The organism is Enterobacter quasiroggenkampii, from assembly GCF_043972695.1.
Classification (GTDB): domain Bacteria; phylum Pseudomonadota; class Gammaproteobacteria; order Enterobacterales; family Enterobacteriaceae; genus Enterobacter; species Enterobacter quasiroggenkampii.
Genome location: NZ_CP143745.1, coordinates 1,375,231 through 1,836,603 on the forward strand (window position 1 = coordinate 1,375,231; position 461,373 = coordinate 1,836,603).

Consider the following 461,373-nt stretch of genomic DNA (forward strand, 5'->3'; position numbering starts at 1 on the left):
AAGAGACCGTTCGCGTCGAAGATGGCGACAAGTGGGCTGAATTTAAACCGTACAATGGTTTCTCGTTGGACTTTACCATCGACTTTAACCATCCGGCGATTGATTCCAGCACCCAGCGCTACGCGATGAACTTCTCTGCTGATGCGTTTATGCGCCAGATCAGCCGAGCCCGTACGTTTGGCTTCATGCGTGATATCGAATATCTGCAGTCCCGCGGCCTGTGCCTGGGCGGCAGCTTCGATTGTGCCATCGTTGTTGACGATTATCGCGTACTGAACGAAGACGGCCTGCGTTTCGAAGATGAATTCGTACGTCACAAAATGCTGGACGCTATCGGCGACCTGTTTATGTGTGGTCACAATATCATTGGTGCATTTACCGCGTTCAAATCCGGTCATGCGCTGAACAACAAACTGTTGCAGGCCGTCCTGGCAAAACAGGAAGCCTGGGAATATGTGACCTTCGAAGACGAAGCAGAACTGCCGCTGGCTTTCAAAGCGCCAAACATGGTTCTGGCGTAACGGTTCACGCCGTTTCGTAAAAAATCGACTGGTTAACCTGGTACTCTCTCCGACCAGGAAGACCAGTCGTTTTTATTTTTGCCCTTCTTCGTTTGCCCCAGCGTTATCTCTTGTTTGTCTTGCGCAGAAAATGCGTGCGTTAGCTGCATTCTTGACCGTTTTTCCCCGCGGCGGCACCTCATTCCTGCTGATGTGCATTGGCTTTAGTGGTAATATCTGGGCGCTTAAAAAAATAACTTAAAAGTAGCCTGTTACAGGCTGGCTTATGTGGTGGAGCAAGTGAGCGGAATACTGACGCGCTGGCGACAATTTGGCAGACGTTACTTCTGGCCGCATCTCTTATTAGGGATGGTCGCGGCGAGTCTCGGCTTGCCTGCGCTCAGCAACAGTGCCGAAGCGGCGACGCCAGCGAAGACCTCTACCACCAAACACGATCTCAACACGCGGGTTAACTTTACAAACCTCGCGTGGCTTGAAGCCAGCCGCCGCCCGAATTTCTCCGTTGATTACTGGCACCAGCACGCTATCCGCACGGTTATCCGCCATCTCTCCTTCGCGATGGCGCCCCAGGCAATGCCTGTGGCGGAAGAGACGCTGCCGGTGCAGGCCCAGCATCTTGCCCTGCTGGACACGCTTAATGCACTGCTTACGCAGGACAGCCAGCCGCCGGTCATGGTGCGCGAGACGGCGCAACGCGCGCTCGTTCCTCCTGTTTCATTCTCTGTCTCAACCTGGATTAGCCAGGTTCACGGCATTCGCGCCGGGCCTCAACGCCTCAGCTAAATTAACTTTTTCAATACCTTAATTTATCTGCCCATGATGGGGCGTTTGAGAATTTATTATGCTAATCAAATTATTAACTAAAGTTTTTGGTAGTCGTAACGATCGTACCCTGCGCCGTATGCGCAAAGCTGTTGCCGTCATCAACGGTATGGAACCGGCGATGGAGAAGCTCTCTGATGATGAGCTGAAAGCGAAAACGGCGGAATTCCGTGCGCGTCTGGAAAAAGGTGAAACCTTAGAAAGCCTGATCCCGGAAGCGTTTGCCGTTGTGCGTGAAGCAAGTAAGCGCGTGTTCGGCATGCGTCACTTCGACGTTCAGCTGCTGGGCGGTATGGTGCTTAACGAGCGCTGCATCGCGGAAATGCGTACCGGTGAAGGTAAAACCCTGACCGCAACGCTGCCGGCTTACCTGAACGCGCTGACCGGTAAAGGCGTTCACGTCGTTACCGTCAACGACTATCTGGCGCAGCGTGATGCCGAAAACAACCGTCCACTGTTCGAATTCCTCGGCATGACCGTCGGCATCAACATGTCCGGCCTGCCTGCGCCAGCCAAGCGTGAAGCGTACAATGCGGATATCACCTACGGTACCAACAACGAATACGGCTTCGACTACCTGCGTGACAACATGGCGTTCAGCCCTGAAGAGCGTGTCCAGCGTAAGCTGCACTATGCGCTGGTGGATGAGGTGGACTCCATCCTGATCGATGAAGCGCGTACCCCGCTGATCATCTCCGGCCCGGCTGAAGACAGCTCCGAGATGTACCGTAAAGTCGACAAAATCATTCCACACCTGCTGCGTCAGGAGAAAGAAGACTCGGATACCTTCCAGGGTGAAGGCCACTTCTCCGTTGATGAAAAAGCGCGCCAGGTGAACCTGACCGAACGTGGTCTGGTGAAAATTGAAGAGCTGCTGGTTGCTGAAGGCATTATGGAAGAGGGCGAGTCTCTGTACTCCCCGAGCAACATCATGCTGATGCACCACGTGACCGCCGCGCTGCGTGCCCACGCGCTGTTCACCCGCGACGTCGACTACATCGTGAAAGACGGCGAAGTGATCATTGTCGATGAGCACACCGGCCGTACCATGCAGGGGCGTCGCTGGTCTGACGGTCTGCACCAGGCTGTAGAAGCCAAAGAAGGCGTGGATATTCAAAACGAAAACCAGACGCTGGCCTCTATCACCTTCCAGAACTACTTCCGTCTGTACGAGAAGCTGGCGGGCATGACCGGTACTGCCGATACCGAAGCGTTTGAATTCAGCTCCATCTACAAGCTGGATACCGTGGTCGTTCCAACCAACCGTCCGATGATTCGTAAGGATATGCCGGACCTGGTGTACATGACCGAAGCGGAAAAAATTCAGGCAATCATTGAAGATATCCGCGAGCGTACTGCCAAAGGCCAGCCGGTTCTGGTGGGGACCATCTCCATTGAAAAATCCGAAGTGGTTTCTCACGAGCTGACCAAAGCGGGTATTAAACACAACGTACTGAACGCCAAATTCCACGCCAAAGAAGCGGACATTGTTGCGCAGGCAGGTTATCCGGCTGCGGTAACCATCGCCACCAACATGGCGGGTCGTGGTACTGATATTATGCTGGGCGGTAGCTGGCAGGCCGAAGTGGCTGAGCTGGAAAACCCAACGCCTGAACAGATTGCGCAGATCAAGGCCGACTGGCAGGTGCGTCACGACGCGGTGCTGGCATCCGGCGGTCTGCATATCATTGGTACCGAGCGTCATGAATCGCGTCGTATCGATAACCAGCTGCGTGGCCGTGCGGGTCGTCAGGGTGATGCCGGTTCTTCCCGCTTCTACCTGTCGATGGAAGATGCGCTGATGCGTATTTTCGCCTCCGACCGCGTGTCCGGCATGATGCGCAAGCTGGGCATGAAGCCTGGCGAAGCCATTGAGCACCCGTGGGTCACCAAAGCGATCGCGAACGCCCAGCGTAAAGTGGAAAGCCGCAACTTCGATATTCGTAAGCAGCTGCTGGAATATGACGACGTGGCTAATGATCAGCGTCGTGCGATCTACACCCAGCGTAACGAACTGCTGGACGTGTCTGACGTGAGCGAAACCATCAACAGCATTCGTGAAGATGTGTTTAAAGCCACGATTGATGCGCATATTCCTCCTCAGTCTCTGGAAGAGATGTGGGACATCGAAGGCCTGCAGGAACGTCTGAAAAACGACTTTGACCTCGATCTGCCTATCAAAGAGTGGCTGGATAAAGAGCCTGAGCTGCACGAAGAGACCCTGCGCGAGCGTATCTACGAAACCGCGTTGGATGTTTACAAGCGTAAGGAAGAGGTTGTTGGCGCTGAGATGATGCGTCACTTCGAAAAAGGCGTGATGCTGCAGACGCTGGATTCCCTCTGGAAAGAGCATCTGGCGGCGATGGACTACCTGCGTCAGGGTATCCACCTGCGTGGCTATGCGCAGAAAGATCCGAAGCAGGAATACAAGCGTGAGTCCTTCTCCATGTTTGCCTCTATGCTTGAGTCGCTGAAGTATGAAGTGATCAGCACCCTGAGCAAGGTTCAGGTGCGTATGCCGGAAGAGGTAGAAGCGATGGAGCAGCAGCGTCGTGAAGAAGCCGAGCGTCTGGCACAAATGCAACAGCTGAGCCATCAGACCGACGACAGCGAAGCCGCAGCGGCGATCGCCGCGCAGACTGGCGATCGCAAAGTGGGTCGTAACGATCCGTGCCCATGTGGCTCCGGTAAAAAGTACAAGGCGTGTCACGGGCGTCTGAGCTAAATTCATAAAAAAACAAAAAGGCGCAGACATCTGCGCCTTTTTTATGGAAGTAACAATATGAAAATACTGCAAATTGCCGTCGGGATTATTCGCAACCCGCAAAACCAAATCTTTATCACCCAGCGTGCTGCCGACGCCCATATGGCGAACAAATGGGAGTTTCCAGGCGGAAAAATTGAGGCTGGTGAAACCCCGGAAGCGGCGCTGGTTCGCGAGCTTCAGGAAGAAGTCGGGATCACCCCGCTTGGCGCAACGCTGTTTGATAAGCTCGAATACCAGTTCCCGGACAGGCACATTACGCTGTGGTTCTGGCTGGTGGAAAGCTGGGAAGGTGAACCCTGGGGGAAAGAGGGGCAGCCGGGTAACTGGGTGGCGCTTCAGGCAAGTGATGCCGAAAAATTCCCGCCAGCCAACGAGCCTGTGATCATGCGGCTCGTTGCACAACCGAAGGCCTGCTAAGCGACGCGTCAGCAGGCTTTACAGATTACTGCTGATTTTCACTCCAGTCGTCGCTGTCCGAGAGATCGCCTTTACTCGGAATACGTTTCTCTTCCGCCGCCCATTCGCCCAGGTCAATAAGCTGGCAGCGTTTGCAGCAGAATGGGCGGAACGGACTCACTTCGCCCCAGACAACGGTTTTGCCACAGGTAGGGCAGTTTACGGTGGTGATATCAGACATCGGCACTCCTTAACAACAGGCCAGTTCAAAATCGAGGCGTTCCGGCACGGTGCCATTTTCGCTGTCCAGAGGCATAAAGCGAATCGCAAAGCGGCTCTTATGCCCGGAAATTTGCGGATAAAGCTGTTCGCCAAGCGATAAATTCAGGCGCAGAAGATCGGCATCATCACCGTTGTCCTGGTAGAAACCATTCAGGCTGGTTTGCTTGCGGAACGGCGCTGAGTTACGGATCAGATCGAGGATCAGCGACAGCGTCTGGTGCATCGGCTCCAGACTTGCCAGCCAGCTGTTCACCTGCGCGTCACGCTGGGCTTGTGGCATATGGAGCCACATATGCAGCGTCGGCAGGTCGAAGCTGCAGCAACCGCCAGGGATGCTCAGGCGCTGGCGCACCAGGCCAATCAGGCGGTCCTCACGCAAAAACTGCCCGACGCGCGGTGCAGCCATCAGGATGCTGCTGCTGGTTTTAAGCTGCTGGCGAAGGGAATCGATACGGCTTACATCCACCCCCGGAACCTCAGCCCAAGCCTGTAACTTACGCTGCTGGCGCTCCAGCTCTTTAAGCAATTCTGTGCGGACATCGCCGCGTTCAATCACATCCAGCAGATCGCCTACATTGCGGAAGAAATGCAACGCCGTAGCGTGATCGTTAACCGGCAGATGTTGTGAAAGCTGCTGAATGAGGAATTCGATGCGCAGCCAGGTACGCATTTTTTCGTTGAGCGGATGCTCAAAAAGGATGTGTGTCGACATTATGGTTTTTCCTGTGCAACGGCCTGCGCGGCAAACGTCAGATACTGCGCGTGCAGACGGGCAACATCCGATGCAATGGCATCTGGTGCGCCGTTATTATCAATGACATCATCCGCCACGGCAAGGCGCTGAGCGCGCGTGGCCTGAGCGGCAAGAATGTGTTCAGCATGTTCTCGCGAGACGTGGTCGCGCGTCATGGTTCTCTGGATTTGCGTTTCGGGGGTGACATCAATCACCAGCACACGGTCGGCTTTCTTCTGCAGCTGATTTTCAACCAGCAGCGGAACCACCCACAAGACATAGGGCGAGCGAGCCGCGGCGATCTGACGCTGAGTTTCCTGGTGGATGATGGGGTGGAGAAGGCTATTAAGCCAGGCTTTTTCCGCAGAATCGGAAAAAATGCATTCGCGAAGCTGACGGCGATTCAGGGTGCCATCGGCATTGATGATGGCCTGACCAAAATGTTCTGCGATGGCCTTTAGCGCGGGTGTATTGGGCTCTACCACCTGGCGGGCAATGATATCGGCATCGATAATCGTGATACCCAAACGAGAAAACGCGTCCGCAACGGTACTTTTGCCACTACCGATGCCGCCGGTTAATGCAACGATATACCCCATTAAATAAAATCCTGGGAATTATTCATTATAAAAATCAGTTGATTAAAAATCACAGATGCGCCAGTCACTGTTTAGCCCTGTTTACCGGCTTTTTACCAGGTAAATTTATAGGATTGTAGCGTAAAAAAAGAGAATTTCGCAGTCTTGCGGAGCAGGTATTAGTGCGTATGATAGCGTCACTGGAGTTGTGCTTTTAACATATTTGCCTCTAACCCCAGGAATCCGCACATGCGTATCGAAGAAGATCTGAAGTTAGGTTTCAAAGACGTTCTTATCCGCCCTAAACGCTCTACACTGAAAAGTCGCTCAGACGTTGAACTCGAACGTCAATTCACCTTTAAGCATTCCGGTCAGACCTGGTCTGGCGTGCCGATCATCGCTGCCAATATGGATACTGTGGGAACCTTTGAGATGGCAACCGCGCTGGCACAGTTCGATATTCTCACCGCGGTTCACAAACATTACAGCCCTGAAGAGTGGGATGCGTTTGTTGCGTCCGCCTCTGCTGATGTGGCGAAGCACGTGATGGTCTCCACCGGCACCTCCGATGCGGATTTCGAGAAGACCAAACAGATCCTGAAGGCTAACCCGGCGCTGAACTTCGTTTGTATTGATGTGGCGAACGGTTACTCCGAGCACTTCGTGCAGTTCGTCAGCAAGGCGCGTGAGGCCTGGCCGACGAAAACCATCATCGCGGGCAACGTGGTGACCGGTGAAATGTGTGAAGAGCTGATCCTCTCCGGTGCCGATATCGTGAAAGTAGGGATTGGTCCGGGCTCCGTATGCACCACACGCGTCAAAACCGGCGTCGGTTATCCGCAGCTCTCTGCCGTCATTGAATGTGCCGACGCGGCGCACGGGCTGGGCGGCCAGATCATCAGCGACGGCGGTTGCACGATGCCGGGTGATGTCGCAAAGGCCTTCGGCGGCGGCGCGGATTTCGTGATGCTCGGCGGTATGCTGGCAGGCCATGAAGAGAGCGGTGGTACTGTCGTTGAAGAGAACGGCGAGAAATTTATGCTGTTCTACGGCATGAGCTCTGAGTCTGCGATGACCCGTCACGTCGGTGGCGTGGCAAAATACCGCGCGGCAGAAGGCAAAACCGTGAAGCTGCCCCTGCGCGGCCCGGTTGAAAACACCGCACGAGATATCCTCGGCGGCCTGCGCTCTGCCTGCACCTACGTGGGCGCCTCCCGCCTGAAAGAGCTGACAAAGCGTACGACGTTTATTCGCGTTCAGGAACAGGAAAACCGCGTATTCAATAGCCTGTAATGGCTTTCGCTGGCGCATGCTCGTGCGCCAGCCCTGTTGTACTATCCCGCGCTCATCGCATCTCCCAGGTGGAATATCGGCAGGTACATGGCCACCACCAGCGTACCGATAATGACCCCCGTCACAATCAGTAGCAGCGGCTCCAGAAGCGCCGCCAGGTTATCTGCTCGTTGAAAGGTCTGTTCCGTGTGATGACGGGCAAGGTTTGCCAGCATGATGTCCAGCGCACCTGACATTTCACCGGTTCGTAAAAGCTGAATACAGAGTGGGGTAAACAATGCCGCCTTCTGAAAGGATGACCAGACGGGCAGACCCTTTTCAATGTCCTCTCGCACGTTGCGAAGTATCCCTTGCCAGTACCGGCTCTCAACAGTTTCTTCTGCACTCTCCAGACCCTGTAAAAAGGGGATGCCTGCCTGTTGCGTGAGTGACAGCACGGTAAAGATGTGTCCCAGCTTTTGGCCTTTTGCCAGTGCGCCCATCACGGGCGTATGCATCAGGATTTGCTGCCAGCGAGGGTTCTGTCGAAGAGCCCAGGCGACGGCAAAGGGGGTTAGTAGCAGGGCGAACAACGCGAGGGCATATGACTGCATAAAGGCGGCCATTCCCATGACCATCTGTGTCAGCACGGGAAGCGGGGTATTAAACGTTTTGTAGATCGCGGCAAACTCGGGCAGGACCAGGGTGACCATCGCCAGCACAACCACTACAGCCAGCGTCAGGACGATCGCCGGGTAGCGCAGCGCTTTTTTCACTTTTGCACTGAGCTGCTGCTGCGCTTTTTGTTGCTGCGCGAGCTGACGACAGCACGCCTCCAGCTTCCCTGTCAGCTCCCCGGTCTTCACCATCGAGACATGCAGCGGGCTAAAAACGGCTGGCCACTTTTTTAGCGACTCAGAAAACGGGCATCCTTCACTGAGCTCATCGGCAATGCTTTGCAGCAGCGCCTGCCACGGTTTTAACGGATGCTGCTCTGCCAGCATTTGCAGACTGTGGGATAATGTCAGTCCAGCCTGCAGAAGCGTGGCGAGCTGATGAAACATCTCGTCGCAGTGGTGTTGCCGCCAGCGGTGTCGCCGCGCGCATCGGGTTAGCGTCAGAGGATGGAGGTCGTTACGCATTAGCCGGGTGAAGGCCGCATTGCGGTCCGTGGCCCAGAGTGTCCCGCTTCGGTGGGCTCCATCTTTGGTGAGCGCACGCCAGCGCCAGAGCTGATTAGCCGCCATTGGGCATTCCCAGGACGCGCAGCAACTCTTCAATTGTGGTTAGCCCCTGTTCGACGGCCATGCAGCCGTGTTCAAAAAGAGAAATCATCCCTGCCTGGCGGGCGCTCGCCTCGATGACGTCTGTTCCCGCTCCGCTGGCAATGGCCTGCCGCAGGGCATTGTCGATCCCAAGCACTTCAAAAATGGCCACGCGGCCATAAAAACCGTGGTAACAGCGCTCGCAGCCGGTAGGCTGCCAGCGTGGAAGCGGTCTGGGCCATATTGAGCGAGGTAAGTCCGCATGCTCCCCGCTTTTCTGTCGGCAGTACGGGCAGAGACGTCGAACCAGTCGCTGGGCAATCACCATCGTCAGTGCGGAGGAAATCATCCAGCGTGCAACGCCCATCTGCTCCAGGCGAACCAGCGTTTCCGTCGTCGAGTTGGTATGCAGGGTCGACAGCACCAGGTGCCCGGTCTGGGCAGCATTAATGGCAATCCCGGCCGTTTCACCGTCACGGATTTCGCCGACCATTATGATGTCGGGATCCTGACGCAGCAGCGCCCGCAGCACGCTCTGGAAGGTTAAACCCGCCCGGGGATTAATCTGCGTCTGGTTTAATCCGGCAAGGGGGATCTCAATAGGATCCTCTACGCTGCAGATGTTGACGTCAGGGGTGTTACGCGACTGCAGCGCGCTGTACAGCGTCACGGTTTTGCCGCTGCCGGTAGGCCCGGTGACCAGAATCAGCCCCTGTGGCTGGTGGAGAACCGCATTAAAACAGGCCAGCTGCTCAGCATTCATGCCAAGCGCTTTCGGCTCAAGGGCCTGCGGAACCTGCTGCAGGAGACGCAGCACAATTTTCTCGCCGCCGCTGCAGGGAAGCGTCGCGATCCGAAACGAAACCGGCTCGTTGGCCAGTTCAATCGTAAACTGGCCGTCCTGGGGTAAACGGCGCTCAGCAATATCCAGGTTACCCAGCACTTTTAAACGCGCGCTGAGCAGGTTAGCCAGTTCCGCCGCAAGCGGAGGCTGCGGGCAAAGTACGCCGTCGATACGTAAACGAATCTGGCACGCGTGCTCCATCGGTTCGATATGAATATCAGAGGCGCGCTGGTTAATTGCCTGCTGCAGCGTGTGGTTGAGGATATCTACCGTTGAATGCGTTTGCGAAACACAGGGCAGATGCGATTGTGACGTGAGCTGCCGGTGTTTTTCCATGCGCTCAGCGCTCCAGCACTCAATATCAATCCGTTTCTGAGTCGCGAAACGCAGCGCCTCCATGAGTTCGGCCGCGGGGTTGCCCACGACGGCAATGCTGACCATTTCACTGTCGCTGGTAAGCAGCAGTGCGTGATGGCGAAGACAAAGCGCCACGAGTTGATCGGTCTTCATTTTTCGCTCCTCAGTTATTGTCGAAGCGGAAAACGTCTTCGCAGGCCTGCTTCAGGGCGCTATCAGCGCTGATGTTGCAGAGACGCGTCCAGCCCGTCATACCGTTAGCGTCGTTCCACTGCGGCGTCATGACCACTTCCAGCCCGTTAAGACTTTCCTGTCCTGTTAAGGTCACGACCCCTTTCGCTACGCTCATTCCCGACACGTAGCGTGTCGTGGTGGGGGAAGGGATGCCGTTGCTGCCGGCATCGCAACTCTCCACGCCCCCGTGATCCAGCGCGCAAAGCTCAATGGCGGTGCGGTAGGGGACGAAGGTTTGCAGCATATCGGTCAACGCCGCTTTGCGCAGGTAGTTCTGATAGGCAGGTACGCCGATGGCGCTCAGAATCGCAATAATGCCGATGACCACCATCAGCTCAATGAGAGTGAATCCGTGTTGTCTGTTCATATCTGCTCCTTACGTTAAGTGGCGCTACTCTGTCAGCGCGAAAGGGCAGAAACGAGGGGCAAAAAAAGGAACGGGAGAGCGCATTCAGAGAATTTATGCCGCGTTGCAGGGAGGAACAGCGGATTTGCGAGCGGGACTGAAATTCCCCTCTCCGGGCGGAGAGGGGAGAGGAATGACTATTTAAAACGCATCGAGAGGTCGAGAGCGCGAACGTGCTTGGTCAGCGCGCCGACGGAGATGTAATCCACGCCGGTTTCGGCAAATTCACGGATTGTTTCGAAGGTGACGTTTCCGGACACTTCGAGCTGGGCCCGGCCGTTGGTCAGTTTTACCGCCTCGCGCATCTGCTCGGTTTCGAAGTTATCGAGCATGATGATATCGGCCCCGGCCTTAATCGCCTGCTCCAGCTCGTCCAGGTTTTCCACTTCCACTTCAACCGGCACGTCCGGGTGCAGCCAGAAGGCCTTCTCCACCGCCTGGCGCACGGAGCCCGAGGCAATAATGTGGTTCTCTTTAATCAGAAAAGCGTCGGACAGGCCCAGACGATGGTTTGCGCCGCCGCCGCAGAGCACCGCGTACTTCAGCGCCGTGCGCAGGCCCGGCAGTGTTTTGCGGGTATCCAGCAGCTGGGTTCGGGTGCCGGCCAGCAGGTCAACGTAGCGGCGCACTTCACTGGCAACGCCAGAGAGCGTTTGTACAAAATTGAGCGCGGTACGTTCGCCGGTCAGCAAGACGCGGGAGGGGCCGTCCAGCTCGAACAGCAGCTGATTTGGCGTGACGCTATCGCCATCTTCCACGTGCCATGTTACCTGCACATCATCGCCCGCCAGTTGGGTAAAGACCTCTTCAACCCAGCGCTTGCCGCAAAAAACACCCTCTTCGCGGGTGATAATGACCGCGTGGGAGCGTGTCTCTTTTGGCAACAATTGTGCGGTAATATCTTTATCGGCATTGACGTCACCGCCCAGGTCTTCTTTCAAAGCATGGGCAACGCTTGCCGGAATATCCATATTAATACGTTCCAGAAGCGCTTCACGTCGGTGGTCGGGGTTGTAGCGGCGAGGCGGCATGATAAAACTCCAAATTGGTAACGAATCATAATATTGAAACATGCTACTCTGAACCGAGTAACAGCACCATACATAAGGAGTTCCAGCATGTTGTTAGAAAACGGATGGCTGGTGGATGCGCGGCATGTGCCTTCGCCGCACCACGACTGCCGCCCGGAGGATGAAAAGCCCACACTGCTGGTGGTTCATAATATTAGTCTCCCGCCGGGAGAATTTGGCGGCCCGTGGATCGATGCGTTATTCACAGGAACGATTGATCCCGATGCCCATCCTTTCTTTGCTGAGATTGCGCATCTGCGCGTGTCGGCTCACTGCCTGATTCGTCGCGATGGTGAAGTGGTTCAGTATGTTCCCTTTGATAAGCGCGCCTGGCATGCCGGGGTGTCGATGTATCACGGGCGCGAACGGTGCAACGATTTTTCTATCGGGATCGAACTGGAAGGCACGGATACCACGCCCTACACCGATTCACAGTATCAACAGTTGGCGGCTGTGACCCGCACGCTTATCGGACTCTATCCGGCCATTGCCGACAATATTACGGGACACAGTGATATTGCCCCGGCGAGAAAAACCGATCCCGGCCCGGCATTCGACTGGCCGCGGTTCCGCGCCATGCTCACCGCGTCGTCAGAATAAGGAGATACCATGACGTTGTTTACCATGCTGCTGGTTATCATCGCTGAACGCCTGTTCAAGCTCGGCGAGCACTGGCATCTGGATCACCGGCTGGAGGTGTTATTCCGCCGTATCAAACATTTTTCCATGCTGCGCACGCTGCTGATGATGGCAGGAGTGATGGTCATTACGTTCCTGCTGCTGCGCGCGCTGCATGGACTGTTTTTCAACGTGCCGCTGCTGGTGGTGTGGATCCTGCTCGGCGTGCTGTGCATTGGTGCGGGCAAGGTGCGTTTGCACTATCACGCCTACCTGAAAGCCGCCTCCCGTGACGATGCCCATGCGCGCGGTGCCATGGCGAGCGAGCTGACGATGATCCACGGCGTGCCGCCGGACTGCGACGAGCGCGAGTTTCTGCGCGAACTGCAGAACGCGCTGCTGTGGATTAACTTCCGTTACTACCTGGCGCCGCTGTTCTGGTTTGTGGTAGGCGGCCCGTGGGGACCGGTCTTGCTGATGGGGTATGCGTTCCTGCGCGCCTGGCAGACCTGGCTTGCCCGCTATCTGACGCCGCATGAACGTTTGCTGTCCGGCATCGATGCCATCCTGCACGTGCTCGACTGGCTCCCGGTGCGTCTGGTGGGCGTTGTGTACGCGTTAATTGGACACGGTGAGAAAGCGCTGCCCGCATGGTTTGCTTCGCTGGCTGACCGCCATACGTCGCAGTATCAGGTGTTAACGCGTCTGGCACAGTTCTCGCTGGCGCGTGAGCCGCATACCGACAAGATTGAAACACCGAAAGCCGCTGTCTCCATGGCGAAGAAAACGTCGTTTGTGGTGGTGGTTATCGTGGCGCTGCTGACGATCTACGGCACGCTGGTGTAAGCCAGCGCGCCGCAAAGACTAAAGCGTATCCGCAGGCGGGATGCCGAAATCAGGCATCCCGTTTTCATTCCAGCGGACGCGCTTCAGGCGGGTATGACGGTTCGGATCGTAAAGCGGATCGCCCTCAATTTCGGTGTAGTTCCGCGCGTGATACACCAGCACATCTTCCCCTTCCGGCGTTTGTGTAAAGCTGTTGTGGCCCGGGCCGAACTGGCGGTTTTCGTAGCTGGTCACGAATACGGGACGCGGGGATTTGTGCCAGTTTGCAGGGTTTTGCGGAGCGGCATTCAGGTCTATCCACAGCAGTCCCATGCAGTAGTTCTCGTCGGTGGCGCTGGCGGAATAGCTGATAAACAGCTTATCGCCGTGAACCAACACCGCCGGGCCTTCGTTAACCCAAAATCCGCGACACTCCCAGTCATACTCCGGTTTGCTGAGCATCACCGGCTCGCCTTTTAGCGTCCACGGGTTCGCCATTTCGCACAGATAAAGGTTGGAGTTCCCGGTGATATCCGGTGCCTTTTGCGCCCACAGATACCAGCGTTTCCCCTGATGCACAAAGGTGGTAGCGTCCAGAGCAAAGGTATCGAACGGGGTTTTGATTTGCCCTTTTTCCACCCACGTGCCGGTAAGCGGATCGCTGTCGGTACATTCAATGGCAAACATGCGGTGCTGGAACATCCCGAGTGCATCGAGCGCCTGCGTGTGCGTCGCGGCAAAATAGATGTACCACTTTCCGTCGATATGATGCAGTTCCGGCGCCCATATCAGCTGGCTCATGGGGCCAGCGTCGGGTTTACGCCAGACCACCACTTCTTCGGCATGACGTAAGCCTTCCAGCGACGCTGCGCGGCGGATCGCCAGCTTGTCGTACTGCGGCACGGAGGCGATAAAATAGTACTGCCCCTCATGGCGTAAAATGTACGGATCGGCGCGTTGTTCGATAAACGGGTTTGGCCACTGATGCATTTGGCTCTCCTTATTTTGTCTCTGCGGCTTTCAGTGCCTGATAGTCGTTCAGTTCACGGTAGTTGGTGCGGCGTTTCTCCAGATCGGCCTGGATCTGCTTCATGGTTTCACGATCCACCTTCAGCAGGCGCACCACGCCCGCGGTAATTAAGTATCCAATGCCGGGAATGACGGTAAAGAGCAGCACGATCCCGTTAAGGGCGTCCGCGCTTTGCGCTTTCGCGCCCGCGTCGTAGCCATACCAGGAGAGCAGGAACCCGACCATCGCCCCGGCAATCGCCAGCCCCAGCTTCAGGAAGAAGATGTTGCCCGAGAAGCTGATGCCGGTGATGCGCTTCCCGGTTTTCCACTCGCCGTAGTCGTCCACGTCGGCCATCAGCGACCAGTGCAGCGGAGACGGGATCTGGTGCAGGATGTTCAGCAGGACGTAGAGCGCCACGATGGTGACGGTGGCTTTCGGGTCGAAGAAATAAAAGGCACAGGAGAAAATCGCCAGCACGATATTGGTCCAGAAGAAGACCTTCAGCTTACACCAGCGGTCGGTCAGCACTTTTGCCAGCACGCTGCCGAGCATCATGCCAACAACGCCCAGGCTGATGAACAGCGTGGCGAAGTGGGTGCTCTGGCCCATCACCCAGGTAACGTAATACATGGTGGCCGCCATGCGGATAAAGCCGGGGCAGACGTTGCAGAGCGTCAGCAGCAGAATGCGCACCCACTGGTCGTTCTTCCACACGTCTTTCAGATCGTTTTTCAACTCATCGTTGGTCTGCACCGCCGGGCGCACGCGCTCGCGCACGGTGGCGAAGCAGAACAGGAACATGCAGGTGCCAATCAGCGCTAGTACGGTCATCGCCATCTGGTAGCCTTTGGCTTTGTTGTCCCCGCCAAACCAGTCGGCCATCGGCAGCAGCGTTAATGAGAGCAGCAGCGTGGCGATGCCGACCAGCACGAAGCGATACGACTGGCAGGCGACGCGCTCTTTCGGGTCGTTAGTGATCACCCCGCCCAGCGAGCAGTAGGGGATGTTGATGGCGGTATAGGTCAGCGACAGCAGGAAATAGGTGACAAAGGCATAGATAACTTTGCTGTTATAGCTCCACTCTGGCGTGGTGAACATCAGGATGCTGAACAGCGCGTAGGGGAAAGCGATCCACAGCAGCCATGGACGAAACCGGCCATATTTGCTGCGGGTACGGTCGGCAATCGCGCCCATGATCGGGTCCGTTACGGCGTCAATCACGCGGACAGACAGCAGCAGCACGCCGACCAGCGCAGGGGCGAGGCCAAAAATATCCGTATAAAAATAGTTAACAAACAGCATGATGGCGCCAAAGATAATGTTGCATCCGGCGTCGCCCATCCCATAGCCGATCTTTTCTTTTACTGACAGTGTGTTGTTATCCATCGACAGCTCTCCGGTTTACGGTATGGAGAGAATTATTCGCTGGCGAAGGGATATATGCGTTGCAGTATCAGGGCGGTGATATGGATAAATGCGCTGTGGGCGCGAAAGTGTGAGGAAGGTAACAACGCGCGGCACCCGCAAAAGCAGGTACCGCGGAGGGAGGCTTAGTGCGCCTTCATGGCATTACGGCTTTTCTGACTGAAGAGATAGCCCACGCCCAGGATCGCAATCCAGACCGGGATCAGGTAGACGGAAATCGCCATACCCGGCGTGATCAGCATGATCACCAGAACGGCCGCCATGAACAGCAGGCAGATCCAGTTGCCCAGCGGATAGAGCAGGGCAGGGAAGCGCGTGGTGACGCCCTGCTGCTGTTTCGCGCGGCGGAACTTGATGTGTGCCAGGCTGATCATCGCCCAGTTGATGACCAGAGCAGAGACCACCAGCGCCATCAGCAGGCCAAACGCCGATTCCGGTGCCATGTAGTTAATCAGCACGCACAGGGCGGTCACGATGGCGGAAACAATGATGGTATTCACCGGCACGCCGCGTTTATCAACGTTAAGCAGCATCTTCGGCGCGTTGCCCTGTTGGGCGAGGCCGAACAGCATACGGCTGTTGCAGTATACGCAGCTGTTGTATACGGAGAGCGCTGCGGTCAGCACCACGATGTTCAGGGCGTTGGCGACAAAGGTGTCGCCCAGCTCGTGGAAGATCAGCACAAACGGGCTGGTGTCGGCAGTGACGCGCGTCCACGGCAGCAGGGAGAGCAGCACGGCCAGTGAGCCCACATAGAAGATCAGAATACGGTAGATAACCTGATTTGTGGCTTTCGGGATGCTCTGCTCAGGGTTGTCGGCTTCAGCGGCAGTGATCCCTACCAGCTCCAGACCGCCGAAGGAGAACATAATGATGGCCATCATCATCACCAGACCGGTCATGCCGTGAGGCAGGAAGCCACCCTGTTCCCAGAGGTTGCGCACGGTGGCCTGCGGGCCGCCGTTGCCGCTGAACAGCAGCCAGCCGCCGAAGATAATCATCGCCACCACGGCAATGACCTTGATGATGGCAAACCAGAACTCCATCTCCCCGAACACTTTAACGTTGGTCAGGTTAATGGCGTTGATAATGACGAAGAAGGCTGCAGCAGAAGCCCAGGTTGGGATTTCGGGATACCAGAACTGAATGTATTTCCCGACGGCGGTCAGTTCGGCCATGGCAACCAGAACGTACAGCACCCAGTAGTTCCAGCCCGAGGCGAAACCGGCAAAGCTGCCCCAGTATTTATAGGCAAAGTGGCTGAAGGAGCCCGCGACCGGCTCTTCCACGACCATTTCGCCCAGCTGGCGCATGATCAGAAAAGCAATGAAACCCGCAATCGCATAACCCAAAATAATGCCCGGACCGGCAGACTGGATAACGGATGCGCTGCCCAGAAACAGGCCGGTACCAATCGCACCGCCCAGTGCGATGAGCTGAATATGGCGGTTTTTAAGCCCGCGCTTTAGCTGATCGCCGTGCTGTTGAGCTTCCATTTGAAACCTCGTGTGTGGTTGTTATGTTCACGCTGAGCGTGTGTAATTATGAAAATCCATATTCTGTATTTATTTCTTTACGGTAAACGAGACCGAAAAAAGCGGAGATGACTTCCGTAAGCGCCAGAATAGTGGTAAGTGCCTGCGAATGCACCTGCTTTATGAAGGGGTGATGACGACTTGAATAAAAAGAAAGCATTTGTAAATCGGCCCGCTCGTTGTTCCTCTCCCAACCTATAGAATAGAAATGCGCCTTAAGTGGGCGAATTTTCATTATTTGCCTTGTTGAATCGCTTCAGATTGCAAAAACCCTCGTTTCATTATGGTTAAAACTCCCTCTTTGGGGGTAATCAACTCATTTGTGCAAGGTTACATTTCTGAAACGTTATTTCTGTAAGGTTGTTAAAATGTGCAGGGTTTACTGATTTCAATCAAAACCAATATGGACAGAAGGTGAATACTTTGTTACTTTAGCGATACGAAATAGAAATTGGTAAGACCAATTGACTCCGGGCAAAAAGGCGTAAGACAGGGAATATGGCCTACAGCAAAATTCGCCAACCAAAACTATCTGATGTGATTGAGCAGCAGCTGGAGTTTTTAATCCTCGAAGGGACTCTGCGCCCGGGTGAGAAACTTCCGCCAGAACGCGAGCTGGCAAAACAGTTCGACGTTTCACGTCCTTCTCTGCGTGAGGCGATTCAACGTCTCGAAGCAAAGGGCTTGCTGCTTCGTCGCCAGGGCGGCGGAACCTTTGTGCAAAACAGCCTGTGGCAGAGCTTCAGCGATCCGCTGGTAGAACTTCTCTCTGACCACCCAGAATCCCAGTTTGACCTGCTTGAGACCCGTCACGCGCTGGAAGGTATTGCGGCCTATTACGCCGCCCTTCGCAGCACTGATGAAGATCGCGTGCGTATCCGCGAACTGCATCAGGCCATTGAACGGGCACAGCAGTCCGGCGATTTAGACGCCGAGTCCAGCGCCGTCGTCCAGTATCAAATCGCCGTCACCGAAGCGGCACACAATGTGGTGCTCCTCCATCTGCTACGCTGCATGGAGCCGATGCTGGCCCAGAACGTTCGTCAAAATTTTGAATTGTTGTATGCCCGTCGGGACATGCTCCCACTGGTAAGCAACCATCGCACCCGAGTATTCGAGGCGATAATGGCCGGGGAACCGGAGCAGGCGCGCGAAGCGTCGCACCGCCATCTGGCTTTCATTGAGGAAATCTTGCTGGACCGCAGCCGTGAACAATCGCGTCGCGAACGTTCATTACGCCGCATACAGCAACGAAAGGATTAAGCGCCAGGTACTTTTTGAGCGCGGCAACTAAACGCAGAACCTGTCTTATTGTGTTCTTGCCCAAGAGCACAATGGGACAGGTTCCAGACAAATCAACGTATTAGATAGATAAGGAATACCCCCATGTCAGAACGTCTCCAAAATGACGTGGATCCGATCGAAACTCGCGACTGGCTACAGGCGATCGAATCGGTCATCCGTGAAGAAGGTGTTGAGCGCGCTCAGTATCTGATTGATCAGCTGCTTTCTGAAGCCCGCAAAGGCGGTGTGAAGGTTGCTTCAGGTGCAGGGGCTAGCAACTACGTAAACACGATTGCCGTCGAAGACGAACCGGAATACCCGGGCAATCTGGATCTGGAACGTCGTATCCGTTCTGCAATTCGCTGGAACGCCATCATGACCGTTCTGCGCGCATCCAAGAAAGACCTGGAGCTGGGTGGCCACATGGCGTCCTTCCAGTCTTCTGCGACCGTTTACGAAGTGTGCTTCAACCACTTCTTCCGTGCAGCGAACGAGAAAGACGGCGGCGATCTGGTGTACTTCCAGGGCCACATCTCTCCGGGCATCTATGCACGTGCATTCCTGGAAGGTCGTCTGACTGAAGAGCAGATGAACAACTTCCGTCAGGAAGTTCACGGTAAAGGTCTGTCTTCTTACCCGCACCCTAAACTGATGCCTGAATTCTGGCAGTTCCCGACCGTATCAATGGGTCTGGGCCCAATCGGTGCGATCTACCAGGCGAAATTCCTGAAGTATCTGGAACACCGTGGTCTGAAAGACACCTCTGAGCAGACCGTATACGCCTTCCTGGGCGACGGCGAAATGGATGAGCCAGAATCTAAAGGCGCGATCACCATCGCGACCCGTGAGAAGCTGGACAACCTGTGCTTCATCATCAACTGTAACCTGCAGCGTCTGGATGGTCCGGTAACCGGTAACGGCAAGATCATCAACGAACTGGAAGGCATCTTCGCAGGTGCTGGCTGGAACGTGATCAAAGTCATGTGGGGTTCCCGTTGGGACGAACTGCTGCGTAAAGACACCAGCGGTAAACTGATCCAGCTGATGAACGAAACCGTTGACGGTGACTACCAGACCTTCAAATCCAAAGACGGTGCCTACGTGCGTGAGCACTTCTTCGGCAAATATCCAGAAACCGCAGCCCTGGTTGCAGACTGGACTGATGAGCAGATCTGGGCCCTGAACCGCGGTGGTCACGATCCGAAGAAAATCTACGCTGCACTGAAAAAAGCGCGTGAAACCAAAGGTAAAGCGACTGTAATCCTGGCCCACACCATCAAAGGTTACGGCATGGGTGATACCGCAGAAGGTAAAAACATCGCTCACCAGGTTAAGAAAATGAACATGGACGGCGTGCGTTATATCCGCGACCGTTTCAACGTTCCAGTCACCGATGAGCAGGTAGAAAACCTGTCTTACATCACCTTCCCGGAAGGCTCTGAAGAGCACAAGTACCTGCACGAACGTCGTCAGGCGCTGAAAGGCTACCTGCCAGCTCGCCAGCCTAACTTCACCGAGAAGCTGGAACTGCCAGCGCTGGAAGACTTCTCTCAGCTGCTGGAAGAGCAGAACAAAGAGATCTCTACCACTATCGCTTTCGTTCGTGCCCTGAACGTGATGCTGAAGAACAAGTCGATCAAAGATCGCCTCGTGCCAATCATCGCCGACGAAGCGCGTACTTTCGGTATGGAAGGTCTGTTCCGTCAGATCGGTATCTACAGCCCGAACGGCCAGCAGTACACCCCGCAGGACCGTGAGCAAGTTGCTTACTACAAAGAAGACGAGAAAGGTCAGATCCTGCAGGAAGGTATCAACGAGCTGGGCGCAGGCGCATCCTGGCTGGCTGCTGCGACCTCTTACAGCACCAACAACCTGCCGATGATCCCGTTCTACATTTACTACTCCATGTTCGGGTTCCAGCGTATCGGTGACCTGTGCTGGCAGGCAGGCGACCAGCAGGCTCGCGGCTTCCTGATCGGTGGTACTTCCGGTCGTACGACCCTGAACGGTGAAGGTCTGCAGCACGAAGATGGTCACAGCCACATTCAGTCTCTGACTATCCCTAACTGTATCTCTTACGACCCGTCTTACGCGTATGAAGTGGCAGTCATCATGCATGACGGTCTGCAGCGCATGTACGGTGAAGCGCAGGAGAACATTTACTACTACATCACCACCCTGAACGAAAACTACCACATGCCGGCAATGCCAGCAGGTGCCGAGGAAGGTATCCGTAAAGGTATCTATAAACTCGAAACCATCGAAGGTAGCAAAGGTAAAGTTCAGCTGCTGGGCTCCGGTTCTATCCTGCGTCATGTTCGTGAAGCAGCACAGATCCTGGCGAAAGACTACGGTGTCGGTTCCGATGTGTACTCTGTGACCTCCTTCACTGAACTGGCGCGTGATGGCCAGGATTGTGAGCGCTGGAACATGCTGCACCCAATGGAAACCCCACGCGTTCCGTACATCGCTCAGGTGATGAACGACGCGCCAGCGGTGGCGTCTACTGACTATATGAAACTGTTCGCTGAGCAGGTTCGTACTTACGTTCCAGCTGATGATTATCGCGTTCTGGGTACTGACGGCTTCGGTCGTTCTGACAGCCGCGAAAACCTGCGTCACCACTTCGAAGTTGATGCTTCTTACGTGGTTGTAGCAGCACTGGGCGAACTGGCTAAACGTGGCGAAATCGATAAGAAAGTGGTTGCGGACGCAATCACCAAATTCAACATCGATGCAGAAAAAGTTAACCCGCGTCTGGCGTAAGAGGTAAAAGAATAATGGCTATCGAAATCAATGTACCGGACATCGGGGCTGATGAAGTTGAAATCACCGAGATCCTGGTCAAAGTAGGCGACAAAGTTGAAGCTGAACAGTCGCTGATCACCGTAGAAGGCGACAAAGCCTCTATGGAAGTCCCGTCTCCTCAGGCTGGCATCGTTAAAGAGATCAAAGTCTCTGTTGGCGATAAAACCGAGACTGGCAAACTGATCATGATTTTCGATTCCGCCGACGGTGCAGCCGCTGCTGCACCTGCGCAGGAAGAGAAGAAAGCCGCTCCGGCCGCCGCTGCTCCAGCAGCTGCCGCGAGTGCGAAAGAAGTGAACGTGCCTGACATCGGCGGTGACGAAGTTGAAGTGACTGAGATCCTGGTGAAAGTGGGCGATACCGTTGCGGCCGAGCAGTCACTGATCACCGTAGAAGGCGACAAAGCCTCTATGGAAGTGCCAGCACCGTTTGCGGGTACCGTTAAAGAGATCAAGATCAACACCGGTGACAAAGTGTCTACTGGCTCCCTGATCATGATCTTCGAAGTGGCAGGTGCTGCACCTGCTGCCGCGCCTGCACAGGCCGCTGCTCCGGCGCCAGCCGCAGCACCAGCCGCTGCTGGCGGCGCGAAAGACGTTAACGTACCGGACATCGGCGGTGATGAAGTTGAAGTCACCGAAGTGATGGTAAAAGTGGGCGACAAAGTTGCCGCTGAACAGTCACTGATCACCGTTGAAGGCGACAAGGCTTCTATGGAAGTCCCTGCGCCATTCGCGGGTACCGTTAAAGAGATCAAAATCAGCACCGGCGACAAAGTGTCTACCGGCTCTCTGATCATGGTCTTCGAAGTGGAAGGCGCTGCGCCTGCCGCAGCTCCGGCTGCCGCGGCTGCTCCAGCACCGGCTGCTGCACCGGCTCAGGCTGCTAAACCAGCCGCTGCCCCTGCTGCAAAAGCAGAAAAATCAGAGTTCGCTGAAAACGACGCTTACGTCCACGCGACGCCGCTGATTCGTCGCCTGGCGCGCGAATTCGGTGTGAACCTGGCGAAAGTGAAAGGGACCGGCCGTAAGGGTCGTATCCTGCGCGAAGACGTTCAGACCTACGTGAAAGACGCGGTGAAACGCGCCGAAGCTGCACCAGCTGCAGCCGCTGGCGGCGGTATCCCGGGCATGCTGCCATGGCCGAAAGTGGACTTCAGCAAGTTCGGCGAGATTGAAGAAGTGGAACTGGGCCGTATCCAGAAAATCTCTGGTGCGAACCTGAGCCGTAACTGGGTGATGATCCCGCACGTTACGCACTTCGATAAGACCGATATCACCGATCTGGAAGCGTTCCGTAAACAGCAGAACGCCGAAGCTGAGAAGCGTAAACTGGACGTGAAATTCACCCCAGTGGTCTTCATCATGAAGGCGGTTGCTGCGGCTCTGGAACAGATGCCACGCTTCAACAGCTCCCTGTCCGAAGACGGCCAGAAGCTGACGCTGAAGAAATACATCAACATCGGTGTTGCGGTTGATACGCCAAATGGTCTGGTTGTTCCGGTCTTCAAAGACGTGAACAAGAAGAGCATCACTGAGCTGTCCCGTGAACTGACCACCATCTCCAAGAAAGCGCGTGATGGTAAGCTGACTGCCGGCGAAATGCAGGGCGGTTGCTTCACCATCTCCAGCATCGGCGGCCTGGGTACCACCCACTTCGCGCCGATTGTGAACGCGCCGGAAGTGGCTATCCTCGGTGTGTCCAAGTCCGCGATGGAGCCGGTGTGGAATGGCAAAGAGTTCGTGCCGCGTCTGATGATGCCAATCTCTCTGTCCTTCGACCACCGCGTGATCGACGGTGCTGATGGTGCGCGTTTCATCACCATCATCAACAACATGCTGAGCGACATTCGCCGCCTGGTGATGTAATCGAAAAGCCGGCCAGTCGGCCGGCTTTTTTCTGATAATCTCATGGTGTTTGTGAGGTTATTGGCGAAAGCGACAATTCGTGAGCCGTTTGTTGTTTCAAAATTGTTAACAATTTTGTAAACTGCGGGCGGATAGAACGACCCGGTGGACGACGGGTATAAACTAAGAGGTCATGATGAGCACAGAAATCAAAACTCAGGTCGTAGTACTTGGGGCAGGCCCGGCAGGTTACTCCGCAGCATTTCGCGCAGCGGATTTAGGTCTGGAAACCGTCATCGTAGAACGTTACAGCACCCTCGGCGGTGTTTGTCTGAACGTCGGCTGTATCCCTTCTAAAGCGCTGCTGCACGTAGCGAAAGTTATCGAAGAAGCCAAAGCGCTGGCTGAACACGGTATCGTCTTCGGCGAGCCGAAAACCGACATCGACAAAATTCGTACCTGGAAAGAGAAAGTTATCACTCAGCTGACCGGCGGTCTGGCGGGTATGGCCAAAGGCCGTAAAGTGAAAGTGGTAAACGGTCTGGGTAAATTCACCGGTGCGAACACCCTGGAAGTGGAAGGCGAAAACGGCAAAACCGTGATCAACTTCGACAACGCGATCATCGCGGCAGGCTCTCGCCCAATCGAACTGCCTTTCATTCCACATGAAGATCCACGCGTGTGGGATTCCACCGATGCGCTGGAGCTGAAAACCGTTCCTAAGCGTCTGCTGGTTATGGGCGGCGGTATCATCGGTCTGGAAATGGGTACCGTGTACCATGCGCTGGGTTCAGAGATCGACGTGGTTGAAATGTTCGACCAGGTGATCCCGGCTGCCGACAAAGACATCGTTAAAGTCTTCACCAAGCGCATCAGCAAGAAATTCAACCTGATGCTGGAAACCAAAGTGACTGCCGTTGAAGCGAAAGAAGACGGTATTTACGTTTCCATGGAAGGCAAAAAAGCCCCATCCGAACCACAGCGTTACGACGCCGTGCTGGTGGCTATCGGTCGTGTACCGAACGGTAAAAACCTCGACGCGGGCAAAGCTGGCGTGGAAGTGGACGACCGTGGCTTCATCCGCGTTGACAAACAGCTGCGCACCAACGTGCCGCACATCTTTGCTATCGGCGATATCGTCGGTCAGCCAATGCTGGCGCACAAAGGTGTTCACGAAGGCCACGTTGCCGCTGAAGTTATCGCCGGCATGAAGCACTACTTCGATCCGAAAGTGATCCCATCTATCGCGTACACCGAGCCAGAAGTGGCATGGGTTGGTCTGACTGAGAAAGAAGCGAAAGAGAAAGGCATCAGCTACGAAACCGCCACCTTCCCGTGGGCTGCTTCTGGCCGTGCTATCGCTTCCGACTGCGCAGACGGTATGACCAAACTGATCTTCGACAAAGAGACTCACCGCGTAATCGGTGGTGCGATTGTCGGTACCAACGGCGGCGAGCTGCTGGGTGAAATCGGTCTGGCTATCGAAATGGGTTGTGACGCTGAAGACATCGCGCTGACCATCCACGCACACCCGACTCTGCACGAGTCCGTGGGCCTGGCGGCAGAAGTGTTTGAAGGCAGCATCACCGACCTGCCAAACGCGAAAGCGAAGAAGAAATAAGTTTCTTCCCTGATTGCTAACGCCTCCTCTGGAGGCGTTTTTTTTTGCCTGAAAACTACCCATTATGGTAGGTAACTTATTGTTATTTCCTCTAAAAATTTTCATCTGTCTGCCGATACCTTTTGCACCATTGTGTAGCTACTGGCCGCACGGTTAACGATTCTGGACTTTTGATTACACACAAAAAGGAAATAACATGTCTTTGAAGAAAGTGATGGGGATTGGCTAATTAGCGGCAGTGATGACGCTGACCGGGTGCGGTGCGATGACGACGGCGGTGAAAAAACGCAACCTGGAAGTAAAAACGCAGATGAGTGAAACCATCTGGCTTGAGCCATCCAGTGAAAAAACGGTCTACATTCAGGTTAAAAACACTTCTGATAAAGACATGAGCAATCTGCAGACGCTGCTGGCAAACGATCTGAGTGCCAAGGGATACAAGGTCACCAGCTCTCCTGACAGCGCATACTATTGGGTGCAGGCTAACGTTCTGAAAGCAGACAAAATGGACCTGCGTGAATCTCAGGGCTACCTGAAAACCGGCTATGAAGGTGCCGCTGTGGGTGCCGCGCTGGGTGCCGGTATCACGGCCTACAACAGCAACTCCTCCGGCGCAGCGCGTGGGGCTGGCTGCGGGGCTGATCGGCATGGCGACCGTGCGAAGTATCAAACCCGCGTGGTGTCGAATGCTAACAAAGTAAACCTGAAGTTTGAAGAAGCCAAACCGGTTCTGGAAGCTCAGTTGGCGAAATCAGTCGCCAATATTCTGTAAGTTAAAAAGCCGGGGGGCGGCTTCGCCTTACCCGGCCTACAGGCAGAGCGGGTATTCAGGGTTCGACGGGCTGCCAGGTTTTATCAGGCGCGTATGAGGCCAGCGCCCGGGCCTTTTGCTCCGACTCGCTGCCGAGATCGGACTGGTACACCTTGTCGTCCTGATTTATTACAAAGCTCATCACGCCCGTCTCGCCGTAGCTAACCGGCCAGGCCACCATCGCGAAACCGTTTTTATCCGGCAGGATCCGAAAGCGATAGCCGTGATAGCCGGTACCCGGCTCTTTTGGGCTAAATGCCGGTCCGAGCGGACTGGGCGCTTCGCCGGGAGAGGCGGGCCAGTACAAACCGTCTTTTTTGCCCTTCGAGCTGACAATCTTCTGCGCGTATTTCTGGTTCATCGCAAAGTAGCTTTGCTGCGCATCAACATAGGCATGTAAGGCTTCAATGGCGGCAAGTTCGTTACGCCCGATTTCGCGGGTCAGGATCTCTTCCGCCCCTTCTTTGATATCGAATTGCCAACCAGTTGCGGTTTTGATCACCGGGATGGGAAGCTGCCAGCTGTTATCGCCGACAACAAGATGCGCCGTATCCCCTTCGACAACGGTGTTGTGACGGACTTTCCAGTCGCGCAGGAAACGATCGACGGCATCCGGATCAACGCCTTCAGGGGGCAGAAAATCGCGCCAGTTCTCTCCAAGCAGGTTGCTCATCGCGCGCTCATTATGCTCATCAATGGCGTTGGCCAGCGCATCGGTCGCCTGATCGGGCGTGCTGAAGGACTGCTGCGCCATCGCCGAGGCCGAAAGCATGAACAACACCATTCCACTGAGTAGTTTACTTTTCATGTCGGTTCCCTTAGCGATGTCGAATTTCACGGCGTTCAGCGCGTCCACCAGACGCCTGACGCGGCTGCTGCTGGCGAGCCGCAAGCTGTCTGCTTTGCGCACCACGCTGCTGCTGCGCCTGCCAGTTCGCGGAGCGGCTGTCGTTGCCGCTCAGCGCATTGGCCCGGGGCTGGCTGTTCCGCTGCTGCAGAGTGCGTTGCTGCGCGGGCTGCGAAACCCGTTTCTCTTGTCTCTGCGCGGTGGTCTGGCGATTTTCTCGCTGCTGTGTGGTGGTTCGCTTCGCCGTCTGCGGTTTGGTGTCGTAGCCACGGTAGTTATTGCGCTGGGAAATCTGCTTCAGCTGTTCACTTGAGGCCTGACGCTGCACGTCTTTCGTGCCGGGACGTGCCGTTTGCGGGAAGGTTTTACCCGTGGATTTCTCCATCTGGCTCAGGGCCGCCTGACGCTGGCTGTCCCGGTTAACCGGTTTTTGCTGCGTTGAGCTTAGCCCGGTAGCCGTGCTGGTGGAGTGGAAACGGGTGTTGAGCTGGTTAGTCGGATAGGGCACACCTTCCCGATAGGCCGGGTTATGCTGCCAGGTACGGTTGGCGTCCGTCAGACGCTGTCCGCTGATTTTATTGAAGTTCTCAACGTTGATATTGATGTTGTTATCACCGTTGCGGTTATAGCCGCCGTGATTATCCCAGTCACCGTCATGATGATGATCCCAGTCATCGTCGTCATCCCAGTCGATGTTGCTGAAAATGGCATAGGTTGTGGCGACACCCAGGCTGAAGCCTAAGCCGTTGACGAAGCTGTTGCCAAACTGCTCCCCGGGTGTAGGCGGGAGATAGGTGGGCGGATAGGCAGTGTTGGGCCAGGTCCCATAAACCGTGTTGGGGTTATAGGTGGGGACGTACACAACCTGCGGATCGGCAGATTCAATTTTGATCACCGTTGGCGCGGGCGCAGACGTGGTTGTGGTTGTCGTCGTTGCCTCGGTGGTGCTGGTTTTAGCCGGAGCCGGTTTAGTCACGGTGGTGACCGTCTGCTGAGGCGTGGATTGTAACGCGCCTGTCTTCTGTGCCAGCGCGCGCAGGCGCTGAACGGAATCCATCACGTCTTTCGGCTGCGCAAGAAACGCATCGCCCAAATTTTGTACCCACGGCGGGTTTTCACCCATCAGCGACATGAGCTGAGGAAACGCGACCAGCGATTTTACGCTCGGATCCCATGGCTGGCTGGCAACGGCCTGAATGGCGGCGTCCCCTTCCATTTTAGGGTTGTCTTTTGACCACTGCGCCGCCTGAATCACGTTGGCCGGGTAAGTCGAGGCCATCAAGATCTGTGACAGCAGGGCGTCCGGGTAGAGCGCGATAGGGGCAACCCACTGATCGATTTGCGCGGCAGTATAGGTTGGCGCGACGACTGGAGCGGGCGTTGCTGCTGCCGGTGCAGCGGGTGCAGCCGGTTGTTGAGCGACGGGGGCGGGCGCAACGGGTTCCGTTGCGCGGCTTTTGACAAACATGACGCCTGAGGCGGCAAGCAGCCCGGCACTGCACAGAAGGACGAGCAGATGTGGCTTAAAGGGCAACTTCATAAAATGACTCCAACGAGACAAGCGCTGTGCCGTGAGGCGCTACGGTTGGCGTGAGTATTATTCACCCGTCTTTTACTGTTTTGACTTTTATTGGGAAGCGTCCGGTACGTCCGGATAAAGAGTGTGAGTATTTATTACACAATTATATCTGATGAAGGAAAAACTGAAGCGTCACGGTGCGGAAGAAACCGCAAAATGGTGGCCTAAATCCCCGCTACACCATGCTTAACGATTCAGCAAATTTTTTAATGTTGCTTTTTTGTAAACGGATTAACACTGTGCAGAAATCCTGCTATGCTGCCCGACGCGGTATCGGGCATTTACCCTACAAACTGCTGTCTCACAGGAGCGTGAAGAGAACGCCCGCCGCATATGACAATGAGAGCGAGGAGAACCGTCGTGCTAGAAGAATACCGTAAGCACGTAGCAGAACGTGCCGCCGAGGGAATTGTACCCAAACCTTTAGATGCAACCCAAATGGCCGCGCTCGTCGAGCTGCTGAAGAACCCGCCTAAGGGCGAAGAAGAATTCCTGTTAGATCTGTTGATCAACCGCGTACCGCCTGGCGTAGATGAAGCTGCCTACGTAAAAGCCGGATTCCTTGCTGCTATCGCCAAAGGCGAAGCCACCTCCCCACTGGTTACTCCTGAAAAAGCCATTGAACTGCTCGGCACCATGCAGGGTGGTTACAACATTCATCCGCTGATTGACGCGCTTGATAACGACAAGCTGGCACCGATTGCCGCTAAAGCGCTCTCGTCTACGCTGTTGATGTTCGATAACTTCTACGATGTGGAAGAAAAAGCCAAAGCAGGCAACGTCTATGCGAAGCAGGTGATGCAGTCCTGGGCGGATGCCGAATGGTTCCTGAATCGTCCAGCACTTGCTGAAAAAATCACCGTTACCGTCTTCAAAGTGACCGGTGAAACCAACACCGATGACCTCTCTCCGGCACCGGACGCGTGGTCTCGCCCGGATATCCCTCTGCACGCCCTGGCGATGCTGAAAAACGCCCGTGAAGGCATTGAGCCGGATCAGCCTGGCAGCGTTGGTCCGATCAAACAGATCGAAGCCCTGCAGAAAAAAGGGTTCCCGCTGGCCTACGTGGGTGACGTTGTGGGTACCGGTTCTTCCCGTAAATCCGCGACCAACTCCGTGCTGTGGTTCATGGGTGACGACATCCCGCATGTGCCAAACAAACGCGGCGGCGGCCTGTGCCTCGGTGGTAAAATTGCACCGATCTTCTTCAACACCATGGAAGATGCGGGCGCACTGCCGATCGAAGTGGACGTCTCCAACCTGAACATGGGCGACGTGATTGACGTTTACCCGTACAAAGGTGAAGTGCGTAACCACGAAACCAACGAACTGCTGGCGAGCTTTGAGCTGAAAACCGACGTGCTGATCGACGAAGTGCGTGCCGGTGGCCGTATTCCGCTGATCATCGGTCGTGGCCTGACCACCAAAGCGCGTGAAGCGCTGGGTCTGCCGCACAGTGATGTATTCCGTCACGCGAAAGACGTAGCGGAGAGCAATCGCGGTTACTCTCTGGCGCAGAAAATGGTCGGTCGCGCCTGCGGCGTCGCCGGTGTTCGTCCTGGCGCATACTGCGAGCCGAAGATGACCTCCGTAGGCTCTCAGGACACCACTGGCCCAATGACCCGTGACGAACTGAAAGACCTGGCGTGCCTGGGCTTCTCTTCCGATCTGGTGATGCAGTCCTTCTGCCACACTGCGGCGTATCCGAAGCCGGTTGACGTAACCACGCACCATACGCTGCCAGACTTCATCATGAACCGCGGCGGTGTTTCCCTGCGTCCGGGCGACGGCGTAATTCACTCCTGGCTGAACCGCATGCTGCTGCCGGATACCGTGGGTACCGGCGGTGACTCCCATACCCGTTTCCCAATCGGTATCTCCTTCCCGGCGGGTTCCGGTCTGGTGGCGTTTGCTGCGGCGACGGGTGTGATGCCGCTGGATATGCCGGAATCGGTGCTGGTGCGCTTCAAAGGTAAAATGCAGCCGGGTATTACCCTGCGCGACCTGGTTCACGCGATCCCGCTGTATGCGATTAAACAGGGTCTGCTGACCGTTGAGAAGAAAGGGAAGAAAAACATCTTCTCTGGCCGTATCCTGGAAATCGAAGGTCTGCCGGATCTGAAGGTTGAGCAGGCGTTCGAGCTGACCGATGCCTCCGCTGAGCGTTCAGCTGCGGGCTGTACCATCAAGCTGAACAAAGAGCCGATTATTGAGTATCTGAACTCTAACATCGTGCTGCTGAAGTGGATGATCGCAGAAGGCTACGGCGACCGTCGTACGCTGGAGCGTCGTATCCAGGGCATGGAGAAATGGCTGGCCGATCCGCAACTGCTGGAAGCTGATGCTGACGCAGAGTACGCGGCGGTGATCGACATCGATCTGGCGGATATCAAAGAGCCAATCCTGTGTGCACCGAACGATCCGGACGACGCGCGTCCGCTGTCCGAAGTTCAGGGCGAGAAGATCGACGAAGTGTTCATCGGATCCTGCATGACCAACATCGGCCACTTCCGTGCGGCTGGCAAGCTGCTGGATACACACAAAGGCCAGCTGCCAACCCGTCTGTGGGTGGCGCCGCCAACCCGTATGGACGCGGCTCAGTTGACCGAAGAGGGCTACTACAGCGTGTTTGGTAAGAGCGGGGCGCGTATTGAAATTCCTGGCTGTTCCCTGTGTATGGGCAACCAGGCGCGCGTCGCCGACGGCGCGACGGTGGTTTCCACCTCGACCCGTAACTTCCCGAACCGTTTAGGTACCGGTGCGAATGTCTTCCTGGCCTCTGCGGAGCTGGCGGCGGTTGCGGCGCTGATTGGCAAACTGCCAACGCCGGAAGAGTACCAGACCTTTGTGGCTCAGGTGGATAAGACCGCGGTGGATACCTATCGCTACCTGAACTTCGACCAGCTCTCTCAGTACACCGAGAAGGCTGACGGGGTTATCTTCCAGACGGCAGTATAAGCAGCAAAACCGTCTCTACGAGACGGTTTTTAGTGTTTGCACCCTCTCCCGTGGGAGAGGGACGGGGTGAGGGCATCAGGCCGCAGGGTCTTGCTCTCACCTTTTTATTTTCATTCCTCCCACCTCTCACGCTTTTTTTCTTCCTCTCTGCTGCGATAATTACCCTAATGGCTTTGCAGAGGAAAACACTATGGATTACGAATTTCTGCGCGACATCACCGGAGTGGTGAAAGTGCGTATGTCGATGGGCCACGAAGCCGTTGGACACTGGTTTAACGAAGAGGTGAAAGAAAATCTCGCCCTTCTTGATGAGGTTGAACAGGCGGCAAATACGGTGAAAGGCAGTGAACGCTCCTGGCAACGCGCCGGGCACGAATACACGCTGTGGATGGACGGTGAAGAGGTCATGGTGCGTGCCAACCAGCTCGAGTTTTCAGGCGACGAGATGGAAGAGGGGATGAGCTACTATGACGAAGAAAGCCTGTCGCTGTGCGGCGTTGAAGACTTCCTTCAGGTGGTGAATGCCTACCGCGAGTTCATGAAACAGCGGTAACTTCCCGAAGCGTCCCTGCTCCGGGCAACACTTACACGGCCGGAATATTACGGCCGTAGTAAATCTCGCGCATCTCTTTCCAGAGCAGGTCAGTAATCGCCTTACGCTCTTCTTCGCTCAAATCTTCCGGCTTCGTGTGGAACATATAGTGCTTAAGGTCGAATTCCTTAAGTAACATCTTGGTATGGAAGATGTTTTCCTGATACACGTTCACGTCCATCATGTCATACAGTGATTTCATGTCCTCGGACATAAAGTTCTGAATAGAGTTGATCTCGTGGTCGATGAAGTGCTTCATGCCGTTGACATCACGGGTAAAGCCGCGCACGCGATAATCAATCGTGACGATATCCGATTCCAGCTGGTGGATGAGATAGTTCAGCGCGTTGAGCGGGGAAATCACGCCGCAGGTCGACACTTCAATATCGGCGCGGAACGTACACAGCCCACCTTCCGGGTGACTCTCCGGGTAGGTATGGACGCAGATATGGCTTTTATCCAGGTGGGCAACCACCACTTCCGGCAGCGGGCCCGGATGTTCCGTTTTGTCGATAAGCTTCGGGTCAACCGGCTCTTCGCTGACCAGGATGGTCACGCTGGCGCCCTGAGGTTCATAATCCTGTCGGGCGATATTCAGGATGTTGGCGCCGATAATGGAACAGGTTTCTGACAGGATCTCGGTCAGACGGTTGGCGTTGTAGAGTTCGTCGATATAGGCGATGTAACCATCGCGTTCTTCCGCTGTTTTGGCATAGCAGATATCGTAAATACAAAAACTCAGGCTTTTGGTCAGGTTGTTAAAGCCATGCAGTTTAAGCTTTTTCAATTAGCTCACCCCCTTAGTGGATAATGCGTCTTGCAGGTACTGCGGCAGAGCAAACGCTGCGGTATGAATAGCCGGATTGTAGTATCGGCACTGAAGACCGGCCTGATGGAAGCGGGCCTGAATAATTTCGGTGGAGAGATGACGTAAGACGTCGTTATCCGTCGCCCAGGCAAAGGTCATGATTCCGCCGTAGTAGGTTGGAATTGCCGCCTGATAGAAGCTGACATCCTCGAAATAGGTGCTCAGCTTCCGGTGGCTATCCAGCGCTTCATCCTGCTGCAGGAAGCAGACGCCATTTTGGGCGACGAAGATCCCGCCCGGGTTCAGACAGCGCTTGCAGCCTTCGTAGAACGAGGAGGTAAACAGCGACGCGCCGGGACCGATAGGATCGGTGCAGTCGGAGATGATCACGTCAAAGGTCTGCGAGGTCTGGTTAACGAAGTTAACGCCGTCGTCAATCACCAGGCTAAAGCGCGGGTCGTCATAGCTGCCGGCATTGTGGTTGGGCAGATACTGGCGGCAGAAAGAGACGACGCCCGCATCGATTTCTACCATGGTGATGGTTTCAATGGAACGATGGCGGGAAACTTCACGCAGCATTGCGCCGTCGCCACCGCCGATAATCAGGACATGCTTCGCGTGGCCGTGCGCCAGCAGCGGGACATGGGTCATCATCTCATGATAGATAAACTCATCTCGCTCGGTCGTTTGCACGACGCCATCCAGGGCCATGACGCGGCCAAAGGCAGCATTCTCGAAGATGATCAGATCCTGGTGATCGGTTTTCTCATGATAGAGCACGTTATCAACGGCAAAGTACTGACCAAACTGGTCATGCAGTGTTTCATGCCACAACGTGTGGTCGGCCATACGCGGACTCCTCCTTTGTTAACATCCGTTACGCTCACAAAAAATGAGCGAAACATGATAGCTAACTATAACCGTGGTTGCACGGCTATAGGTTCAACAGGGGGCGTCGGGAAGGTTATTTGACGTAGGCGAGCAGGCTGAGTGAGTCGCGAGCCAGCGCTTTGCATTTTTTAGAAGTGGGAATGCCAATACCGCTTAGGTCACGGTAGCTGTCTTCGCCGAGCGCCTTCATGTCGAAGCTGTCGTAGTTGCTGAGATCCCACTGGTTCTGCTGGGCAAAAAAGACCAGCGCGCGGCGAATTTGCCCGTTGGGTAAATTCTGGTAGCCACAATCATTTTTCAGGAATACAAAAACCGCCGTTAAATCGGCCATATCTTCCGCTTCATTTTCACTTAGCGCATAGCTGTTCGCACACATTGCCATCAGGCTACCGAACAAAATTGTCCTGAAAAACGTCTTCATTGCTTCTACCACTTCTTCACGGAAAATTAACGTTAGCATACTTGATGCCAGTGCGACGATCTTTATTATTGCCGCTTTACTTGACCTTCCGGTAAGGGGAGGGTTTATGCTCAAAAGATCGCCTGCTGGAAATAAGGAAATGAACATGCAACGTCGTGATTTTTTAAAATATTCCGTGGCGCTGGGTGCTGCCAGCGCATTGCCTCTCTGGAGCCGCGCGGTTTTTGCGGCTGACAGGCCTGCCTTACCCATCCCTGATTTGCTGACCGCGGATGCCCGTAGCCGTATCAAGCTTGTTGTTCAGTCCGGCAGCACGCTGTTCGGTGCGCACAACGCGACAACCTGGGGCTATAACGGCAATCTGCTCGGCCCGGCGCTGCAGCTGCGCAAAGGGAAGGCGGTGACGGTGGATATCCACAATACGCTTGCTGAAGAGACGACGGTGCACTGGCACGGACTGGAAGTGCCGGGCGAGGTAGACGGCGGGCCGCAGGGTATCATCAAAGCAGGCGGTTCGCGCAGCGTCACCTTTACGCCCGACCAGCGCGCGGCGACCTGCTGGTTCCATCCGCATCAGCATGGCAAAACGGGCCATCAGGTGGCGATGGGGCTGGCGGGACTGGTGCTGATTGAAGACGACGAGAGCCGCCTGCTGCGCCTGCCGAAACAATGGGGCATCGACGATGTGCCGGTGATTGTGCAGGACAAGAAATTCACCGCTGACGGGCAAATTGACTACCAACTGGACGTGATGAGCGCGGCGGTAGGCTGGTTTGGCGACACGCTATTGACCAACGGCGCCATTTATCCTCAGCACGCTGCGCCGAAAGGCTGGCTGCGACTGCGTCTGCTTAACGGCTGTAACGCGCGTTCACTCAACTTTGCCACCAGCGATAAGCGTCCGCTGTACGTGGTCGCCAGCGACGGCGGGCTGCTGCCTGAGCCGGTGAAGGTCAACGAACTGCCGATGCTGATGGGGGAGCGTTTTGAGGTGCTGGTGGATATCAGCGACGGCAAGGTGTTTGACCTCGTGACCCTGCCGGTTAGTCAGATGGGGATGGCGGTCGCGCCGTTTGACAAGCCGCATCCGGTGCTGCGTATTCAGCCGTTACAGGTGACCGCTTCCGGCACGCTGCCTGATACGTTAACCACTCTGCCGGCCCTTCCGTCGCTTGATGGGCTTACGCAACGCAAACTGCAGCTCTCCATGAACCCGATGCTCGATATGATGGGCATGCAGGCGCTGATGGCGAAATATGGTGATAAGGCGATGGCGGGGATGCATCACGGGCAGATGATGGGCCACATGAATATGGACCACGGCAAAATGGACGGCATGGGTAACATGAATCACGGCGACCATGGCTTTGATTTCCATAACGCCAATATGATCAACGGTAAAGCGTTCGACATGAACACGCCGATGTTTGCAGCGACAAAAGGGCAGTTTGAGCGCTGGGTGATTTCAGGTGAAGGGGACATGATGCTGCATCCGTTCCATATTCACGGTACGCAGTTCCGCATTCTTTCTGAGAACGGCAAAGCGCCGGACGCGCATCGCGCGGGCTGGAAGGATACGGTAAAGGTGGAAGGCGGCGTCAGCGAGGTGCTGGTGAAGTTTGACCACGATGCGCCGAAGGAGTTTGCCTATATGGCGCACTGCCATCTGCTGGAGCATGAAGATACGGGGATGATGCTGGGCTTTACCGTATAAAAAAGCCGGGTGGCGGCTTCGCCTTACCCGGCCTACATAGCGTACCCGTAGGCCCGGTAAGCGTAAGCGCCACCGGGCTTTTCAGTTACTTGTTTTCGTCAGGCAGTGCATACGCGACGATATAGTCGCCCATCTTCGTGCCAAACGAACCGTGACCGCCCGCAGAGATGACAACGTACTGCTTGCCATTCACTTCATAGGTCATCGGCGTGGCTTGTCCACCCGCTGGCAGACGGCCTTGCCACAGTTTCTCACCGTTGGTCATGTTGTACGCGCGCAGGTAGTTATCTGCGGTTGCCGCGATGAACAGCACGTTACCGGCGGTGGAGATTGGGCCACCCAGCATTGGCATACCCATATTAAACGGCACAGGAACCGGCATCGGGAACGGCATGCTGTCCTGCGGGGTACCAATACGTTTTTTCCACACGATCTGGTTAGTTTTCAGATCCAGACCGGAGATGTAACCCCAGGCAGGCTGTTTACACGGCAGACCAAACGGCGACAGGAACGGGTTCAGCGTTACGCCGAACGGTACGCCATACTGGGGCTGAATACCGGCTTCGGTACCGCTGCCTTTCGCGTCTTTCGGCTGCTCCATTGGGTTGCCCGGACCGCGTGGGATCAGACGGGAAACGAACGGCAGCGCCATTGGGTTGGCGATAGCGACCTGACGGTTAGGGTCAACGGAGATCCCGCCCCACTCGAACATCCCCAGGTTACCCGGGAAGACCAGCGTGCCCTGCTCAGAAGGCGGCGTGAAGATGCCTTCATAGCGCAGCTGATGGAACATCACGCGGCACACCAGCTGGTCAAACATTGTGGCACCCCACATGTCTGCCCCGCTGAGGTCTTTCTTCGGACGGAAGCTCAGATCGGAGAACGGCTGGGTTTTGCTGACGTAATCACCTTTCGCCGCACCCTGCGGAACCGGTTTTTCCGGTGCCGGCACAACCAGCTTGCCGTTGCTGCGATCCAGTACGAAGATGTTGCCGGTTTTCGCCGGAGCGTAAATCACCGGTACGGTTTTGCCGTTAACGGTAATGTCCGCCAGCGTCGGCTGGGACGGCATATCCATATCCCACAGATCGTGGTGAACGGTCTGATAGCTCCAGGCCAGCTTACCGGTGGTCGCGTTCAATGCCACGATAGCGCTGGCATAACGTTCCTGCTCCGGCGTGCGGTTACCGCCCCAGATATCTGGCGTAGTAACGCCCATCGGCAGGTAGACCAGATCCAGCTTCGCGTCATACGCTGCAGGTGCCCAGGAGTTTGGCGAGTTAAAGGTAAAGGTGTGCTCGTCCGACGGGATCGCATTCGGATCTTTCGCGCCCGGGTCGAAGGCCCACAGCAGTTTACCGGTATTCACGTCGAAACCACGGATAACGCCGGAGGTTTCACGCGTGGAGAAGTTATCCGTTACCGAACCGGCAATCACGATGGTTTTATCGGTGATGATTGGCGGCGAGGTTGGCTCGTACAGACCCGGCGTGGTGTCCGGCATATTGGTCTGCAGATTCAGGATACCTTTGTTGGCAAAGGTTTCACACAGCTTGCCCGTTTCGGCATTGATGGCGAACAGACGACCATCGTTGACCGGCAGCATAATGCGGCGCGGACAGTCGGCAACCACTTCCGGGCTCGCGTTATCGGCGCGCGCTTCGTGATAAGAGACGCCACGGCAGGTCACGTGCTGGAAGGACGGGTTGGAGTTCAGCTGCGGATCGAAGTGCCATTTCTCTTTACCGGTGGCCGCGTCGAGCGCGAACAGACGCTGGTGCGCCGTACACAGATAAAGCATATCGCCGACTTTAATTGGCGTCACTTCGTTGGTCAGTTCACCCGGATCGTTCGGCATCTTCAGGTCGCCGGTACGGAATACCCAGGCTTCTTTCAGGTTCTTAACGTTGTCCGCGTTGATCTGCTTCAGCGGAGAGTAACGCTGGCCTTCCTGGTTACGACCATAGGCAGGCCAGTCGCCGTCAGCGACCTGTGAGATCGCTGCCGCAGGCGTGGATTCTGCGTTCAGCGTACCGTTGATCTCCTGCGGGTCGTTAAAGCCAGCCCATGTCAGGATACCGCCGCTGATCAGCAGCGCCACCACCAGCGCCGCAACGGCACCGCTGGACGGCACGATCAGGCGACGCCAGACGAACGGCAGGATCAGCCAGATACCGAAGAAGACCAGGATGTCACTGCGCGGCGTCAGCGCCCAGAAGTCAAAGCCGACTTCCCAGACGCCCCAGATCATGGTGGCAAGAAGGAGTGCGGCATACAGCCACAGTGCAGATTGTTTTCTACGCCAGAGCAGGACGGTTACGCCAAGCATAACCAGGCCCGCAATCGGGTAGTACCAGGAGCCGCCGATCGCGACCAGCCAGACGCCACCGATTAACAGGTACAGGCCGCAGAAGGCGGCGAATAGCGCTGTTAATGTCACCAGTAGACGCGGCTGTTTAGAGTTTGTTTCAGCCATAGAAAGTGTACTCGTCAGTTTTTGTTAATAATTTGCTAGCAACTAATTATAGGTATTAACAAGTGTGATCGGAATCACAATATTTGCTTTTTATAACTCATACGCCAGGGTTATCCATTTGCTGATATAATGGCTGGCTTGCGTATCAGTGCTGGATATTAACTCATCCGTATTGAGAGATTTTCATTAAAATCATTTGGTTAGTAATATGAAACATACTGTTGAAGTGATGATCCCGGAAGCCGAGATCAAAGCGCGTATCGCCGAACTGGGTCGTCAAATCACCGAACATTACAAGGACAGCGGCAGCGAAATGGTGCTGGTCGGTCTGTTGCGCGGCTCTTTCATGTTCATGGCCGACCTGTGCCGTGAAGTGCACGTGCCCCATGAGGTCGATTTTATGACCGCCTCCAGCTACGGCAGCGGCATGTCCACCACCCGTGATGTGAAAATCCTGAAAGATCTGGATGAAGATATTCGTGGTAAAGATGTGTTGATCGTTGAGGACATCATCGACTCCGGCAACACGCTGTCAAAAGTGCGCGAGATCCTGAGCCTGCGTGAGCCAAAATCGCTGGCGATTTGCACCCTGCTGGATAAACCTGACCGCCGTGAAGTGCAGGTGCCGGTAGAGTTTGTCGGTTTCTCTATTCCTGACGAATTCGTCGTCGGTTACGGCATTGACTACGCACAGCGTTATCGCCATCTGCCGTATGTTGGGAAAGTGGTATTGCTGGACGAATAATTGCGGTTTGTTGCCCGGTGGCGCTGCGCTTACCGGGCCTACGAATGGGCACATGTAGGCCGGGTAAGGCGCAGCCGCTACCCGGCTTTATTTATGGTTTACGTGCTTAAGCTGAAGGTTGGCAATTCCCGAACGGTAACGCTGCTCCAGCGTTTCGCGGTTGGTGGCGGTCACCTCCAGGTTGCGCAGCAGACCGTCGTGAATACCGTACGCCCAGCCGTGGATCGAGACCTTCTGCCCGCGTTTCCACGCCGATTGCATGATCGTTGAGTGGCCCAGGTTATACACCTGCTCCATCACGTTGAGTTCACACAGGGTATCCATGCGACGCTCCTGCGGCATTTCGCCCAGCAGTGAGCTATGTTTGAACCAGATATCGCGGATGTGCAGCAGCCAGTTATCAATGAGCCCCAGCTCCGTGTTTTCAACCGCCGCCTGCACGCCGCCGCAGCCGTAGTGGCCGCAAATGATGATGTGCTCGACTTGCAGAACGTCAACGGCATACTGAACAACAGAAAGACAGTTGAGATCGGTGTGAATCACCAGGTTGGCAACGTTGCGGTGAACAAACAGTTCGCCGGGCTCAAGGCCGGTCAGGCGCTCCGCCGGTACGCGACTGTCGGAGCATCCAATCCAGAGAAAGCGTGGGTTTTGCGCCTGCGCGAGTTTTCCAAAAAATCCGGGGTCTTCCTCCACCAGCATTTTTGACCATAGTGCATTGTTGCTGATGAGTGTATCTATGTTGTTCATGGAGGTTAGCGACCTGTAACCGAGTAATTGCGTTGCGCTACTATAGGGTAACCCGACTTTTAATGAAACCACACAACGTGTGTCAGAACTGAAGGTAAGTTAATTTCATGGCAATTGCACTGGAGCTTGAGCAGCTTAAAAAAACCTATCCGGGCGGCGTTCAGGCGCTGCGCGGAATAGATCTAAAAGTAGAGGCCGGTGATTTTTACGCGCTTCTGGGGCCGAACGGCGCGGGGAAATCGACCACCATTGGGATTATCAGTTCGCTGGTCAATAAAACGTCCGGCCGGGTGAGCGTCTTTGGTTATGACCTGCAAAAAGATGTGGTGAACGCCAAGCGTCAGCTGGGTCTGGTGCCGCAGGAGTTCAACTTCAATCCGTTTGAGACGGTGCAGCAGATCGTCGTTAACCAGGCGGGTTATTACGGCGTTGAGCGTAAAGAGGCCCTGGAGCGGAGCGAAAAATACCTCAAGCAGCTCGACCTGTGGGAAAAGCGTAACGAACGCGCCCGGATGTTATCCGGCGGGATGAAGCGCCGTCTGATGATTGCCCGCGCGCTGATGCACGAGCCAAAACTGCTGATTCTTGATGAGCCAACGGCGGGTGTCGATATTGAACTGCGCCGCTCCATGTGGGGCTTCCTCAAAGACCTCAACGACAAAGGCACCACCATTATTCTGACCACCCACTATCTGGAAGAGGCAGAAATGCTGTGCCGCAACATCGGCATCATTCAGCACGGCGAGCTGGTGGAAAACACCTCGATGAAGAACTTGCTCTCCAAGCTGAAATCCGAAACCTTTATTCTCGATCTGGCGGCAAAGAGCCCGCTGCCGAAGCTCGAAGGCTATCAATACCGCCTCGTCGATACCTCGACGCTGGAAGTGGAAGTGCTGCGCGAGCAGGGCATCAACAGCGTGTTTTCACAGCTGAGCGCGCAGGGTATTCAGGTCTTAAGTATGCGTAACAAAGCGAACCGACTGGAAGAGCTGTTTGTCTCTCTGGTGCAGGATAAACAAGGAGACAAGGCATGACGCATCTTTACTGGGTCGCGCTGAAAAGCATCTGGGCGAAAGAGATTAACCGCTTTATGCGCATCTGGGTGCAAACCCTGGTGCCGCCGGTCATCACGATGACGCTCTATTTCATCATCTTCGGTAACCTGATTGGTTCCCGGATTGGTGAGATGCACGGCTTTACCTATATGCAGTTTATCGTGCCGGGCCTGATTATGATGGCGGTGATCACCAACGCCTATGCCAACGTGGCGTCATCGTTCTTTAGCGCCAAGTTCCAGCGCAATATTGAAGAGCTGCTGGTTGCACCGGTGCCAACGCACGTCATTATTGCCGGTTACGTCGGCGGCGGCGTGGCGCGCGGGCTGTGCGTCGGGTTCCTGGTCACGGCGATTTCGCTGTTCTTTGTCCCGTTCCAGGTGCACTCCTGGCTGTTCGTCGCGCTGACGCTGCTCCTGACGGCAATACTCTTCTCGCTGGCCGGTTTGCTGAACGCCGTGTTTGCCAAAACGTTTGACGACATCAGCCTGATCCCGACCTTCGTGCTGACGCCGCTGACCTATCTTGGCGGGGTGTTCTACTCCCTGACGCTGCTGCCGCCGTTCTGGCAGGCGCTGTCGCACCTGAACCCGATCGTCTATATGATCAGCGGCTTCCGCTTCGGCTTCCTCGGCACCACCGATGTGCCGCTGTTTACCACGGTGGCGGTGCTGGCGGTGTTCATCATCGTCTTCTACCTGCTGTGCTGGTACCTGATCCAGCGCGGACGCGGTCTGCGCAGCTAGCCCTCAGCCCGGCGACATTCTGTTTGCCGGGCATTTTCTTTGACAGTTATCACCGTAAGCTAACCTTCACTCCGCTAAACTACTTGCCTGCTAAGGAGAGAGTTATGCTGGGATGGGTTATCACCTGCCACGATGAACGGGCGCAGGACATGCTGCTGAAGCTGGAAGCCAGGTTTGGTCCACTGCCACAGTGTCGCGCCGTCAACTACTGGCGCGGCTTGAGCACCAACATGCTTGGCCGGATGATGTGCGATGCCCTGCATGAAACTGACACTGGAGAGGGCGTCATTTTTCTTACTGATAAATCCGGCGCGGCGCCGTACCGTGCTGCGGCCCTGATGAGCCATAAGCACGACGGCTGCGAGGTGATCTCCGGTATTAGCCTTCCATTGCTTGAAATGATGTATCCCCAGCGCGAAACATTAACCAGCGCGGCGTTCCGTAACGTTATCGTCGCGCAGGGTACACCGGGCGTCAGCAGCTTGTGGCATCAGCAGCAAAAAAATCCCCCTTTTGTCCTGCTTCATGACCTGTATAAGAATTAAACATTGGTATTGATGTCGCTTTTGCTACAATGGCATAAGTATTTCCGCTTCGAATAAGACCCTCATGTTCACGCGTATTGTTTTCCTGCTATTGATGTTCGTCTCCGGCACTTCTTCTGCCAGTTTATTAAGTCAGCAAAGACTGCCTGCTCAATATATGCAAACCACCGAAGATGCGGCGATTTGGGCGCAGGTCGGCAACAGCGTCATTAACGTTGGCAACGTGCGGGCAGGGCAGATCCTTGCGGTGGTGCCTGCGGCGGCGGACTACTATGAATTTCGCTTCGGATTTGGCACGGGCTTTATCGACAAGGGGCACCTGGAGCCGGTGCAGGGCAAACAGCGCGTCGAGGATGGCCTGGGGGATTTGAATAAACCGCTGAGCAATCAAAATCTGATAACGTGGAAAGACACGCCCGTTTATAACGCCCCGAACAACGGTAGCGCACCCTTCGGCACCTTAAGCGCCAATCTTCGCTATCCGATCCTGAACAAGCTCAAAGATCGCCTCAATCAGACCTGGTTCCAGATCCGCATCGGCAACCGCCTGGCCTGGATCAGCAGCCTGGACGCGCAGGAAGATAACGGCATTCCGGTTATTACCTACCACCATATTTTGCGCGACGAAGAGAACACCCGTTTTCGCCATACCTCCACGACCACCAGCGTGCGTGCGTTCAACAACCAGATGACCTGGCTGCGCGATCAGGGCTATACCACCCTGACCCTGTATCAGCTGGAAGGGTATGTGCGCAACAAGATGAACCTGCCGGCGAAATCGGTGGTGATTACCTTCGACGATGGCCTGAAGTCCGTTAACCGCTATGCTTACCCGATCCTCAAAGCGTATGGCTTTAAGGCGACGGCGTTCATCATCTCGTCGCGCATCAAGCGCCACCCGCAAAAATGGGCGCCAAAATTCCTGCAGTTTATGAGCGTGTCGGAGCTGGAGCAGATGCATGACGTGTTCGACTATCAGTCCCACACGCACTTCCTGCACCGCGTCGACGACAACCATCAGCCCATTTTACTGAGCCGCAGCTATCACAATATTTTGTTTGATTTTAAGCGCTCGCGCCGCGACCTGGCGCAGTTTAACCCGCACGTGCTCTACCTCTCGTACCCGTTCGGCGGTTATGACGATAAGGCGATTAAAGCTGCGAATGACGCCGGGTTCCATCTGGCGGTGACGACGGTACGAGGGAAGGTCAAACCGGGGGATAATCCGTTCTTGCTGAAGCGCCTGTATATCTTAAGAACGGATTCGCTGGAGACGATGTCGCGGCTGATCAGCAATCAGCCGCAGGGATAAACATCAGGCAACCTGAACCGGAATCGCCTTTGCGGTGCGCTTCATTTCATTCTCACCTTCGAAGTAGGCGACTTTAGGCTGCCAGCGACGCGCTTCTTCGTCAGACATCATCACGAAGCTGGCGATGATCACGATATCACCCACGTCCGCGCAGTGCGCCGCAGCGCCGTTTACGGAGATGATTTTAGAACCGCGCTCGGCGGCAATCGCGTAGGTAGAGAAGCGTTTACCGTTGTTCACGTTCCAGATATCAATCGCTTCGTTTTCGAGGATACCTGCTGCATCAAGGAAATCCTGGTCAATGGCGCAGGAGCCTTCATAGTGCAGGTCGGCCTGCGTGACTTTCACACGGTGAAGCTTACCTTGCAGCATTTTGCGAATCATTACGTTTACCTATAATTATCAGGGGTGAAAGGAACTACGCCAGCTCAACCACTTTATTGTCGATCAGACGCGCCTGACCTAGCCAGGCCGCCACCAGGATGACTGCGCGCTTGCTGTTCTGGGTTAATTCCAGCAGCGTATCAGCATCACGAATTTGTACGTCGTCAGCACGAAGGCCTTTATCGTTAAGCGCCTGCTCGGCAAGGGCGATAATCTCTTCTGCTGTTAACTCTTTTGCCAGCATCTGCTCAGCCATGGTGTTCATGACCTTGCTGAGACCCGGCGCGATTTTACGCTGTTCGGCGGTCAGGTAGCCATTACGCGAGCTGAGTGCCAGCCCGTCTTTGGCGCGTACGATAGGTACGCCGACAATCTCGATATCGTAACCCATATCCGCAACCATCTTGCGGATCAGCGCCAGCTGCTGGAAGTCTTTCTCGCCAAAGCAGGCAACGTCCGGCTGTACCAGGTTGAACAGCTTGCTGACGATGGTGGAAACACCGCGGAAATGGCCCGGGCGGCTCGCGCCTTCGAGCATGGTGGAAATGCCCGGGACGTCAACGTAGGTTGCCTCTTCGGTACCCTGCGGGTAAACATCAGCCGGTGCAGGTGAGAAGACGATATCCGCGTGGCGTTTTTTGAGCTTCTCGCAATCTTCCTGCAGGGTGCGCGGGTAGCGCGCCAGATCGTCTGCGCGGTCAAACTGCATGGGGTTCACGAAGATACTGACCACCACGATATCTGCCCGCGCGCGGGCTTCGTCGACGAGCTTCATGTGGCCGTCATGCAGATTGCCCATGGTCGGGACCAGTGCGATACGTTTACCTTCCTGACGCGCGCGGCGGATATGCTGGCGAAGCAGCGGCAGGGTTTCAATGATTAGCACAACGAGACTCCTTAATGGAAACTGTGTTCTTCACCCGGGTAAACACCGGATTCAACGTCGGCAATATACTGCCTGACCGCAGCGCGCATGTCGCCCGCTTCGGCGAGGAAATTTTTGGCAAATTTCGGGATGTGTCCGCCGGTGATACCGAAGGCATCGTGCATCACCAGAATCTGACCGTCGGTCACGTTGCCTGCACCGATACCAATCACCGGAATGGACAGCGCGTCGGTAATGCGTTTCGCCAGCTCAACCGGCACGCACTCCAGCACCAGCAGCTGTGCACCTGCGGCTTCCAGCGCCAGAGCATCATCCAGCAGCGTCTGGGCGGCATCGCCGCGGCCCTGCACCTTGTAGCCGCCGAAGATATTGACGGACTGCGGCGTCAGGCCTAAATGCCCGCACACCGGCACGGCGCGCTCGGTGAGCATCTTCACCGTATCAACAAGCCAGGCGCCGCCTTCAATTTTGACCATATTGGCACCGGCACGCATCACTGCCGCCGCGTTTTCGAATGCCTGTTCCGGCGTGGCATAGGCCATAAACGGCAGATCGGAAAGCAGCAGACAGGCTGGAGCGCCACGGCGCACGGCGCGGGTATGGTAAGCGATGTCCTCAACCGTCACCGGCAGGGTGGAATCATGTCCTTGTACCGTCATCCCTAACGAATCCCCGACCAGCATGACGTTGATCCCCTCTTCGGCAAACAGTTTGGCGAAGCTGTAGTCATACGCGGTGATGGTGGCGAAGCGTTTTTTTTCCTGTTTGCATTTCTGCAGTAAGGAGATGGTGGTTGGTTTCATACTGTTTCCTGATAGCCCAAAAGCGAATCTTTGCGCATTCTAACAGTAACATTCGAGGGAACAATGATTTTAGGCAATCGATTAACCACAAATATTTTATGGTTAACCAATAAAAAAACGGCTTTACCAGCGAGCGGGTTTTTCCGCACCGAGACTGTTGAGAACGGCCTTTAGCGAGAGCCCGTCAGGGAAGGTAAGGGAAGGGGCAACTTCATACAGTGGCCAGAGCATAAACCCGCGATTTTTCATGTCGTAATGCGGAACGGTGAGACGTTCAGTGTTAATCGTCTCGTGACCAAACAGCATAATGTCGAGGTCGAGCGTGCGGGGGCCCCAGCGTTCGGCTTTGCGCACACGGCCCTGTTGAAGCTCAATACGCTGGGTATTGTCCAGCAGCGCTTCGGGACCCAGTTCAGTCTCAAGGACCACGGCGGCGTTGAGGTAGTCTGGCTGATCCTGCGGCCCCAGCGGCGGTGTGCGGTAGAACGAGGAGACTGCCACGATCCGACTCTGTGGGATGTCGCCCAGTGCCTGTACGGCAGCATTTACCTGCTCCAGCGGAGAGGCTAAATTGCTGCCGATGGCGATATACGCGAGGGTCATGCTGTTCCTTCACGACGCGGCGCGCGTTTGCGCGGGCGACGATGACGGCGACGCGGTTCCGGCTCTTCATCCAGCCCGGTCAGCATATCTTTCTGCTCTGGCGGGGCGGAGACCTGGAATTCAGCCCACCACTGCGCCAGACGCTGCAGCTCCTGGTTGCGTTCAATTTCCGCGCGCAGCGACAGGAGATCGAAGGCGGCACGGAACTTAGGATGCTCCATCAGCTTCCAGGCGCGTTTGCCCTGACGACGGGACATGCGCAGCTGAAGCTGCCAGATGTCGCGCACCAGGGTGGTAATCCGTTTCGGAATGGCGAGCGTGCGGCAGCCTTCGTCCAGCACGTCGTTGGCGGCCAGCGCGAACGCATCGTAATAGGCGAGCCCGCTCTCCTGGGTAATACGCTGTGCCGTTTCCAGCAGCGGATACCAGAACATCGCGGCAAAGAGGAACGCCGGGTTCACGCGCATGTCGTTGCGAATGCGGGTATCGGTATTTTTCAGCACCTGCGCAATCATCCGCTCCATTGGGCTGTCACCGTTTTCGGTGAAGTAGCGGGTAATGGTCGGGAACAGCGGCTGGAACAGGTTGTATTCGCGCAGAAGTTTGTAGGTTTCAAAACCGTGGCCGGCCTGCAGCAGCTTCAGCGCCTCTTCAAACAGGCGAGCTGGCGGCACGTCGTTAATCAGCGTCGCCAGACGCGGGATTGGCTCTGCCGTTTCAGGGCTGATGCGCATATTGAGTTTGGCGGCGAAACGCACGGCGCGCAGCATACGCACGGGATCTTCACGGTAGCGCGTTTCCGGCGTGCCGATCAGGCGGATCAGACCTTCTTTCAGGTCCTGCATGCCGCCGACGTAATCGCGCACGGTGAAATCCGCGACGCTGTAATAGAGGCTGTTGATGGTGAAGTCGCGACGCTGGGCATCTTCTTCGATGGAACCGAAGATATTATCGCGCAGCAGCATACCGTTCTGGCCGCGCTGCGACGTCGTGCGATCGGACGCGCCCGCTTCGTGATGACCGCGGAAGGTCGCCACTTCGATGATTTCCGGCCCAAACATCACGTGAGCCAGACGGAAACGGCGGCCAACGAGGCGGCAGTTACGGAATAATTTGCGCACCTGCTCAGGCGTGGCGCTGGTCGTCACGTCGAAATCTTTGGGTTTTTTGCCCAGCAGTAAATCACGCACTCCACCGCCCACGAGATAGGCCTCGTAGCCCGCTTTATTCAGACGATAGAGCACCTTGAGGGCATTTTCACTGATATCTTTGCGGGAAATAGTGTGCTGCTCACGCGGAATAACCGACATGTGTGGCTGTGCAATAGCATCATTCGCCATGCTCTCTTCGCGGCTTAGCACTTTACGGCAAAAATTAGCGACTCGGGTAAAAATGGTACACCTCGTAGTGTGTTTTGTTATGAAAAAAGCGGCTAATCATAGCTCAGCGCAACGCATTTGAGAATGCTGGATTTTTGGCACTGCCGCGAGCGTCCAGTTAGCAATGGCCATTTTCAGCAGTTCGTCAATACGCAGATCCTGCCATTCGTTGGTTACATTCTGGTTGAGAAATCGCAGCGCGTCGATCAAAACAGGACGCGGATCGCCGTCTGGCAGGGCCGGGGCGTGATTCTGCTTTGACAATTTTAAGCCCTGCGCATTAACCGCCAGCGGCAGATGAATGTAATCCGGCGCCGTCCAGCCAAACTGATGATAGAGCGAGATTTGTCGCACGGTCGGCTCGACCAGATCCGCCCCGCGCACTATTTCTGTCACGCCCTGAAAATGATCGTCCACCACCACGGCCAGGTTGTAGGCGAACAGGCCATCGCGACGGTGAATAATAAAATCCTCACGCGCCAGACGTTCATCGGCATGAATTTCACCGGAGAGTAAATCATTAAAGTGCATCACCGGGGAGTGCTGTCTGATGCGCACGGCGGCATTTTCAGGACCGTTGTTCAGCGTGCGGCAGTGGCCGTCATAAACGCCGCCTGCGCTCTGGATGCGCGCGCGGGTGCAGGTGCAGTTATAGGAAAGCCCCTGAGCGCGAAGCCAGGCCAGACGTTCCCGATAGGCCTCATGACGCTTTGACTGCCACAGAACCTCGTCATCCCAGTGAAGACCGTAATGTTCCAGCTGACGCAGAATGGTCTCTGCTGCACCGGGAACTTCACGCGGAGGGTCAATATCTTCGATGCGGACGAGCCATTTTCCCTGGCGGGCGCGAGCCTGCAGGTAGCTGCCGAGCGCGGCAATTAATGAGCCGAAGTGTAATTCACCGGAAGGAGATGGCGCGAAGCGCCCAATATAGTGTGATTCAGACATATCAACAGTAACAAGGCGGGAGAGACTCCCGCCTTTGGAGTGTGTAAACAGCGCTGGTGTTAACCGGCCATCTGTTTTTCGCGGATTTCGGCCAGCGTTTTGCAGTCGATGCACAGATCGGCGGTTGGACGCGCTTCCAGGCGACGAATGCCAATTTCAACACCGCAGGATTCGCAGTAGCCAAAATCTTCGTCTTCGACTTTTTTCAGCGTTTTCTCGATCTTTTTGATCAGTTTGCGTTCGCGGTCACGGTTACGCAGTTCGAGGCTGAACTCTTCTTCCTGAGCGGCACGGTCTACCGGGTCCGGGAAGTTAGCAGCTTCATCCTGCATATGAGTAACGGTGCGATCGACTTCATCCCTGAGTTGATTACGCCATGCTTCAAGAATACGCTTGAAGTGCGACAGCTGGGCTTCGTTCATATACTCTTCGCCCGGTTTCTCTTGATACGGCTCCACCCCAGCGATGGCGAGAATACTCAGGGACGATGTTTTACGGTTTTGCCCTTCTTGCATGTTGCTTCTCCTTAACACGCACTATCGATCCCCGTGTTGGGGGAAAAATCAGGTCGCTATAAATAGCAGATGCTTTTCCGTATGGCAATTATCTAAACGTAACACTTGACAAGCCTGTGAGGAAAAGCGTATTTGCGCACGCGGCCAGAACACTTAATCGTCAATCGTCTAATCCCTTATAAGACAATGGGAAGAGAGGATCTCAGAGTCATATTATCGGCAGAAAGTTCCGCTTTATAAGCGAAAACCTCTACCCCCTGCTTTTGTGCCTCATTCAACAATTGCGCGTATTTAGGATCAATATGGCGGGCAGGGGAGAAACGTTCAATGGCTGAATGCAACACTGCAAACAGCAATACGGCGCGTTTGCCCGCCGCCGCAACACTCATTAGCTCTCGCAGATGCTTCTGGCCACGTAGCGTTACCGCATCCGGGAAGTAGCCATTTTCCTGTTCCGCTAACGTCACTGATTTCACTTCAATATAGCACTCCGGCCTGTCTTCCGCCTGTAACATGAAGTCAATTCTGCTGCCTTCATCGCCATATTTCACTTCGCTTTTATGCGTGCCATAACCGACCAGTTCGGGAATTACGCCATGGGTCAGCGCTTCCTTAACCAGTTGATTGGCGCGCAGGGTATTAACGCAAATAAATGCCCCGTTCTGGGTTTCGGTCATTTCCCAGGTATGGGCATATTTGCGTTTAGTATTTTCTGATGTGGAATACCAGACCCTGTCACCCGGCGTCGCGCATCCCGTCATGGCACCGGTATTGGGGCAGTGCAGGGTGAGCGGTTCGCCTTCTGGCGTGATCACATCGGCGAGGAAACGTTTGTAGCGTTGGATAAGTGTAGCGTGCTGCAGGGGAGGACTAAACTTCATCAGAGTTCCTTTCGGTGTTGCCCAGCGTCCAGCGCTGTAGCGGCGTATAGCGGGTGCGTCCCTGTGCAAAGACGGATTCATAAAGCGCGAATGTGTTGACCGGAAAAGCCCAGTGAAAACCCGGCGGCGGGATGGCAACGGCCTGGCCGGCATCGCGCAGCAGGGTAATGTGCGGATGAAACGGCTGTGGGCTCTGATAACAGCCGCTGCGCGCCGCCTGCGCGCGCAGCATGTTCGCCAGCTGTAATAATCCGCGCGGAGGCTGACGCGTCCCCAGCCAGACCACGCGTGAACGCAGCCACTGACCCGCGTCGTCGAGGTGCAGCGTAAATTCCGGCTGGACAATACGCCCGGCCATTGCGGCTAACGCCCGCTGTTTTTCGGCACTGACGTCGCCCAAAAAGGCCAGCGTCAGGTGCAGGTTAGCCGCCGCGACCGGGCGACCGGCTTCCGGCGGGAAGCGATCGGCGCGCCAGCGAACAATTTGACGCTGTAGTGTTGTGGGCAATTCAATGGCAAAAAACAGCCGTTTCGACTCAGGCATACGGAGGACTCGGTAATGATATGCGCCGATGCTACAATGTACGCCGACTAATGTTAACCCTCTGGAGCTGTTAGTGTCCTCATTGCCGGTCGCCGTCGTTCTTCCTGACCTTCTCGCTGCCTTACGCCATGCCCCGCAGGTTTTGCTGAATGCCCCGACGGGGGCGGGTAAGTCCACCTGGCTACCGCTGCAAATTCTGAAAGACGGGAACATCAGCGGGAAAATTATCCTGCTGGAGCCGCGCAGACTGGCCGCGCGCAACGTGGCGCAGCGCCTGGCGGAACTGCTGAATGAAAAACCGGGCGAAACGGTAGGTTACAGGATGCGCGCCGAGACCTGCGTGGGCCCGACCACGCGCCTTGAGGTGGTTACCGAGGGGATTCTCACCCGCATGCTGCAAAACGATCCGGAGCTGACCGGCATCGGGCTGGTGATCCTGGATGAATTCCACGAGCGCAGCCTGCAGGCGGATCTGGCCCTTGCGCTGTTGCTGGACGTTCAGCAGGGGCTGCGCGACGATCTCCGTCTGCTGATAATGTCGGCCACGCTGGATAACGAGCGGCTACGGCAGGCGCTACCTGATACGCCGGTCATCAGCTCTGAAGGGCGGGCGTTTCCTGTTGAACGCCGCTATCAACCGCTTCCCTCCCACCTGCGTTTTGACGAGGCGGTCGCCATTGCCACCGCTGAACTGCTGCGCCAGGAACCCGGTTCCCTGCTGCTGTTTTTGCCGGGTGTCGGTGAGATCCAGCGCGTGCAGGAGCAGCTTTCCTCTCGCGTAGGCGCTGATGTACTGCTGTGCCCGCTCTACGGCGCGCTGTCGCTGCAGGAGCAGCGTAAAGCTATCCTTCCTGCCCCGGTGGGGCAGCGCAAGGTGGTGCTGGCAACCAACATCGCTGAAACCAGTTTGACCATTGAAGGTATTCGCCTGGTGGTCGATAGCGCGCAGGAGAGGGTGGCAAGCTTTGACCCGCGTACCGGGCTGACTAAACTCCTGACGCAGCGCATCAGCCAGGCGTCAATGGTGCAGCGCGCGGGCCGTGCGGGGCGTCTTGAGCCGGGGATCTGCCTGCATTTGACCAGCGCGGAACAGGCAGAACGCGCGGCGCAGCAAAGCACGCCGGAAATTTTACAAAGTGATCTGTCGGGCCTGGTGATGGATCTGCTGCAGTGGGGCTGTCCGGATCCTGGACAGCTTACCTGGCTTGATTCTCCCCCTGTCGTTAACCTCGCTGCTGCGCGCAGTCTGTTAACTGAGCTTGGCGCGCTTGAGGGCGAACGTCTGACGGTACGCGGCCAGAAAATGGCGGCGCTGGGCAACGAGCCGCGTCTGGCCGCGATGCTGGTGGCCGCGCAAGGGGATGATGAAATTGCCACGGCGGCTAAACTGGCGGCTATCCTTGAGGAGCCGCCACGCGGAGGCAGCAGCGATCTGGGGCAGGCGTTTTCGCACAATCAGGGGAACTGGCAGCAGCGGGCGCAGCAACTGTGCAAACGGCTTAACAGCCGCGGCGGCGTGCCAGACAGCGAGAGGATTTCCCGGCTGTTAGCGCAGGCGTTTCCGGATCGAATTGCGCGTCGGCGCGGGCTGGACGGTCGCTATCAGCTGGCAAACGGCATGGGGGCGATGCTGGACAGCGATGACGCCCTGACGCGTCATGAGTGGCTGATTGCGCCGCTCCTGCTGCAGGGGAGCAACTCCCCCGACGCGCGTATCCTGCAGGCGATTGCCGTTGATATTGACGCCCTGACCCGTAGCTGTCCGCAGTTGCTTAAGCAATCGGACATCGTCGAGTGGGATAATGCGCAGGGCACGCTGAAGGCGTTTCGTCGTAGCCAGATTGGGAAACTGACGCTCGGGACGAAGCCGCTGGCGAAGCCGTCGGAAGACGAGCTTCATCAGGCTATGCTGAACGGCATTCGGGAAAAAGGGCTGAGCGTGCTGAACTGGACGCCGGAGGCGGAACAGTACCGCATTCGCCTGCACTGCGCCGCAAAGTGGCTACCGGAACATGGCTGGCCAGCGGTGGATGATGAGACGCTGCTGGCTACGCTTGAACGCTGGCTACTGCCGCAGATGAGCGGCGTGCACTCTCTGCGCGCCCTTAAAGCGCTTGATGTTAAGACTGCGTTACAGAATTTACTGGACTGGTCATTGCGTCAACGTCTGGATAGTGAACTGCCAGGGCATTACACTGTGCCGACCGGAAGCCGGATTGCCATCCGTTATCATGAGGATAATCCGCCAGCGCTGGCGGTTCGGATGCAGGAGATGTTTGGTGAAGCAACCACGCCGTCTATCGCTGAAGGACGCGTGCCGTTGGTGCTTGAACTGCTGTCGCCTGCGCATCGCCCCTTGCAGATCACCCGAGATTTAGGGGCGTTCTGGGCGGGGAGCTACCGTGACGTGCAGAAAGAGATGAAGGGGCGGTACCCCAAACACGTCTGGCCGGACGATCCGGCGAATACGGCGCCGACGAAGCGGACGAAGAAATATTCCTGAAAGGGATGTGTGGCCTGATGCCCTCACCCCGGCCCTCTCCCACAGGGAGAGGGAGAACTAATTTTGAGAGATTTCTTCTTTCACAGGCCTGTGAAAGAAAAGAAAATCTGGCCTTTGCGCCTGAAAGTTGCGGAGAAAAAGCATGGCGGGGAATGACCGCGAGCCAATAGGACGTAAGGGAAAACCAACGCGTCCGGCGAAAGAAAAAGTAAGCCGTCGTCGCCTCAGAGATGAGGACTATGACGATGACTATGAAGACGATGATGAGGATGAAGAACCGATGCCGCGTAAAGGGAAAGGCAAAGGGCGCAAGCCTCGGGGCAAACGCGGCTGGTTCTGGCTGCTGCTGAAGCTCTTTATTGTTTTTGTTGTGCTGATGGCAATTTACGGCGTGTATCTGGATCAGAAGATCCGCAGCCGTATCGACGGTAAAGTCTGGCAGTTACCTGCGGCAGTGTATGGCCGTATGGTGAACCTTGAGCCAGATATGTCCATCACGAAAAACGAAATGGTTAAACTGCTGGAAGCCACCCAGTATCGTCAGGTGTCAAAAATGACGCGCCCTGGCGAATTTACCGTGCAGGCGAACAGCATTGAGATGATCCGTCGTCCGTTTGATTTCCCGGACAGCAAAGAGGGTCAGGTGCGCGCGCGTCTGACCTTTGACGGGGATCGTCTGGATACCATCGAGAACATGGATAATAACCGCCAGTTCGGTTTCTTCCGTCTCGATCCGCGTCTGATCACCATGCTTTCGTCGGCAAACGGCGAGCAGCGTCTGTTCGTGGCGCGTAACGGCTTCCCGGATCTGCTGGTCGATACGCTGCTGGCGACCGAAGACCGTCACTTCTACGAGCACGACGGCATCAGCCTCTACTCGATTGGTCGTGCGGTACTGGCGAACCTGACTGCCGGTCGTACCGTGCAGGGAGCGAGTACGCTGACTCAGCAGCTGGTGAAAAACCTCTTCCTCTCCAGCGAACGCTCTTACTGGCGTAAAGCGAACGAAGCCTACATGGCCGTGCTGATGGACGCGCGCTACAGCAAGGATCGTATCCTTGAGCTGTATATGAACGAGGTGTATCTCGGTCAGAGCGGCGATAACGAAATCCGCGGCTTCCCGCTGGCGAGCCTGTACTACTTTGGTCGTCCGGTGGAAGAGCTGAGCCTGGATCAGCAGGCGCTGCTGGTGGGCATGGTGAAAGGGGCGTCCATTTATAACCCATGGCGTAACCCGAAACTGGCCCTGGAGCGTCGTAACCTGGTGCTGCGTCTGCTGCAACAACAGCAGGTGATCGACCAGGAGCTGTACGACATGCTGAGCGCACGTCCGCTTGGCGTTCAGCCGCGCGGTGGGGTGATCTCGCCTCAGCCTGCGTTTATGCAGCTGGTGCGTCAGGAGCTGCAAAGCAAGCTTGGCGATAAGGTCAAAGATCTCTCCGGCGTGAAGATCTTCACCACCTTTGACTCCGTGGCGCAGGATGCGGCAGAAAAAGCGGCGGTGGAAGGTATTCCGGCGCTGAAGAAACAGCGTAAGCTCTCCGATCTTGAAACCGCGATGGTGGTGGTTGACCGCAACTCCGGCGAAGTTCGTGCGATGGTGGGCGGTGCCGAGCCGCAGTTTGCAGGCTACAACCGTGCCATGCAGGCGCGTCGCTCGATCGGTTCTCTGGCAAAACCGGCGACCTATCTGACTGCCCTGAGTCAGCCAAACCAGTATCGTCTGAATACCTGGATTGCGGATGCGCCTATCTCCCTGCGCCAGCCTAACGGCCAGGTGTGGTCACCGCAGAACGACGATAAGCAGTTTAGCGGTCAGGTGATGCTGGTGGATGCGTTGACGCGCTCCATGAACGTGCCGACGGTAAACCTGGGCATGTCGCTGGGCCTGCCGGCCATTGTCGATACCTGGCAGAAGCTGGGCGTGGCGAAAGATCAGCTGCACCCGGTGCCGGCGATGATCCTCGGGGCGCTTAACCTGACGCCGATCGAAGTGGCGCAGGCGTTCCAGACCATCGCCAGCGGCGGTAACCGCGCGCCGCTGTCCGCCCTGCGTTCGGTGATTGCCGAAGATGGCTCTGTGCTGTATCAGAGCTTCCCGCAGGCGGAGCGTGCCGTTCCTGCTCAGGCGGCCTACATGACGCTGTGGACGATGCAGCAGGTGGTGCAGCGTGGTACGGGTCGTCAACTGGGTGCGAAGTATCCGGGCCTGCATCTGGCAGGTAAGACCGGGACCACCAACAACAACGTTGATACCTGGTTTGCCGGTATCGATGGCCGTGAAGTGGTCATTACCTGGGTAGGACGCGACAACAACCAGCCGACCAAGCTGTACGGGGCGAGCGGGGCGATGTCGATTTACCAGCGCTATCTGGCGAATCAGTCACCAGTGCCGCTGAACCTTGTCGCGCCGGAAGATATCGTCGATATGGGCGTGGACAGCTCCGGTAACTTCGTCTGCGGCGGCGGAATGCGTACTCTGCCGGTCTGGACAACCAACCCGGATTCCCTGTGCCAGCAGAGCCAGCCTGAACAGCCGACCGGCAACCCGTTCGATCAGTCTTCTCAGCCACAGCAGCCGCAGCAGCAACAGCCGCAGCAGCAGAATGAGAAGAAAGACAGCGATGGCGTAGCCGGCTGGATTAAAGACATGTTTGGCGGTAACTAACTTTTAAAGCCCTCTTCCCCGGAAGGGGGTTTTTTTTACCCGTAAACCTCATTTCGTTAACCCTCACTTTAACTCTGATTAACCCTTCGTTTTCTCTTGTCTATTTCTTAAACCCTTAATTCTCGTAGGGCCGCTTACTGCTTGCTATGCAACCCGCGTTTCGCATATTATTCTGGCGCTCATAATAATAATTCTCGTTTACGTTATCATTCACTTTTCCATCAGAGAAACATCATGGCGCTTTCCAATACTGCTCAGCCAATGAACACGTCGCTGCGTAAACTCGCGGTCGTCGTCGCCACAGCGGTTGCCGGCGTGTCCGCGTATGCTCATGCGGCAGAAACCCCGAAAAAAGAAGAAACCATCACGGTAACCGCAGCACCTGCGGCACAGGAAAGTGCCTGGGGACCGGCACCCACGATTGCGGCCAAACGCACCGCCACCGCGACCAAGACCGATACCCCGATTGAGAAAACCCCGCAGTCTATTTCTGTCGTCACCCGCGAAGAGATGGACATGAAGCAGCCGGGTACGGTTAAACAGGCGCTGGCCTATACGCCGAGCGTGTTCGCAACGCGCGGCGCGTCAACAACGTATGATGTTGTTTCTATCCGTGGGTTCACCACCTCCAGTACCGTGAATACCAACCAGTATCTGGACGGGATGAAGCTGCAGGGAGATAACTATTCTGAAGCGTCCATGGATCCGTATTTCCTTGAGCGCGTCGAGTTGCTGCGCGGCCCTACGTCCGTTCTGTACGGTAAAAGCCACCCGGGTGGCGTGGTCAGCATGGTCAGCAAGCGGCCAACCACCGAGCCACTGAAAGAAATTCAGTTCAAAATGGGTACCGATAACCTGTGGCAGACCGGGTTTGATTTCAGCGATGCGATTGATGATGACGGCGTGTGGTCATACCGTCTGACCGGTCTGGGGCGCAGCGAAAATGCGCAGCAGGAGATGGTGAAATCTTCCCGCTACGCCATTGCGCCTGCTTTCAGCTGGCGTCCTGACGATAAAACCGATTTTACTTTCCTGAGCAACTTCCAGAGCGATCCGGATGCAGGCTATTACGGCTGGCTGCCGCGGGAAGGTACCGTTGTGCCTTACTATGACGCCAACGGCAACGCGCATAAGCTGCCGACCGATTTCAACGAAGGTGACGAAGACAATAAGATCTCCCGTCGCCAGAAAATGGTGGGCTACAGCTTCTCGCATCAGTTTGATGACACCTTTACCGTGCGTCAAAACCTGCGCTACACCAAAATCAATACGCTTTACCGTTCCGTTTACGGTAACGGCTATATTGCACCGGCTCAGATCAGCCGCGCGTACGTGCGCTCTGATGAGGACCTCAACTCGTTCACGGTCGATACCCAGCTGCAGTCCAAATTTGCGACCGGTGCAGTGGATCATACCCTGTTGACGGGCGTCGATTACCTGCGCATGCGTAACGATATTGATGCAGATTACGGCAGCGCTGACCCTATCAGCATGACGAATCCGCAGCACAACAATGCCAATATCAACGTGAACTTCCCGTATGCCGTGCTCAATCGTCAGGAGCAAACGGGCCTGTACGCGCAGGATCAGGCTGAGTGGGATAAGTGGGTACTGACCCTGGGTGGACGCTATGATTTTGCCAAAACGTCCACACTGACGCGTTCTTCCGACACGACGGCTGAAATCAACGATCGGGCATTCACCTGGCGTGGCGGGATCAACTACCTGTTTGATAACGGTATTACGCCGTACTTCAGCTACAGCGAATCCTTCGAGCCTATTTCCGGCGCAACCCAGGGCGGCAAACCGTTCGATCCGGCTCGCGGCAAGCAGTATGAAGCGGGCGTGAAGTATGTACCGAAAGATCTGCCTGTTGTGGTCACCGCTGCGGTGTATCAGCTGACCAAAAACAACAACCTGACGGCCGATCCGGCGAACCCGACCAGCGGCTTTAGCGTACAGGGCGGTGAAATTCGCTCTCGCGGTTTCGAACTGGAAGCGAAAGCGGCAGTATCTGCCAACGTGAACGTGACGGCTTCCTATAGCTTTACTGATGCGGAATACACGCACGATACCTGGTATGAAGGCCGTCGTCCGGCGGAAGTGCCGCGTAACATGGCGTCTCTGTGGGCAGATTACACCTTCCACGAGACGGCGTTGAGCGGTCTGACGGTAGGGGCAGGCACCCGTTACATCGGTAACACCGTGTCCTACTACTCTGCCTCGTCGCCAAAAGCCTACCAGTCGTTCAACGTCGCGGGCTACGCACTGGCTGACGCGACCGTGAAATATGACCTGGCACGCTTTGGACTGCCGGGCTCGTCTGTCGGCGTCAACGTGAACAACATCTTCGATCGTGAATACGTCTCCAGCTGCTACAGCGAATATGCATGCTACTGGGGCGCAGGACGTCAGGTTGTTGCCACCGCGACCTTCCGCTTCTAATCTCTGTCTGGGCACGGTTCGCCGTGCCCTTTTTATTTAAGTTGGCTGATATGCAGGATAATCAAACGCAACCCGACACCACCTTTACGCTCAACCATCTCTCCTTTCGCGTACCCGGGCGCACCTTGCTGCATCCGCTCTCTTTGACGTTCCCCGCAGGTAAAGTCACTGGCCTGATTGGTCACAACGGTTCCGGTAAGTCCACGCTGCTTAAGATGCTGGGACGCCATCAGCCGCCGTCAGAAGGCGACATTCTGCTGGATGACCAACCGCTCGAGAGCTGGAGCAGCAAAGCGTTTGCCCGCAAAGTGGCGTATCTGCCGCAGCAGCTGCCGCAGGCGGAGGGGATGACGGTGCGAGAGCTGGTGGCGATTGGGCGTTATCCGTGGCATGGCGCGCTTGGACGCTTCGGCGTGGCCGACAGAGAGAAAGTGGAAGAGGCGATTGCGCTGGTCGGGCTGAAGCCGCTGGCGCACCGTCTGGTGGATAGCCTGTCCGGCGGTGAACGCCAGCGCGCGTGGATTGCGATGCTGGTGGCCCAGGACAGCCGCTGCCTGCTCCTTGATGAACCCACCTCCGCGCTCGATATCGCCCATCAGGTCGATGTCCTTGCGCTGGTGCACCGCTTAAGCCAGCAGCGTGGTCTGACGGTGATTGCGGTGCTGCATGACATCAACATGGCGGCGCGCTATTGCGACTACCTTGTTGCGCTGCGCGGCGGCGAAATGATTGCGCAGGGAACGCCGTCCGAGCTGATGTGCAGCGAAACGCTGGAACATATTTATGGTATTCCGATGGGTATTCTGCCTCACCCGGCCGGGGCTGCACCGGTGAGCTTCGTCTACTGATGCTCGACAACATGCGCATTAGCCGCCGTCGCCTGCTGACGGCGATGGCCCTCTCACCGCTGCTGTTAAAAATGAATACGGCGCGTGCCGCCGCCGTCGATCCGCACCGCATAGTTGCGCTGGAGTGGCTGCCGGTCGAGCTGATGATGGCGCTCGGCGTCACGCCCTACGGCGTGGCGGACATTCCTAACTATAACCTCTGGGTGAACGAGCCGAAGCTGCCGGAATCGGTAATCGACGTCGGCCTGCGGACGGAGCCAAACCTCGAGCTGCTCACCCAGATGAAACCGTCGTTCCTGTTCTGGTCCGCGGGCTACGGTCCGTCAGAAGAGACCATGGCGCGCATTGCGCCCGGACGTGGATTCGCTTTCAGCGACGGTAAAAAACCACTGGCGATGGCGAAAAAGTCGGTTAACGAGATGGCGCATTTCCTCAACCGGGAAGCGGAGGCTAAAAAACATCTCGACGAATTCGATGCCCTGATTGACGCTCTGAAGCCGCGTTTTGCTCACCGGGGCGATCGTCCGCTGTTGATGGTGACGCTGCTGGATGCCCGCCATATGCTGGTTTTCGGTAAAAACTGCCTGTTCCAGGAAGTCCTCGACAGTTTTGGTATTCGTAATGCCTGGGAAGGGGAGATGACGTTCTGGGGCAGTACCGCTGTGGGTATCGATCGCCTCGCGGCGTTTCGCGATGTGGATGTGCTGTGCTTCGATCACGGCAACGAGCGCGACATGCAAACCCTGATGGCGACCCCGCTCTGGCAGGCGATGCCGTTTGTCCGTGAGCGGCGCTTCCAGCGCGCTCCGGCGGTCTGGTTCTACGGCGCGACGCTCTCGGCGATGCATTTTGCCCGCGTGCTGGATAACGCCCTGGGAGGTAAAGCATGAGTACGCGTATTGCCCGTTTCCCGGCGCTTCTGCTGATGCTGATTTTTCTTGCCGCGCTGGCGTTAACCGGGTTCAACCTCTCTGCCGCGTTACCGCGCGCGCAATGGGGAGCCGCGCTGGCCTCGCCGGATATCGACAATATTCAGCAGATGCTGTTCCACTACAGCCTGCTGCCGCGTCTGGCAATCTCCCTTTTAGTCGGTGCCGGCTTAGGGCTGGTGGGCGTGCTGTTCCAGCAGGTGTTACGTAACCCGCTGGCGGAGCCAACCACGCTCGGCGTCGCGACCGGCGCACAGCTTGGGATCACTATCACCACGCTGTGGGCGCTGCCGGGAGCGTTAACCTCGCAGTTTGCGGCACTTGCCGGAGCGTGTGCGGTGGGCGCGCTGGTCTTTGGCGTGGCCTGGGGTAAACGCCTTTCCCCGGTGACGCTGATTCTGGCCGGGCTGGTGGTCAGCCTGTACTGTGGGGCGATCAACCAGTTGCTGGTTCTGTTCCACCACGATCAGCTGCAAAGCATGTTCATGTGGAGTACCGGGACGCTGACCCAGACCGACTGGAGCGTGGTGCAGCGCCTGTGGCCGCAGCTGGCTGGCGGTGTTGTGCTGACGCTGCTGCTCCTGCGTCCTCTGACGCTGATGGGACTGGATGATGGCGTGGCGCGCAACCTGGGGCTGGCGCTGTCGCTGGCTCGCCTGGCGGCGCTGACGCTGGCGATTGTATTGAGCGCCCTGCTGGTGAACGCGGTCGGCATCATCGGGTTTATCGGCCTGTTTGCCCCGCTGCTGGCGAAGATGCTCGGAGCGCGTCGCTTGCTGGCGCGTCTGATGCTGGCGCCGCTGATTGGGGCGCTGATCCTCTGGCTTTCCGATCAGCTTATTCTCTGGCTGGCGCAGGTCTGGCGTGAAGTCTCCACCGGCTCGGTCACCGCGCTGATCGGGGCGCCGCTGCTCCTGTGGCTGCTTCCGCGCCTGCGCAGCATGAGCGCACCGGCGATGGATGCGGGCGATAAAGTCCATACTGAGCGTCAGTCGGTACTGTGGTTTAGCCTTGTCGGGCTGGCGGTGCTGATTATCGCCTCGTTCGCGGCGCTCTCATTCGGACGCGATGCCGCGGGTTGGCACTGGGCAACGGGTGATTTACTCAACGCCCTGCTGCAGTGGCGCTGGCCGCGTATCCTCGCTGCGCTGATCGCAGGCGTGATGCTGGCGGTGGCAGGTTGCATTATTCAGCGTCTGACCGGCAACCCGATGGCGAGCCCGGAAGTGCTCGGGATCAGCTCTGGCGCTGCCTTTGGCGTGGTGCTGATGCTGTTTTTCGTGCCGGGCAATGCGTTTGGCTGGCTGATGCCTGCCGGCAGTCTCGGGGCGGCGGTTACGCTGATGATTATCCTGATTGCCGCTGGTCGAGGCGGGTTTTCACCGCACCGTATGCTGCTGGCGGGGATGGCGCTCAGCACCGCATTCACGATGCTGCTGATGATGCTGCAGGCAAGCGGCGATCCGCGTATGGCGAAGATCCTGACCTGGATATCCGGCTCAACGTACGGCGCGACCGGCAGCCAGGCGATCGGGTCCGGGATCGTGATGATCGTACTGCTGGCGATGGTACCGCTGTGCCGTCGCTGGATGACCATTCTGCCGCTCGGCGGGGAAACCGCGCGCGCGGTGGGAATGGCGCTGACGCCAGCGCGTATCGCGTTGCTGCTGCTCGCTGCGTGCCTGACGGCGACGGCGACCATGACGATCGGTCCGCTGAGTTTTGTGGGGCTAATGGCGCCGCACATTGCCAGAATGATGGGGTTCCGCCGGACGATGCCGCATATCGTGATGTCGGCCCTGACGGGCGGGGTGATGCTGGTGTTTGCGGACTGGTGCGGAAGAATGGTGCTGTTCCCGTATCAGATCCCGGCGGGTCTGCTGTCGACCTTTATCGGTGCGCCGTATTTTATTTATCTGTTGAGAAAGCAGAGTCGGTAATAAAAGTAAACGGCAATCCTTAGATTGCCGTTTTAGTGTTTGCTCCCTCTCCTCGTGGGAGAGGGTTGGGGTGAGGGCATCAAGCCGCACATCTTACAGTTTCGCAAACACCTTACGCGCCGCGTCAATGGTGTTATTGATATCTTCTTCACTGTGCGCCACGGACATAAAGCCCGCTTCGAACGCTGACGGTGCCAGGTATACGCCTTCTTCCAGCATCAGGTGGAAGAAGCGCTTGAAGCGTTCAACGTCGCACTTCACCACGTCCTGATAGCAGGTCACGGTTTTCGCCTCGGTGAAGAAGATCCCGAACATGCCGCCCACGTGGTTAACCACCAGCGGAATACCGGCTTCCTCTGCCGCTTCCAGCAGGCCGTTTGCCAGCTGCGTGGTCCGGTCGGTCAGGGTTTCGTGGATGCCTGGCTGAGCCACTTCGGTCAGGCAAGCAAAGCCCGCCGCCATCGCGATAGGGTTACCGGAGAGCGTGCCCGCCTGGTAAACCGGGCCGGTGGGTGCCAGCGCTTCCATGACGTCCTTACGCCCACCAAATGCGCCAACCGGCATGCCGCCGCCGATGATTTTACCCAGGCAGGTGAGGTCCGGCTCCACGCCGTAATAAGACTGTGCGCCCGCCAGCGCCACGCGGAAGCCGGTCATCACTTCGTCGATGATCAGCAGCGCGCCGAACTCATCGCACAGGGCGCGCAGGCCCGGCAGGAAGTCAGGCTGCGGTGGGATACAGTTCATGTTGCCCGCAACTGGCTCAACGATGATGCAGGCGATCTCCTGCGGATACTGCTCGAACGCCGCGCGAACGGTGTCCAGATCGTTGTAGGTGCAGGTCAGGGTATGCTTCGCGAAGTCAGCCGGTACGCCAGGTGAGTTTGGCTGGCCGAGCGTTAGCGCGCCGGAACCCGCTTTCACCAGCAGGCAGTCCGCATGACCGTGGTAGCAACCCTCAAACTTGATAATCTTGTCGCGACCGGTAAAGCCGCGCGCCAGGCGGATGGCGCTCATGGTCGCTTCGGTACCGGAGTTCACCATGCGCACCATGTCCATGGTCGGGACCAGCTCGGTGACCAGCTCCGCCATTTTCACTTCCATTTCAGTTGGCGCACCGAAGCTCAGGCCGCGCTGAGCGGCTTCAATCACCGCGTTGCGAATGGCCGGGTGGTTGTGCCCCAGCACCATCGGGCCCCAGGAGCCGACATAATCGATATAGGCTTTGCCATCGGCATCATACAGATACGCGCCGTCAGCACGTTCGATAAACAGCGGCGTGCCGCCCACGCCGGTAAAGGCGCGCACAGGTGAGTTCACGCCACCCGGAATAAGCTCGCGGGCTGCACTGTAGAGGTTTTCAGACTTGCTCATGGCGTCGTTCCTGGTTCGTATAAAATGATTAAGCCCACTATTCTAAGTGATTCGGGGAAGGTTATGAAATTTTTAGCCGGGTAATGCTTTAAGATTTGTTAAGTAATTTTCAGGAGACGGTGGGGCTGTCTCTGGTAAAATCCTCGCGGCTTTTTGTATGATGAATAAGTACAGGACATGAAATCAGATTCTCCGTCTTTTGAAGAACAACAGTTTACGCGCGCCCAGCATCGAATCAGTATTCGACGGCTGCTCAATCGCGATAAAACGCCGCTGGCGATCCTGCTGGCCGCTGCCGTGGTGGGAACACTCGCCGGTCTGGTGGGCGTGGCATTTGAAAAAGCGGTTAATGCCGTGCTCAACTGGCGAGTGGGAACCGTGGCCGGTTTCGCCGACAGCCGATGGCTGGTCTGGGTTGCGGCGTTCGGGCTGTCGGCGCTGTTTGCCATGGTGGGGTATTTCCTGGTGCGTAAATTTGCGCCGGAGGCGGGTGGGTCCGGCATCCCGGAAATTGAAGGGGCGCTGGAGGAGCTGCGTCCGGTGCGCTGGTGGCGTGTCATTCCGGTGAAATTTATCGGCGGCATGGGTACGCTGGGCGCGGGGATGGTTCTTGGCCGGGAAGGGCCTACGGTTCAGTTGGGCGGGAACGTCGGCCGCATGGTGGGCGATCTGTTTCGGATGCGCAGCGCCGAAGCGCGCCATACGCTGCTGGCAACTGGTGCAGCGGCGGGGCTGTCGGCGGCCTTTAACGCGCCGCTGGCGGGCATTTTGTTTATCATCGAAGAGATGCGCGCGCAGTTTCGCTACAACTTGATCTCCATTAAAGCGGTGTTTACCGGCGTCATTATGTCGAGCATCGTGTTTCGCCTCTTTAATGGCGAAGGGGCGGTCATTGAGGTAGGTAAACTGACCAACGCGCCGGTGAACACCCTGTGGCTTTACCTGATCCTCGGCATGATTTTTGGCGTGGTGGGGCCGCTGTTTAATACCTTTATCTTACGCGTTCAGGATATGTTCCAGCGTATTCACGGTGGGAATACGACCAAATGGGTGCTGATGGGGGGCCTGCTGGGCGGAATCTGCGGCGTGCTCGGGTTTATCGAGCCGAATGCCGCTGGCGGCGGGTTCGGGCTGATCCCCATTGCGGCGGCGGGGAACTTTAGCGTGGGTCTGCTGCTGTTTATGTTTATCTCCCGCGTCATCACGACGGTGCTCTGTTTTTCCTCCGGCGCGCCCGGCGGGATATTCGCCCCGATGCTGGCGCTGGGAACCTTGCTGGGCACCGCGTTTGGTATGGCGGCGGAAGCGGGCTTTCCCGCCTATCACCTTGACGCCGGGACCTTTGCGGTGGCCGGAATGGGCGCGCTGCTTGCCGCCTCCCTGCGCGCGCCATTGACCGGGATCGTGCTGGTGCTGGAGATGACGGATAATTACCAGCTCATTTTGCCAATGATCATTACCTGTCTCGGCGCGACACTATTAGCCCAGTTCCTGGGTGGAAAACCGCTATACTCCACCATTCTTGCGCGTACTCTGGCAAAACAAGAGGCGGAGCGGGCCGCAACGCAGAATACTTGAATGAATTACCAGGGTATTAGATAATGACACAAAGAATTGGGTGAATTTTACCCAATAGCAGTAGCAGTATTCATGGGAGCATAAGATGAGTGATGATGTAGCGTTGCCGCTGGAGTTTACCGAAGCAGCAGCCAACAAAGTGAAAACCCTGATTGCCGACGAAGACAATCCGGATCTGAAACTGCGTGTCTATATTACCGGCGGCGGCTGCAGCGGCTTCCAGTACGGTTTTACCTTTGACGATCAGGTTAACGATGGCGATATGACCATCGAGAAACAGGGCGTTGCGCTGGTGGTTGACCCGATGAGCCTGCAATATCTGGTGGGCGGTTCGGTGGATTACACCGAGGGTCTGGAAGGTTCGCGCTTTGTGGTCACCAACCCGAACGCAACAAGCACCTGCGGGTGTGGTTCTTCGTTCAGCATTTAAGCCTGAATGCGGATTGTAGGCCCGGTAAGCGAAGCGCCACCGGGCTTATAAACGACGCCTATCTTGAATTTTCATCCAGCGCAAACGTCGGCAGCTTCAGGTGCCAGCGTATTGCCGCTAAACGTATCACCAGCGTCACGACCATCCCCAGCATCGCGGCGTTTTCCAGCGGAAGTGCAAACGTGTAGTACGCTGTCGCGTGGACAATGCCGCCCGCAATACAGGCCGTTGCGTAAATTTCAGTACGCAGGATCATCGGCACCTCACGTGCCAGAATGTCGCGAATGATCCCGCCGCCTACGCCGGTTAATACGCCCATGCAGATCGCCACCATCGGACCGGTGCCCGCATTAAACGCCTTATTGACGCCAATACCGACAAACACGGCCAGACCGACGGCATCCAGTACCGGCAATATCCATTTTGGTAATCGGCGGGGCTGGCGAACCAGCACTATGGTTAACAGGCAGGTGACCATCGCGACCACCAGATCGGTCGGATCTTTCACCCAAAACACCGGGCCATTCGCCAGCGCCATATCGCGGATTGTCCCGCCGCCCACGGCGGTCACTACGCCCAGCACCAGCACGCCAAACGGATCCATGCGTAGTTTTCCGGCGAGCAGGACGCCGGAGATAGCAAAAACGGCTGTGCCAAGAATATCCAGCCAATAAACGAGCATCGTTAAATCCTCGAAAAGGGTCTTATGTTAGTGACTCTCTGCCAGCGCGGCACAGAGCTGTTTTGCGGCGAGGATAATACGCGGGCTGGCGCGTTCAAACCAGTCGCTGTTGAGGGGTATTACCGGTATTTTTAGCTGCTTTTGCCAGAATTGCTCAATTTTGGGAATTTCGCTCGCATTTCCGACCACGACGATGGCCTGTGGCTGGCGCGCCAGAACCTGCTCACGGCTTACCTGAGGCCACGGCACCCGGCTGGCTGCAAAGATGTTTTCACCGCCACAAACTTCCAGCACCTGGTTTTGAATCGACCCTTTTCCGGTGGTGAACAGCGGCTGGCTGCCAAACTGCAGGAAGATGCGCTTTTTAACAGGGGTATCGTATCGGGATTTCAGCGCGGCATAGTCGCTCAGCATCTGTTTCGCCGCAGCCTCGGCTTTTTGGGGGGTAGGGCTATAGGGTGCCAGGGCGCGTAGCGCCTGTGCGACCTGTTCAATGCTGACGGCATCAATCCACATGACCTTTATGCCAAGGGAAGTGAGCTGGTTGACCTGCCGCTCGGCGTTGCCGCCACGCCAGGCCAGCACGAGATCCGGTTTCAGCGCCACGATGCGCTCAAGGTTCATCCCTTGCCAGGTAGCCACTTGCTCAATCCCCGCGGCCTGCGGCGGATAATCGGAAAAGCTGCTCACGCCGACGGGCGTAATGCCGGCGGCAAACGCCAGCTCCGTATTGGCGGGAGAGAGCGTAATCACGCGCGGTACAGCATAGAGCCACAGCGGGGCGAGCAGAAGCAGGGCGGCAAGCGCCCTGAGGGTATGTTTAGCCACGTGCCAGATTCTGCACCAGGCGTTCCACCATCACGGTGGACTGTTTTGCTGCAACGGTCAGGAACTCGTCGAAGCTGATGTGGGACTGCTGGTCTGCCACGTCAGAGATGGCGCGAACCACCACGAACGGTACGTTGAAGTTATGGCAAACGTGCGCAATCGCAGTCGCTTCCATCTCAACGGCCACCGCCTGAGGGAAGTTATGACGGATTTTCGCCAGACCCACGGAACCATTGATGAACGCATCACCGCTGACAATCAGACCGCGTACCGCGTTGAGGTTGAGCTCCGCAATGCAGGTCTCTGCCGCCGCAATCAGTTTGTCGTCCGCTTTAAACCCTGCCGGGCAGCCCGGAAGCTGGCCGTACTCGTAACCGAACGCGGTGACGTCAGCATCGTGGTAACGCGCTTCGTCGGAAACAACGATATCGCCCACCTTCAGCGTTGGCGCCAGGCCGCCCGCCGAGCCCGTGTTAATGATGACGTCCGGCTTGCAGCGCTCAAGCAGCAGGGTGGCACCCAGCGCCGCAGCGACTTTACCGATGCCTGATTTCAGCAGAGCCACGTCAACACCGTTTAGCTGACCGGTATAGATCTCACAACCCCCCAGAGAGAGGGTCTGACGGTTCTCAATTTTGTCACGCAGGAGCGTAACTTCTTCTTCCATTGCACCAATAATGCCGATTTTCATAGATTTACTCGCGATGTGCCTTGTTAAGATGCATAGTCTATCATGCGGTTAAGGGGAAACGCATTCTCACGCGGGGGAGCACATGTCACCAATCGATTTTCGCACCAAAATTAACTGGCACCGACGTTTCCGTTCGCCGCAGGGCGACAAGAGCGAACATGAGATCCTGCGTATCTTCGAAAGCGATCGCGGGCGGATCATTAACTCGCCCGCCATCCGCCGTCTGCAGCAAAAAACCCAGGTCTTTCCGCTGGAGCGTAACGCCGCGGTGCGCACGCGCTTAACCCACTCTATGGAGGTGCAGCAGGTCGGGCGCTATATAGCTAAAGAGATTTTGAGCCGTCTCAAAGAGCAGCGCTTGCTGGAAACCTATGGTCTGGACGAGCTGACGGGGCCTTTTGAGAGCATCGTTGAGATGGCCTGCCTGATGCATGACATCGGCAACCCGCCTTTCGGTCATTTTGGTGAGGCGGCAATCAATGACTGGTTTAAACAACGGCTTTACCCTTCGGATGCGGTAAGCCAGCCGCTGAGCGACGACCGCTGCATCGTACGCGATTTACGCCTGCGTGAAGGCGAAGAGGGGCTGAACGATTTGCGCCGCAAGGTGCGCCAGGATCTCTGTCATTTTGAGGGCAACGCGCAGGGGATCCGGCTGGTCCACTCCCTGATGCGTATGAACCTGACCTGGGCACAGGTCGGCTGCATTCTGAAATATACACGCCCCGCGTGGTGGATGGGGGAGACGCCCGCGTCCCACAGTTATTTAATGAAAAAACCGGGCTATTATCTTTCCGAAGAGGCCTATATTGAACGGCTACGTAAAGAACTTTCATTGACGCCAAACGGCCGCTTTCCATTGACCTGGATTATGGAAGCCGCCGATGATATTTCCTATTGCGTGGCCGATCTGGAAGACGCGGTTGAGAAAAGAATCTTCAGCGTCGAGGAGCTTTATCAGCATCTTTATACGGCCTGGGGCACCCATGAAAAAGGCTCGCTGTTTGCGCAGGTTGTCGAAAATGCCTGGGATAAATCGCGCTCAAATACATTAAGCCGCAGTACGGAAGATCAGTTCTTTATGTATTTGCGGGTCAATACATTAAATAAGCTGGTGCCGTACGCGGCGTCGCGCTTTATTGATAATTTACCGCTGATTTTCAACGGGGAATTCAACCATGCGCTACTGGAAGATGACAGCAGTTTCAGCCAGCTCCTCGAGCTTTATAAACATGTGGCGATGCGGCATGTCTTCAGCCATCCGGATGTCGAACAGTTAGAGCTGCAGGGCTACCGGGTGATCAGCGGGTTACTGGAAATTTATGCCCCGCTGCTCCAGCTGTCCGTCGACGAATTCAGCGAGCTGGTGGAACACGAGCGCGTGCGCCGCATCCCCATCGAATCCCGACTTTATCAGAAACTCTCTACCCGACACCGTCTGGCGTATGTCGAAGCGATTGGCAAGCTGGATCGTCATTCTCCCCAGTGGCCGGTGATGGAATATTATTATCGCTGCCGTCTTATCCAGGACTATATCAGCGGCATGACGGATTTGTATGCCTGGGATGAATATCGCAAGCTGATGGCGGTGGAATAACGCCTGAGTTTTGTAAAGACGGCCAATAAATTTTTACCTTTTCCATAAACTTATCGCCGGAACTAAGCGGTATAAAACGAATCTGAGTTACACAGCAATTTTGCGTTACCTGTAAATCGAGATTGAGAAACATGAAAAAAACCACATTAGCAATGAGTGCACTGGCTCTGAGTTTAGGTTTAGCGCTGTCTCCTCTGACTGCTACTGCAGCCGAGACCGCGTCGTCGGCAGCAACCGCGCAGCAGATGCCAAGCCTGGCACCGATGCTCGAAAAAGTGATGCCATCGGTGGTGAGTATTAACGTTGAGGGTAGCACGACCGTCAATACGCCGCGCATGCCGCGTAACTTCCAGCAGTTCTTCGGCGACAACTCGCCGTTCTGCCAGGACGGTTCGCCATTCCAGAGCTCTCCGTTCTGTCAGGGCGGTGGCGCAGGGGATGACAGCCAGGGCGGCGGCCAGCAGCAGAAATTCATGGCGCTTGGCTCGGGGGTAATCATTGATGCAGCGAAAGGCTATGTCGTCACTAACAACCACGTTGTCGATAACGCGAACAGCATTAAGGTTCAGCTGAGCGATGGCCGTAAGTTTGATGCCAAAGTGGTCGGCAAAGACCCGCGTTCTGACATCGCGCTGATCCAGATTCAGGATCCGAAAAACCTGACGGCGATTAAAATTGCCGACTCCGACGCGCTGCGCGTGGGCGACTATACCGTGGCGATCGGTAACCCGTTCGGTCTGGGTGAAACCGTGACCTCGGGTATCGTCTCTGCGCTGGGCCGTAGCGGCCTCAATGCCGAGAACTATGAGAACTTCATCCAGACGGATGCGGCGATCAACCGCGGTAACTCCGGCGGTGCGCTGGTCAACCTGAACGGCGAACTGATCGGTATCAACACCGCGATCCTTGCCCCGGACGGCGGCAATATCGGGATCGGTTTTGCTATCCCAAGTAACATGGTGAAAAACCTGACCGCGCAGATGGTGCAGTATGGCCAGGTGAAACGCGGTGAGTTGGGTATCCTGGGTACGGAACTGAACTCCGAACTGGCGAAGGCGATGAAGGTTGACGCCCAGCGCGGGGCATTCGTCAGCCAGGTGATGCCGAACTCCTCTGCCGCTAAAGCGGGCATTAAAGCGGGGGATGTGATCACCTCCCTGAACGGTAAACCAATCAGCAGCTTTGCCGCCCTGCGTGCGGAAGTCGGCTCTATGCCTATCGGCAGCAAAGTGACCCTTGGTCTGCTGCGCGACGGTAAAGCGGTTAACGTGAGCCTGGAGCTGCAGCAGAGCAGCCAGAATCAGGTGGACTCCAGCACCATCTTCAGCGGGATTGAAGGTGCCGAGATGAGCAACAAAGGCGCAGACAAAGGCGTGGTGGTGAACAACGTGAAAGCGAATTCACCGGCAGCCCGTATCGGCCTCAAGAAAGGCGATGTGATCATGGGCGCTAACCAGCAGCCGGTGAAAAATATCGCTGAACTGCGTAAAATTCTCGACAGCAAGCCTTCCGTGCTGGCGCTGAATATCCAGCGTGGTGATACCTCTATTTACCTGCTGATGCAGTAATCCTCTGAAGCCCCTGTTCGCAGGGGCTTTCTCGTTTCTGTGACCCTTCCCACAAGTCCATACTTCTTCCTCTCTCTTTGTGCATTCGCACAATGCAGCCGTCGCTGAACATCCCTATGCTTGAGCTCTGCTCACAGGAGGGTTCTATGGCTGGCTGGCATCTTGATACCAAAATGGCGCAGGATATCGTGGCGCGCACCATGCGCATCATTGATACCAATATCAACGTAATGGATGCCCGCGGGCGCATTATTGGCAGCGGCGATCGCGAGCGTATTGGGGAATTGCACGAAGGCGCGCTGCTGGTGCTCTCTCAGGGGCGCGTGGTCGATATCGACGATGCGGTAGCGAAACACCTGCACGGCGTCCGTCAGGGCATCAATTTACCGCTGCGCCTTGAAGGCGAGATTGTGGGGGTCATCGGTCTCACCGGCGAGCCCGAGTCACTGCGAAAATACGGTGAGCTGGTCTGCATGACGGCGGAGATGATGCTCGAGCAGTCGCGCCTGATGCACCTGCTCGCTCAGGACAGCCGCCTGCGTGAGGAGCTGGTGATGAATCTTATTCAGGCGGAAGAGCATACGCCTGCGCTCAGCGAATGGGCGCAGCGTCTGGGGATCGATCTGAACCAGCCGCGCGTGGTAGCGGTGATTGAAGTCGATAGTGGTCAGCTGGGCGTAGACAGCGCGATGGCCGAACTGCAGCAGCTGCAAAATGCGCTGGCGACGCCGGAGCGCGATAACCTGGTGGCGATCGTTTCTCTGACGGAAATGGTGGTGCTCAAACCAGCGCTTAATGCGTTCGGCCGCTGGGATGCGGACGATCATCGTCGTCGCGTGGAGCTGCTGATCGCCCGAATGAAGGAGAATGGTCAGCTGCGTTTTCGTGTTGCGTTGGGCAACTACTTTACCGGGCCGGGCAGTATCGCCCGCTCCTGGCGTACCGCACGCACCACCATGATGGTGGGCAAGCAGCGAATGCCGGAGAGCCGCAGTTATTTTTATCAGGACCTGATGCTGCCGGTGTTGCTCGACAGCCTGCGCGGTGGCTGGCAGGCCAATGAGCTGGCGCGGCCATTGGCGCGCCTGAAAGCCATGGACAATAACGGCCTTCTGCGCCGGACCCTGCAGGCGTGGTTCCGTCATAACGTGCAGCCGCTGGCGACGTCAAAAGCGCTGTTTATCCACCGCAATACCCTGGAGTATCGATTAAACCGAATTTCAGAGTTGACGGGGCTGGATCTGGGGAATTTCGACGACAGGCTACTGCTGTATGTGGCGCTGCAGTTGGATGAACAGAGATGATGCTGTTTGCCGGGTGGCGGCTTCGCCTTACCCGGCCTACATGCGTTCGTAGGCCCGGTAAGCGAAGCGCCACCGGGCAATAAAACGGCTTATTTGTTGCGGGTTAACTTCTCAAGATCCGCTTCAATCTCGCTGATCTTATTGGTAACAACGCTTTCAAGGTGACGCAGGTCGTCAAGGATCTTACGCTTGAGATCGACTTCGGTGCGGTCGCGCTGGCAGATCTGATCGAGTTCATCGATCACATAGCGTAGGTTAGGGCTGATTTCCTGTACTTCTTTGTATCCCTGTCCTACACCGTCAGCAACAACGGTCTTACGCTGGCGTGGGTATTTAAACTTCACGCTTTTGGCGAAAAACTCTCCTTTGTCCTTGTGAAAATAGATTTTCAAAATATCGTTGTTGGCTTCCTGGCGGAGGCTGTAACGATCAATTTCATCAGGATTGGTAATGCCCAGACTTTTCAGATTATCGTACATAGCGGTACCCTTGATCTCAACATAACCTTTGAATAATTAACGAAAAAATCTATTTTCGCCACCCTCAGATATAAAAAAAGCGGGGTTGCCCCCGCTTTTTGTTATACCCGATTAATCGATGGTGCGCAGCAATTCGTTGATGCCCACTTTACCACGCGTTTTCGCATCCACTTTCTTCACGATAACCGCACAGTACAGGCTGTATTTGCCATCTTTTGACGGCAGGTTGCCGGACACCACGACGGAGCCCGCCGGAACGCGACCGTAATGCACTTCGCCGGTTTCACGATCGTAAATACGGGTGCTCTGGCCGATGTAAACGCCCATGGAGATCACGGAGCCTTCTTCCACGATCACGCCTTCAACCACTTCAGAGCGCGCGCCGATGAAGCAGTTATCTTCGATGATGGTCGGGTTAGCCTGCAGTGGCTCCAGAACACCACCGATGCCCACGCCGCCGGACAGGTGAACGTTTTTACCGATCTGCGCGCAGGAACCGACAGTTGCCCAGGTGTCGACCATGGTACCTTCGTCAACGTAGGCACCGATGTTCACGTAGGATGGCATCAGCACGGTATTACGTGCGATGAAGGCGCCCTGGCGCACTGCCGCAGGCGGTACCACGCGGAAACCTTCTTTCTGGAAACGCGCTTCGTCGTAGTCAGCGAACTTCATTGGCACTTTATCGAAGTAGCGGCTTTCTGCTCCGTCGATAACCTGGTTATCGTTGATGCGGAAAGAGAGCAGCACGGCTTTCTTCAGCCATTGATGAGTGACCCACTGACCGTCGATTTTTTCTGCCACGCGCAGCGCGCCGGAATCCAGCAGGGAAATCACCTGGTTTACCGCTTCACGGGTCACGGTATCCACATTTGCCGGGGTAATCTCGGCGCGACGCTCAAAAGCGGACTCAATAACGTTCTGTAACTGCTGCATTGTTTACTCTTTCCATTTCACTAAAAAACATATCACCCTTTATCGTTTGGATTGAGGGCTGCTGTCAACCGTTGTTGCACTTCAAGCTGCAGGTCATTATTAAGGGCACGCCGGTCGGCGGTGGCGATTATAAATAAATCTTCTACTCGCTCGCCAATGGTTGTAATTCGGGCTCCATGAAGCGAAATTCCCAGATCGGCAAAAACCTGGCCGACGCGGGCGAGCAGCCCCGGCTGGTCGAGCGCGATCAGCTCAAGGAACGATTTACGATCGGTGTGGGTGGGCAGGAAATTGACCTCGGTATCCACGGTGAAGTGGCGCAATTTCGCCGGCTGGCGACGCGGCTGCGGGGGTTGCCAGCTGCGCTGGGTGATCGCCTGCTCCAGACCAAAACGTATCCCTTCATGCCTGTCTGACGACAGCGGGCTGCCGTCCGGCTCCAGCACAATAAAGGTGTCCATTGCCATGCCGTCGCGGGTGGTGAAAATCTGCGCGTCGTGCACGCTCAAATTACGCCTGTCCAGCTCGGCGCAGACCGCAGCAAACAGATAAGGGCGGTCCGGGCTCCAGATGAAAATCTCCGTCCCGCCGCGGGTGGCCTGCGGGCTCAGCAGGATCATCGGCTGGGACAGATCGTGCTTGAGCAGATGCCGCGCGTGCCACGCAAGCTGGTTTGGGCTATGGCGGACAAAATAGTTGGCGCGGCAGCGGGCCCAAATCTGATGTAACGCCTCTTCATCAATGTTATCCATCCGCAGCAGCGCCAGCGCCTGCAGCTGGTGGTGACGCACGCGCTCGCGCATATCCGGCGTGTTCTGCATCCCGCGACGCAGCTGTTTTTCGGTGGCGAAGTACAGCTCGCGCAGCAGGCTTTGCTTCCAGCTGTTCCATAACGTTTCGTTGGTGGCGCAGATATCGGCCACCGTCAGGCAGACCAGATAGCGCAGGCGGTTTTCTGTCTGAACCTCTTCCGCGAACTGCTTAATGACTTCCGGGTCCTGAATGTCCCGACGCTGGGCGGTGACCGACATCAGCAGGTGATGGCGCACCAGCCAGGCCACCAGCTGCGTTTCACGTGAGTTCAGGCCGTGCAGCTCGGCAAATTTCAGCACGTCCTGCGCGCCGAGCACCGAGTGGTCGCCGCCGCGACCTTTGGCGATGTCGTGGAACAGGGCGGCAATCAGGATCAGCTCCGGATGGGTCAGGCGCGGCCACAGCTCGACGCACAGCGGGTGGCGGGAGCGCGTCTCTTCTTTCGCAAAGCTTTCCAGCTTGAGCATCACGCGGATCGTGTGTTCATCCACCGTGTAGGCGTGGAACAGATCGAACTGCATCTGCCCGACGATATGCGACCACTGCGGCATATAGGCCCACAGCACGCTGTGACGGTGCATCGGCAGCAGGCCGCGGCTGACGGCACCCGGGTGGCGGAGCATGCTCAGGAACAGCGAACGGGCTTCCGGGATATAGCACAGCGGCTCCGTCAAATGGCGGCGCGCGTGGCGCAGATGGCGCAGGGTGGTGGAGTAGATCCCGGTGATGGTGCTGTTGCGCACCATGGTATAGAACATCCGCAGAATCGCTTCCGGCTCGCGAATAAACAGCGTTTCGTCGCGGAGATCGATAAGCGTGCCGCGCAGCTGGAATTCGTCATCAATCGGGCGCGGCTTTTCGTCGGCCGTCAGGGCCAGAATGGCCTCGTCGAACAGCTGCAACAGCATCTGGTTCAGCTCGGTCACCCGGCGGGTGACGCGGAAGAAATCCTTCATCATCTGCTCAACCGGCTCGTTGCCTTCGCCCTGATAGTTCAGCCGCTGCGCCACGCTGAGCTGACGGTCAAACAGCAGGCGGTTATCGTAGCGCGTAACTTCCAGATGCAGGGCAAAGCGGATGCGCCAGAGCAGGTGCAGACACTCGTTGAGCTCGTTACGCTCCGCCTCGGTTAAAAAGCCGAAGCCAACCATCTCGTCCAGCGAGGTGGCGCCAAAATGGCGTCGGGCGACCCACTGTAGCGTGTGGATGTCGCGCAGGCCGCCGGGGCTGCTTTTAATATCGGGCTCAAGGTTATAGCTGGTGCCGTGGTAGCGCTGGTGGCGCTGGTTTTGCTCCTCGACCTTCGCGGCGAAGAACTTTTCTGACGGCCAGAAGCCGTCGCTGAAGATGTGTTTTTGCAGCTCCAGGAACAGCGCGACGTCGCCAATCAGCAGGCGGGTTTCAATCAGGTTGGTGGCAACGGTCAGGTCCGACAGCCCTTCCAGCAGACACTCTTCCAGGGTACGCACGCTGTGGCCGACTTCCAGCTTTACGTCCCAGAGCAGGGTCAGCAGCTCGCCGATTTTTTGCGCCTGTTCGTCCGGCAGCTTTTTGCGGCTTAAGATCAGGAGATCGATATCGGAAAGCGGATGCAACTCACCGCGGCCATAGCCTCCGACGGCAACCAGCGCAACATCGCTGATTTGTCCAAACCCATAATCGATCCACAGACGCTGCAGCAGCTGGTCGATAAATTCGGTGCGCGCCTCAATCAGCTGTTCTGCTGATATGCCCGCATCAAATGCGCTGCCCAGCCAGCGGTGAAAGACATCCATGTGCGCCTTGATGCCGGCACAAGTCAGCTCGTGCTGCGGCCAGACGCCCGGGTTATCGGGCTGGTCGGGGAGGGTGGGAAGAGCTGTGTTAGCATACTGTTCGGGTAAAAGATTACTCATCGTGCGCCACCCATAAGAAAAAGCTATAGCCATTAAAAAAGCCGGCATTTGCCGGCTTTTTATCATTCGTCGTGCGTCAGTATCGCCGGGATGGTGTCATCCTTGCGCAACGTCATAATTTCGCAGCCGTTGTCTGTTACCACAATAGTATGCTCGTACTGCGCAGACAAGCTTCTGTCTTTGGTTTTCACCGTCCAGCCGTCTTTCATGGTACGGATGCGGTAATCACCCGCGTTGACCATTGGCTCAATGGTAAAGGTCATGCCTTTTTGCAGCACCACGCCGCCGTCATCGGCATCATAGTGCAGAACCTGCGGCTCTTCGTGGAAGACGCGGCCAATGCCGTGACCGCAGTACTCGCGTACCACGGAGAACCCTTCTGCTTCGACAAATTTCTGGATTGCCGCGCCGATGGTGCGCAGGCGAATACCCGGTTTCACCATTTTCAGCGCCAGGTAGAGGCTTTCCTGGGTAACTTTGCACAGACGCTCGCCAAGAATGGTCGGCTTGCCAACGATGAACATTTTTGAGGTGTCACCGTGGTACTCGTCTTTAATGACGGTCACGTCGATGTTAACGATGTCGCCGTCTTTCAGCAGTTTTTCATCGTCCGGAATACCGTGACACACCACTTCATTAATAGAGATGCAGACGGATTTCGGGAAACCGTGGTAGCCGAGGCAGGCGGAAACCGCGTGCTGCTCGTTCACGATATAGTCGTTACAGATGCGGTCCAGTTCACCGGTGCTGACGCCCGGCTTCACGAACGGCTCGATCATTTCCAGCACTTCCGCGGCCAGACGACCGGCGATGCGCATCTTTTCAATTTCTTCAGGTGTCTTAATAGAGATAGCCATGTAATCTGTCCATCGGTGTCGATTTTTTCGACAATACTAGTCTAAGTGTCGTCAATGGTATCAGTCAGGCACGCTTCGTGCCAAATTGAGAATCATTAACAGCACACTCCGCCAACAACTGTTGGTTTCTGGTCGTGTTTTGTGGTATAAAGCGCGCCGGACTTCCGATCCATCTCAGATACACAGGCTGGACGGGAGCGACAAATCTCACTTTGTGTAACAACACACACGTATCGGCACATATTCCGGGGTGCCCTTCGGGGTCGGTAATATGGGATACGTGGAGGCATAACCCCAACTTTCAATATAGAGGTTTTAAACATGGCAACTGTTTCCATGCGCGACATGCTCAAGGCTGGTGTTCACTTTGGTCACCAGACCCGTTACTGGAACCCGAAAATGAAGCCTTTCATCTTCGGCGCACGTAACAAAGTTCACATCATCAACCTTGAGAAAACGGTACCAATGTTCAACGAAGCCCTGGCTGAGCTGAACAAGATCGCTTCCCGTAAAGGTAAGATTCTGTTCGTTGGTACTAAGCGCGCTGCAAGCGAAGCTGTGAAAGATGCTGCTAACAGCTGCGACCAGTTCTTCGTGAACCATCGCTGGTTGGGCGGCATGCTGACCAACTGGAAAACTGTTCGTCAGTCCATCAAGCGCCTGAAAGATCTGGAAACCCAGTCTCAGGACGGTACTTTCGACAAGCTGACTAAGAAAGAAGCGCTGATGCGCACTCGTGAACTGGACAAGCTGGAAAACAGCCTGGGCGGTATCAAAGATATGGGCGGCCTGCCAGACGCGCTGTTCGTAATCGATGCAGACCACGAGCACATCGCAATCAAAGAAGCTAACAACCTGGGTATCCCGGTATTCGCTATCGTTGATACCAACTCCGATCCGGACGGTGTTGACTTCGTTATCCCGGGTAACGACGACGCAATCCGTGCTGTTAGCCTGTACCTGAGCGCTGTAGCTGCTACCGTTCGTGAAGGCCGTTCCCAGGATCTGGCTTCTCAGGCGGAAGAAAGCTTCGTAGAAGCTGAATAATAAGGTTTTACCCCTTATTAGTACCGTGTATGAATAGGGGCCCATTACCGGCCCCTTTTTTCAATTTACACTGTTTGGCCCCCGGCCGGGCAGTTCACATCTCCCGAGGATTTAAGAATGGCTGAAATTACCGCATCCCTGGTAAAAGAGCTGCGCGAGCGTACTGGCGCAGGCATGATGGATTGCAAAAAAGCGCTGACTGAAGCGAACGGCGACATCGAGCTGGCAATCGAAAACATGCGTAAATCCGGTGCGATCAAAGCAGCTAAAAAAGCAGGCAACGTTGCTGCTGACGGCGTGATCATCACTAAAATCGACGGCACCTACGGCATCATTCTGGAAGTTAACTGCCAGACTGACTTCGTTGCTAAAGATGGTGGTTTCCAGGCATTTGCTAACAAAGTTCTGGACGCAGCGGTTGCTGGCAAAATCACTGACGTTGAAGTTCTGAAAGCACAGTTCGAAGAAGAACGTGTTGCGCTGGTTGCTAAAATCGGTGAGAACATCAACATCCGTCGCGTTGCTTCTCTGGAAGGCGACGTTCTGGGCTCTTACCAGCACGGTGCACGTATCGGTGTTCTGGTTGCGGCTAAAGGCGCTGACGAAGAGCTGGTTAAACAGCTGGCAATGCACATCGCTGCAAGCAAGCCAGAATTCGTTAAGCCAGAAGACGTGTCTGCTGAAGTGGTAGAGAAAGAGTACCAGGTTCAGCTGGACATCGCGATGCAGTCTGGTAAACCAAAAGAAATCGCAGAGAAAATGGTTGAAGGCCGCATGAAGAAATTCACCGGCGAAGTTTCTCTGACTGGCCAGCCATTCGTTATGGATCCAAGCAAGTCTGTTGCTCAGCTGCTGAAAGAGCACAACGCTGACGTAACTGGCTTCATCCGCTTCGAAGTGGGCGAAGGCATCGAGAAAGTTGAGACTGACTTCGCAGCAGAAGTTGCTGCAATGTCCAAGCAGTCTTAATGATTGAAAAGGAGCCGCCTGAGGGCGGCTTCTTTTTGTCACCCGTCACAGGAAATCAGACAGGCTCCAGTATCGCTGTACTGATTTGCGGCATATCATGTCGCCAGAATTAACCCCCATCTTAATCGTTGACAGTCTCAGGAAAGAAACATGGCTACCAATGCAAAACCCGTGTACAAACGCATTCTGCTTAAGCTGAGTGGCGAAGCGCTGCAGGGATCGGAAGGCTTCGGTATTGACGCAAGCATCCTTGATCGCATGGCACAGGAAATCAAAGAACTGGTCGAACTGGGCATCCAGGTTGGCGTGGTCATTGGCGGTGGCAACCTTTTCCGTGGTGCTGGTCTGGCGAAAGCGGGGATGAACCGCGTTGTGGGCGACCACATGGGTATGCTGGCAACCGTGATGAATGGCCTGGCGATGCGTGATGCGCTCCATCGCGCCTATGTGAACGCCCGCCTGATGTCCGCGATCCCCCTGAATGGCGTATGCGATAATTACAGCTGGGCAGAAGCTATCAGCCTGCTGCGCAACAACCGCGTGGTGATCCTCTCCGCCGGTACGGGTAACCCGTTCTTTACGACCGATTCCGCTGCCTGCCTGCGCGGTATCGAGATCGAAGCTGATGTGGTACTGAAAGCGACCAAAGTCGATGGCGTGTTTACTGCCGACCCGGCAAAAGATCCGTCTGCAACCATGTACGATCAGCTGAGCTACAGCGAAGTGCTGGATAAAGAGCTGAAAGTGATGGATCTTGCCGCCTTCACGCTGGCTCGTGACCACAAACTGCCGATTCGTGTCTTCAACATGAACAAACCTGGCGCACTGCGTCGCGTGGTCATGGGCGAAAAAGAAGGCACTTTGATCACGGAATAATTTCCGTTGACGATAAATACAGGTAAGATTCCGCTTTATTTTGTAGTGGTATCTTACCCGGGCGCGCCTTTGGCGTTGTCATGAATTAAACGCGACTATACTTAGCACACCTGTAGCGCTGTGCTGGCGGATAGTCTGCCTGAGACAAGTTTTCAAGGATTCGTAACGTGATTAACGACATCAGAAAAGATGCTGAAGTACGCATGGAAAAATGCGTAGAAGCGTTCAAAACCCAAATCAGCAAAATCCGTACTGGCCGTGCTTCCCCAAGCCTGCTGGATGGCATCATCGTCGAGTACTACGGTACGCCAACCCCTCTGCGTCAGCTGGCGAGCGTGACGGTAGAAGATACCCGTACGCTGAAAATCAACGTATTCGATCGTTCTATGGGCCCGGCGGTTGAGAAAGCGATCATGGCGTCTGACCTCGGTCTGAACCCAAGCTCTGCGGGTGCTGACATCCGCGTTCCACTGCCACCGCTGACCGAAGAGCGTCGTAAAGACCTGATCAAAGTGGTGCGTGGCGAAGCTGAGCAGGGTCGTGTCTCCGTGCGTAACGTTCGCCGCGACGCGAACGATAAAGTCAAAGCGCTGCTGAAAGAAAAAGAGATCAGTGAAGATGACGATCGTCGTTCCCAGGACGACATTCAGAAAATGACTGACGCTGCCATCAAGAAAATTGATGCGGCGCTGGCAGATAAAGAAGCGGAACTGATGCAGTTCTGATTTCTGTCGTACACTGATAAACGCCGTTCAGAGAGACTTAGGGTCTTGCTGGCGGCGTTTTGCTTTTATCTGGTCTAACTTTTCGGGCATCTCATGAAGCATTTAACACTCCTCGGCTCAACCGGCTCTATCGGTTGCAGTACTCTCGACGTCGTTCGCCATAATCCTGAACTTTACACCGTGACAGCGCTGGTGGCCGGTAAGAATGTGCAGCGAATGGTTGAGCAGTGCCTGGAGTTTACGCCCCGCTATGCGGTGATGGATGACGAAGAGAGCGCGCGCCTGCTGAAAGCACAGCTGCTTGAGAAGGGCTGCCGAACCGAGGTGCTGAGTGGTCAACAGGCAGCCTGCGAGATGGCGGCGCTGGATGACGTGGATCAGGTGATGGCGGCCATCGTCGGGGCGGCAGGATTATTGCCGACGCTTGCCGCGATTGATGCCGGTAAGGACGTTCTGCTGGCCAATAAAGAGTCGCTGGTGACCTGCGGACGCCTGTTTATGGAGGCGGTGAAGCAGCACGAGGCGCGTCTTTTGCCTGTCGACAGCGAGCACAACGCGATTTTTCAGAGTTTACCGCAACCTTTTCAACAGAACCTGGGGTACGCTGACCTGGAGCAGAATGGCGTCGTGTCTATTCTGCTTACCGGGTCTGGTGGCCCGTTCCGTGAAACGCCACTGTCTGAACTGCGTGCCATGACGCCGGATCAGGCGTGCCGTCATCCGAACTGGTCGATGGGGCGTAAAATCTCCGTTGACTCTGCCACCATGATGAACAAAGGTCTGGAATACATTGAAGCGCGCTGGCTGTTCAATGCGTCAGCGAAACAGATGGAAGTACTGATTCACCCACAATCGGTGATTCATTCGATGGTGCGTTATCAGGATGGCAGCGTGCTGGCGCAGTTGGGCGAACCGGATATGCGTACGCCAATTGCCCATTCCATGGCGTGGCCGAATCGAGTGAAGTCCGGCGTGAAGCCGCTTGATTTCTGCAAGCTAAGTTCCCTGACGTTCAGTGAGCCAGACTACGACCGTTACCCTTGTCTGAAGCTTGCGATGACGGCCTTTGACCAGGGGCAGGCGGCGACAACGGCACTGAATGCAGCCAATGAAATTACCGTTGAAGCATTTCTGAATCAGCAAATTCGTTTTACCGATATCGCGGCGTTGAATTTAGCGGTACTGGAGATGATGGATTTGCGCGAACCACAGAGCGTGGAAGAGGTGCTGGCGGTGGATGCAGCTGCGCGTAATATTGCGCGCCAACAGGTGACACGTCTCGCAAGCTGGTGATAAAGCAACCACTAGTCGTCGTGCTATTTGTTAGCGTTGGGCTTCAGTGATATAGTCTGCGCCACCTGATCGCAGGTATTTGACTTTACGTGGTCAGGTGAGCCGTGGTTTTACACGGCTTTTTTATGTATCGGCTTCAGTATTCCTGAGTACCGTTAAATCCTTTTCAGGGACAAAAAACGCGTTATGTTGTCTGCGAATCAACCAATAAGCGAAAACTTGCCAGCGCATGGCTGCCGTCATGTAGCAATCATTATGGATGGCAATGGCCGCTGGGCGAAAAGACAAGGGAAAATACGAGCCTTTGGGCATAAAGCTGGGGCGAAATCTGTTCGCCGCGCCGTTTCTTTTGCCGCCAATAACGGCATTGATGCGTTAACGCTCTATGCTTTTAGCAGTGAAAACTGGAATCGACCACTGCAGGAAGTGACTGCGTTGATGGAATTGTTTGTGTGGGCGCTAGACAGCGAAGTAAAAAGCCTGCACCGCCACAACGTCCGCCTGCGTATCATTGGCGATACCAGTCGTTTTAACTCACGTTTGCAGGAACGGATTCGCAAAGCAGAAGCGCTGACGGAAAATAATACCGGACTGACGCTGAATATTGCGGCGAATTACGGCGGACGCTGGGATATTATCCAGGGCGTTCGGCATCTGGCCGAACAGGTTCAGGAAGGGCTGTTGAGACCCGACCAAATTGATGAAGAGGCGCTGAGCAAGCAAATCTGCATGAATGAACAGGCACCTGTGGATTTGGTAATTAGGACAGGGGGGGAACATCGCATAAGTAACTTTTTGATATGGCAAATTGCCTATGCTGAACTTTACTTTACGGATGTTCTTTGGCCCGATTTTGATGAACAAGACTTTGAAGGTGCGCTGCATGCCTTTGCCAATCGAGAGCGTCGTTTCGGCGGCACCGAGCCTGGTGGCGATAACGCCTGATGGGGGTAGCTTTTGCTGAAGTATCGCCTGATTTCCGCTTTTGTATTAATACCCATTGTCATTGCGGCGCTGTTTTTACTGCCCCCGGTGGGATTCGCTATTGTTACGCTGGTGGTGTGCATGCTCGCCGCGTGGGAATGGGGACAGTTTAGCGGCTTTACCTCGCGCACGCAGCGAGTATGGCTTGCGGTACTGTGTGGCTTTATTCTGGCCATAATGCTGTTTACGTTGCCTGAATATCATCATGATATTCATCAGCCCCTGGTGGCCGGTTCCTTGTGGATATCGTTGGCCTGGTGGGTGGCCGCGCTGTTGCTGGTGCTGTTTTATCCCGGCTCCGCGGCGTTATGGCGTCATTCAAAAGTGCTGCGACTGATTTTTGGTTTGCTCACCATTATTCCTTTTTTCTGGGGTATGGTTGCGCTGCGCGCCTGGCACTACGACGAAAACCACTACAGCGGTGCGATCTGGCTGCTTTATGTGATGATTCTCGTCTGGGGGGCTGACTCCGGGGCCTATATGTTTGGTAAACTGTTTGGCAAACATAAGCTGGCGCCGAAGGTTTCTCCGGGCAAAACCTGGCAAGGATTCATCGGCGGTTTGTTTACGGCCGCGATCATCTCCTGGGGCTACGGCGTCTGGGCGAATCTTGAAGTGGCACCGTCAATATTGCTGGTGTGCTCGATTTTTGCTGCGCTTGCCTCCGTGCTCGGTGATTTAACCGAAAGTATGTTCAAGCGTGAAGCAGGGATTAAGGACAGTGGACACCTGATTCCAGGGCATGGCGGTATACTGGATCGCATTGATAGCCTGACAGCGGCTGTTCCCGTGTTTGCGTGTTTGCTTTTACTGGTATTCGGGACGATTTAACGGAAGGTTTTATGCTGAGCATTCTCTGGAATCTGGCGGCGTTCATAGTTGCACTGGGTGTACTGATTACCGTGCATGAATTTGGCCATTTCTGGGTTGCTCGCCGCTGTGGTGTGCGCGTAGAGCGGTTTTCCATCGGTTTTGGTAAATCACTCTGGACGCGCACCGATCGCCACGGCACGGAATTTGTCATCGCCCTTATCCCGCTGGGCGGCTACGTCAAAATGCTCGACGAACGCGTCGAGCCTGTCGCGCCTGAGCTGCGACACAGCGCATTCAACAATAAAACCGTTGGACAACGCGCCGCCATCATCGCTGCCGGACCGGTAGCCAACTTCATCTTTGCGATTTTCGCTTACTGGCTGGTGTTTATCATCGGCGTCCCTGGCGTACGTCCGGTTGTCGGTGAAATTGCCCCCAACTCCATCGCGGCGAGTGCGCAAATTACATCCGGGATGGAACTTAAAGCGATTGATGGTATCGAAACCCCTGATTGGGATGCCGTGCGACTGCAGCTGGTTGCTAAAATTGGCGATCCGCAGACCACCATCAGCGTATCGCCGTTTGGGTCAGACGCCCGTCAGGACAAAGTGCTCGATTTACGTCACTGGCGTTTCGAGCCGGACAAAGAGGATCCCGTCGCTGCGCTGGGCATTCGTCCACGCGGCGCACAGATCGAGCCGGTATTAGCCGAAGTCCAGGCCAACTCGGCGGCGAGCAAAGCGGGTTTGCAAGCAGGCGACAGGATCGTTAAAGTCGATGGTCAACCATTAACAGAGTGGATGACCTTTGTTACTCTGGTGCGCGATAATCCGGGTACGTCTCTCGCGCTGGAAGTTGAAAGGCAGGGCAGTCCGCTTTCGCTGACGCTGATCCCGGATACGAAGTCGGTCGGCAAGAAGGCAGAAGGGTTTGCAGGCGTTGTGCCAAAAGTGATCCCGCTGCCAGATGAGTACAAGACAATACGCCAGTATGGGCCGTTCAGCGCCATCCTTGAAGCCACGGATAAAACATGGCAACTGATGAAGCTGACGGTCAACATGTTGGGGAAATTGATAACCGGTGATGTGAAACTGAACAACCTCAGTGGGCCAATTTCGATTGCTCAGGGGGCTGGGATGTCAGCGGAATTCGGGGTGATTTACTATCTCATGTTCCTCGCGCTCATTAGCGTGAACCTTGGGATAATCAACCTGTTCCCGCTTCCCGTTTTAGACGGGGGTCATCTGCTGTTTTTAGCGATTGAAAAGCTAAAAGGCGGACCGGTATCCGAGCGAGTTCAAGACTTTAGTTATCGCATTGGCTCGATTTTGCTGGTGCTGTTAATGGGGCTTGCACTTTTCAATGATTTCTCTCGGTTGTAAGAGAGTTAGTTAGGAAGAACGCATAATAACGATGGCGATGAAAAAGTTGCTCATAGCGTCGCTGCTGTTTAGCAGCGCCACCGTATACGGTGCTGACGGGTTCGTAGTGAAAGACATTCATTTCGAAGGCCTTCAGCGTGTCGCCGTTGGTGCGGCCCTCCTCAGTATGCCTGTGCGCCCCGGCGATACGGTTAATGATGATGATATCAGTAACACCATCCGTGCTCTGTTTGCCACCGGCAACTTCGAGGATGTCCGCGTCCTGCGCGATGGTGATACGCTGCTGGTACAGGTAAAAGAACGTCCAACGATCGCCAGTATCACTTTCTCCGGCAACAAGTCGGTGAAAGATGACATGCTCAAGCAAAACCTTGAAGCATCCGGTGTTCGTGTGGGGGAGTCTCTGGACCGCACAACCCTTTCAGACATTGAAAAAGGTCTGGAAGACTTCTACTACAGCGTCGGTAAATACAGCGCCAGCGTGAAAGCGGTTGTTACTCCGCTGCCACGTAACCGTGTTGACCTGAAGCTGGTCTTCCAGGAAGGTGTTTCTGCGAAGATCCAGCAGATCAACATTGTCGGCAACCACGCGTTCAGCACCGACGAACTGATCTCCACCTTCCAGCTGCGCGATGAAGTGCCATGGTGGAACGTGGTAGGCGATCGCAAATACCAGAAACAGAAACTGGCGGGCGACCTTGAAACCCTGCGCAGCTACTATCTGGATCGTGGTTACGCGCGTTTCAATATCGACTCGACTCAGGTGAGTCTGACGCCGGACAAGAAAGGCATCTACATTACGATCAACATCACTGAAGGCGATCAGTACAAGCTTTCGGGTGTTGAGGTAAGTGGTAACCTGGCGGGGCATTCTGCTGAAATCGAATCGCTGACCAAAATTCAGCCAGGCGATCTCTATAGCGGTTCCAAGGTCACCAAAATGGAAGACAGCATTAAGAAGCTGCTCGGCCGTTATGGTTATGCCTATCCGCGCGTACAGACTCAGCCGGAAATCAATGACGCGGATAAAACCGTTAAGCTGCACGTGAATGTTGACGCGGGTAACCGTTTCTACGTGCGTAAGATCCGCTTCGTCGGTAACGACACCTCCAAAGACTCCGTTCTGCGTCGCGAAATGCGTCAGATGGAAGGCGCATGGTTAGGTAGCGATCTCGTTGATCAGGGTAAAGAGCGTCTGAACCGTCTGGGCTATTTTGAAACGGTGGACACCGACACCCAGCGCGTACCGGGCAGCCCGGATCAGGTTGATGTCGTTTATAAAGTGAAAGAGCGTAACACCGGTAGCTTCAACTTCGGTGTGGGCTACGGTACCGAAAGCGGCGTCAGCTTCCAGGTCGGCGTGCAGCAAGATAACTGGCTGGGTACGGGTTACTCTGTCGGAATTAACGGTACCAAAAACGACTACCAGACTTACTCTGAGTTCTCTGTAACGAACCCATACTTCACCGTTGACGGTGTGAGCCTGGGCGGTCGTATCTTCTATAACGACTTTAAAGCAGACGATGCGGATCTGTCCTCGTACACCAACAAGAGTTACGGTGTGGACGGTACGCTTGGCTTCCCGATCAACGAATACAACACCCTGCGTGCGGGCTTAGGTTACGTGCATAACGACCTGTCCAATATGCAACCGCAGGTGGCGATGTGGCGTTATCTGGATTCTATTGGCCAGTCAGCGAGCACCACCAGCGATAATAACGGTTTTGCGGCGGATGACTTCACCTTCAACTACGGCTGGACCTATAACCGTCTCGACCGTGGCTACTTCCCAACGGAAGGTTCTCGCGTCAACCTGAACGGTAAAGTCACCGTGCCGGGCTCCGATAACGAGTTCTATAAGGTGACGCTGGATACCGCGTCCTACTTCCCGATCGACGACGATCATAAGTGGGTGGTTCTGGGTCGTACCCGCTGGGGCTATGGTGATGGTTTAGGCGGCAAAGAACTGCCGTTCTATGAAAACTTCTATGCCGGTGGTTCCAGTACCGTTCGTGGCTTCCAGTCCAACAACATTGGTCCGAAAGCGGTTTACTACGGCGGGAACGACAAAGATAACTGCGATAAATCCGCCACAGATGCAAACGGTAATAAAAATGTCTGTAGCTCCGATGACGCAGTCGGCGGTAATGCTATGGCCGTTGCCAGCCTGGAGTTCATCACTCCAACGCCGTTTATCAGCGATAAATACGCGAACTCCGTCCGTACGTCCTTCTTCTGGGATGCGGGCACGGTGTGGGATACCAACTGGCAGAATACGGCCCAGATGCGTGCGGCAGGTGTTCCTGACTACAGCGATCCGAGCAATATTCGCATGTCTGCCGGTATCGCATTACAATGGATGTCACCGCTGGGGCCGTTGGTCTTCTCTTACGCCCAGCCGTTTAAGAAATATGATGGAGATAAGTCGGAGCAATTCCAGTTTAACATTGGTAAAACCTGGTAATAATCCGCAGCAAAGGAATGCGTTGGCAGTGTAGCGCTGACAACTGGCGATCGGTAAAACGATCGCCTTGCCACGCAAAGAACGGTACCTTCTGGTGCCAATGGGATGGTAAGGAGTTAATTGTGAAAAAGTGGTTATTAGCTGCAGGTCTCGGTTTAGCGATGGCAACTTCTGCTCAGGCAGCAGACAAAATTGCAATCGTCAACATGGGTAATTTGTTCCAGCAGGTTGCACAGAAAACAGGTGTTTCTGCGACTCTGGAAAACGAATTCAAAGGCCGTGCAAGCGAACTGCAGGGTATGGAAAACGATCTTCAGTCCAAAATGCAGCGTCTGCAGCGTGATGGTTCTACCATGAAAGCAAGCGACCGCAGCAAGCTGGAAAAAGACGTAATGGCTCAGCGCCAGACGTTCTCCCAGAAAGCGCAGGCTTTCGAGCAGGATCGTCAGCGTCGTTCTAACGAAGAACGCGGCAAGCTGGTGACTCGCATTCAGACCGCTGTTAAAGCAGTGGCTGCCGATCAGAGCATCGATCTGGTTGTTGATGCGAACGCCGTTGCTTTCAACAGCAAAGATGTTAAAGACATCACTGCTGATGTTCTGAAACAGGTTAAATAAGTAATGCCTTCAATTCGACTGGCTGATTTAGCTCAGCAGTTGGATGCAGAATTACACGGTGATGGCGATATCGTCATCACCGCTGTTGCGTCCATGCAATCTGCTAAAGCTGGCACGATTACCTTCATGGTAAGCCCTAAGTACCGTGAGCAACTGGCTCAATGCCAGGCGTCAGCTGTTGTTCTGACGCAGGACGATCTTCCATTTGCCACTGTAAGCGCGCTGGTAGTGAAAAACCCCTACCTGACGTATGCACGCATGGCTCAAATTCTTGATACCACGCCGCAACCGGCCCAGAACATTGCTGCCAGCGCAGCGATTGATGAGACGGCCAGGCTGGGTAACAACGTCGCCGTTGGGGCGAATGCGGTTATCGAATCCGGCGTTGTGCTGGGCGATAACGTCGTCATTGGCCCAGGCTGCTTCGTTGGGAAAAATACGAAAATCGGCGCGGGGACCCGTTTGTGGGCCAATGTGTCCGTTTATCATGACGTGGAAATTGGCGAAAACTGCCTCGTTCAGTCCAGCACCGTGATTGGTTCTGATGGCTTTGGTTACGCTAACGATCGCGGTAACTGGGTGAAGATCCCGCAGCTTGGTCGCGTCATTATTGGCGATCGCGTGGAGATCGGCGCCTGTACCACCATTGACCGTGGCGCGCTTGACGACACGATCATTGGCAATGGTGTTATCATCGATAACCAGTGCCAGATTGCGCATAACGTTGTGATTGGCGACAATACCGCGGTTGCAGGTGGCGTCATCATGGCGGGCAGCCTGAAAATTGGCCGTTATTGCATGATTGGCGGTGCGAGCGTGATTAATGGCCATATGGAAATTTGCGACAAGGTGACCGTGACGGGAATGGGCATGGTAATGCGTCCTATCACTGAACCTGGCGTCTATTCCTCCGGCATTCCGCTTCAGCCCAACAAGGTATGGCGTAAAACAGCAGCTCTGGTGATGAACATTGATGATATGAGCAAGCGCCTCAAGTCTCTTGAGCGTAAGATCGATCAACAAGACTAAGCGTCATCCGTTGAACGCTATTTTTCCCGGCCTGTCGGCTTTCTAATAAACCGGCAGGCCGTGTTATTATTGTTATCAGTACATTTTGACAGGAAGAGTATTTTGACTACTGACACTCATACTCTGCATATTGAAGAGATTTTAGAACTTCTGCCGCACCGCTACCCGTTTCTGCTGGTAGATCGTGTGCTGGATTTTGAAGAAGGTCGTTTTCTGCGCGCAGTGAAAAATGTTTCCGTGAACGAGCCGTTCTTCCAGGGCCACTTCCCTGGTAAGCCTATCTTCCCGGGTGTGTTGATTCTGGAAGCGATGGCTCAGGCTACCGGTATTCTGGCGTTCAAAAGCGTCGGTAAACTGGAGCCAGGTGAGCTGTATTACTTCGCGGGTATTGATGAAGCGCGCTTTAAGCGCCCTGTCGTGCCTGGTGATCAGATGATCATGGAAGTCACTTTTGAAAAAACGCGTCGTGGCCTGACTCGCTTCAAAGGCGTAGCGCTGGTTGACGGCAAAGTTGTTTGCGAAGCGACGATGATGTGTGCTCGTAGCCGGGAGTCCTGATACGTGATTGATAAATCCGCCTTTATTCATCCTACCGCGATTGTGGAAACCGGTGCCATCATTGGTGCTAACGTCCACATTGGCCCGTTTTGTATTGTTGGACCCCATGTCGAAATTGGTGAGGGTACAGTACTGAAATCTCACGTTGTCGTGAATGGTCACACGACCATTGGCTGCAATAATGAGATCTATCAGTTCGCCTCCATCGGCGAAGTTAACCAGGATCTGAAATATGCTGGTGAGTCGACCCGTCTGGAAATTGGCGATCGTAACCGTATTCGCGAAAGCGTCACCATTCATCGTGGAACAGTACAGGGTGGTGGGTTGACGAAGGTGGGCAGCGATAACCTGTTTATGGTGAATGCGCATATCGCGCACGACTGTACCGTGGGTGACCGCTGTATTCTTGCCAACAACGCCACGCTGGCAGGACACGTATCGGTTGATGACTTCGCCATCATTGGCGGCATGACCGCAGTCCATCAGTTCTGCATCATTGGTGCGCACGTGATGGTCGGTGGATGCTCCGGTGTGGCGCAGGACGTCCCACCGTATGTGATTGCGCAGGGCAACCATGCCACGCCGTTTGGTGTGAACATCGAAGGCCTCAAGCGTCGTGGCTTTAGTCGCGAAGCGATTACTGCCATCCGCAACGCGTACAAACTGCTGTATCGCAGCGGTAAAACGCTGGAAGAGGCGAAGCCGGAAATTGCCGAACTGGCGAAAAAGCACCCGGAAGTGGACGCGTTCATGGAGTTCTTTGACCGTTCAACAAGGGGTCTGATTCGTTAATGGTCGACAGTCGTCCGCTTACGATAGCCCTGGTCGCCGGAGAAACCTCCGGCGATATTCTTGGTGCAGGTCTCATCCGTGCGCTTAAGGCGCGTGTACCCAATGCTCGCTTTGTCGGCGTTGCTGGCCCGCTGATGCAGGCCGAAGGCTGTGAAGCCTGGTACGAAATGGAAGAGCTGGCCGTGATGGGTATCGTTGAGGTGCTGGGACGGCTGCGCCGTTTGCTGCACATTCGTGCCGATCTCACCCGCCGCTTTACAGAACTCAAACCCGATGTGTTTGTCGGTATCGATGCACCTGATTTCAATATTACCCTCGAAGGGAACCTGAAAAAGCAGGGCATTAAAACCATTCACTACGTCAGTCCGTCCGTCTGGGCGTGGCGACAGAAACGCGTTTTCAAAATCGGACGGTCCACCCACCTGGTGCTGGCTTTCCTGCCTTTCGAAAAAGCGTTTTACGACAGATTTAATGTTCCGTGCCGTTTTATCGGTCATACCATGGCGGATGCAATGCCACTGGATCCGGATAAAAACGCGGCGCGCGACATGCTGGGCATCCCCCATGATGTGCACTGTCTGGCCTTGCTGCCCGGCAGCCGTGGCGCAGAAGTGGAGATGCTGAGTGCTGATTTCCTCAAGACAGCGCAAATTCTTCGCCAGACGTACCCCGATCTCGAAGTGGTCGTGCCGCTGGTGAATGCCAAACGCCGCGAGCAGTTTGAGCGCATCAAAGCAGACGTCGGCCCGGATCTTCACGTCCGTCTTCTGGACGGGCAAGGGCGGGAAGCAATGTATGCGAGCGATGCCGCACTGCTGGCCTCCGGCACGGCGGCGCTGGAATGTATGCTGGCGAAATGCCCGATGGTGGTCGGTTATCGCATGAAGCCGTTTACCTTCTGGCTGGCAAAACGTCTGGTGAAAACGGATTATGTCTCCCTGCCAAACCTGCTTGCCGGGCGCGAGCTGGTGAAAGAGCTGCTGCAGGATGAGTGCCAGCCGCAGGCGCTTGCCGAGGCGCTGCTGCCGCTGCTCGCCAACGGTAAAACCAGCCACCAGATGCACGATACCTTCCGTGAACTGCATCAACTGATCCGCTGTCATGCTGATGAGCAAGCGGCCGATGCGGTGCTGGAGTTAGCAAAATGATGGAATTTGTTTATCCTCACACCCACCTTGTGGCGGGTGTGGACGAAGTGGGTCGTGGTCCGTTAGTGGGAGCCGTGGTGACCGCTGCGGTGATCCTCGATCCGGCTCGGCCGATCGTCGGGCTGAACGACTCTAAAAAATTGTCTGAAAAGCGCCGGCTGGCGCTGTTTAGTGAGATTCAGGAGAAAGCGCTGGCCTGGAGTCTCGGGCGCGCTGAGCCGCATGAGATAGACGAGCTGAATATTTTGCATGCCACGATGCTGGCGATGCAGCGTGCGGTAGCGGGGCTGAAAATCGCCCCTGAATATGTCCTGATTGACGGCAACCGCTGTCCGGCACTGCCCATGCCTTCAATGGCAGTGGTCAAAGGCGATAGCCGGGTCGCAGAAATTAGCGCAGCTTCTATTATTGCCAAAGTGACACGCGACGCTGAAATGGCCGCGCTCGACCTCACTTACCCTCAGTATGGTTTCGCCCAGCATAAGGGATATCCCACACCTTTCCACCTGGAGAGGCTGGCTGAACATGGCGCAACCGAACACCATCGGCGCAGTTTTGGCCCGGTGAAACGCGCCCTGGGACGGGTGTCCTGAATCATTACGCAAGCAATTAAGTAACGCGGAATCTGAAGATGGCTGAACCACGTTTCGTACACCTGCGGGTGCATAGCGACTACTCCATGATCGATGGGCTGGCGAAGACCGGGCCGCTGGTAAAAAAGGCGGCCTCCCTTGGCATGCCCGCGCTGGCGATCACCGATTTTACCAACCTGTGTGGCCTGGTGAAGTTCTACGGAACGGCGCACGGCGCGGGGATGAAGCCCATCGTCGGTGCAGATTTTCATGTGCAGAGCGATCTCATCGGCGATGAAATGACGCAAATCTCCGTGCTGGCGATGAACAACACGGGTTATCAAAACCTCACCCTGCTTATCTCAAAAGCCTATCAGCGCGGCTATGGCGCGCTGGGGCCGTGGATCGACCGTGACTGGCTGGCCGAGCTGAACGAAGGGCTACTGCTGATCTCGGGTGGCCGTATGGGTGACGTCGGCAAATGTCTGCTGCGCGGCAATAGTGCGCTAGTTGATCAATGCGTCTCGTTCTATGAAGAATATTTCCCGAATCGTTATTACCTGGAGTTGATCCGTACCGGCCGTCAGGATGAAGAGAGCTATCTTCATGCCGCGGTGGCGCTCGCAGAAGAGCGCGGGTTGCCCGTGGTGGCCACCAACGACGTGCGGTTCCTTGAGGCGGGTGATTTCGACGCGCATGAGATTCGCGTGGCGATCCACGATGGTTTCACCCTCGACGATCCGAAGCGGCCGCGTAATTACTCCGCACAACAGTACATGCGCAGCGAGGAGGAGATGTGTGAGCTCTTCTCCGATATCCCCGAAGCGCTGGAAAACAGCGTAGAGATTGCCAAGCGCTGCAACGTCACCGTCCGCCTCGGCGAATACTTCCTGCCGCAATTCCCGACGGGAGACATGACCACGGAAGATTTCCTGGTCGCGAAATCAAAAGAAGGTCTGGAAGAGCGTCTGGAATTCCTGTTCCCGGATGAAGAAGAGCGTAAAAAGCGTCGCCCTGAATATGACGAACGCCTGGACATTGAACTCCAGGTGATCAACCAGATGGGCTTCCCGGGCTACTTCCTGATCGTTATGGAGTTTATCCAGTGGTCGAAGGATAACGGCGTGCCGGTCGGACCGGGGCGTGGCTCCGGTGCAGGTTCGCTGGTGGCATATGCGCTGAAAATTACCGACCTCGATCCGCTGGAATTCGACCTGCTGTTCGAACGTTTCCTCAACCCGGAACGTGTCTCGATGCCCGACTTCGACGTCGACTTCTGCATGGAGAAACGCGACCAGGTGATTGAGCACGTGGCCGATATGTACGGCCGTGATGCGGTATCGCAGATCATTACGTTCGGTACGATGGCGGCGAAAGCGGTTATCCGTGACGTGGGCCGCGTGCTGGGCCACCCGTACGGGTTTGTCGATCGCATCTCTAAACTGGTGCCGCCGGATCCGGGTATGACGCTGGCAAAAGCCTTTGAGGCTGAACCGCAGCTGCCGGAAATCTACGAAGCGGACGAAGAAGTCAAAGCGCTGATCGACATGGCGCGCAAGCTGGAAGGCGTTACGCGAAACGCCGGTAAGCATGCAGGGGGCGTGGTTATCGCCCCGACTAAAATTACGGATTTTGCACCGCTTTACTGCGATGAAGCGGGCCAACACCCGGTTACCCAGTTTGACAAGAACGACGTAGAATACGCCGGGCTGGTGAAGTTCGACTTCCTTGGCCTGCGTACGTTGACCATCATTAACTGGGCGCTGGAGATGATCAACGCCCGCCGCGAGAAGAACGGCGAGCCGCCGCTGGATATCGCGGCCATCCCGCTGGATGACAAGAAAAGTTTCGACATGCTGCAGCGCTCGGAGACCACCGCCGTCTTCCAGCTTGAATCCCGCGGCATGAAAGATCTGATTAAGCGTCTGCAGCCCGACTGCTTCGAAGATATGATCGCACTGGTTGCCCTGTTCCGTCCGGGCCCGCTGCAGTCAGGGATGGTAGATAACTTTATCGACCGTAAGCACGGGCGCGAAGAGATTTCCTACCCGGACGTTCAGTGGCAGCACGAAAGCCTGAAGCCGGTGCTGGAGCCCACCTACGGCATCATCCTGTACCAGGAACAGGTGATGCAGATCGCCCAGGTGCTTTCCGGCTATACCCTCGGCGGCGCGGACATGCTGCGTCGTGCGATGGGTAAGAAAAAGCCGGAAGAGATGGCCAAGCAGCGCTCCATCTTTGAAGATGGTGCGAAGAAAAACGGCGTTGACGGCGAACTGGCGATGAAAATCTTCGACCTGGTGGAGAAATTCGCCGGGTACGGATTTAACAAATCTCACTCCGCCGCCTATGCTTTGGTGTCGTATCAAACGCTGTGGCTGAAGGCGCACTATCCTGCTGAGTTTATGGCGGCGGTAATGACCGCGGATATGGACAACACCGAGAAGGTGGTAGGGCTGGTGGATGAGTGCTGGCGCATGGGGCTGAAGATCTTGCCGCCGGATATCAACTCGGGTCTTTACCATTTCCACGTCAATGACGACGGGGAGATCGTTTACGGGATTGGCGCGATCAAGGGCGTAGGTGAGGGGCCGATCGAGGCGATCATCGAAGCGCGCAACAACGGCGGCTATTTCCGCGAGCTGTTCGATCTTTGCGCCCGTACCGATACCAAAAAACTGAACCGCCGCGTGCTGGAAAAACTGATCATGTCCGGCGCGTTCGACAGGCTGGGGCCGCATCGCGCCGCGCTAATGAACTCGCTGGGCGACGCCCTGAAAGCGGCGGATCAGCACGCGAAAGCGGAAGCCATTGGCCAGGCGGATATGTTCGGGGTGCTGGCGGAAGAGCCGGAGCAGATTGAACAGTCGTATTCCAACTGCCAGCCGTGGCCAGAACAGGTGGTGCTGGACGGCGAGCGTGAAACGTTAGGCTTGTACCTGACGGGTCACCCGATCAACCAGTACATTAAAGAAATTGAGCGCTATGTCGGCGGCCACAGGCTAAAAGACATGCATCCGACAGAACGTGGTAAAATCACCACGGCTGCGGGGCTCGTGATTGCTGCAAGGGTTATGGTCACCAAGCGCGGCAATCGTATCGGCATCTGTACGTTGGATGACCGTTCCGGGCGTCTGGAGGTGATGCTGTTCACCGACGCGCTGGATAAATACCAGCAATTGCTGGAAAAAGACCGCATACTTATCGTCAGCGGACAGGTCAGCTTTGATGACTTCAGTGGGGGGCTTAAAATGACCGCCCGCGAAGTGATGGACATTGACGAAGCCCGGGAAAAATATGCTCGCGGGCTTGCTATCTCGCTGACGGACAGGCAAATTGATGACCAGCTTTTAAACCGACTCCGTCAGTCTCTGGAACCCCACCGCTCGGGGACAATTCCAGTACATCTCTACTATCAGAGGGCGGATGCACGTGCGCGGTTGCGCTTTGGTGCAACGTGGCGTGTCTCTCCGAGCGATCGTTTACTGAACGATCTCCGTGGCCTCATTGGTTCGGAGCAGGTGGAACTGGAGTTTGACTAATACAGGAATACTATGAGTCTGAATTTCCTTGATTTCGAACAGCCGATTGCTGAGCTGGAAGCGAAAATCGATTCTCTGACAGCGGTAAGCCGTCAGGATGAAAAACTGGATATTAACATCGACGAAGAAGTGCATCGTCTGCGCGAGAAAAGCGTAGAGCTGACGCGCAAAATCTTTGCCGATCTCGGCGCATGGCAGGTGGCCCAGCTGGCTCGCCATCCACAGCGTCCGTACACCCTGGATTATGTCCGCCTGGCGTTTGACGAATTTGACGAACTGGCAGGCGATCGCGCATACGCTGACGACAAAGCTATCGTAGGTGGTATCGCGCGTCTGGACGGACGCCCGGTGATGATCATTGGTCATCAGAAAGGTCGTGAAACCAAAGAGAAAATCCGTCGTAACTTCGGTATGCCAGCCCCAGAAGGCTACCGTAAAGCCCTGCGTCTGATGGAGATGGCTGAGCGTTTTAATATGCCTATCATCACCTTCATCGACACCCCGGGTGCCTACCCTGGCGTGGGCGCGGAAGAGCGCGGTCAGTCTGAAGCCATCGCGCGCAACCTGCGCGAGATGTCTCGTCTGAAGGTGCCGGTCATCTGTACCGTTATCGGTGAAGGGGGTTCCGGTGGCGCGCTGGCGATTGGCGTGGGTGATAAAGTGAATATGCTGCAGTACAGCACCTATTCCGTTATCTCCCCGGAAGGCTGTGCATCCATTCTGTGGAAAAGTGCCGACAAAGCACCTCTGGCTGCCGAAGCGATGGGCATCATTGCGCCACGTCTGAAAGAGCTTAAGCTGATCGATTCCATCATCCCGGAACCGCTGGGTGGTGCACATCGTAAGCCGGAAGTGATGGCAGCGTCCCTGAAAGCGCAGCTGCTGGCCGATCTGGCAGACCTTGACGTGCTGAGCAAAGAAGATCTGCTCAACCGCCGTTACCAGCGTCTGATGACTTACGGCTACGCGTAAGCTTCACAATTATCTGAAAAGCCGCACAATGTTGCGGCTTTTTTTATACCTGCGGTTTAGCCGGACTATGCTTAGCTAATGTTTTTTAAGGAGGAAGCCCATGAATATCATTGCCGTTATGGGGCCACACGGCGTCTTTTATAAAGATGAGCCGATTAAGGAGCTGGAGCAAGCCCTGCAGTCGCGCGGGTATCAGCTAATCTGGCCGCACAACAGTGCCGATCTGCTGAAGTTCATCGAGCATAACCCGCGTATCTGCGGCGTGATCTTCGACTGGGATGAATATGACCTCGAACTGTGCAGCGATATCAACAAGCTGAACGAATATCTCCCGCTGTACGCCTTTATTAATACCCACTCAACCATGGACGTCAGCGCCAATGATATGCGTATGGCGCTGTGGTTCTTTGAATATTCACTCGGCGTGGCGGAAGACATTGCGACCCGCATTCAGCAGTACACGAATGAATATCTCGATAACATTACGCCACCGTTTACCCGGGCGCTCTTCACCTACGTGAAAGAGGGGAAATATACCTTCTGTACGCCGGGCCATATGGCGGGAACGGCCTACCAAAAAAGCCCGGTCGGCTGCCTGTTCTATGATTTCTTTGGTGGCAACACGCTGAAAGCGGACGTGTCCATTTCAGTCACCGAATTAGGCTCGCTGCTGGATCATACCGGCCCGCATCTGGAAGCTGAAGAGTATATCGCCCGCACCTTTGGGGCCGAGCAGAGTTATATGGTGACCAACGGCACCTCGACCTCGAACAAAATCGTCGGGATGTACGCCGCGCCTGCGGGGAGCACCCTGCTGATTGACCGTAACTGCCATAAATCGCTGGCGCACCTGCTGATGATGAGCGACGTCGTACCGCTCTGGCTGTCGCCCACGCGTAACGCGCTCGGTATTCTTGGCGGCATTCCGCGCCGGGAGTTCATGCATGAAGCCATTGAAAGCAAGGTCGCGGCAGTGCCCGGCGCAGGCTGGCCTGTCCATGCGGTGATCACCAACTCGACCTATGACGGTCTGTTGTACAACACGAACTGGATCAAAAAGACGCTGGACGTGCCATCGATCCACTTCGATTCCGCATGGGTACCGTACACCAATTTCCACCCGATTTACGCGGGTAAGAGCGGCATGAGCGGTGAGCGCGTGCCGGGTAAAGTGTTCTTCGAAACGCAGTCGACGCACAAAATGCTGGCGGCGTTTTCCCAGGCTTCGCTGATTCATATCAAAGGCGAGTACGACGAAGAGACCTTTAACGAAGCCTTTATGATGCATACCACCACCTCACCGAGCTATCCGCTGGTGGCGTCTATCGAAACGGCCGCGGCGATGCTGCGCGGCAATCCGGGCAAACGTCTCATCAACCGTTCGGTAGAGCGCGCGCTGCATTTCCGCAAAGAGGTTCAGCGGCTGAAAGAGGAAGCCGACGGCTGGTTCTTTGATATCTGGCAGCCGGAAGAGATTGATGAGGCGGAGTGCTGGCCCGTCTCGCCCGGCGAAGACTGGCATGGTTTCCGGGATGCCGATAGCGATCATATGTTCCTCGACCCGGTAAAAGTGACGATCCTGACGCCGGGTATGGATGAGCAGGGCAAGATGAGCGAGGAAGGGATCCCGGCCGCGCTGGTGGCGAAATTCCTTGATGAACGCGGCGTGGTGGTGGAGAAAACAGGCCCCTATAATTTGCTGTTCCTGTTCAGTATTGGGATCGATAAAACCCGGGCGATGGGGCTGTTGCGCGGTCTGATGGAGTTCAAGCGCGCCTACGATCTCAACCTGCGGGTGAAGAACATGCTGCCGGATCTCTACGCGGAGGATCCCGACTTCTACCGTAATATGCGCATTCAGGATCTGGCTCAGGGGATCCACAGGCTGATCCGTCAGCACGATCTGCCGCGTCTCATGCTTCAGGCGTTTGATGTGTTGCCGGAGATGAAGTTTACTCCGCACAAGGCATGGCAGCGCCAGGTGAGGGGGGAGGTCGAAACCGTCGAGCTGGAAAATCTGGTTGGGCGCGTATCGGCCAACATGATCCTGCCGTATCCGCCTGGCGTACCGCTCCTGATGCCGGGAGAGATGATTACCGAAGAGAGTCGGGCGGTGCTCGATTTCCTGCTGATGCTCTGTTCGGTAGGGCGTCACTACCCCGGTTTTGAGACGGATATCCACGGTGCGAAGCGCGACGAAAACGGCGTTTACTGGGTGCGAGTCCTAAAATAAGGGCGACCGCTTGCATGGTGCGGGTTTTCGGTTGTAACGTTCAGGCATCATAAAAAGGAGAAGCTATGCTGGGTTTAAAACAGGTTCATCATATTGCGATCATTGCGACCGATTACGCGAAGAGTAAGGCCTTCTACTGCGACATTCTCGGCTTTACGCTGTTGAGCGAGGCGTACCGCGAGGAGCGCGACTCCTGGAAGGGCGATCTGGCGTTAAACGGGCAGTATGTGATTGAACTGTTCTCTTTTCCTTTTCCGCCTGCGCGTCCGTCCCGCCCGGAAGCCTGCGGCCTGCGCCATCTCGCCTTCAGCGTCGATGACCTGGATAGCGCAGTAAAACATCTGGAAGCGCACGGCGTGACGTGTGAAGCAATCCGCGTCGATCCGTTCACCGACAAGCGTTTTACCTTTTTCAACGACCCGGACGGCCTGCCGCTGGAGCTTTATCAGCAGTAATCTTCGTCCTGTGTGATAATGCCCGCTCAGTTCGGGCATTTTTTATGTGTAATTCCCTATGACCTTACCCGCTATCGCACACGCCGTTTCACCGTACCGCCAGCTGCTGGTGGGGTTTAGCGGCGGCCTGGATTCCACCGTTCTGCTCCATCGCCTTAAGCGCTGGCGCGACCAGGAGCCTGACGTCCAGCTGCGGGCGATGCATATTCATCACGGATTAAGTCCTCACGCAGAGGAGTGGCTGGCGCACTGCGAAGCCTTGTGTGCGGCATGGGCGATCCCGCTCCTCGTCGAGCGCGTCACGCTGGTAGAGGAAGGGTTGGGAATCGAGGCGCAGGCGCGTAAAGCCCGCTATGCCGCGTTTGCCGGGGCATTACATGCTGGAGAAGCGCTGGTCACGGCCCAGCATCTGGACGATCAGTGTGAAACCTTTCTGCTGGCGCTTAAGCGGGGAAGCGGACCAGCGGGGCTTTCTGCCATGCCGGCGCGTTCGGTATTTGCCGGCACAACGTTACTGCGTCCGCTGCTTGGCGAGACGCGCGCCTCGCTTGAAGCCTGGGCGCGAGAACATCAACTCAGCTGGATTGAAGATGAGAGTAACCAGGATGACGGGTATGATCGTAACTTTCTGCGTCTGCGCGTCCTCCCGCTATTGAACAAGCGCTGGCCGCATTTTGCCGACGCGACGGCAAGAAGCGCTATGCTGTGTGCCGAACAGGAAACGCTGCTGGACGAGCTGTTGAGTGACGAGCTGGCTGAACTGATTTCTGAAGACGGAGCGCTGGCGATTGCACCGCTGACAGCGATGAGCCCGGTACGTCGCGCCGCGCTGCTACGACGCTGGCTGGCCTCTCATTACGCTGCGATGCCGTCGCGGGCGATGCTGAGCCGTATCTGGGACGAGGTTGCCCTGGCGCGGGACGATGCTTCCCCGCGCGTCCATCTGAACGGTTTTGACGTAAGACGCTATAAAGGGGAACTCTGGTGGGTAAAATCAACGCCCTGTCTGACCGATGTGGTGCTCGACTGGCTTTCTCCTGAGCTTCCGCTGATATTGCCCGCTGAGGCTGGACGTGTCTCTCTTATATCGTCTGGTCATGTGCGGCTGCCGAAGCCCGGTGAACCGGTAACGGTACGCTTTAAGGCTGGCGGCATGCTGCATATTGTCGGGCGCAACGGGGGACGCAAGCTGAAGAAAATCTGGCAGGAGTGCAACGTACCGCCGTGGCTGCGCGACTCCACGCCGCTGCTGTTCTATGGTGAAACGTTGATTGCTGCGGCAGGGGTTTTCATCACGGAAGCGGGATGGGCGGAAGACGGGGTCAGGTTTGAGTGGCAGAAAGCGTAACGGGCAGCCTGGCTGCCCGTTAGTGTCATCAGGATTCGCTCACCACGACGGTGCCGATTTGCGGGTGGCTGAAGCTGGCTATTTTATCCAGACGCAGCTCACGCGTCGCACCGGCATCTTCCACTATCAGGTATTCCACGTTCTTACGTGAAACCAGATCGTTGGCTTTCGCCTTCAACACTTCGCCATCTTTTAGCTCCAGCGTCAGTAATAAATGATGCTGGCAGGCGAGTTCGAGGTTGTCATAGTCATCACAATTGATGGGTTGATAAGTATCATTCATCGACATAATCGCTCACCAGTAAATTCGCCGCAGCATACGCTGCTTTTTCCCTGACCGACTCTGAAAGGCTCTCATCAGAGGCCACTTCATTAAGCACTTTCAATACACAGCCCAACGCGTCCGGGACATACCCCAGATCTCCGCTGGCGATTTCCGCATACCGTTTGCGAATTAACTCACAATAATTATTCACATCCCCTCCCGCCAGCGCACTGACTTACTGTGAGATATCATTAAGCCTACGAAGATAAACTCGGTTTAGCAAGGTGACTATACCATACTCATTTAAGCAATATCAGCGCCTTGATAGCGGTGTATTTATCACCCTACAACAGCCTTTTGCCGCGGTTTTCGCTACAATGAGCGCCTGATTCGAATGGAGTTCTCTCATGGCGCTGAAAGCGACAATCTATAAAGCAGTGGTCAATGTGGCCGATCTTGATCGCAACCAGTTCCTGGACGCCTCGCTGACGCTGGCACGCCACCCCTCCGAAACCCAGGAGCGCATGATGCTGCGCCTGCTGGCGTGGATTAAATACGCTGACGAGCGTCTGCAGTTTACCCGTGGGTTAAGCGCAGAAGACGAGCCTGAAGCCTGGCTGCGCAACGATCATCTGGGTATCGATTTGTGGATCGAACTTGGACTGCCGGACGAGCGCAGAATTAAGAAGGCCTGCACCCAGTCCGCTGAAGTGGCCTTATTCGCATATAATCAGCGTGCTGCAGAGATTTGGTGGCAGCAAAACAAGAGCAAGTGCGGACAGTTTAAAAATCTCACCGTCTGGTATCTGGATGATGAGCAACTGGCGCAGCTGAGTGACTTTGCCAGCCGGACCATGGTGTTACAGGCGACGATTCAGGACGGTGCAATCTGGCTTTCTGATTCTCAGAATAATCTGGAAATTCATTTAGCGGCGTGGCAACCGGCCTCATGATCGTCTTGTCCCGAAACGTCAGCATTCCGGACAACGAGCTGGAGATCACCGCCATCCGCGCTCAGGGGGCAGGTGGGCAGCACGTCAACAAGGCCTCAACAGCTATCCATTTGCGTTTTGACATTCGGGCCTCAAGCCTGCCAGAGTATTATAAAGAAAGTCTGCTTGCTGCCAGCCATCACCTCATCACCAGCGATGGCGTGATGGTGATCAAAGCCCAGGAATACCGCAGCCAGGAGCTCAACCGGGAAGCGGCCATCGCCAGGCTGGTGGCGGTCATCAAAGAATTAACGGCAGTACAAAAAAGCCGCCGGGCAACGCGGCCAACCCGCGCATCGAAAGAGCGTCGGCTGTCCTCGAAGGCCCAAAAATCCACAGTGAAAGCATTACGCGGTAAAGTTCGTCGCCCGACAGAGTGACGAAAGGGAACACAAATTTCATAAGGAATTCATTGTGAAAAAAGCATTATGGTCAGCGCTGGCAGTGAGTACGCTGTTTGCGCTTTTCGGGTGTAACAACCGTTCAGAAACGCAGGTTTTGCAACCCACGCAAACGGAAGAATTAAAACCAATGCAGCAGAGCTGGCGCGGCGTATTGCCTTGCGCGGACTGTGAAGGCATTGAAACGTCCCTGTTCCTGCAAAAAGACGGCACCTGGGTGATGAATCAGCGCTATCAGGGCGGGAAAGAGCCTTCTTCTTTTGCGACTTATGGAACATGGGCGCGTACGGCGGAGAAGCTTGTCCTCACCGATACCTCCGGCGAGAAAACCTGGTTCCGCCCTAAAGGTGACAGCATGGAGATGCTCGACCGCGAAGGTAATCCTATTGAATCCCAGTTCAACTACACGCTGGCGCCGGTGAAAGCGGCTCTGCCCGCGACGCCGATGGCAATGCGCGGGATGTACTTCTATATGGCGGATGCGGCGATCTTTACCGACTGCGCAACCGGCAAGAAGGTTAGCGTGGCAAACAATGCCCAGCTTGAGCGTGATTACGCTGTGGCGCGCGGCAATGACAGCAAGCCGATATTGCTGACGGTGGACGGTCACTTTACGCTGGAGCCAAACCCGGATAGCGGAGAGATGGTGAAAACGCTGGTGGCGGACAAAGACGCGAAATTTATTGCGGGCAAAGACTGTAACAGCAAATAAGCTGACGTAGCGCCATTAAAAAACCCCGCCTGAGCGGGGTTTTTTGTTTAGCCTTTGATGGCTTTCACCAGGTAATCAAGAATGTCGCCGGTCTTGATCATCTGTTTTTCGCCGCTGCGACGGTATTTGTATTCAATCTCGTCGCTATCGAGGTTACGGTCGCCGATCACGACGGTGTGTGGGATACCGATCAGTTCCATATCGGCAAACATCACGCCCGGACGCTCTTTACGGTCATCCATCAGCACTTCGATACCCTGCGCACGCAGCTCGGCATACAGCTTCTCGGCCAGTTCCTGTACGCGGTAAGACTTGTGCATGTTCATTGGCAGAATAGCGACCTGGAACGGTGCGATGTTGTCCGGCCAGACGATGCCGCGCTCGTCGTAGTTCTGCTCAATCGCCGCAGCTACCACGCGCGTCACCCCGATACCGTAGCAACCCATGGTCAGGATCTGGTTACGGCCATCTTCACCCTGAACGGCGGCGTTCAGCGCGCGCGAGTATTTATCGCCCAGCTGGAAGATGTGACCCACTTCGATACCGCGCTTGATCATCAGGGTACCCTGACCGTCCGGGCTTGGGTCGCCTGCGACCACGTTACGGATGTCAGCCACTTCCGGCGTCGCCACGTCGCGATCCCAGTTGATGCCGAAGTAGTGTTTACCGTCGATGTTCGCACCAGCGGAGAAGTCGCTCATCGCGGCTACCGTGCGGTCAATAACAACAGGAACCGGCATATTCACCGGACCGAGAGAACCTGGCCCAGCATTGACCACGGCGCGGATTTCCGCTTCAGTGGCGAACGTCAGCGGGCTGGCGACCTGCGGCAGCTTCTCGGCTTTCACTTCGTTCAGCTCGTGATCGCCACGCACCAGCAGGGCAACCAGCGGGTAAGCGCTCCCTTCGGTGGATTTCACCAGCAGGGTCTTAACGGTTTTTTCGATCGGCAGGTTGAACTGCTCAACCAGCTCGGCAATGGTTTTCGCGTTTGGCGTATCAACCAGCGTCATCTCTTGCGTTGCCGCAGCACGCGGTTCTTTTGGTGCCAGCGCTTCTGCAAATTCGATGTTCGCCGCGTAATCAGAGGAGTCAGAGAAGATCACATCGTCTTCACCGCTCTGCGCCAGAACCTGGAACTCATGGGATGCGCTACCGCCGATGGAGCCGGTATCAGCCTGCACAGCGCGGAAATCCAGACCCATGCGGGAGAAGATTTTGCTGTATGCCGCGTACATTGCGTCGTACGTCTCTTGCAGGGATTCCTGAGAGGTATGGAAAGAGTAGGCATCTTTCATCAGGAATTCGCGAGAGCGCATGACGCCGAAACGTGGGCGAACTTCGTCACGGAACTTGGTCTGGATCTGGAAGAAGTTCAGCGGCAGCTGTTTGTAAGAGCTCAGCTCATTACGAATCAGGTCGGTAATGACTTCTTCATGCGTTGGGCCGAGAACGAACGGACGCTCGCCGCGATCGACGAAGCGCAGCAGTTCAGGGCCATATTGTTCCCAACGGCCACTCTCCTGCCACAGGTCAGCGGGCTGAACCACAGGCATGGACACCTCGATAGCACCGGCGTTGTTCATCTCTTCACGCACGATGTTTTCGACTTTTTTCAGGACGCGCACGCCGGTCGGCAGCCAGGTGTATAACCCGGAGGCCAGCTTGCGGATCATCCCGGCGCGCAGCATCAGCTGATGGCTGATCACTTCGGCGTCGGCAGGCGTCTCCTTCAGAGTGGAGAGCAGATATTGGCTAGTACGCATGTTGTTACGGTTCCATTTCGACGATTGGAACAGGCTGAAACACCAGCCTGACACAAAAAAAGTGGTTTAGTTTACCAGTGTGGCAAAGATGCCAAAAGAGAGGAGAACAAAATTACCTGGGTTCCAGGGCAAACACTTCAAAACCTGCCCCGGTGACGCGCCAGCGAACGTTAAAATCCAGCAGCCAGACGGCGTACGTTTTTCCCGCTTCCTCTTCTTTACGGTAGGCCGGACGTGGGTCCTGTGCCAGCACTTCGGTGATGAAATCCCGTAAGCGAGGATAGCGTTTCTCCAGTTGACCGAGCAGCGAGGCGAGCTCAGGGGTAAAATACACCGGCATATCCGCCGGTGGTGCGTCCTGGGCATAGCTTGCACGCGCGTCCGGAAGGGCTTCGGCGAAGGGCAAATAGGGTTTGATGTCGATCACCGGCGTGCCGTCGACCAGGTCCAGGCTACCTAACTCGAGTATCACCTGATCTTTCTGGCAGCGTATGCCTTTCAGTTCAACCAGCGACATGCCAACCGGGTTTGGACGAAAGGTCGAGCGCGTCGCAAACACCCCCATTCTCGCATTTCCGCCAAGACGAGGAGGACGCACGGTAGGACGCCAGCCGCCTTCCATCGTCTGGTGAAACACGAACACCACCCACAGATGGCTGAACGCCTCGAGCCCGCGTACCGCATCGGCCTGATTGTAAGGCGCAATCAGGTGAAGCTCACCGCGTCCGCTGGTGACAAGACCGGGCTGGCGGGGGACGGCGAACTTCTCTTTATAAGGAGAGTGGATAACGCCTATCTGCTCGAACTGAAATGCACTCATTTCGCCGTGATGTTCAGCGCAGAACCGATGCACACCGCCTGACGGTAGCAGCCCGGCGTGCCGCTGGTGACTTCACAGCTGTGCAGCAGGACCGCGTTAGCTTTCATTTTTGCGGCATTAATCTGCATGCGTTTACGCGCAGTCGGAATATTCGGTGGTGAGTCCTGATTGGTCGCCTGACAGGATTCGCCGCTCACTTCGCCCAGTTCACGGAACGGTTTACCGACGAGTTCGTCCGCTTTCGTGATAATGCGAACCGGCGCAGGGCGAACCACTTTCGGTTTCGCAGGCTCGGTCTTTGGCGGGGTTGCCGTGCTTTGAACAGGTTCAACGGGAGATCTGCTTAGCATAGAACAGCCGCTCAGCATGAGTGCTAAAAGACAGATCGGTAAAGCACGCATAATATTTCCTCAATGGATAATCAAAACGTCAGATATTGAATCAGTTGACTGCACAAATGACAAGACGGGCATAAGCCCGTCCTGATGATATTACACTGAGGTGAGATTACCAGCCTTTAACAGCGCCGCCGTTAAACACTTTGTTGGCTTCCTGGTAAACTTCGTCTGACTGATAGGCCTGAACGAATTTCTTCACGTTTTCCGCGTCCTTGTTGTCTTCGCGAGTCACGATCAGGTTAACGTACGGGGAGTCTTTATCTTCAACGAAGATACCGTCTTTGGCTGGCGTCAGGCCAATCTGGCTGGCGTACGTGGTGTTGATAACGGCCAGAGCAATCTGCGCATCGTCCAGAGAACGTGGCAGCTGCGGTGCTTCCAGTTCAACGATTTTCAGATTTTTCGGGTTCTCGGTGACGTCCAGAACGGTTGGCAGCAGGCCAACACCGTCTTTCAGTTTGATCAGGCCCACTTTCTGCAGCAGCAGCAGGGAACGACCAAGGTTAGTTGGGTCGTTAGGCACGGCAACCTGAGAGCCCGGCTGCAGTTCGTCCAGTGATTTAATTTTCTTAGAGTAACCGGCAATCGGATAAACGAAGGTGTTACCGACACCCACCAGTTTATAGCCACGATCTTTGATCTGCTGGTCCAGGTATGGCTTATGCTGGAAGGCGTTCGCGTCGATATCGCCTTTGCTCAGCGCTTCGTTCGGCAGAACGTAATCGTTGAAGGTCACCAGCTCCACATCCAGGCCATACTTCTCTTTTGCCACTTTCTGAGCAACTTCCGCAACCTGCTGTTCTGCACCTACGATAACGCCCACTTTAATGTGGTTTGGATCCTTTTCGTCCTGACCGCAACCCACCAGTGCCAGAGAGCCGATCAGCGCGCCTACTGCTGCGAAGGTCTTTAATTTAAACGCCATGTTTTATCCTTAACTCGTAGAGTTTGTGTTGTGTGTAACGTTATTTATGCGTAACAGCCCGGACGATGCGATCGCCAGAGAACTGGATTAAGTAAACCAGAACAACCAGCAATACCAGAACGGTATTCATCACGGTCGCGTTATATCCAATATAGCCGTACTGGTAACCAATCTGACCTAAACCGCCCGCGCCTACGGCACCGCCCATCGCCGAATAACCGACCAGGGTGATAAGCGTAATGGTTGCCGCATTCACCAGCCCTGGCAGTGCCTCCGGCAGCAGAACCTTGCGGACGATCTGCATCGGCGTGGCGCCCATCGCACGGGAAGCTTCGATCAAACCGGTTGGGATTTCCAGCAGGGCGTTTTCCACCATACGGGCGATAAACGGCGCAGCGCCAACGGTCAGCGGAACGATCGCCGCCTGCAGACCGATAGACGTTCCGACGATCACGCGGGTAAACGGAATCATCCACACCAGTAAAATAATGAACGGGATAGAACGGAAAATATTCACCAGCGCAGAGAGCGTACGGTACAGCTTCGCGTTCTCAATGATTTGACCCGGACGCGTCACGTACAGCAACACGCCGACCGGCAGGCCAATCACAAAACCAAAGAAGCCAGAGACAAAGGTCATTGCCAGCGTTTCCCAAACGCCGCGAACCAGCAGCCACATCATCGGCTCAGACATAACCCAGTACCTCTACTTTTACGTGATGTTCTTGCAGCCAGGCAATGGCTGCCTGGGTTTCTTCTTGTGTGCCGTGCATTTCTGTCAGCATGATGCCGAACTTGACGCCACCGGCGTAATCCATCTGCGCGCTGATGATGTTGTTGTTCACGTTAAAGCGACGTGCGGTTTCGGAAAGCAGGGGAGCATCAACGGACTGACCGGTGAACTCCATGCGCAGCATCGGGACGCTGTCAGCAGCGGGTTCGGTTTTCAAACGCTCCAGATAGTCTTCCGGAATATCCAGATGCAGCGTGGACTGGATGAACTGCTGCGCCAGCGGGGTTTTCGGATGCGAGAACACTTCACTTACCGTGTCCTGCTCGATCAGTTCACCGTTGCTGATGACCGCCACGCAGTCACAGATGCGTTTCACCACGTCCATCTCGTGCGTAATAAGGAGGATCGTCAGGCCCAGGCGACGATTAATGTCCTTCAGCAGTTCCAGAATCGAACGCGTGGTTGCCGGATCCAGTGCGCTGGTGGCTTCATCGCACAGCAGTACCTTAGGATTGCTTGCCAGCGCGCGGGCAATGGCCACACGTTGTTTTTGCCCACCGGACAGATTTGCCGGGTAGCTATCATGTTTATCGCCCAGACCCACGAGGTCGAGCAGCTCGGTGACGCGACGCTTCACTTCTTCTTTCGGCGTGTTATCCAGCTCAAGCGGTAAGGCAACGTTGCCGAACACGGTGCGGGAGGCCAGCAGGTTAAAGTGCTGGAAAATCATGCCAATCTGACGACGCGCTTTGGTGAGTTCTTTCTCTGAAAGGGCGGTAAGTTCCTGGCCGCCAACTTCTACGCTGCCCTGGGTTGGGCGCTCAAGCAGGTTAACACAACGGATCAGCGTGCTTTTACCTGCACCCGATGCGCCAATGACGCCATAAATTTGACCAGCAGGAACATGCAGGCTGACGTTGTTCAGCGCCTGAATGGTTCGGTTCCCCTGCTGGAACACTTTGGTGATATTGGAAAGTTTAATCATTAGATTATTTTTATCGTATGTAAGTTAGCCGTGGCATTTTCTTCTGCCAGATACGGGTGATGACCGTAAACAAAACGGATGTTAAGGCATCCAGACGTCTAAATCAATCCAACTCTGTACGATGAGCACTTTATTGCGCTGCGATTCATGAGATACTAGTCGAACATGCCTTTTTCAGGAGCAAACCGGTGGCAAAATCAGTACCCGCAATTTTCCTCGATCGTGACGGCACTATTAATGTGGATCACGGTTATGTCCATGAGATTGATGAGTTCGAGTTTATCGAGGGCGTAATAGATGCCATGCGCCAGCTGAAAGAGATGGGCTATGCGCTGGTGGTGGTGACGAACCAGTCCGGTATTGCACGCGGTAAATTTACCGAAGCGCAGTTTGAGACGCTGACGGAATGGATGGACTGGTCACTGGCCGACCGCGGTGTGGATCTCGATGGCATCTACTATTGTCCGCATCACCCACAGGGAACCGTAGAAGAATATCGTCAGACCTGTGATTGCCGTAAGCCGCATCCGGGAATGTTCATCTCTGCGCAGGAGTTCCTGCACATTGATATGGCGGCTTCTTATATGGTGGGCGATAAACTGGAAGATATGCAGGCAGCTGCAGCAGCGGGTGTAGGGACCAAAATATTAGTGCGCACCGGCAAGCCTGTGACGCCAGAAGCTGAGAATGCGGCGGATTGGGTAATTAATAGTCTGGCCGAGCTGCCAAAAGAGATTAAAAGGCACCAAAAATAGCCTTTCTGGTGAAAAGATGAGCGGTTGAAATAAAAATGCATTTTTCCGCTTGTCATTCCTCGGCGGCCCCCTATAATGCGCCTCCATCGACACGGCGGATGTGAATCACTTCACACAACAAGCGGTTCGGTTGAAGAGAAAAAATCCTGAAATAACGGGTTGACTCTGAAAGAGGAAAGCGTAATATACGCCACCTCGCAACGGTGAGCGAAAGCCGCGTTGCACTGCTCTTTAACAATTTATCAGACAATCTGTGTGGGCACTCAAAGTGACATGGATTCTTAATGTCTTCGGACAATAAATGAATACCAAGTCTCTGAGTGAACATACGTAATTCATTACGAAGTTTAATTCACGAGCATCAAACTTAAATTGAAGAGTTTGATCATGGCTCAGATTGAACGCTGGCGGCAGGCCTAACACATGCAAGTCGAGCGGCAGCGGAAAGTAGCTTGCTACTTTGCCGGCGAGCGGCGGACGGGTGAGTAATGTCTGGGAAACTGCCTGATGGAGGGGGATAACTACTGGAAACGGTAGCTAATACCGCATAACGTCGCAAGACCAAAGAGGGGGACCTTCGGGCCTCTTGCCATCAGATGTGCCCAGATGGGATTAGCTAGTAGGTGGGGTAACGGCTCACCTAGGCGACGATCCCTAGCTGGTCTGAGAGGATGACCAGCCACACTGGAACTGAGACACGGTCCAGACTCCTACGGGAGGCAGCAGTGGGGAATATTGCACAATGGGCGCAAGCCTGATGCAGCCATGCCGCGTGTATGAAGAAGGCCTTCGGGTTGTAAAGTACTTTCAGCGGGGAGGAAGGTGTTGAGGTTAATAACCTCAGCAATTGACGTTACCCGCAGAAGAAGCACCGGCTAACTCCGTGCCAGCAGCCGCGGTAATACGGAGGGTGCAAGCGTTAATCGGAATTACTGGGCGTAAAGCGCACGCAGGCGGTCTGTCAAGTCGGATGTGAAATCCCCGGGCTCAACCTGGGAACTGCATTCGAAACTGGCAGGCTAGAGTCTTGTAGAGGGGGGTAGAATTCCAGGTGTAGCGGTGAAATGCGTAGAGATCTGGAGGAATACCGGTGGCGAAGGCGGCCCCCTGGACAAAGACTGACGCTCAGGTGCGAAAGCGTGGGGAGCAAACAGGATTAGATACCCTGGTAGTCCACGCCGTAAACGATGTCGACTTGGAGGTTGTGCCCTTGAGGCGTGGCTTCCGGAGCTAACGCGTTAAGTCGACCGCCTGGGGAGTACGGCCGCAAGGTTAAAACTCAAATGAATTGACGGGGGCCCGCACAAGCGGTGGAGCATGTGGTTTAATTCGATGCAACGCGAAGAACCTTACCTACTCTTGACATCCAGAGAACTTTCCAGAGATGGATTGGTGCCTTCGGGAACTCTGAGACAGGTGCTGCATGGCTGTCGTCAGCTCGTGTTGTGAAATGTTGGGTTAAGTCCCGCAACGAGCGCAACCCTTATCCTTTGTTGCCAGCGGTTAGGCCGGGAACTCAAAGGAGACTGCCAGTGATAAACTGGAGGAAGGTGGGGATGACGTCAAGTCATCATGGCCCTTACGAGTAGGGCTACACACGTGCTACAATGGCGCATACAAAGAGAAGCGACCTCGCGAGAGCAAGCGGACCTCATAAAGTGCGTCGTAGTCCGGATTGGAGTCTGCAACTCGACTCCATGAAGTCGGAATCGCTAGTAATCGTAGATCAGAATGCTACGGTGAATACGTTCCCGGGCCTTGTACACACCGCCCGTCACACCATGGGAGTGGGTTGCAAAAGAAGTAGGTAGCTTAACCTTCGGGAGGGCGCTTACCACTTTGTGATTCATGACTGGGGTGAAGTCGTAACAAGGTAACCGTAGGGGAACCTGCGGTTGGATCACCTCCTTACCTTAAAGAACCTGCCTTTGCAGTGCTCACACAGATTGTCTGATGAAAAACAGCAGTAAAAATCTCTGCAGGCTTGTAGCTCAGGTGGTTAGAGCGCACCCCTGATAAGGGTGAGGTCGGTGGTTCAAGTCCACTCAGGCCTACCAAACTCCTTTTAAAGGATGAGCGGTACAGAGATTGCAAAACGATGGGGCTATAGCTCAGCTGGGAGAGCGCCTGCTTTGCACGCAGGAGGTCTGCGGTTCGATCCCGCATAGCTCCACCATCTTTTACTGCGAACCCAAGAAAACTTCAGAGTGAACCTGAAAAGGTGCACTGCGAAGTTTTGCTCTTTAAAAATCTGGATCAAGCTGAAAATTGAAACGACACATCTTTAATGGTGTGTTCGAGTCTCTCAAATTTTCGCAATCAGAAGTGAAACATCTTCGGGTTGTGAGGTTAAGCGACTAAGCGTACACGGTGGATGCCCTGGCAGTCAGAGGCGATGAAGGACGTGCTAATCTGCGAAAAGCGCCGGCGAGGTGATATGAACCTTTGACCCGGCGATGTCCGAATGGGGAAACCCAGTGCAATTCGTTGCACTATCGTTAACTGAATACATAGGTTAACGAGGCGAACCGGGGGAACTGAAACATCTAAGTACCCCGAGGAAAAGAAATCAACCGAGATTCCCCCAGTAGCGGCGAGCGAACGGGGAGCAGCCCAGAGTCTGAATCAGCTTGTGTGTTAGTGGAAGCGTCTGGAAAGTCGCACGGTACAGGGTGACAGTCCCGTACACGAAAACACACAGGTTGTGAACTCGAAGAGTAGGGCGGGACACGTGGTATCCTGTCTGAATATGGGGGGACCATCCTCCAAGGCTAAATACTCCTGACTGACCGATAGTGAACCAGTACCGTGAGGGAAAGGCGAAAAGAACCCCGGCGAGGGGAGTGAAAAAGAACCTGAAACCGTGTACGTACAAGCAGTGGGAGCACCTTCGTGGTGTGACTGCGTACCTTTTGTATAATGGGTCAGCGACTTATATTCTGTAGCAAGGTTAACCGTATAGGGGAGCCGAAGGGAAACCGAGTCTTAACTGGGCGTTAAGTTGCAGGGTATAGACCCGAAACCCGGTGATCTAGCCATGGGCAGGTTGAAGGTTGGGTAACACTAACTGGAGGACCGAACCGACTAATGTTGAAAAATTAGCGGATGACTTGTGGCTGGGGGTGAAAGGCCAATCAAACCGGGAGATAGCTGGTTCTCCCCGAAAGCTATTTAGGTAGCGCCTCGTGAACTCATCTTCGGGGGTAGAGCACTGTTTCGGCTAGGGGGCCATCCCGGCTTACCAACCCGATGCAAACTACGAATACCGAAGAATGTTATCACGGGAGACACACGGCGGGTGCTAACGTCCGTCGTGAAGAGGGAAACAACCCAGACCGCCAGCTAAGGTCCCAAAGTCATGGTTAAGTGGGAAACGATGTGGGAAGGCACAGACAGCCAGGATGTTGGCTTAGAAGCAGCCATCATTTAAAGAAAGCGTAATAGCTCACTGGTCGAGTCGGCCTGCGCGGAAGATGTAACGGGGCTAAACCATGCACCGAAGCTGCGGCAGCGACACTATGTGTTGTTGGGTAGGGGAGCGTTCTGTAAGCCGTTGAAGGTGTGCTGTGAGGCATGCTGGAGGTATCAGAAGTGCGAATGCTGACATAAGTAACGATAAAGCGGGTGAAAAGCCCGCTCGCCGGAAGACCAAGGGTTCCTGTCCAACGTTAATCGGGGCAGGGTGAGTCGACCCCTAAGGCGAGGCCGAAAGGCGTAGTCGATGGGAAACAGGTTAATATTCCTGTACTTGGTGTTACTGCGAAGGGGGGACGGAGAAGGCTATGTTAGCCGGGCGACGGTTGTCCCGGTTTAAGCATGTAGGCGGAGGTTCCAGGTAAATCCGGTACCTTTTAACGCTGAGGTGTGATGACGAGGCACTACGGTGCTGAAGTAACAAATGCCCTGCTTCCAGGAAAAGCCTCTAAGCATCAGGTAACACGAAATCGTACCCCAAACCGACACAGGTGGTCAGGTAGAGAATACCAAGGCGCTTGAGAGAACTCGGGTGAAGGAACTAGGCAAAATGGTGCCGTAACTTCGGGAGAAGGCACGCTGATATGTAGGTGAAGCCCCTGCGGGTGGAGCTGAAATCAGTCGAAGATACCAGCTGGCTGCAACTGTTTATTAAAAACACAGCACTGTGCAAACACGAAAGTGGACGTATACGGTGTGACGCCTGCCCGGTGCCGGAAGGTTAATTGATGGGGTTAGCGGCAACGCGAAGCTCTTGATCGAAGCCCCGGTAAACGGCGGCCGTAACTATAACGGTCCTAAGGTAGCGAAATTCCTTGTCGGGTAAGTTCCGACCTGCACGAATGGCGTAATGATGGCCAGGCTGTCTCCACCCGAGACTCAGTGAAATTGAACTCGCTGTGAAGATGCAGTGTACCCGCGGCAAGACGGAAAGACCCCGTGAACCTTTACTATAGCTTGACACTGAACACTGGTCCTTGATGTGTAGGATAGGTGGGAGGCTTTGAAGCGTGGACGCCAGTCTGCGTGGAGCCGTCCTTGAAATACCACCCTTTAATGGCTGGTGTTCTAACGTAGACCCGTAATCCGGGTTGCGGACAGTGTCTGGTGGGTAGTTTGACTGGGGCGGTCTCCTCCCAAAGAGTAACGGAGGAGCACGAAGGTTAGCTAATCCTGGTCGGACATCAGGAGGTTAGTGCAATGGCATAAGCTAGCTTGACTGCGAGAGTGACGGCTCGAGCAGGTGCGAAAGCAGGTCATAGTGATCCGGTGGTTCTGAATGGAAGGGCCATCGCTCAACGGATAAAAGGTACTCCGGGGATAACAGGCTGATACCGCCCAAGAGTTCATATCGACGGCGGTGTTTGGCACCTCGATGTCGGCTCATCACATCCTGGGGCTGAAGTAGGTCCCAAGGGTATGGCTGTTCGCCATTTAAAGTGGTACGCGAGCTGGGTTTAGAACGTCGTGAGACAGTTCGGTCCCTATCTGCCGTGGGCGCTGGAGAATTGAGGGGGGCTGCTCCTAGTACGAGAGGACCGGAGTGGACGCATCACTGGTGTTCGGGTTGTCATGCCAATGGCACTGCCCGGTAGCTAAATGCGGAAAAGATAAGTGCTGAAAGCATCTAAGCACGAAACTTGCCCCGAGATGAGTTCTCCCTGAGACTTTAAGTCTCCTGAAGGAACGTTGAAGACGACGACGTTGATAGGTCGGGTGTGTAAGCGCAGCGATGCGTTGAGCTAACCGATACTAATGAACCGTGAGGCTTAACCTTACAACGCCGAAGATGTTTTGGCGAAGAGACGAACAATCAAAATTCAGCCTTGATACAGATTAACAGAATTTGCCTGGCGGCTTTAGCGCGGTGGTCCCACCTGACCCCATGCCGAACTCAGAAGTGAAACGCCGTAGCGCCGATGGTAGTGTGGGGTCTCCCCATGTGAGAGTAGGGAACTGCCAGGCATCAAATTAAGTAGTAAGCCGGTGCATTAATCCGGTGGTTACAAGCAGTCTTCGGTGGAGCGGTAGTTCAGTCGGTTAGAATACCTGCCTGTCACGCAGGGGGTCGCGGGTTCGAGTCCCGTCCGTTCCGCCACTTATTAAAAGCCCTGAGTTAGCGCTCAGGGCTTTTTTCTTATCTGACGTTTAATTATTGCGAAATCAGCAAAAATCCTCTGCGTTTTACGATCTTTTTCTCTATAACACCGCCAGCGATAATCATCCTCAGTTTACGAACATAACGATTGAGGAAAATTATGACTCTCCCTGCATTTGGTCTGGGCACATTCCGCCTGAAAGACGACGTTGTTATCGCATCAGTTAAAACCGCACTCGAACTGGGCTATCGCGCAGTTGATACGGCGCAGATCTATGAAAACGAAGCTGCCGTTGGACAAGCTCTCGAAGAGAGCGGTGTACCGCGTAATGAGCTGTTTATTACCACGAAAATCTGGATTGAGAATCTCAGCAAAGATAAGCTGATCCCAAGCCTGAAAGAAAGCCTGAAAAAACTGCGTACTGACTACGTTGATCTGACGCTGATCCACTGGCCATCACCAAACGATGCCGTTTCCGTGGAAGAATTCATGCAGGCGCTGCTGGAAGCGAAAAAGCAGGGCTTAACCCGCGAAATTGGGATCTCCAACTTCACGATCCCGCTGATGGAAAAAGCCATTGCGGCTGTAGGTGCAGAAAATATTGCGACCAACCAGATTGAACTGTCTCCTTACCTGCAGAACCGCAAAGTCGTGGACTGGGCAAAACAGCACGGGATCCACATCACCTCATACATGACGCTGGCCTATGGTAAAGCGCTGAAAGATGAAGTGATTACGCGTATCGCTGAGAAACATAGCGCGACTGCCGCGCAGGTCATTCTGGCATGGGCAATGGGTGAAGGTTATGCCGTGATCCCATCTTCAACTAAACGTGAAAACCTGGCGAGCAACCTGTTAGCAACGGATCTTCACCTGGATGCTGACGATAAAAAAGCGATCGCAGCCCTGGAGTGCAACGATCGCCTGGTCAGCCCGGAAGGCTTAGCTCCTCACTGGGATTAAGTTTGGCCCACCCTCTGTAACCTGAACCCTCACACAGCTCCTCCGGGAGCTGTTTTTATATGTTCACTCAGAAAATCAATAAAGGCACGAATGCGCGTACTCACCGCTCTGTCACTGTAATATACCGCGCTAAAAGGCATTTCGACCGGCAGGCGTTTATCGGCCATCAATTCCACCAGTTCACCCCGCGCAATCTCCTTATCGATCATATAGTCTGACAGGCAGGCGATACCATTGCCTTCGAGGCACAGCTGCTTCAGCGTTTCCCCGCTGTTAGACGACAATCCGCTAGTAATTTCATGAAGTTGCCCGTCATGGCAGGCGACAGGCCAGGTGTTCAGCGATACTGGCTCCGTAAAGCCCAGGCACAGATGCTGCTTCAGTTCTTCAACCGTCTCAGGTTTACCATGTTCAGCAATATACTGTGGCGACGCGATAATTTTTCGGTAGCTGGCAAACAGAGGGCGGGCACGCAAGCTTGAATCGGTCAGCGTTCCCGCCCGGATAGCCACATCTACCTTTCGCTCGATGAGGTTGATAAACGTCTCTGAGGAGACCAGAGAGAGCGTCATCTCCGGATAACGTTCGCGGAAAGGTTTAATCAGCGGCATCAGAAAGTGAAGCACAACCGGCGTGGCCGCATCAATGCGCAGTAACCCACGCGGCGTGCTGCGGGTTTCCATAATCTCGGTCTCCGCTGCGGCCATCTCCTGCAGTACCGACTGCACGCGGCGAAAATAACGCTCTCCTTCTTCCGTCAGGCTCAGCTGCCGCGTCGTTCGGTTGAGCAGGCTCACCCCAAGCTTCATCTCCAGCTTTTTTACCGAGCGGCTAATGGCTGAGTTAGCCTGCCCCAGCTGTTCGGCCGCGCGGCTAAAGCTGCCGCTTTCGACGACGGCGACAAAGATTGTCAGCTCTTCCGACGTTGCTTTCATTGTTGCACCACCCGCAAAATTATATTGATATTTTGACCATTTTTGTTATTTAAGCACTGGCGCATACTGCCTGTCATCTTAATCCTGATGATACGGAGTATTTTATGCCACTGGCGCTTCTTGCCCTGACGATCAGTGCCTTTGCAATTGGCACGACCGAATTTGTTATCGTGGGACTGGTTCCCACCATTGCTAACCAGCTTGCGATCTCATTGCCCTCCGCCGGATTACTGGTGTCCATCTATGCCCTGGGCGTTGCCGTCGGCGCCCCCGTGCTGACGGCCCTGACCGGACGTTTTCCGCGTAAGCAGCTGTTAGTTGCATTGATGGTGCTGTTCACCGCCGGCAACGTGCTGGCCTGGCAGGCGCCGGACTACACCACGCTGGTCATCGCTCGTCTGTTGACCGGCCTTGCACACGGGGTGTTCTTCTCGATTGGTTCCACTATTGCAACCAGCCTGGTACCAAAAGAGAAAGCGGCCTCCGCCATTGCGATCATGTTCGGTGGGCTGACCGTTGCACTCGTCACGGGCGTACCATTGGGGACGTTTATCGGACAACACTTCGGCTGGCGTGAAACGTTCCTGGCCGTCTCCTTACTGGGCGTCATTGCCCTGGTGACCAGCCTGCTGCTGGTGCCGTCGAATATTCCTGGCCGGGCCAGCGCCAGCCTGAGCGATCAGCTGAAGGTGCTCACGCATCCGCGTTTGCTGCTCATCTACGCGGTTACGGCGCTGGGCTATGGCGGCGTATTCACCGCCTTCACTTTCCTTGCACCGATGATGCAGGACCTGGCAGGTTTCTCCCCCAATGCCGTGAGCTGGATTTTGCTGGGATACGGTATTTCCGTTGCGATTGGCAATATCTGGGGCGGCAAGCTTGCGGATAAGCATGGTGCGGTACCGGCGCTGAAATTCATCTTCGCCGCGCTGGTCGTTCTGTTGATGATTTTCCAGTTCACGGCTTCGCTACAGTACGCCGCGCTGGTCACCGTGCTGGTCATGGGGATCTTCGCCTTTGGTAATGTGCCCGGGCTTCAGGTCTACGTTGTACAGAAAGCCGAGCTTTATACGCCCAATGCGGTGGATGTGGCTTCCGGCCTGAATATTGCCGCTTTTAATATTGGTATCGCGCTGGGCTCCATCATTGGTGGGCAAACCGTTGAACACGTCGGATTAACCCAGACGCCATGGATTGGCGCGGTCATTGTCCTGGTCGCTTTCCTGTTGATTGGTCTGAGCGGACGTCTTGATAAACCCGCTCGCGTCGCGCTGGGTTAACATCAGTAAGCGCTTGCTTACAAAACTGGAAAGCGGTTTCTCAGAAATTGCGTTGAAAGTGTGACCTAAAGTCCCTATAACATTAGAACCAGTCCGTTTTCCGGACTGGTTCATGTTACAGAGGCTGTTTCCAAAAGTGCGAAAAAATACCTATGCCATGCGTTATGTAGCCGGAATGCCCGCGGAGAGGATCTTGCCTCCGGGGTCATTTGCGAGCATAAGCCAGGCATTACCCGCCGGCACGCCGTTAAGCAGCGATGAAAAAATCCGTGTACTGGTGTGGAATATCTTTAAGCAGCAGCGTGCGGAGTGGTTATCGGTCCTCAAGAATTTTGGCAAAGATGCCCATCTGGTTCTGCTCCAGGAGGCGCAAACCACCCCTGAGCTGGTGCGGTTTGCGACCACCAACTATCTTGCCGCCGACCAGGTACCCGCCTTTGTTTTGCCTCAGCATCCCTCGGGCGTGATGACGCTTTCAGCGGCACATCCCGTCTATTGTTGCCCACTGCGCGAACGAGAGCCTATTCTGCGCCTGGCGAAATCGGCGCTGGTGACGGTCTATCCGCTGCCAGATACCCGTATGCTGATGGTCGTGAATATCCACGCGGTGAACTTCAGCCTGGGCGTGGATGTGTACAGTAAGCAGTTACTTCCGATTGGCGATCAGATAGCGCATCACAGCGGGCCCATCATTATGGCCGGCGATTTCAATGCCTGGAGCCGTCCGCGCATGAATGCGCTGTACCGCTTTGCGCGCGAAATGTCGCTGCGTGAAGTTCGTTTTAGCGATGACCAGCGCAAAAAAGCCTTTGGTCGTCCTCTTGACTTTGTCTTCTATCGTGGGTTGAGCGTGCACGATGCCTCCGTGCTGGTGACGCGCGCCTCCGATCATAACCCTCTACTCGTCGAATTCAGTCCCGGCAAACCTGATAAATAATGGTGTGTCAGGTCTGCCGTGGGGCAGGCCTGTGCAGGTGCTGCCCTTTTATTTTTAACCCACAAAGGACAGTACGATGACAACAACACACTCCCATCATGACAACGTAGAAAAACAGTTTGGTTCGCAGGCAAATGCGTATCTGAGCAGCGCCGTACACGCTTCAGGCCGCGATCTGGTACGCCTCGGTGAGCGCCTGTCGGCATTTCCGCAGGCGCACGTGCTGGATTTAGGCTGCGGGGCAGGGCATGCCAGCTTCACGGCTGCGCAGCAGGTGGCGCAGGTTACCGCATATGACTTATCCAGCCAGATGCTGGAGGTGGTTGCTGAAGCGGCCAAAGCGAAGGGGCTGGACAACATTGATACGCGTCAGGGCTATGCCGAATCCTTACCTTTTGATGATGCCGCGTTTGAGGTGGTGATCAGCCGTTATTCCGCGCACCACTGGCATGATGTTGGCCAGGCATTACGCGAAGTCAAACGCGTTCTGAAGCCGGGTGGCATCCTCATTATTATGGATGTGATGTCGCCTGGACATCCGGTGCGCAATATCTGGCTGCAAACGGTGGAAGCGCTGCGCGACACCTCGCATGTGCAAAACTACGCCAGCGGAGAGTGGTTATCGCTTATCACGGAAGCGGGACTGATTACACGCTCGTTAATCACAGACCGTTTGCCACTGGAGTTTAGCTCGTGGATAGCGCGTATGCGCACCCCGGAAGCATTAAGTCAGGCAATCAGACTGTATCAGGAGAGTGCGTCCGCAGAGGTGAAGGCGTACTTTGAACTGCAGGACGATGGTTCATTTACCAGCGATACCATCATGGCGGAAGCGCAAAAAGCGGGATAAACAAAAAAGGCACCGAGGGGAATCGGTGCCTTTTTATCTTTCGGTCGTGTTATCAGGAGTCTGGCGTCGCGCTGTTCTTCACAAACAGCGTCAACTGGTCGCCTGGTTTCAGATTGTCAGTATCATTGTTCCAGCGCATCACATCTTTGATGTTCACGCCGTGACGTTTTGCGATACTGGACAGCGAATCACCCTTACGCACGCGATAGGTAATGCTATCGCTGTTGTTGGCAAGACGCTGTGCACTGCTACCTGCGCCAACCGTCAGATTCTGACCCACTTTCAAGCCCGATCCGCGCAGATTGTTCCACTGCTGGAGATCTTTTGCGCTCACGCCAAGACGTGATGCGATGCCTGAAAGCGTATCACCTGAACGAACCTTATAACTGCGGCTGTTGACGGGTGAGGCATCCGCGATCAGCGTTGACTGAACGGCGGCGATTTCACCCGAAGCTAAAGACTCACGTAACTGCTCAGCATGTTTCTGCGGAACCATTACATACTGCGGGCCACTCGCCCCCAGGGTTGAGCCTTTAACGCCAGCATTAAAGGTTTTCAGTTTACTTACCGACATACCCGTCATATCAGCAACCTGTTGAATATCAACTGGATTGCTGAGGCGAACACGCGCCAGTGCACGACTTTCGTCTGGTGTTGGCAGTTGCACACCGTAACGCTTGCTGTTCTTGAGAATATCGCTCAGTGCCAGCATTTTCGGTACGTAAATCTTTGTTTCCTGTGGCAGTGAGAGCGACCAAAAATCGGTGGATTTACCCCGTGCTTTATTCGCTTTCATTGCCTTCAGTACACGACCTTCGCCGCTATTGTACGCTGCGACCGTTAACAGCCAGTCGCCGTCAAACATCTTGTTCAGACGTTGCATCATGTCGAGAGCGGCTGTCGTTGAAGCGACAACATCGCGACGCGCATCATAGTTGCGGGTCTGTTTCAGACCATAGTTTCGCCCGGTGCTCGGAATGATCTGCCAAATGCCTGCGGCATTGGCGCCAGACGTCGCGTGTGGGTCAAAAGCGCTCTCCACTATGGGTAGGAGTACCAGCTCCATAGGCATGTTACGTTTCTTAACTTGCCCGGCTATCCAGTACATATACGGCTCTGCCCGTAACGTTACATCGTGGAGATAGCTCTTATTACTTAAATACTTCTGTTTCTGTTCGCGAATCCGGGTATTTTCCGGAATTCCCATCTTTAGCTCGTCGCCAATAGAGGTCCACAAGTCTTGATCCTGCGCGAAAGATGTTCCATCGTCCATCCAGCGCGCCGAACTTGTAAACTTCCCTGCTTCCCCTTGACCAGCTGCAGAAAGGCTCTGTGCGTGCTGTTGTACGTTGCTGCCGTTCTGCGACTGGCAACCTACAAGCAGGACAGAGGCGAGTAATATCGCTTTTGCCTTCATGTGTGTGTCAATAGTTGCTTAAAAGACGAGCGATGATAACGGCGAAATTTTGAAAAGGCAACCCGCAATTATCTGAAGTTATCTTTCTTTGACCTTAACCATGCAAATCGCTGTTCTGGTTGTTGCAAATTTGTTTCTTGGTTAATTTTATTAATTAAATCAATATCATCTGTTCGTAAAAATAAATTAATTTGGCGCTCGTTTTTCAGAATTACGGGGAGTGTTTTTTGGTTTTTTGCACGTAACTCCTTCACTTTGTGATAATAATCCTGAATCGCCCGATCCTCAGGCAACAGGCTGACGGCAAACTTCACATTTCCTAATGTATACTCATGCGCGCAACAAATAACGGTATCATCGGGTAATGCGTTAATCTTCTGTAAAGACTGATACATTTGTGCTGGTGTGCCTTCAAACAGTCTTCCGCAGCCTCCGGAGAACAGCGTGTCGCCGCAAAAAAGATAAGGCTTACTGTAGAAACACAGATGTCCCAAAGTGTGACCCGGTGTAGCAAATACGGAAAACTCCCACTCACGTATGAGGATTTTTTCGCCTTCTTCGACTACTTGCGTGAGTCCCTTATCTTGTGCCTCTGCCGGTCCGTAAACCACAATATGCGGAAAGTGGGCGCGCAGTTCAGGCACGCCGCCCGTATGATCGTGATGGTGATGCGTCAACAGAATGGCTTCCGGCTGCCAGCCGTTCTCTTTTATTGCGCGCAGTACGGGGGCGGATTCTCCGGGATCGACAATGACGCATCGACGTTCATCGTCCACCAAAACCCAGATGTAATTGTCCTCAAAAGCGGAAATACTGATAAGATTCATACATTACCTCTAATAGCGTGGCGGGTGTGTTGATGAAACCGGCAAGGATACCTCAGACTGTCGCAGCACCGGAACGTTGGGCGGAATTGCCCTGGGGTGAATACTATCGCGAAGCGTTAGAGCAACAGCTGAAGCCCTGGCTGGCGAAAATGTATGGCTTTCACCTGCTTAAGATTGGCAATCTCAGCGCGGAAATCAATACCGAAAGCTGCGCTATCTCGCATCAGGTCAACGTCTCTCTCGGCGGATCGCCGGTTCAGGTGAAAGCAGACCCATTACATCTGCCGTTTGCGGAAAAATCCGTTGATGCGTGCTTGCTCGCACATACGTTACCCTGGTGCAGCGATCCGCACCGTCTGCTTCGCGAAGCCGATCGCGTGCTGATTGATGACGGCTGGCTGGTACTGAGCGGATTCAATCCGCTGAGCCTGATGGGCCTGCGTAAGCTGGTACCGGTGCTGCGTCGGACGCCGCCTTACAACAGCCGGATGTTCACCATGATGCGCCAGCTCGACTGGCTGTCACTGCTGAACTTCGAAGTGCTCTGCTACGGCGGTTTTCAGGTGCTGCCCTGGGCGCGGCAGGGGGGCGTCTTGTTGAGCACGCATTTGCCTGCCTTAGGCTGCATGCAGTTTATCGTCGCGCGTAAGCGAACCATTCCCCTTACGCTTAATCCCATGAAGCAGAGCAAATCGAAAACGCCAATCCGTCAGACCGTTGGCGCCACGCGGCAATACAAAAAGCCGTGATCAGGATTCAGGCTGATAACCCGCGTCCTCATGCGCTGGGTTAGCGGCCGCCGCACGCGCCAGCTCGTCACAGCGTTCGTTTTCCGGATGGCCGGCGTGCCCTTTAACCCACTCCCACTTAATCTGGTGCTGGCCCAGCGCAGCATCAAGACGTTTCCAGAGATCGACGTTCTTGACCGGTTTCTTATCGGCCGTCTTCCAGCCGCGTTTTTTCCAGTTATGGATCCACTGGGTAATTCCCTGGCGGACGTACTGACTGTCGGTACTTAACACCACGTCACAATGTTCTTTTAACGCCTCCAGCGCCACAATGGCCGCCATGAGCTCCATCCGGTTGTTGGTGGTCAGAAAATAGCCTTCGCTAAAAGTTTTTTCGTGCTGGCGATAACGCATAATCGCGCCGTAGCCGCCGGGACCTGGGTTGCCGAGACAAGATCCATCGGTGAAAATTTCTACCTGTTTACGCATCTCTGGTAGACTTCCTGTATTTGAAACGTTCAGTTAAACGATAAGTCTGACATAAATGACCGCTATGAGCACTGCAATTACTCGCCAGATCGTCCTCGATACCGAAACCACCGGTATGAACCAGATCGGCGCGCACTACGAAGGGCATAAGATCATCGAGATCGGCGCCGTTGAAGTGGTGAACCGTCGTCTTACGGGGAACAACTTCCACGTCTACCTCAAGCCCGATCGGCTGGTGGACCCCGAAGCGTTCGGCGTTCACGGTATTGCCGATGAGTTCTTGCTGGATAAGCCGACGTTTGCGGATGTGGCTGACGAGTTCCTGGAATACATCAAGGGTGCCGAGCTTGTCATCCATAACGCCTCGTTCGATATCGGCTTTATGGACTATGAATTCAGCAAACTTAATCGTGATATCCCGAAGACGAACACCTTCTGTAAGGTAACAGACAGTCTGGCGCTGGCGAGGAAGATGTTCCCCGGCAAGCGTAACAGCCTGGATGCACTTTGTTCGCGCTACGAGATAGACAATACCAAACGAACGCTCCACGGGGCGTTGCTCGATGCCCAGATCCTCGCCGATGTCTATCTGACGATGACCGGCGGGCAGACGTCAATGAAGTTCAGTATGGAAAATGAGTCTCAGCAGACGCAGGGCGAAGCGGGTATTCAGCGTGTTGTCCGTCAGGCAAGCCGGCTACGGGTTGTTTTAGCCAGTGATGAAGAGCTGCTTAACCACGAATCCCGTCTTGATCTGGTGCAGAAGAAGGGCGGCAGCTGTCTCTGGCGTGCCTGAAAAAACGCCGGAGTGCCTGTAAAATCATCGTTTGGGCGATTTTTGCAGCAAACGATTCAAAACGCGAGAAAAAGCGTTGACGAGATCGGAGGCGCACCGTAATATGCGCCTCGTTCCCCAAACGGGAACAGTGGAGCGGTAGTTCAGTCGGTTAGAATACCTGCCTGTCACGCAGGGGGTCGCGGGTTCGAGTCCCGTCCGTTCCGCCACTATTCAGAAGGCCTGAATCAGAAATGATTCAGGCCTTCGTCGTTTCAGCGTTCTGTAATCCCATACTCTCACTTATCGTTAACAAAAAGTTAATATCAATGGTGCAATTAATTAACAATTGCACGGTTGCAGTGCGTTATTTGCACTATCGTTGTGCATTTTGCCACCATGCCTCTCTTCAGAACTCATTCAGAATGTGTCTTTCTGTAAAAATAATTCACGCAGAATCATTTGGTTATCTCCCGCTTGCCAAAAAAATAGCGAACCAATTACGTATTGGTTTGGTTATTGCTTAATCATTAGCACGATAAGCTTCATTCCATATCAATAACTTATCGTTAATAAAAATAAAGCAATGATGAAAGCGAGCGAACCAATATGGAAAAACCGTCACGGTTTCTGGCCAATTCCAGCACCGCGCTTGAGCAGTTGCGCGGGCTAATCAACCAGCATGAGTCAACACCAGGCATTCCGCTGCCCACGGAACGTGAGCTGTCGGACACTCTCGGCGTAGGGCGACGTGAAGTCCGTCGTGCGCTGGACGTACTGGAAGAGGAGGGGCGTATCTGGCGTAAGCAGGGCAAAGGGACCTTTATCGGCCCGTCAGCACCTGTTGAACCGCTGGCCCTTCAGGGACTGGTGCAGCAAACCAACCTGCTGGAAGTGATGGAAGCTCGTCTTCAGCTTGAACCCGGCCTGGCCCGGCTTGCGGCACTGCGTGCCACCAGGGAAAACCTCGCGCTTATGCAGCGCATGCTGGAACGCATCGATAAGGTCAGCCCGGATGACCGCGATCTCAACGAACTCTGGGATAGCGCCTTTCACCGGGCAATTGCCGAGGCTGCGGGCAACCGTCTGATGCTCGGCCTGTTTGATGCGATTGATGCCGTCAGACGTGAACCGGGCTGGCAGCATCTGCGCGAATTAGCCCGCACGCCCGAACGTGTCGATAGCTATAACGACCACCATCACAAGATCATGGCGGCGATTATCCATCGCCAGCCTAATGAAGCTGCGGCCGCCATGCGCGAACACCTGCTCAGCCTGCAAACCGCCCTGATTCAGGCGATCCACCTTGAGGACGACTTCACGCCATGACGACAATCCCCTTTAAGGACGCCACCCCCGTACTGCAAGTCCAAAACCTCAACGTTACGTTCGCGGGCTCGCCGGTTAGCGTGCTTGACGGTATCTCATTGACCGTCAGGGCGGGCGAAACGCTGGCGCTGGTAGGAGAGTCCGGCTGCGGGAAAAGTATCACCTCACTGGCGCTGATGGGGTTACTGCCCGCCAGCGCACGGATCGTCAGCGGGGAGATGCAGTTTCGCCGCCACGATCTGCGCAAGCTCTCGCCGCGGGAATATGCCGATCTGCGCGGCAGCGAGCTGGCGATGATTTTCCAGGAGCCGATGACCTCGCTCAATCCGGCGTTTACGCTGGGCGATCAGCTGAGTGAAGCGGTCATGCGACACCAGGACGTTTCGCGCGCAGAGGCGATGAAGGTCGCGCTGCAGATCCTCGAGAAAGTGCAGATCCCGGCGGCAGAGATGCGTCTCAAGGCTTATCCTCACCAGCTTTCCGGCGGCATGCGCCAGCGCGTGATGATTGCTATGGCGCTGATTAACCATCCCAAATTGCTGATTGCCGACGAACCGACCACCGCGCTTGACGTCACCATCCAGGCGCAAATCCTCGCCTTGCTCAATACCTTGAAAGAGGAAACCGGCACGGCGGTGCTGATGATCACCCACGATTTAGGCGTGGTGGCCGAAGTGGCGCAGCAGGTGGCGGTAATGTATGCCGGACAGGTGGTAGAGCAGGGAAGCGTTGAGGCGATATTTGCCGATCCGCAGCACCCGTACACCATCGGCCTGATGGGGTCGATTCCCTCCCTTGGCGCACGTAAAGGCCCGCTTTCCACCATTCCCGGTTCGGTACCTCTGCCGGAATCCATGCCGAAGGGCTGTCGTTTTGCCACCCGCTGTCCGTTTGCGCAGGCGCGCTGCCATGATGAAAAACCGCAGCTCGCCACGCTCGGCGCGGGTCATCAGGTTGCCTGCTTCCGCGTGCCGCTCGAACACCACATCGCCCTGGGAGAGACCGCATGACCACGCCCATTCTTGAAGCTCGGGACCTCAGCAAGCTGTTCCCCGGTCCGAAAAAACTCTTTACCCCGGCCCGGTTTGTGACGGCGGTCGATCGCGTGTCGCTTGCCGTGATGCCGGGCGAAACGCTGGCGATTGTCGGCGAGTCCGGTTCCGGAAAATCCACGCTTGGCCGCCTTTTGCTGCGCCTGCTGGCCGCCAGCGAAGGGCGCGTATTTTATCAGGGGGAAGAAATCACCCACGCCTCGGGCGCGCGGCTCAATCAGCTCCGCCGCGAGCTGCAGATCATCTTCCAGGATCCCTTCGCCTCCCTGAACCCGCGCATGACGGTGGAGGAGATCGTCGGCGAGCCGCTGTGGCTGCACCAGAACATGAAGAAAGCGGACCGCCAGTACCGCGTTGCCGAGTTACTTAAAACCGTAGGCCTGCCCGCCGCCTGGGCCGGGCGCTACCCGCACGAGTTTTCCGGCGGGCAGCGCCAGCGTATTGGCATTGCGCGCGCGCTGGCCTCGGGACCGAAGCTGCTGCTGGGCGATGAGCCGGTATCCGCGCTGGATGTCTCCGTTCAGGCGCAGGTGGTCAATTTGCTGGAAAGCCTGAAGCACCAGCTGGGGCTGACGATGGTGATTGTCGCCCATGGTCTGGCGGTGATCCGCCACATGAGCGACCGCGTGGCGGTCATGTACCTCGGGCAAATCGTCGAGCTCGCCACCGTGGATGAGATCTTTGACGCGCCGCTGCATCCGTATACGCAGGCGCTGATTGCCTCGGCGCCGCAGATGCAGCCGGGCGCTGAACGCGACGCGCCGCTGCTGCAGGGGGACTTACCGAACCCTGCCAGCCCGCCGTCCGGCTGTCGTTTCCACACCCGCTGCCCGTACGTTACCGACGAATGCCGCCAGGTCCAGCCGATTAATCAGGTGCTCGACGGCGGGCGTCAGGTTGCCTGCCACCGCTGGCAGGAGATCAACCGCGATCGCAGCGTTATCCAGATCGCACCGCCATCCGCCGCTTTTCTGCGCCGCCGCGCGCTGTTTGAACACGCGGCCACCCACTCATCCCTTCCTTCAAGGAACTCATGATAATGACAATGCGTAATTCTCTTTTGACCGTACTGGGAAGTGTTATGTTGCTTGGCGCGGCGCTGCCCGCCCATTCTGAAAGCGTGCTGCGTATTGGCCTGGGGGCAGATCCGGACATGCTCGACCCGCACCTGGCGCGCACCTACTATGGCCGCTTCGTCTTTGCCTCCCTGTGCGACAGGCTGGTGGACGTGGATGAAAACCTGAAGGTCGTCCCCGGCCTGGCCAAAGACTGGACGTGGAGTGACGACGGTAAAACCCTGACGCTTAATCTGCGCGAAGGCGTGACCTTCCACGACGGTGAGAAATTCGATGCCGCTGCGGCAAAATACAACCTCGACCGCGCCCTGACCCTGAAAGGCTCCCTGCGTAAGAGCGAGATCTCCTCCGTTGAATCAGTCGAGGTCACCGGCCCGATGCAGATTGCGCTGCACCTGAAGACCCCCGATGCCGCGCTGCTGATGCAGCTCACCGACCGCGCGGGCGCGATGATGGCCCCTGAAACGGCGAAAAAGCCTGACTTTGCTGCCCATCCCGTCTGTTCTGGCCCGTATAAATTCGACAGCCGCGTATCTCAGGACCGCATTGTTCTGACCCGCTTCGACAACTACTGGAACAAAGACGCCTACCACTTCGACAAAATTATTTATCTGCCGATCCCGGATGCCTCCGTGCGCCTCGCGAACCTGCGCGCGGGCGATCTCGATCTGACTGAAGGGATTGCTGCCAGCGACGTGAAAACCGTCGAGGCCGACAGTAAGCTGGCGCTGGCGAAGGTAACGGGCCTGGGCTATCAGGGCATCACCTTCAACATCAACAACGGCAAGGTGCCGGCCAACGATCCGTTCAAAGATGCCCGCGTGCGCGAGGCTTTCTCGCAGGCTATCGACCGCGATGCGCTAAACCAGGTGGTCTTTGAAGGACTGTATACGCCAGCCAACCAGGCGTTTTCGACGGTCAGCCCGTATCACGTCAACCTGCCGGTCCCGCCGCGTGACGTCGACAAGGCCAAAGCGCTGCTCAAAGCGGCTGGCGTCAGCGCGCCGCTGACCGTCAACCTGCTGGTGCCGAACAACCCCACCTCACAGCAGGTGGGGCAGGTGCTGCAGGCGATGGTCGCCGAGGCGGGCTTTAACCTGAACCTGCAGATGACCGAGTTCGCCACGCTGCTGGACCGCCAGCAGAGCGGGGACTATCAGCTGAGCTTCTCCGGCTGGTCGGGGCGCCCGGATCCGGACGGCAGCATCTACGGCTTTATCAACAGCAAAGGCACCCTGAACGACGGCCGCTACAGCAATGCGCAGGTCGATGAGTGGCTGACCCAGGCGCGCCAGAGCACCGACCAGGCTGCGCGCCAGCCGCTGTACGACAAGGTGGTGAAACAGCTGCAAACGGATATGCCGATTGCCTACCTCTACTTCGAGCCGCGTATTTTTGGCCTGAACAAAAGCGTGCAGGGCTTTAAGCCGTACCCGGACGGCATCGTACGTCTGGCTGGCTTAACGCTGGCGAAATAACCGTCCTGAGGAGAGCCCATGCTGGAACTGATTTGCAAACGTCTGCTGCTGGCCGTCCCGACGCTACTGCTGGTGAGCATGATGGTGTTTGGGCTGCAAAAGCTGCTGCCCGGCGACCCGCTGATCGCCATGGCCGGCGAGGAGCGCGACCCGGCAGTTATCGCTCAGCTGCGCGCGGAGCTGAACCTCGATGCGCCGATCCCCGTGCAGTATTTCCACTGGCTGACGCGGGCGCTGCAGGGCGATCTGGGCGTCTCCTTACGCACGCATGAGCCGGTGACGCAGCTGATTGCCAGCAAGCTGCCGGTGACGCTGGAGCTGTCGCTGCTGGCGATGATTATCGCGCTGGTGTTTGGCATCAGCATGGGGATCCTCGCGGCGGTGAACAAAAACAGCTGGGTCGATCACGGGGCGAACTTCGTGGCGATCTCGGGGATCTCGATCCCGCACTTCTGGCTGGGGATCCTGCTGATTCTGGTCTTCTCGGTGAACCTGCAATGGCTCCCCGCGTCCGGCTATGTGCCGTTCAGCGAAGATCCGCTTCAGAACCTGCGCACGCTGCTGCTGCCCGCGTCCGTGCTCGGAACGGGCCTCGCGGCAACGCTGATGCGCCATACCCGCGCCTCGATGATTGCCGTGCTGAAAGCGGATTACATCCGCACCGCGCGGGCGAAAGGGCTACTGCCGAAAGCGGTGATCCTGAAGCACGCCTTTCGCAACGCGCTGGTGCCGGTAATTACTCTCACCACGTTGCTGTTTGGCGAGCTGCTGGGCGGCGCGGTGCTGACCGAGCAGGTTTTCACCATTCCGGGCTTTGGCAAGATGATCGTCGACTCGGTTTTCAACCGTGACTATGCGGTGGTGCAGGGTGTGGTGCTGATCGTGGCGATCGGTTTCCTGATGCTGAACCTGCTTGCCGACGTGCTCTACGTCCTCATCAACCCGAAAATGCGAGGTTAACCATGGCAGAACTGACGACGCAAACCGTTGTGCCTGCGCTGCCGGGGGTGCAAAACCGGGTGCTGAAGAAATTCCTCGGCAATAAAAGCGCGGTCATTGGCGCGGCGGTGGTGGGCTTCTTTGTACTGGTGGCGCTGCTGGCGCCGTGGATCGCCCCGTTCGATCCGGTCAAGGCCAACTTCCTGGCGGTGCGCAAAGCGCCGTCGGCGATGTACTGGTTCGGCACCGACGAGCTGGGGCGCGATATCCTGTCCCGCATTATCTGGGGGGCGCGCACCTCGCTGATGGCGGGCTGCTTGTCTGTGGTAATTGCCGTGGTTATCGGCGTACCGCTGGGGCTGGTGGCGGGCTACTTCCAGAAGATGTGGGACGGCGTCATCTCGCGCGTGATCGAGGCGCTGCTGGCCTGCCCGTTCCTGATCATGGCGATCGCGCTGGGGGCATTTTTAGGCCCGAGCCTGACCAACGCGATGATCGCCATCGGTCTTTCGGCGATGCCGATCTTCGCCCGCCTGACGCGCGGGCAGGTGATCGCCATTCGCAACGAAGAGTATATCGACGGCGCGCGGGCAATTGGCCTGCCGGATCGCTGGATCATCATTAAGTACGTCCTGCCCAACGTGATGTCGCCGATCCTGGTGCAGGCCACGCTGGCCATTGCCTCGGCGATAATCGCTGAAGCCAGCCTGTCGTTCTTGGGGCTGGGACAGCAGCCGCCCAATCCGTCCTGGGGCTCTATGCTCAACACCGCCAAAGGTTTTCTTGAGCAGGCCCCGTGGATGTCCATTTTCCCCGGCGTGGCGATTTTCCTTGCCGTGCAGGGCTTTAATTTACTCGGCGACGGGCTGCGCGATGCGCTCGATCCGCGCCATGACTAAGGAGTCATGATGACCAAAGCGCTTGATTTTACGTCCGGTTACGATTCACGCCGCCCGCCGATGCTGGGCCATAACGCCGTTGCGACGTCTCAGCCGCTGGCGGCGCAGGCGGGAATGAAGATGCTGCAGCTGGGGGGAAATGCCGTGGATGCGGCCATTGCCACCGCGATGGCGCTGACGGTGGTCGAGCCGACCGGCAACGGGATCGGCAGCGACGCCTTTGCCATCGTCTGGGACGGTGAAAAGCTGCACGGCCTGAACGCGTCCGGTCGTTCGCCTGCGAGCTGGCATGCGGATCTGTTTGCCGGAAAAACCGCAGTGCCGGAAATCGGCTGGGACGCGGTGACCGTGCCGGGCGCGGTATCCGGCTGGGTCGCCCTGGCGGAACGCTTCGGCACGCTGCCGCTGACCACGCTGGCGCAGCCCGCCATTGACTACGCGCGCAACGGTTTCCCGGTCTCCCCGCTGATTGGGCATCTCTGGCAGCGCGGCTATCACAAGCTGAAAGATCAGCCGGGCTTCAGCGCCTGCTTCGCGCCGGAAGGCCGCGCCCCGCGCGTGGGGGAGATCTTCCGTAACCCGGCGCAGGCAAACTCGCTGGAGCTGATTGCGAAAACTAACGGCGACGCCTTTTACCGCGGCGAGCTGGCGCAGAAAATTGCCGCCTTCGCCAAAGAACATGGCGCGCACCTGACGGCTGAGGATCTGGCCAACCATCGCGTGGACTGGGTAGAGCTGCTGTCGCGCGACTTCGCGGGCGGTTCGGTGCAGGAGCTCCCGCCTAACGGTCAGGGGATCGCCACGCTGATTGCGCTCGGCATTCTTGAGCAGTGCGGCATTGAGAAGCATCATCCGGATTCCGTGCAGTCTCTGCATCTCTCCATTGAGGCGATGAAGCTGGCGCTGGCGGATCTCGACCGCTACGTGGCGGACGAAGAACACATGGCGTTCGCGGCAAAAGAGCTGCTGAGCGACCATTATCTGAAGTCACGTGCGGCGCTGATCAACCACGACAGCGCGTCTGATTTTGTCTACGGTTCCCCGACGCAGAGCGGCACGGTCTACATCAGCACCGCGGACGCCAGCGGGATGATGGTCTCGTTTATTCAGTCCAACTATATGGGCTTCGGTTCAGGCATTGTGGTGCCGGATACCGGGATCAGCCTGCAAAATCGGGGCTGCGGATTTGTGCTGGATCCTGAGCACCCGAACGCGCTGGCGGGCAGCAAGCGCCCGTTCCATACCATCATTCCGGGCTTTGCGATGGACGGCAACGGCCAGCCGCTGATGTCCTTTGGTGTGATGGGCGGCCCGATGCAGGCGCAGGGGCACATGCAGATGGCGCTGCGCATCATGCTGCACGGGCAAAACCCGCAGGCCGCAATCGATGCGCCGCGCTGGCGCGTGGTGCAGGGCAGGGAGGTGATCGTTGAATCGACGTTCGATCGCAACACGATTGCCGCTCTGCGCGAGCGCGGGCATCAGATCGTGGTGGAAGATCCGCTTCAGGATTACAACTTCGGAGGCGCGCAGGTGATTTACCGCCTGCCGGAAGGACACTACGTGGCCGCGACGGAAAGCCGCAAGGACGGGCAGGCGCTGGTGAGTTAAAAGAAGCGAGCAACATTGGTAGGCCGGGTAAGGCGTAGCAGCCACCCGGCTTTTTTTTCACTCAATGCTAAAAGGATCCGCATCCTGCCACGCCGGAAACTTCTCCCGGTACTCCTTCAGCGCCGTTAACGATAATTCGGCATCAATACGCGTCGCCTGATGCGGCTCGGCGGTGGCGATGATCTCGCCCTGCGGATTCACCACCCGGCTGTCGCCGCGATAGTGATGCCCGTTGCCGTCCGTCCCCACGCGGTTGCAGCCCACCACGTACGCCTGGTTCTCAATCGCGCGCGCCACCAGCAGCGATTGCCAGTGCAGGGAGCGCGGTGCAGGCCAGTTGGCAACATACAGCGCCAGGTCGTAATCGTTGCGGTTACGCGACCACACCGGGAAACGCAGATCGTAGCAGACCAGCGGCAGAATACGCCAGCCGCGCCATTCGAACACCACGCGCTCGTTACCGGCCTCATAGTGATGATGCTCATCCGCCATGCGGAACAGGTGGCGTTTATCGTAAAAATGCACGTTCCCTTCCGGCTCCACCAGCAGGAAGCGGTTCACCGGCCCGCGTTCGGTCTGCAGGGCGGCGCTGCCGGCGATCAGCGCATTAGTCTGCTGCGCTTTGGCGTGCATCCAGGCGACCACCTCATCCTGAGGCATTGACTGTTTTGCCGCTTCCATGGCGAAGCCGGTGGTGAACATTTCCGGCAGGACAATCACATCACGCCCGGTAATGTCTTCCAGTTGGCGATCAAAGTGGCGCAGGTTGGCGGGGCCATCCATCCACACTAAAGGTTGCTGCAAAATAGAAATCTTCAGACCAGGCACAATTCAGACTCCTCAAACGACCACTTTTTGACACTGTAGCACGACATAACGAGAAAATGTGGCAATAAAAAACCCCGCGCGAGGCGGGGTTTGTAAAAGCGAAACGCGTTATGCCGCTTCAGGTTTGCGGTGCTTCTCCGGCAGCTTTACCGGCTGCGTCGCCAGCTCATCCGGTTCGAAATCATCCACGTTAATGCTGCGCAGACGGCTCTCTTCGGCTTTCACCAGCAGAGCGGCCTCATCTTTACTGATAATGCCACCGGCCAGCGCCTGTTTTGCCAGTTCGTCCAGACGGGTAAACGGCAGGTTTTTGCCCAGCTGTTTACAGATCTTCTGGTGAATCGGATCGGCGGCCATCACGTCAAGCAGCGCCTCTTCCAGCAGACCCACCGGGTTATGCGGCGTCGGCGCCAGATACTGACCGCGACCGATGCGGGAGCGGGTTGCGCTCGGAACCTGCAGGATCTTCGCCACTTTGTGGTCCAGCTTGTCGGACGGCGCCAGATGGTGACGACCGGTCGGGAAGATCACCGCGCGCAGGGCGCCTGCCACGAAGCGGTTCGGGAAGTTCGCCAGCAGATCGTCAATCGCCTGTTCAGCCTGATACAACGCATCCTGCACGCCCCAGTGCACCAGCGGCAGATCCGCTTCCTGACGGCCTTCATCGTCGTAACGTTTCAGGACCGCAGAGGCCAGGAAGATCTGGCTCAGCACATCGCCCAGACGGGCAGAGATACGTTCGCGACGCTTCAGGCTGCCGCCCAGCACCGCCATGGAAACGTCAGACAGCAGGGCCAGGTTGGCGCTCAGACGGTTCAGATGCTGATAATAACGTTTAGTTGCATCGCCGGTCGGCGTGGCGCTGGTAAGGCCGCGCGTCAGGCCCAGCCAGAAGCTGCGCACCTTGTTGCTGCCCACGTGACCGATATGTTTGAACAACAGCTTATCGAAGGCATCCACGTCGTTGTTCTGCGCAGCGGCCATCTCTTCCAGCACGTAAGGATGGCAACGAATTGCGCCCTGACCGAAGATCATCATGCTGCGGGTCAGGATGTTTGCCCCTTCCACGGTGATGGCAATCGGTGCGCCCTGATAGCCGCGCGCCAGGAAGTTGCCTTCGCCGAGCATAATGCCTTTACCGCCTGCAATATCCATCGCGTCAATGATTGACTGCTGCGCGCGGTGGGTGCAGTGGTACTTCACAATGGCGGACAGTACGGCCGGTTTTTCGCCCAGCATAATGCCGTAGGTAATCAGCGTGGCGGCGGCATCCATCAAGTAGGCGTTGCCCGCGATACGCGCCAGTGGCTCTTCGATACCTTCCATCTTGCCGATGGAGATTTTGAACTGACGGCGGATGTGCGCGTAGGCACCAATCCCCATCGCCACCGACTTCAGACCGCCGGTTGAGTTTGACGGCAGGGTAATGCCGCGGCCCACCGACAGACATTCCACCAGCATACGCCAGCCCTGACCGGCCATTTTCGGACCGCCGATGATGTAGTCAATCGGCACAAAGATATCCTGGCCGCGGGTCGGACCGTTCTGGAACGGCACGTTCAGCGGGAAGTGACGACGACCAATCTCGACGCCTGGGGTAGAGGTCGGGATCAGTGCACAGGTAATGCCCAGATCTTCTTCGCCGCCCAGCAGTTTTTCCGGGTCAGAGAGCTTAAAGGCCAGACCCAGCACGGTGGCGATAGGGGCCAGCGTGATATAACGCTTGTTCCAGGTCAGGCGCATGCCCAGCACCTGCTCGCCCTGCCACTCGCCCATGCAGACCACGCCGGTATCCGGAATCGCGCCCGCATCGGAGCCTGCTTCCGGGCTGGTCAGCGCGAAGCAAGGGATTTCCTGACCGCGTGCCAGACGCGGCAGGTAGTGATCTTTTTGCTCTTCCGTACCGTAATGCTGCAGCAGTTCGCCCGGGCCTAAGGAGTTAGGCACGCCAACGGTAATCGCCAGGATCCCGGAAACGCCTGCCAGCTTTTGCAGCACGCGAGCCTGAGCGTAAGCGGAGAACTCCAGACCGCCGTACTCTTTCTTAATGATCATCGCGAAGAAGCGATGCTCTTTCAGGTACGCCCACAGTTCTGGCGGTAGATCGGCCATTTCATGGGTGATAGCAAAGTCGTTCGCCATACGGCAGGCTTCTTCTACCGGGCCGTCAATAAACGCCTGTTCTTCCGCGGTCAGACGCGGCTGCGGGTAGTTATGCAGCTTTTTCCAGTCCGGATTGCCCTGGAACAGGTCACCTTCCCACCAGGTGGTGCCCGCATCAATCGCCTCTTTTTCAGTGCGCGACATTGGCGGCATCACTTTGCGGAAACCTTTGAACACCGGTGCAGAGATCATTGATTTACGCATCGGGGCAAAGTTAAACGGCAGAAGGATGATGGCAAGAGGGACTAAAAGCCAGATATTCCAGAGACCTGCGACGCCAAGCGCAGCCGTCCAGGCCAGAAGAATCAGGCTGCTCAGGAATAAACTTACGCGGTGATAGAACAACACACCGAGCAGAACAACGGTTGCGAGAATGCTCAAAATCATCATAAAGAAAAGCTCCCTTGCTTGTAGGAGGTCTGACCACTTGTGATGATATGGTTGTAGTTGATGTTATTTCCTTTAGCAATGTGTTTACAAAATAATTACAACCTGGTTCACATTGTTCGCGTTTTACCCGGCACGAAAAAGCAAAACGCCGGACGTTTCGCATGGCTTTAGCTTCTCGCTTTTCGCGCTATCCGGTACACTCCACTGTGTTATTTCATCAATACTGAAGGATTATCCTCATGTACCAGGATCTTATTCGTAACGAACTGAACGAAGCGGCGGAAACGCTGGCTAACTTTCTGAAAGATGATGCCAATATTCACGCTATTCAGCGCGCTGCGGTCCTGCTGGCCGACAGCTTCAAAGCGGGTGGCAAAGTGCTCTCCTGCGGTAACGGTGGCTCTCACTGTGACGCGATGCACTTCGCAGAAGAGCTGACCGGTCGCTATCGCGAAAACCGCCCGGGCTACCCGGCGATTGCGATTTCCGACGTGAGCCACATCTCCTGCGTAGGCAACGACTTCGGTTACGACCACATCTTCTCTCGCTACGTTGAAGCGGTAGGCCGTGAAGGCGACGTGCTGCTGGGGATTTCTACCTCCGGCAACTCCGGTAACGTGATCAAAGCGATCGCCGCCGCGCGTGAAAAAGGGATGAAAGTCATCACCCTGACGGGTAAAGATGGCGGTAAGATGGACGGTACGGCGGATGTTGAAATTCGCGTTCCGCACTTCGGTTATGCTGACCGCATTCAGGAAATTCACATCAAAGTGATCCACATCCTGATCCAGCTGATCGAAAAAGAGATGGCTAAGTAAGACTTCGCGGGGGGCATATCCATTTGGGCGCTGCCCCCGCTGTTGTGGAGGTGATGTATGTGCGAACTGCTCGGGATGAGCGCGAATGTGCCAACCGATATCTGCTTTAGTTTCACCGGGCTGGTGCAGCGCGGTGGAGGAACCGGGCCGCATAAAGACGGCTGGGGCATCACCTTCTACGAAGGTAAAGGGTGTCGCACGTTCAAAGATCCACAGCCCAGCTTTAACTCACCGATTGCCAAACTGGTGCAGGACTATCCCATCAAGTCCCGCTCGGTGATCGCCCACATTCGCCAGGCTAACCGCGGCGAAGTGGCGCTGGAAAATACCCATCCGTTTACCCGCGAGCTGTGGGGCCGTAACTGGACCTATGCGCACAATGGGCAACTCACGGGCTATAAGTCGCTGGAAACGGGCAATTTCCGCCCGGTTGGCGAAACCGACAGCGAAAAAGCCTTCTGCTGGCTGCTGCACAAGCTGACGGAGCGCTATCCCCGTACGCCAGGCAACATGGCTGCCGTGTTTAAATACATCGCGACGCTGGCGACCGAGCTACGTGAAAAAGGCGTGTTCAACATGCTGCTCTCTGATGGCCGCTATGTGATGGCGTTCTGCTCGACGAATCTGTTCTGGATCACCCGCCGTGCGCCGTTTGGCGTGGCGACGCTGCTGGATCAGGATGTGGAGATAGACTTTCAGAAGGAGACCACACCGAACGATGTGGTCACTGTTATTGCAACGCAGCCGCTGACGGGCAACGAAACCTGGCAAAAGATTATGCCAGGCGAGTGGGTGCTATTTTGTCTCGGGGACCGTGTAATTTGACGCCAGCTGTGGATGGACGACTTCGTGGCTCAGCGGTTTGCTGACCACGTAACGGCCATCTACGATAGAGACCACCGGTGGCTTGTGGGTCTGCTCAAAGTAGTCATAACCCGGCTTCAGCTGTTGCCAGAAATCCGCGTAGTATGAGTACTTGTGACGTGCCATGTTGGCGTCAGTCATGCGGAACGGATAGATGCTGACCTGTACGCTAGGCTGCCCAAAGACCAGCGCGCCGGTCACAAACTGGAAGATCTCATCAATGCCGGAATCGGTCATCGCATAACAGCCGATAGACACGCAGGCACCGTGGATCATCAGGTATTTACCTTCATAACCGTGCGCACGGTCATAGGCATTCGGGAAGCCGATGTTAATGGCTTTATAGAAGCGGCTGTCAGGCTTGAGCTGGCTGCGCTGAACGTTGTAGAACCCTTCCGGACTTTTGAAGTCGCCCTGACGTTGTTTTGGCCCCAGTCCGCCGGAGTAGTTACAAATTTTGTAACTATCAAGCAGCTGATAGGTCTCGCCCATCTTCACATACAGATCGAGAGTGCGTTCTTCCTTGAAGATTTGAATATAAACCGGCGATCCCATTAACTGCTGTTTATATTCCTTGCTGACCGGTGTCGTTGAGCTATTACTGCTGAGCAGTCCGGCAAACGACATGCACGGAATCAGAAGCATCGCAATGAACAATGCGATTTTACGCATACTACTAGTTCCTTGATAAAACCATGACCAACTTGCCAGGACGGCAAAAGAGACCCGAAATCAGATTATTCTGTTAGGAGCGCTCACATTAGCACCGCTATAGATTTTCGCAAGAGCCGGGCGGTGAGTTTACAAATTAGTTTTACTTTATAAACCATCAAAATCGCGATGGCTCCAGGAACTTTGCGCATTAGCTCGCAATTTAGCGCGCGCGACGGCGGTTTCCCTGCCCGCGAGAAGGGGAAAATGTTACACTTCGCGGCCACTGGATTGTTGTTCATGGAAACCTGCTAACCACATGTTTAAAATAAAAAAAGGACTTGATCTGCCGATTGCAGGCGTGCCCGCGCAGCACGTTTCGACAGGCGCACGTGTCCGTCATGTCGCCATTGTGGGCGACGATTACCTGGGAATGCGACCTTCTATGCTGGTACAGGAAGGCGATCGCGTGATCACAGGACAGGCGCTCTTTGAGGACAAAAAAAATCCCGGCGTGATGTTCACGGCCCCCGCAAGTGGCACCGTTGTGGCGATTAACCGTGGCGAACGACGCGTTCTGCAGTCTGTGGTTATCCGCATTGAAGGCAACGAACAGCGTGAATTCGCCCATTACGATGCCGCAGACCTCGCGTCGCTGAGCCGTGACGCTGTTCAGGCTCAACTTCTGGCATCCGGTTTATGGACCGCGCTTCGTACCCGTCCCTTCAGCAAATCCCCTGTGCCGGGCACGGAACCGGCCGCGATTTTTGTCACGGCAATGGACACCAACCCGCTCAGCGTGGACCCGCAGCCGGTTATCCTGGCGCAGCGCAAAGCCTTTGATGCCGGGCTGACCGTGTTAACCTGCCTGACGTCGGGGAAAGTCCACGTTTGCCAGGCCGGCGGCGGCAAGCTCGGCGGACATCCGCAGGGGCAGGTCACGTTTAATGCGTTTGCGGGCCCGCATCCGGCGGGTCTGGTTGGAACGCACATCCACTTTCTTGAGCCGGTAAGCCTGGCGAAACAGGTCTGGCACCTTAATTATCAGGACGTCATCGCCATCGGAAAGCTCTTCACCACCGGTGAGCTGTGCGCGGAACGCGTCATCGCCATCGGCGGGCCGCAGGCGGTAAACCCGCGTCTGGTGAAAACGCTGATTGGCGCGGATATCAATGAACTGCTGAACGACGAAACCAAAGCGGGCGAAAACCGACTGATTTCCGGTTCGGTTCTCAGTGGCCGCCAGGCCGTGCAGGCGCACGCCTATCTGGGGCGTTTCCATTTGCAGGTCAGCATTGTGCAGGAAGGACGCGACAAAGAGCTGTTCGGCTGGGTGCTGCCCGGTGCGGAAAAATACTCCGTTACCCGGACCACGCTGGGCCACTTCCTGCGTAACAGGCTGTTTAACTTCTCGACCACTACGCACGGCGGCGAGCGCGCTATGGTCCCGATTGGCAACTACGAGCGCGTCATGCCGCTGGATATTCTTCCGACCATGCTGTTGCGCGATCTGCTCGCCGGTGACACCGACAGCGCGCAGGCGCTGGGCTGCCTGGAACTGGACGAAGAAGATCTGGCGCTCTGTACCTATGTCTGTCCGGGAAAATACGAATATGGACCGGTATTGCGCGAGGTGTTAACCCGCATTGAGCAGGAAGGATAACCGATGGGCTTAAAACACCTCTTTGAAAAAATGGAGCCGCACTTTACCGAAGGGAAGCTCAAAAAGTACTACCCGCTGTATGAAGCAACGGCGACCATTTTCTATACGCCGGGTCTGGTGACGAAGGGGGCGGCGCACGTTCGTGACGCCATCGACCTTAAACGGATGATGATTCTGGTGTGGTTTGCAGTCTTCCCGGCGATGTTCTGGGGGATGTACAACGTCGGTTTGCAGACCCTTCCGGCGCTGTACCACATGTACGATGCGCAGCAGCTGGCGCAGGTGCTTCAGTCTGACTGGCACTACCGCCTGGCCCAGTCGTTAGGGGTGAACTTTGCGCCAGACGCGGGCTGGATCAGCATGATGACGCTGGGCGCGGTGTTCTTCCTGCCGATTTACCTCACGGTATTTATCGTGGGTGGCTTCTGGGAAGTGCTGTTCGCCATCATCCGTAAACATGAGATCAACGAAGGTTTCTTCGTGACCTCGATTCTGTTTGCCCTGATTGTCCCGCCAACCTTACCGCTCTGGCAGGCGGCGCTGGGCATCAGCTTTGGCGTGGTCATTGCTAAAGAAATTTTCGGCGGCACCGGGCGGAACTTCCTCAACCCGGCGCTGGCGGGACGAGCGTTCCTCTTCTTTGCCTATCCGGCGCAAATATCAGGCGATCTGGTCTGGACGGCGGCAGACGGTTTTTCCGGTGCGACGCCGCTTTCACAGTGGGCGGCACACGGCGGCGAAACTCTGGTGAACAACGCGACGGGTCAGCCCGTGACCTGGTTTGATGCCTTTATTGGCAACATTCCCGGCTCTATCGGTGAAGTCTCGACGCTGATGATTTTGCTTGGCGGGGCGATCATCCTGTTTGGGCGCGTGGCCTCCTGGCGGATTGTTGCAGGCGTGATGATCGGCATGGTGCTGACCGCCACGATGTTCAACCTTATCGGTTCGTCCACTAACCCGATGTTCTCCATGCCCTGGTACTGGCATCTGGTGCTGGGGGGCTTCGCGTTCGGCATGATGTTCATGGCGACGGATCCCGTCTCGGCCTCGTTTACCGATAAAGGTAAATGGAGCTATGGCGTGCTCATTGGCGCGATGTGTGTCCTAATCCGCGTGGTCAACCCGGCGTATCCGGAAGGGATGATGCTGGCGATTCTGTTTGCCAATCTGTTTGCGCCACTTTTCGATTACCTGGTGGTGCGGGCCAACATCAAGCGGAGGAAGGCGCGTGGCTGAAGTCAAAAATAACGACAGCATCAGCAAAACGCTGCTGGTGGTGCTGGTGCTCTGTCTGGTCTGCTCCATTGTCGTGGCCGGTTCTGCCGTGGGGTTAAAACCCCTGCAGCAGGAGCAACGTGCCCTGGATAAACAGCGCAACATTCTGGCCGTGGCCGGACTGATGCAGGAGGGGATGAGCGCAGATGAGGTTTCGGCCGTCTTTGCCGAACGAATTTCCGCGCGTCTGGTGGATTTAAAAACAGGCCAGCTGCTGGATAAAGACCCGGCAACCTTCAACCAGGCGCTGGCGCTGAAAGATCCGCAGATGAGCCTGACGCTCGAGGCATCGCAAGACCCTGCCGGGATTAAGCGCCGCAGCAATCTCGCCGAAATTTACCTGGTGCGTGACCCCCAAAAACGCATTCAGGAAGTGGTGCTTCCTGTCTACGGCAACGGCCTGTGGTCAATGATGTATGCCTTTGTGGCCCTTGATACGGATGGCCGCACCGTTAAAGGCATTACGTATTATGACCAGGGCGAAACGCCGGGGCTGGGCGGCGAAGTGGAAAACCCGAACTGGCGGGCACAGTTTATCGGCAAGAAAGTGCTCGACGATAACGGTCTGCCTGCGCTGAAGGTGATGAAAGGAGCGGCACGTCCCGGTGACGACTACGCGGTCGACGGGCTTTCCGGCGCCACGCTCACCTCAAACGGCGTGCAGCACAGTTTTGATTTCTGGATGGGCGAGCTGGGCTTTGGTCCTTTCCTGAAAAACGTACGTGAAGGAGCGCTGAACAATGGCTGATACCGGTGAACTGAAAGAAGTGAAAAAGGTGCTCATTGGCCCACTGCTCGCCAATAACCCGATCACGCTGCAGGTGCTGGGCGTCTGTTCAGCCCTGGCGGTGACGACCAAGCTGGAAACGGCGATGGTAATGACGTTGGCCGTCACGCTGGTTACGGCGTTTTCGAGCATGTTTATCTCGATGATCCGCCACCACATTCCCAACAGTGTGAGGATCATCGTGCAGATGGCGATCATCGCCTCGCTGGTGATCGTGGTCGATCAGCTGCTGCGCGCCTTCGCCTATGAAACCTCCAAACAGCTCTCGGTGTTTGTCGGGCTAATTATCACCAACTGTATCGTCATGGGGCGTGCGGAAGCCTACGCCATGAAAATGCCGCCGCTGGCGAGCTTTATGGACGGTATCGGCAACGGCCTCGGCTACGGCGCGATCCTGCTGACCGTGGGGTTCCTGCGAGAGCTGATTGGCAGCGGCAAGTTGTTTGGCATCCCAGTGCTGGACACGGTGCAAAACGGCGGATGGTATCTGCCAAACGGCCTGTTCCTGCTGGCCCCTAGCGCATTTTTCATTATCGGTTTGTTGATCTGGCTGATTCGTACGTTGAAACCAGAACAGCAGGAAAAGGAGTAACCGACGATGGCTCATTACCTGAGTTTGTTTGTGCGCGCGGTGTTTGTTGAAAACATGGCGCTCGCGTTTTTCCTCGGCATGTGTACGTTCCTTGCTGTGTCTAAAAAGGTCTCCACGGCATTTGGCCTGGGCGTGGCGGTCACCGTTGTGTTGGGGCTTTCGGTTCCGATTAACAATCTGGTGTACAACTTCGTGCTGCGGGATGGCGCGCTGGTGGAAGGGGTTGATCTCAGCTTCCTGAACTTCATTACCTTTATCGGGGTGATCGCGGCGCTGGTGCAAATCCTGGAGATGATCCTCGATAAGTACTTCCCTTCACTCTACAACGCGCTGGGGATCTTCCTCCCGCTGATCGCGGTGAACTGCGCCATCTTCGGCGGCGTCTCGTTTATGGTTCAGCGTGATTACAACTTCAGTGAATCCGTGGTGTACGGTTTCGGCTCCGGTATCGGCTGGATGCTGGCGATTGTCACCATGGCGGGGATCCGCGAGAAAATGAAATATGCCAACGTGCCTGCTGGCCTGCGTGGCTTAGGGATCACCTTTATCACCACCGGGCTGATGGCGCTGGGCTTTATGTCCTTCTCCGGTGTGCAGCTATAAGGGCTAACAGATGGAAATTATTCTTGGCGTGGTGATGTTCACGCTGATCGTACTGGTGCTGTCAGGACTCATTCTGGCGGCGCGGGCGAAGCTGGTGAATTCCGGCGACGTGGTGATTGATATTAACGACGATCCGCAGAATCAGATCCGCACGCCTGCGGGAGATAAACTGCTCAATACGCTCTCCGGTAACGGTATTTTTGTCTCCTCAGCCTGCGGCGGCGGCGGCTCCTGCGGGCAGTGCCGCGTGACGGTAAAAGAGGGCGGTGGCGATATTCTGCCCACCGAGCTGGCGCATATCACGAAGCGTGAGGCAAAAGAGGGCTGCCGTCTGGCCTGCCAGGTCGCGGTGCGTCAGAACATGAAGATTGAACTGCCGGAAGAGATTTTCGGCGTCAAAAAATGGGAATGTGAAGTTATCTCTAATGATAACAAAGCCACCTTTATCAAAGAGCTGAAGCTGCGCGTACCGGAAGGGGAAGATGTCCCGTTCCGCGCCGGCGGATACATTCAGATTGAGTGTCCTGAGCATACCGTGGCATATGCGGACTTCGACGTTCCGCAGGCGTACCGTGCCGACTGGGACAAATTCAATCTCTTCCGCTTTGTATCAGAGGTAAAAGAGCCGACGCTGCGCGCCTACTCGATGGCCAACTACCCGGAGGAGAAGGGCATTATCATGCTCAACGTGCGTATCGCCACGCCGCCACCGAATGTGCCGTATGCGCCGCCGGGCGTGATGTCGTCATACATCTGGTCTCTGAAGCCGGGAGATAAGGTAACTATCTCCGGTCCGTTCGGGGAGTTCTTCGCGAAAGATACCGACGCGGAGATGGTCTTTATCGGCGGCGGTGCCGGTATGGCCCCGATGCGCTCGCACATTTTTGACCAGCTCAAGCGCCTCGGCAGCAAGCGTAAAATCAGCTTCTGGTACGGGGCTCGCTCGCTGCGCGAAATGTTCTACGACGATGAGTTTGAACAGCTGGCACGTGAAAACCCGAACTTTACCTTCCACGTGGCGCTTTCCGATCCGCAGCCGGAAGATAACTGGACGGGCTATACGGGGTTCATCCACAACGTGCTGTATGAAAACTACCTCAAACAGCACCCGGCGCCCGAGGACTGCGAGTTCTATATGTGTGGTCCGCCGATGATGAACGCCGCCGTGATTAAGATGCTGAAAGATCTCGGCGTCGAAGATGAGAACATCATGCTTGATGACTTTGGAGGCTGATGATGCTGACGTTTCTGGCAACCTTTGTGGTTTTTGTGCTTGTCATCTTCGGCATGTCGTTAGGCTGGATCGTTAAGCGGAAAAGCATTCAGGGCAGCTGCGGCGGTATTTCCTCCATTGGTATGGAGAAGGTCTGCGACTGCCCGGAACCGTGCGACGCCCGCAAAAAACGCATGGCGCGCGAGCAGCAGCGCATTATTTAAGTTTTTGTAGGCCGGGTAAGGCAACGCCGCCACCCGGCATTCTTACATCTGCTTCTCAATCCTCATTTATTTACTGTATACTTATCCAGTGATGAGTGAGGGCTTACTATGCGCAAAATAATCCATGTTGATATGGACTGCTTTTTTGCCGCAGTGGAGATGCGAGACAACCCGGCGCTGCGGGATATTCCCATCGCCATTGGCGGCAGCCGCGTTCAGCGTGGTGTCATCAGCACCGCCAACTATCCCGCGCGCAAATTTGGCGTGCGAAGCGCCATGCCGACGGCGATGGCCTTAAAGCTTTGCCCTCATCTCACGCTTCTGCCCGGGCGGTTCGACGCCTATAAAGAGGCTTCCCTTCATATTCGGGAAATCTTCTCCCGCTATACCTCTCTGATAGAGCCGCTGTCGCTGGACGAAGCCTATCTGGATGTGACCGACAGCGTGCACTGCCACGGCTCCGCCACCCTGATGGCGCAGGAGATCCGCCAGACGATTTTCAACGAGCTGAATCTGACGGCATCGGCGGGTGTGGCGCCCGTTAAATTCCTTGCCAAAATCGCTTCGGATTTAAATAAGCCCAACGGCCAGTACGTCATTACGCCGGAAGAGGTGCCTGCATTTTTAAAAACGCTGCCGCTCGGCAAAATTCCCGGCGTCGGTAAAGTCTCCGCCGCAAAGCTGGAAAGCATGGGGTTACGCACCTGCGAAGACGTACAGCGAAGCGATCTCGCGATGCTGCTTAAGCGCTTCGGGAAGTTTGGCCGCGTGCTGTGGGAGCGCAGCCAGGGGATTGACGATCGCGATGTGAACAGCGAACGGCTGCGGAAATCCGTCGGCGTTGAGCGTACCCTCATTGAAGATATTCATGACTGGTCCGAGTGCGAATCTATTATCACGGAACAACTCTACCCGGAGCTGGAGCGACGCTTAAGCAAGGTAAAACCGGACCTGCTCATCGCCCGTCAGGGCATCAAGCTCAAATTCAACGATTTCCAGCAGACCACGCAGGAACATGTCTGGCCGCGTTTGAATAAAGACGATCTTATCGCGACGGCAAAAAAGGCATGGGAAGAGCGACGAGGTGGGCGAGGGGTGAGGCTGGTGGGATTGCACGTCACGCTGCTGGATCCGCAGTTAGAGCGACAGCTGGTATTGGGATTGTAAAAAAGCCCGGTGCGCTACGCTTACCGGGCCTGGGTTTTTCACCCTATTCCACAGGAAGAGGGTTGGGATGAAGATGTTACTTAGCAGGGATCGCTTTCAGCAGTTCAGTCAGCAGCGTCCAGTAGTGACCGACGCTTTCGATATGAACCTGCTCATCCGGCGAGTGCGGACCGGTAATGGTTGGCCCGATAGATACCATGTCCATGTCCGGGTACGGTTTCTTGAACAGACCGCATTCCAGACCCGCGTGGATCACCTGAATGTTCGGCGTGCTGTTGAACAGACGCTGATAGGTTTCACGCACCAGCGCCATCACCGGAGAGCTTGCATCCGGCTGCCAGCCCGGGTAGCTGCCTTTGGCTGAGGTTTTTGCTCCCGCCAGCGTGCCCAGAGATTCCAGCATGCTCACCACATACTCTTTACCACTGTCGATAAGGGAGCGGATCAGGCAGATGATCTCCGCGCTGTCGTCGCTCATGGTTACTACGCCCACGTTAAGTGAGGTTTCCACCACGCCTTTCGCCACGTCAGAGTTGCGGATCACGCCGTTTGGCGTCGCGTTCAGCAGCTGAACGAAGGTGTCACGAGACTTCGCGGTCAGCGCGGTTTTATCCGTGGAGACGGATTCCAGCACCACGGTCAGGTTCTTCTCTTTCGCCGACAGTTCGTTTTTCAGGATATCCAGGTACACGGTGGAGAGTTTTTTCAGCTCGTCGGCTTTTGCCGCTGGCACTGCCACGGTGGCGAAGGCTTCGCGTGGGATCGCGTTGCGCAGGGTACCGCCGTTGAAGTCTACCAGACGCAGATCCAACTCGGCCGCATGGCCTGCCAGGAAGCGTGCCAGCAGCTTGTTGGCGTTGCCCAGACCCAGATGAATATCACCGCCGGAGTGGCCGCCTTTCAGACCTTTCAGCGTCAGCTTGAAGGTCTGGAAACCGGCAGGAATCGCTTCGCGTGACAGCGGCAGGGTAGAGATGAAATCAATTCCGCCCGCGCAGCCCATGTAGATCTCGCCTTCTTCTTCGGAGTCGGTGTTGATCAGGATATCCGCCTGCAGCCAGTTCGCCTGCAGACCGAACGCCCCGTCCATGCCCGCTTCTTCGGTCATGGTCAGCAGCACTTCCAGTGGACCGTGCTCAACGCTGTCGTCAGCCAGCACGGCCAGCGCAGAGGCCATACCGATGCCGTTATCCGCGCCCAGGGTGGTGCCGCGCGCTTTCACCCAGTCGCCGTCGATGTACGGCTGAATCGGGTCTTTGGTGAAGTCGTGAACGGTGTCGTTGTTCTTCTGTGGCACCATGTCCAGGTGCGCCTGCAGCACAACCGGTTTACGGTTTTCCATGCCTGCGGTGGCGGGTTTGCGGATCAGAATGTTGCCAACCTGGTCACGTTCCGCATGCAGACCTTTTTCCTTCGCCCAGCCCATAATATGTTCGGCAAGCTGTTCTTCATGGTAGGAAGGGTGTGGAATGGAGCAGATTTTGGCAAAAATATCCCACAGCGGCTGCGGAGATAGTTGAGACAGTTCAGACACGATAAGTCTCCTTGTCGAGGCGCTGCAAACAGGGTTGCAGGTCACAGGGTTAGCAGGTTAATAGTTACCACAAGTCAGGCTTGCGAGATGAATCTGAGAATACCACTTTCTCTGCTGGCTGGTAGCATAAAGCATGTAAAAACTCAGGCTGAGGGCGCTAAACACTGGTTTTTAGTGCGTCAGATCTCTATAATCTCGCGCAACCTATTTCCCCCTCGAACACTTTTTAAGCCGTATAAAAACAGGCTGGGACACTTCACATGAGCGAAAAATACGTCGTCACCTGGGACATGTTGCAGATTCACGCACGCAAACTGGCTGCGCGTCTGATGCCTTCCGAACAGTGGAAAGGCATTATTGCCGTCAGCCGTGGCGGTCTGGTACCGGGGGCGCTGCTGGCACGTGAGCTGGGTATTCGTCATGTCGATACCGTCTGCATCTCCAGCTATGACCATGATAACCAGCGTGAGCTGAAAGTGCTGAAACGCGCGGAAGGCGACGGTGAAGGTTTCATCGTTATTGATGACCTGGTGGATACCGGTGGTACTGCGGTGGCTATCCGTGAAATGTATCCGAAAGCCCATTTCGTCACTATCTTCGCGAAACCTGCTGGTCGCCCGCTGGTTGACGATTACGTGATTGATATCCCGCAGGATACCTGGATTGAACAGCCATGGGATATGGGCGTGGTCTTCGTACCGCCGATTTCAGGCCGTTAATACCAGTACGTAACTTTACACGCCCGGCTATGCCGGGCGTTGTTCTTTTTGGCCTGCCACGCGTTACAATAGTCTTCATATGACGTATTCATGGAGGCAACGCAATGACGCAGGCGAATCTCACCGAGACACTTTTCAAACCCCGTTTCAAACACCCTGAAACGTCGACGCTGGTGCGTCGCTTTAATCCGGGGACCCAGCCTGCCGTCCAGTCCGCGTTAGACGGTAAAAACGTGCCCCACTGGTATCGTATGATTAACCGCCTGATGTGGGTCTGGCGCGGTATCGATCCTCGTGAAATCCTTGATGTGCAGGCGCGTATCGTGATGAGTGAAGCCGAGCGTACCGACAGCGAACTCTATGATACGGTGGTGGGGTACCGGGGGGGAAACTGGATCTACGAGTGGTCTAAACAGGCGATGCTCTGGCAGCAAAAAGCGACCCAGGAAGAGGATGCCACGCGCAGCGGCAAGCACTGGCTGCATGCGGCCAATCTCTACGCCATTGCCGCGTATCCACATCTGAAAGGTGATGAGCTGGCTGAGCAGGCACAGGCGCTGGCGAATCGCGCTTACGAAGAGGCGGCACAACGCCTGCCGGGCCAGATGCGCGAACTCGAGTTTACCATTCCGGGTGGGTCATCCATTACCGGGTTCCTGCATATGCCTGAAGGTGAAGGTCCGTTCCCGACCGTCCTCATGTGCGGGGGGCTGGATTCGTTGCAGATCGATTATTACAGCCTGTATGAGCGTTACTTCGCACCAAAAGGGATCGCGATGCTGACGCTGGATATGCCCTCAATCGGCTTCTCCTCCAAATGGAAACTGACTCAGGATTCCAGCCTGCTGCACCAGCATGCGCTAAAAGCGCTGGAAAACATTCCGTGGGTTGACCACACCCGCGTGGCGGCATTTGGCTTCCGCTTTGGCGCAAACGTCGCGGTGCGTCTGGCTTATCTTGAATCCTCCCGCCTGAAAGCCGTCGCTTGTCTTGGTCCGGTCGTTCACGCCCTGCTCAGCGATCCCGCCCGCCAGGGGAGCGTGCCTGAAATGTACCTTGATGTGCTGGCCAGCCGTCTTGGCATGCATGATGCATCAGACGAAGCGCTGCGCGTGGAGCTCAATCGCTACTCGTTAAAAACGCAAGGGTTGCTGGGACGTCGTTGCCCAACGCCGATGCTGTCAGGTTTCTGGAAAAACGATCCGTTCAGTCCGGAAGAAGAGTCGCGCTTAATCACGTCGTCATCTGCGGATGGCAAACTGCTTGAGGTGCCGTTCAGCCCGGTCTATCAGAATTTCGATAAAGCTCTGAAAGAGATTACGCGCTGGATCGCTCAGAGATTGTGTTAATAGATTGCTAAATTTCGCTGGTTTGGTAAAACAGTGGCTTCACAAAAGGAGATCGCAATGACGTTACCGAGTGGACACCCGAAAAGTAGATTGATTAAGAAGTTCATGGCTCTTGGCCCGTATATTCGAGAAGAGCAGTGTGAAGAGAATCGCTTTTTTTTCGACTGCCTGGCTGTATGCGTCAACGTGAAGCCTGCACCCGAAAAACGTGAATTCTGGGGCTGGTGGATGGAAATGGAAGCAGAGGAAAAACGCTTTACGTATAGCTACCAGTTTGGTCTGTTTAATAAAGACGGCAACTGGCAGGCGACCACCATTAAAGATCAGGAAGTGATTGACCGCCTGGAATACACGCTGAAAGAGTTCCACGATAAGGCACGCGCATTGCTGGCGACTCTGGATCTCAGGTTCGAGCCAGCGGATGACTTTTCCAGCGAAGCGGTGAAGCTGACTGCCTGATCGCGTCACAGCGCCGGGTGGCGGCTTCGCCTTACCCGGCCTACAGAATGCGCTATCCCGTAGGCCCGGTAAGCGCAGCGCCACCGGGCAAAAAAATCCCGGCTTATCTGCCGGGATTTTCTTATTCGGATAATCTTAGAACTGGTAGGTCATCCCCAGGGCAACGATATCATCGCTGCTCACGCCCAGTTTATTTTTGTCGTCAATCTGGTTGATTTTATAATCAACAAACGCGGACATATTTTTGTTGAAGTAATAGGTCGCGCCAACGTCAATATATTTCACCAGATCTTCGTCACCAATACCTTCGATATCTTTGCCTTTAGACTGGACATAACCCAGGGACGGACGCAGACCGAAATCGAACTGATATTGTGCGACGACTTCAAAGTTCTGTGCTTTATTAGCAAATCCGCCAGAAATTGGCGTCATATTGCGGGTTTCTGAATACATCGCTGCCAGATAAATATCGTTCGCGTCATATTTCAGACCGGTAGCCCAGGCTTCGGCTTTCTGGCCCTGGCCACGCGCCAGCAGGTTCTGCGCATTGGTGCGGTCAGAGTTAGTGTAAGCACCGCTGACGGCGAAATCGCTGCCGCCGAAGTCATAGCTCAGAGAGGTACCAAAACCGTCACCGTTCTGTTTCTTGGCGTCACGGTTTTCGTTTTTGCCCTGGTACTGCAAGGTCATGTCCAGGCCGTCAACCGCGCCGAAGAAGTCGGTGTTACGGTAGGTAGCAAGACCGGTCGCACGCTTGGTCATGAAGTTATCGGTCTGCGCGGAAGAGTCGCCGCCGAACTCAGGGAACATGTCGGTCCATGCTTCAACGTCATACAGGGCACCCAGGTTACGACCGTAATCCAGAGAACCAAAGTTTTTCAGCTTCAGGCCCGCGAACGCCAGACGGGTTTTCTGAGAGGAGTCGCTCTCGGCTTTGTTACCCGCAAATTCAGATTCCCAACGACCATAGCCCGTCAGCTGATCGTTAATCTGGGTTTCGCCTTTAAAACCGAAACGAACGTAAGTCTGATCGCCGTCTTTGGTGGCATCATCGCTGATGTAGTGCATGGCTTTCACTTTGCCGTACACGTCCAGCTTATTACCATCTTTATTATAAACTTCAGCTGCGTGAACGGATGCAGAAGCCACTACGCCCATAACCATTAATGCCAGAGTGCTCTTTTTCATTTTCGATCCTGTCTTATAAACGCGCTAAAAAATTCGCTGGACGATAAGCTCATGCTTAAGTCCCGTGAAAAAACAGGAAGGGTTTTATCGTTCTGGAATGAAACTTTTATGACAAACTAAGAATAATTTTAAAAAACTGTGATTTATTATTTCGGTAATAAAAGTGTCAAATTCTCCCGCTACGCTTCCTGATCCCGCGCAACAAAGTGTTTCGCGATGTGCTAAGGCAGTTGGCAACGGGGCTGACTCCTGCTAAAACGTTCGTTCGACATTACTTTCCCTTATCGTTGAACGGCAGAGAATCATGAGTGACAGCCAGACGCTGGTGGTAAAACTCGGTACCAGTGTTTTAACAGGCGGATCGCGCCGCCTAAATCGCGCCCACATTGTTGAGCTTGTACGTCAGTGCGCTCAGTTACATGCCGCAGGGCATCGTATTGTGATTGTGACCTCCGGGGCGATTGCCGCCGGGCGTGAACACCTGGGTTACCCCGAACTCCCCGCGACGATCGCCTCCAAACAGCTGCTGGCCGCCGTGGGACAAAGCCGACTCATTCAACTCTGGGAACAGCTGTTCTCTATCTATGGCATCCACGTCGGGCAGATGCTGCTGACGCGTGCGGATATGGAAGACAGAGAGCGCTTCCTGAACGCCCGCGATACTCTGCGCGCGCTGCTGGACAACAATATCGTTCCGGTCATTAATGAGAACGATGCCGTTGCTACCGCTGAAATCAAAGTGGGTGATAACGATAACCTCTCTGCGCTGGCCGCCATTCTGGCTGGCGCCGATAAATTACTGCTTCTGACCGATCAGCAGGGGTTGTTCACTGCCGATCCGCGCGCTAACCCGGAAGCCGAGCTGATTACCGACGTGCACGGTATCGACGATGCGCTGCGCGCCATCGCCGGTGACAGCGTGTCCGGCCTCGGAACAGGCGGCATGGGCACCAAGCTCCAGGCCGCGGACGTGGCGTGCCGCGCCGGTATCGACACCATCATTGCCGCGGGCAGCCGTCCTGGCGTGATTGGCGACGTGATGGAAGGCATCTCCGTTGGCACCCGCTTCCACGCTCAGGAATCTCCTCTGGAAAACCGTAAGCGCTGGATATTTGGCGCGCCGCCTGCGGGCGAACTCGTCGTTGATGAAGGGGCGACCGCCGCGATTCTGGAACGGGGAAGTTCATTACTTCCTAAAGGAATTAAAAGCGTGACAGGCAACTTCTCCCGTGGTGAAGTGATCCGTATCCGTAACCTCGAAGGTCGCGACATCGCCCACGGCGTAAGCCGCTATAACAGCGATGCCCTGCGCCGCATCGCGGGTCACCATTCGCAGCAGATCGACGCCATTCTGGGCTATGAATATGGCCCGGTTGCCGTGCATCGCGATGACATGATTATTCGTTAAGGAGCCAGAACATGCTGGAACAAATGGGCGTCGCCGCGAAGGCCGCCTCTTACAAACTGGCGCTCCTTTCCAGCCGCGAGAAAAACCGCGTGCTGGAAAAAATCGCTGATTATCTGGAATCACAGTCCCAGGAAATTTTGCTCGCCAACGAGCAGGATTTACTGGAAGCGCGTCGCAACGGTCTGAGCGAAGCGATGCTCGACCGCCTGGCATTGACCCCGGCTCGCCTGAAAGGCATCGCCGACGATGTTCGTCAGGTCTGCAATCTGGCCGACCCGGTAGGGCAGGTGATTGACGGTGGGCTGCTGGACAGCGGTTTACGCCTGGAGCGCCGTCGCGTGCCGCTCGGCGTTATCGGCGTTATTTATGAAGCCCGTCCAAACGTGACGGTGGATGTCGCTTCCCTGTGCCTGAAAACCGGTAACGCCGCGATTCTGCGCGGTGGGAAAGAGACATGGCGCACCAACGCTGCGACGGTGAAAGTCATTCAGCAGGCGCTGGAAGAGTGTGGCTTACCGGCGGGTGCCGTGCAGGCAATTGAGAGCCCGGACCGCGCGCTGGTCAACGAAATGCTGCGCATGGACAAATACATCGACATGCTGATCCCACGCGGCGGCGCTGGCCTGCACAAGCTGTGCCGCGAGCAGTCGACGATTCCGGTGATCACCGGCGGTATTGGCGTGTGTCATATCGTGGTAGACGACAGCGCTGAGATTGCTCCTGCGCTGAAGATTATCGTTAACGCGAAGACCCAGCGTCCTAGCACCTGTAACACCGTTGAAACGTTGCTGGTGCATCAGGACATAGCGAACACCTTCCTGCCGGCCCTGAGCAAACAGATGGCAGAGAGCGGCGTGACGCTGCATGCTGACGCCAGTGCGCTCGCGCTGCTGCAGGATGGCCCGGCTAACGTCGTTCCCGTCAACGCGGAGCAGTACGACGACGAGTTCCTGTCACTGGATCTGAACGTGAAAATCGTGAGCGATCTTGACGACGCGATTGCGCACATCCGTGAGCATGGCACGCAGCATTCTGACGCCATCCTGACGCGTACGCTGCGCAATGCCGATCGCTTCGTGAACGAAGTGGATTCCTCTGCGGTGTATGTGAATGCCTCCACCCGCTTCACCGACGGCGGCCAGTTCGGCCTCGGCGCTGAGGTAGCGGTCAGCACGCAGAAACTGCACGCGCGCGGTCCGATGGGGCTGGAAGCGCTGACCACGTACAAGTGGATCGGCTTCGGCGACGATACGATTCGTGCGTAAATAATCACGGGTGATGCAAAAATAGCCGTTTGATTCAAAAGGGCATTGACGCATCACCCGGATAGATCTAACCTTTTGCCCCGTGGTTACACTCGTAACCGGCCTCTCAGGGCCGATATAGCTCAGTTGGTAGAGCAGCGCATTCGTAATGCGAAGGTCGTAGGTTCGACTCCTATTATCGGCACCATTTCAAACTCTTCCCAAATATACCGAAATCAACTAAAAGCCCGTATACTGCGCTTTCTGGCCGCATCTTATCTCCTGATATCAACTTGCCGCCACGCGCAATCACGACATCGTGACGATCATCCTGAATGAGGACCGGGTGATTCCGGCGATATTTGAGGCCATGATCGGCGAGGGAGTCTATACGGATAGCTGGCGCAAGCGGGCACTGCCCGCGTCAGCACACTGCAGGCACTCAGTAAGCCATACCCTGGGTGATGTTCTGGCGGAGCCTGCCGCGTTGTGCTTCGGAATGGGCCAGGAAACCGGGCAACGCGCGTTGCTGATATTGGTGTCGTACACGCTTATCTATTACAAGCAGCCAGAGAGCAGGATTCGGTGACGCTTAACCGTCTCTCAGATACTGGCGCACCGCGCTTGTCTTTCCCCATTTGTTCACTCAGCACTGGACAGCTTAAGCAAGTGGGAAGCGATCCCCCAACGGAGGGTCATATCCTCCCCTCCGCCCGCCTCCAGCACGGTATAACTCGCGTTCGGTTGTGCGTAGCGGTTGAAATGATCGATGTTTCCCTCTTTAAGCAACGCAAGCATACCCTGCATGACATGTCCGTGAGTGACAACACAGAACGTCTGATGCGTTGTGGTTGCCATCTTCTTGTGCAAAAAATGGATAATACGCTGAGAAGCGTGGGCAAGCGACTCGCCGCCAGGAGGACAAAACGCGGCATTCTGTGAAAATAACGCGAGAAACTGACTCGGATATTCCTGCTCTAATTGTGCCTTCGTCATGCCTTCATATTGACCAAATGACTGTTCTTTTAGGGCCTCTTCGATCACCAGCGGGCACTGAAAATGGCCCGCCAGTGCCTGACCCATTTTCCACGCACGTCCAAGAGGTGAAGTAAAGACACATTCCACCGGATAAGCAGCATCCGTTAAAGCCGTCAGTAATGCCGATGTTTCCAGCGTGCCGCGGGCAGTCAACGGGCTATCCTTGTGTCCCTGGATAACACCGTGCTGATTCCATTCTGTTTCTGCATGCCGCACTAAAATCACTTTCATTAGAAATTACAATTGCTCCAGTAGCTGGCCTGCATCCACAAGAGGCAATGATGGCAAGGCATGCCATGCATTCCAGATTGACCCAATGATATCCTCTTCACTGTAGTCCGAAACGGTACCCTGAACGAGCTGTTCAAGCCATTCAAGCGTATTCGTATAACGAGCAAGATCTGTACAGGCGGTTTTCCAGAGAACATTCTCCAGCATTAGCATTAACAACTCTTCGTCTTTATTGATATCAAATTCAAACACTGGAAGTTGCTTAAGCGTGCACAGCGTCTTCACCAGCTTATCACTTTGTGACAGCGTGGCCCTGGGGATTGCAATCGGTAATGTGCTCATTTTCAACTGAGGAAGCATTTCACTCAGTGTTTGCAGGAAAAGCACCTTATCCACGCCGGCAAAGCTAATGCCGCCTAAGAGCCAGGGTGTAATAGCCCGGCGTATAGCATAAAATTCACGGACAGCTTTCTTGGCAATAACTAAATCATTTACGCTAAGAGCATTAATATGCGAGAAAATTTCACGCCCTTCATTACCATGCTCACCTTCAATATTAATCTTCTCATGGACTATCTGGCTACGTATTGCTTCTGGAGCGAGACCGGAGTTCTCCAGTACGTCAATATAGGCCTGACTTTCTTCACTGGTCCCTTCCATCAGTGCCACCAGCGTGACGAAGGTCGGCAAATGAAAATGAGCCGCTTTGAGTAACATGGCCATTGTAGCCTCAGTGCAGAGATGAGGACTGGTAGATTCAATTTCCTCGTCGCTCATCCCAAAACCCAGTAACGACCGGCGCAGTAATTTTTCATGACCGACTTCATCAAAGAAGAAGTCACGGATCGCCATCGTCAGGTCGTCATTACCATAGTCGCGCAAAGATGCGGTAAGTACCCGTTCTGCAGCCCGAGTGACATGGTAATATTCAACGGACCAGCGCTTTAACGCCGCGTCGTCTATAGTTTTGGTGAATACTTTGCGGCTAAATTCATCCTGTTCAAAAGCAGGTAAAACAATATTGTAATAATAATTCTCAATCTCACAGATAAACGCCTTGCCTGAAATGACGTCATTTACAGATTGAGCGTCAGAAAGTAGATGTTGCTCATCGAGCATAGAGAGAAAATCATTAACCGTATATGGCTGCATTGCCGAACCCAGCCTTTCATTCAGCGCTGGAACATTAATATCAGCATCCGTCAAATGTTTAAGAATATCTCCGGCGGCCTGGGCCATTATTTCATTCTCAAAATCAATGGTGAAACTCTCGCTGGGAGTAATAAAAATAACTTGCTGGCGATCGAGTCGATAGGTGATATCTTTTGCGAGGCATGGATTGTTTTGATAAATCATAAAGAAACCCTCAAAAAAGTAAAGGCACTCTATCGAAACAGAGTGCCTGGTTTGATCTATTACAGACGAGCGTTCATAACTGGAATAACACGACGAGTAACTTTCATGTTAGTCTCCTTGTTGAAGGTTAATAATCCTCGAAGAGGGCCTGTTTTCATACACCGATTTTCGGGTTAAATACCCAAAACTAATAAATAAAACGGTCACAAATCTTATAACGTTCCAGAAACGTGAAACCTGCATTCGCTGGCTCATATTTAGCGACAACAGGCATTCCTTTTTCCATCCACAACGTCATTTCTTCGGTGGAGTATTTTCTTGTCGTCTGCCTCGGTGAATCGTAAAGCAAGCCGTGAAGCTGTACCAGTTCATCGAAATCCTGACGAGCCATCCCAGACTGTTGCTGATAAGGCCATGATTGATGTTCAATAATAGAATAATGTCCATCCCAGCGTACCGCGTGGTATTGCTCATACAGCCATGCCAGAAGAGGAGGCATTGACTCATGGATTTCCTGTTGCCAAAAATCAGCCAGCAATAATAACGGCGCTTCAAGTTTAGCCTGTTTTAATAAGTTGCTTAAAGAATCCCATTCCTCTCTTTTTATCAGATTAAACGTCAGCTTTACATCCATCATGTCACGCAATGTGAATTTTTTAGTCACACCATCACGGAAAGTAAATTCAGCAATCAATAATACAACTAATCTCATTGCTTCTGTCAAGACGTATAATTGATTAAAATATAAATTTGAAAAATTTGACACAGGAAATGCATTAAAATGAACCTCAACATATACATCATCAAGAGCACGTTCGCCAGCATTATTCCTCAGTCGAAACTTGGCAGAACTTGCAATGCTGTTATTCGTTTTCCGCACCCAGACAAACATTTCTTTGAAGCCAAGAGATAATAGATAATCATGTGCCTCGATAAAATCTTTTTCATTTTTATATAAGATATCAACATCGCGAGATTCACGCTGAAATCCTTGAGGGTAAAAATGCTTAAAGCTTTCCCCTTTAAGGGTTATCAAAGAATCAGGCTTACATTTCTGTGTTATTCTTGCAAGTAATTTCTCATGCAGCAAGCTTTTTTTACGATAAATATCCAGTCTTTTTTGCGCCCATGAAGAAAGTGTATTTTCTTTGCACCAAAATTCAAGCCAGGCATAAAGTAATTTATTTCGATACAGCTCTTCCCAGTGTTCTTCATCGATAGACGGTAATACAGCATCGCGACCAGAAATAAGATACTGACTGAAATAATCGTAGAAGCTCAATAATTCTTTATTAAATTTCATAGACAGACTCCCTGTGTGATTTCAGTGCCCATAAGGTAACGGGAACAGTTAACACTAACTCAACGACTGCTGTGAGTAGATAGACCTGCCGTACCCCCATCCGCCAGGCTATATACCCACCAATCAAGGTCGCGACAGGGATCCCACTTTTAACAAGAGCCCCTGAGATACCTAGCGTGGTCCCATAGCTGGCAGGATCAGAACAGAGCTGGCGTAATGTTCGAAATGAGACCGCTGAAATCACTATCGATAGTGATTCGATAAACATTGAAATCACCAGTACTGGGTAGCTGTTTAGTTCATAAACAAGGAAATAGAGCAGTGCGTTGATGAGCATTGACGCCACCAGAAGCCCCAGCAGCATTGAGGGCCTTTTACTGATAAAACCTAACAGCCATGCCCCGACAATGCCCCCCACCCCTGCTGCTGTAATGATACTCCCGGTATCAAGAGCGCTCAGCTTTAACTCATGGGTAGCGTAGAAAACCATCAATGTCGCTGGTACAGTTTCGACAGCATTCACGAGCAAAATAATAAATGAGAGATGCATCAAAGCACGGTTCGCTCTGAATGCCTTAATTCCCTCCTTAACACGTAAGAAAAACAGCGAATACCAGGGCTGGTGCACGCCTTCCCTTTTTTCATAACGAGGGGTAATCAGCGACACCCCAAAAGAGAAACCAATTAGCAGAAACAGCGTCCACTGCAAAGACCAGGTTAGCGCCCATCCCATTGCAAGGGGAATAACGACGGTAACAATCTGTTCAAACAGTGATGTTCTCGTATTAAAATCGCCCCATTTTTCTTTTGGCAGCACATCATAAGCAGTTCGGCTAGTCCCTGCAGAGACGCTGTAGGCAACAGCCGACATAATAAATAGCGCGACATAAAGCGCCTGGATAGGTAACCAGTTGTTATAGACCAGGACCATCAACCCCAGCGGGAGTATATGGAGATAAAGACTCCAGCGCATAATGATCCCCGCCCCCCAGGAATCAATTGAAGCCCCAACAATAATACCAACCACAATATATGGAACGTATTCCATCGCACGGTAAGTGGCGAAGACATCAGCATCGGCAATCTGCTGAGCCAGAAAAATGGGAATCAGCACCGAGAGGCCGACAGCGATAATTTTGGAGTAGGTAAATTGCAAGAGTAGCCGGGTCATGAAGATACCTCCTGCACCGGGCAAGAAGCATTCAGAACTTTGATGGCACCCTCTACCGTCTCGTAAATAGCCTCTCTGGCCTGTGCCAGCCATTGAGGATCCGAGGGGAAAAATACCTCGCGAAATTCCTCTCGTACCTTGTCGTATTGTGGTCCGGAACTGATCTGCCGTTGCCATAACCAGTTCTCTCGCTGCATCGCAATCATGACTTCCAGCGCTGGACTGGTACCTAGCTCCAGAACATAACCTTCTGCCCGACCGCCTGGAAAAAGGCTATCGACATAGCCGGTCAGCGTGCCCTGGAGTAGAGAGGAAACCGCATTATGACTGGCGTGATTAATGGCCTGAGCGAGAACCGGCTCTTTGCCGATACCACGTCCACCTTCACGGATGATACTTAGTTGTCCCTTTTCACCCAGCCCCGTATGAATATCGAGCACCAGAAAATGGCGGAACTGGCGGGATAAGGTCAGGCATACTTCGCGTACAGCTATCTGGCTCGGCGTGATCTTATCCCCGCCATAAAAGAGTCCTTCAGGGTGATGATACTGCCCGCTGGTGATCACCGACTGTACACGTTGAAGCCCGTCGTGCGTAATCCATTCAAGCAACTTTGATCGAAGCTGCGACTGGTCGGGTAGCTCAGAGCCAGCAGGACAAATTATTTCACGCGCGCGATCATAATCCCTGTTGCGCTGGGGGACAGACCCACCAATAAAATTTCTGTTGAGATCGATATTTGTTTCATTCACTCGCCGAAGCTCATGCATACCCCAGGGATTGACGGCATGCACCAGGCAAATCGCTATATGTTTTGGCGTTGGGAAATCCCTGAGAAGGGTTTCCTGTATAAGTGCACCAGGTAGTCCCTCAACGCCATGCACACCAGAAAAAACAACAATGCAGGTGTTCGCCTGAAGATCACCGAGCACCGTATACGTTAAATGAAGAGCACTACCGTCCTGCCCCAGTGTCACGGGGATCTGTGTTACTTCTACTCCACGTTGCTGCGCAAGACGACTAAATTGCGCTCTGCTTTCGGTATACATGCTCATGTTACATCACTCCATCAGGCCACATTATCGATATCAGATTGATCAAAGGTCAGATGATAGAGCTCTTCGTAATACATAACGAAAAGCTTGTAGACATTATCAATATGCGAAAGGATCTTCTCTTCATCTTCAGGAAGATTCGCTGTTTTGACCAACACATCCCAGACAAAGTCGACATGATCATCATCATCGTCATGATCAACATGTGCGCGCTGACCCCTGACATACTCTTTGCCCATAACCTGCTCAATATTGTCAATAATATCGGGTTGCGTTTTTTCAGATGCTGATTCAATAAAATACGAACTGCAGAGTGATGCTAACGGGCGACCTTCATGTTCAAGACCGTAATAGAAATATCCCTGAAGCAACTTTGTGGATAGAAGTGGCTCGGTTGAATAAATCTCATCTGGTGACACGCCAACTTTCTTCAAATCAGCAGCAAACATGGAGTCATGTAGCATTTCATCACCCGTATACTCGCACCAGCGTTTGGCAAGTCGCGGATCGGTTTTTGTAAAATAATGAATAGTTAAACCATCAATCGTGCGCTTCATTCGCAAACGCAGAATTATTTCAATTAAATTACGTTTGTAATATTCAAGATTTATATTTTTGGCGTCTTTCTGGTGTGATGCGCCAGGCACAGTAGTAAGAAATTTATTTACACGATCTGCAATAAATTTATCGACCCGCTGTCTGAATTCACTATGATTATTACTCATAAAACCCCTCAGTCGTGTTATGCATTGAACTGTTGAATGGAACGTGTTTACCTTTACCTGCAAGCCAGTCATCAAGTCCATCACCCCGCATTAATGCAAACTCCAGCGCGTAACTGTGATGAATCAAGTTGGTACAAATAATCATGAATGCAACATTGCTGAGGTGGATATCAAGCTTGTGAAGCTTGTTCTCCAGTTCCCTCACGGATAACGCTTTACCCGCGGGCATGCCATGCAAAAGCCACTGTTCAATGTCAGCAAGCAATAGGTTAGCCTCTTTCGGAAACGGGCAAGTGCTGACTGAAGATCGTAGTTCTTCCAGCGCAGTGGGCCAGTTGAAATCATTCTCAGAAAAGCGTGATGTTTTTCCATCCAAATAATCAGCAAGTTGTGCCGATTTATTTTCATGAAAGTTATCAACAATCTCCTGAAAAAAATTGTGGCGTTCCTCTGAACTAAACAGTATTCCAGATTCCCTGATAATATCAGCGGGCTCATCTGTGGTATGGACAAATTTAAATAAACGATTATGACTCTTCAAAATCGCTCGTAACTGATCTGGCTTATGTAATTCCGGTAAAGAACTTCCCTTCAGGGATTGAAGGCGTACCGTACCCGGCAACTCACGCTCCTGGCTATTATCACGAAAAACAACCATAGTACAATCGTCACTGGTAAGCAGCTTTTCATTAAGAAAAATTCGGTCCAGTGAAAACTGATTCAGTTGATAGCGCCAGTCTTCCCGCATTGTCCAGTGATTATAACGAAACTCTCGCCACGTAATCGGCGTAAAGTTTTGGCGCTGCAAATAATCAAGCGCAGCCTGACATTTCCTGGCCATGAATGCATCGGGTTTGAATACCAGAACAGCAATATTTTGCAAATAGGAGACGGTATTTTCACCAAAAATCTTCCGCGCGTCACTCCAGGCTTCCCTGAAGTATACATCTCGAGAATAAAATATTTTTTTCTCCGGCATGACAGTTAGACCTTCCCAACTATCATGACCAACCTCATCAATAATATCTTCACCGGTATTATACATTAAGGACATCACTTACCTCCGACTGAACCAGGAAATAAGAATCTCAGATGCTGAGGTTATCGTCGCCAAATCTGCAGCAAAGGAAAAACGAATGAATTTGTGCCCATTATAAGGGTCAAAATCAACACCCGGGGTAATGGCAACTCCCGTTTCCTCAAGTAACTGTTTACAGAAAGCCACACTGTCATGGGTTAAATGTGATACATCAGCGTAGATATAAAAAGCCCCCTGAGGGTAGGTAATGTTGTGTAATCCACACTCTTTCAATGCTGCATACAGGATATCTCTTTTTTGTTGATATCCGGATACATATTCGTCCATTTGCTGATACGCTTTAAAAGCGTGAATGGCGCCCACCTGGCTCAGCGTTGAGGTAGCGATAAACAGATTCTGGATCAGTCGTGCAACGGTTCGCAGCCAGTTATCCGGTACAATCATCCAGCCAATGCGCCAGCCTGTCATCGAGAAGTATTTTGAAAAACTATTGACCACAATCGCTTTCTCGGAATATTGACGTGCGCTGGTTGCTTTAGTACCGAAAGTAATACCATGATATATTTCGTCTGAAATCAGAGTAATAGCGTTACTGTCACAATACACCGCCAGTTCATCCAGCACAGCAGCGTCATACATGGTACCGGTAGGATTATTCGGTGATGAAACAATGATTCCGTCTACCGGCTCCGTCAGGTCCCTGAGATGACGCGCAGTAATCAAATAATCAGTCTCCGTGGTGACGTGAATATCAACCGGGATTAAATCTAGTGCTAATAAAATGTTGCGATAACAGGGGTAGCCCGGAACCGGTACAGCAACCCGAGCCCCTTTGTCAAAGCCTGACAAAAATGCCAGGATAAACGCAGCCGATGAGCCCGGGGTGACAATAATGTTTTCAGCTGGGACTGAGATCCCGTAAAAATCAGCATAATGCTGAGAAATATTTTCACGCAGTGCACTCAGCCCTGCAGCGACCGTATAACCCAGCGTCTGTTGCGGTAATGCGATTTTTAATGCCTCAATGACGGGGGCCGGGGCGGAGGTACCAGGTTGCCCCACCTCGAGGTGCCATACGATCTTGCCGTGGGCCTCGCGTTCGGCAGCTGCCTGCATAACGTCCATAACAACAAAAGGTGAGATATCTGAACGTTGGGATAAAGATTTCACGCCTGGTTCTCCTGTAATACGTATTCAGCACTATTGCACGACTCCTCGTTGATATAACGCGCAAGGATCGCGGCCCGATCGGCGATGACCTTTCTGGTCCAGGCCGAAATATGTGGGGTCATGTCGACATTATCGAGTTGCCTAAAATCTGCCGCTGATGGTCTTAATGCCTGGTCTCCTTTTTGAGGATAAAACTGCCATACATCGATGACAGCTCGGCCGATTTTTCTGTCGTGGCAGGCTGCGGCCAGGGCCTCATAATTTACACATTCAGCCCGGGCGATATTAATGAGTAATGTATCCGGCTCCATCATAGTGATGGCGTGCTGGTCAATAATATTTTGGGTATCTTTATCAACACCACAAGCGACAATTACGACATCACATCCCCGGATAAAGTCATCCCGTTCAGTTCGTGGGAAAAACAAAACTGAACCTGAGGTTTCGTATGGATAGCGCGTCAGGCAGCGACAGGATGAGCCAAAGAACGAAAAAACCTCAATCACCTTGCGACCAATTCTCCCACCACCGATAACACCAACAGTGAGTTCATTGAGTTGTTTTCGCGCAATGCCTCCCAGCCGTGAACAATCCCGCCAGTCATAGCTGGATTTAAACCTTTCCCCAATACTATCCAGTTCTCGGAAATATGAGATGACGTAACTGAGAATATATTCCGATACGGCCATCTCGTGTGCTGCACAAGTTAAAACCTCAACATTCTCAGGTAATTGTGAAAAGTTAATTTTATCAACGCCAATTCCCGGAACAAGAACCTTTTTAAGACTGCTGGTTACAAAACGCTGGTCAAATACCATGGATACTAAAATATCTGTATTCTGACAATGAGAGGCAATCTCCGCGTCTGTCGCAGACTCATCCAAAAAGGTCATAACGTGCTTTTCTGCACACAAATGCATCTGGCGGCTCAAGTAGCAGGCCATATTTCCAAAGAAAAAAATTTTCACTCGCTCTCCAAAAATCATTATATGACTTTGAATCGGCTGTATAGCTGTGCTCTCGCATTAGCATCAGAAAGATGCAATATACAGATCATCCGGTCTGACAGTGTCAGGTTGGCGGAGAAAAACTCATTAACAACAGCATCACGGCATTGTGGCATTTGTTGATAGAAATCATCAGGCACTTCACCACTTGCGTTATATATCACACCATTTTTTTTATTATATCTAAATCCAGGATGCAGATAGTTAGCCAGTTGTATAGAGAAGTCAGCCAGTTCGTTATCATTGCTCAATAATATCTGCGGAAAGAAAGCAGAATTTTGAATATCTGAAAAAGAAGCAAGTATTTTGAAAGAACGAGGGTTAACGGTTTTCAAAATAATATACTCATAATCCAGGCCTATTTTTTGAGACAATGTCGAAAAGAGACTTTGCAATATGGAATAAGTGACGCGAGTTCCATGTTGTTTTTCCGATATCAGCAATGTGTAAAGCATGATACATGTTTTACCGGCGATCTCAGCGACGTTGCAGCTTAAAAAACCACAACATTCATTTGTCTCTTTTGTATAGCAAAATAAGCACAGATCAGTCCTGGCAATGGTTTCAGGCTTGGCCATAAAGTAACTGTTAACCTTATGCTGTGGCATTGCCAACGCCAGCTCTCTTACCGCCTTCTCAATGTAGTCTGCTCCTGGCTTTTCAGGCCCAAATATGTCGACGTACACCGATCCTCTTTGCATCATTTCGTAGAGCCCAGCACTGCTGGAGCTCTCGCGGGCATGAGATACTTTCATTACGATGCAACCATTACATCTGCTGTGGTAAGCAAACCGTAGGATCTGCGTGGTCAATTTTTTGTAGTTCAGGTGCAACCTGCTGAAGATGATCCAGTACCAGGCCCAGGCGACGCACACGTTCTTTGGCAACCGGCGCACCAACGCTGTCATAAGGATGGGATTGAGCGCTTGCGCCGACTTTCAGATACATCGGGGCAGCAATCTGAGCCAGTTCACCCACTTCATAGAAACGCAGATACCCACCTTTTGATGCATAGACATCAATCGGAATATCAATCACCAGGTCCGGGTTGAAACGTCGTATTTCGTACATCGTAGCGAGAGAAAGATCATGGGCTGTAGTAATACTGTCAGCCCCCGCATCAGCCATCAGACGAGCAATAATAGCGTTGGTTACCATGCAATGTGAGGACGTTTTAAACTTCATATTTGCAGGCAGGATCTCTTTTTTACGAAGCTCATTAAGAATAAACAGCACACCCGGATCGTAAACGATGAGGCCACGGCAGCCCAGCTCACTCAAGCGCAGCGCTTCTTCAATGGAGTGCGAAATGGCATCATTGTTATTGAGCTGGCGACCCTGTTCCATTCCGAACTCGGTACGGTAAAAAGAGGACTTAACATCATATTCCGGGCGCGGTCCCAGACCGAAGAGCATGCCATAGTTATTTTCATGACACAGTTGTAGCATTTCTTTAATTTCACGGTCGGAACGCAAAAAAGAGCCATGCGTTTCATTAAACCGGGTGCAATAGATTTCGCTTTCGCGCAGTGCCGAGACTATTGTTTCCAGCATCATCAGATTATTGACTGCAGGTATTTCTACACCATATTGCCCCCCCTTCGGAAATGAACGCCCCGAAGGCTCTAAGGTCACATCATCAGAAAAAGGAAAACCATTATCACGGAGAATAGTCCGCGCTTTATCAGCACTACGTTTTAAGCTCATATTTAATCCTTCCTGTATGAAAACTAATGTGTGAATGCAACTTCGTTAAAAATGAAATCAAGAGAAAACAGATTCTTAGTTAAAAGGTTAAGGGCTTTCTTTCTAATTGTATTTTTATGGCACTCATTCAGATAGTGCAGCGTTGACTTCCCGTCAACTCTTGCCAGCATCAGTACTGGAATGAGTGCCGCTATCCGTTTCTCAAGTCCCGTACGATCTTCCCAGTTCACTTTTTGCAGATATGACGTAGCAAGCAGTCTGGACATCAAGATAAAACGGGCATCCCCTAACCGATAAAATTTTAATAGCAAATGATTAATACAAAATGCGATATCAAAAGCCGGATCAGCATAACAGGCACATTCTGCATCTAAAAAAACGGGTTTCGAATCACGATTAAGAATATTTTTTGGACTCAAATCCCCATGTATCACCGAGATACGATTCGCCAGAACCGACTCGCCAATCTCAACGAGGCGTTCACTCATGTCTGGAAATGTGTCGATCAGTGCAAAGATATATGGCTCAATGCGCGTCGCACGTAAAATGTCAGCACTATTAAACTCTCTGGCATAATTCTGGCTACCTGCCGTCATCTCGTGAAAAATGGCAATTTGCTCACCTAATTGTTGAACAAATAGCAAGTCGAACCGCCCAGAGAACAGCTGCCTTTGCCAGACTTCAGCTTCAGTAACGTCTATGTACTGAGTCACTAACAGCGGTTTTTTTTCATCAAAATAATAAACGTGAGGAACACTTTCCGCTGACACACGGCTGGCCATTTCCAGCCATAAATTCTCATAAAATGCTCGTTTTAGCGGGGCTGACCAGTTCTTCTGAACCCGTAATGTTGCTAAAGGCTGTTTAATAACATAACGCTTAAGATTATTCCCTTGCAGGCAATCCATAAGCCATACATCGGAGGAAACGCCTCCCTGAAGTCGTCTTACATTTTGTCTGGAAAACAATTCAATGCCAGTGCCATTCATTAACTCAAGCACGTAATCAACTTCATCAGAATCAATTTCTACAATTCCCCCAGCATGGGGAAATGGCATATCGGTATCCATTAGAGCCATAACATTGTCCGGTTGGATTTTGGCGTTTGTTATTTACAAGCTGTATCAGTGAGCGAATTTGAATCTACAAGGTGATATTTAACATGTAAAGCATTTTATTTACATTTCTTTAAAATGCAAAAAAAACTTAAGAATTGTCTTATGCCAAAAATAGTAGGGGGCTAATGCAGCCTGCTGTTTTTTATGATTTTTTTAAAAGATATATTTTGGTCATAATTTTTAATTATGAAATTAAATGTGAACATAATCACTTTAACTCGGGTGTTAATGGGACCCTCCTAATTTTCATAGGTATTAATCTTTTGACTAATAGCCTTTTTCTTTTAGCATTCTTTTGGCAAACATTTCCCATATGAACTTACTTATCTAACCGCAAGTTACAACGAGACCAATAGCCATGGTGAAAACAGCTATCACTGCATTAATAGCACGTAAGGTCTGGAGTTCTTCAGGCTTGCCCGCGCTTGAGATTGAGGTTTTTATTGATAAACGGATCTCAGCCAGAGCTATTACGCAGTCGGGTCTGTCAGGTGGTTATGTTGACCCAATATTAAATAGCGAAAACATATGCGCCAACTTACATAAAATGCTGGATTGTAAAATCCAATACATTGACAAAATACTCACCCCGCAGTTGCTGGGACAGCGTATCGACAACCAACTTATCATTGACTCTATTTTGAGCTTAAGTACACAAAATAATAAACTCTCGCATGCTGACACTGCAGCAATTTCTATTGCGGTTGCGGACCTTGCTGCCAGGTACTATGCCATTCCGTTATGGAAATACATTCAACAAGAATATATTGAACCCGTTATGCCGTTGCCAGAAATTGAAATATTCGGCGGTGGTGCTCATGCATCTTATGCTTCAACAGTACAGGATGTAATGGTGATTGCCCCCGGCGCAGAAAACTATCAGCATGCACTCTGCATCGGGGCAGAAATATTTCAGCGTATTAAAAATCAGCTGGTGAAGGCAGGAAAACCCACAGGGCTCTGTGAAAAAGGGGGACTTTGGCCAAGCTACGACCATTTTCGCCATGCTTTAGAGATGGTAAGCGAAGCCGTTGCGCATTCGGGTCTTACGGCTGGTAAAGATATTGGCATAGCAATCGATTTCGCAGCAGATGGTTTTTACGAGACAGGCCATTACTGGCTGAACGGAAATGAAGGTTGCGGTCAGACTTCAGATGACTACATTGCAACATTGACTTCGTTGATCAAAGAATTTCCGATCATGTCACTTGAAGACCCGCTGGCGGTAGAAGACAGGGCGGGATATCGTAAGTTGATGCAGCTGTCAGGCAAGCAAGTACAAATTATCAGCGACGATCTGTTGGATTCCGATCCGCGACTGGTGCAGTCCGAGGATGCAGCTTTACTGTGCAATGCCATCATGATCAAGCCGGCAAAGTCTGGCACCTTAACAAAGACGATTTCAGCGTTAAGTCATGCGCGAAGCAAAGGCTGGGGAGCCATCATGGCAGGGCGCTCTATTGACAGCGAGGATACAGCTGTAATGCACCTTGCGGTAGGCTTGGGGGTTGGTCAGTTCAAAATCGGTTCGCTGGCACGCGCTGAGCGGAGTGCAAAATTCAATGAGGGGATCCGCATCGCAGAAGCATCACGCGACCTTGTATTTGCTGGGGCAAAAGAGTTGCCAAAAGGCATGTAGTGAATTATTTATTTGTAAATGACCTGTCGCAGCTACCCAGGCAGCATATTTACATTGTCAAACACAGGAGAGGCGCATACTTTCCACCTATTACACTTGCGTTAAATTTTGTCTATACGCAGTTAATGGAGCTGAACGTTGGGTGCTGCAGGATCAGTTTTCCTTCAGCGCGTAGGGGGATCAATACACCGCGCAGCCGGTCTGTTGTTCAGGTGGAACTCTACATTAATTACAAAAAGGATACAGGAAATCAGCCATGGCACATGATAGCGCTCATGCTGCACCTCCCCCGGTACGCCTAAGTAGGCTATTAAAAATGCACGGCCCAGCTCGGCAATTAGTTCCTCAAAAGCATATTCCTCTGATTCGAAGCGGGTAGGGTGAATAAGATTTAAGTTGTGCGCCGCTCCCGCCCAGTGAACCAGCTCATGTAGTGTCGTGGCGTAGAAATTATCTGCCTTATTGAAGCGAAACCGAGCCGATAAGACGGTCTCATCCGCCGCAGGCCGGTAAAACGCCGAGCGTACTCTTTCCATAATTTCGCACCGGTACGCTTTATCAGGGCCACCACCTGCGATAGCGGGTCAAATGTAATGTGCGTCTGCGGAAGCGCATCGAGAAGCAGGACGTCCTATAATGCTTCCTGATTCGCCAGACCTCTGGCAATGACTATCGAGATACCGTACAAGTGCCATATTTGACCGTTACAGATATCCTTCATGCCAGGAGAGCATGCGGATTAATGAACAGTTGTTCGTATCGGGAAGTAAGTAATATTGTTCTTAGCCGATCGCTGTAGTGAGAAAGACTTCAAGAGCCGAGAAGATTTGTACGGTCTGTGAACGCATAAAAAACAAAATGGGGGCACAAAAGGGGGCATTTATAAAGATTAAACAAGAAAATATCTATACTTATCAATGGTTCTATAGGTTGTGTTATGTTCCTATTATCTCCTCAAACGTCTGTATTCATCCATAAAGTCCCTGATTTAAATGCTTTTTAGTCCATTATTTTCCGTAACCTTCCAGTAAAATCGATGCTGAATCTGTATAGGATTGTGTATATGTTCCTGTTCGGTTTGCGCCGTCCGTGGTTAAACAACAAACAGATCTTCGTCATCATTTGCGTTCGGATGGGGCGCTAATGTGGGATGTCTGTCATCTTCCGCAAGCAGTGTGCTTTCTTCTCAGCGTGCAGAACCCGTTGCTTACAGCCACACAACTGGCCATTACCTGCTATATTCGTGTCTTTGCCTGATTTCCGGAATGCGCGATAATGTGGCACATAATGGCAGCGTAAAAGGGGCAATATGCTTCATCACAGCCAGGCAATGTCACTGGATGACATCTACCTTGAGGACATTCCTCACATTATTCACCCGGATACGGCGGCAGGAGACCTCGCAGATACTGCAAGGCCTAACCGCATCATTCAGGAGTGGAATTTGCCACAGGGCTACACCCGGTTTGTCAACCGGTATCAACTATACCACTGGCAACATCCCTGGATGGCATACCGTGACACGCTCGACGACATCAAATCCGGTAAGCTCGTTCTGCTGAGAAAAGACATCACCGGCAATGCGATTTCGGGCGTGCTGACGACATCCGGTGACCTTCGCAATGACCTGCCTTTGTTCCTTCAAACTCGACTCCGACACATCCTGTCCCGGCAACTCAAACGCCCGAGATATCAGGTCCGCCATGCGGCACCGGTGCAACATGCCCAGGCCGCAAAAACCATCAACAGCAAAATTGCCGGTCGGTTGCTGGCCGCGGGCGGGATCTATAATGGCAATATCGAGGGATTCCGTCAGACCGCGCAGCAGCTCGGTGGTGATGCACCGGCGGGTTACGATCAGGTTATGGATAATAAAGGGCTGATTATCGCTGGTGCTTCTGTTGCTGCGGGCCTTGGCCTGGGCAGACTGGGAACGGCGAGTGAGCTTAGCAATCTTCATGTTCTGGGAAAAGTCGAGGGTGAATACTCGATGATAAAACCCGGACCATTACCTAAAGAGCTGGCTGAAACCTTCTCCAGTGGTACATATAAAGAGATCACGCTATCAACAGACACGAGTTTCTACAGAGGTGGTATAGAGGGGCGACCACTAGGTCAGTTTTTCGGATATGAACAACCTCAGGGAGTGCTCCAGACCAGAATAGATAAGGCCCTGCTCCCCAAATGGCCTAACGGAAGTGAATCCCCTCTTGATAGCTATCACAAGATACAAATACCCGCAGGAACGAAAGTATATGTTGGAGAAGTTGGCTATCAAACAGACCTTTTTTCCGGTGGCTCTGAGCAAGTTGTGATACCTACCCCGTGGAAAATACCTGGCGTTAAGATACTTGAAAGTGGTGGTTTGAAATGAAAAATGAAATAAAGAAAACGGTAACTGATATCATCAAAATCCTCTCCTCAAATGATGAGGATTCATGGGCAAAAACATTCGAAAAACTAGCCATCGAGCTCGATGTTGATTGTGAGTCATCCATTTACTCGTTGAAAAAACTCTACGGCGGGATGGGATCATTTAACGATATTGTTCTTCATAAAAATGGCATACCTCTCATTCGGGAAAATGACGAGTTAGACGATTTGAGACACAAACTCTACAAGCAGCTTGACCATGCAATCGTTTTGTTAAAAGCAGGTGATTTACCATAGCGTTAGTTTCCAGCGCCGTCAGTAAATTATTGGGTACGCCTCCAGCCTGACAGGGGAAGCGCAGAACCTTACAACAGCCTCAGGTGTGTTCGTCTCGTCAGCATCGATGCCCCCGAAAAGAACCTGCCCTTTGGGCAGCGTTCCCGGCAGACATTCTCATCGATAGTGGCGCAGTGTGCCGTCTCCATAACGTGCAGGAACGCAGATTTCTATGGTCCTCTAATGGATACGGTGTGGCCTCACATGGAAAGCGCATAAAATAATGAAAGGCCGGTAGGCTTCTCACACTCACTCCTGCCAGATGGAAACCATCAGCACTTCTTACGCATCATGCGCCAGGTTCCTCTGACAGCTCCGACAAACCATCACACATCTCCTGCAACTCATTAAACATCCTTGCCACATGGAAGCCATCGCACACCGAATGATGCACCTGCACCGCGAGCGGCAGCAGCACTTTTCCATCCTGCTCGTAGTATTTCCCAAACGTGAACATAGGCGAAAAGAAGTTCTTCATATGCGCAATGTTCATCGTAAAGTTCGTAAACGTAACCCACGGAATAGACGAGACGAAAAAGACATTTTCCCGGGACTCTTCCTTAGGCCAGTATGAAAGGCTATTTCCATAGCGGGCCGTATCTTCAGCATACGTGTTCTGGAAGTGATGAATATTGCCGTCATAGTGGCTCCACAATGACGAAAACGTCTCCGTTTCTGGGTGGAAAATGGTGTAGCTGGGATGAATTTCATTCCATATGACAAGCTCATTGTCCTTCATGGCCATACGGAACTCAGGATGCCGGTTCATGATGTTAGACAGGAGAAAAATGATAGTCGGGTAAAACTTCCATCCCACCGCTTTGATATGTTTTCGCAGCGCGGTAATGTCGATGAGAACGGTTTGGTTAATTGTGCATTCAGCAAATGACTGGAAGACTTCAAAATGCTCCTTCCTTGGCCAACGAGATAAATCAACAGGCGTATAGTCCGGGGCTGTTTTTTTCATTGTTTAACCTTTGATTATCAATCGTCTACATGATTTTGGGCCAGAAACAACCGCACAATCATTTCAACCGTATCTGATCTTCCTGTCAATCTCAGCCTGTGGTTTTCCGAACAGGTACCCCTGCACGAGATCGCAGCCAAGCGCCTGAAGACGTTCAAGCTGCGCTTCGGTTTCAACACCCTCTGCAATGACCCGCATATTGAGGCTCTTCGCCATGCCGGTAATCAATTTAACGATATTAAGGGCATCATCCTGCGTGGATATCGGATTCACAAAGGATTTATCTATCTTAATTTTATCAAAATTAAGTTCACTCAGTCGCGAGAGCGAGGAATATCCCGTTCCGAAATCATCGATGGAAATTTTGACACCCAGTGCCCGGAGCTTTTTGAGAATAGTGATCGGCATGTTGCTGTCACTGAAGAGCGAAGACTCTGTAACCTCTAACTCGAGTCGGTTGGCCGGTAGCCCCGTCTCTTTCAGGATGGACTGCACCATCGTGGTAAACGATTTCGTGCCTAGCTGAACGGGTGAGACGTTCACCGAGATCCTGGCCGGCACCGCCCAGGACACCGCTTCCCGGCAGGCCATCTCAAGCACCGACTTGCCGATCTCATTGATCATTCCCGTTTTTTCAGCGACGGAAATAAAATAATCTGGCGCGAGTATCCCTTTCACCGGGTGTATCCAGCGAATAAGCGCTTCATAGCCGTAAATTTCATTGCTGAATGAATCAACAATAGGCTGGTAATACACAACGAATTCATTGTGATCGATCGCCAGAGCCATATCATGTTCAAGGGTCCTGCTTTCCTGCAGTCTTTGCAGCATCCACTGCCGGAAGACTTTGATCTGCTGCGAACCTTCTTTTTTCGCCTCGTAGAGCGCCAGATCGGCAAATTTATAAAGATAATCAGAGCGGCGTTCATTATCTGATAAAACGATGCCCACGCAGGTGGCAATTTTTATCAGCTGGTTATTAATCGTATAGGGCTGGCTGATATGATCGCTGATTTCTTTGGCGCGCGAAACGGCGGCGGTTTCCGTGAGTCCGCTGGAGAGAAGGGCGAATTCATCGCCGCCCAATCGGTAAAACGTATCCGTTGCGCTGCTCATCGAGGTCAGCCGTCGGGATACCTGATTCAGCAGCAAATCTCCCGTATCATGGCCATAGGTATCGTTGACCTCTTTGAAGCGGTCTAAATCAAATAACATTACGGTGACGGGGACGTGGTTTTTATCTGCCTGAAGATTAATTTTGTTGAGATCGTCCCAGAAGAAAAGGCGGTTTTTCATGCCGGTGAGGGAGTCATGATAAACATCATACTCAAGCTTCGCGTTCTGAATTTGCAGTTTTTCTTTTGATATTTGAAGTTCATCAGCCAGGCTTTTAACCTGCATGTGTGCTTTCAGAATGTTTTTATTCTGGTAGATCATTAAGAAGCCAAGAATAAAACTTAAAATCACCAGAAGCAAAGAAAGTGCGGAATAAATATAATACAGGATTTGTATTTTGTTGTTGGATTCATTAACCGTGTTAATATCTTTTGTTAATGCCGTTGCAGACAGCTGGCTGAGCGGTGCGTCGAGCTCATGCATATTTGTCAGGTACGCCTGTAACTCCGGATGGCTCATTTTTTCAAGATGACTATCCAGATAGGCCAGTATTTTTTCTAAGCGTAAAGCGAGTTCCTGATGCGTTTTATCGCTATCAATGTAGCGACCTAAATCGCCCCCCTTCATTAAATCGCCCTGACTGAGCATAATTTCGAGGCGCATGCGGACCTGGTCTATCGTAACGTCATCAGTATCGGTTGCGTATAGACCAAGCCATGATTCAAAACGGTAATACTCTGATACCAGTTGTGCCACGGACCAGGACTCAGTGTATTGAGTCAGTTTTTGCAATTCCTGCTGTCGATCATAAACAAGGTATGCAATATATCCTGTCGTGATAAAAAGAGAAAAAATGATACCAACCAGTATCCTGTTCATTATGTTCTCCTGAACGGCTACTCAATCTTCATTTTGCTTACCTGCCATGCTGATCGTGAGTAATAAATCTGATTATTCAACTCAGGAAGACTGTCATAGGGGTATACAATGAACGATGGGCCTTTATCGCGGATGCGCATATATTCGCCATTGACCTTTAAGGCAAGGATGGCGTTGTATTTTTTAAAGTCGCTGAGAGGGATGGTGGTTGAGTAATCATTGAGCGCAATAACATTCACGTTCGTACCTTTTGCACCCACATAATCCATGAGCTTGCTCATGGGGACACCCTCAAACTTCGTACGACCGTTATACCAGGGAGAGGTCGTCTCGAAACTCACTACTCCGAGTTTTTCAAGGCTGGCGAGATCAAACACTGCTTTTCCATTTTCGTTGGTATTTTCTATATTACCGTAAATCGTTAAAATGGGTTTACCAACTGGTTTTGGCAGGTCGCCAGCCCAGGTTACACTTTGTACCAGACAGCATAACAGCAGTAGGGTTAATCGCATTTTGACCTCCACCTTTTTAACAGAAGTATAAGAATTATAATTTAGATATCACACGAGTTGATATATTTTGTTGGGGAGTAGGGGCTTTTATCGTTTTTATTGATGTAAAGTCATTTTAATCAATGAGTTATGTGTTGCGGGTGTCAGGGTGTTTGATACGCGAGCGACGCTTAACTTTTTGATAAAAGCTAAAATTGCGGGCATAAATGCTCTTCTGTTTAAAAAATAATCGCTTTAATTGAGAGATATTATCTTCCACGATAATTGTGGGGTGTCCATGGCTTTTTGGCGCGCGGAATTTAGCGGCTAAATACGCGCCCCGGTTGTGTGGCTGTTTCAGGATGGCGATGATAAGCGAGGACACGAACATTCTGATTGTGCGTGTCCCTGGCGCTTGCCTTACTTCAGGTCATCCCGGATGGCTGACGCCGGCTTACCCCCTTTCGCCATGCTGGCAAACACTGCGTCCCGGTAGATCCACGCATGAACGAGTGCGGCGGAAAGATGGACCAGCACCACGGCAAAAAGCAACTTTGCCAGAAGGCTATGGGCGTCGTGACACCAGGCAAAGAGTGCCGGACTGGTCGGGACAATTGCCGGCAGGTTGACGCCATCAAACATGACAATTGGCAGGCCCGCTGCCGACAGTTGCGCCCAGCCCAGCAGCGGCATTGCCAGCATTAACCCATACAGCATCCAGTGTGATGCCTTTGCGGCAAGCACCTGCCAGACGGGCAAATCGGCAGGAAGTGGGGGCGTCCGGCTCAGGAGCCGGTTGACCAGACGAACCAGTGCCAGCAGTAAAATGGCGATCCCCAGCGGCCGGTGGAGGTCGATTAGCCAAATCCGGTGATGTAACGACGTCATCATCGCGACACCGATGAAAAGCATGGCCAGGATCATCACCGCCATCAGCCAGTGCAGGCTTCGCGCCAGGGTATTGAAATGCTGCGGCGCGTGCTCTCGCCTGTCTTTATTTGAGCTCATTTTACCTCCTGCTTTTGCACGGCTTCGGTGGCTTTGCCGTAGCCGATTTCCCGCTCGCGGCGGCTGAAAGAGTGGGAGTAGGCCGCGGAGCGGGCGTTTAAGATGGGATCATCAGACACCGCAACGCCTGCAGGAACGACAGAAGGATCAAAGTTAACGTCGCGGCACGCGCCTGTGGATTGTGCTTCGACCCGCGTCACTTCCAGCGTGCCGGCTACCACCTTTTTGCGATCGTCCGGCCATGGCTGGGAAGGGTCATCCACCGGATCGCCCGGCTGTGCGAGCTGCAAAACGTAATCCCAGTAGAGTGGCTTCTGCGCCAGGCGCTGACGCAGGTTTTCGAACAGGAAGTTATCATCGGCTTTCTGTCGTTGCTCATTGCTTATCGACAGGAAAGGCTCGTGCGGAAGCATCATCCAGCGAACGGCTTGACGTTCCCCCTGCGCGTTCACAAGGTAAAAGGCGTTAATGCTGTAAAACGTCGCGCCTGCGAAGCTGCCGGGTGCGGGTTTTTGTGCCGCCCATTTAAGGTATTTCTCCGCCTCCGGGTACGCTTTTAAAAAGTCTTTGAGACGCTGCGGATCCGGTTTCCCGGTGGACGCATCAACGGCCGTGGCTTTTCGCAAGGCCAGAAAACCTTCCGGGCTGTGCGTGGCGAAGAAAGGCTCGTTGTTCATCGCCATCCGCCATTGTTGCTTGTCATCTGTCTTCAGCAGTAGCGCCATGCTCAGGGTTTTGGTCGTACTATCCGGTGCATGCGGATCGCCGGTACCAATAGAGAATCTACCCACTACGGGCACTTCCTGCTGTGAGAAGAAGCGGGAGGTTGAAAGGGAATCCGCCGAGCCGTTTGGCGTAAAGGTGCCGGCAAAGCAGATGCCTTTTCCATGCGCGCGGCGAAAACCCGGTGGGAAGGGTTTCGGTGTTTCACCCACCAGTGCCTGGCTGACCGTGCGTGACCCAAGCCAGCCCGCCGTCCATGCAAAAGCAGATGCCAGCGTACCGGCGACAACGGCGATCGCTGCCAGCGCGCCCCAGGTTTTTTTGGACCTCAAATCCAGTTTCGACATAGACGTTTTTCCAGAACAAAATATCTTCACCTGTCATGCTCTATGTATTGCGCGTGACAGGTGTTAATACAGTGGCGAATATGGCTCGAGTATAGGAACTAAGGGGCGTAAAGAAAGAATATCACGAAAAGTTTAAACCTTTTCGCTGTCAAAAAGTCCGGGTTACTCATCGTGTCGGAAGTTGTGACCGAGTCGGTGACCCAGCGAGAAATAGTGGCGAAATAGATAATAGAGGGGGTTCCATTTCTCCACATTAAATTTTACTCCTCTCTGAGTATGAATTAATAATGCCTCAGATATGTGGACGCAGGTTATCGTGGCATCAACGGACACCAGGTTCCCCTGCGAACCGGTCAGGGGCGCTATCCCGCCAACCTTAGCCTCTATTTGTACAGGACACTCTTTAATTCTCAACGAGTTAATCGTCACCGCCTTTTCCTTATGGAAATTCCCGCAGCTAAATTTGTCCTGTTCAAAAACATATCCCATCTTTTTCTTCCATTCCGGTGGCGATGCTTTTCCCGTTTTATTTGCGATAGCTTCAATATTCTGCCAGAGCCTGCTGTCCGGTATGTTCAGAACAATATCGGGGTTACCTGTGATATTTTCATAACATTTTCCAGAGGTGCCAAGCCCGAACACGATATTCCGGTCAAGGATCCACCACGACGAGACCGGGCTCAGGTTGGTTGAACCGTCATGATTTTGGCTGGAGATAATGGCGACCGGTGTACCAAAATATAAAGAAGCAAAATCGACCTGCTGGGTTTTCATTTTATCATCCTCTGATTAACGAAGGCCCAGTCTACGTTGTGCAAACGTGCGTTACTTCGGTGAAGCGCGAAGTAAAACGCGGCAGGCTAAAATTCCCAGGGGAACTGCAATAGCTGCCTTGTACCCAACTGAGCGAGAACGTGCATAATGCGTCCACCTTTTGCGAGAACGCGTAAGGTTCGTTTTCCCTGCCGGAACAGATTTATTGACTTAAATCATGATGTCTCTTTCATTCGCCGCCTATCGTGTGCACCCCCTCCTTAAAACGAATCAAAAATGAAAAAAAGACCGTTCCTGATGGTGCTTTGTGCTGTGTGCTGCTTTTTTGTAGCGGACATCGCCATGGCAAAAAACAGTTCAGTTTCCAGTGAACAGGTTAAAGAGAACGTTATTGCAGAGTCGATAGCATCTTATCCCGGAGTATGCGCTTGTCCTTTTAACCGGGCCAGAAACGGAAGCGCTTGCGGGAGACGCAGCGCATGGAGTAAGGCGGGAGGCTATGCTCCCATTTGTTATAAAAATGAAGTAACAGATGAGATGGTAAAGCAGTGGCGTGAAAATAATAGCTAACCCGCCTCCAGCATCCCAAAACTCACAATCCGCGCGCGTCCCAGCTCTTTTGCCCGGTATAGCGCCACATCCGCAGCGCGCAGCAGGTTGTCGGTCTGGGCATGTTGTGGGTAGCTGGCAATGCCAATCGACACGTCCACCGGCCCAATCTCGGTCAGCCCGTAGCGAAGCGACAGCTCATGCACGCCGGTGTAAATCTTCTGCGCGCAGGCGTACGCTTCTGCTTCATCGGCACCGGAAAGCAGCACCAGAAACTCCTCGCCGCCGTAGCGGAATGCCAGCCCGTTGTCATGTGCGGCGCGCTGAACAATTGACGCCACGCTTTTGATCACCAGATCGCCCGCTTCATGGCCGAAACGGTCATTAATGCTCTTGAAGTGGTCGATATCAATCATCATGCAGCTTAACGGCACGCCAGTGCGTATCGCCTGTGCCGTTTGGGTTTGCAGGGTATCTTCCAGATGATGACGGTTACGCAGGCCGGTGAGCGGGTCAAACAACGCTTTTTCCAGCAACGCGTCGCGCAGACGCTGGTTGGCCAGCGCAAGCCCTAGCGCCTCGGCCATCAGCTCCAGATACGCGCGGGAAGGGGCATTATCCGCCGTGATATTCTGGAAGGAGAGCAGGCCAATGGCCTCACCCTGAGCGATAAGCGGCACGCAAAGCGCGCTTTCCGCCTGGGATGCCGGAAGATGATAACAGGCAATATCCGGCTCGCCGTTCACCGGCGGGTGACTCTGCCCGCGACGCACGGCCCAGCACTCGTCCGGGTGGAACGTCGTCTCTTCACCAATCGGCGAAAGCCATTGCGCGACGCAGCGCATCTGCCACGGCTCGCGGTCAAGGACGTAGAGCCGGCCCGCGATCCCCGGCGCGATATTGGGGGCAAACAGCTCCGCCACGTTAATCACATCGTTAAAGTTCTCACACCCCTGCAGCCGCTGGGTCATGCGCGCCAGCAGCTCGCGGATGGCCCAGTCGGCATCGCGCTCTTTTTCCAGACGCTGCCGCGCCAGGCCGTTTTCACGGAAGATGCTAATGGCCTGAGCCATATCGCCTATCTCATCGATCTGGTTGAAATTGGGCGTTTCAACCGCGTAATCCTGGGATGCCAGACGGTGCACCACGTCGCTCAGGCGCACTACGGGGCGCAGCACGCGGCGCTTTAATATAAAGCCGAGTACAAACAGGAACAGCAGGGCGGTCAGGCCGACCGTCAGCTCAGAGGCGGTACGCAGCGCTTTCGATTTTTTTGTCGCATCTTTTACGGAGCCGATAACGCGCTTGTCGAGTATCTGGCGAAAGTGATCGATCTGATTCTGTGCGCGATCCAGCTCCTGCTCATAGGGCTGACCATAGAGCAAGGCAACGGCCTGGGCGTCTTCACCGCGTTCCAGGCTGGCGAGGGCGGTTTGCTGCTCGTCCTGCAGCTCATCGACGATCTTTATTCCTTCATGCAGCAGGGCCAGTTCTTCATCCGATGCGCCGTTATCCTGCAACTTTTCCAGCCGAAGCTCGATGCGCTTCAGGCTGTTTTCTGCCTGGTTATATTCCTTGAGTACCTGAGGATCTTTTTTAATGACGTACAGCCGCGCTAAATCAGACTGCGCCCAGATATCGGTTTCGATATCTTCCGTCAGCTGATCAAATTTCTGCCGTTGTTCAACGGCCTGACGTTCGAGGGTATCCGCACTGGACGCCATCAGCATGATGATGCCGGAGGCGATGGTCAGGCAGACCGTGGCCCCATAGGCCCAGTTTGTTATCGTCGCGATTCGCACCAGATGATCCTTTTACGACATGAGTAGGATGGCGTTCTTCAAATTATAGAAAACGTCTGATTTAAGGCGAAAAAAAAGGCGGCACAGTGCCGCCTGGTGTGGTCTTTATCGTCACGTCCTTACAAATCTGGAGGATTTTTTCCTTCTTCGATGAAATCCGCGTCCAGCTCTTCGGCGTTACCTTCGTGATCGCGTCCGGAAAAGAGGTTCCAGCAGGCGATAAACAGCGCGGCGATGAGCGGCCCGATCACAAAGCCGTTAATGCCGTACAGCTCCATGCCGCCGAGAGTGGAGATCAGAATCAGGTAGTCCGGCATTTTGGTGTCTTTCCCCACCAGCAGCGGGCGCAGAATATTGTCCACCAGCCCGACGATAATCACGAAAAAGCCGACAATAAACAGCCCCTGCCAGATCTGGTGCGTGGCGAAGAGGAAGATAGCGGCGGGCACCCAGACAATCGCTGAGCCGATGGCGGGTACCAGCGAGAGGAACGCCATCAGTGCGCCCCAGAGCACGCTGCCGTCGATACCGGCAATGGCAAAGGCAATCCCGCCGAGGATGCCCTGAACCACGGCCACCGCCGCCGTCCCTTTTACCGTGGCGCGTGACACGCCGACGAATTTGGCGAACAGATGCTGCTTGGCAAAATCGGACAGGGGCAGGGAGTCGAGGATCTGGCGTACCAGATACGGGCCGTCTTTTAGCAGGAAGAACAGCAGATACAGCATGATGCCGAAGCTAATCGCAAAGCCAAACGTGCCTTTGCCGATCAGGAACGCGCTGCCGGCGAGATACTGTCCGCCCTGCAGGGCGACATCGGAGAGTTTTTTCTGGATCTGCGCCGCGTTGGTCAGGTTGTGATCCGCGAGGAAGCCGCTGGCCCAGTCAGGCAGGTGGGTGAAGATGCTCGCCACCACTTCCGGGAACTGGGTGTTGTTCTCCTGCAGTTTGGTGTAAACCACGTTCAGCTCAATGGCGAGCGAGGAGAGGATCACCATCAGCGGAATAAAGACGATCAGGCAGATAATACCGATGGTCAACAGCGAGGCCAGCCCGTTGCGCTCCCCCAGCGCGGTGCGTAGCTTGTTTTTTACCGGGTTGAAGATAACGGTCAGAATGGCGGCCCACAGTATCGCGGAGAAGTAGGGCGACAGCACGTCGAAGAAGGCCCAGGTCACAAGGGCGAGAATGAAAATAAAGAAACCTTTAGTCAGTCCGTTAAAGCGCATCAGTCAGTCCTGGTTACTAAGAAACTGTGTCGACTATAGAACCGATTTGAGGATTTACCAATAATTCTGCGGCTGGCGTGCCGGGCGATGGCTTCGCATGACCTGGCCTATAAATCCTCAATAGTGTGTTATGTTTTGATGAGATTTTAAACAGCTCAGGACGACAGTATGGAAAAGGTTTTTTCAGGCGGGTGCTTATGCGGCGCGGTTCGCTTTAATGCTGCGAACGGGGGCAATGTGCATACCTGCTCGTGTGATATCTGTCAGAAACACACTGGCGCACAAACCGTCGTATGGATTGAATTCCCTGCGGAAAACGTGCAGTGGATCGGCCCGGGCGGACGTCCGGCGACATGGCGATCGTCGGACTACTCCAGCCGGGCGTTTTGCCCCACCTGCGGCAGTTCAATTGGCGCAATTGATGATGCACCCACCATTGCCTTTTTTACTGGCGTGTTTGACGATCCGGACCAGTCGGAGTTTGCCCCGGAAAATCACGCCTTCGACGACATGAAGCCTGCCTGGTGGCGACATACCATGAGGGAAGCGTAAAAGTATGATCTGAGAGTTCATCGATACCACTTTCGACTGACCGAAGATCGCCTTTTCCCGCACCATGCTGTAAGTATCTGCTTGCGGAGGTGCTTATGGCCTGGCGTCCGATTCTCTATGTGATCCTCACAACCCACCCCAGACTCAGCGCGCGGCGCGCCCGTTTGCGTCTGGTCATCTAGCTTTTTATTAACAATCGCGGTATAACACACCTTCTTTGGATGTTTAGATGTCCATACGTATAGAAGGTAATATGCAAACACAACAAGAAAATGGGCAGCTTAAGCGCACCATGAAAACACGCCACCTGATCATGCTCTCGCTGGGTGGCGTGATTGGGACAGGGTTATTCTTCAATACCGGCTACATCATTTCCACGACCGGGGCGGCGGGCACGCTGCTGGCCTACCTGATAGGTGCGCTGGTGGTCTGGCTGGTGATGCAGTGTCTGGGCGAGCTCTCCGTGGCGATGCCGGAAACCGGCGCGTTCCACGTCTATGCTGCCCGCTATCTTGGCCCGGCGACGGGCTATACCGTGGCGTGGCTCTACTGGCTCACCTGGACGGTGGCGCTCGGGTCGAGCTTTACCGCCGCAGGCTTCTGCATGCAGTACTGGTTCCCGCAGGTGCCCGTCTGGGCGTGGTGCGTGATCTTCTGCGTGGTGATTTTTGGCCTGAACGTCATCTCAACGCGCTTTTTTGCGGAAGGTGAATTCTGGTTCTCCCTGGTGAAAGTCATCACCATCATTGCCTTCATTATTCTTGGCGGCGCGGCGGTCTTTGGCTTTATCCCGATGCAGGACGGTTCCCCCGCGCCGGGCTTAAGCAACATCACCGCCGAGGGCTGGTTCCCGCACGGCGGCCTGCCGATCCTGATGACCATGGTGGCGGTGAACTTTGCCTTCTCCGGGACCGAGCTTATCGGTATTGCCGCAGGGGAAACGGAAAATCCGCACAAGGTGATTCCGGTCGCGATCCGTACCACCATTGCGCGCCTGATCATCTTCTTTATCGGCACCGTGTTTGTGCTGGCGGCGCTGATCCCGATGCAGCAGGCGGGCGTGGAAAAGAGCCCGTTCGTGCTGGTGTTTGAAAAGGTCGGTATTCCTTACGCGGCGGATATTTTTAACTTCGTGATCCTGACGGCGATCCTCTCGGCGGCGAACTCCGGGCTGTACGCCTCCGGGCGCATGCTGTGGTCGCTTTCTAATGAGAAAACGCTCCCGCGCTGTTTTGCCCGCGTAAATAAAAACGGCGTGCCGCTGACGGCGCTGTCGGTTTCTATGCTCGGCGGCGTGCTGGCGCTGTTCTCAAGCGTCGTGGCGCCTGACACGGTGTTTGTCGCGCTCTCGGCGATTTCTGGCTTTGCGGTGGTGGCCGTCTGGATCAGCATCTGCGCGTCGCACTTCGTTTTCCGTCGTCGCCATCTGCAGTCCGGGCAGCCGCTCTCTGCGTTGCAGTACCGCGCGCCGTGGTATCCGCTGGTACCGGTGCTCGGTTTTATCCTCTGCGTGGTGGCTTGTGTCGGCCTGTGGTTTGACCCAAGCCAGCGCATAGCCCTTTATTGCGGGATTCCGTTTGTCGCCCTGTGTTATGGTGCCTACTATCTGACCCGAAATATGACATCGCAGGAGCCCGAACATGTCGCAGAATAATCCGCTTACCGCCCTCCTTGAAAAGCAGCCGTTTGTGGTGCTGGATGGCGCGATGGCGACGGAGCTGGAAGCGCGCGGCTGTAACCTGGCAGACAACCTCTGGTCTGCCAAAGTGCTGATGGAAAACCCGGAGCTTATCCGCGAAGTGCATCTTGATTATTACCGCGCAGGTGCGCAGGTGGCGATCACCGCCAGCTATCAGGCCACGCCTGCGGGTTTTGCGGCGCGCGGCCTGGACGAGGCGCAGTCCCGGGCGCTGATTGGCAGAAGCGTGGAGCTGGCGCGTAAGGCGCGTGAAGCGTATCTGGCTGAAAATCCACATGCGGGCACGCTGCTGGTGGCGGGATCCGTTGGACCGTATGGTGCCTATCTGGCGGATGGCTCAGAGTATCGCGGCGACTACGTGCGCAGTGCGGAAGCCTTCATCGACTTCCACCGCCCGCGCGTGGAAGCGCTGCTGGATGCGGGCGCTGACCTGCTGGCCTGCGAAACGCTGCCGTCTTTTGCCGAGATTAAGGCGCTGGCGGCCCTTCTGGCCGGGTATCCCCGCGCCCGGGCGTGGTTCTCCTTTACCCTGCGTGACAGCGAACACCTGAGCGACGGCACGCCGCTGCGTGACGTAGTCAGCGCGCTGGCCGACTCTCCGCATATCGTCGCGCTGGGCATTAACTGTATCGCGCTGGAAAACACCACGGCGGCACTGAAGCACCTGCAAAGCCTGACGCCGTTGCCGCTGGTGGTCTACCCAAACTCGGGCGAGCATTATGATGCGGTGACCAAAACCTGGCACCACCACGGCGAAGCGTGCGAGACGCTGGCGGGGTATCTGCCCCAGTGGCTGGACGCCGGCGCTAAGCTGATTGGCGGCTGTTGTCGCACTACGCCAAAGGATATTGCTGAGCTTAACGCGAAGCGCTGAGTTTTTTGCCGGGTGGCGGCTGCGCCTTACCCGGCCTACGGATCGCACAGCGCAGCGCCACCCGGCATAAACAAACGCACAAAACCAACTATCCTTTCCCGCTTTTTATCTAAAAACGAATCGTTATGAGCGATTCATTTTTATTCCTTTATCAAAATTCCCGCGTTGGAAATACTGCCCTCATAACAACAAGGGGAGCAGGCACTATGGCAATTTCATCGCGAATCACACTACTCGGCGCACTGGCGCTGTGGGCATTTCAGGCGCAGGCGGTGGACGTCACCGTCGCGTATCAAACTTCTGCGGAACCGGCGAAAGTCGCGCAGGCGGATAACACCTTTGCCAAAGAGAGCGGCGCGAAAGTTGACTGGCGCAAGTTCGACAGCGGCGCGTCCGTGGTGCGTGCGTTAGCCTCCGGCGACGTGCAGATCGGCAATATCGGCTCCAGCCCGCTGGCGGTTGCGGCCAGCCAGCAGGTGCCGATTGAGGTGTTCCTGCTCGCCTCGCAGCTCGGTAACTCTGAAGCGCTGGTGGTGAAGAAAAACATCACCAAACCGGAAGACCTGATCGGCAAACGCATCGCCGTGCCGTTTATCTCCACCACCCACTACAGCCTGCTGGCGGCGCTCAAACACTGGGGCATCAAGCCGGGGCAGGTACAAATTATTAACCTCCAGCCGCCGGCGATTATCGCGGCCTGGCAGCGCGGCGACATTGACGGGGCCTATGTGTGGGCACCGGCCGTGAACGAACTGGAAAAAGACGGCACCGTGCTGACCGACTCCGAAAAAGTGGGCCAGTGGGGCGCGCCAACGCTCGACGTGTGGGTCGTGCGTAAAGACTTCGCCGAGAAACATCCTGAGGTGGTGAAAGCCTTCGCGAAAAGCGCGATTGATGCCCAGCAGCCGTACATCAGTAACCCGGATGAATGGCTGAAGCAGCCCGCCAACCTGGAAAAACTTTCCCGCCTGAGCGGCGTGCCGGAAGCGGACGTGCCGGGGCTGGTGAAGGGCAATACCTATCTGACCCCCGCGCAGCAGGTGCAGCAGCTGACCGGGCCGGTAAACAAAGCGATTGTTGATACCGCCACCTTCCTGAAAGAGCAGGGCAAAGTGCCCGCGGTAGCGACGGATTACAGCCAGTACGTGACCGATCGTTTTGTGAAATAAGGAGTCCGCCATGCTGAATATTACAAATCTGTCTGCTGATTACGGTGGCAAACCCGCGCTGGAGGAGATCAACCTGACGCTGGACAGCGGTGAACTGCTGGTGGTGCTGGGTCCGTCCGGATGCGGAAAAACCACGCTGCTGAATCTGATCGCCGGGTTTGTCCCTTATCAGCATGGCTCCATTCAACTGGAAGGCAAAAAAGTGGAAGGCCCCGGCGCCGAGCGCGGCGTGGTCTTCCAGAATGAAGGCCTGCTCCCATGGCGCAACGTGCAGGAAAACGTGGCGTTTGGGCTGCAGCTTGCGGGCATCAATCGTGAACAGCGGCTGGAAACGGCGCGGGCGATGCTGAAAAAAGTGGGGCTGGAAGGCGCGGAAAAACGCTATATCTGGCAGCTTTCCGGCGGCCAGCGACAGCGTGTCGGGATTGCCCGCGCGCTGGCAGCGAATCCGCAGCTGTTGCTGCTGGACGAGCCGTTCGGGGCGCTCGACGCCTTCACTCGCGAGCAGATGCAAACCCTGCTGTTGCGCCTCTGGCATGAGACGGGCAAGCAGGTGCTGTTGATTACCCACGATATCGAAGAGGCGGTATTTATGGCCACCGAGCTGGTGCTGCTCTCGCCGGGGCCGGGCCGCGTGCTGGAGCGCTTGCCGCTGGAATTCGCCCGCCGCTACGTCGCGGGGGAACCCGTGCGCAGCATCAAATCCGATCCGCTGTTTATCGAACAGCGTGAGTACGTTTTAAGCCGCGTGTTTGAACAGCGGGAGGCCTTCTCATGAGCATCGTCTTCAGTGAAAAAACGCGCCGCACGCGTCTGGCGCTGCGCTGGCCTTTCTCACGTCAAATCACGTTGAGCGTCGGCACGCTGCTGGTGCTGCTGGCGGTGTGGTGGGCAGTTGCTGCCCTGCAGTGGGTCAGTCCGCTGTTTCTGCCGCCGCCGGGACAGGTGCTGACCAAACTCATTACCATCGCCGGGCCGCAGGGCTTTATGGATGCCACGCTCTGGCAGCACTTAGGTGCCAGCCTGGCGCGTATTCTGGTGGCGCTGCTGGCGGCGGTGATTATCGGCATTCCCGTGGGGATTGCGATGGGGCTGAGCCCGACGGTGCGCGGCATCCTCGACCCGCTGATTGAGCTTTACCGCCCGGTCCCGCCGCTGGCCTATCTGCCGCTGATGGTGATTTGGTTCGGCATCGGTGAAACGTCAAAAATCCTGCTGATCTATCTGGCGATTTTCGCCCCGGTTGCCATGTCGGCGCTGGCGGGCGTGAAGAGTGCCCAGCAGGTGCGGATCCGCGCGGCGCAGTCGCTGGGAGCCAGCCGTACGCAGGTGCTGCTGTTCGTGATTTTACCGGGCGCACTGCCGGAGATTTTAACCGGGCTTCGCATCGGCCTTGGCGTGGGCTGGTCCACGCTGGTGGCGGCGGAGCTGATTGCGGCCACGCGCGGCCTTGGGTTTATGGTGCAGTCGGCGGGAGAGTTCCTGGCGACTGACGTGGTGCTGGCAGGGATCGCGGTGATCGCCGCGATCGCCTTCGGATTAGAACTGGGGCTGCGCGCGTTACAGCGCCGTCTGACGCCCTGGCATGGAGAAATACAATGAGTGAACGTCTGACCATCACCCCGCTGGGGCCGTACATTGGTGCACAGGTGTCGGGCCTGGATGTGACCCGTCCGCTGAGCGATAACCAGTTTGAGCAACTGTACCACGCGGTGCTACGCCATCAGGTGGTGTTCCTGCGCGAGCAGGCGATCACCCCGCAGCAGCAGCGCGCGCTGGCCCTGCGCTTTGGCGATCTGCATATCCACCCGGTCTATCCGCATGCGGAAGGGGTGGAGGAGATTATCGTCCTCGACACCCACAACGATAATCCGCCGGATAACGATAACTGGCATACCGATGTGACCTTTATCGACACGCCGCCTGCGGGGGCGATTCTGGCGGCGAAACGGCTGCCGGAGACGGGGGGCGATACGCTGTGGGCCAGCGGGATTGCGGCGTATGAGGCGCTCTCCGCGCCGCTTCGGACGCTGCTGAGCGGGCTGCGGGCGGAGCACGACTTCAAAAAATCGTTCCCGGAGTACAAGTACCGTAAAACGGAAGAGGAACATCAGCGCTGGCAGGAAGCGGTGGCGAAGCATCCTCCGCTGCTGCACCCGGTGGTGCGGACCCATCCGGTGACGGGCAAACAGGCGCTGTTTGTGAACGAAGGGTTCACCACGCGCATCGTGGACGTGACGGAAAAAGAGAGTGAGGCGCTGTTAGGTTTCCTGTTTGCGCATATCACCAAACCGGAGTTCCAGGTGCGCTGGCGCTGGCAGGAGAACGATCTGGCTATCTGGGATAACCGCGTGACGCAGCATTATGCCAATGCGGACTATCTGCCGCAGCGCCGGATTATGCAGCGGGCGACGATTTTGGGCGATAAGCCATTTTATCGTCCTTAATCCGTCGCTCCCGTAGGCCGGGTAAGCGCAGCGCCACCCGGCGAAAACGGTGCACAATTGCCGGGTGGCGGCTACGCCTTACCCGGCCTACAAAATACCGCACATTTAAAGGTGCGCCTCAATATACCGCTGATAGCGGTTCGCCTTCAGGTAACACAAATCCACCAGCACCAGTCCGTCGACGCAGTTGTTGAATGCCGGGTCGCTGCCAAAATCAATAAACTGCACGCCGCCGGGCTCGCACAGCTCGGAATATTGCTTGTAGAGCGGCGGAATGCCGCAGCCAAGATTGCCGAGCAGGGATTTCAGCTTCGTCAGATCGTCCACGTAATCCACGCCGCCAAACTGCGCCAGCACGTCCGGCAGGGACGCGGGATACGGCTGGCGCGAGGCGGCGAGCGGATGCGTCGCCGGGAACCACAGGCGGTAAAAGGCGACCAGCAGATCCCGCGCGGCAGGCGGTAAGCCACCGGAAATCGAGACCGGGCCAAACAGGTAGCGGTAGTGCGGATAACGCGCCAGATAAGCCCCAATGCCGGACCATAAATAGTCCAGGCCGCGGCGCCCCCAGTAGCGCGGCTGAATAAAGCTGCGCCCCAGCTCAATGCCGTGTTCCAGCACGTCCTGCATTTTGTCGTCGTAGTGAAACAGGCTATAGCTGTACAACCCCTCAACGCCGCGCTTTTCGATCTGCATGGCCGTCGGCATAAAGCGATACGCCCCGACGATCTCCAGATCGTCCTCATCCCACAGGATCAGGTGCAGATAATCATCGTCGTAGCTGTCGGTGTCCCGACGTTTGCCGCTCCCTTCCTCCACCGCGCGAAAGGCAATCTCGCGCAGGCGGCCCAGCTCGCGCAGCAGCGGGGCGTCTTCCTGACCGTTTCGCTGCCAAAGATAGATGGTTTTACCGTCGCTGGTTTTGCCCAGACATTCGGCCTGCGCCAGCGCGCGTTTCAGGGTGGCCCGGTCTTCCGGACGGGCAATGGCGCACTGGGTTTTAAAGACGCCGGGCACTCCCTTGCCAAGACGCATCACGTGCTGACGGCACTGCTCGGCCATCTCACGCGACGAAAGGTTAGCGCTGTGCCAGTGATGCCACGCAATCTGCTGGCCGATTTTGATCGGCAGCTGGCTGTGGCGGCGGCGGAACATCTGCTGCATCAACAGCAGCATCGACAGCGTCGGGGAGACCAGCGTGCTGGCATAAAAGAGCAGGCTGTTATGTGCCTGAATATGCACCGGCAGCAGCGGGGCGCGCAGCTTGCCGGCAAGTTTGATAAAGCCGGAGTGCCACTTTTTGTCGCGAATGCCTTTGCGCGTGGGGCGGGAAACTTCGCCTGCCGGGAAGAAGATCAGCACGCCCGCATTTTGCAGATGCTGTTCCATCTGCACCAGCGACGATTTCGCCGTCCTGCCGCCCATATTGTCCACCGGAATAAACAGCGAGCTGAGGGGCTCAAGGTGGGTCAGCATCCGGTTGGTTACGACTTTAACATCGCGCCGCACGCGGGAGACGGCATACAGCAGCGCCAGTCCGTCCAGCGTACCCGTCGGGTGGTTGGCAATGATGACCAGCGGGCCATGTTCGGGGATTTGTTCGAGATCGCGGGCGGAAACGGTGCAGAGAATATCCAGGTGTTCCAGAACCTGCTCCACCATATCCAGGCCTTTCAGGTGGCGGTGGGCTGCGGCAAATTGCTGAAATTCGTCTTCGTAGAACAGTCTTTTTAACAGACTTTTTTGCCAGGGTGCGGGCCTCGCCTGAGGCCAAAGATCGTCGAGAACGCTATCGAGGCTAAACATGGTCACTCCTCCTGCCGTCTTGCGAAGACAGTAGAAGGCGCAGATGTCGATTGTATTGCAGTTGGGTGAAGATTTGAGCAGAGCGTAGGCCGGGTAAGGCGAAGCCGCCACCCGGCGCTAAAGCGGATTAACGCAGAATTTTCTTCTCGGCCAGATCCAGCGCGAAGTAGCTGAAGATCAGATCCGCGCCCGCGCGTTTGATCGCCCCCAGGCTTTCCAGGATCACTTTCTCTTCATCAATGGCACCCGCCAGGGCGGCGAATTTGATCATCGCGTACTCACCACTCACCTGATAAGCGCCCAGCGGCAACTCGGTGCGCTCGCGGATGTCGCGCAGGATATCCAGGTACGCGCCAGCCGGTTTTACCATCAGGCAATCTGCGCCCTGGGCTTCATCGAGCAGGGATTCACGAATCGCTTCGCGGCGGTTCAGCGGGTTCATCTGATAGGTTTTACGATCGCCTTTCAGCGCCGTACCGGCTGCTTCACGGAACGGGCCGTAGAAGGAGGAGGCAAATTTGGTGGAGTAGGACATGATGGCGGTGTCAGTGAAACCGGCCGCGTCCAGGGCCTGACGAATCGCCTGAACCTGTCCGTCCATCGCGGCAGAAGGTGCGATGAAATCTGCGCCTGCCGCGGCCGCGACAACAGCCTGCTTGCCGAGGTTAAGCAGGGTAGCATCGTTATCCACGCCGTGATCGCACAGTACGCCGCAGTGGCCGTGCGAGGTGTATTCACAGAAGCAGGTGTCGGACATCACCACCATTTCCGGCACGGTTTCTTTGCAGATGCGTGACATGCGGGCGACGAGGCCATCTTCTTTCCACGCGTCGCTGCCGGTCGCGTCAGTATGGTGGGAGATGCCGAAGGTCATCACCGAGCGGATCCCCGCGTTGGCGATACGTTCGATCTCACGCGCCAGATATTTCTCCGGAATGCGCATGACGCCCGGCATGGCTTCGATGGCCTTGTAGTCATCGATCTCTTCTTCAACAAAAATCGGCAACACCAGATCGTTTAAGCTCAGGGTTGTCTCTTCAAACATAGCGCGCAGTGCAGGTGACTTGCGCAGGCGGCGTGGGCGTGCAATTAAATCGGTCATGGTATGCCTGATGTTTGTGGAACAAAGAGGGCTAGTGTACATCAAAGTGAAGACGGGTGTTTTACTAAAGTGGACATTTTGCTTTTGTGAAATGCGGCAGGTGAGTTTGCCTGTCATAAATAATATATAATGCAGGTCAGTATAAGGCTGAGAGGAGAATGAAATATTCGTGTTATTTCTATATGGAAATGAAAGCATAATTAAAAATGATTTATTATTTTCCGGTGTGTTTTTCCAATTGGTTTAGCCGTGTATTAACATTCTGTTTTTATAATATTTATTTTATGAAGCCTTATGGTTTATGGTCTGAATGTGTTTTTGTCTGAATACGGACTTAATGGAAACATTCATTGAACCTTTTCGAAATGAAACTGCATAATTCCCTCCGCAATTAAATATTGCAAATTCATTGATGGACAAACTTGCTTACGTCCCTGAGGAGGGATGACCCAATGCAAACATGGAAAAAGAAACTCGTTGTATCTCAACTTGCATTAGCCTGCACCCTGGCTATCGCTTCTCAGGCCAATGCGAAGGATATTTCCGGTACGACATATAATACCTTCGGATACGATAATACAGCGTCCACCCCCTGGTATTATGGTTATGCCGACTGGGATTACTCGGATGCCATCCATGATGGTGATATTTATCCCGTGATTAATAAAGCCACCGTGAATGGTGTTATTTCAACGTACTACCTGGATGATGGCATCAATGGCCGGGCGAATGCGTTGAGTATTTCCAATAGCACCATTAACGGCATGATTACTTCTGAGTGTATGACCACCACGTGTGCTGATGGCGTGGATGCTGACGGCACCCATCATACGCAATACGATCGTTTTAGCCTGACCGTTGATAATTCCACCCTTAACGATACGTACGAGCATTATGCGTATGATGTCGTGAATGGGGAAAATACGGAAAGACACTATCTGGATACGTACGATCTGGGTAATGCGATTACCCTGGATGTGGAATCGGATATTGTTATCCAGAATAATTCTCACGTCGCGGGGATTACCCTGACGCAGGGGTACCAGGAGCTGGATAATACGCCATACGACGGCGTTGAAGGCGTAGCCAACAGCAGCAACGTCTTTACCGACACGCTACTGGTGAAAGATTCGGTACTGACTTCCGGTGCGTACAGCGATTTAGGTACCAGCGGATTCTACGGTCAAACCGCGAAGCCGAGCGACTATGGTGAAACCAGCGCGACCGCGGCAGACGATGCGGCGCTGATTGTGGCCGCCAGCGCGTCTGATAACGCGATGCAAACCACCGCCACGTTCGATCATTCCACCGTTACTGGCGATATTCTGTTCTCCAGCACCTTCGACAACAACTTCTACCCGAACGGCGATCCGGCAACCGATACCACCGAAGACGGCATCTATAACCCAACCACCAACGGCTGGGATGGCACCGATAAGCTGGATGTGACGCTTACCAACGGCAGCAAATGGGTCGGCGCAGCACAGTCCAGCGTCGAGGCTATCGGCACGGCGCAGATGTATGGCCAGGGCTACAGCAACGTAGACTGGAATGCTCTGTCCCCTAACAGCATTTGGCCGGACTCCACCTATGACGACAACGGACATGTTGCGGGCGAAGCGGTGTATCAGAGCGGTCTGTTTAACATCGCGCTGGACAACGGCTCCGAGTGGGATACCCGTAAGGTGTCTAACATCGACACCCTGACGGTCAACAACCAGTCTCAGGTCAACGTTGAAAACTCAGGCCTGCTGGCGGATGCCATCACTCTGACCAATGCGTCCTCATTGAATATCGGCGACAGCGGCGGCGTGGCTACCGACCATCTGTATCTGGACAGCGATAGCCGTGCGGCGCTGACGGAAGAAACGGCCGAGCTCTATGCCAACACCATCACCGTGGATAACGGTGCAGAGCTGGCGCTGGGGCTGGGTCAGGTTGATACGCACAATATGGTACTGACCGATGGCGGCGTGCTGAACGTTGCCAGCCGTGATTACGTGCTGAACAGCGATCTGAACAACGCACGCTATATCACTAACGATAAGCGCAGCGCTGATTATGACTACGGCGTAGTGGCCATTAACTCTGACGGCCATCTGGCGGTGAACGGTGACGTCGCCGGTAACTATCAGGTCCGTATCGATGACGCGACCGGAGCGGGTTCCGTTGCTGATTACAAAAACAAAGAGATCGTTCGCATCTATGACAATAATGCGGATACTGCAGCCAGCTTTACTGCTGCAAACAGAGCCGATTTAGGGGCCTATACCTACCAGGCGCAGCAGCAGGGTGACACCGTTGTCCTCCAGCAGAAAGCGCTGACCGACTACGCCAATATGGCGCTGAGCATTCCTTCTGCCAATACCAATATCTGGAATCTGCAGCAGGATACCGTAGGTGCGCGTCTGACCAACAGCCGTCAAGGCCTGGCGGATAATGGCGGAGCGTGGGTGAGCTACTTCGGCGGCAATTTCGACGGTGACAATGGCGTTATCAGCTACGATCAGGACGTGAGCGGTATTATGGTGGGTCTGGATAGCCAGATTGACGGTAATAACGCGAAGTGGATCGTCGGTGGGGCGGCAGGTTTCGCGAAGGGAGATATCAGCGATCGTACCGGTCAGGTCGATCAGGATAGCCAGATGGCGATGATCTACGCGTCAGCGAAGTTTACGAACGATCTCTTCCTCGACAGCTCCCTGAGCTACACCCGCTTCAACAGCGATCTTTCCGCTAACATGAGCAACGGCCAGTATGTTGACGGCAATACCACCAGTGACGCTGTTGGTTTTGGGCTGAAGCTGGGCTATGACTGGAAACCAAACCTCTCTGGCTACGTTACCCCATACGCAGCCGTATCGGGTCTGTTCCAGTCTGGTGATGACTATCGTCTGAGCAATGACATGCGCGTTGATGGACAATCTTACGATAGCCTGCGTTATGAACTTGGTGTTGATACGGGTTATACCTTCAACTACGGCGGCGATCAGGCTCTGACGCCTTACTTCAAACTGGCCTGGGTCTATGACGACGCCGATAACAATGCCGATATTAACGGTGACAGCATTGATAACGGCGTGAAAGGATCCGCTGTTCGTGTTGGGCTGGGCACCCAGTTCAGCTTCACGAAGAACTTCAGCGCTTACACGGATGCCACTTATCTGGGCGGCGGTGACGTTGACCAGAACTGGGGCGCAAACCTGGGTGTGAAATATACCTGGTAATGAATAAAAGCGGGGGGAGGGGTTATCTTCCCCCGCTTTTTACAGAAGCATTAAAAATAATATTGAACCGACAAATACGGATGACTTGAGGTCTGCATGAACGTTAATGCGAAACCACTTTCTGAATTACGCCGGCTCGAACAGGGGTTAATAGCAGCCAGTACCCCTTTTACATGTGCTCCTCAACAATTAATTACGTCAGGCGAATCAATTGAGCCTCGCACGATCGTATTACAAACCGGTATTATTGAGGTCTATCGCCCTTCCGATGAGCTGCTGGTGGGGATTGCGACGGCACCTTTTATTTTCGGGCTGTCTACGGTGGTCATTAATCACTCTCAGGAATACAGAGTGATGGCTAAAACGGCCTGCACCGGTTTTTATTTATCCACGGAAACTACCCGTCAACAGATCCAGCAGTATTCCCTGTGGAAAGAGGCCTTCTGCTGGTTATCCTGGATAAATTACATTCTTGAAAAACGCGATATGCAGCTGGTGGGCAATAACTCCTATCACCAGATCCGCGCGATGCTGTTAAATATGGCCGAGTGGGATGAAACGCTGCGTTCAAAAATCGGTGTGATGAATCATATTCAGCAAAGCACACGCATTTCACGTTCTGTTGTTGCCGAAGTTCTGGCCGCCCTGCGACAGGGAAACTATATCAATATGAGCCGGGGCAAGCTGGTCAGCATCAACCGCTTGCCCACGGAATATTAATATCAGTTGGACGCGGTAAGCACCTGGGCTTTATTGGCGCTCAGTTCTGCCACCAGGTTATTAATACCGTCACTCATATTGACGAAACGCGTATGCGGAGAGCGGGTCACCACCACAAACGCGCCCACGTTTGACTGGGGGATCATCGCCATATAGGTGATGAACCCGCCGCCGCCGCCGGTTTTCTGAATAATACCCGGACGACCATTTTTCGGTGCCATATAGACCCAGCCCATGCCGAGCGCATCGGCTTTACCCGGTACGTCCATTCCGATGACCCGATGCAGCTGAGTACGCTGATAAATCAGGGTCTGCATACGATCGGCCTGGCTGCTGCGCGAGTAGAAATCCGAGGAAAGGAACTGCTGCATCCAGCGCATCATGTCGCCAGGCGTGGAGTAAACGCCGCCGCTGCCCACGGCCGCCAGCGTGTTATTACAGGGGCTGGCGCCTTTTTCCGCCACCATCAGGCGACGGCACTGATCCGGGGACGGGGTAAACGTGGTGTCTTTCATGCCGAGCGGACGGGTGATCTGCTCTTCAAACAGCTGCGTGTACGGTTTGCCAGCCGCCGTTGAGAGGGCATCCGCCAGCAGGTCGAACGCCAGGTTTGAATAAGAGGCCTGCGAGCCTGGTGCCGCTTTCAGCGTGGCGGTACTCAGATAGCTCCAGCGCTGGTCGCGCGTTGGCCAGACAAACACGTCACGATGCGCCGCTCCGCCTGGCTGCTCACGCGGCAGGGCGCTGGTGTGGGTAGCAAGGTTCACAAGCCGGATCGGGGTCCCCTGATACGTGGGGACCCGGGCACCTGGCGGCGCGTATTTGCTGAGCGGATCGTCGAGCTTCACCACGCCCTGGTCGAGCAGTTTCACCAGCATTTCGCTGGTCATGAGCTTGGTTAAGGATGCGATGCGGATGACGGAATCCAGCTGCGGGTGAATGTTATTTCCCGGGCGCGTTTCGCCAAAGCTGCGGAATACACGCTGGTTTCCGTCGATGACGACCATCGCCATTCCGGTCGCGCCGCTGCCGTAATAGATAAGGTTCGCGTAGCGATCGGCAATATCTGAAGCTAAAACGGGAGCCGTCAGCGGTTGGGCTGCCTGGGCGGTAGAGAAGCTCACCGCACACAGCGCGGCAAAAGAGAGCAGACAACGTTTCAACGAAAAGCATCCATGAAGTGAATGAGGAAAGTAATGGGTATTTATACTACTAATCGGTACCGTGCAATGCCCCGAATTGCATAACGATAGCGAGAAAAACGTAACCATGGGTAAATATGAACAATTTACTTGCGAGCCATCTCCCATTTTGTGACATCGGGCTTATGATAGGCACCAGTGTCACTCAATCTTACGGAGAACGGTATGTCTGAGAAGCGTGTGGTTATGGTTGTCGATATGCAGAACGGGGTGTTTGAAACCCCTCGTCATCAGCGCGAAAAGTGTGTCTCTCTGATCAACCAGCTTACGCAGGCAGCCGACACGGTGATTTTTATACAGCACACCGAGGCCGGGGGGCTGGAAGAGGGGGGGGCAGGGTTTGCGCTACTGCCTGAACTCCATCAGCCTGCCGACGCGCTTTACGTGACCAAAACGGCCTGTGATGCCTTCTACAACACCGGGCTTGAGACGCTGCTGCGGGAGCAGGGCATTCGCGAGTTTGTTATCTGCGGCTGCGCCACCGATTACTGCGTCGATGCGACGATCAAGAACGGCGTTAGCCGGGGTTATCACATCACCGTGGCGGAAGATGCCCATACCACATCCAACCGCCCGGCTGCTGAAGCACAGATTCTGATTAACCATCACAACGACGTCTGGCGTAACTTCATTGCGCCGGCGAATCCTCTCGCAGTGAAACGCACCGAAACAATTCTTGAAAACTGGAAAGCGAACTAATAATTAACGCTCGGGTCTGACCTTTTTGCCGGAGCCGGGAGGCTGGCTCGGGCAGGTTTTCGTGTGGTGACGTGTTGTACACAGCAACAGCCATAACAACAAGAAGGAAGCATTATGTTTAAGTCTTTTTTCCCAAAGCCGGGGCCTTTTTTCCTGTCGGCATTTATTTGGGCACTGATCGCTGTCATTTTCTGGCAGGCGGGCGGCGGCGCATGGCTGACGCGCATCACGGGGGCGACAGGCGAGGTGCCGATTAGCGCGGCGCGCTTCTGGTCGCTCAGCTTTATCGTATTTTATGTCTACTACACGGTATGTGTGGGGCTGTTTGCACTCTTCTGGTTCAAGTATTCTCCGCATCGTTGGCAGTTTTGGTCGATTTTGGGATCTGCACTGATCATTTTCGTTACCTGGTTCATGGTGGAAGTGAGCGTTGCAATTAATGCATGGTATGCACCCTTCTACGATTTGATCCAAAAAGCGCTAAGCGCCCCGAATAAGGTTCCGATTGGTGAACTCTATGCCAGTCTCGTTAGTTTTACCGGCATTGCCATGATTGCAGTAACAGTGGCAGTGCTGAACAATTTCTTCGTTAGCCATTACGTTTTCCGTTGGCGTACTGCTATGAACGAATATTACATGGCAAATTGGCAACGACTGCGGCACATCGAAGGTGCTGCACAGCGTGTGCAGGAAGACACCATGCGTTTTGCCTCAACGCTGGAGGACATGGGGGTCAGCTTGCTTAATGCTGTGATGAAACTTATCGCTTTTTTACCGATTCTGATTGCACTTTCACCCCATGTGCCTGAACTTCCAGTTGTTGGTCATTTACCCTATGGTTTGGTTATTGCGGCACTGGTCTGGTCTCTTATGGGAACGGGGCTTCTTGCTGTGGTGGGGATCAAATTGCCGGGGTTACAATTTAAAAATCAGCGCGTGGAAGCGGCTTACCGTAAAGAACTTGTTTACGGTGAGGATGACCCATCACGAGCTGCGCCACCAACGGTAAAAGCGTTATTTCAGAACGTCCGTTTTAACTACTTTAAGCTCTACTTCCACTACATGTATTTCAACATAGCTCGTATTTTATATCTTCAGGCCGATACTGTTTTTGGAATAGTCCTGTTGTTCCCGTCAATTGTTGCAGGGACAATTACCCTGGGACTGATGACCCAAATTACTAACGTTTTCGATCAGGTCAGAAGTTCATTCCAGTACCTGATCAGCTCCTGGACCACGCTGGTGGAACTGATGTCCATCTACAAACGTCTGCGCAGCTTTGAACGCGAGCTGGACGATCGTGACCTGCAGGAAGTCACTAACACATTTAGCTAATACAGGACGTTGCTATGCCTTTTGCCGTACCGCGCGCGTTACCGTTGACCATTCTGGCCGCTTTTGTGCTGGCAGGCTGTGCCGAAAAGGGGGCCGCTCCGCTCAAAAAGGGCGAGAAGCCCGTTGATGTGGCGAGCGTTGTGCGGCAGAAAATGCCCGCCAGCGTGAAAGATCGTAATGCGTGGGCAGACGCGCTGGCAAAAACCTTTGAAAGCCAAAAGATCGCGCCGACCGAGGAGAACATCTGTTCGGTGCTGGCGGTGGCACAGCAGGAGTCGATGTACCAGTCAGATCCGGCTGTGCCGGGGCTGAATAAAATCGCCTGGAAAGAGATCGACCGCCGCGCGGAGTCCATGCATATCCCGGTGTTCCTCGTGCATACCGCGCTTAAAATCACCTCGCCGAACGGCAAAAGCTACAGCGAGCGGCTGGATACGGTGAAAACCGAAAAACAGCTTAGCGCCATCTTTGATGATTTCATCAGCATGGTCCCAATGGGGCAGAAGCTGTTTGGTTCACTGAACCCGGTCCACACCGGTGGCCCAATGCAGGTAAGCATCGCGTTCGCGGAGAAACACACCGACGGCTATCCGTGGAAAATCGACGGTACGGTACGCCAGGAGGTCTTCTCTCTGCGCGGTGGACTGTGGTTCGGCACGTATCACCTGTTGAACTACCCGGCGAACTACGATGAGCCGCTGTATCGCTTTGCCGATTTTAACGCCGGCTGGTATGCCAGCCGTAATGCGGCATTCCAGAGTGCGGTCAGCCGCGCAAGCGGCGTTAAGCTGGCGCTTGACGGCGATCTCATCGCTTACGGCAGCAGCGAGGCGGGAAGCACCGAGCTTGCCGTACGGAAATTATCGGCAACGCTTGGCTTGAGCAACAGCGACATTCGCCGCCAGCTTGAGAAAGGCGATAGCCTGGCCTTTGAGAAAACGGATCTGTACAAGAAGGTGTTTGCGCTTGCAGAGCAGAAAAGCGGGAAAACGTTACCGAGGGCTATCCTGCCGGGTATTCAGCTGGAAAGCCCGAAGATCACGCGTAACCTGACCACCGCGTGGTTCGCAAAACGCGTGGACGATCGCCGGGCTCGCTGTATGGGGCTTTAACGGCGGCGGCGAAAGCGCAGCACTAATGCCACAACGCCCAGAATCATACATCCCGCGAGGAAGGGAATCAGGCCGAACAAGGTGCTGACGCCAAAACCAATCTCAACTCGCGGGCGTCCGTTATCCTGCACCTGCATCAGGTGTTCGTAAACGCCAGGCGCATGGACCAGCATATTGAGCAGCTGCGAGCCAGCCCAGAAGCAGAACAGGACAAACAGGGCATACGCGATATTACCCGCCGTGGAGGTTTTTGGTTTTCCGCCAAAAATCGGTTTCGACAATGTAAAGTCAGCCATGATGACCTCCGGATAAATCGCTCTGTTAATACGCTTCGTACAGGGTGAGTTTGACAGGTCATCGCATTTGTCAATATCAGAATCGTGGTAATTTACGCGACGGAATCCTCCTGGATTGTTGATTTCTGCAGCACGTCACAATTTATTAACTTAAGTGAAATTGCGTCGCGTTTCAGAATTTCCGTATCTGCCACAGACCTGGTCGTAAAACTGTGAGAGGATGTCTTTTTTTCCTGCCGGAGTTGTTATGAAGCTCACGTCCAAACTACGCCGTGACTGGCACTACTACGCCTTCGCTATCGGGCTGATCTTTATTCTTAACGGTGTCGTGGGTCTGCTGGGGTTTGAAGCAAAAGGCTGGCAAACCTATGCCGTCGGGCTGGTGACCTGGGTTATCAGTTTCTGGCTGGCGGGGTTGATTATCCGCCGTCGTCCTGAAGAGACGACAGCGGATGAGGCAGAGTCGGCGAAGGGCGCCGATTAACCGTTTACGGAACTTTTAAGCGCGCTGTCGGCGGCGTGACGCTCCAGCGCGAGTTCGATCAGGCGGGTGATCAATTCTGGGTAGCTCAGGCCGCTCGCCTGCCACAGCTTCGGATACATGCTGATGTTAGTGAACCCCGGCAGCGTGTTAATTTCATTGATCACCACCTCGTTTTTCGCCGTCAGGAACACATCCACGCGCGCCATGCCGCAGCAGCCGAGCGTCTGATAAGCGCGAATGGCGATCGCCCGGATCTTATCGTTAACCGCCGGATCGAGATCCGCAGGCACGACAACCTGCGCGCCTTTATCATCAATGTATTTGGTGTCGTACGAGTAGAAGTCGCTGTTTAAGACCACTTCGCCGCAGGTGCTCGCCTGTGGAAAATCGTTGCCCAGCACGGCGCACTCAATTTCACGGCCTTTGATGCCCTGCTCAACCACCACTTTATGGTCGAACTCAAACGCCAGGCGGACAGCTTGCGTGAATTCAGCTTCGCTGGTCACTTTGCTGACGCCCACGGAGGAGCCCTGGTTTGCAGGCTTCACAAACAGCGGCAGACCCAGCTCTCCGCTAATTTGCGCGAAGGTGTGTTTGTCGCGGTTGGCGCGGGTGAGCGTAACGAACGGGGCAATATTCAGCCCGGCATCGCGCAGCAGGCGTTTGGTCACGTCTTTGTCCATGCAGGCGGCAGAGCCGAGGACATCCGAGCCGACGAACGGCAGGTTGGCCATGCGCAGCATTCCCTGCAGGGAACCATCTTCCCCCAGGGTACCGTGAACGATAGGGAAGACGACGTCGATCTGGGCGAGAGCCTGCGCATTGCCGGCGTCGATAAGCTGCCCCTTCACGACGCCGGGTACGGTGGCGACGCTCACTTCTGAAGGATTCAGGGCGATGTGTGCCGGATCGTGAGCATTGAGCAGATACTGGCTGGCATCGTTAACGTGCCACTGGCCCTGTTTATCAATGCCCAGCAGCACCACGTCGAAACGGCTTTTATCGATCGCATCAACGATATTTTTAGCCGATTGCAATGACACTTCGTGCTCCGCTGATTTTCCCCCAAAGACAATACCTACGCGCTGCTTAGCCATCTCACTCTCTTCCAGTCTGACGAAAAGCCAATAACATACCACGATGCCCGGCGGGTTTCGCGGCCTTCTGCCATAATGTTTTGGGGAATGTTGAGGGGGGAGAGTGAGAGGAAAAACGCTGCTGACCGGATTTATCATTTTGACCATCGCAACGCTGGGTTACCGCTGGTTGCCGACTTACTACAACCCTTTCACGCCGCTGACGCTTGACGATCCGCCAGGCCGAATCACTCAGTATAAGCTTCGGCGTTTAACTCCCGAGGCGTGCGCGAGCCTGCTGTTACAGGCTAACCAACGCGATCTCATCCGCACCCAGCCGGTAGCGGACAGCGGCGGCGCGTGTCCCCTTAACAACGTCGTGCGCGTGCGTGACTTCGGCCCTGTCGGCCTGAACAGCAGCTTTCTTGCCAGCTGCCCGCTGGCGCTCAGCTCAGCCCTCTTTATCAGCCAGCAGGCCCGGCCGCTGACAAAACGCTATACGGGCAGCGAGCTCGCGCGTATCGACCACCTTGGCAGCTTTGCCTGCCGCAATATTTATAACCGCCCTGACGCGCGCCGCAGTGAACATGCCACGGCGGAGGCGCTGGATATTGCCGCTTTTCGTCTGGCGAACGGTGAACGCGTCACGGTGCTGAATGGCTGGAAGGCGACAACAACGCAGCCTTGGCTGAAGGCCATGCTGGCGGCGAGCTGTGGCTACTACGGGAACGGCCTGGGACCGGAGTATAACGCGGCGCATGCTAACCATTTTCATCTGGGAATGCGCGGTTTTGGCCTCTGCCGGTGAAGCATAATATTCCGCCAGAAAATGGATGAATTGTGACTTATTTCACAAATATGATGACTGGGAAGATAAAACACCAAAGTCTGTCGGGCCGCATCTCTGGTGCGACGTTGACACGCGTAACTTGCTAATCTGTCGGCGAATTCGCCTAAAAATGAAGACTATTTCGTTATGGAATCCTGGAAAGTTAATCTTATCTCGGTCTGGTTCGGTTGCTTCTTTACCGGGCTGGCCATCAGCCAGATTTTACCGTTCCTGCCGCTGTACGTGTCGCAGCTGGGGGTGACCTCGCATGAAGCGCTTTCCATGTGGTCCGGTCTGACGTTCAGCGTCACGTTTCTGGTCTCCGCCATTGTGTCACCGATGTGGGGCAGCCTGGCAGATCGAAAAGGCCGTAAACTGATGCTGCTGCGCGCCTCGCTCGGGATGGCGATTGCTATTCTGCTGCAGGCCTTCGCCACCAACGTCTGGCAGCTGTTTTTCCTGCGGGCGGTGATGGGGTTGACGTCCGGGTATATTCCAAACGCCATGGCGCTGGTCGCCTCTCAGGTGCCGCGCGAGCGTAGCGGCTGGGCGCTGAGTACGCTCTCCACGGCACAGATCAGCGGCGTCATCGGCGGGCCGCTGTTGGGGGGCTTTCTGGCGGACCACGTCGGGCTGCGCGCGGTATTTATTATCACCGCGATCCTGCTGGTGGTCAGTTTTCTGGTCACGCTCTTTCTGATCAAAGAAGGGGGCCGCCCGGTTATCAGTAAAGCTGAACGCCTCAGCGGCAAGGCCGTTTTTGCCTCGCTGCCTTATCCGGGGCTGATGATTAGCCTGTTTGTGACCACCATGGTCATCCAGCTCTGCAACGGTTCGGTCGGTCCGATTCTGGCGCTGTTTATCAAGTCGATGGAGCCGGAGAGCACGAATATCGCTTTTCTGAGCGGCATGATTGCCGCCGTGCCGGGCGTATCCGCCCTGATTTCCGCGCCGCGTCTGGGTAAACTGGGGGACAGGATCGGCACGGCGCGCATCCTGATGGCGACGCTGATCTTTGCGGTGGTGCTCTTCTTCGCGATGTCGTTTGTCACTTCTCCGCTTCAGCTTGGCATATTGCGATTTCTGCTCGGCTTTGCTGACGGCGCCATGTTGCCTGCGGTACAGACCCTGCTGGTCAAATATTCCAGCGACCAGGTGACGGGGCGAATTTTTGGATATAACCAGTCATTTATGTATCTGGGGAATGTTGCCGGTCCGCTTATTGGCGCATCCGTTTCCGCAATGGCCGGTTTTCGTTGGGTATTTGCGGCGACAGCGATTGTTGTTTTAATCAATATTATCCAGCTGGCTATTGCGCTGCGACGCCGCCGACAAATGGCGGAGGCCAAATCGGTGAGATAACACTTTAGTAGATGTATTATATATTCTTATGGTAGCCGCATTTTTATATAACAAAATGCGGCGTCTTTTTTTAGAAAAACGTTTCGCTCACGGCGCTACCTCTTTATTTTCGTTCCTGTGTCACTTTTGCATACCATAATTAATTTCTTCTCTTTGCAATAGGGATTCAGAGTGATAACGTCAGACAAAACTGAAAAGGAACTGGCACGATGAAAAACCTCATTGCTGAATTGCTGGTCAAGCTGGCACAAAAGGAAGAAGAGTCAAAAGAGCTGGTGGCTCAGGTCGAAGCGCTTGAGATTGTGGTCACCGCGTTGCTGCGACAAATGGCGAAAACCGATCAGCAGGCGTTGATTGAGAGCGTGGAAGGCGCGCTGGAGAGCGTCAGGCCTGAATCGCAAGTACCGGTTGAGGATGCGGAGATGCTTCACCAGTACGTAAAGAAGCTGTTAAGGCATCCGCGCAGCTAAACCGTCACAGGACGTAACGACGTGTCATAGAATTGTCATGCAGGATGCCTATAGTCGCTCTGTTTTTATTTTTATGTATTTGTACATGGAGAAAATAAATTGAAACAGAGCGCACTTTTCATTGCATTACTTCCCCTGTTAATTACCCCTGCCATTTATGCAGATACGACGCAAACCAGCGTGCTGGATAATCGTGCGGCAAAAGGGGATATCACCCAGCCTGGCGGCGCGCGCCGTTTATCAGAAGATCAAACGGCCGCTATTCGCGCTTCGCTGAATGAGAAACCGGCAAAAAATATTATTCTGCTGATTGGCGATGGAATGGGCGATTCCGAAATCACGGCGGCGCGAAATTATGCCGAGGGAGCGGGTGGCTTTTTTAAAGGTATCGATGCCTTACCGCTGACCGGACAATATACCCACTACGCGCTGGATAAAAAAACCGGTAAACCGGATTACGTAACGGATTCCGCGGCCTCTGCCACGGCGTGGTCCACCGGCGTGAAAACCTATAATGGTGCGCTGGGCGTGGATATTCACGAACACGATCATCAAACCCTTCTGGAGATGGCAAAAGCGGCGGGCCTGGCGACCGGCAACGTCTCCACCGCTGAACTTCAGGATGCGACGCCTGCGGCGCTGGTGGCACACGTGACCTCGCGTAAGTGCTACGGCCCGTCAGTGACCAGCGAAAAATGCCCTACAAATGCCCTGGAAAAAGGCGGCAAAGGCTCGATTACGGAACAACTGCTGAACGCACGTCCTGACGTGACGCTGGGCGGCGGCGCGAAAACCTTCGCGGAAACCGCGACGGCGGGCGAATGGCAGGGCAAAACGCTGCGCGAGCAGGCGCAGGCTCGTGGCTATCAGTTGGTGAGTGACGCAAATGCTCTGGCGGCGATAAGCGAGGCGAACCAGGACAAGCCGCTGCTGGGGCTGTTCTCCGACGGCAACATGCCCGTGCGCTGGGAAGGTCCAAAAGCCTCGTATCACGGCAATATCGATAAGCCTGCGGTGACCTGTACGCCAAACCCGAAACGCACGGACAGCGTACCAACGCTGGCGGCGATGACCGATAAAGCGATCTCTCTGCTGAGCAAGAGCGAAAAAGGGTTCTTCCTGCAGGTAGAAGGCGCGTCAATCGATAAGCAGGATCATGCGGCGAATCCGTGCGGTCAGATTGGCGAAACCGTCGATCTGGACGAAGCGGTGCAGAAGGCGCTCGCGTTCGCGAAAAAAGACGGTAACACCCTGGTGATCGTCACCGCGGACCACGCGCACGCCAGCCAGATCATTCCGCCAGATACCAAAGCCCCTGGCTTGACGCAGGCGCTGAACACCAAAGATGGTGCCGTCATGGTGATGAGCTACGGTAACTCTGAAGAAGAGTCCATGGAGCACACGGGCACCCAGCTGCGCATTGCCGCCTACGGCCCGCACGCGGCTAACGTGGTAGGCCTGACGGATCAAACGGATCTGTTCTACACCATGAAGGCGGCGCTGGGTCTGAAATGATAAAAATCCCGGTGGAAATCACATCTGCCGGGTGGTTTTTTTCCTGTCACGAACCAGACTTACAGGGAATGTTCACAAAAGGATGGTGCAATGAAAACAACATTACTGGTTACTCTGCTCTCCGGCCTGTTCCTGGTCGCCTCGGCGAACGCGGAAGAGAAAACGTTAACGCCGCAGCAGCAGCGTATGACCACCTGTAATCAGCAGGCGACGTCTCAGAGTCTGAAGGGCGATGCTCGCAAGACCTACATGAGCGACTGCCTCAAAAACGGCGCCTCGAAGCCAGCTGAAAAAAGCCTGACGCCTCAGCAGCAAAAGATGCGCGAGTGTAATGCCAAGGCCACCGAACAGTCTCTGAAAGGGGATGACCGCAGCAAGTTCATGAGTGCCTGCCTGAAGAAAAAAGTGTAGTTCTAACGGGTGAGCGGCTCCGGCGGCTCACCCGAAATTTCATACTTTCCCCGCAGACCCCCTCTCTATAATTTGGGAAAATGTTTCAGAATATTCCCAAAAATGATGAATGATGAAACGTATTACAACAAAAAGCGCATTCGGGAAGAGTGGAATTTAACCCTTTCTCAGGATGACCCTCACCGCGCCGGCATTCAGTTTGCCCGGCGGGTTCGGCTGGCGCGCGCCGTGGGGCTGGCAGCGATGTTTTTCCCGGTTGCAGGAATGCTGGTCACCCATTTTTTACCCGGCGGCTGGTGGCTTTTACTGGTCGGTTGGGCGTTCGTCTGGCCCCATTTCGCCTGGCAGTTATCCTGCCGGGCCGCGTCACCTCATCAGCAGGAAGTATTCAATCTTAAGATCGATGCCATCATTGCCGGGCTCTGGATCGGCGTGATGGGGATGAGCGCGTTACCCACGGCGGCGCTGGTGATGATGGTAGGGATGAACATGATGGGCTCCGGGGGCTGTCGTCTGTTTATTCCGGGGATCCTGTTGACCCTGCTCTCCGCGCTGGTGACGCTGCCGCTTGTCGGCCGCGTGGCCGTCTTTAACCCCGACCCGGTGGAGTGGGGCTTAACGCTGCCGGTGCTGGTGCTTTATCCCATGCTGTTTGCCTGGCTCAGCCACCGCACCGCCGTCAGGCTTGCTGAGCACAAGCAGCGGCTGGAAATGATGAGCACACGCGACGGCATGACAGGGGTCTTTAATCGACGCCACTGGGAAATGCTGCTGCGAAATGAATTTGAGCATTGCCGCCGTGACCACTGCACCGCCACGATTTTGCTGATTGATATCGACCACTTTAAAAATATCAACGATACCTGGGGGCACGCCGTGGGGGATGAGGCGATCATTGCCATCACGCGCCAGCTCCAGATGTCGGTGCGGTCAGGTGATGCCATCGGCCGGTTTGGCGGGGATGAGTTTGCGGTGATTATGTCGCAGACCGCGGCGGAAAGCGCGATCGCCGTGATGTCCCGGGTGCATGAGCGGCTGGAAACGCTGTCGCTACCGTGCGCGCCAAAAGAGGCGCTGCGCATCAGCGTAGGCGTTGCCCCCTGGGGACCGCAATTTGGACATTATCGGGAATGGCTAAAGGCGGCTGACGTGGCGCTGTACAGAGCGAAAAATGCCGGGCGCAGCCGTACCGAAGTGGCCGCCTGACGCCCGACTGAAACGATCAGGATTTACTCAGCTTCTCTGATTTTTCCATGCATTTTGTCATGGCCTCAATGACGGCCGAGCGGAATCCGCGCTCTTCCAGCACCCGCACTGCTTCGATGGTGGTACCGCCAGGGGAGCACACCATATCTTTCAGCTCACCCGGGTGTTTGCCGGTCTCCAGCACCATTTTGGCTGAGCCCATGACGGCCTGCGCGGCGAACTTATACGCCTGGGCGCGCGGCATTCCGCCAAGCACGGCGGCATCGGCCATCGCTTCTAAAAACATGAAGACATACGCAGGCGCAGAACCACTGACGCCGACTACCGGATGGATCATCGATTCGGCAATCACTTCTGCTTCACCGAAGCAGCGGAAAATGTTCAGTACATCCGCCACGTCTTCTGAGGTCACCAGGGCGTTAGGCGTGACGGAGGTCATGCCGGCGTTGACCAGTGAAGGGGTGTTTGGCATCGCACGGACGATTTTGCGGTCGTGGCCCAGCGCGCGCGCCAGCTGATCGAGCGTGACGCCCGCGGCAATCGACACCACCAGCGTCTCTTTATTCAGGCTGGAGGTGATGTCGCTCAGCACTTTGATCATGATGTTCGGCTTGACGGCGCCAAAGACGATATCGGCGACCTGGGCCACTTCCTGCGCGCTTTCGGCGGCGTTGATCCCGTACTGATCGCGCAACGCGGCGACCTTGTCCGGTGACGGGGTATAGACCCAAATCTGACCCGGCAACACCTGCCCGCTGGCGATCAGACCGCCCAGGATGGCTTTGCCCATGTTACCGCAGCCGATAAACCCGATTTTCTTGTCCATCACGATTCTCCGTCATTATGCGTTGTTTTCTCTGATTGATAGCTTAACAACGAAATGCAGGCGACAATAGTCGGCAGAGTTATTATGGGGAGACAATATGGCGATTTGGGTTGATGCGGACGCGTGTCCGAATGTGATTAAAGAGATTTTATTTCGTGCCGCCGAGCGCGTTCAGATGCCGCTGACGCTGGTGGCGAACCAGAATATTCGCGTACCGCCTTCGCGCTTCATCCGCTCTTTACGCGTGCCGGCCGGGTTTGACGTAGCGGATAACGAAATTGTCCGCCTGTGCAGCGCGGAGGATCTGGTGATCACGGCGGATATTCCGTTGGCTGCCGAAGTGCTGGAGAAAGGGGCGGCGGCGCTCAATCCGCGCGGAGAGCGATACTCGCCGTCGACCATTCGCGAGAAGCTCACTATGCGCGATTTTATGGATACGATGCGGGCCAGCGGCGTGCAGACCGGTGGGCCGGATAGCCTGTCACAGCGCGATCGCCAGCAGTTTGCTGCCGAACTGGATAAATGGCTGCTGGAAGTGAAGCGCCGTACAGCGTAATGATAATTATTGTCAATTTGTGGTACAGTGTGGCCTCCACAGGGTTGTCATCCCGTACCGCTTTGCAGTAAAGTAATCGCAACATCTTCTGCAATTATTTCTTTACACTCTTCAGCCATCCGGCATCAAGGGGAACACCTGGCTATGACCCAACCCATCTTTTTAGTTGGCCCCCGCGGCTGTGGGAAAACCACCGTTGGCCTGGAGCTGGCACGCGTGTGTCATCGCCAGTTTGTGGATACCGACCACTGGCTGCAAACCGAGGCTGGAAAAACCATCGCTGAGATTGTTGAACAAGAGGGATGGGAAAGCTTTCGCGCGCGCGAAACGGCCACGCTGAAAGCGGTCACCACCCCGTCTGCGGTGATTGCGACCGGGGGTGGCATTGTTCTGGCGGAGTGTAATCGTCAGTTTATGCGCGAAAAAGGGATTGTGATTTACCTCAGTGCGCCGGTGTCGGCCCTGGTTGGGCGTCTGGAAGCCTTTCCGGAAGAGGGGCAACGCCCTGCGCTAACCTCCAGGCCGCTGAACGAAGAGGTGAGTGAAGTGCTGGCGGAACGCGATGCGTTATACCGCGAAGCGGCTCACCACGTGGTGGATGCGTCAGCCTCTCCCGAAGACGTTGTGATTCAGATTATTACCGCCCTGCGTTTGGCTTGTGCCAGCTAAGCGGCGTCTATACTTATAGCTCAGACATAAAAAAAGGATGAGCTATGCCAACCAGACCTCCCTATCCGCGTGAAGCGCGCATTGTTACCGTTGAAAAAGGCCATACGGGTCATACCGTGACCTGGTATCAACTGCGTGCCGATCACCCAAAACCGGACTCGCTGATCAGTGAACACGAGACTGAACAGGAAGCGCTGGATGCGAAACGGCGCTACGAAGATCCCGACATAACCTGAATGTTTTCCTAAACGCTCCAGGATCGTGCCTGAATCACACTTTTTACTCATCGTGAAAGTTAAGCAGGAGTTAATATTTAGTTATTACAAGTAACTCTGGTATCGGCAGGCGATCTTTACATTTCGATGTCGGGATCACCTGCTACGCTTGGTGCTGTTTTGTTGAAAAAATGAACTGTGCAGCGTAGTGAGCCTGTACCTGTGTGCACGATGTTGGAGTAATGGAAGGCGACAAAGATGAAGGCAACGTTGGCGATCCTCACCATTGGTGTGGTCCCTGTAAGCGAAGTGTTACCGCTCTTAACCGAGCATGTATCTGAACAACAGATAACGCATCTGAGCCTGCTTGGGAAGATGAGTCGGGAAGAGGTCATGGAGGACTACGCTGTCGAGGCGGGGGAGGATCCCCTGGCGACGTTATTAAGTGACGGTAAACTGGCGCATGTTTCACGCCAGAAAATCGAGCGCTCGCTGCAGGGCGTAATAGAAGTGCTCGATAATCAAGGTTATGACGTTATTTTGCTGATGAGCACGGCCCCCATTAAGGGGCTTATGGCGCGCAATGCGATTCTGCTGGAACCGATGCGCATCATTCCGCCGCTGGTGGCCTCCATCGTGGATGGTCATCAGGTGGGGGTGATTGTCCCCATTGAGGAGCTCATGGATAACCAGGAGGCAAAATGGCATGTGCTGGAAAAAGTGCCCTTGTACGCGCTGGCCAATCCGTTCTGGGACAGTGAGGCCAAACTCATTGCTGCCGGGAAGGAACTGCTGGAAAGAGGGGCCGATGTCCTGATTCTGGACTGTCTGGGGTTCCACCAGCATCATCGTGATTTGCTGCAAAAAGCGCTGGATGTGCCGGTGCTGTTATCCAACGTTCTGATGGCTCGCCTGGCCTCGGAACTGCTCATGTAACGATTTTGCGTGACAGGTGATGAGCATGGCCCCTATAGTGAATTTTTATCTAAAAATATAAGGGCCAGTTCATGCTTCAGAGTAACGAATACTTTTCCGGTAAAGTGAAATCCATTGGTTTTACCAGCAGCAGCACTGGCCGCGCCAGCGTTGGCGTAATGGCGGAAGGGGAATACACCTTTGGCACGGCGGAAGCGGAAGAGATGACGGTGGTCAGCGGCGCGCTGAACGTCCTGCTGCCGGGTGAAACGGAATGGAAAGTTTACGCTGCCGGGCAAGTTTTCAACGTCCCTGGCCACAGCGAATTTCATTTGCAGGTGGCTGAGCCTACCTCTTATCTGTGCCGCTACCTGAAATAAAAAATTAGCCGGGTGGCGCTAACGCTTACCCGGCCTACGTTTTACCCGTTATCTCTGCGCTTCGCCGCCGAGACCTTCCACCAGATTCTGAATCAACGCGGCCAGCTCGCCGGTCATCAGGATGAAGTCCGCGTCAAAACGCTGGGCGTAATCTTCCCGGTCGATATCTTCGTTCTGATCGCGCAGCTCGTCGCAGAACTTCAGACGCTTCACGGAGCCGTCGTCGCACATCACGAACTGGATGCGCTGCTGCCAGTCGAGCGCCAGCTTGGTGACCACTTTACCCGCTTCAATGTGTACGGCGATCTCGTCGCTGACCAGATCCTGCTTCTTCGCGCGGATCACGCCGCCATCTTCCAGCAGGGCTTTCAGCTCGGCTTCATCAAGGATCTGGAAGCCCTGTGCCGCAGCACCGCTGCGTACCCATTCGGTCAGCGTTAACTCAATTGGCGTTTCCAGCGCCAGCGGAACGACCGGTAACGAGCCGATGCTCTTACGCAGCAGGGCCAGCGTATCTTCTGCTTTCTTGGCGCTGGCGCAGTCCACCATGATCAGCCCGTTAACGGTGTCGATCCACATCATGGTCTGGCTGAAGCGGCTGAAGGCGCGCGGCAGCAGAGAGTGCAGCACTTCGTCTTTCAGCGAATCTTTTTCGGTCTTTTTCAGCTTGCGGCCCTGCTCGGCTTCCAGCTTGAAAATTTTCGCCTCGAGCGCCTGCTTAACCACCGGCGTGGGCAGAATCTTCTCTTCTTTACGGGCGCAGACGATGATTTGACCCGTGCTGCTGGCGTGGGTCAATGCATCGCTTTGTGAACCCATTGGCGGAACCCAACCGGTTTTTGCCATATCCTGGCTACCGCAAGGGGAAAAGGTATAAGCGGCTAACTGTTTTTCCATCTCTTCTGCACGCAGCGAAACGTCGCGGCTGAGACGGTAAACCATCAAATTTTTGAACCACAGCATGATAATTTCCACGGCCTTGTCGTTAAATCAGCGGGCATGATAACGAATTGTCGCATCGCTTGCATTGCTAATCGGGATGCGTGCTTCTACTCTGTTGATAATCAAAATAATGAGGAGAGTCTTGTGCGTATTGGCATTGATTTGGGCGGCACCAAAACAGAAGTTATCGCACTGAGCGAGCAGGGGGAACAGCTGTTCCGCCACCGTCTGCCTACGCCGCGCGATGATTATCACCAGACGATCGAGACCATTGCCAGGCTGGTTGAGATGGCCGAGCAGGCCACAGGACAAACCGGCAGCGTCGGGATGGGGATCCCGGGGTCGATCTCGCCGTATACCGGCGTGGTTAAAAATGCGAACTCCACCTGGCTCAACGGTCAGCCGTTTGATAAAGATTTAAGCGCGCGCCTGAACCGGGAAGTGCGTCTGGCCAACGATGCCAACTGCCTCGCCGTCTCTGAGGCCATCGACGGCGCGGCGGCCGGTGCCCAGACCGTGTTTGCGGTGATCATCGGTACCGGCTGCGGCGCGGGCGTGGCGTTTGGCGGGCGTGCCCATATCGGCGGTAACGGCACGGCGGGTGAGTGGGGACACAACCCGCTGCCGTGGATGGATGAAGACGAACTCAAATACCGCACTGAAGTCCCGTGCTACTGCGGAAAACAGGGATGTATTGAGACGTTTATCTCCGGTACCGGTTTTGCGACCGACTACCATCGCCTGAGCGGCCAGCCGCTCAAGGGTAACGAGATCATGCGTCTGGTCGAAGCGCAGGACCCGGTGGCGGAGCTGGCGCTTAGCCGCTACGAAATGCGGCTGGCGAAATCGCTGGCCCACGTGGTGAATATTCTCGATCCTGACGTGATAGTGCTCGGCGGCGGCATGAGCAACGTCGATCGGCTGTACGCCACGGTGCCGAACCTGGTGAAGCAGTGGGTCTTCGGCGGCGAGTGTGAAACCCCGATCCGCAAAGCGCTGCACGGGGACTCCAGCGGCGTGCGCGGCGCGGCGTGGCTGTGGCCAGAATAAACGTTTATTCCCTCTCCCTGTGGGAGAGGGTCAGGGTGAGGGCATCAGACCGCACGCTCCCCCCATTCATTCCACCGCAAATACCTTATCCAGCTTGCTATACCCCAGCCCGTTAATCTTCTTCACTTTGATCTGCACCGGAATACGCTCTTTCATCGCCTCTACGTGGCTGATCACGCCGATGGTTTTCCCGGTGGTGTTCAGCGTGTCGAGCGCATCCAGCGCGGTATCCAGCGTCTCACTGTCGAGCGTGCCGAACCCTTCATCCAGGAACAGCGAATCGATCCGCGTTTTATGACTCACCAGATCGGAAAGCGCCAGCGCCAGCGCCAGGCTGACCAGGAAGCTCTCGCCGCCGGAGAGGGTGCGGGTATCGCGGACTGCATCCGCCTGCCACGTATCCACCACTTCCAGCTCCAGCGCGTCGCTGGCCTTACGCTGCAATAAATAACGCCCGTGCAGACGGTTAAGCTGCTGGTTAGCAAGCCAGACAAGATTGTCCAGCGTCAGCCCCTGGGCGAACTTACGGAACTTGTCGCCGGTGCTGGAGCCGATCAGCGCGTTCAGGTACCCCCAGTCATCCGCCTGGCGCGCGGCCTCTTCAATTTGCTGCATCAACGCCAGCTGGTGCTGCCGGTTATCGCTGTCCTGCTTAAGCTGCTGACGGATCTCGCCCTGATGCGTGGTGTTCTCGCGCAGCTGTTGCGCCAGCTGCTGCAGCTGGCTTTGCAGCGTGGGTACATCGGCGTCGAGCCCTTGCGGCCTCTGCGCCAGATGTGACTGTAGCTGTTGGTTCGCTTGCCCGCACAGCGCCGCGGCCTGCTGTATCTGGTTTTCCAGCGACTGTTTCAGCTGTTCAAGGTGGCGAATAGCATCGTCATCCAGCAGGGCGGCAAGAAACGCGTCCTGGTCGGTAAAGCAGCTCGCCGAGAGCGCCGCGGTGAACTGCGTCTGCGACTGCTGCAGGCGCTCTCGCTCCAGCGCTTCCTGCTGCTGTTGCGCGCTCAGCTGGCTTTGCAGCGACACGCATTCGTCGTGGATGGCGCGCCAGTTATCAGGAATAACCGGTTCGGCGTCTTCGCTGTTCGTTGCCGGAAGCGCGTCGAGCAGTGGCTTCAGGGCGTTTATACGTTCCTGAAGCACGCCGTGCTGCGTTTGTTTCTCCTGCCACTGCGCGAATTCAGCTTCACGGGCCTGAAGCCAGGCGGCTTCCTGACTCTCTTCAGGTGCGTTAAGTGAGAGCGCGAGCAGGGCATGCTCCAGCGCCTGCCGCGTGGCCGCCAGTTGCTGCTGATACTGCCGCTCCTGCGCTTCCTGTTCGCTCAGCTGGTTCTGCAGAGTCAGCCGCTGGCTGAGCTGATAAAGCTGGCGCTCGTAATGTTCCTGTTCGTTCAGCCATGGCGCAATATCGTCCTGAATATTCAAGGTAATGTTCAGAGACGTGCAGGCCGCCACCCACTCTTTAGTGAGCGCTTGCTCTTCCTGAGAAAGCGTCTGCGCGTCGTCTGTCTCGCGCTGGATCTGCTGAGTCAGGGCATTGACCTGTCCCAGCACCAGCAGGCCTTCCTCTCTAAGGGCGGCGACCTCTTTTTCCAGGGCATCACGGCGGCGCTGGTTATCCGTCAGCTCAAGCGACTGATATTGCTCAACGGCCGGATGTTCGCAGGAACCGCACAGCGGACAGGGTTTGCCTGCCTCAAGCTGGGAACGGTAATGCTCCAGCTTCTTAATCGTTGCTTCGGTTTCGCACAGGGCTTTTAGATCGAGATAATGCTGGTTTTTCTCTTTGTACTGCTGGCGGCGCAGCGTCAGCGTTTCATTAAGCTTACTTTGTTCAGCCTGCGCCTTCTGCACGCTTTCACTGCTCTGGCGCAGGCGCTTTTGCAGCGGCTGATAGCGGGCATGCAGCGACGTCAGCTGCTGGCGCAGCGTGCGTAACCGGGACTGCTGCTCCATGGCCGCGCTGACCTCATCCGCCGTCAGCGTCAGCGCATTTTCCGGCATCGCTGCCAGCCTGTTGCGTAATTCACCTATCCGCGCAGCAAGCGAGGCTAACTGCGTTTTATCGCGGTTAAGCTGCGAGAACTGGGCACGCCAGCCTGCAATCTCCTGGCCTAACAGACGATAGCGCTCGTGCTCCGCCAGCCACTGCGCCAGCGCCGACAGTTCGGCCTGTCGCTGCTCGTGGTCACGCAGGGCGGTATTGCGGATACGTGAACGCAGCGCGGTTCTGGCCTGTAAGCGAGTATTTACTTCGATAATTCGCTGCTGGGTTTGCGTCAGGCGCGCGGTTTGCTCCTGCTGATGATCCCAAAGCGGCCGAAGCTGGGCGGCGGGGAGAGCAAGCTGCAGTTTTGCCAGTTCAGGCGCAGCGTCCGTCAGCGCCTGTTGCGCCTGCTGCTGCATCGCGGTGACGCGCTGTTGCTCGCGCACGAGCTCATCATGGCGCGTAAGCCACTGAAAATCTTTCTGTTGGTTTTGCTGCTGTTCCAGCAGGGTTTTCTCTTCGTCAGTAAGTGCCTGCAAACTTTGCTGTAACTGCTGCTGTTGTTCTTCGCTCAACAGCACGACGCCCGCCGCCTGCGCCTCGCACTTTTCAAGCACGATGCGGGCGGCTTTGTGTTTCTCAAACACCATGGCGGAAATCTGACCGTAGATTTCGGTGCCGGTCAGCTCTTCCAGCAGCTCGGCGCGATCGCTCGGTTTGGCGTTGAGAAAGGCAGCAAACTGCCCCTGAGAAAGCAGCATGGAGCGGGTAAAGCGCCCGTAGTCCAGCCCGGTGAGCGCGGCGGTTTGCTCCAGCTTATCCGTCACTTTGTCGGCCAGGATTTTGCCATCTTCGCAGCGCGCCAGCTCCACGCGCGGCGCCTGCAGGTTCCCGTCCGGCTGGTTGCGCGCCCGGTTTTGGCTCCAGAAGGCGCGATAGGCGGTGCCTTTTACCTCGAACTCCACTTCCGCCAGACACTCGGCGGTGTCGCGCGTCATCAGGTCGTTTTGCGCCTGGGAGACCTTCTGCAGTCGCGGCGTTTCGTGATAAAGCGCCAGACAGATGGCGTCGAGCAGGGTGGTTTTACCTGCCCCGGTCGCGCCGGTGATGGCAAACAGCCCGTTGCTGGCAAACGGCTCAGCGGTAAAATCAATTTTCCACTCGCCCTTGAGGGAGTTAAGATTTTTCAGTCGCAGGCTCAAAATTTTCACGCGTTTTCTTCCTCATCATTGAGCGCATGCAGGGTATGGCTGAACAGTTCGCTGAGCCTTGCGCGCTTCGCCTCGTCGATTTCCTCCTGCGAGAGTCTGCGTTCAAACACCTCTTCGACCCCCAGTTCACTGAGCGTTTCGCGTTGAGCGCTTAACAGGATTTTCTCGCGCTGCTCGCGGCTGCGGCGCACCAGCAAGACCTCAACCGGCAAATCTTCGGTCAGCGCCTGGATTTTTCGCTGCATATCGTGCAGGTAGTCGTCGGTGGTGATTTCGATGTCCAGCCAGATGGGGGGATCTTGCTCGACGCCGCGCCACTGCTCCAGTTGTGCGGTGATGGCATTGAGATCGCCTTTCAGCACGGCCAGCGGTTGAGTAACGGGCACCTCCAGCGTGTCGACGGCGCTGAGTTTTCCGTCGGAGAAGGTCACCAGATGTACGGATTTGGCTTTGCCCGTTTCGTCAAAGCTGAGCGAAAGGGGCGAGCCGCAGTAGCGGATGTGCTCGCAGCCGCCGACGATCTGCGCCCGGTGAATGTGCCCGAGCGCAATGTAGTCGGCGGGCGGGAAGTGCTGCGCCGGAAAGGCATCCAGCGTGCCGATATAGATGTCACGCACGGCGTCACTTTTACTGGCCCCGACGGTGGTGAGGTGCCCGGTCGCAATCACCGGAATCGACTGGTCACCGCGCAGGGCACAGGCTTCGGCGTGCTGCTGGTGGTAATAGTCGGTGATGGCCTGCAACAAATGTTGCTGCTTTTCCGCGCCCGACAGCCCCGCCTGGCTTTGCACGATGTCGCGCGGACGTAAAAACGGTATCGGACACAGCACCGCCCCCGGCGACCCGTCGCGCTTTTTCAGGATCTGCGGGGCGTGCCCGGCGCTGGCGACGACGGTGGTATTGAGAAACGCCAGGATGTCGCGGGATTCATTCAGCGTTGCGACGGAATCATGGTTGCCGGCGACGATCACCAGATGACAGCCGGTTTGCTGCAGATTCACCACGAAGCGGTTATACAACTCGCGCGCATAGCTCGGCGGCGAGCCGGTATCAAAGATGTCTCCCGCCACAATAATCGCGTCCACCTCGTGCGTCCGGGCCGTTTCCAGCAGCCAGCCCAGGAACGCTTCATGTTCAGCCGCACGGCTTTTGCTGTAAAAATTTTGACCCAGATGCCAGTCCGAGGTGTGAAGTATGCGCATAGCTGATCCGTGGCAAAAAAGAGAAAGCAGGATTATAAACGTTCAGAGAAGGGAAAATAACCGCTGTAATAAAACAACGGTTTGCCCGTTAACGTGGTACTGTTTTTCATAAATCTGTCATAAATCTGACGCATAATGGCGCCGAATTACAAACTTGTAACGTAAATAAGATAAGACAGGGCAAAGTATGGCGAGACGTATTCTGGTCGTAGAAGATGAAGCTCCAATTCGTGAAATGGTGTGCTTCGTGCTCGAACAAAATGGCTTCCAGCCGGTTGAAGCAGAAGATTATGACAGTGCAGTGAACCAGCTGAATGAACCCTGGCCCGATCTGATTCTGCTGGACTGGATGCTGCCCGGCGGCTCCGGACTGCAGTTTATCAAACACCTGAAGCGTGAAGCGCTGACCCGCGATATACCGGTTGTGATGCTCACGGCGCGCGGAGAAGAAGAGGATCGTGTGCGCGGTCTGGAGACCGGCGCGGACGATTACATTACCAAACCGTTCTCCCCCAAAGAGCTGGTGGCCCGCATTAAAGCCGTAATGCGCCGTATTTCGCCGATGGCGGTGGAAGAGGTGATCGAAATGCAGGGGCTGAGCCTTGATCCGACGTCTCACCGCGTGATGACCGGTGAAAATCCCCTCGACATGGGGCCTACCGAATTTAAACTCCTGCACTTCTTTATGACCCACCCGGAACGCGTGTACAGCCGCGAGCAGTTGCTGAATAACGTCTGGGGAACTAACGTGTATGTCGAAGACCGGACGGTTGACGTACATATCCGCCGCCTGCGAAAAGCACTGGAACTGAGCGGCCACGATCGCATGGTGCAGACGGTCCGCGGCACGGGTTATCGTTTTTCTACCCGTTTCTGAACAATGACAGGAGTGTGACGCGTGCTGGAACGTCTGTCATGGAAAAGGCTCGTCTTTGAACTGATCTTATGCTGTATTCCGGCCTTCATTCTGGGGGCCTTTCTTGGACACCTGCCGTGGTTTCTGCTGGCGTCGGTCACCGGGCTGCTCATCTGGCATTTCTGGAACCTGCTGCGCCTCTCCTGGTGGCTGTGGGTTGACCGAAGCATGACGCCGCCGCCGGGAAGCGGCAGCTGGGAGCCGCTGCTGTACGGTCTGCATCAGATGCAGATGCGTAATAAAAAGCGCCGCCGCGAGCTGGGAAGCCTGATTAAGCGTTTTCGCAGCGGTGCAGAATCGCTGCCGGATGCCGTGATTCTGACGACCGAAGAAGGGACGATCTTCTGGTGTAACGGCCTGGCGCAGCAGCTGCTGGGCCTGCGCTGGCCGGATGACAATGGACAGAATATCCTCAACCTTCTGCGTTATCCCGAGTTCACGCTGTACCTGAAAAAGCGTGATTTCTCCCGTCCGCACAATCTCAAGCTCAATAATGGTCGCCATCTTGAGATCCGCGTGATGCCCTACAGCGATAAGCAGTGGCTGATGGTGGCGCGCGATGTCACCCAGATGCACCAGTTGGAAGGGGCGCGTCGTAACTTCTTCGCCAACGTCAGCCACGAACTGCGAACCCCGTTGACCGTGCTGCAGGGCTACCTGGAGATGATGCAGGAGCAAACGCTGGAAGGTGCGCCGCGTGAAAAAGCGCTGCACACCATGCGCGAGCAAACGCACCGGATGGAAGGCCTGGTTAAGCAGCTGCTGACGCTCTCGAAGATTGAAGCGGCGCCAACGCTCGCGCTGAATGACACCATTGATGTCCCGATGATGCTGCGGGTCGTGGAGCGTGAAGCGCAGACGTTAAGCCACAAAAAGCACCACCTGACCTTTGACGTCGACAACACGCTGAAGGTGCTGGGCAGCGAAGATGAGCTGCGCAGCGCCATTTCCAACCTGGTGTATAACGCGGTGAATCATACGCCGGAGGGGACGGATATCGTGGTGCGCTGGCACCATACCCCAACGGGGGCCGAGTTTAGCGTGGAGGACAACGGGCCGGGGATTGCGCCGGAGCATATTCCGCGTCTGACCGAGCGCTTCTACCGTGTGGATAAAGCGCGATCGCGGCAGACGGGCGGAAGCGGCCTCGGGCTGGCGATTGTGAAACACGCAGTCAACCACCATGAAAGCCGTCTCGATATTCAGAGTACCCTGGGCAAAGGAACCCGCTTCAGCTTCGTTATCCCGGAACGATTAATTGCCAAAAAGATCGCCTGACGGCGGGCGTGTCATTTTACCTTTCCACGGGTCAGCCATCGCTGGCCCGTTTGCTTTGCAGTCAAGCGAAACGCGGATGAATTTTATACGGCTGGCTGTTTTTTGTTCGCATGATTAGCCATGGGTTTTTCTTATAAACAGCGTATTGTGCTGGTGCGTATTTTCATGCTGGCATATTGTTCTGGTTTTACGATCCCACCTTGCCTTTAAACGTTATAAGCGTTTAAATTGCGCCCCAGATACTGTCAGACCGACTGTATTTGCGTGGTAAATCGAAAAACTATTCTTCTCCACGCCAGGACGGGAGCATTTCCCGCTGAAATTGAGCAAATTTTCGGCTGTATCGTCCCGTCAGGGATATCGAAAATCTCAATGTTTTCAACACCACATCCACAGGCAGTAAGGTTTTATGACCCATCACTTAAAATCGCGTGACATCATCGCGCTGGGCTTTATGACATTTGCGCTGTTCGTTGGCGCAGGCAACATCATTTTCCCTCCAATGGTTGGCTTACAGGCGGGTGAACACGTCTGGACCGCCGCGTTTGGTTTCCTGATTACTGCCGTGGGGCTGCCGGTGCTGACCGTCATCGCGCTGGCGAAAGTCGGCGGCGGTGTGGATAGCCTCAGCTCCCCGATCGGCAAAGTGGCAGGCGTTCTGCTGGCAACCGTCTGCTATCTGGCCGTGGGGCCGCTGTTTGCCACCCCGCGTACCGCGACCGTTTCCTTCGAAGTGGGGATTGCTCCCCTGACCGGTGACGGCGCGATGCCGCTGTTCATCTACAGCCTGATCTACTTCGCTATCGTGATTCTGGTTTCCCTCTATCCTGGCAAGCTGTTGGATACCGTGGGTAACTTCCTGGCTCCGCTGAAAATTGTGGCGCTGATTGTCCTGGCGGTAGCGGCCATCGTCTGGCCCGCCGGCCCGATTAGCGACGCGATGGACGCCTACAAAAACGCCGCGTTTTCTAACGGCTTCGTGAACGGCTACCTGACGATGGATACGCTGGGCGCGATGGTGTTTGGTATCGTTATCGTTAACGCCGCGCGTTCCCGCGGTGTGACCGAAGCGCGTCTGCTGACCCGCTATACCATCTGGGCCGGTCTGATGGCTGGCGTAGGGCTGACGCTGCTGTATCTGGCGCTGTTCCGTCTGGGCTCCGATAGCGCCATGCTGGTCGATCAGAACGCCAACGGTGCGGCTATCCTGCACGCCTACGTTCAGCACACCTTCGGTGGTGCGGGCAGTATGCTGCTGGCGGCGCTCATCTTCCTGGCCTGTCTGGTTACCGCGGTTGGCCTCACCTGCGCCTGTGCTGAGTTCTTTGCGCAGTATCTGCCGCTCTCTTACCGTACCCTGGTGTTTATCCTTGGTATCTTCTCCATGGCGGTGTCCAACCTCGGTCTGAGCCACCTGATTCAGGTCTCTATTCCGGTACTGACGGCGATTTATCCGCCGTGCATCGTGCTGGTGGTGCTGAGCTTCACCCGCCCGTGGTGGAACAACTCCTCACGAATTATTGCGCCAGCCATGTTTATCAGCCTGATTTTTGGTATCCTTGACGGGATTAAAGCATCAGCGTTCGCGGAAGTTCTGCCAGCCTGGACACAGCGTCTGCCGCTGTCCGAGCAGGGTCTGGCCTGGCTGATGCCTACCGTTGTTGCGCTGGTTCTGGCGATTATCTGGGACCGTGCCGCAGGGCGTCAGGTCGCATCGAACGCCCATTAATCAACGGCAACAAACTGTTTAACCACGGGGCTTAAGGCCCCGTGGTTTTTTGTTTTTTCGTGTTGAATGGCAAGATTTAAATGGAAAGCACTAACAAACTTAAACGTGGATTGAGCACACGCCACATCCGCTTTATGGCGCTGGGCTCGGCTATCGGCACCGGTCTTTTTTATGGCTCGGCAGATGCCATCAAAATGGCCGGTCCCAGCGTGCTGCTGGCGTACATCATCGGCGGCGTGGCGGCGTATATCATCATGCGCGCCCTCGGCGAAATGTCGGTTCACAACCCCTCCGCCAGCTCATTCTCCCGCTACGCGCAGGAAAACCTCGGCCCGCTGGCCGGGTTTATCACCGGCTGGACCTACTGCTTCGAAATCCTGATTGTGGCGATTGCCGACGTGACGGCGTTTGGCATCTACATGGGCGTCTGGTTCCCGGCGGTACCGCACTGGATTTGGGTGCTGAGCGTGGTGCTAATCATTTGCGCCGTCAACCTGATGAGCGTGAAGGTGTTTGGCGAGCTGGAGTTCTGGTTCTCCTTCTTCAAGGTCGCCACCATCATCATCATGATTGTGGCCGGTTTCGGGATTATCATCTGGGGGATTGGCAACGGCGGGCAGCCGACCGGGATCCACAACCTCTGGAGCAACGGTGGCTTCTTCAGCAACGGCTGGCTCGGGATGGTGATGTCGCTGCAGATGGTGATGTTTGCCTACGGCGGTATCGAGATTATCGGTATCACCGCCGGGGAAGCGAAAGACCCGGAGAAATCCATTCCGCGCGCGATCAACTCGGTGCCGATGCGTATTCTGGTGTTTTACGTGGGTACGCTGTTCGTGATCATGTCCATTTACCCGTGGAATCAGGTGGGTACCAACGGTAGCCCGTTTGTCCTGACCTTCCAGCATATGGGCATTGCATTTGCGGCCAGCATTCTCAACTTTGTGGTGCTGACCGCGTCGCTTTCGGCGATCAACAGCGACGTCTTTGGCGTGGGCCGTATGCTGCACGGCATGGCGGAGCAGGGCAGTGCGCCGAAGGTGTTCGCCAAAACCTCGCGCCGCGGCACGCCGTGGGTGACCGTCGTGGTGATGACCGTGGCGCTGCTGTTCTCGGTTTACCTGAACTACATCATGCCGGAGAACGTCTTCCTGGTGATTGCGTCCCTGGCGACCTTCGCAACGGTGTGGGTGTGGATCATGATTCTGCTGTCGCAGATTGCCTTCCGCCGTCGCCTGTCGCCGGATGAGGCGAAAGCGCTGAAGTTCAAAGTACCGGGCGGCGTTGCGACCACCGTCGTCGGGCTGATTTTCCTGGTGTTTATCATTGGCCTGATTGGCTACCATCCGGACACCCGCATTTCGCTCTACGTGGGCTGCGCGTGGATCGTGCTGCTGCTGGTGGGCTGGGTGTTTAAATGCCGCCGCGACCGTCAGCTGGCGGAAGCGCAGTAAGGTAAAAATGCCGGGTGGCGCTGCGCTTACCCGGCCTACACTCCCTTTTACCCCCCAAAAAACTCCTCCCCCGTCCTCCTCCCCCAATAAATCCCATCATGGTGAGCTATCCTTAACCACCCTGTGGCAAGGTGACGTCAATTTCATCAGAGGGGATTCGTGATGTTAAACGCCTGGCACCTTCCGGTTGCCCCATTTGTTAAGCAAAACAAAGACAACCTTGTGATTACGCTCTGGCTGGCGGGGGAAAACCAGCCCGATCGCGTGACGCTCCGCGCCGAAATCGATAACGAAGAGACCGGGTTGAAAATGCACAAGCTGCGCAGCCAGCCGCAGCCGGGGATCACCGCCTGGCGGGCGAATATCGACCTGAACAGCGGACAGCCGCGCCGCCGCTACAGCTTTAAGCTTTTGTGGAACAACCGTCAGCTGTGGTTTACCCCGCAGGGGTTTAGCCGTTTCCCGCCTGCACGGCTGGAGCAGTTTGCGGTCGATTATCCGGATAACGGCCCGCAGTGGGTTAACGATCAGGTCTTTTACCAGATTTTCCCGGACCGTTTTGCGCGCAGCGAAAAGCGCACTGCCGACCAGGATAAGGTCTACTACCACCATGCCGCGGGCCATGACATTATCCTAAAAGCGTGGGATGAGCCGCTGACCGCGCAGGCGGGCGGATCGACTTTCTACGGCGGCGATCTCGACGGCATCAGCGAAAAGCTGCCGTACCTGAAAAAACTGGGCGTGACGGCGCTGTATCTCAACCCGGTGTTTAAAGCCCCGAGCGTACATAAATACGATACCGAAGATTATCGCCACGTTGACGCGCAGTTTGGCGGTGACGAGGCGCTGCTGCGCCTGCGTAAGAACACCCAAAACGAAGGCATGCGCCTCATTCTGGACGGCGTGTTCAACCACAGCGGAGATTCGCATGCGTGGTTTGATCGGCATAACCAGTCGATGGGCGGGGCATGTCATAACCCGGATTCGCCGCAGCGCGACTGGTATAGCTTTAATAAGGAGGGGCGTGCGCTGGACTGGCTGGGCTACCCGAGCCTGCCGAAGCTGGATTTCCAGTCGCCAACGCTTGTGAACGAGATTTACGGCCGGGAAGACAGCATCGTGCGCCACTGGCTGAAGGCGCCGTGGAATATGGACGGCTGGCGTCTGGACGTAGTGCATATGCTCGGCGAAGCGGGCGGGGCGCGGAATAACCTTCAGCACGTCGCCGGGATTACGCGCTCGGCAAAAGCGGCCCAGCCGGAAGCGTTCGTCTTTGGCGAGCACTTTGGCGACGCGCGCCAGTGGCTGCAGAACGATGCGGAAGATGCGGCGATGAACTATCGCGGCTTTACCTTCCCGCTGTGGGGATTCCTCGCCAACACCGATATCTCCTACGATCCGAATCATATCGACGCTGAAACCTGCATGGCGTGGATGGAGAACTACCGCGCCGGTCTGTCGCATCAGCAGCAGCTGCGGATGTTTAACCAGCTCGATAGCCACGACACCGCGCGCTTTAAATCCCTGCTCGGCAAGGATGTCGCGCGTCTGCCGCTGGCGGTGACCTGGCTCTTCACCTGGCCGGGCGTACCGTGCATCTACTACGGAGACGAGGTGGGGCTGGACGGCAACAACGATCCGTTCTGTCGCAAAACCTTCCCGTGGGCGCCGGAGAAACAGGACAAGGTGCTGTTCAGCCTGTATCAGCGCCTGGCGAAGTTGCGTAAGCAGAGTCTCGCCCTGCGCTACGGCGGCTGTCAGGTGGTGTACGCCCACGATAACGTGGTGGTGTTTGCTCGCGTCTATAACCAGCAGCGCGTGCTGGTGGCGATCAACCGGGGCGAGGCCTGCGAAGTGGTGCTGGATGATTCACCGCTGCTGAAGGTGGCAGCGTGGAAGAGCAAAGAGGGCAAGGCGACGATACAGGACGGCGTGCTGGCGCTGCCTGCGGTATCCGCGACGATCTGGTTCGGCAGCTAATGCGCTAATGTTTCCACCTTTTAAGATGGCGCAAATGCAACGATTTGTGTCAATCTTAAAGGATCGTTTACGGTGAAGGTGGAAACATGGACGAGCTTTACATCCTTGGCTGTTTATTCCTGGTTTTTGCGCTGCTGGTTGCGCCTGTGCTTGCGGTTATCGGGTTTAATCGCAGTACGGCGGCGCAGCAGGAGATCGTCCGGCTGCGCCAGCGCATAGAGGCGCTTGAGCAGCGCGGCGTGCCTCAGAACGCGTCGGAACCGGTGCAGACCGCCGCGCCGGAGGCAATTACCGCGCCAGTGGTGGAGGACGCTCCCGCGCCTGTCGACCCCTGGCGACCCGATATTCCCGCAGCGGTGGCAGAACCCGCTTCTTCCCAGGCCCCGACCCCTGCGGCAAAACAGCCTTCAGCCTTTGGCGGCATCCTGACGTCGCTGGCGCGCTGGTTCATGCAGGGCAATCCACTGGCGAAGCTGGGCATTCTGCTGCTCTTCCTCGGCCTCTCTTTCCTGCTGCGCTATACCGTCGAACATTCCCTGTTCCCGCTTGAGCTGCGCCTCGTGGCAGCGGCGCTGTTTGCCGTTGTTCTGCTGGCGATTGGGTGGCGGCTGCGGCACAGGCAGCGGGTCTATGCGCTGATCCTCCAGGGCGGGGCGACCGGGGTGCTTTACCTGACGGTGTTTGGCGCCTTCCGGCTCTGGCAAATGCTGCCGATGACGCTGGCTTTTGCGCTGCTGGTGGTGATCTGCGCGGCGAGCGTCGGGCTGGCGGTGCTGCAGAAGGCGCTGAGCCTGGCCATGCTGGCGAGCCTCGGCGGCTATCTTGCGCCGCTCCTCTTGTCTACCGGGGGCGGCAGCTTTGTCGCGCTGTTCTCTTTCTACCTCCTGCTGTCCATCGGCATTCTTGCTATCAGCATCTGGCAGCACTGGCGCGAGCTGAACCTGCTCGGGCTGCTGTTCACGTTCGGCGTGGGCGGCCTGTGGGGGCTGAATGACTACCAGCCTGAAGACTATTGGATCTGCCAGCTGTTCCTGATTGCCAATACGCTGATTTTCGGCGTGCTGAGCGTGGCGCTGTCGCTGCGGGCGCAGGAAAAAGGGAAGCAGATCGTTGACGGTGTGCTGCTGTTTGCCCCGCCGCTGATCGGTTTTGGGATGCAGTACGGTATGACGCAGCACTGGGACTATGGTCCGGCGCTGAGCGCGCTGGGATACGGCGCATTTTATCTCACCCTCGCGTACCTCGCGCTGCGGCGCTATCCCTCCCTCGGACGGCCGCTTGTCATGGCAGCGCTGGCGATCGGCGGCGGGTTCGCTACTCTCGCCATTCCGCTGGCGCTGTCGGCGCGCTGGACGGCAATGGCCTGGGCGCTGGAGGGGCTGGGTATTCTCTGGCTGGGCGTGCAGCAGCACCAGCGGCGTATGAGCTATAGCGGGACGGCGCTGCTGGTGCTGGCCCTCGGCAGCGCGCTGTGGGCGCAAACGGACGGCGTTACGTCGCTGAGCCTGCTCCTTATCTTCGCCATCCTCAGCCTTTGTTGGCTGGCAGCGGCCTGGCTGTGGCGGACTCTTTTTCTGCCGGTCAGCTGGGCGCTGCTGGCAGGCGGGCTGCTGTTCTGGCTGGTAGCGCAGCTGGGTGCGTCGCAGCTTGTACTTACGAAAGAATTACCGATTCTGGCGGGCGTGCTGGCGCTGACGGCGGCGTCGGTCTGGGGCTGGCGGCAGGTGGCCGCTCGTCTGGCGTGGCGAGAGCTGGACGCCAGCAAATGGCTGCTGTGGCCGGCTATGCTGCTGATGGTGGGGTATCAGATCTGGCATCAGCAGATCGTTGCCGCCGGCTGGTCAAACCTGGCCTGGTGCGTTGCGCTTCCTGCCGCGCTGATGCTGTTGCGGCGCGATGGTGAAAGGGTTCTGCCGCGTATCGCGATGGGGCTACACCTGTCGCTGTGCTGGATGATTTTACTGGCGCTGGCCGCCGAGCTTTACTGGTTTGCCCGGTCTCTGCCGTGGGGCATGGCGGCCTGGGGCAGCGGATTAGCGATGACCGCAGGCGGCGGGGTGATTATGGCGCTCTCTGCTGCGGTACGGCGTCGCGCGTGGCCGTTCCGGGAATGGCCTGCGCTCTATGCGTGTCTGGCTCCGATCCCTGCCGTCGTGGCGCTGCTGGTATTGCTGGTGGTGACTAATTTCCAGGACGGCGTGGTCTATCGCCAGACCTGGCTCCCGCTGGTAAACCCGCTTGAGGAAGGCGCAGCGTTCGCGTTGCTGGGGCTGGTGGTCTTTTATCGGGCGGTGGACCGCTACTACCCGGCATTGCTTGCGCAAGCGCGTCCGTGGCCTGGCGTCGCGCTCATGGCGTTTGGCTTCTGGTGGCTGAACGGTGCGCTGATGCGCGCCCTGGCCTGGTACGGCGACGTAGCCTGGAATATGGCATCGTTGTGGGATTCGCGGCTTATCCAGACCAGCTTTGCCCTGTTCTGGATGCTGAGTGCGCTGGTGGTCATGATCCATGCTACCCGTCGGGCTTCCCGGCAGGAGTGGCTCTGCGGGGCCGCGCTGCTGGGTGTGGTGATGGTTAAACTGATGCTGGTGGACAGCGCGGGCGGAGGCGGTCTGTTGCGCGCGGTGGCGTTTATCGGCGTGGCGATATTGGTGCTGATCGTGGGCTATTTCTCGCCGCTACCGCCAAAAACAGGAGATGAAAAATGAAATGGATGAAAGCGGTAGCGTGTACCGCGCTGCTGGCGCTTTCCGGCCCGGCGTTCTGCGACGAAGTACCGGCGGAATCGCCACGGGACTACGCCTTTGGTCGTTCACTCGACACGTCCGTTCCTTCCCGGTGGTATCGAGTGATGCTGCCGCTTGCCGTCTATGAGCAGAGCACATCCGCGGATCTGCATGATGTTCGCGTCTTTAACCAGTCGGGCGAGCCGGTTCCCTTTAGCCTGATCGCCGCGACGCGCCCGCAGGCCACAGCGCAATCCACGGCGCTGCGCCTCTTTCCGCTGGACGCCTCGCCGCTCGCGGCTGCCTCAGACGCCGGTGACAGCGATAAGATCCGGCTCCGTTCCCGAAACGGCGTTGAGATTGTGCTGGAGGGGCAAAAAGCCGCCGCAGCCGGGCAACATTACCTGCTGAGCTTGCCGGAGCAGACGACGGGTGAGCTGGCCATATCCCAGCTGCAGCTGCTCTGGAATACCCCGCAGACGCCGTGGCAGGGAACGGCGTCGGTCTATTACAGCGAGGATCTTAAGCGCTGGTATACCCTTCGCGAAGATATGCCGCTGCTGGACGTCGCCAGCGGCCAGGATCGCCTTAAGCTCGATCGGATCGATACCGACACGGTTTTATCTCCCGAGGCGAATCGCTATCTCATGGTGGTGCTGAATACGCAGAGCCAGGGGGTAACGTTGACCGGCGTAAACGCAATCAGCGCACCTGCGCAGGCGGCCCCGGAAGAGATCAATCTTGAGGGGGAAGGGGAGCAGCTATCGACAACCGAAGCGCAGTGGCGCTGGACGCGTCCGCAGCCGCTGAGCGCTGTCAGCATCTCGCTGAACGGCGATGGCGTCCTTCCCGTGGAGATCGCGTGGCGGCGTACGGAAAAAGATACATGGCATCCCCTGAAAAAAGAGGTGATTTACCGCCTGGAGGGGAAAACATCCGGACCGGTTTCGCTTAACGGGGACCTGGTGCAGGCCGTGAAAATCACGACGCTGAATGCGCGTCTGCCAGAATACCTGCCGAGCGTCACGGGGCATCGCGACCGCTATGACCTGGTGTTCAACGCGCAGGGTAAAGCGCCGTACGTGCTCGCCTGGGGCAACGGCGCCGCAAAGCCTGCACAGGTGGAACCTGACATGCTGATCCCAGCCGATCTGCGCAAGACCTATGATATGGCGAACCTGCCGCAGGCCGATATTCTGGATGATGTCGCGTTGGGCGGTGAGGGGCGGCTAAACGCCACCTCTGCAGGCGAGCGGGCGAGCTGGATGAACGCCCTGCTGGTGTGGGGCGTGCTGATCGCGGGTGTAATCCTGCTGGCGGGCATGGCCTGGCGCATCTGGCGGGAAACGCAGCGCAAGGCATAAAAAAAGGCCCGCATAAGCGGGCCTTTCTCGTAAACCGTGCCGATTACAGGCTGGATACGTTTTCAGACAGGTATTTAGCTACGCCGTCTGGGGAAGCAGCCATACCTTCTTTACCTTTTTCCCACTGAGCCGGGCACACTTCGCCGTGCTCTTCGTGGAACTGCAGCGCGTCAACCATGCGCAGCATTTCGTCGATGTTACGACCCAGCGGCAGATCGTTCACAACCTGGTGACGAACGATGCCGTTTGCGTCGATCAGGAAGGAACCGCGCAGCGCAACGCCAGCGTCCGGATGTTCGATACCGTAAGCCTGCTGGATTTCGCGTTTGATGTCCGCAACCATTGCGTATTTCACCGCACCGATGCCGCCTTTGTCGACAGGGGTGTTACGCCATGCGTTGTGTACAAACTCAGAGTCGAAGGAGACGCCAACCACTTCCACGCCACGCTTCTGGAATTCTTCATAACGTTTGTCGAACGCGATCAGCTCAGACGGGCAAACGAAAGTGAAGTCCATTGGCCAGAAGAACAGAACGGTCGCTTTACCGTTGGTGTGCTGTTTGAAGTTGAAGTTTTCAACGATTTCACCGTTGCCCAGAACTGCTGCAGCTGTAAAATCCGGAGCCGGACGAGTTACCAGAACCATATGATTCTCCTGTAGATACTAAGGTTATTTGGAACGCAACGCGAGCCAGTATAGAGAGTGTTCATGGATAAGACAAAGAGGTGGTGACAATCGTTCCGCCAGCTTTTACCTATCAATACGAATTCTGTCAGAGCTGTTTGTTTTTCGCCTGCGCCATCATGCGCGGGTAAAACTGCCAGAAGCGGGTCTCCAGCGCATCGTAATGTTCATCCAGGTCATACCAGGAATCCCGCAGCGCATCCAGGCGCGGGCGACGGCTCGCCATCCCGTTCAGCACGTTCTGGATAAAGTCCATCTCGCGATAGCGCTCCAGCCAGCGTTCCGACCACAGATAGTTGTTCAGATTGACAAAGCGCGGCGGCGAGTCGGGCAAAATGATCGACACCTGCTGGTGGGCATAGCGCACAAATTCGGGCAGGGATAGCTCCGGCGAGAGCTGTGCCCAGTGGCGCGACAGGAAGTGATCCCACATCACGTCGAGCGTGATCGGCGCAACGCGGCGCGTTTCAGGGCGGAACCACGCTTTGGCTTCCGTCACTTCCGGCAGTTTATCCGTCAGCACGTCGATGCGGCGGTGCATAAAAATCCCGTCGACAACCTCAGGGGAGTAGTCTTCTGCGGGATTACCGCGTACGAAATCGGCCAGCAAATTGCCCGAGAGGGAGCTGTCAGCGAGGTGCGCGAGATGCAGGTGAGCGAGAAAATTCATGCGTTTTATTTGTCCGGGGGCGGCTAGTTGTTGCAGCAAAAGGGTGTGAGCACTAGACTATGCCGCCTGTTTTTAAGTCACGAGTATACGTCATGCGCGTCGCCGATTTCTCCTTTGAACTACCTGAATCCCTGATTGCTCACTATCCCATGCCTGAGCGCAGCAGCTGTCGCTTACTGTCACTGGATGGGCCAACGGGCGAGCTGACGCACGGTACTTTCACCGATTTGCTCGACAAGCTCAACCCTGGCGATCTGCTGGTCTTTAACAATACCCGCGTGATCCCGGCGCGCCTGTTCGGCCGTAAGGCCAGCGGCGGCAAGATTGAAGTGCTGGTCGAACGTATGCTTGATGATAAACGTATTCTGGCACATATTCGCGCCTCCAAAGCCCCGAAGCCGGGCGCTGAGCTGCTGCTGGGCGATGATGAGAGCATCAAGGCGACCATGACCGCGCGCCACGACGCGCTTTTCGAAGTGGAGTTTAACGACGAGCGCACGGTGCTTGATATCCTGAACGCCATCGGCCACATGCCGCTGCCGCCGTATATTGAGCGTCCGGACGAAGAGGCTGACCGCGAGCTGTATCAGACCGTCTACAGCCAGAAGCCTGGCGCGGTCGCGGCCCCAACGGCAGGTCTGCACTTTGATGAGCCGCTGCTGGAAAAACTGCGCGCGAAAGGCATTGAGATGGCGTTCGTGACGCTGCACGTCGGCGCGGGTACCTTCCAGCCGGTGCGCGTGGACAGCATTGAAGACCACATCATGCACTCTGAGTATGCTGAAGTGCCGCAGGATGTCGTGGACGCGGTGCTGGCGGCGAAAGCGCGCGGTAGCCGCGTCGTGGCGGTCGGTACGACGTCGGTGCGCTCGCTGGAGAGCGCCGCGCAGGCCGCGAAAAGCGAGTTGATTGAGCCGTTCTTTGGCGATACGCAGATCTTTATCTACCCGGGTTACCAGTACAAGGTGATTGACGCGCTGGTGACCAACTTCCATCTGCCTGAATCGACGCTGATTATGCTGGTCTCTGCGTTCGCGGGGTATCAGCATACGATGAATGCCTACAAGTCTGCGGTAGAACAAAAATATCGCTTTTTTAGCTACGGGGACGCGATGTTTATCACGTACAATCCGCAGGCTTTGAATGAGCGTGTCGGGGAATAAGTCCGCGGCACCGTTTTACAACGTTGGACTGTTTTTCTGACGTCGGAGAAAAAATGAAATTTGAACTCGATACCACCGACGGTCGCGCGCGCCGCGGTCGCCTGGTGTTTGATCGCGGCGTGGTGGAAACCCCCGCGTTTATGCCTGTGGGCACGTACGGCACCGTAAAAGGGATGACGCCGGAAGAAGTTGAAGCCACTGGCGCGCAGATTATCCTCGGCAATACCTTCCACCTGTGGCTGCGTCCGGGTCAGGAGATCATGAAGCTCCACGGCGACCTGCACGACTTCATGCAGTGGAAAGGCCCTATCCTGACCGACTCCGGCGGTTTCCAGGTCTTCAGCCTGGGGGATATCCGCAAGATCACCGAGCAGGGCGTTCACTTCCGTAACCCGATCAACGGCGATCCGATTTTCCTCGATCCCGAAAAATCAATGGAGATTCAGTACGATCTCGGCTCTGACATCGTGATGATCTTCGACGAATGCACGCCGTATCCGGCCGACTGGGACTACGCCAAGCGTTCCATGGAGATGTCTCTGCGCTGGGCGAAGCGTAGCCGTGACCGTTTTGACTCCCTGCAGAACAAAAATGCGCTGTTCGGCATTATCCAGGGCAGCGTTTACGAAGATTTACGCGATATCTCTGTTAAAGGTCTGGTAGAGATAGGTTTTGATGGCTACGCTGTCGGCGGTTTGGCTGTGGGTGAGCCGAAGGAAGACATGCACCGCATTCTGGAGCACGTCTGCCCGCAAATCCCGGCGGATAAACCACGATACCTGATGGGCGTGGGCAAACCGGAAGATCTGGTTGAAGGCGTACGCCGCGGCATTGATATGTTCGACTGCGTCATGCCAACCCGCAACGCGCGTAACGGCCATCTGTTCGTTACCGATGGCGTGGTGAAAATCCGTAACGCGAAGCATAAGAGTGACACCAGCCCGCTCGATTCCGAGTGCGATTGCTATACCTGTCGCAATTATTCTCGCGCGTACCTGCATCATCTCGATCGTTGCAACGAGATTTTGGGCGCGCGTCTCAATACCATTCATAATCTTCGTTATTATCAGCGCTTAATGGCTGGTTTACGTAAGGCTATCGAAGAGGGTAAATTAGAGAGCTTCGTGACCGATTTCTACCAACGTCAGGGGCGGGATGTTCCACCGTTGAACGTTGATTAATTTTAATAATGAGGGAATTTGAATGAGCTTTTTTATTTCTGATGCGGTAGCAGCAACAGGCGCTCCAGCGCAGGGCAGCCCAATGTCTCTGATTCTGATGCTGGTTGTGTTCGGTCTGATCTTCTATTTCATGATCCTGCGCCCACAGCAGAAGCGCACCAAAGAGCACAAAAAGCTGATGGACTCCATCGCGAAAGGCGATGAAGTGCTGACCAACGGTGGTCTGGTCGGTCGCGTAACCAAAGTGGCTGAAAGTGGCTACATTGCAATCGCCCTGAACGACACCACTGAAGTGGTCATCAAACGTGACTTCGTAGCTGCCGTTCTGCCGAAAGGCACCATGAAGGCGCTGTAATCCCAACTTTTCCCAAAGGGAACTGCCGTGTTAAACCGTTATCCTTTGTGGAAGTACATCATGCTGGTCGTCGTGATTCTCGTCGGCCTGCTGTACGCGCTTCCCAACCTGTATGGTGAGGATCCGGCTGTTCAAATCACTGGCGCGCGCGGTGTCGCCGCCAGTGAGCAAACGCTGATCCAGGTCCAGAAAACGTTACAAGAAGAAAAAATTACCGCTAAGTCTGTGGCACTGGAAGAGGGCGCAATTCTTGCTCGCTTCGACACCACCGACACGCAGCTCCGCGCACGTGAAGCGCTGATGGGCGTGCTGGGTGATAAATACGTCGTGGCGCTTAACCTTGCCCCTGCAACCCCGCGTTGGCTGGCTGCGATGAATGCAGAGCCAATGAAACTCGGTCTTGACCTGCGTGGTGGCGTTCACTTCCTGATGGAAGTGGATATGGATACCGCGCTCGGCAAGCTGCAGGAACAGAATATCGACAGCCTGCGCAGCGATCTGCGTGATAAAGGCATCGCTTACACCACCGTGCGTAAAGAAGATAACTACGGCATGAGCATCACGTTCCGCGACAGCGCGGCGCGCGATCAGGCTGTAGATTACCTGACCCAACGTCACCGTGACCTGGTGATCTCCTCGCAGGGCAGCAACCAGCTGCGCGCGGTGATGACCGATGCGCGCCTGAAAGAAGCGCGTGAATATGCCGTTCAGCAGAACATCAACATTCTGCGTAACCGTGTAAACCAACTGGGCGTGGCCGAGCCGCTGGTACAGCGTCAGGGGGCTGACCGTATCGTGGTTGAACTGCCGGGTATCCAGGACACCGCGCGTGCGAAAGAGATTCTCGGTGCGACCGCAACGCTGGAATTCCGTCTGGTGAATACCAACGTTGACCAGTCTGCTGCCGCTTCTGGCCGTATTCCGGGTGACTCCGAAGTGAAACAGACCCGCGAAGGTCAGCCGGTTGTGCTGTACAAACGCGTGATTCTGACCGGTGACCACATCACCGACTCCACGTCGAGCCAGGATGAATACAACCAGCCGCAGGTTAACATCTCGCTGGATAGCGCGGGTGGTAACATCATGTCTAACTTCACCAAGGACAACATCGGTAAACCGATGGCGACCCTGTTCGTGGAGTACAAAGACAGCGGTAAGAAAGATGCAAACGGCCGTGCTGTGCTGGTGAAAGAGGAAGAGGTGATTAACATCGCCAATATCCAGTCTCGTCTGGGTAACAGCTTCCGTATTACCGGTATTAACAACCCGAACGAAGCGCGTCAGCTCTCCCTGCTGCTGCGTGCCGGTGCGCTGATAGCGCCAATTCAGATTGTTGAAGAACGTACCATTGGTCCAACTCTGGGTATGCAAAACATCCAGCAGGGCCTGGAAGCGTGTCTGGCCGGTCTGGTGGTCTCTATCCTGTTCATGATCTTCTTCTATAAGAAGTTTGGTCTGATTGCGACCTCCGCGCTGATCGCGAACCTGGTGCTGATTATCGGCATCATGTCCCTGCTGCCGGGAGCGACGCTGACCATGCCGGGGATTGCGGGTATCGTTCTGACCCTTGCGGTGGCGGTCGACGCCAACGTACTGATTAACGAACGTATCAAAGAAGAGTTGAGCAACGGTCGCTCTGTTCAGCAGGCGATTGATGAAGGTTATAAAGGCGCGTTCAGCTCTATCTTCGATGCGAACGTAACAACACTGATTAAGGTTCTTATCCTGTATGCAGTGGGTACTGGCGCGATCAAAGGCTTTGCGATTACAACCGGTATCGGTGTCGCAACGTCAATGTTTACCGCTATTGTCGGCACCCGTGCCATCGTGAACCTGCTGTACGGCGGCAAGCGCGTCAAAAAGCTGTCTATCTGAGGAGTGCGTTGTGGCACAGGAATATACTGTTGAACAATTGAACCACGGCCGTAAAGTCTGGGACTTTATGCGCTGGGACTACTGGGCCTTCGGCATTTCAGGTTTCCTGCTGATTCTGTCCATCATCATTATGGGCGTGAAAGGCTTTAACTGGGGTCTCGATTTCACCGGTGGTACGGTCATCGAGATCTCCCTGGAAAAACCGGTCGATATGGACCAGATGCGCGAATCGCTGCAGAAAGCGGGCTTTGAAGAGCCGCTGCTGCAGAACTTCGGCAGCAGCCGCGACATCATGGTACGTATGCCGCCGGTGCACGATGCCAACGGCAGCCAGGAGCTGGGCAGTAAGGTTGTTAGCGTGATTAACGAAACAACCAGCCAGAACGCAGCGGTTAAGCGTATTGAGTTCGTCGGCCCAAGCGTGGGTGCTGACCTGGCGCAGACCGGCGCGATGGCGCTGCTGGTGGCGCTGATTTCCATCCTGGTGTACGTCGGTTTCCGCTTTGAGTGGCGACTGGCGGCCGGTGTGGTTATCGCCCTGGCGCACGACGTGGTGATCACCATGGGCATACTGTCTCTGTTCCACATTGAGATTGACCTGACGATTGTGGCATCCCTGATGTCCGTTATCGGTTACTCACTGAACGACAGTATCGTGGTATCTGACCGTATTCGTGAAAACTTCCGTAAGATCCGTCGCGGTACGCCGTACGAAATCTTTAACGTGTCGTTGACCCAGACGCTGCACCGTACCTTGATCACCTCCGGTACTACCCTGATGGTGATCCTGATGCTGTTCCTCTTCGGTGGTCCGGTACTGGAAGGCTTCTCGCTGACCATGTTGATTGGTGTCACCATCGGTACGGCATCGTCTATCTACGTCGCGTCCGCCCTGGCACTGAAACTCGGCATGAAGCGCGAGCACCTGCTCCAGCAGAAAGTCGAGAAAGAAGGGGCGGATCAGCCGTCCATTCTGCCGTAAGGCGACGTTTAGCGCGTTATCGAAATCCCGGTCGGTTGACCGGGATTTTTTTTATCTCCTCCTGACAAACACTCCTGACAGTATGCTGTCAGGAGCCCTGTCGTAGACTCCTTCTGAACCCAAACAACAGGCAGGAGGATGTATGAAAAGCGTCATTAACTGGTTTGAAATTCCGGTCTCGGATATGGATCGCGCCATCAAATTTTATGAGCCGGTGATGCAGCTTGCGCTGCGTCGCGAGAAAATGGACTGTGCGGAGCTGGCGGTTTTCCCGCATGAGGATCCCGCCACCGGAGGCGCACTGGCAAAATTTGACGGCGTTACACCGTCTTTGCAGGGCGCTATTATTTACCTGCATACTGACAATCTGGCGGCCACGCTCGATCGCATCGCCTCTGCGGGCGGCGAGTGCGTGTTTGGCCCGCTGGAACTGCCGCATGGCATTGGCACTATCGCCTTGTTTACCGACAGCGAGGGCAACCGCGTCGGGCTCCATCAACCTGCCTGAGAGCGGACTAAGATATGACCCGACGCGCTGACCGTTTGTTTCAGATTGTGCAGATCCTGCGGGGCAGGCGTCTGACAACGGCAGCGCATCTGGCGGACCGGCTTGGCGTGTCCGAGCGTACGGTCTATCGCGATATCCGCGACCTGTCGCTTTCCGGCGTGCCGGTGGAAGGTGAAGCGGGGAGCGGATATCGCCTCATGTCGGGCTTTGACCTGCCGCCGCTGATGCTGACAAATAAGGAGTCTGAGGCGCTGATCGTCGCGATTCGCCTGCTCAAAACCTGGGGTGGGGAATCGCTGTCGCGTGAGCTGGAGTCGGCTCAGGAAAAGGTGCTGGCGATTCTGCCCGAGGAGAGTCGTCGAAAGGCGGAGCAGACGCGGATCTACGCCCCGGATTTTTGCATGCAAAGCCACTCCCGCAGCGACTTTGACAGGATTCATCAGGCAATTTCCGCTCAGCAGGTGCTGGCACTGCATTACCGTGATGAAGCAGGACAGCTGTCTAATCGTGAGGTTCAGCCGCTGGGGCTGTTCTTCTGGGGAGAGAGCTGGCTGCTGGCCGCGTGGTGTGAACGGCGCGATGACTATCGCTGTTTCCGGCTCGACAGATGCCTCAATATTGTGACTACGGAAAGGCGGTTTAGCGAGAGTGCGGACAGGTCTTTGGCAGATTTTTTGCGCAAGGTGAGGCAGTAAAAAGCCGGGTGGCGGCTACGCCTTACCCGGCCTACATTTGGGTCGTAGGCCCGGTAAGCGTAGCGCCACCGGGCGAAACCCGCACTGATTAGAAGTTGTAACCTACAACCAGGTAACCACCCCAACCGGTAGAACGGACGTGTTCGTTCATCCATACCAGTTTCGCGTCGTCGTTCCACTGGCCGCCGTTGTGCCAGTAACGTGCCACAACAGAGTAATGCCAGTGATCGTAGTTCAGCGCCAGGATGTGGCTGGAGGCGATGGAGTCATTGGTACGCTGCTTAATACCGTTCTCTGCGTAACCGCTCTTATCGCCCAGATCTGAACCCCAGTCGAAGTTGGTGAAGCCGATATAGCTCAGGTTACCGCCCCACAGCTGGGTGATTGGCACAAAGTATTTCACTTTGAAACGATAGCCATCCCATTCGTTCTGGTTTTCAGCGCCATAGTTCTGCCACTGATACTTGGCATAGACGTTCAGAGACAGGCTCATTGGCAGGCCGGTGTCGATGTCCGTACCCAGACCCATATACCAGGTGCTCTGACGACCGGACTCGTTGCGGCCCATGTCGTAAATGTAGTTGTTCGCGAAGTACCACTCTTTGAACGGGCCGAAGCTCAGATCGGTGCCGGTCAGCTTGTCGATGGAGAAGCGTGGTTCGATTTCCATGAACAGAGGGGAGCCGTGGTTCCAGATACCTTTAGCCTGAGAGTTACCACCGAAGAAGACCGGTGCATCCATGTAACCGTAGAAATCAAACCAGTCTTTCTTGGCGAAGGCTTCATATTCCAGGTAGGTATCATTACGAATCTGTGGTCCGAAACGCGTGTGGTAGCTGCCCACCACGTTAACGCTCTGGTGCCACCAGTCGGAGAGGTATTGTGGTTTGTCGTTTTCCGCTGCGTTAACAGTGAAAGAAGAGGACAGTGCTAGCACGGCGCCAGCTGCGAGTAATGTTTTTTTCATAATCATGCCACTGATTGAAATTCCCTTCCGGGAGTGAAAAATGCGCGAATTGCGTTTCTAAATATTTCGTGTTTCTGCGGTGCCTATTATAGGAATCCCTGCTCACAAAAATATGTGTTGTTTCACATATCTCTCACACGCGTAATCGATTGCGTTCACGTTTGCGTACTTTAAACGGCCGGGATTGTAGCGGCAATCATTTATGTTGCCAATCCATACGAAATGTAAATGTTAGCGGAGTGACATTTCACTCCGCTAAAAAGGAGGGGATTAGTGCGCGGCGGGTTGAATGTCGTGAATGCGGATAAAGCCTAACTGTTCCGGCGTAAGGCCGCTTAACTGAAGCGGAATATCCACATCGCTTGGTGCTAAAACACTGGCCGGGGCGGTGAAGAGCTGATTCTTCACGTTCACCTCCTGGTAATTCTCCGTGGTGCCCTGGATCTGGCCCCACTCGACGGTGCCGCTGAAGGCCGGAAGCGGATCGTTGGACTCTCCCTGGATACGTAATGTTGCGCGAGTACCATCTGCATTCGCCGCCACATTCACCAGAGACATTTTTAGCGTGCCGATCTGACTATTGAGCCGCGCAGGCGTATTCGCGCCCGGCAGCAGATAAACCCCGCTGCTGGATTTGGCATTCAGCGCGTTTTGCTGGGTGATTTTCACCGTTTCTTTGTTCAGCTTGTCCATCGCCGTATTGAGCGTATTGACGCTCTGTTTCAACTGGCGGACTTCGGTTTGCTGTGCACAGGCGCTAAGGGTGAAGAGGCTCCCCACCAGCAATATTTTCAGGTAACGTCTTGTCATTGCGTTTATTTCCTTGAAATAACGGATCGTCCTAATGGTAGCCAGCATCATTGTGTCAGACATAGATCCTTTGTCTCAAAAAGCTCTTCCTTTGTTGTCAGGCCAGATCAGGGTAAAATGAAAATCAGTTAACCAGATAACAGGGATACCGTATGCATTGCCCATTCTGCTCCGCTGTGGATACCAAAGTCATCGACTCTCGCCTGGTGGGCGAAGGGTCATCCGTACGCCGTCGTCGGCAGTGTCTGGTGTGCAACGAGCGTTTTACGACCTTTGAGGTGGCAGAGCTGGTCATGCCGCGCGTGGTAAAAAGTAACGACGTGCGTGAGCCGTTTAACGAAGAGAAACTGCGCAGCGGAATGCTGAAGGCCCTTGAAAAACGTCCTGTCAGCGCGGACGACGTGGAGATGGCGTTAAACCACATAAAATCTTACCTTCGTGGTTTGGGTGAGCGAGAAGTGCCGAGCAAAATGATCGGTAACCTGGTGATGGAGCAGCTGAAAAAGCTCGATAAGGTCGCCTATATCCGCTTCGCCTCGGTCTACCGCAGCTTCGAAGATATCAAAGAGTTTGGCGAAGAGATCGCCCGCTTACAGGATTAAGCTCATGCACGATGAGATGTACATGGCGCGAGCCATGAAGCTGGCGCAGCGCGGTCGTTTTACGACCCATCCCAACCCGAACGTCGGGTGCGTTATCGTTAAAGATGGCGAGATCGTGGGGGAGGGCTTTCACTATCGCGCAGGCGAACCGCATGCTGAGGTTCATGCGCTGCGCATGGCCGGCGAGAAGGCGCGCGGTGCGACGGCCTACGTTACGCTGGAGCCCTGCAGCCATCACGGGCGTACGCCTCCGTGCTGCGACGCGTTGATTGCCGCGGGGGTTTCGCGCGTGGTCGCATCGATGCAGGATCCGAATCCGCAGGTGGCCGGACGGGGTCTGTATCGCCTGCAGCAGGAAGGCATTGACGTCAGCCATGGCCTGATGATGCAGGACGCGGAAGCGCTCAACAAAGGTTTCCTGAAGCGCATGCGTACCGGGTTCCCGTATATCCAGCTTAAGCTGGGCGCCTCGCTGGACGGTCGTACGGCGATGGCAAACGGCGAGAGTCAGTGGATCACCTCGCCACAGGCAAGGCGCGATGTGCAACGTCTGCGCGCGCAAAGCCATGCTATTCTCACCAGCAGTGAAACCGTTCTGGCTGACGATCCGGCCATGACCGTGCGCTGGGACGAGCTGAATGCCGATACCCAGGCCCTGTACCCGCAGGAGAACCTGCGTCAGCCGCTGCGTATTATCATTGATAGTCAGAACCGCGTGACGCCAGAGCACCGCATCGTCCAGCAGCCGGGTGAAACCTGGATTGCCCGCACGAAGGACGATACGCGCGCATGGCCGGAAGGCGTGCGCAGCATCATGGTACCGGAGCATAACGGCCATCTGGATCTCGTGGTGCTGATGATGCTGCTCGGCAAGCAACAGGTGAACAGTATCTGGGTGGAAGCGGGGCCAACGCTCGCCGGTGCGCTCTTACAGGCCGGACTGGTGGATGAACTGCTTGTTTACGTTGCGCCTAAACTGTTAGGTCACGACGCGCGCGGCCTGTTTGTGCTGCCCGGCCTTGAAAAACTGGCCGACGCACCACAACTCAAATTCAGCGAGATTCGTCCGGTAGGTCCGGATGTCTGCCTCCACTTAACGACAGCGTAATTGCTCCCGAAATAGGGAAGCAGTGCGCAAAGTATTATGATAAAATCCGCCCCCCTGCGGGGCCAAATGAACCCGTAAAGGAAGAGTATGAACATTATTGAAGCTGCTGTAGCTACCCCGGACGCTCGCGTCGCCATCACCATTGCGCGTTTCAACAACTTCATCAACGACAGCCTGCTGGAAGGTGCCATTGACGCCCTGAAACGTATCGGCCAGGTTAAAGATGACAACATTACCGTTGTTTGGGTTCCAGGCGCTTACGAACTGCCACTGGCGGCGGGCGCGCTGGCGAAAACCGGTAAATACGACGCGGTGATTGCGCTGGGTACCGTTATTCGTGGCGGCACTGCGCACTTCGAATACGTTGCGGGCGGTGCAAGCAATGGTCTGGCACACGTTGCGCAGGATGCTGAAATTCCTGTCGCGTTCGGCGTGCTGACTACCGAAAGTATTGAACAAGCCATCGAACGTGCTGGCACCAAAGCCGGTAACAAAGGTGCAGAAGCTGCACTGACCGCGCTTGAAATGATCAATGTATTGAAAGCCATCAAGGCCTGATTTTTTTGTAAGGGGAATTCCGTGAAACCTGCTGCTCGTCGCCGCGCCCGTGAATGTGCCGTCCAGGCACTTTACTCCTGGCAGTTGTCCCAGAACGACATCGCTGATGTTGAATACCAGTTCCTGTCAGAACAGGACGTGAAAGACGTTGACGTTCTGTACTTCCGTGAACTGCTGTCGGGAGTGGCGACTAATAGCGCGTATCTCGATGGTCTGATGAAACCTTACCTGTCCCGTCTGCTTGAAGAGCTGGGTCAGGTAGAAAAAGCCGTGTTGCGTATCGCGCTGTTTGAGCTGTCTAAACGTGATGATGTGCCGTACAAAGTGGCCATTAACGAAGCGATCGAACTGGCGAAAACCTTCGGTGCTGAAGACAGCCACAAGTTTGTAAACGGCGTACTTGATAAAGCAGCACCTGCGATCCGTCCCCACAAAAAGTGATCCGCAAACCGGAGTTCTGCATTGCCTGACGGGCAGTGCGGCTCCGGTTTTTTCTTTTATTTGCTGAGGCATAACGTATGGCATGCGGCGAATTTTCCCTGATTGCCCGTTATTTCGACCGTGTCAGAACCTCTCGTCTTGATGTTGAAACCGGCATCGGCGATGACTGTGCACTTCTCAATATTCCCGAAAAACAGACGCTGGCAATCAGCACCGACACCTTAGTGTGCGGACGTCATTTTTTACCGGATATCGATCCTGCCGATCTGGCGTATAAGGCGCTGGCGGTTAACGTCAGCGATCTGGCGGCGATGGGGGCCGATCCCGCGTGGTTAACCCTGGCGCTAACGCTGCCAGAGGTAGACGAAGTCTGGCTTGAAGCCTTTAGCGATGCGCTGTTTGAGCAGCTTAACTACTACGATATGCAGCTGATTGGCGGTGATACCACTGCCGGGCCGCTGTCGATGACGCTGGCGATCCACGGGTATGTGCCGCTCGGCCGCGCGCTGAAGCGCTCAGGCGCAAAACCCGGCGACTGGATCTATGTGACCGGTACGCCGGGCGACAGCGCGGCGGGGCTGGCGATCCTCCAGGATCGCTTAACCGTGAAGGATACCGACGATGCGGCGTATCTGGTGAAACGCCATCTGCGCCCGACGCCGCGTATTCTGCACGGTCAGGCGCTGCGCGAGCGGGCAAGCTCGGCTATCGATCTCTCTGACGGGCTGATCTCCGACCTCGGCCATATTCTGAAGGCCAGCGGTGTCGGCGCGCGCGTTGACCTGGATCTGTTCCCGCTGTCAGAGGAACTGCTTCGTCATGTCGAACCTGAGCAGGCGCTGCGCTGGGCGCTGTCCGGTGGCGAAGATTATGAGTTGTGCTTTACCGTTCCGGAGCTGAACCGCGGAACGCTCGACGTGGCATTAGCGCACCTCGGCGCGAAATTCACCTGTATCGGGCAGATCATGCCGGAGAGTGAAGGGCTGAAGTTTGTGAAAGACGGTGAGCCGGTTACGCTGGACTGGAAAGGGTACGATCACTTCGCGTGAGTTTGTGCGCTCTGTATTGCCGGGGGGCGGTTCCGCCTTACCCGGCCTACAAAAGATGGGGGTTACTTAAACCCCACCACCGGATGCTGCTGATACGGCGTCTCCAGCTCGGCAACCTGCTCCGGCGTCAGCGTGATATCCACTGCATTCAGCAGTTCGTCAAGCTGCTCTTCCCGGGATGTGCCGATAATCGGCGCCGCGACGCCGCGTTTACCCAGCAGCCATGCCAGCGCTACCTGGGCGCGGGTTGCGCCGGTATCGTCGGCAATTCCGGCTAAGCGTTCAGCGATCAGGGCATCGCTGGCCTCTGTTCCTTCGTAGAGATTTTTTCCCACTTCATCCGAGACCAGACGGGCCGTGGTTTCTCCCCACGGACGGGTCAGGCGGCCGCGCGCGAGCGGGCTCCACGGGATCACCGCCACGCCCTCCTGATGGCACAGCGGCAGCATCTCACGTTCTTCTTCACGGTAGATCAGATTGTAGTGGTCCTGCATGGTGACGAAGCGCGCCCAGCCGTGCTGTGCCTGCAGATCCAGCGCCTGAGCAAACTGCGAGGCATGCATAGACGACGCGCCGATATAGCGCGCTTTACCGGCTTTGACGACGTCGTTGAGTGCTTCCAGCGTCTCCTCAATGGGCGTGTTGTAATCCCAGCGGTGAATTTGCAGCAGGTCGACGTAATCCATGTTCAGACGCCTGAGGCTATCATCAATGGAACGCAGGATCTGCGCGCGAGAAAGGCCCTGAGCCAGGTCGCCCACCGGATAGTACACCTTGGTGGCAACCACGATGTCTTCCCGACGGGCAAAATCACGCAGGGCGCGGCCGACAATCTCCTCGCTGCTGCCGTCGGAATAGCTGTTGGCGGTGTCAAAGAAGTTAATGCCGCCCTCGATGGCGCGTTTGATAATCGGACGGCTGCTCTCTTCCGGCAGCGTCCAGGCGTGGTTTCCCCGATCGGGTTCGCCAAAGGTCATGCATCCCAGACAAAGCCGGGATACCTTAAGGTCTGTTTTTCCTAATGTTGTGTATTGCACGGTCCGCTCCTGCTGTTTAAACAATACGTTTAAGCATAGCAGGAGCGGAAAAGGGGAGGGTTCAGTCCAGCCAGGCGCGGATTTTAGCTTCGATACCGGCAGCGTCCAGGCCAATCGCCGCGCGGGCTTCGTCCTGGGTACCTTGCGGGATGAAATGGTCCGGCAGGCCGAGGTTCAGCACCGGAACGGCTTTACGGTTTGCCATCAGCACCTCGTTCACGCCGCTGCCCGCACCGCCCATAATCGCGTTCTCTTCCAGCGTGACCAGCACGTCATGCGCCTCAGCCATACTCAGGATCAGGGATTCGTCGAGCGGTTTCACAAAGCGCATATCGACCAGGGTGGCGTTCAGCGTTTCAGCCACTTTCGCCGCCTCAGGCATCAGCGTGCCGAAGTTCAGAATCGCCACTTTTTCACCGCGACGTTTGACCAGACCTTTACCGATCGCCAGCTTCTCCAGCGGCTGCAGCTCAACGCCCACCGCGTTGCCGCGCGGGTAGCGAACGGCGCTTGGGCCATCCTGATAGTGGTAGCCGGTAAACAGCATCTGACGACATTCGTTCTCGTCGCTTGGCGTCATGATCACCATATCCGGAATGCAGCGCAGGAACGACAGGTCAAACGCGCCCTGGTGCGTCTGGCCGTCGGCACCGACAATGCCCGCACGATCGATAGCAAACAGCACCGGCAGCTTCTGGATCGCCACGTCGTGGATCACCTGATCGTAGGCGCGCTGCAGGAAGGTGGAATAGATAGCGACAACCGGTTTGTAGCCGCCGATGGCCAGGCCCGCGGCAAACGTCACCGCGTGCTGCTCGGCAATGGCCACGTCGAAATACTGGTCAGGGTATTTTCTGGAGAACTCCACCATGCCGGAGCCTTCGCGCATGGCCGGGGTGATCGCCATCAGCTTGTTGTCTTTTGCGGCGGTTTCGCACAGCCAGTCGCCGAAGATTTTTGAATAGCTCGGCATGCCGCCGCTGCTTTTCGGCAGACAGCCGCTGGACGGGTCAAATTTCGGTACCGCGTGGAAGGTAATCGGATCTTTTTCCGCCGGTTCGTAGCCACGGCCTTTTTTGGTCATGATGTGCAGGAACTGCGGACCTTTCAGGTCACGCATGTTCTTGAGCGTGGTTACCAGTCCCAGCACGTCATGGCCGTCAACCGGGCCGATATAGTTAAAGCCCAGCTCTTCAAACAGGGTGCCCGGCACGACCATGCCTTTGATGTGCTCTTCGGTGCGCTTGAGCAGCTCTTTGATCGGCGGTACACCGGAGAAGACCTTCTTGCCGCCTTCACGCAGCGAGGAGTAAAGCTTGCCGGAAAGCAGCTGCGCCAGATGGTTATTCAGCGCGCCGACGTTTTCGGAAATCGACATTTCGTTATCGTTAAGCACAACCAGCATGTCCGGCTTGATGTCACCCGCGTGGTTCATGGCCTCAAAGGCCATACCGGCAGTGATGGCGCCGTCGCCAATCACGCAGACGGTGCGGCGCTGCTTGTTCTCTTTTTCGGCAGCAACGGCAATCCCGATGCCTGCAGAAATAGAGGTGGAGGAGTGCCCGACGCTCAATACGTCGTACTCGCTTTCCCCGCGCCACGGGAACGGGTGCAGACCGCCTTTCTGTCGAATGGTGCCAATTTTATCGCGACGTCCGGTCAGAATTTTGTGCGGATAAGCCTGGTGACCCACGTCCCAGATCAACTGATCGAACGGCGTGTTATAGACGTAGTGCAGCGCCACGGTCAGCTCTACCGTGCCAAGCCCGGAGGCGAAATGGCCGCTGGAGCGGCTTACGCTGTCGAGCAGGTAGCGACGCAGTTCGTCGCACAGCTTCGGCAGGCTCTCTTTCGGCAACAGACGTAACTCCTGGGTGGAGTCAACTAACGCCAGTGTCGGGTATTTGGCAATATCAAAACTCATCAAAGGCTCATCGAGATATATAGTTTATTTATCACGCTGGATTATATAGTCCGCTAGCGCTTCCAGTGCCGAGGTATCCAGCGATTGCGCGGCCAGCTGATTCAGCGACTGGCGGGCATCGTCAATCAGATCCCGGGCTTTACGTTGGGCTTGCTCAAGACCCAGCAGGGCGGGGTAGGTACTTTTGCCAAGCTGCTGGTCCGCACCCTGACGTTTACCCAATGTTGCAGTATCGCCCACCACATCCAGAATGTCATCCTGAACCTGGAATGCCAGACCGATACTTTCTGCGTATCTGTCCAGAATCGGCAGGGCTTTGCGCCCTTGCTCACCCGCGCTTAGTGCGCCAAGACGAACGGCTGAACGAATCAATGCCCCGGTTTTATGGCGATGAATACGCTCCAGCTGTTCCAGATTAACCTGACGTCCTTCGGCTTCAAGATCCAGGGCCTGTCCGCCGCACATGCCCGCCACGCCGCTGGCCATGGCCAGTTCGGAAATCATTGCCAGCCGGTCACGGTCAGCCACTTCGGCCATCGGCGCGTCGCTCAGAATCGAGAACGCCAGCGTCTGCAGGGCATCACCCGCCAGAATGGCATTCGCTTCGCCAAACTTGATATGGCAGGTGGGTTGACCCCGACGCAAGTCGTCGTCGTCCATGGCCGGGAGATCGTCGTGGATCAGCGAGTAGGCATGGATGCACTCAACGGCGGCTGCCGGGGCGTCCAGCGTGTTATCGCTGATGCCAAACATGTTGCCTGTGGCGTACACCAGGAACGGGCGCAGGCGCTTTCCACCCAAGAGTGCGCCATAGTGCATGGCTTCAACCAGTGGAGTGTTCTGAAAAGGCTGTGGCGCAATAAAACGGCGCAGGGCGTCGTTGGCGCGCATGACACGCGCCTGAAGCTCGTTGGCAAAATCCATTTACTCGGCGTCCGGTGTGAAAGGCGTGGTTTTCGCCTCTTCGCTGTCGGACAGCAGGATCTGCACGCGCTGTTCGGCCTGTTGCAGCTTAACCTGACCCTGGCGCGCCAGCTGGACGCCGCGCTCGAATTCGTTGAGCGCCTCTTCCAGCGGGAGATCGCCGCTCTCGAGGCGGGTAACAATTTGCTCCAGTTCACTCAGCGCAGTTTCGAAACTGGCCGGTGCGTCGTTCTTCTTCGGCATAGTGAATTGACTCTTATATTCTTCGCCCCGACATGGTAACGGACTCGGGCGGATAAGCAAATAACGCGCAATGTGCACAGGAGCGGCGCGATGGTGGTATACTTGCGCGCCTGGATGCAGCCACGGGTGTGGGCTGCTGTACTCTTTTCCATTACAAGCCTTAACAGGCTTGCCTAAGAAACATTGCCGCCATGAAGTTTATCATTAAATTGTTCCCTGAAATCACCATCAAAAGCCAATCTGTGCGTTTGCGCTTTATTAAAATTCTCACCGGGAACATTCGTAACGTATTAAAGCACTACGACGAAACCCTCGCCGTGGTGCGCCACTGGGACCACGTTGAGGTCCGTGCCAAAGACGAAAACAAACGTCAGGATATTCGCGACGCCCTGACCCGTATTCCAGGTATCCACCATATCCTGGAAGTGGAAGATGTCCCGTTCAGCGATATGCACGACATCTTCGAGAAAGCGCTGGTCCAGTACCGCGACCAGATCGAAGGCAAAACCTTCTGCGTGCGCGTGAAGCGTCGCGGCAAGCACGAGTTCAGCTCCATTGAAGTGGAGCGTTACGTCGGCGGCGGTCTGAACCAGCACGTCGAGTCTGCGCGCGTGCGCCTGACCAACCCGGACGTAACCGTTAATCTGGAGATCGAAAACGATCGACTGCTGCTGGTGAAAGGCCGCTATGAAGGCATCGGCGGCTTCCCGATCGGCACCCAGGAAGACGTCCTGTCCCTGATCTCCGGCGGCTTTGACTCCGGCGTCTCCAGCTATATGCTGATGCGCCGCGGCTGCCGCGTACACTACTGCTTCTTTAACCTGGGCGGCGCGGCGCACGAAATCGGCGTTCGTCAGGTGGCACATTACCTGTGGAACCGCTTCGGCAGCTCCCACCGCGTGCGTTTCGTGGCAATTAATTTCGAACCGGTGGTCGGCGAGATTCTGGAGAAAGTGGACGACGGCCAGATGGGCGTCATCCTGAAGCGCATGATGGTCCGTGCGGCGTCCAAAGTGGCTGAACGCTACGGCGTGCAGGCGCTGGTCACCGGCGAAGCGCTGGGCCAGGTCTCCAGCCAGACGCTGACCAACCTGCGCCTGATCGACAACGTGTCTGATACGCTGATCCTGCGTCCGCTGATCTCTCACGATAAAGAACACATCATCGATCTGGCGCGCGAAATCGGCACCGAAGATTTTGCCCGCACCATGCCGGAATACTGCGGCGTGATCTCAAAAAGCCCAACGGTGAAAGCGGTGAAGGCGAAGATCGAAGCGGAAGAAGAGAACTTCGATTTCAGCATTCTGGATAAAGTGGTGGAAGAAGCGTCCAACATTGATATCCGCGAGATCGCTCAGCAGACCGAGCAGGACGTGGTTGAAGTGGAGACCGTGAGCGGTTTCGGCGCGAACGACGCGATTCTGGATATCCGCTCGATTGACGAGCAGGATGACAAACCGCTGCAGGTGGAGGGTGTGGAGGTGGTTTCTCTGCCGTTCTATAAGCTGAGCACGAAGTTTGGCGACCTCGACCAGAGCAAAACGTACCTGCTGTGGTGTGAGCGTGGGGTGATGAGTCGCCTGCAGGCGCTGTATCTGCGCGAGCAGGGCTTTGCGAATGTGAAGGTGTATCGTCCGTAGCGTGCGGCCTGATGCCCTCACCCCGACCCTCTCCCACAGGGAGAGGGCGCAAACATTAAAAACGGCAACCTTTGGTTGCCGTTTTGCTTTTACCTCGCGCCACCCGGCTTTTTTTATGCACTACTCTTCATAGTAATTATAAATCCCCGCTGGCATCACCAGTGATGACGCCACTTCGTACGCCTTCTCGCGCCCGACCAGCAGGTCGATAATCTTTAAGCCAAAATCAATCGCGGTGCCCGGGCCCTGGCTGGTCAGCAGGTTGACGCGCGGATCCCAGACGACGCGTTTGTCCACCCACTGATCTTCCGGAATGGTGTCTTTCAGCCCCGGGAAGCCGGTCATATTGCCGATGGGGAAAATGTCGTGCGGAACCAGCACCGTTCCGGCGGCGGCGCAGATTGCCGCGACAATGCGCCCGGATAAATGAAACTGACGCACGGTCTCAACCAGCAGCGGGCTGTCGCGAAAATACTCCGCGCCCTTCAGGCCACCGGGCAGGACGATGATGTTGTAATCCCCGTCGGCCACCTGCACGAGCGGAGCATCGGCCAGCAGCTTCACGCCGCGCGAGCAGGTAATCGCCAGGCTGCCGTCGCTGGCGACGCTGGCGGTTGTCACGTTAATGCCGCCACGCACCATCAGATCGATGGTGGTGACCGCTTCCATCTCTTCGCTACCAGGGGCGAGGCAGATCAGTGCCGACGCGCTCATATTCACTCTCCTTACGTTTAACCAGGTCATACAGACGGGCGTTTTCCGGCACCGCGATGCCGTGCGCGCGGGCGCGTTTGAGCAGATATCCGGTGATGTAGTCGATCTCCGTGTGGCGTAATGCCCGAACATCCTGCAGCATCGAGGAGATGTTCTCAGCCGTACTCTCAATAACCTGCTCGACATAACAGCGCAAATCGTCTGCCGAGGTATGCAGGCCTTCCCGCTCAACGACCGCCGCGACTTCCGCACAGAGCAGTGCAACCTCCTGTGGATGATTTTTCAGCTCTCCGTTCGGGCAGTTCCACAGCGCCGTCAGCGGATTGATCACGCAGTTGACGGCCAGCTTGCGCCAGAGTTGTGGACGAATATGGTTATGCCAGGCCACGTCTGGCAGCACCTTCTGCAGCACATCGGCAAGATAGCTGTAGTCCCCATCCTGCGTTCTGGCAGGCCCGATGTGCGTCACGCCGCTGGCGACATGCACGATGATGTTGCCGTCGCGACGGGCAGCGTGCGTGGTTGTCGCCATCAGCAGGGGCTGCGGAACGCTTTTCAGCTCGTCAAGGGTTCCCATGCCGTTATGCAGCAGCAGGATGGGCGAAGTGGGGGGGAGCTGGGCGGCCAGTGTCTTGACCGCGTCCGAAACCTGCCACGCTTTGAGCGTTACCAGTAAAAGGTCGCTTTGCGCCAGGAAATCAGGATCGTTCGCGGTGAGGGATTCGTTAAAGATGCTTCCGTCTTCACCAATCAGGTTTACACTGCAATAGGGCTGGGGCACGCGCAGCCAGCCCTGAACCTCATGTCCGTGCTTGCACAGCGCGGTCAGCCATAGCTGACCAAGGGCTCCACATCCGAGCACTGTAATTTTCATTGTTCCTCCTCACCTGCAACTGCGCCAGGTGTTACAGCTTAATTATACAGCTAAGCTTCTGTTGAGTTATGCCTCGTAGCGGGTATTATGCAACGCAACAAAAGTGAAGGGAGAAGAAAAGATGCCATCTTTCGATATTGTTTCCGAAGTTGATATCCAGGAAGTTCGCAACGGCGTTGAGAACGCAACCCGCGAAGTAGAGTCACGTTTCGATTTTCGTGGCGTTGAGGCGTCGTTTGAGCTGAACGACGCAAATAAGACCATTAAGGTGCTGAGCGAGTCTGATTTCCAGGTAAATCAGCTGCTCGACATTCTGCGCGCCAAGCTGTTAAAGCGCGGCATCGAAGGGACGTCTCTGGATGTGCCGGACGAGTTTGTGCACAGCGGTAAGAACTGGTTTGTGGAAGCCAAGTTGAAGCAGGGCATCGAGAGCGCGGTGCAGAAGAAGATTGTGAAGCTCATCAAAGACAGCAAGCTGAAGGTGCAGGCGCAGATTCAGGGCGAAGAGATTCGCGTGACCGGTAAGTCCCGCGACGACCTCCAGTCCGTGATGGCGCTGGTGCGCGGCGGCGATCTGGGGCAGCCGTTCCAGTTTAAAAACTTCCGCGATTAATATAAAAAGCCCGGTTTAACCGGGCTTTTTTTCACGCCTTGAGCGCCTGCTCGACCTCGAAACGGTTGGTCACCTTACTGTCAATTTTGACGTAAGCGCTGCGCTCTTCGGGAACAATCAGCACCTCTGTGATCCCGTCTTTAGCTTCCAGACGCTGTTTCAGCACATCGCTCATCTCCACATCATCCGGAATTTCTACGCGCAGGCTGCTCACGTAGCGCGGCTCTTTCATGGTACCGGCGACCAGCAGCCAGACTGTCGCCAGCAGCGCCCCCGCGAGAAACACGGTTTGTGAATCAAAGAGTCCGTCCACCCAGCCGCCAAGCGAGCCGCCGATCGCCACGCCGAGGAACTGGCTGGTGGAATAAATGCCCATTGCCGTGCCTTTGTAACCGGCGGGGGACTCTTTGCTGATCAGTGACGGCAGCAGGGCTTCCATCAGGTTAAATGCCAGGAAGAACAGCTGCACGCCGGCAATCAGCTCCCAGAAGTGCGGGCCGGCACCCCAGAGCACGATCTCGGCAATCAGCAGGACCGCCACGCAGCCCACGAAGACGCGCTTCATTTTGCGCTTCACTTCGGCGTAGATGATGAACGGCACGACGGAGACAAACGAAATCAGCATCGTAACCAGATAGATTTTCCAGTGCTCGGCCGCCGGAAAACCCGCTGCGGCAAGCTGGCCGGGCAGGGCAACAAAGGTCGACATCAGCAGAATGTGCAGACACATAATGCCAAAATTCAGCTTAAGCAGGCGCGGCTCGACAATCACTTTGCTGAAGCAGCCTTTTACCATCCCCGACTCACGGTTGAGGACGTGGTTTTTGCTGTCCGGCACGACCCACAGGGTTAAGGCAATACCGATGGTTGCCAGCACGGCAATCATCCAGAACAGGGCGTGCAGACCCAACGTGTGCGTAATGATGGGGCCGAGCACCATCGCAATCGCAAATGTCACGCCAAAGCTCACGCCGATGAACGCCATCGCTTTGGTACGGTTTTGCTCGCGGGTTAAGTCTGACAGCAGCGCCATCACCGCAGCGGCAATCGCGCCGGAGCCCTGCAGAGCGCGGCCAAGAATAATGCCCCAGATGGAGTGGGAGAGGGCGGCAATGACGCTCCCGAGCACAAAGACCAGCAGCCCGCCGACAATCAGCGGCTTGCGGCCCACCCGGTCAGAGAGCAGGCCAAACGGGATCTGGAACACCGCCTGCGCCAGACCATAAATGCCAATGGCGAGGCCAATCAGTGCCTCGCTGGCCCCCTGCAGCGCCATACCGTACGTGGTCAGAACAGGCAGGACCATAAACATGCCAAGCATCCGTAGCGAGAAGACAGTCCCTAAGCCCCAGGTCGCGCGTAGCTCGCCTGGCGTCATTTTATAATCGTTCATTACCACCTCAGTTCAAAAGCAGGCCATAGTGTAGTGCGGGGAAGGGGCGGGGTAAATAAAGGGTTATTTAACAAATATTACATGCGTTATTAATAGATTCAGTGAATAAAAAAGGGTGCCGAAGCACCCCTTTATTCACCTGTTGTGGCTTACCAGACGTAAGTCAGCAGGTTATGTGAATCCGGCACCATGAAGTCCACGGACATCATCACGGACAGCGAGGTGATGGCCACAATCGAGAACACAAACAGCTTGCGCGCCCAGACTTTGTCATCTTCCACTTTGTAACCGCGCAGCGCCATGCCGAGCCACCAGACGCTCACCGCAGCCGCTACCGCCAGATATTTGTATCCAGCGTAACCACCCAGAGAGAGCATCAGCGTTGCCACGGCAAAGGCGATGATGTACAGCGTGATGTGGTTCTTGGCAACGGAGATGCCTTTCACGACCGGCAGAACCGGGATGTTCGCTGCCTGATAATCCTTAAAGCGGAAAATCGCGATGGCATAGGAGTGCGGCATCTGCCACAGGCTAAAGATAGCCAGCAGGATCAGCGCACCGCTGTCGAACTCATTCGTGACCGCGCAGTAGCCAATCACCGGCGGCGCAGCGCCGGAGAGAGAACCAATCAGCGTGCCGTAGACGGAGTGACGCTTCATATACAGGCTGTAGACGCCCACATACACCACGAATCCCATCACCCCCAGCCAGCAGGCCAGCGGGTTAGCACCAAACCACAGCAGCATAAAGCCAGCAATACCCAGCAAGGTGGCGTACACCAGCGAGACGGAAGGGGCGATCAGGCCTTTCACCAGCACCCGATTTTTGGTCCTTTCCATCTTCTTGTCGATATCCATGTCGATGTAGTTGTTAAATACACAACCGGACGCAACAACCAGTGACACACCGACCAGCGTGTAGATAAAGAGGGTGTAATCAATGCTGCCTTTGGAGGCCAGCAGGAACCCTCCGATCACGGAGATCAGGTTGCCAAAGATGATGCCTGGTTTCGTTACTTGCAGGTATTGCTTAAACATACTCGCCGCTCTTAGTGAACCATCATGTTGTAGTTGAGGTTCCACATAATCCAGATGGAACCGACTACCAGGATAGCGATGATAATCACGGTAAAGATAAAGGCGGTCATGTTCCAGCCTTCATCGGACTTGGTGTTCATGTGCAGGAAGCAAACCAGATGCACCAGAATCTGAATCACCGCGGTCACCAGGATTGCACCCAGGATAACCGGCTTAGACGCAGAACCGCTCATCACCATCCAGAACGGGATCACCGTCAGGATGATCGACAGGATGAAACCTGTCATGTAGGTTTTTACGCTGCCGTGGGAAGCGCCATGATCGTTAGAATGACTCATTACATCGCCCCCATCAGATAGACAACAGAGAACACACAGATCCACACCACGTCCAGGAAGTGCCAGAACAGGCTCAGGCACAGGATACGGGTACGGTTAGTACTGGTCAGGCCGCGACGGGAGATCTGGAACATCAGTACTGCCATCCAGATCAGACCGGAGGTCACGTGCAGACCGTGGGTGCCGACCAGCGCGAAGAACGCGGACAGGAAGCCACTGCGATCCGGGCCGAAGCCTTCCATGATCAGGTGATGGAATTCATAGATTTCCATCCCGATAAATCCAGCACCAAACAGCCAGGTCAACGCCAGCCAGGATACAACCTGGCTCTTGTTGTTTTTGTACATGGCGATAGCCGCCATGCCGTAGGTGATGGAGCTGAATAACAGCAGTGCGGTTTCAACCAGAACGAACGGCAGTTCAAAGATGTCCTTGCCGGTCGGGCCGCCCGCTGTGCCGTTCACCAGAACGGCATAGGTCGCGAACAGACAGCAGAACAGAATGCAGTCGCTCATCAGGTAGATCCAGAAACCGAAGACTTTGGTCGGTCCTGTATCGTGGTGCGCATGTTCATGCGCGTGGGCAGTTGAGTGCGCCAGAGTATCAGTTGCCATTTTTCAGCCCCGCTTTAGAAATCTCGTCGAAATGCTGTTTTTCCAGCTTCTCAACTTCACGGACTGGTACGTAGTAGTCCACGTCCTCGTCAAAGCTCTTCACAATCCAGCTGATTACGATGCCAGCGAAGCCAACAATCGCCATCCACCAGATGTGCCAGATCATTGCGAAACCAAATACCGTCGCGAAAGCGGCAATCACGATGCCCGCACCGCTGTTTTTCGGCATGTGGATCTCTTCGTAATGAGCAGGTTGCTTGTACGCTTCACCTTTTTCTTTCATTTCCCAGAATGCGTCGCGTTCATGAACCTGCGGCACGATGGCAAAGTTATAGAAAGGCGGTGGAGAAGAGGTCGCCCACTCCAGCGTACGGCCACCCCATGGGTCACCGGTCAGGTCACGGTTCTGGTCGCGGTCGCGAATAGACACGTAGAACTGAATCAGCTGAGATGCGATACCACAGGCAATCAGCACGGCACCGCCCGCTGCAACCATCAGCATTGGGTGGAACTGCGGATCGATCTGCTGGCTCAGACGACGGGTCATACCCATGAAGCCCAGCACGTACAGCGGCATAAATGCCACGAAGAAGCCGATGATCCAGAACCAGAACGCGCGTTTACCCCATTTCTCGTTCAGCGTGAAGCCGAACGCTTTTGGCCACCAGTAGGTTACGCCAGCGAAGCAGCCGAAGACCACGCCACCGATGATAACGTTATGGAAGTGCGCAATCAGGAACAGACTGTTGTGCAGAACGAAGTCAGCACCTGGTACTGCCAGCAGTACGCCGGTCATCCCACCTACGGAGAAGGTCACGATGAAGCCGATGGTCCACAGCATTGCTGAGTGGAACACGATACGGCCCTGGTACATGGTGAACAGCCAGTTGAAGATCTTCACCCCGGTCGGGATGGCGATAATCATGGTGGTAATACCGAAGAAGGCGTTTACGTTCGCGCCCGCACCCATGGTGAAGAAGTGGTGCAGCCAAACGATGAACGACAGAACGGTAATACACACGGTTGCCCACACCAGAGAGGTGTAACCAAACAGACGTTTACGCGAGAAGGTTGCTGCGATTTCGGAGAACACACCGAACACAGGCAGAACCAGGATGTACACTTCCGGGTGACCCCAGGCCCAAATCAGGTTGATGTACATCATCATGTTGCCACCCATATCGTTCGTGAAGAAATGGGTGCCCAGGTAGCGGTCCAGGGTCAGCAGCGCGATGGTGACGGTCAGGATTGGGAAGGAGGCAATAATCAGGATGTTGGCGCACAGAGATGCCCAGGTAAATACCGGCATCTTGAACATGGTCATGCCAGGGGCACGCATCTTGATAATGGTCACGAAGAAGTTGATACCGGTCAGGGTTGTACCGACACCGGAGAGCTGAAGCGCCCAAATCCAGTAGTCGACGCCAACGCCCGGACTGTACTCAATTCCTGACAGCGGTGGGTAAGCCAGCCAGCCGGTCTGCGCGAATTCGCCCACACCCAGTGACAGGTTAACCAGGATAACGCCGACAACCGTGAACCAGAAGCTCAGGTTGTTCAGGAACGGGAACGCCACGTCGCGCGCGCCGATTTGCAGCGGAACGACCACGTTCATCAGACCGATAACCAGCGGCATCGCCACGAAGAAGATCATGATAACGCCGTGGGCGGTAAAGATCTGATCGTAGTGGTGCGGTGGCAGGAAGCCGGCTTCACCCGCAGAGGCGAGTGCCTGCTGGCTACGCATCATGATTGCATCCGCAAAGCCACGAATTAACATGACGATACCGACGATGCAGTACATGATACCGAGTTTTTTGTGGTCAACCGAAGTCAGCCACTCGTTCCACAGGTAGCTCCACTTACCGAAGTAAGTGATTAAGGCCAGTAAGGCCGCGCCACCAATGATAATTGCAGCCACCGTAACCACGATAATCGGTTCATGGTAGGGCACTGCATCCAGTGTCAATTTTCCGAACATTTTCTTCCTCGGCCCCTTAGTGAGCGGTTTCCGCGTGGCTCATGTCCATGCCTTCCATACCTTCGTGCGCGCTGTGCTCGCCTTCAGGCTGGGTCATGTCCATGCTCTTGCCGTGATCCATAAATTTGCCAATCACATCTTTGAACAAATCGGGTTTCACGTTAGAGAAGTACTCCACCTTGTTGTATTCGCTAGGTGCAGCCACTTTTTCGAACGCCGCCATGTCAGACATGGTGTTTGGAGACTGCTTCGCTTTTTCAACCCACTGGTCGAAAGCGGCACGGTCTGGCGTTGCAATAGCTTTGAACTTCATACCTGAGAAGCCCGGGCCGCTATAGCTGGCGGAGATACCATCATAGGTGCCTGCTTCATTCGCGATCAGGTGCAGGTTAGTCTGCATGCCGGCCATCGCGTAAATCTGGCTACCCAGACGCGGGATGAAGAAGGAGTTCATTACGGAGTTGGAGGTCACTTTGAACTGAACCGGAGTGTTCGCCGGGAAGGCGATTTCATTCACGGTAGCAATACCCTGCTCTGGATAGATGAAGAACCATTTCCAGTCCATGGAGACCACTTCGATGGTAATAGGTTTTTCATCGTGAACCAGCGGCTTGCTCGGCTCAAGTGCGTGAGTGGTTTTCCAGGTCAGTACGGCAAGGAACAGGATGATCAGGATAGGTACCGTCCAGACCACAGCTTCCACTTTATTGGAGTGTGACCAGTTCGGGCTATACTTCGCATCTTTATTGCTCGCACGATACTTCCAGGCGAAACCAACAGCCATCAAAATGGCTGGAATAACCACAATCAACATCAGGCCAAAAGCCGTCAATATCAGTGAACGTTGTTCCAGTCCAATCTGTCCTTTGGGGTCTAGTAGTGCAGAATCACAGCCACTGAGTAATACAGTGCCTGCGAATAATGACAACCATCCCAAACTTTTATTGTATTTCCTGAGTCTCATTTAACGACCTCAATTCCACGGGAGTCTGGTGGCGTTTAAAGTGTGCGGGCATTTTACGGGAAGGTTACATTACTGTAAACATCATTAGGCCTGTGTCAGGAAGGTGTTACCGGGTTCTGCCGCACGTGTCACAAGTGTTGCAAATTATGTCGGTTTTTATGACCGAAGCCGCATGAGATGGGCTTTATAACGAAAGGACCCCCAAGCATACCCTAAAAGGGGCAATTGGTATAACCATTGTTAAAAATAAACAAAAAATTAACAATTGATTATCAATAAAAAGACATCTAAAAAACGAAAAATCAAACAATCACATGCTGAATCGTTTAATGAAAAATAGCGTTTTGGAACCGGAGCCAATAATTTCCAAATCCTATCCCGCACAAAACAACAAATATTTTTTTTCGTCGCTGGTGGCTATTTCACCGTTATAATTTCGGTTAGTGATTACAACGGGAAATAACCTTTCGTATTTTTCTTCAGGTCAGCTGCGTTTTACGCAACGCCATGAAATCGAGCAGACCCCCGGTCAGGATCCCAACGATGGCCAGCAGGGCACCGGCGTCCAGCAGAAGGGCCCCGAAGGGGAGTGCCAGAGACGTGCTGGCATTAATAATGAGCACCACAAGCCAGAGTGCCAGCGCAATGCAGCCCACCATTAACAGTCGTAACGCAAAACGGTAGGCGCGGTGATATTCGGTGCGCGGCATAAAGTGTTCGGTCCGCTGGGTATATTGCAGCGTCTGGCGACACACCAGCAACAATAAAATCCCCGGCACGGCAGCCACGACCGAGAAGAGATAAAATGTTGGCCAACCGTGGGCTTCCACGAACCAGCCGGCAATTGGGCCTACATAAACGCGGCCTACGGCAGAGAGCGCCGAGAGCAGTGCGAACTGCGTAGCGGAAAATGACTTGTTGCACAGGGTCATCAGCAGGGCGACAAAGGCCGCTGTCCCCATACCGCCACAGAGATTTTCAAAAAATACCGCCGCAGCCATGCTGATCATATGTTTGTCGGTAATCGACAGCAGCCAATAGCCTGCGTTAGAGGCGCCTTGCAGAATGCCGAAGATCAGCAGCGCGCGGAACAGCGTCAGGCGCTGCATCAGCACGCCGCCATACAGTGCCCCGACAATGGTCGCAAACAGCCCCAGCGTTTTATTCACCACGCCCACTTCACCGGCGTCAAAGCCGACACCCCTGATCAGGAAGGTGGTGGTCAGGCTCATGGCAAAAGCGTCACCCAGCTTATAAAGGACGATAAGCAGCAGGATCAGCCAGGCGTTGTTGCGGCCAAAGAAGTCACGCAGCGGTTCGGCGACGGCCTGCTCCAGCGAGCGGGGAACCGGGATAACGTCACTCGGTTCAGGCGCCAATAGTGTCGCGATAATGCAGGGGATCAGCAGAGCAGCCATCAGCCAGTACATCCCCTGCCAGCCTAAGTAACGGTCTGCCAGCCACAGCGCCAGCCCGCCGGAGACCAGCATCCCGAGGCGATAGCCCAGCACGCTGATGGCCGCACCGGCACCGCGCTCTTCCGCTGGTAACACGTCCGTCTTCCAGGCGTCGAACACGATATCCTGAGAGGCGGAACAGAAGGCAATCACCACCGCAAGCGCGGCCATCCAGCGCAGCTGCGTGGCGGGTTCAAGAAAACCCATCGCCGCAATGGCCAGCAATAGCAGGAGTTGCGTCATCACCAGCCAGCCGCGACGACGCCCGAGGAAAGGCGGCGTGTAACGATCCATGACCGGAGACCACAGAAACTTGAATACATAGGCCTGACCCACAAGCGAGAAGAAGCCAATGGTTTTCAGATCGATGTTCTCGACCGTCATCCACGCCTGAAGCGTGCCGGAGGTGAGCGCGAGGGGTAAACCCGAGGCAAAGCCGAGGATCAGCAGAATCGCTGATTTCGGTTGCTGGAAAATGCGTAAGTAATGGCTGGACATGTTCTTATAAAACTGACCCGGCGATAGACCGGGTCAGCGGGCAGGATTAACGCGCGTTCTGCTTGATGAAGTCGTGAATGCTTGTGTCCTGCGCCATGTCGGAAATGGTATCCGTCAGCACGCTGTTAACCGCATCAGCAATATTTTTATTCGATGCCTGGAACGCGCCTTCTACAGAGTAGCTCGCGCGATAGTTCTTGGTCATCTTGTTACCGTTCTTCGCGGTCGCGATGATGGCGATATCCGCTTTGGTGGCGATGTTGTAGCGCACGTTGCCCTGAGACACATCAGCGTACAGGTTGTTCACGATGATCTGCAGATCCACCGCGCCGCTTGGGCCAACCATATAGCCACGGGAGGTCATCTGTTTCTCCAGCACTTCCTGCAGCAGGAAGCGCAGGTCGCGGGAGGCGGTGAGCGTCACCTGCTGGTTATCGCGGGTCACTTTAGCCAGAGCCTGATCCTGACGCTGATCGGCGCCGTTAATGCTCACGGTGACGCCCATCAGGCTTGGGTCCTGCTGAGGCAGGGTGATTTTCGGTGAGACATCAATGGTGGTCGGCGGGGTAGCGCAGCCTGCCAGCATAAAAAGGGCTACCAATGGAAAGAAGAGTTTTTTTAACATTTTAAGGTTCTCACGAATCGTAAGCATAATAGAGAGAAAAATTGCCGCCATCATAACATCGCCAACGGTCAGGGGAAGTGGTCAACGCATGTAAATTCATCGTCTTGTCCGAAAACTGACCAGCTCACCCATTTTCTCCTTCCACGGATGACAAAAGGTATGAGCCTCACAGTGAACTTCATTCGTTTGAATGAGAAAATCAGACGAAAGCTAAATATTTGTTGTCAAGGTGTAATGGAAACGGTAAAAGCGGCTAACATTTAAAGGGATGGGTGACATCCTGGCGTTGTCGGAGGAGTAATTTCATGATGATACGTGAGCATATAGAAGATAAATTAAGGGCAGCGTTCAACCCTGTGTTCCTCGAAGTCGTCGACGAAAGCTATCGTCATAACGTACCGGCAGGTTCTGAAAGCCACTTTAAAGTGGTTCTGGTTAGCGATCGCTTCACGGGAGAACGTTTCCTGAACCGACATCGCTTGATCTACAGCACCTTGACGGAAGAGCTCTCCACGACCGTGCATGCGCTGGCACTGCATACCTACACCATTAAGGAATGGGAAGGCTTGCAGGATACGGTTTTCGCATCGCCGCCCTGTCGCGGTGCAGGCACTATCGCCTGATAAATCGGATTTGCAACGGCTGGAGCTTTTCCAGTATGTTGCTTACAGATTTCCTCAAAACGGCCTCCGGGCCGTTTTGTTTTGTCTGAGTTTTGAGCGGATGGTGCGATTTTAAGGCTAAAAATAGCCTTAAAGTGTGAAAAAAGCCGCAGCAACATGCCCCAACCGTTCTCGACTCACCTAAGTGATGCCGCTATAATGCCGCGTCTTATTGAATGTCTTCGGGATGATTCTGGCGACAGGGAATGTGAATCTGCACTAAGAGAGCATCCCGGTATAACAGACAGATTCAGAGTTGACCGAGCACTGTGATTTTTTTGAGGTAACAAGATGCAAGTTTCAGTTGAAACCACTCAAGGCCTTGGCCGCCGTGTAACGATTACTATCGCTGCTGACAGCATCGAAACTGCTGTGAAAAGCGAGCTGGTCAACGTAGCAAAAAAAGTACGTATTGACGGCTTCCGTAAGGGCAAAGTACCAATGAATGTTGTTGCCCAGCGTTATGGCGCTTCCGTGCGTCAGGATGTGCTGGGTGAACTGATGAGCCGCAACTTTATCGATGCGATCATCAAAGAAAAAATCAATCCGGCCGGTGCGCCAAACTACGTTCCAGGCGAATACAAACTGGGCGAAGACTTCACCTACTCCGTAGAGTTCGAAGTGTACCCGGAAGTTGAGCTGAAAGGTCTGGAATCTATCGAAGTTGAAAAACCGATTGTCTCCGTGACTGACGAAGACGTTGACGGCATGCTGGACACCCTGCGTAAGCAGCAGGCGAACTGGAAAGAGAAAGAAGGCGCTGTTGACGCGGAAGACCGTGTGACCATCGACTTCACCGGTTCTGTAGACGGCGAAGAGTTCGAAGGCGGCAAAGCGTCTGACTTCGTACTGGCAATGGGCCAGGGTCGTATGATCCCAGGCTTCGAAGATGGTATCAAAGGCCACAAAGCGGGCGAAGAGTTCACCATCGACGTGACCTTCCCTGAAGAGTACCACGCTGAAAACCTGAAGGGTAAAGCAGCGAAGTTCGTGATCAACCTGAAGAAAGTGGAAGAGCGCGAACTGCCAGAACTGACTGAAGAGTTCATCAAACGTTTCGGCGTGGAAGACGGTTCTGTTGCTGGCCTGCGTACCGAAGTGCGTAAAAACATGGAGCGCGAGCTGAACGGTGCTGTGCGCAACCGCGTGAAGTCTCAGGCGATCGAAGGTCTGGTGAAAGCCAACGAAATCGACGTTCCTGCTGCCCTGATCGACAGCGAAATCGACGTTCTGCGCCGTCAGGCTGCACAGCGTTTCGGTGGCAACCAGCAGCAAGCGATGGAACTGCCACGCGAGCTGTTCGAAGAGCAAGCGAAACGTCGCGTTGTGGTTGGCCTGCTGCTGGGCGAAGTGATTCGTACCCACGAGCTGAAAGCTGACGAAGAGCGTGTGAAAGGCCTGATCGAAGAGATGGCTTCTGCATACGAAGATCCATCAGAAGTGATCGAGTTCTACGGTAAGAACAAAGAGCTGATGGACAATATGCGCAACGTAGCCCTGGAAGAGCAGGCGGTTGAAGCGGTACTGGCGAAAGCGAAAGTGACCGAAAAAGCGACCTCTTTCAACGAACTGATGAACCAGCAGGCGTAATTTCGCCCCAACGGTTTAAAGTTTGAACAGAAAACCCGTTGCCTTGCGGCAGCGGGTTTTTTTTATCGCAGCCAGAGCCCAGGAAGAGTGCTAAAACGCCCTTTCGGTGTTAGCGTAACAACAAAAGGTTGTTATGCTTGAAATAGGGCACTGTGAACCCCATAAGTACGTAATCATGATGAATGAGACTGGCTGATAATCCGTCCGTAAGGTTACAATCAGTACAGCAGGTGTTTTCAATTTTGATCCAGGAGACGGAAATGTCATACAGTGGCGAACGAGATAACTTTGCACCCCATATGGCTCTGGTGCCAATGGTTATTGAACAGACCTCACGTGGTGAGCGTTCTTTTGATATCTATTCCCGTCTGCTCAAGGAACGCGTTATCTTTCTGACCGGCCAGGTGGAAGACCACATGGCTAACCTGATCGTGGCGCAGATGCTGTTTCTGGAAGCGGAAAACCCGGAAAAAGACATTTACCTGTACATTAACTCCCCGGGTGGCGTGATTACAGCAGGGATGTCCATTTATGACACCATGCAATTCATCAAACCGGATGTCAGCACGATCTGTATGGGTCAGGCAGCATCTATGGGCGCGTTCCTGTTAACCGCAGGGGCGAAGGGTAAGCGTTTCTGCTTGCCAAATTCCCGCGTGATGATTCACCAGCCGCTGGGCGGTTACCAGGGGCAGGCGACGGATATCGAAATCCACGCCCGCGAAATTCTGAAAGTAAAAGCGCGCATGAATGAACTTATGGCGCAGCATACGGGTCAACCTCTCGAGCAGATCGAGCGCGATACCGAGCGCGATCGCTTCCTCTCTGCTTCAGAGGCAGTTGAGTACGGCTTAGTCGACTCCGTGTTGACCCATCGTAATTGATGCCCGCGACGCGAGTGTGCCGCTATACTAAGGTAGGGCGGCACGCTGCTTGATGCAGCTTGCGTCTTAGAATGGCATTTGCGTCGTCATGTGCGGCACAAAGAACTTAAAAAGAGGTTTGGACTCATGACAGATAAACGCAAAGATGGTTCGGGCAAACTGCTGTACTGCTCTTTTTGCGGCAAAAGCCAGCATGAAGTGCGTAAACTGATTGCCGGGCCGTCCGTGTATATCTGCGACGAATGCGTCGATTTATGTAACGACATCATTCGCGAAGAGATTAAAGAAGTCGCACCGCACCGTGAGCGCAGCGCGCTGCCAACGCCGCATGAAATTCGTCATCACCTTGACGACTACGTCATCGGCCAGGAGCAGGCCAAGAAAGTGCTGGCGGTAGCGGTCTATAACCACTACAAACGCCTGCGTAACGGCGATACCAGCAATGGCGTGGAACTGGGTAAAAGTAACATTCTGCTCATCGGCCCAACCGGTTCCGGTAAAACGCTGCTGGCTGAAACCCTGGCGCGTCTGCTTGATGTTCCGTTCACCATGGCGGATGCCACCACCCTGACCGAAGCCGGTTACGTGGGTGAGGACGTCGAAAACATCATCCAGAAACTGCTGCAGAAGTGCGATTACGACGTACAGAAAGCCCAGCGCGGGATTGTTTACATCGATGAGATCGACAAGATCTCCCGTAAATCCGACAACCCGTCCATCACTCGTGACGTATCGGGTGAAGGCGTACAGCAGGCACTGCTGAAGCTGATCGAAGGTACGGTTGCCGCCGTTCCGCCACAGGGGGGTCGTAAACATCCGCAGCAGGAGTTCCTGCAGGTTGATACCTCCAAGATCCTGTTTATCTGTGGCGGTGCCTTTGCTGGTCTGGATAAAGTTATCTCCCACCGTGTTGAAACCGGCTCCGGCATTGGTTTTGGCGCAACGGTGAAATCCACATCCGAAAAACCGAACGAAGGCGAGCTCCTGGCACAGGTTGAACCAGAAGATCTGATCAAATTCGGTCTGATCCCTGAATTCATCGGTCGTCTGCCGGTTGTGGCTACGCTGAATGAGCTGAGTGAAGAGGCGCTGATCCAGATCCTGAAAGAGCCGAAAAATGCGCTGACCAAGCAGTATCAGGCGCTGTTCAATCTGGAAGGGGTTGATCTGGAATTCCGCGACGAAGCGCTGGATGCGATTGCCAAAAAAGCAATGAGCCGCAAAACCGGCGCGCGTGGCCTGCGTTCTATCGTTGAAGCGGCACTGCTCGACACCATGTACGATCTGCCGTCGATGGAAGACGTTGAGAAAGTGGTGATTGACGAGTCGGTCATCAGCGGTCAAACCAAACCGCTGCTGATTTACGGCAAACCGGAAGCCCAGCAGGCATCTGGCGAATAATTCACCAAATCATACAAGCAGTTAATCAAAAAGGGGGGATTTTATCTCCCCTTTACTTTTTCCGTATTCATAGCGTTGAATGTGTGGGAAACATCCCCATATACTGGATACATGTTAATGGTTATGTGAAGCACAGTGACATGACCAGCTTACCTGGCGGACACTAACTAAGAGAGAGCTCTATGAATCCTGAGCGTTCTGAACGCATTGAAATCCCCGTATTGCCGTTGCGCGATGTGGTGGTTTATCCGCACATGGTCATACCCTTATTTGTAGGGCGGGAAAAATCTATCCGTTGCCTCGAAGCCGCTATGGATCATGATAAAAAAATCATGCTGGTGGCGCAGAAAGAAGCATCAACGGATGAGCCGGGTGTAAACGATCTTTTCACCGTCGGGACCGTGGCCTCTATTTTGCAGATGCTGAAGCTGCCTGACGGCACCGTGAAGGTGCTGGTAGAAGGCCTGCAGCGTGCGCGTATTACCACTCTGTCAGACGACGGCGAACACTTCTCTGCGAAGGCAGAGTACCTTGATTCGCCTGAACTTGATGAGCGCGAACAGGAAGTGCTGGTTCGCACCGCGATTAGCCAGTTTGAAGGCTATATCAAGCTGAACAAGAAAATCCCACCAGAAGTGCTGACGTCGCTGAACAGCATCGACGATCCTGCACGTCTGGCGGACACCATCGCTGCACACATGCCGCTGAAGCTGGCTGACAAACAGTCCGTGCTGGAAATGTCCGACGTTAACGAACGTCTGGAATACCTGATGGCGATGATGGAGTCTGAAATCGATCTGCTGCAGGTTGAGAAGCGTATTCGCAACCGCGTGAAAAAGCAGATGGAGAAATCTCAGCGTGAGTACTATCTGAATGAGCAAATGAAGGCCATTCAGAAAGAGCTGGGCGAGATGGACGATGCGCCGGACGAAAACGAAGCGCTGAAGCGTAAGATCGACGCGGCGAAGATGCCGAAAGAGGCGAAAGAGAAAGCCGAAGCAGAACTGCAGAAGCTGAAAATGATGTCTCCGATGTCGGCTGAAGCGACCGTCGTACGCGGCTACATTGAGTGGATGGTGCAGGTTCCGTGGAACGCCCGCAGCAAGGTCAAAAAAGACCTGCGTCAGGCGCAGGAAATCCTCGATACCGACCACTACGGCCTGGAACGTGTGAAAGACCGCATTCTTGAGTACCTTGCGGTACAGAGCCGTGTAAACAAAATCAAAGGCCCAATTCTGTGCCTGGTAGGACCGCCGGGGGTGGGTAAAACCTCTCTGGGCCAGTCCATCGCCAAAGCGACCGGACGTAAGTATATCCGTATGGCGCTGGGCGGCGTACGCGATGAAGCGGAAATCCGCGGTCACCGCCGTACCTACATCGGTTCTATGCCGGGTAAACTGATCCAGAAGATGGCGAAAGTGGGCGTTAAAAACCCGCTGTTCCTGCTCGATGAGATCGACAAAATGTCCTCGGACATGCGTGGTGACCCGGCGTCTGCGCTGCTGGAAGTGCTTGATCCAGAACAGAACGTGGCGTTCAGCGATCACTACCTGGAAGTGGACTACGACCTGAGCGACGTGATGTTCGTGGCGACGTCGAACTCCATGAATATTCCGGCCCCGCTGCTGGACCGTATGGAAGTGATCCGTCTCTCCGGCTATACCGAAGACGAGAAGCTGAACATCGCGAAACAGCACCTGCTGCCGAAACAGATTGAGCGTAACGCGCTGAAAGCCAACGAGCTGACCGTCGAGGACAGCGCGATTATTGGCATCATCCGCTACTACACCCGTGAAGCGGGCGTGCGTAGCCTTGAGCGTGAAATCTCTAAACTGTGCCGTAAGGCGGTGAAACAGCTGCTGCTGGATAAGAGCCTGAAACACATCACGATTAATGGTGATAACCTGCATGCCTATCTCGGCGTTCAGCGCTTCGACTATGGTCGCGCGGATAACGAAAACCGCGTTGGCCAGGTGACCGGTCTGGCATGGACGGAAGTGGGCGGCGATTTGCTGACCATCGAAACCGCTTGTGTACCGGGTAAAGGCAAGCTGACCTATACCGGCTCGCTGGGTGAAGTGATGCAGGAGTCCATTCAGGCGGCGCTGACCGTGGTGCGCGCGCGCGCGGAGAAACTGGGTATCAACCCGGATTTCTACGAAAAACGCGACATCCACGTACACGTACCTGAAGGGGCGACGCCGAAAGATGGTCCAAGCGCGGGTATTGCCATGTGTACCGCTCTGGTTTCTTGCCTGACAGGTAACCCGGTGCGTGCTGATGTGGCAATGACCGGTGAAATCACCCTGCGCGGTCAGGTTCTGCCAATCGGTGGCTTAAAAGAAAAACTGCTGGCGGCGCATCGTGGTGGGATCAAAACCGTATTGATCCCTTACGAAAACAAACGCGATCTGGAAGAGATTCCGGACAACGTGATTGCCGACCTGCAGATCCATCCTGTTAAGCGGATTGAGGAAGTACTTAGTCTCGCATTGCAGAATGAACCGTCCGGAATGCAGGTTGTAACCGCAAAATAGTGACCTCGCGCAAAGAGCGTCAATAAAAACAAGGCTGGTAAGTCATTTCGCACTTGCCAGCCTTTTTTTGTATAGCTAATTTAGATTGCTGATTAGGTCAGCCATCAACAACGGGTGTTGTAAGGTCATGGCAGGCCTGATATAACTGCTGCGCGGTCGCGTTGTGAAGGATTCAGGCGCGATATAAATTATAAAGAGAGGAAGAGAACAGTGAATAAATCTCAACTGATTGACAAAATTGCTGCTGGTGCTGATATTTCTAAAGCTGCAGCTGGACGTGCGTTAGATGCATTAATTGCTTCTGTTACTGAATCTCTGCAGGCTGGGGACGACGTTGCACTGGTAGGCTTCGGTACTTTTGCTGTTAAAGAGCGTGCTGCCCGTACTGGCCGCAACCCTCAGACCGGTAAAGAGATCACCATTGCTGCCGCTAAAGTGCCGGGTTTCCGTGCAGGTAAAGCGCTGAAAGACGCAGTAAACTGATTGCTTTCCCGTTTCAGGGAAGCCGGATAGTACAAGGGCGCATCGTTTGATGTGCCTTTTTTGTTTGTCCAGACCTGATTTGTGCGAGTTTATGCGAGTTGTGGGCTGACAATCGCCCCGTTTTCTTGTCACAATACGACTTTACGCGCGACGGGCAGGATTTTCCGTCAGCGTCAGGTAACCAGTCACCTACAGCGGAGTGTTGTTACACCATGATGGACAGCTTACGCACGGCTGCTAACAGTCTCGTGCTCAAGATTATTTTCGGTATCATTATCGTGTCGTTCATATTGACCGGCGTGAGCAGTTACCTTATTGGCGGTGGCGCGAACTATGCCGCAAAAGTGAATGGCCAGGAGATCAGCCGCGGTCAGTTCGAGAATGCTTTTGCCGGTGAACGTAACCGTATGCAGCAACAGCTGGGCGACCAATTCTCTGAACTGGCAGCGAACGAAGGGTACATGAAAACCCTGCGCCAACAGACTCTGAACCGTCTTATCGACGAAGCGCTGCTGGATCAGTATGCCAAAAAACTGGGCCTTGGCATCAGCGATGAGCAGGTGAAAAAAGCCATTTTCTCCACGCAAGCCTTCCAGTCTAACGGTAAATTCGACAACGCGCGTTACAACAGCATCGTTAACCAGATGGGGATGACGGCCGATCAGTACGCGCAGGCGCTGCGTAACCAGCTGACCACTCAGCAGCTCATCAATGCCGTTGTTGGCACTGATTTCATGCTCAAAGGTGAAACGGATGAACTGGCCGCGCTGGTGGCACAGCAGCGCGTTGTACGTGAAGCGACCATTGATGTGAACGCCCTTGCCGCGAAACAGCAGGTGAGCGACGCTGACGTTAACGCTTATTACGAGCAGAACAAGAATACCTTTGTTTCTCCAGAGCAGTTCCGTGTGAGCTACATCAAGCTGGATGCTGCCGCGCTGCAGGAAACCGCGTCTGACGCGGAAATCCAGTCTTACTATGACCAGCATCAGGATCAGTTCACACAGCCGCAGCGTAACCGCTACAGCGTGATTCAGACCAAAACCGAGGCGGATGCCAAAGCGGTACTGGATGAGCTGAACAAAGGCGCTGATTTCGCGACTGTCGCGAAAGCGAAATCCACCGACATTATCTCGGCGAAAAACGGCGGCGATATGGGCTGGCTGGAAGACGCGACCACGCCGGACGAGCTGAAAAATGCCGGCCTGAAAGAGAAAGGCCAGTTGTCTGGCGTCATTAAATCTTCCGTAGGTTTCCTGGTCGTGCGTCTGGACGACATCACCGCGGCGAAAACCAAGCCGCTGGCTGAGGTTCGCGACGATATCGCGGCGAAAGTGAAACAGGAAAAAGCGCTGGATGCCTACTATGCACTGCAGCAGAAGGTGAGCGATGCTGCCAGCAACGACAACGAATCTCTGGCGGGTGCCGAGCAGGCGGCTGGGGTGAAAGCGGTTGAGACGGGCTGGTTTGGCCGTGACAACCTGCCGGAAGAGCTGAACTTCAAACCGGTTTCAGATGCCATCTTCAACGGTGGTCTGGTCGGCGAGAACGGCACGCCGGGCAGTAACTCTGACATCATTACCGTCGATGGCGATCGTGCGTTTGTGCTGCGCGTCAGCGAGCACAAGCCAGAAGCGGTCAAACCGCTGGCGGAAGTGAAGGATCAGGTCGTCGCTCAGGTTAAGCACAACAAAGCGGAACAGCAGGCGAAGCTGGATGCTGAGAAGATTCTGGCCGATCTGAAAGCGGGTAAAGAGGATGCGCTGAAAGCGGCTGGCCTGAGCTTCGGTGAGGCGAAAACGCTGAGCCGTACCGGTCAGGATCCAATCAGCCAGGCCGCGTTTGGCCTGACTCTGCCTGCGAAGGACAAGCCAAGCTTCGGTACTACCACCGATGCGCAGGGTAACGTCGTTCTGCTGGCGCTGGATGAAGTGAAAGCCGGTACCCTGCCAGACGCGCAGAAGAAGGCGATGGTCCAGGGGATTACCCAGAACAATGCTCAGATTGCCTTTGAAGCCATGATGAGCAACCTGCGTAAAGATGCCAAAATTAAGCTGGGCGACATCATCACTCAGCAGCAATAATTACGTATCTGCTCGCAGATTTTCGTAACGCTCTGCAATAACTAAAGGCCGCTTTCGCGGCCTTTTCCATTTCTGCACTCTGCTGTTTGTGCCGGTTTTCTCGGGCGGCTATCGTGACGGGGCTGTCAACAAACAAGGAGATAACAGCATGAAATGTGGAATCAAAGCACTGTTAATTACACTGGCTATTGCCACCACCGGGATGAGCGCGGGGGCGCTGGCGGCGACGCCTGCCGCCAAACAACAGACGACACAGAGCAAATCCGACGCAGCGACGCCGGCGCAAGGGCAGACTAAAGCGACCGAAGCCGGTAAAAATGCGGACGATGATGGTACGCGGGTCAGCATCAATTCAGCCTCTGCCGAGGATCTCGCCCGCGTGATGAATGGCGTCGGACTGAAAAAAGCGCAGGCTATCGTCAGCTATCGTGAAGAGTATGGTCCTTTCAAAACGGTCGACGATCTCAAACAGGTTCCGGGCATGGGGAGCGCGCTGGTTGAGCGCAATCTCTCACACCTGACGTTGTAATCACGCAATTTCTTGCACTGCGGCAAAAATTTGCCAGGATAAAGAGGTCATACCAGTTATGACCTCTCATCCTACAATAACAGTAAAGGCTATTGCGCTATGCAGACAAAAATTAAAGTACGCGGTTTTCACCTCGACGTTTACCAGCATGTGAACAATGCCCGCTACCTGGAGTTTCTTGAGGAAGCGCGCTGGGACGGGCTGGAAAACAGCGAAAGCTTTCAGTGGCTGACCGCGCACAACATCGCGTTCGTGGTCGTCAATATCAACATCAACTACCGTCGTCCGGCCGTGCTGGGCGATGTACTCACGGTGACCAGCCAGGTGCAGCAGATCAATGGCAAAAGCGGCGTGTTAAGCCAGGTGGTGACGCTCGATCCCGAAGGGCAGGTGGTCGCTGATGCGCTGATTACTTTTGTCTGTATCGATCTGAAAACGCAGAAAGCGCTGCCGCTAGAAGGGGAATTGCGCGAAAAGCTGGAGATGATGATCGCGTAGGATTTTGTCTTTTATAAAAGACAAAAGGGTTTTTCAGGGATAGAATAATGGACAGGGACTACGTTGTTGAACGTTACCGGACCCGTGACGGGAAAGTGCCGTTTGAGGAGTGGGTAGCCAGAATGAATCGAAGGGATCCGGATACAGTTTTCCGGATCCTTATGCGGATCAACCGCGCAATAAAACGTAATTTTGGCGATTACAGATACCTCAGGGAAGGTGTTTGGGAGATGCGAGTCGACAGTGGCCCCGGCTACAGAATCTATTTTGCAGTAGAGAATCGGCAGGTTTTATTGTTACTTATCGGTGGTGACAAAAAGAGCCAAAAAGCGGATATCAAACTGGCAATAGATTACTGGAAAGATCATCAAATAAAAGGACAATCGAATGAGCGCCACTGAACGAAAATATTCGAGTTCTGTTAGCCATCATGATGCTGTTGTGAAAATGCTACGAGAGAATCCTTCCTACGCTCAGCGTTATTTGCAAACAGCCCTGGAAGAAATCTATGAAGACCAGGGGATCCCTGCCTATCTCATTGCACTCCGCCAGGTTATCGAAGCACGAGGTGGCATCGGAGAAATTTCTGCTAAATCAGGCCTGTCTCGTCAGCAGCTATACCGAACCTTATCAGACAACGGCAACCCAACGCTGACAACGCTGATGAAAGTCACCCGTGCTGCCGGCGTGAAACTGTTCGACAGCACGGTTAAGTAGCCCTATTTAAGCCCGGTTTTTTTCTGCATCGCGGCCATCACGCCGGCTTTATCGGCCAGATAGTGGTTCAGCCCATTCGCGCGCAGATTACAGGCGGCGCACTGGCCGCAACCGTCGCCTTTGATGCCGTTATAGCAGGTGAGGGTTTCGCTGCGAACCAGGTCCAGCTTGCCCCAGTAGTCCGCCAGCGCCCAGGTTTCGGCTTTATCCAGCCACATCAGCGGGGTTTCAAAGCGCGTCTCTTTCGCCATCCCCAGATTGACGGCGTGGTTTAACGCCTTCACGAACTCATCACGACAGTCCGGGTAGCCGGAGAAATCTGTTTCACACACGCCCGTGATCACCGCTTCGGCTTTCACCTGGTAGGCGTAGATCGCCGTCAGGGTCAGGAAGAGGATATTACGGCCCGGCACGAAGGTATTCGGAATGCCGCTGGCATCGGGTTCGTAGTCCGGGACGGGAATACTGTCCCGGGTGAGGCTACTCACGGCCAGTTCATTTAACAGCGTAACGTCCAGCACCTTGTGCGCGCGTGCCCCCAGTTTCAGGGCCAGTTCACGGGCAACGTCGATCTCAGCGCGATGACGCTGACCATAATCGAAAGTCACACAGTGAACTTCATCGTACTGATGAAGAGCCTGAACCAGGCAGGTAGTAGAATCTTGTCCTCCGCTGAACACGACGACGGCACGTTTCATAAATCATCTCGACTGTTACGGTAAAAACGTTATGTTACCGTCTGACCACGACGGCGACCAGCTTCTTCACGCTTTGGGGGCGGGCAGCCAGGCTTCGGTAAAGTCAAACCAGCCGCGGGTGTTGAGGCGTATGCCGTTGACACCCGGCGGGGCGCTGATCTGGTATTGATAATTGAACAGTGGGGTGATCACCGCCTTTTCCATGAGTCCGGAGAAAATGGCCCTGAGCCCGGCATGTCTGGCCTGCTCATCGGACTGAGTCTGTACCGCATCCAGCGTGGCCTGCAGATGGGCATATTGCGGCGCGCTCAGCAGGTGTGGCCAGAGGGCATCACAGCGTAGCCACTGCTCAAGCGTATATTCCGGCGCTTCGCCAATCAGCCTGTCACCCATCATGAGATCCGCGTCCGCCAGTTGCTGGCATCCGTCCCAGGTTTTTGCGTCGTGAAAGATAACCGTTAGCTCGCAGCCCTGCTGTGCAAGGTACTGTTTTAGCTGACGCGCCATCGTGTGCAACTCAACTGGCAAATGGTAAATCAGGGTTAAGGTCTCCGGCAGGGGGACATGTGCCAGATCCGACCACTGAGGGATCGCCCATCCGGGCAGTAGCTCCTCTGTTGGGGTAATCAGCCCCTCGTTGAGCGGCAGCGTATGCAGAAGCGATGAGAGATGAATGATGTTGATGAGCCGTCGTGCCTGCATTTCACTCAGCCGCGGGCTTTGCTTCAGGGTGAGATAGCAAAAGCCAAGACTGGTACTGTTCGTCACCAGGCGCAGGCTTTCAAGTTCATCCGGCTCGCCAATGGCGATCTGCACCGGATGGCGACAGCTGGTACCCAGCCCATAGTCAAACAGCGTCGGTGTGATCCAATATTCGATAGCCTTAAGCAGCGGGTGGCTGAGATGGTACTGCTCGTGGCTTTCCAGACGGACAAGATCGGGCTCATATACGCTTAGCCTGAAGGGGCCGCAGCCCGTCATGGGCTGTTCGGGATGTGCAAGCCGGCTACAGTAGGTGGCCAGGCGGTGTGCCAGCCAGTAGTCCGGCTGGTGCAGCGTGAACGTCAGACACTGAGGGTGGGTGACGTCAATGCGCAGGACGCTCTGGAACAGTTTCCGCAGGGCGGGTAAGGCAAAAAGCGCATTCAGGCTTTGCTGAAGCTGTCCGGTTTCGACCTTATCGCCGTTATGCCAGTGTAAGGTGGAACGAATATAAAAATGCCAGCGCAAACCGTCCGCCGACACCTCCCAGTGATGGGCAAGGTCGCCAGTCGGTTCACTGCTGTTGCCGTGAAAGCGCGTCAGTCCGGAAAAGATCTGTCCTGCCAGATGCTGTTCCGCCCGACCGGGTAAAAAACCCGGATGAAGCGGATCCAGCGAGCGGTAATAGGGGATGCGCAGCGTTGGCGTATCGTTTTGCCACTGCCCGCCTAAAAAGGGATGCAGCAATGATCGCAATGCGTCGGGGGCGAGCTGGGCCAGCTCAAGCACGTTGTGCTGTTCTCCCCGCCTCAGCGCCTCCTCCATCATGGTATTGCGCAGAGATTCAGGCGCGACATGGAACGTCAGTTCACCCCGTTTACCGCGGCCGGACTGCGCTCGCCAGCTCAGCCAGCCCGCATCCTGCGCCTGACGCAGCAGCGTTCGGACATGCCGCTCGCTGCAAAAACAGCGGGCGGCCAGCTCGCTGATGGTGACCTGTTGCGTTGCACCCTCGGAAGGCTGCCAGAGCCGGTGATACTGGTTAAGTCGATTGAGCTGGCGCATGCTAAACCCGGAACAATAATTATCATCTTTTCACTATTACTTCCGTATATCTCACACGATACTGTTGCACAAGTTAACCGCATCACATTTCGGGAGTAATCATGGCTCGGCTCGCTGCATTTGATATGGACGGTACGCTGTTAATGCCGGATCACCGTTTAGGGGAGAAAACCCTGAACACGCTGAAGCGTCTGCACGAGCGTAATGTCACCCTGACGTTTGCCACTGGCCGCCATGTGCTGGAGATGCGCCACCTGCTGGGCGCGTTTTCCCTCGACGCCTTTCTGATCACCGGCAACGGGACGCGAATTCACTCCGTAGAAGGCGATGTGCTGCACCGACAGGATCTCAACCCGGAAGTGGCGGACATCGTGCTGCACAGTACCTGGGACACGCAGGCCAGCGTCCACGTCTTTAACGATCGCGGCTGGTTTACCGGAAGCGACATCCCGGAATTATTGCACGCGCATGTGTATAGCGGTTTTACATATCAGCTTATCGATCTTCGTCGGATCCCCGCCCATGCGGTGACCAAGATCTGCTTCTGCGGCGATCACGACGATCTCTGTCGCTTACGGATTCAACTGAATGAGGCGCTGGGTGACCGGGCACACCTGACCTTCTCGGCGGTGGATTGCCTGGAAGTGCTGCCGGTGGGCTGTAACAAAGGTTCCGCTCTGGCGGTGCTGAGCGACCACCTGGGATTAACGCTGCAGGAGTGTATGGCGTTCGGCGACGCCATGAACGACCGCGAAATGCTGGGTAGCGTAGGTCGCGGTCTGATCATGGGGAATGCGATGGCGCAGCTGAAAGCAGAACTTCCTCATCTGCCGGTTATTGGTCACTGCCGTAATGAAGCGGTGTCCCATTTTTTGACGCATTGGCTGGACAATAACAACCTCCCATATTCCCCCGAATAGTGAGACCCTTCCAGCAAGCCAGACTTCGGTCTGGCTTTTTTTTTATTTCAGCAGCTGCGCAATCTGCGCTTTCCAGGGGGCGATGTCACCAATGTTGGCCTGCACCCACTCCGCATTGTAGTAGGTATCAAGGTAACGCTCGCCGCTGTCGCACAGCAGCGTGACGATGGAACCGCTGCGGCCCGCTTCGCGCATGCGTGCGGCAAGCTGTAGCGCGCCCCACATATTGGTGCCCGTCGAGGCACCCACTTTGCGGCCCAGTTGAGTTTCCAGCCAGTGAGCGGTGGCCACGCTGGCGGCATCCGGCACGCGCATCATCTCGTCCACCACGTCGGGGATGAAAGAGGGCTCGACGCGCGGACGGCCAATGCCTTCAATTTTGCTGCCTACCGGGCTGCGCAGGCCAGCATCGCGGTTTTGCCAGTAGTCGAGGAACACGGAGTTCTGCGGGTCAACCACCATCAGCTGGGTATCGTAGCCCTGACAGCGGATGTAGCGTCCGATCGTGGCTGACGTGCCGCCGGTACCGGCGCTCATGACAATGTACGACGGAACCGGGTGCGGTTCGTGGGTCATCTGGCGGAAGATACTGTCGGCAATGTTGTTATTCCCGCGCCAGTCCGTCGCGCGCTCGGCGAAGGTGAACTGGTCCATATAGTGGCCGTTCAGCTCACGGGCCAGCATTTCGGAGGCGGCGTAAATTTCGCAGGCGCTTTCCACAAAGTGGCAGCGACCGCCGTAAAATTCGATCTGCTCGATTTTGCGTTTTGCGGTGCAGGAGGGCATCACCGCGATAAACGGCAGACCCAGCAGGCGGGCGAAATAGGCTTCGGATACCGCCGTTGAACCGGAAGAGGATTCAATGATGGTGGTGCCTTCTTTAATCCAGCCGTTACATAAACCGTATAAAAACAGCGAGCGCGCCAGGCGATGCTTCAGGCTGCCGGTAGGATGGGTGCTTTCATCTTTCAGATAGAGCTGAATGCCGTCAAATCCCGGCAGGGAAAGGCGAATCAGGTGCGTATCCGCCGAGCGCTGATAGTCGGCATTGATTTCGCTGATCGCATGTTTAACCCAGGTGCTATTCATCGTCGTTATCCGTTTGTCATTTTGTGCCTAGCATAGCGAAAAGCACAGAAAAAATTGTTGCTATCTGGCCTTTAAAATAGAATGAAGGGAGAAAAATTTTCTCTGTGAGGTGGGTATGCTAGATAAAATTGACCGCAAGCTCCTTTCATTGCTGCAAAGTGACTGTACCCTCTCTTTGCAGGCGCTGGCAGATGCCGTTAATCTGACCACCACCCCGTGCTGGAAGCGTCTTAAGAAGCTGGAAGATGACGGCATTCTTCTGGGGCGCGTCGCGCTGTTAGATCCCGAAAAACTGGGGCTTGGGTTGACGGCATTTGTGCTGATAAAAACCCAGCATCACAGCAGCGAGTGGTATTGCCGCTTCGTCACCCAGGTGTCTGAGATGCCCGAAGTGCTCGGTTTCTGGCGCATGGCCGGCGAGTACGATTACCTGATGCGCGTCCAGGTGGCCGACATGAAGCGCTATGATGACTTCTACAAGCGGCTGGTGAACAGCGTGCCGGGGTTATCGGACGTCACCTCAAGCTTCGCCATGGAACAGATTAAATACACCACAGCATTACCTATTGAATAACTTCGTAAAATACCTTCAGGAACAAACCGCGTGCGATTATTTGCCCAATTAAGCTGGTACTTTCGTCGGGAGTGGCAACGCTACCTCGGTGCAGTCGCCCTGCTTATTATCATTGCCATCCTGCAGCTGATCCCGCCGAAAGTGGTGGGCTACGTCGTGGATGGCGTCACCGAACAGCATTACACCACCGCACGGGTGTTGATGTGGGTTGGCACGCTGGTGCTGACGGCGGTCATTGTTTATCTGCTGCGCTACGTCTGGCGCGTGCTGCTGTTTGGTGCGTCCTATCAGCTGGCCGTTGAGCTGCGCGAAGATTTTTATCACCAGCTGAGCCGACAGCATCCCGAATTCTATCTGCGCCACCGCACCGGGGATCTTATCGCGCGCGCCACTAACGACGTTGACCGCGTGGTCTTTGCCGCCGGGGAAGGGGTGTTGACGCTGGTGGACTCGCTGGTGATGGGCTGTGCGGTGCTGATCGTCATGTCCACGCAGATCAGCTGGCAGTTGACCCTGCTGGCCCTGCTGCCGATGCCGCTCATGGCGCTGGCGATCAATCGCTATGGCGAACAATTGCACGAGCGCTTCAAGCTGGCGCAGGCGGCGTTTTCGTCGCTGAACGATCGCACCCAGGAGAGCATGACCAGCATCCGCATGATCAAGGCGTTTGGCCTGGAGGACCGGCAATCAGCGCTGTTTGCGGCCGATGCCGCGGACACGGGAGCGAAGAACATGCGCGTCGCGCGTATTGACGCTCGCTTTGACCCGACGATCTATATCGCAATCGGTATGGCAAACCTGCTGGCCATTGGCGGCGGCAGCTGGATGGTGGTACAGGGCACGCTCACCCTGGGGCAATTGACCAGCTTTGCCATGTATCTGGGGCTGATGATCTGGCCGATGCTGGCGCTGGCCTGGATGTTTAACATTGTGGAGCGCGGCAGTGCCGCCTATAGCCGCATTCGCGCCATGCTGGCCGAAGCGCCGGTGGTCATCGACGGTAGCGAAGCCGTACCGGAAGGGCGCGGCGTCATGCATGTCGACGTCCGCAAGTTTGTCTATCCGCATACGGAGCATCCGGTGCTGGAGAACGTCAGCTTTACGCTGCAGCCCGGCCAGATGCTGGGCATCTGTGGCCCGACGGGATCCGGTAAAAGTACCGTGCTGTCGCTGCTCCAGCGCCACTTTGACGTCACGCAGGGTGATATTCGCTTCCATGATATTCCGCTCACCAGCCTGCTGCTGGATGAGTGGCGTGGTCGCCTGGCGGTTGTCAGCCAGACGCCGTTTCTTTTTTCTGACACCGTGGCGAACAACATCGCGCTTGGGTGCCCGGCAGCAACGCAGGAAGAGATCGAGCATGTGGCGCGTTTAGCCAGCGTACATGATGACATTTTGCGCCTGCCGCAGGGCTACGACACCGAAGTCGGGGAACGCGGCGTCATGCTGTCCGGCGGGCAAAAACAGCGTATCTCCATTGCCCGCGCGCTGCTGCTGAATGCGGAAATCCTGATCCTGGATGATGCGCTCTCCGCCGTGGATGGCCGTACCGAGCATCAGATCCTGCATAACCTGCGCCAGTGGGGTGACGGACGCACGATAATCATCAGTGCCCACCGTTTGTCAGCGCTTACCGAAGCCAGCGAAATTCTGGTATTGCAGCACGGCCATATTGCCCAGCGCGGGCAGCATGACGCGCTGGCCGAGCAGCCGGGCTGGTATCGCGATATGTACCGCTATCAACAGCTTGAAGCGGCGCTTGACGATGCGCCGGAGCAGGATGAGGAGGCCGCCAATGCGTAAGCTCGGAACGATGTGGCCGACGCTCAAACGTCTGCTGGCCTACGGCTCGCCGTGGCGTAAACCGCTCTCCGTTGCTGTGCTTTTACTCTGGATTGCGGCGATTGCCGAAGTGAGCGGTCCGCTGCTCATCAGCTACTTCATCGATAATATGGTCGCCAAAAGCTACCTGCCGCTCGGGCTAGTGGCGGGGTTAGGCGTGGCCTACGTTGGCTTACAGCTGACGGCGGCAGGATTGCATTATGCTCAGTCGCTGCTGTTTAACCGGGCCGCCGTGGGCGTCGTTCAGCAGCTGCGTACCGATGTCATGGACGCGGCGCTTCGCCAGCCGCTCAGCGAGTTTGATATCCAGCCGGTCGGGCAGGTGATTTCGCGCGTAACCAACGATACCGAGGTGATCCGCGATCTGTACGTCACCGTAGTCGCGACGGTATTACGCAGCGCGGCGCTGATTGGCGCGATGCTGGTGGCGATGTTCAGCCTCGACTGGCGCATGGCGCTGGTGGCGATCACTATCTTCCCGGCGGTGCTGATCGTCATGGTGATTTACCAGCGTTACAGCACGCCGATTGTGCGTCGGGTTCGCGCCTATCTGGCCGACATCAACGATGGCTTCAACGAAGTGATTAACGGCATGAGCGTCATCCAGCAGTTCCGCCAGCAGGCGCGCTTTGGCGAGCGCATGGGCGAAGCCAGCCGTTCGCACTATATGGCGCGTATGCAGACGCTGCGCCTGGACGGTTTCCTGCTGCGACCGCTGCTGAGCCTGTTCTCAGCGCTGGTGCTGTGTGGGCTGCTGATGCTCTTTGGCCTGAGCTCAAACGGTACGATTGAGGTGGGCGTGCTGTACGCTTTTATTAGCTATCTGGGACGCCTCAACGAGCCGCTGATCGAGCTCACTACGCAGCAATCGATGCTGCAACAGGCGGTCGTCGCCGGTGAGCGCGTCTTTGAGCTGATGGACAGGCCGCGTCAGGCCTACGGCAATGATGAGCGACCTCTGCAAAGCGGGACTATCGCCTTTGATAACGTCTCGTTTGCCTATCGTGAAGACCGTCTGGTGTTGCAGGACATCACGCTTGACGTTCCGTCGCGCGGTTTCGTCGCGCTGGTGGGTCATACCGGCAGCGGTAAAAGCACGCTCGCCAGCCTGTTGATGGGCTACTACCCGGTCACGCAAGGCGAAATCCGCCTCGACGGGCGCCCGCTCGCGTCTCTTAGCCACACGGTGTTACGCAAAGGCGTTGCGATGGTGCAGCAGGATCCGGTCGTACTGGCCGATACCTTCTTTGCCAACGTAACCCTGGGACGGGACTATTCGGAGGAGCAGGTTTGGGCAGTACTGGAAACGGTGCAGCTGGCAGAGCTGGCGCGCGGGTTCAGCGACGGGATCAACACGAAGCTGGGCGAGCAGGGCAACAATCTTTCCGTGGGGCAAAAACAGCTCCTGGCGCTGGCGCGCGTCCTGATTGAAACGCCGCAGGTGCTGATTCTTGACGAAGCTACGGCCAGCATAGATTCCGGTACCGAGCAGGCGATTCAGCAGGCGCTGGCCGCCGTACACGACCATACGACGCTGGTGGTGATTGCCCACCGTCTTTCCACCATCGTCGACGCGGACACTATTCTGGTGCTGCATCGCGGACAGGCCGTGGAGCGCGGTACGCACCGCGAGCTGCTGGAAGCAAAAGGGCGCTACTGGCAGATGTACCAGCTACAGCTGGCGGGCGAAGAGCTGGCCGCCAGCGCGCGTGATGAAGAGTCGCTTAGCGCCTGATGCACTAAAATGAGGCGCCGCGCTAACAGTCATTCCTGTTGGTGCAAAACTGAAACGCACCCTGCACCGGCATGGTGCGTTTTTTTTCACCGGTTCATTTATCAGGACCGTGTAACGCACATCGCACCGCGATTCCCTCCCGTTTTCATTTCTGGCACATCCCTTGCAATACCTTCCGCGTAAGCTGCGGCCATTACCGAATTCTGACTGGAGGGGATCTATGAAGCTGGTTACGGTTGTAATCAAACCATTCAAACTCGAAGACGTGCGTGAAGCATTGTCTTCAATGGGTATTCAGGGACTGACTGTCACCGAAGTGAAAGGCTTTGGTCGTCAGAAGGGTCATGCCGAGCTTTATCGCGGGGCGGAATACAGCGTTAACTTTCTGCCAAAAGTAAAAATTGATGTCGCGATTGCTGACGATCAGCTTGATGAAGTCATTGATGTCATTAGCAAAGCGGCCTACACCGGCAAAATTGGCGACGGCAAAATTTTCGTTGCCGAACTGCAGCGCGTCATTCGCATCCGTACCGGCGAATCTGACGAAGCGGCTCTGTAATTAACGCCTGGCACACAGTGATAGGGATCGAGAAAATGAAGATAGCAACACTTAAAACGGGTCTGGGTTCGCTGGCGCTGCTGCCGGGCCTGGCGCTGGCTGCTGCCCCAGCGGTGGCCGACAAAGCCGATAACGCCTTTATGGTGATCAGCACCGCGCTGGTGCTGTTCATGTCCATTCCGGGCATTGCGCTGTTCTACGGCGGCCTGATCCGTGGCAAAAACGTTCTCTCCATGCTGACGCAGGTTGCCGTGACGTTCGCACTGGTCTGCGTGCTGTGGGTGGTTTACGGTTACTCGCTGGCGTTCGGCACGGGCAACGCGTTCTTTGGTAACTTCGACTGGGTGATGCTGAAAAACATTGAACTGACCGCGCTGATGGGCAGCTTCTATCAGTATATTCACGTGGCGTTCCAGGGCTCCTTCGCCTGCATTACCGTCGGGCTGATTGTGGGCGCGCTCGCCGAGCGTATTCGTTTCTCTGCGGTCCTGATCTTCGTGGTGGTCTGGCTGACGCTCTCCTATGTGCCGATTGCGCACATGGTATGGGGTGGCGGTCTGCTGGCGACGCACGGTGCACTGGACTTCGCGGGCGGTACCGTTGTTCACATTAACGCCGCGGTCGCGGGTCTGGTGGGCGCATACCTGATTGGCAAACGCGTGGGCTTCGGTAAAGAGGCGTTCAAACCGCACAACCTGCCGATGGTCTTTACCGGTACCGCGATCCTCTACTTTGGCTGGTTTGGCTTCAACGCCGGCTCAGCCAGTGCCGCGAACGAAATTGCCGCACTGGCCTTCGTGAACACCGTGGTGGCCACGGCGGGTGCAATCCTCTCCTGGGTATTTGGCGAGTGGGCGGTGCGCGGTAAACCTTCCCTGCTGGGTGCCTGCTCGGGGGCGATTGCGGGTCTGGTCGGTATTACGCCTGCGTGTGGTTATGTCGGCGTAGGCGGCGCGCTGCTGGTCGGCCTGGTGTCCGGTCTGGCGGGTCTGTGGGGCGTGACCGCACTGAAACGTCTGCTGCGCGTGGATGACCCTTGCGATGTATTTGGCGTTCACGGCGTGTGCGGGATTGTCGGCTGTATCATGACCGGTATCTTCGCGGCGAAATCGCTCGGTGGTGTGGGCTATGCAGAAGGCGTCACCATGGTTCATCAGGTGCTGGTGCAGCTGGAAAGTATTGCTATCACCGTGGTGTGGTCTGCGGTTGTCGCGTTCATCGGCTACAAGCTGGCGGATATGACGGTTGGTCTGCGCGTACCGGAAGAGCAGGAACGCGAAGGTCTGGATGTGAACAGCCACGGCGAGAATGCGTATAACGCATGATCTGAGTGTCTTGCCGGGTGGCGGCTTCGCCTTACCCGGCCTACAACAGCACAAAACGTAGGCCCGGTAAGCGTCGCGCCACCGGGCTTTTTACATCAACCTCTGTTACGCATCACCCCTTCCTGCACCGTTGAAGCGACCAGCACGCCGTCCTGAGTATAAAACTCCCCACGCACAAACCCGCGGGCGCTGGATGCCGACGTACTCTCCACGCTGTAGAGCAGCCACTCATTCATGTTGAAGGGACGGTGGAACCACATCGAGTGATCGATCGTCGCGACCTGCATCCCTTTTTCGAGGAAGCCGACGCCGTGCGGCTGCAGCGCCACCGGCAGGAAGTTGAAGTCAGACGCATAGCCCAGCAGATACTGATGGACGCGGAAATCTTCCGGCACGGTGCCGTTGGCGCGGATCCACACCTGGCGCTTTGGCTCGGCGGTGTGGCCCTTCATTGGGTTGTGGAATTCGACGGGGCGGATCTCAAGCGGCTTATCGCAGAGAAACTTCTCTTTGACCTGCGGCGGCAGCAGATGCGCCAGGGCGCGAGCGATATCCGTTTCCGATTTGAGATCGTCCGGTGAGGGGGCAGGGGGCATGACTTTCTGATGCTCATAACCCGGCTCTGGCGCCTGGAAGGAGGCGGTCATGTAAAAGATTGGCTTACCGTTCTGAATGGCCGCGACGCGGCGCGCGCTGAAGCTGTTGCCGTCTCGCAGAACTTCAACGTCATACACGATGGGTTTCGCGCTATCGCCGGGGCGTAAGAAGTAGCTGTGGAATGAATGCACCAGACGGTCTGCCGGGACAGTCTCCTTTGCAGCGTACAGCGCTTGTCCAACGACTTGCCCACCGAAGACCTGGCGTAAGCCTAAATCTTCGCTCTGTCCGCGAAAGAGTCCTTCCTCAATTTTTTCCAGATTCAGTAATGTCAGCAGATTGTTCAGTGCCTGACTCATAGTTGTCCTCAATAAACGCCGTAGCGAAAGATAGGCAGAGTATAACGCAGAAATGAAAGTGGTCCGATGGGTAGAATAATCTGAATATCGGGATGATTTCAGGCATTAATCAGTGAGTTGTGCCACACTTAACTACGTTATGTGATTGAAACGACATCGGATGGGATCGATCCCGCTGGTGCATTGATGATAAGGAGACTTCAATGAAACTCGTGCCTATGCTAAGTGGTGTAGCGATTGCGGTGGCGTTGTCCGCCTGTGCCGGTAAGAGCGCCCAGGTGCCAGTGCCAGCAGCTGACCCGAACGGGATTAATACCCTTTCGCAGCAGTCCATTCAGCAGCCTAACGTTTCCGGTACCATCTGGATTAAACAGAAAGTTGCGTTGCCGCCGGATGCGGTATTAACGGTGACGCTGTCTGATGCTTCCCTGGCCGACGCGCCGTCGAAAGTCGTGGCTCAGCGTGCCGTCCGTACTGAAGGCAAGCAGGCGCCGTTTAGCTTCGTGTTGCCGTATAACCCGTCGGACGTGCAGCCTAATGCCCGTATTCTGCTGAGCGCAGCGGTCACCATCAACGGTAAGCTGGTGTTTATCACCGATACGGTCCAGGAAGCGATTAACAACGGTGGGACCAAAATCGACCTGAACCTGGTGCCTGTGCAGCAGACCGAAGTGCCGATCGCACCGCAGACCAATCAGCCGTCCCTGCCAACCCCACCCACTCAGATGTAATGGGTATCCCCCTCTCCTTCGGGAGGGGGGTTAATACACCCATCGGTACTTCTGCAAATCGATCTGACCCGACCCTGACACCTGCACCCCCTCTGAAAGTAACGCCTGACGCTGACGCTGGAGATCCGGCCCGGTGAGTGAGATGACGCCATGACGGTTCACCACCCGATGCCAGGGCAGCGTACTGCCTTCCGGCAGCCGTTTCAGGACGCCTCCAACCTGTCGCGCCGCGCGCGGGGAACCGGCCAGGCGCGCGACATCACCATAGGTGGTGACATAGCCCTCCGGGATTGAAGCCACGATTTGCCATACGCGCTGTGGAAAGGAGTCGTGCTCGTCCATACCTTCACCTGTGGGGAGTTTCTGGAGAGCCATGGTAAACGAAGATCGTCATGATTGCTGCGCCTGTTTGCGCAAGAAACCAGCATCCGGTTCCTGGCGGCTTGCAATTGGGCCTTCGCACAGGGATAATGCGCCAGCGCGTTGGTTATCAACGCTCTCAATGGGGGCTCTGTTGGTTCTCCCGCAACGCTACTCTGTTCACCAGGTCAGGTCCGGAAGGAAGCAGCCAGGGCAGACGACGTGTGTGCCGGGATGTAGCTGGCAGGGCCCCCACCCATTTCTGCCCTCATAAAATCTTCCTGCTTTCACCTCTCACTTTTGACGGCTATCCCACAATAATATTATGCCTATATCGTGTAATATATATTTCATCGCGCTGAAATATTATTGTCATAAACCTGTAATAATAGTCGGGCATTTTATCATTGGCCGTCTATTTTCTGGCATAACTCAAAAAAATATATATCTGGATAACATTGTTAACTTCGTGTATTAAATAAAGTACTTATTCCGAAGGGAAGTGACAAACATGGCTACAGCGGTATTAAACGTTAAGATTGATGACGCGCTAAAAGAAAGGCTTCGCCACTATGCGGAAGTGAATAACGAGAACTTAAGCGTGACGACAGAGAAACTGCTGCTGCTGGCGTTCGAAGCAGTAGAAGAGGCGGGAGTATCGGAAGAGGATATTGATAATCAGCATACGGAAGAAGAGAGTGTTTCTCCATTTACTCCTAAAGAAATCAAGGCTCTACGTAAACTTCTGAAGAAGAGAAAATGAAACAACAACTGTCAACTGCCAGTGACTACAAAGAGGCCTGCGATCTGTTGCGTTCAGGCTACGTGAAGCATGTACGTCTTGGCTGGAATGTCGGAAGTGATGAGTTCTTTCGTATTGCGTCTGACTGGTGTGATACTGGCGCAAAAATAAAGAAAGACGGTGAAAACTTCGTTATTTCACTGAAAGGTTTTCCTATTCCTGCTCAGCATTAATTCCGGATGGGTGAAAACTGCTGACTGTATCCGTGACAGTCAGCAGTTTTTATTTTTTTATGATCGGCTTCAAACTTTTAATATTAAATCACGCTGCGTTTAACGGCTGGCACGTTTTTATTCAGGGCGAGCCATAACGGTTTAATCCTCAGCAGCGCCTGTTCAAGCTCTGTTGGTTCGAGCGAGAAGGGCATCCGCAAATAGCGGTCAAACGCGCCCGATAAGCCAAACCGCGTACCGGTTCCCAGATTAATCCCCAGAATCTCAGCCCGCGCGGCAAGCTGTGTCGCCAGCATGCCCGGTAGCTCGATCCAGTAAGAGAGCCCGCCTTCCGCTTCATGGAATTTCCAGTCCGGGAAATGTTCACGCAGCAATTCACCGCATCGATCGCGTCGCTCCGCCAGCATTTTGCGGCGGGCGGGGAGAAACGTCTCGCTGTTGTTGATGAGCCACAGCGCCGCCAGCTGTTCCAGCAGCGGTGAACCTAAATCGAGGGTATCGCGCGTCTGGGCAAGCGTGGCGATCGTGCGCGAGGAGGCGCGGATCCAGCCGAGACGCAGCCCGCCCCAGAAACTTTTTCCGGCGGAGCCTAAGGTGATGACGGTGGCCTGCGGGTTAAAGGAGGCCAGCGGAGGCGGAGGAGGGGCGTCAAACCAGAGATCCACCATCGTTTCATCCACCACCAGCGCCGTACGGGTTTGCGCAGCAATATCGGTAATGGCCTGGCGCGTCGCGATATCCATACAGCGCCCGGTGGGGTTATGAAAATCAGGCATCAGGTACGCCAGGCGCGGCGCGGTTTGGGCAAGCGTGGCGGCAAAGCCATCCGTATCCCAGCCCGTTTCCGGCAGCGACACCCCCACGGGCCGACACTGCGCGCCCTGAATGGCGGCAATCGCCAGCGGATAGGTGGGGTGATCGACCACGACGCGATCCCCGGGCCCGGTCATCATCCGCAGGACCAGCGCGAAGCCGCTGACGGCGCCATTGACCACCATCACTTCGTCCGCGCGGGTGGGAAGGCCCCGCGCGGTATAACGCGCAGCGATGGCCTCCCGCAGCGTTGGCAGTCCTAGCTGATCGTAGCCCGTCAGCGAGAGGTGCTGCGTAATGGCCGTGAGCGCATGGGTATACGCCTGGTGGATCTCCGGCCCGGCATTGAGGGCGGCAGTGGAGAGATCCAGTGCAGCACTCGCCGCGGAAAGCGTGGGAACGGCGCGCGTATCCGGGAGGATCACGCGTGACCCGCTGCCGTGGCGGCTCTCAAGATATCCCTCCTCGCGCAGATGGGCGAGGGCGCTGCTGATGGTGGTCCGGCTTACGTCCAGCGCCGTGGCCAGCTCGCGCTCTCCCGGTAGCCGTGTATTCAGTGCCAGACGTCCATCAAGAATTAACAGGCGCAGCGCATCGGCCAGCTGTCGCCAGAGCGGCGTACGGGATGAGGTTTGCTGCCAGTGGCCTAAAAGGCGTACCAGAGACTGGCTTCCGAAGCGACGTGACGACATGTGCAGTCCACTATTTCAAAACTGGACATTAATCATAGTGCCATTTTAGGTCAGGATGAAAGCCTGGTTCACTGGAGAAGATAAAAATGGTACGTCGTCTGCTACAACTCTATGTCGGTTTAGGACTGTATGGCCTGTCCACCGCGATGTTTATTCGTTCCGATTTGGGTGTCGATCCCTGGGATGTTTTTCACCTTGGGGTGGGGATACAGCTGGGGATGACCATCGGGACGGTGATCATTTTAACCGGTGCTGCGGTGCTGCTGCTGTGGATCCCCCTGCGCCAGATGCCGGGCCTGGGCACCATCAGCAACGTGATTTGTATCGGTCTGGCGGCGGACGCCAGCATGGCGCTTATTCCGGAACTGGATTCGTTACCTGTTCGCATCGCTTTCCTGGTGTCGGGTATCGTGATGAACGCGATTGCGACCAGCATGTACATTGGCGCAGGTTTTGGGCCTGGTCCGCGCGACGGCCTGATGACCGGCATTCATGCCCGGCTGGGGTGGTCCATTCGCAGCGTGCGCACCTCCATTGAGGTGTCCGTCCTGCTGATTGGGTGCGTGCTTGGCGGCACGTTTGGGGTGGGAACGGTCGTGTATGCCCTGACCATTGGCCCACTTATCCAGCTCTGTCTGCCCTGGTTCCGTCAGAAGCCGCGCGTTGCTGAAATCGCGCAGCCGGAGCGGGTTGCCTAATTTTGCGAAGCGCTCACATGTTTTAACGGCGTCGCTGTGCCACAATAATGGGCCATGACTCACGCGATGCCACAATGCATGAAAGCGATCACTCTCTATGATGTCGCCCTCCTTGCGGGGGTTTCTTATCAGACCGTCTCTCGCGTCATTAACGACGCGGAGCATGTCTCTGCCCGCACGCGGGAAAAGGTGCAGCAGGCGATGGCGGAGCTGCACTACGTGCCTAACCTGCGGGCACAGCAGCTGGCGGGTAAACGCACCCGCACGCTGGGACTCATCACCACCGATCTGGCCCTGCATGCGCCCTCGCAAATTGTGTCGGCGGTAAAATCACGTGCGGCCGAAAAAGGGGCGAGCGTCCTTATCTCCATGGTCGAGCAACCGCAGCAGTGTCAGGCCGCACTTCAGGCGCTACTGGCGCAGCGGGTGGACGCGCTGCTGGTGAATGTGCCGCTCGACGATCCTGACGCCGAAGCGCTCAGGGCGCTGGCATCACCTGTTCCGGTGCTGTTCCTTGATGTCTCGCCTTCAGCACAGGTAAACAGCCTCGTGTTTAACGCCGGGCAGGGGGCGCATCTGGGCGTTGAGCACCTGCTTTCGCTGGGGCATCAGCATATTGCCCTGCTGAGCGGGCCGGAAAGCTCGGTCTCTGCTCGGGCGCGCCTGGCAGGATGGAAAGCGGCTCTGGCCCGCGCGGGGCATGACGCCGCTGCGGTGGCTTATGGAGACTGGAGCGCGGCCAGCGGTTATGAGAAAGGGCATGTGCTGCTGTCGGGTAGCGCAGTGCCGGATGCCATTCTGGTGGCGAACGATCAAATGGCGCTCGGAGTGATGCGCGCCTGTGCTGAAAAGGGGATCGCGATTCCAGGTCAGATGTCGGTGGTCGGGTTCGACGATACGGCTGACAGCGCCTGGTTTTCCCCGCCGCTGACGACCATTCGCCAGGCATTTCGCGAGGCTGGCGAGCGCAGCGTGGAGTGGCTGCTGGCCCCCACCGAAGGCGAGACGTGCTGGCAGGTTCAGCTGCCGGTGGCGCTGGTTACCCGGCATTCCAGCGCGCGCCGCACGCCACTGCAGGCCGAACGCGAGGAGCTGGCGCAGCAGCTCAGAAGCCTTGCCTTGCTGGCCGAGCAGCTTGCCCGCAAATAAAACTTTGTGATCGGACTCGCTACCCTGCGATCGAACGCTTTACCGTCGCAGAGTGCCAGGGCATGTTAACCAAAATTGTGAGCGCTTCGCAAAGAGGTTGATATGTCTCATCCACCTTCGCTGACCCTCAGCGACATCCTGGCCCGTCGGGACTGGGAAAACCCCGGCGTTATCCATTGGAACCGCCTGCCCGCACACGCGCCGTTACACAGCTGGCGTAATGAATCTTCCGCCAGGGATGACGTTGGATCCCTCAGCAGGCGCTCCCTCAACGGGATCTGGCGGTTTAGCTACTTTTCTGCTCCCGAGCGGGTTCCTCAGGCATGGGTCACCGAAGATTGCGCTGATGTCGTCGCGATGCCCGTGCCGTCGAACTGGCAGATGCAGGGGTTCGATACGCCCATCTATACCAATGTCACCTATCCGATTCCCGTTAACCCGCCTTTTGTACCGCAGGAAAACCCGACAGGTTGTTACTCGCTCACATTCGACGTAGATGACGCCTGGCTTCAGAGCGGGCAAACCCGAATTATTTTTGATGGCGTGAACTCGGCGTTCCATTTGTGGTGTAACGGGCAGTGGATAGGCTATTCCCAGGACAGTCGATTGCCCGCCGAGTTTGACCTCTCGGCGGCATTACGCCCGGGGCAGAACCGCCTGGCGGTCATGGTCTTGCGCTGGTGCGACGGCAGCTATCTGGAAGATCAGGACATGTGGCGCATGAGCGGCATTTTCCGTGATGTCTCCCTGCTGCATAAGCCGGAGACGCACATTGCGGATTATCATGTGGTCACCGATCTGAATGCGGAGCTGGACCGCGCGGTGCTGAAAGTCGAGGTCGCGTTGACAGGCGCTGACTACGCGGAGTGCGACGTGGCGATAACGCTGTGGCGCAACGGTGAACGCTGTGGCAGCACCACCCAACGGCCAGGCTCTGCCATTGTGGACGAGCGCGGCAACTGGGCCGAGCGGTTAACGGCGGCGATCCCGGTTACAGCCCCGGCGTTATGGAGTGCGGAAACCCCGGAACTCTATCGCCTGACGATCGCGCTTTTGGATGCGCAGGGCAACGTGCTGGAGACGGAAGCCTGCGATGTCGGCTTCCGCCGGGTAGAAATCAGCAACGGCCTGCTGAAGCTCAACGGTAAACCGCTGTTGATCCGCGGGGTTAACCGGCACGAGCATCATCCGGAAAACGGCCAGGTGATGGACGAAGCGACGATGCGTCGCGATATCGAGATCATGAAGCAGCACAACTTCAACGCCGTGCGCTGCTCGCATTACCCGAATCATCCGCTGTGGTACCGGCTTTGCGATCGCTATGGGCTGTACGTTGTTGACGAAGCCAATATCGAAACCCATGGCATGGTGCCGATGAGCCGCCTTGCTGACGATCCGCGCTGGCTGCCCGCCATGAGCGAGCGCGTGACCCGTATGGTGCAGCGCGATCGTAATCATCCCTCAATTATCATCTGGTCGCTGGGCAATGAGTCCGGCCACGGTGCAAACCACGACGCGCTGTACCGCTGGGTGAAATCCACGGATCCGACGCGTCCGGTGCAGTATGAAGGTGGCGGCGCGAACACGGCGGCGACCGATATTGTCTGTCCGATGTATGCCCGGGTCGATCAGGATCAGCCCTTCCCGGCAGTGCCTAAATGGTCAATCAAGAAATGGATCGGCATGCCGGATGAAACACGCCCGCTGATCCTCTGCGAATACGCCCACGCGATGGGGAACAGCTTCGGCGGGTTCGCGAAATACTGGCAGGCGTTTCGCAGCCACCCTCGCCTGCAGGGGGGATTTGTCTGGGACTGGGTCGATCAGGCTCTGACGAAGCAAGATGAAAAGGGCAATTCGTTCTGGGCATACGGCGGGGACTTTGGCGATAAGCCAAACGACCGACAGTTCTGCCTGAATGGGCTGGTCTTCCCCGATCGCACGCCGCACCCGGCGCTGTACGAGGCGCAGCGCGCGCAGCAGTTCTTCACCTTTACGCGGGTCAGCACCTCTCCGCTGGTGATTGAGGTGCAAAGCGGCTACCTGTTCCGCCATACCGATAACGAAGTGCTGAGCTGGACGGTCGCCCGGGATGGGAAGGTACTGGCTTCGGGCGAGGTGACGCTGGCGATAGCCCCTGAAGGTGTTCAGCGTCTGGAGATCGCTCTGCCGGTATTGAAAGCCGAATCGGGGGAAGTCTGGCTGAATGTTGAAGTGCGCCAGCCGCGTGCAACGCCGTGGTCACCGGCTGACCATCGCTGCGCGTGGGAGCAGTGGCCGCTTCCGTCTCCGCTGTTTGTCGCACCGCCAGCCTCTGCGGGCGAGCCGCCGGTTTTGACGCAAAACGACCGCATCCTGGCGATCGCGCATGGTCATCAGCGCTGGCAGTTCGATCGTGCATCCGGAAACCTGACCCAATGGTGGCGAAATGGCGTGGAAACGCTGATGTCACCTTTGACGGATAACGTCAGCCGTGCGCCGCTGGACAATGATATTGGCGTGAGTGAAGCGACGAGGATCGATCCGAATGCCTGGGTTGAACGCTGGAAAGCGGTGGGCATGTACAATTTCACCTCGCGCGTTCTGTACTGTGAGGCAGAGCAGCATGCGGGCGAAGTTGTGGTCAACACCCTTCACGTCGGGGAGTATCATGGCAAAACGCTGTTCCTGAGCCGTAAAGTCTGGCGGGTGGATGACCAGGGGAGGCTGCACGGCGATATTCAGGTGGATATTGCGTCCGATATCCCGGAACCCGCGCGCGTTGGCCTGAGCGTTCATCTCGCCGAAACGCCGGAAAACGTGTCCTGGCTGGGGCTGGGGCCGCATGAAAACTACCCGGACAGAACGCTGGCGGCACAGCAGGGACGCTGGACATTACCCCTGGCGGAGATGCACACCCCGTATATCTTCCCGACGGAAAATGGTTTGCGCTGTGATACGCGGGAGCTGGTGCTGGGAACGCATCAGCTACATGGCCGGTTCCATTTCTCGGTGAGCCGCTACAGCCAGCAGCAGCTGCGCGAGACAACCCATCACCATCTGCTGCGGGAAGAGCCGGGGTGCTGGCTCAACCTCGATGCTTTCCATATGGGCGTGGGCGGCGACGATTCCTGGAGCCCCAGCGTTTCACCGGAATTTATTTTGCAGACACGCCAGCTTCGCTACACCTTTAGCTGGCAGCAAAATCCTTAACGGATCATTGAGATGCGGCCACAGGGCGTGGCCGCAGGCTTACGCCAGAATGCCGCTCAGACCGTGCAGGCTCATATAAATTCCTACTACGGTAATCAGCGCAGCGGAAATCCACGGCGCTTTACGGGAAAGCTCGTTAAACCCGGGCCAGCGTTTTGTCGCGTGCTTGAGGCTTAAGGCGGCAATCGCACCGGAAGCCACCAGGGTTAACGCCAGACCAATACTGAAGCTGAACACCAGCGTCGCGCCGAGGGCGAAATGCTTCAGCTGCAGGCAGATCAGCAGAACGGTAATGGACGCCGGGCAGGGGATAAGCCCGCCGGTCAGGCCAAACATGACGATCTGTCCGGTGGTGACGTTTTGTCCGCTAAAGCGGCGGTTGATATCCTGCGCGTGCGCGCGCTGGTGGGCGTCCTGCCACTCTTCTTCAACCAGCGGGTGTTCGTGGTGGTGATGTTCATGATGATGGTCATGGTCATGATCATGATGGTGGTGATGATCATGGTCGTGATGATGATCGTGTGGCTGGCTCTCTTTCCAGGTTCGCCACGCCATCCACAGGGCGATCGCAACGATCGCGATCCCTGAGATCAGCTGGAACCAGGGTTCAGACGTATGCGCATCCCATCCCCGCCCAAACCATAAACCCGCCATGGCGATGATCCAGACCACTGCCGTATGGGAAAGCGTGGCTGCCAGGCCGAGCAGGACCGCCTGTTTCAGCGTACCGCGGATAGCCACGATAAAGGCGGCCATCATGGTCTTTGAGTGGCCCGGTTCCAGGCCATGCAGCGCGCCAAGCAGGATGGCGCTGGGAACAAACAGCCAGGCATTACCCTGCTGCAGAAGTGAAGCAAAATCGGTCATGGGGGATTCCGGCGTGGAAAATGTCTGCAAATACTACTCCCCCCCAGTAGGTTAATACTACCCCCCAGTAGAAAAATACTCAGGGGGAGTAGAGCGTGTTATGCTTTAAAAGCCAAAAATAAGGGATAGAGAGATGTCACATACCGTTCGCGACAAGAAAATGTTACTAACTCGGCTGAAGAAAATTCAGGGGCAGAGCAACGCTCTGGAGAAAATGCTGAACAGCGATCACGAATGCGCCGAGGTGTTACAGCAGCTGGCGGCGATCCGCGGGGCGGTCAACGGCATGATGATGCAGGTGATCGAAGGGCATTTAACCGATCATGTGGTGAAAGAACCTGAAGAAGCGCAGCGTGAAGCCGATCTTGGCGTGGTGCTGCAGGTGATCAAATCCTATCTTAAGTAGCGTGCGTGCCGAGGTTATTCTCTGCCCAAAGGATAAATTCCATTTTCGGCAGCGCTTTGCTGTAGTACCAGCCCTGTCCGTACTGCACGCCGTGCTGGTGCAGCCAGGCGAGCTGCCCGGCGGTCTCGACGCCTTCCGCTACCATCGCCAGCTTCAGCGACTTCGCCATTTCAATTATATGTGGCGTCACGTTTTTGTACTCCAGCGCATCCACGAACGATTTATCAATTTTTAGCGTGTCGACGTCCAGATCCTGCAGGTAGCTCAGGCTGGAATAGCCCGTACCAAAATCATCTATATAGACAGGGTGCCCCGAACGGCGGAATGCGGCGATAGCCGGCGCGCTGATTTTGGGATCGGCAAAGCCGCGCTCGGTGACCTCAAGGGCGATTTGGCCCGGGTGGACCTTCCATTTGTTCAGCAAGTGACTCAGCAGCGGCGGCAGCGTGCCGGAGGTCAAATCGGCGGGCGCGAGGTTGATGGAGATATGCTGATCGGGGTGAAGGTGCAGCCAACTGCCCATATCCTCGAACACTTTTTCGATAACGAGCTGCGTCAGCTGAGAGATAAGCCCGGTTTGCTCAGCAAGGGGAATAAAAATATCAGGCGAGAGGCTGCTTCCGTCCGGCTGCGGCCAGCGCGTCAGCGCTTCTGCGCCGACAATTTTTCCGCTACACAGCGCCACGATGGGCTGATAGTGAACCACAAAATCGCGGCTGTTAATGGCGTCAAGTAGGCGGTTGCGCGGCGACTGGATGCGACGCAGTATCCGCAGGACAAAGAGCGCGGCAAGCAGGCTTATCAGGACGCCGAAGGGCAGCCATAAAAGCAGCTGCCGGTGCCAGGTTTCCGCCAGCGGTTTGAGCGTAGCCCATGCGACAACGGTAAATCCCAGTTCAGGTACAGGCTTCATAACGTACATTGAACCGTCGTACTGTATGCTGGTCATCGCCTGACCTTTGATCATGTCACGGATATGCGGATCGAGCGTATTGCTGCTGGCGAAGATACGGTGTGTTGTGCTTCCTACCAGGGCAGCATCAATCGCTATCTCGCCGAAAGGGATGACATCCACCAGTGAGGCCGGATCGACCAGGACAAGGTAATGACCTTGCCCCAGCACGGCCATGTAGCGCTGAAACCCAAGATCGTTTTGCGTGGTCAGCCATGCGCTGTAACCGTCTTCGGTAATGCGCATCGGCGGGGGGAAAGGGGCGGCATGGCTGGTTTGCTCAAGAGAGGAGCAGAGCGGCCTGAGATTGTCGATATAAATCACTTCCTGGACGTATCGCCACGAGAAAGCGACCCGTCGCATCTCTCTTAACTGCAACGGGCTGCACGGCACGCCCTCAAAGGCCTGCAGATGATTAAGCGCTTCTTTCGCCTGATCCACGACCTTGTCGGTGCGTATTAGCACGCGTGAGGCATAGTTTTCCAGCGCATCGACAAATTTATCTTCCGCCTGGCGATGGGCCAGCCAGATGCTCAGGCAAATGGGGACCAGCACGGAAAAGATGAGTACGCCAGTCACCAGACTGACCAGATGTCGGGTTTTCATGCTGTCGTGTCCTTCCTCGTATACCCGTTCCTGAGCACTGAGTTCCCTGCCTGAAGAGAAAGATTTTACCGCGAAATGATATAGTTATAGCACGTGGGTGGCCTGGTTTTCATTTTATCTCAGGTAAACCAGAAAATATCGTCAGAGGGGAGGGGTTGTTTTTTGAATCTGGCCTGGATATTATTTTGTTATGTTATAACAAAACATAAAGGATTGACGATGAAACCCAATATCCATCCCGCCTATCGCACCGTGGTCTTCCATGACACCAGCGCGAATGAATACTTCAAAGTGGGCTCAACCATTAAGACCGACCGCGAAATTGAACTCGACGGTGAAACGTATCCGTATATCACCATCGAGGTTTCTTCAAAATCGCACCCGTTTTATACCGGTAAGCAGAAAACGTTCTCCACGGACGGTAGCGCAGCGCGCTTCCGCAAGCGTTTTGGTGGTTTTCTCAATGCGAAGCGGGGCTAAACATGCAGGTACTTAACTCATTGCGCAGTGCAAAACAGCGTCACCCGGATTGCCAGATAGTCAAACGCAAGGGACGCTTGTACGTGATTTGCAAATCCAATCCGCGCTTTAAGGCGGTTCAGGGACGTAAAAAAAGACGCTAAACACGCGTTTCTCGCCAGCTTTCCAGGGATCTTTTCTGTTTGCCATCGGCAGTAAAATTGTCGGTGGCAAGCCAGCTCTCAAAGGCGTTCGCCAGCGTCGGCCACTCTTTATCGAGAATCGAAAACCAGTCGGTATCCCGGTTATGGCCTTTTATCACCAGCGCCTGACGAAAGCGCCCCTCAAACTGAAAACCCAGGCGCAGGGCGGCCTTGCGGGAAGGTTCGTTCAGGCTATTGCACTTCCACTCATAACGCCGGTAGCCCAGGGTATCGAACACATACCGCATCAGCAGATATTGCGCCTCTGTCGACATGGGCGTGCGGCTTAAAAGAGGCGAGAAGTGAACGTGCCCCACCTCCACGACCCCGTTTTTAGGATCAATCCGCATCAGGGACAGCGTCCCGACCGGAGACCGGGTCTGGTTATCGATAACGGTAAAGTGTATGGGGTCGGATAACTCACTCACGCTCGCGACCCATTCGGCAAACTCCTCTGCGGTAGCGTCGGGTTCACGCAGCAGCCACGTCCAGCTGCGCGTATCTCCGGCCAGGGAATAGGCGGAGAATAGCGCGTTGGCATGCTCCACGCGCAGCGGTTCAAGGCGACAATACCGGCCCTGAAGCACGACCCGGGATGGGGGCTGACGAGGTTGCCAGTCGCTAAGCGCTTCGCCCACTGGCTGTCCGAACTGATTGAATGTCTTCATCTTCATTTCCGTGACGTTGAAAAGAGTTTCAGACTAGTGAATTGCTGGTTCCTTAAAAAGAACCACTGCGCTATGTTTTGATGGTGCCACGAGGAGGCAAGATGAATATACCGGGTGATGAATTTTATACCTTGCTCAACGCAGCCCTGAATAAACGAGGGGAAGAGACGCTCCAGCGCGCGCTTTATATTGCTTTACGGGAGGCGATTCTGTGCGGAAGACTCCTGTCCGGCAGCCAGCTTCCCGGTTCGCGAACGCTGGCCCAGCAGCTCTCCCTTTCCCGCAATACCGTCAATGCGGCGCTGGACCAGCTCACGCTGGAAGGGTATTTGCAGCGTAACCGCCAGGGAACGCGGGTGGCACAGCTGGCTTACCGTTCGGCCACCCGGACATTGCCGGACCCTGACATCAGGCTCGCCCGGCGGGTTGGCCTGCTGCCTGCGCCGGTGCAGCGGGATACCCCGGTACTGGCATTTACGCCGGGGACACCCGCCATCAACTATTTCCCTCTGCCGCTGTGGCGGCGATTGTACGATCGCGTGATGCGGGAGGAGGGAAATGCCCTGCTGGGGTATGGCGACCCGGCCGGTGAACCGTCGCTGCGGGCAGCGATTGCCCGGCATCTCGCCCTGTCTCGCGGTATCGACTGCGACGCGAGCCAGATTGTGATCACGGAAGGCGCGCTTGAGGGTGTCAACCTGTGCACGATGCTGTTGAGCGAGCCGGGGGATATCGCCTGGGTAGAAAACCCCGGCTATAGCGGGGCAAAAAGCGCGTTTGTTAAAACCGGCCTGACCATGACGGGGATCCCGGTTGGTGACGAGGGGATGTGCTGGGAGGGATTGAATGCCCCTTCTCCCTCGTTAATTTTTACCTCACCTTCACACCAGTTCCCCTACGGAAGCGTGCTCAGCGCCCGACGGCGTCTGGCGCTGCTGGAGCTCGCCCGGCAGCACAACGCGTGGATCATAGAAGACGATTACGACAGCGAATTCCGTTATGCCGGTGAGCCCGTGCCGGCGATGCTGGGAATGGTAAACAACGCACCCGTGGTTTATCTCGGGACGTTCAGTAAAACGCTGTTTCCGTCGCTCCGAATAGGGTTCATGGTCTTGCCGCCTGCGCTGGCGAAGGCGGTTCGTCCGGCCATCGGCTCGCTGTTGCGCGGTGGGCATCGTGCCGAACAGCGCACGCTGGCGCTGTTTATCGAAGAAGGTCATTATGCCCGTCATCTTGCCGCCATGCGTCGACTCTATCGTAAACGATACCGCCAGCTGCGGGAGGTGCTGGGCGCAGAGCTTCATGCGCCGCACCGTATTCTGGCCGGTGAAGGCGGGATGCATCTGACGCTGGCGATAGACGATATTGATGACCAGAAACTGGTGGCGCAGGCGAGGGCGTTTCAGCTGGCACCCGCTGCATTGAGCGGGTACTACCTGGAGGCGAAGCAGGGGCAAACCGGTCTGGTTTTAGGTTACGGCAATACCTCTGCTTCTCAGTTTGCGCCGGGGATCCGGCGTCTGCAGGCGCTCATTACGCAGCAGCAGGGCGCGAAAGGGTAAAGACGTCATAGAAAGAGAGCTGACCTTTGGTAGAGACCATTTTTTGCAGCTTCTCTTTTTGCACGGTTTCAACGGCCGGAGAGTGCAGAATGCTGTCGATCAGCTCCTCTGGCACGTAACGCGTGTTGTACCATTCGCCGTTATAGCAGACCCGGAAATCGAGGACGTCGATATCTTCGTAACGGTAGCGCGGATTCACGTCGAAAAAGAAAAAGGCGTTAAAGACCACAAACAGCACAACCAGCAGCCAGACGGAGTCTACCAGCGTTTCAGACTTCAGCATCACAATAAGCGTCGCCAGCCAGGCGGCATACATGGCGACAAACAGTCCAGGATGTTTGCGAATAAAGCTAATGCTAAAGCGCGGGCGATTGTCGCGCTTTTCGCGGAGGTTAAGATCGTCGATGGTGGCGGTGAGCAGGCGCTGTATCTCGGTCATTTTTTGCCTTTATGAGAGTTGACAATACAGGGTGTCTGCCAATTTTAGGGGAGCCATTGGGCTGAAAAAAGTAACAGTCTGGCGCTAAAAGACCATAACAGTTGGCTCCCCACTCCCTCACAGCGTTTTGATGATTTTTGCCGGATTGCCGCCCACGACAACGTTAGCCGGGACGTCTTTCGTCACCACGGCACCGGAGGCCACCACCACATTATCACCAATGGTGACGCCAGGGTTAATAACCGCCCGACCACCGATCCAGACATTATTCCCAATGGTGACGGGTTTGCCAAACTCCACGCCGCTGTTCCGTTCCTCTGCATCCAGCGGATGGGTGGCCGTATAAATATGCACACCCGGCGCGAGCATGCAGTTATCGCCGATACGAACGGGGCAGACATCCAGCATCACGCAGTCGAAGTTCGCGTAAAAGTTTTTACCCAGAGAGATGTTATATCCATAGTCGCAGCGGAAGCTCGGTTCGATATAAGCGCCTTCGCTTTGCCCCAGCAGTTCCGCCAGGATGTTCTGGCGTTCTGTCTTTTCATCGGGCGCGGTGTGGTTATAGCGGTACACCAGATGGCGGGCCCGCAGTCTGTCGGCCCGTAACGTCTCATCGCCGGGGCGGTAGTGTTCACCGGCAATCATCTTCTGTTTTTCTACGCTCATAGGAAACCTCTCTGGAAAAGATTACCGCAGAGTAATAGGAACAGGCCAGGAGGGGAACGTTCCCGAAAAGCCGATGTGACTGGCGTCACAACAATGTTGCTGATAAACACGTTTTACACGGAGACCTGGCCTGGGCACAGGGAGCATAACGGGATAGGTAAAAACAGCTTAGAACGTGGCGTAGAACTCTACAGACACCCTTCAAACATTAACGGACAAATTTCCATACAGAAGTAGGGATTTTGTCATACAGCTTATTCATGGTCAGTTCAGCAAGACGATGGTCCGCGGCTGAATAAAATACGGCCAGTTCATTATCAGAAAGCTCGTATTTATTCTTTTCAATGACGCGTTCGAGCGTGTCAATTGACTGACAACGTCGTAAGCGCATCAAATAATCGATTTTTGTGAGTGGTTTATCAGACATAAATTCACCTTAGTAATTGTAATAATTTTAACAGGAAAGACTAACCGGGTTAGCTCTGCTCACGTTGACGAAACAGCGGAATAGCCGGTTTCCCGATTTACGCCATTTTTGCAAATCCTGGGCGTTAATGCCGTAACTACTGAACAACATAAAGGTGTCGTCCAGGTATTCATCAATTTGCTCAATGAGCTTATTATCTTCATTGTACTTAATTTTATAATTAAGTGCGAAGGTTGCGATATGCTCTATCAGCTCATTCAACTGTAAATTGATGGCAGACGTTGGGTCGTTTACCCAGCCATGGTTACTTTCATCAAGGTTGGCAAGGCAGTCATGGTACAAGGATTCGCAGAGAAATTTCAACTGCGCGATATCATGCCTTTTTGGCGAGTACTCGTCCATAGCGCATCCCCTTCTGAGTGATTTCTTACTCACCGAACATCATAGTCGGGATGGATACAACTGACTTAGCTACATGAGTGCTGTGTTCCTGATAACTTAACTATAAGCCACTCCTTCCTGGATTTCATCGCGCTATTACGAAAAATTACAAATAAAACCGTAGACTGCGAGCATGTACGCAATGTTCCGTCCTGGACACCCTTTTTTTATCCAAATTAACGCGATTTTTTATCGCTTCCTTACGTTTCATTGGCTTAGCAAAACGGCCTGAAAAGTTCAGATTCGAACTTCTCTTTGTCAGAACTTCTTATTAGGAATATTCCTAATAGCTTAAGCGGGGAAATGAAATTAAAAAAATCCTGAATTCACCGATTAAGTTATCAGTTAATTATGATATGTCTAATTAAGATGGCAGAAAATAAATAGAACCACAATAAGCGTAATTTATGATTTTTTCTGAAAATGAAAAAGGCCGCTAATGCGGCCTTTTTATCATGTGAAACCGGTATCAGTGAGGTTCTACCGAATGCGTGTGTTCAATATCCTCATTTTTCCGGCTGAAGCGGCGGCGAACCACCACGAAGAACACCGGTACGAAGAAGATAGCGAGTACGGTTGCGGTAACCATACCACCCATAACGCCTGTACCAACCGCGTTCTGCGCACCGGAGCCAGCACCGGAGCTGATAACCAGCGGCAGTACGCCGAGGATAAACGCCAGTGATGTCATCAGGATTGGGCGCAGACGCATACGAACAGCCTCAAGCGTTGCCTCAATCAGACCTTTACCTTCTTTCTCCATCAGATCTTTGGCGAATTCAACGATAAGTATCGCGTTCTTCGCCGACAAGCCAATGGTTGTCAGCAGGCCTACCTGGAAGTACACGTCGTTGGTCAGTCCACGGAACGTTGCCGCAAGCAGCGCACCGATAACCCCAAGCGGTACCACCAGCATAACGGAGAACGGAATTGACCAGCTCTCGTACAGCGCTGCCAGACACAGGAAGACGACGATCAGTGAAATCGCGTACAGGGCAGGGGCCTGGTTTCCGGACAGACGTTCCTGATAGGACATACCGGTCCAGTCGTAGCCGATACCCGAAGGCAGTTTGCTCGCCAGCTCTTCCATCAGGTTCATGGCTTCACCGGTGCTTCGGCCCGGAGCGGCCTGACCCAGGATCTCCATCGATGGCAGACCGTTATAGCGTTCCAGACGCGGCGAACCGTATTCCCAGCGAGACGTTGAGAACGCCGAGAACGGTACCATCTGACCATTGCTGCCGCGCACGAACCAGCTGTTGATATCGTTTGGCAACATACGGTATTGCGCCTCGGACATCACGTACACTTTCTTCACGCGACCGCGGTCGATGAAGTCGTTAACGTAGCTACCGCCCCAGGCGGCGCCCAGCGTGGTATTAATGTCACTGATGGATACGCCCAGCGCCTGGGCTTTCTCCTGGTCGATGTCGATTTTGTACTGCGGCGTATCTTCCAGGCCGTTCGGACGCACGCCGACCAGCAGGTCAGGGTGCTTAGCCACTTCGCCAAACAGCTGGTTACGCGCCTGCGTCAGTTTTTCGTGACCCAGACCGCCCTGGTCAATCAGCTGGAAGTCGAAGCCGGTCGCGGTACCCAGTTCAACAATCGCTGGCAGGTTGAAGGCGAACACCATCGCATCTTTAATCTGCGAGAAGGTGCCCATCGCACGGCCGGTAATGGCTTCAACCTTGTTCTCTTTGCCTGGACGTTCAGACCAGTCTTTCAGAGAAACGAAGGCAATACCGGTGTTCTGACCACGACCCGCAAAGCCAAAGCCGTTAACCGCAAACACGGATTCAACGTTGTCTTTCTCTTTGGTGAGGTAGTAGTCCGTCACTTCGTCCAGCACTTTCTGGGTACGCTCTTGCGACGCGCCCGCAGGAAGCTGTGCCATCGTCAGGAACACGCCCTGGTCTTCATCCGGCAGGAACGAGCTTGGCAGACGAACGAACAGGAACGCCATCCCCACGACGATGATGATATAGAGCAGCAGGTAACGACCGGTGCTGCGCAGGATGTTGCCCACGCTGTCGGTGTAGTGGTGCGTGCTCTTATCAAACATGCGATTAAACCAGCCGAAGAACCCTTTATGCTCGCCGTGACCGCCTTTCTGAATCGGCTTCAGCATGGTGGCACACAGGGCAGGCGTCAGGATCAACGCGACCAGCACCGACAGCGCCATCGCGGAAACGATGGTAATCGAGAACTGACGGTAAATCGCACCGGTAGAGCCCCCGAAGAAAGCCATCGGGATAAATACCGCAGACAGTACCATCGCGATACCGACCAGCGCGCCCTGGATCTGACCCATTGATTTACGGGTCGCTTCCTTCGGCGGCAGACCTTCTTCCGCCATTACGCGCTCGACGTTCTCGACCACGACGATGGCGTCATCCACCAGCAGGCCGATGGCGAGCACCATCCCGAACATCGTCAGGGTGTTTATCGAGTAGCCAAATATCGACAGGATCGCAAAAGTTCCGAGCAGAACAACCGGCACGGCAATCGTTGGGATAAGCGTCGCGCGGAAGTTTTGCAGGAACAGATACATCACCAGGAACACCAGGATGATGGCTTCTACCAGCGTTTTAACCACTTCGTGAATCGAAATTTTGACGAACGGCGTGGTGTCATACGGGTAAACGATTTTGAGACCTGACGGGAAGAACGGTTCCATTTTCTTCAGCTCTGCGCGGATCGCCGTGGCGGTGTCCAGGGCGTTAGCCCCTGTTGCCAGTTTGATACCCAGACCGGAAGCCGGTTTACCGTTGAACTTCGCGATGATGTCGTAGTTCTCACCGCCCAGCTCGACTTTAGCCACATCGCGCAGGCGAACCTGGGAACCGTCCTGATTCACTTTCAGCAGAATTTTGCTGAACTCATCGGCAGAGGTCAGACGGGTCTGTGCGATGATCGAGGCGTTAAGCTGCTGGCCTTTCACCGGCGGCGTACCGCCTAACTGACCGGCTGCCACCTGGGCGTTCTGCGCTTTAATCGCATTGATCACGTCAACAGGGGTCAGCTGGAAGTTGTTCAGTTTGTTCGGATCCATCCAGATACGCATCGCGTACTGAGAACCGAACAGCTGAACGTCACCCACACCGGAAGTACGGCTGATGGCGTCCTTCATGTTGGCACCCACGTAGTCGGAAATATCCTCCTGCGTCATGGTGCCGTTGGTGTTGATAACGCCGACAACCATCAGGAAGCTGCTGGACGATTTCTCGACGCTCACACCCTGCTGTTGTACTTCCTGCGGCAGCAGAGGCATCGCCAGCTGCAGTTTGTTCTGCACCTGAACCTGCGCAATGTCAGCATCCGTACCTGACTGGAAGGTCAGGGTGATCTGAACTGTACCGGTAGAGTCACTGTTTGAGGACATGTACATCAGGTTATCGATACCGTTCATGTTCTGTTCGATAACCTGAGTGACGGTGTCCTGCACCGTTTTCGCATCAGCCCCCGGGTAGGTTGCGGAGATAGTCACCGCCGGTGGCGCAATCGTTGGATATTGCGCGACAGGCAGCTTCAGGATCGCAAGTCCCCCGGCCAGCATGATGATAATGGCGATCACCCACGCAAATATGGGGCGATCGATAAAGAAATTAGGCATGTCTTAACGGCTCCTGTTTAAGTTAAGACTTGGTTTGTTCTGACTGGCCAGCGGCCGAAGCTTGTTGTTTATCGTCAGATTTCACTTCCTGTGCTTTAACCTGCGCGCCAGGACGAACTTTTTGCAAACCAGAAACAATCACGCGATCGCCATCTTTCAGACCTTCCGTCACCAGCCATTTATCGCCAATCGCCTGCGTGGCGGTGATATTGCGCGTTTCGACTTTGTCATCTGCTCCGACAACCAGCGCGCTCGCATCGCCACGTGGCGTACGGGTCACACCCTGCTGTGGAACCAGAAGTGCGGTTGGATTCGTTCCTTCTTCCAGACGCGCGCGAACGAACATACCTGGCAGCAGATTCTTGTCAGGGTTCGGGAAAATCGCACGTAAGGTGATGGAACCGGTGGTCTGGTCGACCGTCACATCAGAGAATTCCAGGGTACCTTCCTGCGGGAACTTGATACCGTCGTTGGTGATCAGCTCCACTTTGGCTTTGCCGTTTTCCTGTTTCAGGGTGCCGTTAGCCAGCTCCTGTTTCAGGCGCAGGAAATCATTGCTGGACTGCGTGACGTCAACGTAGATCGGATCGAGCTGCTGCACGGTCGCCAGCGCAGTGGTCTGACCGTTCTGCACCAGAGCCCCTTCCGTCACGGAAGATTTACCAATACGACCGCTGATAGGCGAGGTCACTTTGGTATAGGCCAGGTTAATGCGCGCGGTTTCGACGGCCGCTTTGGCTGCCACCACGGCTGCGTTAGCCTGTTGGGCATCCGCCAGGGCGGTATCGTAATCCTGCTGACTGATGTACTTGGTACCGAGCAGTTTTTGATAGCGGTTCAGCGTCAGCTGAGCAATTTTAGCCGCGGCCTGTGCTTTAGCCAGATCGCCTTTCGCGCTTTCATAAGACGCCTGATAGGTTGCGGGATCAATCTGATACAGAGACTCACCGGCCTTCACATCACCGCCTTCGGTGAAGTTACGTTTCAGGATAATGCCGCTAACCTGAGGACGCACTTCCGCAATGCGGTAAGCATTTGTACGGCCGGGTAATTCGGTGGTGATTTGTAGAGGTTCAGATTTGAGCGTCACAACGCCTACTTCTGGCGCCTGCTGAGCTCCTTGTTGAGCCGGTTTGTCGTCACATCCTGTTAGCGCTAAGCTGCCTGAGAGCATCAGAACGACCGCCAGAGGCGTTAACCCTCTGTTTTTGTTCATATGTAAACCTCGAGTGTCCGATTTCAAATTGATCAAGGGTCCTGAGTCTAAAACCCATTGCTGCGTTTATATTATCGTCATGCTATGGTACATACATTCACAAATGTATGTAAATCTGACTCCTGTAAATTCACCCACCTATGGCACGAAAAACTAAACAACAAGCGCTGGAAACCCGACAACACATTCTGGATGTGGCAATACGTTTGTTCTCGCAGCAGGGTGTTTCATCTACCTCGCTGGCACAAATTGCTCAGGCTGCCGGTGTGACGCGGGGAGCGATTTACTGGCATTTTAAAGACAAGTCAGATCTGTTCAGTGAAATCTGGGAGCTTTCAGAGTCCAGCATTAGCGATCTCGAGAGTGAGTATCGGGCAAAATTCCCTGACGATCCACTCTCAGTATTGAGAGAAATATTAGTATATATCCTTGAAGCAACGGTAGTTGAAGAACGTCGCAGATTAATGATGGAAATAATCTTTCATAAATGCGAGTTCGTGGGCGAGATGGCGATTGTTCAGCAGGCACAACGCAGCCTCAGCCTGGAGAGCTATGACCGTATTGAATACAACCTGAATCAGTGCATGCAGGCAAAACTGCTGCCGGCCAACCTGTTGACCCGCCGGGCGGCGATTCTGATGCGTAGCTACATTTCCGGTCTGATGGAAAACTGGCTGTTTGCGCCACAGTCGTTTGATCTTAAAGCGGAGGCCCGCAGCTACGTCGCGATTTTACTGGAAATGCTACAGCTCTGCCCGACGCTGCGCAGTGACGCGCCGTCGCTAACCGCCTGACTCATTTCCAGGATTTATCTCAGAGGCTCACGTTCGCGCTATTCTGCTTCCGGCGAGCGTGATATTCTTCACGCCGGACTATTTTCGGTCATCTTCTGACATCATTCACAACTATGCTGCCCATCAATCGCTCGCAACATCCTGTTTTTGCATTGCTCTTTGCGATGCTGTTTTTCTTCGCCACGGCGCCGCTGACCTGGGCCCGCGCCGACAACAGCAACGATATCCCCACGCGTGCGGATGTTCAGTCGCAGCTCGACACGCTGAACAAACAAAAAGAACTCTCTCCTCAGGAAAAACTGACGCAGCAGGATCTGACGGAAACGCTGGAAACGCTGGATAAAATTGAACGCGTTAAGGCAGAAACCGCACAGCTCCGTCAGAAGGTGGCGCAGGCCCCAGAAAACATGCGCAGAGCGACGGAATCGCTGAATGCCCTGAGCGACGTGGATAACGACGACGAAACACGCAAAACGCTCGCCGCGCTCTCCTTACGCCAGCTCGAATCGCGCGTGGCGCAACTGCTCGACGACCTGCAAACGGCGCAGTCCGATCTCGCCACCTACAACAGCCAGCTTGTCTCCCTGCAGACCCAGCCCGAGCGCGTGCAAAATGCGATGTACGCCGCGTCTCAGCAGCTGCAGCAGATCCGCAACCGCCTCAACGGCACAACGGTAGGAGAGGGCACGCTGCGCCCGACGCAGCAAACCCTGCTGCTGGTGCAGCAGACGTTGCTCAATGCGCAGATTGAACAGCAGCGTAAAAGTCTGGAAGGGAATACGGTGCTGCAGGACACCCTGCAGAAACAGCGCGATTACGTCACCGCAAACATTAATCGTCTGGAGCACCAGCTACAGCTGCTGCAGGAAGCGGTTAACAGCAAGCGCCTGACGCTGACGGAAAAAACCGCCCAGGAGGCCGTATCCCCTGACGAAACCGCCCGCATCCAGGCCAACCCGCTGGTGAAGCAGGAACTCGAGGCCAACCACCAGCTTAGCCAGCGCCTGATACTGGCGACCGAAAACGGCAACTCGCTGGTTCAGCAAAATATCAAGGTGAAGAACTGGCTGGATCGTGCCCTGCAGGCGGAACGCAACATCAAAGAGCAGATCGCGGTCCTGAAAGGCAGCCTCCTGCTGTCGCGTATTCTCTACCAGCAGCAGCAGACGCTTCCGTCCGCCGATGAGCTGGAAGACATGACCAACCGCATTGCGGATTTACGTCTGGAACAGTTTGACGTCAACCAGCAGCGCGATGCCCTTTTCCAGAGCGATACCTTTGTCGCCAAAATTGAAGAAGGGCACTCCAGCGACGTGAACCCGGAAGTGCACGACGCACTGCTCCAGGTCGTGGATATGCGTCGCGAGCTGCTGGATCAGCTCAACAAACAGCTGGGCAACCAGCTGATGATGGCCATTAACCTGCAAATCAACCAGCAGCAGCTGGTGAGCGTCTCGAAAAGTCTGCAGGAGATCCTGACTCAGCAGATTTTCTGGGTAAACAGCAACAAACCGATGGACTGGGACTGGATTAAATCCTTCCCTGAGACGCTGAAAACGCAGATCAAGAGCATGAAGATCACCGTGAACTGGGAGAAAGCCTGGCCTGCGGTGATGATTGCCTTGCTGGCGGGGCTACCGCTGCTGCTGATCGCAGGCCTGATCCGCTGGCGTCTGGGTTGGCTGAAAAAATATCAGGCGAAGCTGGCGTCCGAAGTGGGGCAACTGCGTAACGATAGCCAGCTCCATACGCCAAAAGCGATTCTGATCGATCTCATTCGCGCCCTGCCGGTGTGCCTGATTATTCTGGCCGTGGGCCTGATCCTGCTCACCATGCAGCTCAACGTCAGCGATCTGCTGTGGGCGTTCAGTAAAAAACTGGCGCTGTTCTGGCTGGTGTTTGGCCTGTGCTGGAAGGTGCTGGAAAAAGACGGCGTGGCGGTGCGTCATTTCAACATGCCTGCGCAGCTGACCAGTCACTGGCGTCGTCAGATTGTGCGCATCAGCCTGGCGCTGCTGCCGCTGCACTTCTGGTCGGTTGTCTCTGAGCTTTCCCCGCTGCATCTGATGGATGATGTGCTGGGCCAGCTGGTCATCCTGCTGAACCTGCTGCTGATTGCTATCCTGATGTGGCCGATGTGCCGCGACAGCTGGCGTGATAAAGAGTCCCACAATATCCGTCTGGCCACCGTGACCGTGCTGGCGATCATTCCGCTGGCGCTGATGGTGCTGACGGCAACGGGCTACTTCTATACCACGCTGCGCCTGTCCGGGCGCTGGATTGAAACGGTCTATCTGGTGATCGTCTGGAACCTGCTCTATCAGACCGTGCTGCGCGGCCTGAGCGTGGCGGCCCGTCGCATCGCCTATCGCCGTGCCATCGCGCGTCGTCAACATCAGGTGAAAGAGGGGGCCGAGGGCGCGGAGCCGCAGGAAGAGCCGACCATCGCGCTGGAGCAGGTTAACCAGCAGACGCTGCGCATCACCATGCTGGTGATGATCGCCCTGTTTGCCGTGATGTTCTGGGCTATTTGGTCCGATCTTATTACCGTTTTCGCCTATCTCGACAGTATTACCCTCTGGCAATACAACGGAACCGAAGCCGGCGCGGCGGTCATGAAAAGCGTGACCATGGGCAGCCTGCTGTTTGCGCTGGTGTCGTCGGTGGTCGCCTGGGCGCTGATCCGCAACCTGCCTGGCCTGCTCGAAGTGCTACTCCTGTCACGTCTCAATCTTCGCCAGGGGGCGTCCTACGCCATCACCACGATCCTCAACTACGTCATCATTATTGTTGGAGCGATGACGGTCTTTGGTTCGCTTGGCGTCTCGTGGGATAAACTGCAGTGGCTGGCGGCCGCCCTCTCGGTCGGTCTTGGTTTTGGCCTGCAGGAGATCTTCGGTAACTTTGTCTCCGGCCTGATCATCCTGTTTGAACGTCCGGTACGTATCGGCGATACCGTCACCATCGGCACGTTCTCGGGAACGGTCAGCAAGATCCGCATTCGTGCGACCACCATCACCGACTTCGATCGCAAAGAGGTGATCATCCCGAACAAAGCGTTCGTGACCGAGCGTCTGATCAACTGGTCGCTCTCGGATACGGTGACGCGCGTGGTGATCCGCCTGGGCGTGGCCTATGGATCGGATCTGGATAAGGTGAAAGAGGTGCTGCTGAAGGCGGCGTCTGAACATCCGAAAGTGATGCACGATCCGGCTCCGGCGGTCTTCTTCACCACCTTTGGGCCGAGCACGCTGGATCACGAGCTGCGTTTATACGTGCGCGAGCTGCGCGATCGCAGCTACACGGTGGATGAACTTAACCGCTCTATCGATCGTCTGTGCCGTGAAAACGATATAAACATCGCCTTCAACCAGCTTGAGGTTCACCTGCGTAACGAGAAAGGTGATGAGCATACGGAAGTGAAGCGCGAGATTAAGGGTGATGACCCCACTCCGGCGTAATCTATAATTTTCCCTCTCCCTGTGGGAGAGGGTTAGGGTGAGGGCAACAGGCCTTCACCTTTGCCTCAAAATCCCGCCGTACAATCTCAAGTGCCTTAAGCACCGTCCCGGCGGGAATATCATGATTCTCCAACAGCATAATCAAATCGACGGCCAGCTTGACCTCATCGGGTGCATTTTCCAGTGACATGGGTGTGGCTCCTGTTAACGGGTCAAACGTTCTATGACGCGTTCAATTTCATCCAGCGCCTGACGGCAGCGGACGATGCGTCCTTCCAGCGCGCTAATCTCGCGCATCAATAACTGCTGCTCTTCCAGCGTTTCGCTGTTGTTCAGGCGCACCTCGCGTTCGCGCTTCATCTCAAACAGTCGGCGTTCAAACTCCTGGTTCTCCAGCCGCTTGCGCTGCCATTTGCCGAGCCCCGGCGAGGCGCTGTCCCAGGCGCGCAGCGGCCAGGCGGCGATTTCGCGATGCAGCGCGGTGATCTGCTCGGTGAGATGCGCCGCAAGCCATGCCACCTGTTCCTGCTGTTCATGCTCAACCGCATGGCGAAGCTCGTCGAGGTTCGTCTGCGCTTCAGCCAGGTAATCCTGAATAACGGTGCTGCGGGTCCGAAAAAGCTGCCGGTCAAAGCGCGGTTTCAGCGTGGCGTGCCCCATCAGCGGCGTGGCCTGCTCCCGCAGAGCAATCAGCTGATTTTGCAGCCTCTCAAGAAGCAGTGCTGTTTTCAAGGCGCTCTCCAGTGGTAAAGTAGCCGTTCAGTTTGATAACGATTCGCATTATGCAGCGTACTATTTTAATCATCATTGGCTGGCTCGCGGTAGTGCTTGGCACGCTGGGTGTGGTTTTACCCTTGCTGCCGACCACGCCGTTTATCCTGCTGGCGGCCTGGTGCTTCGCCCGCTCGTCACCGCGTTTTCACCACTGGCTGCTCTATCGCTCATGGTTTGGCGGCTATCTGCGGCACTGGCAAAAACACCGGGCCATGCCGCCCGGCGCCAAGCCGCGCGCGATCGCGGTGATCCTCATCACCTTCGCCATTTCATTATGGCTGGTGAAAATGATGTGGGTGCGGATCCTGCTACTGGTCATCCTGACCTGCCTGCTTATCTTCATGTGGCGGATCCCCGTGGTTGATGAAAAGCAACAAAAGCACTGAAGCCTTATCATGGCTGTTGCAATTATTGCGTACAGCCAGTAAATTCGACCGTTTTCGAGCACTGGCGCGCCTGGTTAAAGGTTAAACAATTGTTACCTTTGCCGACTCGTTGCGCGCCGTGAGTAACACTGTTTCATTTAGGCACAAACCGATGACCGCAACTGCACAGCAGCTTGAATATCTGAAAAACAGCATCAAAAGCATCCAGGACTATCCAAAGCCTGGCATTCTTTTCCGTGATGTCACCAGCTTGCTGGAAGACCCGAAAGCGTACGCGCTCAGCATTGAACTGCTGGTCGAGCGTTATAAAAACGCCGGGATCACCAAAGTAGTAGGTACCGAAGCCCGTGGCTTCCTGTTTGGCGCACCGGTTGCGCTGGCGATGGGCGTAGGTTTTGTGCCGGTGCGTAAGCCGCGCAAGCTGCCGCGTGAAACCATTGCAGAAAGCTACGAGCTGGAGTACGGCACCGATCAGCTGGAGATTCACGTTGACGCGATCAAGCCTGGCGACAAAGTGCTGGTGGTTGACGATCTGCTGGCGACCGGCGGCACCATTGAAGCGACCGTGAAGCTGATCCGCCGTCTGGGTGGGGAAGTGACCGACGCGGCCTTCATCATCAACCTGTTCGATCTCGGCGGTGAACAGCGCCTGGAAAAACAGGGTATTACCAGCTACAGCCTGGTGCCTTTCCCGGGTCACTAATCCCGGTTTTCACAACCTCGCTCAATGGGTGAGGTTGTGATAGCATTCCCCTCCATAAATTCACCTTCCAGCGTTGCAGAGCCTGCCCATGAGTTATCAGGTGTTAGCCCGTAAATGGCGACCACAAACCTTTGCTGACGTTGTCGGTCAGGAACATGTGCTGACGGCCCTGGCGAACGGCTTGTCGCTAGGTCGCATCCATCACGCCTATCTTTTTTCCGGCACCCGCGGCGTCGGTAAGACCTCTATTGCCCGTTTGCTGGCAAAAGGTCTCAACTGCGAAACCGGGATCACCGCCACGCCGTGCGGCGTGTGTGATAACTGCCGGGAGATCGAGCAGGGGCGTTTTGTCGATCTGATCGAAATCGACGCCGCTTCGCGCACCAAAGTTGAAGATACCCGCGACCTGCTGGACAACGTGCAGTACGCCCCGGCGCGCGGCCGCTTCAAGGTCTACCTGATCGATGAAGTGCACATGCTCTCGCGCCACAGCTTCAACGCCCTGCTGAAGACGCTGGAAGAGCCGCCCGCGCACGTGAAGTTCCTGCTGGCGACCACCGATCCGCAAAAGCTGCCGGTCACGATTTTATCGCGCTGCCTGCAGTTCCACCTGAAGGCGCTGGACGTTGAGCAGATCCGTGCGCAGCTTGAGCACATTCTTGATGAAGAGAAGATTGTCCACGAACCGCGCGCCCTGCAGCTGCTGGCCCGCGCGGCGGACGGCAGCCTGCGTGATGCATTAAGCCTGACCGACCAGGCGATTGCCAGCGGTGACGGCAAGCTCTCCACCGAGGCGGTCAGCACCATGCTCGGCACGCTGGATGACGATCAGGCGCTGTCGCTTATCGAAGCGATGATTGCCGCTAACGGCGAACGCGTGATGTCGCAGGTGAACGCGGCCGCTGCCCGCGGTATTGAGTGGGAAGGGTTGCTGGTTGAGATGCTCAGCCTGCTGCACCGCGTGGCGATGCTGCAGCTTTCTCCCTCCGCGATTGGTGCGGATATGGCGGCCATTGAACAGCGGATGCGTGAGCTTGCCCGCACCGTGCCGCCTGCCGACGTCCAGCTTTATTACCAGACGCTGCTGATTGGCCGCAAAGAGTTACCGTTTGCGCCGGATCCGCGGATGGGCGTTGAAATGACGCTGCTGCGCGCGCTGGCGTTCCACCCGCGCATACCGCTGCCGGAGCCGGAAGTGCCGCGACAGTCTTTCGCGCCGGTCGCGCCCACGGCGGTGATGTCACCGCAGCAGGTGCCGCCGCAGCCGACGTCGCCACCGCAGCAGAACGTACCGCTGTCGGATGCCACCAGTTCGGTGCTTGCCGCGCGCAGCCAGCTGCAGCGCGCCCAGGGAGTAGCCAAACCAAAAAAGAGTGAACCGGCAGCGCCAGGAAGAGCGCGGCCGGTGAACAACGCCGCGCTTGAACGACTGGCCTCGGTAACGGAGCGCGTACAGTCGCGTCCGGCACCGTCCGCGCTCGAGCAGAAAGCCCCGGTGAAAGAAGAGGCTTACCGCTGGAAGGCAACCACCATCACCGAAACCGTGAAGGAAGAGGTGGCCACGCCGAAAGCGCTGAAAAAGGCGCTGGAGCATGAAAAAACGCCGGAGCTTTCCGCGAAGCTTGCCGAAGAGTCGATTGCGCGCGATGCCTGGGCCGCCGAGGTCAGCAAACTCCAGTTGCCGAAGCTGGTCGAGCAGGTCGCGCTGAACGCCTGGAAAGAGCAGGACGGCAATCAGGTGCGTCTGCACCTGCGTCCGGGCCAGCGTCACCTGAATTCCCCGGGCGCGCAAAAGGCGCTGGCCGAGGCGCTTGCCGCTTTACAGGGGGCACCGGTTGAATTGACTATCATTGAAGATGATAATCCGGCAGTGAAAACGCCGCTCGAGTGGCGCCAGGCCATTTATGAAGAGAAGCTCGCGCAGGCGCGCGAGGCGATTATTGCGGATAACAACATTCAGACTCTGCGCCGGTTCTTCGACGCCGATCTGGATGAAGAGAGTATTCGCCCCATTTGATCGTGAGTCTGACTTACGGTTGTAATCCTTAAACGTGAAAGAAGAGAGAAGCCTATGTTTGGTGGAAAAGGCGGTCTGGGTGGCCTGATGAAGCAGGCTCAGCAGATGCAGGAAAAAATGCAGAAGATGCAGGAAGAGATCGCTCAGCTGGAAGTCACGGGTGAATCCGGTGCCGGTCTGGTCAAGGTGACCATCAACGGTGCGCACAACTGCCGTCGCGTGGAAATCGACCCGAGCCTGCTCGAAGACGACAAAGAGATGCTGGAAGATCTGGTTGCAGCCGCGTTTAACGATGCCGCTCGCCGTATCGACGAAACCCAGAAAGAGAAAATGGCCTCCGTGTCCAGCGGCATGCAGCTGCCGCCTGGCTTCAAGATGCCGTTCTGATGCAAACCAGTCCGCTGCTCACGCAGTTAATGGAAGCACTGCGCTGCCTGCCGGGCGTTGGCCCGAAGTCGGCGCAGCGCATGGCGTTTACGCTATTGCAGCGCGACCGCAGCGGCGGGATGCGCCTGGCGCAGGCTTTAACCCGCGCCATGTCAGAAATCGGTCACTGTGCGGATTGCCGTACCTTTACCGAGCAGGACGTGTGTAACATCTGCACGAACCCGCGTCGTCAGGAAAACGGCCAGATTTGCGTGGTGGAGAGTCCGGCGGACATCTACGCCATCGAACAAACCGGGCAGTTTTCCGGCCGCTATTTCGTGCTGATGGGGCATCTCTCCCCGCTGGACGGTATTGGTCCGGACGATATCGGTCTTGACCGCCTTGAACAGCGTCTTGAGTCCGAAACGATCAAAGAGGTGATCCTCGCCACCAACCCCACGGTGGAAGGGGAGGCAACCGCCAACTATATTGCCGAGCTGTGCTCGCAGTATGGCGTTGACGCCAGCCGCATCGCCCACGGCGTGCCGGTCGGCGGCGAGCTGGAGATGGTGGACGGCACCACGCTGTCGCACTCTCTGGCCGGACGTCACAAGATTATTTTCTGACCAAACGGAGGCTGCACGCGCGGCCTCCGCTTGAAAATTTCCCCCCGTATCCCCATCTCTCACTCAACGTTTTAAAACCCCATTAAATGGCATTGTTGAGGTCGACATAGATGAAAGGACAAGAAACCCGTGGTTTCCAGTCAGAAGTAAAACAGCTTCTGCACCTGATGATCCATTCCCTGTATTCCAACAAAGAAATTTTCCTGCGTGAGCTGATTTCCAACGCCTCGGATGCGGCGGACAAGCTGCGCTTCCGCGCGCTGTCTAACCCGGATCTGTACGAAGGCGACGGCGAGCTGCGCGTGCGCGTCTCGTTTAATAAAGAGAACCGCACCCTGACTATCGCCGATAACGGCATCGGGATGAACCGCGACGAGGTGATCGACCACCTCGGGACCATCGCGAAATCCGGCACTAAGGCGTTCCTGGAGTCCATGGGCTCTGACCAGGCGAAAGATAGCCAGCTCATCGGCCAGTTCGGCGTCGGTTTCTACTCGGCATTCATCGTGGCGGACAAAGTCACCGTGCGCACCCGTGCGGCGGGCGACAGCGCTGAAAACGGCGTGCTGTGGGAATCCAAAGGGGAAGGCGAATACACCGTTGATGACATCACCAAAGCGGACCGCGGCACCGAAATCACCCTGCACCTGCGTGAAGGGGAAGATGATTTCCTGAACGACTGGCGCGTGCGCTCCATCATCAGCAAATATTCCGACCACATCGCCCTGCCGGTCGAGATTGAAAAACAGGAAGAGAAAGACGGTGAAACCGTGGTTTCCTGGGAGAAAATCAACAAGGCGCAGGCGCTGTGGACGCGCAACAAGTCTGAAATTAAAGACGACGAGTACAACGAATTCTACAAGCATATCGCCCACGACTTTACCGACCCGCTGACCTGGAGCCACAACCGTGTGGAAGGTAAGCAGGAGTACACCAGCCTGCTGTACATCCCGGCACAGGCGCCGTGGGACATGTGGAACCGCGATCACAAGCATGGCCTGAAGCTGTACGTGCAGCGCGTCTTCATCATGGATGACGCCGAGCAGTTCATGCCGAACTACCTGCGCTTTGTCCGCGGCCTGATCGATTCCAACGATCTGCCGCTGAACGTCTCCCGTGAAATTCTGCAGGACAGCACCGTCACCCGTAACCTGCGCAACGCCCTGACCAAACGTGCGCTGCAGATGCTGGAAAAACTGGCGAAAGACGATGCGGAAAAATATCAGACCTTCTGGAAACAGTTCGGCCTGGTGCTGAAAGAAGGCCCGGCAGAAGACACCGCGAACGTTGAAACCATCGCCAAACTGCTGCGCTTCGCCTCTACGCACACCGACTCCTCCGCGCAGACCGTGTCGCTGGAAGAGTACGTCTCCCGCATGAAAGAAGGGCAGGAGAAGATCTACTACATCACCGCCGACAGCTACGCCGCGGCGAAGAGCAGCCCGCACCTGGAGCTGCTGCGTAAGAAAGGCATCGAAGTGCTGCTGCTTTCTGACCGCATCGACGAGTGGATGATGAACTACCTGACCGAGTTCGACGGTAAGGCGTTCCAGTCCGTTGCCAAAGCCGACGAATCTATCGACAAGCTGGCGGATGAAGTGGATGAGAACGCGAAAGAAGCCGAGAAGGCGCTGGAGCCGTTCGTTGAGCGCGTGAAAACCCTGCTGGGTGACCGCGTGAAAGAGGTGCGTTTCACTCACCGTCTGACCGACACCCCGGCCATCGTCACCACCGATGCCGACGAAATGAGCACCCAAATGGCGAAGCTGTTCGCGGCAGCGGGTCAGGCGGTACCGGAAGTGAAATATATCTTTGAGCTTAATCCGGATCATCCGCTGGTGAAACGTGCGGCGGATACCCAGGACGACGCCCGCTTTGCCGAGTGGGTTGAACTCCTGCTGGATCAGTCCCTGCTGGCCGAACGCGGCACGCTGGAAGATCCTAACCTCTTCATTAAACGTGTGAATGCGCTGCTGCTGGCGTAATTAAACACCTGCCCCTCACCCTGGCCCTCTCCCCAAAGGGGAGAGGGTATAATCGTCCCCTCTCCCCTTTGGGGAGAGGGTTAGGGTGAGGGGGCATTCTCGCATTATCCCAAATTATCTCCCCCCATTAACCGTTTCAGCCTTCCTGCCTTCCTTGAGCGATGCCCGTTCTGGTGGTATTGTTTAGCGCTTTTGAAAAATTGAAACGACTTTTGAGGGGATTTTCGCAATGCGTATTATTCTGCTTGGCGCTCCGGGCGCGGGTAAAGGAACTCAGGCTCAGTTCATCATGGAGAAATACGGTATTCCGCAAATCTCCACCGGTGATATGCTGCGCGCCGCTGTTAAATCTGGCTCCGAGCTGGGTAAACAGGCGAAAGACATCATGGACGCAGGCAAGCTGGTGACCGACGAGCTGGTAATTGCTCTGGTCAAAGAGCGCATTGCTCAGGAAGACTGCCGTAACGGTTTCCTGCTGGACGGCTTCCCACGCACCATTCCTCAGGCTGACGCCATGAAAGAAGCGGGCATCAACGTGGACTACGTTCTGGAGTTCGACGTACCGGACGAGCTGATCGTTGACCGCATCGTTGGCCGTCGCGTACACGCTGCTTCTGGACGCGTTTACCACATCAAATTCAACCCGCCTAAGGTTGAAGGCAAAGATGACGTGACCGGCGAAGAGCTGACCACCCGTAAAGACGATCAGGAAGAGACCGTGCGCAAGCGCCTGGTGGAATACCATCAGATGACCGCGCCGCTGATCGGCTACTACACCAAAGAAGCGCAGGCGGGTAACACCAAATACGCCAAAGTCGACGGCACCAAAGCCGTGGCTGATGTACGTGCAGAGCTGGAAAAAATCCTCGGCTAATTGCACTTCTCTCACCCGGGTCCTCCGGGTGAGAAATATTCTCATCTTACCTATTGCAGCAATGGGTTCCGTTTAAACGCATTTCCGCTACAATTGACAACCATTCAAATGGTTAAGAGGCGTGAATGAGTCAGGCGAAAACCGGCATCCTGCTTGCCAATCTGGGCACTCCAGAAGCACCTACATCAGACGCGGTAAAACGCTACCTGCGACAATTTTTAAGCGACACGCGCGTCGTGGATTTTCCGCGACTGCTGTGGTGGCCGCTGCTGCGTGGCGTCATTCTGCCGATTCGTTCTCCGCGCGTCGCCAAACTCTATCAGTCCGTATGGATGGAAGAGGGCTCGCCGCTGATGGTCTACAGCCGTCGCCAGGAAAAAGCGCTGGCTGCCCGCCTGCCGGAGATGCCTGTCGCGCTCGGCATGAGCTACGGCAAACCCTCTCTGGAAAGCGCGGTAGAATCCCTGCTGGCGCAGGGCGTGGACCATATCGTGGTGCTGGCGCTCTACCCGCAGTACTCCTGCTCGACGGTGGCCGCCGTCTGGGACGAGCTGGCGCGCATTCTGGCGACCCGCCGCCGCATTCCGGGCGTGACCTTTATTCGCGACTACGCGGATAACGAGCTGTACATCAAGGCGCTTGCTAACAGCGCGCGCGCGTCGTTTGAAAAGCACGGTGAGCCGGATCTGCTGCTGCTCTCCTATCACGGGATCCCGCAGCGTTTCGCTAACGAAGGGGATGATTACCCGCAGCGCTGTCGCGATACCACCCGCGAGCTGGTCTCCGCCCTTGGCCTGCCGCCGGAGAAGGTGATGATGACCTTCCAGTCGCGCTTCGGCCGCGAGCCGTGGCTGACGCCGTACACCGATGAAACCCTCAAAATGCTCGGCGAGAAGGGCGTGAAGCATATTCAGGTGATGTCGCCGGGCTTCTCGGCAGACTGTCTGGAAACGCTGGAGGAGATTGCGGTGCAAAACCGGGAATTTTTCCTGGAGGCTGGCGGCGAAAAGTACGAGTACATTCCGGCGCTTAACGACTCGCCTGAGCATATCGACATGATGGTCTCACTGGTGACGAACAGCCGCTGATCGCACTCCGGGCCGGGTTTGTGCTACCATTCCCGGCCCATATTCTTCGTACAGTTCAGACCATGAAATTTCCCGGTAAACGTAAATCCAAACACTACTTCCCCGTCGATGCCCGCGATCCGCTCCTGCAGCAGATCCAGCCAGAAAATGAAACCAGCGCGGCGTGGGTCGTCGGTATCGATCAGACGCTGGTGGACATTGAGGCGAAAGTGGATGATGCGTTTGTCGCCCGTTACGGTCTGAGCGCCGGACATTCGCTGGTGATTGAAGACGACGTTGCCGAAGCGCTGTACCAGGAGCTGGTGCGCGAAAACCTGATTACCCATCAGTTCGCCGGTGGCACCATCGGCAATACCATGCATAACTACTCCGTGCTGGCCGACGACCGTTCGGTACTGCTCGGCGTGATGTGCAGCAACATTGAAATTGGCGGCTACGCTTACCGCTATCTGTGCAACACCTCCAGCCGTACCGATCTGAACTATCTTCAGGGCGTCGACGGCCCGATTGGCCGCTGCTTTACGCTGATCGGCGAATCCGGCGAGCGGACCTTTGCCATCAGTCCTGGGCATATGAACAAGCTGCGCGCGGAAAGCATTCCCGAAGAGGTGATTGCGGGCGCCTCGGCGCTGGTGCTGACCTCCTACCTGGTGCGCTGCAAGCCGGGCGAGCCGATGCCTGAAGCGACCATGAAGGCGATTGAGTACGCGAAGAAGTACGACGTGCCGGTCGTTCTGACGCTGGGCACCAAATTCGTGATTGCCGATAACCCAGAGTGGTGGCAGGCGTTCCTGAAAGAGCACGTCTCGATTCTGGCGATGAACGAAGAGGAGGCCGAAGCGCTGACCGGTGAAAGCGATCCGCTGCTGGCGTCCGATAAAGCGCTGGACTGGGTGGATCTGGTGCTCTGCACCGCGGGCCCTGTCGGACTGTATATGGCCGGCTTCACGGAGGAAGAGAGCAAACGCAAAACCCAGCATCCGCTGCTGCCCGGCGCGATTGCCGAGTTTAACCAGTACGAGTTCAGCCGCGGCATGCGTTACAAGGATTGCGTGAATCCGCTGCGTATTTATTCTCACATCGCCCCCTACATGGGCGGTCCGGAGAAGATCATGAACACCAACGGCGCAGGCGACGGCGCGCTGGCCGCGCTGCTGCACGACATTACCGCCAATGCCTACCACAAAACCAACGTGCCGAATTCCAGCAAGCATAAGTTCAGCTGGCTGACCTATTCGTCGCTGGCGCAGGTGTGCAAGTACGCCAACCGCGTAAGCTATCAGGTGCTGAACCAGCACTCACCGCGCTTAACGCGTGGCCTGCCAGAACGGGAAGACAGCCTCGAAGAGGCGTATTGGGATCGGTAAATGTAAAAAGGCAACGTAAGTTGCCTTTTTTAATGTTTGTTCCCTCTCCCCGTGGGAGAGGGCCAGGGTGAGGGCATCAGGCCGCACCAAACCTACCCCGTCACCGCCTCTTCAACCGGCGGTTTCTCCAGCAGCGTCAGCATGGTGTTAGCAATCTCGCGCTCGCCCATCACCACCTTATCTGCACCGCGCTCGGTAATGTACTCCACCTCGTCGTCATAATGCGCCCGGGCGATAATCTCAATCGTTGGGCACTTCGCGCGTGCGGAGGCCACAATCTCACCCGCTTCATAGCCGTTGGGTATGGTGAGCAGCAGCCAGCGGGCGCAGTCCAGATGCGCCAGATTCATGATCTCTTCGTTTGCCGCATTGCCCAGCACCGCGCGAATACCGCGCTCGCGCAGCTCGTCGACGCGGGTGCGTGAGGTTTCAATCACCACCAGCGGAATGCCCTGCGCCATCAGCTTCTCGCCGAGCAGGCTGCCCACGCGGCCAAAGCCGACCAGCAGGGCGTGATTGCAAATATCCACCGGGATCTGCTTCTCTTCTTCGATGGCCTCTTCCAGCGTCTGCTCTTCCAGCGTTTCGGTTTTGTCGAGGTATTTTTCCAGCAGGGCAAACAGGACCGGGTTCAGCATAATCGACAGGATCGCCCCCGCGAGCACCAGGTTTTGTCCGGCCTGCGGCAGCAGGTTCAGGGCCATGCCCAGACCGGCCAGAATAAAGGCGAATTCGCCAATCTGCGCCAGGCTGGCGGCAATAGTCAGCGCCGTACGCGGGGAGTGACCGAACATTCGCACCAGGAAGAAGGCGGCGAGCGACTTACCAAAAATAATGATCGCCAGCGTGCCCAGCACGGCCAGCGGTTGCTGGATCAGCACCAGCGGATCGAACAGCATCCCGACGGAGACGAAGAACAGCACGGCAAACGCATCGCGCAGCGGCAGCGTATCGTGCGCCGCACGGTGGCTCAGCTCGGATTCGTTCAGCACCATCCCGGCGAAGAACGCGCCCAGGGCAAAGGAGACATCAAACAGCTCAACGGCACCAAAGGCGATGCCCAGTGCCAGCGCCAGCACGGAGAGGGTGAACAGCTCGCGGGAGCCGGTCGCCGCGCTGCGGGACATGATCCACGGTACCAGACGGCGGCCCACCAGCATCATGATGGCGATAAACGCCACCACTTTACCGATGGTGATGCTCATATCCAGCGCCAGCGAGGCGAAGCCGACGTTGTCTTTTTCCATCATTCCGGCGACGGCGGGCAGCAGCACCAGCGTCAGGACCATGACCAGATCTTCAACAATCAGCCAGCCGATCGCGATCTGCCCGCGCTGGCTGTCAATCAGCTGTCTCTCCTCAAGCGCGCGCAGCAGCACCACGGTACTGGCGGTTGAGAGACACAGCCCAAATACGATACCGGTCATTAACGACCAGCCCAGCACGGCCGAAAGCGCCATCCCAAGCAGCGTCGCCACCCCTATCTGGGCGATCGCTCCCGGTATGGCAATCGACTTTACCGCCATCAAATCCTTCAGGGAAAAGTGCAGACCGACGCCAAACATCAGCAGAATCACGCCCAATTCCGCCAGTTCAGGGGCCAGTTTGGTATCCGCAACGAAGCCTGGCGTAAACGGTCCCGCCAGCACACCTGCCAGCAGATAGCCGACAAGAGGAGAAATACGCAGTTTATTGGCAATCATGCCGAGGATAAAAGCGAGCACAAGTCCACCAACAATGGTGGTGATAAGCGGTGTGGCGTGGTGCATTCCGTCTCCTTTCGTTGTGGGTGTTCCTTTTTGGTGAAAAACCAAAAAACCGAGTAATAGTTTATGACAATTTTTACTCTTATGTTTATGAATAATTGTTGAAGTTTGAATAAAACAGCAATATGCGCGTAAAAAAGCGCATTTTGATAAATTCAGCGAGAGGAGAAAGAAGAAACCCTTATGGCATCAGGGTGTCAGGCAGCCAACGTCACACTTTGGCTGCCCGTAATTCACGCTTTGTGGCGGTTATCAGGCAGGAATATGGTCAACATCCCAAGAAGTGGCAGGAAAGCGCAGATTTTATAAACCAGGAAGATGCTGGTGTGATCCGCAACCATTCCTAACACCGCTGCACCCAGCCCGCCCATGCCGAAGGCAAAACCGAAAAACAGTCCGGAAACCATACCGATACGGCCAGGCAGCAGCTCCTGGGCATAGACCAGAATGGCGGAAAACGCGGAAGCGAGGATAAAACCAATAATCACGGTTAAAATTCCCGTCCATTCAAGGCTGGCGTAAGGCAAAATGAGGGTAAAGGGCGCCACGCCGAGGATAGAGCCCCAAATGACATATTTACGCCCAATCTTATCCCCCACAGGCCCGCCAATGACCGTGCCGGCCGCAACGGCGAACAGGAAGGCAAACAGGTGAATCTGCGCATTTTGTACCGATAATCCGAATTTTTGCATCAGATAAAAGGTGTAATAGCTGCTGATGCTCGCCATATAGAAGTATTTCGAGAAAATCAGCACCAGCAGGACAGCCACCGCCAGGATAACCTTATTGCGCGGCAGGGGATTGATAACCTTCGCTTTAGGTTTTCCTTTATTCACCCGATGCTGAGCGGCATACCAGCGGCTAATCTGCGCCAGCACGATAATCGCCAGCAGCGCGGCCAGCACAAACCACGCCACGTTGCCTTTACCGTAAGGGGCAATAATCACTGCGGCCAGCAGCGGGCCGAGAGAGCTACCAAAGTTACCGCCCACCTGGAAAAGTGACTGCGCCAGGCCGTGACGACCACCGGACGCCATCCGTGCCACGCGGGAGGACTCCGGATGGAACACGGACGAGCCGGTACCCACCAGCGCGGCGGCGATCAGCACGGCTTCAAAACTCCCGGCCATGGCGAGTAGCACCAGACCGCTTAGGGTAAAGCACATGCCGATCGGCAGCGACCACGGCATCGGGTATTTATCCGTCCAGTAGCCCACCACTGGCTGCAGCAGCGAGGAAGCCAGCTGGAAGGTCAGGGTGATCATCCCGATCTGCACGAAGGTTAACGAAAACTCGGACTGCAGCAGCGGATAAATTGCCAGAATCAACGACTGGATCATGTCGTTGAGCAGGTGTGAAAGACTGATTGCCCCTAAGACTTTAAAGGAGGTGCGCGACGCAGGCGGCGACGCTGGCGCGCCCGGAACGGGCTGGGTTGATTCACTGATTGCCATAAATACCACGTTTTGTTAGCAGAAGTGCAGGGAGTAATTATTATCCGACTAACATACCCGCCTGCGACATTTGAAGAAAGTCGCAATTATGAAAACTTATTTGTCTATTCTTATTAGTCACTGTAATTTCTGCCTTTGTCTATTGGTCAGGGAGAGAGAAGATGAAGTTAATGAAGCGGGGCGTCGCGCTGGCGCTCATCGCGGCGTGGGGGCTGGTAAGCCTGCCCGCGCAGGCGTATGAAAAAGACAAAACCTATAAAATTACCATTCTGCATACCAACGATCACCACGGTCATTTCTGGCGCAGTGAATACGGCGAATATGGCCTCTCGGCACAAAAAACGCTGGTGGACGGCATTCGTAAAGAGGTCGCAGCCCAGGGCGGCAGCGTGTTGCTGCTCTCAGGCGGCGATATCAACACCGGCGTGCCGGAATCCGATTTGCAGGACGCCGAACCCGACTTTCGCGGCATGAATCTGATTGGCTACGACGCGATGGCCGTCGGTAACCATGAATTTGATAATCCGCTGACCGTACTCCGTCAGCAGGAAAAATGGGCCAAATTCCCGTTCCTCTCCGCCAATATTTACCAAAAAAGTACCGGCGAGCGCCTGTTTAAGCCGTGGGCGCTGTTTAAGCGTCAGGATCTGAAGATCGCGGTCATCGGCTTAACCACCGACGATACGGCGAAAATTGGCAACCCTGAGTTCTTCACCGATATCGAATTCCGCAAACCGGCGGACGAAGCGAAGCTGGTGATTCAGGAGCTGCAGCAAAACGAAAAGCCGGACGTCATTATCGCCACCACGCACATGGGGCACTACGACAACGGTGAGCACGGCTCTAACGCGCCCGGTGACGTGGAGATGGCGCGCAGCCTGCCTGCGGGCTCGCTGGCAATGATTGTGGGTGGTCACTCACAGGATCCAGTGTGTATGGCATCCGAGAACAAAAAGCAGGTGGACTACGTCCCGGGCACACCGTGTGCGCCAGACCGTCAAAACGGTATCTGGATTGTGCAGGCGCACGAGTGGGGCAAATACGTGGGTCGGGCAGACTTTGAGTTCCGTAACGGCGAGATGAAGCTGGTTCATTATCAGCTCATTCCGGTCAACCTGAAGAAGAAAGTCACTTACCCTGACGGGAAAAGCGAGCGCGTACTTTACACGCCAGAGATCGCTGAAAACCAGCAGATGCTCTCCCTGCTGACGCCGTTCCAGAACAAAGGCAAGGCGCAGCTGGATGTGAAAATCGGCACGCTGAACGGTCGTCTGGAGGGGGACCGCAGTAAAGTTCGCTTCGTGCAGACCAACATGGGCCACCTGGTGCTCGCGGCGCAAATGGCGCGCACCGGGGCTGATTTTGGCGTGATGAGCGGCGGTGGCATTCGTGATTCCATCGAAGGTGGAAACATCACCTATAAAGACGTTCTGAAGGTGCAGCCGTTCGGTAACGTGGTGGTTTATGCCGACATGAGCGGGAAAGAGGTTGTTGAGTACCTGACCGCCGTGGCGCAGATGAAGCCGGATTCCGGGGCCTATCCGCAGTTTGCCAACGTGAGCTTCGTAGCGAAAGACGGCAAGCTTAACGACCTGAAGATCAAAGGCGAACCGGTTGACCCGGCGAAAACCTACCGTCTGGCGACGTTAAGCTTTAACGCCACCGGCGGTGACGGCTATCCGCATATTGATAATAAACCAGGATACGTGAACACTGGCTTTATCGATGCAGAAGTGCTGAAGCAGTATATCGAGCAGAATTCGCCGATTGACGTGAATGCGTATGAGCCGAAAGGTGAGGTGAGCTGGCAGTAGTGCCGTTGTGTTGCCCGGTGGCGCTGCGCTTACCGGGCCTACGGGTGCAAAATGTAGGCCGGGTAAGGCGTAGCCGCCACCCGGCTTTTTTTACTCCCGGCGGGCAATATCCGCAAACTTCGCGTCCAGCATTTTCGCCAGGTCGCCCGCGGCCAGCTCAATGTCCAGCCCGCGTTTGCCGCCGGAGATAAAGATGGTCTCGAACTCCTGTGAAGGGGCATCGATCAGCGTCGGCAGGCGTTTTTTCTGCCCGAGTGGACTGATGCCGCCCACCAGGTAGCCCGTGGTGCGCTGCGCCACCATCGGATCCGCCATATCCACCTTCTTCGCCCCCAGCGCTTTGGCGACTTTCTTAAGGTCCAGCTGTCCTGCCACGGGCGTCACCGCCACGGCGAGGTGCTTCATATCGCCGTTCACCGCCACCAGCAGCGTTTTATAAACCTGGTCCGCGTTCAGCCCCAGCTTGCGCACCACTTCATCACCAAAGTTGGTTTCATTCGGATCGTGATCGTAGGTGTGGATCCGGAAAGAAATGTTGTTTTTTTCGAGTAATTTAACGGCGGGAGTCATAGCTATCCTTCTTACGACAGACAAATCATGCCAACAGCATACGCCTGACGTTTGTCTAAAAAATAGCACCATCTTGCGCAATAGTGTTGGCAGTGATGGTCACTTTGAGCGACAATCGGCTCAACCGAAGGTCTCCTTCGGCATAATAAAAACGATGAAATTCCTCTTTGACGGGCCAATAGAAATATTGGCCATTTTTTTATTTCAGCAACGACGGCAAGTTCCCTTCTCCGTACAAATGTAACGCCCCGACCGCCACCACGTAACGCCCCGCAGGTAAGGCATGCAGCGTCTGCCGCCAGGCTTTATTGCGCGCATTCATCAGCACATCATACAGCGATTCGCTGAACGTCGACGGTAACGCCAGCCTGCCGTCCGCGGGCGGGGCATCCAGCCACCAGCCAATCATGGTTTGCAGCAGGCGCGCGTTGGTGTGCCAGTGGGTCAGCGTATCATCCAGCAGCATCAGACCGTCGTCGGGAAGCTGTCGCAGGAGCGCAATCTGGCTGTCCGTTCCTTCCAGCTCGATGATGGGCAAACTGCGCGCCCTTGCCACGTTCAGCAGCTGGTAATCAATGCCGTAATCACCCCGCAGCCCCAGACGCTGCGCCTGCGTAGCCTGCAATACCATCGCGATTTGCCACAGCGGCAGGGTGTCAATCATGGAGAGCGAGACGCCGGTTTCCTCGGCGACGCGCGTCAGTTCCGCAAGCTGGGCTTCATCCAGGCGTTCCGCCAGGGTGAGATCGCTCTCGAGCCCGGCAAACGGTGACTCCTGACCCGAAATGTCCGCCTCAACGACCAGCGCATCGGCGTGTTTCAGCAGTTTAATCAGGCCGGGAGGCAGGGGAGACATATCCTGCGTGCCCATATGGATGCTGCCAACCAGGTGCAGGTGTTGCCCGCCGGGAAGCGAAATATCCAGACCGGGCCAGGCGTAACGGCGAGGGAAAAGGGCGCGAAACGATGTTTTTATACGATGAAACAGACCCATACGCGCTCCATAAACGGAAAGGTTCATGCTAGCGCGTACGGGTACAAGGTTCAATCCTTCGGTTTAAACCGCAACAGCCGGTTGGCGTTGCTGACCACGGTGATGGAGGAGAGCGCCATCGCCGCACCCGCGACGACCGGATTAAGCAGCGTGCCGGTCAGCGGCCACAAAATACCGGCAGCAATCGGAATACCGAGCGAGTTGTAGATAAACGCCCCCAGCAGGTTCTGCTTCATGTTGCGCAGCGTAGCTTTCGAAATGGCCAGCGCATCGGCCACGCCCATCAGGCTGTGGCGCATCAGCGTGATGGCCGCGGTTTCGATGGCCACGTCGCTCCCGCCGCCCATTGCGATCCCCACATCCGCCTGGGCCAGCGCCGGGGCATCGTTGATGCCGTCGCCGACCATTGCCACCTGACGGCCCTGACGTTGCAGGTTTTTAATGGCGTCCGCTTTGCCGTCCGGCAGTACGCCCGCAATCACCTCGTCAATACCGGCTTCTTTCGCGATGGCGTTGGCGGTGGTTGGGTTATCCCCGGTCAACATCACCAGACGATATCCAGCACGGTGCAGGCGCTGTAAGGCATCCACGCTGTCCTGGCGAAGCGGATCGCGCACGGCCAGCAGCGCGGCGGCTTTGCCATCCACCGCCAGCAGAACCGGGGTGGCGCCCTGTGACGCCTGCGCCTTCAGCTCACTGTCCAGCGCGGCGGTATCAATGCCGTTTTCATTGAGCAATGTCTGGTTGCCCAGCAGCAGCGCGTGGCCTTCTGCTTCACCGCTCACGCCGAGCCCGCGCAGGGTGCGGAACTGGTTCACCTGCGGCAGGGCAGACGCATTGGCTTTATCAAGAATGGCGCGCGCCAGTGGATGGCTGGAGCCTTGCTCCAGCGCGGCGGCGAGACGCAGTGCATCCTCTTCCGAAATGCCCACGGTGTGGACGGCGACCACCTGCGGTTTACCTTCCGTCAGCGTGCCGGTTTTATCAAACACCAGCGTGTCCAGGGTGCTGGCCCGCTGCAGCGCGTCCGCGTCCCGCACCAGCACGCCAAATTCGGCCGCGCGGCCTACGCCGGAGATAATCGACATTGGCGTCGCCAGACCAAGGGCGCAAGGGCAGGCGATGATCAGCACCGTGGTGGCGATCACCAGGGTATACACAATCTGCGGTGCCGGGCCGAAGAAGTACCAGATCGCCGCACTCAGCAGGGCAATGCCGACCACCACCGGCACAAAAATGGCCGAGATTTTGTCAGCAAGCTGGCCAATTTCTGGTTTACTGCTCTGCGCCTGGCGCACCATGCGAATAATACGCGACAGCGTCGTGTGGCTGCCGACGGCGCTGGCGGTGAACAGCACGCTGCCGTCCTGCACGACCGTACCGGCATGCACGGCGTCGCCGTCTGATTTCTGCTGAGGGATAGGCTCCCCGGTCAGCATCGCTTCATCCAGCCAGGCTTCGCCCTGGGTTATCTTGCCGTCAACGGGAACCCGGTCGCCGGTGGTCAGACGCAGCGTCATGCCGGGCTGAACCTCGGCCAGCGGAACGCTTTTTTCCCCTTCGTCCGTGACCACGCGGGCCGTCGGTGGGGTTAAATCAAGCAATCTTTCCAGCGCTTTCGAGGAGCGCTGGCGGGCGCGGGCTTCCAGCATATGGCCTAAGTTAATCAGGCCGATAATCATCGCGCTCGCTTCATAATAGAGATGCCGCGCTTCCATCGGGAACCACTGGGGCCAGACGTTCACGCTCATCGAATAGAGCCACGCCGCGCCGGTACCGAGGGCGACCAGGGTATCCATCGTCGCGGTACGATTTTTCAGGCTCTTCCAGGCGCTGGTATAGAAATGTCCGCCTGCGAACACCATCACCGCAAGGGTAATCAAACCAATCACCAGCCACAGCGTGCGGTTGTCGTCGGTGACCATCATGTTGTCGCCGAGCATGCCCCACACCATCACCGGAATACCGACCAGCAGGGCGACAATCGCCTGCCAGCGGAAGCGCTTCATGGTGGCGATAGCCGTTTCCTGCTGGCGCTCGCGGCGTTCGGCATCATCTTCGATGGCCTCCGCGCCGTAGCCCGCTTTCTCAACGGCCTGCACTAACTCTGCGGCGGAGGCGTTGCCCATTACCAGCGCAGTACGCTCCGCAAGATTGACCCGTGCCTGCGCGACACCCGGTACCGCCTGCAGGGCGTTTTGTACCCGGGAGACGCAGCTGGCGCAGCTCATGCCGTTGATCAGCAGCTGTTGGCTGTCATCAATATCATCCGCTGCCGGAAGCTCAGGAGTGGCCGCTGTCAGTGCTTCCGACGGGGATGATGACTCTGCCAGCGGTTTAGCCTTTGGGTGGCTTAACTCCGCCCCGTAACCGGCCTGCTTGATGGTATCAATCAGCGCATCCGCGCTGGCGCTGCCGGTCACGGCGGCATGATCGATAGTCACGTCAGCGCTTTCCACATCAGGGCGCTGTTCCAGGCTTTCTTTAACGCGTTTGACGCAGTGGCCGCAGGAGAGACCGTCCAGCGTCAGGTCAATAGTGTGAGACATAACAAAACTCCCGTATAATATTTTGGTCAGTTGTTGACCGGAGTAACGCTTTTCACTAACTGTTATGAAGGTTAAACCTTCCATCAAGGGGAAGGTCAAGGGGGAAATGTGAATATCAGTGATGTGGCAAAAAAAACCGGCTTAACCAGCAAAGCGATTCGCTTTTATGAAGAGAAGGGGCTGGTGACGCCGCCGCTGCGCAGTGAAAACGGCTACCGTAGCTACACGCAGCTGCATCTGGATGAACTGACGCTGCTGCGCCAGGCAAGACAGGTCGGTTTTAATCTGGAAGAGTGCGGCGAGCTGGTTAACCTGTTCAACGATCCAAAGCGTCACAGCGCCGACGTGAAAAAACGCACACTGGAAAAGGTGGCCGAAATTGATCGCCACATCGTCGAGCTACAGGCGATGCGCGAACAGCTGCTGCAGCTCGCGGCGTCCTGTCCGGGGGATGACAGCGCCGACTGCCCGATTATCGATAACCTTGCCGGCTGCTGCCACCGCAAAACCCACGCTTAGCAGGCTTTTACCCGCAGGGTAATGCCCTCCACCGCGATGACCTCCACCCGCGTGCCGGCGCTGAGGTCATCGTCGGCCACCACCGGCCACGAGCTGTCGCCTACCCGCATGTGCCCACGTCCGTTCACCAGCGTGCTGTCGAGCGTAAAACGCTTGCCGACAATCTGCTGTCCGCGCTGGTTAAGGTGGGCGTCCACCGGTTTCTGCTCGTTAACCCGCCGGTTGAGCCAGCGCCACCACAGCCAGGCGGCCACCAGCGTCAGCACGGCAAACAGCGCGCCCTGCCACGCCCACTCCAGGGGAAGGATCCAGACCAGAAGACCGGTAATGACGGCAGCAACACCGCTCCAGAGCAGGTAGCCGTTGCCGCCCAGCATCTCCGCCGCCAGCAATAAGCCGCCGAGGCTTAGCCAGAAGGCATGAGGATGTGCAACGATCAACTCAATCATTTTTTACGCTCGTTTCCGCTATCCTTGATCAGTTCGGCTATGCCCGCGATAGAGCCCATCAGGCTGCTTGCATCCAGCGGCATCATCACCACTTTGCTGTTGTTCGCCGACCCAATCTCTTTCAGCGCGTCAGTATATTTTTGCGCGACAAAGTAGTTCACGGCCTGAATATCACCGGCGGCAATCGCCTCCGACACCATCTGGGTCGCGCGGGCTTCCGCTTCGGCGGAACGCTCGCGGGCTTCCGCCTGCAAGAACGCGGACTGACGATCGCCTTCCGCTTTCAGGATCTGCGACTGTTTTTCCCCTTCCGCTTTGAGGATCTCCGCCTGGCGTACCCCTTCGGCTTCCAGAATATAGGCGCGCTTGGTTCGCTCGGCTTTCATCTGGGCGTTCATGGAGGCGATCAGCTCCGCCGGCGGGCGCACGTCGCGGATCTCGATGCGGGTAACTTTGATCCCCCACGGGTTGGTAGCCTCGTCGACAATGTGCAGCAGGCGGGTGTTGATGCTGTCGCGCTGGGAAAGCATCTCGTCCAGCTCCATCGAGCCGAGCACGGTACGGATGTTGGTCATCGTCAGGTTGACGATCGCCAGCTCCAGGTTGCTGACCTCATAGGCCGCTTTCGGCGCGTCAATCACCTGAATAAAGCAGACGGCGTCGATGGTGACGTTGGCGTTATCCTTGGAGATCACTTCCTGGGACGGAATGTCCAGAACCTGCTCCATCATGTTGATCTTGCGACCAATTCTGTCCATGAACGGAACAATCAGGCTTAAGCCTGGCTGGAGTGTGTTGGTGTATCGGCCGAAACGCTCGACGGTCCACTGATAACCCTGAGGGACAATTTTGACGCCGGCGCCTACGATAACCAGCGCAACGAAAATAAGGACGGGAACAACGATAAGCATAAAAACCTCCTGTTTTGCATGCTGTGGCGAGTGAAAGTGTATGTTTATTGCTCGTAAGTATAGGTAAAGTCAGAGATGAATCCATCACCCGCTTCAGCAATGGCTTTCGATAATCCCTGGTAGTAATTCTCCAGCCCCAGCGCTTCGATACGCTGGATCTGTTCGCGAATGGGGGCGCAGAACAGAACGGCATTCCCCGCTTCAACGCGTTTGTTATTCGGTGGAAGGTCGCCCGCGATGGCTTTAAACCAGGTTCTGATGCCCTGCTTTAAATTATGCGGCGCTTTTGCCAGGTTATCCATGCCCGTCAGGACCTGCAGAGTCGGGAACTCATCGGCCAGCACGGCGGTTTTCATGCGCGCAAAGAACTGGCTGAACAGCTCGAACGAGCCCAGATCGGTGACGCGGGGCTTGGTGGTTTTACCGTTTTTATTGCCGATTTTACCTGCCGCTGACGCTGCGGCCGGAACCGCGTTCACCTTTTCCAGCTCCAGTCCGAACAGCAAATTGCAGTGCGCGCGGCGCGCTTTCAGCGGGTAGGACATCAGGACGTCAATGAACTGTGTGGCTTTCACATCCGCAAGATTGTGGTTGATAAGCCACTGGGTGCGTGAAAATTCCGCCGGAGAGACGAACCAGTCCGGCACCTCATTGAAGCGTTTTGATTTGCCTTCACCGTCAAATTCAAGGAAGTGTGTTCCGTTGTCGAAGGCGAAATAGCAATTTTTGAAGCTGCCGATCGTGGTGTTCACGATGAGCGCCTTCTTAACAAAGTCCACCACCTCTGCACCTATCACAAAACGCGTGAGCTCCGACGATTTGATGACTTCCATTAATGTTTCGACATCAGGAACACCAGGCTTCAGGGAGGGGAACTCATAAAAGATATGTGACATGTCGCATACTTCCTGTAGTGATGAAGGTGACAATTTGCAAACAAAAAGTTTAACACTTGCTTCAGCGTGAGGCTATTCGCGCTGTGCGGGCGAAAGGATTATGCTACAGGCGGTTATTACACGAAGCGGTCAACGGAAGCGCGATGAACGATAAAAGAAACGTATTACTGCTCAGGGATGTCGGATTTCGAGTCGGGGAAAACACGATCCTGCAGCACGTCGGGTTTAGCCTGTCGCCGGGCGAGTTTAAATTAATCACGGGTCCCTCAGGCTGTGGTAAAAGCACGCTGCTGAAGATTGTGGCGTCACTCCTCAGCCCGACGGAGGGCGCCATTCTGTTTGAAGGCGAGGATATCGCCTCGCTTTCCCCGGAAAGCTATCGCCAGCAGGTCTCGTACTGCGTGCAAACGCCCGTGCTTTTTGGCGATACGGTCTATGACAACCTGATTTTCCCGTGGCAAATCCGCAATAAAACGCCGGAGCCGGAAAAGTTTATCCAGGATCTGGCCCGCTTTGGCCTGGCGCAGGAGACGCTGAGCAAATCCATCAACGCGCTGTCGGGCGGCGAAAAGCAGCGGGTCTCGCTGATCCGCAACCTGCAGTTTTTACCGAAGGTGTTGTTGCTGGACGAAATCACCAGCGCGCTCGATGACGTCAACAAGCGCAACGTTAACGAGATTATTCATCGTTACGCCCGGGAGCAGAACATTGCCGTGCTGTGGGTGACGCACGACGCTAACGAAATAACCCATGCGGATGACGTTATTACGCTCCAGCCGCACGGCGGGAAAATGCAGGAGGCAAACCGTGGGTGAACACAACATTACCAACGAATCGCTGGCCTTTTCGATGGTGCTGGTGCTGATTGCGATTGTGGTCAGCTACCGCGAAAAGCTGGGGCTGGAAAAAGATATCGTATGGAGTATCTGCCGCGCGGTGATTCAGCTCATCATCGTCGGCTATGTGCTGAAGTATATCTTCAACGTTAACCACGCGGTGCTGACGCTGCTGATGGTGCTCTTTATCTGCTTTAACGCGGCGTGGAATGCGCAAAAGCGCAGTAAATACATCGATAAGGCGTTTGTTTCATCGTTTATTGCGATTACCACCGGAACGGCGCTCACGCTGGCCGTGCTGGTACTTTCCGGCTCGATTGAGTTTACGCCGATGCAGGTTATCCCTATTTCCGGGATGATTGCGGGGAACGCGATGGTGGCCGTTGGGCTCTGTTATAACAACCTCGGCCAGCGTTTCAGTAGCGAACAGCAGCAGCTGCAGGAGAAACTAAGCCTGGGGGCAACGCCAAAAGTGGCCTCGGCGCGGCTGATTCGCGAGAGCATTCGCTCATCGCTGATCCCTACGGTAGATTCCGCCAAAACGGTGGGGCTGGTGAGCCTGCCGGGCATGATGTCGGGGCTGATTTTTGCCGGTATCGATCCGGTAAAAGCGATTAAGTACCAGATCATGGTGACGTTTATGCTGCTTTCCACGGCAAGCCTGTCCACCATCATTGCCTGCTACCTGACCTATCGGAAGTTCTACAACGCGCGTCACCAGCTGGTGGTGACGCAGTTGAAAAAGGTGCGGTGATTGTGCCGGGCGGCACTGCGTTTGCCCGGCCTACGATTCGTGCTTTTGTAGGCCCGGTAAGGCGAAGCCGTCACCGGGCAAAGTGCATCAATACAACAACGCGTAAAGCTGACGACGATACTTCGACGCCAGCGCGTCTCCGGTGCCCAGCGCGGCCAGGATCTCCTGGAACATCTTGCGCGCCTGGCCGTCTGCGGCGGCTAAATCTTTTTGCAGATGGCTGAAGAGCAGCTCAAGCGCCTCTTCGTTACGCCCCACCTGATGCAGCTGCAGCGCCAGCTGGCTTGCCAGCGCGGCATCCGCCGGATTGTCGGCAACCTGCTGCTGCAGCTGCTGAATTTCAGGGGTATCCGCCGCCTGCTTCAGCAGCTCAATTTGTGCAACCAGCCCCTGATAGCGGGTGTCCTGATCCTGCAGCGGAACCGTCTTGAGTACGGCTTCTGCGTCTTCTGAGCGGTGCAGGGCGATCTGCGTCTCCGCCAGCAGCAGGCCAATCTGGCTGTTCTGTTTTGACAGCTGCCACGCTTCTTTGAGCAGCGGCAGCGCCTCGTCGTATTTGCCTTCCTGCATCAGCGCCATGCCTTCCTGCGCTTTCAGCTCTTCTTCGCGCGGCAGCACCTTATCCAGCAGGGCGCGGATAGCGTCTTCCGGCTGTGGTCCCTGGAAGCCATCAACAGGCTGGCCGTTCTGGAACAGATAGACGGTAGGAATGGCGCGCAGACCAAACTGAGACGCGACCATCGGCTCGGCGTCACAATCCAGCTTCGCGAGAATGAACTGACCGTTGTACTGGGCGGCAAGGCTTTCCAGCACCGGTGTCAGCTGCAGACAGTGTTGGCTACGTTCAGACCAGAAGTAGAACAGGACCGGTTTGGTCATCGACTGTTCAAGCGTCTGTTGCAGGTTAGCTTCTGTGATATTGACGATATTCTGTACGGACATGCGGCTTTCTCTTTTGTCGGTTTGTTCTTTACATGGGGATGCGCGTCGGCGCTTCAACTCAACCGTGTAAAATTTTGTCCATTATCCGGCCCGGCAGCAGGCGTTTTAACCAGCCAACGGCATGGGTGACCAGCGTCACCGGATAGCGCATTTTGGGATGTTCACTCTCAAAAGCATGGCGCACTTTGGCTACCACCGCCTCTGGCCCGAGGGTAAAACGTGCGGCGATGCCGGGGTTCTCGACCGGTTTATCCGCCTGCGTCTGGTTAACGTTTTCGGTAAAGCGGGTGCGGATCGGGCCGGGTTCAATCAGGCTGACCTTAATGCCGCTGTGGCGTAACTCCATACGCAGGGCGTCGGACCAGGCCTCCAGCGCATATTTGCTGGCGGCGTAGGCGCCGCGGCCCGGGGTGGAAATCAGCCCCATCACCGACGACGTCATCACGATGCGCCCTTCACCGTGCGGCAGCATCGCGGGGAGCAGACGCATGGTGAGCTGATGCACGCCGAAGAAGTTGGTCGAAAACTGCTTCTCCAGCGTTTCGCGGGAGAGGGAGTCCAGCGGGCCATACACGCCGTAGCCGGCATTATTAAACAGGCCGTACAGACGATTACCGGTCAGTGCGATCACCTCGTCCGCGGCGCGCTCAACGCTCTCCGGCGAGTCCATATCCAGCAGCACGCCGGTAAAGCCCAGACCGTTCATGCGTTCGACATCGTCGGGTTTGCGGCAGGCCGCCAGAACCCGAAACCCCTGGCGCTTCAATTCGAGCGCGCTTTCCAGGCCGATTCCGCTGGAACATCCTGTAATTAAGACCGATTTTTGCATAACTTTACCTGTCAGGATCTCCGCTTAATCAGGAGTCATGTTTAACTAAAGGAGCCAGCCGCGTTGCCATCCAGTCGGCAATAAACGGCTGCGCATCGCGATTGGGGTGGATCCCGTCGTCTTGCATCCACTGGGGTTTGAGATAGACCTCTTCCATGAAAAATGGCAGCAGCGGAATATCAAACTCTTTGGCAAGCTTGGGGTAGATCGCGCTAAAGGCCTCATTATACCGACGACCGTAGTTGGCGGGCAGGCGAATTTGCATCAGCAGCGGCTGGGCGTTTGCCGCCCTGATGTCCTGCAAAATGGTGCGCAGCGTATTCTCCGTTTGCTGAGGCTGGAAACCGCGCAGGCCATCATTACCGCCAAGCTCAACCAGCACCCACCGTGGCTGATGCTGTTTGAGCAGCGCAGGCAGGCGCGACAGCCCCTGTTGCGAGGTGTCGCCGCTAATGCTGGCGTTGATTACAGCCGTTTTGCTCTGCCATTTGTCATTGAGCAGAGCGGGCCAGGCCGCGCTGGCCGCCATACGATAGCCTGCGCTCAGGCTGTCGCCGAGAACCAGTAACGTGTCCGCTGCCGCCGCGCGGAAAGTCATCAGAATCAAAAACAGGAAGGGCAAATGCCAGCGGAAAACAGTGTTGAAGTTCATCATCTTAAGAAGTCCGTCGGTCAGGGGGAGCACGAGCTTTCCATCCTTACCGGAGTTGAACTCGTTGTCAAACGCGCTGAAACCATTGCGCTGATTGGCGAATCCGGTTCCGGTAAGTCCACGCTGCTGGCGATTTTAGCCGGTCTGGACGACGGCAGCAGCGGTGAGGTCCACCTTGTCGGGCAGCCGCTGCATCAGCTTGATGAAGAGGCGCGGGCCGCGCTGCGCGCGCGTCACGTTGGTTTTGTCTTTCAGTCCTTTATGCTGATCCCGACCCTGAACGCACTGGAGAACGTCGAGCTCCCGGCGCTGCTGCGCGGTGAAAATAGCCGTGAAAGCCGCGCTCACGCGAAGGCGCTGCTGGAACAGCTCGGTCTGGGGAAACGTCTCGACCATCTTCCCGCCCAGCTTTCCGGCGGTGAGCAGCAGCGCGTGGCGCTGGCCCGCGCGTTTAACGGCCGCCCTGAGGTGCTGTTTGCCGATGAGCCTACCGGCAACCTTGACCGTAAAACCGGAGACCGGATTGCCGACCTGCTGTTTTCGCTCAACCGCGAGCACGGCACTACGCTTATCCTCGTGACCCACGATCCGCAGCTCGCCGCGCGCTGCGACCGTCGCCTGCGGCTGGTGAACGGCGTTCTGCAGGAGGAAGCATGATTACCCGCTGGTTCTGGCGCGAGTGGCGCTCCCCCTCGCTGCTGATTGTCTGGCTGGCGCTAAGCCTGGCGGTAGCCTGCGTGCTGGCGCTCGGCAGCGTCAGTGACCGCATGGAAAAAGGGCTCAGCCAGCAGAGCCGGGAGTTTATGGCGGGAGACAGGGCGCTGGAAAGCTCCCGCCCCGTGCCGCCGGGCTGGATTGAAGCAGCGCGCAAAGAAGGGCTGAAGGTGGGAGAGCAGCTCACCTTCCAGACCATGACCTTCGCGGGCGACACGCCGCAGCTGGCGAGCGTCAAGGCCGTCGATGATATCTACCCGATGTACGGTGACTTGCAGACCCGCCCGCCGGGATTAAAGCCGACGCCCGGTACGGTGCTGCTGGCATCGCGTCTGATGGCGCTGCTGAACCTGAAACCCGGCGACAGTATCGACGTCGGTGACGCTACCCTCAGGATTGCCGGGGAAGTGGTACAGGAGCCCGACGGCGGATTTAACCCGTTCCAGCTTGCGCCGCGTCTGCTGATGAACACCGCGGATGTCGCGGCCACCCATGCGGTACAGCCGGGCAGCCGCGTTACCTGGCGCTATAAATTTGGCGGCACGCCCGCCCAGCTTGACGCGTATGAAAAATGGCTTCTGCCGCAGCTCAAACCGGAACACCGCTGGTACGGGCTGGAGCAGGACGAGGGGGCGCTCGGTAAATCTCTGGAGCGCTCTCAGCAGTTCCTGCTGCTGTCGGCCCTGTTGACCCTGCTGCTGGCGGTGGCGGCGGTGGCCGTGGCGATGGGGCACTACTGCCGCAGCCGCTACGACCTGGTGGCGATCCTCAAAACCCTGGGGGCGGGCCGGGCGCAGCTGCGCAAGCTGATCGTCGGCCAGTGGCTGATGCTGCTGGTCCTGTCGGCGCTGACCGGCGGAATAATGGGGCTGCTGTTTGAAAAGCTGCTGATGGTGATGCTAAAACCGGTGCTTCCGGCCGCATTGCCGCCGGCCAGCCTCTGGCCGTGGCTGTGGGCGATGGGCGCGATGACGGTGATCTCGGTGCTGGTGGGGCTCCGGCCTTACCGCCTGCTGCTCGCCACGCAGCCGCTGCGCGTGCTTCGCAACGATGTCGTGGCGAACGTCTGGCCGCTGAAGTTCTACCTTCCGGTGATTATTGCGGTGGCGGTGGGGCTGCTGGCGTGGCTGATGGGCGGCAGCACGCTGCTGTGGGCGGTGCTGGCCGGGGCGGTTGTTCTGGCGCTGCTGTGCGGCGTGCTGGGCTGGATACTGCTTAACCTCCTGAAAAGGGTGACGGTAAAATCCCTGCCCGTGCGCCTGGCGGTCAACCGTCTGCTGCACCAGCCCTGGTCTACGCTCAGCCAGCTGTCGGCGTTCTCGCTGTCGTTTATGCTGCTGGCACTGCTGCTGGTGCTGCGCGGCGATCTGCTCGATCGCTGGCAGCAGCAGCTTCCGCCGGAAAGCCCGAACTATTTCCTGATCAATATCGCCCCTGAGCAGGTTACGCCGCTGAAGGGCTTCCTGGCGGAGCATCACATCATCCCTGAGTCGTTCTATCCCATCGTTCGCGCGCGTCTGACGCAGATCAACGGGCAGCCAACGGAGGGGAACAAGGACGAGTCGCTGAACCGCGAGCTGAACCTCACCTGGCAGGAGAAACGCCCTGACCACAACCCGATAACCGCCGGCACCTGGCCGCCGAAAGCGGGAGAAGTGTCGATGGAGGAGGGGCTGGCGACGCGCCTGAACGTGAAGCTGGGAGACAGCGTCACCTTCACAGGGGATACCCAGGATTTCACCGCGAAAGTGACCAGCCTGCGTAAAGTGGACTGGGAAAGCCTGCGGCCCAACTTCTTCTTTATCTTCCCGCCGGGGGCGCTGGACGGTCAACCCCAGAGCTGGCTGACCAGCTTCCGCTGGGAAAACGGCAACGGCATGCTGACCCAGCTTAACCGGGAGTTTCCAACGGTCAGCCTGCTGGATATCGGCGCGATCCTCAAACAGGTGGGGCAGGTGCTGGAGCAGGTGAGCCGCGCGCTGGAGGTGATGGTGGTGCTGGTGACGATCTGCGGCGTGCTGTTGCTGCTGGCCCAGGTGCAGGTGGGCATGCGCCAGCGCCATCAGGAGCTGGTGGTATACCGCACGCTGGGGGCCGGTAAGCGGCTGCTGCGAATGACGCTCTGGAGCGAGTTTGCGCTACTGGGGCTGGTGGCCGGTCTGGTGGCCGCCATTGGCGCAGAGACGGCGCTGGCTGTGCTGCAGACAAAGGTCTTCGACTTCCCGTGGGAGCCTGACTGGCGTCTTTGGTTGATCCTGCCTCTGTGCGGCGCTGCGCTGCTTTCTCTCTGCGGAGGCTGGCTCGGCACGCGGCTGTTAAAGGGCAAAGCCCTGTTCCGTCAGTTTGCGAGTTGATTTAGTATGGTGATAATTACGCACCGGATTTTTATGCCGGTGCGTAGTGTTTAAATAGCACAAAGTGATAATACCCACTCATTTAGTAGCACAAAACATTAAAAACCCAACCACACAGCCCGATTATTTCCAGTTAATATTCACCCGCTAAATATTTAGCAGCGTGTCTATTAAGGAAAAATAATGACTATAAAAAAATCAGCGCTGGCGGCAACGATCGGCGCGGCAGTGGCATTAACGACCTTCGCTTCTCAGGCGGAAATCACCGTTCTTAAGCAGGATCCTCAGGCGGGTAATCCGCTGAGCCGCCTGAACTTTACCGTTGGCGGCAGTATTCGTCCTCAGTTCCAGAACATGACCGGCGACGACGGTAAAAACAGCTACAAGCGTAACGGATTTGACGGCGGCACCCGCTTCCGTTTCGCTGCAGATTACTACCTGTTTGATGACATCAGCTGGATCAGCTACTACGAGCTGGGTGTGAATATTCCTGCGCAGTTTAACTGGGATCACCACTACGCCGAAGGCGCACACGACACCACGCGTCGTATGCTCTACACCGGTCTGAAGAGCGACACCTGGGGTACGCTGACCTTCGGTCAACAGAACAGCGTTTACTATGATGTGGTGGGCGCGAAAACCGATATCTGGGACTACGACATGATCGCTCAGGCGCCAGGTAACGGGATCAACGGCGACTACGACGGTTCTTACCGTTCACGCCAGATGCTGAAATATAAGAAAACCGTGGGCGATGCTGATATTTATGCATCCTACCTGTTTGAAGACAGCGAATACCTGCCGGGCAACGGCCTGCGCTACAAGCGTAAAGGCGGCGGTTCACTGGGCCTGGATTACCACCTGACTACCGACCTGACCTGGGGCGCCGCGTGGAACTACACCCGTGCCGACATGCGTAACCCGGACAACGGCGACAGCAAAACCTACGACCAGAACATTCTCGGTACCGCGCTGAGCTGGACCCCGGACAACTGGACCTTCTCCGCAGGCGGCGGCTGGTATCAGAACTTCCTGACCACCAAAAAAGTGTCTGTTAACGATTACTTTGCGGGCGACGCGTGGGGTATTGAGTACTTCGCAGGTTACAAATTCCCAATCGGTCAGTATGCGGTTAAATCCATCCAGCCTTACTTCATGGGTGACCGCATTGAGTACGTGAACGGCCGTAACTACCAGCGCATCGACAACGGCGTGGGTATCAGCTTCCAGCTGGATTACGGTTTCCGCGTGGATTACGAACACGTGTTCACCTCCAGCACCGACAACCTGGGCGACATGAACCTGGTGCGTCTGCGTTACGACTTCTAAGCCGTCTGTTCCCCGGTGGCGCTGCGCTTACCGGGGCTACAACAGTACGCGTAGGCCGGGTAAGGCGTAGCCGCCACCCGGCTTTATTTTTCAGCGATCAAGCCACTCAGCAATTTCTTCGTACGTCCCGCGATAGACAATCTTTTCCGCCTTTTTCTCCAGCTGATAGCCGTACATCGGGTCGTAATAGTCGTTCAGGAGCGGTACAAGCCAGCTGAGGTGCGCGTCCGTGCGGCCAGATCGTTGCTGTTCCAACAGCGCGGAATCTAACAGCGCGGTAAATTCCGCAAAGCGCTGCAGCCCCAGGCGGCGACGAATGGCGAACAGGCCGTGATGCAGGTACTGGCTGTATTCTTTCCAGCCTGCTTCCTCGCCGTAGGCGGCAGAAAAATCCGCCCACATATGGTCGAAATACTCTTCGCGCAGACGTTCAAGACGGATCTCAAACGGATCCTCTACCACCACGATAGGGGCTTCAACCATGCGGTCGCGCAGGCAGGCTGGCAGGTGGTTAGAGCCAATCATCCGGCCTTCATCTTCCAGCACCCAGCGCGCGGCGTCTTTTTTCAATAGCTCAACCGCAAGGTGATTTTCAAAGCTGGCCTGGGAAAGCTGCGGCGTCAGCGTGCGGCCAAATGACGAGCCACGATGGTGCGCGAGTCCTTCCAGATCGATACCCTGTGCATGCTGCTTCACCAGCAGGGTTTTACCGTTCCCGGTACAGCCGCCAATAAGCACCATCGGCTTTTGCGACTGCTCAATGGTCACCTGAATTGCCGTCTGGCGCAGGGCCTTATAGCCACCGCGGATCAGCGGGTAGTCGATACCCGCCTCTTTCAGCCAGGCCTGCGAGATATGCGAGCGCTGGCCGCCGCGCGCGCAGCAGAGAAAGCCCGCAGGATGGGCAAGGCTGGCTTCGCGCCAGGCGTTGATGCGGGCCTCACGCGTGTCGCCGCTCACCAGGCGATGGCCGAGCGCCAGCGCGGCGTCCGGTCCCTGACGTTTATAACAGGTGCCGACGGCGGCGCGCTCGTCATCATTCATTAAAGGCAGGTTGATTGCCGCTGGCATCGCGCCCTGGGCAAATTCGATCGGCGCGCGAACGTCGATTAAAGGGGTATCGGACGCGAGGATCGCGCGATAGTCCGTTCCATCGTTCATGGTTATTCCAGAAGAAAGCTAAGCAGCAATGGGCGGGAATTGTACGCCGGGGAAAGAGGAGGTCAACTCCCCGGCGGAGGGATAACTATTTAAGCTTTGACTGTGCCCAGACAATACCGCTCGCGTATTCCGGCGGCAGGAGCGGGATCATGGCTTCCAGCGTGGCGCTCAGACGTCCCGTGTCGCTATCGTTGAGGTTCAGGTGGCCAACCTTACGACCCGGACGAACCTCTTTGTCATACCAGTGCAGGTGCACCAGCGGCAGCTTCAGCCAGTCGTAGTTCAGATCGGTTCCGATCAGGTTGATCATCACCGACGGGCTGTTGACCACCGGCTGCGGCAGCGGCAGGTCGGTAATTGCGCGCAGGTGCAGCTCGAACTGGCTGATGGAGGCGCCGTTTTGCGTCCAGTGGCCGCTGTTGTGCACGCGCGGTGCCAGCTCGTTGATCAGCAGACCAGACGGGGTGATAAAGCACTCCATCGCCATCACACCCACGTACCCGAGCTCGTGCATGATGGCAGAGAGCATCTCTTCCGCCTGCGCCTGGTGGTCAGCATTGGCCTGCGGGAAGGCCACGCTGGTGCGCAGAATGCCGTCCTGATGCAGGTTATGCGTCAGCGGATAAAAGACGGTGTGCCCGTCATGTCCACGCGCGCCAACCAGCGACACTTCACCGCTAAAGTTAATGCCCTGCTCAACAATGCACTCGCCGTAGCAATCATCCGGCAGCTCGGCGGTGTCGCCTGCGCGCAGGCGCCACTGGCCGCGGCCGTCGTAGCCACCCACGCGGCGCTTCACGATCGCCAGCTCGCCCAGCATGGCGAAGACGTCGTTCCACTCGTTTTTATCAGACAGGAGTTGCCACGGTGCGGTTGCGAGGCCCAGCTTGTCGAAAAGCTGCTTTTGCGTCAGACGGTCGGCAATGATTGGGAACACGTCGCGGTTAACGAAGGCGTTATGACGCGCCAGCTCGCGGGTCAGGGCGGTCTCCGGCCAGCGTTCGATCTCAGCGGTAATGACGCTCTGGTGGAACGGTACCGCTTCCGGCTCGGCGTCCAGGCCGACGGGCCAGACGGAAATCGCCAGCGGTTCGCCAGCCTGACGCAGCATGCGGCCTAGCTGGCCGTTACCGAGAACGCAAACCTGCTTCATGCGGCACCCCGCGGGTCTGGATTGTCCAGCACCTCGTCGGTCTGGGCTTTACGCCACGCCGCCAGACGCTGATGTAAGTCTTTATCGTGCGTCGCCAGGATCTGCGCGGCCAGCAGGGCGGCATTGGCGGCACCCGCTTTACCAATCGCCAGCGTGCCGACGGGAATGCCACGCGGCATCTGAACGATGGAGTAGAGGCTGTCCACACCGCTTAACGCGGCGCTTTGTACCGGGACGCCCAGCACCGGCACCAGGGTTTTGGCGGCAATCATGCCCGGCAGATGTGCTGCGCCGCCCGCACCGGCAATGATCACCTCATAACCGTTCTCTTCGGCGCTTTCGGCGAAGCTGAACAGTTTGTCCGGTGTACGGTGCGCGGAGACCACTTCAACGTGGTGCGGAACATTCAGGATGTCAAAGATTTCGGCGGCGAACTGCATGGTAGCCCAGTCGCTTTTGGACCCCATCACGATGGCGACACGCGCCGGATTATTGCGGGAAGACATGCGTCTTAAAACTCCTGTGGTGCGAAACACACTGCTTTCGAGGGCACAGAGAATAGCATGTTATACGGGCAAGGAAAACGGTTGCGCGGTTAAATCTTGAGCCGTTGTTGCCATCAATTCATAACAAAACAGACCGCATTCTGGCGGTCTGTTTTTGTCGAAGGGCAATCATTATTTCGTCAGTTCTGCGGTCATATACACGCGGTTGTCGACCTTCGCGCTGGTGATTTTGTAAGACGCGCCCTGTTCAGCAGCCTGTGCAGCGATTTTCGCTTCTGCGCGGTCAAGGGTAGAGGCGGTTGCACTCACGCTCTGCGCGAAAGAACCGAAAGAAACCAGGGAGAGAGCCGCAACTGCAACGAAAGTTTTGATGGATTTCATGGTCGTATTCCTTAAGTGTTTTGTCTGGGATAGGGCGTGTTGCCCTGATGTGATAAATAATAGGCCGACCACGGGTTGATTAAAATCGAAACAATTTGCCGTTATTGTTCAAAAAAATAGAATGATATGAAGAGGGCTTAAAACGGAAACGCGATCAGCTCCACACCCTCAGGCGTGACTTTGACCATGGAGCCTTCGGTGTGCCAGGCACCTAACACCACGCGGTGTGCGGACTGGCCGTTGGCGATAAGGGAATGCACGTCAGGACGATGGGTATGACCGTGGATGAGCCACTGAACGTCATGCTTTTCCATCACCCGCACGACCGCCTGTGGATTGACGTCCATGATGGTCATGGATTTGCTGCTGTTGGCGGCTTTACTGCCTGCGCGCATTCTGGCGGCGATGCGGTTGCGGATAAAGAGCGGCAGGGCAAGGAACACCTTCTGGATCCACGGGGTGTGGACTTTGGCGCGAAACGCCAGGTAGCCGGTATCGTCGGTGCAGAGCGTGTCGCCATGCATGATCAGCACCTTGCGGCCGTAGAGGTCGAGCACCTGTTCTTCCGGCAGCAGCGTCATGCCGCTTTCACGGGCGTAGCGCTTGCCGATCAGGAAATCACGGTTGCCGTGAATGAAGTAGCAGGGGACGCCGCAATCCCCCAGCGCGTGAATGGCGTCGGCCATTTCACGGTGCAGCGGGTTAGGATCATCGTCGCCAATCCAGGCTTCAAAGAGGTCGCCCAGGATGTACAGCGCATCGGCGCTTTTCGCTTCACCGCGTAAAAAACGCAGAAAACCGGCGGTTATCGCCGGTTCTTCTGTTTGCAGATGAAGATCCGCAATAAAGAGTGTCGCCACCAATTACTCGCTGACAGTCACGCTTGTAATCACAACGTCTTCTTTTGGAACGTCCTGGTGCATACCGCTGCGGCCAGTAGAGACGGCTTTGATCTTGTCAACTACGTCCATACCTTCAACCACTTCTGCGAATACGCAGTAGCCCCAACCCTGCAGGCTTTCGCCGGAGAAGTTCAGGAAGTCGTTGTCCGCCACGTTAATGAAGAACTGTGCAGTAGCAGAGTGAGGCGCCTGAGTACGTGCCATCGCCAGCGTGCCGCGGGTGTTTTTCAGGCCGTTGTTCGCTTCGTTCTTGATCGGCTCTTTAGTGGCTTTCTGGTTCATGCCAGGTTCGAAACCGCCGCCCTGGATCATAAAACCGTTGATCACGCGGTGGAAAATGGTGTTGTTGTAGAAACCTTCGCGGCAGTAGTCCAGGAAGTTTTTAACTGTTTCAGGCGCTTTGTCATCAAAGGTTTTGATTACGATATCGCCATGATTAGTGTGGAAAGTAACCATTTTTGCATCCTGTTCCGTTATTGTGGTACGTCGACCCGCCTTCGGGTCATCTATAGGGGCTTGTTATAGCATAACCACAGGATGCGATCACCTTGCATTGTGTGCTGCTTCGGGTTTGAATTACGGGTAGAATAGCCGGTTTTCAACCACACACGTGTTTACATGGAATCTTCGATGTTAAAAATCTTTAATACAATGACGCGCCAAAAAGAGGAATTTAAACCTATCCATGCCGGGGAAGTCGGCATGTACGTGTGTGGTATTACGGTTTACGATCTCTGTCACATTGGCCATGGCCGTACCTTTGTCGCCTTCGACGTGGTGTCACGCTACCTGCGTTTTCTGGGGTACAACCTGAAATACGTGCGCAACATCACCGACATCGACGATAAGATCATCAAGCGCGCCAATGAAAATGGCGAAAGCTTTGTCGCGCTGGTGGATCGCATGATCGCTGAGATGCACAAAGACTTCGACGCCCTCAATATTCTGCGTCCGGACAGCGAGCCGCGCGCGACCCACCATATTCACGAAATCATCGAGATCACCGAAAAGCTGATCGCCCGCGGTCATGCGTATGTTGCCGACAACGGCGACGTGATGTTCTCCGTGCCGACGGACCCAACCTACGGTGCGCTTTCCCGTCAGGATCTGGATCAGCTCCAGGCCGGCGCCCGCGTTGACGTGGTTGACGTGAAGCGTAACCCGATGGACTTCGTGCTGTGGAAGATGTCCAAAGAGGGTGAGCCAAGCTGGCCATCCCCGTGGGGCGAAGGCCGTCCGGGCTGGCACATTGAATGTTCTGCGATGAACTGCAAACAGCTGGGCAAGCACTTCGACATTCACGGCGGCGGCTCAGACCTGATGTTCCCGCACCACGAAAACGAAATCGCTCAGTCCACCTGCGCCCACGGCGGCGAGTACGTAAATTACTGGATGCACTCCGGGATGGTAATGGTTGACCGCGAGAAGATGTCGAAATCGCTGGGTAACTTCTTTACCGTGCGCGACGTGCTGAAATACTACGACGCGGAAACCGTGCGCTACTTCCTGATGTCCGGCCACTATCGCAGCCAGCTGAACTACAGCGAAGAGAACCTGAAGCAGGCGCGCTCGGCGCTGGAGCGTCTCTACACCGCGCTGCGCGGAACCGACAAGTCTGTTCCGGCGGCAGGCGGCGAAGCGTTCGAAGCGCGCTTTGTTGAGGTGATGAACGACGACTTCAACACCCCGGAAGCCTACTCCGTGCTGTTCGACATGGCGCGCGAAGTGAACCGCCTGAAGTCAGAAGATATGGCCGCGGCGAATGCGCTGGCGTCCCATCTGCGTAAGCTCTCTGCCGTGCTTGGCCTGCTGGAGCAGGAGCCGGACGCGTTCCTGCAGAGCGGTGCGCAGGCGGATGACGGTGAAGTGGCGGAAATTGAAGCGTTGATCAAAGCGCGTCTGGAAGCGCGTCAGGCGAAGGACTGGGCGGCGGCAGATGCGGCGCGTAACCGTCTGACCGAGATGGGTATTATTCTGGAAGACGGCCCACAGGGCACCACCTGGCGCCGTAAGTAAGTCTGTAACGCCCGGAGGCGCTCACGCTTGCCGGGCCTACAGGCAAAAGTAGGCCGGGTAAGGCGCAGCCGCCACCCGGCTTTTTTTTTACCTTCTTTTCCACCACAACATTCCCATCAGCACGACCCCCGGCAGCCACACCCACAGCAGTTCTGAAATAATCACCTGATGCCCGTACGGCGTGGTATAGCGTGAGAGCGCAAACGGCGCGACCTTAATCACCTGCCACGGCGCAAAGAAGCGTTCATCCGACCACGGCCACAGCCAGCCGACGCCTTTCCCGCCTGTGGTAATCGAATCCAGCAGGCTGTGCGACAGCAGTGACACGGTTAAAAACAGCCAGCACCGCGTCAGGCTGGCCCTGAACCACCGTCGGCCAGTCAGTACGCAAAGTATCGGCACCACGAAGGCAAACAGCAGGGAGTGGGTAAAGCCGCGATGGCCGAAAACGTTGCCATACGCGACGCCGAACTTAAACGCCAGCACGTCGGCGTCCGGCAGCATGGCGAGAACAATGCCGGCAAACAGCAGGCGGGGTGGGATAACTTTTGTCCCCAGGCCTAAGCCCAGGCAAAGCGGAACAGCAGCGTGTGTAATGACGGTAGGCATTGTGATTATCCATGGCAAATCATGGAAATATAGCAGTCATTCCACGCTAAAAAACCTGTGCGAAATTCTGATTTTACGCCGACTCGCGTGCGATAAGCTGCCCGGAAAGCGTAATGCGCTGGGTTTGCAGCGTCGGCTCCTTCAGCGTGCGAATAATCAGCCCGGCCGCCTGACGCCCCGTCTCTTCGCTGGCGGACGAAACGTAGGTAAACGAGGGCGAGGTGAGGTTAACGTGGAGCATATCTTCGAAACCGACCAGAGCGACCTGCTGCGTCAGAAACACATCTTTACCCACCGTACGCCCGACCTGATGAATACCGGAGATGGAGCCGATCATGGCATCCGGCGAGTGGCAGAGCAGGGCGGTGATGGTATTGTTTTTTTCCAGCAGTTGGCGGGTCGCGAAACCCGCGGCCAGCGTGTCATCGCTGCAGGCCGGAGAGTATTCATCGCGCCAGACCAGCCCGTTTTGCGTCATCGCGCTGCGAAAACCGAGCAGGCGCTGTTCGCGGATAAGGCAGCCTTCGCGTCCGCCAATGTAGGCGATATTACGATGACCGCGCTCGATAAGATAACGCACCGCCAGACTGGCCGCCTGTCGGTTATCGCGCATCACCAGATTGCATTTTTCATCCAGCAGCGACTGCGAGACCACCACCAGCGGCAGCGGGCAGTGGCGAATCTTTTCCGGGAGGGTGGCGGTGCGGGTATCCGAGGCCAGATAAATCACCCCTGCGACGCCCTGCTGCTTAAACGACAGCAGGCAGCGCTCAAGATGGTCATGGTCGTTCTGGGGCTGACCGAGAAAAACCATATACCCCTGTTTTTCAAGATCCTGAACGATGCTCGCCATCACCTTGATGGAGAAACTGTCGCTAAAGTCACGGAGGATCAGGCCAATCAGGTTGGAGGTATTGGCGCGAAGGTTGGCAGCGGCAACGTTATGAACATAGCCCAGGGTATTGATGGCAGCGTTGACCTTCTCGATTGTTGCCTCTGAGATTTTCCCTTTCTGGCGCAGCACCAGCGAGACGGTGGAAACCGACACGCCCGCGTGCTTCGCGACATCAATAATGCTGACTTTCTTCAAAACCGCTCCCTGAAATTTACCGATTATCAGCCAGATAAAACACGTCTCCCAGCGTACAGGAGACGTGTCGTTCAGGCATCTTATTATTTGCCGATCATGGTGGACATGGTCTGGGCGATAAACTGTGCTCTGGCACCGAAAATCACCTGAATACCGTTGTCGCCGACAAACACTACGCCGCGCGCGCCGAGTCCGTTCAGGCCGTCTTTATCCACCGCCTCGCTTTTTGTCACTTCCAGGCGAAGACGAGTGATACAGGCGCCGACGGAGTCGATGTTATGCGCGCCACCCAGCAGGGTGATGATCTCGGTCGCGAGCTCGGAATCCGATTTCTCATCCGCGTTGGCGGTTACTTCAGTGCGGCCCGGCGTTTTCACGTCGAAACGACGGATCACAAAGCGGAACGTGAAGTAATAAATCAGGCCCATTGGAATGCCGATGATAATGGCGCTCAGGAAGTGGGTCTGATAACCGTTAAACGACGGCAGGATCCCGAATGACAGATAGTCGATAAACCCTGCAGAGAACGACTTGGCGATATGCGCATGCAGCAGGTACATGGTCATGTAGGCCAGGCCCGCCATGATGGCGTTAAAGACGTACAGAATCGGTGCCACGAAGATAAAGGTAAACTCAACCGGTTCGGTGATCCCCGTCAGGAAGCAGGTGAGCGCCGCAGAGAACAGAATACCGGCCGCGATTTTTTTATTCTTCGTATGGGCTTCGTGATACATCGCCAGGCACGCCGCAGGCAGCGCGAACAGCATCAGCGGGAATTCACCCTGCATGAACTTGCCGGCGTTCTGGTAGGTGTCGCTGCTGAAGGATTTCACCCCTTCTTCCAGCATCTTGAACCAGATGGTCTGGTCGCCGTGGATCACCTGGCCTGCCTGGGTGGTGTAATCCCCAAACGAATACCAGAACGACGGATACCAGATATGGTGCAGACCGAGCGGGATCAGCGCGCGTTCCACCAGACCGAAGATAAAGGTCGAGGCCGCCTGATTATCGCCGTTAACGACCACGGAGAGGGCGTCGATACCGGCCTGGATATGCTGCCAGACGTACGGCAGCAGCAGCCCCATCAGGAACGAGAGGAACGCCGTTGCAATCGCCACGAAGCGCTTGCCGGAGAAGAAGCCCAGGAATTCCGGAAGCTGCATGGTGTGGAAGCGGTTATAGCACCAGGCCGCGAGAATACCGCAGATCAGGCCGCCGAAGACGCCCATCTGCAGCGTTGGAATGCCCACTACCATGGCGTATTTCCCGCCCTGGGAGGCCATTTCCGGCGTGATGCTCAGCACGGTGCTGATGGTGATATTGGTGACAAACACCGAGACCGCCGCGGACAGCGCGGCAATACCGGATTCTGACGCCAGGCCCACGGCAGAGCCAATGGCAAACAGCATCGGCAGGTTATCAAAAATAACCCCGCCCGCATTCATCATCAGCGGCAGATGGAACTTATCGCCAAAGGCCAGCAGCAGGCCCGCAGCGGGAAGCAGTGAAATTGGCAGCATTAAGGCGCGACCAATCATCGATAACTTAGACAGCGATTTAACAAACCCTGATATCAGACTCATGCTGATTTCCCCCGAGTAGCGCTTTTTTTGGCGCTGTTATTGTAAGTAGAACGTTTTAGTAGAACGTTCTACTTATCGTGGGCAAAGAGTGAAAAACGCGCAACTGAATTTTCACTTTTCAACAGATGAAATAGTGATTATTTGAAGTGGATCGATAAATAACCGTGATGGGTGTGAGGGGATGATGAGAGACATTGCCGGGTGGCGGCTTCGCCTTACCCGGCCTGGAAACGGCGTTCGGACTGTTCCCTCTCCCCGTTGGGGAGAGGATTAGGGTGAGGGGGCTCAGGCCGTAACGGTTACGCTCTGGCCTTCAAAGCTCACGGTCTGGCCCGCAACAATCTTGCAGCGCTTGCGGGTTTCCACCGCACCGTCCACTTTGACAAGCCCGTCGGCGATGACGATTTTCGCCTGCGCACCGCTTTCGCTCCAGCCTTCCAGCTTGAGCAGATCGCACAGCTCAACGTGCGGGTGTTTGCCTAATGAAAATGTGGCCATCTTACGCGTCCTCTACGTCGTGATATTCTTCGCATGCCTGCAGGGTATTCTGAATCAGCGTTGCGACGGTCATCGGGCCTACGCCGCCCGGTACTGGGGTAATGTAAGAGGCACGCGCGGCGGCATCTTCATACACCACGTCGCCGACCACTTTGCCGTTTTCCAGACGGTTAATCCCGACGTCCACGACAATCGCACCCTCTTTAATCCACTCGCCTGGAATAAAGCCTGGCTTACCGACCGCGACAATCAGCAGATCGGCATTCTCAACGTGGTGGCGCAGGTTTTTGGTGAAGCGGTGGGTAACGGTGGTGGTGCAGCCGGCCAGCAGCAGCTCCATGCTCATCGGACGGCCCACGATGTTGGACGCGCCAATGACCACGGCGTTCAGGCCGTAAGTATCGATGTTATAACGCTCCAGCAGCGTCACAATACCGCGCGGCGTGCACGGACGCAGACGCGGCGCACGCTGGCACAGGCGGCCCACGTTGTACGGATGGAAACCGTCCACGTCTTTATCCGGTGCGATACGCTCCAGCACCTTCACGTTGTCGATACCGGCGGGCAGCGGCAGCTGAACCAGAATACCGTCGATCTCTTTATCGGCATTCAGAGTGTCAATAAGTTCCAGCAGTTCTGCTTCGCTGGTGGTTTCCGGCAAATCGTAAGAGCGGGAGACGAAGCCGACCTCTTCACACGCTTTGCGCTTGCTGCCGACATAAATCTGCGATGCCGGGTTACTGCCAACCAGCACAACGGCCAGCCCGGGGGCGCGTTTTCCGGCCGCTTTACGCGCCTTCACTTTTTCCGCGACCTCAGAGCGCACCTGCTGCGCAATCGTTTTACCGTCAATAATCTTTGCTGCCATCAGAGAGAAGATTCCGTCTGTAACGTTCGAAAAGGGGGGATGCGTGTATTTTGTCAGAAGCGAGCCTCGCTGTCAGTCACCCTTTGCGCGTTTTTATCAGCAAGCCGCAAAAACCCTTCTTAAGGGATGGTCAATTTCTTAGGCGGGATTAGGATGTGACCTGGCGAAATGGCAGCGTTTTGACATATTTAAAAATCGCCTCCTGAGCTACTTTGTCTCCTCCGAAATAAGCTTTCAATTCATCAATTGAACGTATTTCTTATTCCCGATTATTCGCGGGAAGGGTTATTTACATTTTAAAGGAATAGACATGAAACTCAGCAACATTGCTTCTACTGTTATTGCAACTTTGGCCCTGGTTGCGGGTGCCGCAAATGCAGCAGATCCTGCTGCCCCGGTTTCCGTAAATGGCGGTACCGTACATTTTAAAGGTGAGCTGGTTAATGCGGCTTGTTCAGTAAATACTGATTCTTCCGAGCAGACCGTTAATCTGGGTCAGTATCGCACCGCGAAATTCACCAAAGTGGGCGACACCACCTCTAATATTCCGTTCAACATTGAACTGAACGATTGCGATCCGCTGGTCGCCAAAACCGCAGCCGTTGCGTTCACCGGTCAGATCGACCCAACCGACAAAACCCTGCTGGCCGTCACCTCCGGCAGCAACGACAACACCGCGAAAGGCGTGGGTATCGAGATCCTCGACAGCAAATCCAGCGTTCTGACCCCAGACGGTGCGACCTTCTCTGCTGCGCAGACGCTGATCGAAGGGACAAACACCCTGAAGTTCACCGCGCGTTATAAATCAACGGCTGCGACTACCGAGCCAGGCCAGGCGAACGCTGACGCCACCTTCGTAATGAAATACGAATAATTCCTCCGCACAGGGATGTTCAGGCCTCAGGGACGAGGCCCGTCATACGCTATTGCCAGGAACGAAGGATGACAAGGACAGGAACACTACTGCTGTTAACCCTTGCGATGGCTTGCCCGGCATCGGCGCATACCGTGGTGATTGAAGGCGGCAAGGTTCATCTCCGGGGTGAACTGGTGAACGGCGGCTGCGCCGTGGCACCCGACAGCCAGAATATGCGCATCGATATGGGGCAGTACCGAACCAACTCATTTTCCGGCGTGGGCAGTTTTTCCACGGTGAATGTGCCGTTCACCGTGCGGTTGCTGGACTGCAGCGTTGATGTTTCGCGCACCGTGGGGATCCAGTTTCAGGGCGTCACACCCGCAGAGGATCCGCAGGTCTTTCTGGCGACATCGCGGCCAGGTGAAACGCCTGTCAGCAGCGGCGTCGGGCTGGCGCTCTTTGACGAACAGCAGCGTCAGATTATCCCGAATGCCACGGCCGTCAGCTGGCTGCCGATCGATACCCGCGAGCTGGCGTTCCATTTTAGCGCCCGCTATCGGGCTATTTCCGAACACCTCGAGCCAGGCAAAATTCAGTCGGATGTCTGGTTTACGTTGATTTATCCATAACACCTGCGAACACATTATTAAAGGTACGGTTGTGATGAATACCCTAATTAAACCAGGACTTTTTTTATCGTTTATTTTAATGATGGTTTCTGCATGCGCGAATGCATCCGGCGGTATTGCGCTGGGAGCCACCCGCGTTATTTATCCCGCAGAGGCGAAGCAAACGTCGCTGGCAATCACCAACAGCAATAAACAGGAACGCTATTTAATTAACGCGTGGATTGAAAATGCAAACGGGCAAAAAGTAAAAACGTTTGCCGTCACGCCGCCCCTGTTTGTTAGCGAGCCGGACAGTGAAAACACGCTGCGCATTATTTACGCCGGCCCGGCACTGCCTGCCGACCGTGAATCGCTGTTTTACATGAACGTGAAAGCGATCCCGTCAGTGAACAAAGCCAAAACGGAAAACAATAACGTGCTGCAGCTGGCTATTCTCTCGCGCATCAAGCTGTTTGTGCGACCGAACAACCTGGCGATGCAGCCGGAAGAGGCGCTTTCCCAGCTGCGGTTTGAGCGCGCCGGCAACCATCTCAAAGTCAGCAACGCATCCCCGTATTACATCACCCTCGTCAATCTTAAGCTGGGCGGTCAGACGCTGGATAACCTGATGGTTGCGCCGAAAAGCGCGGCTCAGCAGGTGCTGCCAGCCGGTGCCAGCGGCACGCTCTCCTGGCAGAGCGTGAATGACTACGGTGCCATCACGCCGGCGCGTAGCGTCAACCTGTGAGCAGAGTCAGGGCGATGAAAAACCACCAGAGACGTTACTGCCCGGTTGCGCTGGCGCTGATGGCTGCGCTCTGGCCACAGGCTGGCTGGAGCGAAAGCTATTTCAACCCGGCCTTTTTGTCCGACGACACCGCCAGCGTGGCGGATTTGTCGCGTTTTGAACAAGGACACCAGCAGGCGCCCGGCGTTTATCGCGTGGATATCTGGCGTAACGATGAATTTATCGGAACTCAGGACGTGCGTTTTGAGCAGGCTGAGAACACGCCGCCGGTGGCGGGCGGGTTATCGCCGTGTATTACGCGGGCGATGCTCGACCGCTTTGGCGTCAACGTCGCGGCGTTTCCCGAGCTGGCTCAGGTCCAGGGCGAGACCTGCGTCCCGTTGACCACGGCCATTCCCGGCAGCGAAACGGTATTTAACTTTGCCTCACAGCGTTTGAACGTCAGCCTGCCGCAGGTGGCATTACAGAACAGCGCCCGGGGCTACATTCCGCCTGAACAGTGGGATGAGGGCATTCCCGCCGCGCTGCTGAACTACAGCTTCTCCGGCAACCGGGGCAGCGAAGACGACAGCTATTATCTCAACCTGCAGAGCGGGCTGAACTATGGCGCCTGGCGCTTGCGTAACAACGGCGCATGGCGATACACGCAGACCAACGGGCAGCGACACAGCGAGTGGCAGAATATTGGCACCTGGGCGCAGCGCACCGTGATCCCGCTGAAAAGCGAACTGGTCCTGGGCGACAGCAATACCGGCAATGACGTCTTCGACAGCATGGGGTTCCGCGGCGGACGGCTCTTCTCGTCTGACAGCATGTATCCGGACAGCCTGCAGGGCTACGCGCCCACCGTGCGCGGGATCGCACGTACGCCCGCCAAAGTGGTGGTCCGTCAGAATGGCTACGTGATCTATCAAAGCTATGTGCAGCCGGGCGCCTTTGCGATTACCGATCTCAACCCCACCTCTTCAAGCGGTGACCTGGAAGTGACGGTGGAAGAGAAAGACGGCAGCCAGCAGCGCTATACCGTGCCGTACTCCACCGTGCCGCTTCTGCAGCGTGAAGGGCGCTGGAAGTATGACCTCGTCGCGGGGGATTACCGCAGCGGTAACAGCGATCAGGACACGCCGTTCTTCACCCAGGGCACCCTGATTACCGGACTTGCCAACGGCTTTACGCTCTACGGCGGAACACAGCTGGCCTCACGCTATACCGCGGTCGCCGTCGGGGCCGGAAAAAACCTGGGCGACTGGGGCGCGGTTTCGCTCGATATCACCCACGCCCGCAGCCAGCTCGCGGACGACAGCAAGCATGAAGGGCAGTCCCTGCGCTTCCTCTATGCGAAATCCCTTAACGGTTTCGGCACCAACTTCCAGCTGCTGGGCTACCGCTACTCCACAAAAGGATTTTACACCCTGGACGATGTGGCCTGGCGCTCAATGGAAGGCTATCAGTATGCCGACAGCCAGGATAATGACGGCGTGCCGGACGTGCAGAGTTATCACAACCTGACGTGGAATAAAAAAGGCCGCTTCCAGCTCAACGTATCTCAGTCTCTGGGGGACTACGGCTCGATCTATATCTCCGGCAGCGAGCAGACCTACTGGGGAACCGACGAGTCGAACCTCTGGTACCAGCTGGGCTACGCGGGGGGCGTGAAGGGGATCAACTACTCCGTTTCGTGGTCGTGGAACAAATCCGTCGGGATCGACGGCACCGACCGGATCGCGTCGTTTAACGTCTCCGTGCCGTTCAGTATCTTTACTCGCCAGGGCTATCGCCGGGACAGCGCGATTGACCGCGCCTATGCCACGGCATCTGCCAGCCGGAACAGCGATGGTGACACGAGCTGGCAAACCGGCGTCAGCGGCACGCTGCTGGAGGACCGCAACCTGAACTACAGCGTGACCCAGGGACACACCAGCACCAACGGCGCAAGCGGAAGCGCCAGCGCCAACTGGCAGGCGACCTACGGCACGTTGGGCGTGGGCTACAACTACAGCGACGATCAGCACGATCTCAACTGGCAGCTCTCCGGCGGGGTCGTCGGCCATGCCGACGGCGTGACCTTCAGCCAGCCGCTGGGCGACACCAACGTGCTGATAAAAGCGCCGGGGGCATCCGGCGTCAGCGTCGAAAACCAGACCGGCGTGAGAACCGACTGGCGAGGCTATGCGGTGATGCCGTATGCCACCGTCTACCGCTATAACCGCGTGGCGCTGGATACCAACACCATGAGCAACAACACCGACATCGAAAACAACGTGAGCAGCGTGGTGCCGACCAAAGGCGCGCTGGTGCGCGCCAGCTTTGATACCCGCATTGGCGTGCGCGCCCTGCTGACGGTGATGCGCGGTAACCAGCCGGTGCCGTTCGGTGCGGTGGTCCGTGAGACCCGGAGCGGTGTCACCAGCATGGTGGGGGACGACGGGCAAATTTACCTGAGCGGGCTGCCGCTGGAAGGCGAACTGCTGATCCAGTGGGGCGACGGGGCGCAGTCCCAGTGTCGCGCGCCTTACAGCTTGCCTGAAAAGAGCCTGCAACAGGCAATCACACTGAAGGGGATTCGCTGTGAATAAAACCCACATCTTTGCCTTGTCGCTTCTGGCGTTACTGCCTGCGACAAACGCATTCGCTACCGTGTGCGTCAATGAAAAGGGCGTGCCGACGGAGGTGCATTACGACCTGACGGATAAATTCAATAGCTCGAATAACCAGATTGGACAGGTCGTGACGCTCAGCGAGAAGTCGCAGTGGGTAGGGGTGAATGCCGTCTGCCCGAAGGGCACCGTCGGGAATACCACCAAGCGTAGCTATGTGACCGACTACCCGGTAACGGGAACGAGCGATGGCTATCAGTATCTGAAGCTTAACGACTATCTGGACGGGGCCATGAAAATCACGGACAGCTATGCTGGCGTGTTTTATCCGCCTAAAAACTATATCCAGATGGGGAGCCACCCTAACGTCTCGAAAAACAAACCGTTTGGCGTTCAGGACTCCAGCCTTGTCTTCCGCCTTAAGGTGACCCGGCGTTTTATTAACATGGTCGTGATCCCGCGCGCCACCATGTTCCGCGTTTACGTCACCACCACCTCCTCCGATCCGCTCACCACGCCGGTCTATACCATTAGCTACAGCGGTACCATCCAGGTGCCGCAAAGCTGCGCCATCAACGCCGGGAACGTGGTGGAGTTTGATTTCGGTGACATTGGCGCCTCCCTGTTCAGCAAGGCGGGCGTAGGTAACAAACCGGAGGGGGTCTCATCGCAAAGCAAAACCATTGCGATCAAATGCACCAACGTGGAGGCGAACGCCATGCTGACGATGCGCGTTGAGGCGGAAAAAGTCTCTGATAATGTGCTGGTGTCGGATAACCCGGACGTCGGGTTTATCATCGCTAACGAGATCGGGGCGCCGCTGACGCCTAACAACCTGACAAGCAAAATTCCGTTCCGCCTCGACGATAGCGCGCAGGCACAGGTTGGGATCCGGGTCTGGCCGGTGAGCGTGACGGGCAATAAGCCAGCGGAAGGGCGTTTTACCTCGCGCGGGTATCTGCGTGTGGATTACGACTAAGGAGCCGGTATGCGAAACGGGATCCGTTTTATCACCGTGGCGCTTTTTGCGCTTTGCACACAGGCTCAGGCGGACACCGCGCTGGGCGAAATTAACATTCGGCTCTACGGCAATATTGTCGATTTTACCTGCGTCGCCGAGGGGAGCGACAGCGACAAGACCGTTACGCTGGGCACCTGGCCCACGAAACAGCTCAGCACGACCGGGAGCCGCACGCAGCCCATGCCGTTTACGTTGAAGCTGACCGGCTGTCCGCCGGGCGCGGCGTCCATTACGTTTTCGGGCAAAGCCGACGGGAGCAATAACGGATTGCTGGCGCTGAACGACGCCAGTACAGCGAGCCGTGTCGCGGTAGAGATCAGGGATGCGGATAAAACGCGTCTGGCTCTCCAGCAGGCCAGCCAGCCGGTCTCGGTTGATGCGCAGGGGAATGCAACATTGTCGTTTTATGCCAATTATATTGCCACAGCAGATAACCCTCAGCCAGGACGAGCCGATGCGGATGCCACCTTTATGATTAACTATAATTAGCACTGACCGCACTCCCTGCAGCTCAGATAAGCTGCAGGGAGTGAATTCAGGTTAAAGCAGCTCGTGCGCTTTGGCGTAATCAATTAATTCCACGATGCTTTGCACACCCAGTTTGGAATAAATATTGGATTTATGCGCGCTAATGGTTTTGTTGCTTAATAGTAGCTGTTCAGCAATTTCCTTATTGGATAATCCATTCGCCAGATACCGTAATACCGTGACCTCGCGATTCGATAATGGCATATCGACAGCCATCCCTTTCCCTGAACCCAAATGGTTTATAAAGTTCAGCGTTTCCGACGGGAAAAAGGAATAGCCCATCAGGATCATTTCTACGGCGTTGTAGATCTCACCCAAATCTTTACGTTTACTGACGAAGCCATTTGCCCCGGCGCGAATAGCGCGACCCGCGTAAAATAACTCTGATTTAGACGAGAGGAACAGAACCTTAATGTCTTTGTTTAAGTTTCTGATTCTCTTAAGTAAAGCGAAAGCATCCGTGCCCGTGAGTTCAATGTCAAGGATCACCAGATCGATAGGGTGATTACGGATACAGTCAAGAACTTCATGGCTATCGCCAGACTTGAGCTTGACTGTGATATTCTTATTTTTCTGTAGCAGGACTTCTATCGACATTCTGACGATAGGATGTTCGTCCATAATGATAACGGATGCCGGTTTCATTTTTAATGCCTCAGATTGTTAAAAGCGTTATGCAGAGTTTGGTAAAACTCTCGAAATGCCGGAAGGATATAATGTGCAGATCCCTATACCGTAGTATTTCCCTGGAAAGAGCGAAAGCATCCTTGTTTACGTAATGAAAAGAACTATGCCTCAGCGCGGTCATCTCATTTGGCTGGTGTTGGCAAAAAGGTTTTTCTTATTCAGATTTGGTACGCATCTTATTATACAGGGTAAGTTTTTTCCGAAAACCCTGTAAATTAATATCCGCTTATGGGTTTGTATTATCTTCTGGATCTGAATCGCTATTTTTTTAAATTTAGCGGAAATATCCTGTTATCTCATTTACCGCATATTTTCATCTTTATGTAATAACAAAAAATAACACATATCTCTTTATGTTGATCAATTGTTAACAAAAATACGCATCATTCAGGGGGACAAACCCACGCTGATGAGGACAACAATTGCCCTCGCAGGCCGTCAGACCTTCATCTGAAAGCGCGCAGGTTGACCCGAAGGCCCACATCTCATGCACAGGAGAACATGCTATCCGCTTCGCTTTTTCCTCCTGAGCGTTCCCGCTAACCTGCTTGTTTTTACATCATTATCATCTTGTTAACGCTGTCTGCATTCACTTAACGGATGGAGGAAAGTGCTGCCGTTCGTTCAATTTGTGGCATTTCGCAAGGTTCGCGGCCATAAATTAGGAATAGTTATAATTTCGACTTTATTGTTAAAAATTAACATTTTTGAAACACAAATGGTAAGTAAATTCCTAAAGCGCTTTAGGAAATAAGGGGTTAGGACGTGAGTGTAAACGTGCAGTCTGAGAGGTTATTAAGAAGGTGAAGTAATTCCTGCCGATGACTCAGCCCCAGTTTCACCAGGATGCAGCTGAGACGATAGATAATGCGGCTATAGGGACGATTCTGCATAAGGGCAATCTGACGTAACGTCTTGCCCCGGGAAAGTTCCTGCAGGATCGGCCATTCGTTGCGGGAGAACCAGTCTTTGTCGGAGCCCTGTGGGGGGCGAGTATCCAGCAGGCTGTGCTGGAGTGCTGCGGCGTTCAGCTGGCGTTCGAGCACATGAAAAGGACCCGCCGCTTTGCAGAAGAGGCGAGTGTCGTAATTATCGGCCCGGACTAACAGCCAGGGCGTAAGGAAAGGCGGAAACAGGCTGTGGCGTCTCAACTGATCCAGTTTCTCCAGAAGCCCCGTGGACCGGCTTTCAATATCCACGACCAGACGGGCAGAGGGCCACTGCGTCTGCGCGACAAGGGCGTCATCCAGCGTGGCGTAGTCACAGCAGCTGCTCAGCGGGAACTGCCCGTTGAGAAAACCGGTGCGCAGATAGTGATCCTCCGTCACCAGAAGGATAAACGGGGCGTCTGTTTTGCGGGGCTGGCTGATGGACTGGCTCAAGAATTCGAGCCGGTCGAAAAAGGGGGGGGCAAAAGGTGAGCGCGTAAATCCCAGTGCATCACTTCCTGTACGCCGCCGCCGGTAACGGCGCACTGTCATTCGCATGGTCTCCCTCCTGGAAATGGCGTTTTAATCCTCCGGCCATGTCCAGGACGGCCAGTAATATCCCTGGCCGAAGTCTGCGCCTGCCTGCAGTGCCCAGGTACGATCGCGTTCAGTCTCAATACCTTCGATAAGCACTTTCCCGGCAAGCTGAAAGCAAAGGGAAACCAGTTGCCTCAGCGCAGGGGTGTCGCGTAAACGCCAGAATGCTTCCTTATCTATTTTGATGCCACTTAACGGGAGTCGACAGGATAAAAACGGCTGCACTAAGACGTCATCGATATCATCCAGCCAGATTGCGTGCCCCTGTCTGCTCAGTTGCTGCAGATTCTGAACCACAAGCTGCTTGCGCGCGACAGACAGCGCCAAAAAAGCCGCAGGGTCGACAAACTCAATATTGAGCGGCACGCAGGGGAGTCTGATAAGACGCTGAAAGGACGCAGGCTCTGTCAGGACGGTTATCGGCAAATTAATAAAAAGGTTATGACCGTGCGGCATATTTTTTAACGTGGCAAGCTGCGCTTCAAGCAGCGTTATCGACCACTCAGCGGACCGATCGCAAAAAAAGTCCTCACTGTGCCGCGTGTCGGCCAGAACGCTAAGGACCTCGACGCCAACCTGGCGCAAGGAGGTAAGGGCGACGATGGGCTCAAGCTTAATGCCGACGATGTCCTGAGATAAGTACTGTAACCGGGGGGGCGTATCGATCAGGTTTTGCGCTGTCACTCCATTGTCCTGTTGTCTGTCAGCCTCCAGGCGGCCGGGATACCTGACTCTAGTGTGACGAGCTGACGTACAGGAAAACAGCAGGCGTTACTTAAATGCAACTAAGCCTTTTCGCAGCGCTAAATTTTACGGTAAAACGGGGATAAATGTTGAGAAAATAGCCGTATTTACAATCGGCTAGCGGTAATTGCCCCTGAAAACGGAAAAGGCATTGACTCACCTGCCATTGACCGTATAATTCTTCGCGTTTCACCGCCGCGAAGTACACGCTTCTCAGTGCGCCCTTAGCTCAGTTGGATAGAGCAACGGCCTTCTAAGCCGTAGGTCGTAGGTTCGAATCCTACAGGGCGTGCCATTTCATTTCATAGAGTTACGCCTCACTCACACCCTCCTGATTTCCGTTTTGGGACATATTTGGGACATCGACCCTAAAATTTATCGGTCATGAAGGACATTTATGTGGTATCTCCTCGCGATTTCGCTTGCCGCACTTTCCCTTAATAAAAGCCTGGCTTACCTGCTGCTGGGATTAACGGCATTTCTCGGCTGGAAACAGAGCATTCTTGACGCCCCGGCGCTGCTGGTTATTGCATCAATCGTTATTGGCTGGTCTGTTGTTGAATGGCTACGTAATAAAGATGATAAATATACTTATCTGATTGAAGGCCTGTGCGTGGTCATCGCCGTTGCCCTGGTTATGCATGTGCTCCCGGGATTCCATAATCCCAAAGTGCTGGATGCTGTCGTCGTTGGTCCGCAAAGCATACCGTTCAGTATGTACTTTAATATGGACAAGGCGGTGGTGCCGTTCTTTTTAATTACGTGCATGCCAACGCTATTCGTAGCAAAACCCCTCTATAAAATTGGCAAGGTCGGCTGGGGAATATTGGTACTTGCGGTACCCGCGCTGTTACTTCTGGCTGTGGCGTTGGGCGGGCTGAGAATTGAGCCACATGCGCCAGAATGGTTCGCGCAATTTGCCCTTGCGAATATTTTCTTCGTCTCTTTGGCCGAGGAAGCCCTGTTCAGAGGCTATCTGCAGCAGCGCTTGTCCCGGATCGTTCACCCTGTCGTGGCGTTGTTGATTGCCTCAGTCATCTTTGGGCTGATGCATTATAGCGGCGGTTTACTACTGATTATTTTTGCCAGCCTCGCCGGCATTATTTACGGCCTGGCGTGGATGTGGAGCGGCAGGCTCTGGGTTGCAACGTTATTCCATTTTGGGCTGAATTGCGTGCATTTATTGTTCTTCACCTATCCTGTGTATGCCCCTCATGCGGCGATGTAATGCTTTTTAAATGAGTAGCCTAATAAATTTAGCTATCTCCGGATAACCATAAAAAGCCCCCGCAATATCGGGGCTTTTTTATATCTGCCGGGAGCGCGAATAACAGATTTACCTTCGCGCCATAATGAATAGAAGGCTAATGAATTTCGTTGTTGGCAGGCTTAAGGTTTTCTTAATCTAGAAATTATCTCGCGTTAAAATTTGGATTTTTATCATTACAAAATCTGCTAAAAAGAAATTTTACACTTTTACGCGTAAACTGGATTGATACTAATTATCATTAGCGTTGTTGTATGCTTTAATCCTGTCCCACAAAGCTATGAGTGGTTACTCCCGTTGGTCTATTAAGGATATGTTCATGAATTCTCGCCTGCTGTCCTGCTTCTCGCTTGCCTTGTTGTCTTCATCTCTTTTCCTTTCCACACAATCGGTTGCCGCCGATAACAACGACGGTATCGTTGTCTATAACGCGCAGCATGAAAACCTGGTGAAGTCGTGGGTTGACGGTTTTACCAAAGAAACCGGGATTAAAGTGACTTTGCGTAATGGTGATGACAGCGAGCTGGGTAACCAGCTGGTTCAGGAAGGCAGCGCATCGCCGGCAGACGTATTCCTGACGGAAAACTCGCCATCCATGGTGCTGGTGGATAACGCCAACCTGTTTGCACCGCTGGATGCCGACACTCTGAAGCAGGTACCGGCAGAGTATCGTCCGGCGCACGGCCGCTGGATCGGCATTGCCGCCCGCAGCACCGTATTCGTCTATAACCCGGCGAAGCTGAGCGAACAGCAGCTGCCTAAATCGCTGATGGAGCTGGCGAAACCCGAGTGGAAAGGCCGCTGGGCAGCATCTCCTTCAGGCGCAGATTTCCAGGCCATCGTGAGCGCGATGCTGGCCCTGAAAGGCGAAAAAGCCACCCTGGAATGGCTCAAGGCGATGAAAGCCAACTTCGTTGCCTATAAAGGTAACAGCACGGTGATGAAAGCGGTCAATGCTGGTCAGATTGATGGCGGGGTGATTTATCACTACTACCGCTTTGTCGATCAGTCCAAAACCGGTGAAAACAGCAAAAACACCCAGCTCTACTACTTCAAACACCAGGACCCGGGCGCGTTCGTAAGCCTTTCTGGCGGTGGCGTGCTGGCGTCCAGCAAACACAAAGCGCAGGCGCAGGCCTTCATCAAATACATTACCGGCAAAGAAGGTCAGGAAAGTCTGCGTACCAACAACGCCTTTGAATACGCCGTGGGTGTGAACGCGGCCTCTAACCCGAAACTGGTTCCGCTGAAAGATCTTGATGCGCCGAAAGTTGAACCTTCAACGCTCAACAGTAAGAAAGTTATCGAGCTGATGACGCAAGCCGGTCTGCTGTGATCCTGAGAGTGAAGTGAACGTCTTATGTCTGGTCTGAGTCTCGACATCGGAAAAAACAGAGTGCACGAGCCTGCTTGCAGGCGTCCTGCACTGCCGATGGTTGCGTTAGCTGTCTTGTTTTCATTACTGGCGCTTCTGCCTTTGGGTTTTATCATTGCCATTGGCATTGAGACGGGCTGGGAAACGATAAAGGCGCTGGTGTTTCGCCCGCGTGTGGCTGAGCTGCTCAGCAACACGCTGTGGCTGACGGCTTTAGCGGTTCCGCTGTGTATCGTGACGGGTGTGGCGATAGCCTGGCTCACCGAGCGCACGCAGCTTGCCGGACGGGGAATTTGGTCTGCACTGGCGGTCGCCCCGCTGGCGATCCCCGCGTTTGTGCAAAGCTATGCCTGGGTGAGCGTTGTTCCGTCCATGCACGGGCTCTCCGCGGGCGTGTTTCTCTCCGTTCTGGCCTACTATCCCTTTATCTACATGCCGGTTGCGGCGGTGCTGCGCCGCCTTGACCCGACGCTCGAAGATGTGGCCGCGTCGCTCGGCACCCCGCCGTGGCGAGTCTTTTTCCGCGTGGTGCTGCCCCAGCTCAAGCTGGCTATCTGCGGCGGCGCGCTGCTGGTGGCGCTGCACCTGCTGGCGGAATATGGCCTGTACGTGATGATCCGCTTTGATACCTTCACCACGGCAATTTATGACCAGTTTCAGTCTACCTTCAGCGGCCCGGCGGCAAACATGCTGGCGGGCGTGCTGGCGTTATGCTGCCTGGCTATCTTAGTGCTGGAAGGCGTGACGCGTGGAAAGGCACGCTACGCGCGCATTGGCGCCGGTGCTGCGCGCGAACAGAAACGCTGGCCGCTGAAGCCTGCGGCTGCCGCGCTGGGGCAGCTGTTTTTCATCGTGCTGATCGTGCTGGCGCTGGGCGTGCCGTTAGTTGTCCTGTGTCGCTGGATTTGGCTCGGCGGTGTGGAAAACTGGATGAGCGCCGATCTCTGGCACTCGCTGCGCCAGACGCTGATGCTCGGCGTGGGCGGCGCGCTGCTGACGACGACGTGCGTGATCCCCATTGCGTGGCTCGGTATCCGCTATCCGCATCGTATCTTCCGGATGCTGGAAGGGTGCATCTATATCACCAGTTCGCTGCCTGGCATTGTCACGGCGCTGGCCCTGGTCACCGTCACCATTCACTACGCCCGTCCCATTTACCAGACGGAAATAACCCTGTTCCTTGCCTATCTGCTGATGTTTATGCCCCGTGCGCTCATCAATCTGCGGGCGGGAATTGCGCAGGCACCGGTTGAGCTGGAAAACGTGGCCCGCAGCCTTGGCAGCACGCCCGCGAAGGCGCTCTGGAGCGTCACGATGCGGCTGGCCGCGCCGGGTGCGGCGGCGGGAGCCGCGCTGGTTTTCCTCGGCGTCAGCAACGAGTTGACCGCCACGCTGTTACTCTCTCCCCTGGGCACGCGCACGCTCTCCACCGGATTCTGGGCGCTGACCAGCGAGATTGATTATGTGGCAGCGGCACCTTACGCGATGCTGATGATCCTGATTTCCCTCCCGCTGACCGCCATTCTCTATATGCAGTCGAAGAAAATTGCAGGGCTATGACATGCTTGAATTAACCGCCATTTCTAAATCGTTTGCTGATGTGCAGGTGCTCGACAGCTTAAACCTGAGCGTTGCGCCGGGGAGCAGAACGGCCATTGTCGGGCCGTCGGGGTCGGGTAAAACCACGCTGCTGCGTATTCTTGCCGGGTTTGAGACGCCCGACACCGGACGTATTGTCATGCAGGGGAGAACGCTGTTTGATGAAAACCGTTTTGTCCCAGCCCACCAGCGCGGGATCGGTTTTGTGCCGCAGGAGGGCGCGTTGTTCCCGCACCTCAACGTGGCAGACAACATTGCCTGGGGGCTGGACGGGACCCGCCACGAGAAGCGCCAGCGCGTTGAGGCGCTGATGGAGATGGTCTCGCTGGACAGGCAACTCGCCACGCACTGGCCCCACGAGATTTCCGGCGGACAGCAGCAGCGCGTGGCGCTTGCTCGTGCGCTGGCCCAGCGTCCTTCATTGATGCTGCTGGATGAGCCGTTCTCGGCGCTGGATACCGGCCTGCGCGCGATGACGCGTAAGGCAACGGCCGATCTGCTGGCCGAAGCGGGCGTGGCCTCGATTCTGGTCACCCACGACCAGAACGAAGCGTTGTCTTTTGCCACGCAGGTAGCCGTCATGCGTTCCGGACGTTTCACGCAGATCGGGACGCCTTATGAGGTTTATACCCGTCCCGTTGACGAAGAGACGGCACTGTTTCTTGGTGATGCGCTAATCCTGCCTGCGCAGCTCACCGCGGGCTACGCCCTCTGCGCCCTGGGTGAGGTGCCCACGGACAACGCACATGCGACAGGGCAGGGCAGAGTGATGCTGCGCCCGGAGCAGCTGAGCGTGACGGCATGTGCCTCACATGAAAGCCCAATCTCCATTCTTGATGTGGATTTTACCGGCCACCTGTCGACGCTCACCCTTGGGCTCGCCGGGCAGCACGAGCCCGTGACCCTGAAGACCGTCAGCCAGCCAGGATGGAACCCGGGCACGGCGGTACGCATTGATATTGCTGGCGCCGCGCGTGTATTCGTCTATTCTTAATATTCGTTAATAATTTCATGCAATGGGTTGTTATAAAAGAATTTTCCCGAAAAAATGGCATTTCCTGAGATTCTCTACCATGCTCATAAAACCTCACCATAATGCGTGAGGTTTTTCGTAGTTGCTGATTAATCTCAAGGAAAAAGGTTATGAAAAAGACGACTGCTATTTTGTTGGGAACGGCGTTACTGTTTACGACCAATGCTTTTGCTGCCCAACTGCTGACTAAAAATGAGTTCAAGAAAGTCGAGTCTCAGTATCAAAAAATCGGTACGGTAAGCACTTCAAATGAAGTATCGGTCGATGATGCAAAAAAAGAACTGATTGAGAAAGCCGATAAGCAAGGCGCGGATGTTCTGGTGCTCACCTCAGGGAACACCAACAATAAAATTCACGGTACGGCCAATATCTACAAGAAAAAATAACGTCACTGCAGCCACCCCGTGTTCGGGGTGGCTGTTCCTCCCCTGTCTCCCCATCTCTTCTTGTTGTTCGCAGTTACGCTTGCTAACGCATGGATAATGCGTATAGTTCTCATTTGCATTGCTATCAATACATTCTAAGGCCCGACAACGGGTCATTTTTGCGCGCACTTTCAAATGAGTTAACGATGAACAACACCAACATACACAAAACGCTGCTGGCGCTCGCCGTTGGCGCGGTAACACATTCCGCCTTCGCGGCGGGCGATCAAAAAGAAGATACCCTCGTCGTGCAGGCTAAGCCTGCCAGCGAGTTCAAACCCGGTGGCGATCGGCTGGTACCGGCCTTCCTCGACGGACAGGTGGCAAACGGCGGACGGATGGGGATGCTGGGCCAGCAGAACGCCATGGACGTACCGTTCAACATCATCAGCTACACCTCAAAGCTGGTGGAAGATCAGCAGGCGAAAACCATTGCTGACGTGGTCGCCAACGACGCGGGCGTGCAGTTCGTTCAGGGTTTCGGCAACAGCGCGGAAACCTACCGTATTCGTGGCCTGAAGTTCGACGGTGACGACATGACCTTTGGCGGTCTGTCCGGCGTGCTGCCGCGGCAGGTGGTGGATACGCAGATGGTTGAGCGCATTGAGATCTTCAAAGGGGCAAACGCCCTGATGAACGGCGCGGCGAGCTCCGGCGTGGGCGGGATGATCAACCTTGAGCCAAAACACGCGGGCGAACTCCCGCAGGCGAAAGTGGGCGTCGACTACACTTCCGATTCTCAAATTGGCACCACGCTGGATGCGGGCCGTCGCTACGGCGACAACGACCAGTTTGGCGCGCGGGTGAACCTGGTGCACCGCGAAGGGGAAACCGGCATACCGAACGATCGCCGCCGCACCACGCTGCTCTCTACCGGCCTGGATTACAACGGTGACCGCTTCCGCACCTCGCTGGATCTGGGCTATCAGAAAAAAACCTTCCACGGCAGTCCAACCAGCGTCAACATTTCGGCGGTAGATTTCGTGCCCGAGCCGCCGAAAAACGATCGCAACTTCTCGCAGAAGTGGGCCTACAGCAACATCGAAAACGAGTTCGGGATGTGGCGCAGCGAGTACGACATCACTGACGGCTGGACCGCCTATACCGGGCTTGGCGCGCAGCACGCGCACGAGGAAGGGATCTACAGCGCGCCGAAGCTGGTGGATAAAAGCGGTAAGGCAACGGTCAGCCGCCTTGATACCAACCGCATCAGCGATTCCGTCAGCGGCATGGCGGGCATTCGCGGTAACTTTGATACCGGTTTTATCTCGCACAAGGTCAACGTTGGCTATTCGGCGATGACCAAAAACGAAAAAATCGCGTGGGAAATGTCGGCGACGAAGGATAACCCGACGACCAACATCTACCACAACACCGGCGTGGATATGCCGGACAGCAGCAACTTCAACGGATCTGGCGGAAAGTACAGCGACCCGCTGACCAGCGGACGCACCCGTACCCAGGGCTGGCTGTTGAGCGATACCCTGGGCGTGCTGGACGACAAACTGCTGTTCACCGCTGGCGCACGCCACCAGAAAGTGGTCATTCGCGGGTATAACAAAATTACCGGTGCGGAAAACGCGGCAGACGGCTTCGACGGCAGCCGCTGGATGCCAACCTACGGCGTGGTCTACAAGCCGTGGGAGGAAATCTCGCTCTATGCTAACCATACCGAAGCGCTGCAGCCGGGCAAAACCGCGCCTAATACCGCCACCAACTACGGCCAGAGCACCGGTATCGTTCACTCTAAGCAGAACGAAGTGGGCGTAAAGGCGGACTTTGGCCGCGTAGGCGGATCGCTTGCGCTGTTTGAAATCAAGATGCCGTCGGCGATCCTCGACAGCAACAATCACTACGGCCTGGATGCTGAACAGCGTAACCGTGGCGTGGAGCTGAACATTTTCGGCGAACCCATGCTCGGGATGCGCCTCAACGCCAGCGCCACCTGGCTGCAGGCCGAGCTGACCAAAACCAAAAATGGTGTCAATCAGGGTAACGATGCGATCGGTATTCCGAACTTTTACGCCGTATTGGGTGCAGAGTATGACATCAAGCCGATTGATGGCCTGACGGCGACCGCCCGCGTCAACCACTCCGGTGCGCAGTACGCTGACCTGGCAAACACCAAAAAGCTGGACAGCTACACCACGCTGGATCTGGGGATGCGCTATCGCTTCGCGGTGAACCACAATGCAAACCAGATGACGGTGCGTGCGGGCATCGACAACGTGACCAATGAAAACTACTGGGCCAGCGTGGATGATTCCGGTACCTACATCACGCAGGGCGAACCGCGTACCTTTAAGATCGCGGTTGGCTACGAATTCTAAGCGTTCCATCTCGTTATCCGGGGCAGGGATGCCCCAATCCCTTGCTACCTCCAGCATGAAGTGTTAAAACGTGCCCCTTCTAAAAAAGAGACAGGGGTAGGACGTGAAAGACGCGTCATCCGCTTCAGGCCATGGTAGCGCCGAAGCCTCGTCGGATCAGAATCCGACGCTGCAACGTGGTTTGCAAAATCGACATATTCAGTTAATTGCCCTTGGCGGCGCAATCGGTACCGGGCTCTTTCTCGGCATCGGCCCCGCTATTCAGATGGCGGGCCCGGCGGTGCTGCTGGGTTACGGTATCGCCGGGATTATTGCCTTCCTGATCATGCGCCAGCTTGGCGAGATGGTTGTCGAAGAGCCAGTTTCAGGCTCCTTCGCGCATTTTGCTTATAAATACTGGGGCCCGTTTGCCGGCTTCCTGTCCGGCTGGAACTACTGGGTGATGTTCGTGCTGGTGGGGATGGCGGAGCTGACCGCCGCAGGCATCTATATGCAGTACTGGCTGCCGGATGTCCCGACGTGGATCTGGGCGGCGGCCTTCTTCATCATTATTAACGCCGTTAACCTCGTCAACGTCCGCCTGTATGGTGAAACCGAGTTCTGGTTTGCGCTGATCAAGGTGCTGGCGATTATCGGCATGATCGGCTTTGGCCTGTGGCTGCTGTTCTCAGGCCACGGCGGCGAGCGCGCCACGATCGACAACCTGTGGCAGCACGGCGGCTTCCTCGCCACCGGCTGGAAAGGGCTGATCCTCTCCCTGGCGGTGATCATGTTCTCCTTCGGCGGTCTCGAGCTGATTGGCATTACCGCCGCCGAAGCGCGCGACCCGCATAAAAGCATTCCAAAAGCGGTTAACCAGGTGGTGTACCGTATCCTGCTGTTCTACATCGGCTCGCTGGTGGTCTTGCTGGCGCTCTATCCGTGGGTGGAAGTGAAATCCGACAGCAGCCCGTTCGTGATGATTTTCCACGATCTGAACAGCAACGTGGTCGCCTCCGCGCTGAACTTCGTCATTCTGGTTGCATCGCTGTCGGTCTATAACAGCGGCGTCTACTCCAACAGCCGCATGCTGTTTGGCCTCTCCGTACAAGGCAACGCGCCGAAGTTCCTCACCCGCGTCAGCCGTCGCGGCGTGCCGGTGAATTCCTTGTTACTGTCAGGTGCCATCACGTCACTGGTGGTGCTGATCAACTACCTGCTGCCGAAAGAGGCCTTTGGCCTGCTGATGGCGCTGGTAGTCGCTACGCTGCTGCTGAACTGGATCATGATCTGCCTGGCGCACCTGCGATTCCGCGCCGCGATGCGCCGCAAGGGGCGCGAAACGCAGTTCAAAGCGCTGCTTTACCCGGCGGGTAACTACCTATGTATCGCTTTCCTGGGGCTGATTCTGGTACTGATGTGTACCATGCATGAGATGCGCCTCTCGGCGATGCTGCTGCCGGTGTGGGTGGTGTTCCTGTTTATTGCTTTTAAGCTCTCGCGCAAAAAGTAGCGCGGTTTTCTCCCTCTCCCTGTGGGAGAGGGCACCAGACCGCACCAAACCAGACCACACTTGCCTTCATGCCCGGTGGCGCTTCGCTTACCGGGCCTACAAAATCAAAGTAGGCCGGGTAAGGCGAAGCCGCCACCCGGCAACCCACCTCACCGATGCTGAGGGGTCAACGAGCGAATATCATTCCCCGTCGGCGACTGGTGAATACGCAGACCAAATTCATCCACCACCGCGAAAATATGGTCGAAGATGTCGGCCTGAATCTCCTCATATTCTGCCCAGACCACGGTATTGGTGAAGGCATATATTTCAATCGGCAAACCATTCGCATCAGGCGCTAGCTGGCGCACCATCAGCGTCATATCTTTACGAATACGCGGGTGGTTGCGCAGATATTCGTTCAGGTAGGCGCGGAAGGTGCCGATATTGGTCATCTTGCGCAGGTTTAATACCGATTCCCCTTCACCATTCTGCTGATTCCACAGGTTAATTTCCTCATGACGTGCGGCCAGATAAGGCTTCAGCAGTTTCGCCTGAATGAGCTTCTGCTGTTCCTGCTCGTCGAGGAAATGAATACTGGTGGTATCAATGTTCAGGCTGCGCTTAATGCGTCGCCCACCGGAGGCCGACATGCCGCTCCAGTTGATAAAGGCATCGGAGACCAGCGCCCACGTCGGAATGGTCGTAATCGTATTATCGAAATTGCGCACTTTCACGGTGGTCAGGCCGATGTCCGTCACCGTACCGTTGGCACCGTATTTCGGCATCTCCAGCCAGTCGCCGAGCTTGAGCATGTCGTTGGCAGAAAGCTGAATACCCGCCACAAGTCCGAGTATCGGGTCTTTAAACACCAGCATCAGGACGGCGGCCATGGCACCCAGACCGCTGATCAGAATCGCCGGGGACTGGCCAATCAGCAGGGAGATAATCAGTATCCCCACCAGGATGGCGCTCACCAGCTTGATGCCCTGGAAGATCCCTTTCAGCGGCAGCTGTGACGCGGTAGCCATTTTCTGCGACAGATTGAAAATCACGTCCAGCAGCGAGAAGAAGGAGAGCAGGGCATACACCATCACCCACAGCTTCGCGCAGGTGGTGAGTATTTCCGCTGCTTCGCTGCCCTTTTGCAGCCACAGTACCGCCTGGACGTTGACAATTATCCCCTGCAGGGTAAAGGCCAGACGGTGAAATAATTTATTCTGGGTGATGATCTGCAGCCATAAATGGCTGCTGGCCTGCGCGCGTTTTTCGAATGCGCGAAGTACCCCTTTGTGCAGAATAAAATGAACGATGATGGCGGTAAGAAAAATAATACCAAAGATAATCACTAAAGAGGTGGTGTGATTAATTTCAATGCCTAACTCTTCAACCTGAGCAATCAATTCCTGCATAACGTCTCCTGTATTTTTGCAGCCCCATAATGGCGGCTGCGGATCTATTATGCAAATTCACGAACTTATTTGGCGGTCTGGCAGACCTTTACCACCGGCAGGCACAGGCGATGGCGGATGCGCAGCGTCGCCAGAGCCAGCACCACCATCATGGCTGTTTCCACCATGAGGAAGACGTTAACCGCCTGGGTGTAATCCCCGTGATGGTTTTGAAGCGCATGCAGCAAAATGGCGCCAAAAATAGCCGGGCCAAGACCCAGCGCGGCCTGCTGCAGGGTGCTTAAAATAGCGCTCGCGGCCCCCGCGTCGTCAGGCTGAATGTCGCGCATCCCGATGCGGTAGAAACTGTTCACGATCAGCGCCTGCCCGTAGCCCACCAGTCCAGTCGCGGGTGCCAGCGTCAGGGTGGTATTCTCCATGCCCCAAACGCGGAACGTGGCGATCAGCGCCAGCAGGCCGGTAATCTGGATCGCCAGACCCGTCAGCAGGATGGTGCTGGTGCTGTAGCGGGCAATCAGCCGAGGTGCGAACCACGCCGAAACAAAGTAGGTCACGCCCAGGGCGATAAAACTGTTCCCGGACTGCCACGGCGCCATCCCCAGACCGGTTTGCATGGTCAGGGCCATACAGAACATAAACCCGGACCAGACGCTGAAAAAAAGCATCGCAATCAGAATGCCAAAGCGCACGCTGCGAAGCGCAAGCAGGCGCGGCGGGATCAGCGGGTGGGCATTCTCACGCTCTTTTTTGCGCGCATTCAGCGCCATCAGACAGGCCAGCGGGACCAGGGCGAGCAGCATCGTCTTCAGCGGCCAGGACCAGTGCCACTGCGGGCCGAGCGCCATCGGGAACAGCAGGCAGCAAAGCATGATGGCCAGCAACACGGTACCCGGCCAGTCGATGCGTGACGGCGTCTCGCGACGGGTTTCCGGTACGAAGCGGCGGCTCAGCGCCAGCACCACCAGACAAATCGGCACGTTGATAAAGAAGGCGTTACGCCAGCCCAGTCCGGCGATATCCGCCGATACCAGCCAGCCGCCGCCCATCTGCCCGACTATAAACGCAATCCCGCCGATGCCGCCGAACAGGCTGATGGCTTTTGCATGCGCCGTACCTTTGAGCGTCACGTGCAGCGTGGCAAGAATTTGCGGCATGATCAGTGCGGCACCTGCGCCCTGAACGATGCGCGCGGCGAGCAGCTGTTCAATGTTCCCCGCTATGCCGCAGAGCAGCGAGGCCAGGCCAAAGCTCGCCACACCCCACATGAACAGACGGCGACGGCCAAAATTATCCCCCAGCTTGCTGCCGAGCGCGAGGCAGACGGCAAAGGCCACGCCGTAGAGCGCGACGATGAGCTCCAGTTCGGTAGCGGTAGCGTGCAGTGAATGGGTAATGGCGTCCAGCGCCACGTTGGTGATTGAGGTATCAATCATCGGCAGCATCTGGCCGGTTAACAGCAATATCAGGCCAGCGCGACCCGGTGAAACAACTGACGTATTCATGGTAACTCCATTGCGTCATTCAACAGATGGTCGTAGCATCTACCATCAGATAAACGGGTACCAGTTCTTGCTTATACTGGTACTGGCACTACCATGCAGGGGGATTTATGGCGCTGATGTCTGAACCTGTCGTCTCACTTCAGGATGACACCCGAAAACAGCTCGGGGCATTTTTACGCGCCCGGCGTGAAAGCCTCGATCCGCAGCGTCTCGGCTTGCCGCGCAGCGGTCGTCGCCGCACGCCGGGTCTGCGCCGGGAAGAGGTGGCGATGCTCGCTGACGTGGGCGTGACCTGGTACACCTGGCTTGAGCAGGGCAGGGACGTCAATCCGTCCAGCGCGGTGATGGCGGCCGTGGCAAAAGCGCTGCAATGCACCCCGACCGAGGCCCGGCACCTGTTTGTGTTAGCGGGTTTGCCGCCGGGTGAAGCACCACAGGCGGTCTGCTGTGAAGGCATCAGCGAAGGCACCCGACGCCTGCTGGATACGCTGATGCCGAAACCCGCGAGCATTCAAAAACCGAACTTCGATATCGTGGCGTGGAACGACAGCTTCGGGCATCTGATGGGCGTCGATTTCAATGACATCCCTCCCGAAGATCGCAACTGTATTTATCTGTTCCTCACGCATCCGGCGTGGCGCGCGCGCCTCGGCAGACGCGACGACGTCCTGCCCATTTTTGTCTCCTATTTCCGGGCGGCGATGGCCGAACACCGGGGTGACCCGCTGTGGGAGGCCAAACTGGCGCGCTTCTTTGCGGTGTCCGAAGAGTTCAAAACCCTGTGGCACCAGCGCAACGACGTGCGCGGCGTGGAGAACCAGCTCAAGCTGTTTACCCATCCCGAGCTGGGGGATTTTACGCTGCAGCAGATGTACTGGTATTCCGCGCCGCGAAACGGATCGCGGCTGCTGGTGTATCTGCCGGTGGATGAAGCGGGAGAGCGGGCGATGGAGTGGCTGGCGGCGCAGGGAAAGTAAGTTTTTTGCGAGGGGCTTTCATGTAATCAAAGCGGATCCGGTTCTGTCTGTTAAAAACGGGTAAGGTGGGACACGAAAAGCTAAATTAGCCTTTAATGCAAATTGCCTTATATGCTAATATTCACAGGGATGAAATATCGTGTTCAGACTTATCGTTCATGAGGCGGTAAGAGAAGAGATTCTCTCACTGCCTGCTGGGGTGCAGGCGAAGCTGATTCGACAGCTTGATAAATTACGCACCAATCCGACAGTACTGAGAGAACCTGACAGCAAACCCTTACCCTATGGTTTGTTTGAAATCAGAATCGTCGGGCTGATCCACACTCGTGGGATCTACGTTTATCAGCGGGAAAAGACAATTTTTCTGCTGCGGGTATTTATCAAGAAAACGCAAAAAACGCCCTCTGCTGAACTCCGTCTGGCATTGAAACGACAACAGGAGATGTTGGATGAGCAAAAAGATTATTGACTGGGATGAACTCAGAGCGGAACTGTTAAGCAATTCAGAAGTGCAGGCTTCTTTTGATGCAGAAGAGCGCAAGGAACGCCTGCGAGAGATGCTGGCGCAATGGCGAGACCATGCTGGCCTGACGCGCGCGCAGGTGGCTGAACGGATGGGCGTCAGCGCACCCACGGTATCCAGAATGGAAGCGAATATTACCCGGGCAAGCCTTGATACGTTAACGCGTTATGCGCTGGTGTGTGGGATTAAACACCCGCAGATTACGCTTTATTGAAACAGGCACGCCGGAACCCAGCGTGCCAGGAGGGATTAGCACTCGGTCACAATCGTGCTCAGCGGCAGGCGAGATTTCGGCAGCGTGGCGTTGAAATCTTCCACGCTGTGATGCCCAACCGGCACCACTACCAGGCTGGTGAAGCCTTTCTCTTTCAGGCCAAACTCTTCGTCGAGGATCGCGGCGTCGAAACCTTCGATCGGTACCGCGTCCAGACCCATAGCGCCCACGCCCAGCAGGAAGTTGCCGACGTTCAGGTAAACCTGCTTCGCCATCCACTGGTCGTCATCTTTCAGATCCACGCGGTGCATGTCGGCGAAATAGGTGCGGCCCTTATGGTTTGCCGCTTTCGCTTCCGGGGTGTTGAAGCGACCGTCGGCTTCTTCCTGATCGACAACGCGCTCCAGCCAGGCATCGTCCATCGCGGTTTTCGCGCAGAACACCACCACGTGAGAGGCATCCAGCATTTTGCGTTCATTGAACACATAGGTGCCTGCCGCGGATTTCGCCACGCGCGCTTTTCCTTCCTCGGTGCTGGCCACAATGAAGTGCCACGGTTGGGAGTTGGTGCTGGACGGGCTGTACTGCAGCAGGGTTTTGATTTTTTCCGCTTCTTCAGCGGTCAGTTTTTTGCTTGCGTCGAACGCCTTGGTGGAGTGGCGTTTCAGCGCAACAGAAATGATATCCATAACAACTCCTGATGATGAAATTCGCCCGCGTGCGGGCGCGAAAGATGAGCAGATTACAGCGGGACGGGGAAAAAGATAAGGGCAATTCGAGCGTTTAATCTGTTCGTCTCAGACGAACAATCAGACCGGCCGGATCCACTTCTGGTCTTTTTTCGGCAGTTTATCCACCACCAGATGCCAGGAATCATTGATAAGATCGGTAACCAGTTCCGGCGTCACGTCGTCCGTACCGTAAAGGGAGATCCAGTGCTTTTTACTCAGATGGTAGCCGGGTTCTATCCCGCGGTAGATCTGCTGGTTTAACAGCGATTTCTCCGGGTCTGACTTCAGGCTGACGTGCGGCCGCCCGTGTGCGACGGCCATAATCATGAAAATTTTTCCACCCACTTTAAACACGTCAAACTCCGGCCCAAACGGCCAGCAGTGTTCGGTGAATGGCAGTTCCAGCGCCACGCGTTTTGCGTGCTCCTGCAACGTTTTACTGTCCATCGCTCTCTTCCTGGGCAAGCCCGCGCCACATCACCTCAAAGCCGAGCGCTTTAAACTCAACGGCGCGGGACGGATCGCGGGTAGCAAATTCCATCGTACTTTCGGCCAGCGATAAGAAAAGCGCATCGCCAAACGTTTTAAATTCATCAGACATAAACACCTGACGCACCGAACGGCGGCAGAGTTCATGCAGCTCCGGAAACATCTCTTTCACCGCCTGTTCCGTTTCGACGCTCAGCTTTTCACTGACGCCAATCTGGCGGATCGCCGCATGTGCAACGGGGTTACGAATACCCCAGTCCACATAGCTGTTCCAGATATTGCGGGTATGTTCTTTAGGCAGCGTGATGGTGCGATCGAGGTTTGCCAGCATGGTCTGGCAGAGATCCTGCTTCAGATGCAGATAGAGGGCATTCAGCAGATCGTCTTTCGTAGCAAAGTAGCGGAACAGGGTACCTTCGGCGACGCCCGCCTTACGGGCAATAAGCGCCGTTGAGGCGGCAATACCTGACTGTGCAAACGCCGCCGTTGCGGCGTCCAGTAAGGCCTGTTTTTTATCTTCACTCTTCGGACGTGCCACTAAATTTTTCCTCCTGTCAATTATAAAAACCCTGATTGAAACACGTGCTTTGACACGCTGCAACGCGGAATGTCAAAGATCGAAAACGTCTTGACGACTTTATCATCATATCTATAATGAGTGCTTACTCACTCATAATCAAGTTTACCCTGCGCACGCTATCGGATGGGGCGCGTTTTCGGGTCAGGATATGAAAAAACCTCTCTTCATCTGCGTGGTGTTAATCATGATTATTGCTTCAGCCGCGAGTTTACCGTTTGTTCTGAATGCCGGATTCGGCCAGCCGCCGCAGGGTGAACGGCTCACCGAAGTGGAGGCCTCCCCACAGTATCGCGAGGGGAAATTCCACAATACGCTGCCGACGCCGGGATATAACGGTGACAAAAATATGCTGGTCGCGATGTGGGAGTTTCTGACTAAAAAAACTGAAAACGCCCGCCCGGCCCAGCCGTTGCCGCTGGTGAAAACCGATCTTGCGAGCCTGCCGCTGGAGCAGGACACCCTGGTGTGGCTTGGTCACTCTTCGTGGTATCTGCAGCTCGCAGGCAAACGCATCCTGATTGACCCGGTTCTTGGCAACTATGCCGCGCCGTTCTCGTTCCTCAATAAGGCCTTTGTCGGGGAGTATCCGTGGCGTGCTGAACGCATGCCGGCGATCGACCTGCTGATTATCTCGCACGATCACTACGATCATCTGGATTACGCCACTATCAAGGCGCTACTACCGAAGGTGAAGCGCGTAGTGACGCCGCTGGGCGTGGGGTCCCACCTGCGTTACTGGGGGATGAAGCCCGAGATTATTGACGAGCGCGACTGGAACCAGTCGGTACGCATCAACGATGAATTGACGGTGCACGTTCTGCCAGCGCGTCACTTCTCCGGTCGCGGCATCAAACGCGATCGCACCCTGTGGGGCAGCTTCATGTTCGTTACGCCAGAGCAGAAGGTTTACTACAGCGGAGATTCCGGTTACGGCCCGCACTTCAGGGCCATCGGTGAACAGTTTGGCGAAGTGGACGTCGCCATCATGGAAAACGGCCAGTACGACCAGGACTGGAAGTACATCCACATGCTGCCGGAGGAAACGGCGCAGGCCTCGGCGGATCTCAACGCGAAAGCCGTGGTGCCCGGACATAACGGACGCTTCGTGCTGGCGAAACACGCCTGGAACGATCCGCTGATCCAGCTGGCAAAAGCCAGCAAGGATAAAAATTATCGGTTGCTGACGCCGGAACTGGGCGAGCCCGTCCGGGTAAGCGACAGCGCACAAACCTTTCGTGCGTGGTGGGAATAATGTTTAAGCGAGAAGCAGAGGGGGACAGCAGTATGACCATTTCCGCTCAAGTCATCGACACTATCGTCGAATGGATCGACGACAATCTGCACCAGCCATTACGAATAGAAGAGATTGCCCGCCACGCGGGTTACTCGAAATGGCACCTGCAGCGGCTGTTTATGCAGTACAAAGGGGAGAGTCTGGGACGTTATATTCGTGAACGTAAGCTGCTGCTGGCGGCGCGCGATCTGCGAGAATCCGACGCCCGGGTGTACGACATCTGTCTGCGTTACGGGTTTGACTCGCAGCAGACGTTTACCCGTATCTTCACCCGTACGTTCAACCAGCCGCCGGGTGCGTACCGTAAAGAGAACCATAGCCAGACACATTAACCTGTCGCGTGTAGGCCGGGTAAGGCGTAGCCGCCACCCGGCTTTTTTATGGGCTCAGGACGCGAGTGAAAACCAGCGTCGCCAGACGAAACGCAGCACGAAGAATTCAATCGCCCCGAGCAGTAAAAACCACACGCAGAACAGAATGGTATAGAGCTGGTTAAGATCGACCATGTGAAAGGTCTGAACCAGCTTCTGCGCCAGCACCAGCCCAAGCGAAGGCGCCGGGAGCAGCAGGCACGAAAGCAGGGCCAGTAATAAAATGCCGCCTGCGGTGAGCAGCGATTCTAGCGGGTGTCTCATCGTAATGTTAATCGTCAGTTAAAAATGTCATTGTCCGGCATTTTGTAACGTAAAGCAATATCAGCCCCGCTGACCTTTTTGAATAAAACAAAGACATTATTACTGCGCACAAATAACAACATAAGACCCGGCGTTTATATTAATATCGCGTTATGTAAATAAACGTCCGCATCAGGAAAATAATTTTACAAATGTATAGGTGCTATAACCAATTAACGTGGCAATAACAATGGCCGCGATAACGTATAACACCAGTCTGCGCCCGCGATAAATACCCCACATGGTTCCCCCTCGTTTAGTTTTGGTTTAGAAATATTTTGTAAAAATCAGGTCATCGAAATAGTTTTAATCAGTTTTGAATAACCGAGAAGTCATTATATTGCGGTAGATCAATTTTACTCGCAAGACTTTAAAATGAATTTATTTAAGCCCGAAAGGAATTCAGGCTTCTGTTCACCGGAAATTGAAGGAAAAATACGATGACTGAAAAAAAAGTGATTCCGAACGTGCCGCCTTCCGGCGGGCTGGCATACCAGCAGACCGTAGAGCAGGTGCTTGCACACGCGCAGAGCCAGGCCAGCGGTCTGGACCGTGCAGAAGCGCAGGTGCGTCTGCAAAAAACAGGGCCGAACGCGCTGCCGGAGAAAAAAGGCAAACCCGCCTGGCTGCGTTTCCTGGCCCATTTTAATGATGTGCTGATTTATGTCCTGCTGGCCGCCGCCGTATTAACGGCAGTAATGGGCCACTGGGTTGATACGCTGGTTATTTTGGGCGTGGCGGTAATCAATGCCTTAATTGGTCATATTCAGGAAAGCAACGCGGAAAAATCCCTGAAGAGTATTCGTAATATGCTCGCCAGCGAGGCGCGCGTTATTCGTAACGGCAACCATGAAACAATCCCCACAACTGAAATAGTCCCGGGCGATATTATTGTATTACGCGCGGGGGATCGTATTCCGGCGGATATGCGTTTAATTGAAGCGCATAATTTACGTGTGGAAGAGGCGATTCTGACCGGTGAATCCACCGTGGTGGATAAACACGTTAATCCGCTCAGCGGCGAATTACCGCTGGGCGATCGCACCAATATGGTCTTCTCCGGGACGACCGTCAGCGCGGGCGGCGGCATCGGTGTGGTCACCGCGACCGGTCAGGATACGGAACTCGGCCACATCAACCAGATGATGGCGGGTATCGAAAAGCACCGTACGCCGCTGCTGGTGCAGATGGACAAGCTGGGTAAAGCGATCTTCGCGATTATTCTGGCGATGATGGCCGCGCTGTTTGTCTTCAGCCTGGCGTTCCGGGAGATCCCGATGGGGGAGCTCCTGCTCTCCCTGATCAGTCTGGCGGTGGCCTCCGTACCGGAAGGTCTGCCGGCCATTATCTCCATCATCCTCTCCCTGGGCGTGCAGGCGATGGCGCGCAAGCGGGCGATTATCCGCAAGCTGCCGACGGTTGAAACGCTCGGCGCGATGACCGTGGTCTGCTCGGATAAAACCGGTACCCTGACCATGAACGAGATGACGGCTAAAGCCATCATCACCGCCGACGCCTGCTACCGCGTGGACGGCAACAGCTACGAACCGGTGGGTAACATCTACCTGGAAGGCAGCGACGAGCCGGTGCAGATCCAGCCGGGCACCGTGCTGGAGCAGTACTTGCGCACCATCGACCTGTGTAACGACAGCCAGCTGATTGAGGACGATCGCGGGCTGTGGGGCATCACCGGCGGCCCAACCGAGGGCGCGCTGAAGGTGCTGGCGGCGAAAGCCAGCCTTGAGCCGGTGATGACTACGCTGGTTAACAAGATCCCGTTCGACTCGCAGTACAAGTACATGAGCACCCACTACCAGATTGGCGGTGAGGAGCAGATCCTGATCACCGGCGCGCCGGACGTCATTTTCGCCCTCTGTGCGCAGCAGCAGACCCGTCACGGTGCAGAAGCCTTCAACCGCACGTACTGGGAAAGTGAGATGGAGCGCTATGCGCGTCAGGGGCTGCGCATGGTCGCCGCGGCGTTCAAACCAGCGAACGGCGAGCAGGAACTGACGCACGATGACCTGAGCCACGGCCTGATCTTCCTCGGCATCGCCGGGATGATGGATCCGCCGCGCCCGGAAGCCATTGACGCGATTAACGCCTGCCAGCAGGCGGGGATCCGCGTGAAGATGATCACCGGCGATCACCCGCAGACGGCAATGAGCATCGGGCAGATGCTGGGGATCAGCAACAGCGAGCAGGCGGTTACCGGCTACGAGCTGGAGAAGATGGACGATGCCGCCCTGGCGGACGCGGCAGTGAAGTATGACATCTTCGCCCGTACCAGCCCGGAGCATAAGCTGCGCCTGGTGAAAGCGCTGCAGGACAAAGGCGAAATCGTCGGCATGACCGGCGACGGCGTGAACGATGCCCCGGCGCTGCGTCAGGCGGACGTGGGTATTGCGATGGGCATTAAGGGCACGGAAGTGACCAAAGAGGCGGCGGACATGGTCCTGACGGACGATAACTTCGCCACCATCGCCAGCGCGGTGAAAGAGGGGCGTCGCGTTTACGACAACCTGAAGAAGACCATCCTGTTCATCATGCCGACCAACCTGGCGCAGGGGCTGCTGATTGTGATTGCGCTGCTGGCGGGGAACATCATTCCGCTGACGCCGGTGCTGATTCTGTGGATGAACATGGCCACCTCCGCCACGCTCTCCTTCGGCCTGGCCTTTGAGGCCGCCGAGCGCAACATCATGCGCCGTCCGCCGCGTCAGACCGGGCAGCACGTGATGGACGCCTACGCCGTCTGGCGCGTGGCCTTCGTTGGCACCATGATTGCCATCGCCGCCTTTGCGCTGGAAGCCTGGCTGGCCCCGCGTGGCCACAGCGCGGAGTTCATCCGCACCGTGCTGCTGCAGATGCTGGTCTGCGCCCAGTGGGTATACATGATTAACTGCCGCAACACCGAAGGGTTCTCCCTCAACCGCGGTCTGCTGGCGAACAAAGGGATCTGGCTGGTGACGGGCGTGCTGTTCCTGCTCCAGGCGGCGATTATCTACCTGCCGTTTATGCAGATGCTGTTCGGTACCGAAGCCCTGCCGCTGCGCTACTGGTTTGTGACCCTGGCCGTTGCAGGCGTGATGTTCTTCGTCGTCGAAATCGAGAAGCGACTGACCCGCAGGTTCCGTAAGGCTGCATAACGAAAACCTTACCCCTCACCCTAACCCTCTCCCCACAGGGGAGAGGGGACCGCCCGGTTTTCTCCCTCGCCCCTTTGGGGAGAGGGCCGGGGTGAGGGGAGAAACAACGCTGAGGTACTCCCATGAAATTCCCGGTCCTGTTAGCACTTCTTGTCAGTACCCTGCAACCCGCATTCGCTGCCATTCCCGTTCGCGTCGCCACCGTGGAGCAAACCGCCCACGCCGCCGAGCGCCAGATCCCGGGGCGCATCGAAGCCATTCACACCGTTGAGCTACGGGCGCGAACGGAAGGCGCGATCGCCAAAATCCACTTCCGCGACGGGCAGTACGTGAAAAAAGGCGACGTACTGTTTGAGCTGGACGACGCCGAGCCGCGCGCCGCCTTGCGCCTGGCGCAGGCCGAAGTGAAAAGCGCCGAAGCCACGCTGCGCCAGGCGCAGCAGCAGCTTTCCCGCTTTGAAAGTCTCGGCAGCAGCAACGCCATCAGCCGTCACGACGTGGACAACGCCCGCATGCAGCGCGACGTCGCCAGCGCCGCTCTCGAGCAGGCGAAGGCCCGGCTCGAAGCCCGCAACGTCACCCTGAGCTACACCCGTATCACCTCGCCGATTGACGGCCGCGTGGGGCACAGCAGCTTCCATGTGGGTAGCCTGGTCAACCCGGCGAGCGGCGTTTTGGTGGAGGTGGTGCAGCTTGACCCGATCCGCATCGCCTTTGCGCTGGAAGAGGGGGTGTTTGCCGCCAAAGCCGGACAGCATGCGGATATCAACGCCATGAAGCGTGCCTGGCAGGCGCTGATCGACAGCAACGGCCAGCGCATCAGCGGCGAGCTGACGTCAGTGGATAACCGCGTTGACCCGCGTACCGCCAGCGTGATGCTGCGCGCCGAGTTTGCCAATCCGCGCCATCAGCTGCTGCCCGGCGGCAATGTGAACGTGTTTTTGCGTCCGGCAAGTGAACAGCCGGTGCTGACCCTGCCCGCCGCCGCGGTCCAGCAGAACGGCGACGGCTACTTTGCTTGGGTCGTTAATGCCGACGGCAACGCCGAAATGCGCCCGCTGAACGTGGCTGGTCAGATTAGCCAGCAGTTCCAGATCACTTCTGGCGTGAAGCCCGGTGAGCGAGCGATTACTGACGGCGCGCAGCGCGTGCAGCCCGGCGCTGCTGTCCAGATACTGAATTAAGGAGCCATCATGCTGACGTTTTTCATCAAACGCCCGCGTTTCGCGATGGTGATTGCGCTGGTCATCACCCTGCTGGGGGCCATTGCGCTGAGGATTATCCCGGTGGAGCAGTACCCGCAGATCACGCCGCCGGTGGTGAACGTCTCTGCCAGCTGGCCGGGTGCCAGCTCCGCTGACGTGGCGGAGGCCATCGCCACGCCGCTGGAGACGCAGCTGAACGGCGTGGACCATATGCTTTACATGGAGTCCACCAGTTCGGACGAAGGCACTTACAGCCTGAACATTACCTTTGCGGCGGGCACCGATCCGGAACTCGCGGCCATCGACGTGCAAAACCGCGTGGCGCAGGCCGTGGCGCAGCTGCCGACCGAGGCGCAGCAAAACGGCGTGCAGGTGCGCAAGCGGGCCACCAACCTGATGATGGGGGTAAGTCTTTACTCACCGAATAACACCCACACGCCGTTGTTCGTCAGCAATTACGCCAGCACCCAGGTGCGCGAGGCGCTGTCGCGTCTGCCCGGCGTAGGGCAGGTGCAGATGTTCGGCGCGCGCGACTACAGCATGCGCATCTGGCTGCGCCCGGACCGCATGAACGCCCTGAACGTCACCACCGATGACGTGGCGCAGGCGCTGCGCGAGCAGAACGTACAGGGCGCGGCGGGTCAGGTGGGCACGCCGCCGGTGTTTAACGGCCAGCAGCAGACCCTGACCATCAACGGGCTGGGGCGCTTAAGCCAGGCCGAAGAGTTTGCCGACATCATCATCCGCGCGGGGGAGATGGGCCAGCTGGTGCGCCTGAAGGACGTCGCCACCATCGAGCTCGGCTCGCGCAGCTACAGCTCCGGTGCGCAGCTGAACGGGCACGACTCCGCCTATTTGGGTATCTATCCGACGCCGTCCGCCAACGCCCTGCGCGTGGCCGATGCGGTACGCGCGGAGCTGGAACGCCTCTCAACGCGCTTCCCGGACGACCTGGTTTATGAGGTGAAATTCGACACCACCTCTTTTGTCGCCGCGACCATTAAAGAGATCGGCGTCTCGCTGGCGCTGACGATGCTGGCGGTGGTGGTGGTCGTTTCCCTGTTCCTGCAGAGCTGGCGCGCGACGCTGATTGTCGCCCTCGCCATTCCGGTGTCGCTGGTGGGCACCTTCGCGGTGCTCTATACGCTCGGCTACTCCGCCAACACCCTCAGCCTGTTTGCCATTATTCTGGCGCTGACCATGGTGGTGGATGACGCCATCGTGGTGGTGGAGAGCGTTGAAACGCTGATGGCGGAAGGGCAGAGCGGCACGGCGGCGACCGCGCTGGCGCTGCGCCAGATCGCCGGGCCGGTCATCGCGACCACGCTGGTGCTGCTGGCGGTGTTTGTGCCGGTGGCGCTGCTGCCGGGGATTGTCGGCGAGCTGTACCGCCAGTTCGCGGTGACGCTCTCCACCGCCGTGACGCTGTCAAGCCTGGTGGCGCTGACCCTGACGCCCGCGCTGTGCGCGATGCTGCTGCGTCCGCGCCCGGAGAAACCGGCGGCCGTTTATCGCGCCTTCAACCGCGGGCTGGACGCCACGCGCGGTTTCTACACCCGCATCGTGAATGTCTTAAACCTGCGTCCGTGGCTGGCGCTGCTGGCCACCGCAGGCGCGGCGGCAGTCGTGCTGTTCAGCTTTACGTCGATGCCAAAAGGCTTCCTGCCGCAGGAGGACCAGGGCTACTTCTTCGCCAGTGTTCAGCTGCCGGAAGCGGCTTCGCTGGAGCGCACCGAAGCGGTGATGACCACGGCGCGGGAGCTGATCGCCCAAAATCCGGCGGTGGAGGACGTCATTCAGGTCTCCGGATTTAACATCCTCAACGGCACCAGCGCCTCCAACGGCGGGTTTATCTCCATCATGCTGAAGGACTGGAGCGCGCGTCCGCCGCTGGAGGAGGTGATGGGCACCCTGCAGCGCCAGCTGCTGGCCCTGCCGGAAGCGACCATCATGACCTTCGCGCCGCCGACGCTGCCGGGGCTGGGCAACGCCTCCGGCTTTGACCTGCGCATCCAGGCTCAGGCGGGGCAGAGCCCGGCGGAGCTGGAGCGCGTCACCCGCGAGGTGCTGGCGAAAGCCAACCAGCATCCGCAGCTGAGCCGCGTGTTCACCACCTGGAGCAGCAATGTGCCGCAGCTGACGCTGACCGTTGACCGCGAGCGCGCCGCCCGTCTTGACGTGCCGGTGTCGCGCATCTTCAGCAGCCTGCAAACCGCCTTTGGCGGCACGCGCGCCGGGGATTTCAGCATCAACAACCGCATCTACCACGTGGTGATGCAGAACGAGATGCAGTGGCGCGAGCGCGCAGAGCAGATCAGCGAGCTGTTCGTGCGCAGCAACAGCGGCGAGCGGGTGCGCCTGAGCAACCTCGTCACCATCACGCCAACCGTCGGCGCGCCGTTCCTGCAGCAGTACAACCAGTTCCCGTCCGTGTCGGTGAGCGGCTCGGCAGCGGCTGGGGTGAGCAGCAGCACCGCGATGGCGGCGATGGGCGAGATCCTCGCGGAAAGCCTGCCGGCCGGATACGACTACGCCTGGAGCGGCATGTCGTACCAGGAGCAGCAGACAGGTAATCAGGCGATCTGGATCGTGCTGGCGGCGGTGGTGATGGCGTGGCTGTTCCTCGTCGCCCAGTACGAGAGCTGGACGCTCCCGGCAAGCGTGATGCTCTCGGTGCTGTTTGCTATTGGCGGGGCGCTGGTCTGGCTGTGGTTGGCGGGATACGCCAACGACGTGTACGTGCAGATTGGTCTGGTATTGCTGATCGCGTTAGCGGCCAAGAACGCGATTCTTATCGTCGAGTTCGCCCGCGCGCGGCGTATGGACGGAATGGCGATTGTCGATGCCGCGCGGGAAGGGGCCTCGCGCCGCTTCCGGGCGGTGATGATGACCGCCGTGTCGTTCATTATCGGCGTTTTGCCGATGATGCTGGCGACCGGCGCAGGCGCCCAGAGCCGCCGCATCATCGGCACCACGGTCTTCAGCGGCATGCTGGTGGCGACCGTGGTGGGGATTCTGTTCATCCCCGCGCTGTTCGTGCTGTTCCAGCGCCTGCGGGAGTGGGGCCACGGCCTTACGGACTCGTCGCCCATAGCTCGCAGTGCTTCTGCACCAGAGAAATAAGCGAGCCGCCGTCGGCGATAAAGTCCCGCATGCGCTGCGCCTCGCTCTTGCCCTGCTTTAACAGCAGGGCAATTTCATTGATTGCGCTTGTGGCACCGAGCTTATCGGCCGACGGCGCCACCTGCTCCAGCAGCCAGGCGATGTCCTCCGCCACGGTTCGTTGCTCGCCGGTGTGCACATCCGTCAGGATCCCCTCCAGCCCGTAGCGACACGCCTGAAAACGGTTAAAACGGTAGAGCAGAAAATCCCGTTCCTGATGCTTATACGGTCGCGTGGTCAGCAGCCAGTGTGACGTGGCCTGAATCAGCCCGGCGATGTTAATCGCGTGGCCGAGCGTCAGCGGCGTATCCATCACCCGCACCTCCACTGTGCCAAAATGCGGGCTGGGGCGAATATCCCAGTGCAGATCTTTGATGCTGTCGATCATGCTGGTGGAACTCAGGCGGCGGAACAGCCCTTCAAACTCCTGCCAGCTGTTGACCCACGGCATCTGGCCGTTATCCGGGAACCCGGAGAAGATATTGAGCCGCGACGAGGAGAACTTTGTGTCGGTGCCCTGCATGTACGGCGAGGCAGCCGCCAGGGCAATAAAGTGCGGCACAAAGCGCGACAGGCCGTGCAGGAGGTAAATGGCGTCATCCCCGGTCCGGCAGCCGACGTGAACGTGCTGACCGAACACCGTCGCCTGCAAAATCAGATAGCCAAAGCGCTCCAGCGTGACGTTATAGCGCTCGTCGTCGCACACCTCCTGGCGCTGCCATTTCTGGAACGGATGCGTCCCGCCGCCGCAGATCTGAATGTGCTGCTCTGCCGCCGCGCGCAGGATACTCTGCTGCATCACTGAGAACTGCGCCGCCGCCTGATCGATGGTCTGACACACGCCGGTGGCGATTTCGAGCATGCTTTCGGTGATGTCGTGTTTGACTTCACCGCCTTTGATGTCGTCTTTGACGGCGGCGATAAGCGCGGAGGAGTCCTGGCTGAGATCGTACCCCGGCGGGTTAACCACCTGCAGTTCGAGCTCGATGCCAAGGGTGAACGGTTCAGAGGATTTAAAATCGGGTAAAGGCATGGCGCACTCCGTTGTCTGTGAATGTTGAGTATAGACAACGGGTGTGGCGCACTCGTCTCAGGGTGGTATAACTGATAGCAGGCTTAGCAAAAGGGGAGTGACTCATGTCTGACTATCCAACCATTGCGCTGATTGGTCCCGGTGCGATTGGCACCACCGTTGCCGCGGTACTGCATGACGCTGGCCGCACGCCGCTACTCTGCGGACGCACCGCGCATCCGGAATTACGCCTGCGTCACGATGAGGGTGAAACGGTGGTGCCCGGTCCGGTATTAACCGATCCGGCGGCCATCACGCGCCCCGTTGACCTCGTGTTTATCGCGGTGAAAACGACGCAAAACGCCGACAGCGCCGGGTGGCTGCGCGCGCTGTGCGATGAAAATACGGTGGTGTGTGCCCTGCAAAATGGCGTAGAGCAGAAGGCTCAGCTTGAGCCTTTGGTCAGTGGCGCGACTGTGCTGCCGTCGGTGGTCTGGTTCCCGGCGCAGCGCGAGCCGGATGCCTCCGTCTGGCTACGGGCGAAGCCGCGCCTGACGCTGCCGGACGAGCCTCAGGCGCAGCGGGTGGTCGAGGCGCTTCGCGGTACGCGCTGTGAAGTTGAACTCTCGGCTGATTTCCCCACCGTCGCCTGGCGCAAGCTGCTGCAAAATGCGGTCGCCGGGCTGATGGTGCTCGCTAACCGTCGTGCCGGGATGTTCAGGCGCGAGGATATCAGCGACCTTGCGCTGGCCTACCTGCGCGAGGGGCTTACTGTCGCCCGCGCCGAAGGGGCGAAGCTGGCCGATGACGTGGCGCAGGAGATTCTGGCGAACTTTCAGCGTGCGCCTGAGGACCTCGGCACGTCGATTCTCGCTGACCGTCAGGCGAATCGCCCGATGGAGTGGGATATCCGCAACGGCGTGATCCAGCGCTACGGCCGCAAACACGGCATTGCGGTGCCCATCAGCGACGTGGTGGTACCGCTGCTGGCGGCGGGGAGCGAGGGGCCGGGTTAACGGCCGCTGTTTTTCCGTTCGGCAAAGTAATGGGCGGGCGTGCTGCCCATCACTTTTCTGAACATGGTGATAAACGCGTTCACGGATTCGTACCCGAGAGTGGCGGTGGGGCGATAGAGAGGGGGGAAGATAAGTGAATATGCATTTCAGCTTTGTGCCATAATTTTACGTTGTTATCCTGGTAGCGTGTTGATCTGTCGGGAGCAGAGCCCGGGAGGTTCAGATGCTTTATAGCTGCATGAATAATACAAAATGGAATGAGATCCGCATGGCAATGGTTAGCATGGAATCTCCTCCCTTATGGAAAATGACTTTTCTCAATGGCTATGAATCTGCAGTTGATGGCGAGTGGTTTTACCATTTCTGTGAAGGTGGCTATTTGGATATCAAGTATCTTGATATTATGACAAACTCAATTGAACAACATATCATGGTAGGTACTATTCTTCGCGCTATTCATCTCCCTGGAATCGAGGTATCAACCGGTTATAGAATTTGGGGATACGCAGATTCGGTCAGCTATGTAGATTATCTTTAACCAGATAAAATCGTTTAATGGCTAACAGGAATACGTTAGTCTTTGCGTAGAATTGGCCTCTACTTCTCACTGTCTAAGCGTTACACTGAAAGTTATTAATTCAAAGTCAATACAATCAAACATCTTCCCATAGCGGCATCAATTCTCCAGGTAATTGTTCCTTATCAAACCCCTCAAACCAATACACTGAGCCTTGCGGTCCAATAATCGGCACTTCTCCCCACCCCGGATGAAACAATGCGCGACTCCAGTCAGGCTTGAGACGACCACGCCGTTTAAGGCGCTGACCATTACACGCAGTTGCTCGTATTGAAGGAAAATTAATAAAGAAACTTAACGGCATTTTCTCTTTGCGCGCACGTTGTAATTGCCTTGATATCCAGTCCTGGTTACGTTTGCGAAGTTTTTGTTTCATTGGCTACTGTTCTGATTTTACTCACTTATCAATCAATGCTCTCACTGTAATCCGACGCCATGCTTTATACAAGAGTGTCCGTTCTTAACTCAGTGCGGACCTTACCCACTTTTCTGCCCTTTCCGTATAATGAGCGGACGGTGATAGCGTCCGCTCAGTGTTGATGACTGTATGTGCATTAGTATAGCCATGCATCTTCTGTCATCAAAATGATGAAGCCACTCGTGTTTTTTATCGGATAAACGTTCTTTTTACACGAACAGAGGTTATGAAATAGGGAATCCAAATTAAAGCCGAAATCACGTTTCTAAAAATAGGTACAAGTTCATTATAGCCAATTTCAGCGCCAGGAATTAATATGTAAAGCAAATAGGTATTAAATGACATTGTCGTCACGATTGATATTAAAAACAAAATATAAAGCTTTGGTAGCGATTTCTTCTTTCTTAGGAAAAATGAAAGAACGGTGACTGTAAAAAGAAATTCGCCAATATAAATAACCAGTGAAGCTATGAAGAAAATTTTTGCATTTGCATTCAGGTGCGAATAATTTTCTATCGTAAATTTAAACGCATCTGTCATTGCAAAAAGATAGGAAGCAGCAGTAACCACTAATCCTATAAGAGGGAGAAAAAGAAAGCCTCCAATTTTCCTGAAGTTTTTATCTTCGCAACTGTCGCAAAACTCTCTGTCCTGAGGTATTTCGACCCCACACTTTATGCATCCCCATTCCATATATGGACCTTTGAAGTATTTAATGATTTACAATAGATTAAACGAAGTCTATTACAAACGCAACTGACTGATAAATAAGTATGCTGTGCAGGTAACTTTTTCGAGTAAATTTGTGTTAAGGGGAGATTCCCGCAGCACAGATATTCATTCTAAGTCCCTACCCGGGACCGCGCTTTGCTAATAACGGTTCCTCAAACATTTCTTCCCGACAGTTCCCGACCGGAAACGAATATTTAAAGTAAAGTGCTAACACTGAACACCATAAGGTTCTCTGTTGCACTTCAGTCCAGCTTCTCGATATTCATCCTAACCGCTTTCAGCGTTCTCCTGCGGATCCAGCCGCTGCCCGCCCGTATTACCAGCCAGTAAGCCGCCATCCTGAGCCGGGTGCTTCTGTCCGGGCAAAAGACGAACGTTTCCGTACTGAGTTCATGCTGGTCTGGTGCCAGTTCCTTTACCTGGTAGCGCAGCAACAGTGTCGCGCTGCCCGGCACGGTAGGCGTCTGAAACGCGCTGGCATCCGGCACGTTTTCCAGACCGAAATCTGCACGCCAGAATTGCCCTCTTAAGCCATAGCAAAGCTCCGATGCTGAATCTTTCAAAAGGGTGAAACTGTGCAGACCAAAGTTGCTAATTGAGCCAGCCTGCTGATCGCGCAGAAGTTTTTGCGGTAATTGCCGCAAAGCCATCAACCGACGAATCACAGCATCTTGCCGGACGTCAAAGTTGGCAATCAACGGCAGAATATGTTCAGGGTGCGCAGTATGAATGACCGTTCGGTGTTTTTCATGAAACTGGAACTGAGGTAAAAAAACGGGGACATCCTGCCACTGAGCAAGTGCTTTGCGGGTTACGAATCCAGGATTCAGCATTTCTCTTCCTTGTCATTCCTTGAGTGCAGCCAGAGTATCAGATGGCGTGCTGCAGGCAATCACCAGGAAAAGAGAGGGGGATAGGGCAGTAAATGTAATGAGCCGGTTGGGTTAACGATGTTCGCTTCTTTGCGAATGGAGAAGCTGAGTGATTTCTTTGCGCTTTCTTGTTGCCCATTCGGGCTTGATTGAGAGCATTGAACTGTATTCCTTTCTGAAATAAACCTCTCTGAATTCCCGTTCAGATGAATGTTTTGCTGCATAGGTTGAGGCCAGCCCCGCCACGGCACTCTCCACAAACCAATAAAGAATTTCATCGTCACTGAGCGTTACTTTTCGCTGTATTTCAAGACCCCTTTCACTGATGATAAAATGATATTCTTTCCCATGAATTTCCAGATAGGGAGTTGCAACCCCATCAGGTTGGTCAGGGATAAAGAAGTAATGATTTGGTCTTGTGCCTCCCCCAAGTTGCTCACCTATTTTTAGAAGCTCGTTTCGTAGTTCTTCTATCGTTTTCATCAGCATTCCTTTGTTCTTTTATGTGAACCACTCTTTATCGCAGAATGTGTGCATAGAGTCTGCTTACGATCACTTCCCCACAAACGCACTCACAGGCAAACCGAAACGCTTCGCCAGCGCCCGCATATGATCCAGGGTCAATGTGCGCTGTCCATTAAGGATCCGACTCACCAGAGACTTCTTACCAATCTCATTCTCGAAATCGCTCTGAGTGAGTTGGTACTGATCCATCAACGTTCGTAATAACGCAACGCCTGACGGAATGCGGGCAACACGCGCGTTAAATTCTGCAAACTCCGGAGACTCGTTTTCGTATTTATCGATTTTCGCGGTAAGCATCTCTACCAGCGGGCTATAGGGGTCGTGCTCAATAAGATGTTCCACCATCGCCAGAGCATCCTCGTAATCTTGTCGCGACGGGCTTGAGCCCAGGAAGGGAAGCTCGTTAGTCAGCTCGTTTGCCGCTTTGATGGCTGCTGCATAATTCATTCTTTCGTTCCCCGGTGGTAGTCCGTGAGCTTGTCATACTCTGCGTGCGTGCTGATGTGTTTGATGAAGATCTTTCCCCGCTCAAAATCAGGAAAAAACATTACTCTTAAATGTCCGCGCCCACATCGATGACCCATCATTTTTCCCGGTATTTCATCCGGTCCAGGCTGGGAAAGCGCTTTCGCATGTCGCCTGGTGACGAGTAGTGTTCCTTCTTTAGTACCCGGTAAAGATCGTCCAGGGCGAGTGCTTGATTGGGAAAATGTCTGGTCGCCGTATCGAAAGGCGCTCTTGAGACTACGTGCATCCATGCCCATTGTTTCCAGGATGGAAACATTATAGGTGGTGATTGGTGAGTTGACAATGTGGAAACTGCGGGGGAAATGAAGCTCCTACATGTTCTTGATAATTATGCTCATGTAGAGCGTTCGAGCACGTTAAGTTGGGGTGGCTTGAGATTAAAGGGGGAGGTATCGCTCGACCAGGGAAATTTGATTGATTTGCGTAGCGTATTCAGAAATTGTTTGCTGAAAAGGAGTCTGGTGGAGGCTAGTTTTACTAACAATATCTTATGGAAGTGTGTGAAAGATGAGTCCGCATTGTGCCAGAAGCGGAAGTTCCTAACATCATGCTGCATTCGTTTAAGGGGAGCAGATCAACGGTAATATCTTTGTCAGTCCCCCAGCGCCTAGGATTTGGAATGAACAACGCAACTCAGTTCAAAGGTTCGAAGCTTTGCTGGACTTTACTTTTCTAATTCGTCGCTGATTAAGCTTCAGTTTTCCATCTCCAAGAACATACCGCCCAGAATGTACCGCCAGCCAGAACTGTACTGTAATAATATGGTTGTTGATCAAAAGCTTGCACAGGATTTTGCGTAATATTCCATTCCAGGGATAAGGCCCGAGCCCAGCACAGTATAGGGAAAAATGTTTAAATTCTCCCAATCGCCAACGCCAGTAAGACTTCATTTCGGTTTTCGCATGCTCAATAGCATTACAGTTCCATAACTCTCCCCAACGTCGTACCCATTTGTCATTAAGCAACCAGTTATATGTTAGGTGGGACCTTATTGAATCAAAGGGTTGCTGTTGTTGACCCCCGGCTAACGTAATGATGCATTGAAGGAACTGCGTTTCGGTAATTGAAAAGAATATACCGCGCTCAGAAGCCTCCACAAGCTCCTGCCGAGGAATTTGATCTAAGTAAACAATCAGGACAGATTGGTCCAAATTTACCAACTCAATTCTTTGCTGGTAACGAATACCGTGTCCAGACGCTTCAAAGTAAAGCTTAACATTCTCTACTAGAATTTCTTTTGCCCGAAACGCTATACAGGATTTTACCGTTTCATGATCGGCAGGACTAGAAAGCCGCAACGAGTACTCTAGGTGCTCACCAAGTGGTTCCCAACGCGCTCCTAACCGAAGGCGACTAGCTTTGTACTCATGAGATTTTTGATAGGTCTTTAGTAACCATAACCGAGTAATTTTGCCCCATATCCACTTTAAAAGGCGTCCAGCTAAACTCCAAGGCATTGATACGTTCATATATCTCTCCGTATTTTGGACCCTATGCTTTCATCTTTCCACTAAGAAAAATAAGGGTTTTACATATTTTTACTGTTCTTCACCTCTGGCCTGCTCCCCGTTGATTAATACATATGTAATTTTAGTAATACCTTTATCAGCTATGAAAATAATTGCCAAGTTCCGCACCTCGCTCAAAGCAGACCTGACATATCCCAGCCTTTCCGCTCTGAGCCAGTAGTAGGCATCATCACTTCGTATGAAACTGATAATAAATTAAAACTAGAGATCAAGTGAGTCAGGCAGTGAATCTCTTTGTTCTTTGGTATAAACATGTAATTTACTCTTAAAACCTAGGAAATCTCCCTCCATTGTTAAGAATCGACCTTTTTCTGCAAAGAACATGGGATTAATATCTCTACGAACAACATCAGCAAACCAATTAGCTGATTTTGTAGCTTCCACTAACCAATCATGACATTCTTGAATCCATTGCTTATATATTTCAACGTCTTCTTCATAATTATCATTCCAGCCACCAGTTTTATAAAATTTTTCTGGATAGTAAGTGTCTTCATAAAGATAAGAATGTCTCATGAAAATTTGAGCGGCTATGTTAAGTGTTATGGAAAATGTTTCAGTGGCTCTCCGTAGTTCATCAAATTCTTCGGGCCATATAGCAGAAATGACTTTTTGCCGAAATTCAAATATATCATCGGGTAAATTTTTAGGCCATGTCGGTTCTGGTGCTAATGCAAAGCTAGTCCAATTCTGCCAGTTTTCTAAACGACAATATTTTACTGCGGAGTCAATTATTGAAGTTACTGAAAGTTGCTTAGCTAGAAAAAATTTATCTTCAACTCTACTAAGAGTCTCTGAAACCCATAACTCATGTGTCGACTTAACGTTATAGAGTTTTTCGACTGGCCAATCTTCTACATTTCTATCAATTTCCGTATGATGATTTGGGCAAAGGAGAATAAGGTTGTGATAACTATTTCTTTCATCCAGAGTTAAATGCGATTTTCCTCGGGCCGCATCTTCCTTCTCTCCAACAATATGTGCCTGTTCCCCCAATGTAAATGCGGAATTAACGGAGTTCTTATCCTGTGTTAACTCTGTCTTACAAATTGCACATCGATTTCCGGAACGCCCCCACAACAATTTGATGTCTTTTTGATTTATTGCCATGTTAAATACTCCCTTTGGGTGAGTTGAATGCAATATTATAGTTTTTATATAAACAAAAAAAGAGTTTGCCAGAAATTATCATAAAAAGATGCCTAAAACCCTCTTTCATTAAGTAATCAGAAAGACGAAAGGTTGATACTTTCCCCTTAGGATTTTGTCAGGCCTAACCAGAAGACATTCAATAGCTACTCATTATGCATCCCGACTAGCTATCATTTGGCCGATATACTGGCTCGTTAAAACTTCATCGACGACGAGAAAAATTGCGAACTTCCGCTCCTCGTTCCTAACGGACATTCAACAAACAACGCTATTCTTTTAGTAAGGCCAAAGTCCTGCTTTTTACCCCGCAGAACTCCGGCCTTACATCACCCATCTCAGTGCGCTGCGATATAAGGCTCCTTCACAAACTCCGCCAGTAGCCAGACCATATCATGCAGCAGTCCGGTCAGTTCTTTCGCCACGTTTATAGGGAGCGTCCCGCCCATCACCGCCAGCGTTAACGCTACGGCATAATCCACCTGCAACGTCGTCTCTTGCCAGCAGTCCGGCACGCAGGAAGCAATCTTTTCCCCCGCAATAAGCTGTTCAACCAGATACGGCGGAAGTTCCGAGTCACAGCACTCGCGCAGTCGTTTGAGCGCAGCCAGTAATTGCTTACAAAGCGCGGCAAACGTCACCGCATCGTCAGTTTCCACTAGTACGCTTACGTAAGCGGCGCAGGCATCGGCCAGTTCGAAGAGATCCGCAGAATCGGAAATGGGGTGGGTGATGAGCTGATGAACAGCGCTTTCCTCAGAAAGCGCGTAGGAAAATTCAGGGGTAGTCGCCATTTAGCATCCTCTTTGTCCAAAAAATGTCATGTTATGCTAACGGGTTCCTACGCCCGGTTACGGATGTGCCGCAACGCAGGCACTTTACGGCGGTGAAAAAAGGAAGGAAAGGGGATGCCCCTGAATTACATAAGGTTGCTTGCAGGTTTGCGAGGCGGCTTCCAGAAGGGCATTGCCGGGTGGCGGCTACGCCTGACCCGGCCTACAAAAATCACAGCCCTGTAGGCCCGCGCTAGCGCAGCGCCGCCGGGCATTCCTGCTGTAAAACGGGTTTTTGCCGATCGAGTGTGAATATCTGCCATTTTATCTGCGACGTACTCAGGGTAAAAATGGCCGTGGCCAGCGTGTTCTCTTCATCCGGGTCGTGTGGCGAGAGACGATAAATCGGGAGCGCGGGATCATGCTGGTCTGAAAGAATACCCAGAGCCGCTGCACCATCAAGGTGAGATTGCGTATCCAGCCAGGCGTTTAGCCGCTGCTGGCGTGACCGGGAGCTGTCCGTGATCACCTGCTCAACCGCATCAAGCTGAGGGTGGATAAGGTGATTAGCATGGGCGAAAACGTCCCGCAGCGGCGTGACGGAACAGGCTGTTCCCGTCGCCTCCACGCTAAACAGACGACGGTCTCCCATTTGTCCCAGCGTATGATGAAAGGCTCCGGCGCGTGGTGATGAGGTCAGTATAGTGATAGCTTCATCCAGGCTGGCGGCATTCAGCGCAGCGCGGGCAAGTATCTGGCGCGGCATGCCGTCCGGACGGTGCAAAGCGCGTATGTTATTCACCGTATTCACCACGCCCTTTTCGTTTACGGCGAAGGTGTGTCCGCAAATCGATCCCGGGTAAGCGAAACTGGTGAACGCCAGGCCGTCATCCGGGGTGATGCTGACGATGGCGCAGTCATTGCGAAGCTGCGGGAAACCGTCTTCATTATGCGCGATAATCAGCTCTCCCTCAGCGGTGCTTCCCGCTACCGTGGTGCAGCCATCAGAGGTTGAGCGCACCAGATCGCCGCGGCAGTTCCAGGCAAACACCTCATCAAACGGTGCATCCAGACCCGCGGCCAATCCCTCCAGCTCCTGCCAGATCAGGGGATACTGAGACTGGACCCGCGAACGCATGCTCCGGGTCTGTTCTGCGTCTTTCATGGCGGTAACGGTTTGCCACAACGCCGTTTGCGTCAGTTTTGCATGCCAGGCCTCGCGTCCGAACGCGCCAAGCGCCTGACCTACTGCAAAAGCGGAACCACGAATGTCGATTTTTTTCATAGTGTTGTTATTCACTTCTGTTCAGGATACGTGTTGCAAAAATTCTTTCAGGCGGGGATTGCGACTGCTATTCAGCAGCATATCAGGTGGACCATCTTCGGCAATGGTACCGCCATCAATAAAAATGAGCCGGGATGCTACATCGCGGGCGAAGCCGATTTCATGGGTCACAATCACCATGGTCATGCCTTCTTCGGCCAGCGAGCGCATGACTTTCAGCACCTCATGCCGTAATTCGGGATCCAGCGCTGAGGTCGGCTCATCGAACAGCATCATTTTCGGTTTCACCGCCAGGGCTCTGGCAATGGCCACGCGTTGCTGTTGACCGCCAGAGAGCTCTGATGGGTAGTGACTGGCGCGTTCGCGTAAGCCAACGCGGTCCAGCAGCGCCAGCGCCTGTTCCCGCGCGGCGGCTTTGCTCTGTTTGCGTACGCGAACCGGACCAAACATCACATTCTCCAGCGCCGTCAGATGGGGGAACAGATGGAACTGCTGAAACACCATCCCGGCTTCACGGCGGATATCACATTCGTTAGCGTGAGGATCGGTAATATGCATTCCCGCTACCAGCAGCGTGCCGGAGGAAATTTCCTCCAGCTTGTTAATGCAGCGCAGCAGCGTCGATTTGCCCGAACCGGAAGGGCCGATGATCACCACGACTTCGCCAGCGTCAATTTTTAAATTGATGTCGTGCAGCACCTGAGTGGCGCCGAAATTTTTCGACACTGCGCTAAATTCAACCATGCTCATAAAATATGGATCCTCTTCTCCAGTTGCTTCAGCAGGAAACTCAGGCACAGCGTCACCAGCAGGTAAATCATTGCCACTGCGGTCCAGACTTCCAGCGCGCGGAAATTACCGGCAATAATTTCTTGCCCCTGACGAGTCAATTCCGCCACACCAATCACAATAAACAGCGAGGTGTCTTTAATACTGATAATCCACTGATTACCCAACGCAGGGATCATACGGCGTAATGCCAGCGGCATAATGACATGCCATAGCGTGCTGCGCTGGGATAATCCCATTGCCAGGCTGGCCTCTCTAAAACCTTTATTAATCGAGAGGATCGCCCCTCGGGTGATTTCTGCAATATAAGCACCCGAGTTAATCACAATGGTCGTAATGGCCGCCGTTACCGGGTCGATATGAATCGGTAACACCATGGGGAGTGCGAAGTAAATAAACATCACTTGCACCATAATAGGCGTTCCGCGGATTAACTCGACAAAAACTAACGAGACTGTTTTTGATATTTTCCCTCCGAGCGCCCGGCAGGTTCCGGCCAGCAGGCCAATAACAAAACCACCCAATAAACCTGATAATGAAATAATCAGCGTCAACTGTAGTCCTTGCAACAGCAGCGGCAGGGACTCCCAAATATATTTACTGTCGAAATTCATATGTTACCCGTTAAGATGCAACGAGGTCGGATCGCTCCGACCTGGCGGGATTATTTTGGCTGTTTAGCAAACCACTTCACGTAAATCTTGTTGTAAGTTCCGTCCGCACGTAACGCCTGCAGTGCAGCGTTGATCTTCGGCGTCAGGCTGCTGTTCTTCTGCATCGCAAAACCGTAGTGCTGCGGCAGAATGCTGTCAGTCTCGCCGGTCGATTTCACTTTGCCATCACCCGCCGTTTTTACGTAATAGAGCACATTGGGGGAATCATGTACCACGGCATCAAGGTTACCTGCCTGCAAATCAAGATAGGCGTTGTCGATATTCGGGAATTCAACATAGTTCGCCTTATATTTGCTTTTCATAAAGCTCGCCGCCGCCGTTCCCTGCTTTAATCCCACTTTCTTTCCTGCTAAATCGCTGAATTTAGTAATGGTATTATCGCTGCTTTTCACCGCCATTAATAAATCAGCATCATAATAACCGTCGCTGAAATCGACGACCTGTTTACGCGCGTCGGTTATCGTAATGCCCGCCATGGCGACATCCAGATTACGTGATTGCAAACCCGGAATCAGTCCCCCGAAGTCCATCGGGCGTAATTCGTAGCTGACATCCATTTTTTTGGCGATGGCATCCCACAAATCAATATCAAAGCCGACGTATTTATCGCCTTGTTTAAATTCAAAGGGGACAAAGGCGGTATCAACGCCAACCGTTAATTTATCCTGCGCTTGTGCCACAAAACTGGCGGAGCAAGCGACCAGCGCTAACGTAACTTTTAATTTAGTTAATAATCCAGACATGATAACCCTCGGCGTCAGTGAAGTAGCGTGCATGAATGTCACCCGGCGAAATACATCTGCGGGGTGGGGAAATAAAATGTTGATATGCAGGGCGCACTTTCATGCGCCAAAGTTAAAGCGAAAGCTTATGCGGGAATAATCTCATCCCGGGTGTCGGGTACCGGCGTCTGCGCGCCGTTCATTACCATTGAGAGAAAACTGTAATAGCCATTGATGCCGATCAGGTCCACCACGCCTTTCTCGCCCCACAACGCGATAGCGTGCTGCCAGGTGGCATCGCTGACCTTCTGCTGCTCCTGCAACTCCTTGCAAAAGTGATAGATCGCCCACTCATCCGGCTGCAGATCCTCTGGAAGACGCTTTTCATTAATCGCCTGCACCGCCGCGGCAGAAATACCCTTCTCGCGCGCTATCGGCGCATGAATCGCCCACTCCACAGGCTGCGACCAGTGCCGCGCGGTCATCAAAATCGCCAGTTCAGACAGGCGCTGCCCCAGCGCGCTGCGATAACGCAGGTATTCCCCCATGCGTTGTGCATGCGCCATAAGCTCTGGGCTGCGCAGCAGCGGCTCGAAAGGTGGCAGCAGCGCACCGCGGGGCCCGTTGATTATCTCTTCGGCCAACGCGCGCTGCTGGTCGTCCCACTCATGCTCCGCCAGCGGCGGTAAACGATTGATCATAATTTGCTGGTCTCTTCGCGAATCACGGTGTTCAGCGTGTCGACCACAAAGTCGAGCTGGCCAGGCGTGACGATAAACGGTGGTGCGATCAGGATATGGTCGCCATACTGCCCGTCAATAGTTCCACCCATTGGATAGACCATCAGCCCACGTGACATACAGTTTGCTTTGATGGCTGCATGCAGCTTCAGGGCAGGATCGAAGGGGGTTTTGCTCTCTTTATCGCGTACCAGCTCAACGCCCGCAAACAAGCCGCGTCCACGCGTATCACCGACGTGCGGTAATTCCCCCAGCACTTCACGCAATGCGCTGTGCAGGTAATCCCCCTCTTGCCTCACCGCCTGCAGCAAATTATCGCGCGCAATCACCTGCTGCACGGCCAGGGCTGCGGACGCGGCGGTTGCGTGGCAAATGTAGGTGTGCCCGTGCTGGAACAGACCGCTACCGGCCTGCAGGGCTGAGACAATCTTCTCGCTCGCTAATACTGCGCCAATCGGCTGATAGCCGCCCCCCAGCCCCTTCGCGATGGTCACCAAATCCGGCACCACATCATCCTGTTCAAACGCATGCAATGTGCCGGTGCGTCCCATGCCACACATGACTTCATCCGCGATGTAGAGGATGCCGTATTTATCACACAGGTTGCGTACACCTTTAAGATAGCCCGGGGTAGGCGGGGTGGCGCCGGTGGTGGCCCCCACCACGGTTTCTGCACAGAAACCAATAATGGTGTCGGGACCGGCCTCAATAATGGCGTGCTCCAGCTCGTTGAGCAGACGCGTGGTGTATTGCTGCTGGGTTTCGTCAGCGCGGCGGTCGCGATATTCATTGCAGGCCGAAACGCGGATCACGTCGATCAGCAAGGGAGCAAACTGGCGGCGGCGCCATTCGTTGCCTCCCACCGCGAGCGCGCCAAGGGTATTGCCATGATAGCTCTGCTTACGGGCGATAAATTTGGTGCGCGACGGCTGGCCGATCTCAACAAAATACTGGCGTGCCAGCTTGAGCGCGGTTTCGACCGCTTCCGAACCGCCCGAAACGAAATAGGCATAGTTAAGATCGCCAGGCGCCGTGCGCGTCAGCTGTTCAGCAAGCTGCTCAACGGTGTCGCTGGTAAAAAAACTGGTGTGGGCATAGGCCAGTTGATCGATCTGGCGATGCATCGCAGCCAGCACGTCAGGATGCGCGTGGCCTAAACAGGAAACGGCGGCGCCACCGCAGGCATCCAGATACTGTTTTCCCTGTGCATCAAAAATGTACGCCCCCTGGGCGCGTACCGCCACGGCGGGCGTGCTGCGTAGACTGCGGTGAATGATATGGGTCATGCTGGTCCTGCTCCTGAATGCGCTGTGCTAATGAAGCGCATCATGCAGGATTCATTTGTATCACGTCAATTTCATTTTGATTCAAATGTATTCTGTTTTCTTATGCCGGATGCAAATGAATTATTTTTCAGGGTTTCCCGGGCACCACATAGGCACCAGAGTTAATAAGGTAGCGTTCAGCATTTTCGATTTTATTCACTGCATCTCGACCATGGCGCGCGACCAGCATCGCCAGTAAACACTCGGCCAGCCCCATGCCGGACACCACGGAGGGGAAAAACGACGGGCTGTCTATGGAGAACAGCAGCGTGCAATCGGCAGCCTGGGCTAATGGCGAGACGGGAGAATCCGTGATGGCAACGATCGTCGCGCCTGCCTGCTGGGCCGCGCGCAGGACATCGAGCGACTCACGGGAATAGGGGGCAAAACTGGTGAGTAACAGGCAATCTTGTGCTGTTAATTCGCGGGTGAACACCTCGATATTGCTCGCCAGACCATCAATTAACGACGCCTGCCGATTGAACAGTCGATAGACATAAAACAGCGACCAGGCGATAGGAAAGCTGGCCCGGAAGCCGCAAATATAGACATTCTCAGCCGCGTCCAGCAGCGTTACAGCTTGCTCCATGGCCTGATGGTTTTCATGCTGTGTGAAAGCCAAATTGGCCTGATGCGCCTGAAACACCTCTTCATACAGCTGCGGCTGAGTGCCTTTGGCGATCAGCTTCTCGGCTTTGGATACATATGTATCATTGCGCAGCCCGAGTTCATCGATGAATGCGTCCTTGAGTTCACCCCAGCCGTTGTAGCCTAATCGTTGCGCTAGCCGCAGCAGCGTAGCGGGTTTTACACCGGCTTCACTGGCGAAGGCACGCATCGATAGCACGACCAGTTGATTGGTATTCTGTAGCGAGAACTCGGCAGCACGCTGTAATTCCGCAGACAACTCACTGAATGTACTGACAATATTTTCCCTTGGATTCATAGCAAATAGTCCCGCTGTTTAAGGTTAGCGCTGCTGTTGTCAAGTGACGTTCGATCTTCGCAGACTGAATGGACTCGCGTTGTCCCGGAAACGGATGATGAAAACACAGCGCAAATAAGTCAACGGGGAACTGAACAGGGGTATCAGACGTGCGAAACCATCCTGAACGCCAAAATTGTCCTCTTAAGCCATAGCAGAGAACGATATCTGGAGTTAACACCGGAGACTGGCATTGCCGGGTGGCGGCTACGCCTTACCCGGCCTACAAAAGAAAAGCGACACGAACCGTAGGCCCGCGCAAGCGCAGCGCCGCCGGGCACAGCAGCACGGCCGTCACCCCTCGCTCAGCATCGTCAAAAACCGCTTCACCGTCCGCGAGCGTTCAAAACGGCGCCAGCAGAGCGCGATGTCGGTATACAGCTCCGGTGAACTCAGCGTGTGATAGGTGACATTCGGCGGAGATATGGCCGCCATGGATTTCGGCACCAGCGCAAACCCGCCGCCTGCGGAAACCATGCTCAGGGAGGAGGAAAGCTGCGACGACTGCAGCGCGTGCTGCACGTCAATCCCGGCCCGCTCGCAGCAGCCGTGAACCCGGTCGTACAGGCCCGGCGCGACCTCCTGCGGGAACAGCACCACCGGCGTATCCCGAAGCTGTTCTAACGCCAGCGAATCGCACGTCGCCAGCGGATGATCGCGATGCAGCGCCACCACCATCGGCTCCCGGTCGAGGATTTTTAACTCGAACGCCTTGCTGCTCTCGCACGGCAGGCGCACGAAGGCGATATCCAGTTCACCCTCCGCCAGCATCGTCGTTAGCGACGACATATTGGCTTCCACCTGATGAACCTGCACCGCCATGTTCTGCACCTGAAACTGGCGAATCAGGGTAAAGATTTTGGGATGAAAAGCGTCGGAGCTGGTGATGCCAATCGACAGGTTACCGTTCAGCCCGCGCGCGATGCCGCGGGCTTTCTCCAGCGCGGCATCGCTCAGCGCCAGGATCTTGCAGGCGTCCTCATAGAAGGCTTCTCCCGCTTCGGTCAGCTCCACGCCCCGCGTCAGGCGCCTGAACAGCGGCGTGCCCACTTCCTCTTCGAGCCGTTTGATCTGCTGACTCAGAGGAGGCTGCGAAATACCCAGCGCTTCGGCCGCCCTGGTGAAGTGTCGCTCGCGTGCAACCGCGACAAAATACCGCAGATAACGAAGTTCCATATCTAAAACGTCTCAAACCAGCATGGTTTCTATATTGGAACTCTCTGCTGAATCGGGTCAACATTTATTTAACCTTTCTAAATAAAGTTGAAGAGGACGAGCATGATGGTGCATTCATCTGCCTGCGACTGTGAAGCCAGTCTGTGCGAGACCCTGCGCGGGTTCTCTGCTCAGCATCCTGACAGCGTGATCTATCAGACATCGCTAATGAGCGCCCTGCTAAGCGGCGTGTATGAAGGAGAGACCACCATCGCCGATCTCCTGGCACACGGTGACTTTGGTCTGGGCACCTTCAACGAGCTGGACGGTGAAATGATCGCCTTCAGCAGCCAGGTGTACCAGCTGCGCGCCGACGGCAGCGCCCGGGCCGCGAAGCCGGAGCAAAAAACGCCGTTTGCGGTGATGACCTGGTTCCAGCCGCAGTATCGTATCACCTTCAATGCGCCGGTCAGCCGTCAGCAGATCCACGACGCGATCGACCAGCAGATCCCCTCCGATAACCTGTTCTGCGCGTTGCGCATTGACGGCAACTTCCGCCATGCCCACACCCGTACAGTACCGCGCCAGAAGCCGCCGTATCGCGCGATGACCGACGTGCTGGACGACCAGCCGGTGTTCCGCTTTAACCAGCGCGAAGGGGTGCTGGTCGGGTTCCGCACGCCGCAGCATATGCAGGGCATCAACGTGGCGGGCTACCACGAACATTTCATTACCGACGACCGTCAGGGCGGGGGGCATCTGCTCGACTACCAGCTGGAGAGCGGCGTGCTCACCTTCGGTGAAATTCACAAGCTGATGATCGACCTGCCCGCCGATAGCGCGTTTTTACAGGCCAACCTTCACCCCAGCAATCTGGATGCGGCGATCCGTGCCGTCGAAAACTAACAGGAGAACTACCGTGAACAGTGAGAAACAGTCACGTCAGTGGGCGCACGGCGCCGATTTGGTTGTCGGCCAGCTGGAAGCGCAGGGCGTGAAGCAGGTGTTCGGGATCCCGGGGGCGAAAATCGACAAGGTCTTTGACTCCCTGCTGGACTCCTCTATCGAGATCATTCCGGTGCGTCACGAAGCCAACGCGGCGTTTATGGCGGCGGCGGTAGGGCGTCTGACCGGCAAGGCCGGGGTGGCGCTGGTGACCTCCGGGCCCGGCTGTTCCAACCTGATCACCGGCATTGCCACCGCCAACAGCGAAGGCGACCCGGTGGTGGCGCTGGGCGGGGCGGTGAAGCGGGCGGATAAAGCCAAGCTGGTGCACCAGAGCATGGACACCGTCGCCATGTTCAGCCCGGTCACCAAATACGCCGTGGAGGTGAGTGCGCCGGACGCGATTGCTGAGGTGGTTTCCAACGCGTTTCGCGCCGCCGAGCACGGCAGGCCGGGGGGCGCCTTCGTCAGCCTGCCGCAGGATATTGTCGATCAGCCCGCCACGGGGGCGATTTTACCCGCCAGCGGTCCCGCGCTGATGGGGCCGGCACCGGAATCCGCCATCAACGACGTGGCGAAGCTTATCGAAAAGGCCAAAAACCCGGTCATCCTGCTGGGGCTGATGGCGAGCCAGCCCGCCAACAGCGCCGCGCTGCGCAAGCTGCTGGAGAAAAGCCGTATTCCGGTCACCAGCACCTATCAGGCCGCCGGGGCGGTGAACCAGGAGCACTTCACCCGCTTCGCCGGACGCGTCGGTCTGTTCAATAACCAGGCGGGTGACCGGCTGCTCCATCTGGCGGATCTGATTATCTGCATCGGCTACAGCCCGGTGGAGTACGAGCCGTCCATGTGGAACAGCGGCGACGCCACGCTGGTGCACATTGATGTGCTGCCAGCCTATGAAGAACGTAACTACGTGCCGGATCTGGAGCTGGTGGGGGACATCGCCGAAACCCTGAATCAGCTCGCTAACCGTATCGACCATAAGCTTGAGCTAAGCCAGCGGGCCTCCGAAATTCTGGTCGACCGCCAGCATCAGCGCGATCTGCTCGATCGTCGCGGCGCCTCGCTTAATCAGTTTGCCCTGCATCCGCTGCGCATCGTGCGCGCCATGCAGGACATCGTCAATAACGACGTGACGCTCACCGTGGATATGGGCAGCTTCCACATCTGGATCGCCCGCTATCTCTACAGCTTCCGGGCGCGTCAGGTGATGATCTCCAACGGCCAGCAGACCATGGGCGTCGCGCTGCCGTGGGCCATTGGCGCGTGGCTGGTCAACCCGAGCCGCAAGGTGGTGTCGGTCTCCGGCGACGGCGGCTTCCTGCAGTCGAGCATGGAGCTGGAAACCGCGGTCCGCCTCAACGCTAACGTGCTGCACATCATCTGGGTGGATAACGGCTACAACATGGTTGCCATTCAGGAAGAGAAAAAATACCAGCGTCTTTCCGGCGTCGAGTTCGGCCCGGTCGATTTCAAAGTCTATGCCGACGCCTTTGGCGCGAAAGGCTTTGCCGTGGAGAGCGCCGACGCGCTCGAACCCACGCTGCGTGCGGCAATGGATGTGGATGGCCCTGCCGTGGTGGCCATTCCCGTCGACTACAGCGATAACCCGCTGCTGATGGGCCAGCTCCATCTCAGCCAGATTTTGTGACTCAACATAAGGACAGAGAAATGCAAAAAGTTGCTCTCGTAACAGGCTCAGGCCAGGGGATTGGTAAAGCGATTGCGCTTCGCCTGGTGAAGGATGGGTTTGCCGTCGCCATTGCCGACTATAACGCGGAGACGGCCAGAGCCGTGGCCGATGAAATTATCCGTAACGGCGGTAACGCCGTCGCCGTGAAGGTGGACGTCTCTGACCGCGAGCAGGTATTTGCGGCGGTAGAGAAAGCCCGCACCGCGCTGGGCGGTTTCCACGTGATCGTCAATAACGCCGGGATCGCGCCGTCCACGCCGATCGAGTCCATCACGCCGGAGATTGTCGACAAGGTCTACAACATTAACGTGAAAGGGGTGATCTGGGGGATCCAGGCCGCGATTGACGCGTTCCGCAAAGAGGGGCACGGGGGCAAAATCATCAACGCCTGCTCCCAGGCGGGCCACACCGGCAACCCGGAACTGGCCGTCTACAGTTCCAGTAAGTTCGCGGTGCGCGGCTTAACCCAGACCGCCGCGCGGGATCTTGCGCCGCTGGGGATCACCGTTAACGCCTACTGTCCGGGCATCGTGAAAACGCCGATGTGGGCAGAGATCGACCGTCAGGTCTCCGAGGCGGCGGGTAAACCGCTGGGCTACGGGACCGAAACCTTTGCCAAACGCATCACGCTTGGCCGCCTGTCCGAACCGGAAGATGTCGCTGCCTGCGTTTCATACCTGGCAGGACCGGATTCCGACTACATGACCGGCCAGTCTCTGCTCATCGATGGTGGGATGGTGTTCAACTAAAAATTCAATACTAATAAGCTCTGACATGAGTTTTCCCCTGCACCCGTGCAGGGGCTTTTTTTTGTCTCCTCCGCCATTGTGCATTACACTGCGCGCTGCAAAACTTTAGTCATTACGATCTGACAGGCGGTAACAGCGATGAACGGTACAATCACAACGTGGTTTAAAGATAAAGGCTTTGGATTTATCAAAGATGAAAACGGCGACAACCGCTATTTTCATGTGATTAAGGTCGCGAACCCCGATCTGATTAAGAAAGATGCCGCGGTGACCTTCGAGCCAACCACCAACAACAAAGGCCTTTCCGCCTACGCGGTGAAGGTGATCCCCGAAAGCAAACATCTCTATATCGCAGGCGAGCGCGTGAAGCTCACCTCGATCAAATCCTTCGTGGTGTTCAACGAAGAAGAGCCCGCGGATACCAAAATCGACAAAGAAAATGCGGTGCTGTCGGTGGGGCTGCTGATGAACAGCATCAAGCCGAAATCTGATAAAAAGCCGGGCGAAATGCGCACGGTGAAGAAGCTGGCGATCACCACCTTCCAGAATACGACGCTGATCTTCACCGAAGATGAGATCGACATTGATGCCACGGTGAAGCTGCTTAAGTAACGTTTTGCCGGGTAGCGGCGACGCCTTACCCGGCCTACAAAATAACCTCATACGCGCCACCGGGCACCGCCGCGCGCACTTAACCCATCCTGTGCTCGCCCCGTAACATCGCCTCACGGTCAAACACCTTCTGGATCTTCCCGTGCGCCATCAATGCCGCCCGGTCGGACATATGGGCAATCACATCCGCGTCGTGACTGACCAGCAGATAGGTCATCTCATGCTCGGCCTTCAGGCGGTTAAGCAGGTTCAGGATTTCCGCCTGTACCGACATATCCAGCGCCGAGGTCGGTTCATCCAGCAACAGAAGCTGCGGGCGCAGCAGCAGCGCGCGGGCAATGGCAACGCGCTGACGCTGGCCGCCGGAAAGCTGGTGCGGGTAGCGCCTGCCCGCGTCGGCGGAGAGCCCCACCTCGTGCAGCGCATTGGCCACCTTTTCCGCGATTTGCGTCTCGCCGTGGATGCTTAACGGCTCCGACAGCGTGCGCGCAATGGTGTGGTTCGGGTGCAGCGACGCCCACGGATCCTGAAACACCATCTGCACGTTGCGGCGAAACTCGCCTTCAAAACGTCGCCCTGGCGTTAACGCTTTTCCCAGCAGCGCAATATTGCCGCGCCACTCGCGCTGCAGCCCTGCCAGCACGCGCAGAAGGGTCGATTTGCCGCAGCCGGATTCGCCAATCAGGCTGAACGTCTCGCTTCTCTCAATGCTAAAGCTGGCGGCAGAGACCGCCGTTTTTTCCCCGAAGGTGACCTGCACCTGGTTAACCTCAACGAGCGCCATCGTTGGCCTCCTTCCACGGCTGTGAACGATCGAGCGTCGGCAGCATCTGTCCATAAGTATGGGCGTCTGGACGACAGGTCCACAGGGTTCGCGTGTACGGATGCGTCGCCTGCGGGAGCTGGCTCGCTGTCATCTCATCCACCTTTTCGCCCTGATACATCACCAGCACGCGGTCGCAGTGCTCCGCCACCAGCGGAAGATCGTGGCTGATTAACAGCATCGCCATCTGGCGTTCTTCGCACTGCTGCACCAGCAGCTCGAGGATCTGGTTGCGCAGGCGCGCGTCCAGCGCGGAGGTCGGTTCGTCGGCAATCAGCACCTGCGGGTTGTTGATCAGCGCAATCGCAATCATCACCCGCTGGCCCATGCCCCCGGAAAGTTCGCCGGGGTAGCGTGACAGCACGTTCTCGCTCAGCCCGACGGCGCGGAGGATGTCGTGAATGCGCGCCGCACGCTCCGGGCGCGGCAGGCGCTGATGCAGCGTGAGCGCCTCCTCAAGCTGGACGGCGACGCTTTTGACGGGGTTAAGGGCGTAACGCGGATCCTGCAGGACCATCGCAATGCCGTTGCCGCGCAGCGCCTGCCAGCGGCGGGCGTTCAGGGTCAGCAGGTCGTTGCCCAGTACGTTAAGCCGGTTGGCGCTCACGATACCGGGTTTACGCACCAGACCCATCAGGGCGCGGGCGGACATGGACTTGCCGGAGCCGGATTCCCCCACCAGCGCCAGCCGCTCGTTGCCAAGCGTAAAGCTCAGGTTGTTGACCACGCGTGCGGCGGGGTAGTCGATATTCAGCGCATCGACGATGACGCGGGGTTTAGTCATGCTGTGGCTCCAGTACGTCGCGCAGGCCATCGCCTAGCAGGTTAAAGGCCAGGCTGGCAAACAGAATCGCCCCGCCCGGAATGGCGGCAATCCACCACTGGTCGAAAATGACCTGCATGCCGTCGGCAATCATCGCCCCCCATTCGGCCATGGGCGGACGCGCGCCAAGGCCGAGGAAGCCGAGACCGGCGGCGGCCAGAATAATCCCCGCCAGATCCAGCGCCAGCCGCACAATCGCGGAGGGCAGGCACAGGGGCAGAATATGGCCGACCAGCAGGCGCAGGCCGCGGATACCCATCATCTCGGCGGCGGCCAGATAATCGCTGTGGCGCAGACGCTGGATCTCGCTCCGCGCCTGCCGCGCGTAGGCAGGCCAGGTGGTTAAGGCCAGCGCCAGCGCACCGTTGACCAGCCCCGGACCGAGCATCGCCACAAATGCGAAGGCGAGGATCAGGCGCGGCATTGACATCACCACGTCGGTGAAGCGCATCAGGATACGCTCCATCCAGCCGCCGTAGTAGCCGGACAAAATGCCCACCAGCAGCCCGGCGGGCAGGGTAATAACCGTCACCAGGGCCACCAGCCCGAGCGCCGGACGCGTGCCGTAAATCAGGCGCGAGAGCAGATCCCGCCCGTAGCCGTCGGTGCCCAGCCAGTGCTGGCCGTTCGGTGCCTGCAGGCGCGCGGCGGCGTCCTGCCAGTTCGGATCAACCGGCGCCAGCCAGGGGGCGAACAGGGCAATAATCACCAGCAGCGCGATGGCAATCAGTCCGCAAACGGCGGCAGGGGAGCGGCGCAGGCGGCGTAAGAAGAGATAAAACGGCATCAGCGCATCCTGGGGTCGGTCGCCCGCACAAGCAGGTCGGTAAGGTTATTGATCAGGACAAAACAGACGCCAATCAGCAGCGTGCCGCCCATGACCGCGGTGGTGTCTCCGGCGAACAGGGCGGTGGTGAGATAGCGTCCGATGCCCGGCCACGAGAACACGGTCTCTGTTAATACCGCACCCTCCAGCATGCTGGTGTAGGCCAGGGCAATCACCGTCAGCAGGGTGCTGCGAATGTTCGGCAGGACGTGGCGCAGCAGAATGGTCATCTCCCCGGCGCCCTTGGCGCGGGCAAGGAGGATGTACTCCTTGTTCATTTCGCCGAGGCAGGAGGAGCGGGTCAGGCGGGTAATGCTCGCCAGCGAGTAATAGGCCAGCACCACCACCGGCAGCACCAGGTGGCTGAGGGCGTTGCTGAATGCCTCGCGATCGCCGGAAAGCCAGGTATCTATCAGCGCAAAGCCGGTGCGTGGCTCGACGGTGAACTGCCAGATATCGTCCAGCCTGCCGGGGCCCGCGCTCCACTGCAGCCTGGCGTAGAACAGGGCCAGCATCAGCAGGCCAAGCCAGAAAATCGGCACCGAGTTGCCGAGCAGGGTGAGCGTTCTGATCGCTAAGTCCAGTGGCGAACCGGCGTAGCGGGCGCACAGCACACCCGCAATCACGCCGAGTACCGTGCCGATAATTAGCGCTAGCGTTGCCAGCTCCAGCGTGGCGGGAAAGGCGTGCAGCAGATCCTGCAGCACCGGCTGCCCGGTGGCGCTGGCGGTGCCCAAATCACCGTGGACAAGGTTTTGCAGGTAGTGCCAGAACTGCACGGGCAGGGGACGATCCAGCCCAAGCTGGTGGCGAACCTGATCGTACGTCGACTGGCTGGCGTGATCCCCGACGATCTGGAGCACGCGATCGACCGGTGAAAACGCCGAGAGCGCAAACGTGACGAGCAGCAGCCCGAAGAGCGTGAGCAGCAGGGTCAGCAGGCCCTGAAGCACGCGGGTGGAAAGATGTGGCATGAGAAATCTCTTCATGCCGGGTGCGGCTTCGCCTTACCCGGCCTACAAAAACCAAGAACACAGGCCGGGTCAGCGCAGCGCCACCCGGCAACAAGGGCTACTTCGTGACGCGATCGTACCAGACCATATCCGCGTTCAGCCCCTGCTGATACCCCTTCACGTTATCGCGCACCACGATCTGGGTTTTGCCCTGATCGACGAACACGTACGGCGAGCTCTGCTGCAGTTGTTCCTGCATTTTCTTGTACAGATCCAGACGCTTCGCCGGATCCGGTTCGGCAACCGCCGCCAGCGTGGCCTTGTTCAGTTCCGGGATTTTCCAGCCGTTCAGACCGGCCACGGTGCTGGACTTCCCGTCGTTCCACGCGAAGGCGCTGGCGTTAGAGTGCGCATCGAAGTAGTCCGGGATCCACAGACGGATCGCCGCCTGATGCTGCTTAGCGCGCACGCGGGCATAGACCTGGCTCCCGGCGGCAGGCAGCAGATCCACCTTCACGCCACCCTGAGCGAAGCTCGCCTGCATCGACTGGGCGATGGTGATAAACGGCGGCTTGTTCTCCACGTCCAGCGTGAAGTGCGCGTCCTTAATACCCGCTTTAGCGAGAATGGCTTTCGCTTTTGCCGGGTCAAATTTAAACGGATTGTCTTCCAGCGCGCCCGGCAGGCCGACCGGCAGGAAGCTCTGATGAACAAAATACTGGCCTTTCAGCAGGTTCTTCGTGATGCCGTCATAATCGACCAGCCAGCGCGACGCTTCCCAGAAGGCCGGGTTATTCAGCAGCGGATTGGCGCTGTTGCCGGTGTTAAACACCAGGTAATTCTGCTCGGCGGACGGGATGCTCAGCACCTTCACACCCAGCTTGCCGTCCAGGGCGCTAATCTGGTCTGCACCCAGATCGCGCGCCACGTCCGCATCCCCCTGCTGGATCAGCAGGCGGCGTGAAGCCGGATCGGGGACGTTTTTAATGATGATGCTTTTGAGCTTCGGCGCGCCGCCGGGCGCGGCGTCGTTAGCTTCCAGCACGATGGCCTGATGCGGCTGATAGACGCGCATTTTGAAGGCGCCGCTGCCCGCCGAGTGCATTTTCAGCCACGCGTTACCGAAGTCATTATCCTTCACGTTCGCGGCGACCTCTTTTTCATCGACGATGGAGGCAATCGGCGTGGAGAGGATATTCAGCGCCACCGACGGGCTGACGTCCGCCGTCCAGTGAAGCTGGAGGGTATGATCGTCCACCTTTTTCAGCTGGCTGGCGATGTTGCTCGCCTCCCAGCCCAGCACGTTGAGGATAAAGGCCGGGGATTTGTTCAGCGTCACGGCGCGGGTATAAGAGAAGATCACATCTTCCGGGCGCAGCGGGTTGCCGGAGGCGAATTTCGCATCGGGTTTAAGCTTGATGGTCAGGGTTTTTGCTGCCGCGTCCGCTTCCCAGCTTTCTGCCAGAATCGGCGTGATTTTTTCCGGATTATCGCGGTCCGGCTGCACCAGACGCTGGTACAGGCTCGGCACGGTCTGGATGCTGGAGAGCTCGTTGGCTTCGGCCGGGTCGAGGCTCACGATATCATCAAGCCCCTGGGCAACCACCAGCGTGTTGGGCGGCGTAGCGGCGTGGGCTGCGCCTGAGAGCGCAGCCAGCACCAGTAACGGCAACAGTTTTTTTGTCATAGCGATCCCTGAGAAGAATATATTGTGATTGTTTTATGCTCCGCTACGTTAGGGCGACTGTGACATTCCACAAAGTCGAAATTCAGCTTTACTTATGCCTTCCGGGAATATCGCATGCGCTCGGGCTATTAAAACACGCTGCTTTTCGCCTGCTTTTTAACCTGCTATAACAAATGCCTTACCTTTCAGGGAGTCATCGCCGTGCCCGAAATCAATCAACATGGTCAAACCGTTAACGATATCGTTCCCGACTGGAAAGGCGCGCGCGCGTTAACCCGCACGCCGCTGTTCGGCCAGTATTGTCGCCTGGAGCCGCTGGACGCTGACCGCCACGCGGCCGATCTCTATGAGGCCTACGCGCTGGGCGACGACAGCGACTGGACGTGGCTTGCCAGCACGCAGCCCACGAGCGTGGAAGCCACCGCGCACTGGATCATGGCGAAGGTCATGGATGATGAGCTTGTGCCGTTTGCCGTCATTGACTTACGTACCGAACGTGCGGTGGGGCTGGTGAGCTATATGGCCAACGAGCGGCTACTGGGGTCGGTGGAGATAGGACACGTGACCTGGTCGCGTAAAATGAAAGGTTCCCGCATCGGCACTGAAACGGTGTGGCTGCTGCTGAAAAATGCGTTTGAGCACGGCTACCGGCGGCTGGAGTGGAAGTGCGATTCGATGAACGTGGCCTCACGCAGGGCGGCGGAGCGGCTGGGGTTTGTCTGGGAAGGGCGCCTGCGCCAGAAGCTGGTGCGCAAAGGGCGCAACCGCGACAGCGATATGCTTTCTATAATTGACGGCGAATGGCCGCAAAGAGACGCGGAGCTGCGCGCCTGGCTGGCGGCGGAGAATTTTGACGACGACGGGCGTCAGATAAAGCGTCTTGAGGCGTTTCGGTTATAAGTTTTTTATGTAGGGTACAGCGTAAACGCGCGGCTAATCCGCGGAAATCGCGATTTCAATCAGGTTGGTTTTTCCTGACTGTAGCCCGCGCGCTACCGCTTCGGCGATATCGGCAGCTTCGGTTACCCGGCAGCAGTGGACGCCCATGGCGGTGGCCAGCGACTGAAAATCGATATGCGGGTTCACCAGGTCCATCCCGATAAAACGCCCCAGCCGCGTTGAGCTGTAGTCAGCCTGGCTCTTCATAAAGTTTTTCAGGATGTTGTACTCCCTGTTATTCATGACGATAAAGGTGACCGGCAGATTTTCGTGTGCCGCCGTCCAGAGCGCCTGCGGCGAGTACAGGGAGGCTCCGTCACCTATCAGGCAGACCACCGGCTCCCGTCCGCGTCCCAGCGAGTGCCCTACTGAGGCAGGCATCCCCCAGCCCAGTCCGCCGCCGCGCATAAAGTAGTAGCGCTGGTGCTGCTGGTCAGAGATGAACCGGCGGACATGCCTGGCGGTCGCTATCGCCTCATCAACGATGGTGGTACCCGCCGGAATGGATCGGATGACTTCCCAGGCTGCGACCATCGGGGAGATCGCCGGGCGTAGCCGCTCGGCGGCCAGACGTTCCTCCTGCTGCTGCCACTCCTTCTCCCGTTCGTCGCGGGCCGCAACCAGCAGCCGCTGGTGGACCAGCCTGCTGGCGATCAGGCGCTGCTCAAGCTTCGGCAACAGTTCGTGCAGGGAGAGCTTGATATCCCCCATCACCGAAAGGCGAGTGGCATACGTACGGCCAAGCTCGTGCATATCCGCCGAGAGCTGATACACCGCGCAGGTCGCCGGAATGGCCTCGCCCTCGCTGTACAAAATGGTGATCAGGCTTCTGCCGCCGATGATGAATACGGCATCGTAGGCGTTGATGATGCTGGCGATTTCGCTGGCGGTGGTGGGCATATTGCCCCGCCAGAGCGCGTGCTGAGTGGGAAAAGGTAAATTCAGCGGCCAGGAGGATCCGTAGACGTGGGCGCTGAGCGCTTCCGCCAGCTGGACAATCTCCTGCATCGAGCCGCTGGAGTGCACCTCATCGCCCGCCACAATCATGATCCTGCCGGGCGTAACCTGGCTCAGTTCTTCGGCCAGTTCGTCCAGCGAGCCCGCCACGGTGTGGTAGTTCACTTTAGAGGCCGTTTGTATCCCGGCGTCGCTCAGCTCTTCCATCACGTCCATTGGCAGAGAGAGCAGCACCGGACCAGCCGGAGGATAGCTGGCAGCGTGAAACGCGCGGCGCACCAGCACCGGGAGCTGGTCGGCGCTGGTGACCTCCTGCGCCCATTTCATGACCGGGGAGCCAATGGAGACAATGTCATCGTACAGGAGCGGGTCGCGCACGTAGTGTCGCGTATCCTGCTGTCCGACGGTGACAACCAGCGGGGTTTTCATGATCCGCGAATTAATGAGATTCCCCATCCCGTGCCCCAGACCGCTGGCGGTATGCAAATTGATAAAGCCCGTTTTGCCGGAGGCTTTCGCATAGCCGTCAGCAATTGCCACCACGGTGCTCTCCTGTAGCGCCAGAATATAGTGAATATTTTCATGGCGAAGCAGGGCATCAATGAGTGGAAGCTCGGTGGTTCCGGGGTTGCCAAAAATATATTCCACGCTTTCACTCTCCAGCACTTCAAGGAGAATATCGGCACCCGTTCGCATATTGAGATCTGATAAGGACGTTAATGATTTAATCATACTGACACCTCATTCAGTATTATTTAACCCAGGCTAAAATTCTTCCTGCGTTGGACGAACAACAATTTCATTAATATCAACGTCGCCAGGCTGTTCAATAGCAAATAAAACCGCGCGGGCAATTGCTTCAGCCGGAATAGCCTGCTTATAAAACTCATGGAGAAATTTTTTGCTCTCTTCGTCAGAGCTACCGAATTGCAGTTCGCTCTCGACGGCGCCGGGCGAAATAAGCGTCGTGCGGAGGGTTCTACCCGCCTCCTGACGTAAGCCTTCACTCAGCGCGCGGACGGCGAATTTCGTGGCGCTGTACACCACGCCGCCAGGCGCCAGCACCTTGATGCCCGCGACGGAGGCAACGTTAATAAAATGCCCGCTGCCCTGACGCTGGAACACCGGGAAAGCGGCAGCGATGCCGTACAGTACCCCTTTCAGATTGGTGTCAATCATCTTGTCCCATTCGTCGGTTTTCAGCTCGCTAAGCGGGGCGATAGCCATAAAGCCCGCGTTGTTGATCAGCACATCCACGCGCTGGTAGGCGTCAACGGCAGCGTCAATGGCGCGCTGAACCTCTTCCTGACGGGTGACATCGGCCTTGACGGCAATAGCCTTGCCGCCTTGCTGAATAATCTGATCCACCAGGGCATTAATTCTGTCCAGACGGCGCGCCACCAGCACCAGCGAAAACGCGTTATTCGCTAAATGGAGGGCAATCGCCTGACCAATACCGCTGCTGGCACCGGTAATGACAACAACCTTGTTTGCACTATTATTCATGATCTTATCTCGCTATTGAGTGATGCAAAAAATAAAAGGCAGAGAAGCGTTAATGAATAATGACAAATTCATTAACGCGGTTTTTGATATATTGTGTATCGGGAATAAAATGATGTTCGTTTAAAACTTAATGGAGTGCGGGAGAGTCTGTCAATGTCGTTTTTTAATAATCAAATTAATTACAGGCTTAATATTTAATTCTTATAGGTAACCGAGAATAGTATATAAATGAAATCAGGTCACGATAGTGGCCCTGCGAACAGGGCCTGAGATTACAATTTGCCACTGTAAAGCACCGGCCCTGTCGGGAGACCAGTGGGCGAGCCGCCCTCTGGTTCAAGGCTTATGGCTATCATGGCGTCAGGAGGGAGCGTTGTGTTCCTGAGGGTGACGCGTGTGGGGATGTCGTTATGCAGCAGCCCCATGGATATCGGCGCCTGCCCGCCTGGGATCAGCCAAAGCTGCAGGCTGTGTTGCGCCGCGACGGCCGTTGGTCGAAGAGGGGCAATGCTCAGGTGCTGACGGCTGGCGTCCGCGCTGACGACCCACTGTCCGTGCTGTTGGGTATCGTTGAGTACCATCAGCGGAGCGAGTTCCGGGGTACGGATGGCATACCAGGCAACGACCGACAGGGCGGCGAGGGAGGCCGCAGCCATCCAGCCGACATAAGGCCGACTTTTGCGTAAAGGCTTTTTGGGCGGCAGATCGAGGGCGATTCTCTTCCACACCGTCTCGGGTGGAGGGACGGGCACAAGATGACTATCCAGCGTGCTGAACATCTCCTGCCAGTACGCCACGCGGGCGGCCAGAGCGGGTTCATGGAGGACCCTTTTCTGGAACTGAAGCCGCGCTCCTCCCCGCAGCGTGCCGAGGGCATACTCTGCTGCCAGCATGTCGTCACGTTTTTCTGCGTCATTCATAGCCCGACACACTCCCGAAGATGGTCCATTGCCCGACGTATCCAGCTTTTCACCGAGCCCAGAGGCTGCTGGAGCCAGTCGGCAATGTCGCTGTGAGACATTCCCTGATAGTAGGCGAGCGTAATGCTCTGGCGCTGCTCGCTGCTCAAATGTTCGAGACACTGTCTGAGCCGTTCTGCCTGCACATCGTCGTGCCAGTTATTCTGCTCATCGTTCTCGCAAGGCAGAATCGCGTCGTTATACGCCGTCTCGCGGTCGGCAGCGCGGGTTTGCCCGCTGCGCAGCCAGTCAATACAGCGGTTGCGCACAATGTGCGTAAGCCAGGTCATCGGGGAGCTCAGTGTAGCGTTGTAGGTTTCGGCTTTACTCCAGACGGTGATAAAACAGTCGTGAAGGATCTCTTCTGCCCACGCGCGGTCACGCAGCATGCGCAGCGCGACGGCAAACAGGTGTGGCGACGTGAGTCGATAAAGTTGTTCAAATGCACGGCGATCGCCGTTTGCGACCGCCTGCATTAATTTCATTTGCTGTTCAGCCAGCGCGTTATCCATGTTTTTCCCGGAAGGCAACGTCACACTTCCGAAGTATAGACAACTACTTAGGCATCAGGACGGTATCAATCACATCGATCACGCCGTTTTTTTGATGAACGTCATAGGTGCTAATGTTCGCCACATTGCCTTTACCGTCCTTAAGCTGAATATTGTGCGGGCCGTTGCTCATGATCCACAGTGGCTGACCGTTAACGGTCTTCAGCTCCGCGTGGCCGCCGCCCTGTTTAATTTTCTGCTCCAGCGCTTTCATATCGTAATTACCGGCGACCACGTGATAGGTCAGGATGCTGGTGAGCGTGGCTTTGTTTTCGGGTTTGACCAGGTTCTCGACCGTGCCGGCAGGCAATTTCGCAAACGCCGCATTGGTCGGCGCAAACACGGTGAACGGCCCTTTGCTCTGAAGCGTATCCACCAGTCCTGCCGCTTTGACGGCGGCTACCAGCGTGGTGTGATCTTTCGAGTTTATGGCGTTTTCAACAATATTTTTGCTCGGGAACATTTCCGCTCCGCCCACCATCACGGAGCCTGACGTCATGGCGGCTGATGCGCTTGCACAGAAGAGTAAAGCGCTGGTTACGAATGCAACACGGGTTAGCTTTTTCATCATCTTTCCTCGGATTGGGGAGCAAAGGGGTTGCTCACAAACTCATATACGAGGGGCGGGTGGAAACTGGATGCAGGAAAATAAAAATAAATTTTTGAAGGGGGAGGTTAATCCCCTCTCCCCTATGGAGCTGAGGGGGCCCCACAAAGTAATGCCAGCACGGAACAGTCCCCTCGCCCCTCCGGGGAGAGGGTTAGGGTGAGGGGAACATACAGCTGTTGTGGTCATTCCGTTCACTTTATGTTCCTTGCTACTCTGTAACCCCATAACCTGTGAACGTGCCAGGGTGGCTCAGTCGCCACCACCCTGGCGACCCGGGCTCCCGGCGGTAAATCGCCGCTACGCGGTGCCCTCGGCTTATTCCTTCCGGCTTATCGGGGACGGGCGGAGGTAACGTCCCTGTAAAGCCCGCCCTCTCGGCGCATCCATGCGCCTCGCCCCGGCCTGCAGGAAACGCCTCAGCGATTTACAGCCGGACCAGGGCATCGCTGAAAGGCTTCAGTCGTTCTTAAACAACGTTATTGATGCTGCTTAAAATTACTGGGGATCCCTCAGCCTATGGGGAGAGGGGCAGGGTGAGGGGAAATATCCTCAGCGCCTCACCGGTGCCCCGTTCGCCACATAATACGCCGCTGTGCTCTTCGCCAGCGGCTCGCGTCCACGAATGGCGTCGGCAATCTTTTCGCCAATCATAATGGTGGTGGCGTTCAGGTTGCCGGTGATGATCTGCGGCATAATCGACGCATCCACCACGCGCAGCCCTTCCAGCCCGTGAACGCGGCCTTCGCCGTCGACCACCGCCATCTCGTCATAGCCCATCTTGCAGGTGCCGCACGGGTGGAAGGCGGTTTCGGCGTGGTTGCGCACGAACTCGTCCAGCTGCTCGTCGGTCTGGCAGTCAATACCCGGACTGATTTCACGGCCGCGGTACTTGTCCAGCGCGGGCTGGTGCATGATCTCGCGGGTGATGCGGATCGCGTCGCGGAACTCCTGCCAGTCCTGCTCGTGGGACATGTAGTTGAACAGGATCGCCGGATGCTGGTGCGGATCGCGCGACTGGATGCGCACGTGCCCACGGCTCGGCGAGCGCATGGAGCCGACGTGGCACTGGAAGCCGTGCTCTTTCACCGCGTTCGAGCCGTTGTAGTTAATCGCCACCGGCAGGAAGTGGTACTGAATGTTCGGCCACTCAAACTCTTCACGGCTGCGGATAAACCCACCCGCTTCGAAGTGGTTGCTCGCGCCCACGCCGGTGCCGCCAAACAGCCACTCGGCGCCAATCTTCGGCTGGTTCCACCACTGCAGGGCAGGATAGAGGGAGACCGGCTCTTTACATTCGTACTGGAGGTACATCTCCAGGTGATCCTGCAGGTTTTCGCCCACGCCGGGCAGATCGTGTACCAGCGGGATATCGAACTGTTTCAGCAGGTCAGCGTTGCCCACGCCGGAGCGCTGGAGGATCTGCGGAGAGGCAATCGCCCCGGAACTCAGCAGCACTTCTTTTTTTGCCGTCGCTTTGGATGGGATGGTGCTTTCACCCTCCAGCCACTCGACGCCCACCGCGCGCTTGCCCTCAAAGAGGATGCGATCGGTCATGGCGTGGGTGCGGATGGTCAGATTTGGGCGCGGTTTCGCCTGATCCAGATAGCCGCGCGCGGTGCTGGCGCGTCGGCCCTGCGGCGTGACCGTGCGGTCCATCGGGCCGAAGCCCTCCTGCTGATAGCCGTTGAGATCGTCGGTGCGCGGATAGCCCGCCTGCACGCCCGCCTCCACCATTGCCTCAAACAGCGGGTTCACGCCCGGTTTCGAAGTGGTGACGCTCACCGGACCGTCGCCGCCGTGATAGTCGTTCGGCCCCACGTCGCGCGTCTCTGCCTTGCGGTAGTAGGGCAGGCAGTTGAGGTAGCTCCAGTGCTCCAGACCCGGCTCTTTTGCCCAGTGGTCGAGGTCCATCGCGTTACCGCGGATGTAGCACATGCCGTTGATCAGCGACGAGCCGCCCAGCCCTTTGCCGCGCCCGCACTCCATGCGGCGGTTGTTCATGTACGGCTCTGGCTCGGTTTCGTACGCCCAGTTGTAGCGCTTGCCCTGCAGCGGGAACGCCAGCGCGGCGGGCATCTGGGTGCGGAAGTCAAAGCGGTAATCCGGTCCGCCTGCTTCAAGCAGCAGGACGGTGGTGTTCGGATCTTCAGTCAGTCGTGTAGCCAGCACGTTGCCGGCAGAGCCGGCCCCGATAATGATGTAGTCAAATTGCAAATAAACCTCCCGGTTAAAATATGGACTGGAATTTACCCATCTCAACCTGGATGGACTTCACCTGGGTATAGCTCTGCAGCGTCATGACGCCGTTCTCGCGGCCAATGCCGGAGTGCTTGTAGCCGCCGACCGGCATCTCTGCAGCGGATTCACCCCAGGTGTTGATCCAGCAGATGCCCGCCTCGAGCTGATGAATGGCACCGTGGGCGCGGTTCAGGTCGGCCGTGACGATGCCTGCCGCCAGCCCGTAGTCGGTGTCGTTGGCGCGGCGAATCGCTTCCTCAATGGACTCATAGGTGAGGATGGACATCACCGGGCCGAAGATCTCTTCGCGCACGATGGTCATCTCGTCGGTGCAGTCGGTGAACACGGTCGGGGCCACCCACGCGCCGTTATCGAAGCCTTCGCCCTTCAGCACGTCGCCGCCGCACAGCACGCGCGCGCCTTCCTCTTTGCCTTTGGCGATGTAGCGCATCACGCTGTCGCGGTGCGGGAAGCTGACCATCGGACCAAAGTTGGTAGCTTCATCGAACAGATCGCCCGCGCGGATGCGGCCCACGCGCTCAACGATTTTCTGCTCAAACGCGGCTTTGAACTTAGCCGGAACAAACACGCGGGTGCCGTTGGTGCACACCTGGCCGGAGCTGAAAAAGTTGGCCATCATGGCAATGTCCGCCGCGAGATCCAGATCCGCATCGTCAAAAATAATCAGCGGCGATTTGCCGCCCAGCTCCATCGTCACCTCTTTCAGGGAGGAGGCCGCGGCGTTCGCCATCACCTTTTTGCCGCTGGCGACGCCGCCGGTAAAGGAGACTTTGGCGATGCCCGGATGCTCGGTCAGGTACTGGCCGGTCTCCGCACCCACGCCCGGCAGGACGTTAAACACGCCGTCCGGCAGGCCCGCTTCGGTGTAGATCTCGGCAAGCTTCAGGGCGGTAAGCGGCGTCACTTCGCTCGGCTTGAAGATCATTGCGTTGCCCGCCGCCAGCGCCGGGGCCGATTTCCACAGGGCGATCTGGATCGGGTAGTTCCACGCGCCGATGCCCGCCACCACGCCCAGCGGCTCGCGGCGGGTATAGACGAATGAGGTCTCACGCAAGGGGATCTGGCTGCCTTCCAGCGCCGGGATCAGACCCGCGTAGTACTCCAGCACGTCCGCACCGGTGACGATATCCACGGTTGAGGTTTCGGAATACGCTTTACCGGTGTCGAGGGTTTCCAGCTTTGCCAGATCGTCGTTGCGCTCGCGCAGGATGTCGACGGCGCGACGCAGGATGCGAGAGCGCTCCATGGCGGTCATCGCCGCCCAGACTTTTTGCCCGCGCGTTGCGCTTTCTACGGCGCGATCGACGTCTTCGCGCCCGGCGGCCTGTACGGTCGCCAGGACTTCACCGTTGGCCGGGTTGATGGTCTCGAAGGTGCGACCGCTGGTGGCCGATGTATAACCACCATTGATATAAAGCTGCTGTTCTGCCATTCGGGACATAAATTCTCCTCGGTTATTCGGTCGGTAAATGCTGGCTGATAAAGTGGCTGGTCAGTGACTGCGCCAGGGTCTTATCCAGCGGCTTGCCGCTCAGCGCGGCGCGCAGCCACAGCCCGTCGATCAGCGCCGCCAGCCCATATCCCGCCTCCTGGGCCTGCTCGCGCGGAAGCTCGCGGCGGAACTCGTACACCAGGTTCGACAGCAGGCGGCGGCTGCTCACCTGCTGCAGGCGGTAGAGCATCGGCTGATGCATGCTGCTTGCCCAGAAGGCCAGCCAGGCCTTCATCGCCGCGCTGCTCACCTGGGTTTCATCAAAGTTACCGCCGACAATCGCCTGCAGACGCTGCTCCGCGCTGCCGTTCGGCAGGGCGTGCAGGCGGCTTAATACCGCATCGCGCAGCTGGCCGGTGATGTCGCGCATAGTCGCTTCCAGCAGGCCGTTTTTGTCTTTGAAATAGTGACTGATGATCCCCGTGGAAACGCCTGCCCGACGGGCGATCTGCGCGATCGTCGCGTCATGCATTCCCACTTCATTTATTGCTTCCAGCGTGGCGTCGATAAGCTGCCTGCGCCGGATCGGCTGCATCCCCACTTTGGGCATTTTTGCCACTCCATTCATCAGCGTTGGTTAACCATTAAAGCGGTTTTTGATTGGACGTTCAATATAAAATGTGTCTTAATTGTTGCGGATTTGGATTTTAATAGTTACAAAAATAGTGAGGATACTGGATGACAGACCTTTCACAGGACAGAGAAAAAGACAAAATCAACCCGGTCGTTTTTTATACGTCCGCCGGGCTGATTTTGTTGTTTTCCCTGACAACGATCTTCTTTCGCGATTTTTCTGCCGAGTGGATTGGACGCACCCTGAACTGGGTGTCAAAGACCTTCGGCTGGTACTACCTGCTGGCGGCGACGCTCTATATCGTCTTTGTGGTCTGCATTGCCTGCTCGCGCTTCGGCTCCGTTAAGCTCGGTCCCGAGCAGTCCAAGCCCGAGTTCAGCCTGCTGAGCTGGGCCGCGATGCTGTTTGCCGCGGGCATCGGCATCGACCTGATGTTCTTCTCCGTGGCGGAACCGGTCACGCAGTATATGCAGCCCCCGGAAGGGGCAGGGCAGACGATGGAGGCCGCACGCCAGGCGATGGTCTGGACGCTGTTCCACTACGGCCTGACCGGCTGGTCAATGTACGCCCTGATGGGGATGGCGCTGGGATACTTTAGCTATCGTTATAATTTGCCCCTCACCATCCGCTCCGCGCTGTACCCAATTTTCGGTAAAAAGATCAACGGCCCGATTGGCCACAGCGTCGACATTGCGGCGGTGATCGGCACCATCTTCGGCATCGCGACAACGCTCGGGATTGGCGTGGTGCAGCTCAACTACGGGCTGAGCGTGCTGTTTGATATTCCGGATTCGATGGCGGCGAAAGCGGCGCTGATTGCGCTCTCCGTCATTATCGCCACCATTTCGGTGACGTCGGGCGTCGATAAGGGCATCCGCGTGCTCTCCGAGCTGAACGTGGCGCTGGCGCTGGGCCTGATCCTGTTCGTGCTGTTTATGGGCGACACCTCATTCCTGCTCAATGCCTTAGTGCTGAACGTGGGCGACTACGTGAACCGCTTTATGGGCATGACGCTGAACAGCTTCGCCTTCGACCGCCCGGTGGAGTGGATGAACAACTGGACGCTTTTCTTCTGGGCGTGGTGGGTCGCGTGGTCGCCGTTTGTCGGCCTGTTCCTGGCGCGTATTTCACGTGGCCGCACCATCCGTCAGTTTGTTATGGGCACGCTGATTATCCCGTTCACCTTTACCCTGCTGTGGCTGTCGGTGTTCGGCAACAGCGCGCTCCATGAGATCATCCACGGCAACGCAACCTTTGCACAGGAAGCGATGGCGCACCCGGAGCGCGGCTTCTACAGCCTGCTGGCGCAGTACCCGGCGTTCACCTTTAGCGCTTCCGTGGCGACCATTACCGGCCTGCTGTTTTACGTCACCTCAGCGGATTCCGGCGCGCTGGTGCTGGGCAACTTCACCTCGAAGCTCAAAGACATCAACAGCGATGCGCCGAACTGGCTGCGCATCTTCTGGTCCGTCGCCATCGGCCTGCTGACGCTCGGCATGCTGATGACCAACGGCATCTCGGCGTTGCAGAACACCACGGTGATCATGGGGCTGCCGTTCAGCTTCGTTATCTTCTTCGTGATGGCCGGGCTGTATAAATCGCTCAAGGTGGAAGATTACCGCCGTGTCAGCGCCAGCCGCGACACCGCACCGCGTCCGATGGGGGCCCAGGACAGGCTGAGCTGGAAGAAACGCCTGTCGCGCCTGATGAACTACCCGGGCACGCGCTACACCAAACAGATGATGGAGACGGTCTGCTTCCCGGCAATGGAAGAGGTGGCGCAGGAGCTGAAGCTGCGCGGCGCCTACGTGGAGCTGAAAAACCTGCCGCCGGAGGAGGGCGAGACCCTGGGGCACCTGGACCTGCTGGTGCACATGGGCGACGAGCAGAATTTTGTCTACCAGATCTGGCCGCAGCAGTACTCGGTCCCCGGCTTTACCTACCGGGCGCGCAGCGGGAAGTCGACCTACTATCGGCTGGAGACCTTCCTGCTGGAAGGAAGTCAGGGGAATGATTTGATGGACTACAGCAAGGAGCAGGTGATTACGGATATTCTGGACCAGTATGAACGGCATCTGAACTTTATCCACCTGCACAGGGAAGCGCCGGGGAATAGCGTGATGTTCCCGGATACGTAAGTTACTTTTTTACAAACGCGCAATATAAGGCAAGTGTCTATCGGCACTTGCCTTTTTTATCTCTTGAGTTTGCTGGCAGAACTCATCACGGGAAGGGAAGAAGGAATGTGCCGGAATAATGTTAATTTTCATCAAAAAAATTGATCTGAGTGTGATCTCTCATGATGTGATTGATTTTTAATATGTTTTTTATTATTCACACGAGCGGGTGTTAGAGTTTTGTAAAGAAAATTCAGGTTTTGTATTGGGCGTTTTACTAAAACTCAAAGTTTTGTCATGAATAATCTTAAATTAACCCTATTAAGAAAAGGTTTAATTCCTTTTCTTTACTCTACTAACTTATTGATTTGATTTATTGATTGTTTTTTGTTTGGTTTTTTGTTCTGTTTTGTTAATTATAATGGATGAATATGCTTGTGTAATAATCGTGTTAAAAATTAGTGTTGGCTTTATACATTGTTTTATCAAAAGGATTTTTATACTTAATAATGTTACGTTAGCGGTTGAATATTTCTAATAGAGTCGAGATTGTGATTTTTTATCTTGATAAATCTGTCTCATTGTCACATTTTCTTCATTCAAATACCATCTTCTACAAATCAGGCGAACACTGATTACCCAGTGCGGAGGAGGAGATGTCAAAGAAATGAGAACGATAAGCCCCTAAGGAGTGGTTGTGCCTTTTGTCTCTGACGAACTTCTGTATGGATACACCATTTTCCAGCATCTGGAATACAGGCCAACAACGCGCACGCTAATTAATATCAAAAATGGCCGAATCAAAAGATTTGGTACAACGAAAGCCAGATTGTTTGAGTATTTATTGTCAGGAATGGATGAAGGAATTGTCTACGATAATGACATCATCGTACATGTTTTTGAGGATCATGGATTGCGGTGTTCCAGATCTTATCTACTGTCCATGATTAAAAAAATTCAAAATGCGTTTAATACCGTCGGCTTTGAGCGGTATCCCTTTGCAAGGGTTGATGGAAAAGCTTATGTAATCGATAGGTCTTGCTTAGAGCGCATATATGTTGTCAAAACTTCATCTTAATCATGTTATATGAATTAAAAAAAGGAATGAACGTTGACGACGCTATTGGTGTTCACTCGGAATTTTGCAATGAGGCAGGCCATTCAGGGCTTATCCTCAGCGGACAAAGCGGTATTCTTTTTTGATAACCGCCTTGAGTTTATCGTCTGTGCAACGATCCTGGATAAGCCTTGCATTTTGATTGATGCAATTGATGAAACAACAGATAACATAAGGTGGTTGTATTCTCGGCTCGCGGCCAGAGGATTATCGCGACGAACCTATTTTATTTCGCCAGAAGAAAACACAGGCAATAGCTATTTAAAACTCTTCTGGCTGGTTACGACGATCAAAGAGTTGAAGGCGCTTTGCGATCGCGCAGCGAAACTCCCCGCAACGGAAAAACCCTGGGAAGTAGCCGATGTTATTTACGACAGGTTATCGGTAAAGTTATCGCCAGAACATCTGGACTTTCTGATGTCGCTATACGATGTGGCGACCGGGAAATATCGTTGCAATGACCGCGATGACATAAATAAAAACTACTATTTAAGAAAGCGACTTGCATTAGGAAGCAGTTCAGAGATGAAACAGCTCATCGTTATTTTATCCACTCAGGCTTGTCACCATCCTTGTTTAAAATCAGCCTGACTGGGCAATAAATAATACATTAACTGGTTTAGCGGACTTATTCCGCTGTTCCTGCATTGACATGACGTCAATGCAGATAATGTTCAATCCTAAGGATAAAGCTATGCAAACTAAAGTTACCCGTGTAATTCGTAATGTCCTGGCGGCCGCTGCCGTGAGTGGAATCACCTTTGCCACTCAGGCGGCCGATGGAAAAATTAATTTCACCGGCACAATCCTTGATTCGGCCTGTACGATTGATACCAGTACGGCGAATCAGACCGTTAACCTTGGGAAAATCCCTAAAAGCTCGTTTAGCGCGGCCGGATCTGTTGCTGCTGCAACCCGCTTCAGCATTATGTTGAATAATTGCCCTGCGGCCGTTACCTCTGCATCCATTAAGTTTGATGGTACTGCAGACAGCTCTGACACCAGTATTCTTGCGCTGAATAGCGATCAAACGGCGAAAGGTGTAGGCGTTGCGTTTTATGAAGAGGACGGCATTACAGCGATCCCTCTGGCAACCCAGTCGAAGAGCATCACCCTTGACACCAGTGCAGGCGAAGATGCCGCAAATAGCAATAAGATGACCTTCGTGGCGAAATATAAGGCAACGCAGGCTGCCGTGGTGGCGGGTACTGCAAACGCGACGTCAGATTTTACCATCACCTATCAGTAATATCCCGGGCGTACCTAAGGTGCGCCCCGTTGTTTCTTGCTGAAATATTGGGAACGTATGATGAGTCAACTTATTCGAACGATTGCGTTATCAGGCGTTTGCCTGCTTTCTATACCGGTTCAGGCCAGCATAACCGTCGGGGGGACACGCTTAATTTATAATGGAAATGAAAGCGAAGCCTCACTCCCAGTGAGTAACAGTCGGGATGCCGTTCCCTATTTAATTCAGTCATGGGTTGAGTTAGGTGAAAACTCGAAGGAGAAGGTTTCTTTTATCGTCACGCCGCCCCTGTTCCGCCTCGACGGAGGCCATGAAAATACGCTGCGGATCATTTATACCGGTGAAAAAAAATTGCCTGATAATCGCGAATCTGTTTTTTGGCTAAACGTTAAGTCTATTCCCTCAATGACCCGGTCAGATGAAAATCGGCTGCTTATTGCCGTTAAGACGCGTATGAAAATTTTCTATCGCCCTGCGGCGCTGGCGTCTGAAAAATCTGGTGAGGCATGGACGAAATTAAAGTTTGAGACGCGCGGTGAACACCTGGTGATTAATAACCCAACGCCGTTCTACGTTTCTCTTTATTCATTAACGATTGGCAATAAAACGATTGCGCAGCCGCCGATGATTTCACCCTTTAGTTCCGCAACGGTGGCCGGCAGTGGAACGCAGGTGGCCTGGAAAGCCATAAATGATTTTGGTGGCGTAACGACAGAAAAGCGCCAGATGCTGAAATAAAAAATATTAACAATACGCTATGTCACTCGCGCAGGTAAGCAAAGTGAATACTGTTCCTTTTTCTCGATATGGTTTTTTCTCTGGCTCGTGGCCTAACCGCGTAAGTCGACTCTCGACGATAGCGCTTTTTATTTCGGGCGTTTTTCCCGCAGCTGCGGGCGAACTCTATTTTATGGCCGATGCGCTTGAAAAAACACACTCGACTTCTCAGGGCATAGATCTGGGCCGCTTCGAGCGGGGAGAGCAGTTACCCGGCACCTACAGGGTGGAAATATGGCTTAATGAAAATTATATCCGAACGGAAAATATCTCTTTTGTATCTGTTAACGGCGTCGGGCTGGCGCCGGAGCTTAACCGGAGCGTGCTGGAATCACTCGGTGTCAGGGTCAAGGCATTTCCTGAATTATCCATGCTACCTGCCGAGGCAATAATTACCGATCCCGGCGCCTTTATACCGGATGCCTCCACCCGGCTGGATTTTGACAGGCAGAGACTGGATATCTCTATCCCTCAATCGGCGCTTAACGCGCGGGCACGCGGCACCGTTGACCCGTCGCGCTGGGACCAGGGCATTTCTGCACTGCTGGTAAATTACAGCATCAACGGCTCGCGCAGCTGGAGCCGGGACGGCGAGACGCAGGATCAGCTTTACACCAATCTGCAAAGTGGTATTAATGCGGGGCCGTGGCGCCTGCGTAACTACAGCACTGTGACCACGAACAACGGAAAACAGCTGTTTTCGTCGTTGAATACGACCCTGAGCCGCGACGTCCAGTTTTTGAGAGGGCAGTTTCAGGTGGGTGAAAGCAGCACCCCCGGCGACGTGTTTGACAGCGTGATGTTTCGCGGCGCCCAAATTTTTTCCGATGACACTATGTTGCCGGAAAGCATGCGCGGTTTCGCCCCCATCATTCGGGGGATCGCCCGCACCAACGCCACGGTTACCGTGAAGCAAAACGGCTACACGGTTTATCAAACCTACGTGGCGCCTGGCAGCTTTATCATTCGCGATCTTTATCCTACGTCAGCGAGCGGCGACCTGGATATTGTCGTCACCGAAGCTGACGGCAGCGTCCAGCATTTCGTGCAACCTTTCTCCGCGGTTCCCGTCATGCTGCGGGAAGGCCGCGTGAAGTATGCGCTGAGCACAGGCGAGTTTCGAACGACGAAGCATGGGGCACATACGCCCACATTTGGCCTGGGCACGTTGGCTTATGGCCTCGCCAATAATCTCACGCTGTACGGTGGCGTCCTGGGGGCAAGTAACTATGCGTCCGGCGTGCTTGGTTCCGGCCTCAGCTTTGGCGATATAGGCTCACTATCGGCGGACGTTACCCTTGCCGAAAGCCAGCTCGTTGAGGAGAAAAATCGCCGCAGCCGGGGACAGTCCTATCGGGTGCAGTATTCAAAAACGGTGGCCACGACCGATACCACCGTGACGCTCGCAAGCTATCGCTACTCCACGGAAGGGTTTTATACCTTCCAGGAAGTGAATGAATTCAGCAGCCAGCGCTACAACAAGCGAAGCCGATTGCAGCTCAACCTCAGCCAGTCGCTGCAAAGCTGGGGAAATTTTTATATTTCGGCATACCAGCAGGACTACTGGGGCAGACAGGGCTATGAGCGCAACGTCAGCACCGGCTTTAACACCAGTATTCGCGATATCAATTACTCGCTCGGCTACACCTACAGCGAAACGCCGGGCAAAGACCGTAGGGACCAGATTGTAGCCTTTAACTTACAGGTGCCGCTGAGCAAATGGCTGCCGCAAAGCTGGGCCAGCTATAGCGTGAATATGCAAAAGAACGGTCCGGAGACGCACCTGGTGGGGCTGAGCGGCACCGCACTCTCTGATAATAACCTGAGCTACCTTGTCCAGCAGGGCTATACGTCGTCTGGCGGAGAATCGAGAAGTTCCCTAAGCGGAACCTATAAAGGCGGCTACGGTACCGTAAGCGCAGGCTACAACTACAGCCGACAGAACAGTCAGCTGAACTTCGGCCTGCAGGGGGGGGTTGTCGGCCACGAGCATGGCGTGACGTTCTCTCAGCCGCTGGGGGATACCATTGTGCTGCTAGAAGCGCAGGGCGCATCAGGCGTGAGCGTGCGCAATAACCCTGGCGTTAAAACGGACTGGCGCGGATATGCGGTAGTGCCCTATGCCAGCGCTTATCAGGAAAACCGGATTGCGATAGACATCGGTTCGCTGAGGCCGGACGTGGATGTGGACGAATCCGTAGTCAACGTCGTACCTACGCGCGGTGCCGTGGTGCGCGCGACGTTCAAAGCGAGAACAGGGTTCCGTGCTCTGATAACGTTGCTGTATCAGAACTCGCCGGTGCCCTTTGGGGCCATGGTAAAGCTTAACGGAAGCGATGCGATGAGTATTGTTGGGAGCGACGGAGAGGTCTATATGAGCGGCCTGAACGACGGTGACAGCATAACGGTACAGTGGGGAGCGAAAACCTGTCGCGCCAAAATAAACTTGAACGCCTTACCGGGTAAAATTCAGCGTACCGCTGCGACGTGTCGTTAAATTTCTCATTGCGTTAATACGTATTATTACTTTTACGAGAGAAGGCCTACGCCTTGCCTGAAATGAAGGAACATATCATGTCCACCGTATTTAAAATCGCGACGGCAGCCGTGGGATGCGCTGTCTCTCTGAATGCCTTTGCGCTGTGTTCTGCAAACGACGTAGCGGTCAACTTCGATCACAATATTGTCGTTCAGCGGGATGCGCCGGTTGGAACGGTATTAGCAACGATAATCACCAGTAACCCCATAAAATGTGACCCTGAGGGTCAGCAAATCGGATATGATGGCTCGTGGTTTATTCAGCTCTCCGGGGCGAATACGGATTACGGCGCCTCGCCGCTGGCAAACGTGCGGGCGACAGAGGTTCCGGGTATTGGCATCCGGTGGAAGAACTTTTCCAGCACCACGCAAAGTAGCGAATTTGTCACCAGAATGGACCTTAATAACCCGAACTGGAGGCGAGGGATCCTCCAGGATGGTGTATCAACGTTCACGGATACTTTTGAGCTGATCAAAACCAGCACTACCCCGGAGACGGGCTCAATACCCGCTCAGGCGCTAAATATGGAATACAGTACTCCGAGAAGTAATAACATTATGCGCCTACCGCTTTTTAAATATATATTTTCGCCGATGAATATAAGCACTGCATCCTGTCAGATTGAAGATAAAAATTTGAATATCAATATGGGAATTGCGCTATTACCGAAGTTTAACGGCGTCGGCAGCACCCAGAATCAGGTGACATTTTCCATACCACTTATCTGTAGTGCACAGACCGCAGTGAATGTGACGTTGGATAATGTCAGCCCGCTTGCCGATCCTGTTAACGGAGTATTGGGGTTAAACAGCAGTTCGACGGCTACAGGTTTGGGCATTCAGCTAAAATATAACGATTCGCCCGTGCAGTTCGGCAAGCTTATTAAATACGGCACGACGACCTCGGCAGGAGAAATCGTCAATATTCCCTTTAAGGCCGCGTATTATATGACCTCTGCGAATGCTCGATCAGGCTCGGTGAGCGCCACGGCGTCGTTTACTATGACCTATCGTTAACGCATTATTTGAAATACCCTCGCATCCGGTCTGTTCTGCGCGGTTTCCACCGAATGCCTGAAAGATAACACCTGAATCAAGCAGAATGGGTTATGGGGATCATTTTTTCCGGCATGTTTGGTGTCGGGTTGAGCCTCTGCATTCCCGTCGGCAGGAGAGCCTTACAGCAGGGTGATCGCCTGTTCGCCGTGCTGTCGCCAGTGAAGGGTGAAGGCGGTGGCGTTGGCATGTCCTGCGCGTTGAAGGGTTAATGCCAGGGTAAGCGTTTTATCGTCGAGCTGTGTGACGCGAGTACTGTCAAACCCCATCCAGGACTGTACCTTCGGAAAGAGGGCTTTGAACAGGCTCTCTTTGGCGCTAAACGCCAGCGTCAGGGCGAGGGTGAACGGAAAACCTGAGCAGGAAAGGACGATCTCTTCCTGGGCATCAATGACGCCGTCTTTTATTTCCTGAGCTTCATTCTCGGAGAGGATCGTTTCGCAATCGATGCCGATAATCGCCGGATGGTCGCATGTCACAACCGCCATCGCCTGCGTGCCGCTGTGGGTGATGCTTCCTGAAACGCCTTCCGGCCAGAGCGGTTCACCGCTGGGGCCGATGCCGGGCACGGTGTGGTCAGGTAAGGCATGCGCGGCGGCGATGCGGCCTGCCAGATGCTCGGCTTTGCGTTTGCGCCCGGCGTTTGCAAGCTCGGCGTGGTGGGGGAGCCAGAGGAGATCGGCGTCGGTGAAGGTGGTTGGGTCGAAGGTGACGTGGTGAACGGTGTGGCCGGCGAGAATGAACGTGGTGTGGATTGTGTGCATGGTTTTTCCTTCAGAATTGTGCGGCCTGATGCCCTCACCCCGGCCCTCTCCCACGGGGAGAGGGAGCAAACACTAAAAACGGCAACGGGGTTGCCGTTTTGCTTTCACCTCGTCCTCACCCCAGCCCTCTCCCACAGGGAGAGGGAGGCGTTGTTGCCTTTATCAGAAACGCGTATTCACGCTCATATACCACGTGCGGCCTGGCTCATTATAGGTATAAGCCCCCGCGCCGTACATATACGCACCGGTGGTGGCGTTGCCCGTGGTCTGGGCATTACCCGCGCGCCACTGGCGCTTGTCGAAGACGTTATCCACGCCGCCGGTCAGGCTGACGTTTTTGGTCATGTCCCAGGTTGCGCTCAGACCAACGATGCTGTACGGGCTGACTTCGTCTTTCTCAGACCCGGTCACCGGCTGACCTTTGTAATTGTACTTCTTCGGCTGCTGCTTGCCGTACCAGGTAAAGGTCGACTGGAGCGACACGTCCTGATGCACCTGCCAGCTCAGGGTTGAGTTCAGCGTGTACTCCGGAATGATCGACAGACGGTCGCCGGTCTCCTTGTTCTTGCTCTGCAGCATGTAGGTGATGTTGTTGGTCCAGTTAATCGTGTCGCTGACCGGCACGTTCAGGGAGCCTTCCAGACCTTCAACCACCGCCTTCGGCACGTTTTCCCACTGGTAGATATCCGTCTGCACTTTACCGGAAGAGGTGTGACCAATCGGCGCGTAGCCCGCTTCAATCTTGTCGCGGTAGTCGTTGCGGAACCAGGTGACGCCCGCCAGCCAGCCGTCGTGTTTCCACTCCAGGCCAATCTCTTTGTTGATGCTGGTTTCGGCCTTCAGGTCGTCGTTACCCATCATGTAGCAGCCCACGCCGTCGGAGCTGGCGTAGCAGCCCTGGCCTTTGCTGTAGAGCAGGTAGTTCGGGTTGGTCTGGTACAGGCTCGGCGCCTTATAGGCGCGGGCGATCCCCATCTTCAGCGTGAAGTCATCCCCCAGACCCTGCGACAGGTTAAGTGACGGGCTCCAGTTGTTGCCGACGATGGTGTGATGGTCGAAGCGCAGGGCAGGGGTCAGCATGGTGCTGTCGGTCAGCTCCATGTTGTTTTCGGCGAACAGAGAGAAAATCTCTGCCGACGTGTACGGGCTGCGGTCATTGCTCATGCCCGGAATGGTGCCGCCCTGCTGGGTTTGGGTGAAGGAGGTCGAGTCCTTCATGCGCTGCTGGTTCCACTCGGTGCCGAGCGTCAGGTTCTGGTTAACGAGGAAATCAATCGGCAGGTTGATTTCACTGTGCAGCATCACGTCGGCCAGATCGGTGTCGGTGAATTTATTACTGTTGAACAGGCCTTCCAGACCGCCCGCCAGCCCTTCGCCCAGACGGGAGTTGCGGGTGTGCTCGTACTGCGCCCAGTTGCTGGTGGTAATGCCGTTATCCCAGCCGCCGTTCCAGGTCACCGCGAAGTTCTGGCGATAGATACGGTTGGTCTCTTTGCCGTAGTTCTTTTTCACCAGACCGCTGGAGCTGTTGTCGTTGTTGGTGTTCTGGGTATCACCGGCGTAGAGGTTGTTCTGGCGGCTGTAGCCCGCCTCAAATTCCAGAGACTGCATCGGCGCAAAGTCCCAGCGCACCACGCCGTTGATGTCTTTATTTTCCCCCCCTTCACGGCCCGCGGGCAGCGTGTCGGCGTAGGCACCGGTTCGGTCAGACTGGTGACCCTGGTTGATGTCCCACGCGTCGGCCTGGGTTTTGTCCAGATTGCCGAACATGCGGAAGCTGAAGTCGCCGCCCAGCGGGCCGCTCAGGCTGAAGTTAGTGCGCTTGGTGGAACCTTCATCCTTGTGCTCAGGCGCATTCAGGTAGGTGTTCCAGGAGCCGTGCCACTGGTCGTCGAATTTTTTGGTGATGATGTTCACCACGCCACCTGCCGCGCCGTTGCCATAGCGCGCGGCGGCCGGACCGCGGATCACTTCGATGCGCTCGATCATCTCCGGCGGCACCCAGCCGGTATCGCCGCGGGTGTCGCGCTCGCCGCGCCAGCCCAGACGGATGGAGTTTCGGCTGGTCACCGGCTTGCCGTCGATCAGGATCAGGGTGTTTTCTGGCCCCATGCCGCGGATATCAATCTGACGGTTATTCCCGCGCTGGCCGCTGGTGGAGTTACCGGTCAGGTTAACGCCCGGCATGGTGCGGATGATTTCAGCCACGTCCCGTGCGGGCGGGTTTTTACGTATCTCATCGGCGGTGATGGTCGATACCCCCGGCGCCTGCAGATTCTGCTCGGCGGCGGTGATCACCATCGTGTCTTCGTGCTGCGCAGAGGCGGTGTTGTCGTCTGCCAGAGCGGGCAGCGCGGCGCCGTAAATCCCTAAATTGACCAGCAAGGCCAGAGAGTGAATCTTCTTATTCATTGTACGTCCTGCTTTTGTGGTTGTTTTATGAGCGCTTCCCACAGCGCGGGCACTACGCTATTGCAAATGCAAATAGTTATCAATAATATTATCAATAAAATTTGCTCTGAAACAAAAAAGACTGTTAAACATGAGGTTATAAGGGTGACGGCGTTAACAACGGGAAGTGAAGCGTGGTGGCAGTCGAAAAACGGGCCTGAATGGACGCCGAAAAAGGGAAACTATCGCGTCACGTTCTGGTGGCGTGACCCGGCAGGAACGCAAAGAACGTCACCGATCAAACGCGTCTGGCTCTACGTCACCGGCGTGACCGATCACCACCAAAATGCCCGCCCGCAGTCTCTCGAACGCATTCCCGATACCGACGTCTGGCAGTGGCAGGGCGATTTCAGCCCCGAGTGGCGTGGAAGCTACTGTTTTATCCCTTCCATGAATGAAAACGATTTTGCCAGCGTCGTGTTTGAAGGCGAGCAGCCGGAGCGCATGGCGCTGCGCGAAGGGTGGCGCAAGCTGCTGCCGCACGCGGTTTCCGACCCGCTGAATCTGCAAAGCTGGCGCGGCGGGCGCGGCCATGCCGTCTCCGCGCTGGAGATGCCGGGCGCGCCGGTTCAGCCGGGCTGGAATCATCCCGATACGCCGTATCAACCTCCGATTTGTATTGAGTGGGAAAGCGCGCGCCTGAAAAATCGCCGTCGCGTCTGGATTTTCACTACCGGGGGCGACGACCCGGAACGTCCGCTGGCGGTGCTGCTCGACGGGCAGTTCTGGGCCGAAAGCATGCCGGTCTGGCCTGCACTGGCGTCGCTCACCGCCGAGCGCAAATTACCGCCTGCGGTCTACGTCTTAATCGATGTTATCGACATGGAGCATCGGAACCGCGAGCTGCCGTGCAATCCCGATTTCTGGCTGGCGGTGCAGGAAGAACTTCTCCCCCTTGTTAAAAAACGCGTGCCGTTTAGCGACCGCGCCGACCGTACGGTGGTGGCTGGCCAGAGCTTTGGCGGTCTCGCGTCGCTTTATGCTGGCCTCCACTGGCCGCAGCGTTTTGGCTGCGTGCTTAGCCAGTCCGGCTCTTACTGGTGGCCACACCGCGGCGGCCAGCAGGACGGGCTGTTAATCGAACAACTTAAAGCCGGTGAAATATCTCCTCGCGGGCTACGCATCATTCTTGAAGCCGGGCGCAACGAGCCGCTCATCTTCCGCGCGAATCAGGCGATTTACGCCGAACTGCACATACACCAACCGGTTATCTGGCGTCAGGTTGACGGCGGACACGATGCGCTTTGCTGGCGCGGTGGGCTGACGCAGGGGCTGATGACCCTCTGGCAGCCGCTTATTCACTAACGGAGTCTGTATGGAATTCAGCAATCCTTTCGATAATCCGCAGGGACAGTTCGCCATTTTGCAAAACGACCAGGGGCAGTACAGCCTGTGGCCGCAGCAGTGCGAACTGCCGGCAGGGTGGCGCGTGGTGTGCGAAGCACAGTCGCAGGAGGCGTGCCAGCAGTGGCTTGCCGGGCACTGGCAAACGCTTGAGCCGTCTTACTTTGTGGGGGAGAAAGCATGAACCGTCTTCCTCTCGTCGCCGCCCAGCCGGGGATCTGGATGGCGGAACAGCTGTCCACGCTGCCAAACGCCTGGAGCGTGGCGCACTACACCGAGCTGAAAGGCAATATCGATGCGCCACTGCTGGTTAAAGCCATTGCGGAAGGCATGCTGCAGGCCGATACCCTGCGCATGCGTTTTGCAGAAGAAAACGGTGAGGTGTGGCAGTGGGTGGATGAGACCTTCATTCTGCCGGAACCGTCCGTTGTTCGCGTTGATTCCCACGCCGCCGCCGTGGCGCTGATGGAATCCGATCTTAACCAGAACCTGCGCGTCGACAGCGGTCAGCCGCTGGCGTTTCACCAGCTGATTCAGGTCGGTGACAACCACTGGTACTGGTATCAGCGCTATCATCATCTGGTAGTGGATGGCTTCAGCTTCCCGGCCATTACCCGCCAGATCGCCGCAATTTATGCCGCGTGGAAAAAGGGCGACCCCACGCCTGAATCCCCGTTTACCCCATTTGCAGAGGTGGTGGACGAGTACCAGCGCTATCGCGACAGCGAGGCGTACCAGCGCGACGGCGCGTTCTGGGCCGAGCAGCGCAAACAGCTGCCTTCTCCGGTCTCGCTCTCCTCCGCGCCGCTGCCGGGTCGTGCCGCGACAACGGATATCCTGCGCCTGAAAATCGCCGCCGACGGTCGTGCTTTTAGCCAGCTTGCGCAGGCGGCAGAAAACGTACAGCGCACCGACCTGGCGCTTGCGCTGGTGGCGCTGTGGCTGGGGCGCCTCACCGGACGGCTGGACTACGCCGCCGGGTTTATCTTTATGCGAAGGATGGGGTCCGCAGCCCTGACCGCGACCGGACCGGTGCTTAACGTCCTGCCGCTGGCGGTCAATATCGATCCGCAGGAGAGCCTGCCCTCGCTGGCGCTGCGCCTGGCGAACCAGCTGAAAAAAATGCGCCGCCACCAGCGCTACGACGCTGAGCAGATCGTGCGCGACAGTGGGAAAGCTGCGGGCGATGAAGCGCTGTTCGGCCCGGTGCTGAACGTGAAAGTGTTCGACTACCAGCTGGATATCGACGGCGTGGAGGCCATCACCCACACGCTGGCGACCGGCCCGGTGAACGATCTGGAACTGGCGCTGTTCCCGGACGAGCAGGGCGGGTTGAGCATTGAGATCATCGCCAATAAACAGCGCTACGACGAGGCGACGCTGACGCGTCACGTCGCGCGCCTGAACGCGATGCTGAGGCAATTTGCGGCCAACCCGGACCTGCGCTGCGGCGAGGTGGAAACCGTTTCAGAACAGGAATACGCAAAGCTCGCACGCATCAACGATACCGGACTGGCGCTGCCGTCCACTACGCTCGCGGATCTGGTGGCGGAACAGGCGAGCAAAACGCCAGATGCCCCGGCGCTGGCGGATGCGCACGTTGAGCTGAACTATCGCCAGATGCGCGAGCAGGTCGTCGCGCTGGCAAATCTGCTGCGCGCGCGCGGCGTGAAGCCGGGCGACAGCGTGGCGGTGGCCCTGCCGCGCTCGGTATTCCTGACGTTAGCGCTGCACGGCATTGTGGAGGCGGGCGCCGCGTGGCTGCCGCTCGACACCGGCTACCCGGACGATCGCCTGCGGATGATGCTGGAGGATGCGAAGCCGTCCCTGCTCATTACCACTGACGAACAGCTTCCGCGCTTTAGCGATCTCTCCGTCGAGACGTTTAGTTACAACACACTATTACCGACCGCGGGTGCTGAACCGCTGCGGCTGGCGAAGCCGGAGCAGACGGCGTACATCATCTTTACCTCCGGCTCGACCGGGCGTCCAAAAGGGGTCATGGTCGGCCATACCGCCATCGTTAACCGCCTGAAGTGGATGCAGGATCATTATCCACTGACGTCGTTTGACGTAGTGGCGCAGAAAACGCCGTGCAGCTTTGACGTGTCGGTGTGGGAGTTCTGGTGGCCGTTTATCGCCGGGGCGAAGCTGGTGATGGCCGAGCCGGACGCGCACCGCGATCCGCAGGCGATGCAAAGCTTCTTCTCCCACTATGGCGTGACCACTACCCACTTCGTGCCGTCGATGCTGGCGGCGTTTGTTGCCTCGCTGACGCCGGAAAACGTCGACTGCTGCAAAACGCTTAAGCAAGTGTTCTGCAGCGGCGAAGCGCTGCCGACGGCGCTGTGCCGCGAGTGGGAAGAGCTGACCCGCGTGCCGCTGCACAATCTTTATGGCCCGACGGAAGCGGCGGTGGACGTCAGCTGGTATCCGGCGTTTGGGCCTGAGCTGGCGGCGGTGGAAGGCAACAGCGTGCCGATCGGCTTCCCGGTGTGGAATACGGGGCTGCGCATTCTGGATGCGATGATGCGCCCGGTACCGTTCGGCGTGGCGGGCGATCTCTACCTCACCGGCATCCAGCTGGCGCAGGGGTATCTGGGACGCCCCGATCTCACCGCCAGCCGCTTTATCGCCGACCTGTTTGCGCCGGGCGAGCGGATGTACCGCACCGGAGACGTTGCCCGCTGGCTGGATAACGGCGCGGTGGAATATCTGGGCCGCAGCGACGACCAGCTTAAAATTCGCGGCCAGCGCATCGAGCTGGGTGAAATCGACCGGGCGATGCTGTCGCTGCCGGACGTGGCCCAGGCCGTGGCGCACGCCTGCGTCTTCAACCAGGCGGCGGCAACGGGCGGCGATGCCCGCCAGCTGGTGGGGTACGTGGTTTCTGAATCCGGCTTACCGCTGGACCGCGACGCGCTGCTGGAATCGCTCAAAGCCCAGCTGCCGCCGCATATGGTGCCGGTGGTGCTGCTGCAAATCAGCGCGCTGCCGCTGAGCGCCAACGGCAAGCTGGATCGCAAGGCGCTGCCGCTGCCGGAACTGACCGGTAAAACGTCCGGACGGGCCCCGGAAAGCGAAACCGAAATCGCCGTCGCGCAGGCGTTTGCTGCGCTGCTGGGCTGCGAGATCAACGACATTGAGGCGGATTTCTTTGCCCTCGGCGGCCACTCGCTGCTGGCTATGCGTCTGGCGGCACAGCTTAGCCGTGCGTTCAACCGCAAGGTCACGCCGGGGCAGATTATGGTCGCCTCGACGGTCAGCAAGCTTAGCGCCCTGCTGGACTCGCAGATGAGCGACGAGCAGGCGCAGCGTCTGGGGTATGAAACGCTTCTGCCGCTGCGTGAGGGCGACGGCCCGACGCTGTTCTGCTTCCATCCGGCGTCCGGCTTTGCCTGGCAGTTTAGCGTGCTGGCGCGCTACCTCAGCCCGCGCTGGTCAATCGTCGGCATTCAGTCGCCGCGCCCGGACGGGCCGATGCAGGAAAGTGCGGATCTGGATGGGGTGATCGAGCGCCACCTGTCTACGTTACGTAAGCAGCAGCCGCAGGGGCCGTATTACCTGTTCGGTTATTCCCTCGGCGGCACGCTGGCGCAGGGGATTGCGGCCCGCCTGCGCGGGCAGGGTGAAGCGGTTTCGTTCCTCGGCCTGCTGGATACCTGGCCGCCGGAAACCCAGAACTGGGCGGAAAAAGAGGCTAACGGCCTCGACCCGGCGGTGCTGGCAGAGATCGAGCGGGAACGTCAGGCGTTTATCGCCGCCCAGCAGGGGCAGGGCTCCAGCGAGCTGTTTAACGCCATTGAAGGCAACTACGCCGACGCGGTGCGGCTGCTCACCACGGCACACAGCGCGCGCTTTGACGGCAAAGCGACGCTGTTTGTCGCCGAGCGCACGCGAACCATGGATCCGCAGGCGGCCTGGGCGCCGTGGGTGGCGGAGCTTGAGGTGTACAGCCAGGATTGCGCCCACGTGGATATCATTTCACCGCAGGCGTTTGAGAAGATAGGGCCGGTGTTGAAGAATATTTTGGGGTAACGTCAAAAGCGCCGGGTGTAGGCCGGGTAAGGCGTAGCCGCCACCCGGCAATTACCGTCGACCTAACGGCACCACCAGCGGCGTGCCCGCCACCGGATCGTTGATTATCATGCAGCGCAGGCCGTAGATCCGCGCGATCAGCTCCGGCGTAACAATCTCCTTCGGCGCGCCCTGCGCCACAATCTCCCCGTCTCGCAAGGCAATCAGGTGCGTGGCATAGCGGCACGCCTGGTTTAAATCGTGCAGTACCGCCGCCAGGGTGTACCCCTGCGCGCGGTTCAGCTCGCTCAGCAGCTCCAGCAGGTCAATCTGGTGGCTGATATCCAGCCACGTTGTCGGCTCGTCCAGCAGCATGATGGAGGTCTCCTGCGCCAGCACCATCGCGATCCACGCGCGCTGACGCTGTCCGCCGGAAAGGGTATCCACGCTTTGCTGAGCGAGATCGGTAATGCCCGTCGCCCGCATCGCGCGGTTCACCGCCTCGTCATCTTCCTTGCGCCAGCGGGTAAACAGCGGCTGGTGCGGATAGCGTCCGCGCGAGACCAGCTCCTGCACCGTGATGTCCCCCGGCGTGGTGGCGTTTTGCGCCAGCAGCCCGATGCGCCTGGCCACCTCTTTGCTGGCGAAGCGCTGGATCTGCTCGCCGTCGAGAAGCACGCTCCCCGCAACCGGCGTCATCAGGCGGCTCAGTGTGCGCAGCAGGGTCGATTTTCCGCAGCCGTTCGGGCCGATAATCGCCGTGAAGTGGCCGTCCGGAATGGCGACGGATAAATCACGGGCAATAATTTTTTTGCCGTAACCGAGGGTGAGATTTTCGCCGCGCAAGCGGGTGGTTGAATCTGTCATTTCTTGCGTGACTCCTGAACGAGCAAGACGATAAGGTAAATGCCGCCGAGGCTGACGGTCACCACGCCCACTGGAAGCTGGTAAGGCATAAACAGCCGCTGGGCGCAGAGATCGGCGGCCAGCAGCAGCAGCGCGCCGCACAGCGCCGCCTGAGTTAATCCCCAGCGCGCCGTCCCGCTTAGACGTCGTGCGATATGCGGCGCGACAAGGGCGATAAACGATATCGGCCCGGCGATGGCGGTGGAGGCGGCGGTCAGCAGTACGGCGACCAGCATCAGCATCAGGCGCGAGCGCTCAACGCCCACGCCCAGCGCGCAGGCGCTGTCGTCGCCCATCTCCAGCAGCCGCATGCGCCGTACCAGCAGCAGCGCGCCGATAAACATCAGCACAATCAGCGGTGCCGCGGGCCAGGTTTTGCCCCACGTCAGGCCGTTGAGGGAGCCCGCGTACCACAGCCCGGCGGAAAGCGCCGTTTCCAGCGAGGCCTGCAGCAGCAGCCATGTGTTAAAGGCCATCAGCATCGCACGGATGCCGATACCGATAATGATCAGCCGGAAGGTGTCGATGCCGTTGCGCCAGGCCAACAGCCAGATAACCAGCGACGTCAGAATGCCGCCCGCCATCGCCGTAAAGGTGATGGCCGTCAGGTGCTGGCCGAACAGCACCATCGCCACCAGCACGCCGCTCCAGGCCCCGGTATTGAGGCCCATCACGTCCGGGCTGCCGAGCGGGTTGCGCATCAGCGACTGGAAGATCGCGCCGCTGACCCCGAGCGCCGCGCCCACCAGAATGGCCATCGCCACGCGCGGCAGTCGCCATTCGGTGACAACCAGGGTGATATTGCGCGGCGCGCTGCCGAGCAGGGCGTCAAACACCTGGGTGAAATCAAGCGTCACCGCGCCGCTGCGCAGGCTCCACGTTGCCAGCAGCAGAATGGCGATAACCAGCAGGGAGACGCAGGCGACTAAACGCCGGGAGGGAGCCATCATGCGCCACCTCCGCGTCTACGGCGTACCAGGAAAATCAGCATCGGCGCACCGATAAAGGCGCTGACCACCGAGACGCGCAGCTCGCCGGGCACCAGCAGGCGGCCCAGCACGTCGGCAAACAGCAGCAGGGCAGGGGTCGCCAGCAGCGTGACGGGCAGGGACCAGCGGTGATCCGCCCCCACCAGCCAGCGCGCCATATGGGGCATCATCAGGCCGATAAAGGCAATCGGGCCAACCACGGCGGTCGCGCTGCCGCACAGGACGGTGATGGCCAGCAGGCCCGTCAGCTGCGTGCGCGCCACGCGGTTGCCTAGGGCGGTGGCGGTGTCGCTGCCGAGGCTCAGGCTGTTCAGCGCCCGGCTTAACGACAGCGCTACGACGACGGCAATCATCACCGGGATCGCCACCACTTTCAGGGTTTCAAGGGTGCGGATATCCAGCGAGCCGGCCTGCCAGAAGCGCAGCTGGTCGTAAACGTCCGGGTTGAGCAGAGCGATGCCGTTGGACAAGCCTTCCAGCACCGCGGCAAGCGCCACGCCCGCCAGCGTCAGGCGTACCGGGCTCAGCTGCCCGCCGCCCTGGCTGCCGGTAAACGCCACCACCAGCGAGGCGGCCAGCGCGCCGCAAAAGGCCATCACCAGCTGTTCAGAGGGCGACGTCAAACCGAACAGCGCCGCGCCGAGCACGATGGCAAAGCTGGCACCGGAGTTCACGCCGAGAATGCCGGGGTCCGCCAGCGGGTTACGGGTAAGGGTTTGCATCAACGCACCGGCAAGGCCGAGCGCGCCGCCGGCCAGCAGTCCGGCAAGGGTGCGGGGCAGACGGGCGTCGAGCACGATGACGCAGTCGGCGCTCTGACAGGTGCCGGAGAGCGCATCAACGATAACGGAGGCGGGCAGCGGCTTGGCGCCGACCAGCAGGCTGAGCGCAATCGCCAGGCTCAATAGCAGCAATAAAACGGGCACGGCAATGGCGCGCACCGAAGAAGAGGAAAACGACATAGCAACATCCATGATTTGATAATGATAGTGATTATCGTTATCTATCTTATTTGGCTATGTTAGCATGTGCGCCCATGGAATGGGTAGAATTACACTCAAGGCTTTGTCATGAATCAAAAATCCTGGCTGCTCAACCTCAGCCTGCTCAAAACGCACCCGGCGTATCGCGCCGTCTTTATCGCTCGTTTTATCTCCATTTTATCCCTCGGTCTGCTCGGCGTGGCCGTGCCGGTCCAGATCCAGACTATGACGCACTCCAGCTGGCTGGTGGGGTTATCGGTGACGTTAACCGGCGGGGCGATGTTCATCGGCCTGATGGTCGGCGGCGTGCTGGCGGACCGCTACGAGCGTAAAAAGCTGATCCTGCTGGCGCGCGGCACCTGCGGCGTGGGCTTTATCGGGCTGTGTCTGAACGCTATGCTGCCGGAGCCGTCGCTGATGGCCATATATGCCCTCGGGCTGTGGGACGGTTTCTTTGCCTCCTTAGGCGTGACGGCGCTGCTGGCGGCGACGCCCGCGCTGGTCGGGCGCGAGAACCTGATGCAGGCGGGGGCAATCACCATGCTCACCGTGCGCCTCGGCTCGGTGATTTCGCCGATGGTCGGCGGCCTGCTGCTGGCGACCGGCAACGTGGCGTGGAACTACGGCCTGGCGGCGGCGGGGACGTTTATCACCACGCTGACGCTGCTGCGCCTGCCGCTGCTGCCACCCCCGCCGCAGCCGCGCGAGCATCCGCTGACATCACTGATGGCCGCTATTCGTTTTCTGTTGAGTAACCCGCTGATTGGCGGCATTGCGCTGCTTGGCGGCCTGCTGACCATGGCGAGCGCCGTGCGCGTGCTGTATCCGGCGTTAGCGGGAGAGTGGCGGATGAGCGCCTCGGAGATTGGCCTGCTGTACGCCGCGATTCCGCTCGGTGCGGCCTGCGGGGCGCTGACCAGCGGCAACCTGGCGCAGAGCACGCGTCCGGGGCTGATTATGCTGCTTGCCACGCTGGCCTCGTTTATCGCCATTGGCTTCTTTAGCCTGATGCCGGTCTGGGCGCTCGGGGTGATGTGTCTGGTGATCTTTGGCTGGCTGAGCGCCATCAGCTCGCTCTTGCAGTACACCCTGATCCAGACCCAGACGCCGGAAGGGATGCTCGGGCGCATCAACGGCCTGTGGACCGCGCAGAACGTCACGGGCGATGCCATCGGTGCGGCGATCCTCGGCGGGCTGGGGGCGATAATGAGCCCGGTGGCGTCAGCGAGCAGCAGCGGGTTTGTGTTAGCGATGGTTGGTGTGATCTTATTGGTGGTGCTGGTGGAATTGCGGCGGTTCAGGCAGGAGAGTGCCCCTGTGTGATTTGCCGGGTGGCGGCTGCGCCTTACCCGGCCTACATTTTGCACCCGTAGGCCCGGTAAGCGAAGCGCCACCGGGCGCATACATTACCCGAAAATTGCCTCTAAACGCTGCAACACCAACATCGCGCTGTAATAATCCAGGCGGAACGTCTCGGTTCCTAACGCCCACACGCGCTTGTTTTTCACCGACGGTAGGTGCGCCAGCAGCGGGTTAGCGTAAATCGCCGCCACGTCTTTCTCATCACCGGCAAACACAAACAGCCCTTCGCCGTTCAGTCCCGTCGCCAGGTTTTCACCGCCCAGCTGGATAATGTCGTGGCGCTTGCCCTGGCTTGTTGAGGTCTGCAACCCGGCAGGCAGCTCCGCCAGCGTAAAGCCCAGCTGGTGCAGCAGCTTGCCCTGCGCCGATTCGGCGGTCCACAGGTTGGCGGAATGCGCGGCGGCGGTGTAGACGATGGCGTTCACCGGCTGCGGCGGCAGCGTCATTTGCTGTTTCACCTGCGCGAGCTGTGTATCAAACGCGGCTATGCGCCCGGCGGCCTGCTTTTCGTGTCCGGTGATCGCGCCCAGCTGAGTCAGCAGCGCCTGCCAGCTCTTGTCGTCGTAGTTGATGATAAGCGTCGGCGCGATAGCTGAGAGCTGATCGTACAGCGCCAGTGCGGAATCCCCGCCGGTGGCGCTGATCAAAATCAGGTCCGGCATTTGCGCGGCTACCGCTTCGGCGCTCGGCTCGCCAATGTACAGCCGCGCTACCTTGCGCTGCTTCGCGATATCGCCCCACTGGCGCAGGAAACCCTGTCCATCCGCCACGCGGTTGTTTGGCGTGGTCGCGCCGCTGGCGACGACCGGTGCGTCAATGGCCAGCAGGGAGCCGGTTAAGGTCACGCTGGTGGAGACAATGCGCGTCGGTTTGTGCTCAAGGGTATGTACCCCGCGGCTGTCAGTCACCTGACGCGGCCAGTCGGCGGCTGCGGCTGAGGTAAGTCCTAAAACAAAAAGTGATAATAAAAGCAGGGGATTACGGAAAACGGCAGGGAATTTCACAGCGCGGGATCCTGTTTTTGTTGAAGATAATGCTTCTCATTTTCATGGTTGCCGCACTGGGATGCAAGCTTTTGTCGCACAAGTTATTTGCCCGACGGTTGACAGCGAAGCGATGTGGGATTAGGTTAGCCGACGAAAATATAAATGATAATCATTATTGCTTCTTTTATCATTTTGAGGAGGATGATATGGATACGTCCCTGGCTGAGGAAGTTCAGCACGCCGCAACCACGCTGGAATCAGACCGTTTTTTCTTTATGTCGCCTTACCGCAGCTTTACCACGTCCGGCTGCTTTGCCCGCTTCAGTGAACCCGCCGTCGGCGGTGACGATCCGGCGGGTCGCTTCCAGCAAAAATTAGCCCAGGCCTTCCGCACGGCAAAAGCCAGCGGTATTGCTCACCCGGTGATGGTGGGGGCGATCCCGTTCGACACCCGCAAGCCCTCGTCGCTGTTTATTCCGCAACGCTGGGAAACCTTTTCCCGTCCCGCACGTCAGCAGTCCGCACGTTATTTTTCCGGCGCGCAGACGCTGAAGGTGGCACAACGCACCGAGATCCCGCCGCAGCCCGTCTTCGAAGAGATGGTCGCTCGCGCCGCGTCGCTGACCGCCACGCCGCAGGTGAACAAGGTGGTGCTGTCACGCCTGATTGATATCGCGACCGACAAACGCATGGACAGCGGCGCCCTGATGGAGCGCCTGATCGCCCAGAACCCGGCGAGCTTCAACTTCCACGTGCCGCTGGAAGACGGCGGCGTGCTGCTGGGCGCTAGCCCGGAGCTGCTGCTGCGCAAAGAGGGGGCGCACTTTAGCTCGCTGCCGCTGGCAGGCTCCGCGCGCCGTCAGCCGGACGACGTGCTGGATCGCGAAGCGGGCAACAAGCTGCTGGCCTCCGAAAAGGACCGTCACGAGCACGACCTGGTCACCCAGGCGATGAAGGCCATTCTGGCACCGCGCAGCCATCATCTCAGCATGCCTGATTCTCCTCAGTTGATTACCACGCCGACGCTGTGGCATCTGGCGACGCCGGTGGAAGGCGAGGCGCGTGAAAACGAGAACGCCCTGACCCTGGCCTGCCTGCTGCACCCGACCCCGGCGCTGAGCGGCTTCCCGCATCAGGCGGCGAAAGAGCTGATTGCCGAGCTGGAGCCGTTCGACCGCGAGCTGTTTGGCGGCATCGTTGGCTGGTGCGACAGCGAAGGCAACGGCGAGTGGGTGGTGACCATCCGCTGCGCGCGTCTTCGTGAAAATACCGTTCGCCTGTTTGCCGGTGCGGGCATTGTGCCTGCCTCCTCCCCGGTGGGCGAGTGGCGCGAGACGGGCGTGAAGCTCTCCACCATGCTCAACGTGTTTGGTTTGCACTAAGGAAGACTCATGACCATTCCCTTTACCCGCTGGCCTGAGGCATTTGCCCGCCGATACCGTGAAAAAGGCTACTGGCAGGATCTGCCGTTGACCCACATCCTGACGGATCGGGCGGACAGCGATGCGGTGGCGATTATCGATGGCGATCGCCACATTACCTACCGCGCGCTGAATCAGGCCGTAAACAACCTGGCCTCAGCCCTTCAGGCGCGTGGGCTGCAGCGTGGAGAGACGGCGCTGGTGCAGCTTGGCAACGTGGCCGAGTTTTACATGACCTTCTTCGCGTTGCTGCAAATTGGCGTCGCGCCGGTCAACGCGCTCTTTAGCCACCAGCGCAGCGAGCTGAACGCCTACGCGGCGCAGATCAACCCCGCCGTGCTGATCGCCGATCGCGACCATGCGCTGTTTGCGGGCGATGATTTTCTTCATGCCTTTGTGGATGAACATCGCTCGGTGCGCGTCGTGCTCCTGCGTGGCGATAAGGGTGAATATGCTCTGGACGCGGCGATTGCGCTTCCGGTGGACAATTTTATCCCTAACCCGACGCCCGCCGACGAAGTGGCATTCTTCCAGCTCTCCGGCGGCAGTACCGGCACGCCGAAGCTGATCCCGCGGACGCACAACGACTACGACTACAGCATTCGCCGCAGCAACGAGATCTGCGGTATCACTGCGCATACCCGGTATCTGAACGCGCTGCCCGCGGCGCACAACTACGCCATGAGCTCGCCGGGCTCACTGGGCGTCTTTACCGCGGGCGGCTGCGTGGTGCTGGCGAACGATCCGAGCGCCACGCTCTGCTTCCCGCTGATCGAACAGCATCAGATTAACGTCACCTCGCTGGTCCCGCCGGCGGTCAGCCTCTGGCTGCAGGCGATTGCCGACGGTGCGGGGAACGCGCAGCTTAACTCCCTGAAGCTGCTGCAGGTGGGCGGCGCACGCCTTTCCGCCACGCTTGCGGCGCGCATTCCGGCAGAAATCGGCTGCCAGCTGCAGCAAGTGTTCGGCATGGCAGAAGGGCTGGTGAACTACACCGCGCTCGACGACGCGCCGGAACGCATCATCAACACCCAGGGCCGACCGATGTGCCCGGACGACGAAGTGTGGGTGGCGGACGAGCACGGCAACCCGCTGCCGCGCGGGGAAGTCGGGCGCCTGATGACGCGCGGCCCGTATACCTTCCGCGGCTATTTCAACAGCCCGGAACACAACGCCAGCGCCTTCGACGCAGACGGCTTTTACTGCTCCGGGGATCTGATCGCCATTGATGAGCAGGGCTACATCACCGTGCAGGGGCGCGAGAAAGATCAGATCAACCGCGGCGGCGAGAAGATTGCTGCCGAAGAGATCGAGAACCTGCTGCTGCGCCATGAGTCGGTGATCCACGCCGCGCTGGTGAGCATGGAGGATAGCCTGCTGGGTGAGAAGAGCTGCGCGTATCTGGTGGTGAAACAGCCCCTGCGCGCGGTCGAGGTGCGTCGCTTTCTGCGCGAGCAGGGCGTCGCCGAATTCAAGCTGCCGGACCGCGTGGAGAGCGTGGATGCGCTCCCGCTGACGCCGGTCGGCAAAGTCGATAAGAAACAGTTGCGCCTGTGGCTTGCTGAACGCGCCCGGGGCTGAGGAACAGAGTATGGCCATTCCAAAATTAACCGCTTACGCGCTGCCGACCGCCGCAGAGTTGCCAACTAGCAAGGTGAACTGGGCGTTTGAGCCCGAGCGCGCGGCGCTGCTGATCCACGATATGCAGGAGTATTTCCTGAACTTCTGGGGCGAAAACAGCGAGATGATGCAGCAGGTGGTGGCGAACATCGCCAGACTGCGCGCCTGGTGCAAAGAACACAATATCCCGGTGTACTACACCGCGCAGCCAAAAGAGCAGAGCGATGACGATCGCGCCCTGCTGAACGACATGTGGGGCCCGGGCCTGACCCGTTCGCCGGAGCAGCAGCGCATCGTCGCCGAGCTGGCGCCGGACGAAGCGGACACGGTGCTGGTGAAGTGGCGCTACAGCGCGTTCCACCGCTCGCCGCTGGAGCAGATGCTGAAAGAGACGGGCCGCAACCAGCTGCTGATTACCGGCGTGTACGCCCACATCGGCTGCATGACCACCGCCACCGACGCCTTTATGCGCGACATTAAGCCGTTCTTCATTGCCGACGCACTGGCGGATTTCACCCGTGACGAGCACCTGATGTCGCTGAACTATGTGGCCGGACGCTCGGGCCGCGTAGTGATGACTGACGAACTGCTGCCGTCCGTTCCGGCCTCGAAGGCCGCGCTGCGCGAGCTGATCCTGCCGCTGCTGGATGAGTCCGACGAGCCGATGGATGACGAAAACCTGATCGACTACGGACTGGATTCGGTACGCATGATGGCGCTGGCCGCCCGCTGGCGCAAAGTACACGGCGATATCGACTTCGTGATGCTGGCGAAAAATCCGACCCTCGACGCCTGGTGGGCGCTGCTTTCCCGCGAGGTGAAGTGATGGGATGGGATTTCACCGGTAAAACCGTCTGGGTGACGGGCGCGGGGAAGGGGATTGGCTACGCGACCGCACTGGCATTTGCCGAAGCCGGCGCGCAGGTGACCGGGTTCGATTTGGCCTTCCCGCAGGATCACTATCCGTTTACCACCGAAACGCTGGACGTGGCGGATGCCGCGAAGGTGCATGAGGTGTGCGGGCGCGTGCTGGCTTCGCTCGAACGGCTGGACGTGCTGGTCAACGCGGCGGGCATTCTGCGCATGGGGGCGACGGACCAGCTCTCGCAGAAGGACTGGCAGGACACCTTTGCGGTCAACGTTGGCGGCGCGTTCAATCTGTTCCAGCAGACCATGGGGCAGTTCCGCCGTCAGCAGGGCGGGGCGATTGTTACCGTGGCGTCCGATGCGGCGCACACGCCGCGCATCGGCATGAGCGCCTATGGCGCATCGAAAGCGGCGCTGAAAAGCCTGGCCCTGACCGTCGGGCTGGAGCTGGCAGGCAGCGGCGTGCGCTGCAATCTGGTGTCGCCGGGCTCAACGGACACCGATATGCAGCGCACCCTGTGGAAAAGCGACGATGCGGAGCAGCAGCGCATCCGCGGCTTCGGCGAGCAGTTTAAGCTCGGTATTCCGCTGGGCAAAATTGCCCGTCCACAGGAGATCTCCAGTACGGTGTTGTTCCTTGCCTCCGATGCCGCCAGCCATATCACCCTGCAGGATATCGTGGTGGACGGCGGCTCCACGCTGGGGGCGTAAATGATCTGGAAACGTCATTTATCGCTTGAGGAACTGAACGCCACCAGCGTGAATACTCTGGTGGCGAACCTGGGCATCGTCTATACCCGCCTCGGGGACGATACGCTGGAAGCGGAGATGCCGGTGGATGCGCGTACCCATCAGCCGTTTGGCCTGCTCCACGGCGGGGCCTCGGCGGCGCTGGCGGAAACGCTCGGCTCAATGGCCGGATTTCTGATGACCCGCGACGGACAGAGCGTGGTGGGAACGGAGCTGAACGCCACGCATCATCGGGCGGTATCCCACGGCACGGTTCGTGGCGTGTGTCAGCCGCTGCATCTTGGGCGTTCGAGCCAGAGCTGGGAGATTGGGGTTTTCGACGAGCAGGGGCGGCGGTGCTGTACCTGCCGATTGAGTACGATGGTGCTGGGCTAGCCCAGGCAGATCAAAGTGATCGGCTTAACACTGTGGTGTAAATCTCTGGTTTGACCACGCATTATTGCGTTTCAAAGTTGTTAAATTTTTCCGGTTGTTCTAGAAACAAAATGTAACATCTCACTGTTTCACAACAACGGACAACAACTATGAACAACTCAGGGAAATACCTTACATGGGCAGGGCTCTCCGTTGTGGGAGCCTTTGCCCTGGGCTACATCGCCCTCAACCGGGGGGAGCAGATCAACGCGCTCTGGATCGTCGTTGCCTCGGTCTGCGTTTACCTGATCGCCTATCGTTTTTATGGCCGCTATATCGCTAAAAATGTTCTGGCGGTCGATAGCACCCGCATGACGCCTGCCGTCCGCCATAACGACGGTCTGGACTACGTGCCGACCGACAAGAAAGTGCTGTTCGGTCACCATTTTGCGGCGATCGCCGGAGCAGGCCCGCTGGTGGGCCCGGTGCTGGCGGCGCAAATGGGCTACCTGCCGGGGATGATCTGGATCCTCGCCGGGGTGGTGCTGGCGGGGGCGGTGCAGGACTTTATGGTGCTGTTCGTCTCCACCCGCCGCGACGGACGTTCGCTGGGGGAACTGGTGAAAGAGGAGATGGGGGCCACTGCCGGGGTGATTGCGCTGGTGGCGACCTTTATGATCATGGTGATCATCCTCGCGGTGCTGGCGATGATCGTGGTGAAAGCGTTGACCCACAGCCCGTGGGGAACGTATACCGTAGCCTTTACCATTCCGCTGGCGCTGTTCATGGGGATCTACATCCGCTACCTGCGTCCGGGCCGCATTGGTGAAGTGTCGGTGATTGGTCTGGTGTTGCTCGTGTTCGCCATTATCTCCGGCGGCTGGGTGGCGGAAAGCCCGACCTGGGCACCGTTCTTCGACTTTACCGGCGTACAGCTGACCTGGATGCTGGTGGGCTACGGCTTTGTGGCGGCGGTGTTGCCGGTGTGGCTGCTGCTGGCACCGCGCGACTACCTTTCAACGTTCCTGAAAATCGGCACTATCGTCGGGCTGGCGATCGGCATTCTGATTATGCGCCCGACGCTGACCATGCCGGCGCTGACCAAATTTATCGACGGCACCGGCCCGGTCTGGACCGGGAATCTGTTCCCGTTCCTGTTTATTACCATTGCCTGCGGTGCGGTGTCGGGCTTCCACGCGCTGATCGCCTCCGGGACGACGCCGAAGATGCTGGCGAATGAAAATCAGGCCTGCCTGATTGGCTACGGCGGCATGCTGATGGAGTCCTTCGTGGCCATCATGGCGCTGGTCTCCGCCTGCATTATCGATCCGGGCGTCTACTTCGCGATGAACAGCCCGATGGCGGTCCTGGCTCCGGCCGGTACCGTTGACGTGGTGGCATCTGCCGCGCAGGTGGTGAGCGGCTGGGGCTTCGCGATTACCCCTGATACGTTGACGAGCATCGCCAGCGAAGTGGGCGAGCAGTCCATTATCTCCCGCGCGGGCGGGGCGCCGACGCTGGCGGTGGGCATGGCGTATATTCTCCACGGCGCGCTGGGCGGGCTGATGGACGTGTCGTTCTGGTATCACTTCGCCATTCTGTTTGAAGCGCTGTTTATCCTGACGGCGGTGGATGCGGGAACCCGTGCGGCGCGCTTTATGCTGCAGGATCTGCTGGGCGTCATCTCCCCGAACCTGAAGCGGACCGACTCGCTCCCGGCTAACCTGCTGGCGACGGCGCTGTGCGTGCTGGCGTGGGGCTATTTCCTGCATCAGGGCGTGGTCGATCCGCTGGGCGGGATTAACACCCTGTGGCCGCTGTTCGGTATCGCCAACCAGATGCTGGCGGGCATGGCGCTGATGCTCTGCGCGGTGGTGCTGTTCAAGATGAAGCGCCAGCGCTATGCGTGGGTGGCGCTAGTGCCTACCGCGTGGCTGCTGATCTGTACCCTGACGGCGGGCTGGCAGAAGGCCTTCAGTCCGGATAACAAGGTGGGCTTCCTGGCAATTGCCAACAAGTTCCAGGCGATGATCGACAGCGGCAAGATCCCGGCACAGTACACCGAATCACAGCTGTCGCAGCTGGTGTTTAACAACCGTCTGGACGCCGGGCTGACCATCTTCTTTATGGTGGTGGTCGTGGTGCTGGCGTTGTATTCTCTCAAGACCGCGCTGGCGGCATTGAAAGTCGACACGCCAACGGCGAAAGAGACGCCGTATGAGCCAATGCCTGAAAACCTGGAAGAGATTGTGACCCAGGCGAAAGGGGCGCACTAACCTTTGTGCCGGGTGGCGGCTTCGCCTTACCCGGCCTACATTCCCTGTGAGATCAGAATCATGTTCGACACCCTTTCCAAAGCCGGTAAGTACCTGGGCCAGGCCGCCAAAATGATGATTGGCGTGCCGGACTACGACAACTACGTCGAGCATATGCGCGTCAATCATCCGGACCAGACGCCAATGACCTACGAAGAGTTTTTCCGTGACCGCCAGGACGCCCGCTACGGCGGCAAGGGCGGGGCGAAGTGCTGTTAACCCTCTTTCGGGAGATAGAGGCTGATCTGCTCCTGCTTACAGCCGTAGATCGCTGCCAGCTTTTCACGGGTGCGCTTTTGCGGACGGGAGTCCAGCGCTTCCAGCTGTGACACGGCGGACTGGCTGATGCCGAGTTTCTCCGCCACCTCCTGCTGGGATAGCCCGCGCAGGATACGCCACGCGGCCTGCAGGCTGACGTTCTGCCAGGTCATGATGCTGCACACTTCTCCGGGCAATTCCACGTCATCCAGACTATCGTGTTCGACCTCAATATCCTCCAGATCGTCATCGGTTTCGTCGTCAATTTCTGACATCTGTAAGAGCATACGAAAATATTCGTGATAGGGAATAACGGCGTACTGCGTTTTCCCGTTATCGTCCTTGATTAGCTGTACAGCCATAGGTGGCACTCTCCTCATGCAGGTAAGTCGTTGAAGTTCTGCGCTTGACGGCTAAAACATAACAATGGTTATCGGGATCGTCCCGAAGCGTATAGATGATGCGGTAATCGCCAACGCGTAGCCGGAAATGATTTTCGGTCGCCGATATTTTTTTGATATCGGGCCGGGGAGTTGAACGGTCATCCAGCTCATTAAGCTTTACCTCAATGCGGTGCTGATACCGCTCGTCAATCTTTGAAAACGCCTTCTTTGCACCATTGGACCAGACAATCTTCATCCGTACCTCCACTGTACGCCCACACAAACTATAAGGAAATAATAAGACTATTAGATAAATTCCGAATTTCTTATGGGGTACTGTAGAGCGGACATAAAACGGAAGTAAGCGGTAAAAAGCGAAACATCGAGGCGGCTCGACAAGGCCTCTGCCGGGCGACAGAGGCTTTCAGGAAATTTGCGATCAGGCGTTCAACCCGCCGTCGACATCCAGCCCTGTGCCGGAGATCTGCCCGGCGGCCGGACTAGCAAGGAAGGTGACCGCCGCCGCGATGTCTTCCGGCTGGCCGTAGTGACCGACTGCGATCATCTGGCGCTGGGCTTCCGCCTGTTCGCCGTCTTCCGGGTTCATATCGCTGTTGGTGGGGCCGGGGTGGACAAGGTTAACGGTAATACCGCGCGGGCCCAGATCGCGCGCCAGGCCGCGGGTGAGGGAGTTAAGGGCAGACTTGGTCATCGAGTAAACGGCAATACCCGGCATCGCCACGCGGTTGGCCAGACAGCTGCCGATGTTGATAATGCGCCCGCCGTCGGACATGTGCACCAGCGCTTCCTGAATGGCGATCACCACGCCGCGAATGTTGACGTTGATGAGCGCGTCAATGTCCGCCAGGGTCATGGACTCCAGCGGGCCGCCGCGCGCGATACCCGCGTTGTTGACCAGAATGTCCAGCCCGCCAAGGGAACGTGCTGCATGGGTGACGGCATCCTGAATCGCCTGCGCGCTGGCGCTGTCGGCCTGCACAGCTTCGCTGTGTCGTCCCAGCGCCTTAATCTCTTCGGCGACCGCCTGGGCTTTATCGGCAGATTTTTCATACGTAATAATCACATCCGCACCGGCGCGCGCCAGCGACAGTGCAATAGCCCGACCCAACCCGCGGCTGGCACCGGTAACCAGCGCCTTTTTACCTGTTAAATCGATCTGCATGATGACCTCGTTACGAGAGTGGTAAGAATCATCATTAGGTATAGACGGTCAGGGAGATTAACGGCTGAAGTATTCCACCTTCTCAAACGCCGCGCGCAGAACCTCAGGCGTTAACGTCACCGGCAGATAATGAATTGACTCCACCGGACGCAGGGTGTGGGCAATCACCTTATCCAGCTCGTCGCGGTTGTGAATATCGACCTCCAGCGCGCGAAGCGTGGTCGGCAGGTTAAAACGTCGATACGCCGAGACCAGCTGCGCCAGCACGTCGTCCTGGCCGAGCAGGGCGCTCTGCACCAGAATGCCGTAGGCCACCTTGGTGCCGTGGAGGTATTTTTCCGTCTGCGGCAGCACGGTTAAACCGTTGTGCACCGCATGCGCCGCCGCCACGCGGGTATAGCGTTCACCCAGACCGCCGACCATCCCGCCGCCGGCGATTATTGCATCCACCACGTCCCGAAAGACCTGCGTCTGTTCGCCGCGCTGCTGGTCGGCCAGCGCTTCCTCACTGTGCTCCAGCAGAACGTCGCGGATCGCCAGCGCGCCGTTGATGCCCAGCCGCACGGTCAGCGGCAGGTTTTCAGGCTGCGGAGCAAGCACTACCGCTTCGTACCACTTCGCCAGCGTATCGCCGATACCCGCCAGCAGGTATTCCGCGGGTGCGTTAAGAATGATCTGTGGCTCTACCAGCACCAGGAAGTTGGCGTCATCGAAGATCTCAAAATGCAGCGCCTGCCCGGCATCGTTGTACCAGACGGAGAGTGGGGTCCATGCCGCGCAGGTAGCGGCAATGGTGGGGATACCCACGAACGGCACGCCCAGACGACGCGCCACGGCCTTGACGGTATCCAGCACCGCACCGCCGCCGACGCCAATCACCACGCTGGCGTCACTGCCGGATTCGTTCACCAGATGAGTGACGTCGCGCTCGCTGCAGTGGCCTTTAAACAGCAGGTGTTTTGCCCCCGGCGCGTGAAAGCTCTCCGGCAGGAACGGGCGCGCGCCGTCGATAGCGCGCTCGCCGTAAATCCACACCGCGCGGGAAAGCTGCTCCTGGGTAAAGAAGTCATTCAGATGCGCAAGGCTTCCGGGATGGGAGAAGTAGTTCGCCGGGCCAGGCACGACGCGGATATCGGTGTTGCTCATGGTGTTGTCCTTTTTTAGCAAGCGCTAACCCGATGTTATGTCTGGACATCCGGATGGCTAATAATATTTCGCTTTAACTTATGCCTTTTCCGTCGTTGTCAGTCAACCGGAGCTGTGAAAAATTCGATAAATCAGAAGAGTTATGAAGGATTTACGCGGATGGTTTCCAGTCGCCTTGAGATGCGCGGTATCAGCCTGGCCTTTTCCGGCTTTCAGGCGCTGTCGCGCGTGAACTTCACCTTAACCGGCGGATCGGTACATGCGCTGACCGGCGCCAACGGTGCGGGGAAATCGACGCTGATGGCGGTGCTGTGCGGGACGCACGACCACTATGAGGGCGAAATCTCCATCAATAACCAGCCGGTAAGCATCCGCGAGCCGCTCGATGCCAAACGGCTGGGGATCCACCTCGTGCAGCAGGAAGTGGACGTGGCGCTGATCCCGGGGTTAAGCATCGCCGAGAACATCATGCTCGACCAGTTGGCGCAGCCGGGGCATCGCTTCCGCTGGCGCGCCGTCCGCCAGCAGGCGAGACAGGCGCTGGCGCAGCTTGACGTTACGCTGGACGTCCGCCGTTCCATCGACAGCTGCACGCTTGCCGAAAAGCAGCAGATTTTGCTGGCGCGCGCCCTGTCACACCACTGCCGTTTTCTCATTCTTGATGAGCCCACCGCGCCGCTGGACGCGCACGAGAGCGAGCGCCTGTTTGCGGTGGTGAGACGGTTAAAGCAGCAGGGCATCGGCGTGGTGTTTATCTCCCACCGCATTCACGAGCTGAAGGCCATCTGCGACACCCTGACGGTGCTGCGCGACGGCAAGCTGATCGAGTCCGGCCCGATGGCCGATCTTAGCGGCGAAGCGATCGTCGAGAAGATGCTCGGCCACGTGCTGAGCGATATCTACCCGCCCGCTCGGCCGCCGCACGGCGACGAAACGCTGCTGCGGGTGCAAGGTCTGCATGACGACGCGCTGCTGAAAGATATCTCCTTGCACCTGCGCAAGGGCGAAATTCTCGGTATTGCCGGGCTGGCGGGCGCGGGCAAAACCGAACTCTGTAAGGCGCTGTTTGGCGCCAGCAAAAGCCGCGTGTCGCGCGGTGAGTTGAATCAACAGCCCTGGCAGCCGCGCGATCCGGCGGACTCGGTGCTGCGCGGCCTGGCGCTGGTGCCGGAAGAGCGGCGTAAAGAGGGCATTTTTATCGACGAGCCGGTGAGTATGAACCTTGCCGTGTGCGCCGATAACAGCTTCTCGCGCTGGAGCCTGTTCGGCCATCGTCAGGCGTGGCGCTGGGCGGAGGAGGTGATCGCTCGCGTCGGCGTGCGCGCCCGCGGTCCCGGACAGGTTTTGCGACGTTTGTCCGGCGGCAACCAGCAGAAGGTCGCCATTGGCAAGTGGCTGCGCAATGACGCGAGCGTGCTGATCTTCGACGAGCCGACCAAAGGCGTGGACGTGAAGGCCAAAACCGATCTGTTCCAGTTGATCGACGGCCTGGCGCGCGAGGGCAAAGGGGTGATTTACGCCTCCGGCGAGTTTGCCGAGCTGGTCGGGCTGTGCGACCGCATCTGCGTGCTGTGGGACGGGCGCATCGTGGCGGAAATCGCCGGGGCCGAGGCCCGTGAAGAGACACTACTTTATTATTCAACCGGAGGAACGGCGTCGTGAGCAAGGCCCTTTCAGTAAACGCGACGGCGTCTGGTCGTCAGCAGATTTTCGATTTTCTCTACAAGTGGGGCATGCTGTTAACCGTCGTCGCGCTGGTGGCCGTCTTTGGCCTGGCGTCGGACAGCTTCCTCGATCCAAACAACATCATCAATATTCTGCGTTCGATTGCCATCGTGACGGTGATAGCTATCGGCGTGTCTATCTCGCTGACCATTGGCGGGTTCGATCTCTCCGTAGGATCGACCGCGTCGCTGGCGAACGCGCTGGTGATTTCCCTTTTCGTCTGGCACGGCTTCGGCACCACCGAGTCGATTCTGATCACCCTCGCGCTCTGCACGCTGGTGGGGCTGTTTAACGCCTTTCTGATCGTCATCCTGCGCATTCCGGACATGCTCGCGACGCTGGCCAGCCTGTTTGTGATCCAGGGCGTGGCGATGACCTACAGCTACGGCGGCTCGATTACCGAGAACATGGTGCTGCCGAGCGGTGACATGGCGGAAGGCACCATCCCTGCGACGTTCAGCCTGCTGGGGCAGGTGCCGACGATTGTGATCATCATGCTGGTGGTGACGGTTCTGGCGCAACTGGGGCTGTCGCTCACCACTCACGGTCGTCGGATGTACGCCATTGGCGGTAACCCGGAAGCGGCGCGCCTCTCGGGGATTCGCACCACCCGCTACAAGGTGGCGGCCTACGTGATTGCCTCCCTGCTGGCAGGCCTGGGCGGGATTTTGCTGGCCTCGCGCATTGGCTCATCGCAGGTAAACGCGGGCGGCGGTTACCTGATGGATGCGGTGGCGGCGGCGTGGATTGGCTTCTCGCTGGCCGGGTCCGGCAAGCCGAATGCCCTGGGCACGCTGGTCGGGGCGGTGATTCTCGGCGTGCTGTCGAACGGGCTGGTGATGCTCTCCGTGCCGTATTACGCCATGGACATTATAAAAGGGCTGGTGCTCGCGGTAGCGCTGGCGATTACGTACATACAAAAACGCTGACAACACAACGGGATAAAAAATGAAAAAGATTGCACTCTCTTTGGTGGCATTAGGGTTATTCACCGCTCTGCCTGGCTTCGCGGCCACGCCCGCACCGCTTCCGGCGGCCATTGCCAATCATGACGGCCCCATTCGCATCGCGGTGATCCGTAACCTCGGCTCAGACGACAACACCACGCAGTTTATTGCCGGGGCCATTCAGGAAGGGAAGAAGCTTGGCTTTAAGGTCAGCACCTTTTTAAGCAACGGGGACGACGCCAAATTCCAGGACTTCGTGAACCAGGCCATCAGCCAGAAGTACGACGGGATTATCCTTTCTCAGGGCCGCGATCCGTACTCCACCGCGCTGGTGAAAAAGGCGGTGGACGCCGGGATCAAAGTCGCCGTCTTTGATACGGCGGTTAACGGCGAGATCCCGGGCGTGACCGTCACCCAGCAGGACGATGCCTCCCTGACGAACCTCTCCTTCGGCCAGCTGGCGAAAGATTTCAACGGCAAGGCCAATATCGTCAAGCTGTGGGTGGCGGGCTTCCCGCCGATGGAGCGTCGTCAGGCGGCGTATAAAGAGTTGCAAAAACAGTACCCGGACATCAAAGAGCTGGAGTCTATCGGCGCGGTCTCTTCTGACGTGCAGGGCGACACCGCCAACAAGGTGGGTGCGATCCTGGCGAAGTACCCGAAAGGTAAAATCGACGCCATCTGGGGGACCTGGGACGCCTTCAGCCAGGGCGCGTACAAAGCGCTGAAAGAGAACGGCCGTACCGAGATCAAACTCTACAGCATCGACATCTCCAACCAGGATCTGCAGCTGATGCGCGAGCCGGGCAGCCCGTGGAAGGTGAGCGTGGCGGTGGATCCGAAGCTGATTGGCGCGACCAACGTGCGTCTGGTGGCGAACAAGATTGCCGGGGAAGCCACGCCTGCGACCTACGATTTTAAGGCTGCCGCTATTCCGCAGGCGCTGCTGACCGCCCAGCCGGGTGCGGTGAACGTGGCGTCGCTGGGGAAAATCATTCCGGGTTGGGGTCAGACGGAAGATTTTATCGCGCCGTGGTTTGCGACGCTGGAAGCCAGGTCAAAATAATGCCCGGTGGCGCTTCGCTTACCGGGCCTACGGTGTTGTAGGTCGGATAAGGCGAAGCCGCCATCCGGCGAAAGGACTCAACTATGTCTGCATTACCTCAACCCGAATACAGCCGCAACATGCGGCTGATTGGCCATAGCGATCAGGGTGGTCGCCCGGACGGCGTGCAACTGATGGTGCACCGCGGTTTCGCTTATATCGGCCATATGGTGTCGCAGGGCTTTTCGATTGTCGACGTGCGCGATCCGAAAAACCCGAAAGCGGCGGGCTACGTGCCCGCGCCGCCCGGCACCTGGAACGTGCATCTGCAGGCGCATGATGACCTGCTGCTGGTCATCAACGCCCGGGATCTGTTTGCCGATGCCCGCTTTGCCGACGAGAAGGTCTACTACACCCGCCAGGTGGGCGAGACTGTCCGCGACGTGCAGGACAAAGGCTGGAGCGCCGGGCTGCGCGTGTTTGATATCTCCACTCCGGACAGACCGCGCGAAATCGGCTTTCTGTCGCTAAGCGGGATTGGCATTCACCGCATCTGGTACGTCGGTGGCCGCTGGGCGTACGTGTCAGCGCTGATCGACGGTTTTACCGACTACATCTTTCTGACGATCGATCTGACCGACCCGCGTAAGCCTGAGGTGGCAGGGCGCTGGTGGCTGCCGGGGATGAACCAGGCCGAAGGCGAACAGCCGAACTGGCCGGAAGGGAAACGCTACGCGCTCCACCATGCGATTATTGCCGGCGATACCGCGTACGGCAGCTGGCGCGACGGCGGCCTGACGCTGCTGGACGTGAAGGATCGTACCCGTCCTAAGCTCATTAGCCACCGTAACTGGAGTCCGCCGTTTGGCGGCGGCACGCACACCGCGCTGCCGCTGCCGGACCGCGATCTGCTGGTGGTGCTGGATGAAGCGGTGCTCGACAACCAGGAGGACGGGGAGAAGCTGATCTGGCTGTTTGATATCCGCGAGCCGTCGAACCCGGTAAGCATCTCTACCTTCCCACAGCCGGACGAAACTGACTACGTGGCGAAAGGGGCGCATTTCGGGCCGCACAACCTGCACGAGAACCGGCCGGGGAGCTTTGTCAGCTCCACGCTGATTTTTGCCACGTATCAGAATGCGGGCGTGCGCGCGTATGATATTTCCAATCCGTATCGTCCGGTTGAAACGGGGGCGCTGGTGCCTGCCGCGCCGGCGAAAATGATGGATACCCGCCCGAATCGCCCGCAGGTGATCCAGTCATGTGACGTGTTCGTGGATGCGCAGGGAATTATCTACAGCACGGACTATAACGGTGGGTTGTCGGTGATTGAGTATTTGGGGTGAGTTTTTGCCGGGTGGCGGCTTCGCCTTACCCGGCCTACATTTTGCAGCCGTAGGCCCGGTAAGCGCAGCACCACCGGGCACAAAGCCGGCACTCAGCTGTACTGCCGCACCCGCGCCACCAGATCTTCCGCGCTGTCGATACGGTCAGCAATAACAATCAGCGCCTTGCCGAGCGTTATCGCGTGGCGAAGGCATTCGTGGCGCATCGCCTCGTCCTGAATGGTGTCGATATCCGCGACGTGGGAAAGCCCGACGCTGCGGCGAATCAGCTCGGTGCCGCAGAATCCAATGGCGTCATGCCAGACCTTTTTCAGGAAGGCGGAGGCATAGCCCGGCGCGCTGAGCGCGGCGTCACGTGTTTTCTCATGTGCCAGCGCCTGGAAGCGCTCCGCGAAGGTGTTCCACAGTTCCTGAATATCGGTCAGGCGCTGTTCGCGGGCGGCGGCGGCATCGCGAATGCCCAGATGTCCCGGCAGGCCGCAGAAGTTCAGCAGCAGGTTGCCGATAGCGGTGCCGACGTCAAAGCCCATCGGCCCGAAATAGCCGAACTCGGCGTCGATGGCCTTCAGGCTGCCGTCGGCCACAAAAATCGAGCCGCTGTGGATATCCCCGTGCAGCAGGGCTTCAGCCTGAGAAAAGAAACGGTGCTTCAGGGAGGCCACGGCAATTTTCAGCTGGGCGTCGTCGCGCAGCGCGGCGACGTCATTTTCCAGCTCGGCCGGGTAGCTGTTGCGTTCGTGGATCTGGTACGGATCGTTGAAGAACAGATCTTCGGTGATCTCGCACATCTCCGGGTTGATAAATTTCGCCACCTGCGCTTTTTTCTCGTGCGGGTGCAGGTAGAAATCGCTGGTGTGGAACAGCGCGTGCGCGAGGTATTCACCCAGCTGACGCGCCGCCTGCGGGTAATAATTATTTTTGATCAGCTCGCCGCGCCAGATGCGATGGCTGGAGAGATCTTCCATCACCATCACCGCCAGTTCCGGGTCAAAGTGGTGGATTTTCACCGTGTGCTGCGGACTGTGCCGGTAGTGCTCGACCAGGGTTTGCGCCTCCAGACGGGCGCGGTCCAGCGTCAGCGGCCAGGACTCGCCGACGCAGCGCACGTAGGGCAGCGCCTGCTTAACGATGATGCGGCTCACGCCCGCGCTGTCGAAGATTTTGAACACCAGATTGAGGTTGCCGTCGCCTACCTCCTGCGCCTCCACCAGCGATGAAGGATCGTCAAGGCCGCCAAACTGCCTGGCATATTCCACGGCGTCCTGAGCGGTAAAGGTACGGTATTGCGACATGGCCTGCTCCTCACGGGTTTGCTAATAAAGACATGTAGACGTCTATACATCTGGATTTCATCCTGACACAATGTGCTACAACAACGCAACAGGGAATTAACGACATGCAGACATTACAGACGACCAGCCTGCGGGTAGCGGATAATCAGCTCTTTATTCTCGACCAGCAGGCCCTTCCGCAGGAGAAACGCTGGCTGGATGCCTCAACGGTAGAGGCGCTGGTGGGGCATATTCACGCCCTGCGGGTGCGCGGCGCGCCGCTGATCGGTCTCTCTGCAAGTCTGCTGCTGGCGCTGCTGGCGGAAAACGGCAAAAGCCGTGACGAGCTGGCGGTTGCGCTGGAAACCCTGCGCGCATCCCGCCCGACGGCGGTGAACCTGATGAACAACCTTGACCGCATGAAGCTGGCGCTGTGGCAGGAAGAGTATGTTCCGGCGCTGGTGGCGGAGGCGCTGCGCCTGATCGACGAAGACAAACGGCTCTGTGACGCCATTGCGAAAGCGGGCAGCGCGCTGGTGAAGCCCGGCAGCCGCCTGCTGACCCACTGTAACACCGGCGGGCTGGCAACGGCGGGCGTCGGTACGGCGCTGGGCGTGATTGCTCGCGCGCATCAGGAAGGCAAGGTCAGCAACGTCTGGGTCGATGAAACCCGTCCGCTGCTGCAGGGGGGAAGGTTAACCGCCTGGGAACTTGGCGAGCTGGGCGTGCCGTATCAGCTGATTACCGATTCTATGGCCGCCAGCCTGATGGCGAAAGGGCAGGTGGACGCCGTGTGGGTGGGTGCAGACCGCATTGCCGCCAACGGCGACGTGGCGAACAAGATTGGCACCTATTCCCTGGCGGTGTTGGCAAAATTCCACGGCATCCCGTTCTACGTGGCCGCGCCGCAAACGACCCTCGACCCGGATTGCCCAAACGGCGACGCGATCCCGATTGAGCAGCGCGCCGCCAGCGAGGTGACGGGCGTCGCCGGAAGCTTTGGCGCGGTGCAGTGGGCGCCGGAAAACGCGCAAGTCTACAACCCGGCGTTTGACGTAACGCCCGCCTCGCTGATTAGCGGCTGGGTGCTGGATACGGGGGTGGTCACGCCGGAAGCGGTGGCAAACGGCAAATTCGCCTGAGTCCGGCTATCCTTTAAGGGGTTCCCTTAAGAGGACAATATCGTGACGCTCGATCCTGAAACAGACTTAAAACTGGAGCGCGTGGTGGATGCCCCGCGCGACCTGCTGTGGCTGTGCTGGACTACGCCCGAGCATATCAAAAACTTCTTCATTCCTGCTCCCCATAAGGTGACCGAATGCGACCTCGACCTCCGCGTGGGCGGACGGTTCAACACCGTGTTTGAGGTGGACGGTCAGCGGATGGATAACCGGGGTGTGTTCCTTGAAATCGACCCGGGAAAAAAGCTGGTCTTTACCGACGGCTATACCGAAGGCTGGAAACCGGCCGAGAAGCCATTTATGACGGCGATCCTGCTGCTGGAAGAGGTGGGCGAGGGCAAAACGCGCTATACGGCGATTGCGCGCCACCCCACGAAGGAAATCCGCGAGCAGCACGAGCAGATGGGCTTCCACGAAGGGTGGGGGATTGTGCTGGATCAGCTGGTGGAGTATGTGAAGAGGCTAAACGCGTAGTGCGCGCTGGTGCCCTCACCCCGGCCCTCTCCCACAGGGAGAGGGAGAAAAGATCAAGCGAGGCGCGGATACGCATCCGCGATCGCATCACCCGTAAACTGGGCCACCCAGCCTTCCGGATTATCGAAAATACGAATCGCCGTAAAGTTCGGCTCTGAGCCCATATCAAACCAGTGCGGCGTGCCCGCGGGCACGGAGATCAGGTCGTTTTTCTCGCACAGCACCTGATACACCTCATCGCCAATGTGCAGGCAGAACAAGCCCGCGCCTTCCACGAAAAAGCGTACTTCGTCCTCGCCGTGGGTGTGTTCGTTCAGGAACTTCGCGCGCAGCGCCTCTTTCTGCGGATTGTCGGCGCGCAGGCTGATCACGTCCCAGCTCTGGTAACCCTTCTCTGCGACCAGTTTGTCGATCGCATGTTGATACGCCGCGATCACTGCTTCAGGCGCGGGATCGTGTCCTAAATCGCGATCCGCCGCCCAGCGTTCAAACCGCACGCCTTTCGCGTTGAGCTGTTGGGCAATCTCGGCGGCGTCAGTGCTGTGCCACTGGTGTTGACTGGCGTCTTTGTCGGAATAAATGGTCAATGCGCTCATGAAGGGATCTGCTCCGGGTTAATCTCGTCAAACTGGTGGACCTGATGGTGGTGGCTTGCGCCGTCATCATCACCGCGAATCAGCTGCAGGGTACGAAAACCTGCCTGTTCAGCCGCGTCCAGCTCCTGATGAATATCGGAGAGGAAGAGGATCTGCGACGGGGCTATGCCCGTTTGCGCCGCAATGTTCTGATAAGACTGCACCTCGCGCTTGGCGCCGATGTGGGTGTCGAAATAGCCGCTGAACAGATGAGTAATATCACCTTCGTCGCTGTAGCCAAATAACAGTTTCTGCGCAGCGACGGAGCCAGAGGAATAAACATAGAGATCAATCCCTTGCGCTTTCCATTTTTCCAGCGCGGGCAGCACGTCCGGGTAGAGATGGCCGGTAAAGTCGCCGTTGACGTAGCCGTCGTGCCAGATGATCCCCTGCAGCGCTTTGAGCGCGGTCGATTTGCGGTCTTCATCCATAAAGGCAAACAGGGCGTCGATAAGCTCGCTGACGCTGGCGTGCGGATGACCGATTTCATCACGCAGGTTGTCCAGAATGGATTTCACCGGCTCGGCGTACTGCTGAGCGGTCACGAAGGCCGCCAGCCGCTCACGCGCAAAGGGGAACAAAACATCATGGACAAAACGAATATCGCTGGTGGTCCCTTCAATATCCGTCACAATCGCGCGAATCATACTCTCTCCAGTTGTCGTAGACGCATTTCACATTCAAACAGGAACTCCAGTCCTTCCAGATGACGGCGGGCTTCGGCCACATCGCGTCCCCAGCAGGTTAAGCCATGGCCACGCAGAAGAAAACCATAATTAAGCGGACGTTCCTGCGCGTAATGGGCGATTCGCGAGGCGAGGGCGTCAATATCCTGGTCGTTATCGAAGACCGGGATAGCCACCGTGTCCAGATGCGTGGTCTGTCCGGTGAGGGATTTTTGCATCTCAAAGCCGCTGATGTTGAGCTCGGCTTCTTTGACCAGACGGGACAGCACCGTGGCGTTGACGGTATGAACGTGCAGCACGGCGTTGGCTTCCGGGAACAGACGATAAATCAGCGTGTGCAGACCGGTCTCCGCCGACGGTTTACGACCGGACGGCGCGCGGTTGGTGGCGATCTCCACCTGCAGAAAGTCATTGGTTGTGAGGCTACCTTTGTCTTTGCCGGATTCGCTGAGCCAGCAGAGATGTTCGTCCTGACGCACCGACATGTTACCGCCGGTAGCGGGTGCCCAGCCTTTGGCACCAATCCAGCGGCAGGCGTCGACCAGATGCGTGAGTTGCAGGTTGTCTGTCATTTTCCTTTTACCCTCTCGGACAGGAATATTCATATTGTTTAGACGTCTAAGCGTCTTGATTGCCAAAGACTAACATCGTGTTATAGTGGCAGCAACATAAGTATTACAAACAGGCACAACACAATGAGCATTAACGCCTTGATTCCGCAAAGTAAACTTCCCAATCTCGGTACCACCATATTTACGCAGATGAGCGCTCTGGCGCAGCAGCACAACGCCATTAACCTTTCGCAGGGGTTCCCGGATTTCGACGGCCCAGCTTATCTGCAGGCGCGTTTAGCGTATCACGTGGCGCAGGGAGCGAATCAGTATGCGCCAATGACGGGCGTACAGGCGCTGCGGGAAGCCATTGCCGACAAAACGGCTGAGCTGTATGGGCATAAGCCCGATGCGAACAGCGACATCACGGTGACGGCAGGGGCGACCGAAGCGCTGTACGCGGCCATCACCGCGCTGGTGCGCGCGGGCGATGAAGTGATCTGCTTTGACCCGAGCTACGACAGCTATGCGCCTGCGGTTGAACTTTCCGGCGGCGTGGTGAAACGCGTGGCGTTACAGCCACCGCATTTCCGCCCTGACTGGCAGGCATTTGCTGCGCTGCTGAGTGATAAAACCCGTCTGGTGATCCTGAATACCCCGCATAACCCGTCCGCGACGGTGTGGCAGAAAACGGACTTCGCCGCGCTGTGGCAGGCCATTGCTGAACGTGAAATTTACGTGCTGAGCGATGAAGTTTACGAGCACATCTGCTTTGCAGAAGAGGGACACGCCAGCGTGCTGGCCCATCCGCAGCTTCGCGAACGCGCTATCGCCGTCTCATCGTTCGGTAAGACCTACCATATGACCGGCTGGAAAGTGGGCTACTGCGTCGCACCGGCCGCCATTAGC

At 56.0% G+C, this 461,373-nt stretch carries 424 protein-coding genes, 6 tRNA genes, 3 rRNA genes, 1 other RNA gene, 5 pseudogenes and 1 other annotated feature (2 of these 440 cut by a window edge); of the genes and pseudogenes, 244 read left to right on the forward strand and 195 right to left on the reverse strand.

What is annotated here, in order from left to right:
- The 4 genes from lpxC to mutT form a co-directional block, all read left to right on the forward strand.
- A protein-coding gene (gene lpxC, locus V1572_RS06545; RefSeq protein ID WP_010426966.1) for a UDP-3-O-acyl-N-acetylglucosamine deacetylase crosses the window boundary here: on the forward strand, positions 1–521 show its 3' portion. It extends 397 nt beyond the left edge of the window; 521 of the gene's 918 nt are visible here — the last part of the coding sequence; the start codon falls outside the window, past its left edge; the stop codon is at positions 519–521.
- Positions 522–800: 279 nt separating this feature from the next.
- Positions 801–1,304, forward strand: coding sequence for a secA translation cis-regulator SecM (gene secM, locus V1572_RS06550; protein ID WP_167213990.1), 504 nt, complete (start codon positions 801–803; stop codon positions 1,302–1,304).
- 58 nt (positions 1,305–1,362) lie between these two features.
- Entirely contained in the window at positions 1,363–4,068 is a 2,706-nt protein-coding gene (secA, locus tag V1572_RS06555) for a preprotein translocase subunit SecA (protein ID WP_021240521.1), read from the forward strand.
- 57 nt (positions 4,069–4,125) lie between these two features.
- Complete coding sequence (mutT, locus tag V1572_RS06560) at positions 4,126–4,527, forward strand: 8-oxo-dGTP diphosphatase MutT (RefSeq protein ID WP_069720167.1); 402 nt, start codon at positions 4,126–4,128, stop codon at positions 4,525–4,527.
- Between the two features lie 25 nt (positions 4,528–4,552).
- Here mutT and yacG read toward each other — a convergent pair whose 3' ends face one another.
- The 3 genes from yacG to coaE are packed head-to-tail and all read right to left on the reverse strand — an operon-like array spanning position 4,553 to position 6,120.
- Positions 4,553–4,747 (reverse strand): DNA gyrase inhibitor YacG, encoded by a 195-nt coding sequence (gene yacG, locus V1572_RS06565; RefSeq protein WP_069720168.1) that lies wholly within the window; start codon positions 4,745–4,747, stop codon positions 4,553–4,555.
- 9 nt (positions 4,748–4,756) lie between these two features.
- Positions 4,757–5,500, reverse strand: coding sequence for a cell division protein ZapD (zapD, locus tag V1572_RS06570; RefSeq protein ID WP_008501972.1), 744 nt, complete (start codon positions 5,498–5,500; stop codon positions 4,757–4,759).
- A complete protein-coding gene (gene coaE / locus V1572_RS06575) occupies positions 5,500–6,120 on the reverse strand; it encodes a dephospho-CoA kinase (RefSeq protein ID WP_048028500.1) in 621 nt (206 codons plus the stop codon). Before coaE ends, zapD begins: the two co-directional genes overlap by 1 nt.
- Positions 6,121–6,348: 228 nt before the next feature.
- Between coaE and V1572_RS06580 the strand changes: the two genes are divergently transcribed.
- Positions 6,349–7,392: a GMP reductase gene (locus V1572_RS06580; RefSeq protein ID WP_395299800.1), complete on the forward strand. Its 1,044-nt coding sequence runs from the start codon at positions 6,349–6,351 to the stop codon at positions 7,390–7,392.
- Between the two features lie 41 nt (positions 7,393–7,433).
- On the opposite strand, the gene hofC is transcribed toward V1572_RS06580, so the two are convergent.
- The 4 genes from hofC to nadC all read right to left on the reverse strand — a co-directional run bounded on the left by hofC (position 7,434) and on the right by nadC (position 11,508).
- Positions 7,434–8,618, reverse strand: a complete 1,185-nt coding sequence (gene hofC / locus V1572_RS06585; RefSeq protein WP_395299801.1) for a protein transport protein HofC — start codon at positions 8,616–8,618, stop codon at positions 7,434–7,436.
- Positions 8,608–9,990, reverse strand: a complete 1,383-nt coding sequence (gene gspE, locus V1572_RS06590) for a type II secretion system protein GspE (RefSeq protein WP_395299802.1) — start codon at positions 9,988–9,990, stop codon at positions 8,608–8,610. The genes hofC and gspE overlap by 11 nt, the downstream gene beginning before the upstream one ends.
- Positions 9,991–10,000: 10 nt before the next feature.
- A complete protein-coding gene (gene ppdD / locus V1572_RS06595) occupies positions 10,001–10,438 on the reverse strand; it encodes a prepilin peptidase-dependent pilin (protein WP_126534281.1) in 438 nt (145 codons plus the stop codon).
- A gap of 176 nt (positions 10,439–10,614) precedes the next feature.
- Positions 10,615–11,508 carry a carboxylating nicotinate-nucleotide diphosphorylase gene (nadC, locus tag V1572_RS06600; RefSeq protein ID WP_395299803.1) on the reverse strand — a complete coding sequence of 298 codons (894 nt, stop codon included), beginning with the start codon at positions 11,506–11,508 and terminating at the stop codon, positions 10,615–10,617.
- An 87-nt stretch (positions 11,509–11,595) separates the two neighbouring features.
- Here nadC and ampD point away from each other — a divergent pair, with 87 nt between their 5' ends.
- Entirely contained in the window at positions 11,596–12,147 is a 552-nt protein-coding gene (ampD, locus tag V1572_RS06605) for a 1,6-anhydro-N-acetylmuramyl-L-alanine amidase AmpD (RefSeq protein WP_008501965.1), read from the forward strand.
- 9 nt (positions 12,148–12,156) lie between these two features.
- Entirely contained in the window at positions 12,157–13,011 is an 855-nt protein-coding gene (gene ampE, locus V1572_RS06610; protein WP_063620800.1) for a beta-lactamase regulator AmpE, read from the forward strand.
- Positions 13,012–13,029: 18 nt separating this feature from the next.
- On the opposite strand, the gene V1572_RS06615 is transcribed toward ampE, so the two are convergent.
- From V1572_RS06615 to V1572_RS06630, 4 genes are all read right to left on the reverse strand, one after another.
- Positions 13,030–13,980: a family 43 glycosylhydrolase gene (locus V1572_RS06615; RefSeq protein ID WP_395299804.1), complete on the reverse strand. Its 951-nt coding sequence runs from the start codon at positions 13,978–13,980 to the stop codon at positions 13,030–13,032.
- Positions 13,981–13,990: 10 nt separating this feature from the next.
- A complete protein-coding gene (locus V1572_RS06620; protein WP_262796741.1) occupies positions 13,991–15,388 on the reverse strand; it encodes a glycoside-pentoside-hexuronide (GPH):cation symporter in 1,398 nt (465 codons plus the stop codon).
- Between the two features lie 164 nt (positions 15,389–15,552).
- Positions 15,553–16,923 carry an aromatic amino acid transporter AroP gene (gene aroP / locus V1572_RS06625; protein WP_024907477.1) on the reverse strand — a complete coding sequence of 457 codons (1,371 nt, stop codon included), beginning with the start codon at positions 16,921–16,923 and terminating at the stop codon, positions 15,553–15,555.
- Positions 16,924–16,969: 46 nt separating this feature from the next.
- Entirely contained in the window at positions 16,970–17,197 is a 228-nt protein-coding gene (locus tag V1572_RS06630) for a hypothetical protein (RefSeq protein ID WP_083261508.1), read from the reverse strand.
- Between the two features lie 263 nt (positions 17,198–17,460).
- Here V1572_RS06630 and pdhR point away from each other — a divergent pair, with 263 nt between their 5' ends.
- From pdhR to traT, 5 genes are all read left to right on the forward strand, one after another.
- Positions 17,461–18,225, forward strand: coding sequence for a pyruvate dehydrogenase complex transcriptional repressor PdhR (gene pdhR / locus V1572_RS06635; RefSeq protein WP_008501960.1), 765 nt, complete (start codon positions 17,461–17,463; stop codon positions 18,223–18,225).
- Between the two features lie 123 nt (positions 18,226–18,348).
- Positions 18,349–21,012 carry a pyruvate dehydrogenase (acetyl-transferring), homodimeric type gene (gene aceE, locus V1572_RS06640; protein ID WP_028015529.1) on the forward strand — a complete coding sequence of 888 codons (2,664 nt, stop codon included), beginning with the start codon at positions 18,349–18,351 and terminating at the stop codon, positions 21,010–21,012.
- Positions 21,013–21,026: 14 nt separating this feature from the next.
- A complete protein-coding gene (gene aceF / locus V1572_RS06645; protein ID WP_023326706.1) occupies positions 21,027–22,922 on the forward strand; it encodes a pyruvate dehydrogenase complex dihydrolipoyllysine-residue acetyltransferase in 1,896 nt (631 codons plus the stop codon).
- A 175-nt stretch (positions 22,923–23,097) separates the two neighbouring features.
- Positions 23,098–24,522, forward strand: a complete 1,425-nt coding sequence (gene lpdA / locus V1572_RS06650; protein ID WP_003856313.1) for a dihydrolipoyl dehydrogenase — start codon at positions 23,098–23,100, stop codon at positions 24,520–24,522.
- Between the two features lie 241 nt (positions 24,523–24,763).
- Positions 24,764–25,294 (forward strand): complement resistance protein TraT, encoded by a 531-nt coding sequence (gene traT, locus V1572_RS06655; RefSeq protein ID WP_262796740.1) that lies wholly within the window; start codon positions 24,764–24,766, stop codon positions 25,292–25,294.
- A 55-nt stretch (positions 25,295–25,349) separates the two neighbouring features.
- On the opposite strand, the gene V1572_RS06660 is transcribed toward traT, so the two are convergent.
- Positions 25,350–26,141, reverse strand: coding sequence for a DUF2950 domain-containing protein (locus V1572_RS06660; protein ID WP_262796739.1), 792 nt, complete (start codon positions 26,139–26,141; stop codon positions 25,350–25,352).
- Between the two features lie 10 nt (positions 26,142–26,151).
- A complete protein-coding gene (locus V1572_RS06665) occupies positions 26,152–27,720 on the reverse strand; it encodes a DUF3300 domain-containing protein (RefSeq protein WP_248222884.1) in 1,569 nt (522 codons plus the stop codon).
- A 399-nt stretch (positions 27,721–28,119) separates the two neighbouring features.
- Here V1572_RS06665 and acnB point away from each other — a divergent pair, with 399 nt between their 5' ends.
- Positions 28,120–30,717 (forward strand): bifunctional aconitate hydratase 2/2-methylisocitrate dehydratase, encoded by a 2,598-nt coding sequence (acnB, locus tag V1572_RS06670; protein ID WP_032645211.1) that lies wholly within the window; start codon positions 28,120–28,122, stop codon positions 30,715–30,717.
- 190 nt (positions 30,718–30,907) lie between these two features.
- Positions 30,908–31,270, forward strand: coding sequence for a protein YacL (gene yacL, locus V1572_RS06675; RefSeq protein ID WP_045907811.1), 363 nt, complete (start codon positions 30,908–30,910; stop codon positions 31,268–31,270).
- 31 nt (positions 31,271–31,301) lie between these two features.
- Here yacL and speD read toward each other — a convergent pair whose 3' ends face one another.
- From speD to V1572_RS06690, 3 genes are all read right to left on the reverse strand, one after another.
- On the reverse strand, positions 31,302–32,096 hold the full coding sequence (speD, locus tag V1572_RS06680; RefSeq protein ID WP_008501953.1) for an adenosylmethionine decarboxylase: 795 nt from the start codon (positions 32,094–32,096) through the stop codon (positions 31,302–31,304).
- Positions 32,097–32,966 (reverse strand): polyamine aminopropyltransferase, encoded by an 870-nt coding sequence (speE, locus tag V1572_RS06685; protein ID WP_039265690.1) that lies wholly within the window; start codon positions 32,964–32,966, stop codon positions 32,097–32,099. It abuts the gene before it with no gap.
- A gap of 115 nt (positions 32,967–33,081) precedes the next feature.
- Complete coding sequence (locus V1572_RS06690; RefSeq protein ID WP_045327862.1) at positions 33,082–33,429, reverse strand: YacC family pilotin-like protein; 348 nt, start codon at positions 33,427–33,429, stop codon at positions 33,082–33,084.
- A gap of 145 nt (positions 33,430–33,574) precedes the next feature.
- Between V1572_RS06690 and cueO the strand changes: the two genes are divergently transcribed.
- Complete coding sequence (gene cueO / locus V1572_RS06695) at positions 33,575–35,143, forward strand: multicopper oxidase CueO (protein ID WP_395299805.1); 1,569 nt, start codon at positions 33,575–33,577, stop codon at positions 35,141–35,143.
- Between the two features lie 85 nt (positions 35,144–35,228).
- Here cueO and V1572_RS06700 read toward each other — a convergent pair whose 3' ends face one another.
- Entirely contained in the window at positions 35,229–37,619 is a 2,391-nt protein-coding gene (locus V1572_RS06700; protein ID WP_048225662.1) for a glucose/quinate/shikimate family membrane-bound PQQ-dependent dehydrogenase, read from the reverse strand.
- Positions 37,620–37,827: 208 nt separating this feature from the next.
- Between V1572_RS06700 and hpt the strand changes: the two genes are divergently transcribed.
- On the forward strand, positions 37,828–38,364 hold the full coding sequence (gene hpt / locus V1572_RS06705; protein ID WP_008501948.1) for a hypoxanthine phosphoribosyltransferase: 537 nt from the start codon (positions 37,828–37,830) through the stop codon (positions 38,362–38,364).
- An 87-nt stretch (positions 38,365–38,451) separates the two neighbouring features.
- On the opposite strand, the gene can is transcribed toward hpt, so the two are convergent.
- Positions 38,452–39,114, reverse strand: coding sequence for a carbonate dehydratase (gene can / locus V1572_RS06710; protein ID WP_008501947.1), 663 nt, complete (start codon positions 39,112–39,114; stop codon positions 38,452–38,454).
- Positions 39,115–39,221: 107 nt separating this feature from the next.
- Here can and V1572_RS06715 point away from each other — a divergent pair, with 107 nt between their 5' ends.
- The 4 genes from V1572_RS06715 to V1572_RS06730 all read left to right on the forward strand — a co-directional run bounded on the left by V1572_RS06715 (position 39,222) and on the right by V1572_RS06730 (position 42,772).
- Positions 39,222–40,148, forward strand: coding sequence for an ABC transporter ATP-binding protein (locus V1572_RS06715; protein WP_008501946.1), 927 nt, complete (start codon positions 39,222–39,224; stop codon positions 40,146–40,148).
- Complete coding sequence (locus V1572_RS06720; RefSeq protein WP_395299806.1) at positions 40,145–40,915, forward strand: ABC transporter permease; 771 nt, start codon at positions 40,145–40,147, stop codon at positions 40,913–40,915. Before V1572_RS06715 ends, V1572_RS06720 begins: the two co-directional genes overlap by 4 nt.
- Before the next feature lie 104 nt (positions 40,916–41,019).
- The gene (locus V1572_RS06725) at positions 41,020–41,460 is read left to right on the forward strand and encodes a PTS sugar transporter subunit IIA (RefSeq protein ID WP_069720176.1); all 441 of its coding nucleotides are present in this window, start codon (positions 41,020–41,022) and stop codon (positions 41,458–41,460) included.
- Between the two features lie 64 nt (positions 41,461–41,524).
- On the forward strand, positions 41,525–42,772 hold the full coding sequence (locus V1572_RS06730; RefSeq protein WP_048225666.1) for a polysaccharide deacetylase family protein: 1,248 nt from the start codon (positions 41,525–41,527) through the stop codon (positions 42,770–42,772).
- Between the two features lie 3 nt (positions 42,773–42,775).
- On the opposite strand, the gene panD is transcribed toward V1572_RS06730, so the two are convergent.
- The 9 genes from panD to thpR all read right to left on the reverse strand — a co-directional run bounded on the left by panD (position 42,776) and on the right by thpR (position 49,715).
- Entirely contained in the window at positions 42,776–43,156 is a 381-nt protein-coding gene (gene panD, locus V1572_RS06735; protein WP_006173750.1) for an aspartate 1-decarboxylase, read from the reverse strand.
- 34 nt (positions 43,157–43,190) lie between these two features.
- Entirely contained in the window at positions 43,191–44,042 is an 852-nt protein-coding gene (gene panC, locus V1572_RS06740) for a pantoate--beta-alanine ligase (RefSeq protein WP_008501942.1), read from the reverse strand.
- Positions 44,043–44,053: 11 nt separating this feature from the next.
- Positions 44,054–44,845, reverse strand: coding sequence for a 3-methyl-2-oxobutanoate hydroxymethyltransferase (panB, locus tag V1572_RS06745; protein ID WP_008501941.1), 792 nt, complete (start codon positions 44,843–44,845; stop codon positions 44,054–44,056).
- Between the two features lie 123 nt (positions 44,846–44,968).
- Positions 44,969–45,448, reverse strand: a complete 480-nt coding sequence (gene folK / locus V1572_RS06750) for a 2-amino-4-hydroxy-6-hydroxymethyldihydropteridine diphosphokinase (RefSeq protein ID WP_111967237.1) — start codon at positions 45,446–45,448, stop codon at positions 44,969–44,971.
- Positions 45,445–46,842: a polynucleotide adenylyltransferase PcnB gene (gene pcnB, locus V1572_RS06755; protein WP_080347332.1), complete on the reverse strand. Its 1,398-nt coding sequence runs from the start codon at positions 46,840–46,842 to the stop codon at positions 45,445–45,447. Before pcnB ends, folK begins: the two co-directional genes overlap by 4 nt.
- Before the next feature lie 42 nt (positions 46,843–46,884).
- Positions 46,885–47,775, reverse strand: coding sequence for a tRNA glutamyl-Q(34) synthetase GluQRS (gluQRS, locus tag V1572_RS06760; RefSeq protein WP_069720178.1), 891 nt, complete (start codon positions 47,773–47,775; stop codon positions 46,885–46,887).
- Between the two features lie 59 nt (positions 47,776–47,834).
- Positions 47,835–48,290, reverse strand: coding sequence for an RNA polymerase-binding protein DksA (dksA, locus tag V1572_RS06765; RefSeq protein WP_001155232.1), 456 nt, complete (start codon positions 48,288–48,290; stop codon positions 47,835–47,837).
- 176 nt (positions 48,291–48,466) lie between these two features.
- Positions 48,467–49,171 carry a DNA/RNA nuclease SfsA gene (sfsA, locus tag V1572_RS06770; protein ID WP_039265695.1) on the reverse strand — a complete coding sequence of 235 codons (705 nt, stop codon included), beginning with the start codon at positions 49,169–49,171 and terminating at the stop codon, positions 48,467–48,469.
- On the reverse strand, positions 49,161–49,715 hold the full coding sequence (gene thpR / locus V1572_RS06775) for an RNA 2',3'-cyclic phosphodiesterase (protein WP_048225674.1): 555 nt from the start codon (positions 49,713–49,715) through the stop codon (positions 49,161–49,163). Before thpR ends, sfsA begins: the two co-directional genes overlap by 11 nt.
- A gap of 73 nt (positions 49,716–49,788) precedes the next feature.
- On the opposite strand from thpR, the gene hrpB reads away from it, so the two are divergent.
- The 6 genes from hrpB to fhuB all read left to right on the forward strand — a co-directional run bounded on the left by hrpB (position 49,789) and on the right by fhuB (position 61,048).
- On the forward strand, positions 49,789–52,218 hold the full coding sequence (gene hrpB, locus V1572_RS06780; protein ID WP_395299807.1) for an ATP-dependent helicase HrpB: 2,430 nt from the start codon (positions 49,789–49,791) through the stop codon (positions 52,216–52,218).
- 142 nt (positions 52,219–52,360) lie between these two features.
- Positions 52,361–54,886 carry a bifunctional glycosyl transferase/transpeptidase gene (mrcB, locus tag V1572_RS06785; RefSeq protein WP_045907821.1) on the forward strand — a complete coding sequence of 842 codons (2,526 nt, stop codon included), beginning with the start codon at positions 52,361–52,363 and terminating at the stop codon, positions 54,884–54,886.
- Between the two features lie 234 nt (positions 54,887–55,120).
- Entirely contained in the window at positions 55,121–57,331 is a 2,211-nt protein-coding gene (gene fhuA / locus V1572_RS06790) for a ferrichrome porin FhuA (protein ID WP_063620823.1), read from the forward strand.
- Positions 57,332–57,381: 50 nt separating this feature from the next.
- Complete coding sequence (gene fhuC, locus V1572_RS06795) at positions 57,382–58,179, forward strand: Fe3+-hydroxamate ABC transporter ATP-binding protein FhuC (protein ID WP_048028464.1); 798 nt, start codon at positions 57,382–57,384, stop codon at positions 58,177–58,179.
- Complete coding sequence (fhuD, locus tag V1572_RS06800) at positions 58,179–59,069, forward strand: Fe(3+)-hydroxamate ABC transporter substrate-binding protein FhuD (RefSeq protein ID WP_395299808.1); 891 nt, start codon at positions 58,179–58,181, stop codon at positions 59,067–59,069. The genes fhuC and fhuD overlap by 1 nt, the downstream gene beginning before the upstream one ends.
- Positions 59,066–61,048 carry a Fe(3+)-hydroxamate ABC transporter permease FhuB gene (gene fhuB, locus V1572_RS06805; RefSeq protein ID WP_395299809.1) on the forward strand — a complete coding sequence of 661 codons (1,983 nt, stop codon included), beginning with the start codon at positions 59,066–59,068 and terminating at the stop codon, positions 61,046–61,048. The genes fhuD and fhuB overlap by 4 nt, the downstream gene beginning before the upstream one ends.
- A 93-nt stretch (positions 61,049–61,141) precedes the next feature.
- Here fhuB and hemL read toward each other — a convergent pair whose 3' ends face one another.
- On the reverse strand, positions 61,142–62,422 hold the full coding sequence (hemL, locus tag V1572_RS06810; RefSeq protein WP_395299810.1) for a glutamate-1-semialdehyde 2,1-aminomutase: 1,281 nt from the start codon (positions 62,420–62,422) through the stop codon (positions 61,142–61,144).
- Positions 62,423–62,599: 177 nt separating this feature from the next.
- Here hemL and clcA point away from each other — a divergent pair, with 177 nt between their 5' ends.
- Together clcA and erpA are read left to right on the forward strand one after the other, a co-directional pair.
- Positions 62,600–64,000, forward strand: coding sequence for a H(+)/Cl(-) exchange transporter ClcA (gene clcA, locus V1572_RS06815; RefSeq protein WP_325842029.1), 1,401 nt, complete (start codon positions 62,600–62,602; stop codon positions 63,998–64,000).
- A gap of 85 nt (positions 64,001–64,085) precedes the next feature.
- Positions 64,086–64,430 carry an iron-sulfur cluster insertion protein ErpA gene (gene erpA / locus V1572_RS06820; protein ID WP_013095643.1) on the forward strand — a complete coding sequence of 115 codons (345 nt, stop codon included), beginning with the start codon at positions 64,086–64,088 and terminating at the stop codon, positions 64,428–64,430.
- A 58-nt stretch (positions 64,431–64,488) separates the two neighbouring features.
- Here erpA and V1572_RS06825 read toward each other — a convergent pair whose 3' ends face one another.
- The 3 genes from V1572_RS06825 to mtnN are packed head-to-tail and all read right to left on the reverse strand — an operon-like array spanning position 64,489 to position 66,631.
- Positions 64,489–65,112, reverse strand: coding sequence for a TRIC cation channel family protein (locus V1572_RS06825; RefSeq protein ID WP_045907828.1), 624 nt, complete (start codon positions 65,110–65,112; stop codon positions 64,489–64,491).
- Positions 65,113–65,139: 27 nt separating this feature from the next.
- On the reverse strand, positions 65,140–65,940 hold the full coding sequence (gene btuF / locus V1572_RS06830; protein ID WP_111967245.1) for a vitamin B12 ABC transporter substrate-binding protein BtuF: 801 nt from the start codon (positions 65,938–65,940) through the stop codon (positions 65,140–65,142).
- The gene (gene mtnN / locus V1572_RS06835) at positions 65,933–66,631 is read right to left on the reverse strand and encodes a 5'-methylthioadenosine/S-adenosylhomocysteine nucleosidase (RefSeq protein WP_262796730.1); all 699 of its coding nucleotides are present in this window, start codon (positions 66,629–66,631) and stop codon (positions 65,933–65,935) included. Before mtnN ends, btuF begins: the two co-directional genes overlap by 8 nt.
- Positions 66,632–66,713: 82 nt before the next feature.
- Between mtnN and dgt the strand changes: the two genes are divergently transcribed.
- From dgt to cdaR, 3 genes are all read left to right on the forward strand, one after another.
- Positions 66,714–68,228: a dGTPase gene (gene dgt, locus V1572_RS06840; protein ID WP_048225692.1), complete on the forward strand. Its 1,515-nt coding sequence runs from the start codon at positions 66,714–66,716 to the stop codon at positions 68,226–68,228.
- Between the two features lie 131 nt (positions 68,229–68,359).
- A complete protein-coding gene (gene degP, locus V1572_RS06845; protein WP_025756813.1) occupies positions 68,360–69,796 on the forward strand; it encodes a serine endoprotease DegP in 1,437 nt (478 codons plus the stop codon).
- 146 nt (positions 69,797–69,942) lie between these two features.
- The gene (cdaR, locus tag V1572_RS06850; RefSeq protein ID WP_045907831.1) at positions 69,943–71,100 is read left to right on the forward strand and encodes a DNA-binding transcriptional regulator CdaR; all 1,158 of its coding nucleotides are present in this window, start codon (positions 69,943–69,945) and stop codon (positions 71,098–71,100) included.
- Between the two features lie 89 nt (positions 71,101–71,189).
- On the opposite strand, the gene V1572_RS06855 is transcribed toward cdaR, so the two are convergent.
- The 4 genes from V1572_RS06855 to map form a co-directional block, all read right to left on the reverse strand.
- The gene (locus V1572_RS06855) at positions 71,190–71,579 is read right to left on the reverse strand and encodes a DUF3461 family protein (RefSeq protein ID WP_008501916.1); all 390 of its coding nucleotides are present in this window, start codon (positions 71,577–71,579) and stop codon (positions 71,190–71,192) included.
- Between the two features lie 111 nt (positions 71,580–71,690).
- Positions 71,691–72,515, reverse strand: coding sequence for a 2,3,4,5-tetrahydropyridine-2,6-dicarboxylate N-succinyltransferase (gene dapD / locus V1572_RS06860; RefSeq protein ID WP_008501915.1), 825 nt, complete (start codon positions 72,513–72,515; stop codon positions 71,691–71,693).
- Positions 72,516–72,547: 32 nt separating this feature from the next.
- Positions 72,548–75,223: a bifunctional uridylyltransferase/uridylyl-removing protein GlnD gene (glnD, locus tag V1572_RS06865; protein WP_325819262.1), complete on the reverse strand. Its 2,676-nt coding sequence runs from the start codon at positions 75,221–75,223 to the stop codon at positions 72,548–72,550.
- A gap of 62 nt (positions 75,224–75,285) precedes the next feature.
- Positions 75,286–76,080, reverse strand: a complete 795-nt coding sequence (gene map / locus V1572_RS06870) for a type I methionyl aminopeptidase (RefSeq protein ID WP_045907833.1) — start codon at positions 76,078–76,080, stop codon at positions 75,286–75,288.
- Between the two features lie 321 nt (positions 76,081–76,401).
- Here map and rpsB point away from each other — a divergent pair, with 321 nt between their 5' ends.
- The 20 genes from rpsB to tilS all read left to right on the forward strand — a co-directional run bounded on the left by rpsB (position 76,402) and on the right by tilS (position 99,899).
- Positions 76,402–77,127: a 30S ribosomal protein S2 gene (gene rpsB, locus V1572_RS06875; RefSeq protein ID WP_013095653.1), complete on the forward strand. Its 726-nt coding sequence runs from the start codon at positions 76,402–76,404 to the stop codon at positions 77,125–77,127.
- 117 nt (positions 77,128–77,244) lie between these two features.
- Positions 77,245–78,096: a translation elongation factor Ts gene (gene tsf, locus V1572_RS06880; protein ID WP_014830708.1), complete on the forward strand. Its 852-nt coding sequence runs from the start codon at positions 77,245–77,247 to the stop codon at positions 78,094–78,096.
- A gap of 150 nt (positions 78,097–78,246) precedes the next feature.
- Positions 78,247–78,972 carry a UMP kinase gene (gene pyrH, locus V1572_RS06885; RefSeq protein ID WP_008501910.1) on the forward strand — a complete coding sequence of 242 codons (726 nt, stop codon included), beginning with the start codon at positions 78,247–78,249 and terminating at the stop codon, positions 78,970–78,972.
- Positions 78,973–79,139: 167 nt separating this feature from the next.
- Complete coding sequence (gene frr, locus V1572_RS06890; RefSeq protein ID WP_008501909.1) at positions 79,140–79,697, forward strand: ribosome recycling factor; 558 nt, start codon at positions 79,140–79,142, stop codon at positions 79,695–79,697.
- Positions 79,698–79,790: 93 nt separating this feature from the next.
- Positions 79,791–80,990, forward strand: coding sequence for a 1-deoxy-D-xylulose-5-phosphate reductoisomerase (gene ispC / locus V1572_RS06895; protein WP_395299811.1), 1,200 nt, complete (start codon positions 79,791–79,793; stop codon positions 80,988–80,990).
- A 186-nt stretch (positions 80,991–81,176) separates the two neighbouring features.
- Entirely contained in the window at positions 81,177–81,935 is a 759-nt protein-coding gene (gene ispU / locus V1572_RS06900) for a (2E,6E)-farnesyl-diphosphate-specific ditrans,polycis-undecaprenyl-diphosphate synthase (RefSeq protein WP_047651476.1), read from the forward strand.
- Positions 81,936–81,947: 12 nt separating this feature from the next.
- Positions 81,948–82,805: a phosphatidate cytidylyltransferase gene (gene cdsA / locus V1572_RS06905; RefSeq protein ID WP_045907836.1), complete on the forward strand. Its 858-nt coding sequence runs from the start codon at positions 81,948–81,950 to the stop codon at positions 82,803–82,805.
- A gap of 11 nt (positions 82,806–82,816) precedes the next feature.
- A complete protein-coding gene (gene rseP, locus V1572_RS06910; protein WP_024907524.1) occupies positions 82,817–84,169 on the forward strand; it encodes a sigma E protease regulator RseP in 1,353 nt (450 codons plus the stop codon).
- A 31-nt stretch (positions 84,170–84,200) separates the two neighbouring features.
- Positions 84,201–86,633 carry an outer membrane protein assembly factor BamA gene (gene bamA / locus V1572_RS06915; RefSeq protein ID WP_048028440.1) on the forward strand — a complete coding sequence of 811 codons (2,433 nt, stop codon included), beginning with the start codon at positions 84,201–84,203 and terminating at the stop codon, positions 86,631–86,633.
- Positions 86,634–86,755: 122 nt separating this feature from the next.
- Positions 86,756–87,250, forward strand: coding sequence for a molecular chaperone Skp (gene skp, locus V1572_RS06920; RefSeq protein WP_045907838.1), 495 nt, complete (start codon positions 86,756–86,758; stop codon positions 87,248–87,250).
- Between the two features lie 3 nt (positions 87,251–87,253).
- Entirely contained in the window at positions 87,254–88,279 is a 1,026-nt protein-coding gene (gene lpxD / locus V1572_RS06925; RefSeq protein WP_023345460.1) for a UDP-3-O-(3-hydroxymyristoyl)glucosamine N-acyltransferase, read from the forward strand.
- Between the two features lie 102 nt (positions 88,280–88,381).
- Complete coding sequence (fabZ, locus tag V1572_RS06930) at positions 88,382–88,837, forward strand: 3-hydroxyacyl-ACP dehydratase FabZ (RefSeq protein WP_010426706.1); 456 nt, start codon at positions 88,382–88,384, stop codon at positions 88,835–88,837.
- 3 nt (positions 88,838–88,840) lie between these two features.
- A complete protein-coding gene (lpxA, locus tag V1572_RS06935) occupies positions 88,841–89,629 on the forward strand; it encodes an acyl-ACP--UDP-N-acetylglucosamine O-acyltransferase (protein WP_045907839.1) in 789 nt (262 codons plus the stop codon).
- Positions 89,629–90,777: a lipid-A-disaccharide synthase gene (lpxB, locus tag V1572_RS06940; protein WP_395299812.1), complete on the forward strand. Its 1,149-nt coding sequence runs from the start codon at positions 89,629–89,631 to the stop codon at positions 90,775–90,777. The genes lpxA and lpxB overlap by 1 nt, the downstream gene beginning before the upstream one ends.
- Positions 90,774–91,370, forward strand: coding sequence for a ribonuclease HII (rnhB, locus tag V1572_RS06945; RefSeq protein ID WP_045907841.1), 597 nt, complete (start codon positions 90,774–90,776; stop codon positions 91,368–91,370). Before lpxB ends, rnhB begins: the two co-directional genes overlap by 4 nt.
- 38 nt (positions 91,371–91,408) lie before the next feature.
- Positions 91,409–94,891: a DNA polymerase III subunit alpha gene (dnaE, locus tag V1572_RS06950; protein WP_045355195.1), complete on the forward strand. Its 3,483-nt coding sequence runs from the start codon at positions 91,409–91,411 to the stop codon at positions 94,889–94,891.
- A gap of 12 nt (positions 94,892–94,903) precedes the next feature.
- Positions 94,904–95,863 carry an acetyl-CoA carboxylase carboxyl transferase subunit alpha gene (gene accA / locus V1572_RS06955; RefSeq protein WP_008501895.1) on the forward strand — a complete coding sequence of 320 codons (960 nt, stop codon included), beginning with the start codon at positions 94,904–94,906 and terminating at the stop codon, positions 95,861–95,863.
- A 100-nt stretch (positions 95,864–95,963) separates the two neighbouring features.
- Complete coding sequence (locus tag V1572_RS06960) at positions 95,964–98,096, forward strand: lysine decarboxylase LdcC (RefSeq protein WP_048225703.1); 2,133 nt, start codon at positions 95,964–95,966, stop codon at positions 98,094–98,096.
- Between the two features lie 65 nt (positions 98,097–98,161).
- Complete coding sequence (locus V1572_RS06965; protein WP_023293230.1) at positions 98,162–98,551, forward strand: VOC family protein; 390 nt, start codon at positions 98,162–98,164, stop codon at positions 98,549–98,551.
- Between the two features lie 58 nt (positions 98,552–98,609).
- Complete coding sequence (tilS, locus tag V1572_RS06970) at positions 98,610–99,899, forward strand: tRNA lysidine(34) synthetase TilS (RefSeq protein WP_395299813.1); 1,290 nt, start codon at positions 98,610–98,612, stop codon at positions 99,897–99,899.
- 28 nt (positions 99,900–99,927) lie between these two features.
- Here tilS and rof read toward each other — a convergent pair whose 3' ends face one another.
- Together rof and V1572_RS06980 are read right to left on the reverse strand one after the other, a co-directional pair.
- The gene (rof, locus tag V1572_RS06975; RefSeq protein ID WP_024907532.1) at positions 99,928–100,188 is read right to left on the reverse strand and encodes a Rho-binding antiterminator; all 261 of its coding nucleotides are present in this window, start codon (positions 100,186–100,188) and stop codon (positions 99,928–99,930) included.
- Positions 100,175–100,375: a YaeP family protein gene (locus tag V1572_RS06980; protein WP_008501889.1), complete on the reverse strand. Its 201-nt coding sequence runs from the start codon at positions 100,373–100,375 to the stop codon at positions 100,175–100,177. The genes rof and V1572_RS06980 overlap by 14 nt, the downstream gene beginning before the upstream one ends.
- A gap of 196 nt (positions 100,376–100,571) precedes the next feature.
- Here V1572_RS06980 and V1572_RS06985 point away from each other — a divergent pair, with 196 nt between their 5' ends.
- The 3 genes from V1572_RS06985 to nlpE are packed head-to-tail and all read left to right on the forward strand — an operon-like array spanning position 100,572 to position 102,269.
- On the forward strand, positions 100,572–101,117 hold the full coding sequence (locus V1572_RS06985; protein ID WP_048225706.1) for a YaeQ family protein: 546 nt from the start codon (positions 100,572–100,574) through the stop codon (positions 101,115–101,117).
- A complete protein-coding gene (gene arfB / locus V1572_RS06990; RefSeq protein WP_028018285.1) occupies positions 101,114–101,536 on the forward strand; it encodes an alternative ribosome rescue aminoacyl-tRNA hydrolase ArfB in 423 nt (140 codons plus the stop codon). The genes V1572_RS06985 and arfB overlap by 4 nt, the downstream gene beginning before the upstream one ends.
- A gap of 34 nt (positions 101,537–101,570) precedes the next feature.
- Positions 101,571–102,269: an envelope stress response activation lipoprotein NlpE gene (gene nlpE, locus V1572_RS06995; RefSeq protein WP_048028427.1), complete on the forward strand. Its 699-nt coding sequence runs from the start codon at positions 101,571–101,573 to the stop codon at positions 102,267–102,269.
- Positions 102,270–102,316: 47 nt separating this feature from the next.
- Here the strand turns inward: nlpE and proS are convergent, their stop codons facing one another.
- From proS to metN, 6 genes are all read right to left on the reverse strand, one after another.
- Positions 102,317–104,035, reverse strand: coding sequence for a proline--tRNA ligase (proS, locus tag V1572_RS07000; protein ID WP_048028425.1), 1,719 nt, complete (start codon positions 104,033–104,035; stop codon positions 102,317–102,319).
- Positions 104,036–104,147: 112 nt separating this feature from the next.
- The gene (gene tsaA / locus V1572_RS07005; RefSeq protein WP_045907846.1) at positions 104,148–104,855 is read right to left on the reverse strand and encodes a tRNA (N6-threonylcarbamoyladenosine(37)-N6)-methyltransferase TrmO; all 708 of its coding nucleotides are present in this window, start codon (positions 104,853–104,855) and stop codon (positions 104,148–104,150) included.
- The gene (gene rcsF, locus V1572_RS07010) at positions 104,852–105,256 is read right to left on the reverse strand and encodes an Rcs stress response system protein RcsF (RefSeq protein ID WP_008501883.1); all 405 of its coding nucleotides are present in this window, start codon (positions 105,254–105,256) and stop codon (positions 104,852–104,854) included. The genes tsaA and rcsF overlap by 4 nt, the downstream gene beginning before the upstream one ends.
- A gap of 106 nt (positions 105,257–105,362) precedes the next feature.
- On the reverse strand, positions 105,363–106,178 hold the full coding sequence (gene metQ, locus V1572_RS07015) for a methionine ABC transporter substrate-binding lipoprotein MetQ (protein ID WP_014168729.1): 816 nt from the start codon (positions 106,176–106,178) through the stop codon (positions 105,363–105,365).
- Between the two features lie 40 nt (positions 106,179–106,218).
- Positions 106,219–106,872: a methionine ABC transporter permease MetI gene (locus tag V1572_RS07020; protein ID WP_003856130.1), complete on the reverse strand. Its 654-nt coding sequence runs from the start codon at positions 106,870–106,872 to the stop codon at positions 106,219–106,221.
- Positions 106,865–107,896, reverse strand: a complete 1,032-nt coding sequence (metN, locus tag V1572_RS07025) for a methionine ABC transporter ATP-binding protein MetN (RefSeq protein WP_023310475.1) — start codon at positions 107,894–107,896, stop codon at positions 106,865–106,867. The genes V1572_RS07020 and metN overlap by 8 nt, the downstream gene beginning before the upstream one ends.
- A gap of 188 nt (positions 107,897–108,084) precedes the next feature.
- Here metN and gmhB point away from each other — a divergent pair, with 188 nt between their 5' ends.
- From gmhB to dkgB, 8 genes are all read left to right on the forward strand, one after another.
- Complete coding sequence (gmhB, locus tag V1572_RS07030) at positions 108,085–108,651, forward strand: D-glycero-beta-D-manno-heptose 1,7-bisphosphate 7-phosphatase (protein ID WP_395299814.1); 567 nt, start codon at positions 108,085–108,087, stop codon at positions 108,649–108,651.
- 369 nt (positions 108,652–109,020) lie between these two features.
- Positions 109,021–110,562, forward strand: a 16S ribosomal RNA gene (locus V1572_RS07035).
- A 69-nt stretch (positions 110,563–110,631) separates the two neighbouring features.
- Positions 110,632–110,708, forward strand: a tRNA-Ile gene (locus V1572_RS07040).
- Positions 110,709–110,751: 43 nt separating this feature from the next.
- Positions 110,752–110,827: transfer RNA gene (locus V1572_RS07045), tRNA-Ala, on the forward strand.
- A gap of 171 nt (positions 110,828–110,998) precedes the next feature.
- Positions 110,999–113,902 (forward strand): 23S ribosomal RNA (locus tag V1572_RS07050).
- Between the two features lie 72 nt (positions 113,903–113,974).
- Positions 113,975–114,090: ribosomal RNA gene (rrf, locus tag V1572_RS07055) — 5S ribosomal RNA — on the forward strand.
- The 16S, 23S and 5S rRNA genes sit together here with 3 tRNA genes alongside, the layout of an rRNA operon.
- A 56-nt stretch (positions 114,091–114,146) precedes the next feature.
- Positions 114,147–114,223, forward strand: a tRNA-Asp gene (locus V1572_RS07060).
- 160 nt (positions 114,224–114,383) lie between these two features.
- The gene (dkgB, locus tag V1572_RS07065) at positions 114,384–115,187 is read left to right on the forward strand and encodes a 2,5-didehydrogluconate reductase DkgB (protein ID WP_048029939.1); all 804 of its coding nucleotides are present in this window, start codon (positions 114,384–114,386) and stop codon (positions 115,185–115,187) included.
- 29 nt (positions 115,188–115,216) lie between these two features.
- Here dkgB and yafC read toward each other — a convergent pair whose 3' ends face one another.
- Positions 115,217–116,122 (reverse strand): DNA-binding transcriptional regulator YafC, encoded by a 906-nt coding sequence (gene yafC / locus V1572_RS07070; RefSeq protein ID WP_045909864.1) that lies wholly within the window; start codon positions 116,120–116,122, stop codon positions 115,217–115,219.
- 104 nt (positions 116,123–116,226) lie between these two features.
- Here yafC and V1572_RS07075 point away from each other — a divergent pair, with 104 nt between their 5' ends.
- The 3 genes from V1572_RS07075 (at position 116,227) to V1572_RS07085 (ending at position 119,189) form a co-directional block, all read left to right on the forward strand.
- Complete coding sequence (locus V1572_RS07075; protein ID WP_126534496.1) at positions 116,227–117,402, forward strand: MFS transporter; 1,176 nt, start codon at positions 116,227–116,229, stop codon at positions 117,400–117,402.
- 136 nt (positions 117,403–117,538) lie between these two features.
- Positions 117,539–118,339 carry an endonuclease/exonuclease/phosphatase family protein gene (locus tag V1572_RS07080; protein ID WP_024909448.1) on the forward strand — a complete coding sequence of 267 codons (801 nt, stop codon included), beginning with the start codon at positions 117,539–117,541 and terminating at the stop codon, positions 118,337–118,339.
- Between the two features lie 76 nt (positions 118,340–118,415).
- The gene (locus V1572_RS07085; protein WP_252073873.1) at positions 118,416–119,189 is read left to right on the forward strand and encodes a class I SAM-dependent methyltransferase; all 774 of its coding nucleotides are present in this window, start codon (positions 118,416–118,418) and stop codon (positions 119,187–119,189) included.
- Between the two features lie 52 nt (positions 119,190–119,241).
- Here the strand turns inward: V1572_RS07085 and mltD are convergent, their stop codons facing one another.
- Positions 119,242–120,606 (reverse strand): murein transglycosylase D, encoded by a 1,365-nt coding sequence (mltD, locus tag V1572_RS07090; protein ID WP_045909861.1) that lies wholly within the window; start codon positions 120,604–120,606, stop codon positions 119,242–119,244.
- A gap of 68 nt (positions 120,607–120,674) precedes the next feature.
- On the reverse strand, positions 120,675–121,433 hold the full coding sequence (gene gloB / locus V1572_RS07095) for a hydroxyacylglutathione hydrolase (RefSeq protein WP_395299815.1): 759 nt from the start codon (positions 121,431–121,433) through the stop codon (positions 120,675–120,677).
- Between the two features lie 32 nt (positions 121,434–121,465).
- Between gloB and V1572_RS07100 the strand changes: the two genes are divergently transcribed.
- Positions 121,466–122,182: a class I SAM-dependent methyltransferase gene (locus V1572_RS07100; RefSeq protein ID WP_045909859.1), complete on the forward strand. Its 717-nt coding sequence runs from the start codon at positions 121,466–121,468 to the stop codon at positions 122,180–122,182.
- On the opposite strand, the gene rnhA is transcribed toward V1572_RS07100, so the two are convergent.
- A complete protein-coding gene (gene rnhA / locus V1572_RS07105; protein WP_008500276.1) occupies positions 122,183–122,650 on the reverse strand; it encodes a ribonuclease HI in 468 nt (155 codons plus the stop codon).
- A gap of 64 nt (positions 122,651–122,714) precedes the next feature.
- On the opposite strand from rnhA, the gene dnaQ reads away from it, so the two are divergent.
- The 9 genes from dnaQ to V1572_RS07150 all read left to right on the forward strand — a co-directional run bounded on the left by dnaQ (position 122,715) and on the right by V1572_RS07150 (position 131,809).
- Positions 122,715–123,446 carry a DNA polymerase III subunit epsilon gene (gene dnaQ / locus V1572_RS07110; RefSeq protein ID WP_048029949.1) on the forward strand — a complete coding sequence of 244 codons (732 nt, stop codon included), beginning with the start codon at positions 122,715–122,717 and terminating at the stop codon, positions 123,444–123,446.
- A 132-nt stretch (positions 123,447–123,578) separates the two neighbouring features.
- Positions 123,579–123,655, forward strand: a tRNA-Asp gene (locus V1572_RS07115).
- A 379-nt stretch (positions 123,656–124,034) separates the two neighbouring features.
- Positions 124,035–124,754 (forward strand): FadR/GntR family transcriptional regulator, encoded by a 720-nt coding sequence (locus V1572_RS07120; RefSeq protein WP_045909857.1) that lies wholly within the window; start codon positions 124,035–124,037, stop codon positions 124,752–124,754.
- The gene (locus tag V1572_RS07125; RefSeq protein ID WP_262823420.1) at positions 124,751–125,764 is read left to right on the forward strand and encodes an ABC transporter ATP-binding protein; all 1,014 of its coding nucleotides are present in this window, start codon (positions 124,751–124,753) and stop codon (positions 125,762–125,764) included. The genes V1572_RS07120 and V1572_RS07125 overlap by 4 nt, the downstream gene beginning before the upstream one ends.
- Positions 125,761–126,843, forward strand: coding sequence for an ABC transporter ATP-binding protein (locus V1572_RS07130; protein WP_395299816.1), 1,083 nt, complete (start codon positions 125,761–125,763; stop codon positions 126,841–126,843). The genes V1572_RS07125 and V1572_RS07130 overlap by 4 nt, the downstream gene beginning before the upstream one ends.
- Positions 126,844–126,845: 2 nt before the next feature.
- Positions 126,846–128,360, forward strand: coding sequence for an ABC transporter substrate-binding protein (locus tag V1572_RS07135; protein WP_395299817.1), 1,515 nt, complete (start codon positions 126,846–126,848; stop codon positions 128,358–128,360).
- Positions 128,361–128,378: 18 nt separating this feature from the next.
- Positions 128,379–129,320, forward strand: a complete 942-nt coding sequence (locus V1572_RS07140) for an ABC transporter permease (protein WP_008500268.1) — start codon at positions 128,379–128,381, stop codon at positions 129,318–129,320.
- A gap of 2 nt (positions 129,321–129,322) precedes the next feature.
- Positions 129,323–130,198, forward strand: coding sequence for an ABC transporter permease (locus tag V1572_RS07145; protein WP_395299818.1), 876 nt, complete (start codon positions 129,323–129,325; stop codon positions 130,196–130,198).
- Between the two features lie 9 nt (positions 130,199–130,207).
- The gene (locus tag V1572_RS07150) at positions 130,208–131,809 is read left to right on the forward strand and encodes a gamma-glutamyltransferase family protein (protein WP_262805496.1); all 1,602 of its coding nucleotides are present in this window, start codon (positions 130,208–130,210) and stop codon (positions 131,807–131,809) included.
- Between the two features lie 57 nt (positions 131,810–131,866).
- On the opposite strand, the gene V1572_RS07155 is transcribed toward V1572_RS07150, so the two are convergent.
- Positions 131,867–132,637: an amidohydrolase gene (locus tag V1572_RS07155; RefSeq protein WP_045909852.1), complete on the reverse strand. Its 771-nt coding sequence runs from the start codon at positions 132,635–132,637 to the stop codon at positions 131,867–131,869.
- Positions 132,638–132,745: 108 nt separating this feature from the next.
- Positions 132,746–135,190, reverse strand: coding sequence for an acyl-CoA dehydrogenase FadE (gene fadE / locus V1572_RS07160; RefSeq protein ID WP_395299819.1), 2,445 nt, complete (start codon positions 135,188–135,190; stop codon positions 132,746–132,748).
- A gap of 239 nt (positions 135,191–135,429) precedes the next feature.
- Between fadE and lpcA the strand changes: the two genes are divergently transcribed.
- Positions 135,430–136,008: a D-sedoheptulose 7-phosphate isomerase gene (gene lpcA / locus V1572_RS07165; protein ID WP_021242877.1), complete on the forward strand. Its 579-nt coding sequence runs from the start codon at positions 135,430–135,432 to the stop codon at positions 136,006–136,008.
- Between the two features lie 57 nt (positions 136,009–136,065).
- The gene (locus V1572_RS07170; protein WP_008500262.1) at positions 136,066–136,833 is read left to right on the forward strand and encodes a class II glutamine amidotransferase; all 768 of its coding nucleotides are present in this window, start codon (positions 136,066–136,068) and stop codon (positions 136,831–136,833) included.
- On the opposite strand, the gene dpaA is transcribed toward V1572_RS07170, so the two are convergent.
- Entirely contained in the window at positions 136,804–137,544 is a 741-nt protein-coding gene (gene dpaA, locus V1572_RS07175; protein ID WP_045909850.1) for a peptidoglycan meso-diaminopimelic acid protein amidase, read from the reverse strand. The two genes, V1572_RS07170 and dpaA, sit on opposite strands and share 30 nt — an antisense overlap.
- 298 nt (positions 137,545–137,842) lie before the next feature.
- Between dpaA and V1572_RS07180 the strand changes: the two genes are divergently transcribed.
- The 8 genes from V1572_RS07180 (at position 137,843) to dinB (ending at position 145,050) form a co-directional block, all read left to right on the forward strand.
- The gene (locus tag V1572_RS07180) at positions 137,843–139,186 is read left to right on the forward strand and encodes a Na(+)-translocating NADH-quinone reductase subunit A (RefSeq protein ID WP_395299820.1); all 1,344 of its coding nucleotides are present in this window, start codon (positions 137,843–137,845) and stop codon (positions 139,184–139,186) included.
- A gap of 3 nt (positions 139,187–139,189) precedes the next feature.
- Positions 139,190–140,425: an NADH:ubiquinone reductase (Na(+)-transporting) subunit B gene (locus tag V1572_RS07185; protein WP_395299821.1), complete on the forward strand. Its 1,236-nt coding sequence runs from the start codon at positions 139,190–139,192 to the stop codon at positions 140,423–140,425.
- Complete coding sequence (locus tag V1572_RS07190; RefSeq protein WP_395299822.1) at positions 140,418–141,212, forward strand: Na(+)-translocating NADH-quinone reductase subunit C; 795 nt, start codon at positions 140,418–140,420, stop codon at positions 141,210–141,212. Before V1572_RS07185 ends, V1572_RS07190 begins: the two co-directional genes overlap by 8 nt.
- Positions 141,205–141,843 (forward strand): NADH:ubiquinone reductase (Na(+)-transporting) subunit D, encoded by a 639-nt coding sequence (locus tag V1572_RS07195; RefSeq protein ID WP_395299823.1) that lies wholly within the window; start codon positions 141,205–141,207, stop codon positions 141,841–141,843. The genes V1572_RS07190 and V1572_RS07195 overlap by 8 nt, the downstream gene beginning before the upstream one ends.
- 6 nt (positions 141,844–141,849) lie before the next feature.
- A complete protein-coding gene (nqrE, locus tag V1572_RS07200; RefSeq protein ID WP_023334613.1) occupies positions 141,850–142,446 on the forward strand; it encodes an NADH:ubiquinone reductase (Na(+)-transporting) subunit E in 597 nt (198 codons plus the stop codon).
- A gap of 10 nt (positions 142,447–142,456) precedes the next feature.
- Positions 142,457–143,680, forward strand: a complete 1,224-nt coding sequence (gene nqrF / locus V1572_RS07205) for an NADH:ubiquinone reductase (Na(+)-transporting) subunit F (RefSeq protein WP_395299824.1) — start codon at positions 142,457–142,459, stop codon at positions 143,678–143,680.
- Positions 143,680–143,883 (forward strand): (Na+)-NQR maturation NqrM, encoded by a 204-nt coding sequence (nqrM, locus tag V1572_RS07210; RefSeq protein ID WP_023615899.1) that lies wholly within the window; start codon positions 143,680–143,682, stop codon positions 143,881–143,883. Before nqrF ends, nqrM begins: the two co-directional genes overlap by 1 nt.
- 108 nt (positions 143,884–143,991) lie before the next feature.
- Positions 143,992–145,050: a DNA polymerase IV gene (gene dinB, locus V1572_RS07215; RefSeq protein WP_048029970.1), complete on the forward strand. Its 1,059-nt coding sequence runs from the start codon at positions 143,992–143,994 to the stop codon at positions 145,048–145,050.
- Positions 145,051–145,126: 76 nt separating this feature from the next.
- On the opposite strand, the gene pepD is transcribed toward dinB, so the two are convergent.
- Entirely contained in the window at positions 145,127–146,584 is a 1,458-nt protein-coding gene (pepD, locus tag V1572_RS07220; RefSeq protein WP_262781163.1) for a cytosol nonspecific dipeptidase, read from the reverse strand.
- Between the two features lie 260 nt (positions 146,585–146,844).
- Between pepD and gpt the strand changes: the two genes are divergently transcribed.
- The 3 genes from gpt to crl all read left to right on the forward strand — a co-directional run bounded on the left by gpt (position 146,845) and on the right by crl (position 149,111).
- Complete coding sequence (gene gpt / locus V1572_RS07225; RefSeq protein WP_003863205.1) at positions 146,845–147,303, forward strand: xanthine phosphoribosyltransferase; 459 nt, start codon at positions 146,845–146,847, stop codon at positions 147,301–147,303.
- Between the two features lie 104 nt (positions 147,304–147,407).
- Entirely contained in the window at positions 147,408–148,652 is a 1,245-nt protein-coding gene (gene frsA / locus V1572_RS07230) for an esterase FrsA (protein WP_045909843.1), read from the forward strand.
- Between the two features lie 57 nt (positions 148,653–148,709).
- Positions 148,710–149,111 (forward strand): sigma factor-binding protein Crl, encoded by a 402-nt coding sequence (gene crl / locus V1572_RS07235; protein WP_045909842.1) that lies wholly within the window; start codon positions 148,710–148,712, stop codon positions 149,109–149,111.
- Positions 149,112–149,246: 135 nt separating this feature from the next.
- Here the strand turns inward: crl and phoE are convergent, their stop codons facing one another.
- Positions 149,247–150,299 carry a phosphoporin PhoE gene (gene phoE, locus V1572_RS07240; RefSeq protein WP_045909841.1) on the reverse strand — a complete coding sequence of 351 codons (1,053 nt, stop codon included), beginning with the start codon at positions 150,297–150,299 and terminating at the stop codon, positions 149,247–149,249.
- A gap of 304 nt (positions 150,300–150,603) precedes the next feature.
- Here phoE and proB point away from each other — a divergent pair, with 304 nt between their 5' ends.
- The 3 genes from proB to V1572_RS07255 all read left to right on the forward strand — a co-directional run bounded on the left by proB (position 150,604) and on the right by V1572_RS07255 (position 153,159).
- Positions 150,604–151,707 carry a glutamate 5-kinase gene (gene proB / locus V1572_RS07245; protein WP_021242883.1) on the forward strand — a complete coding sequence of 368 codons (1,104 nt, stop codon included), beginning with the start codon at positions 150,604–150,606 and terminating at the stop codon, positions 151,705–151,707.
- Between the two features lie 11 nt (positions 151,708–151,718).
- Positions 151,719–152,972: a glutamate-5-semialdehyde dehydrogenase gene (gene proA, locus V1572_RS07250; protein ID WP_046092647.1), complete on the forward strand. Its 1,254-nt coding sequence runs from the start codon at positions 151,719–151,721 to the stop codon at positions 152,970–152,972.
- A 111-nt stretch (positions 152,973–153,083) separates the two neighbouring features.
- Positions 153,084–153,159 (forward strand) — tRNA-Thr (locus V1572_RS07255).
- Positions 153,160–153,593: 434 nt separating this feature from the next.
- Here the strand turns inward: V1572_RS07255 and V1572_RS07260 are convergent.
- From V1572_RS07260 to V1572_RS07315, 12 genes are all read right to left on the reverse strand, one after another.
- Complete coding sequence (locus V1572_RS07260; RefSeq protein ID WP_063439704.1) at positions 153,594–154,220, reverse strand: histidine phosphatase family protein; 627 nt, start codon at positions 154,218–154,220, stop codon at positions 153,594–153,596.
- Between the two features lie 6 nt (positions 154,221–154,226).
- Positions 154,227–155,576 (reverse strand): iron-containing redox enzyme family protein, encoded by a 1,350-nt coding sequence (locus tag V1572_RS07265; protein WP_196352004.1) that lies wholly within the window; start codon positions 155,574–155,576, stop codon positions 154,227–154,229.
- Between the two features lie 187 nt (positions 155,577–155,763).
- Positions 155,764–156,879: a nucleotidyltransferase family protein gene (locus V1572_RS07270; protein WP_395299825.1), complete on the reverse strand. Its 1,116-nt coding sequence runs from the start codon at positions 156,877–156,879 to the stop codon at positions 155,764–155,766.
- Positions 156,869–158,050, reverse strand: coding sequence for an MFS transporter (locus tag V1572_RS07275; RefSeq protein ID WP_196352005.1), 1,182 nt, complete (start codon positions 158,048–158,050; stop codon positions 156,869–156,871). Before V1572_RS07275 ends, V1572_RS07270 begins: the two co-directional genes overlap by 11 nt.
- Positions 158,047–159,105 (reverse strand): M14 family metallopeptidase, encoded by a 1,059-nt coding sequence (locus V1572_RS07280; RefSeq protein WP_196352006.1) that lies wholly within the window; start codon positions 159,103–159,105, stop codon positions 158,047–158,049. The genes V1572_RS07275 and V1572_RS07280 overlap by 4 nt, the downstream gene beginning before the upstream one ends.
- 14 nt (positions 159,106–159,119) lie before the next feature.
- Positions 159,120–159,830 carry an iron-containing redox enzyme family protein gene (locus V1572_RS07285; RefSeq protein WP_196352007.1) on the reverse strand — a complete coding sequence of 237 codons (711 nt, stop codon included), beginning with the start codon at positions 159,828–159,830 and terminating at the stop codon, positions 159,120–159,122.
- A complete protein-coding gene (locus V1572_RS07290; protein WP_395299826.1) occupies positions 159,823–160,875 on the reverse strand; it encodes a hypothetical protein in 1,053 nt (350 codons plus the stop codon). Before V1572_RS07290 ends, V1572_RS07285 begins: the two co-directional genes overlap by 8 nt.
- Positions 160,876–160,887: 12 nt before the next feature.
- Positions 160,888–162,039, reverse strand: coding sequence for a pyridoxal phosphate-dependent aminotransferase (locus V1572_RS07295; protein WP_395299827.1), 1,152 nt, complete (start codon positions 162,037–162,039; stop codon positions 160,888–160,890).
- Complete coding sequence (locus tag V1572_RS07300; RefSeq protein WP_162791099.1) at positions 162,036–163,007, reverse strand: NAD(P)-dependent oxidoreductase; 972 nt, start codon at positions 163,005–163,007, stop codon at positions 162,036–162,038. Before V1572_RS07300 ends, V1572_RS07295 begins: the two co-directional genes overlap by 4 nt.
- A 17-nt stretch (positions 163,008–163,024) precedes the next feature.
- Positions 163,025–163,801 carry a hypothetical protein gene (locus V1572_RS07305; RefSeq protein ID WP_029739717.1) on the reverse strand — a complete coding sequence of 259 codons (777 nt, stop codon included), beginning with the start codon at positions 163,799–163,801 and terminating at the stop codon, positions 163,025–163,027.
- 13 nt (positions 163,802–163,814) lie between these two features.
- Complete coding sequence (locus V1572_RS07310) at positions 163,815–164,753, reverse strand: U32 family peptidase (RefSeq protein WP_196760027.1); 939 nt, start codon at positions 164,751–164,753, stop codon at positions 163,815–163,817.
- A gap of 23 nt (positions 164,754–164,776) precedes the next feature.
- Entirely contained in the window at positions 164,777–165,832 is a 1,056-nt protein-coding gene (locus V1572_RS07315; protein WP_395299828.1) for a phosphotransferase family protein, read from the reverse strand.
- 397 nt (positions 165,833–166,229) lie between these two features.
- Between V1572_RS07315 and V1572_RS07320 the strand changes: the two genes are divergently transcribed.
- Entirely contained in the window at positions 166,230–167,510 is a 1,281-nt protein-coding gene (locus tag V1572_RS07320; protein ID WP_196352010.1) for a hypothetical protein, read from the forward strand.
- 164 nt (positions 167,511–167,674) lie between these two features.
- On the opposite strand, the gene V1572_RS07325 is transcribed toward V1572_RS07320, so the two are convergent.
- Positions 167,675–168,046 (reverse strand): zincin-like metallopeptidase domain-containing protein, encoded by a 372-nt coding sequence (locus V1572_RS07325; protein WP_395299829.1) that lies wholly within the window; start codon positions 168,044–168,046, stop codon positions 167,675–167,677.
- A 146-nt stretch (positions 168,047–168,192) separates the two neighbouring features.
- Here V1572_RS07325 and V1572_RS07330 point away from each other — a divergent pair.
- From V1572_RS07330 to V1572_RS07345, 4 genes and pseudogenes are all read left to right on the forward strand, one after another.
- Positions 168,193–168,309, forward strand: a pseudogene (locus V1572_RS07330) (toxin); the annotation flags it as partial.
- Positions 168,310–168,819: 510 nt separating this feature from the next.
- Complete coding sequence (locus V1572_RS07335; protein ID WP_395299830.1) at positions 168,820–169,884, forward strand: hypothetical protein; 1,065 nt, start codon at positions 168,820–168,822, stop codon at positions 169,882–169,884.
- Positions 169,881–170,180 (forward strand): DUF6966 domain-containing protein, encoded by a 300-nt coding sequence (locus V1572_RS07340; protein WP_025912594.1) that lies wholly within the window; start codon positions 169,881–169,883, stop codon positions 170,178–170,180. Before V1572_RS07335 ends, V1572_RS07340 begins: the two co-directional genes overlap by 4 nt.
- A 99-nt stretch (positions 170,181–170,279) precedes the next feature.
- Positions 170,280–170,438 (forward strand): annotated as a pseudogene (locus V1572_RS07345) (hypothetical protein); the annotation flags it as partial.
- A gap of 70 nt (positions 170,439–170,508) precedes the next feature.
- Here the strand turns inward: V1572_RS07345 and catA are convergent.
- From catA to V1572_RS07380, 7 genes are all read right to left on the reverse strand, one after another.
- Positions 170,509–171,186 (reverse strand): type A chloramphenicol O-acetyltransferase, encoded by a 678-nt coding sequence (gene catA, locus V1572_RS07350; RefSeq protein WP_069720205.1) that lies wholly within the window; start codon positions 171,184–171,186, stop codon positions 170,509–170,511.
- Positions 171,187–171,249: 63 nt separating this feature from the next.
- Positions 171,250–173,181 (reverse strand): putative bifunctional diguanylate cyclase/phosphodiesterase, encoded by a 1,932-nt coding sequence (locus tag V1572_RS07355; RefSeq protein ID WP_048030043.1) that lies wholly within the window; start codon positions 173,179–173,181, stop codon positions 171,250–171,252.
- Between the two features lie 17 nt (positions 173,182–173,198).
- Positions 173,199–173,693: a molybdopterin-dependent oxidoreductase gene (locus V1572_RS07360; RefSeq protein WP_395299831.1), complete on the reverse strand. Its 495-nt coding sequence runs from the start codon at positions 173,691–173,693 to the stop codon at positions 173,199–173,201.
- Between the two features lie 127 nt (positions 173,694–173,820).
- Positions 173,821–174,057, reverse strand: coding sequence for a hypothetical protein (locus V1572_RS07365; protein WP_145974644.1), 237 nt, complete (start codon positions 174,055–174,057; stop codon positions 173,821–173,823).
- A 35-nt stretch (positions 174,058–174,092) separates the two neighbouring features.
- Positions 174,093–174,680: a cytochrome b gene (locus tag V1572_RS07370; RefSeq protein WP_348958620.1), complete on the reverse strand. Its 588-nt coding sequence runs from the start codon at positions 174,678–174,680 to the stop codon at positions 174,093–174,095.
- The gene (locus tag V1572_RS07375; RefSeq protein WP_395299832.1) at positions 174,677–175,750 is read right to left on the reverse strand and encodes a catalase family peroxidase; all 1,074 of its coding nucleotides are present in this window, start codon (positions 175,748–175,750) and stop codon (positions 174,677–174,679) included. Before V1572_RS07375 ends, V1572_RS07370 begins: the two co-directional genes overlap by 4 nt.
- Before the next feature lie 162 nt (positions 175,751–175,912).
- Positions 175,913–176,524: a flavin reductase family protein gene (locus V1572_RS07380; RefSeq protein ID WP_395299833.1), complete on the reverse strand. Its 612-nt coding sequence runs from the start codon at positions 176,522–176,524 to the stop codon at positions 175,913–175,915.
- Between the two features lie 276 nt (positions 176,525–176,800).
- On the opposite strand from V1572_RS07380, the gene V1572_RS07385 reads away from it, so the two are divergent.
- Entirely contained in the window at positions 176,801–177,094 is a 294-nt protein-coding gene (locus V1572_RS07385; RefSeq protein ID WP_071884809.1) for a hypothetical protein, read from the forward strand.
- Here V1572_RS07385 and V1572_RS07390 read toward each other — a convergent pair.
- A complete protein-coding gene (locus V1572_RS07390; RefSeq protein WP_045909823.1) occupies positions 177,091–178,875 on the reverse strand; it encodes a diguanylate cyclase in 1,785 nt (594 codons plus the stop codon). The two genes, V1572_RS07385 and V1572_RS07390, sit on opposite strands and share 4 nt — an antisense overlap.
- A 119-nt stretch (positions 178,876–178,994) precedes the next feature.
- Positions 178,995–180,104: an AI-2E family transporter gene (locus V1572_RS07395; protein ID WP_395299834.1), complete on the reverse strand. Its 1,110-nt coding sequence runs from the start codon at positions 180,102–180,104 to the stop codon at positions 178,995–178,997.
- 168 nt (positions 180,105–180,272) lie between these two features.
- Between V1572_RS07395 and V1572_RS07400 the strand changes: the two genes are divergently transcribed.
- From V1572_RS07400 to tauD, 7 genes are all read left to right on the forward strand, one after another.
- A complete protein-coding gene (locus V1572_RS07400; RefSeq protein ID WP_047745463.1) occupies positions 180,273–180,656 on the forward strand; it encodes a GFA family protein in 384 nt (127 codons plus the stop codon).
- Between the two features lie 253 nt (positions 180,657–180,909).
- Complete coding sequence (mmuP, locus tag V1572_RS07405) at positions 180,910–182,310, forward strand: S-methylmethionine permease (protein ID WP_063436356.1); 1,401 nt, start codon at positions 180,910–180,912, stop codon at positions 182,308–182,310.
- Entirely contained in the window at positions 182,297–183,229 is a 933-nt protein-coding gene (gene mmuM / locus V1572_RS07410; protein ID WP_252077499.1) for a homocysteine S-methyltransferase, read from the forward strand. Before mmuP ends, mmuM begins: the two co-directional genes overlap by 14 nt.
- A 206-nt stretch (positions 183,230–183,435) precedes the next feature.
- Positions 183,436–184,398 (forward strand): taurine ABC transporter substrate-binding protein, encoded by a 963-nt coding sequence (tauA, locus tag V1572_RS07415; protein ID WP_001018397.1) that lies wholly within the window; start codon positions 183,436–183,438, stop codon positions 184,396–184,398.
- 10 nt (positions 184,399–184,408) lie between these two features.
- On the forward strand, positions 184,409–185,176 hold the full coding sequence (tauB, locus tag V1572_RS07420) for a taurine ABC transporter ATP-binding subunit (protein ID WP_045909819.1): 768 nt from the start codon (positions 184,409–184,411) through the stop codon (positions 185,174–185,176).
- Complete coding sequence (gene tauC / locus V1572_RS07425; protein ID WP_008503401.1) at positions 185,173–186,000, forward strand: taurine ABC transporter permease TauC; 828 nt, start codon at positions 185,173–185,175, stop codon at positions 185,998–186,000. The genes tauB and tauC overlap by 4 nt, the downstream gene beginning before the upstream one ends.
- Positions 185,997–186,845: a taurine dioxygenase gene (gene tauD, locus V1572_RS07430; protein ID WP_045909818.1), complete on the forward strand. Its 849-nt coding sequence runs from the start codon at positions 185,997–185,999 to the stop codon at positions 186,843–186,845. The genes tauC and tauD overlap by 4 nt, the downstream gene beginning before the upstream one ends.
- A 105-nt stretch (positions 186,846–186,950) precedes the next feature.
- On the opposite strand, the gene V1572_RS07435 is transcribed toward tauD, so the two are convergent.
- Together V1572_RS07435 and hemB are read right to left on the reverse strand one after the other, a co-directional pair.
- The gene (locus V1572_RS07435) at positions 186,951–188,651 is read right to left on the reverse strand and encodes a lysophospholipid acyltransferase family protein (protein ID WP_045909817.1); all 1,701 of its coding nucleotides are present in this window, start codon (positions 188,649–188,651) and stop codon (positions 186,951–186,953) included.
- 127 nt (positions 188,652–188,778) lie between these two features.
- Complete coding sequence (hemB, locus tag V1572_RS07440; protein WP_045909816.1) at positions 188,779–189,753, reverse strand: porphobilinogen synthase; 975 nt, start codon at positions 189,751–189,753, stop codon at positions 188,779–188,781.
- Positions 189,754–190,205: 452 nt separating this feature from the next.
- On the opposite strand from hemB, the gene V1572_RS07445 reads away from it, so the two are divergent.
- Positions 190,206–192,980: an autotransporter outer membrane beta-barrel domain-containing protein gene (locus V1572_RS07445; RefSeq protein WP_395299835.1), complete on the forward strand. Its 2,775-nt coding sequence runs from the start codon at positions 190,206–190,208 to the stop codon at positions 192,978–192,980.
- A 96-nt stretch (positions 192,981–193,076) separates the two neighbouring features.
- Complete coding sequence (locus tag V1572_RS07450; protein WP_167214436.1) at positions 193,077–193,700, forward strand: helix-turn-helix domain-containing protein; 624 nt, start codon at positions 193,077–193,079, stop codon at positions 193,698–193,700.
- Positions 193,701–193,702: 2 nt separating this feature from the next.
- Here the strand turns inward: V1572_RS07450 and ampH are convergent, their stop codons facing one another.
- Positions 193,703–194,863: a D-alanyl-D-alanine-carboxypeptidase/endopeptidase AmpH gene (gene ampH / locus V1572_RS07455; RefSeq protein ID WP_032638396.1), complete on the reverse strand. Its 1,161-nt coding sequence runs from the start codon at positions 194,861–194,863 to the stop codon at positions 193,703–193,705.
- A 204-nt stretch (positions 194,864–195,067) separates the two neighbouring features.
- Here ampH and V1572_RS07460 point away from each other — a divergent pair, with 204 nt between their 5' ends.
- From V1572_RS07460 to V1572_RS07470, 3 genes are all read left to right on the forward strand, one after another.
- The gene (locus V1572_RS07460) at positions 195,068–195,601 is read left to right on the forward strand and encodes a cysteine hydrolase family protein (RefSeq protein WP_395299836.1); all 534 of its coding nucleotides are present in this window, start codon (positions 195,068–195,070) and stop codon (positions 195,599–195,601) included.
- Between the two features lie 114 nt (positions 195,602–195,715).
- On the forward strand, positions 195,716–196,936 hold the full coding sequence (sbmA, locus tag V1572_RS07465) for a peptide antibiotic transporter SbmA (RefSeq protein ID WP_334762044.1): 1,221 nt from the start codon (positions 195,716–195,718) through the stop codon (positions 196,934–196,936).
- Positions 196,937–196,950: 14 nt separating this feature from the next.
- Complete coding sequence (locus V1572_RS07470; RefSeq protein ID WP_045909811.1) at positions 196,951–198,048, forward strand: DUF1615 domain-containing protein; 1,098 nt, start codon at positions 196,951–196,953, stop codon at positions 198,046–198,048.
- On the opposite strand, the gene V1572_RS07475 is transcribed toward V1572_RS07470, so the two are convergent.
- Complete coding sequence (locus tag V1572_RS07475) at positions 198,045–198,344, reverse strand: DUF2755 family protein (RefSeq protein WP_008503287.1); 300 nt, start codon at positions 198,342–198,344, stop codon at positions 198,045–198,047. The genes V1572_RS07470 and V1572_RS07475 overlap by 4 nt on opposite strands.
- A gap of 247 nt (positions 198,345–198,591) precedes the next feature.
- Here V1572_RS07475 and V1572_RS07480 point away from each other — a divergent pair, with 247 nt between their 5' ends.
- A complete protein-coding gene (locus V1572_RS07480; RefSeq protein WP_032656524.1) occupies positions 198,592–198,828 on the forward strand; it encodes a DUF2754 domain-containing protein in 237 nt (78 codons plus the stop codon).
- Here the strand turns inward: V1572_RS07480 and ddlA are convergent.
- The gene (ddlA, locus tag V1572_RS07485; protein ID WP_045909810.1) at positions 198,825–199,925 is read right to left on the reverse strand and encodes a D-alanine--D-alanine ligase; all 1,101 of its coding nucleotides are present in this window, start codon (positions 199,923–199,925) and stop codon (positions 198,825–198,827) included. The genes V1572_RS07480 and ddlA overlap by 4 nt on opposite strands.
- Positions 199,926–200,028: 103 nt before the next feature.
- Here ddlA and V1572_RS07490 point away from each other — a divergent pair, with 103 nt between their 5' ends.
- The 6 genes from V1572_RS07490 (at position 200,029) to adrA (ending at position 205,697) form a co-directional block, all read left to right on the forward strand.
- Complete coding sequence (locus tag V1572_RS07490) at positions 200,029–200,712, forward strand: extensin family protein (protein ID WP_045909809.1); 684 nt, start codon at positions 200,029–200,031, stop codon at positions 200,710–200,712.
- Between the two features lie 168 nt (positions 200,713–200,880).
- Positions 200,881–202,095, forward strand: coding sequence for a multidrug efflux MFS transporter (locus V1572_RS07495; RefSeq protein WP_045909808.1), 1,215 nt, complete (start codon positions 200,881–200,883; stop codon positions 202,093–202,095).
- A 209-nt stretch (positions 202,096–202,304) separates the two neighbouring features.
- Positions 202,305–202,565 (forward strand): anti-adapter protein IraP, encoded by a 261-nt coding sequence (gene iraP, locus V1572_RS07500; RefSeq protein ID WP_023293178.1) that lies wholly within the window; start codon positions 202,305–202,307, stop codon positions 202,563–202,565.
- 99 nt (positions 202,566–202,664) lie between these two features.
- Entirely contained in the window at positions 202,665–204,080 is a 1,416-nt protein-coding gene (gene phoA / locus V1572_RS07505) for an alkaline phosphatase (protein WP_045909807.1), read from the forward strand.
- A 90-nt stretch (positions 204,081–204,170) separates the two neighbouring features.
- The gene (psiF, locus tag V1572_RS07510) at positions 204,171–204,491 is read left to right on the forward strand and encodes a phosphate starvation-inducible protein PsiF (RefSeq protein ID WP_008503278.1); all 321 of its coding nucleotides are present in this window, start codon (positions 204,171–204,173) and stop codon (positions 204,489–204,491) included.
- Between the two features lie 102 nt (positions 204,492–204,593).
- A complete protein-coding gene (adrA, locus tag V1572_RS07515) occupies positions 204,594–205,697 on the forward strand; it encodes a diguanylate cyclase AdrA (RefSeq protein WP_045909806.1) in 1,104 nt (367 codons plus the stop codon).
- Positions 205,698–205,713: 16 nt separating this feature from the next.
- Here adrA and proC read toward each other — a convergent pair whose 3' ends face one another.
- Positions 205,714–206,523, reverse strand: a complete 810-nt coding sequence (gene proC / locus V1572_RS07520; RefSeq protein ID WP_032656527.1) for a pyrroline-5-carboxylate reductase — start codon at positions 206,521–206,523, stop codon at positions 205,714–205,716.
- 97 nt (positions 206,524–206,620) lie between these two features.
- Between proC and V1572_RS07525 the strand changes: the two genes are divergently transcribed.
- From V1572_RS07525 to ppnP, 5 genes are all read left to right on the forward strand, one after another.
- Positions 206,621–207,079, forward strand: coding sequence for a YaiI/YqxD family protein (locus V1572_RS07525; RefSeq protein WP_010428006.1), 459 nt, complete (start codon positions 206,621–206,623; stop codon positions 207,077–207,079).
- A gap of 144 nt (positions 207,080–207,223) precedes the next feature.
- The gene (aroL, locus tag V1572_RS07530) at positions 207,224–207,748 is read left to right on the forward strand and encodes a shikimate kinase AroL (protein ID WP_045909805.1); all 525 of its coding nucleotides are present in this window, start codon (positions 207,224–207,226) and stop codon (positions 207,746–207,748) included.
- Positions 207,749–207,792: 44 nt separating this feature from the next.
- Positions 207,793–207,984 carry a protein YaiA gene (gene yaiA, locus V1572_RS07535; protein WP_023334675.1) on the forward strand — a complete coding sequence of 64 codons (192 nt, stop codon included), beginning with the start codon at positions 207,793–207,795 and terminating at the stop codon, positions 207,982–207,984.
- Between the two features lie 237 nt (positions 207,985–208,221).
- Positions 208,222–208,899, forward strand: a complete 678-nt coding sequence (locus tag V1572_RS07540; protein ID WP_045909804.1) for an AroM family protein — start codon at positions 208,222–208,224, stop codon at positions 208,897–208,899.
- A gap of 71 nt (positions 208,900–208,970) precedes the next feature.
- Positions 208,971–209,258, forward strand: coding sequence for a pyrimidine/purine nucleoside phosphorylase (gene ppnP / locus V1572_RS07545; protein ID WP_008503270.1), 288 nt, complete (start codon positions 208,971–208,973; stop codon positions 209,256–209,258).
- Between the two features lie 48 nt (positions 209,259–209,306).
- Here the strand turns inward: ppnP and rdgC are convergent, their stop codons facing one another.
- Positions 209,307–210,221, reverse strand: coding sequence for a recombination-associated protein RdgC (rdgC, locus tag V1572_RS07550; RefSeq protein WP_023310540.1), 915 nt, complete (start codon positions 210,219–210,221; stop codon positions 209,307–209,309).
- 123 nt (positions 210,222–210,344) lie between these two features.
- On the opposite strand from rdgC, the gene mak reads away from it, so the two are divergent.
- Positions 210,345–211,250 (forward strand): fructokinase, encoded by a 906-nt coding sequence (mak, locus tag V1572_RS07555; protein ID WP_048225853.1) that lies wholly within the window; start codon positions 210,345–210,347, stop codon positions 211,248–211,250.
- Between the two features lie 66 nt (positions 211,251–211,316).
- Here mak and sbcC read toward each other — a convergent pair whose 3' ends face one another.
- Both sbcC and sbcD read right to left on the reverse strand, forming a co-directional pair.
- Positions 211,317–214,448, reverse strand: coding sequence for an exonuclease subunit SbcC (gene sbcC / locus V1572_RS07560; protein ID WP_395299837.1), 3,132 nt, complete (start codon positions 214,446–214,448; stop codon positions 211,317–211,319).
- Positions 214,445–215,650 carry an exonuclease subunit SbcD gene (gene sbcD, locus V1572_RS07565; protein WP_047745440.1) on the reverse strand — a complete coding sequence of 402 codons (1,206 nt, stop codon included), beginning with the start codon at positions 215,648–215,650 and terminating at the stop codon, positions 214,445–214,447. The genes sbcC and sbcD overlap by 4 nt, the downstream gene beginning before the upstream one ends.
- A gap of 187 nt (positions 215,651–215,837) precedes the next feature.
- Between sbcD and phoB the strand changes: the two genes are divergently transcribed.
- The 7 genes from phoB to V1572_RS07600 all read left to right on the forward strand — a co-directional run bounded on the left by phoB (position 215,838) and on the right by V1572_RS07600 (position 227,097).
- Complete coding sequence (gene phoB / locus V1572_RS07570) at positions 215,838–216,527, forward strand: phosphate response regulator transcription factor PhoB (RefSeq protein ID WP_008503265.1); 690 nt, start codon at positions 215,838–215,840, stop codon at positions 216,525–216,527.
- Positions 216,528–216,548: 21 nt separating this feature from the next.
- A complete protein-coding gene (gene phoR / locus V1572_RS07575; RefSeq protein ID WP_063620941.1) occupies positions 216,549–217,844 on the forward strand; it encodes a phosphate regulon sensor histidine kinase PhoR in 1,296 nt (431 codons plus the stop codon).
- Between the two features lie 409 nt (positions 217,845–218,253).
- The gene (gene brnQ, locus V1572_RS07580; RefSeq protein WP_045909798.1) at positions 218,254–219,573 is read left to right on the forward strand and encodes a branched-chain amino acid transporter carrier protein BrnQ; all 1,320 of its coding nucleotides are present in this window, start codon (positions 218,254–218,256) and stop codon (positions 219,571–219,573) included.
- A gap of 80 nt (positions 219,574–219,653) precedes the next feature.
- Positions 219,654–221,027 carry a proline-specific permease ProY gene (gene proY / locus V1572_RS07585; RefSeq protein ID WP_008503261.1) on the forward strand — a complete coding sequence of 458 codons (1,374 nt, stop codon included), beginning with the start codon at positions 219,654–219,656 and terminating at the stop codon, positions 221,025–221,027.
- Positions 221,028–221,189: 162 nt separating this feature from the next.
- Positions 221,190–223,007: a maltodextrin glucosidase gene (gene malZ / locus V1572_RS07590; RefSeq protein ID WP_395299838.1), complete on the forward strand. Its 1,818-nt coding sequence runs from the start codon at positions 221,190–221,192 to the stop codon at positions 223,005–223,007.
- A gap of 86 nt (positions 223,008–223,093) precedes the next feature.
- On the forward strand, positions 223,094–225,715 hold the full coding sequence (locus tag V1572_RS07595) for a DUF2339 domain-containing protein (RefSeq protein WP_395299839.1): 2,622 nt from the start codon (positions 223,094–223,096) through the stop codon (positions 225,713–225,715).
- Complete coding sequence (locus V1572_RS07600; RefSeq protein ID WP_063620947.1) at positions 225,712–227,097, forward strand: DUF3999 domain-containing protein; 1,386 nt, start codon at positions 225,712–225,714, stop codon at positions 227,095–227,097. The genes V1572_RS07595 and V1572_RS07600 overlap by 4 nt, the downstream gene beginning before the upstream one ends.
- A gap of 43 nt (positions 227,098–227,140) precedes the next feature.
- On the opposite strand, the gene V1572_RS07605 is transcribed toward V1572_RS07600, so the two are convergent.
- A complete protein-coding gene (locus V1572_RS07605; RefSeq protein WP_008503347.1) occupies positions 227,141–227,743 on the reverse strand; it encodes a peroxiredoxin in 603 nt (200 codons plus the stop codon).
- A gap of 127 nt (positions 227,744–227,870) precedes the next feature.
- The gene (acpH, locus tag V1572_RS07610) at positions 227,871–228,452 is read right to left on the reverse strand and encodes an ACP phosphodiesterase (RefSeq protein WP_334755535.1); all 582 of its coding nucleotides are present in this window, start codon (positions 228,450–228,452) and stop codon (positions 227,871–227,873) included.
- A gap of 92 nt (positions 228,453–228,544) precedes the next feature.
- Here acpH and queA point away from each other — a divergent pair, with 92 nt between their 5' ends.
- From queA to V1572_RS07645, 7 genes are all read left to right on the forward strand, one after another.
- Positions 228,545–229,615: a tRNA preQ1(34) S-adenosylmethionine ribosyltransferase-isomerase QueA gene (queA, locus tag V1572_RS07615; protein WP_008503345.1), complete on the forward strand. Its 1,071-nt coding sequence runs from the start codon at positions 228,545–228,547 to the stop codon at positions 229,613–229,615.
- Between the two features lie 53 nt (positions 229,616–229,668).
- On the forward strand, positions 229,669–230,796 hold the full coding sequence (tgt, locus tag V1572_RS07620) for a tRNA guanosine(34) transglycosylase Tgt (RefSeq protein WP_003859110.1): 1,128 nt from the start codon (positions 229,669–229,671) through the stop codon (positions 230,794–230,796).
- 22 nt (positions 230,797–230,818) lie between these two features.
- Positions 230,819–231,151, forward strand: coding sequence for a preprotein translocase subunit YajC (gene yajC / locus V1572_RS07625; protein ID WP_000007630.1), 333 nt, complete (start codon positions 230,819–230,821; stop codon positions 231,149–231,151).
- A gap of 27 nt (positions 231,152–231,178) precedes the next feature.
- Positions 231,179–233,026 carry a protein translocase subunit SecD gene (gene secD / locus V1572_RS07630; protein WP_021241665.1) on the forward strand — a complete coding sequence of 616 codons (1,848 nt, stop codon included), beginning with the start codon at positions 231,179–231,181 and terminating at the stop codon, positions 233,024–233,026.
- A gap of 10 nt (positions 233,027–233,036) precedes the next feature.
- Complete coding sequence (secF, locus tag V1572_RS07635; protein WP_048225871.1) at positions 233,037–234,008, forward strand: protein translocase subunit SecF; 972 nt, start codon at positions 233,037–233,039, stop codon at positions 234,006–234,008.
- 142 nt (positions 234,009–234,150) lie between these two features.
- Positions 234,151–234,516, forward strand: a complete 366-nt coding sequence (locus V1572_RS07640; RefSeq protein ID WP_008503341.1) for a VOC family protein — start codon at positions 234,151–234,153, stop codon at positions 234,514–234,516.
- Positions 234,517–234,530: 14 nt separating this feature from the next.
- Positions 234,531–235,211, forward strand: a complete 681-nt coding sequence (locus V1572_RS07645; RefSeq protein ID WP_395299840.1) for a helix-turn-helix transcriptional regulator — start codon at positions 234,531–234,533, stop codon at positions 235,209–235,211.
- An 88-nt stretch (positions 235,212–235,299) separates the two neighbouring features.
- Here the strand turns inward: V1572_RS07645 and V1572_RS07650 are convergent, their stop codons facing one another.
- A complete protein-coding gene (locus V1572_RS07650; RefSeq protein WP_025912622.1) occupies positions 235,300–236,178 on the reverse strand; it encodes a nucleoside-specific channel-forming protein Tsx in 879 nt (292 codons plus the stop codon).
- A gap of 270 nt (positions 236,179–236,448) precedes the next feature.
- Positions 236,449–236,988, reverse strand: coding sequence for a DUF3251 domain-containing protein (locus V1572_RS07655; RefSeq protein WP_045909789.1), 540 nt, complete (start codon positions 236,986–236,988; stop codon positions 236,449–236,451).
- Positions 236,989–237,140: 152 nt separating this feature from the next.
- Here V1572_RS07655 and nrdR point away from each other — a divergent pair, with 152 nt between their 5' ends.
- From nrdR to thiL, 5 genes are all read left to right on the forward strand, one after another.
- Positions 237,141–237,590 (forward strand): transcriptional regulator NrdR, encoded by a 450-nt coding sequence (gene nrdR, locus V1572_RS07660; protein ID WP_008503337.1) that lies wholly within the window; start codon positions 237,141–237,143, stop codon positions 237,588–237,590.
- Positions 237,591–237,594: 4 nt separating this feature from the next.
- Positions 237,595–238,698 (forward strand): bifunctional diaminohydroxyphosphoribosylaminopyrimidine deaminase/5-amino-6-(5-phosphoribosylamino)uracil reductase RibD, encoded by a 1,104-nt coding sequence (gene ribD / locus V1572_RS07665; RefSeq protein WP_126534527.1) that lies wholly within the window; start codon positions 237,595–237,597, stop codon positions 238,696–238,698.
- A gap of 87 nt (positions 238,699–238,785) precedes the next feature.
- On the forward strand, positions 238,786–239,256 hold the full coding sequence (ribE, locus tag V1572_RS07670) for a 6,7-dimethyl-8-ribityllumazine synthase (RefSeq protein WP_006176874.1): 471 nt from the start codon (positions 238,786–238,788) through the stop codon (positions 239,254–239,256).
- A 21-nt stretch (positions 239,257–239,277) separates the two neighbouring features.
- On the forward strand, positions 239,278–239,697 hold the full coding sequence (nusB, locus tag V1572_RS07675) for a transcription antitermination factor NusB (protein WP_006809908.1): 420 nt from the start codon (positions 239,278–239,280) through the stop codon (positions 239,695–239,697).
- A gap of 77 nt (positions 239,698–239,774) precedes the next feature.
- On the forward strand, positions 239,775–240,746 hold the full coding sequence (gene thiL / locus V1572_RS07680; RefSeq protein WP_045909787.1) for a thiamine-phosphate kinase: 972 nt from the start codon (positions 239,775–239,777) through the stop codon (positions 240,744–240,746).
- Between the two features lie 62 nt (positions 240,747–240,808).
- Here the strand turns inward: thiL and V1572_RS07685 are convergent, their stop codons facing one another.
- From V1572_RS07685 to xseB, 4 genes are all read right to left on the reverse strand, one after another.
- Complete coding sequence (locus tag V1572_RS07685) at positions 240,809–241,783, reverse strand: aldo/keto reductase (RefSeq protein ID WP_045909786.1); 975 nt, start codon at positions 241,781–241,783, stop codon at positions 240,809–240,811.
- A gap of 61 nt (positions 241,784–241,844) precedes the next feature.
- Entirely contained in the window at positions 241,845–243,707 is a 1,863-nt protein-coding gene (gene dxs / locus V1572_RS07690; protein WP_048030083.1) for a 1-deoxy-D-xylulose-5-phosphate synthase, read from the reverse strand.
- 24 nt (positions 243,708–243,731) lie between these two features.
- Complete coding sequence (gene ispA, locus V1572_RS07695) at positions 243,732–244,631, reverse strand: (2E,6E)-farnesyl diphosphate synthase (RefSeq protein WP_196345865.1); 900 nt, start codon at positions 244,629–244,631, stop codon at positions 243,732–243,734.
- A complete protein-coding gene (gene xseB / locus V1572_RS07700) occupies positions 244,632–244,874 on the reverse strand; it encodes an exodeoxyribonuclease VII small subunit (protein WP_045909783.1) in 243 nt (80 codons plus the stop codon). It lies immediately after the preceding gene.
- A gap of 191 nt (positions 244,875–245,065) precedes the next feature.
- On the opposite strand from xseB, the gene thiI reads away from it, so the two are divergent.
- Entirely contained in the window at positions 245,066–246,514 is a 1,449-nt protein-coding gene (gene thiI / locus V1572_RS07705) for a tRNA uracil 4-sulfurtransferase ThiI (protein WP_196352033.1), read from the forward strand.
- A gap of 120 nt (positions 246,515–246,634) precedes the next feature.
- Here the strand turns inward: thiI and yajL are convergent, their stop codons facing one another.
- The gene (gene yajL, locus V1572_RS07710; RefSeq protein ID WP_045909781.1) at positions 246,635–247,228 is read right to left on the reverse strand and encodes a protein deglycase YajL; all 594 of its coding nucleotides are present in this window, start codon (positions 247,226–247,228) and stop codon (positions 246,635–246,637) included.
- Entirely contained in the window at positions 247,191–248,102 is a 912-nt protein-coding gene (panE, locus tag V1572_RS07715; protein ID WP_023616113.1) for a 2-dehydropantoate 2-reductase, read from the reverse strand. The genes yajL and panE overlap by 38 nt, the downstream gene beginning before the upstream one ends.
- Before the next feature lie 121 nt (positions 248,103–248,223).
- On the opposite strand from panE, the gene V1572_RS07720 reads away from it, so the two are divergent.
- Positions 248,224–248,715 carry a YajQ family cyclic di-GMP-binding protein gene (locus V1572_RS07720; RefSeq protein WP_023293165.1) on the forward strand — a complete coding sequence of 164 codons (492 nt, stop codon included), beginning with the start codon at positions 248,224–248,226 and terminating at the stop codon, positions 248,713–248,715.
- Positions 248,716–248,746: 31 nt separating this feature from the next.
- On the opposite strand, the gene V1572_RS07725 is transcribed toward V1572_RS07720, so the two are convergent.
- From V1572_RS07725 to V1572_RS07760, 8 genes are all read right to left on the reverse strand, one after another.
- The gene (locus tag V1572_RS07725) at positions 248,747–250,108 is read right to left on the reverse strand and encodes an MFS transporter (RefSeq protein WP_262796863.1); all 1,362 of its coding nucleotides are present in this window, start codon (positions 250,106–250,108) and stop codon (positions 248,747–248,749) included.
- 149 nt (positions 250,109–250,257) lie between these two features.
- The gene (gene cyoE, locus V1572_RS07730) at positions 250,258–251,145 is read right to left on the reverse strand and encodes a heme o synthase (RefSeq protein ID WP_013095848.1); all 888 of its coding nucleotides are present in this window, start codon (positions 251,143–251,145) and stop codon (positions 250,258–250,260) included.
- An 11-nt stretch (positions 251,146–251,156) separates the two neighbouring features.
- Positions 251,157–251,483, reverse strand: coding sequence for a cytochrome o ubiquinol oxidase subunit IV (locus V1572_RS07735; protein WP_006176899.1), 327 nt, complete (start codon positions 251,481–251,483; stop codon positions 251,157–251,159).
- Positions 251,483–252,097, reverse strand: coding sequence for a cytochrome o ubiquinol oxidase subunit III (locus V1572_RS07740; RefSeq protein ID WP_008503324.1), 615 nt, complete (start codon positions 252,095–252,097; stop codon positions 251,483–251,485). The genes V1572_RS07735 and V1572_RS07740 overlap by 1 nt, the downstream gene beginning before the upstream one ends.
- Positions 252,087–254,078 carry a cytochrome o ubiquinol oxidase subunit I gene (gene cyoB, locus V1572_RS07745; RefSeq protein ID WP_262790198.1) on the reverse strand — a complete coding sequence of 664 codons (1,992 nt, stop codon included), beginning with the start codon at positions 254,076–254,078 and terminating at the stop codon, positions 252,087–252,089. Before cyoB ends, V1572_RS07740 begins: the two co-directional genes overlap by 11 nt.
- Before the next feature lie 16 nt (positions 254,079–254,094).
- A complete protein-coding gene (gene cyoA / locus V1572_RS07750; protein WP_008503322.1) occupies positions 254,095–255,042 on the reverse strand; it encodes a cytochrome o ubiquinol oxidase subunit II in 948 nt (315 codons plus the stop codon).
- Between the two features lie 479 nt (positions 255,043–255,521).
- Positions 255,522–256,997, reverse strand: coding sequence for a muropeptide MFS transporter AmpG (ampG, locus tag V1572_RS07755; protein ID WP_395299841.1), 1,476 nt, complete (start codon positions 256,995–256,997; stop codon positions 255,522–255,524).
- A 46-nt stretch (positions 256,998–257,043) separates the two neighbouring features.
- Positions 257,044–257,622, reverse strand: coding sequence for a lipoprotein (locus V1572_RS07760; protein WP_028017643.1), 579 nt, complete (start codon positions 257,620–257,622; stop codon positions 257,044–257,046).
- Between the two features lie 305 nt (positions 257,623–257,927).
- On the opposite strand from V1572_RS07760, the gene bolA reads away from it, so the two are divergent.
- The 11 genes from bolA (at position 257,928) to V1572_RS07815 (ending at position 269,007) form a co-directional block, all read left to right on the forward strand.
- Positions 257,928–258,245 carry a transcriptional regulator BolA gene (gene bolA, locus V1572_RS07765; RefSeq protein ID WP_021241655.1) on the forward strand — a complete coding sequence of 106 codons (318 nt, stop codon included), beginning with the start codon at positions 257,928–257,930 and terminating at the stop codon, positions 258,243–258,245.
- Between the two features lie 330 nt (positions 258,246–258,575).
- Positions 258,576–259,874, forward strand: a complete 1,299-nt coding sequence (tig, locus tag V1572_RS07770; RefSeq protein ID WP_008503318.1) for a trigger factor — start codon at positions 258,576–258,578, stop codon at positions 259,872–259,874.
- A 260-nt stretch (positions 259,875–260,134) separates the two neighbouring features.
- On the forward strand, positions 260,135–260,758 hold the full coding sequence (clpP, locus tag V1572_RS07775) for an ATP-dependent Clp endopeptidase proteolytic subunit ClpP (RefSeq protein ID WP_008503317.1): 624 nt from the start codon (positions 260,135–260,137) through the stop codon (positions 260,756–260,758).
- Between the two features lie 126 nt (positions 260,759–260,884).
- Positions 260,885–262,159, forward strand: coding sequence for an ATP-dependent protease ATP-binding subunit ClpX (clpX, locus tag V1572_RS07780; protein ID WP_008503316.1), 1,275 nt, complete (start codon positions 260,885–260,887; stop codon positions 262,157–262,159).
- Between the two features lie 182 nt (positions 262,160–262,341).
- Positions 262,342–264,696 (forward strand): endopeptidase La, encoded by a 2,355-nt coding sequence (gene lon, locus V1572_RS07785; protein WP_008503315.1) that lies wholly within the window; start codon positions 262,342–262,344, stop codon positions 264,694–264,696.
- A gap of 210 nt (positions 264,697–264,906) precedes the next feature.
- The gene (hupB, locus tag V1572_RS07790) at positions 264,907–265,179 is read left to right on the forward strand and encodes a nucleoid-associated protein HU-beta (protein ID WP_002444653.1); all 273 of its coding nucleotides are present in this window, start codon (positions 264,907–264,909) and stop codon (positions 265,177–265,179) included.
- A 212-nt stretch (positions 265,180–265,391) separates the two neighbouring features.
- Complete coding sequence (gene ppiD, locus V1572_RS07795) at positions 265,392–267,263, forward strand: peptidylprolyl isomerase (protein ID WP_045909777.1); 1,872 nt, start codon at positions 265,392–265,394, stop codon at positions 267,261–267,263.
- Positions 267,264–267,411: 148 nt separating this feature from the next.
- Entirely contained in the window at positions 267,412–267,792 is a 381-nt protein-coding gene (locus V1572_RS07800; protein WP_048030094.1) for a helix-hairpin-helix domain-containing protein, read from the forward strand.
- Between the two features lie 99 nt (positions 267,793–267,891).
- Positions 267,892–268,290 (forward strand): YbgC/FadM family acyl-CoA thioesterase, encoded by a 399-nt coding sequence (locus V1572_RS07805; protein ID WP_262796867.1) that lies wholly within the window; start codon positions 267,892–267,894, stop codon positions 268,288–268,290.
- Positions 268,291–268,337: 47 nt separating this feature from the next.
- Positions 268,338–268,691, forward strand: a complete 354-nt coding sequence (locus V1572_RS07810; protein ID WP_069720235.1) for a type II toxin-antitoxin system RelE/ParE family toxin — start codon at positions 268,338–268,340, stop codon at positions 268,689–268,691.
- Positions 268,678–269,007, forward strand: coding sequence for an addiction module antidote protein (locus V1572_RS07815; protein ID WP_028012165.1), 330 nt, complete (start codon positions 268,678–268,680; stop codon positions 269,005–269,007). Before V1572_RS07810 ends, V1572_RS07815 begins: the two co-directional genes overlap by 14 nt.
- A 2-nt stretch (positions 269,008–269,009) precedes the next feature.
- On the opposite strand, the gene queC is transcribed toward V1572_RS07815, so the two are convergent.
- Positions 269,010–269,705 (reverse strand): 7-cyano-7-deazaguanine synthase QueC, encoded by a 696-nt coding sequence (queC, locus tag V1572_RS07820; protein ID WP_008503311.1) that lies wholly within the window; start codon positions 269,703–269,705, stop codon positions 269,010–269,012.
- Positions 269,706–269,771: 66 nt separating this feature from the next.
- Complete coding sequence (locus tag V1572_RS07825; protein ID WP_262796868.1) at positions 269,772–271,472, reverse strand: SgrR family transcriptional regulator; 1,701 nt, start codon at positions 271,470–271,472, stop codon at positions 269,772–269,774.
- A gap of 101 nt (positions 271,473–271,573) precedes the next feature.
- Between V1572_RS07825 and cof the strand changes: the two genes are divergently transcribed.
- Positions 271,574–272,392, forward strand: coding sequence for an HMP-PP phosphatase (gene cof, locus V1572_RS07830; RefSeq protein WP_104949256.1), 819 nt, complete (start codon positions 271,574–271,576; stop codon positions 272,390–272,392).
- Positions 272,393–272,434: 42 nt separating this feature from the next.
- Here cof and V1572_RS07835 read toward each other — a convergent pair whose 3' ends face one another.
- Positions 272,435–273,481: a PLP-dependent cysteine synthase family protein gene (locus tag V1572_RS07835; RefSeq protein WP_047074524.1), complete on the reverse strand. Its 1,047-nt coding sequence runs from the start codon at positions 273,479–273,481 to the stop codon at positions 272,435–272,437.
- A gap of 115 nt (positions 273,482–273,596) precedes the next feature.
- On the opposite strand from V1572_RS07835, the gene V1572_RS07840 reads away from it, so the two are divergent.
- The 5 genes from V1572_RS07840 to amtB all read left to right on the forward strand — a co-directional run bounded on the left by V1572_RS07840 (position 273,597) and on the right by amtB (position 279,516).
- A complete protein-coding gene (locus V1572_RS07840) occupies positions 273,597–274,055 on the forward strand; it encodes an Lrp/AsnC family transcriptional regulator (protein ID WP_008503307.1) in 459 nt (152 codons plus the stop codon).
- Positions 274,056–274,085: 30 nt separating this feature from the next.
- Positions 274,086–275,858, forward strand: coding sequence for a SmdA family multidrug ABC transporter permease/ATP-binding protein (locus V1572_RS07845; protein WP_048030097.1), 1,773 nt, complete (start codon positions 274,086–274,088; stop codon positions 275,856–275,858).
- The gene (locus tag V1572_RS07850; protein WP_395299842.1) at positions 275,851–277,632 is read left to right on the forward strand and encodes a SmdB family multidrug efflux ABC transporter permease/ATP-binding protein; all 1,782 of its coding nucleotides are present in this window, start codon (positions 275,851–275,853) and stop codon (positions 277,630–277,632) included. Before V1572_RS07845 ends, V1572_RS07850 begins: the two co-directional genes overlap by 8 nt.
- A 220-nt stretch (positions 277,633–277,852) precedes the next feature.
- Positions 277,853–278,191: a P-II family nitrogen regulator gene (gene glnK / locus V1572_RS07855; protein WP_008503304.1), complete on the forward strand. Its 339-nt coding sequence runs from the start codon at positions 277,853–277,855 to the stop codon at positions 278,189–278,191.
- A gap of 35 nt (positions 278,192–278,226) precedes the next feature.
- Complete coding sequence (amtB, locus tag V1572_RS07860) at positions 278,227–279,516, forward strand: ammonium transporter AmtB (protein WP_395299843.1); 1,290 nt, start codon at positions 278,227–278,229, stop codon at positions 279,514–279,516.
- 95 nt (positions 279,517–279,611) lie between these two features.
- On the opposite strand, the gene tesB is transcribed toward amtB, so the two are convergent.
- A complete protein-coding gene (tesB, locus tag V1572_RS07865; protein WP_023293157.1) occupies positions 279,612–280,472 on the reverse strand; it encodes an acyl-CoA thioesterase II in 861 nt (286 codons plus the stop codon).
- 203 nt (positions 280,473–280,675) lie between these two features.
- Here tesB and V1572_RS07870 point away from each other — a divergent pair, with 203 nt between their 5' ends.
- The gene (locus V1572_RS07870) at positions 280,676–281,203 is read left to right on the forward strand and encodes a YbaY family lipoprotein (RefSeq protein ID WP_045909766.1); all 528 of its coding nucleotides are present in this window, start codon (positions 280,676–280,678) and stop codon (positions 281,201–281,203) included.
- 30 nt (positions 281,204–281,233) lie between these two features.
- On the opposite strand, the pseudogene V1572_RS07875 reads toward V1572_RS07870, so the two are convergent.
- Positions 281,234–281,631, reverse strand: a pseudogene (locus V1572_RS07875) (MGMT family protein).
- 84 nt (positions 281,632–281,715) lie between these two features.
- On the opposite strand from V1572_RS07875, the gene ffs reads away from it, so the two are divergent.
- The 3 genes from ffs to V1572_RS07890 all read left to right on the forward strand — a co-directional run bounded on the left by ffs (position 281,716) and on the right by V1572_RS07890 (position 282,538).
- Positions 281,716–281,812, forward strand: an RNA gene (gene ffs / locus V1572_RS07880) — signal recognition particle sRNA small type.
- A gap of 262 nt (positions 281,813–282,074) precedes the next feature.
- On the forward strand, positions 282,075–282,326 hold the full coding sequence (locus V1572_RS07885; protein WP_023310587.1) for a hypothetical protein: 252 nt from the start codon (positions 282,075–282,077) through the stop codon (positions 282,324–282,326).
- Positions 282,323–282,538, forward strand: coding sequence for a hypothetical protein (locus tag V1572_RS07890; RefSeq protein ID WP_008503298.1), 216 nt, complete (start codon positions 282,323–282,325; stop codon positions 282,536–282,538). The genes V1572_RS07885 and V1572_RS07890 overlap by 4 nt, the downstream gene beginning before the upstream one ends.
- Before the next feature lie 83 nt (positions 282,539–282,621).
- Here V1572_RS07890 and V1572_RS07895 read toward each other — a convergent pair whose 3' ends face one another.
- On the reverse strand, positions 282,622–284,043 hold the full coding sequence (locus V1572_RS07895; RefSeq protein WP_395299844.1) for a PLP-dependent aminotransferase family protein: 1,422 nt from the start codon (positions 284,041–284,043) through the stop codon (positions 282,622–282,624).
- Positions 284,044–284,129: 86 nt separating this feature from the next.
- On the opposite strand from V1572_RS07895, the gene V1572_RS07900 reads away from it, so the two are divergent.
- From V1572_RS07900 to V1572_RS07910, 3 genes are all read left to right on the forward strand, one after another.
- Entirely contained in the window at positions 284,130–284,741 is a 612-nt protein-coding gene (locus V1572_RS07900) for a YitT family protein (RefSeq protein ID WP_262811589.1), read from the forward strand.
- Positions 284,742–284,819: 78 nt separating this feature from the next.
- The gene (locus V1572_RS07905) at positions 284,820–285,890 is read left to right on the forward strand and encodes a LacI family DNA-binding transcriptional regulator (RefSeq protein ID WP_048225904.1); all 1,071 of its coding nucleotides are present in this window, start codon (positions 284,820–284,822) and stop codon (positions 285,888–285,890) included.
- A 102-nt stretch (positions 285,891–285,992) separates the two neighbouring features.
- Positions 285,993–289,082, forward strand: coding sequence for a beta-galactosidase (locus V1572_RS07910; RefSeq protein ID WP_395299845.1), 3,090 nt, complete (start codon positions 285,993–285,995; stop codon positions 289,080–289,082).
- Positions 289,083–289,121: 39 nt separating this feature from the next.
- Here the strand turns inward: V1572_RS07910 and V1572_RS07915 are convergent, their stop codons facing one another.
- On the reverse strand, positions 289,122–289,949 hold the full coding sequence (locus tag V1572_RS07915; RefSeq protein WP_048989758.1) for a nickel/cobalt efflux protein RcnA: 828 nt from the start codon (positions 289,947–289,949) through the stop codon (positions 289,122–289,124).
- 133 nt (positions 289,950–290,082) lie between these two features.
- On the opposite strand from V1572_RS07915, the gene V1572_RS07920 reads away from it, so the two are divergent.
- On the forward strand, positions 290,083–290,355 hold the full coding sequence (locus V1572_RS07920; protein WP_024906840.1) for a metal/formaldehyde-sensitive transcriptional repressor: 273 nt from the start codon (positions 290,083–290,085) through the stop codon (positions 290,353–290,355).
- On the opposite strand, the gene V1572_RS07925 is transcribed toward V1572_RS07920, so the two are convergent.
- Positions 290,348–291,913, reverse strand: coding sequence for an EAL domain-containing protein (locus tag V1572_RS07925; RefSeq protein ID WP_395299846.1), 1,566 nt, complete (start codon positions 291,911–291,913; stop codon positions 290,348–290,350). The genes V1572_RS07920 and V1572_RS07925 overlap by 8 nt on opposite strands.
- A gap of 219 nt (positions 291,914–292,132) precedes the next feature.
- Between V1572_RS07925 and V1572_RS07930 the strand changes: the two genes are divergently transcribed.
- Positions 292,133–292,393, forward strand: coding sequence for a type B 50S ribosomal protein L31 (locus V1572_RS07930; RefSeq protein WP_006176933.1), 261 nt, complete (start codon positions 292,133–292,135; stop codon positions 292,391–292,393).
- Positions 292,394–292,395: 2 nt separating this feature from the next.
- Positions 292,396–292,536, forward strand: coding sequence for a type B 50S ribosomal protein L36 (gene ykgO / locus V1572_RS07935; protein WP_003859006.1), 141 nt, complete (start codon positions 292,396–292,398; stop codon positions 292,534–292,536).
- On the opposite strand, the gene V1572_RS07940 is transcribed toward ykgO, so the two are convergent.
- The gene (locus V1572_RS07940; RefSeq protein ID WP_069720245.1) at positions 292,533–293,243 is read right to left on the reverse strand and encodes a GNAT family N-acetyltransferase; all 711 of its coding nucleotides are present in this window, start codon (positions 293,241–293,243) and stop codon (positions 292,533–292,535) included. The two genes, ykgO and V1572_RS07940, sit on opposite strands and share 4 nt — an antisense overlap.
- A gap of 101 nt (positions 293,244–293,344) precedes the next feature.
- Between V1572_RS07940 and V1572_RS07945 the strand changes: the two genes are divergently transcribed.
- Positions 293,345–294,805, forward strand: coding sequence for a PLP-dependent aminotransferase family protein (locus V1572_RS07945; RefSeq protein WP_395299847.1), 1,461 nt, complete (start codon positions 293,345–293,347; stop codon positions 294,803–294,805).
- On the opposite strand, the gene V1572_RS07950 is transcribed toward V1572_RS07945, so the two are convergent.
- The 6 genes from V1572_RS07950 to acrA form a co-directional block, all read right to left on the reverse strand.
- Complete coding sequence (locus tag V1572_RS07950; RefSeq protein WP_045909756.1) at positions 294,777–295,244, reverse strand: YlaC family protein; 468 nt, start codon at positions 295,242–295,244, stop codon at positions 294,777–294,779. The two genes, V1572_RS07945 and V1572_RS07950, sit on opposite strands and share 29 nt — an antisense overlap.
- A 117-nt stretch (positions 295,245–295,361) precedes the next feature.
- A complete protein-coding gene (maa, locus tag V1572_RS07955; RefSeq protein WP_045909755.1) occupies positions 295,362–295,913 on the reverse strand; it encodes a maltose O-acetyltransferase in 552 nt (183 codons plus the stop codon).
- Positions 295,914–296,121: 208 nt separating this feature from the next.
- Positions 296,122–296,340, reverse strand: coding sequence for an HHA domain-containing protein (locus tag V1572_RS07960; RefSeq protein ID WP_008499287.1), 219 nt, complete (start codon positions 296,338–296,340; stop codon positions 296,122–296,124).
- A gap of 27 nt (positions 296,341–296,367) precedes the next feature.
- Entirely contained in the window at positions 296,368–296,742 is a 375-nt protein-coding gene (gene tomB, locus V1572_RS07965) for an Hha toxicity modulator TomB (protein WP_008499288.1), read from the reverse strand.
- 508 nt (positions 296,743–297,250) lie between these two features.
- Positions 297,251–300,397 (reverse strand): multidrug efflux RND transporter permease subunit AcrB, encoded by a 3,147-nt coding sequence (gene acrB / locus V1572_RS07970; RefSeq protein ID WP_045909754.1) that lies wholly within the window; start codon positions 300,395–300,397, stop codon positions 297,251–297,253.
- A gap of 22 nt (positions 300,398–300,419) precedes the next feature.
- The gene (acrA, locus tag V1572_RS07975; protein ID WP_045909753.1) at positions 300,420–301,613 is read right to left on the reverse strand and encodes a multidrug efflux RND transporter periplasmic adaptor subunit AcrA; all 1,194 of its coding nucleotides are present in this window, start codon (positions 301,611–301,613) and stop codon (positions 300,420–300,422) included.
- 140 nt (positions 301,614–301,753) lie between these two features.
- Between acrA and acrR the strand changes: the two genes are divergently transcribed.
- Positions 301,754–302,407 carry a multidrug efflux transporter transcriptional repressor AcrR gene (acrR, locus tag V1572_RS07980; protein ID WP_048225918.1) on the forward strand — a complete coding sequence of 218 codons (654 nt, stop codon included), beginning with the start codon at positions 301,754–301,756 and terminating at the stop codon, positions 302,405–302,407.
- A gap of 113 nt (positions 302,408–302,520) precedes the next feature.
- Positions 302,521–305,868 carry a mechanosensitive channel MscK gene (gene mscK, locus V1572_RS07985; protein WP_229225358.1) on the forward strand — a complete coding sequence of 1,116 codons (3,348 nt, stop codon included), beginning with the start codon at positions 302,521–302,523 and terminating at the stop codon, positions 305,866–305,868.
- 1 nt (position 305,869) lies between these two features.
- Here mscK and rsmS read toward each other — a convergent pair whose 3' ends face one another.
- Complete coding sequence (rsmS, locus tag V1572_RS07990; protein WP_111967307.1) at positions 305,870–306,058, reverse strand: pleiotropic regulatory protein RsmS; 189 nt, start codon at positions 306,056–306,058, stop codon at positions 305,870–305,872.
- Between the two features lie 14 nt (positions 306,059–306,072).
- Positions 306,073–306,600: a primosomal replication protein N'' gene (priC, locus tag V1572_RS07995; protein ID WP_045909749.1), complete on the reverse strand. Its 528-nt coding sequence runs from the start codon at positions 306,598–306,600 to the stop codon at positions 306,073–306,075.
- Positions 306,601–306,650: 50 nt separating this feature from the next.
- On the opposite strand from priC, the gene V1572_RS08000 reads away from it, so the two are divergent.
- The 9 genes from V1572_RS08000 (at position 306,651) to V1572_RS08040 (ending at position 316,054) form a co-directional block, all read left to right on the forward strand.
- Positions 306,651–307,028 (forward strand): DUF454 family protein, encoded by a 378-nt coding sequence (locus tag V1572_RS08000; protein ID WP_013095896.1) that lies wholly within the window; start codon positions 306,651–306,653, stop codon positions 307,026–307,028.
- A gap of 151 nt (positions 307,029–307,179) precedes the next feature.
- The gene (gene apt / locus V1572_RS08005; RefSeq protein ID WP_000127359.1) at positions 307,180–307,731 is read left to right on the forward strand and encodes an adenine phosphoribosyltransferase; all 552 of its coding nucleotides are present in this window, start codon (positions 307,180–307,182) and stop codon (positions 307,729–307,731) included.
- Between the two features lie 88 nt (positions 307,732–307,819).
- Entirely contained in the window at positions 307,820–309,748 is a 1,929-nt protein-coding gene (gene dnaX, locus V1572_RS08010) for a DNA polymerase III subunit gamma/tau (protein ID WP_395299848.1), read from the forward strand.
- Positions 309,078–309,142 (forward strand) — a sequence feature (DnaX frameshifting element). Its footprint overlaps the gene before it by 65 nt.
- Before the next feature lie 54 nt (positions 309,749–309,802).
- On the forward strand, positions 309,803–310,135 hold the full coding sequence (locus tag V1572_RS08015) for a YbaB/EbfC family nucleoid-associated protein (RefSeq protein ID WP_003858972.1): 333 nt from the start codon (positions 309,803–309,805) through the stop codon (positions 310,133–310,135).
- Positions 310,135–310,740, forward strand: coding sequence for a recombination mediator RecR (gene recR, locus V1572_RS08020; protein ID WP_008499298.1), 606 nt, complete (start codon positions 310,135–310,137; stop codon positions 310,738–310,740). Before V1572_RS08015 ends, recR begins: the two co-directional genes overlap by 1 nt.
- 110 nt (positions 310,741–310,850) lie before the next feature.
- A complete protein-coding gene (gene htpG / locus V1572_RS08025; protein WP_045909747.1) occupies positions 310,851–312,725 on the forward strand; it encodes a molecular chaperone HtpG in 1,875 nt (624 codons plus the stop codon).
- A 229-nt stretch (positions 312,726–312,954) separates the two neighbouring features.
- The gene (adk, locus tag V1572_RS08030; protein ID WP_006809841.1) at positions 312,955–313,599 is read left to right on the forward strand and encodes an adenylate kinase; all 645 of its coding nucleotides are present in this window, start codon (positions 312,955–312,957) and stop codon (positions 313,597–313,599) included.
- Between the two features lie 125 nt (positions 313,600–313,724).
- Complete coding sequence (hemH, locus tag V1572_RS08035) at positions 313,725–314,687, forward strand: ferrochelatase (RefSeq protein ID WP_045909746.1); 963 nt, start codon at positions 313,725–313,727, stop codon at positions 314,685–314,687.
- Between the two features lie 62 nt (positions 314,688–314,749).
- A complete protein-coding gene (locus V1572_RS08040; RefSeq protein ID WP_047716279.1) occupies positions 314,750–316,054 on the forward strand; it encodes an inosine/guanosine kinase in 1,305 nt (434 codons plus the stop codon).
- A 92-nt stretch (positions 316,055–316,146) separates the two neighbouring features.
- Here the strand turns inward: V1572_RS08040 and ybaL are convergent, their stop codons facing one another.
- A complete protein-coding gene (ybaL, locus tag V1572_RS08045; RefSeq protein ID WP_045909744.1) occupies positions 316,147–317,823 on the reverse strand; it encodes a YbaL family putative K(+) efflux transporter in 1,677 nt (558 codons plus the stop codon).
- A gap of 230 nt (positions 317,824–318,053) precedes the next feature.
- Positions 318,054–319,274: an MFS transporter gene (locus V1572_RS08050; RefSeq protein ID WP_196352047.1), complete on the reverse strand. Its 1,221-nt coding sequence runs from the start codon at positions 319,272–319,274 to the stop codon at positions 318,054–318,056.
- A gap of 161 nt (positions 319,275–319,435) precedes the next feature.
- Here V1572_RS08050 and ushA point away from each other — a divergent pair, with 161 nt between their 5' ends.
- Positions 319,436–321,088 (forward strand): bifunctional UDP-sugar hydrolase/5'-nucleotidase UshA, encoded by a 1,653-nt coding sequence (gene ushA / locus V1572_RS08055; RefSeq protein WP_045909743.1) that lies wholly within the window; start codon positions 319,436–319,438, stop codon positions 321,086–321,088.
- A gap of 90 nt (positions 321,089–321,178) precedes the next feature.
- Here the strand turns inward: ushA and ybaK are convergent, their stop codons facing one another.
- The 3 genes from ybaK to copA form a co-directional block, all read right to left on the reverse strand.
- Positions 321,179–321,658 carry a Cys-tRNA(Pro)/Cys-tRNA(Cys) deacylase YbaK gene (ybaK, locus tag V1572_RS08060; RefSeq protein WP_059311188.1) on the reverse strand — a complete coding sequence of 160 codons (480 nt, stop codon included), beginning with the start codon at positions 321,656–321,658 and terminating at the stop codon, positions 321,179–321,181.
- A gap of 199 nt (positions 321,659–321,857) precedes the next feature.
- On the reverse strand, positions 321,858–322,652 hold the full coding sequence (locus V1572_RS08065) for a TraB/GumN family protein (protein WP_196345883.1): 795 nt from the start codon (positions 322,650–322,652) through the stop codon (positions 321,858–321,860).
- A gap of 50 nt (positions 322,653–322,702) precedes the next feature.
- The gene (gene copA, locus V1572_RS08070; RefSeq protein ID WP_395299849.1) at positions 322,703–325,201 is read right to left on the reverse strand and encodes a copper-exporting P-type ATPase CopA; all 2,499 of its coding nucleotides are present in this window, start codon (positions 325,199–325,201) and stop codon (positions 322,703–322,705) included.
- A gap of 108 nt (positions 325,202–325,309) precedes the next feature.
- Here copA and cueR point away from each other — a divergent pair, with 108 nt between their 5' ends.
- On the forward strand, positions 325,310–325,720 hold the full coding sequence (gene cueR / locus V1572_RS08075) for a Cu(I)-responsive transcriptional regulator (RefSeq protein WP_395299850.1): 411 nt from the start codon (positions 325,310–325,312) through the stop codon (positions 325,718–325,720).
- Here the strand turns inward: cueR and V1572_RS08080 are convergent.
- The 3 genes from V1572_RS08080 to V1572_RS08090 are packed head-to-tail and all read right to left on the reverse strand — an operon-like array spanning position 325,717 to position 327,976.
- A complete protein-coding gene (locus V1572_RS08080; protein WP_048225940.1) occupies positions 325,717–326,169 on the reverse strand; it encodes an NfeD family protein in 453 nt (150 codons plus the stop codon). The genes cueR and V1572_RS08080 overlap by 4 nt on opposite strands.
- Positions 326,166–327,080 (reverse strand): SPFH domain-containing protein, encoded by a 915-nt coding sequence (locus V1572_RS08085; RefSeq protein ID WP_008499312.1) that lies wholly within the window; start codon positions 327,078–327,080, stop codon positions 326,166–326,168. Before V1572_RS08085 ends, V1572_RS08080 begins: the two co-directional genes overlap by 4 nt.
- A 44-nt stretch (positions 327,081–327,124) precedes the next feature.
- A complete protein-coding gene (locus V1572_RS08090; RefSeq protein ID WP_395299851.1) occupies positions 327,125–327,976 on the reverse strand; it encodes a hypothetical protein in 852 nt (283 codons plus the stop codon).
- Between the two features lie 143 nt (positions 327,977–328,119).
- On the opposite strand from V1572_RS08090, the gene fetA reads away from it, so the two are divergent.
- Together fetA and fetB are read left to right on the forward strand one after the other, a co-directional pair.
- Positions 328,120–328,791, forward strand: a complete 672-nt coding sequence (fetA, locus tag V1572_RS08095; RefSeq protein WP_048030129.1) for an iron efflux ABC transporter ATP-binding subunit FetA — start codon at positions 328,120–328,122, stop codon at positions 328,789–328,791.
- Positions 328,784–329,566 carry an iron efflux ABC transporter permease subunit FetB gene (gene fetB / locus V1572_RS08100; protein ID WP_023617520.1) on the forward strand — a complete coding sequence of 261 codons (783 nt, stop codon included), beginning with the start codon at positions 328,784–328,786 and terminating at the stop codon, positions 329,564–329,566. The genes fetA and fetB overlap by 8 nt, the downstream gene beginning before the upstream one ends.
- Before the next feature lie 87 nt (positions 329,567–329,653).
- Here fetB and V1572_RS08105 read toward each other — a convergent pair whose 3' ends face one another.
- Genes V1572_RS08105 through tesA form a run of 3 tightly spaced genes read right to left on the reverse strand, consistent with a single transcriptional unit; the run spans position 329,654 to position 331,989 of the window.
- The gene (locus V1572_RS08105; protein WP_048030131.1) at positions 329,654–330,508 is read right to left on the reverse strand and encodes a co-chaperone YbbN; all 855 of its coding nucleotides are present in this window, start codon (positions 330,506–330,508) and stop codon (positions 329,654–329,656) included.
- A 58-nt stretch (positions 330,509–330,566) separates the two neighbouring features.
- Positions 330,567–331,337, reverse strand: a complete 771-nt coding sequence (locus V1572_RS08110) for an SDR family oxidoreductase (RefSeq protein WP_196352050.1) — start codon at positions 331,335–331,337, stop codon at positions 330,567–330,569.
- 28 nt (positions 331,338–331,365) lie between these two features.
- Positions 331,366–331,989: a multifunctional acyl-CoA thioesterase I/protease I/lysophospholipase L1 gene (tesA, locus tag V1572_RS08115; RefSeq protein WP_028015818.1), complete on the reverse strand. Its 624-nt coding sequence runs from the start codon at positions 331,987–331,989 to the stop codon at positions 331,366–331,368.
- On the opposite strand from tesA, the gene ybbA reads away from it, so the two are divergent.
- The 3 genes from ybbA (at position 331,960) to V1572_RS08130 (ending at position 336,386) form a co-directional block, all read left to right on the forward strand.
- Positions 331,960–332,646: a putative ABC transporter ATP-binding protein YbbA gene (ybbA, locus tag V1572_RS08120; RefSeq protein ID WP_008499319.1), complete on the forward strand. Its 687-nt coding sequence runs from the start codon at positions 331,960–331,962 to the stop codon at positions 332,644–332,646. The genes tesA and ybbA overlap by 30 nt on opposite strands.
- The gene (gene ybbP, locus V1572_RS08125; RefSeq protein ID WP_343665540.1) at positions 332,643–335,057 is read left to right on the forward strand and encodes a putative ABC transporter permease subunit YbbP; all 2,415 of its coding nucleotides are present in this window, start codon (positions 332,643–332,645) and stop codon (positions 335,055–335,057) included. The genes ybbA and ybbP overlap by 4 nt, the downstream gene beginning before the upstream one ends.
- Before the next feature lie 183 nt (positions 335,058–335,240).
- Positions 335,241–336,386 carry a porin gene (locus V1572_RS08130; RefSeq protein WP_048030137.1) on the forward strand — a complete coding sequence of 382 codons (1,146 nt, stop codon included), beginning with the start codon at positions 335,241–335,243 and terminating at the stop codon, positions 336,384–336,386.
- Positions 336,387–336,476: 90 nt separating this feature from the next.
- Here the strand turns inward: V1572_RS08130 and mnmH are convergent, their stop codons facing one another.
- The 6 genes from mnmH to ppiB form a co-directional block, all read right to left on the reverse strand.
- Positions 336,477–337,547: a tRNA 2-selenouridine(34) synthase MnmH gene (gene mnmH / locus V1572_RS08135; protein ID WP_395299852.1), complete on the reverse strand. Its 1,071-nt coding sequence runs from the start codon at positions 337,545–337,547 to the stop codon at positions 336,477–336,479.
- Positions 337,548–337,632: 85 nt separating this feature from the next.
- On the reverse strand, positions 337,633–338,700 hold the full coding sequence (purK, locus tag V1572_RS08140) for a 5-(carboxyamino)imidazole ribonucleotide synthase (RefSeq protein ID WP_111967319.1): 1,068 nt from the start codon (positions 338,698–338,700) through the stop codon (positions 337,633–337,635).
- Positions 338,697–339,206 (reverse strand): 5-(carboxyamino)imidazole ribonucleotide mutase, encoded by a 510-nt coding sequence (gene purE, locus V1572_RS08145; protein ID WP_023616863.1) that lies wholly within the window; start codon positions 339,204–339,206, stop codon positions 338,697–338,699. Before purE ends, purK begins: the two co-directional genes overlap by 4 nt.
- 171 nt (positions 339,207–339,377) lie before the next feature.
- A complete protein-coding gene (locus V1572_RS08150; protein WP_008499325.1) occupies positions 339,378–339,587 on the reverse strand; it encodes a YdgH/BhsA/McbA-like domain containing protein in 210 nt (69 codons plus the stop codon).
- 137 nt (positions 339,588–339,724) lie between these two features.
- Positions 339,725–340,447 (reverse strand): UDP-2,3-diacylglucosamine diphosphatase, encoded by a 723-nt coding sequence (lpxH, locus tag V1572_RS08155; RefSeq protein WP_395299853.1) that lies wholly within the window; start codon positions 340,445–340,447, stop codon positions 339,725–339,727.
- Between the two features lie 3 nt (positions 340,448–340,450).
- Positions 340,451–340,945, reverse strand: a complete 495-nt coding sequence (ppiB, locus tag V1572_RS08160; RefSeq protein ID WP_008499327.1) for a peptidylprolyl isomerase B — start codon at positions 340,943–340,945, stop codon at positions 340,451–340,453.
- A gap of 174 nt (positions 340,946–341,119) precedes the next feature.
- On the opposite strand from ppiB, the gene cysS reads away from it, so the two are divergent.
- Complete coding sequence (gene cysS / locus V1572_RS08165) at positions 341,120–342,505, forward strand: cysteine--tRNA ligase (protein WP_045909729.1); 1,386 nt, start codon at positions 341,120–341,122, stop codon at positions 342,503–342,505.
- Between the two features lie 87 nt (positions 342,506–342,592).
- Here cysS and V1572_RS08170 read toward each other — a convergent pair whose 3' ends face one another.
- The 5 genes from V1572_RS08170 to folD form a co-directional block, all read right to left on the reverse strand.
- Positions 342,593–343,114 (reverse strand): metal-dependent hydrolase, encoded by a 522-nt coding sequence (locus tag V1572_RS08170; protein WP_023326825.1) that lies wholly within the window; start codon positions 343,112–343,114, stop codon positions 342,593–342,595.
- Positions 343,115–343,187: 73 nt separating this feature from the next.
- Positions 343,188–344,204 carry a Mal regulon transcriptional regulator MalI gene (gene malI / locus V1572_RS08175; protein WP_395299854.1) on the reverse strand — a complete coding sequence of 339 codons (1,017 nt, stop codon included), beginning with the start codon at positions 344,202–344,204 and terminating at the stop codon, positions 343,188–343,190.
- Positions 344,205–344,287: 83 nt separating this feature from the next.
- Positions 344,288–345,787: a PTS transporter subunit EIIC gene (locus tag V1572_RS08180; protein WP_045909726.1), complete on the reverse strand. Its 1,500-nt coding sequence runs from the start codon at positions 345,785–345,787 to the stop codon at positions 344,288–344,290.
- 285 nt (positions 345,788–346,072) lie between these two features.
- A complete protein-coding gene (gene ybcJ, locus V1572_RS08185; RefSeq protein ID WP_023279775.1) occupies positions 346,073–346,285 on the reverse strand; it encodes a ribosome-associated protein YbcJ in 213 nt (70 codons plus the stop codon).
- 1 nt (position 346,286) lies between these two features.
- Positions 346,287–347,153, reverse strand: coding sequence for a bifunctional methylenetetrahydrofolate dehydrogenase/methenyltetrahydrofolate cyclohydrolase FolD (gene folD, locus V1572_RS08190; protein ID WP_008499332.1), 867 nt, complete (start codon positions 347,151–347,153; stop codon positions 346,287–346,289).
- A 310-nt stretch (positions 347,154–347,463) separates the two neighbouring features.
- Here folD and fimA point away from each other — a divergent pair, with 310 nt between their 5' ends.
- The 6 genes from fimA (at position 347,464) to sfmF (ending at position 353,475) form a co-directional block, all read left to right on the forward strand.
- Positions 347,464–348,027, forward strand: a complete 564-nt coding sequence (fimA, locus tag V1572_RS08195) for a type 1 fimbrial major subunit FimA (RefSeq protein WP_008499333.1) — start codon at positions 347,464–347,466, stop codon at positions 348,025–348,027.
- 68 nt (positions 348,028–348,095) lie between these two features.
- The gene (gene fimI / locus V1572_RS08200; RefSeq protein WP_023310642.1) at positions 348,096–348,641 is read left to right on the forward strand and encodes a type 1 fimbrial protein subunit FimI; all 546 of its coding nucleotides are present in this window, start codon (positions 348,096–348,098) and stop codon (positions 348,639–348,641) included.
- A 34-nt stretch (positions 348,642–348,675) separates the two neighbouring features.
- Positions 348,676–349,368, forward strand: coding sequence for a type 1 fimbria chaperone FimC (gene fimC, locus V1572_RS08205; RefSeq protein ID WP_395299982.1), 693 nt, complete (start codon positions 348,676–348,678; stop codon positions 349,366–349,368).
- 14 nt (positions 349,369–349,382) lie between these two features.
- Positions 349,383–351,944, forward strand: a complete 2,562-nt coding sequence (locus tag V1572_RS08210) for a fimbrial biogenesis usher protein (protein ID WP_229225383.1) — start codon at positions 349,383–349,385, stop codon at positions 351,942–351,944.
- Positions 351,937–352,944, forward strand: coding sequence for a type 1 fimbria D-mannose specific adhesin FimH (gene fimH / locus V1572_RS08215; protein ID WP_395299855.1), 1,008 nt, complete (start codon positions 351,937–351,939; stop codon positions 352,942–352,944). The genes V1572_RS08210 and fimH overlap by 8 nt, the downstream gene beginning before the upstream one ends.
- Before the next feature lie 9 nt (positions 352,945–352,953).
- Complete coding sequence (gene sfmF / locus V1572_RS08220; protein ID WP_045909722.1) at positions 352,954–353,475, forward strand: fimbria assembly protein; 522 nt, start codon at positions 352,954–352,956, stop codon at positions 353,473–353,475.
- A 51-nt stretch (positions 353,476–353,526) separates the two neighbouring features.
- On the opposite strand, the gene fimZ is transcribed toward sfmF, so the two are convergent.
- The 3 genes from fimZ to V1572_RS08235 form a co-directional block, all read right to left on the reverse strand.
- A complete protein-coding gene (gene fimZ, locus V1572_RS08225; RefSeq protein WP_008499339.1) occupies positions 353,527–354,159 on the reverse strand; it encodes a fimbria biosynthesis transcriptional regulator FimZ in 633 nt (210 codons plus the stop codon).
- Between the two features lie 800 nt (positions 354,160–354,959).
- Positions 354,960–355,688: a response regulator transcription factor gene (locus V1572_RS08230; protein WP_048225963.1), complete on the reverse strand. Its 729-nt coding sequence runs from the start codon at positions 355,686–355,688 to the stop codon at positions 354,960–354,962.
- A 24-nt stretch (positions 355,689–355,712) separates the two neighbouring features.
- Complete coding sequence (locus V1572_RS08235) at positions 355,713–356,411, reverse strand: EAL domain-containing protein (protein ID WP_262802196.1); 699 nt, start codon at positions 356,409–356,411, stop codon at positions 355,713–355,715.
- A 278-nt stretch (positions 356,412–356,689) separates the two neighbouring features.
- On the opposite strand from V1572_RS08235, the gene V1572_RS08240 reads away from it, so the two are divergent.
- The 8 genes from V1572_RS08240 (at position 356,690) to pheP (ending at position 365,992) form a co-directional block, all read left to right on the forward strand.
- Positions 356,690–356,766, forward strand: a tRNA-Arg gene (locus V1572_RS08240).
- 102 nt (positions 356,767–356,868) lie between these two features.
- Positions 356,869–357,699 carry a CPBP family intramembrane glutamic endopeptidase gene (locus V1572_RS08245; protein WP_262790226.1) on the forward strand — a complete coding sequence of 277 codons (831 nt, stop codon included), beginning with the start codon at positions 356,869–356,871 and terminating at the stop codon, positions 357,697–357,699.
- A 358-nt stretch (positions 357,700–358,057) separates the two neighbouring features.
- A complete protein-coding gene (locus tag V1572_RS08250; RefSeq protein WP_126534555.1) occupies positions 358,058–359,074 on the forward strand; it encodes an iron ABC transporter substrate-binding protein in 1,017 nt (338 codons plus the stop codon).
- A 24-nt stretch (positions 359,075–359,098) separates the two neighbouring features.
- Positions 359,099–360,673, forward strand: coding sequence for an iron ABC transporter permease (locus tag V1572_RS08255; RefSeq protein WP_164712099.1), 1,575 nt, complete (start codon positions 359,099–359,101; stop codon positions 360,671–360,673).
- A 1-nt stretch (position 360,674) separates the two neighbouring features.
- Positions 360,675–361,706: an ABC transporter ATP-binding protein gene (locus V1572_RS08260; RefSeq protein WP_262802197.1), complete on the forward strand. Its 1,032-nt coding sequence runs from the start codon at positions 360,675–360,677 to the stop codon at positions 361,704–361,706.
- A 149-nt stretch (positions 361,707–361,855) separates the two neighbouring features.
- Positions 361,856–362,131 carry a DUF1471 family periplasmic protein YahO gene (yahO, locus tag V1572_RS08265; RefSeq protein ID WP_021241596.1) on the forward strand — a complete coding sequence of 92 codons (276 nt, stop codon included), beginning with the start codon at positions 361,856–361,858 and terminating at the stop codon, positions 362,129–362,131.
- 185 nt (positions 362,132–362,316) lie between these two features.
- The gene (locus V1572_RS08270) at positions 362,317–364,500 is read left to right on the forward strand and encodes a TonB-dependent receptor (RefSeq protein ID WP_395299856.1); all 2,184 of its coding nucleotides are present in this window, start codon (positions 362,317–362,319) and stop codon (positions 364,498–364,500) included.
- Between the two features lie 103 nt (positions 364,501–364,603).
- Positions 364,604–365,992 (forward strand): phenylalanine transporter, encoded by a 1,389-nt coding sequence (gene pheP, locus V1572_RS08275; RefSeq protein WP_277718462.1) that lies wholly within the window; start codon positions 364,604–364,606, stop codon positions 365,990–365,992.
- 149 nt (positions 365,993–366,141) lie between these two features.
- On the opposite strand, the gene V1572_RS08280 is transcribed toward pheP, so the two are convergent.
- Complete coding sequence (locus V1572_RS08280; RefSeq protein ID WP_048026895.1) at positions 366,142–367,383, reverse strand: mechanosensitive ion channel family protein; 1,242 nt, start codon at positions 367,381–367,383, stop codon at positions 366,142–366,144.
- Between the two features lie 65 nt (positions 367,384–367,448).
- On the reverse strand, positions 367,449–368,885 hold the full coding sequence (locus V1572_RS08285) for an MFS transporter (protein WP_395299857.1): 1,437 nt from the start codon (positions 368,883–368,885) through the stop codon (positions 367,449–367,451).
- Between the two features lie 107 nt (positions 368,886–368,992).
- Between V1572_RS08285 and V1572_RS08290 the strand changes: the two genes are divergently transcribed.
- The 3 genes from V1572_RS08290 (at position 368,993) to V1572_RS08300 (ending at position 370,599) form a co-directional block, all read left to right on the forward strand.
- Complete coding sequence (locus V1572_RS08290; RefSeq protein ID WP_045909671.1) at positions 368,993–369,862, forward strand: helix-turn-helix transcriptional regulator; 870 nt, start codon at positions 368,993–368,995, stop codon at positions 369,860–369,862.
- 139 nt (positions 369,863–370,001) lie between these two features.
- Positions 370,002–370,331, forward strand: coding sequence for a type II toxin-antitoxin system RelE/ParE family toxin (locus tag V1572_RS08295; RefSeq protein ID WP_325841729.1), 330 nt, complete (start codon positions 370,002–370,004; stop codon positions 370,329–370,331).
- Positions 370,312–370,599: a helix-turn-helix domain-containing protein gene (locus V1572_RS08300; protein WP_045909670.1), complete on the forward strand. Its 288-nt coding sequence runs from the start codon at positions 370,312–370,314 to the stop codon at positions 370,597–370,599. Before V1572_RS08295 ends, V1572_RS08300 begins: the two co-directional genes overlap by 20 nt.
- 35 nt (positions 370,600–370,634) lie before the next feature.
- Here the strand turns inward: V1572_RS08300 and nfsB are convergent, their stop codons facing one another.
- The 3 genes from nfsB to V1572_RS08315 all read right to left on the reverse strand — a co-directional run bounded on the left by nfsB (position 370,635) and on the right by V1572_RS08315 (position 372,357).
- On the reverse strand, positions 370,635–371,288 hold the full coding sequence (gene nfsB, locus V1572_RS08305) for an oxygen-insensitive NAD(P)H nitroreductase (protein ID WP_024906901.1): 654 nt from the start codon (positions 371,286–371,288) through the stop codon (positions 370,635–370,637).
- Between the two features lie 120 nt (positions 371,289–371,408).
- On the reverse strand, positions 371,409–371,777 hold the full coding sequence (locus tag V1572_RS08310) for an MmcQ/YjbR family DNA-binding protein (RefSeq protein WP_371898815.1): 369 nt from the start codon (positions 371,775–371,777) through the stop codon (positions 371,409–371,411).
- Positions 371,767–372,357: a TetR/AcrR family transcriptional regulator gene (locus V1572_RS08315; protein ID WP_048026898.1), complete on the reverse strand. Its 591-nt coding sequence runs from the start codon at positions 372,355–372,357 to the stop codon at positions 371,767–371,769. Before V1572_RS08315 ends, V1572_RS08310 begins: the two co-directional genes overlap by 11 nt.
- A gap of 190 nt (positions 372,358–372,547) precedes the next feature.
- On the opposite strand from V1572_RS08315, the gene V1572_RS08320 reads away from it, so the two are divergent.
- Positions 372,548–373,651, forward strand: a complete 1,104-nt coding sequence (locus V1572_RS08320; RefSeq protein WP_395299858.1) for an MBL fold metallo-hydrolase — start codon at positions 372,548–372,550, stop codon at positions 373,649–373,651.
- Positions 373,652–373,683: 32 nt separating this feature from the next.
- Complete coding sequence (locus V1572_RS08325) at positions 373,684–374,025, forward strand: RamA family antibiotic efflux transcriptional regulator (RefSeq protein WP_010428317.1); 342 nt, start codon at positions 373,684–373,686, stop codon at positions 374,023–374,025.
- A gap of 54 nt (positions 374,026–374,079) precedes the next feature.
- Here the strand turns inward: V1572_RS08325 and V1572_RS08330 are convergent, their stop codons facing one another.
- The gene (locus V1572_RS08330) at positions 374,080–374,328 is read right to left on the reverse strand and encodes a DUF1158 domain-containing protein (protein ID WP_325841725.1); all 249 of its coding nucleotides are present in this window, start codon (positions 374,326–374,328) and stop codon (positions 374,080–374,082) included.
- A 479-nt stretch (positions 374,329–374,807) separates the two neighbouring features.
- Between V1572_RS08330 and V1572_RS08335 the strand changes: the two genes are divergently transcribed.
- The 3 genes from V1572_RS08335 to V1572_RS08345 all read left to right on the forward strand — a co-directional run bounded on the left by V1572_RS08335 (position 374,808) and on the right by V1572_RS08345 (position 381,844).
- A complete protein-coding gene (locus V1572_RS08335; RefSeq protein WP_325841723.1) occupies positions 374,808–377,516 on the forward strand; it encodes a cation-transporting P-type ATPase in 2,709 nt (902 codons plus the stop codon).
- Positions 377,517–377,638: 122 nt separating this feature from the next.
- A complete protein-coding gene (locus tag V1572_RS08340) occupies positions 377,639–378,700 on the forward strand; it encodes an efflux RND transporter periplasmic adaptor subunit (protein WP_325841721.1) in 1,062 nt (353 codons plus the stop codon).
- Between the two features lie 9 nt (positions 378,701–378,709).
- Positions 378,710–381,844, forward strand: a complete 3,135-nt coding sequence (locus tag V1572_RS08345) for an efflux RND transporter permease subunit (RefSeq protein WP_395299859.1) — start codon at positions 378,710–378,712, stop codon at positions 381,842–381,844.
- On the opposite strand, the gene V1572_RS08350 is transcribed toward V1572_RS08345, so the two are convergent.
- On the reverse strand, positions 381,795–382,916 hold the full coding sequence (locus V1572_RS08350; protein ID WP_069720322.1) for a YbdK family carboxylate-amine ligase: 1,122 nt from the start codon (positions 382,914–382,916) through the stop codon (positions 381,795–381,797). The two genes, V1572_RS08345 and V1572_RS08350, sit on opposite strands and share 50 nt — an antisense overlap.
- Positions 382,917–383,020: 104 nt before the next feature.
- On the opposite strand from V1572_RS08350, the gene V1572_RS08355 reads away from it, so the two are divergent.
- Positions 383,021–383,911, forward strand: a complete 891-nt coding sequence (locus tag V1572_RS08355) for an oxidoreductase (protein WP_395299860.1) — start codon at positions 383,021–383,023, stop codon at positions 383,909–383,911.
- On the opposite strand, the pseudogene V1572_RS08360 reads toward V1572_RS08355, so the two are convergent.
- A pseudogene (locus tag V1572_RS08360) lies at positions 383,908–384,015 on the reverse strand (AraC family transcriptional regulator); the annotation flags it as partial. The gene V1572_RS08355 and the pseudogene V1572_RS08360 overlap by 4 nt on opposite strands.
- A gap of 119 nt (positions 384,016–384,134) precedes the next feature.
- On the opposite strand from V1572_RS08360, the gene V1572_RS08365 reads away from it, so the two are divergent.
- Positions 384,135–384,449 (forward strand): DUF6678 family protein, encoded by a 315-nt coding sequence (locus V1572_RS08365; RefSeq protein WP_052714375.1) that lies wholly within the window; start codon positions 384,135–384,137, stop codon positions 384,447–384,449.
- A gap of 115 nt (positions 384,450–384,564) precedes the next feature.
- Here V1572_RS08365 and V1572_RS08370 read toward each other — a convergent pair whose 3' ends face one another.
- The 17 genes and pseudogenes from V1572_RS08370 to V1572_RS08450 all read right to left on the reverse strand — a co-directional run bounded on the left by V1572_RS08370 (position 384,565) and on the right by V1572_RS08450 (position 398,710).
- Positions 384,565–384,864 (reverse strand): hypothetical protein, encoded by a 300-nt coding sequence (locus V1572_RS08370; RefSeq protein ID WP_126534563.1) that lies wholly within the window; start codon positions 384,862–384,864, stop codon positions 384,565–384,567.
- Between the two features lie 231 nt (positions 384,865–385,095).
- Positions 385,096–385,599, reverse strand: a complete 504-nt coding sequence (locus V1572_RS08375; RefSeq protein ID WP_045909661.1) for a DUF2569 domain-containing protein — start codon at positions 385,597–385,599, stop codon at positions 385,096–385,098.
- Between the two features lie 281 nt (positions 385,600–385,880).
- A complete protein-coding gene (locus tag V1572_RS08380) occupies positions 385,881–386,471 on the reverse strand; it encodes a hypothetical protein (protein ID WP_395299861.1) in 591 nt (196 codons plus the stop codon).
- 111 nt (positions 386,472–386,582) lie between these two features.
- A complete protein-coding gene (locus V1572_RS08385; protein WP_223540107.1) occupies positions 386,583–386,993 on the reverse strand; it encodes an Imm63 family immunity protein in 411 nt (136 codons plus the stop codon).
- 69 nt (positions 386,994–387,062) lie between these two features.
- Positions 387,063–387,482, reverse strand: coding sequence for a type II toxin-antitoxin system HigA family antitoxin (locus V1572_RS08390; protein WP_223540108.1), 420 nt, complete (start codon positions 387,480–387,482; stop codon positions 387,063–387,065).
- A pseudogene (locus V1572_RS08395) lies at positions 387,479–387,789 on the reverse strand (type II toxin-antitoxin system HigB family toxin). Before V1572_RS08395 ends, V1572_RS08390 begins: the two are co-directional and overlap by 4 nt.
- Positions 387,790–388,201: 412 nt before the next feature.
- The gene (locus tag V1572_RS08400) at positions 388,202–389,032 is read right to left on the reverse strand and encodes a hypothetical protein (RefSeq protein ID WP_223540109.1); all 831 of its coding nucleotides are present in this window, start codon (positions 389,030–389,032) and stop codon (positions 388,202–388,204) included.
- Between the two features lie 261 nt (positions 389,033–389,293).
- A complete protein-coding gene (locus V1572_RS08405) occupies positions 389,294–390,202 on the reverse strand; it encodes an HNH endonuclease signature motif containing protein (RefSeq protein ID WP_223540110.1) in 909 nt (302 codons plus the stop codon).
- Positions 390,203–390,579: 377 nt separating this feature from the next.
- Positions 390,580–391,035 carry a hypothetical protein gene (locus V1572_RS08410; RefSeq protein WP_223540111.1) on the reverse strand — a complete coding sequence of 152 codons (456 nt, stop codon included), beginning with the start codon at positions 391,033–391,035 and terminating at the stop codon, positions 390,580–390,582.
- A 232-nt stretch (positions 391,036–391,267) separates the two neighbouring features.
- A complete protein-coding gene (locus V1572_RS08415; protein ID WP_229225413.1) occupies positions 391,268–392,299 on the reverse strand; it encodes a C45 family peptidase in 1,032 nt (343 codons plus the stop codon).
- A gap of 21 nt (positions 392,300–392,320) precedes the next feature.
- Entirely contained in the window at positions 392,321–393,043 is a 723-nt protein-coding gene (gene glnQ, locus V1572_RS08420) for a glutamine ABC transporter ATP-binding protein GlnQ (protein ID WP_024906944.1), read from the reverse strand.
- Between the two features lie 2 nt (positions 393,044–393,045).
- Positions 393,046–393,702, reverse strand: coding sequence for a glutamine ABC transporter permease GlnP (gene glnP / locus V1572_RS08425; protein ID WP_024906945.1), 657 nt, complete (start codon positions 393,700–393,702; stop codon positions 393,046–393,048).
- A gap of 50 nt (positions 393,703–393,752) precedes the next feature.
- Complete coding sequence (gene glnH / locus V1572_RS08430; protein ID WP_045909654.1) at positions 393,753–394,505, reverse strand: glutamine ABC transporter substrate-binding protein GlnH; 753 nt, start codon at positions 394,503–394,505, stop codon at positions 393,753–393,755.
- A gap of 125 nt (positions 394,506–394,630) precedes the next feature.
- A complete protein-coding gene (locus V1572_RS08435; RefSeq protein ID WP_175430163.1) occupies positions 394,631–395,185 on the reverse strand; it encodes a carboxymuconolactone decarboxylase family protein in 555 nt (184 codons plus the stop codon).
- A complete protein-coding gene (locus V1572_RS08440; RefSeq protein ID WP_229225415.1) occupies positions 395,182–396,510 on the reverse strand; it encodes an aspartate aminotransferase family protein in 1,329 nt (442 codons plus the stop codon). Before V1572_RS08440 ends, V1572_RS08435 begins: the two co-directional genes overlap by 4 nt.
- 127 nt (positions 396,511–396,637) lie before the next feature.
- A complete protein-coding gene (locus V1572_RS08445) occupies positions 396,638–397,495 on the reverse strand; it encodes a MurR/RpiR family transcriptional regulator (protein WP_045909652.1) in 858 nt (285 codons plus the stop codon).
- A 333-nt stretch (positions 397,496–397,828) separates the two neighbouring features.
- The gene (locus V1572_RS08450) at positions 397,829–398,710 is read right to left on the reverse strand and encodes a LysR family transcriptional regulator (RefSeq protein WP_111967349.1); all 882 of its coding nucleotides are present in this window, start codon (positions 398,708–398,710) and stop codon (positions 397,829–397,831) included.
- Positions 398,711–398,815: 105 nt separating this feature from the next.
- Here V1572_RS08450 and budA point away from each other — a divergent pair, with 105 nt between their 5' ends.
- The 4 genes from budA (at position 398,816) to V1572_RS08470 (ending at position 402,691) form a co-directional block, all read left to right on the forward strand.
- Positions 398,816–399,595, forward strand: a complete 780-nt coding sequence (gene budA / locus V1572_RS08455; RefSeq protein ID WP_086374961.1) for an acetolactate decarboxylase — start codon at positions 398,816–398,818, stop codon at positions 399,593–399,595.
- On the forward strand, positions 399,567–401,288 hold the full coding sequence (alsS, locus tag V1572_RS08460; RefSeq protein ID WP_198925452.1) for an acetolactate synthase AlsS: 1,722 nt from the start codon (positions 399,567–399,569) through the stop codon (positions 401,286–401,288). Before budA ends, alsS begins: the two co-directional genes overlap by 29 nt.
- Before the next feature lie 20 nt (positions 401,289–401,308).
- Positions 401,309–402,079, forward strand: a complete 771-nt coding sequence (locus tag V1572_RS08465; protein ID WP_023618768.1) for a (S)-acetoin forming diacetyl reductase — start codon at positions 401,309–401,311, stop codon at positions 402,077–402,079.
- Positions 402,080–402,217: 138 nt separating this feature from the next.
- Entirely contained in the window at positions 402,218–402,691 is a 474-nt protein-coding gene (locus tag V1572_RS08470; RefSeq protein WP_045909648.1) for a cold-shock protein, read from the forward strand.
- A gap of 79 nt (positions 402,692–402,770) precedes the next feature.
- Here V1572_RS08470 and V1572_RS08475 read toward each other — a convergent pair whose 3' ends face one another.
- The 5 genes from V1572_RS08475 to V1572_RS08495 all read right to left on the reverse strand — a co-directional run bounded on the left by V1572_RS08475 (position 402,771) and on the right by V1572_RS08495 (position 407,803).
- Positions 402,771–403,475 carry an ABC transporter ATP-binding protein gene (locus V1572_RS08475; RefSeq protein ID WP_048026915.1) on the reverse strand — a complete coding sequence of 235 codons (705 nt, stop codon included), beginning with the start codon at positions 403,473–403,475 and terminating at the stop codon, positions 402,771–402,773.
- On the reverse strand, positions 403,462–404,298 hold the full coding sequence (locus V1572_RS08480) for an ABC transporter ATP-binding protein (RefSeq protein WP_395299862.1): 837 nt from the start codon (positions 404,296–404,298) through the stop codon (positions 403,462–403,464). Before V1572_RS08480 ends, V1572_RS08475 begins: the two co-directional genes overlap by 14 nt.
- Complete coding sequence (locus tag V1572_RS08485; protein WP_262808835.1) at positions 404,291–405,124, reverse strand: ABC transporter permease; 834 nt, start codon at positions 405,122–405,124, stop codon at positions 404,291–404,293. The genes V1572_RS08480 and V1572_RS08485 overlap by 8 nt, the downstream gene beginning before the upstream one ends.
- Complete coding sequence (locus V1572_RS08490) at positions 405,124–406,137, reverse strand: ABC transporter permease (protein ID WP_395299863.1); 1,014 nt, start codon at positions 406,135–406,137, stop codon at positions 405,124–405,126. The genes V1572_RS08485 and V1572_RS08490 overlap by 1 nt, the downstream gene beginning before the upstream one ends.
- A 97-nt stretch (positions 406,138–406,234) precedes the next feature.
- Entirely contained in the window at positions 406,235–407,803 is a 1,569-nt protein-coding gene (locus V1572_RS08495) for an ABC transporter substrate-binding protein (protein WP_395299864.1), read from the reverse strand.
- A gap of 201 nt (positions 407,804–408,004) precedes the next feature.
- On the opposite strand from V1572_RS08495, the gene V1572_RS08500 reads away from it, so the two are divergent.
- The gene (locus V1572_RS08500; RefSeq protein ID WP_045909642.1) at positions 408,005–408,703 is read left to right on the forward strand and encodes a GNAT family N-acetyltransferase; all 699 of its coding nucleotides are present in this window, start codon (positions 408,005–408,007) and stop codon (positions 408,701–408,703) included.
- A 33-nt stretch (positions 408,704–408,736) separates the two neighbouring features.
- Here V1572_RS08500 and V1572_RS08505 read toward each other — a convergent pair whose 3' ends face one another.
- From V1572_RS08505 to betI, 8 genes are all read right to left on the reverse strand, one after another.
- Positions 408,737–410,431, reverse strand: a complete 1,695-nt coding sequence (locus V1572_RS08505) for a thiamine pyrophosphate-binding protein (protein WP_395299865.1) — start codon at positions 410,429–410,431, stop codon at positions 408,737–408,739.
- 33 nt (positions 410,432–410,464) lie between these two features.
- A complete protein-coding gene (locus V1572_RS08510) occupies positions 410,465–411,205 on the reverse strand; it encodes an SDR family oxidoreductase (RefSeq protein ID WP_252073951.1) in 741 nt (246 codons plus the stop codon).
- Positions 411,206–411,477: 272 nt separating this feature from the next.
- Positions 411,478–412,125, reverse strand: coding sequence for an anti-sigma factor domain-containing protein (locus tag V1572_RS08515; protein ID WP_252073955.1), 648 nt, complete (start codon positions 412,123–412,125; stop codon positions 411,478–411,480).
- Positions 412,122–412,676, reverse strand: a complete 555-nt coding sequence (locus V1572_RS08520) for an RNA polymerase sigma factor (RefSeq protein ID WP_395299866.1) — start codon at positions 412,674–412,676, stop codon at positions 412,122–412,124. The genes V1572_RS08515 and V1572_RS08520 overlap by 4 nt, the downstream gene beginning before the upstream one ends.
- A 43-nt stretch (positions 412,677–412,719) precedes the next feature.
- Entirely contained in the window at positions 412,720–413,283 is a 564-nt protein-coding gene (locus V1572_RS08525) for a fasciclin domain-containing protein (RefSeq protein ID WP_395299983.1), read from the reverse strand.
- Between the two features lie 591 nt (positions 413,284–413,874).
- Complete coding sequence (gene betA, locus V1572_RS08530; RefSeq protein ID WP_395299867.1) at positions 413,875–415,539, reverse strand: choline dehydrogenase; 1,665 nt, start codon at positions 415,537–415,539, stop codon at positions 413,875–413,877.
- A gap of 13 nt (positions 415,540–415,552) precedes the next feature.
- Positions 415,553–417,025 (reverse strand): betaine-aldehyde dehydrogenase, encoded by a 1,473-nt coding sequence (gene betB, locus V1572_RS08535; protein WP_032656123.1) that lies wholly within the window; start codon positions 417,023–417,025, stop codon positions 415,553–415,555.
- A 13-nt stretch (positions 417,026–417,038) separates the two neighbouring features.
- A complete protein-coding gene (gene betI, locus V1572_RS08540; RefSeq protein ID WP_023343550.1) occupies positions 417,039–417,626 on the reverse strand; it encodes a transcriptional regulator BetI in 588 nt (195 codons plus the stop codon).
- A 128-nt stretch (positions 417,627–417,754) separates the two neighbouring features.
- On the opposite strand from betI, the gene betT reads away from it, so the two are divergent.
- The 7 genes from betT (at position 417,755) to V1572_RS08575 (ending at position 426,465) form a co-directional block, all read left to right on the forward strand.
- Entirely contained in the window at positions 417,755–419,788 is a 2,034-nt protein-coding gene (gene betT / locus V1572_RS08545; RefSeq protein ID WP_045335450.1) for a choline BCCT transporter BetT, read from the forward strand.
- A 676-nt stretch (positions 419,789–420,464) separates the two neighbouring features.
- The gene (locus V1572_RS08550) at positions 420,465–420,845 is read left to right on the forward strand and encodes a hypothetical protein (RefSeq protein ID WP_025912684.1); all 381 of its coding nucleotides are present in this window, start codon (positions 420,465–420,467) and stop codon (positions 420,843–420,845) included.
- Positions 420,846–420,878: 33 nt separating this feature from the next.
- Positions 420,879–421,475, forward strand: a complete 597-nt coding sequence (locus V1572_RS08555; RefSeq protein WP_262765323.1) for a hypothetical protein — start codon at positions 420,879–420,881, stop codon at positions 421,473–421,475.
- A 103-nt stretch (positions 421,476–421,578) separates the two neighbouring features.
- Entirely contained in the window at positions 421,579–422,133 is a 555-nt protein-coding gene (locus tag V1572_RS08560; protein ID WP_262765321.1) for a fimbrial protein, read from the forward strand.
- Positions 422,134–422,190: 57 nt separating this feature from the next.
- A complete protein-coding gene (locus tag V1572_RS08565; RefSeq protein ID WP_395299868.1) occupies positions 422,191–422,871 on the forward strand; it encodes a molecular chaperone in 681 nt (226 codons plus the stop codon).
- Positions 422,872–423,043: 172 nt separating this feature from the next.
- The gene (locus tag V1572_RS08570; protein ID WP_395299869.1) at positions 423,044–425,407 is read left to right on the forward strand and encodes a fimbria/pilus outer membrane usher protein; all 2,364 of its coding nucleotides are present in this window, start codon (positions 423,044–423,046) and stop codon (positions 425,405–425,407) included.
- Between the two features lie 77 nt (positions 425,408–425,484).
- Positions 425,485–426,465, forward strand: a complete 981-nt coding sequence (locus V1572_RS08575) for a fimbrial protein (protein ID WP_262765316.1) — start codon at positions 425,485–425,487, stop codon at positions 426,463–426,465.
- Positions 426,466–426,626: 161 nt separating this feature from the next.
- Here the strand turns inward: V1572_RS08575 and entD are convergent, their stop codons facing one another.
- The gene (gene entD / locus V1572_RS08580; protein WP_395299870.1) at positions 426,627–427,268 is read right to left on the reverse strand and encodes an enterobactin synthase subunit EntD; all 642 of its coding nucleotides are present in this window, start codon (positions 427,266–427,268) and stop codon (positions 426,627–426,629) included.
- A gap of 162 nt (positions 427,269–427,430) precedes the next feature.
- A complete protein-coding gene (locus V1572_RS08585) occupies positions 427,431–429,680 on the reverse strand; it encodes a TonB-dependent siderophore receptor (RefSeq protein ID WP_395299871.1) in 2,250 nt (749 codons plus the stop codon).
- A 144-nt stretch (positions 429,681–429,824) separates the two neighbouring features.
- Here V1572_RS08585 and fes point away from each other — a divergent pair, with 144 nt between their 5' ends.
- Genes fes through entF form a run of 3 tightly spaced genes read left to right on the forward strand, consistent with a single transcriptional unit; the run spans position 429,825 to position 435,101 of the window.
- The gene (fes, locus tag V1572_RS08590) at positions 429,825–431,024 is read left to right on the forward strand and encodes an enterochelin esterase (protein ID WP_395299872.1); all 1,200 of its coding nucleotides are present in this window, start codon (positions 429,825–429,827) and stop codon (positions 431,022–431,024) included.
- Positions 431,025–431,034: 10 nt separating this feature from the next.
- Positions 431,035–431,247: an MbtH family NRPS accessory protein gene (locus V1572_RS08595; protein ID WP_045909628.1), complete on the forward strand. Its 213-nt coding sequence runs from the start codon at positions 431,035–431,037 to the stop codon at positions 431,245–431,247.
- Complete coding sequence (entF, locus tag V1572_RS08600; protein WP_395299873.1) at positions 431,244–435,101, forward strand: enterobactin non-ribosomal peptide synthetase EntF; 3,858 nt, start codon at positions 431,244–431,246, stop codon at positions 435,099–435,101. Before V1572_RS08595 ends, entF begins: the two co-directional genes overlap by 4 nt.
- A 51-nt stretch (positions 435,102–435,152) precedes the next feature.
- Here the strand turns inward: entF and fepC are convergent, their stop codons facing one another.
- Genes fepC through fepD form a run of 3 tightly spaced genes read right to left on the reverse strand, consistent with a single transcriptional unit; the run spans position 435,153 to position 437,937 of the window.
- Positions 435,153–435,947, reverse strand: coding sequence for an iron-enterobactin ABC transporter ATP-binding protein (fepC, locus tag V1572_RS08605; protein WP_126534578.1), 795 nt, complete (start codon positions 435,945–435,947; stop codon positions 435,153–435,155).
- Complete coding sequence (gene fepG / locus V1572_RS08610; RefSeq protein WP_395299984.1) at positions 435,944–436,933, reverse strand: iron-enterobactin ABC transporter permease; 990 nt, start codon at positions 436,931–436,933, stop codon at positions 435,944–435,946. Before fepG ends, fepC begins: the two co-directional genes overlap by 4 nt.
- On the reverse strand, positions 436,933–437,937 hold the full coding sequence (gene fepD, locus V1572_RS08615) for a Fe(3+)-siderophore ABC transporter permease (RefSeq protein ID WP_395299874.1): 1,005 nt from the start codon (positions 437,935–437,937) through the stop codon (positions 436,933–436,935). The genes fepG and fepD overlap by 1 nt, the downstream gene beginning before the upstream one ends.
- Before the next feature lie 108 nt (positions 437,938–438,045).
- Here fepD and entS point away from each other — a divergent pair, with 108 nt between their 5' ends.
- Complete coding sequence (gene entS, locus V1572_RS08620) at positions 438,046–439,281, forward strand: enterobactin transporter EntS (RefSeq protein WP_395299875.1); 1,236 nt, start codon at positions 438,046–438,048, stop codon at positions 439,279–439,281.
- Positions 439,282–439,364: 83 nt separating this feature from the next.
- On the opposite strand, the gene fepB is transcribed toward entS, so the two are convergent.
- Complete coding sequence (fepB, locus tag V1572_RS08625; RefSeq protein ID WP_395299876.1) at positions 439,365–440,324, reverse strand: Fe2+-enterobactin ABC transporter substrate-binding protein; 960 nt, start codon at positions 440,322–440,324, stop codon at positions 439,365–439,367.
- Positions 440,325–440,512: 188 nt separating this feature from the next.
- Here fepB and entC point away from each other — a divergent pair, with 188 nt between their 5' ends.
- The 7 genes from entC to V1572_RS08660 all read left to right on the forward strand — a co-directional run bounded on the left by entC (position 440,513) and on the right by V1572_RS08660 (position 447,852).
- A complete protein-coding gene (gene entC / locus V1572_RS08630) occupies positions 440,513–441,688 on the forward strand; it encodes an isochorismate synthase EntC (RefSeq protein ID WP_395299877.1) in 1,176 nt (391 codons plus the stop codon).
- A gap of 9 nt (positions 441,689–441,697) precedes the next feature.
- Positions 441,698–443,308, forward strand: a complete 1,611-nt coding sequence (entE, locus tag V1572_RS08635; protein WP_252077435.1) for a (2,3-dihydroxybenzoyl)adenylate synthase EntE — start codon at positions 441,698–441,700, stop codon at positions 443,306–443,308.
- A gap of 10 nt (positions 443,309–443,318) precedes the next feature.
- On the forward strand, positions 443,319–444,173 hold the full coding sequence (locus tag V1572_RS08640) for an isochorismatase (RefSeq protein ID WP_045909619.1): 855 nt from the start codon (positions 443,319–443,321) through the stop codon (positions 444,171–444,173).
- The gene (entA, locus tag V1572_RS08645) at positions 444,173–444,925 is read left to right on the forward strand and encodes a 2,3-dihydro-2,3-dihydroxybenzoate dehydrogenase EntA (protein WP_262805487.1); all 753 of its coding nucleotides are present in this window, start codon (positions 444,173–444,175) and stop codon (positions 444,923–444,925) included. Before V1572_RS08640 ends, entA begins: the two co-directional genes overlap by 1 nt.
- On the forward strand, positions 444,926–445,339 hold the full coding sequence (gene entH, locus V1572_RS08650; RefSeq protein ID WP_047745870.1) for a proofreading thioesterase EntH: 414 nt from the start codon (positions 444,926–444,928) through the stop codon (positions 445,337–445,339). It abuts the gene before it with no gap.
- A gap of 149 nt (positions 445,340–445,488) precedes the next feature.
- Positions 445,489–447,594 carry a pyruvate/proton symporter CstA gene (cstA, locus tag V1572_RS08655; RefSeq protein WP_045909616.1) on the forward strand — a complete coding sequence of 702 codons (2,106 nt, stop codon included), beginning with the start codon at positions 445,489–445,491 and terminating at the stop codon, positions 447,592–447,594.
- A 60-nt stretch (positions 447,595–447,654) separates the two neighbouring features.
- Complete coding sequence (locus V1572_RS08660) at positions 447,655–447,852, forward strand: YbdD/YjiX family protein (RefSeq protein ID WP_006809671.1); 198 nt, start codon at positions 447,655–447,657, stop codon at positions 447,850–447,852.
- Here the strand turns inward: V1572_RS08660 and V1572_RS08665 are convergent.
- From V1572_RS08665 to V1572_RS08680, 4 genes are all read right to left on the reverse strand, one after another.
- Positions 447,849–448,253, reverse strand: a complete 405-nt coding sequence (locus tag V1572_RS08665; protein ID WP_045909615.1) for a helix-turn-helix domain-containing protein — start codon at positions 448,251–448,253, stop codon at positions 447,849–447,851. The genes V1572_RS08660 and V1572_RS08665 overlap by 4 nt on opposite strands.
- A complete protein-coding gene (locus V1572_RS08670) occupies positions 448,225–448,530 on the reverse strand; it encodes a type II toxin-antitoxin system RelE family toxin (protein WP_252077432.1) in 306 nt (101 codons plus the stop codon). The genes V1572_RS08665 and V1572_RS08670 overlap by 29 nt, the downstream gene beginning before the upstream one ends.
- A gap of 183 nt (positions 448,531–448,713) precedes the next feature.
- Positions 448,714–449,457 carry an SDR family NAD(P)-dependent oxidoreductase gene (locus V1572_RS08675; RefSeq protein ID WP_045909613.1) on the reverse strand — a complete coding sequence of 248 codons (744 nt, stop codon included), beginning with the start codon at positions 449,455–449,457 and terminating at the stop codon, positions 448,714–448,716.
- Between the two features lie 57 nt (positions 449,458–449,514).
- Positions 449,515–450,603, reverse strand: coding sequence for an oxidoreductase (locus V1572_RS08680; protein WP_126534587.1), 1,089 nt, complete (start codon positions 450,601–450,603; stop codon positions 449,515–449,517).
- 159 nt (positions 450,604–450,762) lie between these two features.
- On the opposite strand from V1572_RS08680, the gene V1572_RS08685 reads away from it, so the two are divergent.
- From V1572_RS08685 to V1572_RS08700, 4 genes are all read left to right on the forward strand, one after another.
- Positions 450,763–452,265 (forward strand): sugar ABC transporter ATP-binding protein, encoded by a 1,503-nt coding sequence (locus V1572_RS08685; RefSeq protein ID WP_252077431.1) that lies wholly within the window; start codon positions 450,763–450,765, stop codon positions 452,263–452,265.
- Complete coding sequence (locus tag V1572_RS08690) at positions 452,262–453,257, forward strand: ABC transporter permease (RefSeq protein WP_045909610.1); 996 nt, start codon at positions 452,262–452,264, stop codon at positions 453,255–453,257. The genes V1572_RS08685 and V1572_RS08690 overlap by 4 nt, the downstream gene beginning before the upstream one ends.
- 19 nt (positions 453,258–453,276) lie before the next feature.
- Positions 453,277–454,341 (forward strand): sugar ABC transporter substrate-binding protein, encoded by a 1,065-nt coding sequence (locus V1572_RS08695; protein ID WP_039265942.1) that lies wholly within the window; start codon positions 453,277–453,279, stop codon positions 454,339–454,341.
- A gap of 83 nt (positions 454,342–454,424) precedes the next feature.
- Positions 454,425–455,666, forward strand: a complete 1,242-nt coding sequence (locus tag V1572_RS08700; RefSeq protein ID WP_395299878.1) for an LVIVD repeat-containing protein — start codon at positions 454,425–454,427, stop codon at positions 455,664–455,666.
- A 92-nt stretch (positions 455,667–455,758) separates the two neighbouring features.
- Here the strand turns inward: V1572_RS08700 and mtnK are convergent, their stop codons facing one another.
- Positions 455,759–456,958 carry an S-methyl-5-thioribose kinase gene (mtnK, locus tag V1572_RS08705; protein ID WP_045909608.1) on the reverse strand — a complete coding sequence of 400 codons (1,200 nt, stop codon included), beginning with the start codon at positions 456,956–456,958 and terminating at the stop codon, positions 455,759–455,761.
- A gap of 104 nt (positions 456,959–457,062) precedes the next feature.
- Here mtnK and mtnA point away from each other — a divergent pair, with 104 nt between their 5' ends.
- Both mtnA and V1572_RS08715 read left to right on the forward strand, forming a co-directional pair.
- Entirely contained in the window at positions 457,063–458,079 is a 1,017-nt protein-coding gene (mtnA, locus tag V1572_RS08710) for an S-methyl-5-thioribose-1-phosphate isomerase (protein ID WP_063615568.1), read from the forward strand.
- Positions 458,080–458,121: 42 nt separating this feature from the next.
- Positions 458,122–458,592: an SRPBCC family protein gene (locus tag V1572_RS08715; protein ID WP_395299879.1), complete on the forward strand. Its 471-nt coding sequence runs from the start codon at positions 458,122–458,124 to the stop codon at positions 458,590–458,592.
- 53 nt (positions 458,593–458,645) lie between these two features.
- Here V1572_RS08715 and V1572_RS08720 read toward each other — a convergent pair whose 3' ends face one another.
- Genes V1572_RS08720 through V1572_RS08730 form a run of 3 tightly spaced genes read right to left on the reverse strand, consistent with a single transcriptional unit; the run spans position 458,646 to position 460,485 of the window.
- The gene (locus tag V1572_RS08720) at positions 458,646–459,188 is read right to left on the reverse strand and encodes an acireductone dioxygenase (protein WP_023315605.1); all 543 of its coding nucleotides are present in this window, start codon (positions 459,186–459,188) and stop codon (positions 458,646–458,648) included.
- A complete protein-coding gene (gene mtnC / locus V1572_RS08725) occupies positions 459,185–459,874 on the reverse strand; it encodes an acireductone synthase (protein WP_252077428.1) in 690 nt (229 codons plus the stop codon). Before mtnC ends, V1572_RS08720 begins: the two co-directional genes overlap by 4 nt.
- On the reverse strand, positions 459,871–460,485 hold the full coding sequence (locus V1572_RS08730) for a methylthioribulose 1-phosphate dehydratase (RefSeq protein ID WP_196352106.1): 615 nt from the start codon (positions 460,483–460,485) through the stop codon (positions 459,871–459,873). Before V1572_RS08730 ends, mtnC begins: the two co-directional genes overlap by 4 nt.
- A 123-nt stretch (positions 460,486–460,608) precedes the next feature.
- On the opposite strand from V1572_RS08730, the gene V1572_RS08735 reads away from it, so the two are divergent.
- On the forward strand, positions 460,609–461,373 hold the 5' portion of the coding sequence (locus V1572_RS08735; protein ID WP_045909604.1) for a pyridoxal phosphate-dependent aminotransferase. The gene runs 396 nt beyond the window's last position; the window shows 765 of its 1,161 coding nt (coding positions 1–765); the start codon lies at positions 460,609–460,611; its stop codon lies beyond the right edge, outside the window.

Excerpts from the sequence above, each read along its gene's own strand:
- V1572_RS07435 (WP_045909817.1), bottom strand. The coding sequence starts at position 188,651 with ATGTTTAGCCTCGATAGCGTTCTCGACGATCTTTGGCCTCAGGCGAGG.
- queC (WP_008503311.1), bottom strand. The coding sequence starts at position 269,705 with ATGAAACGTGCCGTCGTCGTGTTCAGCGGAGGACAAGATTCTACTACC.
- ribD (WP_126534527.1), top strand. The coding sequence starts at position 237,595 with ATGCACGATGAGATGTACATGGCGCGAGCCATGAAGCTGGCGCAGCGC.
- aroP (WP_024907477.1), bottom strand. The coding sequence starts at position 16,923 with ATGGAAGCTCAACAGCACGGCGATCAGCTAAAGCGCGGGCTTAAAAAC.
- dinB (WP_048029970.1), top strand. The coding sequence starts at position 143,992 with ATGCGCAAAATAATCCATGTTGATATGGACTGCTTTTTTGCCGCAGTG.
- V1572_RS07800 (WP_048030094.1), top strand. The coding sequence starts at position 267,412 with ATGAAATGTGGAATCAAAGCACTGTTAATTACACTGGCTATTGCCACC.
- mmuM (WP_252077499.1), top strand. The coding sequence starts at position 182,297 with ATGTCGCAGAATAATCCGCTTACCGCCCTCCTTGAAAAGCAGCCGTTT.
- V1572_RS06660 (WP_262796739.1), bottom strand. The coding sequence starts at position 26,141 with ATGAAAAGTAAACTACTCAGTGGAATGGTGTTGTTCATGCTTTCGGCC.
- V1572_RS08325 (WP_010428317.1), top strand. The coding sequence starts at position 373,684 with ATGACCATTTCCGCTCAAGTCATCGACACTATCGTCGAATGGATCGAC.
- pdhR (WP_008501960.1), top strand. The coding sequence starts at position 17,461 with ATGGCCTACAGCAAAATTCGCCAACCAAAACTATCTGATGTGATTGAG.
- glnP (WP_024906945.1), bottom strand. The coding sequence starts at position 393,702 with ATGAATTTCGACAGTAAATATATTTGGGAGTCCCTGCCGCTGCTGTTG.
- fhuA (WP_063620823.1), top strand. The coding sequence starts at position 55,121 with ATGGCGCTTTCCAATACTGCTCAGCCAATGAACACGTCGCTGCGTAAA.
- V1572_RS08440 (WP_229225415.1), bottom strand. The coding sequence starts at position 396,510 with ATGACCCATATCATTCACCGCAGTCTACGCAGCACGCCCGCCGTGGCG.
- lpcA (WP_021242877.1), top strand. The coding sequence starts at position 135,430 with ATGTACCAGGATCTTATTCGTAACGAACTGAACGAAGCGGCGGAAACG.
- dxs (WP_048030083.1), bottom strand. The coding sequence starts at position 243,707 with ATGAGTTTTGATATTGCCAAATACCCGACACTGGCGTTAGTTGACTCC.
- proC (WP_032656527.1), bottom strand. The coding sequence starts at position 206,523 with ATGGACAAGAAAATCGGGTTTATCGGCTGCGGTAACATGGGCAAAGCC.
- V1572_RS06580 (WP_395299800.1), top strand. The coding sequence starts at position 6,349 with ATGCGTATCGAAGAAGATCTGAAGTTAGGTTTCAAAGACGTTCTTATC.
- adk (WP_006809841.1), top strand. The coding sequence starts at position 312,955 with ATGCGTATTATTCTGCTTGGCGCTCCGGGCGCGGGTAAAGGAACTCAG.
- arfB (WP_028018285.1), top strand. The coding sequence starts at position 101,114 with ATGATCGTCTTGTCCCGAAACGTCAGCATTCCGGACAACGAGCTGGAG.
- V1572_RS06620 (WP_262796741.1), bottom strand. The coding sequence starts at position 15,388 with ATGGATAACAACACACTGTCAGTAAAAGAAAAGATCGGCTATGGGATG.
- V1572_RS07540 (WP_045909804.1), top strand. The coding sequence starts at position 208,222 with ATGAAGGCAACGTTGGCGATCCTCACCATTGGTGTGGTCCCTGTAAGC.
- hofC (WP_395299801.1), bottom strand. The coding sequence starts at position 8,618 with ATGGCGGCTAATCAGCTCTGGCGCTGGCGTGCGCTCACCAAAGATGGA.
- tesB (WP_023293157.1), bottom strand. The coding sequence starts at position 280,472 with ATGAGTCAGGCACTGAACAATCTGCTGACATTACTGAATCTGGAAAAA.
- ddlA (WP_045909810.1), bottom strand. The coding sequence starts at position 199,925 with ATGGCTAAGCAGCGCGTAGGTATTGTCTTTGGGGGAAAATCAGCGGAG.
- V1572_RS07655 (WP_045909789.1), bottom strand. The coding sequence starts at position 236,988 with ATGACAAGACGTTACCTGAAAATATTGCTGGTGGGGAGCCTCTTCACC.
- V1572_RS07915 (WP_048989758.1), bottom strand. The coding sequence starts at position 289,949 with ATGACCGATTTTGCTTCACTTCTGCAGCAGGGTAATGCCTGGCTGTTT.
- phoE (WP_045909841.1), bottom strand. The coding sequence starts at position 150,299 with ATGAAAAAGAGCACTCTGGCATTAATGGTTATGGGCGTAGTGGCTTCT.
- V1572_RS07605 (WP_008503347.1), bottom strand. The coding sequence starts at position 227,743 with ATGGTTCTGGTAACTCGTCCGGCTCCGGATTTTACAGCTGCAGCAGTT.
- entS (WP_395299875.1), top strand. The coding sequence starts at position 438,046 with ATGAATCAAAAATCCTGGCTGCTCAACCTCAGCCTGCTCAAAACGCAC.
- zapD (WP_008501972.1), bottom strand. The coding sequence starts at position 5,500 with ATGTCGACACACATCCTTTTTGAGCATCCGCTCAACGAAAAAATGCGT.
- V1572_RS08370 (WP_126534563.1), bottom strand. The coding sequence starts at position 384,864 with ATGAAACAAAAACTTCGCAAACGTAACCAGGACTGGATATCAAGGCAA.
- V1572_RS07950 (WP_045909756.1), bottom strand. The coding sequence starts at position 295,244 with ATGACCGAGATACAGCGCCTGCTCACCGCCACCATCGACGATCTTAAC.
- V1572_RS07895 (WP_395299844.1), bottom strand. The coding sequence starts at position 284,043 with ATGTCGTCACGTCGCTTCGGAAGCCAGTCTCTGGTACGCCTTTTAGGC.
- V1572_RS07170 (WP_008500262.1), top strand. The coding sequence starts at position 136,066 with ATGTGCGAACTGCTCGGGATGAGCGCGAATGTGCCAACCGATATCTGC.
- lpdA (WP_003856313.1), top strand. The coding sequence starts at position 23,098 with ATGAGCACAGAAATCAAAACTCAGGTCGTAGTACTTGGGGCAGGCCCG.
- V1572_RS07075 (WP_126534496.1), top strand. The coding sequence starts at position 116,227 with ATGCCACTGGCGCTTCTTGCCCTGACGATCAGTGCCTTTGCAATTGGC.
- frsA (WP_045909843.1), top strand. The coding sequence starts at position 147,408 with ATGACGCAGGCGAATCTCACCGAGACACTTTTCAAACCCCGTTTCAAA.
- nqrF (WP_395299824.1), top strand. The coding sequence starts at position 142,457 with ATGGAAATTATTCTTGGCGTGGTGATGTTCACGCTGATCGTACTGGTG.
- V1572_RS08470 (WP_045909648.1), top strand. The coding sequence starts at position 402,218 with ATGAACGGTACAATCACAACGTGGTTTAAAGATAAAGGCTTTGGATTT.
- ybaK (WP_059311188.1), bottom strand. The coding sequence starts at position 321,658 with ATGACTCCCGCCGTTAAATTACTCGAAAAAAACAACATTTCTTTCCGG.
- V1572_RS08000 (WP_013095896.1), top strand. The coding sequence starts at position 306,651 with ATGCAGCGTACTATTTTAATCATCATTGGCTGGCTCGCGGTAGTGCTT.
- V1572_RS08015 (WP_003858972.1), top strand. The coding sequence starts at position 309,803 with ATGTTTGGTGGAAAAGGCGGTCTGGGTGGCCTGATGAAGCAGGCTCAG.
- dnaX (WP_395299848.1), top strand. The coding sequence starts at position 307,820 with ATGAGTTATCAGGTGTTAGCCCGTAAATGGCGACCACAAACCTTTGCT.
- V1572_RS07100 (WP_045909859.1), top strand. The coding sequence starts at position 121,466 with ATGAAACCGGCAAGGATACCTCAGACTGTCGCAGCACCGGAACGTTGG.
- aceE (WP_028015529.1), top strand. The coding sequence starts at position 18,349 with ATGTCAGAACGTCTCCAAAATGACGTGGATCCGATCGAAACTCGCGAC.
- yajL (WP_045909781.1), bottom strand. The coding sequence starts at position 247,228 with ATGAGCGCGTCGGCACTGATCTGCCTCGCCCCTGGTAGCGAAGAGATG.
- V1572_RS07940 (WP_069720245.1), bottom strand. The coding sequence starts at position 293,243 with ATGAAGACATTCAATCAGTTCGGACAGCCAGTGGGCGAAGCGCTTAGC.
- ppnP (WP_008503270.1), top strand. The coding sequence starts at position 208,971 with ATGCTTCAGAGTAACGAATACTTTTCCGGTAAAGTGAAATCCATTGGT.
- psiF (WP_008503278.1), top strand. The coding sequence starts at position 204,171 with ATGAAAACAACATTACTGGTTACTCTGCTCTCCGGCCTGTTCCTGGTC.
- V1572_RS08210 (WP_229225383.1), top strand. The coding sequence starts at position 349,383 with ATGAAAAACCACCAGAGACGTTACTGCCCGGTTGCGCTGGCGCTGATG.
- tig (WP_008503318.1), top strand. The coding sequence starts at position 258,576 with ATGCAAGTTTCAGTTGAAACCACTCAAGGCCTTGGCCGCCGTGTAACG.
- V1572_RS08355 (WP_395299860.1), top strand. The coding sequence starts at position 383,021 with ATGTCTGACTATCCAACCATTGCGCTGATTGGTCCCGGTGCGATTGGC.
- erpA (WP_013095643.1), top strand. The coding sequence starts at position 64,086 with ATGAGTGATGATGTAGCGTTGCCGCTGGAGTTTACCGAAGCAGCAGCC.
- tilS (WP_395299813.1), top strand. The coding sequence starts at position 98,610 with ATGACCTTACCCGCTATCGCACACGCCGTTTCACCGTACCGCCAGCTG.
- V1572_RS08330 (WP_325841725.1), bottom strand. The coding sequence starts at position 374,328 with ATGAGACACCCGCTAGAATCGCTGCTCACCGCAGGCGGCATTTTATTA.
- hemB (WP_045909816.1), bottom strand. The coding sequence starts at position 189,753 with ATGACCGATTTAATTGCACGCCCACGCCGCCTGCGCAAGTCACCTGCA.
- V1572_RS08720 (WP_023315605.1), bottom strand. The coding sequence starts at position 459,188 with ATGAGCGCATTGACCATTTATTCCGACAAAGACGCCAGTCAACACCAG.
- V1572_RS07825 (WP_262796868.1), bottom strand. The coding sequence starts at position 271,472 with ATGCGCCAGCTCAATCGACTTAACCAGTATCACCGGCTCTGGCAGCCT.
- dksA (WP_001155232.1), bottom strand. The coding sequence starts at position 48,290 with ATGCAAGAAGGGCAAAACCGTAAAACATCGTCCCTGAGTATTCTCGCC.
- V1572_RS06665 (WP_248222884.1), bottom strand. The coding sequence starts at position 27,720 with ATGAAGTTGCCCTTTAAGCCACATCTGCTCGTCCTTCTGTGCAGTGCC.
- V1572_RS07925 (WP_395299846.1), bottom strand. The coding sequence starts at position 291,913 with ATGAAAACCCGACATCTGGTCAGTCTGGTGACTGGCGTACTCATCTTT.
- V1572_RS08040 (WP_047716279.1), top strand. The coding sequence starts at position 314,750 with ATGAAATTTCCCGGTAAACGTAAATCCAAACACTACTTCCCCGTCGAT.
- cdaR (WP_045907831.1), top strand. The coding sequence starts at position 69,943 with ATGGCTGGCTGGCATCTTGATACCAAAATGGCGCAGGATATCGTGGCG.
- V1572_RS07525 (WP_010428006.1), top strand. The coding sequence starts at position 206,621 with ATGGCGATTTGGGTTGATGCGGACGCGTGTCCGAATGTGATTAAAGAG.
- clpX (WP_008503316.1), top strand. The coding sequence starts at position 260,885 with ATGACAGATAAACGCAAAGATGGTTCGGGCAAACTGCTGTACTGCTCT.
- V1572_RS08170 (WP_023326825.1), bottom strand. The coding sequence starts at position 343,114 with ATGCCTACCGTCATTACACACGCTGCTGTTCCGCTTTGCCTGGGCTTA.
- mscK (WP_229225358.1), top strand. The coding sequence starts at position 302,521 with ATGCTGCCCATCAATCGCTCGCAACATCCTGTTTTTGCATTGCTCTTT.
- V1572_RS07850 (WP_395299842.1), top strand. The coding sequence starts at position 275,851 with ATGCGTAAGCTCGGAACGATGTGGCCGACGCTCAAACGTCTGCTGGCC.
- V1572_RS07085 (WP_252073873.1), top strand. The coding sequence starts at position 118,416 with ATGACAACAACACACTCCCATCATGACAACGTAGAAAAACAGTTTGGT.
- V1572_RS07400 (WP_047745463.1), top strand. The coding sequence starts at position 180,273 with ATGGAAAAGGTTTTTTCAGGCGGGTGCTTATGCGGCGCGGTTCGCTTT.
- V1572_RS08730 (WP_196352106.1), bottom strand. The coding sequence starts at position 460,485 with ATGACAGACAACCTGCAACTCACGCATCTGGTCGACGCCTGCCGCTGG.
- V1572_RS07460 (WP_395299836.1), top strand. The coding sequence starts at position 195,068 with ATGTCTGAGAAGCGTGTGGTTATGGTTGTCGATATGCAGAACGGGGTG.
- V1572_RS07135 (WP_395299817.1), top strand. The coding sequence starts at position 126,846 with ATGACAATGCGTAATTCTCTTTTGACCGTACTGGGAAGTGTTATGTTG.
- V1572_RS07885 (WP_023310587.1), top strand. The coding sequence starts at position 282,075 with ATGGCTACAGCGGTATTAAACGTTAAGATTGATGACGCGCTAAAAGAA.
- bolA (WP_021241655.1), top strand. The coding sequence starts at position 257,928 with ATGATGATACGTGAGCATATAGAAGATAAATTAAGGGCAGCGTTCAAC.
- V1572_RS08465 (WP_023618768.1), top strand. The coding sequence starts at position 401,309 with ATGCAAAAAGTTGCTCTCGTAACAGGCTCAGGCCAGGGGATTGGTAAA.
- V1572_RS07960 (WP_008499287.1), bottom strand. The coding sequence starts at position 296,340 with ATGTCTGATAAACCACTCACAAAAATCGATTATTTGATGCGCTTACGA.
- V1572_RS07275 (WP_196352005.1), bottom strand. The coding sequence starts at position 158,050 with ATGACCCGGCTACTCTTGCAATTTACCTACTCCAAAATTATCGCTGTC.
- sbcD (WP_047745440.1), bottom strand. The coding sequence starts at position 215,650 with ATGCGCATACTTCACACCTCGGACTGGCATCTGGGTCAAAATTTTTAC.
- tgt (WP_003859110.1), top strand. The coding sequence starts at position 229,669 with ATGAAATTTGAACTCGATACCACCGACGGTCGCGCGCGCCGCGGTCGC.
- V1572_RS07285 (WP_196352007.1), bottom strand. The coding sequence starts at position 159,830 with ATGAGTAATAATCATAGTGAATTCAGACAGCGGGTCGATAAATTTATT.
- rsmS (WP_111967307.1), bottom strand. The coding sequence starts at position 306,058 with ATGTCACTGGAAAATGCACCCGATGAGGTCAAGCTGGCCGTCGATTTG.
- V1572_RS08665 (WP_045909615.1), bottom strand. The coding sequence starts at position 448,253 with ATGGCTGTACAGCTAATCAAGGACGATAACGGGAAAACGCAGTACGCC.
- V1572_RS07290 (WP_395299826.1), bottom strand. The coding sequence starts at position 160,875 with ATGTATAATACCGGTGAAGATATTATTGATGAGGTTGGTCATGATAGT.
- V1572_RS07815 (WP_028012165.1), top strand. The coding sequence starts at position 268,678 with ATGAGCGCCACTGAACGAAAATATTCGAGTTCTGTTAGCCATCATGAT.
- V1572_RS08085 (WP_008499312.1), bottom strand. The coding sequence starts at position 327,080 with ATGCTTATCGTTGTTCCCGTCCTTATTTTCGTTGCGCTGGTTATCGTA.
- V1572_RS07280 (WP_196352006.1), bottom strand. The coding sequence starts at position 159,105 with ATGAGCATGTATACCGAAAGCAGAGCGCAATTTAGTCGTCTTGCGCAG.
- gluQRS (WP_069720178.1), bottom strand. The coding sequence starts at position 47,775 with ATGTCTGAATCACACTATATTGGGCGCTTCGCGCCATCTCCTTCCGGT.
- V1572_RS08270 (WP_395299856.1), top strand. The coding sequence starts at position 362,317 with ATGAACAACACCAACATACACAAAACGCTGCTGGCGCTCGCCGTTGGC.
- map (WP_045907833.1), bottom strand. The coding sequence starts at position 76,080 with ATGGCTATCTCTATTAAGACACCTGAAGAAATTGAAAAGATGCGCATC.
- V1572_RS07305 (WP_029739717.1), bottom strand. The coding sequence starts at position 163,801 with ATGAAAGTATCTCATGCCCGCGAGAGCTCCAGCAGTGCTGGGCTCTAC.
- hpt (WP_008501948.1), top strand. The coding sequence starts at position 37,828 with ATGAAACATACTGTTGAAGTGATGATCCCGGAAGCCGAGATCAAAGCG.
- V1572_RS08350 (WP_069720322.1), bottom strand. The coding sequence starts at position 382,916 with ATGCCTTTACCCGATTTTAAATCCTCTGAACCGTTCACCCTTGGCATC.
- folK (WP_111967237.1), bottom strand. The coding sequence starts at position 45,448 with ATGACCCTCGCGTATATCGCCATCGGCAGCAATTTAGCCTCTCCGCTG.
- V1572_RS07325 (WP_395299829.1), bottom strand. The coding sequence starts at position 168,046 with ATGGAAAGAGTACGCTCGGCGTTTTACCGGCCTGCGGCGGATGAGACC.
- tauC (WP_008503401.1), top strand. The coding sequence starts at position 185,173 with ATGAGCATCGTCTTCAGTGAAAAAACGCGCCGCACGCGTCTGGCGCTG.
- V1572_RS07380 (WP_395299833.1), bottom strand. The coding sequence starts at position 176,524 with ATGAAAACCCAGCAGGTCGATTTTGCTTCTTTATATTTTGGTACACCG.
- mltD (WP_045909861.1), bottom strand. The coding sequence starts at position 120,606 with ATGAAGGCAAAAGCGATATTACTCGCCTCTGTCCTGCTTGTAGGTTGC.
- V1572_RS07470 (WP_045909811.1), top strand. The coding sequence starts at position 196,951 with ATGCCTTTTGCCGTACCGCGCGCGTTACCGTTGACCATTCTGGCCGCT.
- betB (WP_032656123.1), bottom strand. The coding sequence starts at position 417,025 with ATGTCCCGAATGGCAGAACAGCAGCTTTATATCAATGGTGGTTATACA.
- V1572_RS07720 (WP_023293165.1), top strand. The coding sequence starts at position 248,224 with ATGCCATCTTTCGATATTGTTTCCGAAGTTGATATCCAGGAAGTTCGC.
- ppiD (WP_045909777.1), top strand. The coding sequence starts at position 265,392 with ATGATGGACAGCTTACGCACGGCTGCTAACAGTCTCGTGCTCAAGATT.
- ispU (WP_047651476.1), top strand. The coding sequence starts at position 81,177 with ATGTTGTCTGCGAATCAACCAATAAGCGAAAACTTGCCAGCGCATGGC.
- V1572_RS07735 (WP_006176899.1), bottom strand. The coding sequence starts at position 251,483 with ATGAGTCATTCTAACGATCATGGCGCTTCCCACGGCAGCGTAAAAACC.
- fepD (WP_395299874.1), bottom strand. The coding sequence starts at position 437,937 with ATGTCGTTTTCCTCTTCTTCGGTGCGCGCCATTGCCGTGCCCGTTTTA.
- V1572_RS07315 (WP_395299828.1), bottom strand. The coding sequence starts at position 165,832 with ATGGCTCTAATGGATACCGATATGCCATTTCCCCATGCTGGGGGAATT.
- sfsA (WP_039265695.1), bottom strand. The coding sequence starts at position 49,171 with ATGAAGTTTAGTCCTCCCCTGCAGCACGCTACACTTATCCAACGCTAC.
- V1572_RS07355 (WP_048030043.1), bottom strand. The coding sequence starts at position 173,181 with ATGAACAGGATACTGGTTGGTATCATTTTTTCTCTTTTTATCACGACA.
- V1572_RS07475 (WP_008503287.1), bottom strand. The coding sequence starts at position 198,344 with ATGGCTGACTTTACATTGTCGAAACCGATTTTTGGCGGAAAACCAAAA.
- V1572_RS07370 (WP_348958620.1), bottom strand. The coding sequence starts at position 174,680 with ATGAGCTCAAATAAAGACAGGCGAGAGCACGCGCCGCAGCATTTCAAT.
- dgt (WP_048225692.1), top strand. The coding sequence starts at position 66,714 with ATGTCACCAATCGATTTTCGCACCAAAATTAACTGGCACCGACGTTTC.
- accA (WP_008501895.1), top strand. The coding sequence starts at position 94,904 with ATGAGTCTGAATTTCCTTGATTTCGAACAGCCGATTGCTGAGCTGGAA.
- sfmF (WP_045909722.1), top strand. The coding sequence starts at position 352,954 with ATGCGAAACGGGATCCGTTTTATCACCGTGGCGCTTTTTGCGCTTTGC.
- ampG (WP_395299841.1), bottom strand. The coding sequence starts at position 256,997 with ATGTCCAGCCATTACTTACGCATTTTCCAGCAACCGAAATCAGCGATT.
- cyoA (WP_008503322.1), bottom strand. The coding sequence starts at position 255,042 with ATGAGACTCAGGAAATACAATAAAAGTTTGGGATGGTTGTCATTATTC.
- nrdR (WP_008503337.1), top strand. The coding sequence starts at position 237,141 with ATGCATTGCCCATTCTGCTCCGCTGTGGATACCAAAGTCATCGACTCT.
- V1572_RS08260 (WP_262802197.1), top strand. The coding sequence starts at position 360,675 with ATGCTTGAATTAACCGCCATTTCTAAATCGTTTGCTGATGTGCAGGTG.
- V1572_RS08400 (WP_223540109.1), bottom strand. The coding sequence starts at position 389,032 with ATGAACGTATCAATGCCTTGGAGTTTAGCTGGACGCCTTTTAAAGTGG.
- cyoB (WP_262790198.1), bottom strand. The coding sequence starts at position 254,078 with ATGTTCGGAAAATTGACACTGGATGCAGTGCCCTACCATGAACCGATT.
- V1572_RS07495 (WP_045909808.1), top strand. The coding sequence starts at position 200,881 with ATGGAATCCTGGAAAGTTAATCTTATCTCGGTCTGGTTCGGTTGCTTC.
- ampE (WP_063620800.1), top strand. The coding sequence starts at position 12,157 with ATGACGTTGTTTACCATGCTGCTGGTTATCATCGCTGAACGCCTGTTC.
- ribE (WP_006176874.1), top strand. The coding sequence starts at position 238,786 with ATGAACATTATTGAAGCTGCTGTAGCTACCCCGGACGCTCGCGTCGCC.
- fhuB (WP_395299809.1), top strand. The coding sequence starts at position 59,066 with ATGAGTACGCGTATTGCCCGTTTCCCGGCGCTTCTGCTGATGCTGATT.
- amtB (WP_395299843.1), top strand. The coding sequence starts at position 278,227 with ATGAAGATAGCAACACTTAAAACGGGTCTGGGTTCGCTGGCGCTGCTG.
- xseB (WP_045909783.1), bottom strand. The coding sequence starts at position 244,874 with ATGCCGAAGAAGAACGACGCACCGGCCAGTTTCGAAACTGCGCTGAGT.
- ispA (WP_196345865.1), bottom strand. The coding sequence starts at position 244,631 with ATGGATTTTGCCAACGAGCTTCAGGCGCGTGTCATGCGCGCCAACGAC.
- nqrM (WP_023615899.1), top strand. The coding sequence starts at position 143,680 with ATGATGCTGACGTTTCTGGCAACCTTTGTGGTTTTTGTGCTTGTCATC.
- copA (WP_395299849.1), bottom strand. The coding sequence starts at position 325,201 with ATGTCTCACACTATTGACCTGACGCTGGACGGTCTCTCCTGCGGCCAC.
- lon (WP_008503315.1), top strand. The coding sequence starts at position 262,342 with ATGAATCCTGAGCGTTCTGAACGCATTGAAATCCCCGTATTGCCGTTG.
- fimZ (WP_008499339.1), bottom strand. The coding sequence starts at position 354,159 with ATGAAACCGGCATCCGTTATCATTATGGACGAACATCCTATCGTCAGA.
- fimA (WP_008499333.1), top strand. The coding sequence starts at position 347,464 with ATGAAACTCAGCAACATTGCTTCTACTGTTATTGCAACTTTGGCCCTG.
- nqrE (WP_023334613.1), top strand. The coding sequence starts at position 141,850 with ATGGCTCATTACCTGAGTTTGTTTGTGCGCGCGGTGTTTGTTGAAAAC.
- fepG (WP_395299984.1), bottom strand. The coding sequence starts at position 436,933 with ATGGCTCCCTCCCGGCGTTTAGTCGCCTGCGTCTCCCTGCTGGTTATC.
- fepC (WP_126534578.1), bottom strand. The coding sequence starts at position 435,947 with ATGACAGATTCAACCACCCGCTTGCGCGGCGAAAATCTCACCCTCGGT.
- V1572_RS08150 (WP_008499325.1), bottom strand. The coding sequence starts at position 339,587 with ATGAAATCCATCAAAACTTTCGTTGCAGTTGCGGCTCTCTCCCTGGTT.
- V1572_RS07920 (WP_024906840.1), top strand. The coding sequence starts at position 290,083 with ATGTCACATACCGTTCGCGACAAGAAAATGTTACTAACTCGGCTGAAG.
- proA (WP_046092647.1), top strand. The coding sequence starts at position 151,719 with ATGCTGGAACAAATGGGCGTCGCCGCGAAGGCCGCCTCTTACAAACTG.
- mrcB (WP_045907821.1), top strand. The coding sequence starts at position 52,361 with ATGGCGGGGAATGACCGCGAGCCAATAGGACGTAAGGGAAAACCAACG.
- panE (WP_023616113.1), bottom strand. The coding sequence starts at position 248,102 with ATGAAAATTACAGTGCTCGGATGTGGAGCCCTTGGTCAGCTATGGCTG.
- recR (WP_008499298.1), top strand. The coding sequence starts at position 310,135 with ATGCAAACCAGTCCGCTGCTCACGCAGTTAATGGAAGCACTGCGCTGC.
- purE (WP_023616863.1), bottom strand. The coding sequence starts at position 339,206 with ATGTCTTCCCGCAATAATCCGGCGCGTGTCGCCATCGTGATGGGGTCC.
- glnQ (WP_024906944.1), bottom strand. The coding sequence starts at position 393,043 with ATGGTTGAATTTAGCGCAGTGTCGAAAAATTTCGGCGCCACTCAGGTG.
- maa (WP_045909755.1), bottom strand. The coding sequence starts at position 295,913 with ATGAGCGTAGAAAAACAGAAGATGATTGCCGGTGAACACTACCGCCCC.
- V1572_RS08415 (WP_229225413.1), bottom strand. The coding sequence starts at position 392,299 with ATGAAAAAAATCGACATTCGTGGTTCCGCTTTTGCAGTAGGTCAGGCG.
- cysS (WP_045909729.1), top strand. The coding sequence starts at position 341,120 with ATGTTAAAAATCTTTAATACAATGACGCGCCAAAAAGAGGAATTTAAA.
- fhuD (WP_395299808.1), top strand. The coding sequence starts at position 58,179 with ATGCTCGACAACATGCGCATTAGCCGCCGTCGCCTGCTGACGGCGATG.
- V1572_RS06960 (WP_048225703.1), top strand. The coding sequence starts at position 95,964 with ATGAATATCATTGCCGTTATGGGGCCACACGGCGTCTTTTATAAAGAT.
- yaiA (WP_023334675.1), top strand. The coding sequence starts at position 207,793 with ATGCCAACCAGACCTCCCTATCCGCGTGAAGCGCGCATTGTTACCGTT.
- ybbP (WP_343665540.1), top strand. The coding sequence starts at position 332,643 with ATGATTACCCGCTGGTTCTGGCGCGAGTGGCGCTCCCCCTCGCTGCTG.
- V1572_RS08180 (WP_045909726.1), bottom strand. The coding sequence starts at position 345,787 with ATGAGTCTGATATCAGGGTTTGTTAAATCGCTGTCTAAGTTATCGATG.
- ampD (WP_008501965.1), top strand. The coding sequence starts at position 11,596 with ATGTTGTTAGAAAACGGATGGCTGGTGGATGCGCGGCATGTGCCTTCG.
- secA (WP_021240521.1), top strand. The coding sequence starts at position 1,363 with ATGCTAATCAAATTATTAACTAAAGTTTTTGGTAGTCGTAACGATCGT.
- V1572_RS08375 (WP_045909661.1), bottom strand. The coding sequence starts at position 385,599 with ATGGAATGGGGATGCATAAAGTGTGGGGTCGAAATACCTCAGGACAGA.
- V1572_RS08435 (WP_175430163.1), bottom strand. The coding sequence starts at position 395,185 with ATGATCAATCGTTTACCGCCGCTGGCGGAGCATGAGTGGGACGACCAG.
- V1572_RS08525 (WP_395299983.1), bottom strand. The coding sequence starts at position 413,283 with ATGAAAAAGCTAACCCGTGTTGCATTCGTAACCAGCGCTTTACTCTTC.
- dnaQ (WP_048029949.1), top strand. The coding sequence starts at position 122,715 with ATGAGCACTGCAATTACTCGCCAGATCGTCCTCGATACCGAAACCACC.
- glnK (WP_008503304.1), top strand. The coding sequence starts at position 277,853 with ATGAAGCTGGTTACGGTTGTAATCAAACCATTCAAACTCGAAGACGTG.
- fimC (WP_395299982.1), top strand. The coding sequence starts at position 348,676 with ATGAATACCCTAATTAAACCAGGACTTTTTTTATCGTTTATTTTAATG.
- V1572_RS07740 (WP_008503324.1), bottom strand. The coding sequence starts at position 252,097 with ATGGCAACTGATACTCTGGCGCACTCAACTGCCCACGCGCATGAACAT.
- entD (WP_395299870.1), bottom strand. The coding sequence starts at position 427,268 with ATGCACACAATCCACACCACGTTCATTCTCGCCGGCCACACCGTTCAC.
- tsf (WP_014830708.1), top strand. The coding sequence starts at position 77,245 with ATGGCTGAAATTACCGCATCCCTGGTAAAAGAGCTGCGCGAGCGTACT.
- V1572_RS08090 (WP_395299851.1), bottom strand. The coding sequence starts at position 327,976 with ATGTCACATATCTTTTATGAGTTCCCCTCCCTGAAGCCTGGTGTTCCT.
- metQ (WP_014168729.1), bottom strand. The coding sequence starts at position 106,178 with ATGGCGTTTAAATTAAAGACCTTCGCAGCAGTAGGCGCGCTGATCGGC.
- aceF (WP_023326706.1), top strand. The coding sequence starts at position 21,027 with ATGGCTATCGAAATCAATGTACCGGACATCGGGGCTGATGAAGTTGAA.
- pyrH (WP_008501910.1), top strand. The coding sequence starts at position 78,247 with ATGGCTACCAATGCAAAACCCGTGTACAAACGCATTCTGCTTAAGCTG.
- yahO (WP_021241596.1), top strand. The coding sequence starts at position 361,856 with ATGAAAAAGACGACTGCTATTTTGTTGGGAACGGCGTTACTGTTTACG.
- dpaA (WP_045909850.1), bottom strand. The coding sequence starts at position 137,544 with ATGCGTAAAATCGCATTGTTCATTGCGATGCTTCTGATTCCGTGCATG.
- V1572_RS08285 (WP_395299857.1), bottom strand. The coding sequence starts at position 368,885 with ATGAATACGTCAGTTGTTTCACCGGGTCGCGCTGGCCTGATATTGCTG.
- rpsB (WP_013095653.1), top strand. The coding sequence starts at position 76,402 with ATGGCAACTGTTTCCATGCGCGACATGCTCAAGGCTGGTGTTCACTTT.
- proS (WP_048028425.1), bottom strand. The coding sequence starts at position 104,035 with ATGCGTACTAGCCAATATCTGCTCTCCACTCTGAAGGAGACGCCTGCC.
- ushA (WP_045909743.1), top strand. The coding sequence starts at position 319,436 with ATGAAGTTAATGAAGCGGGGCGTCGCGCTGGCGCTCATCGCGGCGTGG.
- V1572_RS06630 (WP_083261508.1), bottom strand. The coding sequence starts at position 17,197 with ATGAAAATTCGCCCACTTAAGGCGCATTTCTATTCTATAGGTTGGGAG.
- ybaL (WP_045909744.1), bottom strand. The coding sequence starts at position 317,823 with ATGCACCACGCCACACCGCTTATCACCACCATTGTTGGTGGACTTGTG.
- V1572_RS07805 (WP_262796867.1), top strand. The coding sequence starts at position 267,892 with ATGCAGACAAAAATTAAAGTACGCGGTTTTCACCTCGACGTTTACCAG.
- V1572_RS08405 (WP_223540110.1), bottom strand. The coding sequence starts at position 390,202 with ATGGCAATAAATCAAAAAGACATCAAATTGTTGTGGGGGCGTTCCGGA.
- V1572_RS08250 (WP_126534555.1), top strand. The coding sequence starts at position 358,058 with ATGAATTCTCGCCTGCTGTCCTGCTTCTCGCTTGCCTTGTTGTCTTCA.
- V1572_RS07890 (WP_008503298.1), top strand. The coding sequence starts at position 282,323 with ATGAAACAACAACTGTCAACTGCCAGTGACTACAAAGAGGCCTGCGAT.
- V1572_RS06855 (WP_008501916.1), bottom strand. The coding sequence starts at position 71,579 with ATGTACGATAATCTGAAAAGTCTGGGCATTACCAATCCTGATGAAATT.
- traT (WP_262796740.1), top strand. The coding sequence starts at position 24,764 with ATGACGCTGACCGGGTGCGGTGCGATGACGACGGCGGTGAAAAAACGC.
- tauD (WP_045909818.1), top strand. The coding sequence starts at position 185,997 with ATGAGTGAACGTCTGACCATCACCCCGCTGGGGCCGTACATTGGTGCA.
- V1572_RS08110 (WP_196352050.1), bottom strand. The coding sequence starts at position 331,337 with ATGCAAAAATCGGTCTTAATTACAGGATGTTCCAGCGGAATCGGCCTG.
- phoB (WP_008503265.1), top strand. The coding sequence starts at position 215,838 with ATGGCGAGACGTATTCTGGTCGTAGAAGATGAAGCTCCAATTCGTGAA.
- V1572_RS08660 (WP_006809671.1), top strand. The coding sequence starts at position 447,655 with ATGTTCGACACCCTTTCCAAAGCCGGTAAGTACCTGGGCCAGGCCGCC.
- coaE (WP_048028500.1), bottom strand. The coding sequence starts at position 6,120 with ATGGGGTATATCGTTGCATTAACCGGCGGCATCGGTAGTGGCAAAAGT.
- V1572_RS08445 (WP_045909652.1), bottom strand. The coding sequence starts at position 397,495 with ATGAATCCAAGGGAAAATATTGTCAGTACATTCAGTGAGTTGTCTGCG.
- crl (WP_045909842.1), top strand. The coding sequence starts at position 148,710 with ATGACGTTACCGAGTGGACACCCGAAAAGTAGATTGATTAAGAAGTTC.
- V1572_RS08390 (WP_223540108.1), bottom strand. The coding sequence starts at position 387,482 with ATGAATTATGCAGCAGCCATCAAAGCGGCAAACGAGCTGACTAACGAG.
- V1572_RS07120 (WP_045909857.1), top strand. The coding sequence starts at position 124,035 with ATGGAAAAACCGTCACGGTTTCTGGCCAATTCCAGCACCGCGCTTGAG.
- tomB (WP_008499288.1), bottom strand. The coding sequence starts at position 296,742 with ATGGACGAGTACTCGCCAAAAAGGCATGATATCGCGCAGTTGAAATTT.
- clcA (WP_325842029.1), top strand. The coding sequence starts at position 62,600 with ATGAAATCAGATTCTCCGTCTTTTGAAGAACAACAGTTTACGCGCGCC.
- V1572_RS06730 (WP_048225666.1), top strand. The coding sequence starts at position 41,525 with ATGTTCACGCGTATTGTTTTCCTGCTATTGATGTTCGTCTCCGGCACT.
- queA (WP_008503345.1), top strand. The coding sequence starts at position 228,545 with ATGCGCGTCGCCGATTTCTCCTTTGAACTACCTGAATCCCTGATTGCT.
- V1572_RS08585 (WP_395299871.1), bottom strand. The coding sequence starts at position 429,680 with ATGAATAAGAAGATTCACTCTCTGGCCTTGCTGGTCAATTTAGGGATT.
- V1572_RS08480 (WP_395299862.1), bottom strand. The coding sequence starts at position 404,298 with ATGACTAAACCCCGCGTCATCGTCGATGCGCTGAATATCGACTACCCC.
- entF (WP_395299873.1), top strand. The coding sequence starts at position 431,244 with ATGAACCGTCTTCCTCTCGTCGCCGCCCAGCCGGGGATCTGGATGGCG.
- V1572_RS08640 (WP_045909619.1), top strand. The coding sequence starts at position 443,319 with ATGGCCATTCCAAAATTAACCGCTTACGCGCTGCCGACCGCCGCAGAG.
- nfsB (WP_024906901.1), bottom strand. The coding sequence starts at position 371,288 with ATGGATATCATTTCTGTTGCGCTGAAACGCCACTCCACCAAGGCGTTC.
- iraP (WP_023293178.1), top strand. The coding sequence starts at position 202,305 with ATGAAAAACCTCATTGCTGAATTGCTGGTCAAGCTGGCACAAAAGGAA.
- apt (WP_000127359.1), top strand. The coding sequence starts at position 307,180 with ATGACCGCAACTGCACAGCAGCTTGAATATCTGAAAAACAGCATCAAA.
- V1572_RS08595 (WP_045909628.1), top strand. The coding sequence starts at position 431,035 with ATGGAATTCAGCAATCCTTTCGATAATCCGCAGGGACAGTTCGCCATT.
- V1572_RS08335 (WP_325841723.1), top strand. The coding sequence starts at position 374,808 with ATGACTGAAAAAAAAGTGATTCCGAACGTGCCGCCTTCCGGCGGGCTG.
- rnhA (WP_008500276.1), bottom strand. The coding sequence starts at position 122,650 with ATGCGTAAACAGGTAGAAATTTTCACCGATGGATCTTGTCTCGGCAAC.
- V1572_RS07260 (WP_063439704.1), bottom strand. The coding sequence starts at position 154,220 with ATGAAAGTGATTTTAGTGCGGCATGCAGAAACAGAATGGAATCAGCAC.
- V1572_RS07835 (WP_047074524.1), bottom strand. The coding sequence starts at position 273,481 with ATGAATAGCACCTGGGTTAAACATGCGATCAGCGAAATCAATGCCGAC.
- V1572_RS07270 (WP_395299825.1), bottom strand. The coding sequence starts at position 156,879 with ATGAAATTTAATAAAGAATTATTGAGCTTCTACGATTATTTCAGTCAG.
- V1572_RS08050 (WP_196352047.1), bottom strand. The coding sequence starts at position 319,274 with ATGGCAATCAGTGAATCAACCCAGCCCGTTCCGGGCGCGCCAGCGTCG.
- V1572_RS08490 (WP_395299863.1), bottom strand. The coding sequence starts at position 406,137 with ATGCCACATCTTTCCACCCGCGTGCTTCAGGGCCTGCTGACCCTGCTG.
- V1572_RS07185 (WP_395299821.1), top strand. The coding sequence starts at position 139,190 with ATGGGCTTAAAACACCTCTTTGAAAAAATGGAGCCGCACTTTACCGAA.
- speE (WP_039265690.1), bottom strand. The coding sequence starts at position 32,966 with ATGGCCGACCACACGTTGTGGCATGAAACACTGCATGACCAGTTTGGT.
- V1572_RS07640 (WP_008503341.1), top strand. The coding sequence starts at position 234,151 with ATGAAAAGCGTCATTAACTGGTTTGAAATTCCGGTCTCGGATATGGAT.
- entC (WP_395299877.1), top strand. The coding sequence starts at position 440,513 with ATGGATACGTCCCTGGCTGAGGAAGTTCAGCACGCCGCAACCACGCTG.
- V1572_RS08685 (WP_252077431.1), top strand. The coding sequence starts at position 450,763 with ATGGTTTCCAGTCGCCTTGAGATGCGCGGTATCAGCCTGGCCTTTTCC.
- V1572_RS08565 (WP_395299868.1), top strand. The coding sequence starts at position 422,191 with ATGATGAGTCAACTTATTCGAACGATTGCGTTATCAGGCGTTTGCCTG.
- acrA (WP_045909753.1), bottom strand. The coding sequence starts at position 301,613 with ATGAACAAAAACAGAGGGTTAACGCCTCTGGCGGTCGTTCTGATGCTC.
- V1572_RS08290 (WP_045909671.1), top strand. The coding sequence starts at position 368,993 with ATGGCGCTGATGTCTGAACCTGTCGTCTCACTTCAGGATGACACCCGA.
- proY (WP_008503261.1), top strand. The coding sequence starts at position 219,654 with ATGGAAAGCACTAACAAACTTAAACGTGGATTGAGCACACGCCACATC.
- V1572_RS07840 (WP_008503307.1), top strand. The coding sequence starts at position 273,597 with ATGCTAGATAAAATTGACCGCAAGCTCCTTTCATTGCTGCAAAGTGAC.
- V1572_RS08280 (WP_048026895.1), bottom strand. The coding sequence starts at position 367,383 with ATGCAGGAATTGATTGCTCAGGTTGAAGAGTTAGGCATTGAAATTAAT.
- V1572_RS07020 (WP_003856130.1), bottom strand. The coding sequence starts at position 106,872 with ATGTCTGAGCCGATGATGTGGCTGCTGGTTCGCGGCGTTTGGGAAACG.
- V1572_RS06700 (WP_048225662.1), bottom strand. The coding sequence starts at position 37,619 with ATGGCTGAAACAAACTCTAAACAGCCGCGTCTACTGGTGACATTAACA.
- mutT (WP_069720167.1), top strand. The coding sequence starts at position 4,126 with ATGAAAATACTGCAAATTGCCGTCGGGATTATTCGCAACCCGCAAAAC.
- V1572_RS08080 (WP_048225940.1), bottom strand. The coding sequence starts at position 326,169 with ATGATTGAGTTGATCGTTGCACATCCTCATGCCTTCTGGCTAAGCCTC.
- V1572_RS08345 (WP_395299859.1), top strand. The coding sequence starts at position 378,710 with ATGCTGACGTTTTTCATCAAACGCCCGCGTTTCGCGATGGTGATTGCG.
- tauA (WP_001018397.1), top strand. The coding sequence starts at position 183,436 with ATGGCAATTTCATCGCGAATCACACTACTCGGCGCACTGGCGCTGTGG.
- V1572_RS08450 (WP_111967349.1), bottom strand. The coding sequence starts at position 398,710 with ATGGAACTTCGTTATCTGCGGTATTTTGTCGCGGTTGCACGCGAGCGA.
- betI (WP_023343550.1), bottom strand. The coding sequence starts at position 417,626 with ATGCCCAAAGTGGGGATGCAGCCGATCCGGCGCAGGCAGCTTATCGAC.
- V1572_RS08230 (WP_048225963.1), bottom strand. The coding sequence starts at position 355,688 with ATGCGAATGACAGTGCGCCGTTACCGGCGGCGGCGTACAGGAAGTGAT.
- V1572_RS07945 (WP_395299847.1), top strand. The coding sequence starts at position 293,345 with ATGAATATACCGGGTGATGAATTTTATACCTTGCTCAACGCAGCCCTG.
- V1572_RS08680 (WP_126534587.1), bottom strand. The coding sequence starts at position 450,603 with ATGAGCAACACCGATATCCGCGTCGTGCCTGGCCCGGCGAACTACTTC.
- bamA (WP_048028440.1), top strand. The coding sequence starts at position 84,201 with ATGGCGATGAAAAAGTTGCTCATAGCGTCGCTGCTGTTTAGCAGCGCC.
- V1572_RS07145 (WP_395299818.1), top strand. The coding sequence starts at position 129,323 with ATGGCAGAACTGACGACGCAAACCGTTGTGCCTGCGCTGCCGGGGGTG.
- ybcJ (WP_023279775.1), bottom strand. The coding sequence starts at position 346,285 with ATGGCCACATTTTCATTAGGCAAACACCCGCACGTTGAGCTGTGCGAT.
- fetA (WP_048030129.1), top strand. The coding sequence starts at position 328,120 with ATGAACGATAAAAGAAACGTATTACTGCTCAGGGATGTCGGATTTCGA.
- V1572_RS07395 (WP_395299834.1), bottom strand. The coding sequence starts at position 180,104 with ATGCGCTTTAACGGACTGACTAAAGGTTTCTTTATTTTCATTCTCGCC.
- ppdD (WP_126534281.1), bottom strand. The coding sequence starts at position 10,438 with ATGAACAGACAACACGGATTCACTCTCATTGAGCTGATGGTGGTCATC.
- acpH (WP_334755535.1), bottom strand. The coding sequence starts at position 228,452 with ATGAATTTTCTCGCTCACCTGCATCTCGCGCACCTCGCTGACAGCTCC.
- ppiB (WP_008499327.1), bottom strand. The coding sequence starts at position 340,945 with ATGGTTACTTTCCACACTAATCATGGCGATATCGTAATCAAAACCTTT.
- V1572_RS06720 (WP_395299806.1), top strand. The coding sequence starts at position 40,145 with ATGACGCATCTTTACTGGGTCGCGCTGAAAAGCATCTGGGCGAAAGAG.
- malZ (WP_395299838.1), top strand. The coding sequence starts at position 221,190 with ATGTTAAACGCCTGGCACCTTCCGGTTGCCCCATTTGTTAAGCAAAAC.
- alsS (WP_198925452.1), top strand. The coding sequence starts at position 399,567 with ATGCGGCGATCCGTGCCGTCGAAAACTAACAGGAGAACTACCGTGAAC.
- V1572_RS07360 (WP_395299831.1), bottom strand. The coding sequence starts at position 173,693 with ATGCGATTAACCCTACTGCTGTTATGCTGTCTGGTACAAAGTGTAACC.
- V1572_RS07480 (WP_032656524.1), top strand. The coding sequence starts at position 198,592 with ATGAAGCTCACGTCCAAACTACGCCGTGACTGGCACTACTACGCCTTC.
- V1572_RS07445 (WP_395299835.1), top strand. The coding sequence starts at position 190,206 with ATGCAAACATGGAAAAAGAAACTCGTTGTATCTCAACTTGCATTAGCC.
- yacG (WP_069720168.1), bottom strand. The coding sequence starts at position 4,747 with ATGTCTGATATCACCACCGTAAACTGCCCTACCTGTGGCAAAACCGTT.
- V1572_RS07905 (WP_048225904.1), top strand. The coding sequence starts at position 284,820 with ATGAAAGCGATCACTCTCTATGATGTCGCCCTCCTTGCGGGGGTTTCT.
- V1572_RS07870 (WP_045909766.1), top strand. The coding sequence starts at position 280,676 with ATGAAACTCGTGCCTATGCTAAGTGGTGTAGCGATTGCGGTGGCGTTG.
- V1572_RS07930 (WP_006176933.1), top strand. The coding sequence starts at position 292,133 with ATGAAACCCAATATCCATCCCGCCTATCGCACCGTGGTCTTCCATGAC.
- V1572_RS08695 (WP_039265942.1), top strand. The coding sequence starts at position 453,277 with ATGAAAAAGATTGCACTCTCTTTGGTGGCATTAGGGTTATTCACCGCT.
- V1572_RS07150 (WP_262805496.1), top strand. The coding sequence starts at position 130,208 with ATGACCAAAGCGCTTGATTTTACGTCCGGTTACGATTCACGCCGCCCG.
- V1572_RS07910 (WP_395299845.1), top strand. The coding sequence starts at position 285,993 with ATGTCTCATCCACCTTCGCTGACCCTCAGCGACATCCTGGCCCGTCGG.
- yacL (WP_045907811.1), top strand. The coding sequence starts at position 30,908 with ATGGATTACGAATTTCTGCGCGACATCACCGGAGTGGTGAAAGTGCGT.
- thpR (WP_048225674.1), bottom strand. The coding sequence starts at position 49,715 with ATGCCTGAGTCGAAACGGCTGTTTTTTGCCATTGAATTGCCCACAACA.
- ybbA (WP_008499319.1), top strand. The coding sequence starts at position 331,960 with ATGCCAGCGGAAAACAGTGTTGAAGTTCATCATCTTAAGAAGTCCGTC.
- V1572_RS08505 (WP_395299865.1), bottom strand. The coding sequence starts at position 410,431 with ATGATTAAATCATTAACGTCCTTATCAGATCTCAATATGCGAACGGGT.
- V1572_RS07900 (WP_262811589.1), top strand. The coding sequence starts at position 284,130 with ATGGTACGTCGTCTGCTACAACTCTATGTCGGTTTAGGACTGTATGGC.
- mmuP (WP_063436356.1), top strand. The coding sequence starts at position 180,910 with ATGCAAACACAACAAGAAAATGGGCAGCTTAAGCGCACCATGAAAACA.
- V1572_RS08310 (WP_371898815.1), bottom strand. The coding sequence starts at position 371,777 with ATGGACAGTAAAACGTTGCAGGAGCACGCAAAACGCGTGGCGCTGGAA.
- folD (WP_008499332.1), bottom strand. The coding sequence starts at position 347,153 with ATGGCAGCAAAGATTATTGACGGTAAAACGATTGCGCAGCAGGTGCGC.
- V1572_RS08570 (WP_395299869.1), top strand. The coding sequence starts at position 423,044 with ATGGCCGATGCGCTTGAAAAAACACACTCGACTTCTCAGGGCATAGAT.
- lpxD (WP_023345460.1), top strand. The coding sequence starts at position 87,254 with ATGCCTTCAATTCGACTGGCTGATTTAGCTCAGCAGTTGGATGCAGAA.
- V1572_RS08245 (WP_262790226.1), top strand. The coding sequence starts at position 356,869 with ATGTGGTATCTCCTCGCGATTTCGCTTGCCGCACTTTCCCTTAATAAA.
- metN (WP_023310475.1), bottom strand. The coding sequence starts at position 107,896 with ATGATTAAACTTTCCAATATCACCAAAGTGTTCCAGCAGGGGAACCGA.
- V1572_RS07810 (WP_069720235.1), top strand. The coding sequence starts at position 268,338 with ATGGACAGGGACTACGTTGTTGAACGTTACCGGACCCGTGACGGGAAA.
- V1572_RS06715 (WP_008501946.1), top strand. The coding sequence starts at position 39,222 with ATGGCAATTGCACTGGAGCTTGAGCAGCTTAAAAAAACCTATCCGGGC.
- fimI (WP_023310642.1), top strand. The coding sequence starts at position 348,096 with ATGACAAGGACAGGAACACTACTGCTGTTAACCCTTGCGATGGCTTGC.
- hemH (WP_045909746.1), top strand. The coding sequence starts at position 313,725 with ATGAGTCAGGCGAAAACCGGCATCCTGCTTGCCAATCTGGGCACTCCA.
- nadC (WP_395299803.1), bottom strand. The coding sequence starts at position 11,508 with ATGCCGCCTCGCCGCTACAACCCCGACCACCGACGTGAAGCGCTTCTG.
- V1572_RS08255 (WP_164712099.1), top strand. The coding sequence starts at position 359,099 with ATGTCTGGTCTGAGTCTCGACATCGGAAAAAACAGAGTGCACGAGCCT.
- V1572_RS08510 (WP_252073951.1), bottom strand. The coding sequence starts at position 411,205 with ATGAATAATAGTGCAAACAAGGTTGTTGTCATTACCGGTGCCAGCAGC.
- V1572_RS08380 (WP_395299861.1), bottom strand. The coding sequence starts at position 386,471 with ATGCTGAATCCTGGATTCGTAACCCGCAAAGCACTTGCTCAGTGGCAG.
- glnH (WP_045909654.1), bottom strand. The coding sequence starts at position 394,505 with ATGTCTGGATTATTAACTAAATTAAAAGTTACGTTAGCGCTGGTCGCT.
- V1572_RS08320 (WP_395299858.1), top strand. The coding sequence starts at position 372,548 with ATGAAAAAACCTCTCTTCATCTGCGTGGTGTTAATCATGATTATTGCT.
- V1572_RS07600 (WP_063620947.1), top strand. The coding sequence starts at position 225,712 with ATGAAATGGATGAAAGCGGTAGCGTGTACCGCGCTGCTGGCGCTTTCC.
- lpxB (WP_395299812.1), top strand. The coding sequence starts at position 89,629 with ATGGTCGACAGTCGTCCGCTTACGATAGCCCTGGTCGCCGGAGAAACC.
- V1572_RS08065 (WP_196345883.1), bottom strand. The coding sequence starts at position 322,652 with ATGGGTCTGTTTCATCGTATAAAAACATCGTTTCGCGCCCTTTTCCCT.
- brnQ (WP_045909798.1), top strand. The coding sequence starts at position 218,254 with ATGACCCATCACTTAAAATCGCGTGACATCATCGCGCTGGGCTTTATG.
- V1572_RS08105 (WP_048030131.1), bottom strand. The coding sequence starts at position 330,508 with ATGTCCGTACAGAATATCGTCAATATCACAGAAGCTAACCTGCAACAG.
- panD (WP_006173750.1), bottom strand. The coding sequence starts at position 43,156 with ATGATTCGCAAAATGCTGCAAGGTAAGCTTCACCGTGTGAAAGTCACG.
- V1572_RS08300 (WP_045909670.1), top strand. The coding sequence starts at position 370,312 with ATGAGCAAAAAGATTATTGACTGGGATGAACTCAGAGCGGAACTGTTA.
- gpt (WP_003863205.1), top strand. The coding sequence starts at position 146,845 with ATGAGCGAAAAATACGTCGTCACCTGGGACATGTTGCAGATTCACGCA.
- yajC (WP_000007630.1), top strand. The coding sequence starts at position 230,819 with ATGAGCTTTTTTATTTCTGATGCGGTAGCAGCAACAGGCGCTCCAGCG.
- mtnA (WP_063615568.1), top strand. The coding sequence starts at position 457,063 with ATGCAGACATTACAGACGACCAGCCTGCGGGTAGCGGATAATCAGCTC.
- panB (WP_008501941.1), bottom strand. The coding sequence starts at position 44,845 with ATGAAACCAACCACCATCTCCTTACTGCAGAAATGCAAACAGGAAAAA.
- V1572_RS07375 (WP_395299832.1), bottom strand. The coding sequence starts at position 175,750 with ATGTCGAAACTGGATTTGAGGTCCAAAAAAACCTGGGGCGCGCTGGCA.
- V1572_RS06825 (WP_045907828.1), bottom strand. The coding sequence starts at position 65,112 with ATGCTCGTTTATTGGCTGGATATTCTTGGCACAGCCGTTTTTGCTATC.
- catA (WP_069720205.1), bottom strand. The coding sequence starts at position 171,186 with ATGAAAAAAACAGCCCCGGACTATACGCCTGTTGATTTATCTCGTTGG.
- dnaE (WP_045355195.1), top strand. The coding sequence starts at position 91,409 with ATGGCTGAACCACGTTTCGTACACCTGCGGGTGCATAGCGACTACTCC.
- cyoE (WP_013095848.1), bottom strand. The coding sequence starts at position 251,145 with ATGTTTAAGCAATACCTGCAAGTAACGAAACCAGGCATCATCTTTGGC.
- V1572_RS07725 (WP_262796863.1), bottom strand. The coding sequence starts at position 250,108 with ATGAACGATTATAAAATGACGCCAGGCGAGCTACGCGCGACCTGGGGC.
- gspE (WP_395299802.1), bottom strand. The coding sequence starts at position 9,990 with ATGAAGACCGATCAACTCGTGGCGCTTTGTCTTCGCCATCACGCACTG.
- rdgC (WP_023310540.1), bottom strand. The coding sequence starts at position 210,221 with ATGCTGTGGTTCAAAAATTTGATGGTTTACCGTCTCAGCCGCGACGTT.
- mtnC (WP_252077428.1), bottom strand. The coding sequence starts at position 459,874 with ATGATTCGCGCGATTGTGACGGATATTGAAGGGACCACCAGCGATATT.
- purK (WP_111967319.1), bottom strand. The coding sequence starts at position 338,700 with ATGAAGCAGGTTTGCGTTCTCGGTAACGGCCAGCTAGGCCGCATGCTG.
- clpP (WP_008503317.1), top strand. The coding sequence starts at position 260,135 with ATGTCATACAGTGGCGAACGAGATAACTTTGCACCCCATATGGCTCTG.
- V1572_RS08560 (WP_262765321.1), top strand. The coding sequence starts at position 421,579 with ATGCAAACTAAAGTTACCCGTGTAATTCGTAATGTCCTGGCGGCCGCT.
- aroL (WP_045909805.1), top strand. The coding sequence starts at position 207,224 with ATGACCCAACCCATCTTTTTAGTTGGCCCCCGCGGCTGTGGGAAAACC.
- glnD (WP_325819262.1), bottom strand. The coding sequence starts at position 75,223 with ATGAGTAATCTTTTACCCGAACAGTATGCTAACACAGCTCTTCCCACC.
- thiL (WP_045909787.1), top strand. The coding sequence starts at position 239,775 with ATGGCATGCGGCGAATTTTCCCTGATTGCCCGTTATTTCGACCGTGTC.
- V1572_RS08700 (WP_395299878.1), top strand. The coding sequence starts at position 454,425 with ATGTCTGCATTACCTCAACCCGAATACAGCCGCAACATGCGGCTGATT.
- sbmA (WP_334762044.1), top strand. The coding sequence starts at position 195,716 with ATGTTTAAGTCTTTTTTCCCAAAGCCGGGGCCTTTTTTCCTGTCGGCA.
- acrB (WP_045909754.1), bottom strand. The coding sequence starts at position 300,397 with ATGCCTAATTTCTTTATCGATCGCCCCATATTTGCGTGGGTGATCGCC.
- V1572_RS06615 (WP_395299804.1), bottom strand. The coding sequence starts at position 13,980 with ATGCATCAGTGGCCAAACCCGTTTATCGAACAACGCGCCGATCCGTAC.
- V1572_RS08130 (WP_048030137.1), top strand. The coding sequence starts at position 335,241 with ATGACTATAAAAAAATCAGCGCTGGCGGCAACGATCGGCGCGGCAGTG.
- V1572_RS08515 (WP_252073955.1), bottom strand. The coding sequence starts at position 412,125 with ATGAATGACGCAGAAAAACGTGACGACATGCTGGCAGCAGAGTATGCC.
- V1572_RS08365 (WP_052714375.1), top strand. The coding sequence starts at position 384,135 with ATGCTTTATAGCTGCATGAATAATACAAAATGGAATGAGATCCGCATG.
- htpG (WP_045909747.1), top strand. The coding sequence starts at position 310,851 with ATGAAAGGACAAGAAACCCGTGGTTTCCAGTCAGAAGTAAAACAGCTT.
- ispC (WP_395299811.1), top strand. The coding sequence starts at position 79,791 with ATGAAGCATTTAACACTCCTCGGCTCAACCGGCTCTATCGGTTGCAGT.
- dkgB (WP_048029939.1), top strand. The coding sequence starts at position 114,384 with ATGACTCTCCCTGCATTTGGTCTGGGCACATTCCGCCTGAAAGACGAC.
- yafC (WP_045909864.1), bottom strand. The coding sequence starts at position 116,122 with ATGAAAGCAACGTCGGAAGAGCTGACAATCTTTGTCGCCGTCGTCGAA.
- V1572_RS08340 (WP_325841721.1), top strand. The coding sequence starts at position 377,639 with ATGAAATTCCCGGTCCTGTTAGCACTTCTTGTCAGTACCCTGCAACCC.
- entH (WP_047745870.1), top strand. The coding sequence starts at position 444,926 with ATGATCTGGAAACGTCATTTATCGCTTGAGGAACTGAACGCCACCAGC.
- V1572_RS06985 (WP_048225706.1), top strand. The coding sequence starts at position 100,572 with ATGGCGCTGAAAGCGACAATCTATAAAGCAGTGGTCAATGTGGCCGAT.
- adrA (WP_045909806.1), top strand. The coding sequence starts at position 204,594 with ATGATGAATGATGAAACGTATTACAACAAAAAGCGCATTCGGGAAGAG.
- V1572_RS08675 (WP_045909613.1), bottom strand. The coding sequence starts at position 449,457 with ATGCAGATCGATTTAACAGGTAAAAAGGCGCTGGTTACCGGTGCCAGC.
- dapD (WP_008501915.1), bottom strand. The coding sequence starts at position 72,515 with ATGCAGCAGTTACAGAACGTTATTGAGTCCGCTTTTGAGCGTCGCGCC.
- hemL (WP_395299810.1), bottom strand. The coding sequence starts at position 62,422 with ATGAGCAAGTCTGAAAACCTCTACAGTGCAGCCCGCGAGCTTATTCCG.
- V1572_RS07195 (WP_395299823.1), top strand. The coding sequence starts at position 141,205 with ATGGCTGATACCGGTGAACTGAAAGAAGTGAAAAAGGTGCTCATTGGC.
- fhuC (WP_048028464.1), top strand. The coding sequence starts at position 57,382 with ATGCAGGATAATCAAACGCAACCCGACACCACCTTTACGCTCAACCAT.
- V1572_RS07335 (WP_395299830.1), top strand. The coding sequence starts at position 168,820 with ATGCTTCATCACAGCCAGGCAATGTCACTGGATGACATCTACCTTGAG.
- V1572_RS07340 (WP_025912594.1), top strand. The coding sequence starts at position 169,881 with ATGAAAAATGAAATAAAGAAAACGGTAACTGATATCATCAAAATCCTC.
- rseP (WP_024907524.1), top strand. The coding sequence starts at position 82,817 with ATGCTGAGCATTCTCTGGAATCTGGCGGCGTTCATAGTTGCACTGGGT.
- V1572_RS08410 (WP_223540111.1), bottom strand. The coding sequence starts at position 391,035 with ATGGCGACTACCCCTGAATTTTCCTACGCGCTTTCTGAGGAAAGCGCT.
- V1572_RS07125 (WP_262823420.1), top strand. The coding sequence starts at position 124,751 with ATGACGACAATCCCCTTTAAGGACGCCACCCCCGTACTGCAAGTCCAA.
- fadE (WP_395299819.1), bottom strand. The coding sequence starts at position 135,190 with ATGATGATTTTGAGCATTCTCGCAACCGTTGTTCTGCTCGGTGTGTTG.
- V1572_RS08575 (WP_262765316.1), top strand. The coding sequence starts at position 425,485 with ATGTCCACCGTATTTAAAATCGCGACGGCAGCCGTGGGATGCGCTGTC.
- entE (WP_252077435.1), top strand. The coding sequence starts at position 441,698 with ATGACCATTCCCTTTACCCGCTGGCCTGAGGCATTTGCCCGCCGATAC.
- V1572_RS07385 (WP_071884809.1), top strand. The coding sequence starts at position 176,801 with ATGAAAAAAAGACCGTTCCTGATGGTGCTTTGTGCTGTGTGCTGCTTT.
- V1572_RS08385 (WP_223540107.1), bottom strand. The coding sequence starts at position 386,993 with ATGAAAACGATAGAAGAACTACGAAACGAGCTTCTAAAAATAGGTGAG.
- budA (WP_086374961.1), top strand. The coding sequence starts at position 398,816 with ATGGTGCATTCATCTGCCTGCGACTGTGAAGCCAGTCTGTGCGAGACC.
- V1572_RS07650 (WP_025912622.1), bottom strand. The coding sequence starts at position 236,178 with ATGAAAAAAACATTACTCGCAGCTGGCGCCGTGCTAGCACTGTCCTCT.
- degP (WP_025756813.1), top strand. The coding sequence starts at position 68,360 with ATGAAAAAAACCACATTAGCAATGAGTGCACTGGCTCTGAGTTTAGGT.
- proB (WP_021242883.1), top strand. The coding sequence starts at position 150,604 with ATGAGTGACAGCCAGACGCTGGTGGTAAAACTCGGTACCAGTGTTTTA.
- V1572_RS07310 (WP_196760027.1), bottom strand. The coding sequence starts at position 164,753 with ATGAGCTTAAAACGTAGTGCTGATAAAGCGCGGACTATTCTCCGTGAT.
- V1572_RS07140 (WP_008500268.1), top strand. The coding sequence starts at position 128,379 with ATGCTGGAACTGATTTGCAAACGTCTGCTGCTGGCCGTCCCGACGCTA.
- V1572_RS07450 (WP_167214436.1), top strand. The coding sequence starts at position 193,077 with ATGAACGTTAATGCGAAACCACTTTCTGAATTACGCCGGCTCGAACAG.
- V1572_RS06690 (WP_045327862.1), bottom strand. The coding sequence starts at position 33,429 with ATGAAGACGTTTTTCAGGACAATTTTGTTCGGTAGCCTGATGGCAATG.
- acrR (WP_048225918.1), top strand. The coding sequence starts at position 301,754 with ATGGCACGAAAAACTAAACAACAAGCGCTGGAAACCCGACAACACATT.
- V1572_RS07760 (WP_028017643.1), bottom strand. The coding sequence starts at position 257,622 with ATGTTAAAAAAACTCTTCTTTCCATTGGTAGCCCTTTTTATGCTGGCA.
- V1572_RS06725 (WP_069720176.1), top strand. The coding sequence starts at position 41,020 with ATGCTGGGATGGGTTATCACCTGCCACGATGAACGGGCGCAGGACATG.
- betT (WP_045335450.1), top strand. The coding sequence starts at position 417,755 with ATGACAGACCTTTCACAGGACAGAGAAAAAGACAAAATCAACCCGGTC.
- tauB (WP_045909819.1), top strand. The coding sequence starts at position 184,409 with ATGCTGAATATTACAAATCTGTCTGCTGATTACGGTGGCAAACCCGCG.
- rcsF (WP_008501883.1), bottom strand. The coding sequence starts at position 105,256 with ATGCGTGCTTTACCGATCTGTCTTTTAGCACTCATGCTGAGCGGCTGT.
- V1572_RS07595 (WP_395299839.1), top strand. The coding sequence starts at position 223,094 with ATGGACGAGCTTTACATCCTTGGCTGTTTATTCCTGGTTTTTGCGCTG.
- mtnN (WP_262796730.1), bottom strand. The coding sequence starts at position 66,631 with ATGAAAATCGGCATTATTGGTGCAATGGAAGAAGAAGTTACGCTCCTG.
- V1572_RS07320 (WP_196352010.1), top strand. The coding sequence starts at position 166,230 with ATGGTGAAAACAGCTATCACTGCATTAATAGCACGTAAGGTCTGGAGT.
- V1572_RS07130 (WP_395299816.1), top strand. The coding sequence starts at position 125,761 with ATGACCACGCCCATTCTTGAAGCTCGGGACCTCAGCAAGCTGTTCCCC.
- tesA (WP_028015818.1), bottom strand. The coding sequence starts at position 331,989 with ATGAACTTCAACACTGTTTTCCGCTGGCATTTGCCCTTCCTGTTTTTG.
- mtnK (WP_045909608.1), bottom strand. The coding sequence starts at position 456,958 with ATGTCGCAATACCGTACCTTTACCGCTCAGGACGCCGTGGAATATGCC.
- mnmH (WP_395299852.1), bottom strand. The coding sequence starts at position 337,547 with ATGAACGATGGAACGGACTATCGCGCGATCCTCGCGTCCGATACCCCT.
- V1572_RS08520 (WP_395299866.1), bottom strand. The coding sequence starts at position 412,676 with ATGGATAACGCGCTGGCTGAACAGCAAATGAAATTAATGCAGGCGGTC.
- V1572_RS08670 (WP_252077432.1), bottom strand. The coding sequence starts at position 448,530 with ATGAAGATTGTCTGGTCCAATGGTGCAAAGAAGGCGTTTTCAAAGATT.
- gloB (WP_395299815.1), bottom strand. The coding sequence starts at position 121,433 with ATGAATCTTATCAGTATTTCCGCTTTTGAGGACAATTACATCTGGGTT.
- thiI (WP_196352033.1), top strand. The coding sequence starts at position 245,066 with ATGAAGTTTATCATTAAATTGTTCCCTGAAATCACCATCAAAAGCCAA.
- V1572_RS07265 (WP_196352004.1), bottom strand. The coding sequence starts at position 155,576 with ATGATTTATCAAAACAATCCATGCCTCGCAAAAGATATCACCTATCGA.
- rof (WP_024907532.1), bottom strand. The coding sequence starts at position 100,188 with ATGTCGATGAATGATACTTATCAACCCATCAATTGTGATGACTATGAC.
- V1572_RS07645 (WP_395299840.1), top strand. The coding sequence starts at position 234,531 with ATGACCCGACGCGCTGACCGTTTGTTTCAGATTGTGCAGATCCTGCGG.
- rnhB (WP_045907841.1), top strand. The coding sequence starts at position 90,774 with ATGATGGAATTTGTTTATCCTCACACCCACCTTGTGGCGGGTGTGGAC.
- V1572_RS08485 (WP_262808835.1), bottom strand. The coding sequence starts at position 405,124 with ATGCCGTTTTATCTCTTCTTACGCCGCCTGCGCCGCTCCCCTGCCGCC.
- tsaA (WP_045907846.1), bottom strand. The coding sequence starts at position 104,855 with ATGAGTGCATTTCAGTTCGAGCAGATAGGCGTTATCCACTCTCCTTAT.
- V1572_RS07180 (WP_395299820.1), top strand. The coding sequence starts at position 137,843 with ATGTTTAAAATAAAAAAAGGACTTGATCTGCCGATTGCAGGCGTGCCC.
- V1572_RS08495 (WP_395299864.1), bottom strand. The coding sequence starts at position 407,803 with ATGACAAAAAAACTGTTGCCGTTACTGGTGCTGGCTGCGCTCTCAGGC.
- cueO (WP_395299805.1), top strand. The coding sequence starts at position 33,575 with ATGCAACGTCGTGATTTTTTAAAATATTCCGTGGCGCTGGGTGCTGCC.
- can (WP_008501947.1), bottom strand. The coding sequence starts at position 39,114 with ATGAACAACATAGATACACTCATCAGCAACAATGCACTATGGTCAAAA.
- entA (WP_262805487.1), top strand. The coding sequence starts at position 444,173 with ATGGGATGGGATTTCACCGGTAAAACCGTCTGGGTGACGGGCGCGGGG.
- ykgO (WP_003859006.1), top strand. The coding sequence starts at position 292,396 with ATGCAGGTACTTAACTCATTGCGCAGTGCAAAACAGCGTCACCCGGAT.
- V1572_RS08475 (WP_048026915.1), bottom strand. The coding sequence starts at position 403,475 with ATGGCGCTCGTTGAGGTTAACCAGGTGCAGGTCACCTTCGGGGAAAAA.
- V1572_RS06965 (WP_023293230.1), top strand. The coding sequence starts at position 98,162 with ATGCTGGGTTTAAAACAGGTTCATCATATTGCGATCATTGCGACCGAT.
- cstA (WP_045909616.1), top strand. The coding sequence starts at position 445,489 with ATGAACAACTCAGGGAAATACCTTACATGGGCAGGGCTCTCCGTTGTG.
- cof (WP_104949256.1), top strand. The coding sequence starts at position 271,574 with ATGGCTCGGCTCGCTGCATTTGATATGGACGGTACGCTGTTAATGCCG.